Here is a 461,373-nt window from a genome sequence, read left to right as displayed (position 1 = left end):
TAACAGCACTACAAAAGCTTTCTGAAAATTACCATTTTAGAAAATTTGAGGTTGCTCCTTTTAAAATGTTACAAGATATTTTTTCAAAATACCGCGATCATTATAGTATCACACTATCTGAAGATCCAGCAGAGAGAACAATACAAGAGCAAGTACTTGCTCATATAGAAGGAAGTATACTAGGTCCTACTTTTGTACACCTGTCTATGAATGGTGCCTTTCATAAATACTTTATGCAGGCAAGCTTTAGGCCAGAAGAGTTTCACGCAGATGGAGAGAACTTCAAAAAACTATTAGACATACTCACTTATTTTGAACTGTTTACTCGCAAAGAACACACGTATCAATTTACAGACAAAGGACTGTTCTTTGCAAAGAGAGCCAGCGCATACGGCGTGACTGTTTCTTACATACCTACCTTGCGTAAGCTTGACGACCTGCTTTTTGGTAATGCGTTGGCGGCAAAATCACAAGGTGACGGTAGCCAAGAAGGACACGTAGACAGAGCTATGAATGTATGGGGAAGCGGTGGTGCGCACGCTACCTACTTTAAAGTAGTAGATACTATTATACTTGATATTTTTAACAAACCTCTAGACGAGCAACCTAAAGGAATATTAGATATGGGCTGCGGTAACGGTGCTTTTTTAATACACCTTTACAATCTTATTGAGCGTCACACACTACGTGGCAAGCATCTAGATGAACACCCACTTATACTAGTAGGAGCAGATTATAACCAGACAGCAATAGATATTACTAAGCAAAATCTCATCCAAGCCGAAATATGGGCAAAAGTGATGTGGGGAGATATAGGTGACCCAGACAGACTCGCTGCCGACTTACAGGAGGAGTATGACATCACGCTAGGAGATCTTCTTAATGTGCGTTCTTTCTTAGATCATAATCGTGTATGGAAAGCCCCAGCCCAATCTACAAAGAGTCCAAGCACATCTACTGGAGCCTTTGCATATGAGGGCGCTCGCATTTCAAATAACGATGCTGAAGCCTCGCTTGCAGAACATTTTGGAAAATGGTCTCCATATACTGGAAAACACGGTTTATTACTCATAGAGTTACATAGTGTACCTCCAGCAATCGCAGCAGATTATATAGGAAAAACAGCCGTAACTGCCTATGATGCTACGCACGGCTACTCAGATCAATTTATAGTAGAAGTACCTGTTTTCCATAAAGTGCTAGATAGTATAGGTATGAAGAGAGATGAAAAACTAAGTAAAAAATTTCCAAATAATGATGCGGCAACGGTAACTGTAAATCTCTTTAGACACTAGATTGAGTTATCTTTGCTATTATGGAAGAGAAGCAGCAACAACCTAATAACCCGTTACACGGGGTAAAACTTGTAGACATCTTAGAGTTTCTGGTAACTAACTATGGCTGGAAAGAAATGAGTTTACAGGTAGATATAAATTGCTTCAAAAAAGATCCTTCTATAAAATCTAGTCTCAAATTTTTGAGACGTACTCCCTGGGCTAGAGAAAAAGTAGAGCAATTATATTTACAGTCTATATAAAAAAACGCGTTATCAATAACTGAATAACGCGTTTACAAACAAACTAAAAAAACAGTTCTTCTACAAGGCGCTCTCTACACCTGCGTACTTCTCAATAAGACGTACTATGAGGTCATTAAGCTTTTCTACTTTTACATCTTCTGTAGTAGGCTCCATATGGTCATTACCTATACCGCTATCATCTGTAAGGAAAACATACGTTCCATTAGTGGCAACACTAAATGATCGCATCAAGAATTCTACTTCTTTATTTGCTCCACTAGCAACAACAGGTATTATTTTTATACCCATCTCTCGAGCTTTTTTAATCTGTGATTTTATGAGCTCCACATTTTGCTTTGTGTAGTGTGGAGGTGCGTCTAGCATCAAGAATAGTAGCTTTGCCTTTGCATCCACATTCCAAGATTGAGAGAAGGATACTTTTAAAGCTTCCTCTACTGCCTCTTCATAATCTCCACCTCCATTTGCATCTTGCTGTGATAAAAAATCTTTTACCTCATTTACATTTTCTTTAAAATCTATCGATTTAGTTACATAGCTATCACCGTGATCTCTATACACTGTGAGCGCTACTCGTTTTTGTGCGATTTGTGCATCTATTCTATTCATAATATTTTTAAGCTCAGATTTGAGATAAGCAATCTCATCTCCCATAGAGCCTGTAGCATCTACAGCAAATAGAACGTCTACTGTATTAGTCGCAGTAACACTTGACGCTATGGTAATCTCTACCGCCTGTTGTCCTCCACTTATAGATTTTCCCACTACAGTACCCTCACTATACACTTGTACTAAGAAGCGATCACTCAGGTTGTGTGCTCCTTTATAAAGTACTAGTGATCCATTAACATCTGTACGACCTTTCATAAGCTGCTTTTTATTTTTATAGAGAGCAACCATTGTATTTGCTACAGGAGTTTGATCTTTATTCTTGAGGGTAATGTCTATTTTATTTTTATGGATAAATCGCCAGCGGCCGGCAACTTTTTGTGCTTCCCCACTTGAGAAAATCTCATAATACTCAGACCACTTTTCTAAGTCATTAATCTCACCTGCCGTAAGCTGTCCATAAGCCGGGTCATTATATCTAGAAGGATGACTAGAACCTTCTGTCACTGCAACGCCAGAAACTTTACCTCTTATAACGATACTAACATCTGAGGTAGCATACCCTACAGCACGTTTCTCTCTCTTTACTCCAGAAGCTGTAACAATTACTTCTTCTAGCTCAGGACTGCCTAGCATCGCGACATTAATTACGGTAGCATCTCCTACAATGATTTCTTGAGTATCAAAACCTACAAATGAAAATACGAGCGTATCCAGCTTTACCGCTCTGATCTCATAATTACCGTCAAAATCTGAGACTGATTTACGATCCTTCCCCTTTACTAAGATATTTGCACCCGGAAGTGGGTTACCCTCTGCAGTGATTGTTCCTGTGATGTTTACTTCTTGAGCATAAGAAACAAGACTAAGAAATATTAAGATAGATGTGATGATAGCTCTCATAATGTTTGGTTTTTAAGTATGAGGTAAAACTACCTTAGCTATACTCTAAACTAAACCTACAATGAGTGAACACATCTTTTGAGCTAGGCAAGTGCCCTAACGCTCATCATAATCATCAAGATTATATCGCCTTTACAATTGCTTTGCCTCTTCCCAGAAGATATCCATCTCTTTAAGCGTCATATCTGAAAGGTCTTTATTAAGCTCTTTGGCCTTACCTTCTAGGTACTGAAAGCGTTTTATAAACTTCTTATTAGTGCGCTCAAGAGCGCTTTCTGGGTCTACTTTTAAGAAACGAGCATAGTTAATCATAGAGAAAAGTACATCGCCAAATTCGGCTTCTATCTTCTCTTGATTATTTTCGTTTACTTCGTGTTGTAGTTCTTCTAGCTCTTCTTGTACTTTTTCAAAAACCTGCTGGGGCTCTTCCCAGTCAAAACCTACACCCGCTACTTTATCTTGTATTCGGCTTGCTTTTACAAGTGCCGGTAGGCTTCTAGGCACACCTTCTAGCACAGATTTTTTACCTTCTTTGAGTTTGAGTTTCTCCCAGTTAGTAGCTACTTCATCGGCATTTGCTACATCTACATCACCATATATATGTGGGTGACGAGAGATAAGCTTTTCTGAGATACTGTTTGCCACATCTGCTATATCAAAGTCTTGGGTCTCGCTTCCTATTTTTGCATAAAAGACAATGTGTAATAAAAGGTCTCCCAGTTCCTTTTTTACTTCTTCTAGGTCATTATCTAGTATAGCATCGCCTAGCTCATAAGTCTCCTCTATGGTGAGATGGCGTAGGCTCTCCATCGTTTGTTTTTTATCCCAAGGGCATCCTACTCTAAGCTCATCCATAATCGTGAGTAATCTATCTATGGCTTTGAGCTGTGCTTCTCTTGAGTACTTCATAATGGTTCTTTTTATAGTAGATATAATGAGGGTTTATATTACGCTTTCGCGAAAGCGTAATAAAGTTTAAAACTAAAAAAGCCTTCACATATAGATTGTAAAGGCTCTTTAATATTATAAAAAGTTATGCACTATTCTTCTTCGTCTGAAGCTACTGGAGCTTCAAAGTTGAGCATCTCCTTTTGTTGTAAAATGTTGTACCACTGCACTACCTTCTTTATATCGCTAGCATACACGCGGTCTTCATCATAATCTGGTACTACGTTAAAGAAAAACTCTTCGAGCTCATCTTTTGACACCTTATGGTGTATGGTAGGACCACCGTTTTCTTTTTCCTTTATAGCTTGAAAAACCTCTCTTAACGGCTTTTCTGCACTTAGTGTATAGATGGCTATCTCAGACAGAACACTCACATTGTGACGAATCCCTACGGTAATTCTCTTACCATCCACGAGTGACTCTGCTACAAAACCACTACGTGTTTGTTGCTTTAACTCATATATACCAGGCTTTCCTGCGATTGCGATTACTTTATCTAAACTCATATATTATTTTATTGGGTGGCAAAGATGCACTTTGCACCACATATTTACAAATTAGTTTTTTGGGTTTAACGTTTTAGCGTTTTTTTGACGCCGCCGGAAAACGCATACGGTAGTCTGCACTGCACTTTCCTTTTGAGATATTTGCTAGCTTTCCTTTTATTAAACGTTTTTTAAGACTCGATAGTTTATCTGTAAAAAGTATACCATCTATGTGATCATACTCGTGCTGTATCACACGTGCTATAAGGCCCTCATAAGTTTCTGTATGCTCCTTAAAGTTTTCGTCTTGATACTTGATGGTTACCGTAGGTTTTCTAAAAACATCTTCGTTTATACCAGGTATACTCAAACATCCTTCAGAAAAAGCCCACTCCTCTCCTTCTTCTTCTAGAATCTCTGCATTTATGAAGGTTTTCTTAAAGCTAGATAGTTGCTTTTGCTCCTCTGGCGTAAAGCTCTCATCATCTGCAAATGGTGTTGTATCTACAAGAAAGATGCGTATAGGTAATCCCACTTGTGGTGCTGCAAGGCCTACGCCGTGCGCTCCATACATTGTCTCATACATATTCTCAAGGAGCTCACTCAGGTTAGGGTACTCTGGAGTAATATCTTTTGCTTTTTTCTTAAGCACGGGACTCCCGTATGCTACTATAGGTAATATCATATCTATTTATTATACAGGTAATCCTGCAGTATAATGGTTGCACTTATTTGATCTACAAGTGCTTTATTTTGTCTCTTCTTTTTACCGATACCGCTATCTATCATTGTCTGGAAAGCCATCTTTGAGGTAAAACGTTCATCTTGCCTAATGATTTTGAGCTCGGGATGTTTTTTTTCTACGCTTTCGCGAAAGCGTACTATATGCTCCTCAACATCACTCGCCTCATTATTCATACGTTTAGGCTCTCCTATGACCATTGCCTCTACTTTTTCTTCGGCTAGGTAGGTGGCTAAAAATTTAAAAATATCTTTAGTCGGTACCGTGGTTAAGCCAGAAGCAATAAGTTGCAACTCATCTGTCACCGCGACTCCCGTGCGCTTTGTTCCATAATCTATTGCAATGATGCGTGCCATCTGTAAAATTTGGTGCAAAAATAAGTAAAAACAAGCAAGAATATAAGCGATATGCACACCGATACATAAACCCACACCCATAAGCGACAGTCTATTACTCACTATAGGCTTTGCTTATTGTAACATATATAACAAAAAAGCACTTCCTTGTGTGGCTTTTACAACAAAGACTACCTTTATAAACTCAATTGATACTTTATCTTTGGGCCAAAGATTATAGCACCGTGAGCCACTATACTCACTTATAAAACTTAAAAGAATATACAATGACACAACTTCAGAATATTATTGAAGAAGCGTGGGACGACCGTACGCACCTTACTAACCCTGTAACTATAAACGCCATACGTGAGGTGGTAGATATGCTAGACCGCGGTACCCTGCGTGTTGCAGAGCCTACAGAAAATGGATGGCAAGTAAACGAGTGGGTAAAAAAAGCTGTAGTACTTTATTTCCCTATTCAAAAAATGGAAACTCTTGAAGCTGGTATATTTGAATATCACGACAAAATTCCTCTCAAGAGAGATTACGAAAACCGTGGTATACGTGTAGTACCTAACGCTGTCGCAAGACACGGAGCATACATATCAAAAGGAGTTATCCTTATGCCTAGTTATGTAAATATAGGTGCCTATGTAGACGAGGGTACTATGGTAGACACCTGGGCAACAGTAGGTAGCTGTGCTCAAATAGGTAAAAATGTACACCTTAGTGGTGGTGTAGGTATAGGTGGTGTACTTGAGCCGTTACAAGCCTCTCCCGTAATTATAGAAGATGGTGCTTTTATAGGATCTAGATGTATCGTAGTAGAAGGTGTACACGTAGAGAAAGAAGCCGTACTAGGCGCAAACGTAGTACTTACTATGAGTACAAAAATCATAGACGTTACAGGTGACGAGCCAGTAGAGATGAAAGGCCGCGTACCAGCTCGCTCTGTAGTGATACCAGGAAGTTATACAAAAAAGTTTGCCGCTGGAGAGTACCAAGTACCTTGTGCACTTATTATAGGTAAACGTAAAGAAAGTACAAATAAGAAAACCTCTCTTAATGACGCACTAAGAGAATATGATGTAGCCGTATAAACGATCTATTGAAAAAAGTTCTCATCATACAACAGAAAATGATAGGCGATGTCTTGACATCGTCTATCTTATGTGAAGCGATAAAATTACGCTTTCGCGAAAGCGAGATACACTACCTCATAAACGCTCACACTACACCCGTACTTGAGAATAATCCTTTTATAGACAAGCTCATTATCTATACACCAGAGATAGAAAAGAGTACAAAGGCAAAATCACAATTTAAAAAACAGCTCAAGGCAGAAGCCTATGACACCGTTATAGATGTGTACTCTAAAATAGGTAGCGCATTTTTAACTAAAGCTACTAGAGCAAAAAACAGCGTGGGTTATCATAAATGGTACACCCACCTTTTTTATACAGATACCCTACGTCGCCGAAAGAAGTCTTATACCCTAGCTGGCCTCGCCATAGAGAATAGAATGCTCTTACTAGAGCAACTTACAGGTAAACCATTTGATGCTATTGCACCAAAAATTTACCTCACTGAGCAGGAAAAGACAAACGCAAAACATATCATAGAATCTTGCGGCATTGACCTTTCAAAAAAGTTGTACCAGATAAGTGCCCTAGGCAGCGGAGCTAAAAAAACGTACCCACTACCCTATCTAGCAACCTTACTAGATTATATTGTAGAAAGCACAGATGCACAACTCATCTTTAATTACATTCCCTCACAGGCAGATTTAATAACTACCTTATACAATCACTGTGCAGTAAACACCAGAGCTCATATATTTTTAGACTGTTATGGCAAAAGCCTTAGAGAGTTTATAGCTATCACAAGTCACTGTGATGCTATTATAGGTAACGAGGGCGGAGCTATAAATATGGCAAAGGCTATAGATATCCCTACGTTTGCCATCTTTTGCCCGTGGATTAATAAAGAAGAATGGAGTGTGTATGACGATCATAAAAGACACGTCTCTGTACATCTATATGACTACATAGATTATAATCCCAAATTTAATAAACGTGAGCGAGCACCTCAAAAGGTAGCTGCAAACTACCAGCAGTTTAAACCAGATCTCATTGTACCAAAACTCAGTGCCTTTTTAAAAGAAAGCGCGGTGGTTAACGATGGTAGTGTAAAGATGTCTGCCACGATTATCACCTATAATGAAGAACGTAATATTGCAAGGTGTATAGAGTCACTACTACCCGTGGTAGATGAAGTTGTGATAGTAGATTCATACAGTACAGATAAGACACAATATATCTGCGAGCAATATCCTGTAAGATTTATACAGCATACATTTGAGGGACACATACAGCAAAAAAACGTAGCCCTTGACCTTGCTAGCCATAACCATATTGTATCTCTAGATGCAGATGAGGCTTTGAGCAAAGAATTACAAACTGCTATACAGCGTGTTAAAAGAGATTTTAATAAGAGTGGCTACATCGTAAAACGATACAACAACTACTGCGGCCAGTGGATTAACCATACAGACTGGAGTCGCGATAAAAAATTACGTGTTTTTGACAAAACAAAGGCTCGATGGGGAGGTGTAAATCCGCACGATAAAGTACAGATGAGTGATGGGGCTGCAGTAGGCTCTTTAAGGGGAGAGATACTGCACTGGGTACACGCAACGCACGAAGAGCATAGACAAAAGACAGAAAAATTCTCCACCATCGCTTCAAAAGAGTACTACAAAAGAGGGCGTAAAGCGAGTATACTTGACCTCATTATAAAACCCTCGTGGATTTTTATTCGATCGTACATTATAAGGATAGGATTCTTAGATGGGCGTAATGGTTTTATTCTTTGTACATTTAGTGCGAAGACAACCTACTTAAAGTACTGCAAGCTACGCAGGCTTAGATTACAAAAGAAAACACCCAACTAGTGAAAACAATCATTCTCGCAGCTGGCATAGGCTCACGCCTAGGCAATCCCTACCCTAAAGCACTTACCCCTCTCAAGAATGGAAAAAGCATTATGGAAATGATGATAGAGAGCTTATCATCTTATTTTTCTATAAATGACTTATTAACCGTAGTAGGCTTTAAGAAGAATAGTATTATGGAGCGTTTTCCAGACATTACGTATATCTACAATCCATATTTTGACACGACAAATACCTCTAAGAGTCTTTTATGCGCGCTTAAAAAATGTCGTGATGAATCTGTATTGTGGTTAAATGGAGATGTGGTTTTTGACCCATTACTACTTAACGAGCTTGTACCACATATAGAAAAAGATCAAAGTTTTGTAGCGGTAAACACCTGCTCTGTAGCAGATGAGGAGGTAAAGTATACTCTTGAAAACGGGTACATACAAAATCTCTCAAAAGAAGTAATAAATGGACTGGGAGAAGCTGTAGGTATAAATTACATCTCTGCAAAAGATGTTCCTCTCTTTATAAAAGAACTAGAAGCCTGTGAAGCACAAGACTATTTTGAAAAAGGACTAGAGGTTATGATTGCCAAGCATCAAACTAAAATACAGGCGGTAGACATCTCAAAATTCAACTGTATGGAGGTAGATTTTAAAGAAGATCTAGAACACGTAAATAGTTTTTTATAAATGAAAGTTATTCTCTTCTGTCAAAACGCATATGCCTTTGGGATTATGCAAACCATAAGAGAAGAACTTGCTCAAAGTGAAGACCAAGTACTATGGTTCATAATGCCCAAACTCCTTGATGTATTTCCTTTTCATAATGATGCTGTAACTACGAGCATAAAAGAATTAATAGCCTTTAACAGTGACACTATAATTTGTCCTGGTAATGAAGTACCTTATTACTTGCGTGGCCTTAAGGTGCAAATCTTTCACGGACTTGCAGGAGAAAAGAAAGGGCACTTTAGAATACGTGATTACTTTGACCTTTACCTTACCCAAGGCCCCTATTTTACAGAAGGTTTTAATAAGCTTAAGAAAAAGCACAACAATATATCTGTTATAGAAACTGGCTGGCCCAAGTTAGATAGCTATCAGAAAATCAAAGATGATACTTCTGCATACAAACTAGAAATACTGAATCGCCACAATGCTAGTAACATCATTCTCTACGCACCTACATTTTCTCCATCACTCACCTCTGCCCACGTTTTAAAAAAGGAAATTGAGACGCTCGCATCGCATAGGGATTATGTGATACATATTAAATTTCACGATTTAATGCATCCAGAGCTTATTTCTTACTATAAAGATCTAGCTGCTCGTTATGATACTATTTATTTTATAGAAGAAAAGGATATCGTAAAACAACTTGTCCTGGCAGATCTCTTAATAAGTGACACCTCTTCTGTGATATATGAATTTTTACTATTAGACAAGCCGGTTATCACCCTCAACAATATTTCGGATGCTATACGGTGGGAAAATATCAGAAATCCAAAAAATTTAATTCCTAGCATATTGAAAATACACACTCAAGATAATTATGCATCAGAGCGGGCCAGTATTATAGCTCAATATCATCCTTACACAGATGGAAAATCATCAGCAAGAGTAGTAGCTGCAATTAAGGAGTATATCTCTCAGCACGGTGTGCCAGAAAAACGTAAAATTTCTTGGCTACGAAGACGTAAGATCAATAAGCTGTTTGATAGAAAGTCTTAGTACGCTTTCGCGAAAGCGTACTCTAAACCATAAATAAGAAAAGCACCAATGTGGTGCTTTTCTTATTTATGAGAATAAAGTTTTAAAAATCTAGAATTTAAAACCAAAGCCTAAATTAAAGATACTATTTCTACTTTTTACATCAGCATCACCAGTATAATAATTATTTAGTTGGTATACGGTTCTAAAGTTTCCATAAAAATTATCTGTAAACTCATAACCAAGACCCGCTCCAAACCCTACATTAAATTTTGTAAAATCGTCAGAGATCTCCTCAAGAGTATAGGTAATTTGAGGTCCTCCATTTACATAAAACTTATCTGCAGCATAATACTTTAAGAAAAGTGGCACCTGTAAAAACTTAAGATCTGTGCCTCCTTCAAACACCATAGTAAAAAGAAGTTCTGGTGCAACATATAACTGGTTGCCTATTTGAACGTCTGTAGTAAATCCCACGTGAAATCCACTTGCAGAACCTGTAAACTCTTGACCATCAGTAGTAACTTTAGATCCTATTAGAGTGTAACCAGCTTTTGCTCCGAAAACAGCCTCTTGCGCCATTACAGCCGTCATTGATACTACAGCTATTACAGCTGTTAAAATAATTTTTTTCATAATAAATGATTGTTAATTGATTGATTAAAACCCAAGCTAAATATAAATGGGCGAGCGAATATAAATAATCACTTTGTAAGAAAAAAGATAAATTTATACTCTTTGAAAAGGCATAAAAAAACCTCTCAATTACTTGAGAGGTTTTCTGTATTAAAAATGTGTGGTTGAGATTACTCTCCTCCTTCCATTTTCTTTTTAAGAGCTGCAAGAGCATCGTTTGCATCACCTAGTGTAGGCTTAGACTCATCTGCTTGAGCTTTAGCTTTCTTAGCTGCTTGTTTAACGATTTTTGCTTCTTCTTCTTTATGGATTACCATATGTGAAGCTACTACACGCTTGAAGTCTTTGTTGAATTCTATAATCTGGAATTCAGCTTCTTCTCCTTTTCCTAGTTTTGTACCGTCTTCTTTCTCAAGGTGACGTGTAGGAACAAATGCAGTGATATCTTCATTAAAGTCTATTGTAGCACCCTTGTCTACTATCTCTGTGATAGCCGCTTTGTGTGTTGTACCTACTTTAAACTCATCTTCATACTTATCCCAAGGGTTTGCCTCGATCTGTTTGTGTCCTAGTGAAAGTTTACGTCCATCTACGTCAAGTTCAAGAACCACTACTTCTAGCTTATCTCCTACCTCACAGAATTCTGATGGGTGCTTCACTTTCTTAGTCCAAGAAAGGTCTGAGATGTAAATTAATCCATCAATTCCTTCTTCTAGTTCTAAGAACACTCCAAAGTTTGTAAAGTTACGTACGATACCCTCGTGACGTGACCCTACTGGATACTTAGAAGTAATATCTGTCCAAGGATCTTGCGTAAGTTGCTTGATACCTAAACTCATCTTACGATCTTCACGATCTAGTGTAAGAATTTGTGCATCTACTACGTCTCCTACTTTTACAAAGTCTTGAGCGCTACGTAAGTGTGTAGACCAAGACATTTCAGATACGTGTATAAGACCTTCTACTCCTTCTTCTACTTCGATAAATGCACCGTAATCTGCGATTACAACTACCTTACCTTTTACGTTATCTCCTACTTTAAGCTCGTCTCCTAAAGCTTCCCAAGGGTGCTTAGAAAGTTGCTTAAGACCTAACTGGATACGTGTTTTGTCCTCATCAAAGTCAAGGATTACTACGTTCAGTTTCTGATCAAGCTCAACGATTTCATTCGGGTGGTTGATACGTGACCAAGAAAGGTCTGTAATGTGTACCAGTCCGTCAACACCTCCAAGATCAACAAATACACCGTAAGAAGTAATGTTTTTAACAACACCTTCAAGTACTTGTCCTTTCTCAAGCTGCCCGATGATCTCCTTCTTCTGCTCTTCGATATCTGCTTCGATAAGCGCTTTGTGAGATACTACAACGTTTTTAAACTCGTGGTTGATTTTTACAACCTTGAATTCCATAGTTTTATTTACATACTGATCGTAATCACGTATAGGCTTCACATCAATCTGTGATCCTGGTAAGAATGCTTCGATACCGAAAACATCTACGATCATACCTCCTTTAGTACGTGCTTTTACAAATCCGTTTACGATAGTTCCCTCATCGTGTGCAGCGTTAACGCGATCCCAAGCCTTGATAACACGTGCCTTACGGTGTGATAATATCAATTGCCCAGTTGCATCTTCACGTACATCGATAAGTACTTCTACTTTGTCACCTACTTTAAGGTCTGGATTGTAACGGAACTCGTTAAGAGAGATTACACCTTCAGACTTTGCGTTAATGTCGATAATTGCATCACGATCAGTAATAGTAATTACTGTTCCTTCTACTACGTCGTCATCAAGAGTGTCTACAAAGTTGCTTGCTACAAGTGCTTCAAACTCTTCAAGCTGCTTGTCATCTACTGTATCGATTCCTTCTTCGTACTTCTCCCAGTTAAAATCTTTAAGAAATTGCTCTGGGTTTTCTTGAGCTGGAGATAGCTCAACTTTTGGTGCTGCTACTGCAGCTTCTTCCTGAACTTCAGGATTTTTTGTTTCTTCAGCCATTTGTGCTAAAATTACATCTCACTTAAAACTAGCGCTTTAAAGCGGGATGGGTTTTGTATTTTACGTTTCTCCGAAAGCTAGATAAACCAAGAAACCGTAAAAGGGTTTGTTTTGTTTTTTATAAATCCTCTGTGACAGCTTTCTACCGGTCGTCAAAAAGGTGCGCAAAAATACATCCTTTTTATTGATTTACAAAGGGGTTATGTCATTATTTCTTCACTCTAATTTTTTAGAATAATAATGCAACCACACTATTATTTAAATAACTAAATGTAGAGTCTTATTACCCTATATGCGTTTGCTGAATGTTATGTAATTATAAATAAAAATTTTTTACCTTTCAAAATTCATTTTAATCAAAAATCATATTATGAAAAAAATTACATTTTTAGCAATTTGCCTCTTTAGCGTATCAACTTACGCACAAAATGATGAGACAGCTTACTCTATGAATTCTACAACATCACAAACTAATAATACTCCTACAGAGGCGACAATAACCAGGTCTAGCTCTAACAGCCAAGTGGTTGTAGATACATATACTTCTCTTACAGACTTTAACTCAGGAATCGCAGACTGCGATGACAGCACCATTACTTCTGAAGTTTTTACAGGAGGACCAGCAGCTATTACTGTTTGTGGCCCTTCCATTAGTGATGCGGGGGATAGTTGCTTTCCTGCTGCAGAAATTGAGGCTGGTTTTACTACAACCTCTTCAGAACTTTCAAACCAAGCAAGTGTGGTGAACATACCTGCCGGATCTTTGGCAAATAATAGCTCTCTTATAGGAGCTACAACTTTTGCAGAGTTTACAATTATAAATTTCGACACGCCTATATATGCTGCAGCATTTGATATTTATAACAACCTCGATGCGACCACAAATGTTAGAATATATGGTACTGGAGGAAACCTTATTGAAGATTTTGCGGTAAACACACCTATAGATGTTGAGACCTTCTTTGGGTTTTATACAGATGAAGAAGTTATTAGTATAGAAATAGAAGGTGCGGCAGAAAGTGGTGAACTTTTTGGTAATTTTCTTTTCGGAGCAGAATGTAGTAACCTTAGTCTAGAAGGACAAACGCTTGTAAATGCATCTGCTTTTCCAAACCCTACAAAGGGCACAATAACTCTATCTACTCACTCATCTGTTCAAATTAATAGTATTTCTATACTAGATATAACAGGTAAAGAAGTTATGAAACAATTAAACACCAATAGTGTAAACCTAGGCAACCTCGCAAATGGCTTATACTTAATAACAGCAAAAACTACTGCTGGAATTTTTACCCAAAAAGTAGTAAAGCAATAACCTTCTTTATACACAATTAGACTTAAAGGCTTCTCAAATTTTGAGAAGCCTTTATAATATATTTTGTAGTGGTATAAACTATAGAATTACTTAAGGCAAGCAGATTGCTAGTAATGTTGTCTTTTATGCTTTCGCGAAAGCGTAAAACTTATACAAACACCTGTATCTTTAAATACTTAATCAAACCAAATGAAAGGTATCTTCCTTACTGTATTCATCCTCTTTAGTAGGACAAGCCTACATTCTCAAAATTATGACTTCCCTCCTAATGCACAACCTGGTAAATGCTATGAGCGCTGCTTTGAGTATGACAAAAAATTTACTTGGAAAGAAATAAACTGCGACACCCTTGCATTGCGAGCCGAAAAGAGTAAGACAAAAGAAGACATTATAAAAGCTCGTCAAGCCAAAATAAAATTAACGAAATACCAAGAGAAACTTAGAGACTTAGGATTTAAAGTAGAGGTCACGGGTAAACTCAATAATCAAACAATAAAGGCTCACCATAGATATCTCAAAAGACAAAAAAAGAAAAAGAGAAAAGAGCGACGCCTATAAAGCTTGGGGAAACTTTATCATATCAAAAAATTTAACTACAATTGCATCATCAATCAAATCAATACAAATGAAATATTATTTAAGCATACTTCTTGCAATTACCATCACACTTGCATCTTGTAGCAGTGATGACGATGCTAACTCAAGCATACTTTCTGAACTTACAGACCTAGAGGGCACACCTGGCTCAACCTATGATGAAAGTCTAGCCCAGTGGACTTCCTTAAAAAATGAAAATGGAAGATCCTACATTTACCAAACAGATGTTTCATCTTGGACGGGTTATGGAGCTGTAACCGAAATTAAAGTAGTAAATAACAATGTTGTTTCTAGAGCATATCAATCTTATATGATGGATGGAGGAACGGGAGAAATAACATTTACAGAATCATATACAGAAAATGAAGCGACACTAGGCTCTCATCAAGAAGGAGCCAGTCCAGTAACCATAGATGATCTTTATAACTCCTGCGTGAGTGAATATCTTACGGTTGATGAGGAGAACAACACCATCTATTTCAACACCGAAACTAATGGATTACTCACCCTTTGCGGCTTTGTACCAGACTTTTGTGCAGACGATTGTTTTACAGGTGTATCTATAACGGCTTTTAACTGGATTGATTAATTCTTACAAAACATAAGCTAAAAGTTGTATCATAAAATTTATAATACCTAGCTATAAAGCCTATCTCATAACCTTGTGATCACTATTATTAATGATATATGTGAGTGGATTGGTTTAAAATTCAAAATAGTGGTATAGCTATCTGACTACCTAACAAAAATTATAGCATTCTTAAAAGTTAGGTATAATTGTATTACTATTTAACGCACACCAACTTTGAGAGGCCTATCATCGCAAGTAACAAACCGGCTATGTTGATTTTTTTTACGCTTTCGCGAAAGCGCAACTCAAAACAAAAAATAGACAGACCTGTCTGTTTTAAATATTTTACTCTATATTTGCCGTATGAAACACGCCGAAGTGAAAAGTAGAATTATAGAAACCGCCTCAAACTTATTTTATAAGAACGGTTATAATACTACGGGTATCAATCAGATTATTGCTGAAGCTGGTATTGCAAAGGCGACCCTCTATAATCATTTTAAATCTAAGGAGGAGATTTGTCTAGCATATCTCAAACACAAAAACATAAGCTTTCTTAAAGATTTTGAAGCATTTACCACTTCAAAAATAAAGGGAAAAGAACAACTCCTCGCTATTTTTGACTTCTTAACGTTATTCTATAAACAGAAGGATTTTAATGGTTGCTGGTGTATAAAAACAGTAGCAGAAATACCAAAAGACAATAAGCTCATAAGAAATGAAATCCAATTACAGAAAAACACCTTCATTGATCTTATCACAAAACTAGTAGCGACCAACTTAGACGAAAAAGATGAGGAACAAACAGCCTCTCTTGCTAGACAAATCTATTTACTTTATGAAAGCGCTGTAGGAGAAAGTCACCTGCACCAACAAGACTGGCCTATCTTAGAGTCAAAAAATATTTGTGAAAGACTGATCGCTTAAAAAAATTTGAACACTTAAAGACAGACTTGTCTGTCTATTATAAATAATTAAATAATTGAACTATGAAAGAATTTAAAAACAAAGTAGCCTTAGTAATAGGTGGAACAAGCGGTATCGGTAATGCGACTACAAACACTTTACTAGAAGGCGGTGCAACGGTACACGTGGTAGGTAGAAACACAGATAAAATAAGTGATGCTCCTAACCTAATTAAGCACACCGTAAATATCTCAAACACGCAAGAGGTAGATGGTTTAGTTGCTAAAATCAGCGAGCTAGAAAACTTAGATTATCTTGTAAATGCTTCAGGAATCTTTGGCCCTAAGCCATTTTTAGATCACACAATGGAAGATTATAACTCTTACCAAGATCTTAATAGAGGTTTCTTTTTTATCACGCAGAGTGCTGCAAAGAAAATGAAAGCTACTCAAGGTGGTTCTATTGTAAATGTAGGATCTATGTGGGCTAAGCAAGCAGTAAAGGCAACTCCATCTTCTGCATATTCTATGCAAAAAGCAGGATTACATTCGCTCACGCAACACCTAGCAATGGAACTTGCAGATGATAACATACGTGTAAATGCAGTATCGCCTGCGCTTGTAAACACTCCGGTTTATAATAATGTTTTTGGCGGTGAAGAAGAAGCTCAAAAAGCGCTCGTAGGTTTTAACGCTTTTCACCCAATAGGCCGTTTTGGTGAGGCTCAAGACATTGCAAATAGTATTACATTCTTACTCTCTGACAAAGCTGGTTGGGTAACAGGTGCAATATGGGATACAGATGGCGGTGTAATGGCTGGAAGAAATTAAAAAAGTATACATATTAACACAAAGCCATAGACCGCAATACAGCAGCTATGGCTTTTTTGATTATAAGTACTATCTGTTTTTAAATGAATATTTCCTGTTTCCTACCTCTTTGGGTAAATCCGCAGTGAGATTGTAGAAAGCGTTTGTAGTTTCGTCTTGAGAAGCTATGACACTACATTAGACATAATGACAACTGTGTGGTTTTACGCTTTCGCGAAAGCATATTTATTTTAAAGGAAATTACAGTTGTGCGAATATTCTTTAATTATTTATATACTTGCATCTCAATAAATTTTAGCAAATCTTAGAACACAGAACTGAGAAATCAAATTTTTGAAGGCAGAAAAACATTCCTCACGTTTCAATCAATCAAAAACAAAAAAATGAAATCAAACACAATCTCATCCCTCAAATTCTTATTAACTTTTGGACTAGCTATCGTTTTATATTCTTGTGAAACAGATAGTAGCGATGACTCTACACCCATAGAAGAAAATAATACTCCTAATGAATTTGCATTAGTTACTATTGCAAATAACAGTGTTGATGTTCAAACTTTACCTTCATTCTCTTGGGAAACTGCAATAGATACCGATGGTGATATGGTCACATATGATTTACTACTTGACACAAACCCAAATCCAAATAGTATAATTGCCGCTAGTTTAACTAGCACAAGCTATGCACTTGCAAATGAGCTTGAACTTGACACAACTTATTATTGGAAAGTTATAGCTACCGATAGTGATGGTAACTCAACAACATCTACCGTTTTTCAATTTGATACAAGAGGTATAGAGTTACTCACCGCAAATTTTTTAATGGACGGCCCTTTTCCTGTTAGAAGTAATCATACTACGGTTACATTTAATAATAGAATTTGGATCATAGGCGGTTCTATTTCAAATAATGTTTGGTCAAGTGCTGATGGGGTAATCTGGGACATAGAGACAGAAAATGCAGATTTTTCGCCAAGAGAGCTCCATACCTCGGTTGTTTTTGATAACAAAATATGGGTAATAGGGGGAATTGGTTTTCAAAATTCTGGAACTATAGGTGCTCTCAATGATGTTTGGTCTAGTTCTGATGGAATAAATTGGACGTTAGAAAATGACAATGCAAATTTTCCTCCTAGGTTTTTACATTCTTCTGTAGTGTTTGATAATAAAATTTGGGTGATTAATGGTTTAGATTCATCTACTTACAATGATGTGTGGAGCAGCTCTGACGGAGTAACTTGGACTTTAATCAATGACAACCCTCCACTAGCTTCGAGCATCGTAAATGAAAGTCTTGTTTTTGATAATAAGATGTGGGTACTAGGAGGTAATACTGATAATGGAGTGACTAATAATGTTTATTCAAGTTCTGATGGAGTTGATTGGCAACTTGTAACAGAAAACCCAGGTTTTTCTCCGAGAAATATAAGTGCTAGCGTCGTACTAGAAGACAAAATGTGGTTTTTTGGCGGAGAAACGTCTAGTGGCTTAACAAATGATATTTGGTACACCTCAGACGGTATATCTTGGTTTGAGGCTACCTCTGGCCCGGTTAATTACACAACTAGATTTGGTCATACAACAAGTGTACTAAATAACAAATTTTATATAATAGCAGGTTATAATACAGAAGGGTCAAACCTCAACGATGTCTGGGTGTCTGAAATTCAATAATATGAAATTTATTTAAACTCCCCTTATGAAACAAAAAATAACCACACTATTACTTCTTTTATTTTTTTGCGTATCGCTTAATGTCTTTGCGCAAGAAAATTTTGAGGAAACAACACTAGTTAAGAATATCGTTTCTGCGCTGCAAAATCAAGATAGCAAACTAGTTATGGAAAGCCTTCCTACAAAAGATGACATCTTATATATTATACCAATGGTGAAAGCGGGAAGGCCTAATGAGAGAGTTCCAGAGGTAGATAATATTCTAACCAATTTTAAGACGGAAGCTTCCAAAGACTTTAATGAAATCTTACGTAAGGGTACTTCTTTTGGAGTGGAGTGGGAAAATATTAAATTACAAAATGTACGTTATGAGCCTCACAACGACGAAAAGATAACTATTAAAAAAGGCCATATTATCTTGATATGTGACAGTAATGACATTGCTTTTGAAATCATATTAAGACAGTCTATTAGAATTAAAGACAAATGGACGTTAATGGATAGAATGCGCTTTAGGTTGTTGTAATTTTTGAAAACGTTGTCTAGTTGTTATAATTTATAAGGTTATTCTTTTAAAATGATACGTTTAGATACATCTTACTTTTTTAGGTATCTTGAGTGTATCTAAAAATCTGCGACAATGTTTAAAAAAATGATTACTAAGACCATACCTCTAGGTGTGGTTACATCTCTACTCCTATTAAACGGCTGTAATAACGCCTCTTCACCTCCAGCTAGTGACCTTGATTCAATTAAAGAGACAACAACACCCTATGCTGGTGAGGTAATACCATTTTTTGATAATTGGAAACTCATTCTAGGTGATGGTTCTAATGTAGGCGATGCTAGTAAATATGAAAACAAAGACTTCTTTTATACAGCGAGTGACAGTACAGGAGACTGGGTAGTTTTTAAAACACCTAATGCAGGAGATACTCACGGTACATCAAATAACACAAGAACAGAACTAGCACAAACCAAAAAATGGAGCGCTATGACAAAGGCTTCTCTTGAAGCCACGGTTAAAGTTATGAATGTCTCTCGGACAGGTGATGAACGTGTTGCCGCATCGCACGCCGTTGTTATAGGTCAAATACACAGTGCAGATGCTTTTGAAAATGAACCGCTTAAAATTTTTTACAAAAAATTTCCAGGTCATACTAAGGGATCTGTTTTCTGGCATTATGAAATTAACACCGCTGGTAATAGCAATGCAAAGAGATGGGATTATAGTACAGCCGTGTGGGGAAATGATTTTAGTACGGTAGGCCCTACAGAAAACACTGTTCCAGATGAGCCAAAGGATGGTATTATGTATGGCGAAGCATTTACATATATAATAGAAATTCAAAATGGCATAATGAATCTCACTTTTACTAGTGATGGACACGAGACAAAGACATTTACTAAAAATCTGATTACATCTGATTATACAACAATGGCAGATGTTCCTGATCAAACAAAGAAATTATTTTTCCCTATAGGTCAAGACGGCCTAGAAAGAGCAAATGCTTATGCAGAAGAAGGCTTGTTTTTTAAACTAGGGTCTTATAACCAGACTAATGGAAAATCTCCCGAGGTAAATAGAAACTGGTGTTCTGGGGCAGAAACACACGATGGAGATTTACAAAAACAATATGCAGATGGTAATTATGCAGAAGTCTGGTTTAAAGATGCCTCTATATTTGTGAGTAAAGAAGCCTACTCAAATGAAGACTACTTTCTAAAAAACGACTGATTGAAAATAGGTTTATGTCTTGATATACGGGTGAGATAAGCTCTAGAAAAGAATAATTAATCATTAACAAATTTTTAATCGTAATAGCATTTTCGCGAAAGCGTAATTGAGTATCTTTAATACAAAACGGTAAAACTTATATTATGAAACTTACAGACGATCAGATTAAAAATAGATTAGAAGATTTTCCAGATTGGGAGTTTGATGATAATGCAATACATACTACGATAGAGTTTGAAAACTTTAGAGAAGTATTTGCCACAATGACGCGTATCGCTTTTGAGTGTGAAAAAATGGACCACCACCCTACCTGGACTAATACGTATAATGAACTAGAAATCTCACTCAATACACACGATGCAAATGGTGTGACAGAAAAAGATTTTGATCTTGCAGCGGCAATAGACGATATTTTGGGCGCTTAAGGAACTATAAATTTTAAAGAAATCAAGCGATTTCATATTTTTACAGCGATCTGTGCAAAAGTGCAGATCGTTTTTTTAGTTTATACAATTACATTTAACAAGAGATATCTGCCTTTGCAGGTATAATCACTATATCCTTATTATTTATGGGAAGAGCATTTGAGTTTAGAAAAGCACGTAAAATGAAGCGCTGGAGCGCAATGTCTAAAGCCTTTACACGTATAGGTAAAGATATCGTAATGGCGGTAAAAGAAGGAGGACCAGATCCAGACTCAAACTCAAGGTTACGTGCCGTAATACAAAATGCTAAGGCAGTAAATATGCCTAAGGATAATGTAGAGCGAGCAATAAAGCGTGCCTCAGATAAGAGTCAAGGTGATTATAAAGAGGTAATCTTTGAAGGCTACGCGCAGCACGGTATTGCAATACTTGTAGAAACCGCTACAGATAATAACACCCGTACGGTAGCAAATGTGCGTGCAGCGTTTAATAAATGTGATGGTAACCTAGGTACTTCTGGATCTGTCGTATTTATGTTTGATCACACGTGTACCTTTAGAGTAAATGCAGAGGGACAAGATGTAGATGAGATAGAGCTTGAGTTTATAGACTTTGGCGCCGAGGAGGTTTTTCAAGATGAAGATGGAATACACATATATGCTCCTTTTGAGAGTTTTGGAGCAATACAGAGTGCTCTAGAAGAAAGAGGTATGGAAATACTCGAGTCTGGCTTTGACCGTATACCACAAGTGACTAAAACGCTTACACCAGAGCAAGAGGCAGATGTAAACAAGCTTATAGATAAGCTAGATGAAGATGATGATGTACAGAACGTTTTCTCAACAATGCAAGCAAACGAGGTAGAAGAATAAATCTACCAGATAATATAAAGTAAAAGGCGCGCTAGATATCTAACGCGCCTTTTTTATTTCACTCCATAATGGTAAAAAAAAGCCTCTCAGCAATTACTGAGAGGCTTTTTTTTATAAAATAATTATTGGGTAAATGATTACTCGTTTAGGTATAATGAAGAAGCTCCTTCTAGTTCATTATTTACAGATGGAGTAAGGTTACCTCCAGCTTGTGCGTTTGAGAAGGCAAGAATTCTTCCGCCACCGTTTGCACGCTCTGCAATAAATACTACGTTAGATTCTGCATCATACTCGGCTGCAACTGGGTTTCCTAAAAATGTTGCGTCACCCGCTACACGTACTTGGTTACCTACTACTGCAAGTGTCTCACCGTTTGCTACACCAGCAAATTTTGAAGCATAGTCAGATATGATATGAAAAGCACCATCTGCATCATCTGTTGCGCTACCTACATCTGTAAGGATAAGGGTACCACCATCTACAGCAAGACCGTGCGTTCTTACAATACCTTCAATAGTAATTGTTTTTGTAGCCTCTACTGTAGCATCTGTTGTGTTTGAATCTGCAAAGTTTTCGAAGATTGCTACGTCAGACGTTTTGTCTACAACTGCGATAAGAGTATCTCCATCAAACTCGATTCCCCATACAGCAAAGTTTACTGTCACTATATTTCTTAATGTGATAGATCCATCATCTCCTCTTGTGTAGATAAATAAACGTCCATCATCTGTACTATCATCACCATCTACATCTGCATTATCTGCCACAACATAAATATTATCATTTACAGCAAGATCACGAGGACTTGATAAAGAAGCAGTACTGCTTACAGAAGCATTAAGAGCGATACCTGCCACATTAAGTGAAAGGTCTCCAAAAGCTTGTATCTGAGACTCAGAGCGTGATATCTGTATCACCTCATCATCACTACTATCATAATAGATACCCTCTGTATCTGTAGCTGCTGTTCCAAAAGTAGATGCCGTTACACTCGCTATATCTTCTACATCATATACTGTAATGTCACCACTTGTGTTACTTGTTGCAAACAGTGAGTTATCTAATTCTAGGTTTGCAGATCCATCATCATCTGTTGTTGTTGATAATCCGTTATCATCAGTTTCACAGGCTATAAATCCTGCAGATGCGATAAGTAGTATTCCTAATTTGCTAGTTAATTTCATAAATAAAAGGTTTAATTGTTTTTAATTTCTAGCATAGTTACGCAGTGATTTGAGGTTTGGTTTTGGCAACATTACACTATTAACATTCTTTAACTTTTTAAGAAATAGAAGCCACTCTTTTTACGATAATTTAACTAAAAACTGCTCTTACGCTTTAACGATAATTTTGTGATTATTTTTTGCGCTACGAGTCTTTAGGGTAGTTTTTATAAGTACGCTTTCGCGAAAGCGATAAAAATCCTCATCATTACCAATAGTAAGAAACCCCCTGTATACAGCACTTAACAGCTACTCATATAAAAATCACACCTTAAACTCACTTTTTTTATGCGTTTTTGTAACCTTCTCTATATTAACAACGTATAAGGTGCAGGGTAAAATCCTAGGTTGGGAAATCTGAACAATAGTGGTCGCACACGCGGCTTTTTGAATTAACAAACACTTTTAATTTACACTATTATGAAAACACTTTTTATTGCCCTATTTACACTAGCTACTATAGCTTACAACACAACTTCTGAAACAGTGACCGCAACCTTTACCGGTTATAGTGACGAGACGTATTACTTTACAGATAGCGACGACCTAACTTATGCCTTTGAGGCAATAAGTGCTATAGCTGCTCAAGAATTTGACCTTACTCAAGACACTTACAAAGGACAGCAGTTTAAAATTACATTTACAACTTCAACAGAACTTAATGAAGATGATGAGGAGTATGATATGCTCTCTATCACTGCTCTAGCACTCGTAAAGTAAAAAGGAAATTATAAAGGCTATTAATAAAAAAACCTACGATCTAGACCGTAGGTTTTTTTTGTGTATAATAATTGAGATTCCACAAACCCCATACGGTGAGTATGGCTTCTCCTATCATACCTAATCCATATTGTGGAGACCAGCCGTCTATCAAAGTGCTTATAAGCCTGCCTGCAGTAAGACCTCCCATAAATAATACATTAAAAAAAGTAGCGCGCTCCCAGTGCATAGGCTTTACAACACCATAAAGCCAGTAAACTCCTAACGCAAGGTATACACCCATTATGGCTCTAAAAATATTTTTGAGCTCAAGATCTTGGACCTTAAATCCAAAAATATCAAACAGTATAACACTGGGGTTTGCTCCGTAAACAAATGCCATCACGATAACTATGCTCGCAGAGAGTATAAGGTGGGCTTGTTTAGGAAGTTTTGACATTATATACGTTGTGCAATGCGATCTTTTGCGAGTTGTAAAATGGTATGAAACTGGTCTTCTATATTAGTTTCTGTATTATCAATCTCAATAGCATCTGCTGCTTTTACTAGTGGAGAGTCTTCTCTAGTGGTATCTATGTGATCACGCTCTACTACGTTAGATAGCACGGCATCATAGTTTACATCATCACCGCGCTCTACAAGCTCATTGTATCGCCTTTTTGCACGCTCTTCTGCACTGGCTGTCATAAATATCTTAAGCTCTGCCGTAGGAAATACTACTGTACCTATATCACGACCGTCCATCACAATACCTTTTTCTTCTCCCATACGTTGCTGCTGCTCTACAAGCTTTGCTCGTACTTCTGATACGGTGGCTATAGGACTTACAAAAGAGGATACCTCTAATGTTCTAATATATTGCTCTACATTTTCTCCATTAAGACAGACTTCTGCCTTTCCAGAAGTGGTGTCTCTGGTAAATGAAATATTAATGTCTGATAATTTATTAATAAGTGATTCTTTATCAAAAAAACCATCAGATATAAGACCTTTACGCATTGCATAAAGCGTTACTGCACGATACATCGCGCCGGTGTCTACATATATGTATTCTAGCCAGTCTGCTAGTTGTTTTGCTACGGTACTTTTTCCGGTTGAGGAATATCCGTCTATGGCGATGGTTATTTTCACGTATGGTGTGTTTTGAGCAAAAATAGGGATTATGATTATGAGATGTAAGGAACTCTAAAAGTACTTTTAAAAGGTATATAGACACGCACAACATTGCAATTGCAAACACGCACTATCTCAAGTCTCTAGCCCCGATTGTAATGAAAATCCCGCAACAAGCGTGAGCGCCGTGAGGAATTGTAATGTAAAGCGGGATACGGCCGTGAAGATTCAAAAATAAGTGTGTGCTCCCACAAAGAGAATTACTGCAAATCTATACCTATGCCAAAAAAGCTACTAGCGGCAGCACTATTGTAACGTGCGTAAGCATAGTTAAATCGCATCTTATTAATCTTAATACCAAAACCGGCGCTTATCCCTGCAAAGCTGCGCTGGTTAATAATACGCAACTCCTCACTACGTCTAAAGTTATAACCTAGTCGCAGGTTAAAGCCTCCTCGTGGAAAGAGTTCTACACCCACAATGGCGTGGCGTATAACGTTATCTAGAATACCTATTTTCTCGGCAGTGGTGTTTCCGTCTAGATCTGTGGTGCCGCGGGCTTCATTCTCAAAAGCGATGTTCCAGAGTTGTAAGTTTTCAAGGGTAAGGTGCCAGCGTATGGGTACATTAGGCACTATCTGGGAGATGCCAGCATCTATCTCTAGTGGCAACTTCTCTATGGTGTCTACATAGGGTGTAAACTGCGTGCCTATATTGCGCACTACTACGGCCGCGTTAAGATCCCAGTCTTCATAATTATAAGTTAGACCCAGGTCTATCGCTCCGCCGGCAGAGGTATACTCGGCCAGTGTGGAGGTGATGAGTTTTACATTTGCTCCTACATAAAAGTCTGTGTAAGGAATATTAGTCGCATAGCCCAGCGAGAGCGCTGCCTCACTACCACCAAATTCTCCTGTTGCATTTCCGTTTTCGTCCCGCCCGTCAAAGCTCCCGTAATTTACATACGTTATACCGGCGTGAAGTACTTGTGTGCGTCTGTCCCATAAATAGGCATATGAGGCGGTACCATAATTTATATCTGCAAGGTAGTTTACATAGTTTACAGAGAGCTGGTTATCCATTCTGTAATTAATATTTGCAGGGTTGTAAAGGGCAGAGTCTGGATCATAATCATAGTTTGTGATTATTTTTCCGCCCAGGGCTGCTTGCCTAGGTGATGACATTAAATTGAGAAACTGGTATGTTGCTCTCCCTCCTAACTGCCCGTAAGCAGATACTGCGGTTAGAAATAAGAGTATGTAACAAACTTTTCTCATCATACAAGGTGGCAACACAATGGTAAACGATTGCAATGATAGTATATTTTGATAGGGATGGGAAATAATTATGAAGTTCTCTAATCAATAATAGATTTAAGAATTCTTACAACCATATATAAACACAAAAAAGGAACCTCATTACGGGTTCCTTTTTATGGTATTTGTACGCTTTCGCGAAAGCGGAATTATTTATAGTCTCAAGCTTATAGCTTCTTTGCGTTTTTAACCTTTTGCATAGTAAGAGCAAGTTCTAATACCTCACTCATATCTTTTACATAGTGGAAGGTAAGACCTTTTAAGTAATCTGGCTTTATCTCTTCTATGTCGCGACGGTTTTGCTCACAAAGTAAGATCTCTTTAATTTTTGCACGCTTTGCAGCAAGAATCTTTTCTTTGATTCCTCCTACTGGTAATACTTTACCACGCAGGGTTATCTCACCCGTCATTGCGATGCTCTTCTTGACTTTGCGCTGTGTAAATAAAGATACTAGAGAGGTAAGCATTGTGATACCTGCACTAGGACCATCCTTAGGAGTCGCTCCTTCTGGCACGTGAATGTGTACGTTATAGCTGTCAAATATTTTTGAATCTAGACCAAGAAGCTCTGCATTTGCTTTTATATATTCCATTGCAATGGTAGCACTCTCCTTCATCACCTTACCAAGGTTACCTGTGATAGATAGTGTTCCTTTTCCTTTTGATAAGGCAGACTCTATAAATAAAATATCACCACCTACACGTGTCCAAGCAAGACCTGTTACTACGCCAGCAACATCATTGTTTTCATACTTGTCACGCTCCATTCTAGGAGATCCTAAAACTTCTATAATGTCTTCGTTAGAAACTTTTACGTTATACTCCTCCTCCATTGCAAGATTTTTGGCACCGTAGCGCACCATCTTTGCAACTTGCTTCTCAAGACCACGTACTCCAGACTCACGAGTGTAGCCTTCAACAATTTTTTCTAGTTGTGGCTTTGCAATCTTAAGCTGCTCTGGTGTCATACCGTGCTCCTTAAGTTGCTTAGGTAATAAGTGTCTCTTTGCAATCTCTGTCTTTTCTTCTATAGTATAACCCGTTACATTTATAATCTCCATACGATCACGTAATGCTGGCTGTATGGTATTAAGGCTATTTGAAGTTGCGATAAACATTACCTTAGAAAGGTCAAACCCCATCTCAAGGAAGTTATCGTGAAACTCACTGTTCTGCTCTGGGTCAAGTACCTCTAGTAATGCAGAAGATGGATCTCCCTGACTCCCCATACTTAACTTATCTATCTCATCTAGTACAAAGACTGGGTTACTTGTACCCGCCTTACGAAGGCTCTGTATGATACGACCCGGCATTGCTCCTATATAAGTCTTTCTGTGACCACGTATCTCAGACTCGTCACGCATACCACCTAGACTCATACGTATGTACTCTCGCCCAAGAGCCTCTGCAACAGATTTACCTAGTGAAGTTTTACCCACACCTGGAGGTCCGTAAAGACAGAGTATAGGTGACTTCATATCGTTACGTAATTTTAATACTGCTAGGTATTCTATAATACGACGCTTTACATCATCAAGACCATAGTGATCACGGTCTAAGATTTTCATAGCACGTTTTAAATCAAATTTATCTTCACTAAACTCGTTCCAAGGAAGGTCTAAAAAGAGGTCAAGATAGTTGCGCTGTATGCTATACTCCGCTACCTGAGGATTCATACGTTGCATTTTAGAAAGCTCTTTCTTAAAATGCTTTTCTACTTTTTCTCCCCATTTTTTTGTCTTTGCACGCTCGCGCATCTCTTCAAGATCATCTTCAGAGGTAGATCCTCCTAGTTCTTCTTGAATGGTCTTCATTTGCTGGTGCAAGAAGTACTCGCGCTGCTGCTGGCTCATATCATTTTGAACCTTGTTTTGGATATCATTTTTTAGCTCCAGCTTCTGGCGCTCCATATCCATAAACTTAAGCGTCTCGATAGCGCGCTTATGTAAATCGTTTATGTGAAGTAATTCCTGCTTCTCAGCCACGGTGAGATTCATATTAGAACTCACAAAGTTTATTAAGAAAGAATCGCTCTGTATATTTTTTATTGCAAAAGATGCCTCAGATGGGATATTTGGTGAGTCTTGAATAATTTTAAGAGCAAGATCTTTTATAGAGTCTATCGCAGCCTTAAATTCTTGACTTCCTTTATCTGGACGTGTTTCTGGAAATTCTTTTATCGTGGCTCTTAAGTAAGGTTCGGTTTGAGTCACTTCATTAATCTCAAAGCGTTTTTTACCTTGTATGATTACGGTTACATTACCATCAGGCATTTTAAGAACACGCAGTATACGTGCTACCACGCCTACTTTATTTATATCATCTGCCGTTGGGTTTTCTACAGACTCATCTTTTTGAGCTACTACGCCTACTACCTTTCCTCCTTTATTTGCCTCGTCTATAAGTTTTATAGAGGTATCTCTTCCTGCCGAAATAGGAATCACAACTCCAGGAAAAAGTACCGTATTACGTAAAGGTAATATCGCTAGACTTTCTGGGAGCTCTTCATTATTAATCGCCTCCTCATCTTCTGGGGTCATTAACGGGATAAGCTCTGCATCTCCATCTATCTCTTGCAGTGACAATCTGTCTAATGTTGTAAATTTTGGTTTTGCCATATAATATATGTGCCACAATGTCGGGTATTGCTACGCTCATTATGACTATCTAAGTATTATTATTCTATTTAAAAACGGCGAGTGACCCTGTAATGTATGGTATATAGTCACTCACGATTACTTTAAGTCAATTCTTATGCCAAGTGAAGTACGCTTTCGCGAAAATGTAAACCACAACCCTTATCTTTCCTTATAGTTATAGTAAAACCTTTGGCCACAAGAACCATCTTTAGGGAGACTAGCACGCTAGTTGTCAAAAGGAGAATCAAAAAAATAAAATAAATTTTTCACGAAAGTGTAACAACTTAAAAATTACCACATCTTTACTATAGAATTAACCAAAAGTGAATTTTACCAACCATCAAATAACAGATCTATTATCACTATGCCAGCAAGGTGAGCAGGGTGCACAAATGGAAGTTTACAATCGCTACTACAAGGCGATGTATAACACCTCATTGCGCATTGTAAAACACGAAGCAGAAGCAGAAGATATTATGCAAGAGTCCTTCTTAAGTGCTTTTACAAAACTAGACAGCTATAAGGGTGAGGCATCTTTTGGGAGTTGGTTAAAACGTATCGTTGTAAATAATAGCCTCAATGCTTACAATAAAAGTAAGCGACTGGATGAAACCTCTATAGATGATCATCTATATAAAATAGAAGACGATGCGGCCGGTGTAGCAGAGATGGATCTCTCTAGTGTACGTGCTCAAGAAGTGGTAAACGCAATGAGTGAACTAAAAGATAATTATAGACAGTCACTGTCATTACATCTTATAGAGGGTTATGACTATGAAGAAATGAGTGAAATAATGAATGTAAGCTATGCAAACTGCAGAACGATGGTGTCAAGAGCAAAAGACAGCTTACGAAGAATTTTAAATAAAAATGAAAAAGGAACCTATAGATCAAGTATTTAAGCGCCTAGAAGGTAAGCTAGATACAGCTGCACCTAGTGCAGATCACAAAGCAAACTTTCTTGCAAAGTTACAGGCGCAAGCTGCTCCCGTAACTCCAGAGAAAGAAACTAAAGTCATAAAGTGGATGCGTCCTCTTTTTATAGCAGCGAGTATGCTCTTGCTTGCCGGAGTCATCTTTACTCAGTTTAATACGAGCTCGAGTGATAAGGAACTTGCAGATGTATCACCAGAAATGCAGGAAACTCAAGACTTCTTTACAAAGACTATAGAACGAGAGCTTTTTGACATTAAAGAAAAGATGACTCCAGAAAATCAAGCTATGGTAGAAGATGCCATAGTCCAGCTGGAGGTGCTAGAGCAGCAATATGATAAACTTAAAATTGACCTTTCTGAGAGTGGTGAAGATAAGCGTGTGATCTACGCTATGATAGACAACTTCCAGAACCGCATTGACCTCCTACAAAATGTAGTAGAACAAATGAATGCCATCACAGAACTAAAGCAAATTGAAAAAGCAGTAACACTATAGTTACTTAAATAATATACTATTACTATGAAAACAAAAATAACTCACCTCCTACTCTTTGTACTCGCTATGCCTTTTATGGTAATGGCAAGTGACAACTACCCTAAAGGGAAGTATACAAAAGAGAAAAGAATCAAAAAAGAATATAACGTTAATGCAGATGCAAAACTGGTTATAGATAACTCCTACGGTAATGTAAATATGGTAAGCTGGAATGAAAACCGCATTGTTATAGAAGTGCTAGTAAAAACTAATGGAAATGATGAAGAGCGCGTGCAAGAAAAGCTAGATGAGATAGATGTACGTTTTGAAGGCTCTCCATCTTATGTAAGTGCTAAAACTAATTTTGAGAGAAGTAGCAGCCGCTCGTGGTGGAATAGCTGGAAAAACAGCAATGTAAATATGGAAATTAACTACACCATAAAGCTCCCAGCTACAAATATGATAGACATAAACAATGACTACGGAGGAGTAAATCTTGATCGCTTAGAAGGTAATGCAAAGATTAATTGCGACTATGGTAAAATCACTATAGGAGAACTACTTGCAGAGGATAACTATCTCAACTTTGACTACACAAAAAACAGCAGTATAGGCTATATGAAAAGTGGTCGTATTAATGCAGACTACTCAAGTTTTATGCTTGAGCGCGGGGGTGATATAGAACTCAACGCAGATTATAGCAAATCTGAATTTGGAAAAATTGAAAATCTGAACTACAACTGTGATTATGGATCTGTAAAAACAACAGAAAGTAATGACGTAATAGGTCGCGGTGACTACATCTCTGCAAAAATAGGGGTTGTACACGGTGATTTAAATATCAACGCAGATTATGGGAGTATACGTGTAGAAGAACTTGCTGGAGATGCTGGTGACGTCGTGATACAGAGCGATTATACAGGCATAAAAGTGGGATACAGTCCTGCTTATGATTTTACCTTTAATATAAAACTTGAGTATGCAGGCTTAAGCGGTAAAGATGAGCTTACTTTTAATGTAGAGCGTGTAGAATCTTCAGACAAATATTACGAAGGGTACAAAGGATCATCTTCTACTAACAACAACATAAACATCAACTCAGAGTATGGGGGTGTTACATTATTTAAAAACTAAATTCAATCATCAACTAAACAATCTATTATGAAAAAATTAATCACACTCAGCTTAGTCCTTTTAGCAAGTACTCAAATACACGCACAATGGTGGGGAAAAAGCGTAAAAGGTAATGGCGAACTGGAAACTATAACTCGTAACGTAGGTGACTATGATGAGATAAGCGTTGCTGGCTTTTTTGACGTGACACTCGTTGCCGGTAATGAAGGAGAACTTACTATTGAAGGAGAGAGTAACCTACTTGAATATATTGAGACAGAAGTAGATGGTGACAGACTTACTATCAAGGTGAAAAATAAGCAAAACCTAAAAACAAGCTGGGGAAAAGATATTAAAATACGAGTGCCTTTTAGAGATTTAAACCAAGTATCATTATCAGGATCTGGCGAGATTATGAGTACAGATGTTATAAAGGCAAATAACTTTAGAGTTTCTGTATCTGGATCTGGTGATATAAATCTTGTAGTAGAAGCTAGCAGCACAGAGAGTCGTGTTACTGGATCTGGTGATTTGGTATTAAGAGGTAGCACAAGAGATCACGAGACAAGTGTAACGGGATCTGGAGATCTTGAAGCAGGACGCTTTAAAGCAGATAATGTAGATGCAAAGGTTACAGGGTCTGGAGATATAAGAGTGAGCTGTGATAAAAGCATACGCGCTCGAGTAACAGGATCTGGAGATATAGAATATGTAGGTAACCCTACTAAGCAAGACACAAAGGTTTCTGGATCTGGAGATATCTCTAGAGGATAAAACTATTTTGTCCCAAATACAATAAAAGCCCTCTTGCGAGGGCTTTTTTACTCATTCATATTATAGTTCTTTCTTGAGTAGTCTCGCGGTACCAGAAAATCGCTCTACTATAATTTTTGGCTCGCCATATAGTTGCACCATACTCTTATCTGAAAGGTCAAGTGTTACCTTCTCATCTACACTTAGCGTCACGCTACCGCTTTCTCTTCCTACTATCTGCACTATGTCTGCATCAAAGGAGAGTCCTTTACATTGAGCGGTTTCATTTACTGTAAAAGTAGCTTCACTAGCATTTCCTGTAAACGCTATATCAGATCTTCCTGAAGCAATTATTGAGAGTTTTACGGTGTTTATATCCGCTTTCGCGAAAGCGTTATCACTTAAATTCACACGTATATCGTCTCCAGTGTAATCTATCTCAAACTTTGAGTTTCCGTTTGCCATAATATCTGCCTCTCTCGTTTTGAGCTCTCCGTTGAAACGACTTCCATCTAGAAAACTACCCGTAAACATATCTCCCTCTATGGCTGTAGATACAAAGGCACTACTTTTTGAATCTAAACTTACAGCGCTCAATGCTGTATATCGCACAGTAATGTTAAGTCTTTTTGCACTACGTATATCCTTACGGGTTGAGACCACAAGTAAACTATCTTTAATGTCAAAATCTATAAGTTCAACTAGGTTATCATCCATCTCTAGGTCATAACCGGTTTGAGAATCTGCCATAAGTGTTACCTCTAGGCCATCTGTCACCTTGATTGCGGTAAAGCCATCTAGTCTCTCAGAAACATCTATGACATTACGACTACCTTTTACTCGCTCGCGTTGTGCAGCGACACTTGTAGTTACAACCAGAAGTATTGCAACCACAAAACTCTTTAAATATCTATTCTTCATAAAATTAAAAGTACAATAAATGAGCCATCCTTAATAACCGCACATAAAAAAAGCATCTGGTTACAGATGCTCTTTAAAAATATGTCGTTTATGGATACTAATAGGTAATATTAATCACTCCATCTACCGTAAGTACTTCTTCGTTATCTGGGTTTGTAAATGCTCCAGAAAAGGTTCCTACGATTGTAGTACCATCGTTTGCCGTAATTGTATTAATAAAAGGTGATGTCCCTCCAGGTGCTGCAGTAAGTACTACACCATCTATAGTAATAAGTGTGTTTTGCATCACATTATCTCCAGTTTGTTGTAATACAATATCAAAAGTGATGGTGTCGCCAGTATCTGTATCTGTTGCTACAACGCTTAAAAGAGAACCATCTATAGTTACTACTGCATTATCAAAGTTTGTAAACGTTCCTCCTATGGTTCCATACACCGGTCCATCATCTTCTGGTGGGTTACAATCTCCTAGCTCTTGAACAATTGCATCTAGACTTCCGTCTGGATCTCCACAAGCTGTAATCTGTTCCTGCAGTGCAAATGAGTAATCTGCACAGGCAGCCGTATAAGCATCACTATCTTGAGGATCTACTGCGTTAAATATTTCTTGAGCTTCTGCTGTTGCAATTTCGGCAGCGGCACAATCACCACCACAGTTTAGATTATCTATAGTTGCTTGTAAACTACCACTTGCATCTCCACACGCTTCTATTTGTGCACTTAACGCGGCACTATATGCGAGACATAATTGCTCTTCATTTTCTTCTGTAGCATTGTTAAGTGCCTCCAGCGCTGCCTCTGTAGCTAGCTCTGCTTGTAAGCACGGGTCTGGTGTTGTACAGTCGCCTAGCGTAGTAAGTATGGATTGTAGCTCTCCAGAACTATCACCGCATAGTTCTATAGTTGCTTCAAGTGCAAGTGCATATGTTGTACAGGCCTGTGTGTAATTTGATTCAGAAGAGGCTGCAAATGCCGCTTGTGCAGTTTGCAATACATCAAATGCTATTTGACACGTATCACTATCTGGATCTGTCTCTCCAGGCTCAGAACCATCTCCGGTTACAGAGAACTCGCCCTCTAGTTGTTCATCATCACAAGAGATTACTGTGACTGAGGCTAGCATTATAAATAAGAATAGGTAGTGTAGTTTTTTCATCGATGTAGGATTTTGTAAACCTTAAACGCAAACATAATCATTTTATTGGACTGTTATACGGGCATTTTATGACTCCTTATGTGATCTAAGAATCTTGTTTTGCTCTTGCATTAAGTGCTCAATATTTGCCAAGAGTTCAATGTTTTTTGGTGTTTTTTCTTCAGTATTTTTTGGGTCTTCAGATTTGTCTTTAAATCTGTTAATCCCTTTTATGACTATAAATATAGTCAAAGCTATGATAACAAAGTCTATCCCCACCTCTATGAGCTCCCCGTAGCCTATTGCAACTACATCTGCCTCATTTTCGGCATCTCGTAAAATATACCTGCGCTCACGTAGGTTTATGCCATCTGTAAGTAAAGAAAGTGGTGGCATTACCACCTTTTTTACTATAGTATTTACCACATTATTAAAAGCAGTACCTATGATGATACCCACTGCCATATCAACCATATTACCTTTTACGGCAAAATCTTTAAATTCTTGTATAAAACTCTTCATAGTATATAAATGTTAGAAAAACGCTTCAAGCAATTCTAGGCTGTTTAATAAACGGATTAATTGCTTGCAAAGAGTGTTTTGTTATACGCTTTCGCGAAAGCGGAAACCATTTGCCTATTTATTTTCTTTTGGAACTCTGTACAGAAGCACTACTCCCACTGCAAAAAACAGTATAAGAAATACGATAGAGTAACGCATACTGCCGGTAATCTCTTCTATGAAACCATATAAGAACATCCCGATGATGATCCCTATTTTTTCGGCAACGTCATAAAAGCTAAAGTATGATGTTGTGTCTTCTGTCTCTGGTAAAAACTTTGCATACGTAGACCTTGAGAGCGATTGTATACCACCCATTACTAAACCTACAAAACCCGCAGTAATATAAAACTGGAAGGGCGTATACACAAAGTATGCCCAGGCACAAATTACAATCCATATAACATTAATAATTACCAGTGCTTTTATGTTACCCACACGTGCCGAAAGTTTTGACGTAAGTATAGCACCCAGCACTGCTACAAGTTGTATTAAAAGTATACTCACAATTAATCCCGTCGTGCGCTCGCTATCGCTACCCCACTCTAGTTCTTGCTCTCCAAAATATGCTGCAGCAAGCATCACTGTCTGTACCGCCATACTGTATACAAAGAAGGCAATAAGATATTTTTTAAGTCGCAGCTGGTCTTGCATAGAAGACCAAATGGCTCTTAGCTCCTTAAAACCATTAAAGAACACATCTTTGGTAAGCTTTCCTTGCGCTTGATTTCCTTGAGGTAAATAAGCATACGTATACTGGCTAAAACCTATCCACCAGATACCCGTAAGCACAAAAGATAAACGTGTAGGGAAACCTTCGTCTTCAAAACCAAATGTTTCATAACCAAGTATCATTGCTAAACAAGCTATAAGTAGCAGCACGCTTCCTATGTAGCCTAGGGAATACCCTTTTGCACTTATCTTATCGTGTTGTTCTGGATATGCTATATCTGGCAAGTATGAATTATAAAAAACGAGACTCCCCCAGAAACCTATAAGTCCCAGGGCATATAACGTAAGGCTCAGGTATATATGCTCAAGACTAAACCAGTACAAACCTATTGTAGAGAAAGCTCCTAGATAGCAGAAGAGTTTTAAAAAGAACTTTTTGTTACCCAGATAATCTGCCACACCAGAGAGTATGGGAGATATGATAGCCACGACTAAAAAAGCAATAGCAGTTGTGTAAAATATAAGCGGACTACGACGTAACATCATCCCAAAAACCTCAATCTCTTCTATGCCTGCTCCTCTAAACAGAGCACCATAAAACAAAGGGAATATAGCAGATGCGATAACAAGACTGTATGTAGAGTTTGCCCAGTCATAAAACGCCCAAGCGTTTAATAACTTCTTATCACCTTTTTTGAGTTGTTCTTTCATAGCACTAAAATAAAAAAGCTGTGCGAGTGCACAGCTTTTTAAACTATATATTATTGTAAATTCTTATTTGAAACTTGTCACTCCAAACTTTGCTGCCTCTGCTCTTGCCATAGGGGCTTTTGCTGTAAGGTTTGCAATACGCGAGTCTGATGATGGGTGCGTACTTAATATTTGTGGTGGTGCTTGACCTCCACTAGCAGCTTTCATACGTTTCCATAACTCTGCAGCTTCATCTGGATTGTAACCTGCTATAGCAGCGATTACAATACCTATCTCGTCTGCCTGTGTCTCGTGACTACGTGAGAAAGGAAGCATACCCCCTACTTGTGAACCTACACCGTAAAGTTGCATTATCTGTTGTTGTTTACTTTGATCTTGTCCACTTACTGCTACTGCAGTGGCTACAGCACCATATTGCTGTAACTGCGCTGCACTCATACGTTGCGCACCGTGATCTGCGAGTGCGTGAGCAAGCTCGTGCCCCATCACCATTGCAAGACCTGTCTCAGACTGTGTGATAGGTAATATACCTGTATACACTACAATTTTTCCGCCTGGCATACACCACGCATTTACTGCTTCGTCTCTTACTAGGTTATATTCCCAGCGATAATCTTGTAAATAACCTGGCTCTCCTAGAGCTGTAAGGTAACGCTCTGCAGCTACAGCAATTTTCTCACCTACACTCTTTACCATATTTGCATCTGCCGTACCGGTGATGACATTATTTTCTGAAAGAAATGCATCATATTGTTGAAAAGCCATAGGAAACAGCTGATCGTTACTTACGAAGTTAAGTGTCTTTTTTCCTGTAAAAGGGCTCGTCTTACAAGCGCATACTAATAGTACGGTCATTATAAGAACAAATGTATTTTTAAGTTTCATTGTACTAGGGTTTGATATTCTTTATAAAAATACACAAATGTTAAATACCGCTTAGATGAAGCTCTGTGAAATCTTTCTTAATGATTAAAGCACAAGCTTTCGGGTCAAACTGCACATCTTCCATAGAAATTACTTCATTATCTAACTCTATAGTCGTAATTTCAAAAGGTAGACCTATTAAATGTATTCTAAAAGTGTCATAAGTAGTGATAAAGTCACCACGCTTATGCTGCTGTATAATCCAGTCTTTTTCTCTACCTACCATTTTAAAAGTGCGGTAACTGTAACGATCCTTTTTATAATCGTATCCATCTTGAGCATCTTCATATAATTTTGAAGCATTTTTACCAAGACCATAATATACCTCAAGTTCTACTTGCTCTATCTCAAGCTCACCTACATATTGCTGTATAGGGTACTTAGGTAAGATAGTTCCTTCTTTTACAAACATTGGGATTTCATCTATATCTGCATCTACCCATTGTTCCTTACCTCCTTTTACAGGGGTTTTTGTCCAGTAATTATACCATTCTCCTCTAGGTACGTACATACGTCTACCCTTTGCATTAGGTTCTAAAATAGGACATACCAGTATGTGGTGTCCAAAGATAAACTCATCTGTACGATAATGCGTTTGTGCATCTTCTTGATCAAAATATACAAGAGGCTTTAGTAAAGGGGTTCCCTTCTTTATATACTCATAAAACATAGTATATAAATATGGGAGTAACCTATATCTTAAACTTATAAACTTGCGGGCAATGTCTGTTACTCCCTCATCAAAAGTCCACGGCTCTTGATCTCCGTGATGACCAGAAGAGTGTGTTCTACAAAATGGATGAAAAACACCTAGCTGTATCCATCTTGCATATAGCTCACCTGTAGGTTGCTCTGCAAAGCCTCCTATATCTGTTCCGGTAAAGCTCATACCAGAGATACACATACGCTGTACCTGTATATTTGCTACCCATAGGTGCTCCCAGCTTGCGATATTATCTCCCGTCCAGCTACTTGTGTAGCGCTGTGCGCCAGAGTATGCAGATCTTGTGATTACAAATGGTCTCTTAGGGTAAGCAAATTTCTTAACACCTTCATAAGTGGCTCTCGCCATCTGTGTACCATAAATGTTATGTGCTTTGTTATGACTACAAGGATGCCCGTCATAGTTATGTCTCACATCTGCTGGAAAAGTTTTTCCTGGAACCTCCATCACTGCAGGCTCGTTCATATCATTCCAAACACCTTTTACACCTACTTCTTGTATGAGTTCTTTAAATAATCCAGCCCACCAGTCACGTACTTCAGGGTTTGTATAATCTGGGAAGTTACATTCACCTGGCCATACCTTACCTTTCATATAAGGACCATCTGCACGTTTACAGAAATAATCATTTTCTATCCCTTCTTGATACACCCAGTAATCTTTATCTATCTTAATACCTGGGTCTATAATAACAACTGTTTTAAAGCCGTCATCTGCAAGCTCCTTTACCATACGCTTTGGATCTGGGAAGTAGTCTTTGTTCCAAGTAAAACATCTCCACCCGTCCATATAATCGATATCTAGGTAAATACCGTCACAAGGTATTTTAAGTTCTCTAAACTTATTTGCCACCTCCTTTACATTACTTTCTGGAAAATAACTCCACTTACACTGGTGATAACCTAGTGCCCATAATGGTGGTAGCTCTGGCACTCCTGTTAGGTTAGTATAACTACCTACTACATCTGCCATTTCTGGACCATAAATAAAGTAGTAATTCATCTCACCACCTTGTGCCCAGAAACTTGTTACACCCATACGCTCTTGACAGAAGTCAAAAAATGTTTTAAATGTATTATCAAAAAATATCCCGTAAGCTCTCTTTTGAGTAAGACCTATATAGAAAGGAACAGACTTGTAAATAGGATCTTGATCTTTTGCAAATGCATACTGATCTGTCGCCCAGTTGTGTACTCTCTTTCCTCTTAGGTTTGAGTGCATAGGCTTATCACCTAGCCCATAGTAGGACTCTGCGTGTTGTGCCTTTTTACTCATTTTTACAATATTCCCTCCGTATTCAAAGCTCTCCTCAAAGTGGAAACCTAACTCATCTTCATTAATAAGATTGCCATCAGTGTCAAAAATGGAAGTTTGTAAACTATTTTTTTCTATACGGATTTTGAGCTTTGCGGTATGCACAAAATAAAAGGTATCATCTTCCTTAAGTTCAAGGTGATTGTACCCTCGTATACCATCCTCATCTATCGCATAAGAGAAGTCTGGCTCAAAAACACCGCCTGTTCCAAAGCGAAATCTAATCACACTGTCACGCAATACCGTGAGCTGGAGAATCACCTCATTTTGAGTTGTAAAATATAATATATCTGCGTCCTTCTTAAAATCAACGACTTTATTTGGAAACTGGTTGCCTTTTTGCTGCAACTCTGTATTTGTAATCATATTTCTAAAATTTGGAGATATCAAAATAAGGCTAACTCTTTGAGTTACCTCGTTAATAATTAAATACTTATTAACTCTAACGTTTTCGTACTATAATAAGCGACGTTGATTTCCGCTTTCGCGAAAATTCTATCCCATTCAATCTCTTTTAACCTTATTATTATGGTATTATTAATCTGCCTTTAATTCAAAAATCACTCCCGATAAGGGCGGTACTGTAATAGATGTACTATGTGTTTTTCCGTTCCAGCCTTCGTTTATAACAGTTAGGTCTACATTTTTATAAGCCCCTGTACCCGAAAACTCTAACGCGTCGCTATTGAAAATTTCGCGAAAGCGTCCAAAAAATGGAACTCCAATGCGGTAATCTTCTCTCGGTACTGGTGTCATATTAAACACGCACACAATCACCGTTTTGGGGTCGTTACCCTTACGTATGTAACTCAATACAGCATTCTTACTATCATCGTGAGCAATCCACTCAAAACCTGCGGGATCAAACTGCTTTTCATACAGTGTAGGTGTACTTGTATACAACCCATTTATAGCTGCAAAGGCTTTTTGCATATTGCTGTGTATCTCATAATCTAGCACATACCAGTCTAGCTGATCTTGAAAATTCCACTCTGTACCTTGTCCAAACTCGCTACCCATAAAGAGTAACTTTGCTCCGGGATGGGTATACATATATGTGTATAGTAATCTAAGATTTGCAAAGCGCTGCCACTCATCACCAGGCATACGTCCTAATATAGAACCCTTACCGTATACTACCTCATCGTGTGATAATGGTAGCATAAAGTTTTCTGTAAAACCATAGGTCATTGAGAAGGAAATCTCATTGTGATGGTGATTTCTGTAAATAGTATCTCTCTTAAAGTAGTTAAGTGTATCGTGCATCCACCCCATCATCCATTTCATACCAAAGCCTAAGCCTCCAGAAAATACAGGCTTGCTCACCATAGGAAAACTAGTAGACTCCTCTGCTATAATCTGAATATCTGGAAAAGCGCCGTAGAGCGCCTCGTTGAGTTCTTTTAGTAAAGAGATGACGGCTAGGTTTTCTCTACCTCCCTGATCATTAGGCTCCCACTCTCCATCTTCCCTACTATAATCTAGATATAGCATAGATGCCACAGCATCTACCCTGAGCCCATCTACGTGGTATTGCTCTAGCCAGAACATTGCGTTACTTATGAGAAAACTACGTACCTCGTTGCGTTCATAATTAAAGATGAGTGATTTCCAGTCTTGATGATATCCTTTCTTTCTATCTGGATGCTCGTAACAGGCTGTCCCGTCAAAGTTACCCAGCCCGTGCGGATCTTCTGGAAAATGTGATGGCACCCAGTCTAAAATTACACCTATATCACTTGCGTGCAAGGCATCAATAAGTGTCATTAATTCTTCTGGATATCCAAATCTTGAGGTAGGTGCAAAATAACCAGTTACTTGATATCCCCAGCTAGGGTCATATGGATACTCCATAATAGGCATAAACTCTACGTGTGTAAAATTTAGCTTTTTTACATAGTCTACAAGTGTTGTTGCTAGCTCTGAGTAACTCAGGCTGCGATTACCCTCTTCTTGCTTGCGACGCCAGGAGCCCAGGTGTAGCTCATAAACAGAAATAGGCGCATCTAGGCCGTTGTGTTTATGGCGCTTGTCCATCCACTTTTTATCCTTCCAGGTGTGGTTTGTTTTATAAACTACAGATGCTGTTTGTGGAGGATGCTCTGCTCTACGTGCATAAGGGTCTGCCTTTTCTGTTACAACGCCGTTGTGCGTAGCGTGAATTTTATATTTGTATAACTCTCCGTGGCCGATATCTGGTATAAAGCCTTCCCAAATACCGCTACTATCCCAGCGCACGTTAAGCTTATGCTCTCCATCTTGCCAGTGATTAAAATTTCCTACTACAGATACTTGTTGAGCACTAGGTGCCCATACTGCAAAGTAGGTTCCTTTTACACCGGCTTTCGCGCAAATGTGACTCCCTAGTTTTTCATATAGTTTGTAATGCTTACCAGATTTGAATAGATCAACATCAAAATCTGTAAGTAAGCTATGTGATAGTACGTTGCTCATTAAATAATAGTTCCAGAAGGTATGGTAGCTCCGTTTCTAATCACAACAATACCGTCACGCACCACGTAAGTATCTGTCTCTATATCCTTGAGGTGCTTGCCACCAGTGATGCGCACATCGTCACCTATTTTTGCATTTTTATCTACAATACAATTTGTAAGAAAGCAGCGATCACCTATCCCTACGTGAGGTACTCCCTTTGCTCTGGCTTGGTTTATTTCTTCTAGGTCTAAAAATCTATTACTTCCCATCACATAGCAACTCTCTAAAACAGTGCCTTTTCCTATACGTGATCGTATACCTATAATTGAGTTCTCAATACGGCTGCCGTGCACGATACTCCCTTCTGCCACGATAGATTTTTCAAGTGTGGTTCCAGAGATTTTTGTGGGAGGTAATACACGAGGTCGTGTAAGGATGTTTTGCCCTTTGTTAAATAAATTAAACTTTGGTAAATCTGATGTGAGATCAATGTTTGCTTCAAAAAATGAATCTATATTTCCTATATCTGTCCAGTATCCCTCGTAGGCATAACTTAGCACCTTGTGATTCTCTATAGACTGAGGAATGATTTCTTTACCAAAATCATTTGTATCTGTTCCCTCTAGCAACTCGATAAGTAAATCTTTATTAAAGATATAAATACCCATAGAGGCTAGGTAGTGTTTACCCTGTGCTGCCATAGCATCTGAGACTGGTGACTCCCAGTCTGGAAGTAGATCTGCAGATGGTTTTTCTATAAAGGATGCTATGGTATTGTCTTCGGCAGTTTTAAGAATCCCAAAAGAAGTAGCATCTTTTGCATTAACAGGTAGTGATGCGATACTAATCTTTGCATCTGCTTCTATATGCGCCTCAAGCATAGCATTAAAATCCATCTGGTACAGCTGGTCACCAGAGAGTATCATTATATACTCAGACTCGTACCCTTTAAAATGGTGTAGACTCTGCCTTACCGCATCTGCAGTACCTTGAAACCAACCTTTATTATGTGGTGTTTGTTCTGCTGCAAGTATATCTACAAAGGCCTCAGAAAAGTAAGAAAACTGATAGGTATGTTTGATATGCTTGTTAAGCGATGCAGAGTTAAACTGCGTGAGCACAAACATTCTTTTTATATTAGAATTTATACAGTTTGAGATAGGGATATCTACAAGACGATATTTACCAGCAATAGGAACAGCTGGCTTTGATCGCTCTGCCGTGAGAGGATATAACCTTGTACCTTGACCGCCTCCTAATATGATTGCTACTACTTTTTTATTCATTTTCTACTGTTTTTTGAGGTTGGATTATAGACTATTACTTGATGACCTTATGAAGAGGCCTTTTTTATTTCTTTTTGGCATTAGTACTTGTTGTTACTACCGCCTTTGGTTTTAACTCATCATAGAGATTTACATAAGTCCCAGCAGCATTTTCCCAGCTATGATCTATCTCCATCATTTGCTTTTGGTTTGCCTTAAACTGTTTCTCACTTTTATAAAAAACCTCTGCTCTACCTATGCTGTAAACTACATCAAAAACAGATGTCTGGTCGTGACAGATACCGTGACCTCCATCACCTATATCTACCACCGTATCTTTAAGTCCTCCAGTACGTCTTACTATAGGCAAACAGCCATAACGCAAGCTATAGAGCTGGTTGAGGCCACAAGGCTCTACCCTACTAGGCATTAAAAGAAAATCTGCTCCGGCATAAACCTGATGTGACATACGCTCCTCATACCCTATGTATGCGTTAAATCTGCCTTTATGTGTGTGCTGTAACTGCTCTAGTTGTCCCTCTACCTCTGGCGCCCCACTTCCTAGTAATATGATGTTTATATCATACTCTTTAAGCGCTTGGTTAATAATTTCTGGCAGCAGGTCTGCTCCTTTTTCCCATACAAGCCTACCTATAAAACCAAAAAGCGGTTTTGAGGCATCAAGTCCAAACTCTTTGCACAGGGCCTCTTTATTTGCCTTTCTACCAGCAGCTCTGGTACGTATGGTATAGTTTTTAACTAAATATTCGTCTGTTTTGGGATCCCAAGTTTCGGCATCTATGCCATTGAGGATACCTACGCATTTTTGTGACTCGCTTCTTAGTAAACCTTCCAGTCCATTTGCCTGCTCCTTTAATTCTTCCATATATGATGGAGAAACCGTGTTTACTCTCCAAGCGCATTTTATCGCAGCGGCCAGCGGATTAATCTGCCCATACCAGTCTAGGAGCCCATACCTGCTTTCGCGAAAGCGTGGTAACATCGCAACACCACTTTTATCAAAATTACCTTGATACTGAGCATTATGTATGGAAAGCACTGTAGGGACAGACATTAACTTGTCAAACTCTGGGCAATACTGCATCATAAACGGTATAAAACCTGTGTGATGATCGTGGCAGTGTACCACTTCTGGTAAGTTCTCAAAGGTGAGTATCCATTGCAAAGCCACACGCTGAAAGGCAATAAAACGCAGCGCATCATCCGGATGACCATACACCCCAGCCCTATCTGTAAGACCTTGCACACGTATCACAAATAGCGGGAATCCCAACTCATTATCTACATCTATAACCTCTGCAAAGTACGTTGTACCATCTACTACAAGTTGATGTGTAAAAACCACCCTACCGGTAGCGCGCTCCACCCACTTTGTTTTATAATAAGGCATAATGACGGCCGCCTTGTGGCCTATACGGTTTTGATATTTGGGAAGTGCTCCCACAACATCTGCAAGACCTCCTACTTTTGCAACAGGATAACACTCGGCGCTTACGTGAAGTATTTTCATAGATAGTTGATAATAGTCTTGTTAAATTTAACGTAAGTATTTAATCTACAGGCATCCTTTGCAATAAAATATGGTTAAAAAAGCTAATCTTTTGCTATTTCTACGCTTTCGCGAAAGCGCACACCCCCACAGCCCGTTTTCATACCGTAATTTTTAGAGTATCTTAACGACTCACTCCTTACGATTACAGTAACTTTACATTAAAAAGAACATACGATGAAAAAGATATTTATTTTAATGGCATTTGCAGCACTATTTACCAGCTGTAAAGGATCTGCCCAAGAGGCCAAAAAAGAAACTTTTGAGGTAACTAAAACAGATGCCGAATGGAAAGCACAACTTACACAAGAACAATATTATGTACTGCGCCAGGCGGGTACAGAACGTCCAGGCTCTAGCCCACTTAACTACATAAAGGAGGCTGGTACCTTTCACTGTGCTGCGTGTGATACACCACTTTTTAAAACAGCACATAAATTTGACAGTGGTACAGGCTGGCCTAGTTTTGATAGAGGTATAGAAGGTAACATAGCTTACAGTACAGACCGCAATCTAGGTTATACCAGAACAGAAGAGCATTGTGCAACTTGTGGAGGTCACTTAGGTCACGTTTTTAATGATGGACCAAAAGCAACTACCGGAAAAAGGCATTGTATAAATGGAGATGCACTTGTATTTGTACCTTCATCAAAATAAAAAATATGGCATACCCTATACAAAAAACAGAAGCCGAGTGGCTTGAAGAATTAGGCCCAGAACGCTACCGCATTTTACGTGAGAAAGGTACAGAGCGAGCTTTTACAGGTACTTATAATTTGCATAATGAAGAAGGTGCCTATCATTGTGGTGCTTGCGACCAGAAGTTATTTGAAAGTGCAAGTAAATTTGACAGTGGTTGTGGGTGGCCTAGCTTTGATGAGTCTATACCTGGTACGGTAGAGTATGTACGTGATACTACACACGGGATGATACGTACAGAGATTTTATGTTCAAACTGTGGCTCACACCTAGGTCACGTTTTTGACGATGGACCTACAGCAAGCGGTCAACGCTATTGTGTAAACTCTTTGAGCATAGATTTTGAAAAATAGCACTCTAAGTAAATGAACTTAAATTAATAAAAAACCGAAGGTAAAAGCTTCGGTTTTTGTGTTTTATATATGACGGGATAATCCGTATTTTTGATCTCCAATAATTAGACTTAAAAAATTCTAGATATGAGCAAATATGATGTAATCGTTTTAGGAAGTGGTCCAGGCGGATATGTAACAGCAATACGTGCAAGCCAGTTAGGCTTAAAAACGGCGGTTGTTGAAAAAGAAAGCCTAGGAGGCGTTTGTTTGAACTGGGGATGTATCCCTACAAAAGCACTTCTTAAAAGTGCTCAGGTTTTTGAATACCTAAATCACGCAGAAGATTATGGTCTTAAAGCAACAGGTGTAGATAAAGACTTTACAGCAGTTGTAAAACGTAGTCGTGGTGTTGCAGAAGGAATGAGCAAAGGTGTTCAGTTCTTAATGAAGAAAAATAAGATAGACGTCATCAATGGTTTTGGAAAAATAAAGCCAGGTAAAAAGATAGATGTAGACGGTAAAGAATATAGCGCAGACCATATTATCATCGCAACAGGAGCTCGCTCACGTGAGTTACCTAACCTTAAACAAGATGGTGAGACGGTAATAGGATACCGCGAGGCAATGACACTTAAGGAGCAACCTAAATCTATGATTGTTGTAGGTTCTGGAGCAATAGGTGTTGAGTTTGCAAGCTTTTATAACTCAATGGGTACAGAGGTTACAATTGTAGAGTATATGCCTCACGTTGTACCAGTAGAGGATGAGGATGTGTCAAAACAATTTGAACGCTCTCTTAAAAAAGCGGGTGTAAAAGTAATGACAGGGTCATCTGTAGAGAAGGTAGAAAAAACTAAATCTGGAGTAAAAGCAACTGTAAAGACTAAAAAAGGAGAAGAAACACTAGAGGCAGATATCGTTCTTAGTGCTGTAGGTATTAAAACTAATATTGAGAATATAGGACTAGAAGATGTAGGCATCGTTACAGATAAAGATAAGATCATTGTAAACGACTGGTACCAGACCAATATGCCAGGTTACTACGCAATAGGTGATGTAACTCCTGGACCTGCACTCGCACACGTTGCCTCTGCAGAAGGGATTACTTGTGTTGAAAAAATCGCAGGTATGCACGCCGAAAAAATAGACTACTCAAACATCCCAGGATGTACTTATGCATCACCAGAGATTGCATCTGTAGGAATGACAGAAAAGCAAGCAAAAGAAGCTGGTTACGAACTTAAAGTGGGTAAATTCCCATTCTCTGCTTCTGGTAAAGCAAGTGCTTCTGGTGCAAAAGACGGGTTTGTAAAAGTAATCTTTGACGCAAAGTATGGAGAGTGGCTAGGATGCCATATGATAGGAGCTGGTGTAACAGATATGATTGCAGAGGCTGTACTAGGTCGTAAACTAGAAACTACAGGTCACGAAGTACTTAAAACCATTCACCCACACCCTACTATGAGTGAGGCTGTGATGGAAGCCGTGGCAGATGCTTATGATGAAGTAATTCACCTATAAGCTTCTTACATTAAGAACATAAAAAAAGCCTCGCATTGCGAGGCTTTTTTTATGCTATACTAACTGGATTGTTATTGCTCCATTAAGAAATTCTCTATTGCAAGATTGTAGCTTTTAAGCCCAAAACCTACAATGATACCCTTAGCATATTTAGATAAGTATGAGTGATGTCTAAACTCCTCTCTCGCAAAAGTATTTGAGATATGCACCTCTATCACCGGTATAGAGATAGACGCCACAGCATCTCCTAGGCCCACAGAAGTATGTGTATAAGCCGCGCCATTAAGCACTACCCCATCAAAGCTTTCATTTGCCTCGTGCAATTTTGAGATAAGCTCACCCTCTATATTACTTTGATAATAACTAAGCTCAGTATCCTTATACTTAAACTGTAATTGCGTAAAATAATCTTCAAAAGTTTCAGAACCGTAAATTTCTGGTTCGCGCTTCCCTAGCATATTAAGATTAGGGCCGTTTATTATAAGAATTTTCATAAAATATGATTGTGATATACGCTTTCGCGAAAGCATAAAAATACAGAATTTAGAAATTACAATTTGTGTAACAATAGTTGTATTTTCACTTGCGTGAAATGGGAGACCGCAATAACTAATTATAAGAATTATCTACGCATAGAGCGTGGCCTGTCTGACAATACTATAGACAATTATGCCCGTGATCTAAAAAAGCTCACGCGCTACCTTGAGCAACTAGAAAACTCCATAAACCCGTTGCAAATTACTCGCGAAGACCTTCAAGAGTTTATTTATACTATCGCAAAAGAAGTACAAGCAAGATCACAAGCACGTGTTATCTCTGGTCTTAAAGGTTTTTTTAATTATCTAGTTTTTGAAGATTATCGCACAGATAACCCTATAGATCTTATAGAATCGCCAAAAATAGGTCGCAAGCTACCAGACACCTTATCTGAAGAAGAAATAGATGCCCTTATAGATGCCATAGACCTAGGTAAACCTCAAGGAGAACGCAATAGAGCAATGCTAGAGACACTCTATTCTTGCGGGCTACGTGTAACAGAGCTTATCTCTCTTAAACTTTCTGATCTATACTTTGAAGAAGGTTTTATAAACGTTGTAGGTAAAGGAGATAAACAACGTTTTGTCCCCATAAGCGAGCATACCCAGAAGTATATTAATATCTATCGTAATGAATTGCGCAATCACATAGATGTAAAACCAGAGCACGTAGATATTTTATTTTTAAATAGACGTGGGAGACAGCTCACCAGGGCAATGATTTTTACCATTATAAAAGATCTTGCGGTCAAGGCTGGTATAAAGAAAAATATAAGTCCGCATACGTTTAGACACAGCTTTGCTACGCACTTGTTACAGAATGGCGCCGACTTGAGAAGCATACAGCAAATGCTAGGTCACGAGAGTATCACCACCACAGAAATCTATATGCACGTAGACCGTAATGACCTCGCCCGTGAGATGGCAAAATTTCACCCACGTGGTAAAGAATAGCTAGAATTAGCAGTTATATTATATGATATGAAAGAGGTTTTATTACGCTTTCGCGAAAGCGTACTTAAAACTAGTCTACAAGCATAAGTTCTTCTTGTCGTCCAGAAACGTATCTAAAACCTTCTTCGCCCCAAAACCCCGCTTCTTCTAGCATAATACGTATGTCTTTATTCCACTCTGGTATTTTTACCGTCGTATTAAGCTCTATGGCGTAGCCCGTATTTTCATAAAGCGGATAATCACCCGTACCTGGCACACCTCCTTGAGAATCCCACATACCTATAGTAGGGCCTGCAGCGTGACCATACATCCCTAGCGGATGCGTATAAATAGATGGTCTCAAGCCTGCTTCTTTACCTTCTTTAAGTGCGGCGAGTAAAATCTCGTTACCAGATCTACCCGTTTCAAAATTAGAGGTGAGTATGTCTTGTATCTTATTACCGTCTTTAAAAGCTTTTATTAAGAAGTCTGGCGCTTTTGTCTCACCGTCTTTTGGCACATAAGCGTGCTGCTGGCAGTCTGTATTGAGACGTAAGTAAGTGATCCCAAAATCACAGTGTATTAAATCTCCCTTTTGTATAATTTTACCCTCTGGCCTGTTTGAGAAAGAAACGATGTGACTCTCTAGCTTCTCTTCTGAGCGCTGTATATCTACCGTAGGGTGAAACCAGGTCTCAAGTCCCATATCTGTTACGCGCTGTCTTAAATACCACACCACATCATCTGTACTAGTTACGCCTGGCGTTATGACCTTTGCACTAAAGGCATCTTTAATTATATCGTGGGTGATATCTACTAGCTGCTCAAAGTAGCCCACCTCTAGAGCAGTACGAGTTTCTAACCAGCCTACGGCAAGCTGCTCTGCAGAGACTACTTTTGCTTGTTGTGCAGCAGTTAGTCTACTTATAAAAGCATCATAATCTGTTTTTACAACACCATCTGCAAGTCCATAATTATCTGAGTAGTTAAGACCTATTTTAGAAGGGTTACGTTTTTCTATAATCTCTAGTAGTCGCTGCCACTGGTCTGGTTGCTTTTCTTTATCCCAAGCGGAGATAATATTTTTACCCACATTATAACGAGCTACTGCTAGTTTTTCTATCGTGTTTGCTTCTTTATCTCTGTAAAAAACTAAGATCGTTCTCCTACGGGCGTTGAGCCAGGTAGATGGTAACATTGTTTTAAGTACTGGATCTTCATTATACTCCCTAGAGATAACCACCCACATATCTATATCTGCACGATCCATAAGCTTAGGGAGTAAGTTATTAAACCTATCTGCCAGCACCTCATCTATTACAGTTGCTCTATCTCTTTCTGATAAAACCTGACTGGTGCTAATGGTTGTTATAAATAAAAGCGCGAGTACTATTAATCTTCTCATAAGGTGATCTGTTTTATGGACTTAAATGTACTAAAAACAAAAAGGAGCATTTTAAAAAAAATGCTCCTTTTTATAAACTTAGATTAATAAATACTATTTACCATCGTCATCTTTATTCTTTTTACGCTTTTTCTTTTTGCGCTTCTCTTGTCTTTTCTCTTTATCGTATTTCTTTTTTTCTTTACCAAACTCCTCTTCGGTAAGGATTTTTTCTACTTGCTCTTCTGTAAATACTTCTTTTAAAGAGTTTTCAAATTTTTTGCGTTCTGCATTAATAAGCTCTCTTTTTGCATCAAATTTGAGATTCTCATCATACCCTATATTTACAGTAGCTGTATAATAATCTTTGAGGTAACTTTTAAGTACTTCTTTTGTAAAGACATCTATATCTAGTATTTCTTGATACATATCTGCACGTTCTATACTAAGTAAATTTACGTCTGGTTTTTCTGGTTCTCCAGCGTCTTGCTGTCTTGCAGGTGGTGAGTATCCACGTTGTCCTCTCTGTATGCTCCCGAGGTTTTGCGCGTATATGGTAGACGAGCCAGCGATTAAAAAGATAAGTGCGAATAAACGAAAATTCATTGTTCTATATTTTTTGCAAATATGCATATTTATTTTTTCTTTTCTCTTTTCAATAATGATGCCTAACTATTTCTAATCCTTAATTACATCTAAAATTTCTGGCAAAATAGTAAGTGCCGTGAGTGCAATAGCACCCCCTAGATTTTTGTGCTCTGCTGCTTTTGCTTGCTTGCGTTGTGCTCTTTGTGCTTGTCTCTCTTCTTTTGGGGTTGTTGGAGCTTTGGCTACCTCAACTTCTTGTGCTACAAGATTTGTCTCACTTACTTTTTTATAAACGCTAGTAACAGACTTTGCTTGTGCTGGCTCTTGATGTACGCCACTACCACGTATCATTATCACGTTACTCACTACATCTTCATCATAATTTGCTTCTGTAAGATCATATGCCAGAGCTATACCATCTACCTTACTAACCTCTTTAAATGAGCCAGAAAACAGCTTCTGTACTCCCTGTTCTATCACTTTGCCTACACTTACCTCTGTAAACGATAATACAACTGCACTTACAGCACCATAAGTTCCTATAGCAATTTTATCTTCTGGCTCAAGTCTCTTTGTGAGTAATTTTACACCTTGCTCAATATAAAATTTGTGATCTTGATGTATACCTGCACTGCCTGTCTCTACTAGTATATAAATCTGAACCGGATCGTCTGCCGGGTAATTATCTGCCGCATAGGTTATTAATTGTTCGGCCTTGAGTACAGTTGTTTGGGTTTGATCTTGAGTCTGCGCAGTCATTTGCATCATTACAAAAAGGACTACTGCCTGTGCTAGATATTTCATACTTGCTTGGTTTTAAATTCAGTATAAACTTATCTCAAATGTGATTTACACCCTATTAGTAATGAGTAAACGAGCCTTGGTGTTGAGTAAAGTGGTATGAATGTGATTACGCTTTCGCGAAAGCGTACTAAAAACCTATATCGTATCCAGATACTTTGTTAAGGTCTGACCTCGCTGAATTTTACCAGTGCTAGTGCGCTGAAATTGAGGAACCGAAATAATTTTTCGAGGAAACTCATAAGGCTTAAATACCTTCATATCTTCCTCATTTATATCAAGCTCATAAGGTTGCTCTTGCTCTACAAAAAGAACTAGCTGTTCTCCCAGGCGATCATCTGGCATACCGGTGATGAAGTATGGCACATCAATAAAGCTTGCAAGTTTTGCCTCTATCTGTTCTGGATGTAGCTTCACCCCACCACTATTTATAACATTATCTATGCGACCTAGCCAAATAAATTTTTTATAGGTAACAATCCTTATAATATCGTTAGTAACTACAGGGTCTGTACTTACATAAGGTGCTTTTATAACTAAACAACTGCGCTCATCTGCCTCAATGGTTACTTTATCTAACACCTTAAAGGGTATAAGGCTGTCTTTATTCTTTTTTGAATTAACACGTCTAGCGGCTATATGAGTTACGGTCTCTGTCATACCATAAGTCTCATAGATCTTAGTAGCAAGCCCCTGTACTCTCTGTTTTAATGCGGGAGAGATAGCGCCACCTCCTACAATAAGTTTTGAAAGCAAATGCAGCCTAGATAAAGAGTTATCTAGTTGAAAAGGTGTCATTGCACAAAAATCATATCTCCTATATATATTATCTAATGGGTTTGATTTAGGCTGTGCCATATCAATACGCCAGCCTAAAACCATTGCTCTCACAAGCATCATTTTACCAGCTATGTAGTGAGCAGGTAGACATAGTAGCGCGGTGGTCTTTTCATACACATTAAAGTGCTTTGCCGTAGCTTTTGCACTATTTATCATATGAGACTTTGCAATTTTAATAGGCTTAGGGTCTCCAGTAGATCCAGAAGTTTGTACCGTTACATACTTCTTCTTGTCTAGCCATTCTAGTAAAAACTCACCTACAGACTCCTCATAAGGTTCTCCTTCTTTTATAAAACCATAGGCTTGGGCTTTAAGCGTAGCCTTAGTATGAGAAGATCCGTTAAGTTTAAACTTAGGGTGCAAAAATTTATGTCTATCTGTTGCATATAACATATGCATTAAAAATAAGTCTTACTTGTAAAATATAAGTTAGTAAGATGTAAACCTTATATTAAATTATGAAATAGTAGTGGCTGGTGGATGCACTGCACCTGTTAATTTTTCTTTCCAGTTAGACCATTTGTATTTTTTTGCTAAAATGAGGAGAAATATAGGGTAGACTATAAGTACCGGTAACACGAGCTCTATACCCGTATCTGCCTGCCCTACAGATTTAAAAATAGCATCTGTTTGTAACGCTGAGTACTCATAGGTGAGTAGTGTTGCTGCTAGTAAATTATTACCAAAATGAAAACCTAGAGCAAGCTCCATACCATCATCCATAAGTGTCATTATACCTAATAGTAAGCCTGTACCTATATAAAACACCATAGTGATAGGGCCTAACTCTGCTACTTCTGGATTTGCCCAATGAAATACCCCAAAAAGCACTGAGGTTAATATAAGCGGGAACCACCTATTGCGCACCATCACCCCTACTTGTTGCATCACATACCCTCTAAAAAGGTACTCTTCTAGACCTATTTGAAAAGGAAAAAACACTAAACCTATAAGAACGAGTATACCAAACTTAGAACTATCAAACTGCAACACATAATCTTCTGGTGTCATATAATAGACTATTGCAAAACTTGCCACTGTATAAATAAACACCATCATAAAACTAAAGAAGATACGACTCCAGTCTACTTTCTTTCTTGCTGTTGTCAAGCTCAATATACTGCGTTTATGTAGTGCCCAGACGAGTAAAAACAATACTGCCAGAATGGGAATAAATACAGCAAGGTTAAATGCGAGCAATAAGTTTTTTGACTTAAAAAGTCGCATCATATCATCCATCGCAGCTTGTGGATCTACATCTACAAAAAGGAAAAACAACAGGTTTGCGATAAAAATACCCATTGTAAGTATGGAGGTTATGACAAATTTCCAAGTTTCGTTTTCTCCCTTATAGGCTTGTTCTATAAACATAAATTATATTTTAAAATCCCAAGATAGCTCAGGGTTCATTTTTAAGGTTCCGTTTGTTACTTCTAGTGGCGAAGATATATTATTTGTAAATAGGCTGCCTGTACCTAGACCTTGAGGTCCTTTTGCATCAATTTTATAGGTCCACTGTGCGATGGCATTAAGCCCTATATTACTCTCAAGAGCAGAGGTTATCCACCAGCCTATGTTGCGCTTTTTTGCCTCTTCTATCCACTCCTCACTTCCTTTAAAACCTCCTACAAAGCTAGGTTTTAAAATTATATATTGCGGTTTAATACTGTCTAGTGCCTTACGCTTATCTTCAAGGTTTGTCACACCTATTAACTCTTCATCTAGCGCGATAGGTACTGGAGTACTCGCACAGAGTGCAGCCATATCATCCCACTGCTTTGTAGCGATAGGTTGCTCAATAGAGTGTATATCAAGAGCTGCAAGTTCTTTTAATACGCTTTGAACCGTTTCCTTTGTAAAACCTCCATTTGCATCTACACGCAATGTGAGTTTACTAGCGTCGTGATCTTTACGTATAGAAGATAATATGGCAAGCTCTTCTTTAAAGTCTATGGCCCCTATTTTCATTTTAATGCAATTAAAGCCTTGCATTAATTTTTCTGAGACTTGCTCACGCATAAAGGACTCGTCTCCCATCCATACCAATCCATTAATGGAGATTGCATCTTTGCCTGTTGTAAATTCAGAAGAATATATATGATAAGGGTCTTTTGCTTTAAGTGACATAAATGCCATTTCTACACCACCTTGTATACTGGGAAAATCTCTTAGTGCTTCCCATAATTTATCTGGACCTTGTGAGATGTGATCACACGTCCATTTAAGCATAGACTCATACTCTGGAACGTCGTCGTAACTTAATCCTCTTAAAATACCACACTCACCTATCCCGTAAGAAGCGCCGTCTTTTATAATAATATACCAGGTCTCTTTCGTGCGTAATACACCTCTAGAGGTGCCACTAGGTCTTTTAAACTCTAGAATATGTTTTTTATAGCTTGCCGTCAATCTCTCAATTTTTTCTAGTAAAAATAGCTATTGTGTGTGACTCTTGCGACTATATAAGCAGTCTTTAGCACTGTGTATATCTCGGTTATCTTCGTTTTTGACATCGATATACTGTGTATGCATAATTAAAAATACGGCCTATAATTCACTATATCTAAACAAATAAACCACAAAACACTTACAATCAGTATCTTATGTCATTATTTTTTATAACTTTTTTTTAATACCTAAATATTTGTCAAACTAAGAAAAATAGGTAGCTTTATTATACCAAAGGCGATAAATATGACTAAACTACCGACCAAAGGACAATTATTAGTTGCCGAGCCATCCGTATTAGGCGATGTTTCTTTCACGAGATCTGTAATCCTACTAGCAGATCATAATGAAGAGGGATCTGTGGGTTTTATACTTAACAAACCACTCGAAGTCACACTAGCAGATCTTATAGAGGGACTAGAAGATTGTGAGATGCCTATTTATAATGGAGGACCCGTAGAGCAAGAAAATTTGTACTTTATACACACCGCACCAGAACTTATAGAAGGAAGCCAAGAAATCTCTTCTGGTATTTACTGGGGAGGAGACTTTCAACGAGCTATAGATTTAATCCTAGCCAAAAAAATAAGCTGCGAAAATATAAAGTTCTTTTTAGGCTACAGCGGCTGGGGAAGCAAGCAGCTCGACCAAGAAATAGACGAGCATACTTGGGTAATCACAAAAAATAATTTTCGCAAAGAGCTCCTTAAAAGTAATCACGTTGCACTATGGAGTGATAAAATAAGGGAGTTAGGCGGCTCTTATGCTATATGGTCTAATGCTCCGGCAAATCCTCAATACAACTAGCCCAGGCGAGCCTTTACATTAAGTTTTTTGAGCAATGCAGTTGCTGTGTCTGATGTGAACTGCTTTTTGCGATACTTTGTAATAGGCTGTATTCCCTTAATCGTATTTGTTATAAAGAGCTCATCTGCCTTTTGCAGTTCAAAAGGAGAGATAGACGCTTCTTCTAGCCTATACTCATCCATAAGCTCAATAATACCCATTAACTGTTTTCTCACAATACCACGTAAACACCCATCTGTAAGTGGAGGTGTCTTTATAGTAGTTCCTTTTACAAGAAAGAGATTACCCTGTAAGGCTTCGGCAATATTTTTATCACTATTTACGAGCAGGCAGTTATCATAACCGTTTTCTTGCGCATAAATACTACCCGTCACGTGCACGATTTTATTAGTGGTTTTAAGTGTAGAGATAAGATCTGCGTTTATATAGTGATCTTTATAAAGCTCTACTTCATAAGGTGCATCATTGAGTAGGTAAAATGGTTCTGAGTGCGCTTTCGCGAAAGCGTAAAACCCCACACCTCTCTCTTCTGGGAGATAAGTGCCGCCTCCAGATCTATAGACTGTAATGCGCACACGTGCCGTCTCATTGATTAATCCGGCGGCGTCTATGGTGCTTTTGAGCTGTTCCTCTAGGTACTCCGGTGTAAACTCCATAGGGATATCCATACGCAAGATGCGCATCGAGGCCATAAGCCTGAAATAATGATCTTCCCAAAAGAGAAGTTTACCATTTACTGCTTTTATAGTTTCAAAGAGTCCATCACCATAAAGAAAACCTCTATTAAAAGGGTCTAGACTAGTTTGTGCTGCTGCCGATATTGTTCCGTTGTGATTAATCATAAAAAAACCGCCTATTGTAAGGCGGTGCAAAGATATTAATTAGGCGCTAGTTAAACTGAGCCTATTACTTGTTTGAGTTCTGAAATTTGATTTTCCCAAAACATTTTACCTTCATCTATTTCATCTTCTTCTGCATAGTCTGTAATCATAAGAGATACATCTTTTGTAATCTCATCTACTTGTATGCGCAACTGGAAGAAATACTCCTCTCCCTCGTCATCTAGCCACTGAAATTTTATGTAATCTCCGTTACGTTTACCTAAGAGTTTTGCTTTTTCTTCACTTCCGTCCCAAATAAAGGTATAAAATTCTCCTCTTGAATTTACATTGTCTGCAAACCACTCACTCATTCCAGAAGGGGTTGCCATATATTGATATAGTAAAGATGGAGAGGCTCTTACAACAAACTCAATCTCGTATTTTTTTTTCTCGCTCATAAAAACTTGTAATTGTATCGACAATATATTGATATTAATTTCGACAACAAAGCAATTAAATTGATTTTATTTGAGAAAGAGGTTTGCACTACCGCTATTATATTTTATATTTGCACCCGCTTAGACAAATGCTTTTATAGTTTATTCTCTTAAAAGTGATTTTTACTTAACCCGTAAATCTATGCTCTAAGTAAGATGGCGAGGTAGCTCAGTTGGTTAGAGCGTCGGATTCATAACCCGGAGGTCGGGGGATCGTGCCCCCCTCTCGCTACTTAAATATGAAGGCTTCACAATTATGTGAAGCCTTTTTTTTGAGATAAAATGAAATTTAAATTTACTTAGTCCTTATTACCTAAAGCTCTACACTTTATATAAATTATGTTAAGGTCTATTGTATTTACTCATTCTCTATTTTCAATTTTGTAATCATTACCAAATTCCTGTCTAACAAAATTAAATGGAAATCAATAGCTGCTCTCCCAGAACTTATATAATCCATACACGATAACCACATAGTTAACAATAACAAGGCTTATATTGTAGGAATAACATTTACATCTAAACAGTTATTTGATATTGAAAATCCTTAGAAAGTATTTTTTACGTATTAAGCATCGTAAATCGTACAGGTCAAAATATCTAGATGATCTCTCTTCTGATCTAATCACGCAGATAGTTAAGTTCAAAACTAGGTTGTTAAAAAACCTAACTAAGGTTGGCTTTTTGCTTTTCATAATTTCGTAACATTCTATCTATTCCGCTTTCGCAAAAACTTACTTCTGTACATTAAAACCTATCAAGAAATACCAAATATATTTATGTTAAATTCTGACGATACAAATTGTAAACAAGACACGTCTAACCATTGCTATTTTATCAGATGATTAGTAAGTAAAAATAAGCGCTTTTTTCAATATAACTGATTGACCATTTCATTAGTAATTTTAAGGTTTATTCAGTCTATACAAAACCTCCAAACAAGGCGTGACAGCCTATAAATGCGACTACAGATAAAATAATACCTAGTAAAAAAATGTTAAATGACTTACGAAGTAGTTTAAACTTTCTATCCATAGTCTTACCAAGATGAAAAGTATCTTTGGCAATGGTTTTATATAACTCATCGCCCTCATTCATTAACGTAGTAATCTTTTCAACATATTCATTTTCTTCCATATTGTGAAAATTACCATAAAACATTAAATTTTTGGCTTCACTTTCTCCGTGGACGAGCTCAGGGCGTGTGGCAAAAATTGCGTAGGCAATTGAAGCTAGATTAGTTATTAAAATCATCACTACAGGATAAATAAGATGAGGGTCTGTACCTAATTGACTCATTACTGTACCCAAGACTAGGGAAAGAATTAGAGCGTTGATAGAAATCAAAATATTTGATTTTGTATCTATCATTGTATTCAATGTGTATTGATTTTTAGACAGCAGTCTAAACAGTGTTTCAACACCACGTTCAGACCGTGGTTCTAGCTTTGCGAGTTTCTTTTTCAACTGCTTTAAGGCTTCCTTATCTATGTTAAGCTCTGCCATCAAGTATTTATCTTCTTCTTTTTTCTCTTTTTTATCGCTCATAATTACCTTTAAAAAAATTACTCATCTCCTTAGATGAACCCTTATTACTAATCAAAAACACCTGCGACTCTTTTTATTGCGCTCATTTGGTGTCAAATATAACAATGACTCTGAATATGAAAACTAAGAGTTTATATCGTTAGTCATTTTTATATATCAACTTTGCAAAAACACCTATTGAAAGTCCTTGTACAATTATAGAAAACAAAACCACTATATATGTAATATGCAGTATCAAGTCTTTTGATAATTCATCACCCAAACTAAGTGCTAGAGCTATAGATATACCACCTCTCAATCCACCCCAAGTCAGAATTGCAATAGTTTTGATAGGCTTTTTCTCATAATGTTTAAGTAATGAGTACGGTAAAAACACAGAGCAAAATCGTGCAAAAAGAACAATTAAAATAGCCATTACTCCTAATAAAAAGTAATTACTATTAAATTCTAATAAGTGAATAGCAAGCCCCATAAGAACAAATAAAATACCATTAAAAACCTCGTCTAATATTTCCCAAAAAGAGTTGATTGCTTTCTGTATTGGATTTTTATCTTCATTTATATGTATTCTATTCCCTATCAATAATCCTGCTACTACCATAGCTAATGGCGCAGAGACATTTAATAAAAAAGCACCAGATGTTCCTCCCATTACTACAGCTAGAGTTATTATTACGGCAAGTTGTGGGTTTTCTTTTAATGAGTTGATACACTTCAAACCTAGAAATCCAATAAGAAGTCCGTAAAGAATGCCTCCTACAGCTTCTTCTAGAAATAAGAGCCCAATCTCTGCACCAATCTGGGCAGCGCTATGATGCTCTGTTGCTGTAGCAATCAATAATATTCCAGAAAAAACAACAACGCCTATCCCATCGTTAAATAAAGATTCGCCTTCTATTTTTATACCTAAAGACTCTGCAATATTTGCCTTTTTGAGAATCGCCATTACAGCAATAGGATCAGTAGGTGATATCAACGCTCCAAATAAAAGTGCGTGTAAAAAGGGTAGCTCTACATCAATTAATTGCGCACCAAAAAAGACAAGGCCTCCTACTAAGAAAGTGGATATGAGGACACCTAAGGTGGCAAATAATAAAATTGATTTCCTCTGTTCTTTAAGTGCTGCAAGATTAACATGTAATGCTCCTGCAAATAATAAAAAACTTAAAATCCCGTCGAGTAGAAGCGTTTTAAAATCTGCCTTAACGATAATATCACAAAAGAATTTGTAAAATTCTGGGAATATAGTTTCACTTAATGTTAATGGAATAATTAGAAACAAGCTTAAAATCATCAACCCAATCGTTGTTGGTAATTTTAACCACTTGTAATTTATGTAACTAAAAAGAGCCGCAATTGTAAATACAATACTAAAAGATTCGAACATATTACTTTGATTTTGTATTAATATATTTCCCAACAAATACCCCAATCACAATAGCCAAGTAAAATTGGCCTATTATATTCATCACTAATGTTATAGATTGCGCAGGAGCAGTAAGAGGTGTGATATCACCATATCCAACAGTAGTGATACTTATAAAACTAAAATAGTAAAAGCTATAACCCGAGTAACCATCAATTAATCTAAATGAACTATTGTTTAAAAAATTAATAGATTCAAATAGCACTCCTCCTAATATTCCTAGATAAAGAAACCCTAGTAAGGGCCCTAGTATAAACTGTAAGTTTATCTCTTTTATGAGTAATAATTGTCTTACTAAGATGATGCAAAAACATACAAACAATAAAAAGGACGATACTAATCTATAAATTAATATAACAACTGAACTGTCATTAGACAGCTCTAACCATATAGCGAGCAATGTAAAAAAGCCAATGATATAGGTGATAGATTTGGCGAGCTTGTTAGTTGCCAGCAAGGAGCTCCCTATGATTAATAAGGTATAATTTATGACAGTAACATAAGCCGGACTTATACCTGAAATAAGAATATGAAAAGGTGTCAAAAGAAAGTTGAACACGCTTAAAATAGCAATTAGGTATTTATAATTTGCTATTATAGAATTAAGCCTACTCATTTTTTTTAATATTTATCATTAACTATCCTCCTAGCAATCAACCTTTACATACATCACTTTGATATAATTGCAAAACTGCTACTACCTCTGAGAGATTTTTTCATCTGTCAGAGGTACTAGTTCCTTAACTATACCAACTACTTATTTGCGTAACTCTATTTAGTAATTAAATTAAATTTACGTCTGTAACTACTTCTAACAAGGCTGGGCCATTATGTTCATTAAGCTTTTTCATAGCTGGTAATAAATCCTCGAGTTTCTCAACGCGAATACCGAGAGCACCACAGTTTTGAGCATACTTTGCAAAGCTAGGATTTGTTAATGAGGTTTGCCATACATCAACCTCTGCTGCACGTTGCTCCTTTGATATTTTACCTAGCTCAGAGTTATTGAGTACTATATGTTTAATATTCATATTATACTTTACTAAAGTATTTATTTCGGCTAGGTATTGACCTAAACCAGCATCACCAGACACAGACCATATAGGTCTCTTATCACCTTCTGCTGCCCAGGCACCCATTGCCGCCGGTAAAGCAAAGCCTATAGAACCTAGATATCCAGACATCAATATAGACTGGTTTGTAGGCTCAAAATATCTACCAAATGAATACGTATTATTACCTACATCTACAGCTATCACTGCATTTTCTGGTGTAACTTTATTCATTGCATCAAAAACAGAAATAGAGCTAAGCCCATCACCACAATCTTTAAGGCGGCTTTCTTTTTCTTCACGCCATAGTCTCCAGCGTTCCTCTATTTCTCCACGTTGATCTACCGCCACAGTCATTTTATTAGTTTGAGCCTCAATAATTTTCATTGTTTCTGAAATTTCTCCCCATAAGGCAACATCTACTTTATGATGTTTACTGAGCGCCATAGGGTCATAATCAACTTGAATTATTGGCTTCTTTGGAGTGATACCTGTATGATTAGAAAATGAAGCTCCTAGTACAAATAACAAGTCACTTTCATTCATAAACCACGATGCTATAGGAGTACCACTTCTACCTAAAACTCCACAACCTAAGGGATGTTTATCTGCTATTAATCCTTTTGCTTTAAAAGTGGTGATGATTGGACAATTTAAAGCTTTCGCGAAAGTGGTAATAGCCTCCATCTCAAAACGTGCACCGTGCCCAACAATAATTACAGGTCTTTCTGCTTTCTTAAGAAGCTCTACTGCCTTATCAACCATCTCTTTTGGAGGGCTTATATTAAAAGGAGTAATTCTATCTTCTGGAGTTTGAGCCTTTGCATTTTCTGGCTTCTCTGTAAATGCTACCTCATCTGGAAAGGTTAAATGCACTACATTTTTCTTTACAAGCGCCGTCTTTAATGCAAGTGACATTAACTCACTATGATTAGAATTTAAATGCACTGCGTGATTAAATTGAGTCACACTTTCAAAAGCTTTTACAAGATCTACTTCTTGAAAAGCACCAGTCCCAACTACCTGAGTATTAATTTGCCCTGAAAGCGCTAGCAATGGAGCTCTATCAACTTTTGCGTCCCACATTCCTGTATACATATTTGTAGCACCTGGACCAGCGATGCCAAAACAGGCTGCAGGTTTTCCTGTTAATTTTGCATAACCAGAGGCAGCAAATGCTGCAGCACCCTCGTGTCTAATACCAAAAAACTGTAGTTTCCCCTTTTTCTCCTGCCTTCTCATAGCATCTGCAACCGCAAGATTACTATGTCCTACCATTCCAAAAACAGTATCAACACCCCAGTTTACCATAGTCTCAATCATCACATCAGATATAGTTTCTCTATGCGTTTCCTCTTCTGGGATTGCAACATAAATAGCCTCACCCTCTTCTTTCACTTCAAAATTCTTGATCCCGTCATCAAAGCCTCCAGGTGAGTTTCCCGTACACGGGTCATAATCCCAACCGTGCCAAGGACAGCGTAACATTCCATTTTCTATAGAACCTTCTCCAAGAGGTCCTCCCTGATGTGGACATTTGTTATCTAATGCTGAAAATTTTCCTTTGTAATGCGTTAAACAGATACCTTGATGACCAGCAGTTACAGTCTGGACTCGTCCCTCAGGGAGCATTTTTCTATTGTCTAATACCTTGTACCACTTTTTACCCTTTGAGTCCATAACTTGTGTATTTAATTCAACTTATTTTTAAATTGTTGTTGGCGTATTTTTACTGCTCTATAGGAATAAGTTATTAAAGACAGAATCCCTATTAATGCTAAAACAATAGCAAGAACACTAGTATATAATGAAGTTTTTTCTAAATCAAATAGCCCATTTATCACACTTGAGATCAATAGAAACCCTACTGCTGTATAAAGAAAAACCATAGCTGTATTTAACAATTTTAACTGCACAAGCTTTTTTGTAATCATCTTCTTTTGCTTGGACTGCTCAATCATTTGGTTAATCTCATTACTCAAAGCTACCATTAAGGTAGATGTAGAAAGAATAAGTAATCCCAAACCTGGAACTATCGTTATAGGTAGGTACCAATTTTCCATAGAGTTAAATAACGTTTGGATTACTTAAATATACAAAGCGTTGTAGACGGCCATACATTTTATACGGCTTGTAATTTACTAATCACTTCTTTAAAAAACTTTACACCATCTGCCTCCACAATTCCCCTAGCATCGAGTATGGCTCCTTTAAAACCGTTAGATTTCCAATCACCTATGGTTAATGATTCTAATCCAGATGGATCTATAGCTTGACCCCCTTTGTAACCTGTGATGTATAAATAGTGATTTTCGCAAAGGCTATCTGGAATAGCTAGTCCTAAGCCCACTGTTATATGTGAATCTGGAATTAGGCTATAAATGCCAGTATCAAAATGGTGTGGCCAGATTCTTATAGATGTATTAAGATTATAGTGAATATCTATTCTTTCTAGAATAAATTGAGCTAGAATACGTAGATGCATCATCTCACTCAAATCCTCAACATCAGACAACTTAAAAGTAAAATCATCATCAATAGAGTAAGGCAATTCATAATGGAATTTATAAGAATATTCTTTGTTGATAAATTCACGAGAGTTACTAGAAATCCATTCTACAAGTCCTTTATGAGTAGCTCCATCTAAGTCTATTACTTTTGAAACTGCATCAGATCTCCATTCTAAACTAAAGTTTTTATAATTCAAAATGAGCTTATCATTAGCATTAGACAGCGAGTGCGTCTCAAGGATAGCTTCCTCTGGGTTAAATCCTAGGTTTGTATGACTATCGTCTTCTTTTTTAGGCAAAAAACTTATTCCTGCTGCGGCTAGATATTGAGAAGCGATGTGTAATTGTTTTTCTATAGTGTCCATAATGTATCTTATTAAATTCCAGCATAATTAATTCCAGTCAAGAAATGTATATCTCTATCATATGTAGAAAGGTCATCTTGATTAAACTTTTCAATATTGTCATACCCACAAGCTCTCGCTACGACCTTAATTAAATTGTTTGTAGCTTCAAAGTAGTTCTGTAACTGCTTTGCCGATGAGTCAATAATTAAACGACTACGCAAAGATTCCTTTTGTGTAGCGATCCCTACTGGACAATTATTGCTTCCGCAGGCACGCATTCCTAAACACCCAATAGCTTGTAATGCAGAGTTTGAAACTGCTATTGCATCTGCTCCTAGCATTAATGCTTTGGCAAAATCTTCTGCTACGCGTAAACCTCCTGTAATTATAAGGGTTACATCTTTTGCTCCTACTTTATCTAGATAAGTACGTGCTCTAGCAAGTGCTGGTATGGTAGGGACATTAATATGATCTCTTAATACTTTAGGTGCAGAGCCTGTACCTCCTCCTCTACCGTCTAGAATGATATAGTCTACCCCTACATCTAGAGCAAACTGGATATCCTTTTCTATATGACTAGCTGCAATTTTAAATCCTATAGGGATACCTCCTGTGCGTTCTCTTACCGCTTTCGCGAAAGCTTTAAAATCTTCAACACCGTGAAAATCTGGAAATGTCGCTGGTGATATTGCTGTCTCTCCTTCTTTTAACCCTCTCACCTCAGCAATTTCTTTACTTACTTTGCTACCTGGCAGGTGTCCTCCCGTACCAGTTTTGGCACCTTGCCCAGCTTTAAAGTGAAAAGCTTGAACGTTATCTAGTTTATCCCAAGAGAATCCAAATTTCGCGGAAGCGAGCTCATAAAAATATTTTGAATTATTAGCTTGCTCTTCTGGCAACATCCCTCCTTCTCCAGAACAAATACCTGTTCCTGCTAGTTGAGCACCTTTAGATAAAGCTACTTTTGCTTCACGAGATAGTGCACCAAAGCTCATATCACTTACAAATAATGGTATATCAAGGATTAACGGCTTCTTTGCCTTTGCTCCTATAACGACTTTAGTAGCAACCGCATCTTCATCTAATAAGGGTCTTGAGGCTAGTTGCGCAGGTAAAAACTGAATATGATCCCATTTAGGAAGTGTGTTTCTATCTACACCCATCGATGCAGAAAACCCGTGATGACCTACATTCTTTAGTCCATTTTTTGCAAGTTCTTTTATATAACCCGTATAAGGTTCTGTGTCTTCTGGATGGGTATCTGCATAGGCTCCTAGATATTCATCTCTATTAAAAGGTTGTGGATTCTTTTTGAGATATGCATCTATCTCAAAAGCATCTACCAGGAGCTTCCCATCTTCTATTTTAGTAGAAAATTTATGTAGCACCTCACTATTATTATATTCTGAAACACCCGAGTCTACGCGATAATCCCATCCGTGAACTCCACAAATTAAATTATCGCCATCTACGTGACCGTCAGACATTAAAGCTCCTCTATGATGACACCTTCCGTACAGAACAGAAATTTCTTCATCAAACTTCACAATCACTAAATCTAATCCATTAACGAGTGCGTGCTCTGGTTCTTTATTCTTTAAGCTATCTACTTGAATTATTGCTACAGGTTGTTTCATATTTGATATAATTTTTGAAGTTTAATATTAAAAGACAAAGCCTAAGGAAAACACAATCCTTCCACCATCTGTACTTGAGTAATACCCTAGATTAGTAGTAAATGTTTCTAAGCCACTTACCCAAAAGGAGCCACCAACGCTATTATGCCATTTATCTGAATTATCGTTTTCTACCCATACTCTCCCGTAGTCAAAACCTCCAGTTACACCATACTTAAGTGGTATAAAACTGGTTTTAAATTTACCTAACAGCAATCTCAAGTCTGTATTTTGATATACTGAGTACTTACCAATAAAACGTTCTTTTCTAAACCCTCGCAGACTGTGATTACCGCCTAAAGAAGCCCCGTGGTAAAACTCAAAATTATCACCAAGAATAGCTTCTCCACCTATCTTTGTTGCTAGTACAAGACTGGCACTTTTGTTTAATCTATGGTCTATTGCTATGTGAGGACGTACATATCCAAAATTATTGTCGATGTCTTCTCCATCAATATTAGCTTTATAACCTGCCGTGATACTCGCATCTAATCCTAATGTAGGGTAAGCGATATCATCCTTGTTTTTAAAACTGTAATTAACTTCTGCACCTGCATAGGTTTGTTTTTCAAAAACTGAAGCCGTCGCAGGTAGAAAGTTTATGAATCTATCTTCTACATTTTCTACTTCAAAAGATTCTATTAAAGGTTTGAAGTAAAACGAACCTCCATTTCTACCATTCCAAATCAAGGAAATAGCTACATTCCATTCTTTTATACTTACCCTATTAAAATCAATCTCCACTTCATCTTTATCATAAAGCGTTTCATTCCCAAAACCAAAAAAGTTTTGTGCAAAATTTGGACTCGTATATTTCCCCTCTACTCCAAAATTCCAGTTATGAAATATATTTGCAAACTCTCCTTTATAAGAAACATCATAACCGGAATTACCAGTATAATATGAAGCACTCACCGAATGCTTTGTAGTAAATGGATTGCGCTGAATCCCATATGTTGTAAAGTTATTCACAAAACCTATACGTAATCCATCGTCAGGGTTTGCGCCTATGATGGGCAAAAATTGATTAATACTATATTTACGTTTTTTATAATCGTAGTTATTTATCTCATAATCATCTACTAGCCATTTTTTTGACTTGTTATTAACGATGGTATTATTCTTCCCTTTATAATCATAGAGTTTCACTTTTTTTGTATTCTCAAAATTATAAATGTCATTTTTCTTTCCTCCTAAAACCTTTATAGTGATGTGATTGTTTCCTTCTCCTGTTACGTTGAAGGTATCATTACCATCTAAACCATAAATCCAAATTTCTTTAGTTTCATCTTTATTAAATATTCTTTCAAAGATTTCTAGGTCTTTTCTTTGAGCGGTAATTTTAGTTTGCCCGTTTGGAAGCCTTGTGATATCAAAGACATCATCTTTCTGTGTTCCAGTAATAACTTCGTGTTTGTTTACATAATCATAGTATCTGCGAGCGATATCTATAATATTACCTCTTCTTCCTCTAAGACTTTTCTTAATTTCTTCAATTGTTTGACCTTCAACTTCTGCTGGTAGATTTTGGAATGCATTTTCTATTACCTCATCTGTTAATCCAGTTTGTAAGGTTATTGCTTCTCTTTCCCAATCTTCCCAATTAGATTGATTAATAAAAGTCATATCTAATGGGTATGGCTCAAAACTAAACCACTTAGGGCTTGGTAATTCCTCATCAAACGACTGCATCATACGTAAGCTCGGAACTGCACAACGCAAAAATCCCAATATACTTCCATCAAAAACTGAAAACGCTTGGTCTCTGTCTCTTGGAATAGGTTTACATATTTCCGAACCGTCTTCATTTTCAAAAAGTGCCCAACGCCATTGATCTTCGTGCCTGTCCCAGTCGCCTATGAGCATATCAAAAAGCCTTGCTCTAATGTATGATGGTTCATCTACTATAGACTTTCCCGTATTATTTATTTCTAAGAGTACGTCGCTTGTGCTTAAAATATCTTTTGGCTTTCCAAAACTTTCTAAGTCTTTATGTCCAGATTCTACGCGTTCTTCAATAAGATACAATTCATCACCATACTCGTCATTAAACTCACCGAGACCTTTTTGTTTAGGGATGTAGTACAGCTCTGGATTTGTATGAAATATATCAACTGCATCTGCCAGTGTTCCTATTGTGGTAGGTGTATAAGGATGGGCTGTTGTATAAAAGTCTAATAAGAAATTATCTGCAAAACTTCCTTCTAGTTCTTCTTCAACATACTTATCTTGAAATGCTGTGGACTGTAGAAATTTAATCGCACTTTTTCTTAGTGCTCTCATTACATATTCTCTACCATCTTTAGTTTCTAATCGTAAAGATTTCGATTGGTGTCCACCACCTCGTCTTGTAGGTGTAAGCCCTCCTTTTAAGGTATCTATAAAAGCTACTTTAGCATTTACTGATTTACTATAGTATTCTCTATAATGGTCTCCCCAAAGCCCTTTATATACTTTGCTTTTCTCCGTCTCATCTACAGAGTAAACAGAAGAACTAAATGTTGAACCAAAGCTACTTTTATCTTTAAAGTTGTTAAATAATTCTTCTTGAACTGGCACAATAACTTCGGCTGTATAAGGTGATGCCGTGCCTTGAAATGTAACACTTATTCTACCTCCTTTAAAAAAATCAATTCGTGCATAACCATTTTCGCTTGAAGCGAAATCTTTACTACTTTTTACAGAAGCATTTCTCGTTTGACCTGCAGCTCCACTTATTATTTGAGGAACTCCATATTTATTAATGTATTGTAAATTTTTATCGTGTCCAGAAACAAAGAAAATATCCTTTGTCTGCCTTGCAAGAGTGACTAGACGATTCCTAAATTTTCTGTTTTGCTTGTTTTGAAAATCGTGTAGAGAAGTTCCACCTGTTCTAGCTATTAATCCTTCATTAGTATTTGAAAAAACAGGATGATGCATTGCTACCATTATTATTTTTCCTTGCGACTTTTTAAGCATACTCTCAAAAGCTAGAAAAAACTCTGTCCTGTTTTTAATATCACAATCTTCGTTTAGATAGATATGCTCATTCCAATCTTCTAGATACCATTGAGAATCAACTGTAATTAAAACGACATCATCTGTGATATCCGTTTTTTTTATAGGACAACCCTCATCTGGGTAGAATTTTGCTTTACTCTTTTTTTGAATAAATTTTTCTATATCTCTTACATCTCTATGACCGTCAACAACCCATTCGTGGTGTCCTGGTGTAAAAACCACTTTGCCATTAAATGATTTTAAGATATCTAATTGGGATATTATTTTAGTTTTTGCCTCCCTAGAATAACCATCTTTAGAAACAGCATTACCAAGTATGAGTAATTTTGAATCTTTTAATGTTTTAGCTTCCTCATTAATTTGAGATAAGACATTATTGTTATCTGCAGTTCCAGTATTTGCAGTAACAAAAACTGAAGTTTCTAATTGTTGTGCAGTTGCAAAAAAACTAAATAATAGTAGCCCGCATAAAACACTAATTCTGGTTGGATTAGAAGTTTTCATATTATTTGTTGTTGATGGGTTTTAGATAATAAATTTTCAAAATAGTTAAACTACTGAAAAGTAATAGAGAGTAATAACACATTGGCGTGCTTGAAGCTGTATTAGGGCATTGTGCAGTTCCTGCAAATTGCATTATAGAAGCCACTAAAGCTATAGTACCTGCCAATCCTGTAAATAGAAAGTACACGACATTCCATTTTTTTATGAGATGCGCTATGAGTGGAAGAATAAAACAGATTAGGATAACCAAACACATTGGTATGTACATTATTTTGGGACACCCAACGCCAGTTTTAAATTCTTCAATTACGAGACCTCCAGCTCCATTAATTCCTATTATTAGAATTACCAAAATGAGATAATATGTGAACTGTTTAGCCATTACTTTTTATACACCACCTTACAAGTAGGACACTCAGGTCCCTTTACAGTGCTCTTAAGTTTTATCCCATTCATTTGTGTTACTATAAAATCTTGTACAAATGCATAATTTGCACTATGATTGTTAACACTTATTTGAGTGTCCTTATACTTTTCTCTTATAAGATTATCATATTCCTGGTCTCCCCAACAGTTAGGACAATAGTCACTAGATAATTCCGAAATTTCTTTCTCATTTCTATTACCGAATAGTTCTTTTATAAATTTCATTTTTGAGCTATTTTATTCCTAATTTGTGATAATCTTTTCTAGACAGCCTTATTTCTGCTGGGTTCTAAACTATAATAAGGCAAAATAATTAACCTATCGTATCATATAAATATTATAGAAATTTACTATCAGTAAGTTATGAGGCAATTTAGTGCCTTATATTAATTTGGGAAAGCTTTAGTTTTTCAATAGTTACTCTAGGCGACACGTTGTAGTAGTTTTATATAACTTCTTCACGAAGTATGATTTAAAAACTCATATATTTTCTTCAGGTTTTCCTATAGTTGCATTCTGTTTTTCAACTTCAGCTTTCAAATCAATAATTCTATTAATTTCTGGATTATCAACCGTAATTTCTTTATCGTTTGCTAACCAGACTTTAATATTGGAAACAGTAGACTCTTTGCCTAATCCAAATTGAATCAGTGATGTTTGATCACTAGCTAAACCTTCACCAGTTACTAGCCATTCGGTTAGTGTTCTTGTAGGTGTAGTTACTGTTACTTTTGCCCCTTGTACATTAACCGATTCTCCTAAATCTACTTGTAGATAGTTGTTAGTTCCGCCTTTATTAATATATGCTAACGAAGGTGTATCAATATTTACCCAAATCATATCCAAATATCCGTCTTGATTAAAATCGCTTACTAACGAAGTAATGGCAAAATAAGGATTGACAACACCGCTTTTCTCTTCGGTTGGTGCAAACGTTCCATCTTCTTTTTGGATTAATAATCTACTAGGTAATCTAAAGAGTTTATTAGGTGCTAAATCCACATAATTTTCGGCAACCATTAAATCTTGTAAACCATCGTTATTCATATCGCCAAAGGTGCAACCCCAAGAAAATTCGTAATCGGCTATTTTAGTTTCTTCAGCTGTATCTGTAAATTTAAAGTTACCATCATTTTTAAAGAGAATCCATTTCTCATTAAATAAGGATGCATCTTTTATATCTCCTTTTGCTAATGCTCTAGGCAAAGTACTTCCTGTATTAGAAAACATAAAATCTACCAAACCATCATTATTATAATCACCAACTGCTAAGCCCATTGGATAGGCGAATTTTTTGGTTAATGGGTTAGGTTTCATTGTATAGGTAAGATCTCCATTATTTTTATAGGTTCTGGCTTCACCTGTATCGTGTACAACCACTAAATCTAACCAAGAATCATTATCTATATCTATTAATACGCCTTGAAATGTATTATGGATATAATCTAAACCTGCCTGTTTTGTAATGCTTATGTAATTTTCGTTGCCTGTATTTAAAAGTAACTCACTTGTAGAACCATAGGTGTAATCTTCAAAAATGGTTTGTCCTTCCATTAACTCCTTTTTAAGGTAGGTCGCCATAAAAATATCTAAATCACCATCTTTATCTATATCGCCAACAGTTAATCCTGCAGGAGTAGATTTTTCGTTTATTGGTGTGTCAATTTTTTTAGCTGTGAATTTTCCATCGGTATTATAATAAATGGTTAATCCATCTTCTCTACCTAGAATAATATCTGTAAATCCGTTATTGTCAAAATCTGCAGAGACAACACCAACTGTAGTGGTTGTTTTTCCCTTCTTAGGCAAATTCACCTCTCCTGATATATTGACAAACTCGTTATTTCTATAGGCAAAAATGGCATCTTCTTGATTCATTCCGCCACCAAAAAATACTTCATCAATATTATCGTTATCGATATCTATTAAAGCTGACGGTGCAATAGGCAACGATTTATCACCATTATATTGATGCTTGAAATCGAGTGCTACTTCCTCAAATAAAGGAATTTTACTCTCATCTATTGTGATGTCATATTTATCTGAAACTGAATCTCTCCAGAAAAAACCAAGAACTAGTAAGATTAATAAAAGGATGAGTATTCCAACGAATTTTAGAATTTTTTTAAGCATTTTGATGGTTTTTAGTGTATCTGTTTAGTTGATATAAGGATAATCCAAAGAGGATAAAATGTGTTACATTCATCAATATTGGTAACATATGCTTACCGATAGACGGAACTAATTTTCCCAAAACGACTAACAAAATAAGTATAACAATTGGGTTGAAAATGGCCATCCATTTTTTATAAAATGTACCACCTTTTAAAATGGCGATTGCAAAAACTACAGAAAGTGAAGCTATAACTATACGTAAAGCTTTAACTAAAACTTCCATATGGTCTGTATAATGCACTAATAGATTTTGGTAGGTTGATGCATCTATAGTATCTTTTAAATGCACAATATTGCCTATAGAAGCTCGTGAGCCAATCCAAATCCCACCTACTGCAAATGCTATAAAACCTATTGCTAAAACAATTCTAGCTAAAGTTTCACTTCCAGATTTTAGCATTCTATAAATATGTATGTAGCCAGCGAAATAAAAAGGTAAACCAATAATGGCTAAAAAATGACCTATTGTAAGGTTTTCTAATGGTACAAATTTGAAAAATTCATAATCATTAGAATGTTCTAAAATTGAGGATGAATAGTGTAGTAAATATTCGCCTAGTCCTACTATAATAGAAGCTATTAGACCTAAGTAGCCTAAAATATTGGTTATTTTCATTATGTTGATAGTTGGTTAGTTTTAACTTTGTCGATATATGTTAAAACTCCTTTCAAAATAAAATAAAGAACTACTTCATAGGCATTTCAATTAGTGTCTAACCCAGCCTTTCATAAAAAAATTGGTGAGATAGTTTTAATGTAGTATAACCCCTGTCTTATATCCATTACTATAACTTTCTATTGGTCTCATTATATAGATGATTTAAATTTTAGTAATTAACCACCTTCCACAAAAAATATTAGTTATTATTCCTATTTATTTTTTGAAATAAACTCAACATTATAGTCTATTACTCCTTCTTTACGCATATTGCTCATAACATTACTGACCGTTTGTCTGGATGTATTAGTAAGGTTTGCGATATCTTTATGAGAAAGTAGATTCTTCGCTATTATTTTCCCTGTTTTATCATCCTCCCCAAAATCCTCCAGATAATCTGAAACAAATTCTTTAATCCTCGTAGCACTATCTTTAAATAACAAATCGTTCAATCTTCTCTCTAGCTTTTGAATACGTAATCCGTAAACTTTTAATAATCCATTTTTAAGTGATTTATGTTTTTCAATTAGAGATTCCATTTGTTTAGACTCAATGTAACAAATCACACAATTTTCTAAGGCATAAGCAACCTCCTCTGCAGCAGCCTCTTCATCATAAAGCGCAAGTTCTCCAAAAACATTACCGCGTTTGACAATATATTTTACAGTACCACTATTACTGTCAACAATTTTGACACTACCTCTTTTTAAGAAAAATACACTGTCTTTATATTCATCTTTAAGTTCTATACGCTTGCCTTTCTCTATATTATCCATTTCAAGAATTTCACAGATTTTCATCATATTGAGAATTCCGAGTTTTTTAAAAAGGTTGAAACCTTCTAAGAACCAATATTTTGTAATTACTTTCAATTAATATCTATATGTTAATTTGTAATAAAGTAAAGCTAATCAAATAAACATTGTGCTAATATTTTATTTTCTTCATAGTTACTCTAGGCGACACTCAATTTTAGTAAAATTAGTTGATTGATAGAAATAACAAATTAATTAGACTTTAAACAGGCCCACTTTTTTCTAAGTAATTTCTTCTTCTTTTTGTCTAAAGCCATTTACTATTTTCTCTATATGACAATTGTCATAAACTAGATCTTGCTCACATATTATTTTTGAAAAAAAATATTTTTTATGTGCACACTTATATCAAAATACAACGTTGCTGGACCCAGATATACGAGTTACCCTACGGTTCCTTACTGGGATAAAGAGCTATTTACCCTTAAAGGATGGAAAGAAACCTTAGTAAAAAGTTTTAATGAAAGTAACACTACAGAAGGTATAAGTCTTTATATACATTTACCCTATTGCGAGAGTATGTGCACCTTTTGTGGTTGTAATAAACGTATTACAAAAAATCACAGTGTGGAGATTCCTTACATACAATCTGTACTCAAAGAGCTCACGCTTTATGTAAAACTTTTAGGTAGCACTCCCCTAGTTAAGCAATTACATCTAGGTGGTGGTACTCCTACTTTCTTCTCTCCAGAGCACTTAGATAGACTACTAGATGGAGTCTTTAGCCTCACCAACAAAGCCACAGAGTTTGAGCTAAGTTTTGAAGGACATCCTAACAATACCACAAAAAAACATCTTGAAACATTACATAAACAAGGCTTTACCAGAGTTTGCTATGGTGTACAAGATTATAATGAAACTGTTCAAAAAGCAATAAACAGAGTACAGCCATATCACAATGTAAAAACGGCAACCACAACCGCAAGAGAAGTAGGGTACAGCTCTGTAGGTCACGATATTATTTATGGACTACCTTTCCAAACGCAAGATGATGTGATAAGTACCATCTTAAAAACCATAAATTTACGACCAGACCGCATCGCTTTTTATAGCTATGCCCACGTACCGTGGATGAAAGGGAACGGCCAGCGTGGCTTTTCTGATCAAGATTTACCCTCTGCAGAGCAAAAGAGAAAGCAATATGAGATAGGTAAAAAAATGCTAGTCGAGGCAGGTTATGTAGAGATAGGTATGGATCATTTTGCGCTAGTAAATGACAGCCTTCACACCTCACAACAAGCAGGAAAAATACATCGCAATTTTATGGGGTATACCTCTAGTAAGACACAAGTAATGATAGGTCTAGGTGTATCTGCTATAAGTGATAGCTGGTACAGCTTTGCTCAAAATGTAAAAAACATTGAGGAGTACCAGCAGCTAGTAGAAGACGGTATTCTCCCCATCTTTAGAGGGCATTTACTTACAGATGAAGACCTTATTATAAGACAGCATATTCTTAACTTAATGTGTGAGTTTAAAACCTCGTGGACAGATCAAAAACTACACTTTCCAGAAATACCTGATGTACTTATAAAACTTAAGGAGTTAGAAAATGATGGTTTAGTAGTAATAGATGCAACTGGTATCGAAATCACAGAAAAAGGAAGACCTTTTGTGCGTAATATTTGCCTACCATTTGACCTACGCCTACAGCGCAAAAAGCCAGAGACACAATTATTCTCTATGACTGTATAATCTAAAAGTCATAATAATAAAAAAAGGAGGAATCACTTATTAAGATGATTCCTCCTTTTTTGTTTTTTTAAATAACGCTTTCGCGAAAGCGGTCTAAACCTAAGCCCCTCTTTGCACTTTAATAAACATTAAAGCAATGCGTATATCTATCACTTTATAGACTACTCGGGTACATAAAGCGCTCAATATACTAGCCATTATTTGTATCATCTTCTTCTTGGTTTGTAGCAGATTTACCGTTGCGAGACATACTATATACGATAAGTACCATCGCAATACACACCACGGCAAAAACGCCTATTAACATTGCTCCCATTCCCCAGTCTACGAGTAGTAATAATGAATTTTTCATAAGTTTAAAGTTTAGAGGTTGTAAAAAAATCTATGTTTAGTAATATCTCTTAGTGACACGCGTGCTGCGCGGCTATTTTTTCTATACGCACATTTTCTGAGGGAGAGATATAAGGAATCCCTAAGCCCATACCACGCAGTATAAACAGCACACCTATTATAACTACAAATACCGGAATCGCTTTTACTATGCGCTGTTTAATCGTTCCTTTTAAAAAGTTACCTAAGTAAATAGCCGTTGTCATAAGTGGTATGGTCCCTAGTCCAAAAATAGCCATATAAAGACCACCTTGTAAAGCATCTCCAGAAGCCAGCGCTCCAAAAACTGCCATATACACAAGTCCACAAGGCAACAACCCATTAAGATACCCGATGGTAAAAAACGTTGCTGGATCTTTCTTTTTAAGCGCAGCTCCCATATTACTTTTTACTTTTCCCACTAGTTTATATATGGGTTTTGAGATGCTATACTTACTTAAAAATCGTGAAGGAATAAGTATTACAGCGATCATTAAAACACCTATAGCAATAGACAAATTTTGCTGAAAACCAAAGAGATTAAGACTCTTCCCCACTACCCCAAAAATGAGACCTATCACGCTGTAGGTAAGAATTCTTCCTGCGTGATAGCTTGATAATTGAAAAAAGCGCTTTACGGGGTTTTTACGATCTACGGGTAACATAAACGCAATAGGCCCACACATCCCTACGCAGTGAAAACTCCCTAATAAACCGAATATGAGTGCAGACCAAAGCATTTAATAACTTATTGATTTTTTATACATATAATCTTGATCACCATCACTCCAGGTGATTGTGATATTCCATCTTCCAGCAATGAGTTTATGATCTGGTATGAGCTGTTTACCATCTGTGATAGCAAGCGGCATTTCAAAATCTAACAGCTCATTAGAAGGTCTATATAAGGAGACAGTACCCTCTATAGAAGTAGCATCTATAGATGCTGGAAATGTAAGTAACCATCCTTCTGGAGTAAGTATTCCATTAATTTTCCCTTCAAGAAGATTTGCATTAGTTTCGGCATCTATTTCGGTTTGATACTTCATTTCTTTTGCATAATACTCTTCGGTTACCAGATCGTGACTATACTTCTTATCTGTGCTCATTGTGATGACCATATACAGTATGAAAGCCATAAATGAGATCATTCCCACTACAATACCTTTTCCCCAGTTCCACTTCATAATTGTTCTTTTTTTGCTTTCGCGAAAGCGTTATACTATCTATATGTTCTTGGTCCTAAAAATGAGGTAACCGTTGTCTCTATAAGCTCATCACCGCTATACACCTCAACCTCTAGTTGTTCTTTATCACTCTTAATAGCGCTTGCGTTTATCTCAATAAACAGTGTGCCTTCTGCAAGACCTTGACCGCTTATATCAAAAAAATTACCTGAGACAACCTCTATAGTCCCTTTATGAGAAGCAAGTTTAAAGTGCACATCGTTTATATCTTCTATGGTTTTATTAACTAGCTTAAAGGTGTACACATTGCTTATCATATTATCTGCCTTGTGCTCATAAAGTTGCCCTGGTAATCTTAAGATACGTGCCTCTACATCGTTACGTAAAAAGAGCATCCCTATAAGTACCGCTATGAGAATACCTAGTACAGCTGTATAGCCCTTGAGTCTTGGGGTAAATTTGAACTTTTCTTTTTTCTCAATATTATCTTCACTTGCATAGCGTATAAGCCCAGTGGGAAGGTTTACAGCCTCCATCATATGGTCACAGGCGTCTATACAAGCAGTACAGTTTACACACTCTAGCTGGGTACCATTACGTATATCTATACCTGTAGGACATACGTGCACACAGGCAAAACAGTCTATACAATCACCTTTACCTGTAGTGGCGCGTTCTTCATTTTTTTTAAATTTTGCGCGACCTTCTTCCTTTTCTCCACGTTTGTGATCATAAGCCACTACAATAGATTTATTATCTAGCAGCACACCTTGTAGACGACCATAAGGACAAGCGATAATGCATACTTGCTCTCTAAACCACGCAAATATGAAATAGAATACACCTGTAAAAATAAGTAATGATACTAGTGTGCTTATGTGCTTAGACGGTCCATCTGTGATATATCTTATAAGCTGGTCACTGCCTATGAGATAGGCAAGAAACACATTTGCTATAAGAAAAGAGATAATAAAAAATATAGACCACTTAAGGGCTCTTTTTTTTATTTTCTCCTTTGTCCACGGCATTTTTTTAAGTCGTATTTGTTTCCCTCTATCACCATCTATCCAGTACTCAATACGACGAAAAACCATTTCCATAAATATGGTCTGAGGGCATACCCAGCCACAAAATAATCTACCAAAGGCAACGGTAAACAAAATCACAAAAACCACCCCAATAATCATCATTATTACAAACAGGTGAAAATCTTGTGGCCAAAATGGGTAGCCAAAAATATTAAAGCGACGCTCTAATACGTTAAACATCAAAAACTGGTTGCCACCTATTTTAATAAAAGGCGCACTAAATAAAAATAAGAGCAATACATAGCTTACATACTTGCGGTACTCGTACCACCTACCGTCTGGCTTTTTAGGAAAAACCCAAGCACGTTTACCCTCCTCATTAAGAGTGCCTATAGTGTCTCTAAAGTTATCTTGTCCTTGCTCTGCCATACTGGGGTATTATAAGGTGCTTGTTTTTACTAATTACTTGCTGCTACGGTAATCTCTTCTACCACTAGAGAGTCTACTTCTTTTACAGGTACAGTTACAGGTGCTGCATCTGGGTCTATCCAGATTTCACCTTCTGCTTGCTTAGGCTCTGCCGGAGTAGTACCCTGTAAAGAGAGTACAAAGCTGGCTACTTGAGCCATTTCTGCAGGTTTAAGTTCAGATTTCCAAGAAATCATACCCTTACCATCACGACCACCTTCTGAAATGGTTTTAAATACATTTTTTATACCTCCACCTAGAATCCAGTGTTGATCTGTAAGGTTAGGACCTATACCTCCTCCACCATCTGCTTTATGACAGGCAATACAGTTATTTGTGAAAATGGCTTTACCAGCATTGATATCACTAGCATCTGTAAGTAGTGTTACTGTATTAATATCTACAAGATCCTTAGCTGTTTTTTTCCATTCTTCTATTTCTGCTTTTGCCTCTGCAACCGCAACCTGATATTCTTCTTCTTGATCATAGTCGTTAAACACTTCAAATCGCACTAGGTATATTACCGCAAAGACAATCGTTGCATAAAACATATATACCCACCAAGGCGGTAAACTATTATCAAGCTCCTTGATCCCATCATAATTATGGTCAAGTATAATCTCGTGCTCCTCCTCTACTGCTTTACTTCCTAGAGAGGCCTTGTACTTCTCCTTAAACCACTTAAACTGGTTTTCTTTTGCAAGAGCTGCCTCTTTATCATATACTTTTTGGGCGTCTGGCTTGAGGCTTTTATATAGAATACTTCTTAGGGCTTCTATGCTTATCTCACCAGCTGTATAAAAAAGAATGATTACTCCCAGTACTACCCAGATCCAAGGTTCTTGTAAAAAAATAGATATCTCTCCAGTAGACCCTGCAATATCTATGATAAAATAACCCAGTATCGAGAAGCCTAAGATTCTTAAAAATGATGCTACTGTTCTCATAGATTTAATTATTTGAATTAAGTGTATTGTCGTTAAGTGGTATGTTGCTCACCTCTGCTATGTGGCTCTTCTTTGCTGTAAACACCCACCAGAAAAGGGCTGCAAAGAAGACAAAGAATATAAGTAGTGAGATGATAGGGTATATTTCAACCCCATCAATATTTTCTAGATTTCCTTTTACAAATTTTAACATCGCTTAGTCGTTTATGATGGTTGTTGTTCCGTCTGTGTTTTTAACTTTTATATCTGTTCCTAATCGTTGTATGTAAGCTATAAGAGCTACCACTTCACGATTGCGCATCTCGATAAAATCTAGCCCATTCTCTTCGGCATATTTTTTATCTGCTTCATAGGTATTTGCAAAGTCTGGATCTGCATAAAGATTTTTCTCTATTTGCGTTCCTTGTGCCGTCATAAGCTCTTGTGCGTTATCTATCTCCTCTTGAGTATATGGTACACCTAGCGTGACCATTGCTTCCATTTTCTTTTCTGTAAGATCTTTATCTAACTCATTTTTAATAAGCCATTTATAAGATGGCATTATTGAACCAGACGATGTGCTCTGCGGATCGTAAAAGTGGTTTAAGTGCCAGTTGTCACTATACTTACCACCTACACGCATAAGGTCTGGTCCCGTACGTTTACTTCCCCATAAAAATGGATGATCATACACATACTCTCCTGCCTTTGAGTACTCACCATAACGCTCTACCTCACTTCTAAAAGGTCGTATCATTTGTGAGTGACACGATACACAGCTCTCTCGTATATAAATATCTCTACCCTCGAGTTCTAGTGGTGTGTATGGTTTTACACTTGAGATTACAGGTACATAATCATCTACCATAAGTGACGGTATAATTTGTACCATACCACCTATAAGGATGGCAATAGTTGCAAAAATGGTAAGCTTTACCGGGCGTCTTTCTAACCAAGTGTGGTATCCCTCTTTTGAGGTACGTTTTCTAGTTACTTTTTGAAGTGGCGCAGCCTCTGCGAGCTCATCTGTTACTTCATTACCCGAGCGTGCTGTCATTATTAAGTTATACACTCCTATAAGCGCTCCTACTATAAACATACTTCCTCCTATAGCACGCATCCAGTACATCGGGATGATCTCACTCACTGTCTCAAGAAAGTTACCGTAAGTAAGTGTACCATCTGGATTAAATTGTTTCCACATAGATGCTTGTACAAAACCAGCAACATACATAGGTAAAGCATAAAGTATAATACCTAATGTACCTACCCAAAAGTGTACGTTTGCAAGCTTAGTAGACCACAGTGTAGTTTTAAATAACCTAGGCACCATCCAGTATACCATACCAAATGTTAAGAAACCATTCCAAGCAAGTGCTCCTACGTGTACGTGTGCAATAACCCAGTCACTAAAGTGAGCGATGGCGTTTACATTTTTAAGCGATAACATAGGCCCCTCAAAGGTTGCCATACCGTAGCCTGTAATTGCCACTACCATAAATTTAAGAACAGGATCTGTACGTACTTTATCCCAAGCCCCTCTTAGTGTGAGTAGTCCATTAATCATACCTCCCCAAGATGGAGCAATAAGCATAATAGAGAAGGCTACTCCTAAGTTTTGTGCCCAGTCTGGTAGTGCAGAGTATAACAGGTGGTGTGGCCCTGCCCAGATGTAAATAAAAATAAGAGACCAGAAGTGTACAATAGATAATCTGTATGAGTATACCGGTCTATTTGCCGCCTTAGGCACAAAGTAGTACATAAGACCTAAAAATGGTGTTGTTAAAAAGAAAGCCACCGCATTGTGACCATACCACCACTGTACTAGTGCATCTTGCACCCCGGCATACATAGAGTAACTCTTAAGCGCGCTTACTGGCAGCTCCATACTGTTTACAATATGTAATACCGCTACAGTTACAAATGTTCCTAAATAAAACCAGATTGCCACATAAAGGTGTCGCTGTCTTCTTTTAAGAATAGTACCTATTAAGTTTGCCCCAAAAGCAACCCAAATTAATGCGATAGCAATGTCAAAAGGCCACTCTAGCTCTGCATACTCCTTTGAGGTAGTAAAACCTAAAGGTAGCGTGATTGCAGCACCTACAATGATAGCCTGCCATCCCCAGAAGTTAAGATTACTAAGCCAGTCTTTCCACATACGAGCTTTGAGAAGTCGTTGTGTAGAGTAATAAACACCCGCAAAAATAGCGTTACCTACAAAGGCAAAAATCACAGCATTAGTATGCAGCGGACGCAAACGACCAAAACTTAACCAAGAGATGCCGTCTGTAAGGTTAGGAAAAAGAAACATAAAAGCTAGAAGAAGCCCCACACTCATCCCTATAATGCCCCAAAACATCGTCGCGATTATAAACTTACGTACGATTTTATTATCGTAATAGAATTTTTGTATTTCCATAAAAAAAATGGGTTACTGTTTTAAATTGGTTGAATTTGCTTGATCTTTATTATCACTCTCAGAAGCCTTAGTTGTAATTACCTCATCTTCAAAAAGCATACGCACAGATGGCGTATAAGTGTCGTCATATTGCCCTTTTTTTACAGACAGTATAAAAGCTGCAAAAAAGATGAGTGCGACAACCACACTTATTGCAAGAAGCATATAAATAATACTCATACCTGATAGGATTATGGTGTAAAACTACGTGTGAACTTCAAGGTGAAATATGACAAATGTCAGTTACTGTTAAATAGTTTTAAATGCGCTTTCGCGAAAGCGTAAAACAACTCATACACACACCTTTTACACAATCACTTTTTGAAGTCTTTTTGATACTTTCTGTAGCGATGAAAGCAGCACTCCAGTCCCTTGTACAGCACAAGGACAACTCATCATAAACTGATGCTCAAATCTTGTAATGGCTTGCAATGTGGTTTTAAATTCTTGTAAAATGACACCGTGAGCCTCTAGATAAAAAGATTGATCTCTAGATGGTAATTGCTCTACTACTGAGAGTTGATTTTGCACAGCGCTTAACCAGCTATCAAAACCCTCTTGTGGCTCATTGTGGTGCACAGATTTGTAAAACATAGTTATAAGCTGTCTCTCTGTATACACAGGTAATACTGCTATATTATGAGACGGACCTACTGCCGAAGGGATGTGTAAATGTGTAATCATATTGTTTTAAGTTTTTTACCTAAAATTGAGGTGGCTATCGTCGTAAATACAACGATACTTATAGAACTAAGCGGCATTAATATAGCTGCCACCACTGGTGCTAGATTACCTGTCACAGCAAAACCTAGACCTATGAGGTTATAAAATATTGAGAAAATAAAGGCATACTTAATGACTTCTACCCCCTTACGTGATAAGCTCATAAAAGTGGGTATATCTTTAAATCTTTGTGCGTCTAGTATACCATCACAAGCAGGAGAAAAGACATTTACATTTTCTGATATAGAAATACCTACATCACTTTGTGCTAGAGCTCCTGCGTCATTAAGACCGTCTCCTATCATCAATACTTTGCGATTACTATCTTGAAGGGACTTTATGAATTGTAACTTATCTTCTGGCTTTTGATTAAATAGTAACGTAGCATCTTGTGGCAATAATTCTGCAAGATGCTCACGCTCTCCATCATTATCACCAGAGAGAATAATAACATTAGCTTTTTTACCTATTTGATCAAAAACGGTTTGTACACCAGACCTGTAGTCATTATAAAATAAATAACACCCCTTATACATACTGTCTGTACTTATATGAACCGCAGTACGGGTATGTGGTTGTGCAGTTTTATGAGCCGCATTATCACTTACAAAACCGTAAGACCCTATCTTAATCTGGTGGTTGTTTATTGTCCCTGTGATACCCTGGCCTACATCTTCTGTATATTCATCCAGCGTTTGGATATTGTGGGTATTTAATAGTTCATATAGCGATCTACTTAAAGGGTGGTTTGAAGCTCTAAGTGTGCTGGTGAGAAGTGATTTTTCTTGTGTAGTAAGTGCAATACCTTCATAGGTTATTGTGTTCTTTACACTTGTTGTGAGCGTACCTGTTTTATCAAACACAACGGTGTCTATATGTGACATACGCTCTATGACTGAGCTATCTTTCATATATAGCTTATGACGCCCAAAAATGCGCAGTAGATTACCTAGTGTAAAGGGTGCAGCAAGAGCTATCGCACAAGGACAGGCAACAATGAGCACTGCTGTAAACACATTAAGCGCTGTACTTATATCTATAAAAACCCAAACTAAAGTTGCAATAACAGCTATAGCAAGCAGTGATATGGTGAACCTCCTGCTTATACGGTCTGTTAGATTTTCAAACGGACTTTGATTTTTTGAACTAAAGATTTCATTAGACCATAACTGAGTAAGGTAGCTCTGCTCTACAGGCTTGAGCACCTCAACCTCGATAGGACCTGCTTGCTGTCTCCCTCCAGCAAAAAGTTGATCACCAGATTGCTTTGTAACTGGAGCTGCTTCACCCGTCACAAAACTATAGTCTATAAGAGCATTTCCTTTAATAAGGATTGCATCTACCGGTAAAAGCTCTCCATTTCTTATAAGTATGCGATCCTTAGTCTTGAGCTCATAGACTTGTGCTTGCTCTTCTATAACCTTAGATTGCTCTTGCTCGTTACGATCGTGAGTAACTGAATTTTCGGTTTTATTTTGAACTTGTTTTATAAGTCTAGTAACAGCAATAGGAAAGTAAGATTTATAATCTCTCTCAAATGATAGAAAGGCATACGTTTTCTGCTGGAAAAATCTTCCCAATAATAAAAAGAAAACGAGCCCGGCCATACTATCAAAAAAGCCAGTACCCCAGTCCATCATAATCTCAACACTTGATCTTACAAATAGTACGGTAATACCTATGGCTATAGGTACATCTATATTTAAAACTTTAGATCGTAATCCTTTATATGCAGATATAAAATAATCACGCCCAGAATAAAAAACTACGGGCAGAGCAAAGAGGAACATCAACCATCTAAAAACGTACTTAAACTTATCTAACCAGAACTCACCTACCTCAAAATACTCTGGAAAGGATAAGAACATAATATTACCAAAGGCAAAGCCAGCAACACCAAGTTTATAGATAAGGCTTCTATCTACCGTTGTCTTCTTCTCTGTTGCGTCCTCTAGCGAGATATATGGCTCATACCCTATTCTTGATAAAAGTATGGCCAGATCTTTAAGCGTAATCTCTGATGAGTTATATGTAATACGAACGGTCTTTTCTGGAAAATTTACTTGTGCCGTCTTTACTGCCGCATTAAGTTTATTGAGATTCTCAAGAACCCATATGCAAGAACTACAGTGTATAGAAGGTATTAATAAAGAGACAACCTGAGTATCTTGCTCATCAAACTCTATGAGCTTTGCTACTATATCTTTATTGTCTAAAAAGTCAAACTTTGCTTCTTGATCTAATGGAGATATACCTGGAGCACGCTCAATATCATAATAGTAGGTAAGGTCATTATCATTTAAGATATCAAAGACAGTCTTACAGCCGTGACAGCAAAAAGATTTTTCTTGATGTATGATTTCTGTCTCACAAACATCGCCACAATGATAACAACTTGACATATATACTATTAATTTATACAGGCCTTACAGCCATTATACTTATAGCAAATGTGTGATTATGTAAGTGCTTTTACTATGACATATATCAGCTTTATGATAATAGTTACTAGGGATTACGCTTTCGCGAAAGCGTTCTAAAAAATATTTACTGCTCCATAGACACAAGTACATCTTGCTCCTCAAGAACCCACACCAGAAGGTTTATGTAGTCCTTTATAGCCTTACGATCACTATCTGGTTCTGTCACATCTATAGAGCCCTTCCAGATAATCTCTCTATCCTTTGTGGGGCAAATACAATAGAGTGCGCTCTCTGCGTGATATACGGTAAACTTCTCTACTCTCTCGTCTTCTACATAGATGTTTTGACTTGTGTAGTAATCGTCTTCAAAACCGTTGAATCTTTTATCCCAGTTACGATAGGATTGCACGAGTGTCACCTTATCTTCGGCACCTAGCACTTTTGACACCAGTATCGCATCATAGCCCTCTGTGAGCATCTCTCTTTCTAGGTTATCGAGCTCCTCTTCTGTTCTAGGTCTTGAGGTAAACTCTGAGTTAAAAAATGCTGTACTATTATAGGCGTTTACTCCTTTTTCTTGCAGCTTGTCAACAAGCTTTTTTTCAAAGAGCTCTCTATTTTTGACATCGCTAGTCATAGCTAGTACGAGCACTTTTTGAGCTTCAAAAGTCTCTATATCTGGGTTTTTCCAGTTTTCTATAAGTTCTGAGCTATTGCAACTCCCAAGTAGTAATGTTGTTGCTAGTATGCATAAAGTGTAGAAGTATTTCATTGCTTACATATTAGGTTATTAAATAAAAAAACAACTCCCATTACCCTCTCTAATGGGAGTTGTGTAAGACATTACATAAAGAATTAGTAATGCCAGTAAATGCTTAATGAGTCCAACTGTATAAACTCACTAAGACTTACATTACTTATTATCTTGACATTTATTACTTTTCAAAATAGTGCCGCAATAGTTAAAAATCTCAGTTTTGACTTCATTATAAGTATCTATAAAATCACGATAATCTTCTTTTATAGATAGATGTTTTGTCTCAAAAAACACATCACAAGACACGGTATCACATTCTAACATTCCGCTTAGTTCTGCATCGTGCTTTGTAAGTGATTGCACGAGTGTATCAAGTCTATTTTTAATTTTTCTTATATGAGTTTTAAAGTGCTCTAACTTTTCAAATAAGTTAGGTGTACGAGGCTCAAAAATGTATGAATTAGTTAAGTTTTCTATAAAGGTTATCTCGTGAGTGATAAGAGAAATATTAGATTTCCAAACCTTTACATCATTGTGATAAAGATCTATTGAGAGTGGCAATGAAGTTTCCATAAAACTGATTTTTAATTAATTACACTATAAATGTAAGTCCAGGTATAATGGTAGACTATGACAATTATCAGTCCTATATATTTTTAAAACATCAAAAAAAATTAGAGTGCGTGTTTTACGCTTTCGCGAAAGCGTAGTTAAAAACTACCTATACCTGTATATCGTGCATAACCAGCAGTGGCACCCTAGTAAACATACCGAGCTCTTTTACCAGAGGCGTGGTAAAGACACTGCCAAAGAATGCGTGCTTCCTATTTATGATAGCAAGCATATCACTATCGTGACTCTTTGTAAAATCACGCACACCAGCAGTAACGTCTGTGCCGTGTACGTGATGAAAGCTATAGGTAGCCCCTTCAAGACACTCTTCTAGTAGTGTTTTACTTTTTTCTTGTTTTTCTGTTAAAACCTCTGTGGTATTTACGTGTATGACAGAGATGGTTGCATCGTGCAATCTAGAAATCTCTACGAGGTGCGTAAGTTCTCTTCTTTTGTAATATGTTTTATAACTGGTAGGAATTACGATTTCTTTTACATAAGCCACTCTCGCATCTATCGGGACTCCCATTACTGGGCAAGCTCTTAGTTTTTCCATCGCCATTATGGTATTACTGCCAAATAATGATCCGCGTGAGTTTGAAGCGCCTTTTGTACCCATTACCACAAGTTCTATATCACGCTGCTCAATAAAGTTTTTCATAGCAGTAAGTGGGTCATTAAGCTCTGCTATAAACTCATATGTATGTTTATGGTTAGTCTCCCTAAAGTCTAGCATATCCATAATTTTTGCGAGTCCATTTACGGCTTGATCTTTTGCACTCTCATAAGATGGAGATCCTGGCTCTGGCACCATTAAGTCTCCTATACTGTAAGGTTTTGCATCATATGCATTAAGTACATAAAACACACACTCTACGTGCTCAAAAAGATCTGAAGCATAGGTAAGTGCATTCCAAGCATTTTTTGAAAAATCTGTTGGAATAAGTATTTTCTTTTTCATCACAATAGTTTTTAATTATACAATAAATCTAGCTTAACAAAACTGGGATAACTATGATAAAGACTAGTAGCTTTCAGGTAATACAAGGAGTGGTATATGGGTATGAAAGCAGCTTGTTTCTACAAATGATTTTTTAAAAATCTTTTTGAGGAACCCACTTTTATGGAACATTAAAACTAGTAAATCAATTTTATGCTCTGAGACAAAGGTTGTAACGGCAGTCTCCATACCAGTCTCACTAGATAACCAGTGTGTATTATACTCTACATCTGCCAGTTTATCTTTAAGTTTTCTGTAATTATTCTCTACCGTGTTACCTGGACTTATTTGATTATAAATGTGCGTGATATGTAGTTTTGCCTTATGAGCTCGCATTACCTCTTTTACAATTTCTAGAGGATATTGTGCATAGTCTATCTTAAGATCTGTAGCATAAGCAATATTTGAAGGCAAGCCTTGTTGAGCGCCTGCGGGCACTAAAAACAATGGAATAGGTTTTACATTATTAATGAGCTTTACAGCTTGCGTGCCCACAAAAACTTCTTTTAATCCAGAAGCTCCTTTTGTACCCATCGCTACAAAATCAATATTTTCATCAGCAACTATACGATTTACCATTTTATGTAATGGCTGGGCGCTTGTAACAATAGCTACATCGATGTTTAATGACTCACTATCCTCTTCTATCTTCTTTTTTACGGCAGATAATTTTTGCAGGGCATTGCGTTCTAAATCTTCATAGAGCTTTTCATTACGGCCTATATCAACCCGACTTGTAGATGAAGAAAATTGGTCTTCAAAAGTGTGTATTAAAGTAATCTCGCACTTCTCATTAGGATATAATCGAGTTGCATAGTATAGTGCATTATACGCATTATTTGAAAAGTCTGTGGGTACTAGTATATGTGCCATCCTTTTTTGTTTTATGAGTTAAAACTACGTGCATATATCTGCCCATTCTATGACATTAATCAGCTATGAGCAGGAAGCACTAAAAAAGGTAGAGAGGTATGAAAGGACATTTTTTTAATAACAGGCTCTCTCATTACCTCTTCAAAAAATGATTTTGGGTAGTCTATCATTACAAGTAAGTCTATTTCCAATTCTTCATCAAAAATATGAATGCAGTTTTCGAGCGTTGAAAACTTTGGAATTACGTGAAAACGATATTTCATTTCCTGCAATAAAGACTCAAGATCTTGTATATGTTCTTTCTGCTCTTGATTAAGATTATGTTCTTCATAAACCTCAACCATTCTTATAGTGGCCTGCCATAATCGAGTGAGTAATAATAAAGGCTCAAACTCTTCTTTGTGATACGGTTTTTCAAAATCTGTCGCAAAGCCTATACTTTTAGGAATGACAAATGTTGCCTTCTCTGGCACAACAAGCAATGGTATGTTATGGCGATGACTTATCACACTGTGAGTTATTGTCCCTATAAATATCTCCTTAAGCCCTGTTGCGCCTTTACTGCCCATAACGATGTAATCATTTTTTTGATCACTCATACTCTTAATTGCATCATTGAGATGACCACCATATGCCACTACCTCATAGCTGTGATGTGCTATTTCATTTTTAATCAATATCTCTTCTTTAAGCGACTCAAGCTCATCTATGGCTTTTACTTTAAGACTATGATATAAAGATGCTAGCCTTACGGGCGTCTGGTGTCCTAATATTTGTAGCGCAGTAGGTTCATAAGCGTGCAATAATGTAAAAGTTACGGGCTCTTCTTGAAAAAGCATATGTGCATAAGTCAATGCATTGAGACTATTTACACTAAAATCTGTAGGAATTAAAACTCGTATCATAACTGTTATTTCTGAGGTGGAAGTATCATAAATGGTGTTGTAGTATGGTGCACAATCTTACTTACTACAGGAGTAAATAATAAGTTTTCAAAGAAGTTATGTTTGTTATGTACAAGCGCTAGTAAATCTACTTTATGCCTAGATTGAAAATCATCTATAGCCTCCAGCACATCCATACCATTTGCCATCTCATTGATATGAGCATCTCTTTCAAAATAGGTGTCTAACGCCGTTTTATTACTTAATTGTTCAGTATCTAACTCAACTCCATAATATGCATTAAGAAATATTAAACGAGATATATGTGTACGACAGATTTCTTCTAGTAATTTGAGACCTGGTTGTGTAACTCCAGACCTGTAATCTGTAGCAAAGAGTATGTCTTTAAGTTGGGTATAGTTATACCCCGAAGGCACACCTATAACGGGTACAGTAGCACTTTTTATAACCTGCATAGTTTGTGACCCTATAAATACTTCTTTAAGACCAGAAGCGCCTTTTGTACCCATAATTATACAGTCAATATGATGACTCTCTACCAGATGTGCTATTTCTTGACTGAGAATATTATAACTAGAGATAGCCTCAAAAGTGTGCAATTTATTAGGATATGCATCTGTTACTTTTTCTATAATCTGAGTTAGATTACTCTCAGAGCTATTTTTATACATCTCACCTATATCTACATTAAGTGATGACTGGTGCTCATAAATTGTAGTGGTATATAAAGCTACAGGTGTGTACGTGTTGAGCACATAAAATGTACACTCTTCATTAATAAATAATTGAACAGCATACGTTATTGCTTCATATGAAGTATCAGAAAAGTCGGTAGGTAGTAAGATATGTTTCATAACGTTTTATCTAGGTAAATTTTGTAAAATAAGGAAGGGTATTTTGGTGTTAAGCCCCACTGTATCTATAGCAGATGTATGAAGTAAGGTTTCCATATACGTATGCTTTGAGTTTACCATAACCAGTAGGTTTACATCTTGGTCTTTAATGTATTCGTTTATAATAGAAGCTACATTCCCCTCGTCTTTTCTAGTGTAGTTTATTACGCTTTCGCGAAAGCGGTATTCCCACAACATTTTTACATCTTCTTGTCGTAAGGAGAGTCTATCATAGTTTGAGATATAAAGTAAATCTACCGTTGATCTGAAACTACGTGCTAGGCAACTCACCAGTTTGAGCTCTCTATTTTTATAAGGAATCATAAGTGCCGAAGGGAATAATATACGATCTGGTCTCTGGTACTTATAATCAAGTGGAATTCCTAAAACCGGACACTTTACATATCGTATTACTTGTAATGTATTACTGCCGTAGGTGATGTTTCTGTCTGCAGTTTTACCCTGTGTACCCATAACAACGAGGTCTGCATTTTCTTTATTAACCAGTATATTAACCTCATCTAGCAGCGTCCCAAAAAGTGCTAGAGTCTCAAAGGTGTGCTTTGGGTTTGGAGATACTTTACGTGCATTTTCAAGGGTAGTGCTCAGTTTTACCTCGCTTTCTTTGCGTTTAATCTCTTTATACTCATCAAGTATGTCTCGAGAGATTACCTCTTTATTTTCATACACCTCATCTGCATACGTATGTAATAAAACAAACTTGCTCCTCTCATACTTAAAGTATTCCATCGCACAGGTAAGTGCATTAAAAGCATTTTCTGAAAAATCTGTTGGTACTATAATTACTCGCATAACGTATCCTTTTTTGATACTCAAATCTATGCGCTTTACTAGCCTTAAACTATGATTTATGTCACCTCACAGATCTATTCGTGTACGATGAGAAAGGGAATATTTTTATGATAGTCCTTTTCTGTTTGTAGTGAGGGAGAGAAAAGTATATTTTCTGATAGGTTTATATTTTTTGCAAATAATATTACCATATCTACCTGCTGTACATCTATAAAAAACTGTAATGCCTCATCCATAGTTTTTTGAATCACAAAGTGAAAACTATGCTGTATGCTATCTAGTGCTCCTTTAAGTATAGACTTATTAGCCTGTTGTGCCGTTGTAAGGGCATTTCCTTTTTTTGATAATTGAAGTACATTGAGGTGAGCTCTGGTGCGATTTACAAACTCTGTTATACGATTTGTAGCCTCTGTACGGTGCTTAAAATTATAGTCTGTGAGTAAGACAACTTGCTGGGGAGTTATACAGTTAAAGTCTCTAGGCACGATAAGTACCGGACATTTTACTCTCGCTATAATGTGGCGCACGTGACTATCACTCAACTCCTCACAAAATATATTAGGATATCTTGTGCTCATTACAATAAGATCTATTTGATTTTCTGACACGGCAGATCGTACACCAGTTATAAACTCACCTTCCCATTTGAGAGGTAACATTGTTTGACCACTAGCTATTTTTTTTTCTAACTTTTTTACCCAAGATGAAAGTCTTACTAATGGTGTTTGAGTAATCACATCACCATCATCTGTACAATGATCGTGCTCTTCAGAAAAAAACAAATAAAAATGTACTCCCGCATTTTTATATAGATTGAGCGCGCACAGGGCAGCTTGCCAAGATTGCTCAGAAAAATCAACAGGAATAAGAATATGCTTCATCATAAATACATTGAGTGGGACAAATGTATTTTATGAAAAGTGGTTAAAGAATGATAAAAATCAGTTTTAGAATAAATTACTCTACACTCTGTAAACCATCTACATCAAGTAGCCTGATATTACGCCCCTCTATGGCTATGAGTCCGTCTTTTTTAAATCCAGACAGCGTTCTTATTAAACTCTCTGTAGCAATACCTGCAACACTTGCGAGATCATTACGCGCTATTTTTATACCTTCTTGTGGCGTTTTATTAAGAATTTCTGCAAACTGTAAAATAGTTTGAGCCGTTTTTTTGCGCACAGAGCTATATGCCATTTGTAAAAGCTGGTCTTTAATATCTGCAAGATTATCTGTGAGGAGCTCCATAAGCTCTAGTGAGACATTTTTACTTTTTTCTAGAATAGCTTTGAGCTCTTTTTTACTCACTCCTACTACTGTGACTTCCTCCATTGCTGTGGCAGACTCTTGATATGCAAGGTTATCTAAAAATGAAGTAAAGCCTAAAAAATCATCTGCCTTAAAGAGAGCCGTAATAAGTTCTTTACCACTCTCATCCATTTTATGGGTCTTTACTATGCCCTTGAGTATGAGGTAGACCATATTAGAATGTCCCCCTTCTTTATAGATTTCTTCACCTTTCTTAAATGTAAACTCCTCACCCTCATCATCAAAAAAATTCTTGAGCTCATTAAGACTTCTCAGTGACTCATCATTTGCAGTTTGAGATTGCTCCTTAGTTTTTGCATTAAGTATAGTAGCTTTTGCTATACGGCTCTCTATAGCGCTTATTAATTCTTCCTCCTCAAAAGGTTTGGTGAGATAATCATCTGCACCCATATCCATTCCTTTTCTTATTTCCTTGTGCTCAGTTTTGGCAGAGAGAAATATGAATGGAATGTGGCTTGTAGTAGTATCACTAGAGAGTGCCTCTAACACGCCATAACCATCTACCTCTGGCATCATAATATCACAGACAATCACATCTGGCGGTGATGACTTTGCATACTCAATACCCACACGGCCATTGGGCGCAGCTGTTACATCATAATTTGATAACTCAAGCAGCTCTGCTGTGTTTTCGCGTAAAGCGGCATCATCTTCTATAATAAGTACTCTTTTCATAAAATCAGTTTTGAGTGGTAGGTATCATAATGGTAAAGGTAGAACCTTGATTTAAAATACTTTTAAAGGTAAGGCTACCTCCTAGGTTTTCTATATGGCTTTTTACAATATTGAGCCCTATACCTGTACCCGCATTAAGTAATGCATTTTCTGCTCTAAAATAACGGTTGAATATAAACTTTTGTTCGTGCTCTGGTATTCCTATTCCTTGATCTCTTATTGTTATAAAAAGCTGCTTTTCGTCCTGTTGTATATCTATATAGACGTTTGTGTTTTCTCCAGAGTATTTTACAGCATTATGAACCAGATTTGTAAGAGCAAGTTCTAGTATTTTTTCATCAAACTCAATAACAACATCATCTGCCTCTTTTGGGTAATGTATTTGCTGTCCATCTTTAAGATGCATATTTGCATCATAAATCACCTCGCTTAGCACTTTACTTAAGTAAACTTCTGTAAACTTATAGTTAGTTTTACCAGTGTCTAATCGCTCTACAGATAAGAAATCATCAATTATAGTATTAAGATATTTAACCTTACTCTTTATAATATTGAGATGTTTTTCTCTCTTGTCTTGCTGGTCTTCTCTTGTATATTTTCCAGCTAGTGTGGCAGAGGTAAGTATACCGCTTATAGGGGTTTTAAACTCGTGAGACACTAGCGATAAAAACTTAGTCTTAAGCTCATTAAGCTCTTTCTCTTTTTGAAGTGCTTCTTTTGCATTATTCTCTGCTTCTACTCGCAGTTGCACCTCATCTTTAAGCTTATTTACCGCTTCTCTGAGAGATTCTGTTCTTGCAGAAATTTTTTCTTCTAGGGTGCTGTTAAGGTTTAAGATTTGCGCCTCTTGTGATTTACGTACTGTAATATCTGTAACCAGAGCCATCACATATTGCTTATCGTGTAGTACAAATGGATTGAGTCCAGCCTCTACAGGGATTTGTGATCCATCTTTACGCAAGCCGTATAAGTCTCTCCCAGTACCCATCTCGCGCTTGTCACTATGGTCCATAAATTTTTTAAAATGACCACCGTGAGAACCGTGATAACGCATAGGTATAAGAGTCTCAAGCTTACTACCTTCTAGCTCATTTGACTCATACCCAAAAATAGTTCTAGCAGACTCATTTGTAGCGACTATAATCTGGGAAGAATCTACAACCACAATTCCCTCTGAAGCGCCTTCAAATAGAATAAAAAATGCCTCTTCTATACTCTCTTCTAAAAATTTCATAAACTAAAAATACAACTATTACAGCAATCACCTATTCCCTATTTAAATACTTCATAAAAGTCTTTGTAAATGACATATATCATAGTTAAAAATTAATGTCAAAAGTATTTTTAACATTTAAAAATAATACTATGGAAATCACTAATAATAAAGATGTTACTTTCTATCATAACCTAGGCAAACTTTTTTATGCCATCGCTGCAGCAGATAAGGTTGTACGAGATGAAGAGTTTTCTAGATTGCAATATTGTGTTTTAAATTACTGGTTAGAAATAGATGATTTACAAGATGCTTTTGGGGCAGATGCGGCATATCTCATCGAGATTGTATTTGAAGGAGTCGAAGCTTTTAATGAAGACCCTCAAAAAATGTTCAGTGACTTTCTAGATTATAAAAATGAGCATCCTCATTTTTTTACCATTGAGATTAAAAATATCATTTTACAAACAGCTTGGACCATAGGGCGTGCATTTTCTGGTCTAAATAAATCAGAACTCATAATGCTAGGTAAGTTAGAACTAGTTCTTAGTGAGGCTGCTTGAAGTTAAATAGATTTTTTTTCTAATTCTTACCAAATGAGTTTACACGCTTTCGCGAAAGCGTTATCAAAATAAAAATAAATCTTGCTATGGATACAAAAACACAACTCCTATATGAGTTATGGCTAGAAGCTCGCTCGAGACTTGAAGAAAAAATAAATTATATAACCCCAGAAGATCTTACAAAGACCTTAGCTCCCTCTAAAAATTCTATTGGGTTTTTATTGCGCCATATAGCAGAGGTAGAACTGCTGTTTGCAAAAAACGTTTTTGGTGCAAGTAGCATAAAAATTATTGCAAAAACAGTTATTGCAAAACGTGACACGGGTGAGTGGACAAACCTTGAAAGTATCACAAATTTACTAGCACAAGCAAGGTATGATCTTGGTGCTATTATAGAATCTCAAACCGAAGAAGACTGGGAGACAGAGATAGAAACTACTGAGTTTGGTATTAAAACAAAGGCAGAAGCACTGGGTCGCATTGTATCTCATACGGCTTATCACGCCGGGCAAATAGGTGTCATTAAGAAATATGGAATCTAGTTACACTAAGAATCAATTACAATTAGAAACCTTAAGACACTTTTACTTAAATGGTCAATATAGCTCCCTATTAAGCATAGAGCTATTAATTATATCAAAATCTAAAAAGGCTCTCGATTGAGAGCCTTCCTTTTTGTTTGAATAGATAATTTACAATTACATTTTAAACGTAAACACTGGCATTTTAGAGTGATTAACTAACGCCTCTGCAACGCTACCTCTAAAAAAGTGCGACAAGCCCTTACGACCGTGGGTAGGCATTGCAAGTGCATCTGCATTAACCTTTTGAGCATATTCATAAAGTCCACTCTCAATAGTATAACCATTAATGATAATAAGGTCTTCTTGATGTAAGGGTTTACCAAACTCTGCTAGACGCATAAAAGATGTCATATCTTCTTCTATCTCTTTAGAGCTTCTAAAACGATCTGCAGGTAGATTTACATACACCAGGTGTACCCTTGCTCCCAGCTTTTCAAATAATGGGATAGCTTCTCTGTATGCTGTCACATTTTCTGTTTTAAAATCGCAAGCAAACACTATATTTTGTGGTATGTACTCCCCTGCTCTATCTTTTATTACCAGCACAGGTATTTCTGAGCTTCTTACTACTTTTTCTGTGTTTGATCCTACAAACTCTTCTCGCAATCCCTTTGCTCCGTGTGAACCCATAATGATGAGATCTATCTCCTGCTCCTTTGCAAGTTTATTTACTTCTTCAAAAATCTTATAATTTTGAACAACCTCTGTGACCTTTACTCCCTCCATATAAGGTTTATCAAGAAAGGTTTGAAACTGCTTTTCGGCTAGTTTCATATGGTACACTCCTTGAGCAATACTATCACCTTCACTGTGAGTGAGTACCGCATCAGATAGGCCCATCATATGAAGAACTAAAATCTCTGCATTGTACGCTTTCGCGAAAGCGGAAGCCGTCTCAAGTGCATTTTCTGACTGTGTTGAAAAATCAACGGGAACTAAAATCTTTTTCATTATGAGCTTATGTTTTGGTTAGTAAATTGTGCTTTGCGTTTTTTGAGCTGCACATCTAGATCTGAAATGGTTTCCTTTACAGCCATCTCAAAATTTTTCTCTTGTGATTGAGCAAATATGGTTGGGCCAGGTACGCTAAGCTCTATCTCACAGATAGCGTTATGGTGTGTTTGCCCAGTTTCTTTTTTGATAAAAACATTTGCCTTTATGAGCCAGTCATACCTCTTAAAAAGTTTGACTAGTTTATCTTCTATATATGTCGTGAGTGCTTCACTGCTATCTATCTTAACATATGCTATCTGTACATCCATATTTACTTATTTTTAAAAGATTATGAGTTAAAAGTACGGCTCATTTATAAGGTATAATATGATATATATCAGCTACAATGATCTTCTTATAGCTACTGTAATGGCGATTGTATTAAACGATAATAAGTCATTTCCAGAGGTAACATCTATGCGGTGAGAAGAACTACTGTATCTTAACTCTGGTAGTATGGACCAATGCCCCAGACTCTTTATACTCATACCTAAACCTACTTGCGTCCCTATGGCATTTTTTGACTCAAAATTTGCAGTTTCAATAACGCTACTAGAAGCAACATTTGAGTAGGTTAATCCTGTCCTTACATAAAACAAATGCTTCTGCTTCTCTATTATTTTAAAATTGAAAAGTGCACCTAAGACAATCCCCTTTTGAGTATATTCTATATCTTCTTCATTGCGAGACTCATCAGTATCAAAACGATTCCATAATACACCTGCATATATATCTGTACGATTACTTATATTATAGACACCAGCGAGTTCTATACCATTACCTATACGTAAGTTTTGATCTAGTACTGTGCGTGTAGGAAAATGAAGTGTAGGACGTAACTCTACATTATACTGTTGCCCATAGGTTTTTAATACAGTAAGATTACACAGCATTAAAAAACCAATTTTTATAACGAGACGATGGCGTGATATTTTCATACTCAAATCTATACGGTGTCGCTTGATAAGCAAATGATATTTATCATAATCAAGATCCCTCCACTAGCCTTATAATTTTAACCATAATCTACTATCTTGCATACTCAATCCCATATGTTATGAAAATAGGACTTGCATTATCTGGAGGTGGTATAAAAGGAGTTGCTCACGTAGGATTACTCAAGGCTCTAGATGAATATAACATTAAACCTTCTTATGTTACGGGCACAAGTGCTGGCGCCATTGTAGGCGGACTTTATGCTGCAGGTTATGACTGGGAGACAATTTTAAACTTTTTTAGAAATACATCTATTTTTAAACTAAGTAGATATGCTCGCAGTAAACCCGGAATACTAGATTCCTTAAAATTTGCAAATGATCTAGCTGCATTTTTTCCAGATGATAGTTTTGAGGCTTTAAAGCTCCCATTATCCATAACAGCAACCACCGTTGTGAGTGGTGAGCAACACATTTTTAATAGTGGTAGCCTCATTAAACCTATTATTGCATCGGCATCTTTTCCTGGAGTGTTTACTCCTATTGATATAGATGGGACTTTATACTTTGACGGCGGGGTTATAGATGATTTTCCCGTGGAGCCTTTAATAAATAATTGCAACCGTATTATAGGTAGTTATGTAAACCCTCTCAGTGCTATAAATATCACTTCCTTAAAACATTCTTACCAAGTTCTTAATAGAGCTTATGAGATTAATTTACACCATCGTATTAAGAATAAATTTACTATGTGCGATATCCTTGTTTGCCCAGATGAGCTCTCTAAGTTTGGCACTTTTAGTATGCGCAATGTTGAGCGTATTTTTCAAATAGGTTATGAGTCTGCTTGCAAGGAGCTTGAGAAGCATTACAAATTATAATAAGACCACTCTTAAGGGCTTGATGATTGTAATTACGCTTTCGCGAAAGCATAATTTATCCATCTACTACTTCTCACAGTCTCGTAAAATAAACACTGGTAAACTAGAGGAATTTACAATGTCGCTTAGGTGTGAGTTTGAAAAAACACGTTCTAAAAAGGTTTGCTTTTTTACAGAAATCACTTGCATCTGCACGTCATTTTTTTCTACAAATTCATCAATCTCATTTATAGGTTGCTCTGTCGAGAGTATGTGATAATCTAGCGGTACGTGAGGATATAAACTCTTTATTTCCTCCTCTTCTGCATCACACTCTACGGGGTGCATCTCTAAAGCAAAGGTTAATCTAAGCACGCTTACCTTAGGTTTATACTTTAGTAAAAGCTCATCAAATAGATCTTTACCACAAGTGTCAAAAGAGTCATCATAGTCTAGTAGGTATTGAACTCGTTTAGGTACTTCATAAGTATAATGTTCTGGCACGACAAGCACAGAGCAGTCTGATGTATGTATCACACGTAAGGTGTGTGAGCTAAAAATTGCTTCCATAACGCCCGTATTACCATCTGTACCACATACCACGACATCTATCTTATAATTTAGCACGGCTTGAGAAATAGCATCTGTAAAGATGTCATAATCTACGTGACTCTTAAAAGTGTAGGTCCCGTTGCTATAAATACTAGTGTACTTTATAATGAGCGATGCTAGGTCACTGCGATTATCTTCTAGTAAGGCATTATCTACACTACTTTTTGAGCTGGCAACCATAAGGTCATCCATAGTAAAGTCCCAAGCTTTCTGAATACTTAATAAATGAAAGGTGCACTCTTGACCTTTAAAATACTTAAAGGCATATTGATGTGCATTTTCAGACTTGGCTGTAAAATCTGTAAGGAGGAGGATATTTTTCATAGCACCTATTTTAGTTACCTAAAACTAATAGGTTTTATTTGCTATAACTATGATATATATCAGCCTTTGTGAGCTATGTAATTTTATCTCAACTTTTTATGACAAGAAACTTTTGAGCTAAGTATGCTTTCGCGAAAGCGTACTCAGACATCTTTTTATAACAATAGTTTTATAACTAGTTAGTCAAGTCATATGCATTTATCGCATCTGAAATTTCATACCCTAGTCGTAGTCCCTCTGTACAATCCATCTCAATATGCACACCTAGCGGAATTCTAGAATATCCATTTTCTTGTGCCATATCTGTAAAGGATGTAAACTCTCTAGGTGCTCCTCTAAAGGCTGTTCTTCCCTCGTGGGTTCTATCTGTAAAATTAATATTGTTCCCAAACGCATCAATAAATACACCCGCTGCCGCCGAAGCAAAAGCAGAGTGCCCCGATGGATACCCAGGAAATGACGGATTAGGCCAGTTTATAAATCTATAAAGGTTAGTTTCATAAGAGGGATCTATATGTTCTTGTATATAGACACTAGGTCGCATAACCATATACTCATACTTATCTGCCCAAGTAGATACTGCAGCATCATTAAGTGAGAATCCTAATTTGAGTAATAATACGAGAGACGCCGTGGGACTTGTATCATACTGCCCTATGAGTTGGTTTGCAATAGAGACTTGATGACCTGGAGGGCTGGTCATAAGTCCCTCTACATCATCAGACCAAAACTCTGCAATCCAGAGGTTCTCATTATTCTCTTCTCTAGCTGCATTATTAGTAGTGTATACTTCCATCATTTGAGTATAAAAATCGCTCCCTACTTCTGTACTATATGCTATAGGTGGTGCAACGGTAGTAGTCTCTTCTGGAGAAATTATAAAAGTTCTTGCTTGCTCCCAGTATGGAAACCAAGCTCTCTCCTCATCTGCACTATAGGTCCAGTAGCCTTCTCCTACTGGAGGCTCATAACTAAATGGCTGCGGGTCTGTTATTTGAGCTTCGGCAGCTGCATCTGTCTCGCTATATGCAATAACTTGTTGCGCCACATAGGCTCCCCAGCTTTTTGAATTTGCAATGGTCTCTGCATTAAGACCTTCTCCTAGCTGTGCTTCTTGGGCATCCCTATATTGAGTAATTTTAACATCATAATCTGCTTGTACATTATACATAAAATGGTCAAAAACGAGACCGTAACACGTATTGAGTGCAAGATTGAGAGATATATTACTAGCTCTTTCTGAGTTGTTTATAGTGAGACCACTTAGGTTATCTGCATTTGACATATAACCCTCCATACTAAAGACTGCCGTCTCATACCCTGCAAGATGTATATATGCGAGTGCTCTTGAGGTGGCTGTAGGTCGCATACCGTACGCATACTGATCTATCTCTAGCCAAAGGTTAGTCCAATCTGAAACAAGCTGTGTAGTAGGGTTACTTACTGTAATTTGATTGAAAATAATGTCTGAAGGTTCTAGTACCTCTGGCAATATTACCTCCTCATCAGAACAAGATTGTAAGGCTAATAAAATAACTACCGCAGTACTAAAAATTCTAAGTTTCATTCTCTCTATTTATTACTCTATTAGCTCTATTTTAATCCTAAAAAGTTGAATTATACCTAGAATTCAACTTAAAATACGGGTAAATATAGACCTAAATCTATTTTTATTTAAAAAACAGAGAGACATTTTGATTTATAAAAAAACATTTAACATTCTATGAGAACCACCCTAAACAAACCACTCTATACCAAACAGTTAGAACCTAATTATCTTTAAAATTAATAAGTGTTCAGAAAGACAAAAACAATCAGTTTTATCGATGAAATACACTAAATCATCTGTGAAATGCACAATTTTAACATTTATATTAAGGGTGCATTAAGATATTTGTCTAGTTTTACGCGTCTAAAATCCCCAAGATTTTAAACAACCCAAATTAAAAACTAAACCTACTTAAATTATGAAACAAACCTACCTCAAGGTTTTAACCCTTTTTTCTTTACTCATAATTACAACTACTTACAGTAAAGCCCAAGAAGTTCATTCACCTACTGAATCTCACAATCATAGTGCTCTTGAGCATAATGGTAAGCGTATTAAAATTATAAACCCCTCTCATACGCAATTACAAAATATAGCAACCACCGGTATTGATTTAAAATGTGGTGCAAGCTTTATAGGTACAGATCTTTTTTTAGAACTTTCTGATACTGAGGTTGCCGAAATTGAAAGCCAAGGCGTTCCATTTACTACGATCATAGAAGATACAAGAGCCTACTATCAAGAACTTAATGATGTAGATCTTCCTAAGGCTATGCAGGAGCTTGAACTTTTAAAAGTCCAAGGTGCCTCTGGAGATGTATCCCGTTCTGTAAGCACGGTAGAAACTTCTATCTCAAATATTATACAATACGAAGGAGAATCTGAAGTAAACTGGCAAACGCCCCAAAATTTTGAGTTAGGCTCTATGAATGGATGTCTTACTTATACTGAGATGCTTGCCGAACTTGATAGAATGAGACAACTATACCCACACCTCATATCGGTACGTAAAGATGCTTCACTTGCCGAAGATGGCTCAGGAACACCTATAAAAACTCACGGTAACCAGTTTACTAATGGTGGGCAATACGATACTTGGGAACCCCAAACTATTTACTACGTACGTATTTCTGACAATCCTAATACTGACGAACCTAATGAGCCAGAATCTTTTTATAGTGGTATGACTCACTCTCGTGAGGTAAGCAGTATGATGAATATCATATACTATATGTGGTATGTACTAGAAAACTATGAGTCTGATGCAGATATTAAAAACCTCGTAGATAATCACGAGATGTATTTTGTACCAGTAGCAAATCCTGATGGTCTCTTATGGAATGAGCAAACTAACCCTAATGGTGGTGGTCTACAACGTAAGAATCTCAACCCTTCTGCAAATACAGGTAATAACTCTTCAAGAGGTGTAGACCTTAATAGAAACTATGAGTACTTCTGGGGGTCAAATACTACTTATACTGGTAATGGTGCGGGTTCTAGTGGCACGCCTTCTTCAAATGTATACCGAGGAACAACGCCTTTTTCTGAACCAGAAACTCAAATAGTTAGAGCCTTTACAGCAAATCATGAGACCAAGACAGCATTAAACCATCACGCGACCTCAAACCTATTACCACACGCTTACAATGCATACCCAGGGTCTCCATCTTCTGGGCGTGAAGACGATTATGTAAAATTTTGCCACGACCTAACACACTTTAATAGGTACATATATGGTGAAGCACCAAATATTCTTACAGTTGCAAATGGAGATATGAGCGACTGGATGCTGGGTGGAGCACCAGACCCACTTAACAGTAACTCTGTAGGATCTGGTAAGGGCATACTAGCACTAGCTCCAGAAAACGGTGATCCTACTGGTGCCGAGGCAGATTCACAATATGGAACAGGCTTCTGGCCATTACCTTCACAAATTGTGTCTATTGCAGCTAGAGCAACACGTATGAACTTAGTAAATGCTTTATATGCAGGTAAACTAGCTCAACTACACGATGAAACGCCTTCTAATATTACAAGCACTACGGGAGACCTCAAATTTGGAATCGAGTATTTAGGAATGACAGCCAGCCCTGTAACCTTAACAGTTACACCAGTATCAAGTAATATTACTTCAATAGACACAGTACCTACTCTAAACATCAATAAACAAGAACAATCTGATGTTACCGTGACTTACACTTTAGACAATAGTATAGCAAGTGGAGACACCATTGAGTATGAGGTTACTTTGAGTAATGATACTCATATCATTTATCAAGCAACTATTCAAAAAACATATCAAACCACAACTCTCTTTGCAGAAGATTTAAATCCGACAAGCTTAAATAACTGGACAAGCTCTGGAACAACAGGAGAGTGGGTAACTACATCTACAAGTGGTTTTGAAAACTCAAGGGGAATAACCTTTGATGCGACGCCTCCTTATGCAAATAATAAGAATGTAAATCTAGCTCTTAATCAAAGTTTCGATATATCAGACCTTTCTAAAACTACTCTTATTCAGTTTTTTGCTAAATGGGATTTAGAGCGTAGTTTTGACTACGTACAATTGCAAGGTCGAGATGGTAATACAGGGCAATGGATGGCTCTAAGCGGCAAGTACACAAAACCAGGAACCACTCTTGGTTCAAATAGGTATAGTCCTGCAAGCGGCTCTGGAGGAACTACAAAATCAACTGCAGATAGAGAAAACCAACCAGGATTAGAACCTGTTTTTGAAGGATTTAAAGGTGAAAAGTGGGTTCTTGAAGAAATTGAAATAAGCCCAGCTGCAAATACATTTTTATCTGGAGCTCAAGATTTACAACTACGTTTTGTGTTTGATAGTGACTCTTCAAACAATGATGATGGTTATACAACATCATTTGCTGGATTTTCTTTTGACGAATTTAAAATACTTAGTATAGATAATGATAGATCTTGTGTTGCAGGTACCTCACCCGTTAATCACGAAGACTTTGAAGTAGGTCTAGGTGCGTGGACTCAAAACGTAGGAGATGACGGAGACCTTTCAAGAGGTTCTGGAAACACCCCAGATAATAATACAGGACCATCTATTGCCTCACAAGGCACTTACTATTACTTTGTTGAGGCTACTGATAATACGATAGGTGTAGGAGCTAATGCAGAGGTGATTATAACAAGCCCTTGTATAGACTGGAATGGCGGTCTAACTGGTACATTTGATTTTGACTATCATATGAGAGGTTCAAATACAGGATCTCTTATAGTCGAAGCAAAATCAAGCATTAGTAATAACTGGACAACTGTGTTCTCAAGAAATGGTGCACAAAGTGCAAATGGTACAGATTGGAAAAACGGTTCTGTTAACCTTAATACATACACAAACCAAGTATTTCAATTACGATTTAGAATCATAACCGGAAATGGTGACCTTAGTGATATTGCTATAGATAATTTGAGAATTGACCCTAATGACACAACTAGCCCTACTGCTGTATGCCAAGATGTTACTATCGGTTTAGGATATGATGGAATAGCTGTACTTCAAGCAAATCAAATTGAGAATGGTTCTACAGATAATATTGGAATTGAGACCTATGCCTTAGATATTGACACCTTTGATTGTTCAAATATTGGTACTAACACAGTCACACTTACGGTTACTGATTTTAAGGGAAATACAGATACTTGTACAGCTACAGTAACAGTTGTTAATGATGAGGCTCCTATAGATATAATCGCAAGTAATATTTTTGAGACTACAGCTACAATAAGCTGGTTTCAGGCAGAAAGTGGTTCATATAGAGTACGCTTTCGCGAAAGCGGAACAACTACCTGGACAGCGAGTAATGTTACAACAAACTCTATAGAGCTAACTGGCTTAACCGGTGTTACAACCTACGATGTGCAGGTAAGAACAAACTGTGCTGGTGGAAACTCTCCGTACAGTGATACAGTAAACTTTACTACAAGCTCTATATGTCCTGGAACGGAAGTTATACCTACAGAGGTTGCACCGTATACAGAAAGTTTTGAAACAGGTTTTGGAGACTGGACGCAAATAAATGAAAGTAACGCTGCCATAGATATAGACTGGACGCGCATATCTGGACTTACCCCATCAAATACTGGAGGAAACCCTGCAGATACTACAGGACCGGATCAAGCATCTGATGGTAGTGTATATATCTACACAGAAGCATCTGGTGGTGATAATAACAAGACCGCAACATTAGAGTCTCCTTGTATAAACTTGCTTACTCCAGCGAGTGCGACTTTAACATTTGATTATCACAGATTTGGTGCAGAAATAGGAAATTTACATATAGATATAAGTGAAGATGGCGGAGCAACTTGGACTAGAGAGTTATCCAGAACAGGAGCTCAAGAACAAACTGCAAATGCAGATCCGTTTACAACAGTAGATGTGAGCCTAAACGCTTACGTAGGAGAGATTATTAAAGTGCGTATCATAGGAGAAACAGGAGACTCATTTGCTAGTGATATTGCGATAGATAATGTTATAATTAGTGTGAGTAATGATTTTATTTATGACGCAGGTACTTGGTCTCCTTTTGACCCAAGTGGCTTATCAAGTATAGATCATAATATTCAAGTCCTATCTGGAACCACATCCTTAACGGCAAATACTTTTATAAATAACGTGACTATAAGTCCAGGGGCAACACTTGATCTAGGTACTACTACTCTATCTACAACTGGTAATATTATAAATACCGGTACGCTTACAGCTAGTGATGCAACTGTAGAACTAAATGGTACAGGCGCTCAAAGTATTTTTGGTAATGAGTTTGAACTAGGTTCACTTGTATTAAATAACCCAGCAGGCGCCATACTATCTGTACCGTTAAAACTTACAACACTACTAACACTTACAAATGGTCAACTCAACACAAGTAACCTACTTACTCTAGGCAGTGATGTAAATGGCACTGCTATGGTGGATGTTATTACTGGAGGAAGCATTGTAGGTAACGTTACAACAGAAAGTTATATACCAGCAAGAAGAGCCTTTAGATTACTATCAAGTTCTGTTACTTCTACAACAAGTATCAATACAAACTGGCAAGAAGGTGGTAACAACACAGGTATTAACTACCCAGCAGATAATGTAGATCCTAATCCAGGTTATGGTACGCATATCACAGGCTCTACCACTGGAGAAAATGGTTTTGACGCTACAGGTTCTGGTAATCCTTCACTCTTTGCTCTTAATAATGGAGCACAAGCTTGGGAAGCGATTTCAAATACAGATGCGACAACACTTACAGCAGGAACTCCATTACGACTTATGGTACGAGGTGACAGAAGCATAGACCTCACGACTAACGCAGCAACACCTTCTAACACGACACTTAGAAGTACTGGAACGCTAGCAACGGCGACTATACAAACTACTGGAGCAGAGCTAAACCATAATGCAGGCGCTTTTAACTTTATTGGTAATCCATATCAGGCATCTGTAAACATAAATGATGTACTTGCTGGATCTAATAACATAAAAGCAAGTGAAGTATGGGTATGGGACGCAACACTTGGTGCTAGAGGACAATATGTAACTGTATTACTAGATGGAACTGGCTCAAGCAATGGTGCTACTTCAAAAAGCTACCATTACATACAACCAGGACAGTCATTCTTTACAGCTACTGAAAATACTGTAGGTGATAACTCTACCTCTGTTGTGTTTAACGAGACAGATAAGGCTGTTGGTAATGATGTAGCTGTTTTTAACAATAACGCAACCACATTTGCTAGCTCGTCACAACTTATCGCAAAACTTTATAGAACTGACAGGTACGGTACAGACGCAGGTTTACAAGACAACTTTGTAATTCTTTATGATAACAATTTTAGTAATGAATTAACTAGTGAAGATGTATCAAAGTTTTATAACATTGACGAAAATATGGGAATCTTAAAAGATGGAACCCTGCTTAGCGTAGATAAACTTGCTATACCTACAGAAAATGATGAAGTACAACTTTATAATGCCTTGTACAGAGTATCTAATTATACATTAGATATTACGGCAAGTGGTTTTAATGAAGTTACACCTTATCTAGAGGACACCTACACAGGAGAGCTTACAATGCTAGAGAATGGTCTTAACACGATAACTTTTTCTGTAGATGAAACTATAGATGCAAGTATAGAAGCTACTCGATTTAAAATAGTTTATCAATCTCAAGCTCTATCTACAGAAGGTAATGATACCATAGATTTTGCAATGTACCCTAACCCAGTAACAGATGGAACATTATCTCTTACAGCTACAAAACTTGCAGGATTAACTGTAGATGTTACCATTACAAATCTCTTAGGGCAGCAAGTTATTGCACAACCCCTTTCATTTGACGGAGCGACAGCTACCATCACAAATTTACATAACCTAAAAGCAGGTGTTTATATCCTATCCATTACAAGTCAAGATGTAGCAATATCGCACAGAATTGTAATTCAATAAAAACACCAACTTAAATTTATAAAAATGAAAAATTCAATATTCAAAAAATATATATTAAGTACTTTATTTGTAGTTTTTATATCAACAAGTGCTTCCTCGCAAATAACATTTGCAAATGATGTAAATGATCAGGCGCCTGCAGCACCCATCGACGGTTTTGTAACCGTAGGTATTGTAGCTGGAGCATTCCTAGGCTTACGGAAAAGGTTTAAAGATTAATGTTATTTATCATTAGAAAAAGGGGAGGTTATCTTAGGTTAACTTCTCCTTTTTTTTGCGCTTTCGCGAAAGCGTAAACACTCTAATTGTAAAATTTAACTGGAATATATATGTATTTCGTCGATGGTAAAATGCACCTTATCTAAAATAAACAAGTAAAAATTAAGTGTGATTTCTTTAAAAACATCGATGAAATACACAAATTACAGTTGAATTGCGCTATTTTAACACTTTTTAACGCTTTACGCCGTAAAATTTAGTAATTTAGCAATCCCAACTATTTTTAAAGATCCTAAGGTCCCTTTAAAAGACAATATTTACATTATGAAAAAAACTACTCTAAGCCAAGCAATTGGCTTAATGTCCCTCATTCTTTTCATTACCACATTTGCGCACACGAGTAGTGCCCAAACCGTACTCTTTGATGCAGATTTTGATGATACTGTAGGAGATAATGCTTGGACTAATAGTGCTGGAAATACTAATGGTGCCTTTCAAATCAATACAGGTCAAGGTTATATAATTAGTACACCTTTTGATAATTATTTTAATAACACATTTATAGCTATTGAAAGCCCGTCAATTGATTTATCAGGCTATGGTAATTTAACTTTTGATTTGCAGTATTTCATTAGAACTCAATTTGGTAGTGATGGGGCACAAATTCAATACAGTATAGGCGGTGGTGCTTGGACTGTTCTTGGATCTGCGGCAACAGGATATTATAATGATACAGATGTAGATGGTATTGCAAATAATGCAGATGGATGGTCTGGAAATCTTGGAGGATTTAATAATGCAAACCAACTTAACTTAAGTGCTTTAAACCCTGCCTTCGATGGTTCTCCAGATGTACGTTTTAGAATAATATTTGCTTCTGATGGTAACACAACGTGGGATGGAGTTGCCTTTCGAGATATTATTATAAGAGGAACATTAAGTACCCCTCAACCAGAGATAGCCATCTCTGGACAAGGCATTGTAATACCTGATGGAGATACTACTCCAGCTGTTAATGACGATACAGACTACGGGACTATAACTGCAGGAACTACACTTAATCGTACATTTACTATTACTAATTCTGGTACAGCGGTTCTCAACTTGTCTGGCTGGACATTAGGAGGAGCAAACCCAGGTGAATTTACCATTACCACTCCTCCACCAGCGACTATCGCAGCTGGAGCATCTGCAACATTTGTAATCACATATAACCCAACTTTAGGAGGTACACATAATGCCACTTTTACTGTGGCTAATAATGATAGTAATGAAAACCCTTATAGTTTTAGCATAACAGGTGAATCAGAGGGTCCCCAACCAGAAATAGCCATTGATGGTCTAGGAAACCAAGTTACTGATGGAAGTACAACCCCTGCAGTAAGTAATGCAACAGATTTTGGCACAAGCCTTATAGGTAACTCTAAGGTGAGCACATTTAATATAAATAATATAGGCTCTGCAAATCTACTACTTACTGGAGCTTCTCCATATGTTCAGATTACCGGTTCTGGCTACTTCTCATTAACTCAAGTACCTGCTAATAGTATTATACCAGGTGGAGGTTCTACAACATTTGAAATCACCTATACTCCTATTCTACCAGGCGTTCATACGGCAACTGTAAGCATTGCAAATAACGATAGTGATGAAGACCCATTTAACTTTACGATTACTGGGCAAGGAGTGATTACTACTTCTCCAGAAATCGATATATCTGGAAATGGCATAACGATAACTGATGGCGATACAACACCATCTACAGCAGATAATACTGACTATGGTAATACTTTTATAGGTTCTTCTACTACAAGAGATTTTTTAATTACAAACTCTGGTACAAGTGACCTTGTTTTAAACGGTACACCCTTAGTTGAAATAACGGGTGCCGGGAGTGGAGATTTTAGTGTATCTGCATTACCTAATAATATTATCCCTGCTGGAGGAACATCTAGTTTTCAAATCACGTATTTCCCAGGAGCTGTGGGGTCTGGTAATCCAACGATAACAGTAACATCTAATGATGCAAATGAAGGAGTTTATACATTTGAACTTTTAGCCACTTCCTCCATAGATCCAACTCCACAATATACAATATACCACGAGGCCTTTGACAGCAGTGACGGAGGATGGACTGCAACAAATCCTGGAGGACAAACGGTATGGACTTATGGAATGAATCCAGATGAACCAGCTAGTGAAGGAAATTTTTGGTACACAGATAATTACAACAACTACGTACCTAATAGTAATACGTATGTTACTAGCCCTATAATAGATTGTTCTGGTTATACTGATCTTAGATTACAGATAGACGTACGATACAATCTAGATAATGATCCTGATGATGCAATGAATATTGAGTACTCACCAGATGGAGGTACTAATTGGGTTATTTTAGGAACTGTAGCCGAACTCGCCGAAAAAAGATGGTATACCGAAACAGATGCAGATGGCCTAGGAAACAATATTGATGGATGGTCTGGAATTAATTATAACGGAAATGACATTAATAAATCAGATTTTAGTAAGTCGTTCATAGAATTACCTGCTACGCTATATGATAATAATCAAGTTCAAGTTCGAGTTCGTTTTGCTTCAGACGGCGATACAACTGTTGACGATGGTGCAAACTTTGACAACATAATAATTTCTGGGAATCCAATGGTTATTCCGCCAAATCCTTCTCTTGGGCCTGGTGATGTAACTGGAAATTTAAAACTGTGGTTAAAATCAGATTATGGAATAGCTGCCACAAGCGGTGCAGCAACCCAGACTTGGAGTGACCAAGCTTCAGATAATGATGCACTCTTAACTCACGAAAATGCCCCTATTTATTACAATACATTTGATGAAAATATTAATCATAATCCGGTAATAAAATTTACCGAAGCCGATAGAACACAACTAAAGGGAAAAGGTGGTCTATATAGTAGAGAGTATTGGGTAGTTATGCAACAAGAAGGAATCATAGACGGTACCACGGCTAGTGCTTATGAAGGAATCATTGGAGGCCGAGCTGGTGATACTCAATTTTCCGAAGATGGTAGTGGTTTTTGGACAGGAAAAATTTCTGTAAGATTTAATGGTAGTGATAATATGTTATCTCATATGGTAGGTACAACGCCTCAAACTGTTAGTGCTACTACTACAGAATCTTATGGAAGAGCATATTCTAGCCCTACAGATTCTTATACTGATGAAGTAATTATTGTAAACATCAAAGCTAATAACCTAGGTAATGTCACTGAAATATATAAGAATGGAATCCAAGTAGATAACGTTACTGCCAGATCATCTAATAGTAATGAAATTTTACCTTATGATGATTTTATTAACTCAACATACTCACTAGGTGTAAGTAGAGCTGGACTTAACAGAACAGATATTTCCACTTGGATGAATGGTAAAATAACGGAAGTTATTAGTTTTTCTTCGCCAAACTCTGATTATGACCAAAAGAGAATACAATCATACCTTGCGCTTAAAAATGGCGTAACCTTACATAGTACAAATAGCACAACTCAAACAAGAGAAGGTGATGAAAACTATGTTGATAGTGATGGTTCTATTATTTGGGATACCGCTATACATACAGGATACACATATGACATAGCTGGTATAGGTAGAGATGACGATGCAACACTTAACCAAAAGCAATCTACGTCAAGTAACCCAGGTGCGATTATTACAATGGGACTTACGGATATTTATGATACAAATTCTGACAATATCGCAAGCAACGCAAATACTCTAGCAGATAAAAACTTCCTTATGTGGGGTAATAACAATGAATCGCTAGCAGCAGCAGCAGCTATATCTGTAGATATGAGTAATGGTATTGCTGGTTTATCTACGCTGGTAGATTTTACCGCTATTAGAAGAACTTGGAAGGTAGTCGAGACTGGATCTGTAGGAGATGTTAAGATCTCTATCCCAGAAGTGAGTTTAACTGCGACTATTACTCCGCCTGGTAATTTCTTAATGTTTGTATCTGACACACCTTCATTTAGTCCAACTTCAGAATACAGAATTATGAACGTCGTAGGTGATAATCTTGAGACTAGCTATGATTTTGAAGGAACTAAGTACATAACCTTCGGTTATGCTCCAGAATACTACTATGAGCGCTCTATCACCTTTGATGGAGTACAAGATTATATGGATGCAGAAGATGTTGCAGATCTTACAGGACCATTTACTATATCTGCTTGGGTAAAAAGAGGACCAAATTCTGGAAACAGAGAGATTATTTCAAAGCGTAATGTTCCTTTTTCAGAAGGCTACTCTTTAAGATTAAACGCGGCTTTTAGACCACGTATACAGTGGAAAGATGCTGGTGGCACAACTCGTGCTCACAATGCTTCTACAACACTACCACTAGATGAATGGCATCACGTTGCTGTAATCTACAATGGTACTAGAGTAACATTTTATATTGATGGAGTTGAAGATACAGGTCGTAATCTACCTGCTCCCGCGGCTTCTAGTCAACACCTGCTTATAGCGGCTACAGACCACGCAAGTCCTTCAAACTTTTTTGATGGAACCATTGATGAAGTACGAATATGGAATGATGACCTTACACAACAGCAATTACAGTTCATTATGAACCAAGAAATTGAAAGGTTTACAGATGCCTCTGTAGTAGGGAAAATTATACCTCAAAATATTTCTAAAAATGAAGTAGCTACTATTCCTTGGAGCAATCTAGAGTTATATCTACCTATGAATAGGTACACGTTTACAAATGTTAAAGATGAGTCTGACAATAACCACGTGGCAGCTATAAAAAATCTAGAAACTGTAGATTTCCAAACAGCTCCTCTACCATATGTTTCTGAAACTAATGGGGACTGGACTAATAGCAACACTTGGGAGAATGGTAGTACACAACAGATACCTGGAGCTGTTTCCATCGTAGATTCTAATGAGACTATAGACTGGAACATTGTTCAAACTTCACATAATGTAACTACTAATGAAAATAACACAGTCTTAGGGCTAGATATTATAACAAATGAATTAAGTATTGAGAACGATAGTAAAATTGAAGTTTCTCACTATTTAAAATTAGATGGTTTAATGGATTTAGTTGGCGAGTCTCAACTTATCCAAACGGAAAATAGTGATCTTGACTTAGCTAGTTCTGGTAGGTTAGAAAAAGATCAACAAGGAACATCAGACACCTACTCTTATAACGTTTGGTCTTCGCCAGTTGGTCTTGTAAATACAAGCACTATAAATCAAGGTCATTCTATTTCTACTATAATGAATGATGGTACAGACCCTAATAGCCCAGCAACGATGACTTTTGGAACTGGATATAACGGAGCACCAACCTCTCCTGTAACAATAAGTGACTTTTGGTTATTTACATACCGAAACAATCTTGCAAATACCTACAGTGCTTGGGAGCATATAGGTAACGCCGGAAACTTAGTTGCGGGTGATGGATACACGATGAAGGGACCAGGTACTGGAGCAGTACCAGACCCACAGAATTATACATTTATAGGAAAACCTAATAATGGAACAACAGCAGAGCCTATAAATAAAACAATTAATGCAGGTAATCAATATCTTGTTGGTAATCCATTCCCATCTGCTATAGATGCAAATACATTTATAAACGATAATCCACATCTTACTGGAACCTTACTTTTCTGGGAACACTGGGGTGGCGGAAGCCACTACCTGTCAGATTATCAAGCAGGGTATGCTTTATATACCTTAAGTGGTGGTACACCAGCAGTAAGCCATCCAGCTGTGAGTCAAACTGGATCTGGAACTAAAACACCAACTCGATTTATAGCAGTTGGCCAAGGGTTCTTTGTCGAGGCTGTATCAACCGGCACTACTACTTTTAACAATAGACAGAGAGCGTTTGCAAAAGAGAGTACCTCTTCTACATTCTTCTTTAATTCTGATCAAGAAGAAGATACAGATGACAGTAACATTGAAGATGCCGTAGTGCAAGAAGAAGATCTTAGAGAGAAGTTTAGAATAGGGTTTGATTCTCCTAGTCAATTCCATAGACAATTGCTTATGACAATTGATGAGAACACAACTTTTGACTATGACAGAGCTTATGATGGCGTTATCACATCAAATCCTACTGAGGATATGACCTGGATGCTCGAAGATGAAATGGCTATCATACTAGGAGTTCCAGCTATAGAAAACGATCGTCAATTTCCGGTAAGAGTTACTCTACCTATAGATGGAGAGATATCAATAGGACTAGATGACCTAGAAAATGTTAATACAGCTAATGTATCTGTTTATGTTCTTGATGAACTTTTAGGTACTACAACAGAAATTACAAATCTTCAAGACAAGTATACCATAACACTCTCTGCAGGTACTTATGAAGATAGATTTTACATCGTTTTCCAAAGAGCAGAAAGTGAAGACCAAGAGGAAGAAGAAACTACAGATGAAGAAGAGCAAGAACAAACTGATGAGGAAACTACAGAAGATGACGAAGTAGCTCAAGATACAGATGTAGAAGAAGAAGTCGTAATAGAAGACACTTTTGAATCTGACTCTATTAGTGTGTATTTTAATATAGATTCACAATCAATTATAATAGACAAATCGCAAGATTATGAAATAAAATCGCTACAGTTGTTCAATATTCTAGGGCAACTTATAAAAGACTGGACTCCAGATAATGAAGCTACACATTTAGAATTCCCAGTACTAGACGTTGCTCCAGGGGCATATATTCTTAATATAGAAAAGCCACAAACTATGGAGACTCAAAAATTAATTATTCACTAGCATTGCTTATATAAGCAAGGTATTATAAAGGCTTCCAGATGGAAGCCTTTATTTTTTTAAGCTCTCTCCCTATTTTAACATCTAGCACTCATAAATCTTAGGGTAAAGTTAATTACAGTATATAGATGTTAAATAACATTCACTCGGTAATCCAAAGATTCTTACCTGGCGTAAAACCATTCAAACCATTGTTAAACTTGAATGAATCCAGATATGAATATAACGACCAATCCATCAAGAGAAATCCCCACAACTGCATCTTATAATAAAGAACATAACCCGCAGAGCTCTTTACAAAAAGACTCAAAAAACCCTTGGGGAGTATTTGTACTTCTCGCTACCTTTCTGCTTCTAGCCGTCTCAGCATATATCGCATATATGCTTCGTTATGATTTTTCACAATTAGACTTTGAGCGTAAGAGCTCGATATTTGGTTATGGCTTTATGACCTTTGCTTCTACCCTACTCGTTTTTAAAAGTAGCTTCTTTATCTATACCCTATATCACTATTTTAAATACAAACCTGTAGCATCAGTAAGTGATCAAGAGTTACCCACTTGTACAGTTATTGTCCCTGCATACAACGAAGGAAAACAAGTATATGCAACCCTCAAAAGTCTTGCAGCTAGTGATTACCCTATGCACAAACTAGAACTACTGTCTATAGATGATGGTAGTCAAGACGACACTTGGTACTGGATGCAAAAAGCAAAAAAAGAGCTAGGTGATCGAGTTTCCATCTGTCAGCAACCTAAAAATATGGGGAAACGTCACGCCTTATATAGAGGCTTTAATGAAGGAAAAGGTGACATCTTCATCACAGTAGACAGTGACTCTATAGTAGATGCAAATACCTTAAGACTATTAGTAAGTCCCTTTATAGGTAATAAAAAATGTGGAGCTGTAGCAGGAAATATACGCGTGCTCAATAAAGAAAGAGCCCTATTACCAAAAATGCTAGATGTGAGCTTCACCCTTAGTTTTGAGTTTGTGAGAAGCGCAGAGAGTAACGTAAATGCAGTACTATGTACACCAGGTGCACTAGCAGCATACAGAAGAGATGCAGTATTTGCTTGCCTAGATGAATGGATTGATCAAAAGTTTATGGGCAAATCTTCAGATATAGGAGAAGACAGAGCGCTTACTAATATGATCTTAAAACAAGGACTGCACGTGCTTTTCCAAAAAAATGCATATGCTTATACTAACGTTCCAGAAAAGTACAAAGGCCTTTACAAAATGTATATAAGATGGGGACGTAGCAACGTTAGAGAAAACCTAGCTATGGCAAAATATGTGTTTACAAACTTTAGAAAAGAGTCTAAAGTAGGCGCAAGACTGTTATTTGTAAATCAGTTTTTAACTATTTTAATGAGTTACCCATTTCTCATATTTATGCTCCTATTTGTAGCAACACATCCCATTTTATTTTTGACATCAACTCTTGTAAGCATTTTAATTGTCACCACTTTTCCGGCTTTATTTTATGCAAGAAAGTATACTCCATCTGAGTCATTCTGGGCATATACTTACAGTCTTGTCTATACCTTTGGTTTATTTTGGATAACTCCATATGCCATTGCCACCGCAGGTAAAAGCGGCTGGTTAACACGTAGTTTACCACAAGCAGCATAAGTAAGATGTATTAATATAAAAGCCCTCATTATTAATAATGAGGGCTTTTTATTTTTAAAGATAATTACGCTTTCGCGAAAGCGTAACTCAAACCAATAATTGAAACAACTCGGGTTTATCATTAAGATATTCACCAAAGAACTTACGCTTATGCATTCTCTCTACTAGAGGTTCCAGATCTTCTGGAGATTTTATCTCAATACCCACAATAGCTGGGCCTTGCTCCCTACTGGTCTTTTTTGAATATTCAAAATAAGTGATATCGTCTGTATTACCGAGTACATCTGCCACAAACTCTTTAAGTGCACCCGCTCGCTGCGGGAATTTAATAATAAAGTAGTGCTTTAACCCTTGATATAAGAGTGCTCGTTCTTTAATCTCTGGAGTTCTGGTAATGTCATTATTACTACCACTTACTACACAGGCTATATTCTTACCACGTATCTCCTCTTTAAATTGATCTAAAACCGCAAGGGTAAGTGCTCCTGCAGGTTCTACTACAATGGCATCTCTATTGTACAGATCTAGTATAGTCTGGCATATTTTACCCTCTGGCACGCTCACAACTTGATCTACTAGCTGCTGGACGATACTAAAGTTGCGCTCCCCTACTCGTTGTACAGCGGCACCATCTACAAACTTGTCTATCTCTGTTAAGGTGGTATTCTCTTTTTGTAAAAGAGAGTTCATCATAGCAGGCGCTCCTCCAGGCTCTACGCCTATAATTTTTGTTTTGGGAGAAAGATGATGAAACACACTAGATAATCCCGCGATAAGGCCACCGCCACCTACTGGTACAAATACATAATCCAAAGGCTTTTCTGACTGAGTTACCATCTCAAGCCCTACAGTTGCCTGTCCTTCTATAATTTTTTCATCATCAAAGGGGTGTACAAAGGTTTTGTGTTGCGATATGCAAGCTTCACTTGCTTTTGCATAAGCATCGTCAAAGGTGTCACCGGTGAGTACAACCTCAACCCAAGTGTCACCAAACATTTGTACCTGCTCTACCTTTTGTTTTGGAGTAGTTGCAGGCATATAGATGGCCCCTTTTATATGAAGTTTTGCACAACTAAGGGCTACACCCTGTGCGTGGTTACCAGCGCTTGCACAAACAATACCCGATTGCTTCTGCTCATCTGTAAGCGTACTTATTTTATTAAAAGCACCGCGTATTTTATAGCTACGTACCTGCTGTAAGTCCTCACGCTTTAAAAACACCTCAGCATCATACTTTTTTGAGTATGTAAAACTGCGCATAAACGGTGTCTTTGAGACCACTTTGCGCACCCTGTTTGCCGCATCTGTTACAGATTTGAGTGTGGGTATGTATGTTTTGAGCGTTTCTTTCATAAGTATCCACCGCGAGGTGGCAATAAGTACTAGTTTAGAACAGCTTCTTGCTCTTCGGTTTTTACCTTTTTCATTGCAACCATTGCTTTACGTAGGGTTGCTCCTATTTCTTCTACAGGGTGGTTACGTATGGCATCATTTACAGCAATGAGCTCTTGATTATCTACTCCCTTATCGTGAGTAAAAGAGGTACCTATAATATCTGTATCTACCGTTTTCATAAAGTCTGTAAGGAGCGGTTTACAGGCGTGATCAAAAAGATAACAACCATACTCTGCCGTGTCAGAAATAATACGATTCATCTCAAAAAGCTTCTTTCTTGCGATGGTATTTGCAATAAGTGGTGTCTCGTGTAGTGACTCATAATAAGCACTTTCTTCTATAATACCTGCAGCTGTCATCGTTTCAAACGCTAGCTCTACACCAGCCTTTACCATTGCTACCATAAGCACACCGTGGTCAAAATACTCTTGCTCACTTATCTCTTGTGATGTGATTTCTTGTTTTTCAAAGTTGGTCTCACCAGTTGCTGCTCTCCAGGTGTGAAGATTTTTATCATCTGCAGCCCAGTCTTCCATCATAGTTTTTGAGAAGTGACCAGAGATAATATCATCCATATGCTTCTCAAAAAGCGGTCTCATTATATCCTTAAGCTCTTCTGAGAGGTTATATGCTTTAATCTTAGACGGGTTATCTAGACGATCCATCATATTTGTGATACCACCGTGCTTAAGTGCTTCTGTAATAGTCTCCCATCCATACTGTATGAGTTTGCCTGCATATGCCGGGTCTATACCCTTCTCTACCATTTTATCAAAACAGAGTATCGATCCCGTTTGTAACACACCACATAAGATGGTTTGCTCGCCCATAAGGTCAGACTTTACCTCTGCCACAAAAGAAGATTCTAGTACTCCTGCTCTGTGACCACCTGTAGCCGCTGCATATGCTTTAGCTTGAGCAAGCCCCTTTCCTTCTGGATCATTATCTGGGTGTACTGCGATGAGTGTAGGTACGCCAAAACCTCTTTTATATTCCTCACGTACCTCAGACCCTGGACACTTAGGAGCTACCATAATTACTGTAAGGTCATCACGTACCTGCATCCCTTCTTCTACAATATTAAAACCGTGCGAGTAAGCAAGTGTTGCTCCTTGCTTCATAAGCGGCATAACTGCTTTTACTACGGCTGTATGTTGCTTGTCTGGAGTAAGGTTTAAAACTAGATCTGCCGTAGGGATTAATTCTTCATAAGTTCCTACCGAAAAACCATTTGAGGTTGCATTTTTATAAGACTGGCGCTTTTCTGTAATTGCTCCTTCTCTTAATGCATAAGAAATATCACAGCCGCTATCTCTCATATTGAGACCTTGGTTAAGTCCTTGTGCACCGCACCCTACAATCACGATTTTCTTATCTGCAATGGCAGCAATACCATCTTCAAACTCACTGGCATCCATAAAGCGGCATTTTCCCAGTTGTGATAATTGATCCCTTAGTGGTAATGTGTTAAAATAATTTTTCATTGTAATTACATTGCGGAGAATTCTTTTTTTGCTTTCGCGAAAGCGGTCTTACCCTCCTAGGTTGTTGGATTAGTTCTTTTATATTAGTTATCTAAGCTTGGGATTTGCCAAAGGCGACCTCATTACTCTCTTCTATACGTTGTAATAATGTAGAAATAGGCATCTCTGTTTTTGTGACTGCTATTCTACCAGAGCGTGTAAATTGCATTATCCCAAAAGGTTTAAGCTCTCTATGTACAAGCTCAATCTCTGAGCGTCTTCCTGCTTTTTCAAGCACAAAGAAGTCCTTATTTACAGTCACGATACGCGCCTGACTTTCTTTTATAATATTTTGAATTTGAGGCTCTTCAAAAAGTAAATTTGACTTGATTTTAAATAGCGCACTCTCTGTAAAGATGGTTTCCTCATCTGTGTGATAAAATGCCTTTATCACCTCAACTTGACGTTCTATCTGTCCTTGTATTTTTGCCATTTGCTCTTCTGTGACATTTACTACGATGATAAATTTAAACACATCATCTATCTCACTTTCTGAGGCAGAAAGGCTTTCTATATTAATCTTACGACGCTGAAATATAGCCGAAATACGGTTTAATAACCCAATATTATTTTCGGTATATATGTTTACGGTAAATGTTTTTACTTCACTCATAGGTAACCTGTTTATGTATACTTTGTACTGCTGTATATACTGGTTATTATTCTAATCTTATATCTGATACAGATGCTCCTGTAGGTATCATAGGGAAAACGTTATCTTCCTTCTCTACCATTACTTCTAAGAAGAAACTGTCCTTTGAAGCAATCATCTTCTCTACAGCTGGCCCTAGTTCTTCTCTAGTACTTACCTTCTGGTTATCTATATCATAAGCTTCTGCTATTTTACAGAAGTTAGGATTTTTCATAGTGGTGCTTGCGTATCGCTTATCAAAAAATAGCTGTTGCCACTGGCGCACCATTCCTAAAAATTCGTTGTTAAGCACAACTATCTTAACCGGCACCTCTGCTTGAAAGATGACACCTAGCTCTTGTATAGTCATCTGGTAACCACCGTCACCTATAATGGCCACCACTTCTCGCTCTGGTGCTCCCATTTTTGCCCCTATGGCTGCTGGTAATGCAAATCCCATTGTACCTAGCCCTCCAGAAGTGATATTACTCTTAGACTTTTTAAAGTCTGCATAGCGTATACCTACCATCTGGTGCTGTCCTACGTCTGTTACGATAATGGCTTCACCATTAGTTTGTTTATTAATAAGGTTTACAACCTCACCCATTGTGAGGCCTTCCTTAGTAGGTAAAATGTCATTCTTTATGACCTTCTCATACTCGATAGCATAGAGATCTTTAAATTTTTGGTGCCACGCCTTATGCCTCTTTTGTTCTATATGAGGTAAGATTTTTGCCAGTGTCTCTTTTGAGTTACCTAGTACTGCAATATCTGCCTTTACATTTTTATTTACCTCTGCCGGGTCGATCTCAAAGTGTATGACCTTAGCTTGCTTTGCATAGGTCTCGAGATTACCTGTAACACGGTCATCAAAACGCATCCCAATAGCAATAAGAACATCACAATCATTTGTCAACACATTAGGTGCATAATTACCGTGCATACCTACCATACCTACGTTAAGAGGATGCTCTGTAGGGATTGCAGAGACACCTAAAATGGTCCAAGCAGCTGGTATCCCTGATTTCTCAACAAAGGCTTTAAACTCATTTTCGGCTTCACCTAGTATCACACCTTGCCCCCATACTATCATTGGTTTTTTGGCCTCATTTATAACTTTGGCAGCTTGAGCGATTTCTGTGTCATTTACTGCTGGTGTGGGTGTATAGCTGCGTATGTAGTCACATTTCGCGTAAGCAAAATCAAACTCTGCAAACTGTGCATCTTTTGTAATATCAATAAGTACGGGTCCTGGTCTTCCAGATCTCGCTATATAAAATGCCTTTGCAAGTACCTCTGGTATCTCCTCTGCCCTGGTTATTTGATGATTCCACTTTGTGACTGGTGTAGAGATACCTATGATATCTGTCTCTTGAAAAGCATCGCTACCCAGTAAGTGAGACCCTACTTGACCTGTGATACAAACCATAGGTGTACTGTCTATCTGAGCATCTGCAATACCCGTAATCAAGTTAGTCGCTCCAGGACCAGAAGTGGCAATGGCTACTCCTACTTTACCCGTGGCACGGGCAAACCCCTGTGCAGCGTGTGTCGCTCCTTGCTCGTGTCTAGTAAGGACGTGCTTGATTTTATCTTGATGCTTGTGTAGCTCATCATAAAATGGCATTATAGCACCGCCAGGATACCCATAAATAAGGTCTGCTCCCTCTGCTACAAGACAGTGTATCAATGCCTCACTACCGCTCATTGTGGTAGTTGTAGTGTCTGATGTATTTTGTGTCTTCACGTCCATAGGTTGTACGCTTTAAATGTTATTTCTATTCTATCACGCTTGCTAGGCGTCTGTTTATTGTGCTTGTGTTGTGCTAGAACTCGTCTGTCACGCATCCCTCACTCGCAGATGAGACCATACGAGCATATTTATAAAGTGAGCCACGTTTTACTTTAAGCTCTGGAGCTACCCAGTTCTTTTTACGTGCTTCTAGTTCGCTCTCACTTATCTCAACATTAATTGTGTTCGTCTCGGCGTTAATCACGATGGTATCTCCATTTTCTATAAGCGCAATACCGCCTCCTACTTGTGCTTCTGGCGTGATGTGACCTACCACAAAACCGTGTGTCCCTCCAGAAAAACGACCATCTGTAATAAGTGCTACATCTTTACCTAAACCTGCACCCATTATAGCCGCTGTAGGTTTAAGCATTTCTGGCATACCCGGTCCTCCTTGTGGCCCTTCATAACGTATAACGACAACATCACCCTTTTTCACCTCTCCAGCACCTATACCTGCATTTGCAGCATACTCACCGTTATAAACTCTTGCGCTTCCGCGAAAGTGTAATCCCTCTTTACCGGTAATTTTTGCCACAGATCCTTCACTTGCAATATTTCCATAAAGAATACGGATATGTCCCGTCTCTTTAATAGGATTCTCAACCGAATGAATAACATCTTGATGTGCCTGAAGGTGGTCTACAACTGCTAGATTCTCTGCAATGGTTTTACCAGTTACGGTCATACAGTCACCGTGCAACATACCCTGCTCCAGCATATATTTTAATACGCCCGGCACTCCTCCTACATTATGTAAATCTTCCATAAGGTATTTTCCTGACGGTTTAAGATCTGCTAGAAATGGTGTGGTGTCGCTTATTTTTTGGAAATCTTCTAGTGTAAATGATACTTGTGCAGCCTTTGCTATAGCGAGAAAGTGCAGCACAGCATTAGTAGATCCTCCTAGTACTGTTACAAGTCTCACCGCATTCTCTAGTGACTTGCGAGTAACAATGTCTGAGGGTTTTATGTCTTTTTCTATTAGGTTTCTTAAAGCAGCCCCTACTCTAGCACACTCCGCAGTTTTATTAGGTGACACTGCAGGGTTAGAACTTGTATAAGGCAAGCTCATCCCTAATGCCTCAATCGCGCTAGCCATCGTGTTTGCAGTATACATACCTCCACAAGCACCAGCACCCGGACAGGCTTTTTTTACCACCGTTTTAAACTCTTGCTCTGTAATACTACCAGCTACTTTTTCTCCCCAAGCTTCAAAAGCAGACACTACATCTAGCTTTTTATCTTCGTGACATCCTGGTGCTATAGTTCCTCCATAGACGAGTATAGATGGTCTATCTAGCCTAAGCTGTGCCATAAGAGCACCTGGCATATTTTTATCACAACCTACCACTGTAACCAGTGCATCATAAGACATAGCTTGTACTACAGTCTCCATTGAGTCTGCAATAATATCTCTACTAGGTAGTGAGTACCGCATACCAGGAGTACCCATTGAGATACCGTCACTTACTCCTATGGTATTATAAATAAGACCTACCAGATCAGAAGTTTGTACTCCCTTTTTAACATCTAGTGCAAGGTTATTTAAGTGCATATTACAAGGATTACCCTCATAACCTGTACTGGCAATACCTACAAGTGGTTTTTTAAAATCTTCATCTGTAAGTCCTATAGCGTGCAACATTGCCTGAGCAGCTGGCTGCGTAGGATCTTGAGTTACCGCTTTACTATATTTGTTAAGTTCTTTCAATGGTTTGTGGTTTTGACTGGTTAAAATTATTACTCTCTTGCGGCACCTACAGACTCAGTATAAACTACACCCGACAACCAACGTGCACTTAAAACATTTAAAATGCTGTAAATCAGTTTTTTAAATCAATTTAAAATGGAATCCTACCCTAATTCTAGTCTTAGCATTTTTATCATAACGCTAATTATCACAGTATAAACTGTGAGATTTTAAATATTTCATAATCTGAGTTATGTGCTGTGATCTTATTTATCAGGTACCATAAAAATTCCTAAAACTTTGTCAATGAAGAAGAGATGCCGTAAAAACAGCTTATTTTTATAGAAAACACACATATTTTGAAAATTCCATCCATTCTTGAAAATCAGCGTGCCTTCTTTGCGACGGGTCAAACTAAGGATATCGCATATAGGAAAGCTGCTTTAGTACGCTTTCGCGAAAGCATAAAAAATCACGAGCAAGATATCATAGATGTACTGGCAGCCGATTTTAAAAAACCAGCATTTGAAACAGTTGCTACAGAAATAAGTGTTGTCATTAAAGAAATAAATCTAGCCATAAAGGAAATCTGGAAATGGCAGATGCCAAAAAAAGTAAAGGCTTCTTTACTTAATTTTCCCTCTAGTGCCGCCGTACATTATGAGCCCTATGGTACTGCATTAATCATTGCCCCTTGGAACTATCCCTTTCAACTTGCCGTAGGACCTATGATAGGCGCTATTGCTGCAGGAAATACAGTGGTCTTAAAACCTAGCGAACTTACACCTAATACGGCAAATCTCTTAGAAAAAATAATTACCGAAGTGTTTGACCCGGCTTATGTAAACATTGTACAAGGTGATAAAGAGGTAGCCCAAGAACTTCTTAAACAACGCTGGGATTACATATTCTTTACTGGTAGTGTACCCGTAGGAAAAATAATTTACAAAGCAGCCGCAGAATATCTTACACCAGTTACCCTAGAACTAGGTGGTAAAAGTCCTTGTGTGGTAGACGAGACAGCGCGTATACAACAAACTGCAAGACGCATTGTATGGGGTAAATTTGTAAATGCAGGACAAACCTGTATTGCTCCAGATTATATACTGGTGCACTCCTCTGTTAAAGATGCTTTGCTCAAAGCTATAGATATAGAAATTACTAAGGCTTATGGAGCAGATCCAAAAATTTCGAAAGATTTTGCTCGCATAATCAATGAGAAAAATTTTGATAGACTCTCTGAGATGCTTGAGAGTGCAACTATTTATAAAGGTGGACAAACAGATAAAAATGACCTATATATTGCTCCTACCGTACTTAATGATGTATCTGTAAAAGATACTGTAATGCAAGATGAAATCTTTGGTCCCATACTGCCAGTGCTTACTTATGATAGAAAGGAAGAAATCTCACTAGTCATCAATGCTATGGAAAAACCACTGAGTGCGTATGTTTTTTCGCGAAAGCGTTCTTTTAAAAATTGGTTCAACACAACTTTTTCTTATGGTGGTGGTGCTATTAACGATACACTTATTCATTTTATAAATGATAAGCTCGCCTTTGGGGGTGTGGGACATTCTGGTATAGGTAGCTATCACGGCGAGAAGAGTTTTTACACTTTTAGTCACGCTAAGTCTGTGGTAAAAAGAGGCACCTGGCTCGATGTACCTGTAAGATATGCTCCTTACAAAGGCAAAATAAGTGTACTCAAAAAATTTATGAAATGGCTATAACACCCTGTTAATCAAATTTTTAAAAAGGGGCATTTACCCCTACATTAAAATCTACACACCCTTTATCTTTACGTAAGTTTAATTCCCCCCTGTATAAGTAGATTATTATGGGTAGACCATCAAAAACCGAACGTTTAAAGAGTGCACGACCGTTTATTATGCCATCAACATTAACCTTTTGCAAACTAAATTTACAAAAGTTGTATGCACGTAGTAGACGCCTACAACTTACTCACTGGAATGAAGACCAAGATTATGCAGATTATATTAATAATCTATGGCTTACAATGCTTAAACACGATGCGCTAAAAGAGGAAGCTATAAAACTAGAAGAGATGCTAGGTACTGGTGATGCAGTACAAATATTAAGTGATATCGTTATGGAACATCGTCAATCAAGTAACGGACAATAAAATACCATCTCCTTGCTGCATTTGCGCAAGGATATTAATACTAGTTTGTGCTATCTGAAGGATACGAGGATATCCCCCCGTAGTCTGGCAATCGCGCATAAGTATAATTATTTTACCTGAAGGTGTAAGCTGCACGGTACCAGGAATAACTGGGCTAGTGGCTATACTTTTAAGTTTATTATCAAATGGCTCTTGGAGCTGTACCGCCATTCTATTCCATAGTTTTGAAATAGTAAAAGGCACTGCCAGAAGTTGTTGTTCACTATGAGTCAGCAACCTATACTCTGGCCCCCTAAAAGCTTGAATAGTGTGAACCCTACCCGCACTCAAGTATGCTGATTTATATTTTATATGAGCCCCTTTACTATCACCGTAGGTAGAAATACCGAGTGACAATGTTGCCCCATTTCTAATTTGATTATCAGGAGTTATAGGTGTATACCAACTCTTACTGTTTAAAACTGTTGCAGTTTCTAGACCACCGCCAAAGGCTATATAACATCTAGTTCCCCGGCTAATTTTTGAGGTGTAGAGAATCTGCGAGGCTTTTGCAAGAGTTGGTACACCTATTTTTACTGGTGTCCCGTCTAGAGTAACATCCATATGTGCTCCTGCTATCACAAAATAGGTAGGGTGATTAAACCTAATCTTAGGCCCTACTAGTGTACATTCTAGCATTGCTGCATTAGGGTGATTATTGAGAAGTCTATTTGCTTGAGTATATGAGAGTCTATCCATCGCACCGCTTTCTGGTACACCTGTAGCTGCATATCCATAACGACCACCATCCTGCACCGTTGTAAAAAAACCTTTATCTAATATTTGAATACTCTTACTCATCCTTATCGCTTAACAAGTTATACGCCTCTAGAGTAATAGAAGTAAATTGGATTTTATCTCCAGCTTTTATAAGCGCAGGTGATGTTTTACTTATATCAAATAGGTGTAGAGGAGTTTTACCTATGACGTGCCAGCCACCTGGGCTTTGTTGTGGGTAAATACCCGTTTGAGTACCCCCTATAGCTACGCTTCCAGATGCTACGTGTTGTGAAGGAGTTTCCTTTCTATTTAAAAATAACCTGCTATTTAAGCCTTCTAAATAAGGGAAGCCTGGCAAAAAACCGACAAAATGTACTGGATAAACTGGCGCAGTATGTAGGTTTATAATACTCTTTATATCAAGCCCCACCTTACTAGCATAGTCCTCAAGATCTGGAGCAATTTCTGGATGATAGCAAACTGGAATTTTATGAATTATCTCGTTAGCTTCTATTGATTCTTTAGAGGAGTTAAGAATTTTATGAATGCGAGTCTCAATACCTTCATAATTAAAATGCACTGGATTTATAGACTTTACAAGTATCTCGTTATAGGTGGTCACCACCTCAACGTTAGTGAGCACCTGTAATTGCGCTTTCTTAGCTAGTAGCCATTCTAATAACTCGTGAGACGCTTTACTGTCTACCTGTATGAGTATCGCAAATTCTCCTAGCCGTGTTATAGCATATTGATAGGTATTCATTATATGATTTGTATTCCTTTTTTGGTCAACTTAGTATGTAAATTGCGTACTATTTCCAAAGCATTTTCTGTATCCCCGTGCACGCATATCGTGTCTATTTTAAAAGAGAGATTTTTACCATCTCGAGTGGTGAGTATTTCATCCTTGACCATAGACAAGACGTGCGTAAGAACTTGCTTAGTATCGTGCAATACACTCCCGTACTCGCTGCGTGAGACTAAGCTATAATCTGAATTATATGCTCTATCTGCAAACCCTTCTACAATGGTTTTTAAACGGGGCCTTGCAAGTCTAGCAATAAGAGATCCGTATGGCACGTAAAGTGCAAGGTTTTTATCTATACTGTGCACGGTCTCAATAACTATCATCGCTGTCTCCTCGTCTCTAGCTGCTTTGTTATATAATGCACCGTGAGGCTTAATGTGGTGTAATGGTAAGCCACTTTCTTCGGCGAGGTTTTTAAGTGTTGTTATTTGATTTCTTAAGGACTCTTGGAGTGTTTTTTTAGAAATATCCATAGGTAATCTCCCAAAATTCTCTTTATCAGGATAGCTAGGGTGAGCACCTATTTTTACGTTATACGCTTTCGCGAAAGCGAGAACCTCACGCATCGTTTTTTCATCACCCGCGTGACCGCCGCAGGCTATGTTACAAGAACTTATAAGAGGCATTAATAAGGCTTCATTACCAATACCTTCTCCCACATCACTATTAATATCTATGGAAATCATAATACCCCAAAAACTTTAAGAATCGTGCGGGCGCCAAGAATAAACACCACACACCAAATTACAATCGAAATGATGTTTTGTACTGTTGTATTGGTATGACTTCCTAGTACCGCTCTCTTATTGATTACCCAAATTAAATAACCAGCTATAATAGGTAATAAGACTCCATTTGCGACTTGAGCAAACTGTATAATCTCTACTGGACTATAGCCTACAGAAGAAAACACAATACCTAATATGAGTATGGTTAACCATACTAATCTAAACTTAGTTGCTTTTAAGTTTGGTTTCCACCCCAAACAACCTTGAACTACATATGCGGCTGCCAGTGGTGCTGTTATTGCAGATGTTAGACCAGCAGCTCCTAGCCCTAGACCAATAAAATATCTAGCATAATCTCCAAAAAGTGGCTCTAAACTTCTAGCTAGATCTGCAGCATTTTTTACTTCACCACTTTGTATAGCTGCAGCACAAACTATAATAGCCATACTCACTAAACCCCCTAAAATTACAGCAACAACAGTATCTCTGCGCGCGGCAGGTATATCTTCTTTACCACTCCACTTTTCTGATACTAAAGATGCGTGTAAAAATAAATTATAAGGTACTACTGTGGTACCTATAAGTGCTACAATAGTAAGTAAACTATCATCTGGAAAAGATGGTATAAAACTTCCCTTTATAAGCGCTAGTATATCTGGCTTGGTCATTACAGCTGTGATTAAAAAAGCTAGACTCATAATAATCACAAGCGCTACAAGTATTTTCTCAAGAACCTTATAATTTCCTATAAATAAGATAATTGCAGCTAGAACCCCCAGAGATATGCTCCACGCGTTAAGTGTGATACCACCTATTTTAAAAAGCCCAGAAAGACCTAGAGCTTCTATACCTAAAACTCCACCACTAAGGTTACCAGCTTCATAAGCAGCATTACCTAATGCTATGGCAGATAACATTAAACCTATTGCAAAGATTCTAAAAAACTTATTTGATATGGTCTCTCGTATAACTCCAGCAAGACCCTTACCAGTTACAAGACCTATACGTGCTGCCATTTCTTGTAACACAATGGTCGCTATAATAGAGAGCACCATTGCCCATAATAGTGTAAAACCATAAGTGGCACCCGTAATTGTACAAACGGTTACTGTACCAGGGCCTATAAAAGCGGCAGCAACTAAAACTCCCGGCCCAGAGATTGTTCTTTTTTTGTAGTTCATTAAAAGCAGTATATCAAATTAACTAGAATACTGCGTTAAGATAATGAACTATGGTAGTTTATTTTTGAAATGAACACTAAATATCGCCCCTTCATCCTTTTTACTATCTACAGAAATCTGGTCACCCATATCTTCTATTTGATTCTTTGTCATAAAAAGTCCTAAGCCTTGAGCGTCCTCATTGTGATGAAACGTCTTGTACATCCCGAAGAGTTTATCTCCATACTTATCTAGGTCTATACCCACACCATTATCCATTACAGATAATGTCATATCACTAGCCGATGTGATTTCTGCATTTATAAATATTTTAGATAGACGTGTTGAGTCACTATATTTTATGGCATTAGAAATTAAATTAAACAAGATGCTTTCAAGATAGGCGGCATTATAGTTAATCTGTATGTCTTTAGGGATATTGTTAAGAACAATTACATCCTTTTCTTTAATCTGTGTTTCTAAATTACTCAGCGCATTTTCTACATAATCGTGCAAGAAGATAAGTTTTGGTGTTTCTGCAAGGTTTTTATTAGAAGTCGCTATTTCATTAAGATTACTAATGGTAGTACTCAATCCAGCCGATACATTATTGAGATAGTTAGACAGCTCATTTTTTTCTTCTTGAGACTCTGCCATATCAATAAGCTGTAAGATATTTTTTAAATTTCCGGCGTGTGTAATAAGATTATGAGAAACTATAAGAGCAAAGTTTTTAAGCCTACTATTATGATTTTCTATAAGTTTATTTTTTTCTAAAATGAGTTGTTCTCGGTTTTTTGACTCTGTGATATCTGTATGAGTACCTATAACTCGTAATGGGTTACCTGCCGCATCCCACTTAACGACCTTACCTCTATCTTGTATCCACTTATAACTACCACTGGCTGTAAAAATTCTATGTTCATTAAAGTAATATGGTATCTCTCCGCTAAAATGATCTTCTATATCTTTAAAGTAATCATCTTTATCATCAGGGTGAACTTGATTAGTCCAAGTATCTTCGTGTGGATCTATATCACCACGTTCCTTCTCTAGTAGACTTAATGACTTATCTGAGTAAAAAACGGTTCCATTCTCAATATCCCAATCCCATAAACCTAAGTCTGACCCTTTAATAGCAAACTCATAACGCTCTTTCATTATAGCATACTCCTCCTCTGTAGCCTTTACATCTGTAATGTCAGAAACGTGACCTATCCAGTTTGTACTAAACTCAGAAGAGCGCTCAGGCGTTGCAAGTATTTTTATCCAACCACTTCTACCTGACTCTAGTGTATACCTGCACTCTAGCTTGAGTGGCGTTAAGTCTTCAAAAGATTTTTTGCCCTTTGTGACTAACAGTTTTTGATCTTCTGGATGAATACTCACATAAGCAGATCTGCCATCTTTCAAAAGATCAGAAACGTTTAAGTCATAAAGCTCCATAGCGTTATGACTTACATAAGGAAAATTAAATTCCTTAGTATTATGATTAAATTTTAAATCAAAAAAGAATCCTTCTAGATGATTCAAATATTTTTCTAAACTTTGCTGAGACTTTTGAGGACGCTCATCAAGGTTTTTAGGGTTTACTCTTTGGAACATAGGATTGTGCTTTAGATCAAAGTACAGCTTATACCAACAGGGCATAATCTATATAAGTTGAAAATCATACAAATAGCTTAAAACATCGACAAAAGTACCGATTTTATCGATAAAACGCAATATTTAAACTTTTTATTGTATGTTAAAACTACCCCAGCCAGCCATCTCTATCTAAACTTCTATACTGTATTGCTTCAGATATATGTGTACCAGTTACGACTTCTGAAGCTTCGAGATCTGCAATAGTTCTTGCAACTTTTAAAATACGATCATATGCTCTTGCAGAAAGATTTAATCGCTCCATCGCCGTTTTAAGTAAATCTTTAGATGCGTCATCTAGCGCACAATATTTACGTATTTGCTTCACATTCATCTGCGCGTTGTAGTTTGTTTTCTCGCTTTCGCGAAAGCGGTCTACCTGCAACTCTCTCGCAGCTGTCACACGTTTACGTATATCTGCACTAGACTCTGCCTTAGTCTCATCACTCAGTTTTTCAAAAGGAACTGGTGTCACTTCAATATGAATGTCAATACGGTCTAATAATGGTCCAGATATTTTACTCAAATATCGTTGCATCTCTGCAGGGCTACTTGTTACAGGTGCATCTGGATCATTAAAATAACCTCCTGGACTAGGATTCATACTTGCCACAAGCATAAAACTAGATGGATAAGTAACTGTAAATCGTGCTCTAGAAATAGTTACCTCTCGATCTTCTAACGGCTGTCTCATCACTTCAAGAACAGACCTTTTAAACTCTGGTAATTCATCCAAAAATAAAACACCATTATGAGAAAGCGATATCTCACCAGGCTGAGGGTAAGCCCCACCTCCCACTAACGCAACATCTGATATAGTATGATGCGGACTTCTAAAGGGTCGCTCGCTCATTAAACCTTGATTATCTTTTACCCTACCTACTACCGAATGTATTTTTGTAGTCTCTAGCGCTTCACGCAATGACATAGGTGGTAAAATACTGGGTAATCGCTTACTCAACATTGTTTTACCAGACCCTGGAGGGCCTATAAGAATAATATTATGACCGCCAGCGGCAGCTATTTCCATACAACGTTTTATAGACTCCTGGCCTTTTACATCTGCAAAGTCAAATTCTGGATGCTCTAGACTTTTATAAAACTCAGCTCGAGTATCTATTACGGTTGCTTCAAGGGGTACATCTTTATCAAAAAATTGTATCACTTCACTTATATTCTCTACACCATATACCTCAAGACCATCTACTATAGCTGCTTCTTTTGCATTTTGTGCTGGTAGTATAAAACCTTTAAAGCCTTCTTCACGGGCTTTTATTGCAATAGGTAATGCTCCTTTTATAGGTTGCAAGCCACCATCTAGTGAGAGCTCTCCCATTATCACATACTTAGCTACTTCATCACCCTTTATTTGCTCTGTAGCAATGAGAATGCCTATTGCGAGTGATAAATCATAAGCAGATCCTTCCTTGCGGAGGTCTGCCGGTGACATATTAAGAATAAGTTTTTTACCTGGTATTTTATAGCCGTTATTTTGAAGTGCTGCGGCAATACGATAGCTACTTTCTTTTATAGCATTATCCGGAAGTCCTACTAGATGGTATCCTACACCTTTATCTACATTTACCTCGATTGTAATAGTTGTAGCATCCACACCAAAAACGGCGCTTCCATAAACTTTTGTGAGCATTAGCTTATAATTTGCTTAAATATAGGAAAGTAGATTGAAAGCTTAAAGCACTATTTCATCATCACCATAATAACATTTGTTACAATACATAGGAGTAAAAGGAACTGGCGTCACTTCAATATGAATATCAATACGGTCTAATAATGGTCCAGATATTTTACTCAAATATCGTTGCATCTCTGCAGGGCTAATTGTTACAGGTGCGTCTGGATCATTAAAATAACCTCCTGGACTAGGATTCATACTTGCCACAAGCATTAAACTAGATGGATAAGTAACTGTAAATCGTGCTCTAGAAATACTTACCTCTCGATCTTCTAAGGGCTGTCTCATCACCTCAAGTACAGACCTTTTAAACTCTGGTAATTCATCCAAAATAAAACATCATTATGAGAAAGCGATATCTCACCAGGCTGTGGGTAAGCCCCACCCCCACTAACGCAACATCTGATATCGTATGATGCGGTCTGCAGTAAAAATACTGTAGCATCATTTACAGGTATTGCTCCCATTTTTTTTGAGTTAGCAACAATAATGTCATATTACCTGATTGATATGTTACTATAGTTGCAAAAAAACATACTTTTGGTTTATGGAGCCTACAATAATTCTTGTTTGTTGTTTGATAGTATTTATAATTGCTATTATATATGGCGTTATAGAGAATGAAAAGCAAAGAAAACTATGCAAGGAATACATAAAAAATAATACAAACATAATTAACTCGCCTAGCGTATTAAAGAATGCATTTGATAGTATAGGCAAACAATTACCTCCTTGTCAGAAATGTAATTGCAGAAATATGCAAGTTTGGGATTTCACCTCAACTTTATTAATAATTAGGTGTGTAGACTGTAAGAAAAAAATTGACCTCACAAAAAAAATCAATATCGAGGACTTAAATACAATCGCACAAATTAAGGACTACTTACTCATTCCATTTCTAAGTAAAGTTGGGATAACTTTAAATGATAAGTCTTGGGCAGGCCTTAAAGCTTTTCTCATATATGATTTTTTTTCATTAAGGTTGAATGCACCATACCACAGAGCTATTACATTTAAAGCAGAGGGACAAGATAACATAAATACTAGTGATATAGTAGAAAAACGTAGTAGGTATATATCACAATCTGTTAAAGATAAAGTTTGGAATAGAGATAATGGAAAATGTGTAGAGTGTGGTTCAAATTTACTTTTAGAGTTTGATCATATCATACCTTTTGCTAAAGGTGGCAGTAATACTTATCGTAATATTCAATTGTTATGCGAACCTTGTAATAGACTGAAATCTGCTAAAATTGGCTAATAGCGAAACCTTTATTTACGAGGTTTTAACTATACCTGCAATCTAAATCACAAACCAACCACCATATTTAACGATTACACCTGTTAAAATCATATATAGGGGCAAACACCCCTACTGTAAAAACTAATGGCATATTAACTTTACTATCAAATAAAACTACGATTTGTTATGGTAAGTTTTAAAAGTTTTGAATTTCATTTGTTTTAAGATTAAAGTCGCAATGAAGATTTGAGCTTACAAATTTAGGGGTGAAAGGCATCCTTGCTTTGCAAGGGTGTTTTTCTTTTTAACAAGTTAAAAATTAACTTTTCATCCTTACATTATTTAAAAAACAAAGTTATATTTGACGCGCCTTAAGACATTAAGGTTTGGGAGCTATTTATTTAGCTATCATAAATTTAGGGGTGAAAGGCATCCCTGCTTAGCAGGGGTGTTTTTCTTTTTTTACAAGTAAATTGTTGTCAAAAAAAAAGGTCTGAGATAAAATATATCTCAGACCTTTTTTTTATCGTATTCTCTGCACTACTCTATTAAAATACTAAACTCAATCTTAGAATTATGGAATACTGAGTGTGTTTGCTTAGTAAAATCTTCTTCCTTTGCTTCAAAGATATTATCTACATACGTCTGAGGATTCAAATCTATAAGCGGAAACCAAGTACTTTGTATTTGTACTTGCAATTTGTGTCCCTTTTTAAATGTATGAAGCACGTCTTGTAGCTTAACAAAAACCTCATCTTTCTCTCCTGCAACAAATGGCTGAGGGCGTTCAAAACTCTTTCTAAAACGACCACGCATTACCTCACTACGCACCATCTGGTGGTAACCAGCCATCTCTACTCCTTCTTCTGTTTCTTCAGTGTTAGGTACATCATCTGGATATACATCTATAATTTTTACAATCCAGTCTGCAGATGTTCCGGTGGTTGCTACATTAAGCTTTGCCATTATATCACCTACAAGGGTAAGATCATCTTCTAGCACAGGCGTTTCATAAACAAGTACGTCCTCACGAGCCGCAGCAAATCTCTGATCGTCAGACATATATTTACGTGGTGTAAATACCATCTTTTTACCCTCTGCATATGGTACAGGGTTTGCTGGATCACTTACAAATTTTTCTGCATCATATTTTGTAGAAGGACTTCCTGTAAGTGCATTATCTTTTCCTAAAAAGAAAGAAGCTTTCATCGCCTTTTTAGGTGGCCATTGCTCAAAGGAGTTCCACTCTTTACTTCCTGAGTCAAAAACGTGTGCTTCTGGTAATCCTGTTGCTCCACCTTTATCACCTCCTTTTAAGAAGTGATTAAAGAATTTTGTCTCAATATCTCTTTGAAAATAGTCTGAAATATTATCGCCAAAATAAACATTACCTACAGCCTGCCTCTTTTTGTTACGTGCCCAGTCTCCGTGACTCCAAGGTCCGAAAACTACCGTATTGTAATTATTACTGCGCTTCTCGATGTTTTTGTACGTCTCCCAGGGTCCGTATAAATCTTCGGCATCATATAGTCCTCCTACAACCATTACGGCTGGCTCTATATTTTCTAGGTGCTGTATAAGCCCTCTAGATTGCCAGAACTCATCATAGTTAGGATGTTCTTTTAATTGCGTCCAGAACTCATTAGTCTCATCATAATATTTATCTAAGTTTGATAAAGGACCTGTTTTTAAGAAAAAGTCAAACTGGTCATCACTATCTAAATCTGGAAAATCATACCAAGACTCTGTAGTAGGTGCATCCTTCTGATATCCAAAAACCGCAGTAGCTCTCCAGTAACTTAACAAGTAAGCTCCGTTATGGTGAAAATCATCAAAAAAGAAATCACCTATACACGCTTGTGGTGACGCTGCTTTAAGCGCAGGGTGTCCACTTAAGAGTGAGTATGTTGCATAAAAACCTGGATAAGAAATTCCCCAAGTACCTACATTACCATTATTATTTTCTACATTATTAACAAGCCATTCTATAGTATCATAAGTATCACTTGCCTCATCTACCTGAGTACCTGTTTTATTAGGTATAAATGCGCGCATATTATCATACTTACCCTCACTCATCCAGCGACCACGTACATCTTGATATACAATAATATTACCCTCTTGCATTAAATAAGCATTAGGTGCTATCGCTGTGCGCATCTTTCCTTCTCCATAAGGTTTAGAGCTATAAGGCGTGCGCTGCATTAAAATAGGATACGTTTTTGAAGTGTCCTTTGGCGAGTAAATAGTAGTATGAAGATGCACGCCATCTCTCATTTTAATGCGTACTTCTTGTTTATTATAATGCTCTGAAACCTGATAAGTAGTGTCTAAAATAGTTTCTCGTGATTGTGCAGATGACGCTTTCGCGAAAGCAAAAAAGCATACTACACAAAGTAGTTTGAAGATGTTATTCATTTATTGATTGTTAAAAGTTATGATGGCTTTTTCTAGCCACTTTTCATATTTTTTTGCATTAGGTGTGTACCCAACAGGTTTATTTAGGAGTGTTTCGTCGTGATCTAGCATTACGTAATAAGGCGCCGCAACAATGTTATAACGCTCTATCTGGAAGTTGCTCCACTTATTACCTACCGTTTTAATACGACGACCAGATGCACTCACGCCTTGCTCCTCTTTTGGTAACTCCTCTTGTGAGTCTCCATAGAGAGAGATAAGCACAACATCGTTCTTTAGCAAGTTAAGCACCTCAGGCTTAGACCACACCAGCTCCTCCATACGACGACAATTTACACACGCCTTACCTGTAAAGTCAAGTAAAACAGGTTTATTTTCTTGACGCGCATAGGCCATACCTGCTTCATAATCTGTAAAGGATAATAATCCGTGAGGACCTATCTCTGCATTATCTGGAAACTCCTCAGACGAGTTAGACAGTGTGTTTTGTCCTCCTATACCATAAGGTGACTCGCTATAATTCATAGGTGGCGGGAAGCCGCTTATAAGTTTAAGTGGTGCACCCCAAACACCTGGTATGAGATAAAGAATAAATGCCGTCGTGAGTATACCTAGTAGCAAGCGACCTACCGAGATATGTTTTACTTCTGTATCGTGTGCTAGTTTAATTTTTCCAAATAAGTACAAGGCAAGGCCTATCATTATCGCAATTAAGAGTACTAAAAATACTTCTCTAGGCAAGTAATTACCATCTACTACAAGATCTGCATTTGATAAGAATTTGAGTGCTAGCCCTAGTTCTAAAAATCCTAGAACTACCTTTACTGTATTGAGCCATCCGCCAGATTTTGGCAAACTATTTAACCACCCTGGAAACATTGCAAATAGTGCAAATGGTAAGGCAATCGCACTAGAGAAACCTAGCATACTTATGATAGGTGTGATACCACCCTCTGTTATAGACTGCACTAAAGCGACACCTACTATAGGTCCCGTACAGCTAAAAGAAACAATAGCAAGTGCAAGCGCCATAAAAAAGATACCTAGGTAACCACCTCTATCTGCTTTACGATCTATCTTATTTGCCCATTTTTGAGGAAGCATAATCTCAAATGCTCCAAAAAATGAAATAGCAAACACTACTAGTAACACAAAGAATACTAAATTAAAAGTAACACTCGTAGATACTTCAACAATTGCAGTCGCACCAAAGATTGCCGTGACCGTAAGACCTATGACCACATATATAATAATGATAGAGATACCGTAAATAATCGCGTTACGTATACCAGCTGCTCTAGACTTACTTTGTTTTGTAAAGTAACTCACCGTCATAGGGATCATAGGGAATACACAAGGTGTAAATAATGCTGCCAGACCTCCTAAAAATGATAAGAAAAAGACCGTCCACAGCCCTTTGTTGCTTGTGCTTTCATCGTCTTCATAATCATCATCGCTATCGCCTTTATCCTTTTGTGCTGGAGTAGCACCATATTTTTCAAACTCATTATAATCTGTAAAGACTTTTGCCTTTCCAGTTTTTAAGTTGTGAGCAATGTAAAAGTCTTGAGGAATACACACCTCTTTACAGACCTGATAGTTTATAACCGACTTGACAATGGTTATACTCTTATCTGTAAGTGTAATAGGCATAGACAGCACAGGGTTCTGCCCCACATACTTTATGACATCTTCTTCAAAAATCTCATCAAAGGCTGTCTTTGTCTCACTCTCTTGTGCAAACTTCTCACGAGTAACTCCCGCATCCTTTTGTAAAAACTCAAAATTAAACGGAATACCAGCTGGCGATTTTTGAGCATAAATATACCATCCCTCTTCTATAGTGGCCTCGTAGTTTAAAATATATTCTGTATCAGATTTTTTCTCTACGCTACCTGCCCACTGTACTGGATCCACGGTAACTTCAGAAATACCAAAACTAAAATCTTGTGCACTTACAGCAGTCGCCATAAGTACTATAAGCGAACTTAATATTATGAATGCTTTACGCGTCATATAGTTGTAAATTTTATCATTTTTTGTGTGTCATCAGCTACCTTAAAACGGTCATCTGCTCTGTGACCTATCACCCACACAATATCTTTACCATTACAAAGCAGCCACACGTGCTCCTTTGCTATCAAAGATACCTTTTCATCTTTTAAATACTTACTCAACTTCTTTTTTCCTTTCATCCCAAAAGGACAGAAAAAATCACCTTCTTCCCACTTCCTTATCGTGAGCGGAAATGTCAACTTTGTCGCATCTACCACTATCTCCTTTCTTGAGGTGCTCTCAAATGTATCACTTGTTTCAAGCCTTAATGTACCAAAGTCACCTTCTATCTTACTCACACCAGATTCCCAGGTATAAGTTGTAGTTTGTGCAACAGCTTTTTCTGTAAGTAATAGCACGTCTCTATCTTTTACTAAACGATGCGTTTCAGAAAATATTTGCTTACCAGATTGTGCATCAAGCAGCTCATAAACATCACTCCACGCTGTAAAGTTATAAGGGTGTAGTAATTTGTATAAAACCGCCTGTGGCTCCTCGTGTTTCTTTAGCGCTGGTACGTCTATTACTTGTAGTCCATCTCGTGTTGTCACATACGCTTTCCTTAAAGACGCTGTGTAGATTGCTAGTAACTTATCTGTTTGACGTAAATGTTGCTGCGTGGTCTGTAAACCCTGCAAAGTAGCTGGTTGCGCTGCCACCATACTCGGTATAGCGTGATGCCTCAAGTGGTTGCGCACGTAGTTATCTGTTGCATTACTGCTATCCTCACGCCACGCTAGTTTTTCTTGTAATGCATATTCTTTTATACGCTTTCGCGAAAAAGGCAACAGTGGTCTCACAACCCGTCCGTTTATTTCTGGGATGCCAGTAAGGCCTTTAACGCCGGTACCGCGACCTAAGTTTATGAGAAACGTTTCTAACTCATCATTGAGATGATGGGCAGTTAAGATATAATCCAAACCTTCGGTAGCCGAAAGTTCTTTAAACCACTGATAACGCAGCTCTCTTGCGGCGATCTGGGTTGATGTTTTTTCAATTTTCGCGTAAGCGGAAGTATCAAAACTCTTTATGTAAATAGGAATGTTATGTAGCTTGCAATAGCTTTCTACAAAAGCTTGATCACCATCACTCTCTACTCCTCTTAAATTAAAATTACAGTGTGCTACACGTATCGTAAGGCCTGCCTGACGACACAACAACAATAAGAGCATACTATCAAGCCCACCACTTACTGTGACGAGTATCTTACTATCAAGAAGAAATGGTAAATCTTGTGCGATATGGTGCTTAAAATCTTCAAGCATCCTCACACATTATACACGACCCTTAAGGGCATTAAATACCCAAGCAATGGCAAAGAATCCAACACCTACAGAGGCAAAGCCCCATCCGGCAACATCGGTGTATTTAAAAACGCCTAGAGCAATAAGTCCTAAACCTACTAAAATCATTATAAAAGTGGCCCACGCCAAAACGGTATTTTTATTCATACCCATAGTTTTATTTTTAGGGAAAATCTTATGTAATAAGACAAGCTACAAATATCGGTTATTTATTGGAATTTGGGTAGTAGGTAATTTTTACAATTCTCATTTCAAGCTTGTGCTACAATACTTACCTTTATAGACAGAAAAACATTCAAGCACACACACATTTTATGGATTTAAAATTCAATAAAAACGAAGATCATAATAAGCTACTCTTATCAGAGATGAGAAACCGCCTTGCCGAAGTAAAACTAGGTGGTGGGCAAAAACGTATAGATAAACATAAAGCTAAGGGTAAAATGACTGCCCGAGAGCGCATAGATTACCTAGTAGACAACCCAAAAAAGTGTATTGAGATTGCCGCTTTTGCTGGAGAAGGGATGTATGAAGAACACGGCGGATGCCCTTCTGGTGGTGTGGTTGTAAAAATAGGATACGTATCTGGTAAGCAATGTCTCATCGTTGCAAACGATGCTACTGTTAAGGCTGGAGCCTGGTTCCCTATTACAGGAAAGAAAAACCTAAGAGCACAAGAAATCGCTATGGAAAATAAGCTACCTATTATCTACCTAGTAGATAGTGCAGGTGTTTATCTCCCTATGCAAGATGAGATTTTTCCAGATAAGGAGCACTTTGGACGCATCTTCCGTAACAATGCGGTGATGAGTAGTATGGGTATCACACAGATTTCTGCAGTAATGGGAAGTTGTGTTGCTGGTGGTGCATACTTACCTATTATGAGCGATGAAGCGCTTATAGTAGATAAAACGGGAAGTATTTTTCTTGCGGGAAGCTACCTTGTAAAAGCAGCAATAGGTGAATCTATAGATAATGAGACACTAGGAGGAGCCACTACACACTGTGAGATTTCTGGTGTGACAGATTATAAATCTAAAGATGATAAGGACGCCCTTGATACCATTAAAAAATTGATGGGAAAAATAGGCGATTATACAAAAGCAGGTTATAACCGTATTGAACCTGCAAAGCCTACAAAAGATCCAGAAGAACTTTTTGGCATCCTGCCTGCCTCTCGTGCAGATCAATATGATATGCGAGACATTATAGACAGACTGGTAGACAACTCTGAGTTTGATGAGTACAAGGAAGGTTACGGGCAATCTATACTTACAGGTTATGCTCGCATTAATGGATGGGCAGTAGGTATCGTTGCAAACCAGCGCAAGCTTGTAAAAACTAAAAAAGGCGAAATGCAGTTTGGCGGAGTGATTTACTCAGACAGTGCAGATAAGGCGACGCGCTTTATAGCCAACTGTAACCAGAAAAAAATACCGCTTGTATTCTTACAAGATGTAACTGGCTTTATGGTAGGTAGTAAAAGTGAGCACGGAGGTATTATAAAAGACGGAGCAAAAATGGTAAACGCTGTTTCAAACTCGGTGGTACCTAAGTTTACTATTGTTATAGGAAACTCTTACGGAGCAGGAAACTATGCAATGTGTGGTAAAGCTTACGACCCAAGGCTTATAGTAGCTTGGCCTAGTGCAGAACTTGCCGTGATGTCTGGTAATAGTGCTGCAAAAGTATTATTACAGATAGAAACTGCCTCGCTCAAAAAGCAAGGAAAAGAAATTACACCAGAGGTAGAAAAAGAACTTTTTGACCGTATTAAGTCTCGTTATGATGATCAAGTATCACCATACTACGCAGCGTCAAGAATCTGGACAGATGGTATTATAGACCCACGAGATACGCGTAAGTGGATCTCAATGGGAATAGAAGCCGCAGACCACGCTCCTATCGAGAAGCCCTTTAATCTTGGGGTGATTCAAGTGTAATCACAATAGCTGTAACAGATATGAAGGTTGTTCGTTTACTATATAAACGAACAACCTTTTTTTATGCCTTATAACAACGAACTCATCACAAAAAAGCCTTGGCTACATCGCAACTGGAAGTGGTTTGTACCCACCACTCTTATCATTGTTTGTTTTACACTCTTCATTATGGCTGCTGGTGATTTTATAAACGCAATGGGAACTGCAATGGCAGATCCAGAACTTATTGAGAAAGCTAGAGAAGAAGCAGAAAAGAATAAGGAGGTAACGACCTACTTTGGATCACCGTTACAAATAGGCAATATTATAGATGGTGATGTTCTCATAGATGATAAAGCAAAAACCATACGCATTACTGTCCCTCTTAAAGGAAACAAAGGTTCAGGCAAGATTGATATTTATGCACATCTTGCTGAGGAAAAATGGCAGCACGACTCCATAGATGTTCGTCTTAAAAAACCAGAAAAGCGCACCTTTGAGGTATTGCGATAATTAACCCAACTCCTTAAAATACCTCCTCGCTTCCTTCATCACTCTTGGTGCGAGATACAAGGTTGCAATCATCGTTGGTATTGCCATTATGGCAAAAAATCCATCTATCAAGTTAATCATCATACTAAGTGATGTGGTTGCTCCTATTAAGATACTCGCGATGTAAGCGATGTTATAATACTTCTTATTATGCGCTCCAAAAAGGAAGCTTAAGCACTTAGTCCCATAGTAACTATATGAGAAAAGCGATGAGATACTAAACACGGCGATGCACAATAGTAATATGTATTTCCCTGCAGGTGATAACGCTTTCGCGAAAGCGGAAGCCGTAAGCGTAACTCCATTTGCATCTGTCGTTTGCCACACGTCTGTTACCAAAATTGCAAGCGCCGTAAGTGTACACACCACAATGGTATCTATTGCAGGACCCAGCATTGCCACCAGTCCTTCACGTATGGGTTGTGCAGTTTTTGCAGCGCCGTGCGCCATAGGTGCCGTACCTACACCAGCCTCGTTTGAAAAAGCACCACGTTTAATACCGAGTAATATGAGACCACCTACCACGCCACCCAGCAGTTTATCTCCCGTATAAAAATCGGCAGAGAAGGCATCTGTAAATATGAGACCCAAGTATTTAGGAACGACATCTATGTTTACAAAGAGTATGGCCATTACCGCTACAAAGTAAATAAAGACCATCGCCGGTACCAGTCTTGATGCAGTTTTAGAAATACGATCGAGTCCGCCCAGTATAACAACTGATGTGATAGCAACAAGCACAAGCCCGATAATCAAGTTAGAGGTAAAACCCACCTCAACACCCTGAGGTACGAGTAAAATATCATTTACCGCCTGTGTGAGTTGGTTTACATTAAAAACTGGCAGTGCACCAACTAATCCCGCAATACTAAAGATTACGGCAAGCGGTTTCCAAGCCTTACCCATACCTTCTGTGATAAAATACATAGGTCCTCCCTGTGTTTTGCCCTCACTATCTTTACCTCTATACATTATGGCAAGTGAGCCTGTAAAAAACTTTGTTGCCATACCCACAATGGCACTCATCCACATCCAGAAAACAGCACCTGGACCTCCTATAGCAATCGCTACTGCCACACCTGCGATGTTACCCATACCTACGGTTGCACTAAGCGCTGTAGTGAGTGCCTGAAAGTGTGTGATCTCTCCTTCATCATTTTCTCCATCATACTTCCCTCGCAAGACTGCAACAGCGTGACCTAGGTATCTAAATGGCAAAAATCTCGAATAGATGAGTAAAAACAGACCGCCACCTATAAGTAAGCACACGAGCGGGATTCCCCACATAGCGCTAGAAAAATCTGCTATAAGTTCATTAGCCTGATCGTAAAATGATGGTTGTGCTTGCATACAAGATCTATTTATATGGTGAAGTAACAAAAATTAAGAGCAGTTTACCAAAACGTTCACATATATTTTTGAACAGGCATTTGTTTTCGTAACTAAATTTACTGTTATGACACTCACCGCCAGCCAAATCGAGAACATCCTAAGAAACCCAGAGGAAACTGCAGCCGCAGCAAATCTCATTTACGTCTCTGATGCAGACCTCAACATAAGAAGGAAAAAGAAGAAGAAAAACTTTCACTATTACTTTAATGATAAGCCTCTTAAGGACAAAAAAGAATTAGAGCGCATCAATAATCTTGTGATACCACCTAACTGGGAGAAAGTGCGCATTGCATATCCTCCTAACGGACATTTACAAGTGGTAGGACGAGATGCTAAAAACAGAAAAGTATACCGCTATCACGACCTTTGGTCAAAAATTAGAAACCAAACTAAGTTTTATAAACTAGCCAATTTTGGAAATGCACTGCCTAGCATACGCGAGCGCATAGATGAGGATCTTGACGCTCCAGAGATGTCAAAACGCAAGGTGCTTGCACTTGTCCTCAGGCTTATGGAAGAAACCCACATACGTATAGGTAACGACTACTACGCAAAGCGCAATAAAACCTACGGCCTCTCTACCTTACGCACCAGACACGTGACAACTACCAAAGAAAAAATCCGCTTTGAGTTTGTGGGTAAAAAAGGCAAAAAGCACAACATCACCCTACGCAATAAGAAACTGGCAAAACTTGTAAACCGTTGTGAGGAAATACCTGGCTGGGAGTTATTTCAATTTTATGATGCAAATGGCGAAAAGCACCGCGTAGATAGCACGATGGTAAACGATTACATACACGAGCTGAGTGGCGACTTATTTTCGGCAAAAGATTTTAGAACTTGGGGAGCTACAAAAACTTTTTTTGAAACCGTGCACGACCTAGGCTACACAAAAGACAAAAAAGAAAACAAAGCAAACATACTCACCGCTTTTGATGCCGCTGCAGAGGCTCTAGGTAACACACGCAATGTATGTCGCAAGTACTATGTGCATCCTCAAATAGTAGACGCATACGAGTCTGGATCTATCGTCGCTGAGTTTAAAAAGGTAGATGCTCATCAAGGTGCAAGACCATTTTTTACAGAAACTGAGGAGGTATTACTAAAAATGATTTCAAAGTTTGAATTAGATTTTAGTAAGTGATATAAGTTCGCTTTCGCGAAAGCGTAACACAAAAAAAGCCCCTTCGTAACGAAAGGGCTTATTAATTTTTAAGATGCTATGCTCCTATTTTGCAAGGTATGCGAGCACGTTCTTCTCGATACGCTCTTGAATGTTTGAAGTATCCGCTTTCGCGAAAGCGTCACCTGTAATATTCTCGTACAATTCAATATATCTTTCTGATACAGTCTCTATGTACTCGTCTGTCATCTCAGGCACCGTTTGTCCCTCTAGACCTTGAAAGTTATTTGAGATAAGCCACTGCCTCACAAACTCTTTAGATAGTTGTTTTTGAGCTTCGCCAGCTGCTTGACGCTCCTCATAACCTTCGGCATAGAAGTAACGAGAAGAGTCTGGTGTATGTATCTCATCTATGAGAACAATCTCACCATCTGCGGTTTTTCCAAACTCATACTTAGTATCTACCAGTATAAGTCCTCTAGATACTGCTATCTCACTTCCTCTTTGAAAAAGCTTGCGTGTGTAATCTTCAAGCACGAGGTAATCCTCTTCTGAAACGATGTTCTTTTTAATAATATCCTCTCTAGAGATATCCTCATCGTGGTCACCCATCTCTGCCTTAGTAGCTGGTGTGATGATAGGCTCTGGAAAGGCGTCATTTTCTTTCATTCCTTCTGGCATCGCAACACCACAAAGCATTCTCCTACCCGCTTTATACTCTCTAGCTGCGTGCCCAGACATATAGCCACGTATTACCATCTCCACTTTAAAAGGCTCACATCGCTTCCCTATTGCCACATTAGGATCTGGAGTAGCCACGAGCCAGTTAGGCACAAGATCTTCTGTATCCTTCATCATTTTCGTAGCAATCTGATTTAAGATTTGTCCCTTAAAAGGAATTCCTTTAGGCATTACAACGTCAAAGGCGCTTAGCCTATCTGTTGCAACCATAAGTAATAAATCATCTTCGAGTGTGTAGACTTCTCTCACTTTACCCTTATAGATAGATTTCTGACCAGGGAAGTTAAAATTAGTGTCTGTAATAGTGTTCACTATAGGTTGGTTTGAACTGTTGTATTAATCCTTTTGAGGTATTAAAACAACACGATTAGTTATTCTTCAAAAGTAAAATTCTGAATGATATATTACGAATTAAAAGTATAGAAATATGTTAGTCGTTTCTATTTTCTATCTCGCGATAAGCCGCAATCATTTTCTTTACTAGAGGATGGCGCACCACATCTTTATCATCAAGATAAATCATCCCTACTCCTTTTACAGTTTTGAGGATAAGTAACGCTTCCTTAAGACCACTGGTGACACGTCTAGGTAAATCTATCTGCCCTGGATCTCCAGTAATCATAAACTTCGCATTACGCCCCATACGAGTAAGGAACATCTTCATCTGGGCGTGTGTTGTGTTTTGAGCTTCATCAAGTATCACAAAAGCATTATCAAGTGTACGACCACGCATAAAAGCCATAGGTGCAATTTGTATCACTCCTTTCTCAATAAAGGTCTCTAGCTTTTCACTAGGAATCATATCCCTAAGTGCATCATAAAGTGGCTGCATATAAGGGTCGAGCTTCTCCTTCATATCACCAGGTAGAAAACCTAAATTTTCTCCAGCCTCTACAGCAGGTCTCGTGAGTATAATACGTTTTACTCGCTTCTCCTTAAGCGCTTTTACGGCTAGTGCAACACCTACATATGTTTTACCAGTACCAGCAGGACCTATGGCAAAGGTTAGGTCATTCTTTTTTGAAAGCTCTACCAGTTTACGCTGGTTTGCCGTTTGTGGTTTTATGAGTTTACCACTCACCCCGTGTACAAGTACATCGCCACTCTCTACAGGCGTCTCATAATCTTCTTTACTCACACTTGTTAGTACGCGCTCTATTGAGTTTTCATCTATCTTATTATACTTCCCAAAGTGATCCATAAGCATCGTCATACGCCTATCAAACTCTTCTAGAAGATCTTCATCTCCGTAAGCTTTGATTTTATTACCTCTAGCTACTATCTTGAGTTTAGGAAAATACTGCTTAAGGAGTTCTATATTAGCATTGCGCTGTCCAAAAAATTCGCGCGGATTGATTTCTGAGAGTTCTAAGATTAATTCGTTCAAAAGGCAGAAGGATTTAGTGAGTTACGTCCGTAAAATATTTTAGCTTTGTTTACTACTAAAATACGTCTTTTTTAATCAGCAAAACACGAGTTCAACACCCTGTTAACGATTAAATAATAAACAATGATGGTTTATAACTATTTTAAACAAGTAACTCTTTAAGAAAACAAAGCACAGTACTTTATATGAAATTAATCACTCTTACAACAGACTATGGCGAGAAAGATCCTTTTGCAGGAGCCGTAAAAGGAGCGATTTACTCAGAGCTAGAGGATGTGCGTATTGTAGATATATCGCACTCTGTATCGCCTTTTCATCTTATGGAGGCAGCTTATATTATTCAAAATGCGTATCAAAATTTCCCGAAAGGGTCCATACACGTTATAGGTGTAGACAGCGAGCTCACACCAGAAACAAACCACATAGCCGTAAAACTAGATGGCCATTATTTTATATGTGCAAATAATGGTATCATATCGCTACTCACAAAAGATATCGTACCAGAAGAAAAAGTAGAGATAAACATACACGACCGCACACTTACTAACTTTACTGTACTAGATGTGTTTGTAAAGACAGCCTGCCATATCGCCCGTGGTGGTACGCTAGGTGTGATAGGTAAAAACATAGATAATATAAGACAACTTACAGGTATCGCACCTGTTATAAACACGGCTCGCAACCAGATATCTGGTAATGTCATTTATATAGATAACTATGGTAATGTGGTAAGTAACATCACAAAAAAATTATTTGACGAAGTGGGCAAAGGTCGCAGCTTTAGACTTGAAGCACGTGGTGCAGACATCACAAAAATCTATAAGCAGTATAGCGATGCTATAAACTTTGACATAGAAAAGTCTAAGCGAGAAGAGGAAGGAAAGAAACTAGCCGTTTTTAATTCTGGTGGTTACATCGAGCTTGCTATTTATAAAAGTAACCCAAGCACTGTAGGAAGTGCTGCTAGCCTCTTTGGCCTCAACTATAGAGACACGGTAATGATAAATTTTACAGATAAATGATTGTAAGACTGGTGAAATTACGCTTTCGCGAAAGCGAAATACCCTCTTTTTTATCCAACTTTGAGAAGGTGAAAAATGATATACGTGCTTTTAAGGGTTGTCTCTACTTAGAACTACTGCAAGATGCCGAAGATTCTTCTATATTCTTTACACACAGTCACTGGGAATCTGACGAGGCTCTGCAGGGTTACCGCAACTCAGATCTCTTTAAAGGCATATGGGCAAACACAAAACCAAAATTTTCTGGAAAACCAGAAGCCTGGAGTACAAATTCTCTTGATAAACAAGATTAGAGCTCTGGCACCTTGCGCAATGAAGAAGGAGGAATACCATACTTTTCTTTAAATATTTTTGAGAAGTAACTCCTACTGGATAGTCCAAGTGCATACACAACCTCAGAGACATTCTTATCTTCTGAGGTGAGCATTGTTAAGGCTCGTTTTAATCGATACTCTTTTATATAGTCATTTACGGTCATCCCGTAATTGCCCTTAAAGCCATCTTGTAACCTATGAGCTTCTATACCCACGGCTTCGGCAATTTCTGGTATGGTCTCAAGTTTTGAAATGTTATTTTCTATATAGTTTACTGCAGCTACCACAGTATCCATATCTGATAGTCTTAATGTGGTACGTTTATTACCTTCTAGCGAGTCCTCCCTATACAGTTTAAGCATAAGTGAGGTACACTCAAGTGCCTTTGCTCCTAGGTAATTAGTACGAACCAGACCTTGATCTTCGTTATTGAGAATACTATCTATGATATCAGAAATCTGTAGACTGTAGTAACCTTTATGGTTAATTTGGGTTAGCCCATTTACATCTGCAAAAAGCGGATAATAAGCTGCATCTATCTTATTAAGGTCATACGATAACTGCTCTTGAAACTTAACTTTATTTATCTCCAAATAACAAATAACGGCAGGACTATCTTTTTTTATAATATAAATCTGGTCTTCCTCATACGTAGGTGCGGCAATAAGATGCTCTGCGCGACGTATAGCAATTTCTTCTTCGCTAGATGAAAACTTATGAGCAATCTCTCCTTTCATACAGTATATGAACCTTAGAGAGTTTATACCATTATTTTCAAAATAGAACTCGGTATCATCGTGCATATTACAGTTTATGATATGTAAACCTATACCGTTAGGAAAGTTAATACCCTTTATCTCTCCAGTACCTATATGAGATGGCACTGTTACCGCAAACTCTCCAAAACTATTTGTAAAGTTTACACCAAATGCCCCTGCAATCTCAGGTACAAAGTCATCTACCTGTTCTATTTTAAGTTTGTAAGATTTCATAAGTCTCTATAAAAAAGTAAATCGTAGTAATGATATGAGGTGATACTACATTGTGGGCTTTTTATAAGCCTTTTTAAAGTGCTCAAAAATATGAATGGCACTTACACCAGCCTTATCTATATCCTCACTTGTAAACTTGCAACTCAATACAGCTTCCTTAAATGATTTCCATCTAGTAGCAGCTACTTTTGTGTCTGTGTTATAAAAATAATGCGCTTCTATATGAGACAACTTCTCACAAGATTGTAGTTTTTTACTCATCATCATACCTCCCATCATAGACCCCTCTATTACATATAAAGCTCCTACAAGCGTACCTAAATCCCGAGGACCAGTTATAGCTGTAGGTTGTGGTAATGGAAAGTTAGAAAAACCAGCTATATCCTTTGCCAGTGCATTTGTTTTTTGATAACCAGAAAAGGGCTTAAGCTCGTCTGGCAAGTTATCATAACGCGCGTTTATAAAATCTTCAACCGCCTTGTAAACAGAAAAGTTTTGCCTCAAGAGCTCTTCGTATTGCACTTGATTTATGCTGCCATCCATTATAAAGCCCGTAAGGTTATCTTCTTCTACCTCATCGTGTATCGCTTTAGTTTTTTCTTTAAGATGTTCTAATATCATAGGGATTTTTTAATTTTTTCTAGATGTTCTCTTATTTTGGCAATGCGCTCTTGATGAGTGATGTTTTCTTTATTGATATCATCCATATAATCTTTAATGTCATTAACAAGATCTGTACTCTGTTTTATTCTGTTTCTTGTGTTTTGAACGATTATAGGTCTATTTTTTATTTTATCTATATAAGGTGACAACTTAGATGCTAGTACGTTTATATGCTTTTTAAGTATGAAACCATCTGCGCCATTTAATATAGTTTCTGCCGCTAGTTCTTCATCTTGTAATGTACCTGTAACAAAAAGAAAAACAGCAGTAGGTGACTTATCTCTAGATAGCTCTAACACCTCCATCCCAGTACAAGTAGGAAGATTATAATCAGAAATTATGAGTTGAGGATTAAATGTTTTTATCGCAACCTCTAGATCAGACAGATTATCTACTACTTGAACTTTATAATTTTTATCTAATTTGTGTATTTGTCTAGTGATAAGAGCAGCATCAGAGTCTGTATCTTCTACTAGTAATATATGTACTTCTGTTGCCATATTTATTTATTTAGGGTTAACCAGTAGTTTGAAATTACAGGTAACATTTCTTTTAACTCTGTATAGCTTTTAGGCTTTTCTAAGTAACTATTTGCACCGTATGCATAAGCCTTATCTCTATCACTTAGTTGGTCTGAAGAGCTCATTATAACAATAGGTGAATTTGTAAAAAGCTCTATTTTTCTAATTTCTTTTAGTAAGCTTAGCCCATCTAATTTAGGCATTTTTATATCTAACAGAATTAAATCTGGAGTATTTTTAACATCCTTAAAGCTCTGAAACCAGGCTAGCGCAGTAAGAGAGTCCTCTAAAATATGGATTTTTACTAAGGGCATCTCACGCTCAAAAATTCGCCTCATTAAGGCACAGTCATTTGCGTTATCTTCTACAGAAACTATAAATCCTTTCATTATCTAATAGGGAGTTGAAAATAAAAAGTGGCTCCTTGATCTACCTTTCCTTCTGCCCAGATAGTTCCCTTGTGTTTATCTACAACACGCTGTGCTATGGCTAGGCCTATACCAGATCCCTCAAACTCGTCTTTTACAAGTCTATTAAAAACGCCAAATATTTTTTCCTTATGAGCCTCATTAAAACCTATACCATTGTCTTTTATAAAAAAAACTGCTGGAGACTCATCTCTTCTTGCTCCTATATATATGGTAGGGTTTTCCTCTGTATGACTATATTTTAAAGCATTACCTATGAGGTTACTTAATAACTGAAAAATCATCCCTCTATCTCCATATGCTTTGGGTAAATCTCCCTCTACCTCTATAGTGGTGTTATTATATTTTTTATCGAGCTGTAAAAATTGCAACACCTCACCTACTAACTCTTGCATATCAAAAACTCCCATAGCAATTTGATCCTTCCCTATACCAGAAAAAGCTAGTATATCATCTATAAGGGTGTTCATCTTACTTGTTGAGTCTATAATAGTCTGTATGGCATTCTTACCATAATCATCTAGGCTCTCAAAATAATCTTCCTTTATTATCTGAGCAAATCCATCTATACCTCTTAATGGTGACCTTAAATCGTGAGAAACACTGTAACTAAAGGATTCTAATTCATTGTAAGCCTCTTTTAATTTATCATTAAGCTCTTTTACTTCTTGATATCTACTTATAATGATATTAGATATACTTGTTCTTAAAGCTTGTGCAGAAGCAATTTCATAATCTTTCCAAGGTAGTGACGTAAGTACTTGCTCTTGGTTCCATTTTTCAAAAGATTTACGAGGCGTCAAGCGCTTACCTTCTTCTACCACAGCTTTTTCTGGATTTCCACCCCAAGATATTACTTGTTTCAACTCTGGCTTAAACCAGAGAATACAGTCTTTTTCACCCTTTGCAACAAAAACACAAAGTACTCCGGAAGCCATTTTGGCGAAAGCCTCACCCTTATCATACTCTTTTGTGAGATTATGAGAGGTGTATGTATCACCCATTTGGGAGTTATAAATCCAGTCTACAAGGTCTAATATATCGTCACTTGCAGGTGTCTCCCCTACTGTAGAAATCTTATTTTCTAAAAATATAGCGCCACCAGTTGCCTCTGTGATGCTCAACATAGATGTGGTTTTTTCTGTAAGACCACTATGTACATCCCATCCATCACTCATTTGCTCCACGAGTTTTGCTCGGGTGGCTACTGTTGCATTAATACGAGTGAGTACCTCATTTGAAGATCGTAATGTAAGCTGCGTAGAGAAAACCTGTGTCAAAAATTTTATAGTCTGTCTCTGGTAATAATTTACAAACTTAGGACTGTAATGGTGGCAGGCAATAAGCCCCCATAAGTTACCATTGCTTATTATTGCCGCCGTGAGTGTTGCTCCCACTTTCATATTCTCTAGATACTCAATATGTATAGGAGAAGACGCTCTGGACTCGCAATTTGTGAGGTCTAAAGGAAAGCCCTGTTCATTAAGCTCTGGATAAACGGCAGCTGTCTTAGATTTTACATCTGCTATAATACGCACGCCTTGCGTTAAAAATGCCTTACGTGCTTGCTGTGGTATATCTGTGGCAGGGTAATGCATCCCTAGCCAGCTTTCTAGCGCTACTTCACGAGACTCAGAGATAATGGTCCCATTCCAGTTTTGGTCAAATTTATAAACCATTACCCGGTCGTATCCAGTAAGCTCTTTTATAAGGTTTGCCGTTTTATCACACATCCCCCTCACCGTAATAGCCTGACTGAGATCTGTAATAATATCAGAAAGCTGTCGCTGTACTATGTGAGCTTCAGCTTGTGCTACTACGGGCTCTAGCTCTATATAAATAAGGTCTTCTTTGTAATGAGTAATTACTACATATCTCTTCTCTTTAACTTCGACTTCAATAGTCTGGGTATTTTTACCTTCAATATGCGATGCAATGGTACTAGCACTAGGTCCAAAAACATCTTTAATCGTGATTGTATGAATGTCTTCACGCTTTCGCGAAAGCAAATTAAATACATTCTCAGAAACACGTACGATTTGTTTTTTAAGTGCATCTATTACAAAAAGATAGGCGTGCGACTGTACTTGTCCTAATAAATGTATAGGCTCCTTATCACAATTAGTAAGGTCTATCTTTTTTGGATATAATTTTGAAGGGGTTGACATATGCTTACTTTTTAATTTTAAAGTAAAATGTACTACCCACATTTACTTGAGAGTCTACCCAGATACTACCATCGTGCAGTTTTACAATTTTCTCACAATGTGCAAGACCTACTCCAGTACCTTCATATTTATGCTGTGTAGATGCTCTACCAAAAATTTTAAATACATTATCTAGGTCTTCTTGAGCAATGCCTATACCGTTATCATTTATAACAAATGTCCAGAAAACATCATCTTCAAAAGAAGATATTCTTACCATCGGGCTTACATCTGGCTTACAATACTTAAGAGAGTTACCTATAAGATTTTGAAACAATAATCTAAGCTCTGTCTTATATGCCCAGATAGATGGCATCCTGCTTAGGTGTATTTCACCTTTGCATTCTCTTAATCGTTTACCTAGGTCATATTTTACAATCTCAAGTAATTCTTGGACATCTACCTCTGTACGCTCTAACTCTTGGCCTATACGACTATGCTCTAACAATCCTTTTATTTGGTCTGCCATTCTACCCGCTGCACCATAGATATAACCTAGATACTCTGTAGCTTTTGGATCAAGATTTTCACCAAATTTCTTTAAGATTACATCACTACTAAAGCGTATTGTACCTAGAGGTTCTTGTAAATCGTGTGAGCAAATAGAGACAAACTGCTCTAAATCTGTATTAATGCGTTGCAGCTCCTCGTTCTTATCATACATAAGTTGCTGTGCCTCTTGTAGGTCAGATATATTTACTAATGTAGATCTTGAGTACGAGGGTCCTTCATCTGGTATAACAAGTTCTGAATTGAGAATAATAGGTATTTCTACTCCATCTATATCTACCAGAGTCATTTGTTCCCCCTCTATAACACCTGTTTTTTGAATTTGATCTAGAAGTCCCAGGCCTTTTGCCTTAGACTTATCTGTATAAAAATCAAAGATGCGCCTACCTATAGCTTCCTCCCTTGACTCGAGCTTAAGGGTGTCTATAAATATTTTATTACACTCTACAATACGTCCTGTAGAAGGATCTACACTAGCGTGCATCACTGGGTCATTTTCATAAAAGTCCTTAAACTTCTGCTGGCTTTCTTTGAGTTTCTTTTGAGACTCTACTGTTTTTGTTATGTCTACAAATGTGATGACAGAGCCCTCTATTTTATTAGTTCCCGTATAAAATGGTGATATACGTCTTATATATGAGCGACCATCTCTTTTATTAATTTGAGTCTCATTTACATTACCCGTCTTCATCACTTTTTCAATCTTTTCTTTAAGTGATGATTTTTTTCCAGTTCCTAGTTGCGTTAAGAAATGCTCAATGGGTCTCCCCAGGTCTTGTTTCATTAACTTAAAGTGCTCTTGTATAGATGGCGTAAATTTTCTAATAGTAAGCTGCCTATCTAAAAATATGGTAGCAATTTGCGTACTATTAAGAATGTTGTCCATATCTGCATTAAGTAATGCTAGATCATCCATTTTTTCGATATGCTCAACATTTACTGTATGTAGCTCCTCGTTTACACTTTGTAATTCTTCATTTGTGCTTTGTAGTTCCTCATTTGAGGCTAGTAGCTCTTCATTAAGTGTTTGTAATTCTTCATTACTAGTCTCTGCGTCCTCTAAAGCTTTTTTGAGCTCACCACGAGTTTCTTCTATCTCATCTATGAGGTCTTTAATACGCTCGTCTGGTTGTGCAGCAAGATTCATAGTGCCTCGTGCAATCGCAGCATCAGGATTTAAGGCTTGTTCTATAAAGGTGATGACATAGCTACAGTCATCTGTGTTATTATTAAAAATAGGCTTTACTAGTACGTTAATTGTGGTCTCAACACCTGCTTTTATAGCCACTACATTATTATAAATAAAATCTTTTTTAGAACGTTTTGCCTTCCTAGCTGCAGAGTTTACAGCAGTTTTGAGATTATCGGGAAGCATCTTAAGTAGATCTAAAGAAAAACCACTGTCTGGTAGTTGTGCATATTTAGAAAAAGATCCCATTGCATCCACCACCTTAAAGTCTTGATCTACAAAAACGCTGGCTGTATCAAATTGAGAAATAAGCGCATTGCTTATTTTCATTTTAATATCACTAGTAAATGTTTCCTTTGGTTGTACCTGGGTCTTTTTTTGCTTTCGCGAAAGCATAAAGCTACTCTTATCTGCATTTGAAGTAAGTAACTCACTATGTAATCGCTCTGAGGGGTGTATGTTCTTAAATATTTTAAGTTTTGCATTAATGGTCTCAAAATAGTTACGCAAAGCCGTATTAGACTCGCTAGAGCCTAAAAATAAGTAACCATTAAGCTTTAACGCATAATGTAATGTATGTAAAACGGCAGTTTGCACTTCTGGCTTTAAGTAGATAAGTAAATTTCTACACACGACCATATCCATATTTTTAAAAGGAGGGTCCTTTAAAATATCGTGATTAGAAAAAATTATTTTCTTTCTTAAATCTGGATGAATTCTATACTCATCATCATCTTTTATAAAGTATGTGTGTAATTTACTAGGAGGTACACTCTGTGTCACTGTGCTAGGAAAAACTCCTTGAGATGCTTGCTGTATATGCTCTTCAGAAATATCTGTAGCAAATATTTTGAGCTTTATATCCTTAGCCTGTCTTTTTATCTCCTCTTGAAAAAGTATCGCCAGTGAGTAAGCCTCTTCTCCAGTAGAGCAAGCAACGTCCCACACTTTTACAGTATCACCATCACGCTTGTTTGTAACGATATTAGGTATTGTCTCGGCTTCTAGTAAATTCCAAGCTTTTGTATCCCTAAAGAACTTTGTCACACCTATTAAAAACTCTTTATATAGAATTGAGACTTCTTCTGGATGAATTTTGAGATATGCTATATAAGCATCAAAACTTCCCATCTTGAGGTTAGTCATACGCCTTTCTGTACGGCGTAAGATGGTAGGTCTTTTATAATAATTAAAATTAATATTTGTGTTAGTGTGTAAGATATTTAAAATTACACGTAGACGCTCGTTATCTTCTATCGTAATTTCATCTCCAAAGTTAAGTGCGTCTCCACTATTGTAATAACGATGTATCTCGTCTATCATTTCTCCGGCAGGCACGATATAATCTACATCACCCGTATTTATAGCACTAGACGGCATTCCGTCAAAACTTGCATCTTCCGGTTGTTGCACAAGTACTAGGCCTCCTGCTTTTTTTATAGCCTGCACACCCTTTGTACCATCACTACCTGTACCACTTAAAATAACACCTACAGCTTCTTTACCATAAGCATTACCTAACGACTCCATAAATAAGTCTATAGGTAGATTAAGTGTTTTGGCTTCTGGCTTGTCTAATAATCTTAAATGGTTTTCATCTATGATTAAATTCATAGATGGAGGAATTACATAAATGTGATTCCTCTCGATTATAGAATCGTCTGTAACTGCCACGATAGGCACCTCTGTCTTTTTAGAGAGCAGCTCTGCCATAAGACTTTTATGGTCTGGAGATAGATGTTGTATGATAACGTAACTGTAGTCATAATTTTCTACTACATTATCAAAAAAAGCGTTTAGAGCTTCTAGACCTCCAGCACTTGCTCCTACAGCAACAATGATGTGTTTTTTATTTTCTGACACTTTAAAAAGTAGGGATTTAGTGCGAGATATTTTACATATTTAAGACACTTACTACTACAGCAAAGACTTAAAAATATTTCGCATTAGAAATTTACGACTTATTTTAACATTTTCATAATGTGTTAAATTAAATCGGCATTGTGTGGTTTGCAATATTGTAATAGCGTTTACAATTGTATCAATAGCGACCTATTTAACAAATAATTAAGAAATCAAAATTAGGTAAAATTATCAACTCTCCTATTGTCTATGCCTACTATAAAAATTTATTAAGCTTGACCTGTTGGTCCAAAATTAAGCGGCACTGGCTGCTTCTCGTAATCTTTAATAACGCCGTGCGCATTTTCAAAACGTTTTACATTATCTGCTAGTGCCTTTGCAAGACGTTTTGCGTGTTGAGGTGTAAGGATAATGCGACTCTTCACTTTACTTTTAGGAGTACCAGGCATAATGTTTACAAAATCAACCACAAACTCAGATACTGAATGATTTATTATTGCAAGGTTAGAATAAGTTCCTTGAGCCATATCTTCAGTAAGCTCTATGTTTATTTTCTTCTGGTTTGCATTTTGTTTTTTATCGTCTGCCATTAGGGTGTCTTTATAGATTTGTAAATAATTAAAGGGGGTAAATGATATCTATACCTCACTTTGTATATGGTGAAGGTAAGGATTGGTGCGCTTTCGCGAAAGCGTAATAAACAACTTCATCCTCTCACACAAAATCATAACTACCGTGTATGTAAAAAATGTAGTGCATTTCTGAAATAAAAAAAATCCCGTTTGGCTCTAGCCAAACGGGATTATATATCTAACTGTTACGTTAGTACAATAAGTACTAGTTATAGTTTACTTCTTGCTTTTCTTGCATCATATTTGCTAGATCTTCCTTGCTACCTACAAGAATGTCATCATAACGACGCATACCTGTTCCAGCTGGAATCTTATGACCTACAATTACATTTTCTTTAAGACCTTCTAAGTAATCTATCTTACCGCTTACAGCAGCTTCGTTAAGTACTTTTGTTGTCTCTTGGAAAGATGCTGCAGAGATAAATGACTTAGTCTGTAGCGATGCTCTTGTAATACCTTGAAGGATAGGAGAAGCAGTAGCTGGTTGTACATCACGTGCAGTTACTTGATTCTTATCTTCTCTTCTTAGTAAAGAATTTTCATCACGAAGTTCACGTGGAGTTACTAGCTGTCCTGGTTTCAGGTTTTCAGATTCTCCTGCATCTTCTACGACTTTCATTCCGTACATAGCATCATTCTCTTCGATAAAGTCTGCTTTGTGAATAAGCTGGTTCTCTAAGAAGATAGTATCACCCGGATCTTGTATACGTACTTTACGCATCATCTGGCGTACTACAACCTCAAAGTGCTTATCGTTAATCTTCACCCCTTGTAGACGATATACTTCTTGTACTTCGTTAACAAGGTACTGCTGTACTGCAGATGGGCCTTTGATATTTAATATATCATTAGGCGTTACAGAACCATCAGAAAGTGGCATACCTGCTCTTACATAATCATTTTCTTGTACAAGAATCTGGTTAGATAATTTTACTAGGTACTTCTTAACTTCACCAAGTTTTGACTCTACGATAATCTCACGATTACCACGCTTTATTTTTCCGAAAGATACTACACCGTCTATCTCAGACACTACTGCTGGGTTAGATGGGTTACGTGCTTCAAATAATTCTGTTACACGTGGTAGACCTCCTGTAATATCTCCAGCCTTTGCAGACCTACGAGGTATTTTTACAAGAATTTTTCCTTCTTTAATCTTATCTCCATCATCTATCATAAGGTGAGCTCCTACTGGTAAGTTGTAAGAGCGTAGCGCGTTTCCTTTGCTATCCTCAATGATTAATGTTGGTATTTTCTTCTTATCTCTAGATTCAGAAATTACTTTTTCTTGGAAACCTGTTTGCTCATCTGTCTCTACACGGTACGTTATACCTTGCTCAATAGACTCAAACTTAATTTTTCCAGCAAATTCTGAAATCACAACTCCGTTAAATGGATCCCACTTACAGATTACCTCTCCAGCTTTCACCTTATCACCAGACTTGGCAAATATTTGTGAACCGTAAGGAATTGTATTTGTACTAAGTGTGATACCCGTCTTAGGATCTGAAACTTTTGCTTCAGAAGTACGAGAGATTACGATTTCTGCAGGGTTACCTTCATTATCTTCTCCCATTACTGTCTTAAGATCTTCTATCTCCAGTTTACCATCAAACTTAGCTGTTACGCTAGAGTCTTCAGATACACCTCCTGCAACCCCTCCTACGTGGAAGGTACGAAGTGTAAGCTGTGTTCCTGGTTCTCCAATAGACTGTGCTGCAACTACTCCTACTGCCTCACCCATTTGTACCGTTTTATTAGTAGCTAGGTTACGACCGTAACATTTTACACAAATACCTTTCTTAGCCTCACAAGTAAGCGCAGAACGTACTTCTACAGTTTCTATTGGTGCAGCGCCTATAAGCTCTGCGATATCTTCATCTATCTCAACACCAGCCTCAACGATTACCTCGTTAGTAAGCGGGTTTATAACATCATTAAGAGATGTACGACCTACGATACGAGCACTTAGAGATTCTATCACCTCTTCGTTTTTCTTTAACGCAGCTACTTCTACTCCTCTTAACGTACCACAATCTGTACTGTTTATGATTACATCTTGAGATACATCTACTAGACGACGTGTTAAGTAACCTGCATCTGCCGTTTTAAGAGCGGTATCTGCAAGACCTTTACGTGCACCGTGCGTAGAGATAAAGTACTCAAGAATTGAAAGACCTTCCTTAAAGTTAGAAAGAATCGGGTTTTCAATAATAGCCCCACCTCCATCGTTAGATTTCTTAGGTTTTGCCATAAGGCCACGCATACCTGTAAGCTGACGTATCTGCTCTTTAGATCCACGTGCTCCTGAGTCAAGCATCATATACACCGAGTTAAACCCTTGTTGATCCTCACGGATACGCTTCATAGAAAGCTCAGTAAGAGTCGCGTTTGTAGATGTCCACACATCAATAACTTGGTTATAACGCTCTGTATTAGTAATAAGACCCATATTATAAGATCCTGTAATACCTTCTACCTGCTCGTTTGCTTCGTCTATCATACCGTGCTTTTCTGCTGGTATAATGATATCTCCTAGTGAGAATGATAATCCTCCACGGAATGCAAATCCATATCCCATAGTCTTAATACGGTCAAGGAAAGCTGCAGTAACTGGTACACTTGTAACCTTAAGAATACCACCTATAATATCACGAAGTGACTTTTTAGTCAATACTTCGTTAATATATCCAGCTTCTTCTGGTACAGCCTCATTAAATAGCACACGACCTACAGTCGTCTCCATTACTTTGTATACAAGCTCTTTGTTTTCATTAAAATCCTTAGCACGTATTTTAATGATAGCATTAATGTCTACACGCTTCTCATTGTAGGCAATGTTTACCTCTTCTGCAGAGTAGAAAGTGATTCCTTCTCCTTTTACGTGAAACTCTGGAGTCGATTTTCTGGCCTTTGTCATATAGTAAAGACCTAATACCATATCCTGAGAAGGTACTGCTACTGGAGCACCATTTGCAGGGTTCAAGATATTGTGAGAAGCAAGCATTAATAACTGTGCTTCAAGTATCGCCTCTGGCCCAAGTGGTAAGTGTACTGCCATCTGGTCACCGTCAAAATCGGCGTTAAATGCTGTACACACAAGTGGGTGTAATTGTATCGCTTTACCTTCAATAAGCTTAGGCTGGAATGCCTGTATACCTAGACGGTGAAGCGTAGGAGCACGGTTAAGGAGGATAGGGTGTCCTTTAAGAACGTTCTCTAATATATCCCAAACTACTGGCTCTTTTTTGTCTATTATTTTCTTTGCAGATTTTACAGTCTTTACAATACCACGCTCTATAAGCTTACGTATTACAAAAGGCTTGTAAAGCTCTGCTGCCATTCCCTTAGGAATACCACATTCAAATAACTTTAATTCTGGTCCTACAACAATTACAGAACGTGCTGAGTAATCTACACGCTTACCAAGTAAGTTCTGACGGAAACGTCCTTGCTTACCTTTTAAAGAATCAGAAAGAGACTTTAATGGTCTGTTAGAATCTGTTTTTACTGCAGAAGATTTACGCGTGTTATCAAAAAGTGAATCTACAGATTCCTGTAGCATACGCTTCTCATTACGTAAGATTACCTCTGGCGCTTTGATTTCCATCAATCGCTTAAGACGGTTGTTACGTATAATTACACGACGGTAAAGATCATTAAGGTCTGATGTTGCAAAACGACCCCCATCTAGTGGTACTAGTGGACGTAATTCTGGTGGAATTACTGGTACAACCTTCATAATCATCCATTCTGGAAGATTCTCACGGTTTTTATTTGCATCACGTAGTGCCTCTACAACTTGAAGACGTTTAAGTGCCTCCGTTTTACGTTGCTTAGACGTCTCGTTATTTGCCTTGTGACGTAACTCATAAGAAAGCTCGTTAAGATCTATTCTTCTTAAAAGTTCGATCAAACATTCAGCACCCATTTTGGCGATAAATTTGTTTGGATCTTCATCATCAAGGTATAGGTTTTCTTGCGGTAAACTGTCAAGTATGTTTAAGTACTCTTCTTCCGTAAGGAAATCCATTTTATTAAGGTCTTCACCCTCTTCATTCTTTGCTATACCTGGTTGTATAACCACGTAGCGCTCGTAATAAATGATCATATCTAATTTCTTAGATGGTAGACCAAGTAAATACCCTATTTTATTAGGTAAAGATCTAAAGTACCAGATGTGAGCCACAGGAACCACAAGGTTAATGTGTCCTACACGATCACGACGTACTTTCTTCTCTGTCACCTCTACACCACAACGGTCACAAACGATCCCTTTGTAGCGTATTCTTTTATATTTACCACAAGCACACTCATAATCCTTTACGGGACCAAAAATACGCTCACAGAACAACCCATCACGCTCTGGCTTGTGCGTTCTGTAGTTGATTGTTTCCGGCTTTAAAACTTCTCCTCTTGATGCCCCTAGAATAGATTCTGGAGACGCAAGACCAATAGAGATAGCGTTAAACTTCGGCTGTTGTACATTGTCATTATTTCTTGCCATAATTCTGTGTATGTCGAATTAATTATTGTTGTGAATGGTTATTGTTACGCTTTCGCGAAAGCGGAATCCCGAGAGACTCCACTTTCCAAAAACCATTTACTTTTCTTCTAGACGAATGTCTAGTCCCAGTCCTTTAAGCTCGTGCATTAATACGTTGAAAGATTCAGGAAGACCTGGCTCTGGCATAGGCTCTCCTTTTACAATACTTTCATACGTCTTAGCACGACCAATCACGTCATCAGATTTTACAGTAAGGATCTCACGCAATGTTGCCGAAGCTCCATATGCCTCAAGAGCCCATACCTCCATCTCACCAAAACGTTGCCCTCCAAACTGCGCCTTACCTCCAAGAGGTTGTTGCGTAATAAGAGAGTACGGCCCGATAGAACGCGCGTGCATCTTGTCGTCTACCATATGCCCTAGTTTAAGCATATAGATAACTCCTACCGTTGCTGGTTGATCAAAACGATCTCCAGTACCTCCGTCATATAAATATGTATGACCAAAGCGTGGTATACCTGCCTCGTCTGTAAGTGCGTTAATCTGATCTAGTGTTGCTCCATCAAAAATAGGCGTCGCATATGTTCTTCCTAATTTTTGACCTGCCCATCCTAACACGGTCTCATAAATCTGACCAATGTTCATACGTGATGGTACACCTAGTGGGTTAAGAACGATGTCTACAGGAGTTCCATCCTCAAGGAATGGCATATCCTCTTGACGTACGATACGTGCAACGATACCTTTGTTACCGTGACGTCCCGCCATCTTATCTCCTACTTTAAGCTTACGTTTTTTAGCAATATAAACCTTAGCAAGTTTGATGATACCAGCTGGTAGCTCATCTCCTACTGAGATTGTAAATTTCTCACGACGTAAGTTACCTTGTAGATCGTTTTCTTTAATCTTATAGTTGTGTAATAAGTCTGCAATAAGTGTATTAGTCTTATCATCTGTAGTCCAAGTACCTTGTGTAAGGTGCGTGTAATCTTCTACAGAGTTAAGCATCTTAAGTGTAAATTTCTTTCCTTTAGGAAGTACTTCTTCACCTAGATCATTCATTACACCTTGAGCAGTCTTACCATTTACAAGTTTGAATAATTTTTCAATTAATACCGCCTGTAAATCGTCAAACTTCACATCATACTTATCTTCAAGTACTGCGATGTCTTCTTTATCTTTTGCACGTTTACGCTTATCTTTTATCGCTCTAGCAAACAATTTCTTGTTTATAACTACACCGTGTAAAGATGGTGATGCTTTAAGGGAAGCATCTTTTACGTCTCCTGCTTTATCTCCAAATATTGCGCGCAGTAATTTTTCTTCTGGAGTAGGATCAGACTCTCCTTTTGGAGTAATCTTACCTATTAATATATCTCCAGGTTTTACTTCTGCACCTATACGGATCATTCCGTTCTCATCAAGGTCTTTTGTAGCCTCTTCAGAAACGTTAGGAATATCATTAGTGAGCTCTTCGTTACCTAACTTCGTATCACGTACATCAAGAGAGTACTCATCAATGTGTATAGAAGTAAAGATATCGTCACGTACAACTTTTTCTGATATTACAATCGCATCCTCAAAGTTATATCCCTTCCAAGGCATAAAGGCCACCTTCATATTACGTCCTAGTGCAAGCTCACCTTTCTCGGTAGCATACCCTTGACATAATACTTGACCACGCTCAACTCTATCTCCTACTTTTACAATAGGTTTAAGGTTGATATTTGTACCCTGGTTAGTCTTACGGAATTTAATAAGATTGTAAGATTTAGAATCCTCGTCAAAACTTACGAGACGCTCATCATCTGTACGATCATATTTTATAGTAATCATATTTGCGTCTACATACTCTACTGTACCTGCACCTTCTGCATTAATTAGTACTCTAGAATCTGTAGCTACTTGACGTTCCAGACCTGTTCCCACGATAGGCGCATCTGCCATAATAAGTGGTACTGCCTGGCGCATCATATTCGACCCCATCAGTGCACGGTTTGCATCATCGTGTTCCAAGAATGGAATAAGTGATGCAGAGATAGATGCAATCTGGTTAGGACTAACATCTGCATAATGTACTGTATCTGGATCTACTACTGGGAAATCACCTTCCATACGTGCAATTACTTTTTCTTCAGTAATTGTACCTTCATCATTCATAGGGTTGTTTGCTTGCGCTATTAACATCCCTTCTTCTTCCTCAGCACTTAAGTATTGTGGTTCTGATTTTAAATCTATCTTACCACCTTCAACCTTACGATATGGAGTCTCAATGAATCCCATATTATTCACCTTAGCATAAACAGCTAGTGAAGATATAAGACCAATGTTTGGTCCCTCTGGTGTTTCAATAGGACATAATCTACCGTAGTGTGTGTAGTGCACATCACGCACCTCAAATCCTGCACGCTCACGTGATAAACCTCCAGGCCCAAGTGCAGATAGACGACGCTTGTGCGTAATCTCAGCAAGTGGATTAGTTTGGTCCATAAACTGTGACAACTGGTTTGTACCAAAGAATGAATTAATTACAGAAGACAATGTCTTTGCATTAATCAAATCTATAGGAGTAAACACTTCGTTATCACGTACGTTCATACGCTCACGTATTGTACGAGCCATACGAGCAAGACCTACACCAAACTGGGCAGAAAGTTGCTCACCTACAGTACGTACACGACGGTTTGATAAGTGATCAATATCATCAATCTCTGCTTTTGCATTGATTAACTCAATTAGGTATTTTATAATGGTAATAATATCTAGCTTAGTAAGCACCTGCTTATCCATCTCGATATCAAGACCTAATTTCTTATTCATTCTATAACGACCTACTTCACCTAAGTTGTAACGTTGGTCTGAGAAGAATAACTTATCTATAATACCACGTGCAGTTTCCTCATCTGGCGGTTCTGCATTACGTAATTGTCTATAGATATGCTCAACAGCTTCTTTTTCAGAATTTGTTGGATCCTTCTGTAATGTATTATGGATAATCGCATAATCTGCCTGCTGATTATCTTCTTTGTGAAGTAATACAGTTTTTGCTCCAGCCTCAAGAATTTCTTCTACGTGCTCTTTTTCAAGAACTGTATCACGATCAAGTACTATCTCATTACGCTCGATAGATACTACTTCACCTGTATCTTCATCAACAAAATCCTCGTGCCAAGTGTTAAGAACACGTGCAGCAAGCTTGCGACCAAGATATTTTTTAAGCCCTGTTTTAGAAACTTTAACTTCCTCTGCAAGATCAAATATCTCAAGGATATCTTTATCTCTTTCAAAACCGATAGCACGGAAAAGTGTAGTAACAGGTAATTTCTTTTTACGATCGATATAAGCGTACATCACGCTATTAATATCTGTCGCAAATTCTATCCACGAACCTTTAAAAGGAATTACACGTGCAGAATATAATTTTGTTCCATTTGCGTGGAACGACTGTCCAAAGAATACCCCTGGAGAACGGTGTAATTGAGAAACAACAACACGCTCTGCGCCATTGATCACAAATGTTCCGCTAGGAGTCATATATGGGATTGTACCAAGATATACATCTTGTACGATTGTTTCAAAATCTTCGTGTTCCTCGTCTGTACAGTATAATTTTAGACGCGCTTTTAACGGCACACTATAAGTAAGTCCACGCTCTATACACTCTTGTATAGAATATCTAGGTGGATCAACAAAATAATCTAAAAACTCGAGTACAAAGTTGTTACGAGTATCTGTAATTGGGAAGTTCTCGAGAAAAGTATTGTAAAGACCCTCATCACCTCTCTCATCAGACTTTGTTTCCAGCTGGAAGAAATCTTGGAAAGACTTTACTTGAATATCCAAAAAGTCTGGATAATCAGGTCTATTCTTTACCGATGAGAAACTGATTCTTTCTCCTTGTTTTGCATCTTGCATCATCAACGAACGGAATTTGATTAGAACTAAACTTGCCCCTTAGCAAGTCTAAAAAGATTTTATATTAACGACCGAAATCAAGAAAAAGTCGAGTTACATAAAAAAGGTAACTACTTTATACGACAAATGGTTTAGACCAAATTGCGCCTTTGACAGACACAACTAGTCTAAACCTTTATCTATTTATTATGGTAAGCTTACTTAAGCTCAACTTCTGCACCAGCTTCTTCTAACTGAGCTTTAAGTGCTTCTGCCTCATCTTTAGCAACACCTTCCTTAACTGGAGATGGAGCACCATCTACTAATCCTTTAGCGTCTTTAAGACCTAATCCAGTTAATTCTTTTACAAGCTTAACTACAGCAAGCTTAGAAGCTCCAGCAGCCTTAAGGATTACGTCAAATTCTGACTTCTCCTCAGCAGCGTCTCCACCACCAGCTCCACCAGCAGCAACAGCTACAGCTGCAGCAGCAGGCTCAATACCATACTCATCTTTTAAAATAGTAGCTAACTCGTTTACTTCTTTTACTGTAAGGTTAACTAATTGTTCTGCGAATTCTTTTAAATCTGCCATTTTCTATCGTTTTTGAAAATTGTAATTGTTATATAATAAATAATAGTGCGTACTGCTTAACCTTCCTTCTCAGAAAGGGTTTTGATAATACCAGCAAGGGTTCCTCCACTTGACTTAAGAGCGCTAACAACGTTCTTAGCAGGCGATTGAAGTAATCCAATGATGTCTCCAATAAGTTCCTCTCTCGATTTGATATTTACCAGGTTATCTAGTTGATCATCTCCAACGTAGATAGCTTCTTCTATAAATGCTCCTTTTAATAAAGGCTTCTCAGATTTCTTACGAAACTCCTTAATTACCTTTGCCGGTGCATTTCCAGTCTCAGAAAACATAATTGCAGTGTTTCCTTTTAAAACTTCAGGAAGTTCTGCAAAATCTTTGTCTGATGCTTCCATTGCTTTTGCAAGCAATGTGTTCTTAACTACAGATAAACTTACTCCTGCCTTGAAACAAGCACGACGTAAATTTGAAGTCGTCCCAGCATCTAGTCCAGAAATATCAGTAAGGTATATGTGAGCGTTCTCTCCTAACTGCGTAGTTAAATCTTGAATTACTATTGATTTTTCTTCTCTTGTCATAATCTAAAATTTAAACTAGTCAGTAGCAAAACGCTTAGTATCAACCTCTACAGAAGGGCTCATTGTACTTGACATAAAAATACTTTTTATGTAAACACCCTTTGCAGTTGTAGGCTTAAGCTTTACTAATGTTGTTATTAATTCTCTTGCGTTACCAGCAATTTTTTCCGCATCAAAAGATGCCTTACCTACAGAGGCGTGGATGATACCAGTCTTATCAACTTTAAAGTCAATTTTACCAGCTTTTACATCAGAAACTGCTTTTGCAATATCCATAGTTACTGTACCTGTCTTTGGGTTAGGCATTAAACCACGTGGTCCTAAGACACGTCCTAAAGGCCCTAATTTACCCATTACACTAGGCATTGTGATTATAACGTCTACATCTGTCCAACCACCTTTGATTTTCTCAAGGTACTCATCAAGACCTACGTAGTCTGCTCCTGCTGCCTCAGCTTCTCCCGCTTTATCCGGAGTTACAAGAGCTAGCACTTTTACGTCTTTACCTGTTCCGTGAGGAAGAGTTACCACGCCACGCACCATCTGGTTTGCTTTACGAGGATCTACATTAAGACGTACAGCAATATCTACAGAAGGGTCAAAGTTTACGTTACTTACTTCTTTGATTAAAGCAGAAGCGTCAGCTAGATTGTAGGTTTGACCCGCTTCAATCTTAGACTGATTTTCTTTTTGCTTTTTTGTTAATTTTGCCATTATTGTTTTCTTTTTAAGCTGTTAAGCTGGTGCATCTCCACCTTTAACCGTTATACCCATTGAACGAGCTGTACCTGCTACCATTTTCATTGCACTTTCTACAGTGAATGCATTAAGGTCAGGCATTTTGTCCTCTGCAATTGCACGTACTTGATCCCAAGTAACTTTTGCAACCTTCTTACGGTTTGGTTCACCAGATCCACTCTTTACTTTAGCTGCTTCCAATAGTTGAACTGCCGCAGGAGGAGTCTTGATTACAAAATCAAAAGACTTATCCTTATATACAGTTATCGCAACAGGAAGTACTTTACCAGCTTTATCTTGAGTTCTAGCATTAAACTGCTTACAGAACTCCATAATATTTACGCCGGCAGCACCTAAAGCAGGTCCTACTGGTGGAGAAGGGTTTGCGGCACCTCCTCGTACTTGTAACTTTACAACCTTACTTACTTCTTTTGCCATTTCTAAAAATTTAAACTGATCTGTTCATAAAGTGGAAGCAATAGAACAAAATCCAAAATATATTAATGTAACAATTAATTTCTTATACCTTTTCAACCTGCATATAGCTAAGCTCTAATGGTGTTTTTCTTCCAAAAATTTTCACCATCACCTCAAGCTTACGCTTCTCTTCATTTACTTTTTCAACAGTTCCATTAAAACCATTAAAAGGACCATCTATAACCTTGATAGTCTCACCTATAGTAAATGGTATTGCAACGCTGTCTTGTTTTACAGCAAGCTCATCTACCTTACCTAGCATACGGTTTACCTCTGCCTTTCTTAACGGCACAGGATCACCACCTTTTACTTCTCCTAAAAATCCTATAACACCATTAATAGACTTAATGATGTGAGGTATTTCTCCAGCTAGATTTGCTTTAACCATTATGTAACCTGGGAAATAAACACGTTCTTTGTTTACTTTCTTACCGTTACGTATTTGAATAACCTTTTCTGTAGGCACTAAAACCTCCTCAATGTTATCTTCTAGACTTAATCGTGAAATTTCTTGCTCGATATACGCCTTAACTTTATTCTCTTGACCACTAACGGCCCTTACCACATACCACTGTTTGGTGCTGTTTGCTTTAGCCATATCGTCTTAATTAATTTGTTCCTACTATTTTATCAAAGTATAACTTAATTACATTGCTAAAAACAGTATCAACACCCCATATAGCTAAAGAAAATAATATCGAAAACACAGCTACTACAACCATAAGACGCTGAGCCTCTGGAAGTGGTGTCCACGTTACGTGATTTTTCAATTCGTTATATGATTCTTGAACGTAATTAATTAATCCAGCCATAATAGTTATATCGTTTTAGAAGTAGATAAGATATCTAATAATCTTCTAGTAAATTCCAAAATTCTAATGAGCAAGACACATTGTGTAAATACTCATAAATTGCACGGGTTGAGAGACTCGAACTCACGACACCTGGTTTTGGAGACCAGTGCTCTACCAACTGAGCTAAACCCGTATCCGTAGGACAAACCTACTTGAGATAAATTTTTACGCTTTCGCGAAAGCGCAATAACCCTCTCTTTAACAAAAGTCAAGGCGTTCTGAAAAAACAGAACACCTTTACTTTTATTTATTATCTAGATAAAATTAATCTAAAATCTCAGTAACCTGACCAGCTCCTACAGTTCTACCACCTTCACGTACTGCAAAACGAAGTCCGATGTTAAGTGCGATAGGCTGGATAAGCTCAACAGTAATAGTTAAGTTATCACCAGGCATTACCATCTCAATTCCATCAGGAAGACCGATGTTACCAGTTACGTCAGTTGTACGTACGTAAAACTGTGGACGGTAGTTATTGTGGAATGGAGTGTGACGTCCACCTTCTTCTTTCTTAAGGATATAAACCTCAGCTTTAAACTTAGCGTGTGGTGTTACAGATCCTGGCTTAACGATTACCATACCTCTAGAGATTTGAGACTTCTCAATACCTCTTAATAAGATACCAGCGTTATCTCCAGCCTCACCTCTATCAAGGATCTGACGGAACATCTCAATACCTGTAATAGTAGAAGTAAGTTTCTCAGCACCCATACCGATGATCTCAACAGGATCTCCAGTGTTTGCGATACCAGTTTCGATACGACCTGTAGCAACAGTTCCACGACCAGTAATAGAGAATACATCCTCGATAGGCATTAGGAAATCTTTTTCAGTCTCACGTAATGGCTCTTCGATCCAAGAATCAACAGCAGCCATAAGCTCTAATACTGTATCAACCCATTTTTGCTCACCGTTTAACGCTCCAAGTGCAGAACCAGCTACAACAGGACCATTATCTCCATCATACTCGTAGAAAGAAAGAAGATCTCTGATCTCCATCTCTACAAGCTCAAGAAGCTCCTCATCATCAACCATATCTACTTTATTCATAAATACAACGATACGTGGAATACCTACCTGACGACCAAGAAGGATGTGCTCACGAGTTTGTGGCATAGGACCATCTGTAGCAGCAACCACAAGAATAGCACCATCCATTTGAGCAGCACCAGTTACCATATTCTTTACGTAATCGGCGTGACCTGGACAGTCAACGTGTGCGTAGTGACGGTTTTCAGTCGCGTACTCAACGTGTGAAGAGTTAATTGTTATACCTCTTTCTTTTTCCTCAGGAGCATTATCAATTTGATCAAAAGCAGAAGCTTCTGAAAAACCAGCATCTGCCAATACTTTCGTAATCGCAGCAGTTAAAGTTGTTTTACCGTGATCTACGTGCCCGATAGTTCCAACATTTAAATGGGGTTTCGAACGATCATATGTTTCCTTTGCCATAATGTAATTATTTAATCTTAGTTATTATTAGTGTACTATTTACTAGTGATCGAGTCCCTTCTCATTTAAACACGAAAAGTGAGTGCGACCAGCACTCATTATTAATATTTTTTTTTGAGCCAACGACGGGAATTGAACCCGTGGCCTCTTCCTTACCAAGGAAACGCTCTACCCCTGAGCTACGTCGGCTGGTAAATTTTACGCTTTCGCGAAAGCTCAACACCTCAAAGGTATTTAGAGCGGGAGACCAGGTTCGAACTGGCGACATTCAGCTTGGAAGGCTGACGCTCTACCAACTGAGCTACTCCCGCATTTATAAACTCACTCTATATTACATATATAAAGTGAGATTAAAGGTGTGGGGAGAGCAGGATTCGAACCTGCGAAGTTAAAAACAACTGAGTTACAGTCAGTCCTCGTTGGCCGCTTGAGTATCTCCCCTATTTGTTATCAAATTTCAGTGCGCAAAACTAAGCAAATCTTTTTGATAATAAAACAATATTTTAAAGAACTTTTTAACTTTATTTTTAAGTTAAAAAAAGAGCCGATGGAGGGACTCGAACCCACGACCTGCTGATTACAAATCAGCTGCTCTAGCCAGCTGAGCTACATCGGCTTTTTACTCACTCACACTTCCCAAAAGAAGCATAAAAAAGTCCGCTATTTCTAACGGACTGCAAATGTAGGTAATTTTTATCCCTACCCAAACTTTTTTTGAAAAAAATTTACATCACACGCGATCTTATTTTTTCTTTTCTTTTTAAAAGTATCCTCTCCATAGACTGAACACACACATCTGTAGCCTCTTCGAAAGATTTTGCCATCTTTTTAACGATAAATTCATCACCTGGCACACTTACTAATAATTCTACAATTTTATTATTTGGTCTCTCGTTTGGCTCTAGTTTTAGATAAACATCGGTATGAATAATCTTATCATAAAAATGTTCCAATTTTCCGACTTTCTTCTTTATAAAATCAGTGAGTTTGACATCTGCATCAAACTTTGGGGCTTCTACAGTTACTTTCATAAGAATATGGTTTAATTGGTTACAACATAAAGCACTCTCATAGCGCTCTATTTACTAAAACGTTCCCTCACTACTTTTTAGTACGAGGATGTGCCTTAGAGTACACGTCTTTTAATGCCTTTATACTATTATGAGTATACACCTGAGTAGAGGCTAGACTGGCGTGACCTAAAAGCTCTTTCACAACGTTTAAATCTGCTCCTTGATTAAGTAAGTGAGTTGCAAATGAATGTCTCAATATATGCGGGCTCGTCTTAAACTTATCTGAAGCCTCACTAAAGTAACGATTTATAACTCTGTAAACAAGGGTGCTATACACTTTTAACCCTTTTACAGTTACAATTAAAGGCTCTGCACTCCCCTCTCCAGCTATACGAGACCTCTCTATTAAATACCTATCAAGAGTACTTATCACTCCTGGAAGAAGGGGAATGAGACGTTCTTTGTTGCGCTTACCTAGTACTTTTAATGTTTTTTGAGAAAAATCTACACTACCTAATGTTAAGTCTATAAGCTCTGCTCTTCTCATCCCAGTACCATACAACAATTCAACCATAAGAAGATCTCGCAAAGAGACAAAATCTTGTGTCTCTCGCAAATCTTGTAATACGAGACCCACCTCCTTTTCTGAAAATGGAATCTGTACACGCTTAGAGACCTTAAGAGATTTGTGTTTCACCAGAGGCGATATAGCCACATCCCCCACTTTGAGCAAAAATTTATAGTAAGCCTTGAGAGATGACACCTTTCTATTTACACTCTGGTTAGAGACTCCAGCATCTACTAAAGAAACGATCCACGCTCTTATTTGCGCATACGCAACAGCAATAGGATCATCTTCCTCATAATTCTCCTTTAAAAAAACAAAAAAAGCAGTCACATCCTTCTCATAAGCCAGCACTGTATGCTTACTATAATTCTTCTCAAGGTTGAGATACTCTAAGAAAGGATTGAGGGACATTACAACTATATATTTAAAAGTAATAACTTATTCTAGACAACAAAAAAAACCGTTGCACTGTAAAGATACACTTTACAACACAACGGTTATATATGGTTGAGAGAGGATTAGTCTCCCTGTTAATCCAGATCACGATATACGTGACGACGGATTAATGAATATTAGATATTCTCTGCATCTCTCATTCCTTGAATGTATGATGCTTTTTGAATCTCACGTCTTCTTACTACAGAAGGCTTTGTAAACTGCTTGCGCTCTCTAAGATTACGCATAGTCTTTGTGCGATCAAATTTACGCTTAAAACGTTTAAGCGCTCTATCTATATTTTCTCCGTCTTTTACTGGTATAATTAACATAGTGGGACCTCCTTTCTTTAAATTCTTATTCGGTTTTCAGACTGCAAAGATACGCTTAAAAAACAATCCCGCAACAGTAACCTTTATTTTTTTGAAATTTCTTCAGTTTTAGGCTTGTAAGTCTTCTTGTCGATAACCATTTTTGCAATGATTTCTCGTAAGATTTCAGATGTTCCTCCACCTATTGGACCTAGGCGACTATCACGTAACATACGTGCTAGCGGGTATTCTTCCATATAACCGTAACCTCCTAACATCTGTAAACAATCATAAATTACCTCATCTGCAATTTTTGTTGCTGTAAGCTTAGACATCGTCGCTTCTTTTACAACATACTCGCCATTACCTAGACGATGAGCCACTGTATAATTAAAAGCTTTAGACATCTCCACCTCTGCAGTACGCTCTGCTAGCTTGTGACGTAATGCCTGAAACTTATCTATTGTAACTCCAAAAGCGGTACGCTCTTTCATATAACCTAACGCATACTCTATAGCATACTCAGCTCTAGCGTGTGCATTAATACCCATAATTAAACGTTCTGATGCAAAGTGCTGCATTATGTACCCAAAACCAGCATTCTCCTCCCCCATTAGATTTTCGGCAGGAACTTTTACATTATCAAAAGAAATCTCACCAGTATCTGATGCTCTCCAACCTAGTTTATCAAGTTTTGTAGCATTAATACCAGGCATATCTCTATCTAAAAGGAATATACTCATACCCTTCCCTCCTAGTTCTGGTGCCGTCTTTGCAGCAACCACTAGATAGTCTGAGTAAACACCATTTGTAATAAAGGTTTTTGATCCATTTATAATGTAGTGATCACCTTCTTTTACAGCTGTTGTGCGCATACCAGCCACATCACTTCCCCCAAAAGGTTCTGTAATACACAAGCACCCTATTTTATCACCAGCGATACTAGGCGCAAGATATTCAGATTTTATTCTAGTATCGCCCTCTGCATTGAGGTGTGTCATTGCTAGATAAGCGTGCGCCCATATAGCAGCTGCAAATCCACCACTATTAATTTTCTGTAACTCTTCTAGTAGTATTACAGTATAAAAGAAATCAAGGTTCATCCCTCCATACTCTTCTGGATAAGCAATCCCGAAGAATCCCATATCTCCAAATTTCTTCCAGATAAAACGTTCTATCTGTCCAGTTTCCTCCCATTTATCAAGGTGTGGGACTACTTCCTTTTGAAGAAAATCTTTTAAGCTTTCGCGAAAGAGGTTATGTTCCTCTGTAATATATATATCTGTCATATTCTTATTTTTATCCCTGCTTACTGAAGATATCGCAGGTAATCATAGCACATTTTAATTTATTTGTAAATATAACGCTATTATGTCATATTTGAAGTCTGTCATACCCTCCAAATCTTTCAATTCTTCTAGTGAGTTAATTCCCTCTCTAAGCGTACGATAGTCTACTATTTCTTTTGCCAAATCAAAATTAAGCAATGGAACGGTAGAAAGGTCTGATGCTGTCGCGGTATTTACGTTTACAAAACGTATTTCTGGTTTGTTTTTTACCGTATAATGATTAAGCACAAGTCTCTTTATAGATTTATCTACACCATAGACACTGTAAATCTGAAAATCTACTTGATAACCTCCCACCTTATCACGGTGTCGTATAATAGCAGTAGCAGCATTTTCATCTACGCCCTCTATTGCGAGTAAATCTTCATAAGTTATGCTATTGAGCATTCCTTTCTCTTCGGCGGTTTTCCACTTCTTCTTATAATTATTTTTCTTTTGTGGATTCTTGCGTTGCTCTAGCAACCATTTTGGCCATTTAAAATAAGGAGATATTTGCGCCAGTAGTGAGTCTGATACTTTTGAGACTTGCTGAAACTCTACTGCAGAGTTAAACCATTTTCCGCTTTCGCGAAAGCGTACTACTCTATCTATCTCTTCTGTACTCATCCCGAGTTTATACCCATTATAATCTGTAAGTAATGTAGGGTTAAAAGGATAAATTTTAGGCTTTCTTCTTTCTAGATCAATCGCTTTAAGTGAGTCTATTTCTTTTTGAAAAGCAAGCACACGAGCATCTTCTTGCAGTGGCGATACGGGTGAATCTGTAAGATTTTTACTAACAGCAATAACTCCTAGACACGCAAGACAAAGTATGGCAAAAAATAAAATCCCATTTCGCTTACGTCTGTCGTAAACAAAATGGGATTTAAATAGTCTCATTTTATATGATCTTAGTCTATAGCTTGCTCCTTAAGCTTTATAGCATCAAGGTATCTTTTAAGCTGCTTTTTCACCACTGGGAATAAGAAGAAAAGACCTACCATATTAGGAAATACCATTGCAAATATCATTGCATCTGAGAATGCCCAGATTGAATTCATACTTGCAGAAGCTCCTACGACAACGAAAGTTAAGAATAACATCTTATATACAAGATCTGCTACTTTACCACGCCCGAAAAGGAATTTCCAAGACTGTAACCCGTAGTAAGACCAAGAAATCATAGTTGATACTGCAAATAGTACAACTGCTATCGTTAAGAACACGTTAGAGTAAGGAATGTACTCTGCAAAAGCCTTTGATGTAATACCTGCTCCCTCAAAAGATTCTCCACCTATTAATACTGCTCCAGAACCATCACCACCGTACTCAAAGAATCCTCCAAAGTTGAAAATGATAATTACTAATGCAGTCATAGAACAGATAAGTACTGTATCAATAAACGGCTCTAGTAATGCTACTAGACCTTCACTTGCAGAGTATTTTGTACGTACTGCAGAGTGTGCAATAGATGCAGAACCTGCACCAGCCTCATTTGAAAAGGCTGCTCTTTTAAATCCAACTAGTAGTACTCCTATAAATCCACCTACACCGATTGCTGTAGGGTTAAATGCTTCTTGCACAATAAGTGCTACTGCGTCATCTATAAGACTAAAGTTACTTAGTATGATATATAAACAAGCAAGTACATACATAATTGCCATAAATGGCACTACCTTCTCAGTTACCTGAGCAATACGTTTTATACCACCTATGATGATAATACCTACTATAATCGCAAGAACAATACCTACTATAAAACCAGAGGCTGCACTTGTCATATTAAACATTTCTTTAAGTACAATAGTTGCTTGGTTAGATTGTGCAGCGTTACCTCCACCAAAAGATCCACCTATACAGAAGATTGCAAAGATTACAGCTGCTACTTTACCTAGTGTTGCAAATCCTTTTGCTTTAAGTCCTTTAGTAAGGTAATACATAGGCCCTCCATATACGGTACCATCCTCACCTACATCTCTGTATTGCACACCTAGGGTACACTCTACAAATTTTGTAGACATCCCCAGTAAACCACAAACTATCATCCAGAATGTTGCACCTGGTCCTCCTAATGCGATTGCTAGTGCAACCCCTGCAATGTTACCATTACCTACGGTTCCAGAAACTGCTGTTGCCAGTGCTTGAAAGTGTGAAACTTCACCATCTGAACTTTCATCACGTATCGTGTCTACAATGTCGCCATCTATAGCGAGGTCATCATCTATCTTTTCAATATGATCTTCAATATCTACTTTAGTAAGATCTTGCCCTTGAGCGATACCATCTTCACCATAAAGCTCTGCAGCCCCGTGCTTCTCAATATCCTCATATTTACCACGTACTGTTTGAATAGCTCTCCAGAAAAATCTAATGTTTGGAAAACCAAAGTAAATTGTAAAAAATGCAGCACTTGCTACAAGTAATATAAGTACAAACGGTGTACCTGCTACTTCAAAAAATACGATAGCAGAAAAGAAATCTGAAACAGGCTGGAATGCTTGATCAATTTTTTGATCAATTCCTACTTCTTGATTGTTTTGTGCAAATGAAATTAATGGAATAAATGCTGATAAAATGAATAGAAGATATTTCTTCATCATATGTATGTGTTTGGTTATAATAAAAATTCAGCTAGCAATATCTAAAAAAATGCCCCTTATTCAAAGGAAAGTATCTTAAAATCCTACACATTTACTAAATACCGAAAGTAGCGTGTAGTTTTTTGATTTGTTCAGGTCTTCCTATAACGATGAGTTTAGACTCTTTTTCTATTCTCATATCTGCCTCAGGGTTAACTATGTACTTACCAGATGGAGACCTATATCCTATAATAGTACACCCAGTTCTGTAACGTAAGTTAATTTCTTTAATAGTAGCTTCTTTACCATCTAGACATACCTGGCTAAAACCTATTTCCTCTACATTAATACTATCCTCCTCTCCCACTACAGATAAGTTGTCTAAAAATTCAATAAGATCTGGAACAACCACAAGAGATGCCATATGGTCTCCACCTATGCGATCTGGCATAATCACATTATCTGCGCCAGCAAGTTTGAGTTTTTTTTGTGAAGTTTCTGCCGTGGCTCTACTTATAATTTTTAATGTACTGTTAAGCTGCCTTGCACTTAAAACAATAAAGAGATTATCTGCATCTTCTGGAAGCGCACATAGTAAAGCAGATGCTCTATCTATACCGGCTTTTTCCAGTGTCTCATCTTCATTTGCATTACCATTTACAAAGTGAATATTTGTATCAGACTCATACTTCTCTATGATATCTGTGTCCATCTCAATCACAACAAATTGCTTATTATAAGCCATTAATTTTTGCACAGCCTCTTGACCATTACGACCATAACCACACACTATAATGTGATCATTCATTTTATCTATTTCCTGTTGCACCTTTCTATGTATTAAATCATTGTACGAGCTCCTACTCAATATATATTCTGAAATTACCGTAATGGCAAAACCAACTATAACCACACTAAGGAGGATGAGTATTATTGTAAAAATTTTTGCTTCTGGGGTGAGCGGCACTACTTCACCAAAACCAACCGTGGTAATGGTTATGACCGTCATATACATAGCATCTACCCAAGTATAATCTGCAATAAATCTATACCCTACAACACCTATAAAAAGGGTAATTACAAGAAGTATAACAGCTAGATAAATCTTATGTTTAAATAGAGAGAATAGTCTCATAGATCAAAAACAGAAGTTCGTTTTGTATAAATGAGATCCTTTAATTTAAGCCAGAAAGCTACAGTCAAGTACAAGGCAAAACCAACACCTAGGGTTGCAAATGAGACGTAGATAAAAAACAAACGCACATTCTTTGCTCGCATTCCTAGTCTATCTGCCAGTCTAGATGACACGTAAAAACCACGTTTTTCAAAATAGTGTCGTATGTTGTAAACAAATTTTAGCATCGTGATATTTTCAAAAACTATAGTAACTAAAAGTGGATGTGGTTGAGATGGTTTTTGTTACGCTTTCGCGAAAGCGTAATTAAACCCCTCACGTTACAAATAACTAGTTTGCAACCTCGCTCATAAACTTGATTCTATACAGACGTAGCTCCTCATCTTCATAATCACCATCAAACTCTTCCATAGCGACATCTATTTTATCTGTCTCTGCCTCCATAAAGTAATCGTGTAACTCTTCTTGTTGATCTTCATCAAGTATGTCATTAATCCAATAGTCTATATTGAGTCTGGTACCACTAAAAACTATGGCTTCCATCTCTTTTATAAAATCTGGCATTTCCTTACCCTTTGCAGATGCAAGATCATCGAGAGGTAACTTACGGTCTACGTTTTGAATAATATACAATTTGAGACCACTGTTTGCACCTGTACTTTTTACTACGAGATCATCTGGACGAAGAATATCATTTTCTTCTACATAAGCTTTTATAAGGCTAACAAAGTCCTTACCGTACTTTTTTGCTTTTCCGTCTCCTACACCGTGCACGTTACCTAGCTCTTGTATCGTAATAGGATACTTTATCGCCATATCTTGTAATGATGGATCTTGAAAAACTACAAATGGTGGCACATCGAGCTTTTTTGCAACCTTCTTACGAAGATCTCTGAGCATTTCCATAAGTTTCTTATCTGCTCCCCCTTGCTTTTGAGATGAGATAATAGCATTATCTACATCTGCCCCAAAGGTATGGTCATCTGTCATCATAAATGACACAGGCTTATCTATAAAAGCAAGCCCCTTTGGCGTCATTTTTACAACGCCATAAGTTTCTATATCCTTTTTGATATAGCCAGCAACAATAGCTTGTCGCATTAATGCAAACCAATATTCTTTGCTTTGATCTTTACCTATACCAAAAAATACTTGTTCGTGTGTTTTATGAGAAGTGATAATAGCATTTTCTTCTCCTCTTAAAGTAAAGACTACTTCCTTACTCTTATATATTTGTTTTGTATCACGTATAACTGTAAGCACCTTTACAAGCTCATCTTGCGCCTCGTGTTTCTTTTTTGGGTTGCGCATATTATCATCTAGCATCCCACCTTCTCCCGAAGCGTTATCAAATTCTTCACCAAAATAATGAAGGATAAACTTTCTTCTAGAAATACTCGTCTCTGCAAATGCAACTACTTCTTGCAATAGTGCGTGACCTATTTCCTGCTCTGCAACAGGCTTACCACTCATAAACTTCTCAAGCTTCTCAATATCCTTATAGGCATAAAATGCGAGACAATGTCCCTCACCTCCATCGCGACCAGCACGACCTGTTTCTTGATAATAGCTCTCTATACTCTTAGGTATATCGTGATGAATTACAAAACGCACATCTGGCTTATCTATACCCATACCAAAGGCTATAGTTGCAACCACAACATCTACATCTTCCATTAAGAACATATCTTGATGTCGTGCTCTAGTCTTTGCATCTAGGCCTGCGTGATAAGGCACTGCTTTAAGACCATTAACTTGTAAAGTTTGGGCAAGCTCTTCTACACGTTTACGTGCAAGGCAATAGATTATACCACTTTTACCCTCATTTTGTTTTACAAACCGAATGATATCTGCATCTACTTGTGCTGTTTTAGGGCGTACTTCATAATAAAGGTTAGGCCTATTAAAGGATGCTTTAAAAGTATTTGCATTTGTTATACCTAAGTTTTTAAGAATATCTTCTTGCACTTTTGGTGTGGCAGTTGCCGTAACAGCTATAATAGGTATTCCCTCACCTATTCTTCCTATGATCTTTCTAAGGTTTCTATACTCAGGTCTAAAATCGTGTCCCCACTCTGAGATACAGTGTGCCTCGTCTATAGCTAGAAAAGATATTTTCTGCTCGCGTAAGAACTCTACATTCTCTTCTTTAGTAAGTGATTCTGGGGCAACATACAGCAGTTTTGTAACACCACTTGCTATATCCTCCTTAACCGTTTTAATCTCTCCTTTTGTAAGAGAGCTATTTAAAACGTGGGCAATGCCCTCATCTTGTGAGATACCTCGTAAAGCATCTACTTGATTTTTCATAAGAGCTATGAGAGGAGATACCACAATAGCGGTTCCCTCTGCTATAAGAGCTGGCAGTTGGTAACAGAGTGATTTACCACCACCTGTAGGCATTATAACAAAGGTGTGATTTCCACCTACAATGCTTTTTATTACCTCTTCCTGCAAACCCTTAAACTGACCAAAGCCAAAATATTTCTTAAGTTCTTTGTGTAAGTCTATTTGTTCTGTCTTCATCTATTCAAATGCATTTTTACATACCTTTGTGTTTTCTAAAGATAGTAATTTCCCCACGTTAAACAAATCATAACAAAACCAAGTTTTGAACATTACTCAGCAAATCATTGCTAGCGCACAGAAAACCATTAACATAGAGCAAGCCGCCATTGCAAATCTATCGTCTCTTATAGATGAAGAATTTGCTCAAGCAGTGCAAGCTATTTACTCATCAAAGGGTAGAGTTGTTATTACAGGTATAGGTAAAAGCGCCATTATAGCTCAAAAAATAGTTGCAACACTTAACAGTACAGGTACTCCTGCACTATTTATGCACGCGGCAGATGCGATACACGGCGACCTAGGGAGTATACTTATAGATGATATTGTAATATGTATCTCAAAGAGTGGTACAACACCAGAGATTAAAGCCTTAGTCCCACTTATTAAAAAAACTGAGAATACACTCATTGCAATTACTTCAAATAAAACATCATTTTTAGGTAATGAGGCAGACTATGTTTTACACGCTTTTGTAAAAGAAGAGGCTTGCCCCAACAACCTTGCTCCTACTACAAGCACAACTGCACAGCTCGTTATAGGTGATGCCGTTGCTGTAGCCCTTCTAGATCTAAGAGGTTTTACAGAAAAAGACTTTGCAAAGTATCACCCAGGAGGTGCGCTAGGCAAGCGATTATATCTTACAGTGCAAGATATATGTGCCACACACCAAAACCCTGCAGTAACACCAGATGCAAGCATTAAAGAGGTTATCGTTGAAATCTCTAAAAAAAGACTAGGTGTAACCGCCGTCGTTCTAAACGGAGTTATCCAAGGAATAATCACAGATGGAGACCTACGTAGAATGCTTGCAAAAAACGACTCACTAGAAGGCCTTACAGCTCAACAGATTATGAGCGAAAATCCAAAAACTGTAAATCACACAGCTATGGCAATCGCTGCAAAAGATATTCTAGAAGAACATAACATAAGCCAGCTCCTTGTCGTAAAAGATGGGAACTATGCTGGCGTTGTACATATACACGACCTCATAAAAGAAGGAATCGCATAATGGCAAAAAAAGAAAAAAAACACCCAGATGAGATGTCCTTTCTGGATCATCTTGAAGAATTAAGATGGCATTTAATAAGGGCAACCCTAGCAGTAGTTATTATAGGTGTAGTCGCTTTTATTTTTAAGGGAACACTTTTTAAAATCATCTTTGGGCCACAAAGCCCTAACTTTGTTTCTTACGACATACTTTGTGAGATATCACGCTTCTTTGGGGCCGAAAAAGGATGTATTGCAGATGGTGATATGGATTTTATCATACAGAGTAGAAAGGTTGCAGGACAGTTTAGCGCAGCTATATGGACCTCCATTATGGCCGGCGTTGTGATAGGTTTTCCATACATACTTTATGAATTTTGGAAATTTATCTCACCAGGCTTATATGAGAATGAGCGCAAATCTAGTAAGGGCTTTATAGTAGTTGCCTCATTGCTTTTCTTTATGGGAGCAGCATTTGGATACTTTGTAGTAGCACCACTTTCTATAAACTTCCTTGCCACTTTTAAAATATCTGAAGCCGTTCAAAATGAATTTGACATAGACTCATTTATAGGGCTCGTGCGTGCATCTGTCCTAGCTTCTGGTTTTATATTTGAGCTACCTATCATTATGTATTTTTTAACTAAAATAGGCCTAGTTACACCAGAATTTTTAAAGAAAAACAGAAAGTATGCGCTTGTAATTGTATTAATTTTGGCGGCCATAATCACACCGCCAGATATATCAACACAAGTCATTGTTGCTATACCTATAATTATCCTTTACGAGGTTAGTATTTTTATCTCAAGAGGTGTAATAAGAAGAGAAAAACGCCGACTCAAAAAAGCCGGTCTCGCATAAGGAACAGGCAAAAATTATTAATAATTAATCGTTGTACGCTTTCGTGAAAGCGTAAACCCCCACTTACATTATGAGTAACAATATAATAGACGACTTTAATAGCTATCGTTCAAAAATGAATGATAAAATACTCGCAGACAATAACAAAATTGTAAAGCGCATCTTTAACCTTGACACAAATGCTTTTACCGCGGGTGCTCTAGACAAAAAGACAAAAGAACTTTTAGGTCTTGTTGCCTCTACAGTGCTACGTTGTGATGACTGTGTAAAATATCACTTAGAGAGCTGCCACGACGAGGGCGTGACTAAAGAGGAGGTGATGGAAACACTTAGTATAGGCACTCTTGTAGGAGGAACTATAGTAATACCACACCTACGCCGTGCTTATGAGTACTGGGAAGCCCTAGATGAAAAGAAAGGAAATCAATAAGCATTTCTTTTTTGTTACAAAGATCTACAATGCTTGTTCTTAATGAGCGTTATAGATCTTTAAAATAAAGGCTTAAACAATACGTATATTTGTTACATATGAAACTACGCGCAGAAAACTTAATGAAATCTTACAAAGGCCGAAAGGTTGTAAAAGGGATTTCTGTAGAGGTTAACCAAGGTGAAATTGTAGGTCTCTTAGGGCCTAACGGAGCCGGGAAGACTACGTCGTTTTATATGATAGTGGGTCTTGTAAAACCTAATGGCGGTAACATATACCTAGACCAGCAAGATATTACTAAATACCCTATGTATAAAAGGGCGCAAAATGGTATAGGCTACCTAGCGCAAGAAGCTTCTGTTTTTAGAAAACTGAGTATAGAAGATAATATACTAAGCGTTTTACAGCTTACTAAACTGTCTAAAAAAGAGCAACTTCATAAGATGGAGGAGCTTATAGAAGAGTTTAGCTTAGGGCATATACGTAAAAGCCGTGGTGACCTTTTATCTGGTGGAGAGCGTAGACGTACAGAAATTGCTAGAGCCCTTGCTACCTCACCATCTTTTATATTACTAGATGAGCCCTTTGCCGGTGTAGACCCGGTTGCTGTAGAAGATATACAGCGCATCGTTGCACAGCTCAAAAATAAAAATATAGGCATCCTTATCACAGATCACAATGTGCAAGAAACGCTGGCTATCACAGACCGCACTTACCTAATGTTTGAAGGAAGTATACTCAAACACGGAGAGCCAGAAGAACTCGCAGCAGATGAGATGGTGAGAAAAGTTTATCTAGGTCAGAATTTTGAACTAAGAAAAAAGAAGCTTTTTTAATTAAAGCTTACATACAATCTTATAATTAAGATCACCCTCTATACATCTTGTTATGAAATATACTTATACACTCATACTCGTAGTCCTATTTTCTGTTTTTTGTAAAGCACAAACACCTATTCCTTCTCAAGAGCAAGATACTCTGGGGATTTTAAAACTTGCTTTTTACGATACAAAGGTTATGCTTAAAGGTATAGGCCACGCATATACAGGCCCTCTGCGATGGAAAAAGGATGACTTTATTGTGGCAGGAGCCATTGTAGGTGGTACTGCGCTCCTCTACTTTGTAGATGATGATGTAGAAAACTATTTTATAGATAGAAGAGAAGATATCCCTACGGTACTTGATGAAGCTGGAGAGAGACTAGGTAGCCCTCAAGTAGCTTATGGAATTACAGCCGGTACTTATCTTTTTGGGTTATTTACGAAAAATGAAAAAGTACGTCGTACTGGAGCTTTAATGACCTCATCTGCAGTAACCGCTGGATTATTACAAACACTTCTTAAAGCATCAACAGGAAGAAGTAGACCTACTAATGGTCAAGGTAAATTTAGCTTTAATCCTTATAGTGGCGAGGCTGGTTTTAGAGCATTCCCTTCTGGTCACACCATTCTTTCTGTAACAATGGCCCACGCAGTAGCAAAGCAATTTGATAATGTTTGGGTAAAGGTTGGTATTTATGCTATAGGCTCTATAGCTCCTTTACAAAGGTTATGGGGTGGAGCGCACTGGCTTACAGATGTGGCCCTTAGTGCTGCACTTAGTATTGTGATTGTAGATTCTATAGATAACTATATGAACAAGGCAAATGTATATCCCGACGGCTCTAAGAAAAACAATAGCATTTCTTGGAAATTTAATGTAGGCTTAGGTCGCGCCGGGCTTACTGGTACTTTCTAGATTAACTTACTGGTAAATTTTCTTGCTTCTGTGCTTTTATAGTAAGCACAAGCATTACTACCCTGCTTATCACAAAGCATAGCAACCCAAAAACGGTACATAGCAAGGCCACCTTGAGCCCTCCTGCCATCATAGGCTGTGAGATATTTCCATTTCCCTCTATAGCATCAAAGGCCGTAATAAGACCTATAGTAGACCCGAGAAGTCCCCACATAAGTGCAAAAAGACTGAGATGACCTATGAGCTCTAGTGTATTTCTTACACGCTTTTTACCTACAAGAGCTAGAATAAATAAGACTAGTACTGCAAGTAAAACAAGTAAAATAGGCACCATAAATAATGGCCCTCCTTCATTAATACGATCGATAATTTGTGACATAACTTTAGTTTTTAAGATTAATGTGATGTAAATCTAAAGAGATAAAACACTTCTTAATATTATTTGCGACGAGCACCAGTTTATACTTCCAATATAGCAATTTAAAATCCGTCAACGAATAACCACCAGCCTGTTAGGTTATAGACAGCATATAAAGCGTTATTCATCTCAAAATAAATAAGGGCTATCATTTTTTTGTCATCTTTGTGAGATGCTAGCATCTTTGCTTAAAAAAACCATTTACTTCCCTATACATATTATACTATGGGTATTAGTATGGTTATTTTACATTTATTTCTTTAGCTATGCGGCAGATAATGATCAATTTGTCATACACTTTGCAACTAGCCTCTTACCTATTACTATCGTAGTAACCTACATTATTGCATACTATCTAATACCACGTTTCCTTCTCAGAAAGAGATATATTGTTTTTACTGCATACCTATTATACACTGTAGTAGGCTCACTTTTTTTAATAATTATCATCACCTTCATAAACTTTATCTTCTTATCTAATTATGATATGAAGCAAATGCCCTTGCTCACGCGCAACTTTGTTTTTGTTTTCATACTCGTGTACCTCGTGGCTGGATTAGTCTCACTTGCACAACTGCTCAAATACAACTACAAGGCAATACATCGCAATAGTGTATTAGAAAATAAAATACTAGAAGGGCAATTACTACTTAAAGAAAAGGAACTCCATTACCTTAAAGAGCAAATACACCCACACTTTTTATTTAACACACTTAATACGATTTATGGAGCGGCCCTGAAAGAATCTAAGCACACTCCAGACCTGATTCTCAAATTATCTAATTTACTAGACTACTCACTTAATCAAATAAAGAAAAAGACCGTTGCCATATCTGAAGAGACTGGATATATAGATTCTTATATAGGTCTTGAGCAGGTGCGTTTTAGGGAGTCTCTAAGTGTCAACTTTACAAAAAACATACAGAGAGATATTCAAGTCCCGCCTATGTTATTTATCGCCTTTGTAGAAAATGCTTTTAAACACGGAGGGCCTATTGATGAGTTCCTTATTATAAACATACATCTTGAGGTGGTAGATAAGCGATTACATTTTACAATAAAAAATACAGTAAAAGCTGCTCAAAACAACACGCTTAATCACGGTCTCGGGCTTAAAAACAGTAAAAAAAGACTTGATGTGCTTTATCCACAGAGATACACACTCACAAGTGAGCACAAAGACAACTGGTTTTACCTAGATGTAAACATTACATTAGATCAATGAGAACGTACAATGCAATCATAATAGATGACGAACCTATGGCGCGTGAGATTTTAGAAAGTCACCTTTCAAAAATTGAACAAATAAGCGTGGTAGCCTCTTGTAAAAATGCCGCACAGGGTTTTAGCGCTCTAAGTGCTTACGATGTAGACCTTGTATTTTTAGACATAAATATGCCGGAGGTCACAGGTCTTATGTTTGCCAGAGCAATACAAGGTAATACTAAGATTATTTTTACCACCGCTTACCGTGAGTATGCCATAGATGGTTTTGATCTTCAAGCTGTAGACTACCTACTTAAACCTATCTCATTAGAAAGATTAATGAAGGCCCTACAAAAATTTTATAACGAAGTAGATAAGCCAGCGCAAAAAACAATTACAGATACCTTTACATTTTTTAGATCTGACCGTAAAATGGTGAAGGTAGACTTTAACAGTATTCTTTATATAGAAAGTCTAGGTGACTATCTAAAAATTCACACGAACGATGAGATTATTGTTACCCGAGAGACACTATCATCTGCTATAGAAAAATTGCCCACAAAACAATTCTTAAGAACCCATCGCTCATACGTAGTTGCTGTGCAAAAAATAGATAGCTACACAAATGAGCACATCACTATAGATAAAACCGTTATCCCTATAAGTAGAAGCTATCGAGATACAACGCTTCAGTCATTAAGTTCTATAAAATAACGCAGTTTATTGCGTACCTTTGCAAGCCTTTAAAAGTCTTAACGACTGAGGTAAAAATAATGTGTTGATTACGCTTTCGCGAAAGCGTAAAAGACCCCATTAAAAGGAGTACCGCATACTATGAAAACAGAATTAGAAAGACAATTAGACCAAATTGAAGCAATAGGTGATGACCACATAGGGACCAGCGCGGTTACCCCATTGCGTGCAGATGCTTTTGAAATGAGCAATGCAGATAAACTTACAAGCATCCAGAAGGACGTCGCTCACATTATGGAAACCCTAGGGCTAGATATGACAGACGACAGCCTTAAAGGAACACCAAAACGTGTGGCAAAGATGTTTGTAAACGAGATATTTTCTGGTTTACATCCTGATAATAAGCCTAATGTTTCAGTATTTGATAATAATTACAAATACGGAGAGATGCTAGTTGAAAAAAACATCACAGTATACTCTACCTGTGAGCATCACTTACTACCTATAGTAGGTCGTGCACACGTGGCATACATCTCAAACGGAACAGTAGTAGGGCTTAGTAAAATGAACCGCATTGTAGACTACTATGCAAAGCGTCCTCAAGTACAAGAGCGACTCACTATGCAAATCGTGCAAGAATTACAACGTGCTATGGGCACAGAAGATGTAGCCTGCGTTATAGACGCAAAACACCTTTGTGTAAACAGCCGTGGTATACGTGATATAGAAAGTAGCACGGTAACTAGCGAGTTTGGCGGGAAGTTTAAAGAAGAAGCTACACGTAGAGAATTTTTAGACTACATCAAGCTAGACACAGATTTTTAAGAAGCTACAGCTTGCTTATACATACCTATAAAAAAGCGGTTTCTTTTTAGTGACCGCTTTTTGAGTTTTACAATTAAGATATTTACCTTCGTTACACACATAAATAGCACATAAAATGCCTTTATACCAAGATCAAGAACTCACAGTTTACAACTCGCTTTCTGGAAAGAAAGAAATCTTCACACCTCTACTCGAGGGTTATGTAGGTATGTATGTGTGCGGTCCTACGGTATATAGTAATGTACACTTAGGTAATGTGCGCACCTTTATGAGTTTTGATATGATATTTAGATATCTCAAACACTTAGGTTATAAAGTGCGCTATGTGCGTAATATTACAGATGCTGGTCACCTCACAGATGATGCAGATCAAGGAGAAGATAAGATTGCAAAAAAAGCAAGACTAGAGCAAATTGAGCCTATGGAAGTTGTACAGAAGTACACGCTAGACTTTCACGACATTCTCAATAAATTTAATTTCTTACCTCCTAGTATAGAACCTACAGCTACAGGTCACATCATAGAGCAAATAGAAATAATCAAAAAGATTATAGACAACGGGTATGCTTATGAGAAAAATGGCTCTGTATACTTTGATGTAATAAAATTTAATGAAGACCACGAGTATGGTAAACTTTCTGGCCGCAAGCTAGAAGATATGATTACAAACACTCGTGCCCTTAGTGCGCAAGATGAGAAGAACAATCCTCAAGATTTTGCACTTTGGAAAAAAGCCGAACCTGAGCACATAATGCGCTGGCCTAGCCCGTGGGGTGATGGCTTCCCAGGGTGGCACCTAGAGTGTACTGCAATGAGTACAAAATATCTAGGAGAACAGTTTGATATACACGGTGGTGGTATGGATCTTAAGTTCCCTCATCACGAGTGTGAGATTGCTCAAAATGAAGCTGCAATAGGTACAGAGCCTGTGAAGTACTGGCTACACGCAAATATGCTCACCCTTAACGGCCAGAAAATGGCAAAGAGTACTGGTAACAGTATCAACCCAGGTGAGATTTTTACTGGAGACAGTCCCCACTTAACAAAAGGATTTGCCCCTAGCGTTGCGAGGTTTTTTATCTTACAGAGTAGCTACCGCAGCATTATGGACTTCTCAAATGACGCATTACTAGCGAGTGAAAAAGGTTTTAACAGACTAATGGAAGCGCTCAAAATTGCAAAAAATCTAGACACATCTAAAGAAAGTAGCTTTAATGTAAACGACTGGAAGGCGTCTTGCTACGCCGCGATGAATGACGATTTTAACACTCCGATACTCATTGCACATCTTTTTGATGCAGTAAAGCAAGTACACCTTATTAAAGACGGAAAAGCAACTATCACTGCAGGTGACCTTAAGTTATTACTTGAGACGATTAATGCTTTCGTTTTTGACGTACTTGGACTTGAAGACAATAACGCTTTCGCGAAAGCGGACGACTCAAAATTAAGTGGTACCGTAGAGTTACTTATAAAACTTCGTAAAGAAGCACGTGAAAACAAAGATTTTGCACTAAGCGACAAAATACGAGATGAACTTATAGAGCTAGGAATTCAACTGAAAGATGGTCGTGAGGGTACTACCTTTACCGTAAACTAATGGCTTCTGCAAAGAAAATAGCAATTGCTCCCTTTTTAGGAATCATCTGGTTTTACCAAAAATTTATCTCGTCGTGGACACCTAGCACCTGTCGCTACTCACCCACTTGCTCTCATTACACCAAGACCGCTTTACAAAGGCACGGACTTTTAACAGGTGGAAAGCTGGCATTAAAACGTATTTTATCTTGCCATCCTTGGGGTGGCCAAGGTTATGATCCTGTCCCAGAAAAAGAACCCTTAAATAATGACTAAAGCTTTTTACTATCTGCCATTAAGGTTTTAACTTGCTGTCCATAATTATAAACACAGCGTCATAAGTACGGTGCTAAAAAGATCAAAATAGAAAATATGTTTGCACTCAAATTTACTTGGAATCCCGTATCTGGATTAGATTTAGGTTTTATCACCATTCATTTTTACAGTTTGATGTTTGTAGTGGCATTTTCATTAGGTTTTTACTTGATGAAAAAGATGTTTCAACGTGAAGAGGTTGCTATAGAAAAGTTAGATAGTCTTTTTATCTACGCAGTCGTTTCTATACTACTGGGAGCGCGGTTAGGTCACGTATTTTTTTATCAAACAGAGCTTTTATGGGAAGACCCACTATCTGTAATACTTCCGTTTAGGTTTGTACCAGAATTTGAGTTTACTGGTTTTAGAGGCCTTGCCAGTCACGGTGCTGCCATCGCGACTATATTTGGTCTTTATTTATACAATAAAAAAATCTTACATAAATCTGTGCTATGGATTTTAGACCGCGTAGTTATTACCTGCGCATCTGGAGCCATTTTTGTACGCATAGGTAACTTTTTAAACTCAGAAATGGTGGGTAAGATTACAGATAGCCCACTAGGCATACAGTTTGTGCAAGATGAGATTTCTGAGCGACGTGCTGTAAGCCTTACAAACATACAAAACCCAAAAAAGGCATATCAAGCCCTTACTGAAGATCCACAATTTGCCGAAATAATAAGTAGTATTCCTTACCGATACCCGGGGCAACTTATGGAAGCATTTGGCTATGTATTTGTATTTATCATATTATACCTTTTATACTGGAAAACTGAGGCACGTAAAAAACCTGGATTCTTGTTTGGATTATTTTTACTTCTTCTTATGACAGTGCGTCTTGTGGTCGAAAACTTTAAGAGAGAACAAGTAGAAGGTAGAGAGGACTGGATATTTAACCTTAACACAGGGCAAGTATTGAGTATTCCCTTTATCCTTATTGGACTCTACTTTGTTATTACCGCATTTACTAAAAAACCTATTAATGAAACTAATTAAACCCTTTACGCTATCACTCGCTGCCTTATTAACATTAAGTAGTTGTAATAATACTAGTGGCTCTGATAAAGTAATAACTATGGAGACTCCCGCATTTAATAAAGAGGGAGAATTATCACTATATAAAGCTTCTGGCAAACTTATAAGAACAATAGATGTAGAAGTAGCAGATACTGCCTTTGAGCAAGAAACAGATCTCAAAAATAGAGACCTCTTAAAAGCCCATCAAGGTATGTTATTCTTGTACCCAGAAGAAGATTTACGTGGGTACTTTATGAAAGACATACGCTACCCGCTCGATATTATATTTATAAACGGAGATAATAGAATCGTGAGCTTTGCAGAGAATACAACTCCTCTAGATGATAGTACATTTTTACCTTCTCAAGTACCAGCACAACTCGTATTAAAAATAAATGGAGGTCTATCTGAAGAATGGGTTATAGAAGTAGGCGACTATGTAGAATGGAAATTTACTAACTAATACGATTTTAATACCCACTAGTTAGAATAAAGGGCTACCTTAAAATAAATCACATAACAAATCCTCCTATCAAACTTTTGATAGGAGGATTTATTTTTTGTGCTCGTTTAAGTAGATAAAGCACAAAAAACCCGTCTCAATAAATGAAACGGGTTTTGAACTATCTTAAAGTAAAGCTTATTTCTTAGCTAAGAAATCGCTTACTTGATCTGGAGACATTACTGACTCAACAAAAGTGTAAGCTCCAGTTTTTGGAGATTTTACCATTTTGATCGCTTTAGTTAAACGCTTTGATCCTGTCTGTAACGATGCAACTGATTTCTTTGCCATAACTTATTTGATTTCTTTATGAACAGTCATCTTCTTAAGTACATTGTTGAATTTCTTCAACTCCATACGGTCAGGTGTGTTCTTTTTATTTTTTGTCGTGATGTATCTTGACGTTCCTGGTTGACCAGTCGCTTTGTGCTCTGTGCACTCTAAGATTACTTGTACTCTATTCCCTTTCTTTGCCATCTCGGTTTACTTTATGGGATTATTTAGTTAAGAATCCGTTTGCGCGAGCCTCTTTAACAACCGCGTCGATTCCTTTCTTATTGATATTTTTTAATGCAGATGCAGACACTTTCAAAGTGATCCACTTATCCTCTGCTGGAAGGTAAAAACGTTTTTTCATAAGATTCACGTTAAATTTACGCTTCGTCTTATTCATCGCGTGGGAAACATTGTTTCCTACCATTGCTTTTTTACCTGTAAGCTCACAAACTCTAGACATTCCTAAAACTTTAAATAGTTATTTCAAAACAGGGTGCAAAAATACGTAATTTTATAGGTCACTACAAAACTTATTTCTAGTTTTTTCCTGTTAATTTATTTTATGGCTCTTATTTTCTACAATAGAGCCCTCTAATTTATATAATAGAAGGGGTTTTATTACGCTTTCGCGAAAGCGTACCAAAAAACATTTTATCCCTCCTTACGTATCACATCTCTTAATAGCTCAAGCGCCTTATTAACACTCTTACCTATTACTCTCTTGCGGTGATTACCCATCATAAAGTGATGTGCAGTAACTCCTTGATCTGTGGCGATACCTATGTAAACTGTACCTACCTCTGCATCACTATCACCCTTAGAAGGACCCGCATTACCTGTGGTAGATATACCTATGTCTGATTTATAGAGACGCTTTGCGTTTACCGCCATTTGTGAAGCAACCTCTGCACTTACTACAGAATGCTTGTCTATCACAGTAGGATCTACGCCTAGTATATCTATTTTAGACTGTGTGGCATAAGTTACTAGACTTCCTTTAAGATATTGAGATGCGCCACCGTGCTTTGTAAAACGCTCTACCATTTGACCTCCTGTACAGCTCTCTGCAATGGCTATTGTTTTATTATGATCTACCAGCAGTTTTGCAACAATTTCTTCTAGCTCTCCATCACTTTCAAAACCGATAAAAATATCATCTATAAGTGGCAAAAGCTTTTTAGTCTGGATAGCCATTTCTTTTTCAAGCACATCTTGTTCTGGTCCAGATGTAGATAGACGTAAGCGCACTCTACCTAGTGATGGTAAGTAGGCTAGCTTTATAGTAGCGGGCAACTCATTTTCAAAAGCTTCTATACGCTCTGCGATAGCACTCTCTCCCATTCCATAGGTCAAGAAGGTTTTATGGAGTATGTAGGGTAACTTAAACTGCTCTTGAAGCCTTGGCAGCACTTCGTTTTCCATAAGCCCCTTCATTTCATAAGGGACTCCCGGCATTGAGATAAAGACGGTGTTTTTATCTTCAATCCACATACCAGGTGCTGTACCAAATTTATTCACAAGGATTTGTGCCTTACTAGGCACTAGCGCTTGTGTCTTATTTGCTTCAAGCATCGGTTTTTTCACATACTCCTTAAACAAGTATGTCACGTGATCAAGCACACTCTGATCAAGTACTAGCTCATCGCTGAAGTATTCACAAAGCGTATGCTTTGTAATATCATCTTTAGTAGGACCTAGCCCTCCTGTGATTATGACAAGGTCTGTACGACTTTGTGCTGCCGCAAAAGCTTCTAAGAGATGTGCCTTATCATCTTGTATAGACGTAATCTGATATACAGAAACCCCTATTTTATTAAGAACTGAAGATATGTAAGCACTATTTGTATCTACAATCTGGCCTATGAGTATCTCATCACCTATTGTAATTATTTCTGCTCTCATCTAGAAGTCTTCTTGTAACTCTTCAATTACCGTAGTAAGTGTATTTGTAATATCATCTAGCTTAGTCTGTATGGCAGATGTAGGCTTATTTGTATCACTCCACTTCTCCATTGCCTTAATTTGGTCTAGTAGATCTATACCAAACATATCTAAGTTCGGTTTCATCTTATGCGCAAACTGATATGCCATTTTATGGTTTACATTCTCAATAGCATTTTGCATAGACTCAAGATCTGGCGGTATCTCTTGTAAGAAAGTTGCTACTATTACTCCAACAAAATCTTCATCACCACCGGCGATCTCTCTTACTTTTTCTAGATTGTAATGTCTTGACATATTACTTTACGTTTATTGAGAACATCTCTGTATCTCCTATAAATCCTTTTAACTTATCATTTTCTTGCACTCGTGCAACACCAGCTGGGGTACCTGTAAATATAACATCTCCTATCTTAAGTGTAAAATACTGAGACACATAGCTTATTAACGCATCAATCTTCCAGAGCATCTCTTTTGTAGAACCTTGCTGTACAGTCTCTCCATTAGACTCTAGTCTAAATGAGATATCATCCACACTCTCAAAGTCTGATACTGGCAACCATTTAGTCCCTATAACCGCAGCACCATCAAATCCCTTTGCCTTTTCCCAAGGTAATCCTTTTTCTTTAAGCTGTGCTTGTAGATCTCTGGCGGTAAAATCTATACCAAGGCCTATCTCATCATAATAGGTAGCAGCAAACTTCTCATCTATATGTTTTCCTATCTTTTTAATTTTAACAAGCACCTCAACCTCGTGATGCACATCATTAGAAAATGGTGGGATCACAAAGGGGTGTTTACTTAATAATATAGAAGAGTCTGGCTTCAAAAAAACAACCGGATGCTCTGGTCTTTCATTATCTAGCTCTTCTATATGCTTTGCATAATTGCGACCTATACAAATAAGTTTCATAAATTATCCTTTAGTATTAAGCTTACGTAGTTTTATTGCTGTAAGCACCTTCTTGGTATATAAAGGGAAGTCTGCATTTTGAATCCACCCAAAATATCCTGGCTCTTTGTCTAGCACTTCTTCTACCTTCTTACCCTTATGTTTTCCAAATGTAAAAATCTCTACATCATCCTTATCATAACCTATAAAACCAGCAAAATCTGCATTTCTTTTACGCGTACTAAAGTCGCCTAAAAATTTCATATCGTTCTCCAGCTCATCATATCTATCCAGCTGAGATTTTAAAACCTCATAGGTAGCCCAGGTATCTGCAGATGCGCTGTGTGCATTAGTCAGATCCTTATCACAATAAAACTTGTATGCTGCAACCAGTGTGCGCTGCTCCATTTTATGAAAAATGTTTTGCACATCTATCGCGTTGCGATTTTTCATATCAAAGTCTATGCCCGATCGCAGTAGCTCCTCAACCAGAAGCGGTATATCAAATCTGTTTGAATTAAAACCAGCAAGATCTGAGTCTTTTATAATATCATAAATCTCCTTTGCTCGCTCTGCAAAGGTAGGCTTGTCTGCAACATCTGCATCACTTATACCGTGTACTGCAGTCGTTACTGCTGGAATAGGTACCGTGGGATTTATACGTTCTGTAAACTCCTCCTCTCTTCCATCTGGAAAAACTTTAAGGATAGATATCTCTACAATTCTGTCTTTTGCAACATTGACACCAGTAGTCTCAAGGTCAAAAAAACAAATAGGTCTTGTGATTTTTAACTGCATCTCACAAAAATACTTGTTTATAATTACAATATTTAAACCTCTAACTATTAAAAATCAAAGAAATGCTATCTTGGTATAAGATTTGATTTCATTCTGTTATGAATATAAAATACTTAAGTCTCGTTGTTATTTTTTTCGCTTTCGCGAAAGTTTCCTTTGCCCAAAACTCCGCCTTTACTACACAAGATGTGATAGGGACCTATACAAATGATTACAGAAAAGCGCTCATCACAAACCCTGAAGTGACTAGCCTACCTGTGCAATGGCAACTTATACTATCTCCAGATGGAACTTTTGAATACCACAACTCAAGACAATTAAAAGGACAGCCAGAAGAGCATTGGTATGCAAGAGGGCAATGGACTTTTAAAGGTAAAATAGTGTCATTTATAAGCTCACCACAAGATATAGATGATAAGTACACTATAAATCTAAACGGTTCAAAGGCTCGATTTTTTAAAAAATCACCACGTAATAACTCCCCAAAACCTCAACCTACCTACATTCATTTTTTCAAATCTGAGTATGCAGTAACCAAAAGCTTAAAACTTCACAAAACCAATGAATAGATTAAAACTTATATACACCGTCTTACTTACTGTGAGTATGGTATTTTTCGCGAAAGCGCAAAACACCTCCACCCCAGATGTAGAGCTCATAGAAGAAAAGCAGCCTAAGCGATGGCTTCTTTATGCCCAAAATAATACAGACCAAGAACAAGAAGCTTTTCTCATTGTACAGGGCGAAGGCTTTAGGCGTAGTGCAGATAGACCAGTTATAAAAAAAATACCGCCTAATGAAAAGGTACTTATGATTACTTTAATACCGTTAAGAGGTGCCACACCTACGTATACTAAGATATTTAACTACAACAACAAGCTACAATCTATAAGTAAGCGCAAAGGCGAAGACGACGAAGCTTATGTAAACATACGTCCTATTATAGCAAGTGAGTTTACAGTCTTTACAGAAGATAACTGTGACAAATGTGAAGTGCTTATTAATTACCTAAATGACAACCACCTTAAATACCGAACTCTCGTCGTATCAAAACATAAAAAAGTAGCAGATTTTATGTTTCAACATCTCAAAAGTGATGGCCACGATGGCAGTAAAGTAGGTTTACCCGTTATTATGCACAAAGGCAAAAAGAACTATGATATAGAAGATATAGATGCTTTTATAAGTAGTTATGACTGGAGCACCTTAGAATAGAAAACAATATGTGATCTTATAAAAAAAGCGCAACCTGAGGTTGCGCTTTTTTTATATAGTCATTGAGAATAAATATGATTATATCTCTCTATTTACATCAAAGTTTTCTAAGTACTCTGCTACTCTCTTTACAAACTGACCTCCTAGCGCTCCATTTACCACGCGGTGATCATAAGAGTGAGATAAGAACATCTTCATACGTATACCTATAAAGTCCCCATCTGGAGTTTCTATCACTGCAGGCACTTTGCGTATAGCTCCAAGAGCAAGTATAGCAACTTGTGGCTGGTTTATAATAGGTGTTCCCATTATAGATCCAAAGGTACCTACATTAGTCACTGTATACGTTCCTCCAGCGGTATCGTCTGGTTTTAACTTACCGTCACGAGCTCTACCAGCAAGATCATTTACAGATTTTGCCATTCCTACAAGGTTAAGCTGGTCTGCATTTTTTATAACCGGTACAATAAGGTTACCATCTGGTAAAGCTGCCGCCATACCTAGGTTTATGTTTTTACGTTTTATAATACGATCACCATCTACTGCGATGTTTATGAGTGGGTAATCACGTATTGCTTTTGCCACTGCCTCCATAAATATAGGAGTAAATGTAAGGTTCTCACCTTCCTTCTTTGCAAATGCATCTTTATTCTTCTTACGCCAGTTCCAGATGTTAGTCACATCTGCCTCAATAAATGATTGTACGTGAGCACTGGTCTGCACAGATGCCACCATATGGTGCGATATGAGTTTACCCATACGAGTCATCTCTATCACTTCATCTTCACCATTTACACTTACTGGAGCGGCTTTTTTGGCTGGTGCGCTTTTTTGTGCTGGCTGCGCCTTAACACCTTGTGCTGCTGGAGCGGCTTTTTGAGTACCGCGATTTGCAAGGTATGACACCATATCATCCTTAGTCACACGACCGTCCTTTCCAGATCCTTGTATTGCATCAAGTTCAGATTGAGAGATTCCTTCTTGCTTTGCCATATTGCGCACAAGCGGCGAGTAAAATCTATCTCCAGAACTTACTGGTGCTGCTACCGCATCTTGGGCTGCTGTTACCGTTTGAGCCACGGCAGCTGCCTCTGCAGGAGCTTCTTCTACAACCTCTTGCACAGTAGTCTCTGTAGTTGCTGTATCACCACCTTCACCATCTGTTTCTATAATAGCAATGGTTTGCCCCACTTCTATCACAGCATCTACATCAAAAAGTTTTTCGACTAGTACTCCGTCTACTTCACTAGGCACTTCACTATCTACCTTATCTGTTGCGATCTCAAGTACAGGCTCGTCTGCCTCTATGACATCTCCTACTTCTTTTAACCACGATGTAAGCGTTGCTTCTGCAACACTCTCTCCCATTTTTGGTAGCTTTAATTCAAATCTTGCCATATTCGTAAAATGTAGCTGTTTTCAATTGTTATTTTTACAAAAATAGTAATTTATTCAGTTTTATGGTGAGAATAAATCACTATTCTATTTGAAACGTGATTATATCTCCTCTTCCTTCACTACTATTACTGCCTATAGCAAAAGTACTCTTTTTAGGTATTAGTTTATAAGAAACACCACTACTGGGGTGTGTTATAATTTCCTTAATTATTTTCTCATAGCCCGTATACTGGGCATCAAAGAGTATTTCTTGACCGCTCTTTATAGTAGATAGCTCGTTTTGGGTCATTACCGTTTTTTTTACACTTTGTGACAACTTTCTCGCCAGATCATCATTATTAGAAAGCAATATATACCTCTTAACCTTTTCATCATCTCTTATGATCGCCTGGTTTTTAAAATGAGTAATCCAAGACTTGGCTTTTGCAACGCCTAGACCTAACCTCACTAACGTTTGTTGTAATACATTTTTATACAAATGCTTATCATAAAATAGCTGCATTGCTCCATAAAAACGCTTTCTGTAACGTTTATCTTTTACGGTACTTTCTCCCTTAAAGTGTATAATAGCAGTATCCCCAAGGTAATAATTTACATAACCCGCTTGCAATACGGTATACGAGAGGTCGATATCTTCACCATACATAAAATAACGCTCGTCAAAACCGCCTACTTCTGTATAAACTGCACGAGGCATAAACATAAAAGCACCTACAAGTACAGCTACTTTTCCAGTTTGAGCATTTGTAAGGTGTGAAGCATAATAATGTCTAGCATCACCTATCATCTTATTGAGCGACACTTTAAGTGTGGGGATGTTTCTTTTACTTTCTGGTAAAAACCTACCGGTTCCGTCCACCAGCTGTACTCCTATAATGCCTAATTTTTGCTGCGCTTTAGCGAAAGCGTATACATCATTAAACGTGTTTTCACCCACTACCGTATCTGGATTGAGAATACAGACATACTCGCCTTGAGCTACAGCTACGCCTTGATTATTTGCTTTAGAAAAACCTACATTATCTTTATTTGCAATAAGAATAACCTGAGGAAACAGGTCTCTTACCATTGCTGCACTACCATCTATAGACGCATTATCTACGACTATAATCTCAGCATCTAGATTTTGTATGCTAGCAGTAACACTATCTAAACAGAGATGTAGATAGTCTTTTACATTATAGTTTACAATGACAATAGATAATTGCAAGCAGGATTTTTTAAAGTGAGTATTCTATAAACCTTCTAACTCTTTAATGAATTTTCGAAAGGTATGCGATGTAAGATACTTCTTCCTAAGGTAACCTCATCTGCATACTCAAGCTCATCACCTACAGAAATACCCCGGGCAATAGTAGAGGTCTTAATGTCATAAGCCTCCAGTTGTCTATAAATATAAAAATTTGTAGTGTCCCCTTCCATTGTGGAGCTCAATGCAAATATCACCTCCTTTACCTCTCCGCTTTTTGCCTTGTCTATGAGGGAGTAAATATTAAGATCTTGTGGACCTACACCATCCAGCGGACTAATCTTTCCGCCCAGCACGTGGTACAAGCCACGGTACTGACTTGTATTCTCAATAGCCATCACGTCTCTCACATCTTCTACCACACAAACTAATGATTCATCCCTATTAGAGTTAGAACAAATCTCGCATAACTCTACATCTGATATATTATGGCATTTTTTACAAAACTTGATGGTGTCTCGCATCGTGTTAAGCGCCTCAGCAAGATGGTGCGTCTGGCTCTCTGGCTGCCTTAATAAATGCAGCACAAGTCGTAAGGCTGTGCGCTTACCAACTCCCGGGAGTTGAGACATCTCATAGACTGCGTTTTCAAGAAGTTTTGAAGAGAATTCCATAGATTACAAAGATACTTCTTTAGAAAATAAGTAGTAGGCTCAGAACAATAGCCGTCCTTTAATTTTTATCCTCCAGCAACGGAACAAATCTAAACTCTCCATACTCTTTCTTTTCAAAAGAGGTTGCAGAGGTTCTTATATAGCGATGCATTATTTGCGGGTCGTCGCCTACAGGTATTACAAGCTTTCCTCCTATCTTGAGCTGTGCTAGTAATGGTTTTGGCACATAGGGTGCTCCTGCAGTTACTATAATACTATCAAAAGGCGCATATTCTGGTAATCCTTTATAGCCATCTCCAAAACTTAGATAACGAGGTCTGTATCCCAGCTTTGTGAGAAATAATTTTGTCTTTTTGTACAGCTCCTGCTGGCGCTCTATAGAATATACTTTTGCACCAAGCTCACACAATACCGCTGTTTGATACCCACTACCCGTACCTATTTCTAGTACATTGTGTCCTTTTTCTATCTCTAGCAACTCGCTTTGAAAAGCTACCGTATAAGGCTGAGAGATAGTTTGATCTGCCGCGATAGGAAACGCTTTATCTTGGTAAGCGTGATGCTCAAAACTGCTATCCATAAAAAAGTGACGTGGTATTTTACCTATAGCCTTAAGTACTAGACTATTTGTAATACCCTTTTCTTTTAATATTTGAACGAGTTGGCGGCGTTTTCCTTGGTGGCGAGTAGTGTCTTTCATCGGTTACTAAAATAGTTTTTTTACAATAAAACTCACTCTCAATCACAAATGATTTATCAAGAGCACCCCATTTTATTTTCAAAATCAATGCTACCAGCTGGTTACTTAAAATCTTCACACCCTAAAATCAGGACGTCATAAAAGCAACTAAAAACCTTATTTTTGTAAAAAACAATATACTATGCTCAAAGCTGGCGTTCTAGGTGCAGGCCACTTAGGAAAAATACACTTAAAACTTCTTAAACTATCAGAAAACTATGAACTGGTAGGCTTTTACGACACCTCAAAAGAGGTACGTGACGCCATATCAACAGAGTTTGGCTACGTAGCATTTGATAGTGAAGAAGCACTTATAGACGCCTGCGATATGGTAGATGTTGTAACGCCTACCACGTATCACTTCACAAGTGCAGAAAAAGTAATTAAAGCTGGAAAACATCTCTTTATAGAAAAACCTATCACAAGTACGGTAGAAGAAGCAGAGCAATTGCTCGCCCTAGCAAAGGAGCACAATGTGTTAGGACAGGTAGGTCAAGTAGAGCGTTTTAACCCAGCATTTATGGCGGTAAATGAAGGTATAAAAAGCCCTATGTTTATAGAAGCTCATAGACTTGCAGAATTTAACCCTAGAGGTACAGATGTGCCTGTTGTGCTAGACCTTATGATACACGATATAGATGCGATATTAAGCGTGGTACAAAGCCCTGTAAAAAGTGTAAACGCTAGCGGTGTCTCTGTTATATCTGAAACACCAGATATTGCAAACGCACGCATCGAGTTTGAAAACGGCTGTGTGGCAAACCTCACTTCTAGCCGCATCTCTATGAAAAATATGCGCAAGGCTCGTTTCTTTCAAAAAGACGCCTACATCTCTGTAGACTTTTTAGAGAAAAAAGTAGAAGTTGTAAAAATGAAGGATGCACCAGAAAATCCAGATGATTTTGCGATGATTCTTCAAAATGCAGAGGGACTCAAAAAGCAAATATATTTTGACAATCCAGAGGTACCTAGCAATAATGCAATACTTGATGAGCTAGACGCTTTCGCGAAAGCAATAAAAGATAACACCTCTCCTATCGTCTCACTTGAGGCAGGTACAGAGGCACTGCGCGTAGCCAAAATGATTATCGCAGATTTTTAAACACACATATTCAAACACACACCCTTTCCCACTGGGAAAGAAACTAAGCATCACAATTATGAAAAACATAGCAGTTATAGGAGCAGGAACAATGGGCAATGGTATTGCTCACACTTTTGCTCAGAGCGGTTACAAAGTACAGCTTGTAGACATCTCACAAGAATCACTAGATAGAGGGATGAACACCATCTCAAAAAACCTAGATAGAATGGTTGCAAAAGAGCGTATCACTGCCATAGAAAAGCAACAAACGCTAGATAACATCACCACTTTTACTAACCTAGAAGAGGGTGTAGAATATGCTGGACTTGTAGTAGAGGCCGCTACAGAAAACGTAGATCTCAAACTCAAAATTTTTGAATCACTAGATGAAGCTACTGGTGATGATTGTATCCTTGCCACAAATACCTCTTCTATCTCGATTACACAGATTGCGGCAGTAACAAAAAGACCTGAACTCGTTATAGGGATGCACTTTATGAATCCTGTACCTATTATGAAACTTGTTGAAATCATAAGAGGATACTCTACTAGTGATGCAACCACGCAAACTATTATGGAACTTTCAGAAAAGCTAGGCAAGGTACCTGTAGAGGTAAATGACTACCCGGGCTTTGTAGCAAACCGCATCCTTATGCCTATGATTAATGAGGCTATTGAGACTTTATATAATGGTGTAGCTGGCGTTTATGAAATAGACACCGTGATGAAACTAGGTATGGCCCACCCTATGGGACCATTACAACTAGCAGATTTTATAGGTCTTGACGTATGTCTATCTATACTTGAAGTAATGTATGAAGGTTTTAAAAACCCTAAGTACGCACCGTGCCCATTACTAGTAAATATGGTACGTGCAGGAAAGTATGGAGTTAAGTCTGGCGAAGGTTTTTATGATTATAAAGAATCACGCAAGGCAGATAAGGTAGCTGCAATGTTTTCATAATACTACATAACTAAGATACGCATCATATTATGGCAAAAATCTCCCCCTTCTGCGCTGTGCGACCTACAAGAGATAAAGTAGGTCTAGTAGCCACACGCGCTTATCAATTTTATGATCAAGAGGGGCGAGATCATCGTATGGCACGTAATCCGTTTTCTTTTTTGCACATTATAAACCCTGGATATAAATTTCATAAAGAGATTACGGGTAAACAGCGATTTGAGCTTGTACGTAATAGGTATCAAGAGTTTAAAGAAGATGGTATTTTTATAAAAGAAAATAAGCCAGCTTTTTACATATATAAGATTGTAGATAGAGACCAGAACACCTTTCACGGTATTGTGGCAAGCGCCTCTGTAGAAGACTATAAAAATGATGTCATAAAAAAGCACGAAGACACCCTGCAAGATCGTGAGCTACTCTTTAAAGACTACCTTGAGACGGTAGGTTTTAATGCAGAGGCTGTACTACTCACCTATCAAGATGACTCCAGTATAAAAGCGATATTGCAAGATGTAATGAGTACACGTGCAGAGTATGAGTTTACAACCACGTACCGAGACACCCATTACCTATGGCCAGTTACAGATACTCAAACCATCACTACACTACAAGAAGCTTTTGATAAACTAGACAATCTTTATATAGCAGATGGGCACCATCGCTCCTCCTCCTCTGAGCTGTTATCTGATGCACACCCGGAGCATCAAGATGCATACCATCACTTTATGAGCTTCTTAATACCAGAGTCTGAGTTGCTTATTTATGAGTTTAATAGACTTATAAAAGACCTCAACGGCTTGAGTAAGGAGGCTTTTCTTATAGCATTAGACAGCCATTTTAGAATAGAAAACAGAGGCAAGTTACCCTATAGACCATCTAAGAAACACCACTTTAGTATGTACCTAGATGGTGAGTATTATAGTCTGTATTTACGTCATAAACTCAGAACTTTTAACACACCACTTGAGCGACTAGATACTCAAATATTATATGAGACTGTGTTAAAACCTATTTTGGGTATCACAGATTTACGCAATGACAAGCGTATAGAATATATAGACGGGAGACGTGATATTGCGAGTCTTACAGACCGTGTAGACAGTAAGGAGTTTGTTGTGAGTTTTGGTATGCTTCCTATCACCATAGAAGACTTAAAAGAAATTGCAGACGCAGGGCTTAAAATGCCACCAAAAAGTACGTATATTGAACCTAAACTACGCAGCGGCGTAACGATTTACGAATTTTAATGAGTATAGCAGAAAATATTTTACGCTTTCGCGAAAGCATCCCACAAAACGTAACCCTTGTAGCGGTTTCAAAAACAAAACCCGTAGCAGATCTTATGGAAGCCTATGAGACTGGACAACGCATTTTTGGAGAAAATAAAATCCAAGAAATGACCGAGAAGTGGGAAGAAATGCCAAAAGATATACAATGGCATATGATAGGCCACGTGCAGACTAACAAGGTCAAGTTTATGGCTCCCTTTGTAAGTCTCGTGCACGCGGTAGATCGCATAAAACTCCTCAAAGAAATTAACAAACAGGCCCTTTCAAATAATCGTGTGATAGATGTACTTATACAGGTAAAAATTGCTCGAGAAGATTCAAAATTTGGTATGGCGGTAGAAGATGTTACGGCACTTTTTCAATCTAAAGAGCTTGACAACTATCCTAATGTAAACGTGGTAGGCCTTATGGGTATGGCAACCTTTACAGATGATCAACGCCAGGTACAGGCAGAGTTTGAGTTGCTAGAAGGGTTATTTTTACGCTTTCGCGAAAGCGCAAATCTCACCATTTTATCCTCAGGTATGAGTGGTGATTACAAACTAGCCATAGATAATGGAAGCACGATGATACGTGTGGGGAGTAGTATATTTGGCGCTAGATAGCCATTATACACACAACAATTTAATTATAGTACTCGTTTTACGAGCAAAACAATAGACTTATTTACGCAATACTAGACATAGAAACCACCGGTGGAAAATACAACGAAGAAGGTATTACGGAGATAGCTATTTATAAATTTGACGGGCAAACAGTTGTTGATGAGTTTGTCACACTTGTAAACCCAGAGCGACCTATACAAGCCTTTGTAGTAGGCCTTACGGGTATTAACAATGAGATGTTACGGGATGCACCAAAATTTCACGAGGTTGCAAAACGTATTATAGAAATCACAGAGGGTTGTACCATTGTTGCTCACAATGCACAGTTTGACTACCGCATACTTAGTCTAGAGTTTGATAGGCTAGGATACAATTTTGAGAGAACTACCTTATGTACGGTAGAGCTGTCACAACAGTTACTGCCAGGGCACGACAGCTATAGCTTAGGTAAACTTACAAAGGCTTTAGGCATCTCAATGTCTAACCGCCATCGTGCAGATGGTGATGCCATTGCTACTGTAAAACTCTTTGAACTCTTATTATCAAAAGATCCAGAGCAAACAGTTTTTAAAAATGCAACACGCTCTTTTCCTAAAAAGCATATGGACACTAAGCTCAAGGAGCTCATAAAATCTGTTCCTTCTGAGACTGGAGTGTACTTTATGCATAATGTAAATGAGACCATTATTTACATTGGGAAAAGTAAAAATATGAAGAAGCGGCTTACCCAGCATTTTACAAACGACAACCGAAAAAGTAAAAAAATACAAGATGAGGTTGAGCATATTACGTTTGTACAAACTGGAAGTGAGCTCGTAGCATTACTTAAAGAAAATGAAGCTATAAAGCAATATAAACCTAAATACAACCGAGCTCTGAGACGTACAAAGTTTAAAGTACAACTCACACACTTTACAGATGAGCAGGGCTACATACATCTTAAGACAGAACGTGCAGATGGTCGTAAGGAGTCTATAACTACCTACAGCAACATTATGAGTGCAAAGAGCAATATGGAGCGCATTATAGCATCTTACGACCTCTGTATGAACAAAACGCAGTTTAACTCAAAAACAGGTAGCTGCTTTAACTATGGTATTGAAAAATGCAATGGAGCTTGTGTAGAAAAAGAATCTCCAGAATCTTATAACAAACGTGTACAACAGTTTATAGATAAGCACAGTTATAAAAATAAAAGTATGATTATTACAGAGCGCGGGCGCAAGTCTAATGAGCGATCTTTTGTATACATAGAAAACGGAACTTTTAAAGGTACTGGCTTTTATGACCGCACTGTAGATATAAAGAACTTAGACTTTCTTGCTAGCGTTATAGAACCTATGACAGACAATAGAGATGCAAAGCACATCATACAAAGCTACTGTCGCAGTAGAAAGCGACTCAAGGTTATTGCTCTAGAGCAAATAACTAACTCATAGATAAGTAGTACATTTATCACATAATAGGCATTACAAATAGTGACAAAAAACAGTACATCACCCTGGCGTAGAAAACTTCACGATATCATTTATGAAGCAGATACGCCTGCCGGAAAGTTATTTGACGTAGTATTACTTATACTTATACTCGCAAGTATAGCCTTGGTAATGCTCGAGAGTGTTAAGAGCATTGATGCTAGATTTCACGATTATTTTGAAATAGGAGAATGGATTATCACCATATTCTTTACGCTAGAATATTTTGCCAGAATAATTACCATCAAAAAACCTAGCACTTACATTTTTAGTTTTTACGGTCTTATAGACTTCTTTTCTACCATACCACAATACTTAGCATTCTTCTTTATTGGCTCTAATGCACTATTAACCGTAAGAGCACTGCGCTTGCTTAGAGTCTTCAGGATTTTAAAGATTACAAGATATGTGGGTGAGTCTAATAAATTATCAAAAGCACTTAAAGACTCTCGTGCAAAAATTAGCATCTTTTTATTTGCCGTTCTTATACTTTGTATCATAGCGGGTACTGTTATGTATATGATAGAAGGAGAAGAGAGTGGCTTTTCTAGCATACCTGTAAGTGTATACTGGTGTATTGTAACGCTTACAACAGTAGGTTTTGGAGATATTGCACCTGTCACACCTCTTGGTCAATTTATAGCTGCTCTTATTATGATTTTAGGATACGGTATTATTGCTGTACCTACAGGAATCGTAAGCGCAGAGTATGCAAAAGATACAGAGCCTTCTAAAGTTACAATAGACGGTGAAGACTATGTACATATGAATACACAGTGCTGCCAAAATTGTAATGCAAAGAAGCATCGTGATGATGCAGAGTTTTGTCATAAATGCGGTAACTCTCTTGATCGTGACTTCTAAGTATCTCATTGCCATTGTAGGACCAACCGCTATAGGTAAAACGGCTCTCTCTATAAAAGTCGCCCAGCATTTTAATACAGAGATTCTCTCTGCAGATAGTAGGCAATTTTTTAAGGAAATGTACATAGGTACGGCTGTACCAGAGCCAGAAGAACTTGCAGCAGCAACCCATCACTTTATACAACACTTATCTGTAGATGAGCCTTACAGCGTAGGCCATTTTGAAAAAGATGCGATACAAAAGATTACAACCTTGCACAAAACGTACAATGAACTCGTTATGGTAGGCGGTTCTGGAATGTATGTAGACGCTGTTATAAATGGTCTTGATGAATTTCCAGAGGTAAAACCTGGCGTGAGAGAAGATCTTAAAACTTTACTAGAAACAGACGGCAAAACAGCTTTACAAAAGCTTCTTAAAGAAAAAGATCCCACCTATTATTCTCAAGTAGACATAGATAATACACAACGAGTGATTAGAGCACTCGAGGTCTGCCTATCATCTGGGGAGGCATTTTCATCTTTTAGAGATAAGCCCAGACCTGCCCGTGATTTTCAAACCATTAAAATAGGCCTTAAAGCAGACCGTGAGATTATGTACGATCGTATAAACAGGCGTGTAGATATTATGGTTAAAAATGGACTCGTTGAGGAGGTAGAAAGTTTGCTTTCGCGAAAGCAAAATAACGCACTTATCACTGTGGGCTACAGAGAGCTTTTTGAATATTTTGAAGGGAAAGTTACACTAGAGCGTGCTGTAGAAAATATAAAAACAAACACCCGAAGATTTGCCAAAAGACAAATGACCTGGTACCGTAAAGATGCGAGTATACATTGGTTTGATTTTGAAACTCCTTTTGAAGAAATCGCTTCGTTTTTAAACAAGAAAACGCACCACTCATAAAGTGGTACGTTTTATAAACTCACTAATATCTTTTGATATTAAATGCTTACTCGTCTTTCTTAACTACTAGACGGAAACCTTCTCCGTGTATGTTAAGAATCTCAACTACGTCATCTTTCTTTAAATACTTACGAAGCTTTGCGATGTATACATCCATACTACGTGAAGTAAAGTAGTTATCATCTCTCCAGATTTTTGTAAGCGCTAGCTCACGTGGCATAAGATCATTCTCGTGCAGGGCAAGCATACGTAATAGCTCATTTTCCTTAGGAGATAATTTTATAGGCTCTTCTTCTTTATACGTTAAGAAACGTAACTTAGAGTTAAGGTGGAAGTTCCCGATGTTAAACTCAAACTGTTTTGAGTCTGCAACAGAGTCTACAGCTTTGCGCTGTATGATTGCCTTAATTTTCATAAGTAAGACCTCACTATCAAAAGGCTTATTAAGATAATCATCTGCTCCTACTTTATATCCTTTAAGAACATCTTCTTTAAGCGCTTTTGCAGTAAGGAAGATAATAGGAATTTCTTCGTTCTTCTCTCTTATTTCTTTTGCCAGTGTAAATCCATCTTTGTAAGGCATCATCACGTCTAAAATACATAGATCGTAATCATCTTTTTTGAATTTTTCAAAACCTTCCATTCCATTCTTTGCGTGAGTGACATCGTAGTCATTCATCATAAGGTAATCCTTAAGAACAGTTCCAAAGTTTGGATCATCCTCTACTAGTAAAATCTTTTTGTTTTCAGTTTCCATATTATAATGATATTAGTGGTAATTTGATTATGAATGTGCTCCCCATTCCTTTTTCGCTTTCGACAGAGATTTCACCTTGGTGATCATCTACTATTCGTTTTGCATAGGCAAGACCTAAGCCGTGTCCTTTTACGTTATGTATATCTCCCGTGTGCTCACGGTAAAATTTATCAAATACTTTTTTCTGCACAGTTTTAGACATTCCATCACCTTTGTCTTTAACCTTAATGATGATAGAATCTTTAGAGTTTTCTGTGTAGACATCAATTTCTGGCGCTCTATCCTCTGGAGTATATTTTACTGCATTGTCCATTATATTGACTAACACATTTGTAAAATGTGACTCATTTGCCAGCACTGGTGTGCGCTCTGCATCTAGATGCAAGTTTATATACCCACCACGATCTTCAACTAAAAGAAGTATGTGGTTACTAGCATCTTCAACAAGTTCGTGCATATCAAGACGCTCCTTATTGATATCTAGTTCATTTTTTTCAAGCTTAGAGATGCGTAAAACATTCTCTACTTGACCGTGCATACGTTTATTTTCTTCTCTTATAAGACCTTGATAATAGCTTACCTTTTCTGGGTTACTTGAGATCTTTGAGTTTTTAAGTGCATCTAGGGCTAGGTTTATAGTAGCGATAGGTGTTTTAAACTCGTGGGTCATATTGTTTATAAAGTCTGTCTTTATCTGTGATATCTGTCGCTGCTTATTAAGCTGGTGTAAAGCACTAGAATATGCAATCACGATAATGAGAGTAAAAATAATAGACAACCCTGCCATACCTAGTATAGAAGAAATTACAAATTTCTTTTCACCAGGAAACTGAACGTATAAAGAGTAATCGCTTACATCCTTATTATATAGAAAAATAGGCTCACTATACCCTGGCGCCGATTTTCTAAATTTAAAATCTTTAGATCGTACTCTTGTTAATAAATCATTACTATATACTCCAAATTCAAAATCTGTTTCAAGATTGCGCTCTACAAGCTCTATAGTAAGAAGTTTACTAATCTCCTCCTCTGTAACTCGCTTGTGTATAGGTATTCTATTTGCTATATCGCTTACAATTCCAGAAAATTGGTATTTTTCGTAATCGAGCAATCTAGAAAATTCTTGTATCCTATTTGACGTTGAACTTTCATTACCATCTAGGCTACCCTTTTTTATGATTTGAGTAGATCTTCTGTTTGCATATCTTTTAAACTCTATACTATCTCCTTCTTCACCTGTAAATCCTGGAGCTGTGATTTTAAAGTCTTCTTGTAAAATGCCGCTACTGTATAAAGTAATCTCATTATTTACAAGATCTTCATTAATGTAAAAGTATTCTTCAAAAGACAACTCGTCTGGAAGTCCAATACTATCTACCATTTTCTGTACCGGATAATAGTAATCCTCTAGCTCTCGATTTTCTATCCTATCTACCGCAGCAGAGAGTGCCTGAGTAGCGTTAAAGCTAAATTGCTCACGCTTAGCATCTACACTACTAGATATCCAATAGCCTTGTACAAATATGATACCTATAAGCGATAAGCTCATAAGCACAATTAATAAGTAAAATAGTTTTTTGTTCACTACCCAAAAATAAGATTTTAACATTTCAGGCGGTTTCGGTTTAACCAAATGTTAACAAGCGGTAGTTATGCTATGTCCAGCCCTTGCCTATACGCACCATAATATGGGTGTGAATGCGTGCTACGGCCTTTTTTGCATCTTCAAGTATGATGTTTTCTATCACAACATCTGCCATTGCAGCCTTACGATCGTCAGACCATTGTGCTTTCATTCTCTTAATTACCTCGTTTTCTGTCGTACCATCTCTTTTTATAGTACGTGAGATACGCTCTTTAATAGGTGCTGTAATTAATATGGTAAAGTCACATAATTTATATCCACCATTTTCAAAAAGTATTGCAGCTTCTTGCATTACATAAGGAGCTTTTTGAGCAGAAACCCACTCTTCAAAGTGTTTTCTAACTGCAGGATGTACTATAGCATTGAGACTAGATAGCATTTTTTTTGAGTTAAACACTTTACTAGCAATAAATGGCCTATTTAAAACTCCATCTACATAAGCCTCTTTTCCGAGGAGATTAATTATTTCTTGTTGCAATTGCTTATCTGTATTCATAAGCAACTTTGCTTCAACATCTGCAATATAGACAGGTATGCCTAATTCTTCAAAAAAACCAGAAACGGTTGTTTTGCCACTTCCTATACCTCCTGTGATTCCTACTACAACCATAATTAATTAATTACAATAAACTTAACCTGCTTATTAATGAGTCTGGCAACCTTAACACTTGCAGGTGCTTTAGATATTTTAAGAGGTAGGTAAGCATCTGTATCTGTTGCATTTGCATAATCACAAGTTACTAGAAAATCTGACGCAGTTATTTTGTCAAAATTTTCTAGCTCGACTATATAACTTACTTCTGCTATTTTAGGAAGAATTTTAACCTGAGCATCTGCGTCGTTTAATATAGTAATAGGTACCACTATCTTACCTTCGGTAAATTTTGATACATCTTGTATAACCGCTACTTCCTTTTGCGATAAGCGCACATCTTCTGGCAATTCTAACATAGATAGTGCAACTTGATCTTGTATCTTACTATCTATCTCCAGTAATTCTTTTGAAGTCGTAAACACCTCGTTAACCTTTGTGATTGAGCCAGCCGGCCCTACTATGGTAATACTATCTGGTTCAATACGCATTTTACTCTTAGCGCCATATCCCGTTTTATATGAAAATGTAATTTTTGATAATACAGGTATACGCTTTGATGCTACAGAGTCTACCGCTATTACTACTTGAGAAGGAGCGATTGCAAGAACAGAGCCTTCATTATCTATAACCTCCTTAAGAGCAAGTGATCTTGCCGTAATATTATATTGATACGTCTCACCAGACACCTTATTAAGTTCATTAAAGGGCAATCTTAATACCGGTGTGTCTATTGCATTTGTGAGTAAAGAAAAACCAGACCCCTCTGCATTTATCTTTATAAGTTCTGGATTTATCTCTTGTATCGTTCTGTCTAAAGGAATATCTACAACTTCGACAGTTACCTCATATTGCGTTTTATATGTCTTAGATAATTTTATGAGACCAGCAATGATAGTTGTAAACAGCAAGAAGAATAAAAACTCTCTTGCACTCACACTGTTAATCTTATTTCCTCTAAACATTTATGATGGTTCCTTTTATTTATCTAATGTACTAAAAAAAAGATGTGGATAACGCTTTCGCGGAAGCTCTCTCAACCATTTTACTGCTATTGTAGAAGATAGAAAACCCGTACCATAGCCATAAAACTGAATACCGGTTGCAACAATACTTAGACAACCTATCACAAGGCTTTTATTTATGATACTTGAGTGCACAAAAATAATCACAACATACAATGCGTAAAGCTTGAGCAATATCGTATTACCTAGCAATGCTATCATCAAGCTTACTACTAGACCTATGATAAACAAAGTGGGAAACCAGTAAGTGAGCTTTGCAGTACTGGGGTGCCATAAATTAAGTATAGGTCGCACTAGTCCAAATTTATGAACTTGAGTATAGAACTTTTTCCAAGAGATGCGACGTTTATGATAGACAAAAGCTTCTGGTATAAGCGCCGTTTTAAAACCTAGATCCCATAATCGCAATACAAGATCTGGATCCTCTCCGGGATGAATATCTCCAAAACCTTTACTAGCTTGAAAAGCCTTTTTAGACAATCCCATATTAAAACTACGAGGTTGAAATTTTCCGGCATCTTCACTTCCGCCGCGTATACCTCCCGTGGTAAAAAACGACGTCATACTATAACTTATAGCCTTCTGCAAGTTAGAAAAATCTGGATGTGCTGCATCTGGACCTCCAAAACAATCTACATATCGCTCCTTTAACTTTTTATCCATCACCTCAACATACTGTGGAGGCAACATACAATCTGAATCTAGTATGATAAAATAATTACCTCTCGCTCTCTCCATCCCATAGTTGCGAGAACTCCCTGGGCCTGAGTTAGGCTTTGTTAAATAGGTAATATCAAGATCTGGGTAAGCGTCTATAACTTCTTTACAGGGTATGCTGGAGCCATCTTCAATAATTACAATCTCATAAGGAATAGTGGTCTCTTGCTGGTTAAAACTAGCAAGGAGTTCGGCCACCTCATCTGGTCGATTATAAACGGGAATAATAAATGAATATGAAAGTTGCATATAAAACAAAGCTAAGACATAGCTGCAGGCTAGACAATAAAAAACCACCGACATATAGACGGTGGTTGGTATGGGTTTGATTACGCTTTCGCGAAAGCGTACTAAAGTTTATTCGTGTCCTTCGGCTTTCATAAAAGCGTCCATCACCTCATTACTTACTCCAGTGTTGCTGAAACCTCCGTCATTATAAAGGTTTTGCATTGTTACACGCTTTGTAAGGTCTGAAAATAGTGAGATGGTATAATCTGCACAGTCTTGTGCCGTAGCATTACCTAGCGGGCTCATCTTCTCTGCATAAGCGATAAAACCGTCAAAACCTTTTACTCCTTGACCTGCCGTAGTAGGTGTAGGTGATTGTGATATTGTGTTTACACGTACGTTCTTTTCTTTACCATAAAAATATCCAAAACTACGCGCGATAGACTCTAAGTATGCCTTATTATCTGCCATATCGTTATAATCCGGAAATACACGCTGAGCTGCCATATAGGTAAGAGCTACGATACTTCCCCACTCATTCATAGCATCTTGCTTGTAGAGTGTTTGCATTACTTTATGAAAAGACATTGCAGATACATCTGTACCTTTTTGTGTCCAGTCATATTTTTGATCTGTATAAGCACGTCCTTTACGTACGTTTACAGACATCCCTATAGAGTGAAGTACAAAGTCTAACTTACCTCCTAGTATTTCTTGTGCTTTTGTAACAAGGTTTTCTAGATCTTCTAGCGATGTAGCATCTGCAGGAATGATTTCTGACCCTGTCTTTTCTGCAAGCTCGTTAATCTGACCCATACGCATAGCGATAGGTGCGTTAGTAAGCACAAAAGATCCTCCTTCTTCGTGTACACGCTCTGCTGTTTTCCAAGCGATTGAATTTGCATCTAATGCTCCAAAAATAATTCCGCGTTTTCCTTTAAGTAAGTTATAACTCATAATAACAGTAATGGTTTGATGTATTCTAGTTAGGTTTTCGGCCTGCTCCGTTATGGAGGTGTAAATATCGTGGTTTCTGCTTAAACCACACTAGTTTAGTAGATTTTTTGCGTGAGCAATTGCCGCGTCACTGTGTTGCCCCCCGCCTAGCATAGCCGCTATCTCTACAATACGTTCATCCTCATTAAGGCGTTCTATGTAAGTCTGGGTGCGCTCATTTGTATCTTTCTTATACACTTTAAAATGTGAAGCACCCTGGCCAGCAATTTGCGGTAAGTGGGTGATACTTACAAGTTGCATTGTACGTCCCATTTTCTTCAAGATAGCTCCCATCTTTACTGCAATATCTCCGCTCACACCGGTATCAATCTCATCAAAAATAAGTGTAGGCAATTGTTTATGTTTACTAAGAACAGACTTAAGGGCGAGCATTACTCTAGAGAGCTCACCACCAGAGGCTCCTTTACCTAAAGGCTTTAGATTACTCCCTTTATTTGCCGAAAACAAAAATTCTAAGTTATCTGTTCCTGTTGCTGTAAGAGTATCTTGAGAATCTAACTGAACTGCAAACTGTGCATTAGGCATACCAAGTTCAACAAGTAGTTTTTCTACTAGTGAGGTAAGGTGTAGTATTGCAGCGGCACGATCTTTATGTAACTGAGAAGCCAGTGCAAATGCACTTTCCTTTTCTAATTGTATCTGAGCTTCTAGCGCTTCTATCTTATCATCTACCCCTGCGATATCTTGTAAATCATTATCTAGTCTATCTCGTATCTCTATAAGTTCTTCTACACTGCCTACTTGATGTTTTTTAATAAGCGAGTGCAATAACTGCATACGTGTATTGAGTCGTTCTAGTGTAAGTGGGTCTGCATCTACATTATCAGAAACCTGACTAAGTACTTCTCCTATATCTTCTAGTTCAAGTAGTGTACTATTAAGCCGCTCATACAATTCTGTATATTGAGTACCATAACTATTTAGTCTACCCAGCGCTGCTCTAGCTGCGGCAAGTTGATCTATAGCTCCAGTTTGTTCTAGAGATACATTTTGCACAGCTGTAGCTAGCTGCTGCATAATCTCATCTGCATTGCTTAATGTGTTAAGCTCCTCTTCTATCTCTGTATACTCTCCTACCTTTAAGGTTGCCTCATCAAGCTCTGTAAAAAGAAAAGATTGATAATCATACTCTAGCTGGGCTTGCTTCTTTTTTTCTAAAAGTTCGACCAGGGCCGCTTTTGAAGTCTTCCACTGAGTGTAGGCCGTTCTATATTTTTTTAATAATGCCACACTGTTTGAGAAGGTATCAATCATCTCAAATTGAAAATCATTTTCTACCACCTGCAGCGTTTTATTCTGGCTATGTATATCTACTAGCCTAGCACCCAGTGTGGAAAGTTGTGACAGTGTTACGGGCGTATCATTTATAAAGGCTCTACTTTTTCCAGAAGGTAAAATTTCCCTTCTTATAATAGTAGATGCATCATAATCGAGATCATTAGCCTTAAAGAAAGTTTTGAGGTGGTAGTCACTTATAGCAAAAACACCCTCTACTACACATTTTTGAGACGCATCTCCAGCGCTAGACATATCTGCACGTTTTCCTGTAATAAGACCTAGTGCTCCTAGCAGTATAGACTTACCAGCACCTGTCTCTCCTGTTATAACAGTAAACCCTTTATCAAACTGTAATTGTACAGATTGAATAAGTGCATAATTTTTTATAGAAAGAGAAGTAAGCAATGATGATAGATTTAAGTAAAAGAAATACGCAACGCGCTTTTAATATTTAATAAAAAATTCCCGTAACACGGGAATTTTAAAATTAAGGATTGTCTTTATTATATACTATTAAAATGTGATTTGTCTCCAGTAATTTGACTTAGTAGGCGCTACCTGATTAAGCACCTCTGTAAGAGATTTTACATTCACAGAAGGACCGCCAGAAAAGATTGATGCAATCTCCTCTCCCTTAGTATCAAAAAATACACGGGTTAAAAAATTATTAGGCCTCTTATTGTACATAGACCTAAATTGAGATAAGGTGGTAGCAAGTGTTTGTTTACTACGCTTTTTATCTTCACCCATAAAATCGAGACCTGTACGATGATACGTATACATTATACCTGCAAACTCTCTAAAGTTAGGAGAAAGTAAATCTTCATTTAACCTATATCTAGACTGTGACCCGTCTTGAGGGTTCCATCCGGTCTCACTACTAGGTTGTGCAGTAGTTACTATTTGCTTTGCAATCTGAAAATACCCATCACCATCATTGAGCTTAAACGTATTTGCATCCATACCTAAGATAGTATAAGCATAAAAGGCAATTACAGAAACTAAGTTTGAGTCAAACGTATTAGGGTTAAAAATAAGCGGCTGAAACTCTGTGTACTCAAAATCAAACTGCTTATCGTTAAAGTTAAACGTAGGCGTATCATAATTAGAACCAAAAACAGGTCGCGATGCTCCTACTTGTACGCTTGCGCGAAAGTTGTTACCATCCTGCTGAGTAATAATTACATTAAAAGAACAGTCTATACGCTCTTGTTGCTTAAAACGTTTATCTGTCCACTTTGTGGTATTTATAAACTCCGTAAGTGAGCGTTCTAAAGTTTTAAAAACTTGTAAATCTGCTTTATTAGTTTGCTCTGCGTTTATAATCACAACAGCATTAAGCTCTTGTGCTACAAGGCTAAATGAGCAAAATAGAACCACTAAGAATGTAAGTACTCTCATCATATTTTTTCGGCTATTTTATCAAATATATCAATAGACACTTCGGCTTTAGTCTTTAAATCATACTCCGTAACCGAACCGTCTTTTTCAATAAACGTAATTTTATTGGTTTTGGTCTGAAACCCTGCACCTTTATCTCGCAAAGAGTTTAAAACAATCGCGTCAAGATTTTTCTTCTCGAGCTTTTTCTTTGCATTTTCTAGTTCATTTTGGGTCTCTAATGCAAAGCCTAAAAGATATTGATCTTTTTTAATAGTTCCCAGTGATGCAAGAATATCCTTAGTTTTTACTAAGTCTATTTGCATCGAAGTGTCTTTTTTCTTGATCTTCTCCTCTGCTACTTGCGATGGCTTATAGTCTGCCACCGCTGCTGCTGCGATTGCTACATCTACCTTATCAAATACGGCGTGTGCAGCATCATACATTTGCTCACCAGAGACTACATTATGCACTGTAATTAAACTATGATTTACTTTTATAGCACTAGGTCCCAGTATAAGATCTACTGTCGCACCCAGGTCTGCTGCTCTTAAAGCAAGCTCGCATCCCATCTTACCACTACTGTGATTTCCTATAAAACGTACGGGATCTATTGCTTCATAAGTAGGTCCTGCTGTAATCATCACACGTTTACCTCTTAAAGGCAACTTACCCATTACATCATTCTCAATAAATGTCACGATATCCTCTGGCTCTGCCATACGTCCTTTACCTACCAGACCAGAAGCAAGTTCACCACTGGTAGCCTCTATCATTACATTACCGTAAGACTGCAGTTTCTGAAAAGAATTTGTAGATGAAGGATGGATATACATATCAAGATCCATTGCTGGAGCAAAATACACAGGACACTTTGCACTTAGGTATGTGGCTAGCAGCAAATTATCTGAAGCCCCATTTGCCATTTTTGAAAGCGTGTTTGCTGTTGCAGGAGCTATAACCATAAGGTCTGCCCACAGCCCAAGCTCCACGTGATTTGTCCACACCGCATTATCATCACCCTCAAGTGTAAATGATGAGTGCACCTCATTACGAGAGAGTGTACTTAATGTAAGCGGAGTAACAAAGTCTTTTGCCTTCTCTGTCATTACTACTTGCACAGAAGCGCCAGCCTTTATGAATGCTCTCACAAGACTGGCGCTTTTATATGCTGCAATGCCAGCGGTTACTCCTAAAAGTATTTTTTTACCGCTTAATACTGACATCTATCTAGTCGTTACTTTTTTCTTCAGTAACAGATGGATCTCTGTGGTAAATACGATCTTCTAACCACTCTTGCACTGCTAGTGCGTGAGCTTTAGGTAGACGCTCATAAAACTTAGATACTTCTATCTGCTCTTTGTTCTCAAAGATTTCTTCAAGACTATCATTAAATGTAGCAAACTCATCTAGTTTTTCTGAAAGCTCCTTTTTGATCTCAGTATTGATCTGTGAAGCACGTTTTGCAATTATAGAAATTGCCTCATAGATGTTATCTGTAGGGGCATCTACAAGATTCTTGTCAATTGTAGTTGTGCTTAAAGGTGCGTCTAAGTCCTTAATATTCATAATATTCTTCTTTAATTTAAAGTTTCCATTGCTAGCAGCGCTTCATTTACAGCTGCTACTTCTTCTGCTGCCTGCTCGCTATACTTTCCTTCTGGAAAATACTTCTCTAAGGCGTTATATGCTTCTTTTGCATCCTCAAGTCTTTCTGCCTGGCGACGTCTTACACTTCCTAATGCTAGTTGATAAGTAGAGTTAAACTTCCAGTACAAAGCATCCTCACGATACTTAGACCCTGGGAAATCTAGTAAAAAGTTATCAAACGCTTTTATCGCGTTTGGAAATGTACCTCTACTCTCTCCTATTTTATTATATCCTTTTGCTATCTCGTAAGCCTTGCGCTCTATCTTCTGGTTAAGCTCCTGTACCTTTGCATTTGCATCATCTAGACGCTCAGAATCTGGATACTGATTTATAAAATCTTGAAGTTTACCCATTGCTATGTATGTATCGCCTTGATCTAAGTTAAATCTAGGTGATCTATTATAATAGCTCTCTGCACTTTTATAAGCCGCCTCTTCTCTCTTCTCACTTTGAGGAAAAGATTTTACAAAACGCTCAAATTGGTACCCACCTTGATAGTAGTCACCTAGTTCATAAAACGTATTTGCATAAAGATATGAGACACGCTCTGCTTGAGGGCGTCCTCTGTAAAGTGGCACAATTTGCTCCCAAAGCTTTAATGCTTTTTTGTATTTACCTTGAGAATACAAGGAATCTGCAAATGTGTACTTTGCTTTTATATCATCGTTTTTGAGAACATCTTGATACGCCGAACAAGAGCTCAATAAAACAACTGCAACTAGTAGGAAAAATATATTCTTCATAAGTGTTAAAAACAGCAGGCAAAATTACGTAAAATCAATCACATAACATAACTTAATTAATGTAGCCCAAAAATAAACGCTTTTACCCTAGTATTTATTTTGTTAGCATACGTTTAACAACTTCTACAAAGTGTTTAAAAATGCTCCTATCTTTTGATGCAATTCATCTGTAGCTTTTACTAGTGGCAATCTCACAAAGGGCTTGCACACACCCTGATGCGCTAGCAATGATTTAATACCGGCAGGGTTACCCTCTTCAAAAATAAGATCTATAAGTTCTAATATTTTAAAGTGTTCTTTGTACGCTTTCGCGAAAGCGTTATCTAAACCATTATTTATAATCTCTGTAAAAACTTCTGGAATACCTTGCCCTATTACAGATATCACACCACTACCACCAGCCGAAACTAATGATAAAGAAAGTGTATCATCTCCAGAGATCACCATAAAATCATCTGGGGTTTTGTGTATTAATTCAAGCACCTGTGACATATCACCAGTAGCCTCTTTAATTGCTATGATATTATCAAAATCTCTGGCAAGTCTCGCCGTAGTTTCTGGTAACATATTACTAGATGTTCTACCTGGCACATTATATAAGACAACCGGCAAAGAGCTAGCTGTAGCTACAGCCGCAAAGTGCTGATAAATTCCTTCTTGAGTAGGTTTATTATAAGCCGGAGATACCGATAGTATAGCGCTTATACCATCATACTTACCATTTTTAAGTTCTGCTACAACTGCGGCAGTATGATTACCCCCCACACCTAGTACGACAGGTAAGCGACCGTTTGTCACTTTAATAATATGAGCAACCACCGTCTGCTTCTCTTCACTAGATAACGTAGCACTCTCTGCCGTGGTACCTAGCGCCACTAGATAATTTACACCGCCAGAAATACAATATTCTACCAGCTTAGTAAGTCCATTATAGTCTATAGACAAATCTTCATTAAATGGTGTAACGAGAGCAACACCTGTACCCCTTAACTCCTGCATTAATTTATAACTTTTAAAATTTTTAAATACTTTTCTAATTCTTTTGTAAAAACAACTTCTTGATCTGTAGCTACGTGTATCGTAAGATCGTTGTAGGCTTCCATCTCTGGGTTGACACCTACTTTAAACTTTGCAACAGAGAGTGCTGTCATTGCCTTAAGCGATAAATTTTCTGGCGTGTAGTAGCTTATTAAAATATCAAAAGGGGTTGCACTAAAATCTTTGAGCGATTTTGTTTTAAAAACTCCTTTCCACCCTACTTGCTTGTCTGAAAATAACTGTGGTTGCTCACGCTGCTCTTTTGTCAAGGTTTTTACATACTCAAGTATTGTTACATCTTTAGGTTTTACCCCCATAGCTTTACACAACTTTGTAAGATGTTTTGTGTCAAAAGGCTTATCCATCTCTTGCAAAATTGCAACTGTCGCCACGCCACCCTTGCTCGCCTTATAATTGCGTGCAAGTTGCACCTTATCTATTTGCTTGAGAATGGATTTTGCTTTTAATCCGTTTAAAAACATGTAACTTTACTTTTGAACAAATGTAGATAAAATTTACTGCTACCTACGCCATAAATTATGAGGAGGACTACGCTTTTAACTATCATCTATGCTATTGTTATATATACAACAGCAATCTCTTGTAAGGAAGAGTCTCACTATGCTCCAGAGCGCATAAAAGGTGAAATTATCCCTGTAAATCAAAATAGCCCAACGAGTGAAGAGATAACTCAAGCCATACTTCCATACAAGGAAGCTATACAGGCAGAAATGGATAGTGTGCTAGCCATTGCGCCCGCTTCATACACAAAAAAGGATGGCAAGCTCAACACAGCAGTAGGCAATATGATGGCAGATGCTGTATATGAAATGGCAAACCCTATATTCCAAAAAAGAACCGGATATCCCTTTAACGCAGTGTTACTCAATTATGGGGGTATACGCTCTGCTCTTAATAAAGGAAACATTACCACCAGAACGGCTTACGAGTTAATGCCTTTTGAAAACGAAGTGGTTGTCGTAGAGCTTAGTGGTAAGCAAATGAGATCTCTTTTTGAATACTTAAAGGGTGGAAGTGCACACCCCATCGCAGGTATGGAAGTACAACTATCGGCCACAGGTGATCTTCTAAGGACACAAGTACAAGGCCAAGATATTGATGATAACGAAACTTACTTTGTCGCAACTAGCGACTACCTTAAGAATGGTGGTGACCATATGACCTTTTTTGAAAACCCGGTAAGCACGCTTCCGCTAGATTATAAAATAAGAAATGTGCTCATCGATTATTTTAAAAAGTATGACACCATCGCACCCGTAAGAGATAACAGATTTACAAGAGATAGCAAATGATACGTAGAACTTTTATAAAGCAAACCGCCGCAGCAACAAGTCTTGTAGGATTAGGAGGGTTAACAATGGGTATGGGTGTAGATACGCTTTCGCGAAAGCAAAAAAAACACATTACCATTTTACATACTAATGATTTGCATAGCCACATAGAGCCTTTCCCTTCTAACGATCCAAAATATGCAAACTTAGGTGGTGCTGCCAGAAGAATGGGAGTTATCACGGCTGTACGTAAAGAAAACCCAAACACATTACTTCTTGATGCAGGTGATATCTTTCAGGGTACTCCTTACTTTAATTTTTATGGAGGTGAGCTTGAGTTTAAACTTATGTCTATGATGGGATATGATGCCGCTACCATAGGTAATCACGATTTTGACAATGGTATAGGTGGGCTAGCTGCTCAAATGCCTAATGCATCTTTTGAACTTCTCACAGCAAATTATGACTTCTCAAACACCATAATGGATGGCCTCACAAAACCTTATAAGGTTTTTGTAAAAGATGGGGTACGTATTGGTGTTTTTGGCCTAGGGATAAAACTTAGTGGCCTTGTAAATCAAAATATGTTTAAGGAGACAAAATATCTAGACCCTGTAGAAATGGCGACAGATACTGTTAAAACCCTAAGACAAAAGGAGCGCTGCGACCTTGTTATATGCCTTTCTCATCTAGGTTATGAGTATCGCAATAGAGACACCATATCTGATATAGCACTTGCAGGAAAGACCGAAGGTATAGACCTCATTATAGGAGGTCACACACATACATTTTTAAAGAAACCTACAATTGTTCAAAACAAAAACGAAAAATTTGTACTCGTAAACCAGGTAGGTTGGGGAGGTATTAATCTAGGAAGAGTTGATTTCTACCTAGATGACAAAAACAATCTAGAGAGTTCGAGCTTGGTACTAGATATATAATCTAGATATACTCCTGATATGCACTTTCTTTTTCTATGCGTTTAAACCTAGTTATATAAGTGGCTAAGGTTACTTTCATAAATACCATCATAAATGTGGCCATTATAAGCATAGGAATTTCATTATAAAGAAAGTAGTATATGAAGCCAAATACGGTACCTGCTATATAACTCCCTCCTATCATAATAAGACCCACATTATCTGGGTGAAGATTGTAATTAGGTATTATAAAGCAAACACTCATTGTAATTCCAAAAACCACCACTGTAAGCAAGAAGAGGCTCGTTTCTGGTATAAACGGCATTACTAGATAGACAATGTATAGCAGCACAAAGCTAAGTGTTATAAACCCCACAATGAGCTCTACGAGATTATGCTTTGAAAAGGCCGTCACTCGTTTTTTTAATACAGGTTTCATAATAAACAAGAGTGCCGCATACCCTATAATAGATACTAGGCACGTAAGTGTTATATTTTTCTCATAATCTGTTAAAAACAAATACTCCGACAGTAGCGTTGCTGCTAAAAATATTAAAAAGGAAATACTAAACTTACCTGTTACTTTAAAAACGTATATAAATAAGAATAATGACCCAAAAGGAGTCAAGTAAAATATTGCGTTTTGATCAAAGAAAACAGGTATAAGCATCATCATAAATCCTAACAGAATACTGATAGATCTATGTAGTCTATATCCGGTAAAGTTCTCTCTAAGCATTAGTTAAAGCTAAGAATTCTATTTCAGAAATAATAGTAATTCCTAGTTTTTGAGCTTTTTCCAGTTTGCTTGGTCCCATTTTTTCGCCTGCAACGAGGTATGATGTTTTAGATGAGATAGAACTCGAGACTTTCCCTCCATTATCTTCTATGAGTTTTTTAAGATCATTACGTGGCATCTCAAACACACCAGAGACCACAAAAGTCTTACCCGCAAGCACATCTGACTGGTTTGCAAGTTTCTCTGCAGAAATTTCTAGCTGCACTCCGTAAGATTTTAAACGCTGTATAAGTGCTATATGTTCCGCTTTCGCGAAAAATGCAACTACACTCTCAGCAATCTTACTTCCTATTTCATCTACAGCAACCAGCTCCTCCTCTGTTGCCAAAATAATCGCATCAATAGACTTGTAATGTTTTGCAAGTTTCTTTGCAACAGTCTCTCCTACGTATCGTATACCTAAACCAAACAACACCTTCTCAAAAGGAATCTTAACAGACGCCTGCACACCATTCACTAAGTTTTCGGCACTTTTTTGAGCCATTCTTTCTAACGGAAGTAACTGTGCTACTGTAAGCTCATATAAATCTGTATAATTTGATATAAGTCCCTCACTTACGAGCAAGGCTACCGTCTCACCTCCTAGCCCATCAATATCCATTGCTTTTCTAGATATATAGTGCTGTATTCGTCCTATAATTTGTGGTGGGCAACCCATATCGTTAGGACAGTAATGCTGTGCTTCTCCCTCTTTACGCACTAGCGAAGTATCACATTCTGGACACTGAGTTATATATTCGGTAGGCTCAGAATCTGCTGGGCGTTTTGTAAGATCTACTGCTATGATTTTTGGGATGATTTCCCCTCCTTTTTCTACAAAAACCTCATCACCTTCTCGTATGTCTAGTCGTTCTATCTGATCTGCATTATGAAGGCTGGCTCTTTTAACGGTTGTCCCGGCAAGCTCTACAGGCTCTAGGTTTGCCACTGGTGTGATGGCTCCAGTACGACCTACCTGGTATGTTATTTCGCGTAAGCGGGTAGACACCTGTTCTGCTTTAAACTTATAAGCCATAGCCCATCGCGGAGCTTTTGCCGTATACCCCAACTCCTCTTGCTGCTGGAGTCCGTTTACTTTTACTACAACACCATCTGTCTCATATGGTAAATCGTGACGAGCCTTATCCCAGTGATTAATAAAATCTAGCACCTCATCAATACTCTTTGCGAGTACTGCCGCATCTGGCACCATAAAACCCCAGTCTCTAGCTTTTTGCAAACTTTCCATCTGGGTAGTTATACCTAGATTATTACCGGTAATATTATAAAGTAAACATTGCAATGGTCGCTTTGCAACCTCTGCACTATCTTGAAGTTTTAGAGAACCACTTGCGGTATTACGCGGATTACGATATAACTCAAACCCTAGTTCCTCGCGCTCTGCATTCATCGCGTGAAAACCGTCCCAAGGAAGCACAATCTCACCACGTATGTCAAACTTAGGAGGATAATCTCCTTTTAACTTTAAAGGAACAGACTTTATGGTTTTAATATTAGTAGTTACATCATCTCCCTGTAATCCATCTCCACGGGTTACAGCTCTGAGCAGCTCTCCATTTTCATAGGTAAGACTTATAGAAGCACCATCATACTTGAGCTCGCAGGTATAATGCACTTCACCATCTACCATTTTCTTTACGCGGGCTTCCCAGTCCTCAAGATCTTCCTTTGAGTAGGAGTTATCTAGGGAGTACATTCTATGCTCGTGTACAATAGTCTCAAAATTTTTAGTCACTGCACCACCTACGCGATGTGTAGGTGAGTTAGGATCATCATATACTGGATTTGCAAGTTCTAGCGCCTTAAGTTGTTCTAATTTTTTATCAAATTCAAAATCAGAAATAGTGGGCGTATCTAGCGTGTAGTAGTTATAGTTGTGCTCGCGTAGCTCTTGACGAAGCTGTAAGATTTGTTCTTCAATAGTCATATGTAAAAATAACCAAAAAGAAAGGCTGTTACAATGAAGATTGCAACAGCGTTTACACTATTTATTATATAAAAAGTTAGTCTTCTATAAACAGATTTCTAACTAATGCAGCACAAATACCTCCTGCAATAGGTGTAACAATAAATAACCATAACTGGCTCATCGCTTTACCTCCAGCAAATAGTGCAGGACCTAAACTTCTTGCAGGGTTTACAGACGTACCTGTAATAGGGATTGCAACCATATGTATTAAGGCTAAAGAAATTCCAATAGCTAGACCTGCCATAAGAGGAGATGCATTTTTTGCCGTTGTTCCAAAGATCACGAGTAAAAACAAAAATGTAAATACAAACTCTGCAATGAGAGCAGATGTCATATTATAATTACCCAGATAGCCTTCACCCCAGCCATTACTACCTAGACCCCACTCTGGCATAGTAAAACCAGCACTTCCAGAGGCTAATAGATATAACACGCCTGCAGCTAGTATCGCTCCAATGCATTGTGATATCACATAACCTACGGTATCTTTTGCGCTAAGTTTACCTGCAACAAGCATTGCAATTGAAATAGCTGGATTAATATGACAACCAGAAATTGGACCAATAGCATATGCCATCACAACTACCGAAAATCCAAAAGCAAGCGAGATACCTAAGAGTCCTATTCCTTCGGGACCAGATTGTGAGACACTAGCAATAGTTGCCGCTCCACAACCAAACAAAACCAAGGCAAATGTGCCCAAACCTTCTGCAAAAAATTTTTTCTTTGTGTTCATTTGTAAATAATTGTTTTAGTTAATTACTACAAACTAGACATTTTTAGACAAAAGCTTAAACAAAATAAAGATACCTCTTAAGTAATAGACAAAAAACGCTTTTGCATCGCTTAAGAGTAAACTACGTGTAAACTAACGCAGTCAAACTACTCATTATCAGACAGCGAAGCTTTTAACCACTTAGGCATTGCCATAGGCTCAAAGTTCTCCATCTGATCTAGAAGACCATCAATGGTAGTGTCTACAAGAAGGATGTCATAATTTTCTTGTTTAAGAAAACCTTTGTCTACCATATTTTTAAGCGCACTTAAAAGATCATCATAAAAGCCATTTACATTGAGCATCCCCACAGGCTTTTTGTGCAACGCTAGCTGACTCCAAGTAAGCACCTCAAAAAGCTCTTCCATCGTTCCGAAACCACCAGGAAGTGTTATAAAACCGTCAGACAGTTCTTGGAGCTTCATCTTGCGCTCGTGCATTGTCTCATTTACTATAAGCTCTGTAAGGCCTGTATGCACCACTTCTTTAATTTGTAAAAATGCCGGAATCACCCCTATCACTTTACCATTTGCATCAAGAGCGCCCTGAGCAACAGCTCCCATAACTCCTATTTTGGCAGCACCGTATACGAGTGTCATATCCTTTTTTGCCAGTGTGGCTCCTAGCAAGCGAGCTTGGTTTATAATCTCCGGATCAGTTCCTGCACTGCTACCACAGTACACACAAATAGAAGCTAACTTCATACGATTTCTTTTTTCTAACAATTGTTTTAATATTTAAACGCACTTAGGTTTAAGCCATACACGCCCTTATCATTCTATCTTTACCAAACATATCTTTTCTAAGCACAACGTCTGTAAAGCCTATATCTTTTAATAACGCTACAGTCTCTCTACCCAGATATTCATTAATCTCAAAATATAGAGCTCCCGCAGGTGCTAAGCTTTTACTGGCCAGCTCACCAATCTTTCTATAAAAAATGAGAGGATCTTGATCTGAAACAAATAGTGCACTATCCGGCTCATTGCTCAGCACGTTTGCTCTCATCATTGCCTTTTCTTGCTCACGCACGTAGGGCGGGTTGCTCACGATAACATTATAAACTTCATCGAGGGCTTGCGTCTCAAGAATGTTCTGATTATAAAAGTCTACTTTCACGCCATTTGCCTTAGCATTCTGATATGCTGTGGCAAGTGCATTCTGGGAGATATCTACCGCTTCTACTGTTGCTTTATTGGTGTTTTTTGCAAGTGTAATGGCTATACAACCAGAACCTGTACCTATGTCTAAAAGACGTAGCATATCTTGTGCTTCCTCTTTTATTAGACCTTGCGCCACATCATCAATAATCCAGGCAACGAGCTCTTCGGTTTCTGGCCTAGGTATTAATGTAGCTGGGTTTACCTGAAAGTTAAGCCCGTAAAATGACGAGCTACCTGTAATATATTGTATAGGCTCACTCTTAGACAGTCTCGCTGTTATTTCTTCAAGCTCTTTACGTTGTGATGGGTGTATGTTTTGCTTTCGCGAAAGCGAGATCTCAACCCTATTCATTTTTAATACGTGCTCAAGCGTTAAGAAGCATAGGTTCTCGACCTCTTCTGGCTCATAAAGTGCGGCCAGTTGCTTCCTGAAATCTGCGCGAAAATCGTCTATACTCATAGTTTTATAAGCATATGAACGGGACACGAAAAGTGACCTGTATTACCCATAGGCCCATCTATATAATCAAAACCGGTGCGCTTGTATAATTTTTGTGCTGCCTCCATATAGGGCATCGTCTCCAGATAGCATTGCTCAAACCCAAAATCACGAGCCGTATCTAGGCACTTCTTCATCATAGCCGACCCTAGACCCTTGCCTCGTGCTTCTTCTAAGAAGTACATCTTTTGCAACTCGCACACATTACCATCATAATTATCAAGTTGTGCGATGCCCGCACAACCTATTACCGCGCCATCATCTTCTACCACAAAGTATGCAGCTTTAGGCCTATCGTAATGCTCATACATAGTATGTAGCGCCGCATCTGCATAAGCGGTTCCTTCCTTTGGAGCGCCCATATCTAAAATTACCTTACGCACTAAGGCCGCTACCTGTGCATTATCTTCCTTTTGAATAGGTCTAATGATTGGTTTGTTCATCACAATTAAACGTTTACTTTTGCGATGTGAAGATACACAACACCTATATAAAAAGATGTATTGCCCTTGCAAAAAATGGGCTTCCAGCAGCAATGCCTAACCCCTCGGTAGGAGCCGTACTTGTGCATAATGACACGATTATTGCTGAAGGTTATACAAGTGCATATGGCGGTCCTCACGCAGAGGTAAATTGTATCGCTTTCGCGAAAGCGAATACCCCAGAACTCATTGCCAAATCCACCTTATACGTATCTCTAGAACCTTGCTCACACTGGGGAAAAACCCCTCCTTGTGCAGATCTCGTTATAGACTCAGGAATTAAACGCGTAGTGATAGGCACCATAGACCCTTTTGCCAAAGTAGCCGGCGCTGGCATAAAAAAACTTATGCAAGCTGGAGTTGATGTTACCGTAGGCGTGCTTGAAAAAGAATGTCAAGAGGTAAATAAACGCTTCTTTACATATCACAATGAGAAGCGACCATTTATAATTTTAAAATGGGCCGAAACCGCAAATGGTTTTATAGCTCCTGCTACCAGAGATAAGCAAGAACCGGTGTGGATTACAAATTCCCACTCTAGACAACTAGTGCACAAACTACGTAGCGAAGAGATGGGCATTTTAGTGGGCGGCAAGACCGTTATAGAAGATAATCCTACACTTACCACACGTGACTGGCACGGCAGCAACCCGACCAGAATCGTGATTGACACACAAGGTAACCTACCTAAGGAGTTACACATATTTAATAATGAAGCACCTACAATAGTGCTTAAAGACAGTGACCCAAAAAGCATCTGTAAAGAACTTTTTGAGCATAACATACAATCTGTTATTGTAGAGGGTGGCGCTGCTACCCTACAACGTTTTATAGATACGGCTTTATGGGATGAGGCTAGCGTATTTACAGGCCTTACAAACTTTAATGTCGGTATAAAGGCTCCCAAGAAAACAAGCCAATTTTCACTACAATCTAGTCAACACTTACAAGGTGACAGGTTAGACACTTACACACGCAGCGACTCTTGATTTACTTATTACTAAGCATAGCGGCTTCCAGTCTCATATTTGTAATCTTCAAGTTATTTTCAAAATTTGAAGTAAATACGCTACAAGCTATAATCGTAAACTATGTGGTCGCCTTTACTTGTGGCATCTTGTTTTACGAGGGCGGTACGACACTGGCTCAAGTTCCAGAGCAGGAGTGGTTTTATGCATCTGCTGGGTTAGGTGTGCTCTTTATTATAGTATTTAATTTAATGGCATACACTACGCAAAAGAGTGGGCTCTCTGTGGTATCGGTTGCGACCAAAATGAGTGTGGGGATTCCCATACTTTTTGGCGTTTTCTATTACAACGAGTCGCTAGGGCTCTACAAAAGCCTTGGGATCATACTTGCTTTAATAGCCGTTTATCTCGCCTCTGTAAAAGCAAAAGATGGGATTGCTATAAAGAAAGAAAACCTCATCTTCCCAATTCTTGTGTTCTTAGGTAGTGGTGCGATAGATACTAGTCTTAAATTTATAGAGGGTGCTTATGTAAGTAATGGAGATGTACCCATTTTTAGCGCAACTATCTTTGGCGCTGCTGCTTGTATTGGCTTTTTAATTATAGGGTATCAAATCATCACTAAGACATTTACATTTAAGCTCAAAAATATTGTGGCAGGTGTCTGTCTGGGTATACCTAACTATTTTTCTATCTATATGCTTGTGCAGGCTTTGCGAGATCCAAGATTTGATAGCTCTACACTTTTTACCATAAACAATGTTGCCATTGTGATGGTAAGTACCTTTATAGGAATCTTGTTTTTTAAGGAAAAACTTCTCCTCAAAAACTGGATAGGTATTGCACTTGCCGTGGTAAGTATTTTGCTTGTAAGTTTATTTAATTAGAAAATAATTCTACTTTTTTTTACGCTTTCGCGAAAGCGTACTCAACCACCCTCTCCCTATAATTCTACTAGCCTTGTTTATCTGAACATCACGCTAAAACCCCATTAACAGAGGGATTACAACACAAAAGCTCTGTAACATTTTATAAAATACCTCAACATATCTATGTAACCAAAATGAAAATGATATGGGATTCGGTGGAGCAGCTCTTGCAGCAAATCAAGTAATAAAAAACAATAGAAACCTTCTTAAGCAAAAGCGTAAGAGAGGTGATCTATCTTTTGTATCTACTGTAAACGAAAAGTGGGAAGATCCTAAAAAAGCGTCTTTTGATCAACTTATGGAAATACGTAAACGCATACGTAGAGATAACAAACGCTATAGACGTAAGGTCCTAATCGTGACAATTATTGCCTTTATACTATTTGTGCTTGCGATAGCTGTAATACCGTGGGATCTCATTTTTACTAATGGTTTTAATCCTCACAAGTATTAAAATTTTAAACCTTTTTCTTTAAGAGTTTTAGCAATGCAAATACAAATACTGTAAGCGGAGCAACTACTTGTGTTGAGATTGTTGCACAATACTGTTGTACTGTAAAAACCTTTATATACGCTTGTGATGCTCCATTACTTAAACCAGAAACTGAGGATATCCCAGATATTATACCCAAACCAGAAACAAAGAGCACTAAAATTAATAAGACAAGAATGGTGGTAATTGATGGTGTTGTACCCCTATAATATCTTTTATATACCATTACAAATGCCACACCAGAGAGAATACCTAACAATATATGAATTACACCCACTAAGAAAGAGTTATCAAATAGTAAGTTTGAGTTAAGGCCAATGACCCCATCGTTGAACACCTTTACGAGCCCTATAAAAAGTAAGAAAAGCAAAATGGAAGCTAGCGCAATTTTTATTCTAGATTTTTCGTCCTTCATTACCTTACTTTATAAGTCTAGTCTCTACGGTACTGCTTTGTCTCTTCAAAAACGTGATCAAGTATAGCGATGTCTTGTTCTGTAAGTTCTATATCACGACGTGCCATTGCTATTTTTGCCGTCTCGTAGGCCTTATTTGTTTTGTGCGTTACAAAGCCACTAGCACCTCCCCAAGAAAATGAAGGAACAAAATTACGTGGAAAACCACTCCCAAAAATATTAGAAGCCACGCCCACTACGGTACCGGTATTAAACATTGTATTAATGCCACACTTAGAGTGGTCACCCATCATAAGACCACAAAACTGTAGTCCTGTATTTGCAAAGCGACCTGTCTCATAATCCCATAACTTTACGGGCGCATAATTATTTTTAAGGTTTGAGTTGTTTGAATCTGCACCTATATTACACCATTCTCCTAGCACACTATTCCCTAAAAAGCCATCGTGACCCTTTGAAGAGTACCCCATAAGCACGGCGTTATTTACCTCTCCTCCTACTTTACAGTGAGGACCTAAGGTTGTACCGCTATAAATCTTGGCGCCCATTTTTACAGCTCCGTGATCACATACTGCAAAAGGTCCTCTTACGAGTGCTCCTTCCATAATCTGGGCATCTTTGCCTATATAAATAGGGCCATCTGTCGCATTAAGATGTGAGTAGTGAACTGTTGCTCCTTCCTCTATAAATATTTGATCTTTATTTATTGCTATTACGTGCTCTGGAATGTCTTGAGACTCTCTATCCTCGGTAAGCATCTCAAAATCTCTGGTGATTGCTTCACCGTTTTTGGCAAAAATATCCCAAGTATGGGCTACCGTAAGAATATCTGGTGCAGTGTATTGTATACAATCATAGGTGTCAAAATCTACTTCTTCACCCTCCTTTACATAAAAGGCAATGATTTCTTCTCCATCAAAAATGGCTTGTTGTGGTTCTAGGCCTTTAATAATCTGGGCGAGATTAGGAGAAGGGAGATATGATGCATTAATCATCACATTTACCTCCAGCTCAACCATAGGCCATCTTTCTGAGAGATACTCTTCTGTAACGGTAGAGGTTGTAGAACCTAGTACAAACTCCCACTTCTCACGTATGGTAAGTATCCCTATGCGCAAGTCTGCTACGGGTTTTGTATAAGTAAAAGGTAAAAGTTGATTGCGTACGTTACCGTCAAAAAGGATATAGTTCATCTCTAAGTACTGTTAGTCTGTTGAAAAAGCGATTGCAAAAATGAGCAGCGACTTATATCGCAAATGTAAAGACTCTTAGATAAAGAAATGTATCTAGTTATAAAGAATACACACTAGTACAACTGTGTCTTACTTCTTCTTTTTTACAAGAATAGTCCACTCAAAGTTAAACTCAGAAACCTGCACACCGTCTTTGTTTGTCCCTACAGCTTTCATCCAGCAGGTTTGACCCTCACCAGTAGCAACCGCTTTATCTATAGCCTCTTTAATCTGAGGGCCATTATCACACACAAAGTGTATTCTGCCCGTTGCTTTTTTTGTAAAAGTGGCATTATTATTTGCCACAAGCATCGATATTTTTTTACCGCTCTTTTGTATATGTGCGATAACAAGTGCTCCCGTAGCAAGCTCTGCCGCCATACCCTGTACTGCCCAAAACATACTATTAAAAGGATTTTGATTAATCCAGCGATGCTTTACTGTGGTTGTACAAGACTCTGGTGATAATGACTTAACACGCACTCCTGTAAGCCACGCAGAGGGTAGCTTAAACATTGTGAACGTATTGAATTTACTAGGTGTAGGAAAGGACATATCTATTGCTTTTAGACAAAAGTAACAATATTTATTAATACTATGCGTGCATATTAATATCTTAAATAAATGTTAATATTTAGTACTATGCGTAACAAAGTACCTTTTTTTAGACATATATTTGCATAAGACATTAATAGACTATGGAAACTAGCATACCCACACATCACAAAAATGTAGGAACCTTAATACATCTTTCTACCTTCTGTAAATACCTTTTCCCATTTGGAAATTTTATTGCGCCGCTCATATTATGGAGCGCTCAAAAACGAAACTCGTTATTTATAGACAAGCACGGTAGAGATGCCATAAACTTCCAGCTCAGTATACTTTTATATTTCATTGCGCTGGCGGTAATAAGCATTCCGTTCTTTATTTATTTTATAGTAAGTGCTGGTGAGGGAAGCGCTAGCTTGCTTAACAATGGATACATAAATGACCCTAGTGACTTTGCAGATCTAGGTGGTTTTCTCATCACTGCCATTGTGGTAGGTGTGCTGGCTATAGGATTATTTCTTATAGAGATTATCACAGTAATTTCGGCAGCAGTGCAGGCATCACAAGGAGGCATTTACAAGTTTCCGCTTCTTATAAATTTTATTAAAGCTTCTGCCGTTGCAGAAACCCCAGATACTCAAGAGGACTCATCAACTCAAGAGCAACCTACTATGTAATGTAGTGGTATGACTATGTACGCTTTCGCGAAAGCGTAACAACAATTAATCAATCACCTGACCCAAATCAGGACCAAAACGAACAGTTTAATGCATTTAAAAATGGAAATCTATGAAGATTGAAAACACCAAAGCGCAAATGCGAAAAGGCGTGCTAGAATACTGTATCCTCTCTGTATTAAAAGACGAAGATGCATATGTAGCAGAGATCTTAGGCACGCTTAAAGACGCCAAGTTGCTGGTGGTAGAGGGTACAATTTACCCGCTTCTCACTAGACTTAAAAACGCTGGTTTACTCAACTATCGCTGGGAAGAATCTACCAGTGGTCCACCACGTAAATATTATGGACTTACCGAAACGGGTAAGATATTTTTAAAAGAACTCTCAACCACTTGGGATGAGTTACAGACAGCAGTAGCCGTAGTTACATCCACTAAAACCACAAAAAAATGAACAAGACAGTTAATATAAATTTAGCAGGAGTATTTTTTCATATAGATGAGGATGCTTACGGTAAATTACAGAGATATCTCGCTGCCATCAAACGTTCTTTTGAAGGTATGCAAGGTGAAGATGAAATTATAGCAGATATAGAAGCTCGTATCTCTGAGTTATTTTCTGAGCGCATTAAAGACGAGCGCCAGGTAATAGGCTCACAAGAGCTGGACGAGGTGATTGCTGTAATGGGACAACCAGAAGACTATATGGTAGATGACGATATTTTTGAAGATGAGCCTGCAACTAGCAGCAACTCCTCAAAAAAGTCAAAACAAGCACCACGTATCGCACAACGCCGTTTTTACAGAGATACAGATAACGCTTACATAGGCGGTGTATCTAGCGGTATGGGACACTATCTAGGTATTGATCCTTTATGGGTTCGTATAGGCTGGGTATTACTTATAGCGCTTACTTGGTTTACACTAGGAGGTACTGCACTTATCTATCTTGCCCTATGGGTTTTTGTACCAGAAGCACAAACCACGGCAGATAAACTCGCAATGCGGGGAAAGGCAGTTAACATTGACAATATCACAGAAAAAGTAAAAGAAGGATTTGAAAATGTGGCTGACACCGTAAAGAGTGTAGATTATGATAAGTATGGCAATAAAGTAAAAACAGGAGCTCAGGGTTTTTTCGGGACCATTGGTAAGATTATTATGTTTTTCTTTAAAGTTCTTGCAAAGATTATAGGGGTACTCCTTATTATAACCGGAGCTACCGTAGTTATCTCTTTACTTATCACCTTCTTAACTGGTGGTGTAGTAGATATTTTTACTCCTAATCTAGCCGATTTACCGTGGGTAAATAATGAGACAGGATTGCCTATCTGGCTTGTACTGCTTCTCACGTTATTTGCAGTTGGGATACCTTTCTTCTTCCTGTTTTATTTAGGACTTAAGATTGTTTCTTCTAACCTAAAATCTATGCCGGTGAGTGCAAAGCTTAGCCTCTTTGGCCTATGGCTTGTATCTGCGATAGTAATAGGTGTATTTTCTGTAAAAGAAGCTATTAAGTATTCTAACACAGAAACTGGTAAAGTAGTAGAGCGCACAGAGCTTGCTATAACAGCAAGTGACACGCTGCGCATACAGATGCGAGAGAGTGATCGTTATGAAATTCCTTTTGGTCGATCTACTGGGTTTATGAGAACGATTAAGAGTGACACAGAAAATGTGACTATAGAGCGTGAAGTACGTCTTATTGTGAGAAGTACTAAAGATAGCAATGGCTACATCCAGATAGAAAAACGAGCAGATAACTTCACGTATGAAGAAGCACGTGAGCTAGCCTCATCTATACAGTATGATTTTAAACTAGAAGACGGTGTTTTATCACTAGATGGCTTTCTTACCTCACCTACTCAAAAATCATATGGCCACTGGAATGATCGCGAGGTACAAGTGATTGTATACCTTCCAGAAGGAACTACCCTCATTGCAGATGATAATACATACTCATACCACCGCAATGATAGCAGGTACCGTGACATACTAGATAATGGAACAGAAGAGCAATACCTTACCGTGGGTAATGGCAAGCTTATTTGTGACGGCTGTCCAGAAGATCGCAGTTATGATTATAATGATGATGATAACTCTTGGGAGCAATCTGGTAATGATTCTTGGGAAGAACGCAGTTATGAAGAAGGAGAAAATGCTCCAGAATGGGATCGTGAGCCAGAAGCACCCCAAGCTCCTACGCCACCAGAAGTTCCTGACACAGACGCGCTACGAAATAACTAACCTACTATGAAAAACCCAACCAATCTTCTTTGGATCCTGTTGCTACTCCCCTTGATCGGAGTGGCGCAGGTGTCTGAGGATAGCAAACTTTATAAAGATATTCTTGCTATAGATACTGCTCTTTTTGACTCGTACAATAATTGTGACCTCGCAACTCACGAAACTCTCATCTCAGAAGATCTTGAGTTTTATCACGACAAAGGTGGACTTTCTACTAGCAAAACAGATTATATGCAGGCGCTCAAGGAGAATATTTGTAATAAAGTACAGAGAACACTTACTCCAGGTACCTTTGAGGTACACGAGATAGCAGGTTTTGGTGCTGTGTCACTTGGAAAACATAGTTTTCACAATCTAGTAGAAGACAGCCACTCAGAACCATCTAAGTTTATTACCATATTAAAAGACACCCCAAAAGGCTGGAAAATTACACGAGTGATAAGCTTGCACTAGCAATCTATACAACTCAGTCATAAATTTTTACAGTTGGGTAGGTTACGCTTTCGCGAAAGCGGACTTATCTACATCTTTACATCATCAATCAAAAACAATCAATCAAACAAAAACGAACCAATCACCAAAAAACCAATCATTATGACAACGCTCATCAAAACAATTTTAGGAATCCTTACTGCTTTACTCGTCACCTCTTGTCAGCTTGACATTAATCTAGGGCAAATAAGCGGAAACGGAAATGTAGTTACAGAAGATCTGAACATCACAGAAGACTTTGACGAAGTAGTCGCTGGAAATGGCTGGGAAGTATTTTTAGAAAAAGGAAGCACAAACGCCGTAATACTTGAAGCAGACCAAAACCTTGTAGACGCTGCCGAAATTTATGTAAAAGACGGGAAGCTTAAAATATACTGCGAGGACAATATCAAAAGTGCTACCTCAAAAAAGGTGTTTGTAACCTACTCAGAAAACCTTACTGATGTGAGCGTAAATAGTGGTGCAAGTCTCACTACAAAGGAAACACTTACTGGAGACGACATTGAATTTGACGCATCTTCTGGAGGGACAATGCGCGTACAAGTTTCTGCAAAAAATGTAGAGACAGATGTAAGTAGCGGTGGCGTGGCACGTATCTCTGGTAGTGCAGAGCGACTAGATGCTTCGGTTTCTAGTGGTGGTGTAGCGAGAATAAGCCAACTCAAATCTGTGAGTGCAAAGGCAGATGCTTCATCTGGCGGTGTGATGGACGTTTATGCTTCTCAAGATCTTAAGGCAGAGGCCTCTTCTGGAGGAATCATAAATTACTACGGTAGCCCAAGAAATGTGGATAAGCCTAAAAAAAGCTACTCTGGTGGGGTTATAAGAAGCAAAGAATAATTACAACAAATAACATCAATCAATCAACACAAAAAATGCTCGATACTATCGAGCATTTTTTTATGTGTATAATAGTTAAGAGTTACAACCCAGCCTTTATTTTCATAAACTGGGCTTCTAGCAGTGCCATCTTTTCTTCTAGTCCATCTGCCAGTTCTGGCACTCTGTGATAGAAGACGTAGCGTATGCGCCAGAGTTCTTTAATTTCTTTTATAGGAAACTCTAGGTCGTCTATATTTTTATGATCTGCTCTTAGGGTAATAGTATTACCAGAGAGATAGCAACGTCTTAATACTAGTCTATCATTAAAAACGGCTAGAATGAGATGTCCATTATTGAGCTTTTTATAAACGTTTTTTGGGATGTGCTCACCTATTACAATATCTTTTGGGAAGAGTCCTTTGTCATTACTACTCATCTCCAAGTTATCTACCGTAAAGGCTCTGAAATCTTTTTCTGGATTTACGGGTAGTTGTAAGACAGGCATATCTGCTACAAAAGCTTCCCTGTCATTATATAGTAGATAATCGTTTGTGTTTTTTGGGGTGATGCAAGGTATGGTAGCAAAGGTTTCTTTTGTAATCTGCTCGTGATCTGTAGTAAGGTCTGCTTTAAATTTGAGCAAACTATTTACGGTAAGCTCTTTTGTGAGCAAGTCATCTATAGGAATGCTAAAATAATTAGCAATTTTAATAACCGTATCTATTTTAGGTTCACTCCTACCCTCCTCATAAGCCCCTAACGTCCCTCTTTTCAGGTCAAATAGCTCTGCAAACGACTGCTGACTAAGCGTCTTTACGGTTCTTATTTTTCGAATGTTTTTACCAAAGAATGACATATTTTGCTAATTTTATTTGCAAATGACAAAATTGTTTGTATATTTACCTAACAATTTTAGCAAAAAGAATTCACTTATGCTAATTTATTTAGCTTTTTCGCGAAAGCGTAATAGCATCATCAAACATTCATCAATCAAAAATCAAACATTATGACCACTTTAATTATTTACATCCTGAGCCACTTATAAACAATTGGGTATTTACAGAGACAAGTTTTCGTATTATTAACCTTCCAATGTATTGGAACACAACATTGACACTCTTTATGAAGAACCACTTTACAATTACTCGAGATTTTTTATTAGAACTCAACTTTAATATCACTACAGAAAATACGGCAGATGGTATTATGGTTGTACAAAAGGAAAACTCAGGTATCAAAAACCTGATTCTGGGCATTGCTCCTCCTATTCTAATTATCGAGCAATTTATTTTTACCATCAATAACCAGTCAGAAAAGATTTTTAAAAGTCTGCTGCAAAAAAACCGAGATATCATACACGGCGCTTTTGTACTAGATGATACTGGTAAAAAGGTCATCTTTAGAGATACCCTACAGATAGAAAATCTTGACCTCAACGAGCTAGAGGGTAGCTTGAACTCCCTGAGTTTACTTATGAGTGAGTACTCAGAACAGATTATAGAATTTTCAAAATATTAAAAAACGACATTATGAACATATTTAAACGACTTTTTAAAATAGGACAAGCAGAGGCAAATGCATCTATAGATAATATGGAAGATCCTATCAAGATGACAGAGCAAGGCATACGAGATATGAAAGAAGATCTAGCCAAAAGTGTAGAAGCAATGGCACAAGTAAAAGCAATGGCCATACGCGCAAAAAACGAGCGTGACGAGCACGATGCAAAAGCAAAAGACTACGAGAGCAAAGCCATCGCTATTCTTAAAAAAGCACACGCAGGATCTATGGATGCAACAGATGCAGACAGACTAGCCAAAGAAGCCCTTGCCAAAAAAGAAGAAGCACAGTCACACGCTACACGCGCTGGTGAGGATACCTCAAAATTTGAAGGCAATGTAGCACAGCTTCAAGGCACTATCCAGACTATTAAAGATAACATAAGCAACTGGGAGAACGAGCTTAAAACACTCAAGGCACGTGTAAAAGTGAGCGATGCTACAAAGAATGTAAACAAGCAAATGGCGGCACTAGATAACACTGGCACCGTGAGTATGCTAGAACGTATGAAAGAAAAAGTAGCGCAAGAAGAAGCACTTGCAGAGGCTTATGGAGACATCGCAGATACTAATAAAAGTATAGATGATGAGATAAACGCCGCTGCAGATACTAGCGAGGAGAAAGTAGATGACGAGCTTGCAAAACTTAAAGAACAATTAGGGCTAGGTAAAGACAACGCCTAGCCATCATAAACCTTAAAACCATCAACCATTGGACAACTTTATAAATCTCATATTTTCAGAAGTTAATATCATCTTGAGCGTCTTATTGATACTCTTGATCATTTACTGGGTGCTTACCTCGGTGAGCGGTATTGATTTTGACTACGATATGGACATCGACATAGATCTCGATGTAGATGTAGATGCAGATTTTGACATCAACACCGTAGACTCTGGTAGTATGGATTTTGAAGATGTCTCAAGTGCAGAGGTAGACAGGTCACACGTTGTAAATAAAAGACGTAAACCGCTTAAGTGGTGGCAAGTATTTTTAATTTACTTCAACTTTGTAGGTCTTCCATTTATGTTCACCTTTACGGTATGGGTATTTTTATGGTGGCTTTGCACCCTAGTAACCACAAGTATTACCGGTAGCTATGCAACTAGTTTTGGTTACATACTTATGTTGAGCTGTATGATCCCTGCTTTGTTCCTTACAAAGATATTTACCACTCCATTTAAGTCGTTTTTTAAAAACTTGAATAAAGATGGTGATAAGGCTACAGACTTTTTAGGTCGTGACGCAGTGTTGCTATCTACCATTTCTGGAGATAAGATGGGTAATGCAGAGGTACTAGCAGATGGTAACCCTATGAGTATTTATGTAAAATCACTAGATGGGTCAGAAATACGCTTTCGCGAAAGCGTACTCATCATCAAACAGTCACCAGATAAAAATTACTTTTTAGTCAGCAAATATTAATTAAGCGTGTAAACGCACATTCATAATCAACCAAAAACAAAAATCATCAATTTTATGGAAAACCTACCATCTATCGCCATCGCCCTCGTTGTGGGTATTGTGGCACTCATTGTTATTTACTTCCTCATCATCGCGATGTTCTACAAAAAGGTACATCAAGGTCAAGCCTTGGTTCGCACAGGTTTTGGCGGGACAAAAGTAGCGACAGATAAAGGGCTCTATGTGGTTCCTGTCTTTCACCGAGTAGAAGTAATGGATATTTCTGTAAAGAAAATCCAGATTGAGCGTCTTGCATCAGAGGGTCTTATTTGTAAAGACAATATGCGTGCAGATATCAAGGTAGCCTTCTTTGTACGTGTAAATAATGAAGTTGAGTACATTAAGAAAGTAGCTCAAACCATAGGTGTGCAACGTGCATCACGTCAAGAAACGCTAGAAGAGCTTTTTGAAGCAAAATTTTCTGAAGCACTTAAAACCGTGGGTAAAAAGTTTGACTTTATACAGCTTTATGAGGCTCGTCGTGAGTTTCGTGATGAGATTGTAGACATTATAGGTACAGATCTTAATGGATATACTCTTGAAGATTGTGCGATAGATTACCTAGAGCAAACTGCAGTTACACATCTTAAGGCAGATAATATACTTGATGCAGAAGGTATTAAGAAAATCACAGATCTTACAGCTGCACAAAACATCAAGGCAAACCTTATTAAACGTGATGAGGAGAAAGTTATTCGCAAGCAAGATGTGGAGGCTCGCGAGGCGATACTAGAACTAGATAAGCAACTAGCCGAAAAAGAAGAACAGCAAAAACGTGAGATCTCAAACATAAAATCTCGTGAAGAGGCAGAGATTCTTAAAGTTGCCGAAGAAGAGCGCCTCAAGTCTGAAACTGCTCGCATTGCTACCGAAGAAAAAGTAAAAGTAGCCGAAGAAAATATGCAACGCCAAATCATCGTTGCTGAGAAAAACAAGCAACGTACAGACAAGGTGGAGACAGAGCGTGTGGAGAAAGACCGTATGCTAGAACTTACCGAGAGAGAGCGCGTAGTAACACTGGCTCAAATCGAAAAAGAGAAAGTTGTTGAAGTTGAGAAAAAGAACATTCAAGATGTGATACGCGACCGCGTGATGCTAGAGAAAGGTGTGGTAGAGGAGCAAGAAAATATGAAAGATATTGAGGCTTTCAAAACTGCAGACCGTTCTAAGCAAGTAGCAATCACAAATGCAGAAGCAGCAGCTCAAGAAGATCTTATTAAGACCATAAAAGCAGCCGAAGCATCAAAAGAAGCAGCAAAACAAAAAGCTGAAGAAATTAATATCGAAGCACTAGCGCATAAAGAAGCAAGTGAAAAAGAGGCAGATGCACGTAAAATCCTTGCCGAAGCACAAGCTAAGGAAGAAGCAACCGTGGGTATGTCTGAGGCACAAGTAATGCACGCTAAGGCAGATGCAAACGAGCGTCAAGGTATTGTTGAGGCAACCGTTATCGAGAAAAAGGCACTTGCAGAAGCTGCCGGAATTGAAGCAAAAGCTGAGGCAAAACGTAAGGATGGTCTTGCAGAGGCAGATGTAATTAAAGAGAAAGCCCTTGCAGATGCCGCAGGTATCGAAGAGAAGGCAAATGCTATGAAGAAACTTGATGGTGTAGGTAAAGAACACGAAGAGTTTAAACTACGTCTTGATAAAGAACTTCAGGTAGATCTTGCAGAGATTAATATCCAGAAAGATATTGCAGATGCGCAAGCACAAGTTATAGGCGATGCTCTTAAAGCTGCAAATATTGATATTGTAGGTGGAGAGACAATGTTCTTTGACCAGATTATAGGGCAAATTACAAAGGCCAAAGGTTATGACAGACTCGTACACCACTCAGAAACGGTGACAGAGGTAAAAGATGCCATTTTAGGTAGTGATGATGTAAAAGGAAACTTGCTTGAAAAAGTAAAAGAATTTGCAGATAAGTACGGCATCTCTTCTGAGGATCTTAAAAATGTGACCATTGCAAACTTACTGATGGATTTAAAATCTAAATCTTCAGACAGCGATGAGCAAACCTTATTCAGCAACCTATTTAACCTTGCAAAAGGATTAGGATTATCTGATAAGAAACTGAAATAAAACTCAGTAAACAACGGCAGCTTGCACCCAGTGAGATGGCAAGCTGCTGATTGTTTTTATGCTTTCGCGAAAGCGTAATTACAACCACATCTCACAACTTTCATCACAAGAATCAATCAACAAACCAACGATTAGTTTCCAACATTTATGGCAAACGAAACTCCAGATATACAACCTAAAGCAACGCAAACTCTTGACGGCGGCACCTATGAGATTATACAAGGTAGACTGCAAAAACAAAAAACCGACTTACAAAAGCGATTACAAGAACTTAACGAGGAGCGTAAAAATGTTTTTGGTTCACTAGAAACAAAGCTCATTGCAAATGACCGTATCAATACAGAAAATAACTGTATTGCTCGTGATATTGTATCGCTTAAAAACTTGTGTTTGTTTGGCTATAATGTACATTTTGGACTACGCACAGACATACACTTAGGAGATGTTTTTAGTGCCTATGAGTTTAAAGACAATCGTTTTGAACCTCGTGATCTTTCACTTTTACAAGACGACACTTTTCTACTAGACTTTGCAAACCTGTACAAGTATTACCGTAATACCATCTTTTCAAAGTTTGCGATTATAGGTAACTACCTCTATATGGTATTTCAGCTTAGTGATAGTGTTACAGATATTAAAACATTTAAGTGGCTCATAAAAGAAGATACGCTACAGTATGTAGATAACCGTAGTGAGCACGAGTATCGCTTCCCACAGCAACACGATTTTAAGTGGCAAGAGGCTACGCGTGATATGCACCGTTATGGTGAGCACGCTCACGTGTCTATTTTAGACAAGGTGTTTGTAGAGACTATAGGTGGTGATCTTACCATAAAAATAGAAGATAATACAGACCAAGGTAAAGGAATACTAGATGAGCCGGTAGCCCTTATAGACCAGACACTAGATGATGGCCAGTATCGCTATGCAGATCTGGGCAACTTACTTGCGCTGGAAATTAAACCCTTTCAAGAAGAGCCTCGCTATTTTGTATTTAACAACAAACTAAAGGAAGTTCAAAAAATACAGAGCGTAAAGGACACTTGTGTCTTGCTTCCAGATGATCAAGGTATCATTTTCCCAACAGGCTACTACTTACAAACAGGAGAATACAACATTTTTGACAATGCCATCCCAAATGTAAAATTTCAGCAAAAGGTGAGTTCGCCTAACGGGGAGGACTTTTTATATGTCTTTTACTCGCCAGAAGAGGCGCTGTACAACTTGATGTCATATAATGTGATTACTCAAGAGATAAAAACTCCTATTATCTGTAATGGTTTTACCGTATTGCAAGATGGGCAGCTATGCTATTTTAGAACCGAAAATGAGCAAACCAAGCATCACGTGATACAGATCTGGCAAACCCCATTTTTAAAGGGTGACTATATGCCTTCTCAGCACGAAGACACCTTGCTTTATAAAATAGGAAACAAAGATATTGTAAAAGCAATGGCAGAGGTAAATAGCCTCATCACACTGCTCAACAAGGAAGATAATTACGACGGACTGTATAGCGATATTGCTAAGTTCTCAAAGGATATACTTGATGCATATTACTGGCTTCCAGAAGCCGAAACCAAGCAACTCAACGTACCACTTGCAGAAATAAATGGAGCTGCAAATGCTGCTATAGATGAGTTTCAAAAAGTAGTACAGCTCAAGCGCAACGCTGCCAAACAAACTAAAGAAGTTGAGACCAAAGCCTCTGAGATTTTTGGCAAAATAAAGAGTACCTCTTTTAAGTCTATTAATGATTTTGTGGCGCTGCTCACGCAGTTGCGATCATTGCGTGGAGAGACCATCTCGCTTAATGATATACGGTATGTAGATCCCACTTTCGTGAAAACGTTAGAGGAAGAAATTGCCGTACAGACACAAAAAATTTCTGAGAAGTGTGTACAATTCTTACTAGATGACAAAGCGTTAAAACCGTATCACGATGCCGTAGCCGAAAAGAAACAGGCGATGGATGGCATCAAGAAAGTAATTGAAGCCAAAAAACTCGAAGAAGAAGTAAACCAGATTGCAACAGATCTTGAGTTACTTATCGACATTGTTTCAAATCTTGATATAGAAGACACCTCTCACTCTACTAAGATAATAGATGATATCTCGCTCATTTTTGCGACGATCAATCAGTTAAAGGCTGGGATTAAGAATAAGAAAAAATCACTAGGAAGTGCAGAGGCACAAGCCGACTTTGCTGCCCAACTGAAGCTTATTGATCAAAGTATCATAAACTACCTAGATATTGCCACCACGCCAGAAAAGTGTGATGAGTTCCAGACTAAAATCTCTATCCAACTAGAAGAGCTAGAAGGAAAGTTTGCAGATTGGGATGAGTTTATCACGCTCATTATTGAAAAGCGCGAGGAAGTATACGGAGCTTTTGAAGCACGTAAAAATGCACTTATAGAAAAGCGCAATAAAAAGGCAATGGCATTAAAAAATGCCTCAGAACGCATTTTAAAAGGTGTACGTAAAAAAGCCGAAAGCTTTAAAACAGCCTCTGAAATAAACGGATATTTTGCCGCAGACCTTATGATTAATAAGGTACGTGATATCATACAGCAACTTAAAGAGCAAGAAGATACTGGAAAGGCAGAAGAGATTGAGACTGGACTTAAAACAGCTCGTGAAGATGCGCTGCGCAAGCTCAAAGACAAACTAGATCTCTATGAAGATGGAGATACGGTGATACGACTTGGCAAGCATAAATTTGGTGTAAACAAGCAACCGCTTGACCTCACTATTGTGCTCAAAGATGGCGCGCTTAACTATCACCTCACAGGCACCGATTTTTACCAAGAACTCTCAAACGAGACCCTTCTCGCCTCTCGTCACATCTGGGATCAAGAATTTGTATCAGAAACTAGCGAGGTGTACCGCAGTGCCTACCTAGCTTATAAATTATTTAATAAACTAGACAAGCACACGCTACTAGAAGCCGGTGATGACGCGCTACTTGCGATAGTGCAAGAAGAAAGCCGCAATGATTATGCAGAGGGCTATGTAAAAGGGGTACACGATGTAGACGCGACTAAAATTTTAAAGGTACTCGTACACAAACACAACGAGCTGGGACTACTCACCTACGCCCCAGAAATTAGAGCATACGCTCAGTATTTCTGGAACAGCATTGACCCAAGTACTCAAAAAACACTTAACCAATCTATAAAGGCTTCGGGAGAGGTGTTGCAGTTTTTTCCAGATGCAAAGGAGTACCAATTTATCGTTGAGACTTTAAGTGAGGAGATACACGCTTTCGCGAAAGCGGAATCCCTTTTCTCACCCGAGTTAAGTCAGACCATTGCGACCTACATCTTTGATGAGCTTCAAGGTGACACAGAGTTTGTGCGTAGTAGTGTTGCGGTGCGTTTAAAAGACGCTTTCGCGAAAGCCTTAAAACAACAACAGGCAGACCTTAAGTTTAAAAAGAGTTATGAATCGCTCCCTAGCTTAAAAGGGAAAGTGCAGCTCGTGAAACAGTGGGTAACGGCATTTGTACGCACCCAAGAAAGCATAACCGATGTGCGCTACGTAGATGAAGTGGTGTGTTTACTACTCTTTGAAGATGAGTCGGTTTTAAAAACAAAAGCGGCTTCTCCAAATGAGAAAATTACTGGCTTAAGCGGTGATCACAGCACGATAACCGAAGGTATTTTTAACTTTAACTACCACGACTTTACGGCAAGACTCAACTTATTTATAACAGAGCAAGTACCCGCATTTGAAACATTTAAAAAAGCAAAACATACGGTTACTGAAGAGTTAAAAGAAGCTTTAAAACTGGACGAATTTAAACCAAGAGTCCTTACATCCTTTGTGCGTAACAAGCTGATTGACCAAGTGTATTTCCCATTGTTTGGTGATAACCTCGCAAAGCAATTAGGAACCGTGGGAGATAATAAACGTACCGACCGTATGGGTATGTTGCTCCTCATCTCACCACCAGGATACGGAAAAACCACCCTGATGGAATATATCGCAAACCGTCTAGGTCTTGTTTTTGTAAAAATTAACGGCCCAGCGATAGGTCACGAAGTTACGTCTGTAGATCCAGAAAGCGCCACAAATAGCGCTGCACGTGAAGAGCTCAAAAAACTCAACGTCGCTTTTGAGATGGGTAACAATGTGATGCTATATCTAGACGATATACAGCACTGTAATCCTGAGTTTTTACAAAAATTCATCTCCTTATCTGACGGTACACGTAAGATAGAAGGTGTGTACAATGGGAAGTCAAAAACTTATGACCTACGTAGCAAGAAATTCTGTGTAATAATGGCGGGTAACCCGTATACAGAGAGTGGAGAGAAATTCCGCATACCAGATATGCTTGCAAACAGGGCTGACATTTATAACCTGGGAGATATTATAGGAGATACGGAACATCTATTTAAATTGAGTCTTATTGAGAATTCGCTCACTGCAAATCCGCTACTGCAACAGTTAAGTAGTAGTCATTTTGAAGATGTGTATACCTTAATAGACCGCATAGAAAATGGGACGCAGGACAGTCAGCTCAAAGGAAATCACACCGCGCAAGAGGTAGCAGATTATACAAAAGTACTAGAAAAGGTAATCACCATACGTAACACAGTACTCAAGGTAAATGCAGAATACATACGCAGTGCCGCGCAAGAAGATGCTTATCGTACAGAGCCGTCATTTAAACTTCAAGGGTCATACCGTGATATGAACAAACTCGTAGCCAAAGTAGTTCCCATTATGAATGACACTGAGCTGGCTACTTTACTCTTATCACATTATGAAAGTGAGTCACAAACACTCACCTCAAGCGCAGAGGCAAACCTCTTAAAGTACCGCGAACTCATAAATGCGCTAGATGAAACGCAGCAACAGCGCTGGAACACGATGAAAGAAACCTTTGTAAAGAATAATAAACTCAAAAGTTTTGGTGACAAGAACGAGATGGCACAAGTACTCTCTCAAATGATGGAATTTACAGAAAATCTAGAAGGAATTAAAAAGGCGCTGGAGAAGGGGTTGGAGCGGTAAGCTTTGGCTCAGCCTATAAATAAGATAATGTTTTTTGATGGTTCATAAAATATCCCACAGCAAAAAAGACTAGATTTTCTATGAGAAAAAACTCAGATATCATATTTTTTGTATTCACAATAGTAATTCTCCATTATTTGATTGAACTAATTTATCGTGTAACTTTTTCTAGTATAGTCTATGATTTCTCTTGGAAAAGACTTGAAAGAACAGCCATAAATATGAGCGCATATCATTTAGTGTTTAATATTTTTCAGATACCTGCATTACTAATATTAAGAGTAAACATTAAAAGCGCTAAAACTGCACTCTTTATTAATCTCTTATTTGTTGGATTTTTTTGTGTTTTTTGGATGAAAGCCGGTATTCTAAGTAATCAATGGCAGCTTCAGCATAATGTTAGCTTATTTATTTCTTCTTTAATAATATTCATAATATCCATTTTCTACCTACCAAGATTTATGAAAGGCTAGCAAGTGTAATTATCATTTTCTACCAGGGCAAAACATCTCCCCTAACCCCTCTTCGAAGAGGGGAAAACACTCACGATACTTTTTATTTTGCTTTGCAAAATTAAAAAGTATTAAACCACAACAGTGTCCCTCTTTGAAGAGGGAGTCAGGGAGATGTCCGCAAAGAGGAGAAAAGTCGCAAGAAGGGAGATGTCCACAAAGAATCACAAACAAAAAACGACAGCTCTCGCTGTCGTTTTAAATATATAAATTTTCGATTTTACAAATCTTCTGGAGATGTTACAACAGTAATTCCCGTCACACAATGCTCAATCATATCTCTTGGGAAATTTTTGATTTCTCCATTTCTTGTTTTTATAAAGTCGAGGTCTTGACTAAAATAGCAAGTTCCATCAATTTGCAGAAAATCAAAAACAAAATTTTTAAATTCCTGATCAATAGAGGGTCTATGTAGCGAAAGTTGACTGAAATTATCTTTTGTAAAAGTTCCACTTTCAAATAAGTCTCTGTCAGCTATGAGTTCTATTTCAGATGAAGTTTCTCTAATACTACCATATTTCGAAAAACCATTCTTGATATCATCAACAGCAATTTTTGCTGGCTCTCCATCTTTAAACTTCCCAATAAAAACAGTATAACTCATTGATTTAAGCTTTCACCTCATCCACATACGTAGAGCCTACTCCTGGCTCATCTTGTGGAAGCTCGTCTTTTGACGCTAGGTAGCGCTCTGCGTCTAGTGCAGCCATACATCCTGTTCCGGCAGCGGTAATTGCTTGACGGTACACGTGATCTGCTGCATCTCCAGATACAAATACTCCTGGTACGTTTGTTTTAGAAGTTCCTGGTGTATTAATGATATATCCAGTCTCATCTAAATCTAAGTAGTCCTTAAAGATATCTGTGTTAGGCTTGTGCCCTATCGCTACAAAAAATCCTGTTGCTGGGATATCGTGCTCTTCACCGGTTACATTATTCTTTACTCTTGCTCCTGTTACCCCTACATCATCACCTAGCACCTCAACAGTTTCTGTGTTGAAAAGGATCTCAATGTTTTCTGTTTTCTGTACACGAGCAGCCATAATTTTTGATGCTCTAAACTCGTCACGACGTACGAGCATTGTTACTTTCTTACATAATTTAGAAAGGTAATGTGCCTCCTCACAAGCGCTATCTCCAGCGCCTACAATTATGGTTTCTTGGCCACGGTAAAAGAATCCGTCGCAAACGGCACAGGCAGATACACCTCCACCCATTTTTAAATACTTCTGCTCAGAAGGTAATCCTAAATATTTTGCACTCGCTCCTGTAGATATAATCACAGACTCTGCGTGTATTTCCTTTTCTCCATTGATCCACGCTTTGTGCACATCTCCAGAAAAATCTACTTTAGTCACCCATCCGTCACGTACATCTGTATCAAAACGCTGTGCTTGTTTCATTAACTGCACCATCATTTCTGGTCCAGTCACACCATCTACATAACCAGGGAAGTTCTCCACCTCGTTAGTCGTGGTAAGCTGTCCTCCTGGCTGCTGCCCTTGGTAAAGAACTGGTGCCATATTTGCACGTGCTGCATAAATTGCTGCGGTATATCCCGCTGGTCCTGAACCTATGATAAGGCATTTTACTTTTTCTACTGACATACTGTATTATTTTTAAGCTTTCGCGAAAGCGTAATAAACACTTTTACAATCGCACAATTCTTATTTATATCTTACTTACAAAAGTAGGTTTTACAAGCCAAACCTTACAATCAAGTTATCAAGAAAACGAATGGCTTTATCACCAAAAGTGATATAACTGACAACGAGCTTACTCTTGCATAGATTAAAGATAAGATTCTAAGCTCTTACACGTGTTTTCAAATTGTTAATACATCATAGAGTGTGATGATAATTCTGTAATTTGCCATTAAAATCTGATACTATGAAAAGTCGTTTTACTTACATCTTATTATTACTTGTTGCAAGTGTGGCTTGTGCGCAAGAAACTAGAGAAAATGATGTCACACTAACCTCAAACCTAGATTATACCTATGAGGTAATTGTTCCAGAACTTACTAACCCTTGGGGACTAGCTGTATTGCCAGATGAGTCTATGCTCATCACTGAAAAAAGTGGAGAACTCATACACTTTAAGGATGGTAAGAAGACTATGATTGCTGGAGCTCCAGAGGTGGTGACGCGTAATCAAGGTGGTTTACTTGACATACGTTTGCATCCAGATTATGCGAGTAACGGCTGGATATACATCACGTACTCATCACCAGAAGGCGAAGAAGACGGGGCGATGACAGCACTTATGAGAGCAAAATTAAAAGACGGCGCGCTTACCGAAAAGAAGGTATTATATAAAGGAAGTCCAAATACGAGAAAGGGACATCACTTTGGCAGCCGCGTGCGTTTTGACAAAGATGGTTATGTGTACTTTTCTATAGGAGATCGTGGTGCTAGGGATGAAAATCCGCAGGATATTACGCGTGATGGAGGCAAAATTTATAGACTTAATGCAGATGGTAGCATCCCTGCAGATAATCCCTTTGTAGGTAAAGACGGAGCAAAAGAAGCCATATTCTCTTATGGACATCGTAATCCGCAAGGAATGACTGTGCATTCTGAGACAGGTAAGATATGGATACACGAGCACGGACCACGTGGTGGGGATGAGATTAATATCCCTGAGGCTGGTAAAAACTTTGGGTGGCCAGTAATCTCTTATGGTATTAATTACAGCGGAACTACGTTTACAGAGATTTCAGAAAAAGAGGGAATGGAGCAGCCAGTGTATTACTGGGTTCCTTCTATCGCTCCTTCTGGGATGGCTTTTGCAAACAATACTGGTGATGCAAAACTTGACGGTAACTTATTAATAGGTTCGCTTAAATTTGAATACCTAGAACTTGCCATTTTAGAAAATAACAAGGTGGTTGCTCGTGAAAAGTTACTAGAAGATGTAGGTCGTGTGCGCAATGTGATTAATCACAATGGCACTATCTATGTAGGTGTAGAGGGAAAAGGAATCCTTAAACTAGTTAAGAAATAATGAAGCTACTTATAAGTTTATGTACGGCAGGAGTTAGTGTTTTTTTATTTTTCGCGAAAGCGGAAAAAGAAGTTTACACCTCTCAAGACCCACTTGCAGAATCTATAGAACGTGGTGCAGAGGTATACCAAGACTTTTGTATACAGTGTCACCTAGGTAAGGGAGAAGGTGTGGCAGGAACTTTCCCGCCGCTTGCTGGATCAGACTGGCTCACAGAAGATCGCTATAAAGAAGCCATAAAAGCTGTGAAATATGGACAGCAAGGTCCTATAACCGTAAATGGCGTTGCATATAATGGCGTGATGGCAAACCTTGAACTTTATGAAGATGAGGTGGCAGATGTAATGAACTACATTATGAACAGCTGGGGCAATAAACAGACAGAAATGGTTACCGAAGAAGCGGTGAAAGCGGTGACAGAATAATATCAACACACAGAAAGCTTAGGGAGTAAATTAAGATTTTTTAGTAAAGAATTGGCTTTTAAAACGACAAAAAAGTGCTAACTTTTTATGTAAAAGAAAATACTATGAAAAAAATCATTACATCCCTATTTCTTATGATTGCTTTTTGCTGTGCAATTACAGCTCAAAATTACTCATCGGGAAGCATTACAGTACTTAACAACAACCCGCTAGAGGGTAACGTGGCTATAGATTACCTTACTCAAACAGTACTTTACAAAAAGAATTATAAAACCACAGTTTACACTTTTGACCAAGTAACGAGCGTTTCTCTCAACAATAGAAACCTTGATAAAATAGAAGTAGGCAACATCGTTTATTTTGCCACACCATTACAAGATGGAAAAGCTTCTCTATATCAAGTAAGCCCCTCAGAATATCTTATTGCAACCTCTGCAGGAAACTCAAAGGTTATAAACTTAAATAACGACAGAGCAAACATAGCTGGCACGCTTGCCGTACTGTTTTCTGATTGTAATTCCATAAGAAGACCGCTTAATGCTATAGATCAATTTAATGAGTCTGCACTTATACGTAATGTGCAAGCCTATAATGCTTGTGATTATGAGATTTATGCTCCCACGCCTAATGAGGTAGATGCTGCTGCTGCTTACAATACCGATGCAGCTAGCTTTTATATTGGTGCAGGTACAAGCGTTAATAATTTGAAGTTTTTTGATAGTGACGATTCTGAGTCTATTGTGACAGGGCAGGTACAACTTGGTGTAATAGCTACTCCAGGCTTTTTAGGAGCTTTACAGGGAAACCTTTACTTCTCTCTTGAAGGAAATGCTGCCTTATCTGGTGATAATAGTTTTGGGAACTTGCCTAATGATTTAAATTTTAAAATGAGTTCTTTTAGACTGTTGTTTGGTCTAGAATATCAATTTAATAAAGAAGGAAAATTTAAGCCTTTTATCGCAGCTGCGGTAGGTCCTACTGGTGATTATTATGAAGGAACTCTAGATGGTAATGATTTTGACATAAGTGGTGGTAATCCCATTTTTGTTCCGCGTGTAGGCGTGAGATATGAATTAAGCAATGGGCATCATCTAGGTGCTAGCCTAAGTTATATAACCGGTTATGATAATGACTTAACATTTCCTACAGAAGAAGAAGTTATTCCTCTTAAGATTGATGTAACAACACTCACACTAGGGATAAACTATTACTTTTAAGACCACTATCACTCACAATATTAAAACCGAGATGCATAATCTCGGTTTTTTCATTTCTAATCCATTTTAATAACCCATTTTAAATTGTATTTTTACCTCCTAATCGTCCTCAAATTTTATGGGTAAAATAATTGCTATTGCAAACCAAAAAGGTGGTGTAGGCAAGACCACGACTTCTGTAAATCTCGCAGCCTCTCTAGGCGTGCTCGAGAAGAAAGTACTTCTCATAGATGCAGACCCACAGGCTAATGCAACCTCTGGCTTAGGTATAGATGTAGAGAGTGTAGAAGTAGGAACATACCAGCTACTAGAACACACTAACAAGGCAGAAGATGCTATTGTAAAAACCTCTTCTCCTAATCTAGATCTTATACCTGCACACATAGACCTTGTAGCTATAGAAATAGAGCTTGTAGATAAAGAGGCACGTGAGTATATGTTAAAGAAAGCGATTTCTCACCTAAAGGATGTATATGATTACATCTTGATAGACTGTGCGCCATCACTAGGCTTGCTTACTCTTAATGCACTTACCTCTGCAGACTCTGTAATTATCCCTATACAGTGCGAGTACTTTGCACTAGAAGGGTTAGGTAAGCTGCTTAACACGATAAAAAGCGTTCAAAAAATACACAATAAGGATCTTGACATAGAAGGATTACTTCTTACAATGTTTGACTCACGACTACGATTATCTAATCAGGTAGTAGAAGAAGTTCAAAAACATTTTAGCGAGATGGTCTTTGAGACAATCATACAGCGTAATGTACGTTTAAGTGAAGCACCTAGTTATGGAGAGAGTATTATAAATTATGATGCTGCAAGTAAAGGCGCTACTAACTACTTGAGTCTTGCTCAAGAACTTATTACAAAAAACAATAGCTAACAAATGGCTAAAGCAACAAAAAAACAAGCACTAGGACGTGGTCTCTCGGCTCTGCTCAAAGACCCTGCAAATGATATAAACAGTGCAGAAGATAAAAATGCAGACAAGGTTGTAGGTAACATCGTAGAGCTAGATCTAGAAGATATAGATGTAAACCCGTTCCAACCGCGTACTAGCTTTAATGAGGAAACTCTTAGAGAGCTCGCCTCATCTATAAAAGAGCTAGGCGTGATACAACCTATCACGGTACGTAAGATAAGCTTTGGTAAATATCAACTTGTATCTGGAGAGCGTCGTTATAGAGCTTCTAAGCTTATAGGTAACAAAACAGTACCTGCATACATACGTATTGCAAATGATAATGAGAGCCTCACGATGGCCCTTGTTGAAAATATACAGCGTCAAGATCTTGACCCTATAGAAATTGCCCTTTCATACCAGCGCTTAATAGACGAGATAAACCTCACGCAAGAACAAATGAGTGATCGCGTGGGTAAAAATCGCTCTACCATCACAAACTATTTGAGACTACTTAAACTAGACCCAATAGTACAAACAGGTATGCGAGATGGTTTCTTATCTATGGGGCACGGTCGTGCACTCATAAATGTAGAAAACACAGGTGACCAGCTAGATATATATGAGAAGATTTTACAAGAAAAGCTCTCTGTGAGACAAACAGAAGCCCTTGTAAAAAACTATCACGCTACGGCAAATATTGAGACACCAGCAAAGGAAGAAACACCTAAGTTCATAAAGAAAGGCACAAAAGACTTTGCCGAATATTTTGGTGCAAAGGTTGACATCAAAGTTTCAAAGAATGGGCGTGGTAAGATTACCATTCCGTTTTCTTCAGAAGAAGATTTTAGTCGATTACAGAAACTCATTAAGGGTGCAAAATAACAAACTCCTCTTACTGGTAATACTCTTGTTTTTTTACGCTTTCGCGAAAGCGCAAGAAGACCCAGCATCTACACTTCTAGATCAAGAAACAGTTACTGCCGTGAGCGATAATGGTCCTTATGAACCGTTACGACCTGCAAAGGCTGCCTTTTATGGCGCAGTTTTACCGGGTCTAGGGCAACTCTACAATAAAGATTACTGGAAGTTACCACTTGTATATGGCGCACTGGGGTCAAGCATCTATGCCGTATCATATAACTCTACACAATCTGAGCGTTTTAGAACCGCTTTTAAAGAACGACTCGCGGGACGTATAGATGAGTTTACTAACGTAGATGAAGATGGTGTAGCCACCGAAAGATTTTCTGATGACGCCTTACTAAATGGTCAAGAGCAGTTTAGAAAACGTCGTGACCTATTTATTTTAGTATCGGCAGGAGTGTATATACTTCAGATAGTTGAGGCAAATGTAGATGCGCATCTATCGCAATTTGACGTAGATGACGAGCTTACCTTTGGACCAGCAATTTACAATGATGATATGGGTCAAACTATGAACTACGGTCTAACCATAAATTATAAGTTTTAATATGAAAATAGCACTTCTTGGCTATGGTAAGATGGGGCAAACTATAGAAAAAATTGCCGAATCTAGAGGTCACGAGATTGTAGCTCGCGTGAGCTCACCAGAAAATTTCACCCTTGAAAATGCAGATATTGCAATAGACTTTAGCATTCCAGATAGCGCGGTAAACCACATCACAAAATGTTTTGAAGCGGGTATTCCTATTGTCTCTGGCACCACAGGCTGGCTAGATAGTTATGAAGATATGGTGGCGCTTTGCAAAGAAAAAAATGGTGGTTTTATCTATGCATCAAACTTTAGTGTAGGTGTGAATCTGTTTTTTGAGTTTAATAAGAAATTAGCTCAAATTATGGCTCCTCATAACGACTATAAAGTAGATATGACCGAGATACACCATACACAAAAACTAGATGCTCCTAGTGGTACAGCCATCACCCTAGCAGAAGGAATTATAGAGACTACTCCGTATACAGACTGGTCACTTGCCGAAGGACAATCTATAAAAGATAACCACATACCCATCACTGCCGAAAGAGAGGGCACTGTACCTGGTACACATATTATAAATTACAAAAGCGACATAGACACCATAACCTTAAGTCACGAGGCGCACTCAAGACAAGGCTTTGCGCAAGGTGCCGTAGTTGCAGCCGAGTGGTTACTAGGCAAACAAGGAAATTTCTCAATGCGTGATGTTTTAGGTCTATAATCGTAACATAATAGACAAACTTAAGACCTATCACAAACTAAAAGAATACAGATGACACTTACACAATGGTTTATATTTTTTCTTATCGTTCAAGCAGTACACTTTGCCGGAACGTGGAAACTTTACGTACGCGCTGGTAGAAAAGCCTGGGAAGCAGGAGTACCTATTTACAATGCCGTAGTACTTATGGGTATCATAAATAGACCTAAGTGGTGGACTATCTTACTCTTTGTACCTATTGTAAATCTTATTATGATACCAGTAGTGTGGGTTGAGACAGCAAGGTCTTTTGGGTTTAACAGTTTTAAAGATACAGCGCTCACAGTACTTACAGGGGGACTTTACCTTTACTATATAAACTATGCAACAGATGCACCGCATATAAAAGGGAGAGATATTAACCCTAAATCATCTAGTGGTGAGTGGACGAGTTCTTTACTATTTGCCATCGTTGCCGCGACCATTGTGCATACGTATTTTATGCAGCCTTTTGTTATCCCTTCTTCTTCACTAGAAAAGACACTACTTGTAGGTGACTGGCTGTTTGTAAGCAAGTTTCACTATGGCGCAAGAACACCTATAACCACAGTAGCGACACCTATGCTACACGATACTATATATGGTACAAAGACTAAGAGTTACTCAACAAAACCGCAACTGCCTTACTTTAGATTACCAGGTTTTCAAGACATAGAGCGCAATGACATTGTTGTTTTTAGCTGGCCTGTAGACACTCTTGTAGATATTACACCTGGTAATATGCGAGGCAGTGTGAGAAAACCTATAGACAAGAAGTCTAACTATGTAAAACGTGCTGTAGGTGTCCCTGGAGATTCTCTTGAAGTACGAGATGGTTATGTATATATTAATGGTGAGAAGAATGATTTACCAGATCGTGCACGCATACAATTTAGTTACACAATTGTCTCTAAGGAACTTCTTGTAAAAAGAGCTCAAGATGCAAACGGAAACTATGTATTCCCTTCAGATCTTATGAACGGTCGCTATGAGATTTCTGACATCTACCTCTCTGGTGTACAAGGTGACAATGGACCTTATGTACACACTGCTCAAGCAAGTGAAGCTTCTATAGAAAAACTCAAAAACAACTCAAACATCATAAGTATAGAGCGCACACATTATGATGCGATAGAAAATAACAAAGCGATTTTTGGTGCAAAACCAGGACGCGCATCTAGTGTAGATAACTTTGGCCCTATATACATTCCTGAAGAAGGGAAGACTGTGGCAATTAACCCAGAAAGCCTTCCATATTACAAACGAATTATAGAAGTGTACGAAGGCTATGAAATGGGTAGAGAGCGCGACATCACGGTTAATGGCAATGAGATATTAATGAATGGTGAGCCACTTACAGAGTACACCTTTGAGCAAGATTATTACTGGCTTATGGGTGATAATCGTCATAACTCTCAAGACGCTAGAGCGTGGGGTTACGTGCCTTTTAATCACGTAGTGGGTAAACCAGTTTTTGTATGGTTTAGTAAAGATGCAAATGTACCTGGTCTTGCCGGCATACGCTGGGATCGTGTATTTACCACAGTAGGTGGTGAAGGACCACTAGTGAGCTATAGATACTGGTTTTTAGGAGCGTTACTGCTTTATATAGGTTGGTCATTTTTTAGAAAGAAAAAACAACCCAAAGCATAACCCATTATAATGAAAGCTGCTCTTATCACACACGGCTACTGCGCCCCTATCATTCAATATGCTGTAATTGCTCAAACCGAGCAGCTACATATTGAGGCAAATGGAAATTTCCAGAAGCAGTCATACCGCACCCGTATGAAGATTGCCACATCTACAGGTACGCTCACACTCATTATACCTATCCTCCACCGCAAGGATAAAACAGAGAGACAGCGTTATTATGATGTAAAGATTGAGAATAAATTTCACTGGCAGCGTGATCACTGGAGGTCTTTAAAAATAGCCTACCAAACCTCTCCGTACTTTGAGTATTATGAAGATGAGTTTGAGCCACTTTATCATACCGAGTATGAGACACTATTAGATTTTAATAAAGCGTGTCACGCGATTATTATGGAGTGTTTACAGCTAAATATAACGCCTATACTAACAGAAGAATATTTTAAACATCCAGAGCAGGTAGATTGCAGACAGCTTGTAAATGCAAAAAAGGAGCCTCAATATCCTCTACCAGAATATCATCAGCTTTTTAATGAAAATCACGGGTATTTAGAAAATCTCACCATTTTAGATTTACTTTTTAATCTTGGTCCTAGTGCACAAGATTACCTCGAGAAGATTGACCTTACTGGCTTAAGCGCTTAAAGGTTGCCATAGAAGGCTTGTGATCAGAAAGATCTATATCTCCATACGTTTCAAAATCTAAGACTTCTAGTTGCTCATCTGCAAGTATAAAGTCTATGCGTAATGGTATGATGTCAAACCAGAAGGTTGCTCCTGTACCTGATCCCGCTTTCGCGAAAGCGTCAACCTTATCACCACGCACTTTTCGATACATATATGAAGTTGCGCTATTATTAAAATCTCCTGCTACGATAACCTTATGCGGAGATGCTGCCTCACTCTGTAAAAACTTTTTAACCTGATCTTCTTGTTTTTCAAAAGCAACTCCTAGTCTACCAAGTAGCTTTTTTGAATTTTCTTTTTGTAGATTATTTAGACTAGGCGACAATCGAAAGGATTGAAAATGCATATTATACGCTCTAATCGTGTCCTCACCAACCTTGATATCTGCATAGATACCGTTGTTCCCTTTTTTTCCAAAATCAAGCGAACCGCTATGAACGATAGGAAACTTTGAAAAAATCACTTGCCCAAATTTGCTATTTGCAGGACGCATTACTTTATGCTTGAATGGATACTTCTTTGCATCTAGCTCAAAGTCGGGATAGTATTCCTGTAAACAAACAATATCTGGATTTTGATCTTCTATAAATGCAATGGCGCGTTTGCCAACGTTTGCCTCTTCTACCCATCCATAAACATTAAACTGGCGTACGTTATAGGTTAAAAGTGTGAGTGTATCAACTTGTTTTGTATCACTACCACCACCAAAGCGTATGAGCGAGAATATATGTGTTATCCCTAATGCTAAGATTACGGCAGACAATAGTAATTGTCTTTTGGCTTTAAATAACCAGAATAAGAAAAATAAAAAATTAATAATAAGCAGCACCGGAAGCAATAGGCTCAGTACTGACAGTGCCGGAAAAATATGTGGCGGAATGTAAGGTAATAAGTAACTAAAAAGTAATAGCACCGCGCAGATGCTATTTATGAGAAAAATAAACTTCTCAAGAAGATTTAGGTTTTTCATTAGTTACTCCTTACCAGCTTTAAAAAGGAAATCTTTTTCGGCTTTTGAGAGGCTGTCATAGCCGCTCTTACTTATTTTATCAAGTATGGCATCTATGCGCTGTTGTTGCTCACTCTTAGTTGTTACGGCTGTTTTCTTTACAGTGCTAGCACTGCTCTTTTTATTTTTATGCACGGTGCGTAGTGGGCTTTTCTTTTGTCTTTTTGGCTTTTTAGTAAACCAGCCACTCACATTATCTATAAGTCTCTCAAACCAGAGGCCTATATCATTACCTGCTAGTAATTGTTTTGCATAATAAAACCCAAAGGCCGCACCACCCAAGTGTGATATGAGACCTCCAGCGTTACCAGAATCTAGTAATAAAATATCCTTGACTACTATAAATGCAGCAATCCACCATAGTTTTACATTAAATGTAAATATGCGCACCTCTGCATCTGGCGTGTATGTACCTATAAAAACCACAATAGCATTTACTGCGGCAGATGCTCCTAAAAGTACACCAGTGCCTCTAAAGACAGGTAAAACATTATATAGTAATGCAAATAACACACCCCCTGCAATAGCTCCTAAAAGATAAATCGCAAGAAACTTCTTTTCTGAAAACAGATTTAAAACAAATCTTGAAAACACGTAAAGGAAAACCATATTCCAAAAGAGGTGACCAAAACCAGAGTGCAAAAAAGCATAAGTCACAACGCTCCACGGTTGTTGTAAAAAGCGTATCACATCTGACGGTAACACAAAATACTGGCTAAAAGTGCCAGAGCCCAAGCCCACTAGCCACGGGATAATATTAAACAGTACATAAACAAGCACATTTACAACAATGAGCTTTATTGCAATATTTGCCGTTTTGTATTTATATGCTAGAGATGTGTTTGCCATATGTGTACTTTAATACTTTCCTAAGCCTTGTCTTTTCCAGTAGAACATCATTATAAAACCAAATAACGCACCACCTAAGTGCGCCCAGTTTGCAATGTTTGCCCCAAATATTGAGAACCCTGTAACACCAGAAAATAAATCTATCCCTACTAAGATAGGTATAAAGTACTTTGCTTTAATAGGTACAGGTATAAATAGCAGCCCTAGTGACGCGTTAGGAAATAACATACCAAACGCTACGAGCACACCCATTATTGCGCCAGAAGCTCCTACTGCTGGAACAGAAAATGACTCATAAAGCGATTGTGCAGTCTCTCTAGGTATTCTCTCACTAAAAGAGCCACTAGTAAGAATATCAGTAATATCTTGGGCATTAAACCCTAAAGCCATTATAGCCTCACTCGCATTATTGAAGTGGTAGTAATTAACCAATGTGTGTATCAAAGCGGCTCCAAGACCTGCTGAGAAATAAAAGAATATAAAGCGTTTTTGTCCTAGAGCATTTTCTATAGGACTCCCAAACATCCATAAAGCATACATATTAAATGCTATATGCATAGGGCTTGACAAGTCGTGCATAAACATATGCGTAAGTGGTTGCCATACCTGCCAGCTAGGATTTTCGACAAACCACAATGCAAATAATTGCATTGCTGGGTCTGGTTTTATAATAAACAATGACCCTAAGTAAAAGATCACATTTACTATTAATAATATCTTAACCGTTTCTGTGATTCTTCCCATAGGTTATTTAAATTTTCTATCAAGATCATCACCTGTGATGGTGATAAATGTTTTCTTGTTAGTAGGCGATATACTAGGTTCTTTACAAGCAAAGAGACTATTTACTAGGTGTTCTCTAGAAAGGCTGTCTAGCGTTTCTCCTCCTTTTACCGCGAGGCTTTTTGCCATACTCTTTGCAAGTGTGTCTGTCTGGCTAAAACCGCTGTCTGGCACCTCGTTTTCTAAATCACTAAGTAATTGATCTATGACAACTGGCACTTGACTTTCCGTTATAGAAGTAGGGATACCGTTTATTTCTAAAATATCTCCGCTTATGAGACCAAAGATAAAACCTGTATTCTCCAGTCCTTCTTTAAGCTCTTCTATTAAAGCAAGCTCTGTTGTGGAATATGTAAGCGTCAACGGAAATAACAATTGCTGACTCACAGATTCTTTTACTGTTATATTACGCAAAAACTCTTCATACAGGACGCGCTGGTGCGCCTTATGTTGGTCTATGATCACCATACCACTCTTAATGGTACTTACGATGTATTTTTTATTGAGTTGGTATGTAGAAGATTCGTCTTGAGTGCCTGCTGTCGAAGCTATAGGTGCAGCTGCTTTTGTATTAAGACCGCTCTCAAACATATTACCCGTACTCACTTCCTTCTCAAAAGTCACGGTACTACCTGCAGTTGCTTGCGACTCCATTCCCTCATACATCTTCTCCCAGCCCGTTACGTCTGGCTTCTCATAGTCGTCGGGGCGCTGTGCTCCTCTTTTTGGCGCAGGAACGCTCTCAAAGGGATTAAATGTGCGATCTACCTCAATCTTAGGAGTTACCACTCCTTTATTTTTGTAATCATAAGGCGTATCGAGCTCGCTATCTCTATTAAAATCAAGCACAGGTGCAATACTAAACTGGCCTAAGCTATGCTTTATGGTACTACGTAACATCGCATATAAAGCGTGCTCGTCGTCAAATTTTATTTCGGTCTTTGTAGGGTGTATGTTTATATCAATAGTAGCTGGGTCTACCTTGAGGTATAAAAAGTAACTTGCTCTCGCTCTATCTGGAAGTAGTCCATCAAAGGCTGCCGTTACCGCGTGATTTAAGTAAGCACTTTTTATAAATCGATCATTTACAAAGAAAAACTGCTCACCACGCGTCTTTTTTGAAAACTCAGGTTTTACTACAAACCCATTTATGGTAAGTATATCTGTCTCCTCTTGCACGGGAACTAACTTCTCATTAGTCTTCCCGCCAAAAATGCCAACAATACGTTGTTTTAAATTCCCTTTTGGTAATTGAAAAAGCTCCCCCTCGTTATGATACATTGCAAAAGCAATATCAGGGTGTGCTAGTGCCACACGCTGAAACTCATCTATCACGTGACGCAACTCAACACTATTTGATTTTAAAAAATTACGACGTGCTGGTATGTTAAAAAAGAGATTCTTTACCGCAAGTGAGGTGCCCTTAGGCGTGGCACATACCTCTTGGGTAATAATCTTACTACCTTCTATCTCTATATGTGTACCCACCTCTGCTCCTTCTGGGCGTGTCTTAAGTGCCACGTGAGCGACGGCTGCTATTGAGGCAAGCGCCTCTCCTCTAAAACCTTTTGTATTAAGGTTAAATAAATCATCTGCCGTGGTAATCTTTGAGGTAGCGTGACGTTCAAAACTCATACGAGCATCTGTATCACTCATACCCTTACCATCATCTATAATCTGGATAAGTGTCTTACCTGCATCTTTTACGATAAGCTTTATAGAAGATGCTCCTGCGTCTATGGCATTTTCAAGTAATTCTTTAACCACAGATGCTGGGCGTTGCACAACTTCTCCCGCAGCGATCTGGTTTGCTACGTGATCGGGTAAGAGTTTTATAATGTCTGCCATTAGGACCTACTACTTTATAGAGGGTTGGTAAAGATGGATAAATCAAAATCTATTATCCAGAGAAAGAGAAAAATCAAAATGAGTACAATAAAAAATATAGTGCGGTTATAACCTCCCTTTCGGTTTTCTTGAAGTTCATCCCAAGCGGTTGTAAACTTCTTCTTTAAACCTTTATTATAAGTTAAGGTCTTACGATGCTCATCAAAGCGGCCTTCCATCTTAAAAGGACTCCCTTCTTTATCGCTATTGTAATAGCGAGGCTCGTAGCTATACTTCTTATTTGTGCGTTTTACAAATCCCATAATATTGTTATTTCAAATATACGATTTCGTATCCAAAAAGCATACCGAATTTATACTCGCTATGCGTTAAAGAGATTTGTTTTTGGGGTAAGTACGCTTTCGCGAAAGCGTAAAACTTCTACGTATTAAAACTTTGCGTCTTTACGTAATTGTGCCATTTTTATAGCTGCAATAGCGGCTTCTGTACCTTTATTACCGTGCTCCCCACCACTACGAGCTCTAGATTGCTCAATATTATTATCTGTAAGTACACAGAAAATAACAGGAATATCCTGCTGAATGTTAAGGTCTTTAATGCCTTGAGTAACGCCCTCACATACAAAGTCAAAATGCTTAGTTTCACCTTGTATCACAGTACCTATAACCATTATAGCATCTAGCATATCATACGCCTGTGTCATTTTTTTTGCTCCATAGATGAGCTCAAAAGCGCCTGGCACGTTCCAGCGTACAATGTTATCGTTTATAGCGCCACAATCTTTAAGCGCATCAAATGCTCCTTGAAAAAGTCCTTCTGTAATCTCATCATTCCACTCAGAAACAACAATCCCAAACTTGAAATCTTTCGAGTTTGGGATGGTTGTTTTATCATAGACAGAGAGGTTGTTACCTACTGTTGCCATAATATTATATTTTAAAAGTTATACACTAAAGTTACAATTAACTTTAAGAATACCTTCTTTTATTAATTTCCTGCTTGTGCTCTACCTAGGTATAAATCTACCTGGTTTGCATACTCAGAAGCTCCATACTCTTCTTTTACCTTTGTAAGGTACTTTACAGCAGCATCCATCTTACCTAAGTCTATTGCAGTAACTCCTGCTTTAAATAAGAAACGTGGAGTTGTAAAATCGTTTGCATTAAGTCCTGCTGCTTTCTCGTAGTACCCTAGAGCCTCTTCTGGTTGACCTAGTTGCATAAATGCATCACCTATCGCTCCTTTTGCAAGTGGCGCAAGCATCTGATCGTCTGATGAGAAGTCTTGCAGGTGAGAGATTGCTTTCTGATAATCTTTTACCTCAAGGTATGACATCCCTGCATAGTAGTTTGCTAGGTTTCCTGCTGCAGTACCACCGTAGTTATCTGCCACATCTAGAAGACCGTACTTACCATTCTTTCCTTCTAGAGCCACCATATATAGTGAATCTTTTACAGAAGTATTAGTCGCCTCTAGTGCAGTAGTAAAGCTATCTTGAGCTAGTACAAGCTCATTTGCCGCTTCTGCCTCTGCAGGTTCTGCCACAAATTTATTGTAAGCTAGATATAATAAAGCAATTACAAGAACACCTACTATAATACCTATTACTGGCTTTTGATTTTTTTCAAACCACTCCTCTGCTTTATTTGCCCCTTCGTCTAGTGATCCAAAAACCTCTGCAGTTGTACTCTCGCTATCGTCTATAAACTCTTCAACTTCTTCCTTTACGGGCTTTGTTTTCGGTTTATATCCTCTTTTATTATATGTTGCCATATTTCGTCGTTTATTAGTCGGGCAAAAATATAATATTTATTGAATTATGAAAGGGAAATTAATGCTTAATTTTGAAGACCTAATAAGCAATATTACTAGATGTTTACCGCTTTCGCGAAAGCGCGCCACACCTACCCCACCCTATGATCTTAAAATCGCTCTCTCTTATTAACTATAAAAACTTTGAGTCAAAGGCCTTTACCTTTGATGCAAAAATTAATTGTTTTGTTGGAAATAACGGCGTGGGGAAGACAAATGTGCTCGATGCGATTTACCACCTTTCTTTTGGGAAAAGCTACTTTAATCCCGTCACAAGTCAAAACATAAATCACAATGCAGACTTCTTTGTAATAGATGGGTTATATAAAAAAGAAGAACGAGATGAGAAGGTTGTAGTAAGTGCAAAAAAAGGCCAGAAGAAGGTCATAAAACGCAATGCAAAAATATATGACCGCTTTGCAGATCACATAGGTTTTTTACCGCTAGTTATTATCTCTCCGGCAGATAGAGACCTCATCACAGAAGGCAGTGACACCCGCCGTAAATTTATAGATGGTGTTATCTCACAAAGTGACAAAAGCTATCTTTCTGACCTACTAGGCTACTCAAAAATACTATCGCAACGCAACGCCCTGCTTAAATACTTTGCAGCAAATAATACATTTAATGCAGATACGCTTGCTGTATATAACGAGCAACTAGAAGGTTTTGGCACTCCTATTTTTGAAAAAAGACAGCAGTTTTTAGAGCGCTTTGCACCTATTTTTAATGAGCGATACAAAGCCATAAGTGGCGATACAGAAAATGTAACCCTTACTTATAACAGCTCACTAAGTACAATGCCGCTCAAGCACTCACTTACTAATGCGCTAGCAAAAGATCGCTCTCTACAATATACAAGCGTGGGAATACACAAAGACGACCTACAGTTTGAGATAAATGGCCACCCTGTAAAGAAATTTGGCAGTCAAGGGCAACAAAAATCGTATCTCATCGCGCTCAAGCTTGCGCAGTTTGATTTTATAAAGCAAGAAAGTGGTACTACACCGCTATTATTGCTAGATGATATTTTTGACAAGCTAGATGAAAACCGTGTGCAGCATATCATCGAGCTAGTAAACACAAACGACTTTGGCCAGCTGTTTATAAGTGACACCCACCCGGAACGCACAGAAAATGTGGTAAAAAAAATACACCAGAGTTATGAGCTTTTTCATCTAGAACGAGCACAATAAGCTGTTGTTTTTATCGTAATTTGCAGTACTCATTATTAGAACACTTACGTGAAAAAACTAGTTTATACCTTTCTCGCCCTCCTCATTTTGAGCTGTAGCTCATCACCGCAAGAAAAACTTGCACACATAAACGGTTACTGGGAAATTGCCGCTATAGAGATGCCAGACGGCACCTCAAGAACTTATGGAATGAGTCAAAATATTGACTTTTTTGAAATAAATGAAGACGGCACTGGCGTACGTAAAAAAGTACAACCTAATGCGCTAGGAGAGTTTATCACATCAAACGATAGCGAGAACATCAATACAATTATAGAAGATGATATTCTTATACTATCATATACCACAGCTTTAGACAGCTGGCAAGAAACTGTAAAAAAAGCTAGCAAAGAAGAGCTCATTCTTATTAATAAAGACGATATTATTTATAAATACCGTAGATATCAACCCCTTATCATAGAGTAATGGCAAAAAGAAACGCAGACCCAATTTCTATAAGTCAAGCGCTGGGAGAATTTGTAGAAAAAAACAAACTAAGCAAAGGTATGGACAAAGTAGATGTCACAGCCGCTTGGTACAAGCTCAATCCAGCATTTGAGACATATACTACTTCTATACGTTTTGACAGAGAGACACTCTTTGTAAACCTAAGCTCTTCTGTTTTTAGGGAAGAACTCTCTTATGGTAAAGAAAAAATACGCACAATGCTTAATGAGGAATTAGGCCGTGAGGTTATAAAAAAACTCATCTTGAGATAACAACAAGCTACATTCTAGCATAAAAAAATGCGAGACTATTGTCTCGCATTTTTTGTTTCCTATTTCCAGTACTAAGGACTACATACGCTCTGGAACGTCTATTCCTAATAATCCAAAGGCACTCTCTATTACCTGCCCTACTTCTTTACTAAGCGCTACTCTAAAGCTTTGGTCTGCCACGTTATCTGTACCAAGAATCTGCACCTGCTGGAAGAATGAGTTATACTCTTTTACCAAATCATAGGTGTAGTTTGCAATAATAGCTGGGCTCTTCTGGGCCGCGGCAAGCTGTATCGTTGCTGGATAGTCTTGTACAAGCTTAATAAGCTCCTTTTCTTTAGGGTGTAAATCTCTAGCTCCCTCAACACTTGCAGGAACATTAAGCTCCTTAGCCTTGCGTAATATGGCTTGTATACGAACGTATGTATATTGTATAAATGGCCCCGTATTTCCTTGAAAATCTACAGACTCCTTAGGGTCAAAAAGAATTCTCTTTTTTGGGTCTACTTTAAGGATGTAGTATTTAAGAGCTCCCAGACCTATCGTTTTATATAGCGACTTCTTCTCCTCATCTGTATATCCATCTAGCTTACCTAGCTCCTCAGAGATTTCTCCTGCGGTAGCGGCTACTTCATTTATAAGATCATCTGCATCTACTACGGTACCTTCACGAGACTTCATCTTTCCAGAAGGAAGGTCTACCATACCATAACTAAGGTGAAAAAGATTTTCTGCCCAGTCGTATCCTAGTTTTTTAAGTATCAAGAATAACACTTGAAAGTGATAATCTTGCTCGTTTCCTACTGTGTAAATCATACCACCTACATCTGGATGGTCTTTTACACGTTGTATCGCAGTACCTATATCCTGCGTCATATATACTGCAGTACCATCTGCACGCAACACAATCTTTCTATCTAGACCATCTTCTGTAAGGTCACACCATACAGAGCCGTCTGGATCTTTTTCAAAAACGCCTTTTTTAAGACCTTCTTCTATATTGTCTTTTCCTAGTAGGTAGGTGTTACTCTCGTAGTAGTAGCTATCAAAATCTACTCCTATATTTTTATAAGTTACTTCAAAACCGTCATACACCCACTGGTTCATCTTTTTCCATAGTGCAACAGTCTCTGCATCTCCCGCTTCCCACTTGCGTAGCATCTCTTGGGCTTCAAGTAATAAAGGAGCTCCTTTTTTTGCTTCCTCCTCGCTCTTACCTTGAGCAACCAGCGCAGCTACTTCTTTTTTATATTCTTGGTCAAACTTTACATAGTAATTACCGACTAATTTATCTCCTTTAAGACCTGTAGACTCTGGAGTCTCTCCGTTACCATAACGCTCCCAAGCCAGCATAGACTTACAGATATGAATCCCACGGTCATTAATGATTTGAGTTTTATAAACTTTAGAACCTGCTGCCTTAATAATTTCTGACACAGAGTATCCTAATAACACGTTACGTACGTGACCTAGGTGAAGTGGCTTATTTGTGTTAGGCGAAGAGTATTCTACCATTACCGCTTTACCAGCTTCTGGTGTTTTTCCAAAATTTTCGGTGGCTTGTATCTCTGCAAAGGCGTTCATATAAAACGCATCTGCTACTACTAAGTTTAAGAAACCTTTTACTACATTAAAAGCAGTAATCTCTTCAACTTGTGCTACGAGGTACTCTCCTATTTGTGTTCCTATCTGTACTGGGTTTCCTTTTACAACACGTAACATAGGAAAAACCACTACTGTGATATCTCCTTCAAATTCTTTGCGAGTTGCTTGAAATTCGACAGCTGGAAGTGCAGCGTTATAAATTTCGGCAACAGCGGCTTTTACGTGAGTTTCTATAGTAGATTGTAACGACATAGGATCTTGATAGTTGAAAATATAATGAGACTTATTGCGCTTTCGCGAAAGCGTAATTATAACCACGCCTGTGCTGCACATTTTTAAGTCTTAAAGTGTCTAAAAATATGGCACAAATATATGTGAAAATTGAAAGAGCGCATAGAGAAACACTAGCGAAACTCGTATCTTTAAAAGAAAAATGCTTCTTAACGTATCTTACAACAATCCTGATGTAAAACGCAAAATTAATCAAGAAGTAGGCGAGCCCTACAGATTGCGCGAGCGCATCAAACAAGGTGGCATAGGTATAGGTCACCTTGTCATTACAGAATCTAGCATACAGATCCAGAATTTTCTTGCTCTAGATAAATATCGCAATAAGTGCAATATAGAGCTTAGACCCCAAGGTATCATTGTAGGTTTTAGAGCCTTACTAGACAGCTATGCACTAGTAATTCCTTACTGGAAACTTAACCTTTACAAAGGTCGAGCAGAGGAGTATAGCATCTATAGAGATAATTATTTTATCAAAATTGAGGCTAAGGCAAAAGATAAAAAAGTACACAATTTTATGAAGCGCATACTTGACCAAAAGGCATCACAAGCACCTACTAATATTGAGGATCTATAGATTATGAAAATACTACTTACAGGTGCAAATGGCTATATTGGGATGCGATTACTCCCTATGCTACTCGAGGCAAATCACGAGGTGGTATGTGTGGTGCGCAACGAGGCGCGACTGTCTGTGAGTAAGAAAGTAAAGGAACAGATTACAATAGTTGAAATTGACTTTCTAGACAATCCAGATAAGAGTAAATTACCACAAGATATTGATGCAGCTTATTATCTTTTGCACTCTATGAGCTCGAGCACATCAGATTTTGATGAGAAGGAAGAGCTCTCTGCGCTTAACTTTAACACCTACCTAGCTGCTACTCACTGCAAGCAAGTCATCTATCTAGGGGGCATTGCAAATGATGAAAACTTAAGTAAACACCTACGCTCTCGTCAAAATGTAGAGACCACTTTACAAAAAGGTGAAGCGGCACTCACTGTACTTAGGGCAGGGATCATAGTAGGCTCTGGGAGCTCTTCTTTTGAGATTATAAGAGATTTATGTGAGAAGCTACCTGTGATGATTACCCCAAAATGGGTACAGACCAAGTGCCAGCCTATAGCTATACGCAATGTGATACAATATCTCACCGGCGTTTTAGGCAATGAAGAAACATACCATAATCAATATGATATAGGTGGTCCAGATGTATTGAGCTACAAAGAGATGATGCAACGTTATGCAAAAGTGCGCAACTTGCGTTTATACATATTTACGGTACCCGTAATGAGCCCTAAGATATCTTCATACTGGTTATATTTTATCACCTCAACATCTTATAAACTGGCACTTAACCTTGTAGACAGTATGAAGGTAGAGGTCATCTCAAATGACACACGACTTCAAGAAATATTAAATATCACTCCCATTAGCTATGAGGTAGCTATTGATTTGGCTTTCGCCAAAATTGAACAAAATCAAGTAGCCAGCTCTTGGAAAGATAGCCTTGTAAGTGGAAGAATTAAGACCAATCTTGATGATTATATACAAGTACCCAGTTTTGGATGTCTTAAGGACAAGCAAACCATAAAACTCAAAAACAGAGATCTTGCTCTTAAAAATATCTGGGCAATAGGTGGCGATAGAGGATGGTATTATGGTGACTGGATGTGGAAGATAAGAGGCTATATAGACAAGCTTGTGGGAGGTGTAGGCCTGCGTCGCGGAAGAACACATCCTGACAAAATTTTTACCGGCGATGTACTAGACTTCTGGAGGGTGTTACTTGCAAATCAAGATGAGCCTAGATTATTACTCTTTGCAGAAATGCGGGTACCTGGAGAGGCCTGGCTTGAGTTTACAATAGATGATAATGATGTACTGCACCAGACGGCAACCTTTAGACCAAGAGGTATTTTTGGCAGACTATACTGGTATAGTATGCTACCCTTTCACTACTTTATTTTTGGTGGGATGATAAGAAACATTGCTACAAAGCGATTTGAGCAATAAAAAAAGGCGAACCAGAACGTGTATTATCTGAGAGATAAATTCGGTCGCTTTTTAAATCCTACTAAAAAAAATTACCCGTACTGTTTTACCAGTTAATTTTAAAAGTGAAAACTACAAACACTTATAAAATTGCTTCTCTCAATACATTATTCTAGAACGCCTATATGTGATAAATATAATGCGTTATTCTCTAATTTCCTACACTTTAGATACCGATTCGTGTGAATTTAATACACTTTTACACAAAATCGTTTAAATAAGATCTATAAGTGATTTATTTTCTAATACTTTTAAGGTCTGGTCTCTTACTTCTATCATAAGTATATGAAGACTACACTCCTCTTCTTTAGGACAATCATCACAATGCTCATAAAAGTTAAGACTCACACAAGGCAATAACGCAATAGGCCCCTCTAGCGTGCGTATCACAGATGATATCTTTATATCTTCTGGTTTTTTAATAAGGTAGTATCCGCCACCTTTGCCTTTTTTACTACCTAGGTAGCCCGCTTTACGCATAGAAAGTAAAATACTCTCCAGAAACTTTTTTGAGATATTTTCAGAATCTGCGATTTCTTGTATAAGCACTGTTGTATTCTCTGGCTTTTTTGCTAGAAAAGTGAGTGCCTTTAATCCGTATTTTGTTTTTCGCGAAAGCATAATACGAATATACTTTATTCTTCCTTAGGAAGAAACACCTCTGCCATCATACATCTTGCACTACCTCCTCCACAAGTTTCTATCGTACTTAAGTCGCTACTTAAAATCTCACAGTGCTTTTCTATCTTATTAACTTGATCCTTAGTAAGGCTCTGGTGTGCATCTGCACTCATCACTAGGTACTTCTTATCATCTGCTCCAAGTACCTGTAACATATTACCTGCAAAGTGATGCATTTGCTCTTCTGTGATAGTTATCACTTGCTTACCCGTTTCTTTTAAGTGTTTGAGCACATTTTTACGCTCCTTTTTATCATCTATAGTATCAAGACAGATTACACAAAACTCCTCTGCAAGACACATCATCACGTTAGTGTGATAAATAGGTAATCTCTTACCATCTACCGTTTGGTTTGCAGTAAACACGACTGGTGTGTACTCAAAATCTTCACAAAACTCTATAAACAAACTCTCGTCTGCTCTTGCAGATAAGGCGCAGTAAGCACGCTCGTTCTGGCGGTCCATAAGAATACTACCTGTACCTTCCAGAAAAACATCTTCATCTTCTGCCTCTGTGTAGTCTACAATATTGTTAATAGTAAATCCTTCACTTTCTAGCCTTGCAAGAACTTCTTCTCTGCGTTCTCTTCTTCTATTTTCGGCAAACATAGGGTACAGGGCTACATTACCACTTTCGTGAAAAGATACCCAGTTATTTGGAAAGACAGAATCTGGAGTGTTCCCTTTTATATCATCATTTTCAACAATAACGTTTACACCCACGGCGCGCAGCTTTGCAACAAAGTCATCAAACTCTTGCTGTGCTTTTGTATTGATCTCATCATTTTTAAGACTTATATCTTCTTGAAAATAATTATTAACCGCCGTCTCCTCATTCATTCTAAACTGAACAGGACGTATCATTAAAATTGTATTTGTAATTTGTCGTGATGCCATAGCTTACCTCGTGTATGATATTTTTATAAGTAGTGGTGAATATAAAAACTATATCGATTGCGAATTTAGTCGAGAATTTGAGGAATACCTATCTCTTTTTGACTTTTTTATTACCAAAAAATCACCCTAAAAATAACTGGGTTTATGTGTCTTAAAGTTTAGTAATAAGATCATCTATAATCATATCGCCGTGCTCACGTGTATTCTCTATAAAGAGTTTACTTGTGCGCATTCCTGCAGCAATTACCCCAGCAACATATACACGTTCTAGTGGCGTTTCTAGCGTCTCTTCATTATGAATAGGTGTGCGTGTCTCGTCATCTGTAACAGGCAGGCCTAACTTTTCAAACAAGGTATAATCTGGCTTGTAGCCTATCATTGCGAGTACGAAGTCATTTTCTAAGACGACCTTCCCATCTGGAGTATTTAAAACTACAGTAGACGGTGTTATTTCTTTTACTGTGGTATTAAAGTAAGCCTTTATGGAGCCTTCTTTAATTCGGTTTTCAATGTTAGGCTTGATCCAGTATTTGGTTTTTTCATACAGGCCTTCCCCACGTATTGCCATTGTCACCTCTGCATTTTTGTAGTAGGTTTCTAGCGCAACATCACAGGCAGAGTTTGCAGCTCCCACCACAAGTATTTTTTGATCTACATATGGGTGCGGACTGTCATAAAAGTGTTTTACCTTAGGTAGGTCTTCTCCGGGTACGCCTAGTGTGCGAGCGACATCATAAAAACCGGTGGATACTATAACCGCTTTCGCGAAAGCGTTACCCTTATCTGTCTCAATCTCATATCCGCCATCTTTAGGCGTCATTTTCTGTACCTGAGTATAGAGTTTTAATCTTAGTTTCCAGGTGTCTTGCACTCTTCTATAATACTCAAGCGCCTCCTTACGAGTAGGCTTATCTGTATGTGATACAAAAGGAACGCGACCTATTTCTAGCAACTTTGAGGTACTAAAAAAAGTCATATTTTCTGGATACCTGTAGATGGTATTTACGAGCACTCCCTTTTCTACAATAAGGTAATTAAGTCCTTTTTTATGGGCTGCAATACCGCAGGCAAGACCTATAGGACCTGCGCCTATTATTATAAGATCGTATGGTGATTGTGCAAACATTATCTATTTCTCCAGAAAAATGGTGTTAATAAAATAAGTACGGTAAAAAGTTCTAGACGTCCTATGAGCATTAAGAATGCCATCCACCACTTTGCTCCTATAGGTAACCACCCGTAACTATCTACAGGACTTAACCCTCCAAAGGCTGGACCTACATTACCTAGTGCAGATGCAGATCCTCCTAGGGCTGTTCTAAAGTCAAGTCCCATCGAGGCTAGTACACTTGCGCCTATAATCCAAGAGAGCATATATAGTATAAAGAATGCAAGGATGTTAAATATAATAGAACGATCTACAGATTTTGCATTGTAGCGCACTGGTAGTATTGCGTTAGGGTGCAGTGTTCTTTTAAACTCTACTATAGCATTACGTATGGTAAGTAGGTGGCGCACAACTTTAATACCTCCAGATGTTGACCCTGCAGATCCACCTAAGAACATAAGTCCGAAGAAAATAACGGTAAGAAAAGGTGTCCACATTGTGTAGTCTGCCGTGACAAATCCTGTTGTTGTGATAACTGCTAGCACTTGAAACAACCCGTGACGAAAAGCAGCTTCTGCCTTACCCCACACCATAGGGTGTTCTATTGTAGACAGACTAAGGTCTGCATTAAAATACATTACTAATGACACTAAAATCCCAAAGCCAAAAACAAAAGCCATATAAAGTCTAAACTCCTCATCCTTTAAAATCTTCTGGATTTTACCCTTAAATGCAAAATAGCTTAATACGAAGTTTGTACCCGCTAGAAGCATAAAGAACGTTATGATGTACTGTATAACTGGCTTATCATTCCAGTAAGCTACACTTGCATTTTTTGTAGAAAATCCGCCAGTTGAGAGTGTACTCAATGCGTGGTTTACCGCATCAAAAAATGACATACCAGCCAGCTTAAGCAAGATGGTTTCAATCACTGTAAAGCTTACGTAAATTAGCCAGAGACGTTTTGCCGTATCAGTAATTCTAGGGTGTAACTTATCTGCACTAGGTCCTGGAGCTTCAGCTGCAAAGAGCTGCATCCCTCCTATACCTAGCAGTGGCAGTATGGCAATAGCAAGTACGATGATACCCATACCCCCTATCCAGTGCGTGGTAGAGCGCCAGAAGAGAATACTCTTAGGCAACGCTTCTATATCTGTAAGTATGGTGGCACCTGTTGTGGTATACCCACTTATAGTCTCAAAAAAGGCATTTGCTACGCCTGGTATAGCTCCCGTAAAAAGATAAGGCAACATACCACTAAGTGACATAAATAGCCACCCAAAGGTCACAATAATATATCCTTCTCGTTTTTTTACAATTTTCTCGTGCCCACGTGTCATAAACATAAGCAACGTACCGGCAAATGCAGTAAGCAATGCCGCTGCCGAGACTTCTAGACCTACGCCATCTTTTGCAAGAAAACTTACAAGTGCTGCAATGAGCATAAAGCCGCCATTAAAAAGCAGCAATAATCCCATTAAGTGAAATATAATCTTGTAATTAAGTTTTGGCATTGGGGCTAGATAAACATTTCTTCTACCTTTTTAATAGATCTAGGTAAACAGCATACTACTACACGGTCACCCTTTTCTATTCTAAAAGCACCTAAGGCTATAAGACCTTGATTATTTCTTACTACTCCTGCTATAGTCGCACTTCTAGGGAAGTCTATGTCTCGTATACGTTTCCCCTGTACCTCAGAAGAGTCCTTTACAATAAACTCTAGTAGCTCTGCATTCATATTATTGAGCTTAGTCATTGCTACTACCTCTCCTTTACGGATGTATCTAAAGATATTATTTGCAGCTAGTAGCTTTTTATTGATAAGGGTATCAATACCTATACTCTGTGAGAGCTGGAAGTAATCCATATTCTCAACCAGGGCTATAGTTTTTTGTACTCCTTTTGACTTAGCAACCAGACACGACATAATATTAGTCTCACTATCTCCTGTTACAGAGATAAAGGCATCCATATCGTGTATATTTTCTTCATCTAGTAGTTCTACATTACGACCGTCACCATTTATAACAAGAGCCTTGGGTAGTAAATCTGCTAGATCAATTGCTTTCTCACGGTTCTTCTCTACTAGTTTTACATTAAATCTATTACTACATAAATCTTTTGCAGTTTTTGACCCGATGTTACTACCGCCCAGTATCATAACATTTTTGATGTTTTGACGTATTTTACCAGTGAGCTTGTAAATCTCTTCTACACCGCCCTGCACCGTCACAAAATAAATATGATCACCTTCCTTAAAAACAGTATCACCTCTAGGGATCAATGTATATTGCGTTCCTTCTCGCTGTATCGCGATAGGCATAAAGTGTAACTCTGGAAAGATTTTTGCTGCCTCTTTTACACTTTTACCTACAAAAGATGCCGTACGTGATAAGGTAGTCCCTACCATAGTAAGTGCTCCATTATCAAACTCATAACTATCTGAAAAACCACTCTGGTTAAGTAGTAACTCAATCTCACTTGCCGCTAGACTCTCTGGAGAGATTAACTCATCAATCCCAAATTTCTGAAAGCCTGCCAGCTCCTTGTGCTCAATAAACTCTGTGTTAGATATACGAGCGATCGTGCGCTGTGCACCAAGCTGTTTTGCCAGTACACAAACCGTGATATTTGTAGTCTCGCTTGCGGTAACCGCGATGAGAAGATCTACTCCCTCAACTCGTGAGTCTTGTAGTATCGCAATAGAGGTTGCGTCCCCTTTTATAGTTCTGATATCTAGATGCGTGTCTGCATATGACAGACTCTCTCTATTAGTATCAATAAGGGTAATATCTTGAGATTCGTAAGAGAGTAATTTTGCTAAGTGAAACCCTACTTCTCCTGCTCCTGCAATGATTATTTTCATAAATGGATGTGCTCAAAAATGCGTACAAAGATACTACATAGGTGATGGATTAAAAAAATTGCAAGGGTTTATTGCCAGTTTGGAGGGCTTTGTAGGTGCGCTTTCGCGAAAAAAACGAACGGTATTCAAAATAACTAAGCATCTGGAGTTGAAACCCAGACCAAGACAAATAAGCTTTCGTCAAGAAGATAAAGGGGTTATGGATTATAATTTTTCGCGAAAGCGTTATCTTTGTAAAAAAATTGAAATGGCCAAAAAGGTAACCCCATATAAGTCTTCAGACCAGTCTAAAAAAGAGCAAGTAGAGCAAATGTTTGATAACATTTCTGGCGAGTATGACGGTCTTAACCGTGTGATCTCTTTTGGGATAGACGTAAAGTGGCGCAAGAAGGTGGTACAACTTGTGGCAGATACTAACCCAGATTCTATCCTTGACATTGCAACAGGTACAGGAGACCTCATTATTAATATGGCAAGTACAAATGCTAGCAAGCTAGTAGGACTTGACATCTCTGAAGGAATGCTATCTGTAGGCCGAAAGAAAATTGCTGCCAAAGAACTTGATGGCCGCATCGAGATGATGCAGGCAGATAGCGAGAATATGCCCTTTGAAGACCATACTTTTGATGCTATTACTGTAGCCTTTGGAGTACGTAATTTTGAAACATTAGAAAAAGGTCTAGCAGAGATACTACGCGTACTAAAGCCAGGAGGAATTTTTGTAATATTAGAAACCTCTGTCCCTACAAAAACACCTTTTAAGCAAGGATACAACTTCCACTCTAAAGTGATCTTACCTACTGTGGGCAAACTCTTTTCTAAAGACAAAAATGCTTACGGCTACCTGAGTGAAAGTGCGAATGCATTTCCTTTTGGAGAGGTACTCAACAATATTTTACGTAAAATTGGGTTTAAAGACGTGCAACATAAGCCACAAACCTTTGGCGTTGCAACAATTTACACGGCTACAAAATAATTTTATGCGCACATACATTGCTGTAATAGCACTTGTTTTAAGTTTTTCTTCGGTTAATGCTCAGTGGTTATCTAGACCCAGAGTTCAGAATGATCAAAACTTTGATAAAAAACCTATTTCTTGGGGATACTACTTTGGTGTAAACTCAATGGATTACAATTTTGATTATCAAAATGAGCAAGAAGACATACAGGTTGAAAAAACTGTAGGTTTTAATGTAGGCCTCATAGGTGACTTACGACTCTCTGAGTTTGTGAGTTTACGTACTGAACCAGGACTTATCTACACACAGCGTAATCTTATGTATGCGCCAGACCCACGTTTTGACAGTGAGGCAGACTTACTAAGAGAAGTACCTTCTACCTATATATACCTACCGCTTGCGCTTAAATTTAATACGAGAAGGCTTAATAATGTGCGCCCTTATGTGCAGTTTGGCGTAGCTACTGTAACTAACTTATCTAGTAATGAGGAGAATCCAGACGACAACTTTGCTGGACAGTTCCGTACAACCTCTAGTCCTTTCTTTTATGAGATGGCTATAGGTGTAGAATTATATCTCTACTACTTTAAATTTATACCTAGTATAAAAGGTGTTTTTGCCGCGTCTGACGAGTTAGTACGTGATAATAGACCCAACAGTCCTTGGACGGGTAATATTACAAAGATGCAAACCAGAGGTGTGTTCTTAAACTTCACCTTTCAGTAAGACCGCGCTACTACCCTCTTTTAAACTCACTTAAACAAATTGCCGTTGCCGTTGCTACGTTAAGACTTTCGGTAGCTTGTGTGATGCCAAATCTAGGTATAGCAACACGCTTTGTAACAAGCTGCTCGATACCTGTAGAGATTCCGTTTGCCTCGTTACCCATTACAATCACACCCTCTTGCGGCAGTGATGCTGCATAAATATTTTCTCCATCCATAAAGGTTCCAAATACGGGACGGTCTTCATTAGACAGATATGTATCAATATCTGTATAAATAATATCCACTCGCGTGAGCGAGCCCATTGTGGCCTGCACCACCTTAGGGTTATAACAATCTACAGTAGCCTTTGAGCACACCAGCTGCTTTATCCCAAACCAATCGCAAAGACGTATAATAGTACCCAGGTTACCAGGGTCACGTACATCATCTAGCACAACGGTAAGCCCAGACCTATCTATAGCTATTACTTCTGGCATTTTAAATGTTGCCACTGCCTTTTGTGCGGTTTTTAAAAAGGTGAGTTTCTTAAGCTCGGCTGGAGTTGCTTCATTTACTTTAGACTGGTCTTGGGGTGATAACGCTTTCGCGAAAGCGGAAACATCTTCCGTATGTAATTCTACAAGCTCTAGAGATGATAAAAGAAGTTCATTTACAACCTTAATACCCTCTGCAACGAAAACACCTTCGCGCTGGCGGTACTTTTTTTGCCCTAAACTCGTTATTCGTTTGATTGTATTTTTGCTTACCACGATTAAGATGTACTTTTGAAAATGATGAAAACGCCCTATTGAAAACAACTTGTACAAAAATATCACTATTTCTGGTAGTGGCACTCTTTCTGTTAGGTTGTAACGCAACAAAACGAGTTCCCGCAGATGGTCACCTCCTTACAGAAAACACTATTTATGATGGTGAAGATAAAGTAAGCGAGCCACGTCTTTACAATTACCTCTATCAAAAACCTAACACTAGGCTACCCCTCATAGGTACGCCCCTACGACTATACATTTATAATCTAGCAAGGCCTAATATAGATTCTATACTAGATGAACAACGTGCTGCAAGTGCAAACAGATATACCTTCTGGGAGCGCGTACTTTCTGAAAAGCAAGTAGAAGCCGTGCGTAATTTTAAAAAGAATTTTAATAATGGTATTAAAAAGACTGGCGAAGCACCAGCCATCGTCACAGAAGCCATTACCGAAAAATCTGCACAACGCCTTACTGCGTATTATGTAAACAATGGCTATTTTAATGCTAACGTATCTTATGATATTAAGAAAGACAGCAACCAGCGAGCATCTATAGATTACAAGGTAAAGAAGGGCAACCCCTACTTTTTAGATAGTATTACCCCTATCATTGCTTCTCCGGTAGCAGATTCTATTTATTATGTACATAAAGACGAGTCTGTACTAAAACCAGGAGAGCGATATGCCACAGCAAATATTAATGCAGAGACACAACGCCTTACAGAGCTTTTTAGAAACAACGGGCTCTATCATTTTGAGTCTGATTATATACGTCTAGTAGGTGACACCGTTAAAACAAATCACAAGGCAAATCTTGAATATATTATAGACAACCCTACAGAGACTGTAAATGACTCTACGTATGAGGTTCCTTTTAAAGTGCACAAAGTATCTAGCGTAAACATCATCACAGATTATAGTTATGAGAACCGCAATAAAACTTTTAACGACTCTCTTATAAGTGATAGCTTTAATATCTATGCTTATGATAAAATAAACTATAGACCTAAAGCACTTACAGACATTATCCCCCTTAAGCCTGGCACTATCTACCGCGATATAGACCGCATACAGAGTTTGAGCAGGTTGAGTAGGCTTGGTACATTTAAATACCCGAGTATCTCATACATCGAAGACCCGGCAGACAGTACACGTTCTGATCTCATAGCGAGCATACGACTCACCCCGCTAGAAAAATATAAGCTTAGGGCAGATTTTGATGTCTCTACCTCAAATATTCAAGACTTTGGGATTGCTGGTTTTGGATCGCTATTAATTCGTAATATCTTTAGAGGAGCAGAAACACTTGAAATCTCTGGTCGTGGAAGTGTAGGAGCATCTGATGATGCGGCAAATCCAGATGATAGTTTTTTTAATATCTCTGAGATAGGTGCAGATATGCGTCTCACCTTCCCACGTATATTTTTTCCTTTTAACACTAATAAATGGATACCTGCAGAGTGGCAACCTAACACCCGTTTTAACCTAGGTGTAGGCATACAACAAAATATAGGTCTAGATAAACAAACTGTGAGCGGTAGTCTAACATATAACTGGAGCCCCTCTTGGAAAAGATCTTTTAGCGTAGATCTTGTAAATGCACAATATGTGCGTAACCTCAACCCAGATAACTATTTTAACATCTACAGAAATAGTTATGATGATTTAAACAGCATAGCTCAAAACAATCAGGCAGATGTAAATCCAGCATACTTCACCACAGATGCTAGTGGCGAGGTAAATCTCTCTATCCCTTTTGGCGCAGAGCAGTTTATAAATGATGTGGATAATGGCGCTTCAGGCAGCATCGCCCAAGGCGATGTAGATGATATACAAGCCATAGGAGAGCGTCAAGAAAGACTTACTGAGGATAACCTTATTGTATCTCTTAACATATCACATATATATGACAATAGAGAAAACCTGTTTGATGAGACATTCAGCCGTTTTAGAACACGTATCGAGCTTGCGGGAAATGCGCTAGCGCTCGCTGGTAACATTGCAAACACAAGTAGAAATGAAGATGGTAACAAAAGCCTCTTTGGTGTAGTATACTCACAGTATGTAAAGACAGAGCTAGACTACTCTCGTCACTGGGACTTAGGTAATAATAATATCATCGCCGCAAGAGCATTTGGTGGTATTGCCATTCCTTATGGCAACTCTGGGAGTATTCCTTTTATACGTAGTTTCTTTGGCGGTGGGTCTAATGATAACAGAGCCTGGAGAGCCTATGACCTGGGCCCAGGAAGCAGCGGTAGCCCCAATGAGTTTAATGAAGCAAATATGAAACTTGCTTTTAACTTGGAGTATCGTTTTGACCTCATAGGCCCTATAGAAGGTGCGCTCTTTACAGACGCTGGTAATATCTGGAACGTGTTTGATAATGTAGAAGATGAGGCCTCAAGATTTACTGGATTTGAGAGTTTACAAGAGCTAGCATTAGGTTCAGGTTTTGGATTGCGATGGGATTTTGACTTTTTTGCGCTTCGTTTTGACGTAGGTTTCAAAACCTACAACCCTGCAATTGCAGAGGGTGACAGATGGTTTACCCAGTACAACTTTTCAAATGCAGTATATAATGTGGGAATCAACTACCCTTTTTAAGCATTATAGCTAGCATAAAAATCTTACCGTAGTTACCTCACTTTAAATACCTGATGTGGTTGTTATTATGCTTTCGCGAAAGCGTAATTCTCCTAAAACGTTATCGTAGTAACCCACCTCTCAAGGACAATAAACGAGTAATATTTACTACTTTTACTACATAAAATTTTAAACTCATACAATGTCGCATTCTATAAAACCAGGTGTTGCCACAGGGCACGAAGTACAAGCAATTTTTAACTATGCAAAAGAGAAAGGCTTTGCCCTTCCTGCTGTAAATGTTATAGGGTCTAACAGTATAAACACTGTACTAGAAACTGCAGCTTCACTTAACGCCCCTGTAATCATACAGTTTTCTAACGGTGGTGCTCAGTTTAACGCTGGTAAAGGACTAAGCAATGAAAACCAGCAAGCAGCCGTACTAGGTGCTGTAGCTGGAGCAAAGCACGTACACGAGCTTGCAAAGGCATACGGAGCAACAGTTATTTTACACACAGATCACTGTGCAAAGAAGTTACTGCCTTGGATAGACGGTTTACTAGATGCTAGTGAGGCTTATTATAAGGAACACGGTCACTCTCTCTTCAGCTCTCATATGATAGATCTAAGTGAAGAGCCAATAGAAGAAAATATAGAAATCTGTAAAGGATATCTTGAGCGTATGGCAAAAATGGATATGACGCTCGAAATAGAACTAGGTATCACTGGTGGTGAAGAAGATGGTGTAGATAATAGCGATGTAGATGACTCAAAATTATATACACAACCAGAAGAAGTTGCTTATGCTTATGAAGAACTAAGCAAGGAAAGTAATCAATTTACTATCGCAGCAGCCTTTGGAAACGTACACGGAGTTTACAAGCCAGGTAATGTAAAGCTTACACCAAAAATTCTTAAAAACTCACAAGAGCATATTTCTGAAAAATATGGAAAAGAGCACAACCATATAGATTTTGTTTTTCACGGAGGAAGTGGCTCAACTGTAGAAGAAATACGCGAGGCTATAGGATACGGTACTGTAAAGATGAATATTGATACAGATTTACAGTATGCTACCGCAGAGGGTATACGTGATTACTTTGGAGAAAATGCCGAGTATCTTAAAACACAAATAGGAAACCCTACCGGTGATGATTCTCCTAACAAAAAGTTTTATGACCCACGCGTATGGTTACGCAAGGCAGAAGGAACAATGGGAGCACGTCTCAAAAAGGCTTTTGAAGACCTTAATAATATAGATACACTCTAGTAATCAATATATTATTACTTACAAAAAGGGATTATATCAAAATTGCTTGATATAATCCCTTTTACGTATTTTTACAGCTTATTATTTTGAATTTTTGAACGCTTACGCGAAAGGTTGATAACACACATAGACGCCTTTGCTAAGAATAACTAATATACCCTTAACCAAATTCAAACACCTTATATGGCTTGGTTTAAACGTAAAGACAAAGGAATACACACAGCAACAGAGGATAAAAAGGATACTCCTAAAGGACTCTGGTATAAATCACCTACTGGTAAAATAGTAGATACAGAAGAGCTAGAAAAAAACTTTTACATCTCTCCAGAAGATGGGTACCACGTACGCATAGGGAGTAATGAGTATTTTGAAATACTCTTTGATGATAACAAATACAAAGAGCTAGATGCAAAGCTTACCTCTAAAGATCCTCTAAAATTTGAAGACAAAAAGGCGTATGCAGATCGTCTAGTTGCCGCTCAAGAAAAGACTGGACTTAAAGATGCCGTGCGTACAGCTATAGGTAAATCAAAAGGTGCAGATCTAGTGATAGCCTGTATGGATTTTAGCTTCATAGGCGGGTCTATGGGAAGCGTTGTAGGAGAAAAGATTGCACGTGCTGCAGACTACTCTCTTAAAAATAACATCCCTTTTATGATCATCTCAAAATCTGGTGGTGCTCGTATGATGGAAGCTGCGCTTTCTCTTATGCAACTAGCAAAAACAAGTTCTAAACTTGCCCAACTAGCAGATGCTGGCATACCTTACATATCACTATGTACAGATCCTACCACTGGAGGAACAACTGCCTCTTTTGCAATGCTAGGAGACATTAATATCTCTGAGCCAGGAGCACTTATAGGCTTTGCTGGACCACGTGTGGTACGTGATACTACTGGTAAAGAATTACCAGAAGGCTTCCAGACTGCAGAGTTTGTACAAGAACACGGTTTCTTAGATTTTATAACACCTAGACAAGAACTTAAAGGTAAAATAAATCTCTACTTAGACCTTATTCTAAATAGACCAGTGAGAGCTTAATTCTCTTAATAAATAAAACAAAAGCGGCTCTGTGAGCCGCTTTTTATGTTTGTAGGCTTTACAAAACATAGAGTTTTTATAAGCATTACTTCTTTCTATCTATCACATAATTTACCATAAGCTCTAGCGAGTCACGATATACAGATTTAGGATAGGTCATAAGTATATCGAGCGCCTCTTGCTGTAACGTCTTCATTTTTGATATCGCATAATCGAGGCCGCCATTATTTTTTACAAAGGCAATTACTTCTTTTACACGCTTCTTATCTGTATTCTTATTTTTTATACTATTGATAAGCCAGTCCTTCTCTTTTTTTGAAACTGTATTAAGTACATATATAAGCGGTAAGGTCATTTTTTGTTCCTTAATATCAATACCTGTAGGCTTACCTATTTTTGCAGTACCATAATCAAAGAGGTCATCTTTTATTTGAAAAGCCATCCCTATGAGCTCTCCAAATTTATGCATACGCTTTACTTCCTTACCTTTTGCGTGAACGGCTTGAGCACCCATTGCACAGCAGGCCGCAATAAGTGTTGCAGTTTTTTGTCTAATAATCTCGTAGTACAACTCTTCGGTGATATCTAGTTTTCTTGCTTTTTCGATCTGGAGTAGTTCTCCTTCAGAAATTTCGCGTACAGCGACAGAGATAATTTGTAATAAATCTGTGTCACCATTATCTATAGAAAGGAGTAATCCTTTTGAAAATAAGAAATCACCCACTAATACAGCAATCTTATTTTTCCATAAAGCATTAAGTGAAAAGAAGCCGCGACGCATATTACTATCGTCTACCACATCATCGTGCACGAGGCTTGCCGTATGTATTAATTCTATAACAGAGGCGCCTCGATATGTACGATCATTTACCTCACCGTTATTCATCATTTTTGCAGTAAGAAAAACAAACATAGGCCGCATTTGCTTACCCTTACGATTTACGATATAGTGTGTGATACGATTAAGAAGCGCGACTTTAGAGCGCATAGAAAGGGCAAACTTTTCTTCAAAAAGCTCCATTTCATAGGCTATGGGTTCTTTAATTTGAGCTACTACTTTCATTATAGTAAAGATACCACTTACAAATAGGATTGTATTTATAAACTTATTGTATAGATAGTGTTAAATTTTCATTAAGAACCTATAATTTCTGTACCTTAAGCCTCGTATTAATAATCCTAATTAAAAAAATATGAAAAAAATTACTCTTATTGCTGCTTTTCTAGCAGCCTTTACTATGAATGCTCAGTTTACCGATGACTTTGAAGCGGAAACCGTTGATGCTACCGAATTTGCAAATTGGAACTCTATTGACGTAGATGGAGATGGGAATTTTTGGGAAGTTGGAGATATAGATGCGGCGGCTACGGGTGCTGAAATGTCAATACTAGATGGACTTGTAGCTGACTCAGACTCTTGGGAAGGAGCAGCATTCACGCCTGACAACATATTAGTTTCTAAAGTTGCTATTGATCTTGCGGCTGATGCATCTACGCTATCCTTTACAATGGGAACATATCAAACTAACGGAAGTTTTATTGCTGATAGATTACAAGTATATCTTACTGCTACAGACAATGTTGATGATATTGTTACAGATACACCAATTTTTGATATGACAGTTGGCGATGTAACTGCAGCTACAGATGGACCAAGTGCAGCAACTACAATAGATATTGATATTTCAGGATTTGCTGGACAATCACTTTTCTTAGCATTCCGTCATTTTGATTCAGTTGATGAAAATTCAGTACTTCTTGATGACGTTACAATTGATGGTGTATTAGCAAATGAAGATGTTCCTAATATAGCATCATTTAGCCATTACAACGTGCAGGATGGAAATGGATTAAGACTTGTTTCTAACGCTGCAATGCAAATGATCACAATTTTTAATGTATTAGGTCAGAAAACTTTATCTACTACACTTGAAGACACGACAGACAGAATAGTAGACATCTCAAGCCTTAGAACTGGAGTTTATATTGCACAAGTAACTGTAGGTGACAACACAGAAACTTTGAAGATTATCAAAAAATAATTTTTGATATCTAGACATAAAAAAAGCGACTCAATTGAGTCGCTTTTTTTATGTCTTATTTTGAGTTTACCAACTATTGCTTATTTGCAAGTTGTCCGCAAGCGGCATCTATATCTTTACCTCGTGATCTTCTCACTGTTACAGTGACTCCATTTGCTTCAAGTACATCTACATAACGGTCTATAGCGTGAGGGTTTGCTTGTTGAAACTGACCATCATCTATAGGGTTATACTCTATGATATTTACTTTACTAGGCACTGCTTTACAAAAATCTAATAAAGCATCTATATCTATCTGTCTATCATTTATGCCATCCCAAACTACATACTCATAGGTAATGCGCTTTCCAGTTTTTTCATACCAGTAAATAAGTGCTTCTTTGAGATCTGCGAGTGGCATTTGCTCATTAAAGGGCATAATCTCTGTACGTACATCATCTAGTGCAGAGTGCAGCGATACAGCAAGATTAAACTTCACCTCTTCGTCTGCCATTTTTTTAATAATCTTAGGCACACCAGAGGTAGAGACTGTAATTCTCTTAGGCGACATACCAAGTCCTTCTGGGTCTGTGATCTTATCTATAGCCTTAATCACATTATTATAATTCATTAATGGCTCTCCCATCCCCATAAAAACAATGTTAGACAGGGGTCTATCGTGATATAACTTACTTTGCCTATCTATGACCACCACTTGATCTACGATCTCATCTGGGTTGAGATTACGCATTCTCTTTAACCTAGCTGTCGCACAAAATTTACAATTAAGACTACAACCTACTTGTGAAGATACACAGGCGGTTGTTCTACTCTTAGTAGGTATTAAAACAGACTCAACCGTAAGACCATCGTGCAGCTTTACAGCGTTCTTTATAGTACCATCACTACTACGTTGCATCTGGTCAACACGTATATGGTTAATCACAAAATGCTCATCTAGTAAGATGCGTGTCTCCTTTGAGATATTAGTCATATCTACAAAGTCGTGTGCGCCCTTTTGCCATAACCACTCATAAACCTGATTACCTCTAAAGGCTTTATCACCTTGGTCTACAAAGAAAGTTCTAAGATCTTCTTTGGTTAATTTACGTATGTCTTTCTTTTCTGTTTTCACGATGCAAAGGTACGGAGTTGTTTGTTGTTTCCCGCACTAGATCTTATAGATACAACCAGGTCGTAATACTACATCCATCATAAAGCAACAAAACCCTCTATAATGAGGGCTTTATTATTTTAAATATGTTAGTCGATATTAAACGAGACTATCTTGAAATGTTCTAAGACTTAATCCCATTCCAAAAGGATAGTTCTGAGATTGTAGCGCACGCTCTAGCGCTCCTAGGACAGCTAGCAAATCATTAGATGATACAGACCCGATATGCCCTACTCTAAAATATGTTGTCTTAATTTCAGAAAGCAATCCTCCTGCTACAATAACATCATCTGCTACCATATGTGCTCGAAGTAACGCTCCATCTATATTTTTTGGATAATAAACAGCTGTTAGTGTATGAGCAGCGATCACATCTTCTATAGGTAAAATAGATAAATTAAGAGAGGCTATTCCAGCTCTAAAGGCTCGAGCAAGCCTTTTATGTCTTTGTACTCTCGCACCCATCCCCTCATCACAAATAATACCCAAACTTTTCTCTAAGGCCAAAATAAGATTTACAGGCGGTGTGCCAAAATAAGAAGGTCTCCCTTCTTGATAAGCAATCATAATAGGCAGCCAGTTATTCCAAGAAGCATAATAGTTACCTACGGGTGTTTTTCTATTTTTCCAGACGTCTAGCGCTTTTTGAGAAGCAACAAGCAGTGCAAGCCCCGGCGGTACGCCTATGGCTTTTTGAGATCCAGTTAATACCACATCTACTCCCCACTTTTCTTGTAAAATTTCTTCCCCTGCTACAGAGCATACCCCGTCAAGTATAGTGAGTACTCCATACTTTTCCGCAAGCTTACATATAGCCTCTGGCGCTACCATAACTCCTGTAGATGTATCTACGTGTGTAAACGTGAGCAATTTATAGGAGCCTTCTTTGAGCGTTTCCTCTATAATATCTAAAGGCACTACTTCACCTATAGGCGCACTAAGAACCGTAGTTTCTGCGCCATAAGTTTCTAAAATATCTTTAAACCGCTCACCAAAATATCCGGTAGAAATGACAAGCGCACTATCTCCTTTCTCAATAAGGTTAGACGCCGCCATATCCATAGCTAGCGTTCCGCTTCCGGCAACTATAAAGGGCTGACCACTAGTTGATTTCCAAACTTCCTTCATCATATCCAGAGCGTTTCCAAAAACGTCTATAAAATTTGGCGCAACGTGACTTGTGGTAGGCACAGCCATTGCTTGCAATACATCTGGTTCAAACTCTATTGGGCCAGGTATCATAAGTAATTTTCTGCTTTTCATAATTTTCAATAATATGTTAAGGCTCTTTTCTGAAGTGAGTAAATCATTACATAAAGGTGCTCATTATAATGATACAACTTTTTAGGTATACGCTTTCGCGAAAGCGTAATAACACCCCACACAGCCATTATACAAATAAGAAATTCCAGCCAGATAGTGTAAACCAATACTTCCTACCAAAGACTATATCTGGACTGAAATTTCTTTAATTTCAAAAAGACGATGAGAGCAAGCATCGCCTTCTTACAACAAATTGAGGTTTACTTACTCTGCGAGCACAGCCTTTTGCTTTGTTACGGGTTCTTTTACAGTAAACTGGTTACTAGTATTATTTGCTCCACCAGCCTTGAGAGCTCTATCTCCTGCATAAAATGTTTTGTGATCATCTCCCAGATCTGAGCCAGCCATTCTCTGGTGTTTTACACAAGAAACACCTTTGCGTATTTCTTCTCTCTGCACATCTTTTACGTAGGCTAGCATACCTTGATCTCCAAAATAGCCTTCGGTAAGATTATTCATATGCAACGCAGTGGTGTGATATGTAGGCAATGTAATAAGGTGGTGGAAGATACCAGCCTCTCTTGCACCATCCATCTGGAAGGTTTTAATCTTCTCATCTGCACGGTGTGATAACTCTGTATTATCATACTCTACATCCATAAGATTATTACGGTCATAAGCTGTCATATTCTCTCCTTCTTCTAGCATCTCATCATAAGCTTGATTACGGAAATTGAGTGTCCAGTTAAATGACGGTGAGTTGTTGTATACCAGCTTTGCATTGGGCATTACCGCTCTCACTCTGTTAACCATATGAGCGATTTGCTTTACATTAGGTGTAGGGGTTTCTATCCATAAAAGATCTGCTCCATTTTGTAGACTCGTAATACAATCTAGTACTACACGATCTATATTTGTTCCGTTTTTGAATTTATACAATCCGTTAGGTAGTCTTACTGGACGTACAATTTTACCATCGCGTTTTAGCAGCACATCATCTTCTTTTGCAGTAGCAATATCTATCTCTTCTGCCTCTACAAAGGCAAGATATTGTGATGCAAGATCTCCTGGCTCCTGACTTACCGGTAGCTTTTGAGTAAGACCAGCCCCCTCTGAGTCAGTTCTTGCTACAATGACACCTTGCTCTACTCCTAGTTCTAAAAAGGCATAGCGTAGTGCATTAATCTTTGCAATAAAATCTTCGTGTGGTACGGTTACTTTTCCATCTTGGTGCCCGCACTGCTTAGCGTCAGACACTTGATTTTCTATTTGAAGAGCACAAGCACCTGCTTCTATCATTTTTTTGGCAAGAAGGTAAGTTGCCTCTTCATTACCAAAACCTGCATCAATATCTGCAATGATAGGCACAACGTGCGTCTCATAATTATCTATTTGATCCTGCACATCTTCACCAGCATCTAGACGACGAAATAGATCGTTGAGCTCCACAGCATCTGCCTGGCGTAAAAAAGTGTAAATCTCTTCTATTAACTTAGGCACGGCAGTTTTTTCGTGCATAGATTGATCTGGTAATGGCCCTAGTTCTGAACGTAAAGCGGCAACCATCCATCCAGAAAGATATAAGTATTTTTTATTTGTAGTGCCGTGATGCTTCTTTACAGCAATCATTTTTTGCTGCGCTACAAACCCGTGCCAGCAACCTAGTGATTGCGTATAATTCATAGGGTTTGCATCATATTCTTCCATATCCTTACGCATAATAGCTGCGGTGTATCTGGCAATATCAAGACCGGTTTTAAATCTATTTTGCACCGACATACGAGCCGTGTTTTCTGGGCTTATAGAACTCCACGAGTTTCCGTGCTTTGCTTTAAGTGTACGAATAACTTCAAGGGCTGAATTATAATTTGACATAGTATTAAGTATTAAGAGATTATTTTATTTAAATGCCTGTAAGGCTATTCTATATAGATTGTGTTTATAAATATGTGTATGCTGGTGTGGTTAAAAATTCTTCAAAATCTTCTGATAAGACGAGATCATTAAAAAGATTAAAAGCATTTTCAAATTGGGTTGCCTCTATCTTATCTGCACCCACCTCTGTTATTATTTTTTCTACCTCTTCATCAAAAAGCATTGTGTACAGATCTTTAGTGAGCACATTTCCATCCTCTAAGACGGCTTTATTTTTAAGCCAGTGCCAGATTTGAGTTCTTGAGATTTCGGCTGTGGCAGCATCTTCCATAAGGTGATAGAGTGCCACTGCTCCCTGGCCACTAAGCCAGGCATTGAGATACAGAATACCTACGTTGATATTTTTACGAACCCCGTCCTCTGTAACAGTACCTTCTGGAATAGCTATAAGATCATTTGCCGTGACGGTTACATCATCTCTAGTGACCTCCATCTGGTTAGGTGCTGGCATATATGCATTAAACTCATCTATCGCAACTTGCACTAGTGCTGGATGCGCTACCCAGGTACCATCGTGTCCATTTTTTACCTCACGCTCTTTGTCCTTTCTTACTTTTTCTAAAGCTGCCTTATTTGCCTGAGGGTTGTTTTTTATTGGTACTTGTGCTGCCATACCACCTATGGCTAAGATTTTTCTTTTGTGACAGCGTTGTATAACAAGTTTTGAATAGGCATCCATAAATGGTGCGGTCATCCCTACCTGGTCACGATTAGGCACTAAGAAGTTTGGATCATTTCTAAACTTCTTGATGTATGAGAATATATAATCCCAACGCCCACAGTTAAGACCTACGATGTGGTCTTTTAATTCATAAATAATTTCATCTAGCTGGTGACTTGCTGTAATAGTTTCTATAAGTACTGTACATTTTATTGTACCTATAGGTAACTCCAGGTACTCTTGTGCAAACTCAAATACATCATTCCAGAGTCTTGCCTCTAGATAGTGCTCTAGCTTTGCTAAATAGAAATAAGGCGCTGTGTTATTTTTTAAAAGTTGGGAAACGTTTGTAAAAAAGTATAATCCAAAATCTACCAGTGAACCCGATACTTCAACATTATCTATAAGTAAATGCTTCTCATTGAGATGCCATCCTCTAGGTCTTACTAGTAAGGTGGCAACCTCATCGTTAAGTGTATATTTTTTATCCTTAGTAGGGTGATGATATGTTATCGTTTTATTTACAGCATCACGAAGATTAATCTGGCCTTCCATCACATTCTGCCAGCTAGGTGCGGTACTATCTTCTAGATCTGCCATAAAAGTTCTTGCTCCAGAGTTGAGCGCATTTATAACCATTTTACGATCTGTAGGCCCAGTAATCTCCACTCTTCTGTCTTGCAAGTCGTGAGGAATCTCTCCTGCAACCCACTCCCCCTCTCTAATATCTTTCGTCTCAGTTGGGAATAAAGGTTTCTCACCTTGATCAAACAATAGCTGCTGTTGCTCTCTTGCTTGTAGTAATTCTAACCGTCTGGAATTAAACCGTTCGTGAAGGGCTTTTATAAAGTCTAAAGCTTCATCTGTTAACAACTCTGAGTAATAGCTTTTAACATTACGGTTAAAACTTATTGCATACTGGTTTATTTCTGGTGCCATCTATTGCTGTTTTAAATTCTACACCACAATGTTAAAAAAAATACTTTGATTAAAAAAGCGAACGTTCGCTAAAGATATATTTTCACTAAAATTAAGTATTCGCAAAAAGCCTTATATTTGTGTATATGGATGAAGAAGATATCAAACTAATTTTTGGGCTTAAGCTACGCCAGATAAGGACTGACAAAAACCTATCTCTTTTTGGATTATCAAAATTAACCGGACTTTCAAAATCATATTTAAATGAAATTGAACACGGAAAAAAATATCCAAAACCTGATAAAATATTTACACTTTCGGAAAAACTAGACATTCCGTACGATCAAATGGTGTCTTTAAAGCTGGATAAAAACCTCGCTCCTATAGGTGAAATTTTAAAATCAAAGATTCTAAAAGAGATTCCTCTAGAGCTTTTTGGTATAAAAGAAAGTGATCTCATAGATATTGTATCTAATGCGCCAGCAAAAGTCAACGCCTTTATAAGTACAATCATAGAAATTGCACAGCACTACAACTTTGGGAGGGAAAGCTTTTTTCTTGCTTCTGTGCGCTCATATCAAGAAGCAAATAACAACTACTTTGATAACATAGAGCAAAAGGTACTCGACTTTGTAAAATCGTATCAAATAAACATAGGGCAAAGTATCTCATCAAACGAGCTAGAGGAAATCCTCATAGAAGAATACAACTACTCCATAAAAAATGATGAACTAGATAAGTACAAAGATCTAGATAACTTACGATCTGTTTTTATACCTAAATCACGCACACTGCTAGTCGCAAATGATATAGACGAGTCACAACGCACCTTTATCTATGCAAAGGAAATAGCCTATAACTTTCTAGAAATCAAAGAAAGATTATACACCTTCCCGTGGATACTTTTTGAAACTTTTGACCAGGTACTTAATAATTTTTATGCCTCTTACTTTGCAGGAGCATTAATCATACCTCGTAAAAACCTTACGGCAAAAATTAAAGATATTTTTAAGGAACCTATTTTTCATAAAGATTCTTTTGAGCACATCACAAATGAGTTTAACGCATCACCAGAGTCTTTTTATCAAAGGCTTACTAATATTCTACCTAAGGAGTTTAATATAAAGAACTTGTTTTTCTTGCGGTTTACACACAAGCTTAACGACACAAAATTTCACCTTACAAAGGAGTTGCACCTAGCGCACCAGCACGCGCCACGAGCAAATGAAAGTGATGAGCATTACTGCAGGAGATGGGTGTCTTTACAGGTGCTCAAAGATTTATCTAAGAGTAATGAAAATAGTAAGTTTGACTTACAAATATCTAACTATGAGAATGAGGGCGTACAGTATCTAGTGCTCTCTACTGCAACAAAAGATCCTTTTAAAGAAAACAAGTTTAGAAGCATAAGTATAGGGCTACTCATAAATAAACAACTTGAGCGCAAAATAAAATTTCTCAAGGACCCAAATATTCCTACTCGTAACGTAGGGGTTACTTGTGAACGTTGTGCCATTACAGATTGTGAAGTGAGACAAGCTCCTCCAAAGGTTTTAAATCGAACTTCAAAGAATAAAAAAATAGCCGCTATTGTAGAGCAGCTTAATGATACATATTAATCACACTAAAAGATACAAATCTACTATACCTACTAGCCCCGATTGTAATGTAAATCCCGCAGTTGCCTGGCGTAGCCGGCACGAGGAATTGCAATGTAAAGCGGGATACTACCTATATAAGCACACCATAAGATAGTGCTACAAACAAAAAAAGCCCAAACTTTACAGTCTGGGCTTTTGTACATTATGGCAATGTATTAGATAATTAACATTGCATCTCCATAAGAGTAAAATTTGTATTTTTCTTTTACTGCCTCATCATAAGCACGCTTCATAAAATCGTGACCTGCAAAGGCAGACACCATCATAAGCAATGTAGACTTAGGCGTGTGGAAGTTTGTAATCATACAGTTTGCAATACTAAAGTCATACGGTGGGAATATAAATTTATTAGTCCAACCACCAAACTCGTTAAGTGTACCGCTACTAGATACTGCACTTTCCATCACGCGCATTGCGGTAGTACCTACGGCACACACACGACGCTTTTCTGAAATAGCTTTATTTATAATCTCTGTGGCTGGCTTACGTATGTATGCTTCCTCACTATCCATTTTGTGCTTTGAGAGGTCTTCTACCTCTACCGCACTAAATGTACCAAGACCTACGTGTAAAGTTACCTCAGCAAAGTCAATACCTTTAATTTCTAAACGCTTTAATAGGTGCTTTGAGAAGTGTAGTCCTGCGGTAGGTGCTGCTACGGCTCCTTCTTCTTTTGCATAAATAGTCTGGTAACGCTCCTCATCTTCTGGCTCTACCTCACGGTTTATGTATTTTGGTAATGGTGTTTCTCCTAGTGAAGTGAGTTTTTTTCTAAACTCTTCATAAGACCCATCATATAAGAAACGTAACGTACGGCCACGTGATGTTGTGTTATCTATTACCTCTGCTACTAGACTCTCATCATCACCAAAGTATAGCTTATTACCTATACGTATTTTACGCGCTGGATCTACAAGTACATCCCACAGTCGTGTCTCAGAGTTTAACTCTCTAAGTAAGAATACCTCGATACGAGCTCCTGTCTTCTCTTTATTACCGTATAAACGTGCTGGAAAAACCTTTGTATTATTAAGTACCATAACATCTTCTGGCTCAAAATAATCTATAAGATCTTTAAACATCTTATGCTCGATGGTTTGCTCCTTGCGATTAAGGACCATTAATCTAGACTCGTCCCTGTTTTCGGCAGGGTGCTCTGCTAGTAATTCATCTGGTAAGTCAAAGTTAAAGTGTGATAACTTCATAAAGGGTTCTGGTTTTTGTTTTTTAAGTCAAGCTATAGCACCTATATAGCGCTAGCTCGCAAGACGGCAAATATACAATCTCGAGATAGGGGTTGTCAAGTCTTTAGCCAATTATCTCTTGACCAAAGCCTAAAACTTCTAGATCTGTCCAAAAATCTGGGTATGATTTTGACACAACACCAGCATCTTCTATAAGTAACGGTACTTGCAATGCAAGTGGTGCAAAGGCCATTGCCATACGGTGATCGTGATATGTCGCTATGGTAATATTCTCATTTACAGCAGCTTTTTGAGGTAATAGTGTAAGATCTTGATCTGTAACCATAATGCTACCTCCCAGCTTTGTAATCTCCTCACGCAGTGCCTCTAGCCTATCTGTTTCCTTTATTTTAAGTGTATGCAAGCCCGTGAGGTGACACCCTACGCCTAGACCTAAACAGCTCACCGCTATAGTTTGTGCAATGTCTGGTGAGTTTGCAAGATCTAAGGTTATCGTTTCTGGCAACTCAAAATCTTGATTAAGCGAGAGTGTGAGCTTATCTCCTGCAAAACTAGAAACCACGCCCAGTTGCTTGTATATTTCTCTAAGAGCAGCATCTCCTTGCAGGCTACTCTCTTTATAACTAGCTATGGTAATGGTGTGTGGGGTGTTAAAATTACGCTTTCGCGAAAGCGCAACAATACTATAAAAATACGACGCACTACTCCAATCTGACTCGACCGTTATCTCTCTAGCTACCGCTGAAGTTCTACCCGATTTTATCACTATTTTTTGCCCTTCAAAAGTTGCCTCTATATCTAGTTGATGTAATAACGCAAGCGTCATATTTATGTAAGGAACCGATGTAATCTTGCCATCAAGATGTATGGTAAGACCATTATCTAGCTTTGCTCCCATCATCATAAGTGCAGAGATATACTGGCTGCTCACATTTGCCTTGAGTGTTACCTCATCGCGCTGTAATGCTTTCCCTTTTATTTGTAATGGTGGGTACCCTTCATTGTGAGTAAATGTAATTTGAGCTCCCAGCCCTTGAAGCGCTTCTACCAGTATTGCCATAGGGCGTTCTTGCATACGAGCACTACCAGTAAGGAGTGTATCTCTACCTTCTTGAATAGAAAAATAGGCCGTAAGAAAACGCATAGCAGTACCCGCGTGATGTATGTCTACCACCTCATCACTAGATGATAGTGCCTTTTGCATAACTTGGGCATCATCGCTATTTGATACATTTTTTAATGTAATACCATCAAAGAGTGCTTGTAAGATAAGTAGCCTGTTAGTCTCACTTTTGGAACCTGTGATCTGTATATCGCCGCTGCAATGTGCCGCTGTATGGTGAACTTTTAAAAGCATAGCTTACTTTAATTTTTCATTGTTATGATGACGGTCGTGATCACGTTTTGTTTTTATGTCCAGCTTCTTATCAAATGCTTCTTGTAAATCTACACCTGTCTGGTTTGCTAGGCATAATACTACAAACATTACATCTGCAAGCTCCTCACCTAGGTCTTTACCTTTATCGCTTTCTTTCTCACTTTGCTCTCCATAGCGGCGTGCAATAATTCTGGCTACCTCTCCTACTTCTTCGGTAAGTTGAGCCATATTTGTGAGTTCATTAAAGTATCGCACACCGTGAGTCTTTATCCAGTCGTCTACAGCCTGCTGAGCGTTTGAGATATTCATAATTTATTTTTTTACCAAAACTATGGTTTCTTTTTCTTTGCTTACAATTTGGGTAAAGAATTTTTTTATCTCATTATACATCTCTGCATAAAAGAATGTGGTTTTTAGCAGAAAACCCTATTCAAAAAATACAACAAAAGACTTATAGAATTGAATTCAAGTTAGCCATTGCAACTAAGATTTGCCTCAATTTATATCTTCTTAAACACAATTTTTTCACTCTCCTTTGCAACTATCATTTTCAAATAGGCTTGCAAGTCTTTATAGTAGTTAGAGTTAACAAGAGCCGCACTCATCGTGTTTTGCAGTCCTACATTTACCTTATCTCCAGACACGGTTACACCAAAACGATAAGACCCCATATTGTCCACAAGATTTATTGCCAGATCATCTGGCACAGACTCCACTTCATATCCTGTAGGAATTTTTATTGAAACCGTATACTTATCTGACCAAGGATACACATAATCTACGGGATGATTTCTTGACTCTGCAGTTAGGTAATTTTTATTTGTTCCCAAATGTGCAAGGGGATTTACATATAGTTTATCACCAGCTTCATCTATCATATCCTCGGCTTCAAAATTATATTCAAGCGTAAGTGGCTTAGATGCAACTTTTAAATCTTTAAAAGAAACATCTATCGCATCTATACTTTCATAATAACTATCTAGTTTTTTTAATTGCTCATCACCAGTAAGAGCAGCAAATCTATTACGCTCAGACCTTGCATAATGACCAGAAAACCTATTCTTAGCGTTTCCAGAAATTATCATATCATCTGTAATTTCCAGATTGAGCATCCCTATATGAGTAGCAGGTCTATTTGGAAATAAATCTACTAACCTTGAAGACCCATCTGCCTTAACCATTCTACCCATCCAGTTTAAAAGTTCTGGCTTTAAAATATTTGGAACTCCAGCTTTATCAGCCCCATCTAGTAAGTAGAGTTTCTCATTTACAATAGCTCCTGCTATAACGTAATTAAAACCTGTACGAGTAGGAAAAACAGGTATACCATTATTCTTTGTACTCAATAATACGGGACTACACCTTACACCGGCGTATCTAAGCATAGAAGAGAGCATTAAATTAATGTCTGCCACATTACCTACGCCGTCCTTATATGCTTTTTTTACACCAGCATCTACATAAACACCATAGTAGTCATTCCAAGTCATCTTGCTCTTTACATAATCATAAATAAGAAACATCTTTTCTGTCTGAGATGAAGCTTCACTTATAATATTATCAATATCCTTTTTGTAATAACTCTCACGATCTAACTCTTTACCAAACCCGGTAGATTGATATATTTTACTAGCTACATCTTCCCAAGACGTTGCGTATGATCTAATCTCACTGTTTGGAAATTTAGTCATTGCCAACTCGAACTTTAATGCAGACATATAGTTATTAAGATTACCAGAGTATGGCTCATTCTTAATAGGAGGTACATTAGTCAAGTTTACTATATATCCGTTTTCTGTAAACTCGACCTCTTCATTTGAAGAACTAGATCTTGCTACATTTGCAAGTTTGGTACTTGTATATCTATATCTCAAAGTGCGATTCTTTTTTTCTGTAGTAAGATTAAGGGGTATTACACCTTTACCGTGTGTTCGATACATTAAGTACTCTGGCGCAAAAAATCTCATATCTACTCGATCTACTGGTATCTCTTCTTGAAATCTAAACTCGTCTATATTTGAGTAAAAGGGCGATTTGAAAGTATACTTATATTCAATTACAGAGCCATCGCGTATATCTGGCATTGTAAATTTAGTCACCTTCCTATATTTAGATTTTTCTTCTTTGAAAATATCGCGTGATTGCAGCTTACTTTCGATAATTTTATCCCCTTCTACATTATAAGTATAGGCCTTTAAACCTGTAACCTGCTCTTCATCACTTGCCCCTACGTACTGGCTCAACATAACTGTCGCCTCGTCATAGCCATCTTGATTGTAAATTTTAACGCGCTCTTGCACTTCTGTTTTTATATAGAAACCTTCATCTTGGCTGTAGCCAAATTTTGTATCAGTGTTTCTGTATAAAATACTCGCATTTGCATCAGGATAATTAGGATGTTCCTTTTGCAAAATCTCTTCTTTAGAAACTTTTCCAAAGTCATAATCTTGCGCAGTAGCACCTAGAGCAAAAAATATTAAAATAGTGATGGGTAGTAATTTTTTCATATGATTTATTGTTTTTTGATGACGATTTTTTGTTGATCATTTCTAATTACACTTCTTACAAAGTTTCTTAGATCTGCATAGTCATCTTTACTATACTGGCCCTCTTTAAATTGAAAAGATCTTTTATAAATTATCTTTGAATTCTCTACTTCCTTTATACTATAACTATATGTTCCAAATGGCGATTTAAGTTGTTCACCCTTTGGAACACTTACTACCTCAAATCCATCAGGAAGATTAATCTCGATAGTTTCTTCATCCTTAAATCCTCTTGATATTTCGACCTCAAACATTCTATTCTTAACACGATCTGGCAGCGCTGTATATCTATTAAATAAATTGAGAGGTACAAGCATTTCATCACCAGCAAATGAAGCATAATTTTCTACTTCAAGTTCTATATTTTCGGTGATTATAGCTTCATCACGATTATTAAGAAGGTCAATGCTTGTTAAGGATACATTATTTAGGTAATTCCAAAACTTATAGTAATACTTCTTTTTATCGTCTTGGTTTTCTGCGACTAGCCTGTATTTACCTGCATATTGTAAACCTCCAGATTTAATACTTACCCCTCCTTGAGCATTACCGCTGGCATCTATGGTAAAAGAACCATTCATTATCTGATAGTTATCTTGAGCCGTATATTTTTTGGTATGGACAATTTCGCCTCCATCTGGTTTTACGACAAGTACATCTCGATCATCTGTAAAACCAGCTATAAAACCAAATGGCACTTCTTGATCTGTACATTCTAACCATACATAATCATCACCTGTGGGTACTGATAAAATTGCGTGGTTACCCTGTATAGCCGTAAAGTCATCTTCTATATCGCGTTTGTCACGGCTCCCATAAAGAATAGTATAATAGGATGGTACCCCCACCGCTTCAAGTAAAGATTTTGTGTAATTTGTAAGCGCCTTACAATCACCATAACCCAGTTTATCTACTTGTGAGGCTAGCATAGGTTTCCAGCCACCTATACCTACTTGAACACTTATGTACCGCGTCTTATTCTGCACAAAATCATAAATAATCTTAGCCTTTGCTATAGGATCTTTAATGTCTTTTACAAGTTCCTTTGCCTGTGTAATTGTTTCTTCTGGTAAGTCCTGCGCCCCTTGAAGTAAATTTTCATTCATCCACTGTCCAAAGACTCGCCAATCACGAGCGTCTCCATCTAGCCCCTCTAAGTGAAAATCATTAAGAGCAATAGCCACCCTACCCACTATATTTCTAAAACCAGGGCTATAATCTTCTGGAACAAGCGATGGAGAATTTTTAATTACAAGCCGTAGTGAATTTTGAGATTCTTCTACCTCTATGCGGTTATAATCCCCGTACATTTTATGCTTTAAATTAACCCCATCTGCATAGTTAATTTCAAAAATCTTTTCTTCTGTGCTTGAGTAATACCCCTCGTTTGCATAAAAAGATGGAATAGAAGCTGTGTTTTTTGAGACAATCTCGCTTTCTACCACGACTGTATAAGGATAGCTGGTAGGCGTAAAATCGAGATATAACAAGCGTGTATCTATATAGAGACTTATACCGTCTGCAGCGCTTACATCTTTAAAGTCGCGTTGTTTATACTTTTTAACCTCCTTACCGCTATCATCATATATTACAACAGAAGCATTTTTTATGCGAGTAACATCATCATAATACATATATGCCTCTACATCTCTATTACCACGTTTATTTAAAACAGTCACCACGCGTTTGTGAGCTGTTTTTATGGTAGATGAATTAGGTATATCTATGGTATGCTTTTCAAAACGCAAGACACTGTTTGCAGATTTTAAAAGGTCTTCAGGAATATTTTTTGACGTATATAAATTATCTTGAGAGTAGGCAAATAGTGCCCACATACATAGGAGGAAAGTAGGTATGCGCATTTTGATTTGATTGATGTGTCAGCAAAATATAAAAAAGACACCTACCGCACAAGTCGCTACACCCTATTTTTTGTATCTATAGTTATAGTAACTGGCCCGTCATTGAGCAGTTGCACTTTCATATCTGCACCAAACTCTCCTGTATAAGTGGGTTTATTACGCTTTCGCGAAAGCGTACTTACAAACTCCTCATACATAGGTACTGCGTGTTCTGGGCGTGCTGCCTGTAAGAAAGAAGGACGATTTCCTTTTTTTGTACTGGCAAATAATGTGAACTGACTTATCACTAAAATATCACCATCTATATCTCCTACCGAAAGGTTCATTGCGCCTTGCTCATCGCCAAAAATACGTAAGCCTATAATTTTATTACATAGCCACTCTATGTCCTCTTGTGTATCTTCGTGAGTAACGCCTAACAGCACGAGAAGGCCGCTTTTTATTTCTGACTTCACAACACCATTTATAGTAACCGAAGCCTGTGTAACTCGCTGTATGACTGCTTTCATTATTCTTCTGGATAAATATCTTTTCTATAATGCTGGTCATCATCACCGGCAAGCATTTGGGTATAACTCTTATAGCGAGACCACGGGATTTCATCATTTTCTAGCGCAGCTTTTACGGCACATTTTGGCTCTTCTAGGTGTAAGCAATTATTAAACTTACACTCACTCTTAAGAGCAAAAAACTCAGGAAAGTAATCTCCTATTTCTTCGCGTTCCATATCTACAATACCAAAGCCTTTAATACCTGGTGTATCAATAATACGCGCATCAAAACCTAGGTCAAACATCTCTGCAAAGGTGGTGGTGTGTTGCCCCTGGCTGTGCTGTACACTTATTTGTTTTGTCTTGAGGTCTAGTGTAGGCTCTATGGCGTTTACCAGCGTAGACTTACCTACACCAGAGTGTCCGGTAAACATACAGGTCTTACCCTCCATCATTTCCTTTACAGTATCTACATTTTTACCGGTAATAGCAGATATACCTACACACTCATACCCTATCTCGCGATAGATAGCTGCTAGGTATCGTATCTCCAGTATTTCTTCTTCGTTATAAGTATCTATTTTATTAAAAAGCAATACTGCTTTAATGTGATATGCCTCTGCAGTAACCAGAAAACGATCTATAAATGCTGTAAACGTGGGAGGATTATTAAGAGTTACCAGTAAGAAAACGGTATCTACATTACTTGCTATGATGTGGGTTTGCTTGGAAAGATTTACAGACTTACGTACTATGTAATTTTCGCGCGGGTGTATGTTAGTAATCACACCTGTCTCTACATCACTTTTTGTATCTAGATCAAAATCTACCACGTCACCCACAGCAACAGGGTTTGTACTCTTGATTCCTTTAATACGGAACTTCCCTTTTATTCTACATTCAAACCACCTCCCGTCTTCTGCCTTTACGGTATACCAACTCCCTGTAGATTTATAAACTGTTCCTGTCATAGTGTATTGTGAGGTGTAAAAATAACCTCTTTTTTAATACTCCATAAACAAATGTGGTAAAGTCCTTAAATAATTGATCGATGTAGGAATTATCTCGTTAATTATGTTATTTTCGTCGCTTAATCAATCAAATTTATATTAAATGAAAAAAGCATTTAACCTTTTATTCTTATTAGTTACCACTAGCTTAATGGCACAGCTAAATGTAGGTAGTGTGCAACTGGATTTTGGAGAAGATATTTCTGAAACTGAAGGAAACATTGTAAATATTGCTGGAGTAAAAAATGGCTTAATCCACACCTTATCAAAAAAGGGAAAAAAGTTTTACCTACAGACTTTTGACACCGACAGCAAAAAAAATGTAGCAAGTAAACTTTTAAAACTTGAAAAAATTAGAGACAACAAAGCTTATGTAGAGGATGTTGTTGTAATACAAGACAAAGCCTACGTGATGGCTACGTACTATAGCAAAAAAGATAAAACATATAATTTTGCTGCTTTAGAAATACTTGACGGTCTAGTGCTTGGTGCGCCTAGAGTTATCTTGTCTTCACAAGTAGACAGCAGATCTAAGAAAGGGGTTTTCTTATTTGAAATGTCATATGATGAGATTAACTATATGGTAACTCACGTTTACATAAACGATAAAAAAGAACTTCTTAGGTATGAGTTCTCTTTAGTAGACGCAAATATGAGTATTGTAAAGGAGGATGTAAACACCGTAAGCTTTGAAGATAGAAAAGATTTATTTTTTGATTTTGCAGATTTTGGAGTAAACGAAAATGGTGATGCTTTTATAGTATACACGGAGAGCTACAGAGATCGAAAAGCCAAAACCACAAAAAACAACATCACACTACAGACTTACTACAGAAATAAAAACTACGAATTAATTGAAACTAAAATCCCCCTCAATGGCAAGCGCGTAGTAAACTGTGATCTTATTTACACCGAAAATAAGCTGCAACTAGTAGGTTTTTACTCAAAATTGAGAAAGAGCGGAAGATCAGAATATAAGATAGAAGGAATTTTTGATATTGCGGTAAACACAACAAATAACGCTATAGACAAGAAAGTTTTTAATGACTTCACGGTAGAAACTAAATCTAAACTCATAGGTGAAAGAAGAGCAAAAAAAGGTAAGAACCTCAAACCCTTTTACAGAAATACAGATTTAATTGAAAGAGAAAATGGAGGAGTAATTGTACTTTCTGAGTATTTCTTTAAAACCATAGGGAGATCTTCTGGAATAGGCATAGCAGGAGTAGGTATAAGTGCTACTCCAGTTATATACGACACAAACGAAATTATTGTAACTGCCCTTAATGCAGATGGTACACTAGCCTGGAGTAATGTTATCCCTAAAGAACAAAAAGCAGCAATAAGTGTTATATCTGTTGGGCTTGTAGGTGGTGCGTCAAATGGATCTTTTTCGATATCTGCAGGAGTAATGTTTCCAGTTGCTTCTATGGGAGATGGCCCTGAGTACTTAAGCTCTATGCCATTTTACAAAGACAATAAATTAACTGTAATTGTAAATGATGACCCAAAGAACATAGGCATTACAAAAATGGATGATGTAAAAAAGGTAAGAAACATTAACAAAATGATTCCAGTAGCTTTTGAATTTGATGATGCTACAGGAAAAATGACTAGGATTGATCCTGAAGAATTTGAGAAAAGACAAATTGTGGTACGACCAGGTGTCGTATACCCATTAAGTGAGAATGAAACTATCATTTACGGCTCAAACCGATCAGAAACTAAGCTTGGTATCTTAAAAATAGATTAACACCATACATCATTACAAAAAGAAGCCCTCTAGCAATTTATAAACTGCTAGAGGGCTTTTCAATTAACAAATACAGTATAGATTTAAGCTCCTTGCATCTGTGCCACTTTTTTCTGGTGGTTTATAGACTCTTGGTGCACGGCTTTAAACACACGTAAAATAAACTCCTCACTTAGGTTGTGTTGCTCTCCTTCTAGAATCATCTTCCCTAGGATCTCGTTCCAACGCTTTGTTTGCAGTATTGAGACATTATTTTCTGCCTTGAGCTCCCCTATTCCATCAGAGATTTTCATACGCTTCCCAAGGTTTTCAATAAGCTGGTGATCTATAACGTCTATCTGAGTACGTAGTGTATTAAGTTTATTATTATACTCTACCTCTGTACCTACTTCTTTACGGATTTTTAAATCCTTCATCATCTGTACAAGCGTAGCTGGTGTGATTTGCTGTGCAGCATCACTCCAAGCGTTATCAGGATCATAGTGTGTCTCAACCATAAGACCATCATAGTTAAGATCAAGACCTGTCTGACATAAATCGTGTATGATATCACGACGCCCTGCAATGTGTGAAGGGTCAAGAATTAATGGTAAATCTGGAAATTTATTCTGTAAATCTACAGCGATTTGCCACTCTGGATTATTTCTGTAACGCGTCTTCTCGTATGTTGAGAATCCTCTGTGTATCACTCCAAGGTTTTTAATGTCTTGCGTGTAAAAACGCTCTACAGCTCCTAGCCACAATGCAAGATCTGGGTTTACCGGGTTCTTGATAAGAACGGTTTTATCTGTTCCCTTAAGCGCCTCTGCAATATCTTGCACGATAAACGGAGATACCGTTGTACGTGCTCCTATCCATAAAATATCTATATCTGCCTCTAGTGCAAGATCTACGTGGTTTGCATTTGCCACCTCTGTAGTGGTAAGCATACCTGTTTCTTCTTTTGCTTTTTGAAGCCACTTAAGACCTAATGCACCTACCCCTTCAAAGTTTCCTGGGCGGGTTCTAGGCTTCCAGATACCAGCACGTAGTACCGTGGCATCTGTATCTTTAAGCTGGTGTGCAATTTTAAGCACCTGTGCTTCTGTCTCTGCGCTACAAGGTCCTGCTATCACGAGTGGGTGATCAAGGCCAAAAGCGTCTAACCAATTTCTAAGTTCTTTTTTATTTTCCATATTCATTTAATTTGTGCCGCTTTGGGCTTGTGATTCCGCTTTCGCGAAAGCGTAAAACTATTTTATTCCGTTTAATATTTCTTTTATGTGGTTTGTATTTTCCATCTCGTTGTGTACTCCTGTATAATCTTCGGCTTCCAAAAGGGATTTGAAATCATTGAGATTTGCAATGTACTCTGTGAGTGTTTCTAATACGTTATCTCTATTTTGTTTAAAGATAGAGGTCCAGGTCACGGGATTACTTTTTGCAAGACGTACCGTAGATGCAAACCCACTGCCCGCCATATCAAAAATATCACGTTCATTCTTCTCCTTATCTATGACCGTTTTACCTAGCATAAATGCACTTATGTGTGACAGGTGACTCATATATGCAATGTGCTTATCGTGAGAAACTGGATCCATATAACGCATACGCATTCCCATATTTTTAAAAAGGTCAAGCACTGGCTCTTGTAGCTTAAATGCGGTTTTTTCTACCTCACAAACTATGTTTGTTTTTCCCTCATAAAGCCCCGTGATTGCAGCACTAGGTCCAGAAAACTCAGTTCCCGCGATGGGGTGACACGCTAGAAAGTTTCGGCGTTTAGGGTGATTTGTTACAACCTCACAAATAGCTTGTTTTGTTGAGCCCATATCTATCACTACGGTATCATCATTTATTATGTTAAGAACGTCTGGTAGTACGTGTATCGCTACATCTACTGGTATTGCTAGTACAACGAGGTCTGCTTTTGCAACATCCTCTAGTACACCAGCTTTATCTATAAAGCCTAACGCTAGTGCTTCATCAAGATGTTCTTTACTGGCATCTATACCACACACGGTTGCTTCTGGCAACTGCGCGCGCAAATCTCGTGCAAAAGAGCCTCCTATAAGCCCTACCCCTATGATACAAATGTCTTTCATTTATCTTTATTTCTACACTTTTATTTGAAAATCAACAGCTTACACCTGTTAATTAACAATATTCAGCTTTCTTATTACTTTACTCTCTCTATAGCTTCTTTTATTTGTTCTTCCTTTACACAGAGGCTAAAACGTATATAGCCTGCTCCCATCGTTCCAAAAATGGTTCCTGGTGTGATAAATATGTATTTCTCTAGTAGCAACTTATCTATAAATGCTTCGGCGTCTATACCTGATGGTAATTTTGCCCATACAAAGAGTCCTACTTGGTTACTATCATAACTACACCCTAGCGTTTCTACTAGTTTAAAAACAAGAGCACGCCTTTGTGCGTAGATACCATTAATATGATCAAACCAATCTTTACCAAGACCTAGTGCTGCAATGGCTCCTTTTTGTATACCATAAAACATCCCGCTATCCATATTAGATTTTACACGTAATATATGACCTATATGTGTTGCACTACCTAGCACCATCCCCACGCGCCAGCCTGCCATATTATATGTTTTACTTAAACTATTAAGCTCTAGGGCTACATCCATTGCTCCCGGTACTGCAAGCAATGACTGTGGGTTGTCATTAAGTATAAAGCTATATGGGTTGTCGTTTATAACAAGAATATCTTGCGCTTTTGCAAAGGCGATTAATTCTTCAAAAAAGCCATCTGGCACCTTTGTACCTGTAGGCATATGCGGGTAGTTTACCCACATTAATTTTACTTGTGACAGGTCCTGCTTTGCCAGTTCTTTAAGGTCTGGTAACCATCCATTTTCTGCGGTTAAGTCATAGGTAAGTGCTTCTGCCTCTACAAGTCGTGTTACTGCCGCATAACTTGGGTACCCAGGATTAGGAAATAACACCTTGTCTCCAGGATTTAAAAAAGCCATAGAGATATGCATAATCCCTTCTTTTGATCCCATTAATGGTAAGATCTCGGTATCTGCTTGCGCAGTGACTCCATAATTATCTTTATAAAAAGTAGCCATTGCCTCTCTTAGTGCTGGTATACCGGTATAGCTTTGGTACTGGTGTGCAACACTATCGTGCAAGCCTTTGAGCATTGCAGCTACTGCTGCTGGAGGTGCTGGCATATCTGGACTCCCTATACCCATATTAATCACAGGGTGACCAGCAGCTATGAGACCACGTACTTCTTTTAACTTTTTTGAGAAGTAGTACTCTTTAGTTTCTTGTAATCTATTTGCTGGCTTACTCATTGCTTCTGATTTTTATAGGCACCTAATACTTTAAAATCTTTTGCCATAAGTGAGACTAAAGTGGTTGCTTTCTTAAAACTTTCTACACTATCAAAAGTGACATCTACAAAGAAGGCATACTCCCAAGGTTTCTCTATGATAGGCATAGATTGAATTTTTGTGAGATTCATCTTGCAATCACTTAGCACGTTAAGAATCGTTGCCAGGCTCCCACGCTTGTGGTCTGTCGTAAATCGCAGTGATGCTTTGTTTATAACCCCTTCGGCTTTTTTTCCATTTTTATTAAGGATAAAAAAGCGAGTAGCATTCTCATCTACAGTTTGTATAGATGACTTAATGATTGATAAATCATAGATTTCGGCCGCTGTCGTACTTGCAATGGCGGCAATACCCGTTAGATTGCGTTTTTTTATCTCTCTTGCAACGCCCGCTGTATCTGTATCTTCTACCAGTTTTATAGATGGGTAGTCTCTAAAAAACTGTCTGCATTGCAATATTGCCATAGGGTGTGACCATACTTCTTTTATGGTAGTAAGATCTTGCCCTTTGAGCGCCATTAAGTTGTGTTGTATATCTAGGTAGTACTCGCCTTCTATAGTTAGGTTATGATCATCTAGTAATGCATAGTTAGGTAATATGGCTCCTGCTATGGTGTTTTCTATTGCCATCACGGCATCATCTACCTCACCATCTAGTAACGCATCTACCAGTCTTGGGAAAGACATACACTCCAGCACCTCCACATCTGCCCCAAAAAACTCTTGAGCTACCTTGTGGTGAAATGATCCTTGTACGCCTTGTATCGCTACTTTCATAATCTGTTTTCTATAGATGATTTGTAATCACCTTTCTAAATTTTATTTTACTTGAATTGACTCCAATAAAAAAGTCCTGATAAAAAATTTTATCAGGACTTTTCTAGTTTTGAGTATGTCTAATTACTGCAATACCAATCCTGATCTCTTCTTAAAAAAGAAGAAATAAAAAAAGTTGTTCCAATAATAAACTTGCGTTTGCATATTCAATTCTTAGACTGCTAATGTAGAAAAAAAATCTAATGAGAACCGACAAACCATCTCTTTTGCGAAATAAATTTTTATAACCTCTTTTTATTACGGAATTCATAATGGTTTTGAGTACGCTTTCGCGAAAGCGTTATCACCCACCCATTACACCACACACACCACAAACCTAATCTTCCCATTATAAGGCCACTATCTCACCGCTACACGGTTACAAACTCAAAAACACCTAACCGCTACATCATAAAATGACATACACACATCACATAACACCCTTAGATTACAAGAAACTCGTGACTGTTACGTTTTATGCTCACCCCTTATTTACTAACTTTGTGTAAGAACAAAATCATCATATGTCTATCCAAGTACACGGAATTACAAAAACCTATGGCACTCAGAAAGCGCTAGACGACATCTCATTTACACTTAGCAAAGGTGAGATAGTAGGTTTTCTAGGTCCTAACGGTGCCGGTAAAAGTACAATGATGAAAATCTTAACCACCTACCTCACTCCTACTCAAGGTACCGCTCAAGTAAACTCGTATGACACACGTAAGGAGATACAACAGGTACGTAGCGCTGTAGGCTATCTCCCAGAGCATAACCCGCTATATCTAGAGATGTATGTAAAGGAATACCTCGCTTTTAATGCAGGTATATATAAGGTAAGTAAAGAACGCATAGCTGAGGTGATACAGCTCACAGGACTCACCCCAGAAGCACATAAAAAAATAAGCCAACTCTCAAAAGGGTATCGCCAGCGTGTAGGTCTTGCCACGGCACTGCTGCACGACCCAGAAGTGCTTATACTAGATGAGCCTACCACCGGTCTAGATCCTAACCAGTTGCTAGAGATACGTAGCCTTATAAAAAATATAGGGCAACACAAGACTATATTAATGAGCACGCACATTATGCAAGAGGTAGAAGCCATTTGTGACCGTGTGATTATTATTAATAAGGGACAGATTGTAGCAGATAGAAAGATGAGCGAGCTACGAGATGGCGAGCAGCAAGTGGTTATAGTAGAGTTTGACTACCGCGTAGAAGAAGTTGCGCTAAGCAGGCTCGATAAGGTAGCCAGTGTAAAAAACACGACAGGCTTTACCTATGAGATTACCTTTGCTACGCAAGAGGATATGCGTGCAAACGTGTTTGACTTTGCACACGATAATGAGCTCAAGATCTTACAGCTCAACCAGAAAAACGCCAGTCTCGAGAGTCTTTTTACAGAATTGACCGGAAAATAAGTGCCAACAGTTTTATAATTAAAAGAATAATGTATCTTTGCACGCTGATAGAGACACTATCACGACATACATCGATCTCATTTAAAACAATATTGGAATGTATTTATCAAAAGAAGCAAAAGAAGAAATTTTCGCAAAGCACGGAAAAGGGAAAAACGATACTGGATCTGCAGAGGGTCAAATCGCTTTATTCACGCACCGTATCACACACTTAACTGAGCACTTAAAGAAAAACCGTAAGGATTATAACACGGAGCGTTCACTAGTAATGCTGGTAGGTAAGCGTCGTTCTTTACTTGATTACTTAAAGAAAAAAGACGTACTACGTTACAGAGCTATTATTAAGGAGCTAGGTATCCGTAAATAAGAATTTTTTAAAAAAGGGAGCTTCACGGCTCCCTTTTTCTATATATTTAATACCGATGTTTTGAGAGGTACGCTTACGCGAAATTTCAAAACGGATCAAATTCTGAAAACACATTAGTACACAACCATAAAGGTTACTTACTAAAACTTCAGATTTTCGCCTTAAGGCAAGACATATTACATAAGACCTTTTGTATGATTACATATCATAACAAAACGGCAGAGAAAGCTTTCACAGCTAGTTTTTCATTGGTGTCCGATTTTTGGGAAGTAACTACCCATTTATCATCCCGTATCTGTTTAAGATACATCAACTACACAACACAACGACACTATGAATACCCACGAAGGGTGTTCTGAACTATTAACACTTTTTCGCGAAAGCGGGATTATAGCAATCCTCATACCGCGAGAAAATTTTCCCGATATACTCGGGAAGGAAAAACACATTTTATGATTCCAAAGGTTTACAAAGAGGTCATTGACCTTGGTGATGGAAGAGAAATCTCTATCGAAACAGGAAAACTTGCAAAGCAAGCACACGGATCTGTAGTAGTACAGTCTGGAAAGTGTATGATGCTTTGTACAGTAGTATCAAACTACGAGAGTAAAGACGTAGACTTCTTACCACTTACGGTAGATTACCGCGAGAAGTTTGCAGCAGCAGGACGTTACCCAGGTGGTTTCTTTAAGAGAGAAGCACGCCCGTCTGACGGTGAGGTATTAACTATGCGTCTAGTAGACCGTGTACTACGCCCACTTTTCCCAAAAGATTACCACTCTGAAACTCAGGTGATGATCCAGCTTATGTCTCACGATGAGAACGTAATGCCAGATGCTATGGCAGGTCTTGCAGCAAGTGCAGCAATACAACTATCTGACTTCCCTTTTGAGTGTGCAATCTCAGAGGCAAGAGTAGGTCGTGTAAACGGTGAGTTTATCATTAACCCTACAAGAGCACAGCTAGAAGAGTCTGACATCGATATGATGATAGGTGCCTCTGCAGATTCTGTGATGATGGTAGAAGGTGAGATGGACGAGATTTCTGAAGAAGAAATGGCAGACGCTATTAAGTTTGCTCACGATCACATTAAAGTACAGTGTGAGGCTCAAATGAGACTTGCAGAAGCTGTAGGACGCAAAGAAGTACGTGAGTACCCAGCAGAGCGTGAAGATGAAGATCTTAAGAAGAAAGTACACGATATGGCATATGATAAAGTATATGCTATCGCAAAGGCTGGTTCTTCTAAGAAAGAAAGAGGAATGGCTTTTTCTGAAATTAAAGAAGAGATCAAAGCTACCTTCTCAGAAGAAGAGCTAGAAGATTATGGTGGTCTTGTATCTAAGTACTACCGTAGTGCAGAGAAGGCTGCAATACGTGACCTTACTCTTAATGAAGGACTACGTCTAGACGGTCGCCAGACGGTAGACATACGCCCTATCTGGTGTGAGACAGATTACTTACCATCTGTACACGGGTCTGCAGTATTTACACGTGGAGAAACTCAGGCACTTGCAACGGTAACGCTAGGTACCTCTAGAGATGCAAACAAGATAGATATGCCATCATACGAGGGAGAAGAAAACTTCTACCTACACTATAACTTCCCTCCTTTCTGTACAGGTGAGGCAAGACCTATACGTGGTACTTCACGTCGTGAGGTAGGTCACGGTAACCTTGCACAACGTGGTCTTAAAGGAATGGTACCAGATGATTGTCCTTATACAGTACGTGTCGTGTCTGAAGTATTAGAATCAAACGGTTCTTCTTCTATGGCAACGGTATGTGCAGGTACAATGGCAATGATGGATGCAGGTATCCAGATGACTAAGCCAGTATCTGGTATTGCAATGGGACTTATCTCAGATGCAGAGACTGGTAAATATGCAGTACTTTCAGACATACTAGGAGATGAAGATCACCTAGGAGATATGGACTTTAAAGTAACCGGTACGGCAGACGGTATTACGGCTTGCCAGATGGATATTAAAGTAAAAGGACTCTCTTATGAGATACTAGTAAATGCACTACAACAAGCACGTGCAGGTCGTTTACACATCCTTGAGAAACTTACAGATACTATTGCAGCACCACGTGAAGACGTAAAAGACTACGCTCCTAAGATGGTAGGTGTACGTATTGCAAATGAGTACATAGGTGCATTAATAGGCCCAGGTGGTAAAGTAATACAAGAACTTCAGAAAGAAACAGGTACTACTATCGTGATAAACGAAGACCCTGTAACAGAAGAAGGTGTTGTAGAGATACTAGGTACAGGTCAAGAAGGTATAGACGCCGTTCTTGCAAAGATAGACTCTATTACCTTTAAGCCAGTTGTGGGTAACACATACAAGGTGAAGGTAATCAAGATGCTAGACTTTGGAGCCGTAGTAGAGTATCTAGACGCTCCTGGTAACGAGGTATTACTACACGTATCTGAGATCGCTTGGGAACGTACAGAAAACGCTAGTGACGTACTCTCTATGGGTGAAGAGCTAGATGTAAAATACTTTGGTATAGACAAGCGTACTCGTAAAGAGAAAGTATCTCGTAAGGCGCTTATGGAAAAGCCAGAAGGATATGTAGCACGCCCACCTAGAGAAAACAACGATCGCAACCGCGGTGGTCGTGATAATCGTGGTGGTCGCGATAACAGACGTGACGATCGTAAAAAGGACTAAGCACCTTATAACGATTTAATTGATTTTTAAAGAATCGGTTATCCTTCACTGGGTAGCCGATTTTTTTTGTGGTACGCTTTCGCGAAAGTTGCCACGCACAACCCTACAACCCCTTTTGTAAGAAAATGTTTATAAAAATGTGCTCAGAATAAGGAAAACCGTAAAGAAGTATGATAGCAGTACTGTATTTTAGAGCACTGTAGCGTAGCTATTTACATAGTTGCGTTTATACAACTAATAACGAGATACGACTTATTAAACTAAAATAACTAGCTGGCATACAGTTTTACTGGGCTTACGGACCATAAACAGTGAAGTTGCTGTTATATGCTAGTTATACACAAAGCAAAGAAACCAATGCCAATAATCGAAGTACATAAAAAGAAAGTTGTCCTACCAAATTATGATTATAGCGATAAATATTGGCCAATTATAAGCAAACTTGTATTTGATGAAGTTGGGAATACGGAAATCAAAGAACCAAATGAGGTTCGTGAAACTTTAAAAAAATGTTTTTCCAAATTATGCGAAATTTTCTATGAAAAGATTGTTAATGAAAAAAGAGCTTCTTTCTATCTGTTTTGTCATTGTCTACACGAAGATTCAATGGAATTATGGCTTTTACAAATCAAAAAAATAGCATTAGGAATTAATGAAGAAGACTTTGCAGCTTCAAGGAGAATACTAAAGATAATACTAGAACAATCAACCACTTTTGACTTAAAAGGAGCACCTAACTTTTACAATGAAATTACAGAAAATTTAGAAGATTTTACGAATCACCTTGAAGAGTTATTATACATTGGGTCTTGGTGTATACAATTGAGTGAGTTTACAGCGAGAAGCCAATTATTTCCAACTTCGACTGGTTTAAAGGTCACAGATGGTGTTCTAGATATTCTGACCTATCAACCTTATCCTGAACTATTCAAATTTGTGCATCAGGATATGCAACGGCATAATTCTAAAGTAGCATTATCAAATTCATTAGATGATTTTAAAGACGTTATTAAAGATAATTACGGAGTCACTTATGATAATTTATGTTCTTTCATTCATCAACAAAATGTGCGTCCCCCATACAAAGTAGGTCTTACTAAAATCTCACCACTGATTGAAAACATAAAATCAGAACTTAATGGTAATGGTCAATTTATCGAAGATTTCTATTCAGGTTTAACTGTGAAAAGAGAAAATTGCTTATCAATAGAAAAGTGTTTTTATAATAATCAAAGTGAGTTTAGACATACTTTTAGGCCAATTTTAGAATTAGTAGTTGATAATGAGAAGTATAATATTATAGGATATCACAAATGGCTTGAGAGTATGACTCTTCTGCCAACAAATTCATTTCCTTTTGGCATTTATCCTTCTGAATGGAAAAATCACAAAGAACTTAAAGAGTTCATCAAAATCGTTGACAATACTCACGATAAAATTCTTGAAGAGCCTATCTCAAAAATATTAGAGGGCAAGAAATTTCCAAATGACAACAATGTAGTTTCTTTCAGTCAACCAAAAGGAGATAACATTAATATTAGTAAAACAGTTGGAGATATTGATATATTATTTTTAGATATCGAAAACAAGTTGATTTATGTTTGTGAGTGTAAGCACAATAGATCAAGATTTGATATGAATAATTGGAAAAGAGATTATTCAAATTTTAAGGAAAAGTATGAAACTCAATTAAAGCGAAAAGTTGATTGGGCTACTGATAACAAAGAAGTAATCGCCACTCATTTTTCAGATAAATATCAAAAATCATTTGACTTGACAGAATTTGAAATTAGAGGTACTTTTATTATAAATGCACCAACAATTTATATGTATAATGGAATGTATAGAGCATTTACGATTACTGATTTTGAAAATTTAATTGACAGAAACTATATAGATTTAAAATTTGAATTCACCAATGAAACAACTGGAGATAAAACTCTAATTGAATATCCATATTTTGATAATACAAAAGAAAAATTGGGTTAAGGCTCAGTGTATAACAACGTATATAAAAAATAGCGGTTTAATCGCTTAAACGAAATAATAATGAATAAATAAATGGCCATTGTTAAACTGGAAAATAAGCACTTAAAATCCGCTACTTTTCATATACAAAACCGTTGTAAGCCATATAACCAAAAAACTAAATGTCAGAACACTACTCATCAGATAAACCAGTTGAAATAGAAAATCAAGATAGATTTCAGAGATATGGGTTTTCGAAAAGAATAGCAGAAACAATAATTCAGAGAGAAAACGAAGAAGGAATTGTCATTGGTATTTATGGAGCTTGGGGAGAAGGTAAAACGTCCGTTTTAAATTTCATTAAAAGCGAACTAGACCAAAATGAAAACATCTTGACCTTAACGTTAAATCCTTGGAGATATAACGATGAAGAAAGTTTAATTAAAAATTTTCTTAATAAAGTTGCTGAAATCCTTGGGAAAGAACTTGATACAAAAAAGGAAAAATTAGGTGGATTTATTGAAAAATATGGAACAATTGGTTCGATTATTGGAAAGGACATCTCAGAGATTGGAAAAAATCTTTCAAGTGTTGATTTAGAAACATTAAAAAATCGTATTGACGAGTTTCTAAAAGAGAGCGAAAGTAAACTAGTGATTTTTGTTGACGACATTGATAGACTTGATAAGCAAGAAATCTATTCATTATTCAGATTAGTCAAATTAACCGCTGATTTTACAAATACAACATATGTTCTTTCTTTTGATGAAAAGATGGTTGCATCGGCAATAGGCGAAAGATTTGGAAAAGGTAATTTAGATTCAGGACATAATTTTTTAGAGAAAATCATTCAAGTTCCTCTACAAATCCCACAAGCACAACCTGATGCTTTAAAAAAATACTGTTTTGAATTAGTCGATAATGCAATAAATAAAAGCGAACTAGAATTATCAAAAAAAGAAGTTCAACGCTTTGTATCTGCATTTTCCCATAACATATTGTTGCGTTTAAAAACACCAAGACTAGCTATAAGATATGGCAACTCATTATCATTTGCTATTCCACTTTTAAAAGGTGAAGTAAACCACGTTGACTTGATGCTTATTGAGGCTATAAAAGTGTTTTACCCAAAACACTATTCATTCATAAAATCTTCCCCTCATTATTTTACATCCTCTTATTCTTCCCATTCAACCTATGGTGGTCAACCGGTAAACGAAAAAAAAGAGGAATTAAAAAAACATTTAGATGAATTGGCGAAAGATTTAACCAAGACTGAGAAAGATGCAATTTCGCAATTATTAAAAACTTTGTTTCCTAGATTAAATGAAGCTTTTCATAATACATTTCAGCACGAAGGACACAAAGAATGGTTGAAAGAAAAAAGAATTGTGTCAACTAGCTATTTCAAAAGGTATTTTTCATATGCAGTAATAGAAGGAGAATTATCTGATGTTATGTTTGAAGAATTTATGAACTCTTTAGAAACTATGGCAATTGATGATATAGCTAAAGGAATGATTGAGATTGTAGATAAAAGTTCCCCTGATAATTTCCTGTTTAAAGCTAGAACTTATGAAGAAACACTTTCTTGGAAAGCTTCTCAAAACTTAATCCTTTCTATTGCAATTATGTCGGACTCATTTCCAAAAAGTGACTCATTTTTGAGTTTTGGTATGGGTGGTGCTCAAGCCCAAGCTGCAATTTTTATTTATAATTTACTAAAAAATCATAAAGACAATGATGCAGTTTTTGAATTATCAAAAACTTTAATGGGAAAAGAAATCCCTTATGATTTTTCGTATCAAATAAATAATTGGTTAAGGTCAGGTGAAGGAGAAGAAAAAATATTCAAGCACGAACAATATGTTGAATTAGCTAAAGTGCTTAGAGAAAGAGTCTTGAAAGAATGTGGTGATACACCGATTTTTGAAAAATTTCCAGACAATCTATTCTATATTTTCTCAAACTGGTATGAAGATGATTCTGAAGATTTAAAAAAATATCTCAAAAGATTTATTGATAAAGATGCAAAATATTTAAAACAGCTATTTGTTGCTTTGACGCCAACTGCAACAAGTTCTAATCATCCAGAGCCATATAAATCTAATTTTGACAAAGAAGGATACAATTACATTACAAACATTTTAGATAAAGAATATTTACACGATAAAATTATTGAATACTTTTCAGATGAATTAATGGAAGAAGAAGTCAAGTTTCAAAGATTTGACCATAATCAATCCGATATAAATATTTTACGACAATTTGAACATTGGTATTCAAAAGATGACGGAATTCAAGAAGCTGAAATAGTAGAATAAATACGGCTTACAACAACGTATATATCTCATATCTAGTCAGTTGCTTAATCGAAGTTAAGGCATATTTGCAAAGTCGCTAAATTTTTAAATTTGACGACTTTGCAATAAAAAAGATAAATAGTAAAATTTAAAGAATGAGAATAACAATCATTATAATTATTCTGACAATTCAAATAAGTTGTAAAAACCGTAATGAGACCAATAGTAAGTCTGATAATTCTGTCATCACAGAATTAACAAAATGCAACTACAATAATGAAGCAATTACTGCATATTACACGCTAACTAATAAAGCTGAAATTGCTATTTGTAATGGTGATTTTGATAGAGCATCCAAAAATTACTCATTGGCATTTAGAGAAATCAAAAAACCTTTTGGTGCAGATGTTTATAATGCCGCACTTTCAAATCAACTCTCTAATAATTTTGATGAAAGAAATTTAAATCTTCAACTACTTATAAATAATTCTGATGATTTAGAATTGCTAAAGTCAATTTTTGTCAGCACCTATATAGATGAAAACCTTTGGAATTCTTTTATAGAGCAAAGAACCATTGAATATGATTCAAGATTGAGAAACGAATTCAAGTCAATTTATGAAAGAGATCAATTATTCAGACCTATGTATGATACTCATAATGACACTATTCAAGCTAATCGAGTGATTAATATGAACAGGATAGTTTCAATAGCAGATTCTGTTGGCTTTCCTTCTCAGATGGAGCTTGGTTTTAGAAAATCTTTAAGAGGGCAAAATCACGATGTGGTTTTAGTTCATACATCTCAAAAAAGAAGTAGCAATAAAAATTTAATTGATCTTGAACCAATTCTTTGCAAGGCAGTAAATGAGGGACGATTTGATCCTGAACAGGCAATCTCTTACCTACATTTCCAAAATGATAAAGATAAAGGGAATTTTGAGGTTTACTCAACTTGGCAATATAGACATCACTTGTTGCCAGATTCTCTAAATAACCAAATATGGCTTCCAAATTTGACTAAAGAAAAATATAAGAGTGCCAATAGAATAAGAAAAAAATGGAATGCTGATCAATTAGATGACATTGCAACAAAATCTGATTTTAATTCAAGAAGCAACATACCGTTCATATTTACATCAGTTATGACATTCGTTGAAAATATGCCAACAGATCTTACTCTGGAAGAGGCTTTGGAACAATATAAAATCAACACTTCAGATAAAAGACCATTTGAAAAGTCAAAATACGGTGACTATCAAAGAACTGAGCTAAAAATCAAGCCTATTTAAAAGGTACTTTAGAAAAGAAAAATTAAAAGCAAAAAATGCACAGGGTATTTATATTCATATTTGTTCTCATAAATGTAAGTTGTAATTCAACAAAATTACCAACTGAGAGATTTTCACAATATGAATATTTCAAATCATATAGTTTTGAAAATAACAATTTAAAAATTGAACTTAAAAACCCTTTACACTGTCCTTTAAGAGTATGGTTGTTTAATGATGATAATGAACTGCAAAATAGATTTAATCAGCTCAACCCAATAGAACTTAACAGTACATCAGACACGTTAATAGTCCTTCCAAAAGTAAATCAAACCAATAGCGACATTAAGTTTAGCTCACGATTAGGAAGTGTTGCTAAAAACATAGAAGAAATCAAACTTGAACTACCTTTCCCAAATAAAAAGGAATACAAAATAATTCAAGGAAATAATACTAATTACACTCATAGTACAGATTATTCGAGATATGCCATAGATTTTGATTTAAAAACAAATGACACTATTTGCTCTGCAACAAGTGGGTTTGTTGTAGGTGTTGTAGATAAATACAAACACGGTGGCAAAGGAGATCAATGGAAACCTTATGGCAATTATGTGACGATTTATGAGCCACAATCAGGTTTATTTACTCAATATGTTCACTTAGTTAAAAATGGGAGTCTCGTTAAAGTTGGCGATGAAGTTATTAGTGGCCAACCAATTGCCTTATCTGGTAAAACAGGTCAAACAGATATTGAACATTTACATTTTAATTGTTTAATACCCGTAAACAGTAATGATGGACTAAAATCTATCCCATTCGAATTTATAGAAGGTTATAAAAGTAAGAACCTGAAGAAGAATGATATAGTCCGAAAATAACTGCTTACACCAAAGAACTGAGTTAAAAAACAAGCCTATTTAAAAGTTACTTTTAGAAAAGAAAAATTAAAAGCAAAACATAAAAATCTGGCTCTGTGTTAATCTGAAAAGTTAGTGTCTTTTTGTACGCTATAAGCAATACACTAAAGCGTTAGCCACAATCTAATGAAACATATTCTCACAATTTTATTTATAGTTATCATTTTTCAGTCTTGCAAAACAAATACTGAAAACGAAAAACTGATTGGCAATTGGAGTATACCAAATGGATTGGTTGAATTAGAATTTTATAAAGATTCATTAATTGTAACAGAGTCTGGATACTACAAGTATATTAACGAGTGGAGCATTGATGAATCCAAACTATATCTCGAGACGGTTAAAGGACTCGACAGCTTCGGGTTGAAAACTAAACTATTCGATTACAAATTAAGCGTAAATCTAGACACTCTTTTTTTAAAACAACCCTCACATAGTATTTTTAAACCACCATTTTTAAGAATCAAAAGTGCTTTTGATTACTTAACAAAGCAGCAATATCTAACAATCGATTTACCATCAAAACAGCATCTGATTAAAGAGCCAGAATCTTCTATTGGACTGAATATTTACGCTGGATATAATAATGGAAAACTAATCGCAAAATCTGATGATGAAAGTAATTTAGACTTGACCGACATTAAGTTTTTTGCCTATGAATATATGGCTGTTACAAAAGAAGGAATACAAGACAATTTGCACTATAATTTAATCGCCGATAAAAACATTCCCGTGAGAGAATTGGATTCGATTAGAGATATATTAAAATCGACAGATTTTAATGATATTTTTAGAGTTTATACAAACGAAGTAATTGATTACAATAAAACTGACTGGAGAGAGAAATTAGTTTGGTATGGCAGTATGGAGTAAGAACTATTGTCACAAAAAAAACAATCCTACTTCGGCTATGCGCAGCGCAAGCCTCAAGCCCTAAAATCATAAAAACGGCCACCCTTTACTGGTAGCCGTTTTTTATTATGAGTACGCTTTCGCGAAAGCGGTCTTTTAAAAGTTGAAGCGCTCTTACTCCAGTTTACTTTTGGGGAGGTTTTGTGCGAGTTTATATCCCTTTTTCTTACTCACTGTATAGTCGCGTTTTGCTCGCTCACTGTTACCTAGGCGTTCATAAGCCACTGCCCTATTATATTCTGGTCTTCCGTCTTTAAAAGCTTTTGCATCTATCACTTTTGTGAGATGCGCTACGGCATCTTCATACTGTTTCATCTTAACCTCTATAATACCTAGGTTAAGTAGTGTGGGATTATTAGACGGAGTCACTGCGAGTATTTTTAAGAACTCTTTTTTAGCCTCTGGATATTTTTTCTCATTAATAAAGTCAAACCCTTTTTTATACCAAGCACGTATAGATCCTTCATTCTTGCGGCTGGTAAATTTTTCTCTAAACAAAACTAGACTGCTATCGCTAGGGTTGAGCTGTATGGCTTGATCTACTATTGCAGCGGCACGGTCTGTATCCTTATAGAATTCAAACACGCGAGAGGCTTTTGCTTTCCATTGCTGTACGTCATTTGGAAAGCGTTCTAATCGAGCGTCGTATGTTTTAAAATAATTTACGGTATCTCCCTTATCACGGTAGGCATTAAGCAAGATGACATAGTTATTCTTTATGGCTGGGTATTTTTCAAATCCCTGCTTTGCATAATAGATAGCGCTATCAAGATTTTTTTGACGCTGGCCGAATATAATTGCCTTGAGCATTTTAGACTCATACTGGTTAGGAGCAATAGCAATCGATTTATCTAGGTGTTGCAACGCCAGTTTATTATTACCCTCGCTCATTGCATACATAGCCATCACGTGCTCATTAGGTCTACCTGCACCACTTATTTCAAAAAAGCCATCTATTCTCCCCCTAGCTTGCCCGTATGAGTAGACATAGTCTGCGGTCATTAAGTTTTGAGATCCCGTATCTGCTACGATATAATTTTGGTTTACATACGAGTCATACTTTGCATATGAAATCACAGCTGCTACCAGCCCTACGATTCCTAGACCTATAAGTACCGGCACGAGTGGTAAAGCGAGTTTTGGCTTCTCGTTTTGGCTCTTCACCTTCACACCTTCGGTTTCCATAAGTGAGATGATAAGCGCCGCTAGTATGGCAAATAAACCTTGGATAGGCGTACGCTCTAGCGGGAAATTTATAGAAGCATCAAGCCCGTAAGCAATAAGGGCTAAGGCAAGCACAAGAAAGGTCCATCTTTTTTCTGAATCTTGATTTTTAAAGAAGAGCAATAATATACCGCCAGATAACATAATAAATAACAAGACATAAGGTATAAAACCTAAGATGCCTGTCTCTGCCAGTATCTGTAAAAAGTCATTATGCACTCGTAAGGGATACAAAAATCGATCTGTATTAGACTGGTTATAATACAGGTCTTTATTCCCTAGCTTCCAGTTTCCTAATCCAACACCTACTAGGGGACTCCTCTTAAAGTCGTCCATAGCCATTTTATAGTATAGAAGACGTCCAGAAGACTTGGTACTAGTAACAGATTGTGTGGGCTTTACTGTGACAGCTGCTGCGCTGTTTGCACGATAAGATGTGATCAATATATTTTTATAGCTATTGGCCTTACTTCTATCTAGTCTGTTAGAGTTGGTTACTAGTAAGAAGCCCGCTATAAGTATGCCTATAATAGGCAGGATCGGGTATTTAAGTCTTTGTGACAGAGCACCAGAACGCACGCCATCAATGATAAAATAAATGATAAATAAAGAGAATATAACTGTCGCACTCAATACTGCGGCACGTGCTCCCACATAAAATAATGCTGTAAAACTTACAAAGAGCGTAAGCAATGACATCACTCTCCAGCGCCCTGCGTGTTTTAAAACTCCAGAAATAATAAAGGGTAAAGTAATAGAAAGAAAAGCCGCTGTCACATTACGACTCCCAAAGAGCAGCTCCGTTTCTTTAAGTAGCGGTACGGTACGTGGGACACTCCAGTTATCAATAAAATGAAATATAATCTGAATCCCAATAATAAACACAATGACGTGTAATGTTTTGACTAAAAACGCAAATAAACGATGCGGCGCAACTTTAAAAATGAGATAAAGATTAAAGACCCCTACCAGCGTGATCCCCACGCGGGCAATATCTTTTACTCCCTCAGAGATATTTAAACTCCCAAAAATGGATACCAAGCAGGCAACAAAAAAGACCAGGTAGATGCCAAAAAACCAAAAGGCAACACGAGAAGAAGTGCGCAGCACCCCTAGCGTACGGTTGTTATAAAAAAATATAAGACCTAAAAGGTTTATAACCCCAAAGTAGAACCACTGAGATCCTATAGGGTCTATCGCTTCAAAACGAGGGATGATACTTATTACACAGTACAGAACTATTAATAGTTTAAACCCCAGCAGGTTTAAGGTATCTCTAGAATTTTCCAAATGTCAAACTTCTTTTATTCTTGTCACCATTGACACGACGAAGTTAAGAAAACCTTTTTAACGTTTTATTAGCAAAACGGTAGACCCAAGAAGAGCGCACAATTTTGTGCAACAGCAACTCATAACGACGCTTTCGCGAAAGTTGCCACTCACACCCCACAACCCTTTTTGTAGGAAAATATCATAAAAATTTAATAAGAATAAGGAAATCCGTAATGAAATATACTTCAAAATACATATTTTCGAGGTTTCAATGTAGGAAAAACCTATTTACAGTTAATGCTTAAAAACATCAATCAAGAAATTATGAAAAAACTATTACTTATTCTTTTAGCTTTAAACTTAAGCTGTAAAAGCGATATCAACTCAAATGCTAGTGGTGACTCTAGTGGTTCAATTCAAAAAAGTCTAGGTAAAAAGATTGAAATCACTGATCAATTAGAAAAGTATTTTTTACAAGACGGAATTGAACAAAGAAATAAGGAACTAGAAGATATATTATCCAAAGCTGATTCTAACACCTCAAATGCACTAGAAGATGCGCTAAATCGGAAATCTAGGTATAGTTACAGGTATGATTCTGTAGAAAACGAAAAGAACATAATTGAGGCAAAAAGCAATAGAGAGGTCTTCGTTACTATGCAGAAAAACATACAAAGCTATTTGTCATCTCCAGAAAGTGAAAAGGCTTTTGTTTATCCATTACAAAAATCACCAAAGGATGTCGTTCTATATCTTTTTAAAGCGGTTACAAGTGGGGAATTTTCTAATTTAAAATACTTCAACGACCCATATTTAAAAGACTATAGTGACGCACATACAATGTTTCTGATGGCGGCATACCTTCCTGAAATGAACCTAATTTCTAACAAAAAAGCTCACAGAAAATTTACTGAACTTTTGGCTGAATCTGAGAATATTAGCATAGAAGTCCAGAATGTAAGAATTGAAAAAAATAAGGCTTTTGTTTTAACCTCTTTAATTGACAGTACTTCTACCAAAGGTTCAAAAGAATTTGTTATCGAGTTAGTGAACCGTAATGAATATTGGTTCTTTGACGGTATCAGAGACTAAAGTAAAAGTTTTTACTCATTAAAATCACAAAAATCCGGCTACACCTTACCGAGTAGCCGTTTTTTTTGTTGCGCTTTCGCGAAAAGTATCACCCACAACCCTACACCCCCTTTTGTAGGAAAATGTGCGTAGAATAAAAAAACAGCAGTTTGTATATCAGACAATTATTGAAAGATCTCATTAAACCATTAAATAAATAAAACTATATGACTAAAAAAGTACTATTCGGAATTTTGATTATTATATCACAAAACTTATTTGCTTCTCAAAAACCTATTTTAGTAACAGAATCTACAATTTCATTAAACCTTGACGAAACAGAGGAACTGTTTTTCAGTTTTGCCGAAGGTGATATTATTGAATTTGACTTTGAAATGGTAAAAGGCAAACACATAAAAGAAGTTGAGGTTTATGAAATGCCCAACAATAAGATTTTTGCTGATTTTAAAGTGCAAAAAATCTCAAAAAAACAAATTCATATAAGGAACAAAGGACTTTACAAGTTTAAATTCTACAGTTCTTCTTTAACAAAAAGGGTAGGCAAAATTAAAATTTTCAGAATTCCTGCTGATGAATCCACAAAAAAATTCAATACCAATTGGAAATGGAAGACCATAAGGGATACCATTTACACACCCTATACAATTGACAGTATTACGGGTTATAAAAAAATTCAGTATAAGGAAAAAGTAAGAGAATTAGTCAAAACCGAAAACATAGAAGATATTCTTTTCAATAAAAGCCAGCGCGTTCACTCTTATTATAATGACAATAGAAGTAGCACCTACTTAAGAGTAGATCTTCCCAACCCTATGGTATCAGATTTGAAAGAAGAAAGATTAATTGCTTGGGCATATTGGATTGGTGTTGGTCAAGAAGCTCAACAAGCATATAAAGAAAATGCAAGAGCAGTGGGTGAATTAGCAAACGGAGTTTCAGCAATTTATGGGACCCCACTTGCAGGGCTAGCAGTGGGTACAGTATCAGAGTTGCTTATACCTAAAACTGGTGAAGATGTATTTTATACATTTCTCCCAGATTATGAAAATGCTGAAAAATTTATAAATGGGCTAGAATACTTACAATACGATACCGGTAAAGGTGTTGCTGCATATGGGAAAAATTCAAACATCACGCAAGGAACTTTTTACATTGGATTACATAATGATAATCAAATACAAGGTATTGATGTCGATGTAAAAGTAGTGTCTATAAAAGAAGTAAAAACTTTTGAAATAGTTGAATACGATAGGGAAAGAGAAGAACCCATAACTGTAACTTTAAATAAGACAAGGATGGACGTAAAAGAGACAAAGATTAGAGTACCGTTTGAATAAATAGCTTTAGCTGGCAGAGATCTCCCTATGCGCTATTACGTTTTATTTTAAAAATTCAAAACCTAAACAACAAAATAAAACGTAAAGTGCATTCTTTGAAAAACCCGGCTACCTTTCACTAGGTAGCCGTTTTTTATGTAGTACGCTTTCGCGAAAGTTACCACGCACAACCTTACACCCTACAACCCCTTTTGTAGGAAAATGTTTATAAAAATGTGCGCAGAATAAGGAAATCCGTAAAGAAGTATGATAGCAGTACTGTATTTTAGAGGGCTGTAGCGTCGCTGTTTATAAGGTTGCGTTTATGCAACCAAAAACGAGATACGACCTATTAAACTAAAATAATTAACTAGTATACAGTTTTACTGGGCTTAGAGGCCATAAATAGTAAACTTGCTGTTATATGCTCGTTATGAGCAAGCTAAAGAAACATTCGGTTGAAGTTAAAATATTTAAAGAGGACTTGTAGTTTAACAAGGTAAAACGCCCAGCGATGGGAAATCCCGGTTCAATTCCGGGCGGGTAATGCGAATTTAGATTTTCATTACCCGCCTTGAATAACCAAAGAAATTATGTTAGAAATATATAAAGCATCTGTTGAAAATGTCAAAGAACTAAAGAAGAATCGAAAAAAGATTAATCAATTAGTAAATCAATCTATTCGTAATAAATCAACGGATTTTATAACAACTTTGACAAAAACCTACGCTTTAGTATATTCTTCTTTTGCCGAAACTTGTTTCTTAAAAATGATTCATACACCATATGGATTTTCTGACGAGTTAATAAACCAAATAATGTCTCAAAGAAATCTAGCTGACAAATGGACTAAATGTTTGAATTTAGCATTTCAACAAATTCAGAATATGAAAAATGCTGGAGAAGTTCAAAACAAAAAGCTAGCATTAGATAGACTAATAAAAAAATACATTCTTGAGCCTAGTCAACTTAGAAATAAAATTGCCCACGGACAATGGAAAGTTGCTTTAAATTCTGAAAACACAGCGACAAATTTAGAAACCACAACTAAAATAAATACAATAGATTTTGTTCAAGTAGACGTACTATTTCAGGTTTATGAGAAAATCTCTCAAGCAGTAGAAGATTTAATAGAATCACCACATAAAACACATTTTAGAGATTTTTATGTGCATCTAGCTGAATTAGATTTGTTAGTAGAAAATACTAATGAATGGACAATGGAATCGAAGATAAAAGTGATAACAGAAAAGAAGAAGCGCCAAAAAGCCAGCTCACAACAACATATGTAACTCATAGCTAATTAGTTGCTTAATTAAAATTAAGGCATATTTGCAAGTCTGGCAAATTTTTAAAATTGACGATTTTCAATAAAAGATAAATAGTAGAATTTAAAAATCTGGCTTGTGCTCAACCGAAATTAAATCGATAATTTGCATACTACGAGCAACATATACGACCGTTGTGGTGCATTAAAGAATATACATAAAAGAACAAATGAAAAATTTCGATACAAGAACATATAACATATCCGATTTTATTGAATGGAATGAAAATGGACTATTAGAATTATCGCCAGAATTTCAAAGAAGGTATGTTTGGACTGAAAAAGCAAAATCCTATTTGATTGATACAATTGTAAGAGGAAAACCAATTCCAAAACTACTTTTATCGCAAAAATTACAAGGAAAAAAGAATGTTCGAGTTGTTGTTGATGGTCAACAAAGGTTAAGAACAATATTAGGTTTTTATAATGGTGACTTCAAAATTAGTCGTGTACATAATAAAGAATTTGCCGGAAAAAATTTTGATGACCTGCCTGAAGATATTCAAGATGAATTTTTGCAATATGAACTTGGGGTCGATCTTTTATTCAATATGCCCTATGAAGAGATATTAGACATTTTTGCAAGGATTAATTCGTACACTGTAAAGCTTAAAACTCAAGAAATATATAATGCAAGGTATGTTGGTTATTTTAAACAATCAATTTTTACTTATGGATTAAAGTATGTTAGATATTACATTGATGCAGGTGTATTAACAAAAGCAAGTGTAAGTCGAATGGGGGAGGCAGAAATGACAGCTGACTTATTCGTTTCATTAATTGACACAGTAAAAACAAACAAAGGAATAGAAAGCTATTATAAAAAATATGAAGAAGATGAAGGTGATTTAGAAAACGCAAGAAGGAAGTTTGATAAAATAATGACCTATATAGGGTCAATTTATCCCGCAGAAGAGCTGAAAGGAACAAATTGGAGAAGACCGCAACTATTTTACACTCTTTTTACGGCAGTTGGACATAGTCTTTATGGATTAAATGGATTGGAAGAAACACCAAGACCAAAGATTACGGAAAAAAATATTGGTAAAGTAAGAATAGTATTGGACGAAATCAGTTTGAAATATGATGAGTTCACAGAGGATAAAGATGCAGAAATACCAGCAGATTACAAAGAATTCATAAACTATACAAGACGAGCAACTACAGATACAGGTGCTCGTTTAGTTCGTGCAAATTTCACTTGTACAAGATTAAATGCAGCACTTTAGTATTTATGGCTAAAAAACGAATAAAAATATCGGCTGCTTATAATGACTTCAGTTCTCAAATTAACAGTTTAAAAAAATTTGATTCAACAAATCAAACTAACTTTCAAAGTAATAATTTATCTAAAAAACAACTTTATTTTTTAACCGAGTCTATATTCTTTAACGCTTTCAGAGAGTATGAAAACTTAATTCGCGATGTTTTCATACTATATACGCAGGAGAAAAAACGAACTAATGGAACGAAAGTCAAGTCATTTTTAAAACCAAAAGATTTCTTTCACGCCGAAAGTTTGATAAAATCTTCTATGCAGTTTCTTGATTGGAATTCGCCAAATACAGTAATTGATAGGTCTGAATTGTATTTGAAAGATGGTTATCCTATTAAATTACCTTACACAGTAAATAGAACTGAATTAACACAATACAAAAGATTAAGAAATCATATTGCTCACAATTCAGTTGAATCTTTAAGTGGTTTCAAAAGAATATTGAGAAGTTATTATGGTACAAATCCACTTAAAACACCAAGCGTTGGTGAGTATTTGATGTTAACTTCTAAACGAGACGGAACAAAATATCATTTACTTGAATTTTTTGAGTTATTAGAAGATATGGCCGTTAAAATTAAATAACAAACAAATGAGTAAAAAAAAGGAGCCTTTTTAAACTCATTTTAATCCATAATTCTCATCTTAGGGTCTTCCTGATTTTATGATGGCAAATTTCGTTTTCTGTCAAGAAACCTCAACAACCTAAAAAACCACCCACCCCAAAGGAACGGGTGATTTTTTATTTTCGCGAAAGCGTGTTCATACTACATTATACTTTACGACCTATATAGCCCCATAAAGGGAATTAAGTAGGTATTTTTGCGTGCTACATACGTTACCGCAATGCAACACTTAAAGACACACTATCACCCAGATATCACAAGCCTAGAGGGCAAGTCTATCATCAAGCGGCTTACCACAAGGAGCATCGCGATACAAGGTGATCACATACTACTTATGTATACCGCTCGTTATGAAGATTACAGCCTGCCTGGCGGTGGTCTTGATGAGGGTGAAGATATCATCACGGGTATGATGCGAGAGCTGCGCGAGGAGACGGGTGCGATGGGTATTACAAACATTACTCCCTACGGCACCTATGAGGAGTACAGGCCGTGGTATAAACCCACGCACGATATACAGCATATGATCTCTTATTGCTACACCTGTGAGGTACATAAAGAACTGGGCACTGCAAGCCTAGAGCGTTATGAGACGAGCAACGGGATGAAAGCCGTGTGGATCCCCATACAAGAGGCCATTGCTCATAATGAGCATACCATAGCAACGAGTTCAAAAAAGGGGATGAGTATAGAGCGCGAGACGTTTTTACTCAAACACATTGCAAATACCTTATAAAAAAACACCTTATGAATGATACCATACTAGACTGGATACAACAGTGGTTTTTAAACAACTGTGACGGCACCTGGGAGCAAGGCGAAGCCATACAAATAAACACCACAGATAACCCCGGCTGGGAAGTAGAGATAGATGTGTCTAACACCTCACTGGCTACACTGGCTATCCCACAAATACTTAACGAGAAAAATAAGAACGACTGGTATAGTGTAAAGATTGGAGATAAAACCTTCAGCGCCTCTGGAGATGCACAAAAACTACAGTTTTTGCTTGGGCTCTTTAAAGAAACCATTGAAAAGATAGAGGGCATTGAGCCGTAAAGGAAAGTAGATGTAGTGGTGCCACCTACTACATTTACCCAGACCATAAAAACAGCTACAAGCTAACTCATAAATGCATCCATTGCTCTGCACACTTATAGACTTGTTTTTTGCTCCACATCATCTGGAGCTGTCTCAGTATACAGAAGATACAGAGAGCAAAGCATATGAGGGCTGTAGCTTTATAGTCGGTCAAAAAACCATCATCTACAGAAAAGCCAAACAGACGCCAAAAAAAGTAGGGCAGTTTGTGACTTTTTGGAAAAGAGAGGGCATAGCACCTATTGTACCTTTTCACATAGATGACCTTTTTGATTATTACATCATCTATGCAAGCAACGAGACCGAGAGGGGCGTATTTGTTTTTACAAAAGACCGCTTGCGAGATAAGGCGATAGTAAGCACAGCTCACAAAGAAGGCAAGCGCGGTTTTAGAGTCTACCCTCCCTGGGATGTACCTACGAGCAAGCAAGCCATTGCCACACAGAAGTGGCAAGTACCGCATTTTTACAAACTAGATAATGCTAGTGATCTTAACAAACTAACACACCTCTTCTAGCCACCATACACTAAATAAACGTTAAAAACTTGGCAATAACTAACCAAGTGGTTAGTTTTGTATCCTATTACAAGTATGGCAAGAAAAAAAGCATATAGAGAAGACCTGGTGATCGAGAAAGCGATGAACCTTTTTTGGCGTAACGGCTATGAGGGTACCTCTATGCAAATGCTTGAAAAGGAAATGGGGATTAATAAATTTTCTATTTACTCAAGCTTTGGCAGTAAAAACGGTGTTTTTTTAGAAAGCATTGCTTGTTATAAAAAGAAGCTGTACACGCTTGTAAATGAGCTCAAGGCAACACAAAAAGGCGTAGCAGGTATAAAAGAATACTTTTACAACTTTATAGCTTTTACCAGAGAGACCGAGTATGGTAAAGGGTGCCTAGTAACTAACACAGCAAATGAGATAGGCCCAGATGCAGACCAAGGTATTAAAGATGCACTAGCGAGTTTTACCGGTGAGATTAAAACCATATTTGCAAGCATCATTGCAAAAGATGGCACTAAGACGCCGCAAGAAATTGCAGCACAGGCAGATTACTTGCTTATTGCAATGTTTGGACTCTCATCTGCCACGAGGATGTTTACACAAGAGCAATTATCACATTATATAGAAAACATATTTAAAAACCAGTAACGGTTTTTTTTAACCTAAAACTAAACGATTGTTTAGATATAATTAACAATAACTAGAAAAAGAAAAATTATGACTACTTTAAAAATTCACGACATTGACTCTGCACCACAAGAAAGTAAGCCTTTACTTGAGGGATCTCTTAAAGCCTTTGGAATGGTACCAGGCCTACACGGCGTACTAGCTGAGTCACCTCAACTACTAGAAGCTTACCAGACACTTCACAAATTATTTGGTGAGTCTTCTTTTGATAATGATGAGCTTACCGTTGTATGGCAAACTATTAATGTAGAGCACGAGTGCCACTACTGTGTACCAGCACACACAGGGATTGCACATATGATGAAAGTAGACGCTGCCATCACAGATGCCCTACGCAACAAGACTACCTTACCGTCTGAGAAGCTTGAGGCACTACGTGACTTCACACTTACAGTAACTCGTAACCGTGGTAATGTAACTCAAGAAGATCTTGATACATTTTATGCTGCAGGATATGGTGAGAGACAAGTACTAGATATCATTTTGGGTCTTTCTCAAAAGGTGATAAGTAACTACACAAACCACATCGCAAATACGCCAGTAGATGAGCCTTTCCAAAAATTTGCTTGGAAAGCCGAGACCGTATAAATACCCGATCCCCCTCTTAATGATTATAAAGCCTTAGTCCCCTACTAAGGCTTTTTTATTTTTTGGGTATGAGTCCGCTTTCGCGAAAGCGTAAAAAAACCCACTCATTACAAGTGGGTTCTTTACAATTAAACTAATAAAACAAAAATCTTAATAGGCATCATCGTGCACAAATGCTACTGCCCTACCTGATGGGTCGTTCATATTTTTAAATGCTTCATCCCACTCTAGTGCGATAGGCGTACTACACGCCACACTAGGTACAGATGGTACACAAAGCGCTGCAGCATCACTTGGGAAGTGCTCTTCAAAAATACTGCGGTAATAAAACTCTTCTTTGTTTTGTGGTGTATGCGTTGGGAAACGGTGGTGTGCGTTTTCCATTTGGGTAGCACTTACTGCTTGATCTACCACATCCTTAAGTGTGTCTATCCAAGAGTAGCCTACACCGTCAGAAAATTGTTCTTTCTGTCTCCAGGCTACACTTTCTGGAAGGTATTTTTCAAACGCCTTACGTAAGATCCACTTTTCCATACTTCGGCGTTCTTTGGTGATCATTTTATCTACTGGGTTGAGGCGCATTGCCACATCCATAAATTCTTTGTCTAAAAAGGGAACACGTCCTTCTATACCCCAGGCTGCAAGTGACTTGTTTGCTCTCAAGCAATCATACATATGCAACTTGTCTAGTTTACGTACGGTCTCCTCGTGAAAATCTTTTGCCGTAGGCGCTTTGTGAAAGTATAAGTAGCCACCAAAAATCTCATCTGCACCCTCACCAGAGAGTACCATTTTTACTCCCATAGACTTGATTACTCTAGCCATAAGGTACATAGGGGTGCTGGCTCTTATCGTAGTGATATCATAAGTCTCTAGGTGATAGATTACATCTTTTATGGCATCTAGCCCTTCTTGTATTGTAAACTCTATAGGGTGATGTACAGTGCCTATATGATCTGCCACTACTTGAGCAGCCGCAAGGTCGGGGGACCCCTTGAGCCCTATACTAAAAGAGTGTAACTGTGGCCACCACGCTCCGGTTTTATCACCAGACTCTATACGCTTCTCAGAGTAGAGCTTTGCCACAGCACTAGTGATAGAGGAGTCTAGACCTCCAGAGAGTAATACCCCATAAGGTACATCACTCATAAGCTGGCGTTTTACAGAGGCCGCAAGTGCATCGTGTAACTCTTCTATACTAGACTCGTTATCTTTTACATTACCATACTCCATCCAGTCACGGGTGTACCAGCGAGTAAGCTCTCCCGTTGTGCTAGAATAATAGTGTCCCGGAGGAAATAATTCTATTTTTGAACAAACCCCTTCTAATGCTTTAAGCTCTGAGGCTACATAAAAAGTACCGTGTTGATCCCATCCCATATATAAAGGGATGATACCCATATGATCACGAGCAACGAAGTACTCATCTTTTTCTACATCATAGAGTGCAAACCCAAAAATACCGTTGAGCATATCACAAAAATCGTGACCGTGCTCTTTATAAAGCGCGAGTATAATCTCACAGTCTGATGCTGTTTGAAACTCATAGTCGCCCGTAAGTTGCTCACGCAGCTCTTTGTGATTGTATATCTCCCCATTTGCCGCAAGCACAAGGCTTTTATCTTTTGAAAACAAAGGCTGCTTTCCAGAAGCGGGATCTACTATAGAGAGACGCTCGTGAGTCATTATCGCATTCTCATTATTAAAAACTCCATTCCAATCCGGTCCTCTATGACGAATTTTTTTAGACATTTCTAATAATTGGGGGCGTAAATCTTCGGCTTTCTCCTTTAGATCAAAGGCGCATACAATTCCACACATAATACTTGTTTTATTTGTTATTGATAAGTCAAAGATGCACTTACACTTTCATTAATAAAACGTAAATGGCAATTATGATTACAAATTGTAACTATATACAGAGTAAGTATGTAAATGTATAGGTATACGCTTTCGCGAAAGCGTACTTTAAAAACATTTTGAAAGTTTTAATAAATATTGCCGACCTACGTCTTAACTTTACACTATAACCCAAGGCCTTATAGGGCTTTTAACACAAAAATTAATTAACTATGAAAAATGTACTAATGACTGCTATGGTTGCTCTTGCCTTTGTAGCAGCACCATCACTTAATGCTCAAGATTTTAATGTAGACAAGAGTCCTATGGACCAGGCTGCTTTCCCTACAAATTACAAGGAGGCAAATAAAGACATAAAAGTGACTTACAGCAGACCACAACTTAAAGGACGTGAGATCTCTAAACTTGCCCCAGAAGGTAAAGTGTGGAGACTAGGAGCAAATGAGGCTGTAGAGGTTACATTATATAAGGATATGAAACTAGGTACTACACCGGTAAAAGCTGGAACGTACACAATGTATGCAATGCCTAACGGTAAGGAGTGGACAGTAATTTTAAGCTCTGACCTTAACGTATGGGGATCTTATTTTTACAAACCAGAAAATGACGTAGCACGTATCACAGTACCAGTTACTATGGAAGATGAGTCTATAGAATATTTTGGTATGGAATTTACTCCAGAAGATAAAGGTGCACACTTACATATGGCGTGGGGTAATGCACGCGTAGAAGTACCTTTTTACAACTAAAAACAGGCTTTAGGCTTTAGGCTTTAGGCTTTAGGCTTTAGGCTTTAGGCTTTAGGCTTTAGGCTTTAGGCTTTAGGCTTTAGGCTTTAGGCTTTAGGCTTTAGGCTTTAGGCTTTAGGCTTTAGGCTTTAGGCTAACACATAAAAAAACTGGATTCTCAAAAATGAGAATCCAGTTTTTTTATGCAGTAACTTGAATACGTATTACCTCATTCTTCAAAGTTGCCATCGAGCCATCTAGCTACTCTAAGCTCCCATTGTAGTTCTTTCATATGATCTATAGAGTGGTTAGACTCTTTATCAAATAACTTTTGGGTAGCAATGCGCTCTTGCTCTACTTCTTGGTAAATGGCTTTAATTTCTTCTAGGCCATTTTCTGTAAAGTTATAGGCAGCAATGCGTGCCTGAAGTTTACGAGCATAGACCTCTGTAATATCAAAATGTGTTTGCTCGTGTGCGAGCAGGTGTTTTGTTTTTTCTTTATGTCTCACCCACGAGTATTCTGGATAAAAATGTGCCGTAACGGTAATGCTATTTTTATCTAAAAAACCTTGACCATTTGTCGCATACCCCTGACTCATACCCGTACTAGAACTAGCTGCCCAGCCATCTAGCGTACCCGGCGATCCTTTAAAATCTGACCACTGCAACGCACGTGTCTCGCTCCACGCAAATCGCTCTGGAGCATCTGCAGTAGCCATAAGTGCAACTGCACACAGTATGTAAAATAGGCGTAACAACGTAATCAGGTTTTTTGTTTTTTCTTACGAGCCGCAGGAAACAATACATTATTAAGTATAAGACGATACCCAGGTGAGTTAGGATGAAGCTCAAGCTCTGTTTTTGGGTCTCCTACGCGGTGACGGTAATCTTCTGGGTCGTGCCCTCCATAAAATGTAAAAAAGCCCTTACCTTTTATACCGTGTATGTAACGTGCCTCACCATTAGTAAGATTTTCGCCCATCACGAGCACATTAGATTTTATAACCTCTGAGTCATAACTCGTAGTTTGCCCCATAAATCCTTTTACTAGTGCCGTATGGTTCTGGCATAACATTGTAGGGATAGGATCCCACTTTGCACTATAATCTTTAAGCGTAAAATAATCTGTACTAAAAGGAATCTTGCGCTTGCGGGTCATATCTATAGATGAGAACTCATACATAGTAGGCGATCGCTCTAGCGTGAAATTCTTAAAAGCAAAGGTCTTTTTAAAATCAATCTTTGAGCTATAACTAGGATCACTAGGATCTCCGTCAAACATAGGCTCACAAATATCTACACCCTCTGCAGCGAGTGCAATATCAAAACTATCTGTCGCGCTACACATTGCAAACATAAAACCACCGCCCACTACGTAGTCACGTATTTTTAAAGCAACATCTCGCTTCTCTTCAGACACCTTGCTGTAACCTAGCTCGGCAGCAAGTGCTTCGGCGGCTTTCTTTTCTTCTATGTACCAAGGTGCTGCTCTGTAGGCTCCGTAAAATTTTCCAAACTGTCCTGTAAAATCCTCGTGATGCAAGTGCAACCAGTCATATAATATAAGTTGGTCGCTTAGTACCTCTTTATCATATATAGTCGTATAAGGAATCTCTGCATAGGTAAGTACCATCGTCACGGCATCATCCCACGGCACTTTACTATCTGGCGTATAAACGGCAATTTTTGGTGCTTTTTCTAATACGACAGCCTCCATATTTTGCGATGGGCTCGCAATCTCTGTAAGAATTTTTTCGGTCTGACTATCTGAGAGTACCTCATAAGAGACACCACGTATGGTGCACTCACGGCGTACCTCCTCTGTATCTGGTAATAAAAATGACCCACCACGGTAGTTGAGTAACCATTTTACCTTCTGGCTTTTATTAAGTGACCAGTAGGTAATCCCATAGGCTTTGAGGTGTTCCTTTTGTGTCTCTACATCCATAGGTATGAGGATGTATGACGCTTTCGCGAAAGCGAAATTCAATATCAAAAAGGAGAGTATAAAGAGTTTTTTCATCATCAATTTTATAACGTGAAATTTACGGATTTGTTATGACAAGCAGCGTGCCAAAAGACATCCTAAAAAAAGATGAACTCTAGATTGTGGATTGTTATAAAAACAAAAAGCCTCAATAGCAATACTATTGAGGCTTTTTCTGTAATTACATTATGTTCTAAAAAGGAACTCCATCATCCTCTTCTTCACTAGGTAGCCCAGGTGCTGGACCGCCAAAGGCGTCATCTGCACTAGGTAGTGCATTAGGATTAAAGGTATCATCATTTGCAGCGGCATTCATACTACTTGCAAACTCATACGGTGTTGTAAATTCATCTAGGTTATCAAATTTACCTAGGTGACCAATAAACTTAAGACGGATGTTATCTAGACCCCCGTTACGGTGTTTAGCCACGATAAACTCTCCTTGACCTTCAGTCGGGCTACGCTCTTCATCATCCCACTCCTCTATCTTATAATATTCTGGACGGTAAATAAATGATACAATATCTGCATCCTGCTCGATCGCTCCAGATTCACGAAGGTCAGACAGTAATGGTCGTTTACTACCACCACGCGTCTCTACCGCACGCGATAGCTGCGATAGTGCGATTACAGGCACACTAAGTTCTTTTGCAAGTGCCTTAAGGTTACGAGAAATCATAGAGATCTCCTGCTCACGGTTACCGCCTCCTTTATTTGCAGATCCTCCTGTCATAAGCTGGAGGTAATCAATCATTATTATTTTAATACCAAACTGTGATGCTAGACGTCTCGCCTTTGCACGTAAGTCAAAAATAGAAAGCGACGGTGTGTCATCTATAAATAGTGGTGCTTTCTCAAGGCTCTTTACCTTTACGTTAAGCTGTTCCCACTCGTGTTTTTCTAGTTTACCAGTACGCAACTTCTCAGACGAGAGTCCCGTCTCAGACGAGATCAAACGTGTGATGAGCTGCACAGAAGACATCTCCAGAGAGAAGAAGGCTACAGGCACATTCTGGTCTACCGCCATATTACGAGCCATCGTAAGGGTCATAGCCGTTTTACCCATACCTGGACGAGCCGCCACGATAATTAAATCTGATGGTTGCCATCCTGAGGTAAGCTCATCTACCTTATGAAAACCAGTAGGTATACCCGAGAGCCCCTCTTGATTTGCAATTTCTTCAATTTTCTTTTTAGCTTGTATTACGAGACTCTGCGCACTTTCTGAACTACGCTTTACGTTACCCTGCGTTACTTCATATAGCTTAGTCTCGGCAGTGTCTAGTAGGTCAAAAACATCTGTGGTCTCATCATATGCTTCTTCTATAATCTCATTTGAGATTTTAATAAGTGATCGCTGTATAAACTTCTGTAAAATGATACGTGCGTGGTACTCAATGTGTGCAGAAGAGGCTACTTTTTGAGTAAGTTGTATAAGGTAATAATCACCTCCAGCCGCTTCCAGCTTTGCCATTTTCTTGAGCTGCTCAGAAACGGTTAATAAGTCTACTGGCTGCCCTTCTTCAAAGAGTACGCGTATCGCCTCAAAGATGTGTTTATGCTGTTCTTTATAAAAAACCTCTGGTGATAAGATGTCTATTACCTCATCTACACCCTTCTTATCAATCATAAGCGCACCCAGCACAACCACCTCAAGATCAAGTGCTTGTGGCGGTATTTTACCTTTCTCAAGGCTAATTACCTGACCCTTAGAAGTATTATATGCTGGTTTTGGCTTGGTTTGTTCCATAGCTACGAATGTAAAAAAATAGTTGTGCGAGTTACGCTTTCGCGAAAGCGTAGTACTCACAGGTCATTAACAATGCAACTGTTAATAACTTGAAAATATTGTTAATAAGGGTAAAAAAATCCGCACTTACAAAGTGCGGATTATGGCATCAAGTGAAAAAGGTCTTGTTAGCCCTTGAAGACTCCCATTTGAGAATACTTTTCCATACGCTGATCTACTAATTCTGTTGGTGATAAGTTCTTAAATTCATCAAACGCTTTCAGAATTGAATCTTTTACTGTAAGGAAAGTCTCAGGACGATTTGCGTGAGCACCACCTAGTGGTTCTTTTACGATCTCGTCTATGATTTTTTGCTTTTTCATATCTTTTGCAGTAAGCTTAAGCGCCTCTGCAGCTTGCTCTTTAAACTCCCAACTTCTCCATAATATAGAAGAACAAGACTCTGGTGAAATTACAGAGTACCAAGTGTTTTCTAGCATTAATACTTTATCTCCTACACCTATACCTAAGGCTCCACCACTGGCTCCCTCACCTATAATCACTACAATGATAGGCACTTTAAGGCGTGTCATCTCTAAGATGTTACGAGCAATTGCTTCTCCTTGACCACGCTCTTCGGCTTCAAGACCTGGGTATGCTCCTGGTGTGTCTATAATAGATACTACAGGTACTCCAAATTTTTCGGCGCTTTTCATAAGGCGTAGTGCCTTGCGGTATCCTTCTGGGTTTGCCATACCAAAGTTACGGTACTGGCGTGTTTTTGTATTGTAACCTTTTTGCTGCCCTATAAACATAAACGACTGGTCGTCTATTTTACCTAAGCCACCTATCATCGCCTTGTCATCTTTTACATTACGATCTCCGTGTAGCTCTAAGAAAGTATCTCCACAGATGGCGTTTATGTAATCTAATGTATAAGGACGGTTAGGGTGTCTAGACAGCTGGACACGTTGCCAGGCTGTAAGATTTTTATAAATATCTTTTTTGGTAGCAGCTAGTTTTTTCTCTATTTGCTTGCAAGTCTGGGTAACATCAACATCGCTTTCTTGCCCTATTAAGGCACATTTCTCCAGTTGTTCTTCAAGCTCTTTAATGGGTAATTCGAAATCTAAATATTCCATCTTCAGGGTTTTATGGTGTCTTACGACACTATCTTTTCGGTTAGGATTAGTCTACAAATATAATGGTTTTCTTAACAGACTCAAGCCTCTTTAACAGCCTTGAATTTTTTAGTGTTTTTTAAGATGCCATTTGCGATTACCACAGCAAGTATAACTAAGGCTCCGTAGTAAAACTCTGTACTCATTTGCTCTGCATCGCCTAGCACCATAAACGCTAGCAATATCCCATAAACAGGTTCTAAATTTATAGTAAGCATTATAGTGTATGGACTCAAATGTTTCATCACAGCTACAGCAGCTATAAAGGCATAAGCCGTACATACAGAGGCTAGTATGCCTATGTACACCCAGTCCATCGTAGGGAGATTAAAAAACTCCATAGAAAAAAATGTAGCTGGCTGTGCTATGACAAAATATAAAGTGATGCAAGCTGTACCTATAAGTAACTCATAAAATGAGATCTTAGTAGGGTTATGATTTGCAATAAACTTCCCATTTATCAAGGTAAATACGGCAGATAAAAAAGCAGAAAGTAAGGCTAGTAATATCCCTGTACGATATGCCGTCTCTACCTCAAAAATCATATATAAAGCAGCTATTACAATTCCTCCAAAGAGAAGCTCATACCAGATTAATTTTCGTTTATAAAAAATAGGTTCAAGCAAGGCTGTAAAGAAGGCCCCAGTACTCATCATAGCCAGTGTTATAGAAACATTAGATGCCTTTATCGCTCCAAAAAAGGTAAGCCAATGTATGGCAATAACCAGACCCGCAATAGAGAAACCCAGTAACGCTTTTCGCGAAAGCGCAAGAGAGATACCACGTACTTTTATATAGATAAATATAAATAAACTGGCGAGCCCCATTCTAAACCATACAAGTGGCACTGCATCTATAGTGATAAGCGCGCCAAGCACGGCCGTAAAGCCCCAGATAAAAACTATAAGATGAAAATGTAAATAGGCTTTGAGTCTATCGTTTTGCATTTTGGAGGAGGTATGCTGCAAGTATTGCAAATAGAATATTAGGCGTCCAGACTGCTACCAGTGGCGGGAAGTCTGACTGCTCTGCTAGAGTACCGAAAACTTTATCAAAAAATATAAATACAAAGGCTAACACAATACCAAATGCGAGGTTAATACCCATACCTCCACGACGCTTCATTGCACTTACGGCTACTGCTATAATTGTGAGTATGTATGCGGCTACAGGTAGACTGTAACGTTTTTGTAACGTTACCTCATAACGGCTTATGTATGAAGACCCTCTTGCCTTCTCTTTTGCTATAAATTCTCTAAGCTCTGGTGTGTTAAGTGTTTCTGCTATATACTCTACAGGGGTTAGGTCATCTATGTCAAACGCAAAAGTGGTGTCTATTTTCGCTTGTTTTATAAGCACATCTCCATCTTCTCCTATAATGCGTTTTTTAAAACCATAGAGTGTATAGGTTGTATCTTCTTCATTAAATCTTATTTGAGTAGCACTCATCTTATAGGTCATTTTATTACCTTCAAAATGCTCCCAAGTAAAATTACGACCACGTTTTGTGCGCGGGTTAAAGCTACTCGCGTAGATATAATCACCAGCGTTTATCTGTCTATATACATCTCTTGTATTTTTATCCTTCTTATTTTTTTTGAGATACTCAAAGATAAACTCGTTATAACCCTTGTTTGCTCTTGGAGCTAGATACGTACCCATTATAAAGGCTCCAGCACAAACTACTGTGGCACCTATAAGATAAGGACGCAAAAAGCGTGTAAAAGACACCCCACTACTCAAAAAGGCTATCACCTCAGTATTGTTTGCAAGCTTAGAGGTAAACCATATTACCGAGAGAAATAAGAATAAAGGAAATAACAGATTTGCAAAGTAGATTGTAAAATTAAGGTAGTACAAGGCTACTTCTCCAAAGGGTACCTCGTTTGCCAGAATTTTATCAATCTTTTCGGCAAGGTTTACGATAATCCCTATAGGTATAAATAGCACAAGCATCGTGACAAATGTCCCGATGTAGCGCTTTATGATATACCAATCTAATATTTTCAATTATAAACGATTATCCATTTGTTTAACCATTTTCTCTTTCCAAGTTGAGAAATCTCCAGCCAAAATATGTTTTCTTGCCTCACGTACGAGCCACATATAAAATCCTAGATTATGTATAGTAGCAATTTGCATACCTAATAACTCGTGACACTTAAACAAGTGACGTAAGTAAGCCTTACTATACTCTGTATCTACCCAAGTAATACCCATCTCATCTATAGGAGAAAAATCATCTTCCCACTTGAGATTTTTAATATTAATACTACCGTGAGCTGTAAATAACATACCATTACGTGCATTACGAGTAGGCATCACACAGTCAAACATATCTACACCTAACGCAATATTCTCCAAAATATTTATAGGTGTACCTACACCCATAAGATATCTAGGTTTTTCTTCAGGTAAGATAGCTGTTACAACCTCTGTCATACCATACATCTCCTCTGCCGGTTCTCCTACAGAAAGACCTCCTATGGCATTTCCAAAGGCACCAGCATTTGCAATATACTCTGCAGACTGTGCTCTTAAATCTTTATACGTACTTCCTTGTACTATAGGGAAGAGTGCTTGCTCGTGACCATATAACGCAGGAATTTTATTAAAATGATTAATACAACGATCTAGCCATCTATGTGTCATATGCATAGAGCGTTTTGCATACCTATAATCACAAGGATACGGTGTACACTCATCAAAAGCCATCATAATATCTGCCCCTATCTGGCGCTGTATTTCCATCACATTTTCTGGAGTAAAAAGGTGCATAGACCCATCTACGTGTGACTTAAAACGTACTCCTTCTTCCTTAATCTTACGTCTATTAGAAAGCGAGTATACTTGATAACCTCCACTATCTGTAAGGATAGGGCGATCCCAGTTCATAAATTTATGTAATCCTCCTGCGCGCTGTAAGATATCCATTTTAGGACGTAGGTATAGGTGATACGTATTACCCAAAATAATGTCTGGATTTATATCTTCTCTCAACTCGCGCTGGTGCACCCCTTTTACCGAAGCAACGGTACCAACAGGCATAAAAATAGGTGTCTCAATAACACCGTGATCTGTAGTAAGTTTTCCTGCTCTCGCTTTTGAAGCAGGATCTGTAGTAAGTAAGTCAAATTGCATAAGGGGCAAAGATAGTTTTAAACGAGTAAATACACGCACTTGAGCAATAGTTAAAATAGCAAGTTGCCCCAGCGACTAAAACAGAGTAATCACGTACCAAATACTAAAACCTACTAAGGCTATAATACTCACGATACTTAGCACCCGCATACCTAGAGATAATCTATGGGATTCAGGAATCTCTTTATCCATAAAAGAAAGGTAATTACAAATTGCATAAAACGGAGCTGTGAGAAATGAAAGTATCGTAGCCAGCTTTACCAGCACCCCCATCTCACTTATTAAGAAAAACAATATTCCGCAGGTCCCGAGTATAAGAACTAGAAGCCAGAATAGATACCCCTTCTTTTTAAAACCTATACCTAGCAGGGCTGTTGTTGCCTCAAGTGCTCTAGGCGACGCATCTAGTGTGGTAAGTGTGGTGCTAAACATAGTTGTAAAAGCAGCTACACCTATAAGCACCGTTGCCCAGTCACCTAGACTTGCCGTGTACATATTAATAAGCTGGCCTGCAAAAACCCCACCTTTTGATGAAAATGTCTCGCCGCTACCATACATTACAAGTGCTCCCAGTGTCATAAAACAAACACCCAGTACTACAGCACCTGCATACCCCACATTAAAATCAAAAATAGAATTACGCACGGCCTCCTCTCCTCTATCTCCTTTTTCTAATGTCCATAAAGAATGCCATATTGAGATGTCCAGCGGTGCCGGCATCCACCCCATAAAGGCGATTAAAAAAGCGATTGCCGCACCTTCGGTGGGAAGTAGTTGAATTAAATTTGTCGTAGCGCCTGTACCTTGTGTTATTACGCTTTCGCGAAAAGCAAAAAAAACAGCAAACAGTGTACTTATAGTGAGTGTGATGATGATAATTTTCATCAACTTATCTAATATCCGATATTTTCCTATTGCTAATATAGCAGCACATAACAACGTTATTGCCACACTCCATATAGCTATATCACTAGATATACCAAATAGCTGAACAGCAATACCTGCCGTGACAATAGTCACAGCTGTTTGTATAGTAAACATTGTTCCTAAGGTCAAAAAGAAATACACCCAGAGCACGGGTTTTCCTAGTTTTTTATACCCCACAAGTAAACTATTACCTGTAACAGAAGCATAACGAGGCCCAAACTGAAAAAATGGATATTTTATAATATTAACGAGTATGAGCGCCCATAAAAGACCAAAACCAAAGTCTGCTCCTGCTCTCGTACTTTGTACCAAGTGAGACACACCTATGGCGGCACCGGCAAAGAGTAAACCCGGGCCCAGCTTTTTAAAAGGCACCGCTTTCAATGATCTGCCTTTTTAATTATATCTGCTAGCAATCTCCTTGCACGTAGTAATTTTACTTTTACATTACTCATAGGTTCATCCAGATGCTCTGCCATTTCCTTATAACTCATCTCTTGAAAGTAGCGTAAATTAATCATCTCTTGATAGTGAGGCTTAAGCATCTTTACAAAACCTAAAAGTTGCGCTAGGTTTTGCTCCTTGATGAGCACATCTTCTGGTGAAGGATTAAGGTCTGCAACCTTATAAACACGCTCTTGATCACCATCATAGATTTTAGAACGTATAGAAGACTCCTTCTTTCTTATGATATCTATATGGATGTTTTTTGAGATGGTAATTAGCCAGGTTGCAAATTTGTACTCCTCTTTAAAAGTATCAATTTTTGCAAAGGCTCTAGAAAATGTCTGTATGGTTATATCCTCTGCATCATAAGCATTTTTAGTACGCTTGAGCTGAAAACCATATACCTCACTCCAAAAGGAGTTGAGCAAGAAATTATAAGCACTTTGCTCTCCAGCTTTTGCTCTCGTAATTTCAAGTTGAATTTTTTCTGGAGTTACTTCCACTTAGTGGGCTTTGAGATAAGGTTACTTATAAAGATACTCAATTGCACGCACACAAGTACTATCTCAAAAATAGGATAAAAATAAGCCACGTCTTTCTCTCTAAGCTTTCCAGCACTAAAACCTACAGCAAGCCAAGCTATAAAATAACGCACTCCCACTACAGCAAGCGCCCACTCCCACCTGTACATTAGGGCAAGTACTACTATAGCAACAATAAAAAACAACAACTGACTCACATAGAAAAGACTCAATAAAAATTTCTCTATAAACCTGTAATGACTAGCCGTAGTTATGTGTCTACGCTTTTGAGTAATCCAGGCACCAAAAGAGGTTTTAGGCGTACTTATCGTAAAAGACTCTGGGTGATATTGTAGGGCTGTGTTCTTTCTAGTACTTGCTTGATTTACAAATAAGTCATCATCGCCACTTTTGATTTTCATATGGTTTATGAACCCTTTTTGCTCATAAAACATAGCTGCAGTATAAGCAAGATTACGGCCTACACCCATATAAGGTCTACCAGCCTTTGCGTAGGTAAAATACTGTATGGCAGTCATTAGAGTTTCAAAACGAATGAGTTTATTTATAAATGAACCCTTTATTTTTTGATATGCTCCGTACCCTAGTACGATCTCTTTTTTAGCAACAAAAGAGCCTGCCATATGCCTAAGCCACTGTGGAGAGGCAGGCACACAGTCTGCATCTGTAAAAACCATATGTGCGTGTGTAGCTCTTTTTATACCTAAGGTAAGTGCATATTTTTTATTACCCCAGAAGGCTTCGTTATTTACCACATTTACTTGATGTACATTTTTATGAGCGAGAGCATAGGCTTCCATCACCTCTTCTGTATCATCACTTGAAGCGTCGTTTATGAGAATAATTTCAAATTCTGGATAGTCTTGCTCTAGAATGACCGAGACATTCTTTTGTAAATTTTGCGATTCATTTTTTGCGCAAATAATAACAGAAACTGGTGGTAATGAGGTATTAGGTTTTTGGGACGCTTTCGCGAAAGCGAACAACCAGTAGAAAACATAAAAAGCCACGTTTACAAACGTGACTCCTATTAAAGTATAAAATAGTGCGGGATAAAATTGTTCCAATAGCTGTTATGCTTACTTATCTCCAGAACAATCACCCATTTCTTCGGGCATTTTACCACACATACCACAAGCTTCTCCACTCTTATTAAGAAATGGACTCTGGCTGGCACAAGTACCGGCAAACTTACCGTCTTTTTTTGCCCAAATTTTTATCGCAATTCCTGCTACCGATAGTGCTAGAAGGACTAATGTTATCAAGAGTAATTCCATACAATTATTTTGTACAAAGATACAGAAATCAAGTAGGACGTAAAAGTTTTTTACGGGATAGGTATCTGCTGTTCTTGATCAAACTTAATGGTAGCAACCTCATTTGCCTTAGTTGCTTCTTTACTACCTCCCTTAGGCTCTATAGTGACATTTATGCTTGCCATACGCTCCTCATAAGGGATCTCTACGAGGTTATCTTTTGTGACTTTTAATATATCTAGAGGTACAAGTTTACCATCTACAGAGGCCCACATCTGGTACACTTGCTCATCTGGAAGCTCTGGTAGTGTATTTACGTGTACATAAGATCTTTTTTCTAGCTCATTAATATAAGCTACAGCCTCTAGTCTATTTGCTCTATTATTACCTTTAAGAATATATTTTTGAGTAGCTGTGTTATTAAGTATCATAAACTGCTCCTCTACAGATTGCAACATCTGCCTGTTTGAAACAATGTCATCATTAAGATTTTCTAGCAAGTTTGACGTAAACTTTCTGTCTTCTAGAAGTTCTTGATTTTGATTATAAATCATCATTGCCACAAGTCCAAAAAGAGTTGCTATGGTACAAGCTGCAATAGCTAGTAGTGGCAACGCTCTTTTAGGCTTAGCCTTTGTTTGTTTTAAAATCTTTGCTCGTAAATCACCAGGCACATCTACAGCATAAGATGCTGCATAGTTTTCTAAGTTTTCTTGTAGCTCATTATAAGTATTTTTTACCTCAGGAAACTTTGCTACAAAGTACTCAACCTCTTGAGACTCCATAGGTGATGTAGCTCCCATAAGGTAACGCTCCAACAAATCGCTTTCTAAAAATTGTGACACTCTATCACTCATAACACACTTATCATCAAAAATAAAACTCCAAATAATTTACGCAGTTCCCTCAAGCCTATTTTTAATCTTGACTTTACGGTTCCCAGCGGGATGTTTAACTCATCACTTGCTTCTTGCTGGGTCATACCCTGAAAAAACAACGCATCTATCACCACACGATACTTATCTTCTAGCCCATCTGTATGCTCTTGCAAATCCATATGTTCTATAGCCAGTGATGTAGACTGTAAATGATATACGTTAGAATCGTCTGTTTGGACTTCTTTATTCATTTTTCTTTTACGACTGCGCACTTTGTCTATAGCCGTATTCTGGACCACCCTAAAAAGCCACGTAAATAGACGCGCTTTGTCTGCATCATACTTATGTGCGTTTTTCCAGATTTTTACAAAAGATTCTTGAAGTACATCTTGTGCAAGCTCCTCATCGTGTGTTACTTTTATAGCTACACCATAGAGCGCAGGCGCATAATGGTCATATAACAACCCTATGGCTCGCTCATCTCCAGTTTTAAGAAGATCTACAATATGTTTTTCAACAAATGTCTTCAAATAATGTAGTTTTTATGAATTAACGAAATTTTGGGAATACACTTTCATCCAATGGTCAAAGTTAGTACGTACATCTAACATAGAAAAAGATTCTATCATAAACTCAACAAGTCCCACTTTATTATGCAGTTCTTAAAAAATATTACGCTCTTTATAATCATCTCATTATCAATAAGTAGCTACGCACAATCTGATATTGTAGACATTATCGTAACCTCATCAGACCACACAACACTCGTTACCACCATAAAAGCTGCAGGGCTTGTATCAAAACTTAAAGAAGATGGACCATACACCATATTTGCCCCTACCAATGAAGCGTTTGATAAACTACCTCCCAAACAATTAGCAACCCTTCTCAACCCAGAAAATAAAGCAACGCTCGCATCTATTCTGTTATATCACGTAATAGCCGGATCACTAACCGAGACAGAAATAATAAATAAAATAAATGTAGAAAATGGCAGTTTTACATTACAGACAGTAAATGGCCAGCAGCTCGTGGCTACCTTAAAGGATAATAAAATAGCAATTACAGATACAGCGGGTCACACTTCGCTTCTCACTAAGACCGATATCAATGGGAAAAATGGCATCATACACGTGGTAGATAAAGTGCTAACACCTAGCAACTAAAGTTTAGTTTAGTTGGAGGCCTCACGCGAGTGGGGCTTTTTTTACGCTTTCGCGAAAGCGTAATCATATCACATTCACCTCTGGAACAATCTTTATCCCAAACTTCTCCTCTACTGCCGCTTGTACTTTCATTGCAACTGCCCACACTTCTTGACCTGTAGCATTGCCGTGATTTACGAGTACTAGAGCTTGCCTATCGTGTATACCAGCATCGCCAAAGCGTTTCCCCTTAAAGCCTGCTTGCTCGATAAGCCACCCAGCGGGCACCTTAATTTGCTCATTGCCTATGGGATAAAAAGGGATTTCTGTATGCACTTTTCTAAGTTGAGTAAACTGCGCTTGGGAGATCACTGGATTCTTAAAGAAGGAACCGCTGTTGCCTATTTTATTAGGATCTGGAAGCTTAGACTGCCTGATAGCTATTACAGCATCTGACACGTCTTTTAATGTAGGTGCTGTGATTTCTTTCGCTTTAAGCGTGTCAAAAATAGCACCGTAGTCAGTATTTATATTATGATTGCTCTTTGTGAGTTTAAAGGTGACAGAGGTAATGACGTAGGCATCCTTAAGCTCATTTTTAAATACCGAATCACGATAGCCAAAAGCACAATCTTCTAGCGAAAACACCCTCACTTCTTGTGTGTCTCTATGCACAGCCTCGCACTCATAAAAAGTATCTTTAAGCTCTACACCGTAGGCACCTATATTTTGCACTGGTGATGTACCTACATTACCAGGGATAAGCGATAGGTTTTCTACACCTCCCAGATTATGTGCTACACAATAGAGTACAAACTCGTGCCAGTTTTCGCCACCAGCAACTTTGAGTAGTACTTCATTTTTTGAAAACGAATCATCAATAAGTGATATACCTTTAATATCGAGATGTATCACAAGTCTATTTACATCTTGTGTGAGTAACATATTACTCCCTCCGCCTATAACAAAAGGATCAGGATATCTAGCATCTCCCAGCAACTCTTGCAATTGCTCTACAGAAGAAACGCTCGCAAAAAAGCGAGCGTTTACATCTATACCGAAGGTATTGTATGCCTTAAGCGATACGTTTTCTTGTACTGTCATTAATCTTGGTATTGTTCTAAAGCAGCTTTAAGAATAGTAACTGCTTCTTTAAGATGGTTTTCTTCTAGCACATAGGCAATTCTCACTTGATTAAGACCTACATTATCACTGCTGTAAAAACCTGCTGCTGGTGCAACCATAATGGTTTTTCCATCTAGATCATAAGACTCTAGTAACCACTGTGCAAAGGCATCTGCATTTTTTATAGGCAACTCTGCAATACAGTAAAAGGCACCTTTAGGTTTTGCCACTTTTACTCCAGGTATTGCTTCTAGTCCTGCTACCAGTGTATTTCTTCTTGATACATACTCTTCTATTACATCGTCAAAGTATGATTGAGGTGTGTCTAATGCCGCCTCAGATGCGATTTGTGCAAATGTAGGAGGACTTAAACGTGCTTGTGCAAACTTCATCGCTGTGCTCATAAGTTCTTTATTGCGACTTACGATACATCCTATACGAGCGCCACACATCGAGAAACGTTTTGACACAGAGTCTATCATAATAGTATGAGCATCTATATCACGCTGCTTCATCACTGAGTGATGCTTATGACCGTCGTAAGCAAACTCACGATATACCTCATCTGCAATGAGGAATAGGTCGTGCTTCTTTACAAGCTCTGCAAGCTGGCGTATCTCATCTTCTGAGTATAAATATCCAGTAGGGTTACCCGGGTTACAGATAACGATAGCCTTTGTTTTATCTGAGATTAACTTCTCAAAATCTGATATAGGAGGCAAAGCAAATCCCTCTTCTAGTGTAGATATTACAGGTACAACCTTAACACCACTCGCCGTTGCAAAACCGTTGTAGTTTGCATAAAAAGGCTCTGGTATTATAATCTCATCTCCTGGGTCTGTAACAGATCCCATTGCAAATAATAAGGCTTCAGATCCTCCGGTAGATATGATAATATCTTCAGACGAGACATCTATACCGTGGTTGCTATAATAGCTAGCTAGCTTATCTCTATAAGACTGAAATCCTGCACTGTGACTATATGCTAAAACTTCAAGATCATTATTCTTTACAGCATCTAGCGCTACTTGTGGCGTCTTGATATCTGGCTGACCGATGTTAAGTTGGTGAATTTTTATTCCTCTAGCCTTTGCTCCTTCTGCAAAAGGTACGAGTTTACGTATAGGCGATTGAGGCATTGCGAGCCCCTTCTTTGATATTGCTGGCATTGAATATTTTTTTATACAAAAATGAGGAAATTATTGTGGTTTTTAAAACTAGAAGGAGGGTATTTTGCTTTCGCGAAAGCGCATAAAAAAAGACCGCTATAAAACGGTCTTTAGTTGCTTTGTTTAAAGTAATGTTACTCTCCAGCCTCTGGCTTTACTGTTCCTTTAATCTTAAGACTTTGCGGAACCTCAGATGCATTAGAATAAACTGTTATCGTTTTTCTAATAGGTCCAGGGCGCTTAGTATCATACTTTACTTCTATCTCACCTTTTTCTCCTGGCTGGATAGGGTTTTCTGGTTTTTTAGGTATTGTACAACCGCAAGTAGAGTATACTCTTGCTACGATAAGTACATCATCTCCTGTATTTGTAAATGTAAACTTACGTACACCATCTGCACCATAATCTACCTCACCATAATCTACAACTTCTGAATCAAAAGTGATTTCAGCTCTTTTCTCTTGTGCTTGAACGCTTACTACTAGAAGCATAGCGACAAATAAAAATAGTACCTTTTTCATAATTTTAAATATTTGAGGGAATTCAAATGTAGTCACAAAATACCTGCCTGCCAAAAAATGATATTAACATTAACACGTGACGATAACGTACATATGTACCAAAAATAGCACGTAGACTATATATTAATCCTACTGTTATCCCTACTTTTGCCATCTATAAGACAATAATCAGACCAAACTATGAGCATAGCGTCAAAATATGATTCTACACAGGTAGAAGATAAGTGGTACAGCTACTGGATGGAGCATAATTATTTCCATTCTACACCAGATGATAGAGAACCATACACCATTGTAATCCCACCTCCTAACGTGACAGGTGTCTTACATATGGGACATATGCTTAACAACACGATACAAGACGTATTAATACGTCGTGCAAGATTACTAGGTAAAAATGCGTGCTGGGTACCTGGTACAGACCACGCATCTATTGCTACAGAGGCAAAGGTAGTTGCAAGACTTAAAGAGCAAGGCATCAAAAAATCTGACCTTACTCGTGAGGAATTTCTCGCCCACGCCTGGGAATGGAAAGAAGAATATGGCGGCGTTATACTTGACCAACTTAAAAAACTAGGAGCCTCTTGCGACTGGGAGCGCACAGCTTTTACTATGGACCCAGCAATGTCTGAGTCTGTTATAAAAACATTTGTAGATCTTTATAATAAAGGATTGATATATCGCGGTTACCGTATGGTAAACTGGGATCCAGAAGCAAAAACCACGCTTTCTGACGAGGAGGTAATACACGAAGAGCGACAAGGCTTACTCTATTACATAAATTATAAACTAGAAGGATCTGAGGAGTTATTAACAATAGCAACTACAAGACCAGAGACTATTTTTGGCGATACAGCGATTTGTATTAACCCAAATGACGAGCGCTTCACACATCTTAAAGGGAAGAAAGCCATTGTACCTATAAGTGGTCGCGTGATTCCTATTATAGAAGACGAGTATGTAGATCTTGAGTTTGGTACAGGTTGCCTTAAGGTAACACCAGCACACGATGAGAATGACAAGATGCTTGGTGACAAGCATAAGCTAGAAGTAACAGACATCTTTAATGATGACGCTTCTCTTAACAGTTTTGGGCTTCACTATGAAGGTCAAGATCGTTTTGTAGTGCGCAAGGCTATAAAAAAAGAACTTGAAGAACTAGGTGCTCTGGTAAAGACAGAAAACCACATTAATAAAGTAGGAACATCTGAGCGTACAAAGGCAGTAATAGAGCCTAGACTATCAGACCAGTGGTTCCTTAAAATGGAAGAGCTTGTAAAGCCTGCCATAAAAGCCGTACTAGAAACTGGGGATGTAAAGTTATTTCCTAAGAAGTTTGAAAATACCTACCGTCACTGGATGGAGAACATACGTGACTGGAACATCTCTCGCCAGCTATGGTGGGGACAGCAAATTCCTGCTTACTTCTATGGAGAAGGAAAGGAAGATTTTGTAGTTGCCGAATCTATTGAGGATGCTGTTACGCTTTCGCGAAAGCGTACCGGAAACGATTCCCTCACTGCCGAAGATTTACGCCAAGACGAAGATGCTATGGACACTTGGTTCAGCTCTTGGTTATGGCCTATGAGTGTTTTTGACGGAGTACGTAATCCAGATAACGAGGAGTTTAACTACTACTACCCTACTAATGATCTTGTGACGGGACCAGATATTTTATTCTTCTGGGTAGCGCGTATGATCATAGCGGGATATGAGTACACAGATAAAAGACCTTTCCAAAATGTTTACCTCACAGGTTTAGTACGTGACAAGCAGCGTCGCAAGATGTCTAAGTCACTAGGTAACTCACCAGATGCACTAGAACTCATTAAAGAATATGGAGCAGATGGTGTGCGCGTAGGACTATTATTAAGTAGTGCTGCCGGTAACGACCTTATGTTTGACGAAGATCTTCTTAAACAAGGAAAAGGATTTATCAAGAAAAACTTGAGCGCTTTTAGCCTCATACAGGGATGGGAGATAGACGAGACTATACCACAACCAGCACATAGCGCGCAAGGTATTGAGTGGTATACAAACCGTTTTAACCAAACACTTCTAGAGATAGAAGATCACTTCTCAAAGTACCGTATCTCAGACGCACTTATGGCGAGTTATAAAGTGGTATGGAACGACTTCTGCGGGTGGTTACTAGAAATTATAAAACCAGCATACCAGCAACCTATAGATCGTAAGACCTATGACGCGGTAATTGCAGCTTTTGAAAATAACCTACGCATACTTCACCCATTTATTCCATTTGCATCTGAAGAGATCTGGCAGACTATCGCTACGCGTACTCCAGAAGAGGCTTTGATTATCAATAAATGGCCAGAAGGTGGTGCGGTAAATGAAAAAATCATTGCAGATTTTGACTACGCCTCACAAGTGATTTCAGGTATACGAACTATTAGAAAAAGTAAAAACATCGCTTTTAAAGACGCTATAGAAGTACACGTTCTAAGCAATGAAGAAGTTTCTAGTGATTACAATAGTATCATCTCAAAACTAGGTAATGTGAGTGAGATCGCTTTCGCGAAAGCGCCACTAGACGGAGCACTATCTTTTAGAGTAAAATCTAATGAGTACTTCATACCTCTTGCGGGAGCTATTGACGTAGAAGCCGAAGTTGCAAAAATTGAGGAAGAACTTAAATACACAAAAGGATTCTTAATGTCGGTTTCAAAAAAGCTATCTAATGAGCGTTTTGTAAGCAACGCACCAGAGAAGGTGGTCGCTATCGAAAAACAAAAGATGGCAGATGCCGAAGCAAAAATAGAAGCGCTAGAAAAGCGACTGGCTAGTTTGTCTTAATAGACTTACATATATCACATAAAAAAGGCGTCTAAAATTATTTAGACGCCTTTTTATTTATGTTATTTTTCTTGTTAAAGGTACTTCTTTGCAGCTTCTACATAAGCCTCCATTGCTTCATCTTCCGTCATACCTTTTACCTGAAGTAGCGCGTTGATTTTAAAAGCACTCACAAGCTCGTGTTCACCTTCATTATGACTAAAGGTGTTCTTTTGCGTAGCTTGTTTGTATAGCGCATAAAACTGCAGCAATACATCTGGCGGAAATTCTTGAGAAGAATTACTCACCCTACGGAAGGCATCTTCAAACTCTTTATGAAGTACCTTCTTATCCATTATATTGATGCTATTACCGATTGCGCTCCTTTTACTACTTGATTAAGCTCTACGTCTAATTTTGTCCCAATAGGTAAATATAGATCTACACGAGAGCCAAAACGTATAAACCCACTATCTTCACCTTGCTGTACCATTTGCCCTTCTTCTGCATAATTAATGATACGCTTTGCTAGCGCACCAGCAATCTGACGATAAAGAACATCACCAAACTTTTCTGTACTTACCACTACGGTTGTACGCTCATTTTCTGTACTAGATTTAGGGTGCCAGGCTACAAGATATTTTCCTGGGTGGTATTTACTATATGCAATCTTTCCTCCAGATGGGTATCGTGTTACGTGCACATTAAGCGGCGACATAAACACAGAGACTTGAAGACGTTTATCCTTAAAGTATTCTGCTTCATACACCTCTTCTATTACAACCACCTTACCATCTACTGGTGATGTGATTACATTAGAATCTAAAGGCGCTGTACGATCTGGATTTCTAAAAAACTGAAGTATAAGATATAACAATACTCCTAGCACTAAAGCTACTACATAAAATAACCAGTTCTTCTCAAGAAACTTATTTGCAAGCAAGATAAGGCCTGTAAAAATCACTAATGCTATTACAATAATCTTATATCCTTCTTTATGGAACATAGTCAAGTACAATTAAAAATAAGTATAAAAATGGTGCTGCAAATATGATACTATCTAACCTATCATATAATCCTCCGTGGCCAGGCATAATACGACCACTATCCTTCACTCCAGCCTGGCGCTTAAGCTGTGATTGTATCAAATCTCCTAAGGTTCCAAAAACCGAAGTCACTAGAGCAATAGTAATCCACAACTTTAAACTTAGTAAGTCTGTAAAATAATAAAATAACAAACTCGCTAAGCAGCAAAACACAAGACCACCTACAAATCCTTCTATAGTCTTTTTAGGTGATATGCGCTCTAAGAGTTTGTGCTTACCAATACTCTTACCCACAATAAATGCAAAGGTATCGTTTATCCAGATTAAAGCAAAAACGCTTGCCACAAGAAGTGACGTATACTCTCCTCTATACGACGGTAATAATATGGTAAAAACCACACCACCCACGATATAAAATACAGTGTAAGCATACTTCTGAGAAACCGTAATATAACGCTCTGATGGGCGTATAAGGTTTTTAATGAGGTATAAGTTAACTGTGATAGTAAGTGCTAAAAATATAAGTGTTGCGAGCCTATCTAGTTTGAAATAACAAAAGACAGCTACACAAGCAAAAAGAAAAACATATGGCAACAATGACTTAATGCCTACAAGTTTTAAAAACTCAAATAGCACCACTATACCCAAACCTAAAAATACTAGGAGATAGGTGGTTTCTAATGAAAAAATAGCTAACAGTAACAGGGTGACATAAAGTAGCCCTGAGAGTGCTCGGATTAAAACTTCTCGCATACTAAAGATCTTCTAGCAAGAGTAGATATACATTTTTTGTACTACTACCATAGGTCATAAAATTCTTATCATTTCCTTTACTCTGAAAGTTTTTGATAGTAGTGATATTAGTAGGTATACCTCCTGCATTTCTGTTTTTTATGAGGCGTAATCCTTCACCTATAGTATTTACAATCTGGCTAGTTGTTCCAAAGACGATTACATCTTTTGGCAAATCGTGTAGTTTAAGTTCTTTAAGTTGTTTTGAACAAACTAATAAAGAACCATCATTTGCCACTAAACTCTCGCAAGTGGTCAAGAAGAATGAAGCCTCTCTATCTGTACCAAAATCCAAATTATAACCACCAAAAGCTTTCTTTAAATTACTATCTGTACAAAAGACATTACTTTCATACCAATCGTTTTCTAAAAGAATATTGTCAAAATTATCATTAATCTCCTCTCTATTAAGAGCATACAAAAAACGCCCTCCGTTAAGAATAAAGTTTTTTGTAAAACGCTCGTCTGCAGGAGTGTCTATGTCTGGCATATACTTACTGCGCGCTTCCTCTTCTTTATTCTGACGGGGGTTGTCAACGTTTGATGTACTTCCGAAGATTTTTCTAAATAGACTCATCTATAGGTTTTCTCAACTCTTTTGGTGTAATAGTCAAATATAAAAAATCTTGACTGAACCTTTGGCGCAATCAAGATTTTTTGACTTTTATAGTTAAAGAACGTGTCTAGCTCTTTAAACTACAGGTTCTACTTCGTCTTCTATTTTCCCGAAAGGGCGTTCTCCAAAAATATCTTCAAGATTATCCTTAAAGATTACCTCTTTTTCTAGCAATAACTCTGCTAGTTGAGTGAGTTTCTCCTTTTCATTTGTAAGCAGGTCTATAGCGCGTTGATATTGCTCCTCTATAATATTTGAGATTTCTTTATCAATAAGCTCTGCTGTTTGCTCACTATATGGTTTTGTAAACCCATTATCAGACTGCCCTGTAGAATCGTAATAAGTAAGGTTACCTACTTTATCATTAAGACCGTAAACTGTCACCATCATTCTGGCTTGCTTTGTAACTTTTTCAAGATCACTAAGAGCACCAGTAGATATTTTATTAAAGATCACTTTTTCTGCTGCACGACCACCTAAAGCTGCACACATCTCATCTAGCATTTGCTCTGGACGTACGATTAAGCGCTCTTCTGGAAGATACCAAGCTGCTCCTAGAGATTGCCCTCTAGGGACAATTGTCACTTTTACAAGCGGCGCTGCGTGCTCAAGCATCCAGCTCACTGTTGCGTGTCCAGCTTCGTGAAATGCAATTGCACGTTTCTCATCTGGAGTGATTATTTTATTTTTCTTCTCAAGACCACCTACAATACGATCTACTGCATCTAAGAAGTCTTGTTTACCTACTGCCTTCTTGCTTTTACGAGCAGCGATAAGTGCTGCCTCGTTACACATATTTGCAATATCTGCACCAGAGAAACCTGGCGTTTGCTTTGCAAGAAAATCTACATCAAGCTCTTCATCAACCTTTTTGAGTGGACGAAGGTGTACTTCAAAAATTTCTTTACGCTCACGTACATCTGGAAGATCTACATAAATCTGTCTATCAAAACGACCTGCACGCATAAGTGCTTTATCTAATACATCTGCCCTGTTTGTTGCAGCGAGTACAATCACATTTGTGTTTGTACCAAAACCGTCCATCTCAGTAAGAAGTTGGTTAAGTGTGTTCTCACGCTCATCATTACCTCCAGAAAAATTATTTTTTCCACGAGCACGACCTATTGCATCTATTTCATCTATAAAAATAATAGCTGGAGACTTTTCTTTGGCTTGTTTAAAGAGATCACGTACACGTGATGCCCCTACACCTACAAACATCTCTACAAAGTCAGAACCTGATAGTGAGAAAAATGGCACTTTTGCCTCTCCTGCTACTGCTTTTGCCAGCAAAGTCTTACCAGTACCTGGTTGCCCTACAAGCAATGCTCCTTTAGGAATTTTACCACCTAGGCTTGTATACTTTTCTGGATTTTTTAAAAAATCTACAATCTCCTGTATTTCTTCTTTTGCTCCTTCAAGACCAGCTACATCCTTAAATGTAGTTTTAATATCTGTTTTCTCATCAAAGAGTTTTGCCTTAGACTTCCCTATGTTAAAGATTTGACCTCCTGGGCCTCCTCCTCCTCCAGAAGACATACGACGCATAATGAAAATCCACAACCCGATGATTAAGATAAATGGTAAGAAGCTAGCAAGTAAACCCCACATATCTCCCTCAGTCTCGTATGACACACGTGTATCAAGACTGTTTGTATCTATAATCTCATTTATATCATTTTCAAAGTTTTGAAGATCTCCTATCTCAAAGCGATAGTCTGGCGCTCCTGCTGCTGGCTTAAAGAATCCAGTACCACGCCCTTTGTTATGAACTTCTTTAGACTCTGCTTCCTTAGTTAAATAAACTTTTACAGAATTTTTATTTACAATTTCTACACGCTCTACATCACCATCTTGTAAGTATTGCTCAAATTGATATAAAGATGTTTTTTTTGCCTCACCTATACCAGTGCTACCTGTAAGCATACTTATAGCAATAAAAATCACTACGATAAGACCATAAATCCAGTATGAACTAAATTTAGGTTTATTTGGCGGCGTGCCGCTATTTTTCTTTTCTTCTTTAGCCATTTAATAATTTTTAGTAATTGGATGGGATTGAAGTAATCTTTGCATCTCCCCAGAGGCTTTCTATATCATAAAACTCACGAATGTGTTTTTGAAATACGTGCACAACTACGTTTACGTAATCCATAAGTACCCACTCTTGGTTTTCTGTACCCTCTATGTGCCACGCTTTTTCTTGCAGGGCTTTACTTGCCGTTTTTTGTATAGAGCTTACTATCGCCCCTACTTGCGTGTTTGAAGTACCGTCACAAATGATAAAATAATCACAAACCGTATTTTCTATCTCTCTAAGATCTAGTATATCAATATTTTGACCTTTCACATCTTCAATTCCCTCAACAATTTTCGCTATCAATTGATCTGTGTTCTTTTCCTTATTTGCCATTAAATTCTTTAATTTACACAAAGTTATTACAAATTTACATTACTCTGCGGTCTTAACACAAGTTTAGACTAGGTGTTTTCCATATGCGCATAGACAAACTCCATACCATCGACTCTACAAACAGTTACCTCAAACGTATTTCTAAAGAAGAAGATGCGCAAGAAGACATTGTGGTATGGGCGCTTGAGCAAACTGCCGGAAGAGGCCAAATGGGCACCACCTGGAGCGCAGAAAGCGGTAAAAACCTAACCTTCAGCGTTTTTAGAAAAGTAAAGCGCATTACAATAAGTGAGCAATTTTATGCACTTATGGCAGCCTCACTAGCTGTAAAAGATGTGCTTTCAAAACTTTTGATTAAAAATGTACGTGTCAAGTGGCCTAACGACATATTGACAGATAACGACAAAATATGTGGTATTCTCATAGAGAGTGTCATAAAAAGAGGAAAACTAGATGCTATGATTCTAGGTGTGGGTCTTAATGTAAATCAAACCGAATGGAAAGACACGCCTAGAGCAACCAGCATAAAAGCAAGAACTGGGATACACTTTGATCTAGAAGAAATCTTATCTATGCTCCTCACCCAGTTTCACCATTATGTAGATTTACTCATAAAAGGAGAATTTGAAACTATAAAAAGGGACTACGAGGCACATCTCTTCAAAAAAGACAAACCTGCTACATTTATAGCTTCAGATGGCACACAATTTGTCGGTATCATAAAAGGAGTTTCTGAGACCGGTAAGTTAATTTTACTCCAAGAAGATGAAGTTGTAAATGAGTATGATTTAAAAGAAATACAGTTACTGTATTAGTATTGCGCTTTCGCGAAAGCGTAACACCTCTCATTTCTTTATTTACTATCTTTGTAACGCTTGAAAAAATGCTATGCAAGAAGAACTAACAATTACAAAACCAGAGCGAGTTGCAAAGCCAAAATGGCTACGAGTAAAACTCCCTACAGGTAAGAAATATACAGATCTACGTAGTCTTGTAGATAAATACAGTCTTAATACCATTTGTACATCTGGAAGCTGCCCAAATATGGGTGAGTGCTGGAGTGAGGGCACCGCTACCTTTATGATTTTAGGTAACGTATGTACACGCTCTTGTGGTTTTTGTGGTGTAAAAACTGGAAGACCAGAGCAAGTAGATTGGGAAGAGCCAGAAAAAGTGGCTCGTTCTATAAAACTTATGGACATCAAACACGCGGTAATTACATCTGTAGACCGTGATGATATAAAAGATATGGGTACCATAATTTGGGCAGAAACTGTACAGGCTATAAGACGTATGAACCCTAACACTACACTTGAGACCTTAATTCCAGATTTTCAAGGAAGAGAAGATTTACTTGACAGAATTGTACAAGTAGCTCCAGAGGTGGTGTCACATAATATGGAGACGGTAAAACGTCTTACACGTGAGGTACGTATACAGGCCAAATATGAGCGCAGTCTAGGTGTATTAAAATATCTTAAAGATAGTGGCATAAAAAGAACTAAGTCTGGTATTATGCTAGGCCTAGGAGAAACCGAAGAAGAGGTGATACAAACACTCAAAGACCTGCGTGCTGTAAATCTTGATATTGTAACCATAGGTCAATACCTTCAACCTTCAAAAAAACACCTCCCAGTAAAGCAATTTATTACTCCAGACCAGTTTCAGAAATATGAAAAAATAGGTCTAGAGATGGGATTCCGTCACGTAGAGAGTGGTGCTTTAGTACGCTCATCATACAAGGCTCAGAAACACCTTACCTAGATTTATGTCAAAGCTTAAAATTGCTATAAACGGTTTTGGACGTATAGGAAGAACTGTTTTTAGACTCATAGAGCAACATCCAGATATGGAAGTAGTTGCAATAAATGATATTGCAGATGCAAAAACGCTTTCTCACTTACTCAAATACGATAGCATACACGGTGTACTACATAAAGAGATAAGTGCTGGACAAAGCTCTATACATATAGACAGTAAGGAAATACCATTATATGACGAGAGAGATATAAGCAATATACCCTGGAGAAACACCTCGCCAGACATCGTTATTGAAAGTACTGGAAAATTTAAAGAAAGAGAGGACCTACAGAAACACATTACCGCGGGTGCTACTCGTGTTATATTGAGTGTTCCTCCTGTAGATGAAGATATACCTATGATAGTGATGGGAGTAAACCATCAAGATATAAAAACAACAGACACCATAATATCTAACGCCTCTTGCACAACAAATAATGCTGCTCCTATGGTGCAGATTATAGATGACTTATGTGGTGTCGAGCAGGCTTACATTACCACAATACACTCTTACACAACAGATCAAAGCTTACACGATCAACCGCATAGAGATTTAAGGAGAGCTCGCGCAGCAGGACAGAGCATTGTACCTACCACAACAGGAGCTGCAAAGGCACTTACAAGCATCTTCCCTCATCTATCTGACGTAATAGGCGGTTGTGGTATACGTGTACCTGTACCTAATGGGTCACTTACAGATATCACTTTTAATGTAAAAAAAGATACCACTATTAAAGAAGTTAATGATGCTATGAAGACAGCTGCAAATGGCAGACTTAAAGGCATTTTATCATATACAGAAGATCCCATAGTATCTATTGATATCGTAGGAAACAAAAGCTCCTGCACTTTTGACTCTCAGATGACCTCTGTGATAGGAAAGATGGTTAAAATAATAGGCTGGTATGATAATGAAATGGGATATTCGAGCAGATTAGTTGACTTAATACTTTACATTTCTACAAAATAATTTATCTTGCAGAAAGATTTTTAGAATAAAACTATGAATGTAAATGTACTCTTAGTACGTTTCTTTTTTGCATTACTCCTTACTTATCCTTCGATAAGCGTGGCCCAAAAACGGGAAACTATTAAGGAAACACTTGTAAACAATAAGATAGACTCGCTTCTTAACAGGGCGGTAATTGCTGTTTCTGAAAGTGATTATGAAGAAGCCATAAATATTCTAAACTATTCTAGAGACCTTGCTATAGATATAGGTCATACAAAAAGAGTAGGACTCACATCTGGAACCCTTGCAAAACTATATTTTGAGCTTGACGACTATGAAAGTGCTCAAAAAGAAAATGAAAGAGCCCTTAAGGCCCAAACAGAAGCAAACAGCCCAGACTTATTAGGGCAGAGTTATGTGACAGCAACTCAACTATCCTTAGTAAATGGAAATAAGCAACAGGCTAATATCAATATTAACAAAGGACTTAACGCTTTAGAAAATAGTAAGAGAGATGATCTTAAATCTCAACTATATAATCTCAAAGGCGACATTTTACAATCTAGCGGCAACCACATAGATGCTATTCAAGAATACGACCAGAGCATAGCATTTGCAATAGATGCAGATAATGAATACTTAAAAATACAATCCTTAAGCAATAAATCTGTAAGTCTAGCTAGTATAGGAAGGCTTGAAGAAGCAGATGAAGCTTTACTTGAGGTAGAAAACTTTGCAAGCGGAAAGGACTTACCTAACATTACAAACACTTTATATAAGACTAAACATCTTATTGCACAGGCAAGAGGAAATTACAAGGAAGCAAATGACTACCTTACGATGTACTATTCTTCTATAAATCAGACCGCAAATGCGACTTCTAAGCAAGGGCTTCCTAAAGGACCTACTAAGCAGCTAGACGCAATGGTATCTCAACTAGAAAAAGATATTCTTATTGAGAAAGATCGCAACTCTAAAGCAATGCGATTAACACTAGTCCTCAGTATTGCGCTATGTTCTATTCTAGCACTTCTCACATTATCACTTTATAAAAACAATAACTTAAGAGCAAAAGCAAATGAGCTGCTCCAAGCAAAAAATGTCGAGCTTGTTATTGCTAGAGATAATGCCGAAAAAGCATCTACGGTAAAAGCTCAATTTTTATCTACCATTACTCACGAGCTACGTACACCTATGTATGCGGTAACGGGTCTCACCCACCTATTACTATCAGAAAATCCTACAGAAGAACAGAAAAAACACCTTGACTCACTCAAGTTTTCTGGAGAGTATTTATTATCATTAATAAACAACATACTCGACCTTAACAAACTAGAAGCAAACAAAGTAGAAGTAGAAGAAACGAGCTTTAATCTTAAGAAGCGTATAGAAGACGTACTTTTTGCATTAGGGAAGTCTGCCAGAGATAAAGGAAACAAACTCCACCTTGAAATAGATAATGATATTCCTCTAGAAGTACTAGGCGACCCTCTTATGATCTCGCAAATACTGATAAACCTAGTAGGTAATGCCATAAAATTTACACGCGATGGAGACGTATGGATACGAGTACAAAAGATAACACAAGGAGACTCAGACATACAATTGCATTTTGAGATAGAAGATAATGGTGAAGGTATTTCTAAAAAGAAACAAAAAACCATTTTCCAGAACTTCACTCAAGGATCTGTTGCCATAAACAGAAAATTTGGAGGTACAGGTTTAGGGTTATCTATTGTAAAAAATCTACTAGACTTACTTAACAGTAAAATATCACTAGACAGTACGCTCGGTAAAGGAACAACCTTTAAGTTTGACCTTAAGTATAACTTAACGCAGGCTCTTCCTGGTGAAGACAACCCGCACAATATCATTTATGATATAGATTATGTTGCTTTAGAAAACCGTCATATTCTTGTGGTTGAAGACAACAAGATTAACCAGATGATTACTCGTAAGATTCTTGAAAAAAACAAGATGTCTTGTGACACTGCAGATAATGGAGAAATAGCAGTAGAAAAAGCGAGAACAGAAAAATATGATCTTATACTTATGGATATCCATATGCCAGGTATAAGCGGTATGGAAGCTACAGAACAAATACGCAGTTTTAACAAAGACATTCCTATTCTTGCACTTACTGCAGTGACTATAGATGAAAATATTGATGATTTTTATGCGGTAGGATTTAATGATATTATTCCTAAACCGTACAAGGTTGAAGAATTCTTTCAGAAAATTCATAATGGTCTTAGAAACAGTAAAGTTTTAAACTAGACTATTGTACGCTTTCGCGAAAGCGTGACTACCCCTCTTATTCCTCTCTAAAAGAAGCCACATAATCTAGAAGCTTCTTATCAAACACTTGATTATCTGACAGAAACTCGACTTTTATGGGTAAGTAATACAAATGCTTCATCTTAAGTTGTGGGCGCAACCTTACGTAATCCTTCTCTGTAGTTAATATACAATCCAGCTTTTCTAACTCTGCAATCTCTGAGGAAGAAAAGTTGTGATGATCACCGTATGACTTATGCTCAAAAGACAAGCCGTCGCTAGAGAGATAATCTGCTAGCGGTTTTGGGTTTGCAATACCAGTTATGAGTGTCACATTATGCACTTTTAAACTATGTAACTGAGCGCTGCCGCTCTTACTATAAACGCAATCATCATATGCGATTTTTGCAAAGAAGACTTGTTGTCTTTCAGTAGGCTGGAGATTACTCTTTATTTTATGTTGCTCTTCCTTGCTTAAATACCCAGGGCATTTTGTAACTATAATTACATCTGCTCTTTGAGAACCAGATCTAGGCTCTCTAAGATTACCCGCAGGCAGTAAATAGTCGTTGCTATATAAATCATTGTAAGCCGTAAGCAATACTGTAAAACCTGGTGTAACCTTTCTGTGCTGGTATGCGTCATCAAGAATTATCACCTCTGGAGTCTGTTTTTTATTTAATAAAGTAGCAATGCCCACTTGCCTGTTTTCACAAACAGCTACGTCAATATCATTAAATTTTTGAGCAAACTGAAGCGGCTCATCCCCTACCTCTGTAGCTAGACTCGTTGCAGCTACATCTTTATAGCCTTTTGTGGTACGACCATAGCCACGACTAAGGGTCGCTATCTTATAATTATTTTTGAGAAGTCTCGTGACATACTCGGTCATTGGAGATTTTCCTGTACCACCCACGCTTAAATTTCCGATGCAAATTACCGGAACATCATACTGCTTTGAAGCTAAAATTCCAGCATCAAAGAGTTTATTTCGCGTAAGCGTAACCAAATAATATACTCCCGCAAAGGGAAACAACAAGAGACGCAGTTTTCTCATAAAACGAAGGTATCATTTTTTATCTTTACGCTTATGACAGTACAAGAGGTAAGTAATTTATTAAATGAGTGGGCTCCCCTAGCCTATGCCGAAGATTTTGACAATGTAGGTTTGCTTGTGGGCGATTATAACGAGCAAGTGACTAATATACTAGTCTCACACGACGCATTAGAAAATGTGGTAGATGAGGCTATTACAAAAGAGTGTAATCTTATTGTGTGTTTTCATCCGATTATATTTTCTGGCTTAAAACAACTCACAGGTAAGAACTATGTGCAACGCGTAGTGCAAAAGGCGATTAAGAATGATATTGCAATTTTTGCTATTCACACGGCTCTTGATAATGTGGCTCACGGTGTAAATTATGGTATGTGCAAAGCACTAGGCTTACAAAATGTCAAAATACTAAGCCCTAAAAAGAATCACATTTTAAAACTAACCACCTATGTGCCTCATAAAAATGCACAAGCACTCGCTGAAGCTTTATTTAGCACTGGAGCAGGCAGCATAGGTAACTATGAGGAATGTAACTTCCAGCTAGAAGGGAAAGGGACTTTTAAGGGCAATGAGAAGTCTAACCCTGTTATAGGAACGGCTGGTGTGCGCCATACAGAAGCAGAGACACAAATAAATATAACCTTTGAAAAGCATTTACAATCTAAAGTGCTTAAAACCCTATTTACGAATCACCCGTATGAGGAAGTGGCCTATGAGATTACACAACTAGAAAACAAACTACAAAATGTGGGAATGGGTATGATAGGAGAACTAGAAACTCCAATGCCTGAAGGTGATTTTCTCTCTTACACAAAAACTATATTTAAAACGGGAGGTATACGCCATTCTGCACTAAAGGGATCCAGCATAAAGAAAATTGCTGTTTTAGGTGGTAGTGGCGCATTTGCCATAGGTGCAGCAAAGGCTCAAGGGGCAGATGCACTTATCACTGCAGATCTAAAATACCACGACTATTATCAAGCCGAAAATAAGATATTGCTATGTGATGTGGGACATTATGAGAGTGAACGCTTTACGAAAAACTTAATTGCAGACTATCTTACAGAAAAAATTAGTACTTTTGCAATCATTTTATCTGAGGAAAATACCAATCCTATCAACTATTTTTAACGTATGGCAAAGAAGAAAGAAGCAACAGTAGAAGAGAAACTACGCTCGCTTTACGATTTACAACTTATTGACTCACGTGTGGACGAGATCCGCAATGTACGTGGAGAACTTCCTTTGGAAGTAGAAGACCTTGAAGATGAAGTAGCTGGTCTTAACAAGCGCATCGAGAAGTTGGAGAACGATTTAAAACTGGTAGATGACTCTATCAAGGCTAAAAAAATACAAATAGATGACTCTAAGGCAGCTATTAAAAAGTATTCTGAACAGCAAAAGAACGTACGTAACAACCGCGAGTTTAACGCACTAAGCAAAGAGGTAGAGTTTCAAGAACTAGAAATTCAACTTGCAGAGAAGAACATACGCGAGTTTAAAGCTCAAATAGAGCAAAAAGGTGAAGTGATTACTCAGACTAAAGACCGTCTAAGTGAACGCAAAGCACACCTTAAGCACAAAAAGAGTGAGCTAGACGCTATCCTTTCTGAGACAGAAAAAGAAGAAAAAGCACTTCTAGCAAAAAGCGAAGAGTACGAAAACAACATAGAAGAGCGCCTTGTAAAAGCTTACAAAAGAATACGATCTAGCGTGCGTAATGGTCTTGCCATTGTGCCTATAGAGCGTGGAGCTTCTGGAGGATCTTATTTTACAATACCACCACAGGTACAAGTAGAGATTGCAGGACGCAAGAAAATAATTACAGATGAGCATTCTGGTCGTATCTTAATAGATAGCGAACTAGCAAGTGAGCAAACTGAAAAAATGAATGCACTTTTCAGTAAGTTGTAATCATCTTTTATAAATTATTAAAAAAGCCTTCTTAACAGAAGGCTTTTTTTTGTGCAATAACTTTTACAAGACAAGCACATACTGATTAACATAACCCTAACAACACTGCATAAGGTTATAGTATAGCTTTGCAGTAAAAGTATTATTATGAAAATTATTGCAGCAATCACAGCTCTTATCACCCTAATGAGTTGTAATTATGACACAAAACCTATGGCAGAGCCTACTGCTATGCTTGAGCCGGTACAAGTTGCTCCTCAAGACGGAATGCGCAAAGCATACTTTGCAAGTGGTTGCTTCTGGTGCGTAGAAGCCGTTTTTGAAAGTGTAAAAGGTGTAGATGAGGCTATAAGTGGCTATAGTGGCGGCTCTGAAGACAACCCTACATACAAGCAAGTAAGCTACGGAAGAACAACACACGCAGAGGCCGTAGAGGTTATTTACAACCCGGAAGTTATAAGCTTTGAGCAGCTAGTAGATGTGTTTTTTGGCTCACAAGACCCTACCACCAAAAATAGACAAGGACCAGATGCTGGACCGCAATACAGATCTATAGCTTTTTACCAGAACGAAGAAGAAAAGAAAATTATTGAAAATACTATCGCAGCTTTAAATAAGTCTACTTATGACGGACGTATTGTAACGCAAGTACTTCCTTTTCAGAAATTCTGGATTGCAGAGGCATATCACCAGGATTATGAAAAGAACAACCCAAACAACCCATACATTCAAAACATATCTGTGCCTAGATATAAAAGGTTTGCAGCTAAGTTTCCTGAGTTACTAAAGGATGATGCTCACTAAATTTTTACAGCTTTAATTTCAAAAATTAAAGGATACAAACGGTCTTTACTCACGTAGAGACCGTTTTCATTTTTTACCAGATCTGGCAACACATCATATGGAGCGCCATCGTGCTCGCGCATATATTGTATCTGCAAGCCAGCCCCTGCTAGTGCAGTCACAACCTCGCCTAGACCGTGATTCCAGCCATATTCTTTACTCATCATCTGGGCATCTTCTTGTGCATAGGTACCCTCGTACTCCTCATAAATCACTTCTTCTTGTGCATAACCATAACGCATCTCAGGTTGCTCTTTTGTATAATCAAACATCCAGACTATGGGATGAAATTCTACCATATAAAACTCACCTCCCACCTCAAGACGATCTGCGATAACTTGCGCCCACGGTTTTAAATCTGGGAGCCAGCCTATCACCCCATAACTTGTAAATACAATATCAAATTTTTCTTGTACGTAGCTATTTGTATCAAGTACATTACAGCACACAAATTTTGCCGATAGATTGAGTTCTTTATTTAGCTTTCGCGAAAGCGTAATCGCCTCATCACTTATATCTACACCCGTACACAGGGCTCCCATCCTTGCCCAGCTCAATGTATCTTGTCCAAAATGACACTGCAAATGCAAGAGTGATTTACCAGTAACATCCCCTAGTGCATCAAGCTCATATGAGTTAAGCGAACTCTTACCAGACATAAATCCTTTCATATCATAAAAGTCACTTGCTGCGTGTATAGCTACCTTTTTATTCCAGGTTTCTTTATTAGTAGAGAAGTAATTTTGATGGTCTTTTGACATATTCCGTATTTTTGAAATGATGAAAAAGATACTACATTTTAATAAAGAAGCCATTAATGCAATGCCCTCTCGTTACAGAGCAAATTTTATTAATAGCATTACAGGTTTTAAGAGTGCAAACCTTGTAGGCACCATCTCTCCAGAGGGAATAGAAAACCTAGCAGTTATAAGTAGTATCACGCATAAAGGGAGTAACCCGCCACTACTGAGCTATATCACAAGACCCACCACAGTAGCTAGACATACGTATAGCAATATAAAAGAAACGGGAGTCTTTACCGTAAATCACATACATAGCAATATCATAAACCAGTCACACCAGACGGCTGCAGCTTATGACAGTAACACATCTGAGTATAACGCCGTGGGGCTTACCGCAGCATATCGCGATGATTTTAAAGCTCCTTTTGTAAAAGAAGCATACATACAGCTTGCGTGCGAGTACGTAAACGAGTACGAGATTAAAGAAAATGGCACCATACTCGTCATAGGTGCAATTACAAATATTACCATTCCTGAAGATACTTTATATGAAGATGGCTGGGTGCATTTACAAAAGGCAGACGGCGTGGCCATAAATGGGCTAGATGGGTATACTTCTCCTCAAATAATAGACAGATTTACCTACGCAAAGCCAGATAAAAAAGCGACATCTATTTTAGACAAATAGAAGTAACTAGGCTGTATAGAGTATCTTTGTTACGCTTTCGCGAAAGCATAAAAATTCACATTATGAAACTATCAAGCATTCCTAAAATAAAACATACAGAAGCAAATAACTTCTTCTTACTCTGCGGCCCTTGTGCTATTGAGGGAGAAGATATGGCTATGCGCATTGCCGAAAAGGTGGTAACCATTACAGATAAGTTATCTATTCCCTACGTTTTTAAAGGAAGTTTTAGAAAAGCAAACCGTAGTCGCATAGACAGTTTTACGGGCATAGGTGATGAGAAGGCGCTTGAGATTCTTGCAAAGGTTTCTTCGGCATTTGATATTCCTACGGTCACAGACATTCACGAAAGCTCTGATGCTGCACTAGCTGCACAGTATGTAGATGTACTTCAGATCCCTGCATTTTTAGTTCGCCAGACATCGCTAGTCGTTGCCGCGGCAGAAACAGGCAAAGTAGTAAACCTCAAAAAAGGGCAGTTTATGTCTCCAGAGGCTATGCAGCACGCCGTGCGCAAGGTACACGAGAGCGGTAATGAAAACGCCTGGATTACAGATAGAGGTACAATGTTTGGCTATCAAGATATGATTGTAGACTTTAGAGGCATCCCTACGATGCGCTCATTTGCTCCTACCGTGCTAGATGTGACACACTCATTACAGCAACCTAACCAGTCTAGTGGCGTTACGGGAGGAAGACCAGATATGATAGAAACTATTGCCAGAGCAGGTATTGTAAATAATGTAGACGGATTATTTATAGAAACTCATTTTGACCCGGCAAATGCAAAGAGTGATGGGGCAAATATGCTTGATCTCGCTCACTTAGAGCGATTGCTTTCTAACCTTGTCGCGATTAGAAAAACAATCACGAGCTTATAATTATAAGACACAAATTTAGATTGCTATAAACGATAAAGGGCACGTATCTTGCTTAACAAATATTTCGCAACTACATCTACTCCTTTTTTGTAACTTCGTTTCATATGTTAAAACAACAGCTCAATTTTAAACTTTCTCAAAAGCTATCTCCACAGCAAATACAGCTTATGAAGCTCATCCAGCTTCCTACGCAAGCGTTTGAGCAAAAGATAAAGCAAGAGCTAGAAGAAAACCCTGCCCTAGATAGTGGTAAAGAAGAGGTTCAAGATGACTTTGAAGAGTTTGACAACACAGATGATTTTGACGAAGCACCAGAGGTAGAAATTAATGTAGATGATTATCTCAGTGATGATGAGATACCAGAGTATCGCCTAAGCGCAAATAATTACAGTGCAGATGATGAGGATAAACAAGTACCCTATGCCTCAGGAACATCATTTAACCAATACCTAAAAACCCAACTTAACACGATGCGTATCTCACCAGAAGAGCGTAGCGTTGCAGAGTTTATTATAGGCTCACTAGATGAAGCTGGATATTTAAGACGCCCCATATTAGACCTTATGGACGACCTGGCATTTACCCAAAACATCTACACCACAGAAGAGACTATAGAAAAAATGCTTTTTAAAGTACAAGATCTTGACCCTGCGGGCGTAGGAGCGCGCAATCTTCAAGAGTGTCTTATACTACAACTGGACAGAAAGACAGAAACAAAGGCTATTGCACTTGCGATAGAGATACTTGAGAAGTCTTTTGACCACTTTAGTAAGAAGCATTATAAAAAGTTAATGGCTAAGTTTCATATCACAGAAGAAGAACTTAAAGACGCCATACACGAGATAGAACACCTTAACCCAAGACCAGGCGGATCTTACTCTAGCAACACAAAAATAGTAGAGCACGTAGTACCAGATTTTACCATAAGAATTGTAGACGGAGACCTAGAGCTATCTCTCAATGGCCGTAATGCTCCAGAGCTTAAAATCTCTAGAGATTATAGCAATATGCTCAAAGGGTACAAAGAATCTAAAGAGCGAACAAAAGCTCAAAAAGACGCCGTACTTTTTATAAAGCAAAAACTTGATGCTGCAAAGTGGTTTATAGAAGCCATTATACAACGCCAGCAGACCTTATTTGTGACAATGAGCTCTATAATGAATTACCAAAAAAAATACTTTTTGACTGGTGATGAGCGCAATCTACGCCCTATGATTCTTAAGGACATAGCCACAGAGATAGGTATGGACGTCTCTACGGTATCACGTGTAGCAAACAGTAAGTATGTAGACACACCTTACGGAACAAAACTCATTAAAAACTTCTTTTCTGAAAGTATGACTAATGATCAAGGTGAAGAAGTATCTACACGCGAAATCAAAAAAATACTTGAAACAGTTATCGAAGAGGAAGATAAGCGTAAGCCACTTACAGATGATAAGCTTGCCGGCATTCTTAAAGAAAAAGGTTATCCTATAGCCCGCAGAACGGTTGCCAAATATAGAGAACAGCTAGAACTACCAGTAGCAAGACTTCGAAAGCAAATTTAATGAAGTTTTTCATACGTAGCTTTTCGTATATTTTTCATCCGCTTTTTATGCCATTAGTAGGGGTATTGCTCTACTTCTATATTTCGCCGCGATACTTTAATCCAGAGTTTTTGTATTCAAAAGTTTTCGCTACGGTTATAATGACTACAGTCATACCCATTTTAAGCTTTTATATGCTTAAAAACCTACAGCTAGTTACAACCATTCACCTTAAAGAAGTAAAAGAGCGCAGGTGGCCTTTACTACTGCAGATGCTTTTTACCTTTATCTTAATAAGACTCATCTTTGACGGCTATGAGATACCAGAATTATATTACTTCTTTGTAGGTATACTAGGCGCAAGTACTGGAGCATTTTTACTAGCATTACTTAAATTTAAGGCAAGCCTTCATATGATAGCGCTATCTGGAGTCCTATTTTTTGTAGTAGGTCTTAGCTTACATTTTGGCATCAACCTCTTGCTTCTTATAGCTGGCTTTATTTTTGCCTGTGGCGCGACTGCTACTTCTAGATTAGATATGCGAGCACACACTCCTGCAGAGCTTGTAGTAGGGTTTATTGTAGGCGCTGTATCGCAGTTTATGGTGTATAGTTACTGGGTATAGAAAATTACGCTTTCGCGAAAGCGTAACATTATAAGAAGTAAAAAACTAACCCTAAACGCATCACTTGAATACCTACATCCTCTGTATTGAGCAATGCATCATCATTAAAAAGGGTATTTAAACCATAATATCCTTGAAAATTAAACGCCCCATAACCAAAAGAGAATGAAGGCCCATATTGAAACTTATTAATTTCAGGTATATCTGTACTTATGATATCTGATACATCATCTTGATAGGTAGATTTAAATCTAAGCACATAGCCCAGCTTCATCCCGACGTGTATACGCCAAAAACTATACTTTGTTGCAGTAGATGTTCTCCACCTATACTCTAGAGGCATTTCTAATGTGTAACTAGTAAATCTATTTGTAACATTCTCCACGCTCTCGTCTACAATGTCAAATGTAGAGGTCTCGCTTCCAGATTGAGTCGCGATGAGAAGATTTTGATTATAGGTATCTAAGGCCATTCCAATACCTATGCCTATAGCTTTATTACGTCTTTTATTTATGGGAAAATCTCTTATAACACCAGCTTGTATACCAGCACTCAGACCATTCTGCTCAAAACCAGAGGGCTTATCACCTAGCAGGTTAAAGGTGATACCTACATACACTTGGTCTTCCCTATATAAAGAATCTACAACTGGAGTGTCTGGCACATCAATATCTTGTGCAAGGGTTGCAATTGTACTTAGACCTATAAAAATGTAAAGGAGATACTTCAAGAATAATAGTTTATTACAAATATAACAGAATTGCCGCTGGCAATATTGCATAAAAAAACACCTTAAGTTACCTCAAGGTGTTTTTTTACTAATTTAACTATCGACTACTGAGTTACAGCGTCTTCAGTTTGAGTAGTGATGTAAATCACTTTTAACATATTAGCTTGTCTTAGTTCTTGCTTTACGTCATATACAAGACCAGAGTTAGTTTCCTTATCTACTTTAAAGGCTACCATTACTCTATCTTTAAGCTCATCTCTAAGCTTCTCACGTTCTTCAAGAATAGCAGGCTGTACTTCGTTTATATTTACGAATTTGTCTCCTATTTGAATTTTACCTTCTGTACCGAACTGCTTATACCCTTCTCCAGGTTCCCCTCCAAAGATGTATACACTTCTGTCCTTCTGTAGCTTCTCTGTTTGATCTGCCGCTGGTAAAATTTGCGCCACTTTTACGTCGTTTTTACGTAAAACTGTTGCCACCATAAAGAAGAATAATAACATAAATACAATATCTGGTAGGGAAGCCGTGTTTACCGCTGGTAACTCTTTAGACCCGCCTTTTCTAAATTTTGACATAATATTTTTATTTTATAATTCTACTTATGATTGAGGATCTATTTCAGAAAGTTTCTGAGGGTACATTTTCTTGATAACATCAAGTTTTTCTTTTGCACTCTCTTCGTTTCCTTTATAAACTCCTTCGTCTATAGCTTTCTTTACTTCTGTGAATTTCCAACCGTATAAACGTTGTGACTCTCTATCACGTAAAGAATTGTATGCTCCTACAAGCTCATTTTGAACTGTAATGTATGTATCGTAAGATGTCTCACGGTCATTTTTTACAGTTACAATAGCCTTGTCTGGAAAGTCTGACGAACTAGGGTCACGCTCTCCTTGACAGTAATCACAATACCCTTCTTGCCCTTTTGGTACACCTCCATTATCTAAGAAGGCGATAGCTGCCTCTTGAAGATCTTTCATCTCCATAGGCTTATCTTCAACCAAAAGTTCATCGTTTTTATTTACGATAACTACAAAAAGGTTCTTTTCTTTAATGATAGGAGGCTCCACATTTTCAGGCTGCTCTGGCGGTAACGCTCTTACAAGTCCTCTATCTTTCTCAATGGTAGTTGTTACCAAGAAGAAGATAAGTAGTAAGAATGCGATGTCTGCCATAGACCCTGCATTAATTTCTGGTGCATTTCTCCTAGCCATAATTATTTATTTACAAGTTTCTTAGCTCCTGATACTAGCATAAGTATTATTGCAATTGCTGCAAGAATAAAGAATGCGTTTATACCAGCGCTTACCCACTGTGAACCACTAGCAGAGAGAACTTCTCCGTCTTTCATTGGTACTTCTTCTGCTCCGCTTGCAGCGAAGTAAGAAATAGCAACAATAAGTAAGAAAGACCCAGCTCCTACAAGTGTGTTTTTTGCATTACCCGAAAATAGACCTTTGAGAACAAAGACTACTACGAGTACTAAAGCGATACCTATAACCGCCCAAGCAAGGAGGATCATTATATCGACAAGGTTCTGTGAATCACCACCTACGATGGCATCATTGTTTGCCCATACCATACCTGCTACAACTAATGCTGCAACACCTACGATAGCCACAATGAATTTTAAAATTTTATGTAATCCCATAATATGTATGAATTTTTAAGATTACTATATATTACTTCTTGTAACGTACAAGCATATCCATCAATGTGATAGATGCATCTTCCATATCGTTTACGATACTGTCAATTTTTGCAATAATATAGTTATAGAATATTTGAAGAATAATAGCCACAATCAGTCCAAATACTGTCGTAAGAAGTGCTACTTTAATACCTCCGGCAACTAGTGCAGGGTTCATATCTCCAGCTGCTTCAATTCTATCGAAGGCTTGGATCATCCCGATTACCGTCCCCATAAACCCAAGCATAGGTGCAAGAGCGATAAATAATGACACCCAAGATACGTTTTTCTCAAGTTGTCCCATTTGAACACCTCCGTAAGCTACAACAGCTTTCTCTGCAGAGTCAAGACCTTCGTCTACTCTATCAAGACCTTGGTAGTATATAGATGCTACAGGTCCTTTTGTGTTACGACAAACTTCTTTTGCTGCTTCTACACCACCACTATTAAGTGCATCTTCAACATCTTGCTGAAGCTTCTTTGTGTTAGTAGAGGCTAAGTTTAAGTATATAATACGCTCAATTGCAATTGCAAGACCTAATATTAGACATAAAAGTACAATTCCCATAAATCCAGGACCTCCTTCTATAAATCGTTTTTTCAAATCTTGTGTAAAAGAAAGCTCCTCTGCTGCTGCATCATCTTGAAATGAAGTACCAGCGTCTACATTTGCAACTATTTGTTGAATCTGTACTGGAAGTGTTGTTTGTGCGTTGCTTGCGTTAGCGGTAAATGTGCTTAACACTACTACAGCGGCAACTGCCATGATAGAGAATAATTTTTTCATTGCTCTTGATCTTAAAGTTTAAATTAGTAAAGGGTTAAATATAGTAATTAATTAGATTATGTGTAACAAATATTGAAAAGCATCGTCTTATTTTTTTTACAATTAATTTAGTATGTAACTACTAAATTATACAGTAAATGTGTAAAACAGATACTAAATATTTACTTCACAAAGCTTAGTACAAGTAATATCCCAAGTATTTTACTCGTAGAATCAGCAAGTATAGCAAAGTAAAAGGGGAATAACAGCATCACAGGGCACTTTTTTACAACAAGGCATCAATATATTAACATACACCATTTGTATTACTTTATTATTTAACAGTTTAGTAATGTGATAATCGTGCCAACTAATTAACCTATCATATGCTGTACTCCAGAAACAACAGTATCTTATTAGACAAATTTGAGGAGGCAAACATAAAACTAAATTACAATGCGGAGATTTCAAGAAGATGAATCCTAATTGCATTTATGCGGGCGCTGAATAAAAACACCATTATATAAGATGATGAAATTGCACTTTCATTATCACGCAATCTACTTCCTAGAAGAAATTTTAAAGCTGAGAAAAAAGAAAGAGCTTTTGACATCTAATTTAATCAAGCTAGCCTTCTTCAAGTTGCAAGTCAAGTTTTTTTATGCCCCTTTTTATGCCCCTGAAATCAAGAATCCCTATAAACAATGGGATTCAAGAGTTTATCGCAGAAAGGAAGGGATTCGAACCCTCGATACGTTTCCGTATACACGCTTTCCAAGCGTGCGCCTTAAGCCACTCGGCCACCTTTCTATTATTAATTTTCGCGAAAGCGTACTAAAAACAATCGCTATATATTAAGGAGTGCGAATTAACAAAAAAAACCTCGGAGCACTCAAGGTTTAGTTCATAATTATGACATCTCCCCACGCAGTGATGTTTCAAAAACTGTTTTGAAAACTTTAGGCCCTAAATTTTGTCCTAAGAGATACATCATTTTTGCTATTGCGGCTTCAGAGGTGATATCGCCTCCGTTAATAACTCCCATTTTTTTAAGGGCTACGCTGGTTTCATAATTACCCATATGAACACTGCCTGAAATACATTGTGTCACATTTACTACAGGCACTCCCCTCTTTATAGTTGCCTTAAGTGCATCTATAAACCACTGCTCTGTTGTAGTATTTCCAGCTCCAAAAGTTTCTAACACCACTCCTCGCACACAAGGTACATTGAGCATTGCCTCTACAAGGCACTGCGAGATACCTGGATATATCTTAAGTAGTAAGACTTCTGTAACTAGCTTTTTATGAACCTTGAGTTGCTTTTTATTAGGTTTCCAGAGAGCGTCTTCATTAATTGTGAGATGCACACCTGAGGTTAAAAGCTCTGGATGGTTAGGCGAAGTGAAGGCCTCAAAATTTTCTGCACTTATTTTTGATGTGCGGTTTGCCCTGTAAAGCTTATACTCAAAATACAAGCATACTTCGGTTATGAGTGGCCTATTCCTTTTTCTTAAGGCAGCTACTTGTACGGCTGTTATAAGATTCTCTTTTGCATCTGTGCGTAGGTCTCCTATAGGTAACTGCGAACCTGTAAATACAACGGGTTTACTCAAATTCTCTAGCATAAAACTCACTGCAGACGCGCTATAACTCATCGTATCACTCCCGTGCAAGACTACAAAACCATCATATGCATCATAACCTTGCTCTATAAAATCACATAATTGATTCCAGTATGCAGGATTCATATTAGACGAGTCTATTACGGTCTCAAAAGAGGCGGTGCTTATCTCACAATCAAGCAACCGTAGCTCTGGTATTTTATCTAGTAGCTCATCAAAATCAAAGGCTTTGAGCGCTCCCGTCTCATAGTCTTTAATCATACCTATGGTACCACCGGTGTATATTAAAAGGATTTTTGCTTTACTCATAACTTTTCGGCTTGCAACACGGGGTTTGCATACATTAATAAGAAGCTGTCTACTTCCATTTGCTTTGATAAATCAACACGTACTTCGAGTCTACGCTCAAAATGACGTAATTCCTTAGTATCATATTTGTCCTTATACTTATCTGTTTTATGATAGAGATCATAAGCAATGTAGTTTGTAGGCCAGAGCTTATAATTCTTCCATATTACTTTATCTAACTCACCAGCAAAGGCTTGTAACTTCTCATTATCACTATCATACTTGTCTTCAATGTCATCATATACCTTTTCTGGTAAAGGTGATGCGGCGATGTGAATGTTACGTTTATTACCTAGCGCTCCTTTAAGTATGCTATTAAAATCTTCATTTGCCGTTTTTATATAAGGTAGGTTCTCTCTTTTGGCAACAATTTCTGGCACTTTTAATATATCTGTAGGATCATACTCATAAGATATCGCCACACCTATGACGCTCAACTCTCGCAGGTAAGTCATAAGTGGCGTCTTACCACGAGCCATAGTAATCATTTTAAGAACACCCTGCTGCGTTTTATCAAGACCATCTTTTGTTCTTCCCTCTCGCTGCGCTACCCATACAGATCTATCGGACTGTAGTAAAAATTTAATATAACTAGAAAGCAGCTTAGAACTCATAAGCAACTCCCTAGGCGACTGATCTCTTAAGACCAAAAAGTTTCTATTAAGTTTAGACAACTCCATTAAGAAATCTTTTTGCACCAGATTATCACCTATAGCAGAGGCTGTGGTGATAAGTTTATGATCTATAAGCGTCATATTGAGTAACGACGTATCTAATACGATATCACGATGATTTGATAAATAGAGGTAAGATTGCTTTCGCGAAAGCGCACTAAAACCACTTTGCGTAAACCCTTCTGAGCTTTTGTCAAGTAGATTACTCACAGACTTATAAATCACCTTCTCTTGAAAATCTGCAATAGAGTGACACGTTTTAAGGACTTCTAGAATTTGCTCTTGCGAAAAATCTGGAAATGTAAATTGTAACAACACTCTAAACATAGGGTGTCTGGCTGCTCTTAAAAGTGCCTCATTTACCTCCTGGTCGTGGTATGGGCGTATATGGTCGTAGTTGTTCAATTGGGTATATATTGGTCTCCACAAAAGAACAAAATATTTTATGTCTGAGTTACCTATTTACAATAAGATACTATGCGCGCTTTGTAAAAAAAACGTTATCTGCATTTTTACTGGTAATAGCAGCAATCTCGTCTAGCGGTTTTTGATAAATAGTCGCAAGTTTTTCTGCCACGAGCACTAGGTAGCTGCTCTCATTTCTCTTACCACGATATGGCACGGGGCTCAAGTAGGGAGCGTCTGTCTCTAGCACTATATGCTCCAGCGGTATTTCTGCAAGAAACTGATCTATCCTACCATTTTTAAAAGTCGCCACGCCTCCTATACCCAACTTCATATTGTAGCTTATCGCTTTTTCGGCTTGTTCTTTTGTGCCTGTAAAACAATGAAAAATCCCAAAGAGATCATCACCCTTCTCACTCTCTAATATTTCAAAAACCTCGTCAAAAGCTTCACGACAGTGTATCACTATGGGTTTTTTATATTTTTTTGCTAGTTGGATCTGTCTAGTAAATGCATCTTGCTGTATCGCAAGAGTAGACTTATCCCAGTACAAATCAATCCCTATCTCCCCTACTGCATAAAAGTCACGTGTTGCAAACTGTGCTTCTATGTGAGCAAGTTCTTCTTCATAGTTTTCTTTTACGTGTGTGGGATGTAATCCCATCATAAGGTACACGGTATCTGGATGTGCCTTTTCTAGCGCATACATACGCTCTGTATATGCCGAGTCTATTGCTGGTATAAAAAAACGAGTCACGCCAGCATCTATTGCGCGCTGTATCATTTCTGCTTGATCTTCGTCAAAAGACTCACTGTATAAATGGGTATGTGTATCTGTAAAAGTCATAGACGACAAAAATACTTTGCCACGAGAAGGAAGTAAAATGATTTTGCCTCTTTTTTCAAAAATCATTTAGTTGCCACGCGGTGTATAAACGATTGTATTATTTTTGATAGAAATCACACACTATATGCCCTCACTACGCCAGTTTTTATTGTCAAAAGATTATTGCCGCTCACGGCTGTTTCCTACCGTTACAAATCACCTCGAGATGAAGGCGAAAATTAATGGTGTAGAAGGGTCATTTATACTAGACACTGGCGCTTCTAGTTCTTGTATAGATTTTAGCCACGCAGATCTTTTTAGTTTATTACAAGAAGATAGTGAGGTGCTAGCCGCAGGCGCGGGAGCAACCGGTATGGAGACTAAACTCTCTCGCAATAATTCTCTAAAAATCCAGAAGTGGCAGTATAAAAAACTTGATATCGTTCTCTTTGATATGTCACACGTAAACACTGCACTAATCGCTCACAATGCAGCGCCTGTACACGGTATTCTGGGTGCAGATGTTTTAAACGCAGGCAAAGGCATTATAGATTATCAATTCAACTGCTTATACCTCAAGTAAGATATAAGTGTGAGATGGTTTTTTTTTACGCTTTCGCGAAAGCGTAATTATCCCTACCTAAAGCTCCTATATTTTTCACAATTGTTCCTTAAGATTGGGTTAAAGACAATAAGTTAAGCGGGTTTATTTAACATATTTGTAAAAAACCAACTCATATGGCTATTCTAGGTTCTATCATAAAAGGTGCAATTGATCTTAAAGACACACTTACCACAAGCTCAAACCCAGTTGAAGAGCAAGAGAACGTGTTACGTACAATGCTCGACACAGCAAAGGATACATCTTTTGGAATCTATTACGGCTTTTCAAAAATTCTAGAAGAAGATAATGTAAGCGAGGCTTACAAAAAAGCGACACCCTACCACGATTATAATCAAATGAATGATATGTGGTGGAAACGCATCAAGGAAGGCCTAGAAAACATCACCTGGCCTGGTAAGCCACATTATTTTGCATTATCAAGTGGGACTACAGGTAAAACTAGTAAACGCATACCTGTGACCGAAGATATGGTAGCAGCTATAAGAACGACTAGTATCGCACAAGTATCTGCGCTGGCACATTATGACTTACCTACAGACTTTTTTGACAAAGAAGTTATGGCGCTAGGAAGCTCTACAGACCTCGCCGAAAATGACGAATTTCTTGAGGGAGAAATAAGCGGTATCACAGCTAGCAATATCCCCTTCTGGTTTAAAGGTTTTTATAAACCTGGAGAAGAAATAGCAAAAATAGACAACTGGGATGAGCGTGTTAAAACCATCGCAGAAAATGCAAAGTCTTGGGATATAGGAGCCTTAAGCGGTATCCCATCTTGGATGGAGCTTATGCTTAAAGAAGTAATAGCCTACCATAATGTAGATAACATACACGACATCTGGCCTAACCTACAGGTCTTTACTAGTGGTGGTGTAGCTTTTCAACCCTATGAAAAAAGTTTTAGACAGTTACTAGGTCGAGACATTACCATTATAGACACCTACCTAGCGTCAGAAGGTTTTATGGCGTACCAGAGCAGGCCAGAAACAGCATCTATGAAGCTTAGCACAGATGCCGGCGTTTATTTTGAATTTGTACCATTTAAACCTGAATATATTAATGAAGATGGCTCGCTCTCACAAGATGCACCTGCGCTTACACTTAACGAAGTAGAGACAGGAATTGACTATGTACTTATCATAAGTACTGTCTCTGGTGCGTGGAGATATCTCATAGGCGATACCATAGCATTTACAGATGTGGAGAGAGCCGAAATTAAAATCACCGGACGAACAAAATTCTTCCTTAACGTTGTAGGCTCACAACTTTCTGTAAATAAAATGGAAGATGCTCTGAGAGACCTAGAAGAAAAGTTTGACATTAAAATACCGGAGTTTACACTGAGTGCAAAAAAAATAGATGGTGAGTTTTACCACTGCTGGTATTTAGGAACAACAGCCACCACTAGCGAGACAGAGCTTGCTAAGGCTCTTGATGAATCTCTTAAAAGTGCCAATAAAAACTATGGTGTGGCCAGAGGCAAATCCCTAAAAGGCGTAAAAGTAACCACTATAGACCCAAATGTCTTTCACGAGTGGAGTGGCGCAAATAAGAAGAAAGGTGGCCAGGTAAAAATGGAAAAAGTAATGGATGAAGAAAAGTTTGCCCAGTTTGAAGCTTTTATAAATGAGCAATAAATCCACTCTATAATTTAATCGTTCTCAAGCAGGTGCATCACCTCCTCTGGCGACATATATAAACTACGCAAGCGCTGCTTATACTTCTCAGAGATATGAGCGTGATCTAGTATAAAATTCTTTGTTTTTAAAATGTATGACCCCATACCGTGGGTAATTGCATATACATCTGCAGTGCGCTCTACTTCTTTTATATGTGCACCAGAGTATAAATATTTAGCACCAAAAACCAGCATCCCGAAGGCAGAGCGCTCCCTATAATCCATCACGTGACCCAGCTCGTGACCAAGCCATCCTATTACCACATCGCTGGGCACTTCAGAAAAGTTAAGCTCCTCTTGATCTATTTGTATCTTTCTTGAGATTAAAATAATGTAAGATCTGTTTTTTCTAGATTTAAAAAAGCTAGCCCACCTGGGCTGGGCCTGCATAGTAGACTTTCTTATATTGTCCTTAAATTGAAAAGTAATATCTGTATCCCACAATTCTGGATAGTGCTCTAAGGCAATAATTGCCTCATCATAAATCTCTTTTGGGATCTGCTTATTTTCTAGATTGAGCATTCCATCCTCAAGCGCTACTTCTACTTTTTCTTCCATATATTTAAGATACAATTTATCACTTTGTACAGCTGTTAAGACGATACTAAAGTTAGTTATGGTTATCAAAAAGCAATGTGTATCTTCATAGCTCAAACTTTCACAATGAAAAACTATACGCTTATTGCTGTTTTATTTTGTTGCGCTTTCGCGAAAGCGTACTCACAACAATTATCTGGACCAGAGCTCGTGGCAAAATCTATAACCTATCACGACCCAAATAGCAACTGGGAGACCTTTACTGGAGAATTTACACTCGTACTTGATATGCCAGATAAACCAGATCGCAAAAGTGTAATTACACTAGATTTACCTAGAGAGTACTTCAATGTAACTACAACACAAGATGGCAAGACCAGCTTTAGAGAACTTCTAGGCACTGCTTGCAAATACACAAACGAAGCTGGAGAGGTCGTAACAAGCACCACTGCAGATGAGGATTGTGAACGCACTGTAATGTTTAGAAATTATTACTCATACCTCTATGGTTTACCTATGAAGCTCACAGATAAGGGAACTATTATCGAGAAGGATGTTAAAAAGGACACCTTTAAAGGAAAAGAATACCTAGTAGCACGTGTGCGCTATGATAAAAATGTAGGCACAGATGTGTGGCAGTTTTATTTTGACCCAGAGACATATGCAATGGAGGTATATCAATTTTTTAAGGGTGATGATGAGACTACGGGTGAGTACATATTGCTTACTGATCTTGCTACTATAGGAGGTATAAAAATGCCTAAAGATCGAGCTTGGTATTACAATAAAAATGATGGCTATCTAGGTACAGATAAAATCAAGATAAACTAAGCTAGTTATGCTCCACTGTAAATGCGGCTTGCTTATAGTTACTCATACTATAGTACTCTTTATGTAGAGAAGCTGCAAATTGTCTTATATCCTTATAATGTTTATAATCTGGATGCAAGGCGTCGTTAAAATCTTCATCTGTTATAAGTAATGCGATATACCAGGTATCACCATAATCCCTCAAAGGGTCATCATTAAAGACGGGCGGCGCACCATTTTCTTCAAGCAACTTATTTGCTAGTGGTCTCAATAAATTGACCGTTTGCGTCTTCTTTCCCACTTCATAGAATGAGATATAATAGGCTTGGTTACTTATAAGTACGCGCACATTATCTTCTACATAGTTATGATTGAGATCATATTTAGTATTTACATACGCATAAAACTCATTTGCATCCTTAGGGTCTGTAAATAGATATGCATATCTATTAGGTAGTTTTCTATTAAACTTCTTTGCTTTTTTAACCTTGCCCTCACTCAGATTAGGCGCCACTGCTACAGGAAAGCAAGATTGCAATAAAAAGGCACAACAAAACGCTAGTAATATTCTCATAAGGAGTGTTTTGTGTCTTGCATCAAACAACATACCAAACACTTAAAAATCAATCAAGTATGTATAACCATAAAAACCCTTACCGCATTGCGGTAAGGGTTTTATATAATGAGATAGCAATTATCTTAGTTGCTTATGCCTCAAAAGGCACTACAGAAACGTAAGATTTATTGTCTCTTTTCTTTTGGAATTTTACAACACCATCCACTTTTGCGTGAAGTGTGTGATCTTTTCCTCCGTACACGTTTTCACCTGGGTGATGCGTGTTACCTCTTTGACGTACGATGATGTTCCCTGCGATTGCAGCCTGTCCTCCAAAGATCTTAACACCTAAGCGTTTCGATTCTGATTCACGACCGTTTTTAGAACTACCAACTCCTTTTTTGTGAGCCATCTTGTTTCGGTTTTATAAGTTATACTTGATGGTATTGCAATTATGCTTTACCACCGTCTAATTCGTCTTGCCATTTTTTAAGCTCATCCCACTTACCATCTGCAGCCATTTGTGCTTGTGCTGGCCAAGTGTCTGTTACGTGGTTTCCACGTACACCTGCGATGATTTCAGAAATCTTAGCAGCGTCAGTTTTTGCAAGTTTTGCAAATGTATCAACACCAGCTTCAACAAGAGTTGATGCGATTTTTGGTCCGATACCTTCCACTTTTTTAAGATCGTCAGCTTTGGCAGCTTTTTTAGGAGCAGCCTTTTTTGCTTCTGCCTTTGGTGCAGCTTCCTTTGCAGGAGCAGCAGCTTTAGGTTCAGCTTTTGCTTCTTTTTTTGGAGCAGCTTTCTTAGCTCCAGAAGTAGCGATACTTTCAATTACGATTTCAGTAAGTGACTGGCGGTGTCCGTTCTTAACACGGTATCCTTTACGTCTCTTCTTTTTGAAAACGATTACTTTGTCACCTTTAAGGTGTCTTAAGACTTTAGCTCCTACTAGAGCTCCGTCTATAGCTGGGGCGCCTAAAGTGATGTTAGACCCGTCTCCTACTAAAAGTACTTTGTCGAAATCGACTTTTTTTCCTTCTTCAGTAGATAGGCGGTTAACAAAGACTTTTTGGTCTTTTGCAACTTTAAATTGCTGCCCTGCTATCTCTACAATTGCGTACATAGCGATTAATTAAATATTGTTATTACACTAATAAAAGCCTAAACCTCTCAGTTTAAGCGGGTGCAAATATACTATTTATCTTGTGATTTACAATCGCTAATTGTGTTTTTTTAAGCTCAAAAATGAAAAACGCATTTAAAAATAAATAACTTAGAACTCACGCTACTAACATTATTTATAAAACATCAAAATAAAAGTGATTTCCTACAAAAAATTGTTTTTGAGTATTTTAAAAAGTAGATTCGCCTTCATATTAATAATCAATCAAAAAGCAATGAAACATTTTAAATCAATCATTACACTCGTCATTCTTACAATTACATTTACATCTTGCTCAACAGATGATGAAATAAACGACGTAAACACAACCCTTATAGTGGGAGAATGGGAGATTACCTCTTTAGAAAATAACACCACACTAGATCTTACAGTCGAAGGTCAGACTGCCACATCAACTTCTTACGGTACAGGTTCAAACTTTAATTATACTATTACATTTAATGACGACAGCTCGCTTATAGCAAATGGCTCTTATGATTACACAGTCACATCATCTACGAATGGCTCAGAAATAACTCAGACTACAAGTTTTGAAGACATTAATACAACAGGAAACTGGAGTGTAAATGGCGACCAAATGAGTTTTACAGGATTCATTACTTTTCAAACGGATAATCAGATTATTTCAGATGATATCAACCCTGGTACTTCTACGATAACAGTTTTAAACGAAACAACTTTAGTACTTACAACAGATCTTGGAAATAGTGAAATTTCAGGTTTTCCAGAAGGAGTTGATTATAATTTTGAAGGAGAAAGTATCGTTATTCTTACAAGAGTAAACTAAAACTTCTCTTGAGCATTATAAATTAAAAAACCGCCATCTGGCGGTTTTTTAATTTATTTTTTTCCAAGTGAGGACTATCTAATAACCGGTCCTCTCTCACGTAATACCTTCTTAGTTCCTTCAGTATTCCAGCTAGGTTTAAAAAGCTGCATAAAACAAAGCGATAAACATATAGCGGTAGAAAATCCTCCTATTGCGACTGTAAATATTACAGAGCCTATACTTGTATTATACGTCTTCTCCCAAGGCCCTATAAGACCGTCTAGAAAATCTGGGTTTATATTACCTGCATATAGTGCAAAGAATCCCGTAAATAATATAGTAGCAATAAATCCAGACACCACTCCATTAGTAAGTCCGTCTGTGTAGCTAAAAGCTGATCCGTTCTTAATCTTTGTGTACTTAATCACCTCATAAATACCAAAACCTACAATCACGCCATTAAAGAGCGAGAACATAACATTAGTATGAAGGTTAAATAATGCGAGTACTAAAAAATATGCGATGAGCCCGCCTGCCATTGCGATGGCAAAACGTATGGGCATTGTGAATTTTGACATAATGTTTATCTTTTTTCTTTTAAAGATAAACAAAATATCGAATAAAAATCATAAGTAGCTGTTAAATAACACTTTAACAACCCATTAAGAAACGCCTAACTTACTGAAGATGTCCCATATAACCACTCCCGCACTTACAGAAATGTTAAGAGAATGCTTAGTACCCACCTGCGGAATCTCAAGTACCGTATCACTTAAGGACACAATCTCTTGCTGCACTCCTTTTACTTCATTACCAAAAACAACAGCATACCTCTCCCCTTTTACAGGAGTAAACTTGTCTAGCATTACAGCATCTTCTGCTTGCTCTATAGCACAAAGCTTCACACCTTGTTCTTTTAATTTTTGAGAAAGCGCGATTGAGTCTTCTACATACTCCCACGCTACAGCATCTGTTGCTCCTAGTGCTGTTTTTTGAATATCGCGATGCGGCGGTGTAGCAGTGATACCACACAGATACACTTTTTCAACAAGGAAGGCATCTGCCGTACGAAAAACCGAACCTACATTGTTGAGACTCCTTATGTTATCCAGCACAATAATAAGTGGCGTTTTTTCTGCCTCCTTAAAATCTGCAACCGTTTTTCTATTGAGTTCGCTATTCTTAAGCTTTCTATTATTCACGATGATAAAATATCTAGTATGGAGATTGTGTGAAAGGTGGTGATTTACGCTTTCGCGAAAGCGTACTTATACTATTTCTGGTTATACCCAAAACGCTTGAGCTGTCGCTCGCTGCTTCTCCAGTTCTTATTTACTTTTACATATAGTTCAAGATGCACTTGCTTACCAAAGAATTTTTCTAAATCCTTACGAGCCTCTACTCCTACTCGCTTAAGTGCAGTTCCTTTATGACCTATAATGATACCCTTCTGGCTATCACGCTCTACCATAATCACAGAGCGCATACGTATGATCTCATCTTCTTCAAAAAAGTCTTCTGTATCTATCTCTACTGCATAAGGGATTTCTTTCTTGTAGTGCATCAAGATTTTCTCACGTATGATCTCATTTACAAAAAAGCGCTCAGGCTTATCTGTAAGTTGGTCCTTTGGATAAAATGCTGGAGACTCTGGTAGTAGCTCTATAATTCTATTAAACACTTGTGGTACGCCAAAGTTTTCAAGTGCAGAGATCGCAAACACCTCAGCATTTGGCACTTTTTCTGACCAAAGCTTTAACGCCTCGCCTAGCATCTCTTCGTTACCCTTGTCTATTTTATTAATGAGTAATAAAACGGGAATTTTTGCGCCACGTATTTTATTAAAAAACGCTTCGTCTTTGAGCTCCTTTTCTCCTAGCTCTACTATGTAAAGTAGCACATCTGCATCTTCAAAGGCGCTTTTTACAAAGTCCATCATAGATGCTTGTAGCTCGTATGCCGGCTTTATGATACCTGGCGTGTCGCTCAAAATCATCTGGAAGTCTTCTCCGTTTACAATACCTAGTATACGGTGACGTGTAGTTTGTGCTTTTGAGGTAATAATACTGAGTCGCTCACCCACAAAGGCATTCATAAGCGTACTTTTACCCACATTTGGGTTTCCTATAATATTTACAAATCCGGCTTTGTGCGACATAGTGTTTCTTTTAGGCAAAGATACTTTAAATAGTACGTTTGCCTTTATGGATATAAAGAGTTATTAATTATGTAAATGATGTGTGGTTATGGGAGGTATTACGCTTTCGCAAAAGCGTAATAATTACGATCTAGATTTTGCCAGCCCTCTGTCATATAGCACGATGCTCCCAGCTACTGCAACATTAAGGCTTAGGGTAGAAGAGAATTTTACAAGAAAGTGAGATCTATCTATCGCCTCACGTGTGAGGCCGTGATCTTCTGCTCCTAGTAAATAAACACAGCGCCTAGGGTGCTCAAAAGTCTCTAGCGATTGTGCACGCTCATCTAGCTCTACGCCAACAATGCGAGCTCCTTTAGGTAAGTGATTAAAAAAGTCATCAAAATTATCATAGTGATAATAAGGCATCGCACTTACAGCATTGTGTGTATCACTAGCTTGCTTTGCATAGCGGTTGCCTATGGTAAAAATGAAACTAGCACCTAGGTTTTGAGCAGAACGCCAGAGCACTCCTAAGTTTTCTGGAGTTTTTCCATTCTGGATTCCTATCCCAAAAAACTCGTTTGTAAAATTATCTGGCTGCATATATATATGACTATGGTATAAATAAAAAAGAGACCGTCACAAGTGAGGTCTCTTTTATTTTACATACTATCAGGTCTACCCTTCAAGCGTTTTTCAATCTTCTTTTTCTTTTCTGTGAGACGCTTCATTGTATCCATTATTTCAGAATCCTTTGTCTCTTTAAAAATCTCATTCAGTGCAAGAATGAGGCGTTTTGCTTCTCTTGAAGCTGCAACGCGATCACTGGTGGACATATTGCTCATTGAAGCATTCTCAAAAGCCACCGCTTCTTCCATTAATTTCATACAGTATTTCAAATTTTGGCGAATGTAATGTAACTCACCATATTATACAAGATTTACCCATAAATACTTGTACTACACAAGTATAAAATATTGATAATCAAGTCCAAAAGGAGAGAAAACTCCTACTCAACCCCTTAATTTACATTCTTTTTTATAAAAAGATAGTATGCATTTATTAGTAATATCGCAACATTAGTTACGATTACCGGTATACTTGACAACAATACTCCATACACCACAAAAAATGCACAACCCACTGAGTTTACAATACGTAGTGTACGTATATCTTTAAATAAAAATGACAACAGCACAAATAAACTGGCTAGATAACCGATAATTTCGGTAGGATTAATTTCCATAAATAAACACTTTAATTTTAATATTATAATTTTAATTCAAGAGAGGCAGCTTAGGCATTTCTCTCTACATACTTAATAATGTGGGTTGCAATATCTGTTCCCGTAGCTCTTTCTATACCTTCTAATCCTGGTGATGAGTTTACCTCGAGAATTAAAGGCCCTCTAGATGACTGCAATAAATCAACCCCGGCGATACCTAGCCCCATTGCTTTTGCGGCCTTTAAGGCTGCATTTTCTTCTTCGTCTGTAAGCTCTATTACATTTGCACTACCACCACGGTGTAAGTTAGACCTAAACTCACCTTCTTTTCCTTGCCTTTTCATTGCGCCTACCACAGCCCCATCTACTACAAAAACACGTATATCTGCACCTCCAGCTTCTTCTATAAACTCTTGAGCAATCACTCTAGCCTGTAACCCGTTAAAAGCTTCTAAGATGGACTCTGCACTATTTTTATTATCTGCCAGCACAACACCAAGCCCTTGAGTACCTTCAAGTAATTTTATAACAAGTGGCGCACCTCCTACCCCATCTACAACCTGACTCACATCTTTTGAGTAGTTTGTAAACACTGTTTTAGGCAAGCCAAGACCAGCTCTAGAAAGAATTTGCAAGCTTCTTAATTTATCTCTAGATCTCACAAGGGCTTGTGACTCTGTGGCAGAAAACACCTTCATCATCTCAAACTGTCTCACAACAGCAGTCCCAAAAAATGTTACAGAAGCACCTATTCTAGGTATGATCCCATCTATATCCCTAATCTCTTCTCCTTTGTATACTATAGTCGGATTCTTTTTTTCAATCACGAGATTACACTTAGTGTGATCTATAATAATCATCTCGTGACCTTTTTTTTGACCAGCTTCTACAATTCGTTTTGTAGAGTATAAGTTAGGGTTTTGAGATAGTACAACAATTTTCATATAGTATAATTTATAGGGACATTAGACACAAAATTAGTGCATAAAAAAAGTCTCAACTTGTGATTGAGACTTTTTACTTAGTAGCGGGAACTGGACTCGAACCAGTGACCTTCGGGTTATGAGCCCGACGAGCTGCCTACTGCTCTATCCCGCGATGTATGTTCCAGTAACACGTTTCTTGATTAGGCCATCAGTACTGCGTTAATTGGAGTGCAAATATACAACCGTTTTTGTCATATATAAAAGGAAAATGTAGGATATTTTTTTAATTATTTGCAACCATCACATAGACAGGCATATCTGTAACAATATATTTAATTGAGAGTAGGTAGTACTGTATTTAAATCTCAAATACTACCTTAAGATGTACAAAATAGAGACCAGAAACGGCTTATTGTTCAATATCACGAGCCTCAAAACCTACAAGTTCTTGCTCTTCAAAAGTAGTGCGTACCTCTATAGGATTACAACACACTTCACAATCTTCTACATAAACCGTACTTACAGATGGGTCTAAAAGCATAGACACCTCTTCCCAACAGTATGGACATTGAAAAAAATGTTCAAACATAGTGTAGTTTTTGTTGCGCTTTCGCGAAAGCGGAATTACCTCCTACAACTTCACATTAAGAAGTTGCCCCGTGAGCTGTAGTAACTGTATTTCTGCCAGCTTTGCTGTATACTTTGCAGCATTCTTAGTGGTTTGTGCATTGAGCAAGTTAAGTTGTGCCTGTCTAAACTCTACGCTACTTACCTGACCTAGCTTAAATCGCTCTTCTGATCGATCAAAGTTAGCCTGACTTGTACTTACATTTTGCTCTTGAAGCTCATAGATTTTAAGGGCATTGAGATAATCTCCCTTTGCATTTGCAATGTCTCCCAGTACCTGCTGCCTTAGTTGCTCTTGGGTATACTTTTGATTTTCTAAAAAGATTTTTGCATTCTTTACTCCTATGATAGAGCTGCCGCCATCAAATAAATTCCACTGCAGGGTTGCACCTGTTTGAAAACCTGTAGAGGTGCTTGAGGCAAGAAAATTTGTAGCAGGAAAATTACCCTCTGTCCAGCCGTAACTACCTGTAAGACCTATGGTAGGTAAAAGCAAAGATTTAGCTTGTTTAATTTGATAATCACTTATCGTAATATTTTGCTCTGCTTGAAGAATAGATACATTATTTGTGATACCCTCACTTATAAAGCGCTCTACTTCTAGCGGGTTTATAAAAGTAACGGTAGTATCTGCACTTTTTAAGTCTTCCAGCTCTCTAGCGAGGACTACGTTAAGATCTCGCTGTGCGTTACGTAACTGCTGTCTGGTAGTAAGAATGTTTGTACTATCAGTCACAATATCTACTTGTGCATTGAGCACCTCTAACTTATTTACTTGTCCATAATCAAATTGATATTGCGCACGTACCTCTCTTGCTTTTGAAATATCTAAAGCGGTTTCTAAAACAGCTAAGTTTTCTTCAATACGAGCCACTTCATAATACACAGAAAATAGCTGCAACATTACATTCTCTATGGTCTCTCGTGCTTGCAGCTGTGATAAGCCATACTGCTCTTTTAATGTTTTATAATTATAGTACCTACCTAACCCATCAAACAAGGTATAGTTAAGATTAATAGAAGCATTATATCTTGTGGTTTCTGCCCCATCTACAGCGCTTACATTACCATCTTGAAAGGTAGCCTCTTGATCATCTATACTATAATTTACACCTGCATTACCTGTGAGGGATGGCAAGTAGCCACTATTTAAGATACTTTTATTGTTTTCAGCTATGGCGACTTGATTATTTGCGAGTAGTATCCCAAAGTTATTCTCAAGCATTATCTGCACGGCCTCTTCTTTTGTGAGTAATTGTGCTGGGAGGTCTTGTGCATACGCTTTCGCGAAAGCGAATAACAACACCATAGCAACTATACTTTTTATAAAAGATTGTATCATCTGTTTGCAGTCATTTTAAGTAATAATGTTTCTAGTGTAAGTCTTTGCACTAGGTTGTCTTGATTTGCTCTTATGAACTCAATATCATTTATATGAAAAACGAGTTCTCCTTCTTCTTCTTCAATCCCGAGCTGGCTACTAAGGTAAGTTTGAGCTCCAGGTAGTCCTCCTTTTTTTATAGTTACTTCACCTCCAGATTTAGTAAGCAAAAAGCTATTAAAATCTAAAAAACGCTCTATACCTGATAGCATTTTAAAACCTACAAGTCCAGCAGTAATCATTAACACATACGTAAACAACTTATCAAGTCCAAACTCGTTATCGCCTGTAAAAATTGCAACGAGTAGCCAGAAAGCTATAAGCCCTACAAGTGACAGTAACACACCTAGTACTATGGATATGATATCCATAATTTTTGCTTTGGAGGTGCGCTTTACTACAATCTCTCCTGTGGTTGTGTTTTCTTCATAATGAAAGCCTAGTTCATCGAGGTTTTCAAGATTTGCGATGGCCGCTTCTTTTTGGGCAATTTGCTCTTCCAGCTTTTCTGTAGAAACATCTATAGATTGCTTTCTAATTGTATCTAGCAAGTTGAGTTTTGCTTCATAAGTAAGCTTGTCGCTATGCTCTAGCACGGCAACAATTTCTCGCGGTGTATGATTTTTATACAAATTCATTTTACGCTATATCTGTTTTAGGCTTAAAGGCAACTTGAAGCTCTTGGTTGTCATTCTCGTGCTCTTCTTCCATTTCCTTTACGGCTCTCTCTTGATTTTCTCTAGCTGTCTTTCTTCCCTTCTGTAACATATCTGTAGTGGTCTTTACCCAGTTGCTAAATGATAAAAAGATAGGAAGCATTACAAGCGTAAGTACCGTTGCAAAGCCTATCCCGTATGCAATAGATATTGCCATTGGGATCAAGAACTGTGCTTGTCTACTCTCTTCAAAAATAAGCGGTGCAAGACCAGCAATAGTTGTGATTGAGGTAAGAAAGATAGCTCTAAATCTAGAACGACCAGCATCAAAAATAGCATCCTCAAAGGTCATACCTTCTCTTAGGTTAGTATTAAACTTACCTATAAGCACCAGGCCATCGTTTACCATAATCCCTATCAAGGCTATAATACCAAGCATAGATAGTATGTTAAGGGGGAAATCGTGTATCCAGTGTCCCCAGGCTACTGCTGGCAAACTCAATGGTATAAGAAGCAATAACATCAATGGCTGACTATAACTTCTAAAGGTAAATGCAATCACTATATAAATAAGTAATAGCACCGTAAGGCCTACAGGTATAAGTGAGTCTGTAAGTTTACCTGCCTCTCTGTTTTGACCTTCGTATGATGGTGTTACTGTAGGATACTTAGATAGTATCTCTGGCATCACGTTAGTACGCAAATCTGTCATTACATCTGTGGCACTTACTTCTTTTGGGTTTTTGAGATCTGCAAGTATTTGTATCTCCCTTCTACCCTCAAGGTGGTTTACTGCCACATCACCACGCTCAATAGTGTAAGATGCTATCTCATTGAGAGGCACCTTTGCTCCAGATGGCGTAGTGATACGCATATCATCTAGATTAGATATAGATGATCTATTATCCCGATCATAACGCACCCATACTCTTATCTCATCTTGACCTCTCTGAAAGCGCTGCGCTTGTGCCCCAAAGAATCCTGCTCGCACTTGTGCCATTACGGTCTGTAAATTGAGCCCCAGTGAGTATGCAGACTCGTTGAGCTCTAATCTAATTTCTTTAATACCCGCAGGGTCATTATCTGTTATATCTTTTAATACAGGGTTGGTCTCTAGTGATTGCTTAAGCTCAGCCTTTGCTGCTTTAAGTTCGGCTATATTGTTTCCTAATAAAGAAACTGCAACGGGACTTCCTCCAAAGTTACCTCCGCCTCCATACACAAGGCTTTCTTTACCTATTACAGGACCTACCTTCTCTTGTATCATATTACCTACTATGATAGAAGTAACCTCGTTAGGTCTTTCTTCTCCCGGAAGCATATTTATACTTAAAGAAGCTGTAGATGTCCCTGGCCCAATGTTTTTGATAATATTCTCAAACATAGGTCCATCTATCTCATTTTTATACTTTTCAGTTAGCTCTTTATTTGTCTCTACAACCTTTTCTTCTATCATAGAGATAATACTGTCTGTGATAGCCGCATTTGTACCATTAGGCATCTCAAGACTTATTCTCACATTATCACTTGCAACACGCGGGAAAAACGCTCCACGTATAATACCCGCCTCAAAACTCCCAGAGGTGAGTAAAATAAATGCAATAAAAAATGAAAACATCAAGAACTTGTAGTCGAGTGCAAATCTTAGTACTGGGCTGTACACGCGATCACGTAACCAGACCATAATACGATCTCCAAACTCATTTATATAGCGCAGTTTTGAGAATAGCTTTGCCATTCCCTTTTTTGGCTTATTGCTTTGTGCTCGCAATGCCTTAGAGTGTGCAAGGTGAGCTGGCAGTATAATGAGGGCCTCTACTAGAGAAACAAGCAACGTAAGCATTACTATAACCGAAACCTCTCCAAAAAATTCACCTATTCTTCCATCTAAAAATAAGAAAATACCAAAAGCGAGAATCGTTGTAGTTATTGCCGAAAGAATAGGAGGCAATACCTCCATTGTACCATCTACAGCAGCTTGTATAGGGGTTTTACCACGTTCATAATGTTGATAGATATTTTCTGCTATGACAATACCGTCATCTACCAGAATACCTATCACGATAATCATCCCAAATAACGATAATACATTAATCGTCACATTAAAATAACCTGCAAGCATAAACATCCCTAAGAATGCCACGGGAAGCCCAAAGGCTACCCAGAATGCTAGTCGTGTATTTAAAAATACTGATAGGAACAATAGCACCAAGAGCATCCCTACAACGGCATTTTCTGTAAGTAATGCTGTACGTTGTACAAGCGTTATAGATAAGTCACTTACAACAGCTAGCTGTACATTGTTATACTTTGCATTAAAGTCTTCTATATATTCTTTTGCCTTTTCTGCGGCGCCTATAAGGTCTTCTGTATTTGTAGATGTTATGGTCACATTTACAGCAAGATTTCCATTAAAGTAATTTGCATTAGGCGTTTCAGAAAAACGGTCTCTTACCTCTGCAACATCTTTAAGACGTATGGTTCTTCCATTAGCATTTGACCTCACAATGACATTAGACAGCTCGTCACCGTAGTAAGCTCTATTATTTGCTCTTATAAGATACTCTTCTGCCTCTGTTTTTATAGACCCTCCTGTTGTTAATATGTTTGAAGAGCTCACTGCCTGAGATACATCTGCAAAAGACAAGTCGTAAGCCAGCAAACTGTTTTCATTTACAGCTATCTCAATTTCTTCTTCAGGATATCCAGATACTGCTATTTGAGAAATACCATCTATGCCACGCAGGTCATTTTCTACCTGGCGTCCTATTTGTTTTAAAGTCTCAAGCGATACGTTTTCTCCGCTTATAGAAAAAGATATAGTTTGCCTTATTGCTTCAACCTTTGCCACTACAAGAGGCTCCATACCAGAAGGAAATGAAGGCACACGATCTACAGCATTCTTTACTTCAAGAAGCATAAAATCAATATCCTTCCCTTTTTCTATCTCTACATTAATGCTACCACTGTTTTCTCTAGAAGTAGATGTTACGCGCTCAACTCCATCTAATCCTTTAAGGTTATCTTCTATTTTAAGCACAATACCTTCTTCTACTTCTTGTGGAGAAGCTCCTGGGTATATAACACTTATACTTATATTCTTAGAGTCTACAAGTGGAAAAAATGATGAGTTGAGTGATAATGCTCCGTAAATTCCAAAGACTACAAACATTAATACAATCACGTTTACAGCTACGTGATATTTGATAAAATATTCTATTACTTTACGCATCCTACTCTGCTTCTTCTTGTGATGATTCCTTATCTGAATAGATCTTTACAAGCATTCCAGCATATGCGCCAGGTACTGGCTTACTTACAATCTTTGTTCCTTCTGGTATTCCCTTTACAATCACCTCCTTATCAGAAAAATATACGGGATTTACCTTTATAACATCAAGAATTGAATCACGCACCATAAAAAGCTCATTATTGGGTTGCAACAACCCTCTAGGTAAAGCTATCGCCTCTTGCTCTTCTTTAGCTTGAAGCACGGCTTCAAGATACACGCCTTCTCTCAGACCTTCTCCTTTAACTTCTATATAAGCATTTATGGTCTGTGACGCTTGATCTATATTCCCATTTACTCGAGTTACTTTACCCGTGTAAGTTTCTTGACCGTCTATAGTAGAGAGCGCTACTTCATTATTGACTTTTAACAAATCTGCATAATTCTTACTTATCGCAACTTCAAGCTCGTACAAGTTTGTATCTATAAACTCACCTAGCTTTTGACCAGATCTTACAAGTGTCCCTTCTGTTACTAAAGCTTCTGTAAGTACTCCAGTAAATGGCGCTGTAATTCTATACTTACCTAGACGTTGCTCTAAGTTTTTTACATTAAAATAAGCCGTTTGTATATTTCTTCCAGAAATAAAATAACCTTCTTTTTCTGATGTGATTTCTGGTAAAGGTGGAGTAGCTTTACTAACGTCAAAGTTATTGAGATAGGCTTGCCATTTTGGGTAGGCTTCTGGATAATCAAGACGTAAGTCAGGCATTATAGAAGTGATCTGGTCATACAGTGCACTTTTTTGAGATTGCACACTTGCGTAGTACTCAGAGCTATTAAGACTAAGTAATGTTTGTCCTTTTCTATACTCTTGTCCTGGCTTAAAAAGCTTACTTCCTTTTTGAAGCACGCCCTGCACTTCAGAAAATATTTCTAGCCTTCTTTGAGCAACGAGATTTCCGTTTGCCGAAATTTCTATAGGTACGACCCCATTTACAGCATCTTCTACAAAGACGGTTTTAATTACTTTTTTAGGCTTAGGCCTTGTACGTTGATTACTTGCTACAATTGCTTTTGAAGCAAAAAAAGCTCCAATTATGAGCAGGACTCCTAACAGAGAGAGGATGATTTTACGCATCTATACTATTTTGGTTGTTTTGATGGCTTGAGTACCAGTAGTGCAAATCTAACCACAGAGCCCGACCACCGCTGTTAAGGATGTCTTAAATTAAAAGCCTGAACGTCCGGTATTACCTACAAAACGACACATTGTTTGTGTTAAAAAGAAAAAACCAACTTGTACTGTTGGTTTCTTAATTATTGTTGAGTGGTATTACGCTTTCGCGAAAGCGTAAAAATACTAGTTTAACGCATCTAGCTCCTCTGTGATTTTCTCCCAGTCTTCCATAAAGCCGTCTAGCTTCTTTTTCTTGCCGTTGTAGTTGTCAAAAAACGCTGGATCTGCAACCGTCTCATCATAGTTAGTCGCGAGGGCTACATCTAGCTCCTTGATCTCGCGTTCTATTTTATTAATATTAGACTCTACTTTACTGAGTCTATTATTAAGAGATTTGAGCTTTTTTTGGTCTTCGTAAGATTTTTTTGTGCTCTTTACAGGCGCTTCTTTTTTTACAACATCACGCTTTTCTACCTCTCTCAAGTTTGCCACTTCTCGCTGCTCTAGGTAATAATCTATGTCTCCCAGATACTCTCTTATACGATGATCTTTAAACTCATAAACCCTATCTGTAAGACCTTGTAGAAAATCACGGTCGTGAGATACGACTATAAGAGTCCCTTCAAACTGCTTGAGACTATCTTTAAGTACATTTTTTGACTTAATGTCTAGGTGGTTTGTAGGTTCATCCATCACAAGCACGTTAAAAGGTTGCAACATAAGCTTAGCAAGTGCTAGCCTGTTGCGCTCACCTCCAGAGAGTACGCGCACATACTTATCTACCTCCTCTCCCCTAAAGAGAAAAGAGCCTAATATATCTCGTACACGTGGTCTTGTTTTCTCATCTGCAGCATCTATCATCGTGTCCTCTACAGTTTTTGAACCGTCAAGATATTCGGCTTGGTTTTGAGCAAAGTACCCTATCTGTACATTATGCCCTAGCTTTACCTTCCCTTGATGCTCAAGCTCACCCACTATAATTTTTGCTAGCGTAGATTTACCTTGGCCATTTTGCCCTACAAAGGCGGTCTTAGTATCACGCTCTACCAGCAAGTCTATACCTTGTAAAACGTTTTTATCTCCATAACTTTTTGCAACCTCCTCTGCCTCTACCACAACCTTACCAGGCGTTACAGATACAGGAAATTTAAGCGTCATCACACTATTATCATCTTCATCTACCTCAATGCGATCTATTTTATCTAACTTTTTTATGAGCGACTGTGCCATTGTAGCCTTTGAAGCTTTTGCTCTAAACTTCTCAATAAGCTTTTCTGTCTGCTCAATTTGTTTCTGCTGGTTTTTTTGTGAAGCCAGTTGCTGCTCTCTTATTTCCGAACGAAGCACAAGGTACTGTGTATACGGCTTCGGATAATCATAAATGCGACCTAGCGAAATCTCAATAGTACGGTTAGTCACGTTATCTAAAAACATCTTATCGTGAGATACAATCACCACAGCCCCAGTATACCCTCGCAAGAAGCTCTCAAGCCAGATAATAGATTCTATATCTAAGTGGTTTGTAGGCTCATCTAGCAGTAATATATCGTGATTTTGTAGTAAAAGCTTAGCTAGCTCTATACGCATACGCCACCCTCCAGAAAAGGTGTCTGTAAGCTTATCAAAATCCTCACGCTTAAAACCTAGGCCTTGCAATATGCGCTCTGTCTCACCTTTATAACTATACCCGCCGTGCACTTCATACTGGTGTTGCACGTCGTTTATATCTATCATAAGCTGGTTATAGCTCTCGCTCTCGTAGTCTGTGCGTGTCGCTAGTTGCTCATTAATATGTGCAAGTTGACTCTCTAGTTTTTTTATTTCTTTAAAAGCCTCATAAGACTCCTCAAGCACGGTACGTCCTTCTATAAAATCTATGTCTTGCTTTAAGAAACCTATGCTTATCTCCTTCTCTATAGCTATAGATCCCGTATCATATTGCTGCTCGCCAGAAATGATACGTAGCATTGTAGACTTACCAGCACCGTTTTTACCTACCAGTCCTACCCGATCACCATTATTAAGTCTAAAGGTGATTTCTTCAAACAAATATTCGCCTTGAAAAGAGACAGAAAGGTTGTGAATATTGAGCATAGAGTAATAAGTAAAAGTTATTATTTGGTATGTACTAACCGTGCAAAGATGCTTAAATTTGTAGTTAAAAACTAAGGAGATTATGGGAATTCTAAAAGGCAGTAAACTCAACAGTATTCTTACAGGAAAGTGCCCTGTGTGTCAAAACGAGTCTATGTACAAAAACTCAAATCCTTATATCTTATCTGAGACGCTCAAAATGCACGAGCGCTGCTCTCACTGTGACACAAAATATAAGATAGAACCTTCTTTCTTTTATGGTGCTATGTATGTGAGTTATCCCGTAGGGATTGCTTTTGCAACAGCAGCTTTTGTGATTACCTATTTCTTTTTTGAGGCTAACCTGGTTAATACATTTATTGCCATTGTAGGTACAATGATTGTATTTATGCCTGTGATTATGCGACTTTCTCGCAATATATGGATCAATTTCTTTATGAAATATGACCCTAGTAAAGATCAACTAGTAAGTAAGTAAGTAAGATGACGCTTTCGCGAAAGCGTACTAAACTACTACCTATATCTCCAGCTTTTTTGGAAATCTCATTATATCTACCTCCTCTGGAAGTGGAATATTGTTTTCTATAAATTCAAATAAATAGTGTGCCAGCATAGGTCCCGCCATTATGCCGCGAGTACCTAGCCCGTTAAGTACCGCAAGCTGCTTGAACTTAGGGTGGGTTCCTAAAAGCGGCCTCCTATCTCCTGTAGTGGGACGCACACCTGCTTGTTCACTTACTACCTCGTAGGGCACGGTAATAAGAGTTCTAAATTTATCTTCGAGCTCTTCTCGAGCGTCTTTTGTGCTCTCCCAGTCCTTATCTGTCCAGTTGTACGTTGCTCCTACTTTATATAAATCCTCACCTAGCGGCACTACAAAAAATGATGTTTTGATAGCGGCAGTCAGCTTTAATTTTGGAGCCTTTATAATGATGTACTCACCTTTGTTTCCTACTAAAGGTAATTTGTTAAAATAAGGGTTCTGCTTGATACCATATCCTTCGGCAAAGACTATGTGATTTGCTTCATAATCTTTATACTGTACTCCGGTATCTGTAAGTGTGAGCTGTGTGTAGTTGAATTCCGCTTTCGCGAAAGCGGACATCTCTTCTAGATATTTTTCATAGTGCTCTTGTAATGTGGTAATGGCTATACGCCCAGTCTCTGCAACTTCTCCATAGTTATATGGTGCATCTATAAACTCACTCTCTGCCTTTACAAGAGGCGTTTTTACAAAACGCTCAAGCCCCTGCTTATCACTTGCAGCAAACCAATTATTTTGATCTTCTACCGAGTGAAATACTTTTCTCACAGCCATAGGGTACATAAACTGCGTATCAAGCTTTGCTTCTAGATTCTGAAAATAGGGAATAGCAATATCAAACTGCTCTACCGCTTTCCAAGGGAGGGAGTATCGTTTTAAAATAACAGGATTATATAAGCCAGCAGCTACCCTGCTTGCTCCTTCTACACCCTTATCAAAAACTATAAATGTTTTTCCAGCCTTTATACATTGCTCACAAAAAGCAATGCCAGCTAGACCCAGTCCCACAATTATATAATCTACTTTCATCACGTTGCAAAAATACAGCAATAGATGATGAGAATAGTATTAATAGACACTCATAAAAAAAGGTCATCAAAACTGTGTTTTGATGACCTTTATAAGCTTATTTAAGAATAACGCTAGTAATTCCAGAGATCTTGCTCTATATCACGTATGCCTTCTTTAATACGATTAGACTCAAGTAACTGCATCATTGCATTGTCACTTATGTACTCTTTAACCTTACGGTCTCCTTGTACATTGTCTTCTTTATAAATTGTAGCATTAAATCGTCTACTATTGAGTAGATGGTCAAATGATATGGGTAATGAGGTATTCTTGCGGTTAAAGGCTTTTGCATTATGCAATACCTCTCTTGCTCCTGGAAACCATATCCAGAAGAGCTCAATATCTGCCGCACTAGAATCATCTAAAAAGTTTACATCACCAGATACTGGTGCGATACCCAATAGACGGTACTTTAACTCACCTTGACGCTTATCTATATACCAGTACCCACGTACGTGATATGCATTAATATCATAAGATGTAATCTCTGTACGCTCAATGTTATAATCTGAGATAGACTCTCCTGCGTTAAACTGATCGTATCCTTCATCTGAAGTATCGATCTTTACCATTGCCGCAGAAAGGTCTTCTAGCTGAATCTTTTCTGTAAAATATGAGTCTCTATATATCGCATCAATTTTACCGTTTTTAATGTTCTTTACAAGAACATCAAAAAGTGAACGACGATCTGACCCCATATTTACCGTATCAATAGGGTAATATAAAGGAAAGTTAACGCGCTCATCAAGATCAATAACTTCCCACGTATTTTTTGCCCATAGTACATCACGTTTTTCAACGTAACCATATGGTAATGGTTTGTCATTATCTTTTGCTTTTTGCTCTTCGGTTACTTCAAACATTTCGTCTGGCGTCTTTGCATTAAGGATGTTTCCTTGTGCAAATGCAGGTACAGCCATTAAAAGACCTAGTGCAACAAAAATTAAACGTTTAAGACTCATAATAAAATTTATTTTAGTTTGATAGCTCAATGATAATTGGAGACACCGTCTTCAATCTTATAGAGTTACCTGGTATACTTGCTTTAATATCAAATATCTGTACTGAAGATCCTCTCTTTGCTCTTTTAAGAGCGGACTTTGCAGCAGCATTAAGCTTGTTTCCTTGTACAGCAACAGTAGCTTGATCACCAGCTCTAAACTTGAAACTATTAACTCTTAAGTTAAGGTCAAAGTCAAAATCTGGAAGTACTGCATTAATAGGCGCAGCACCTACTGTGTTACGAGGTTTCTTAAGGTTACCACCGTCATCTCCTCCTAAAGCTCCTACTGGACGTGGGATATCTTTAATACGGAAAACAGCTTTATCAGAAACAGTTCCACCACCATCTGGTAACTTTGCTGTAACGTTAATAGTCACCTCTCTACCTTGTGAAGGTTTCATATTATACTTGCTTCCTGATCTTTTAGAAAGACCTGCTCCAGATGCTGTAACAGCATTATCTGCAACACCAGCAAATGATATCGTCATAGGGTTATCTACACCACGGTATACAACATTCATCTTATCTGCAGCTATTGTTGCAGAGTTAGGTTTGTTTATTGTTGTAAAAGCCTGCTCTACAGCAACCTCTATTTCTTTACCGTCTTGAGGGTAAAATAATGTACCTGTGATTTTGTGATCACCTACTCCACCAGTGTTTACTCCTAATACTAGTTTACCACCATCATAAGAAATCTTATCTGAAGGTATAGCTCTTCCATCAAGCTTAAGCTCAACTCTAGAAGGTTTTGTAGAAGCGTCTACACGACCTAAAGAAAGAACACCATCAAATGTTGACCCTGTGTAATAAGCACCTTTTGAAGTAGTCATTACAGTCTCGTAATTATCTAAAGAAGCAAGCTCCTTAAGATTACCAGAAAGTAGCTTTGTTAAAAGCTCATTTTCTACAACCTTGATATCATTTTGTAATTGAGACATCTTAGTTAATGAAGAAACAGATGGAAACCCTACAAAATTGTAAGAGATATAATCTTTTTCTACACCTTCTCCATCTACGACATCACTTGTACTAAAATCTTCATTGATTTGAGCAACTAGTGCTTTATTGTCTCCTGCGAGCTTCACCATACCGTCACGGTACTTTGCCATCTCATCAAGAAAAGTTTGCCCTTCTGGTGTGATTTTTCCTCCTTTATAGAAGCGCTCATCTAGAAAGTTAGACTTATCCATCGCTTCATAATCTGTCTTATCTTCTACTTCTGCAAGTAGCGCATCTTTCTCTGAAGCTAGATAAGTAAAGTATGCATCTCCTAGTTGCTTTGCAGACTGAGCTGTTGCTGCAGCTGCTTTGAACTCTTCATTTTCGTTTGCTTTCTTAGAAAGATCTGCTAGTGCAAGATTATTCTTAGTTTCAAACGTAGTATTAGAACGATCAAATTTTTCATTTATCGATCCAAAAGCCGATAGTACCTCCTTAGACATATTAAGTGCTAGCATCGCTATAAACACTAGATACATCAGGTTAATCATCTTCTGCCTTGGGCTTTGTTTTCCTCCTGCCATTGTTTTTAATTTTAGCTGTTAGTTAGTTAATTGTAAAAACAACTAGAATTAGTTTTTGTTCATAGCAGAAAGCATTCCTCCATACACACCATTCAGTGAAGAAAGGTTTGTTGCAAGGCTTTCCATTTGCTCTTTAAGTTTTCCTGCGTTTGCAGTTACTTGCTCATTGATTTCTGCCTGACGGCTAGAAGACTCAACCTGCACTTTATAAAGGCTATTTAAAGATTCCATTTGAGCAGCAGCTAGTGCCATCTCTTCAGAGTATTTTTTAGTAGAGCTCATTGCATCTGCAGTAGGCGCTATTTCTTTTGCCGCTCCTTCAAAACCTCTTATGCTTGCACCTAAGCTAGACATAAGTTCAGAATCGATTTTTGCTTCTTTAAGCATATTATCTAATTTTTTAGATAATTGTGCTTCTGCATCTACAGGAGCTGCAGCTTTTTTCTTAGATCCGCCTGCTCCGCCTGCTAGTTCTGGATATACTAGAGCCCAATCAAGTTCGTCATCTACTGGTTCAAATGCAGAAATTGCGAATACTACTGCCTCTGTAACAAGACCTACAATAAGCATCTCATTACCCCAAGGCCAGTGCATTATTTTAAATAAAGCACCAATAATTACAACTGCCGCTCCTAGTCCGTAGACCATATTCATTAATTTCTTTCCAGTTTTAGATTTTGCCATGACTAATAAAATTTTTTAGTTTAGTTAAGTTAATTTAGTTAAGTAATTGAATAATATAATTTGGGTAAATAATATTAGTTATTTCTTCGGTTTTCTAAGGTTGATTTTCTCATCAATTCCCATAAAATCCTGTACGGTTCTAAAACCGATATAACTACGTGCAGAGTCTTGATACTCATAATCACGTGAGCTTACCTGTAGGAAGTAAGCAACGTCTTTCCAAGAACCACCACGTATAACTTTACGACGGTTGTCCTTATCGTTTACGTTAGGGTTAATAGTAGACATATATTCATAAGAAGCTGGATCATAAGAAGAAGCTACCCACTCAGACACGTTACCTGCCATATTGTACAGGTTGTAGTCGTTAGGTTCGTAAGCATCTGCCTCTACAGTATATAGCGCTTGGTCTGCACCATAATCTCCTCTTAAAGGTTTAAAGTTTGCTAAGAAGCATCCTCTATCATTTTTTGCATATGGTCCACCCCAAGGGTAATCACCACTTTCCAGTCCGCCACGAGCAGCATATTCCCACTCTGCTTCACCAGGAAGTCTAAAACGATTTACAAATTGTCTCTTTTTTGATTTTTGGTAAGAGTTCTTATACATTGTTCTCCACTCACAAAATGCTTTTGCTTGCATCCAAGTAACACCTACAACAGGATACTCTCCGTAAGCATCGTGCCAGAAGTAATCATTGTGCATAGGCTCATTGTAAGAGTATGCAAAATCCTTAATCCATACAGTCGTATCAGGGTAAACCGGAACAACCTCTGTCTTAATGTGATCTTTACGACGACCACCGTTCTTCTTTGCGGCAGCTTGTATGTCTAAGTATGTGTAACGGAAGTTAAGTTTATCTACGTCTATGGTGCGCTGTCCATTATAAGCCTCTTCTAGCGGGATATACATTGTATCCATCACCTCAGCATAATACTCATCTGGATACTCTGCAGTATCCCATATGATATCTATATCCTTATTAAGTTTACGACCTTCAAAGCCAGTCTCGCCTAACCCATAATAGTTATCGTACATATATTGCTCGTATGGCGTCATATTTTCTGGATCTGCATCACTAAATGCAAAATCACCTATACTCGCACCATCACCAGCTCCTGGAGTCTCTCCAAGCTCATCTGCCAGTATAGCAAGTTTTGTACGTACAGTAGAGTCTTTAACCCACTCTACAAACTGCCTATATTCGGCGTTTGTGATTTCTGTTTCATCCATATAAAAAGAACGAACCGTAACAGTTTTAGTAGGAGCATCGTTTACCGCAGCAAAGTCATCATCACTTTTACCCATTATGTATGCACCTCCAGAAACGAGAGTCATACCAAATGGTTTTTCGGGATTCCATCGCTTGCCTTGAGCGCCAACGAGTTCTCCACGATCGCCTTTGCCACAACTAGACAGCAAAGCTACTATCGCAATAAATGCAATATACTTTTTCATAGGATATTAGGTTAAGTATTCTAAGTTAAGGGCGTAAACCTATTTATTTTATTTGAAATAAACAATTTATTCGCCAAAAATAATCTTTTCATCGTTGAAACACACAATCAAACCTCGTTTTTCTTTCTCGCTTTAAACCATCTTTCGGGGATATTTTGGTTACAAGCGTCCAGATAATCTTGGTATGTGCAAGGTAATAACGTGTGCCTTTTTAATTTATTATTCAAGCCCATAATAAATGGTATTTCTATCCACCATCGAGCTGTTTTCTCACTTTTATAAAACGTAAGCACCTCATCTTCAATAGGCACTTGGTAGGTAAGGAAATTACCTTTTTCTACATCCATATTTTCGCTTGCGCGAAAATTCACACCCTCTATAAAGTACCACATCATCTGTGCAACTAGCATAGCAGCCTTTTCTTCTTGGGCATCATTATGGTATTCAAAAATCCCAAAAGAACTTACACGGTCACTTATGCCCGCATATCTTGCAATGGTACAAATCTCTTTTCCATCAAAGCCATTAGGCATTTTATTATGTCGTGTACTCAACTCACTACTGCGTATAGCATTAAGATCTATAGCTACAAGATCTGCATCACGCATAACAGGCTCAGTAATATTTATAGCTGCCGAAACATTACCTAGTCTATAGGAGTCAAAATACAACTTATCCATCAAATCTATTTCCTCTTGAGGATTAAAATAGGTTTGATACCCAATATTTGAGTAATTAAATAAATTATAAGGCTCTGTAACAATAATTTTACCCACATAAGACTTGTTGTTTATGGGCTGGCTGGCATCACCTAGATCAAAACGGCTATCTACATTAACGATATTAACCATTTGATCTAGCTTATCGTAAGAACGATAAATAGGATACACTAGATCCTGACTTCCTCCTATATAAATAGGTATGATTCCTTTTTTAAACAAAGACTCATTAAGTGTGCGTATTGCAAAGTACGTATCATCTACAGATGCGCCCGGGTCTATATCTCCCAGATCTGCAATAGTAGTATGCCAGTTTCCGGGAAACAATTCATAAAATGTTCGGCGCACTTCTGTAAAAGAGAGCCCGTCTGAAAGATTATTGGGGTCTCTTCTTTTTTCGCATAAGCAAACTATAGCTATGCGTACCCCTTCTAATTCTGGTAGTCCTTCTTGCTCGCTGTGCAGCCTTATGTTATTACCTAATGACTGGTGATGCTGCAGCTGTATATGTGCAAGCGCAAGATCTGGAATAGGGAGGAGCACCTCAAATGCCATATGTTATTTCTTTTTTGCTGTGGTTTTTTTCTTAGCCGGAGCTTTCTTTTTTGCTGGCGCCTTCTTTTTGGCAGCCTTCTTTTTTGGAGCTTTCTTCTCGATATAGTCTTTTATCTCATCAAGACTTAAGGCAGCTGCATCTATATCTTTACTAAGCTCTATTTTGAGCTTACCTTTTATAATATTAGAACGTCCCCAGCGTGCTTTTTCTACACGTATTCCTTCTTCTGGAAAATCCTGAAGTACTTTATCTATCTCCTTTTGCTTTTTGACTTCTATAAGCTCTACAATATCCTCATCAGAGAGGTTATCAAAATCGTACTTCTTGTTTACGTTTATAAACATTCCGTTCCATTTTATATACGGACCAAAACGACCTGTACCTTTTTGAACCGGAAGGTCCTCATACGTATATATAGGAGCATCTGCCTTTTGCTTTTCTTTGATGTACACTATAGCCTCATCTAGATCTACATCCATTGGGTCACGTCCTTTAGGGAGTGATACAAATGTTTTTCCAAACTTAACATATGGTCCAAAACGACCATTATTTACAGACACTTCCTCTTCTTCAAAAGTCCCTAAATCTTTAGGTAGTTTAAAGAGGTCCATTGCCTGCTCATACGTAAGGTTACTAAGCGTTTGATCTGGGCCTAGACTTGCAAATCGAGGCTTCTCATCATCCTCTACAGAACCTATCTGAACCATAGGACCAAATTTACCTAGACGCACACTCACAGGTTTACCTGTTTCTGGATCTTTACCTAGTATGCGCTCTCCTACTTCACGCTCTGCATTTTTTTCTACATCTTTTACGTGAGGATGAAAGTCTTTATAGAAATCTTTCATCATTTTAGTCCACTCCTGCTTTCCTTCTGCTATGTCGTCAAAATCTGCTTCGACCTTTGCAGTAAAGTTATAATCAAGAATGTTTTCAAAATGCTGAACCAAGAAGTCGTTTACGACCATCCCTACATCTGTAGGAACTAGCTTTCCTTTATCTGACCCTACAGTTTCTGTAAGAGTTCTATCTTTTATCTCGTTGTTTTCAAGACTAAGTACATCATAAGATCGCTCCTTCCCTTCTACAGTACCTTTTTCTACATACTTACGATTTTGGATAGTCGTAATAGTAGGTGCATATGTAGATGGACGTCCTATACCTAGCTCTTCAAGTTTCTTCACTAGAGAAGCTTCTGTATAACGGTATGGTGGTCTTGTAAAACGCTCTGTGGCGGTAATGTATTTATTAAGTAATGTCTCTCCTGTTTTAAGATCAGGAAGTAAACCTGTTTCTTCTACATCTTCATCATCACTACCTTCTAGGTATACTTTTAAGAAACCTTCAAACTTTAAGATCTCCCCATTTGCTGTAAAATTATCTGTACCCGCACTAGAAGCTATTTGCACATTTGTGCGCTCTAGTTGTGCCTCGCTCATTTGTGAGGCAATCGCACGTTTCCATATAAGTTCATATAGACGTATCTGGTCGCGGTCCATATTTACAGAATGCTTTGAGAAATCTGTAGGACGTATCGCCTCGTGAGCTTCTTGTGCTCCCTTAGACTTCCCTTTATAATTACGTTCTTTATGAAACTCTTTACCATAAGCAGCTACAATCTCTGCCTCTGCTCCAGCCTTTGCATCTTTAGATAGGTTTACACTATCTGTTCTCATATATGTAATATGCCCAGCTTCATAGAGTCGCTGTGCCATCGTCATCGTTTTACTTACAGAGAAGTACAGTTTTCTACTTGCTTCCTGTTGTAAGGTAGAGGTAGTAAATGGTGGTGCTGGTGATTTTTTTGCTGGCTTTTTAGTAAGCGCATCTACTTTAAAAGTAGCACTAAGGTTTTTCTCAAGAAAAGCCTGCGCCTCTTTTTTGGTAGTTATATTTTTAGGAAGTTTTGCTTTAAAAGATTTTCCATCTTGCGTAGTAAACTCTGCATCTACTCTATATGATGCTTTAGGCTCAAAACCTAAAACCTCACGCTCACGCTCTACAATAAGTCTTACTGAAACTGATTGTACACGCCCCGCCGAAAGACCTCCTTTTACCTTTCTCCATAATACTGGAGAGAGCTCATACCCCACTAATCTATCAAGCACTCTACGCGCTTGTTGTGCATTTACAAGATCATAATCAATCTTACGAGGGTTCTCAATAGCCCTTAGTATAGCCGTCTTTGTAATCTCGTGAAAAACAATACGTTTTGTACGGTCTGGTGTTAACCCAAGCTCTTGTTCTAAGTGCCAGGCTATAGCCTCTCCCTCACGATCCTCATCACTAGCGAGCCACACCATCTCTGCCTTATTTGCAAGAGACTTAAGGTTTCTCACCACCTTTTTCTTATCGTCTGAGACTTTATATTTTGGAGTAAAATCTCCATCTACATCAACACCTAACTCCTTAGAGGGAAGGTCTGCAATGTGTCCAAAACTACTCTCAACTTTATAGTCTGAGCCTAGAAATTTTTCTATCGTTTTAGCCTTTGCAGGTGACTCCACAATGACGAGATTCTTTGCCATACATTTTATTTTTTCAGATTACAAAAGTAGATGTTTTATTTATATCGCAATCCGCAAGGCCGTTATTTCTGTAATAAATGCATTTTTAAAGCCTTGTAAATTGTGGTTTAATAGGGCTTATTACGCTTTCGCGAAAGCGCACTCACACTACACACCTATCTGAGCAATGAGGTCTTCATCTTCGGTAAAGCCTACCACTTCCTTATATACCAAGTAAGCCGGCAGGTATACAATTGAAATCGTTGCATACACCCCTACAAAACAAGCCATCACCCCTACCACAAGCGCAAGAAAACCTATAATAAGACAAGCTCCAAAGGTGATTCCCCACTTTTTTGTTCCAATAGCAAAAGCAGCTTTTAAAATATCGTTTACAGAGAGTTCTGGGTTAAAGGCAAATATGATAACGGCAAATTGCAACGGCACAAGCACAAAAAACAAGGGGATAATAAAAAATAACATCGCTACCACGGCAATGCCTATTTGAGCCATAGACAAGATGAGCACCTTTTTTATATGCTGCTTTTTTATAAACATCCCAAAGCCTACACCCAGCTCGCTGCGCTTGTTTCTATCTTTCATACGCACGATTCTATAAAACGCTGCTTGCAATGCAAAGTTTACCACCGCCATTACAACGGTAATTATTAGGTATAAAAAAAACATTGTGATAATAGCCACGATGCCTACTTCCTCATCACTATAACTATTGATATCATTATAATCTATAAATGCTCCACCTAGACTAAAAGGCAACATAACAAGCATAGATATCCCGTAAGAAATAGCTACGGTTAGTATCTGCAAGAGTAACCCTTGTAAGAACACTTTTTGGAAAAGGTTGATAGACTCTCCAAAGAGATTGCCAAAATCTACGTGTGGTGCATTTTTTATTTTGGTGAGTAAGTCTGTGTGGGTCATAAATAATACTGGTTTATACTTAGAGAGATGAACGCTCTAAAATAAGGGGGTTTAAAATCGTCTGGCAAACTCAAAGGTTACGTACTGACTTCTTCCCTCTCTTTTGGTTTCTTTGGTTCTAAATTTATAGATCATACGGTAGGTGTTGCGATGCGATCGATAGACACCTCCCGCCTTAAAAGAAAAAACTACTGGCACTGCAGTTAAGGTAAAAGGAGAACCATCACCTAGTGGGTTACCTTCTATAAGCGCGTTAAGCACTACATACTCAACTCCTACACCGCCTACACCATAAAATTCTGTTGTGTTTCCTACTTGACCATATGCACTAGAGGTACTCACTTGCGCCCTATCACCTATGTATAAAAGCGCTTCTTGACGTGCATACATTCTTCTTGAACCTATAGCCACAGAAGATTGTAGTGCAGCGTTTTTAAACAGATTAGAATTAGATATTACATAGTCCTTTATATAACTTCCATAAAGATTAATGTGTGTACTATTTGCAATCTGGCCAGACCATACGGGCATAAATGCTCCTATAAGGCTGTGATAATTGAGTTGTAAGGTACGCGCTCCAGATTGCTCTCCAGCAAGACCTATCTCAAGACCCACAGCATACAAGCTATTTTTCTGTGCTTTTGTAAGATTAAACCTTGCAAATAAATAGCCCGCATAAGGTCGCTCTAAGCTGTCAAAGTTTTCTACAAATAGCTCACGTGGTGTATAAGTCTCTTGACCTATTATGACATCATATTGTAACGGCGCCTCTTGCGTATTTTTAAAAATAAAATCCTGTTCTACCTTTCTACTATATCTCAAAAAGCTTCCCGCGGTATAATAACGGTCTATTGCAAAAAGAAAGTCATTATCGTGTTGTATAGAAAACTCTTGTGTATACAGTTGCTTAGAAGCAGGCTCGATATCTTGAGACCAAGCTTGATGCGTGAGTATACAAACTAAAATAGGGAGTAGCTTGAGTTGCAATTTTTTAATTTTTGCTACAAATTACGAGAATTTATGTCAATTCTAAGCGTCTGCCACTTTGTCACAATTCTTTATTAACTGTATCTTTGCATAATCCTTGACAACGTATTCAGGACGATTAAGCAGATGGAAAAAATAATAGACGAGCATAAACAAGGGGAAGCGCTTACACTAGAGCGAAAACTCGAGAACAGTAAAAAACTTTTTATTGAAAGTTACGGTTGCCAGATGAACTTTGCAGATAGTGAAGTGGTGGCTTCTATACTTGCAAATGAAGGATATAACACCACTCAAAATCTTGAAGAAGCAGACCTCGTGCTTGTAAACACGTGTTCTATACGTGAGAAGGCAGAGGTTACTGTAAGAAAGCGACTCGAAAAATACCAAGCCGTAAAGCGCAAACAAAACCCTACAATGAAGGTGGGTGTGCTAGGCTGTATGGCAGAGCGTCTTAAAAGCAAATTTCTTGAAGAAGAAAAAATTGTAGATCTCGTTGTAGGTCCAGATGCCTATAAAGACATTCCTAACCTACTAAGTGAGGTAGAAGAAGGACGTGATGCTGTAAACGTTATCCTTTCTAAAGAAGAGACGTATGGTGATATCTCACCAGTGCGATTACAAACTAACGGAGTTACCGCTTTTGTATCTATCACACGTGGTTGTGATAATATGTGCACATTTTGCGTGGTACCATTTACAAGAGGGCGTGAGCGCAGCCGTGACCCACAGTCGATACTAGAAGAAGTACAAGACCTAGCAAATAGAGGGTTTAAAGAAATCACCCTACTAGGTCAAAACGTAGATTCTTATCTATGGTATGGCGGTGGCCTCAAAAAAGATTTTGACAAAGCCAGTGAGATGGCAAAGGCTACTGCGGTAAACTTTGCACAGCTTATGGATATGGTGGCCAGAGCACAGCCTAAAATGAGAATACGCTTCTCTACCTCAAACCCTCAAGATATGACGCTAGACGTTATAGAAGTGATGGCAAGCCATAAAAACATCTGTAACTACATACACCTACCAGTACAATCTGGAAGTGACAGAATACTCAAGCTTATGAACCGCCAGCATACGGTAGCAGAGTATAAAACGCTTATAGACAATATAAAAAACCTTATTCCAGACATTGGGATAAGTCAAGATATGATAACAGGTTTCCCCACAGAGACCGAAGAAGATCATCAAGGCACGCTAGATCTTATAGACTACGTAAAGTATGACTACGGTTTTATGTTTTACTATTCTGAACGCCCAGGAACCCTTGCTGAACGTAAAATGGAAGATGACATTCCTCTAGAAATTAAGAAAAGAAGATTGCAAGATGTCATAGACTTACAGCGTGAGATCTCAAGAAAAAATCTATTAAGATATCAAGATCAAACCATAGAGGTATTAATAGAAAAAGAGTCTAAAAAGAATAAAGACGAGTGGAGCGGCCGCAATGACCAAAACGTAGTTGCCGTTTTCCCTAAAGGTGATTATAAAGTAGGTGATTTTGTAAACGTCAAAGTAAATGAGTGCACTACTGGAACGCTAATAGGAGAGGCTGTTGGGTATGCAGATTATTGGCAAAACTAATGTAAACACAGTGGAGTAAATTAATGTCATAAGGAAATACCGATAATGATTTACGTTTACAAAAAGTAGTAACCATTTTAAAATTAAGATTGAAGGTTTAACTTTAATATTTCACTTAAACTAATTATTATGGAAAATTTTACTTTTAGGTTATTTTTTATTGTTATCCTCTTTTTTTCTTGTTCTCAAAATGACGAAACCCCGACTCCTGATGTTGCAGAAGAGGAATCTGAAATGGAAGTTGTAGAAATTCCTGAACTGATTTTGAAAACCGTGAGTAGAAATGTTGTGACAACTGACAACCCTCCTAGGGTTGCTAGTTTTGATATAGAAGGCCGTATTGTGACATTAGAAAATTATGGAGATGTATCTGAATTTTTTCGTGATGAAAATGGAAATCTTCTATATTATAATACTCCAAATCCTCAATATGTTTATGAAAATAATATTTGGACAAAAACTATGAGCTCTACAGACACTGGAGCTACAGAAACACTAGTAACATACGATAACAACAATATCACCTTACAAGGTCGAGATTTATTTGATGATGAAGACTTCTACTTTAGAAACGTTTATACATTTGAAGATGACAGCTATTCTAAGATAATTTCAACAGAAACTATTGATAATTCTAGTGGTCAGATTTTATCTAGAACTACATATGAGTATACTGGAAATAATACGACAAGAGTTTTTACAGAAAGAATTGACCAAGGTACAGGTGAACTTACTCCTAGAAAAGATCAAATTTTTTATTATGATCAAAAAATCAATCCCTACAGAAAAGGATTGCCTCAAAATATAGGTTTGCATTTAAACCTGCAGTTTTTAGAATTAGGAGACTTTAGACAGATTACATATTTATCTCAAAATAACGTGACACAAGTGGATGTTACTGACTTTTTCAACCAATCGCAAGGCAGTATTTTTTATGAATATGAATATAATGATTTAGATTACCCTACCACGAGAATGCAGATTAATGGTGAAACACTCAGGGCAGAATCAACATTTGAGTATCATTAATTGAATTAAAAAACTGTTTCTTAAAGGCGTTATAAGAGATAGAAATAAGCTTTAAAATTAAGGAGTAGACTAATACATTTTAAAGGGCTTAATTACGCTTTCGCGAAAGCGTAAAAACAACCATCACAAGCGAGCGCTGTGACACGACAAACGAGTTAAGTAATTATGGAAGGAATACAAACCACAAAACAAAGATTTGGTATTATAGGAGATAACCCTGGGCTTAATCGTGCAATCGAAAAAGCAATACAAGTGGCGCCTACTGATATATCTGTACTTGTCACGGGAGAGTCTGGGGTAGGTAAAGAAAGTATCCCACGCATTATACACTCGCTTTCACATAGAAAACACAATAAGTACATCGCCGTAAACTGTGGAGCAATTCCAGAAGGAACGATAGATAGTGAACTTTTTGGCCACGAGAAGGGAGCTTTTACAGGAGCTACCTCCACTAGAAGTGGCTATTTTGAAGAGGCAGATGGTGGTACCATTTTTCTAGATGAAGTAGGAGAATTACCGCTGCCTACACAAGTGCGCCTTTTAAGAGTTTTAGAAAATGGAGAGTTCTTAAAAGTAGGATCTTCAAAAACACAAAAAACAGACGTACGCATTGTCGCTGCAACAAACGTAGCGATGTTTGATGCCATTGAAGAAGGAAAATTTCGTGAGGATTTATATTACAGGTTAAGTACTGTAGATATTGCTTTGCCACCATTAAGAGAGCGCAAAGGCGATATACACTTATTGTTTAGAAAGTTTGCTTCAGACTTTGCTATGAAGTATAAGATGCCTACCATACGCCTAAGTGATGAGGCTATACAACTACTCGTGCAATATAGATGGAGTGGTAATATAAGACAACTACGCAACGTAGCTGAACAGATATCTGTACTTGAGACTAACCGCGAGGTAGACGCTACAACTATAAGAAACTATTTACCAGATACAGGATCTAGACTTCCTGCGGTTATAAAATCACAAGAAAAGTCAGACTTTTCTAACGAGCGAGAGATTCTTTACAAAGTGCTTTTTGATATGAAAGCCGACTTAAATGATCTTAAAAAGCTCACGCTCGAGCTTATGAAAAATGGCAACACGCAAGATGTACGCCAGGAGAATGAAAGTCTTATAAACAAGATTTATAATGATGATCAAGACGACTCTTATGAGACAGTAGAAGAAGTGATGGATGTATTACAGATACCTCAAAAATCACAACAAGCTCCTACCCCACCTCCTACAGAGCCAGTAATAGATCCATATCACTTTGCAGAGGAGATAGAAGAGGAAGAAACTTTATCACTACACGACAAGGAGCTGGAACTTATAAAGAAGTCACTAGAGCGTCACAAAGGAAAACGTAAGGCTGCCGCACAAGAACTAGGTATAAGCGAGCGCACACTTTATAGAAAAATCAAACAGTTTGATCTATAACCTTAGGCTTGTACATTCAATTTTTAAACCGCATCTTCGTTATCTACATATGAATTCTATAAAAAGCACCTTACTTATTATCTTATTTGCACTTGGCTTCCAGAGTTGTGGTGTGTACTCTCTAAGTGGAGTTTCTATTGTAAATGAAGAAACTTTTGAAGTTCGCTTTTTTCAAAATGAAGCGGCCATTGTAGAGCCCGGTATAGACCGTGAGTTTACAGAGCAACTTAGGGACATCATACAAAACCAGTCTCCACTAGTGCTAACAAATAGTAATGCAGACGTTATTTATGAAGGCGAGATTGTAGAGTACTATATTGCGCCACAAGCTTCAACCTCAGAAAACACAGCTGCTCAAAACAGATTAACCATTACTATAAACGTACGTTTTTACAACAACACACAAACAGATGGTGAATATGACTTTGAGCGTAGATTTTCTTTCTTTTCTGACTTTACCGGCACGGCTCAACCCGTAGGTAGCGTGCTAGATACCGCTATAGATGAGATTTATGAACGTATAACTCAAGATGTTTTTAATGCATCACTTGCACGCTGGTAATGAATACAGAGCAATACACATACCTGCTTGAACATCCAGATAAAATCACGGCAGAAGAAACTGCAACTTTACGTGATATCGTAGATGCATTTCCATTTTTTCAGAGTGCTCAAGCACTCTACCTCAAAGGATTAAAAAACCAAGAAAGCTTTGCTTATAACAAGGCCCTAAAGCGTACTGCTAGCCACACGTCTGACAGAGCTGTGCTTTTTGACTACATTACGTCAGAGCGTTTTTTACAAAATGACGTAAGCGCACAAATCAAAGAGCAAGAGACGGCACTACGCAACCTTATTATCACAGATATAGAAGACGTCTCTACTATACTTGATGAAGAAGAACAAGCCAAAGCTTCAAAAATATTAGACCCAGATCTCTTTGTAGAAAAAGTAGACTCTGAGATGACAAGAGCAAGAGCAGAAGAGACCCTGCTAGTAGGGAAACCATTACCGTTTACTAAGTCTGAGGCACACTCTTTTAGTGAGTGGTTACAGCTCTCAAGCTTCACTCCTATTGATCGCTCTCAAGATGAGACAGTTCAAACAAAAACCAACAACACTAAAGAGGTTATTGCAACACCTAAAAGTGAAGATACTAACGAAACCCAAACTTCTGTACAAGAAGATAATAGCAAGGAGCGCAAGCGCAAAATCATAGATTCTTTTATAGAAACAAATCCCAAAATAAGCGCATTAAAACCTGCCAAGTCAGAAAAAAAGAAGATTATTAAAGAATTACCATATTCTTCTGAGTCGTTGATGACAGAGACTTTAGCTCGAGTTTATGTAGAGCAAAAGAACTTTAAAAAAGCAAAACAAGCTTACCGCATTTTAAGTTTGAAATATCCAGAAAAAAGTGGTTTCTTTGCAGACCAAATTCGAGCAGTAGAACAACTCGAAGAACAAAAAGATTAAAATATTATGAGTACTACGTTTTATATATTTTTAGCACTGATCGTTATTGTAGCATTTCTACTAGTAGTAGTTATTATGGTACAAAACCCAAAAGGTGGTGGACTTTCTTCTTCTTTTGGAGGCGGAGGTACACAGCAAATGGGTGGTGTGCAAAAAACTACAGACTTTCTTGATAAAGCAACTTGGGCTCTTGCAACTATATTATTAGTACTTATCCTTGCTAGCAACCTTACTATTTTTGACGGATCTGTAACAGGAGAGTCTCAAGTATTTGATGCAAATGCTGTAGAGCAATCTACTCCTGCACCAGCACCGGTAAGCTTACCAGATACAGACGGAGGAGATCAGTAAATCTTCCCATTATAATATTTAAAAAAGCCAGCTTTACAGCTGGCTTTTTTTGTTTTATGCAAATTTGTCAGTGCATAATCACTGGCATAATTTCTGCCACTTACGCTAGCGTAACTTACAGAGGTTACAACTAGAATCAAACTTTATAACTTAAATTAAATACCAATGGCAATTAAAATTCAACCATTAGCAGACCGCGTTGTAATAGAGCCTGTAGCAGCAGAAACTCAAACAGCATCTGGTTTATATATTCCAGATAGTGCACAAGAAAAACAACAAAGAGGTAAAGTAGTTGCTGTAGGATCTGGAACAAAAGATCATACGATGACGGTTAAAGTAGGTGACACTGTGATATACGGAAAGTATGCAGGTAGTGAACTAAAATTTGACGGTGCAGATTATATGATTATGAAAGAGGATGATATCCTTGCGATTGTATAATACCGCAATAAGCAATATGCTATAAGCTTTAGGCTATGAGAGATTTTAGAAAGTATAATATATGGGAGTTAAGCCACAAACTTACTTTAGATATTTATACTGTTTCTAGAGAATTTCCTCAAAATGAAAGTTATGGCATTGTATCACAAATACGAAGAGCATCTGCCTCTATACCTACAAATATTGCTGAAGGGTGTGGTAGAGATAGTGATGCAGAATTCAACCGCTTTCTGACAATAGCAATGGGATCGGCAAGCGAAACAGAATATTTACTTATTCTATCAAAAGATCTTCAATATATAAATGATGAACATTTTGAAAATCTAAATTCAAAGGTGAACATTATTAAACAGAAGATTTATTCTTTAAAACAAAAATTAAAATAACAGCTTAAAGCTTATTGCATACAGCATAAAGCTTTTCGCGAAAGCAAAAGAAAATGGCAAAAGACATTCAATTTAATATAGAAGCACGCGACGGATTAAAGCGTGGTGTAGATAAACTTGCAAACGCGGTAAAAGTTACTTTGGGACCTAAAGGTCGTAACGTGATTATTTCAAAATCTTTTGGAGCGCCACACGTAACAAAGGATGGTGTAACTGTAGCAAAAGAAATAGAACTAGAAGATGCTCTTGAAAATATGGGAGCACAGATGGTAAAAGAAGTTGCTTCAAAAACTAATGACCTTGCTGGTGACGGTACTACTACAGCAACAGTACTTGCACAAGCTATCGTAACAGAAGGACTTAAAAACGTAGCTGCTGGTGCAAACCCAATGGATCTTAAAAGAGGTATTGATAAGGCAGTAGAGGCTATCGTTGCAGATCTAGAAAAGCAAACTGCAAAAGTGGGCAACTCTTCAGACAAGATAAAGCAAGTAGCATCTATCTCTGCAAACAATGATGAAGTGATAGGAGAGCTTATCGCAGAAGCTTTTGGAAAAGTAGGTAAAGAAGGTGTTATCACTGTAGAAGAAGCAAAAGGAACAGAAACGTATGTAGATGTTGTAGAGGGTATGCAGTTTGATCGCGGTTTCCTTTCTCCATACTTTGTGACAAACAGTGAGAAAATGAGTGCAGAGCTAGATAGCCCGTACATCTTACTATTTGACAAGAAGATTTCAAATATGAAAGATTTACTTCCTGTGCTTGAGCCTGTGGCACAAACAGGAAAGCCACTTCTTATCATTGCAGAAGATGTAGATGGAGAAGCACTTGCTACACTTGTGGTAAATAAACTACGTGGTGCTCTTAAAATTGCTGCTGTAAAAGCACCAGGTTTTGGAGATCGTCGTAAAGCTATGTTAGAAGATATTGCTATCCTTACTGGAGGAACTGTAATCTCAGAAGAAAGAGGCTTTACACTAGAAAACACAACGCTAGATATGCTAGGTACTGCAGAGACAGTAACTATAGACAAAGACAACACAACTGTTGTAAACGGATCTGGAGATTCAGATATGATTAAAGCTCGCGTAGGGCAAATCAAATCTCAAATAGAGACTACTACATCAGACTATGATAAAGAAAAACTACAAGAGCGCCTTGCAAAACTTGCAGGTGGAGTTGCTGTACTTTATGTAGGTGCTGCCTCTGAGGTTGAGATGAAAGAGAAAAAAGACCGTGTAGATGACGCTTTACACGCAACTCGTGCCGCTGTAGAAGAAGGTATCGTTGCCGGTGGTGGTGTTGCTCTTGTGCGTGCAAAGAAATCTCTTGACAAAATCAAAACAGAAAATGCAGACCAAGAAACTGGTGTGCAGATCGTAAACCGTGCGATTGAGTCTCCACTTAGAACGATTGTTTCTAATGCTGGTGGTGAAGGAGCTGTTGTGATTTCTAAAGTACTAGAAGGAAAGAAAGACTTTGGTTTTAACGCAAAAAATGGTGAGTACACAGATATGCTTAAAGCAGGAATTATCGATCCTAAGAAAGTAACACGTGTAGCACTTGAAAATGCTGCTTCTGTTTCTGGAATGATTCTTACTACAGAATGTGCACTTACAGACATTAAAGAAGATGCTCCAGCAGCAATGCCACCTATGGGAGGAGGCGGAATGCCAGGGATGATGTAATGGCGAATCGCCATAGATATTTATAAGCTACTCTCGGAGTGGTTCTAAAAATCAAAAACCTCTGCTTAAAAGCAGAGGTTTTTTTATGGTTATTGTTACGCTTTCGCGAAAGCGTAATTACTTCTTTACAAATTGCCAGATAGAAATACTCACCAAAACAAGCAATAAAGGGACAAGCAGCAGAAGGTCTAGACGTGTCTCAAAAGAATTAGACAATCCGTTTACCGAAATAAATTGCTGCATATTATACTCCCAGACTAAGTAGAGCGTAAATACAATCAAAGTGCAAATTTGTACCGCTGTGAGTTTCTTTTTCATATAAGGTTTGTAAGCATTATAACCGCCATTACAATCATAATAGCATTTTCAATAAATGTTGCTTCTGTCATAGGTAGTTTAAGTGCCGTGCCTAGACAAGCACATTGTATCTCTTTCTTACTCAACAAACTTCTAGTCACGCCTACCGTTGTAATACCTAGTATGACAATAGTAAGTACAAGTGCTATGACTATATGTAATCGCATTAAAAACATAAGTCCCAGTGCAAGCTCTATAAATGGGTATACGTAACCATATGCAGGTACTGCACCAGCTAGTGGATCATACATCGCAAAGCTTGTTTTAAATCCTTTAATGTCTAAAAATTTAAAAAAGCTAAAAACAACATAAAACAGTCCCATAAAATCTAGCATTGCTTGATCCCACAAACCATCTTTAAAATGAAGTAATACGGCTGCTCCAGTTATAAACAAAAAGATAAGAAAGAGTGGCTTGAGTTGTTGCATTTTTGACTCGCTTGCTTCTGGCGTAGCAATCTCATTACTTGCAAAAACACCAGTGCTCTTCTCTTGCGTTTCACTCTCTGCTTTTGAATACTTCTTTAATGATATACGATACTTTTCTGGCAATGCACTTTTTAAATGGTCAAGTGTTACCTCGTTGTTCATTGTAAGGGTAGCCTCTTCGTTTTCTAAGGAAACAGTAGCCTGCGAGACGCCGGCAACTCCGGCAAGCTTCTGCTCTACGCTAGTACGACAACCATTACAGGTCATTCCCTTAATTGTATAAACTCTTGTTTTCATTAATCCTTATGATCTTCGTGGTCGTGATGATCATTATGAGTATCGTGACCTTCTTGACTACTTATTTCAACTTCTTGCTGGGTGTAGAGACTTAACGACTTGCCTTTATAATTTGTCACATACAACACCTCATCAATTATAATTAAATCTGTAGGTTTTGAAATATCTGTATCAAGCACTTGCGTAAGACTTCCTTCTAGATCAAAAACAAGTACTCTATCGTTTTCAAAATCTGTTGTATAAGCATTAGTATCTGATACAAAGATGCCCGTCGCTGCATTCATCTTTTGATCTTCACCTATGGTTTTAAGATGATTGCCCTTTTTATCAAATACCTGCAGCCTATTATTATAAGCATCTGCAACCCATATATTACTTTCTGTTAAGTGCACATCTGTGGGATAATAAAAATCTCCATCTGCTTTTCCTTCTTTTCCAAAGGTGATCCAATCGCTAGAATTTTCGGTGTAATGCACTTTGTTATTATAAAAATCTGCAATGGCAACTTCAACACCTTTAATCGCTACCCCAGCTGGAGCATCAAGACTATCGCGGGTACGAACGATTTCTTTTTCGCTTTCGCGAAAGCGTAATACCTCATCATTACCATATTGAGGTATAACAAGTATCTGCCCTTCTGAGGCGATGTGCATAGGCCTGTCTAGTGAGTCTATGGTTTTTAAAATTACACCGCTCTTATCTATTAACACCACCCTATTACGATCTCCATCACTGAGCCAAATTCCTTTTTCGCCCTGAGCGATACCTATAGGATTTACATCTGCTAGAGCAATAGTTTTAGTATGTACCCAGCGTGTTTCTGTTTGTTTCTTTTCTTGACAGCTGGCTATAAGCATCGCTGTCAATAGTATAATTATATACTGTTTCATACTATTGATCTAATCGTTCATATTTACAACATCCAGGTAGGTCTGCATAAGCCTCATCTGTAGCTTTATGAGCTTTTGTGTCGTGGCCTATTCTTGCAATTTCAGACTGTATACCATCAAGCGTGACCTGGCTCTTGTCGTAAGTTACCTTCATCATTTGTTGATCTTGCTTCCAGGCAGCGGCAGTTACTCCAGGTATGCTACCTGCAGCATTTATAATACGTGCCTCACACATACCACACTTGCCAGCCACAAGCACTTGCTGGGTCACTACTACACTCTCTGCAGAGAGCTCTGTCGTATTTGCTTCATTTGCCTCGATAGTACCATCTGCTCTTGTGATTTTTGAAGTGATGGGTGTATACCCTGCTTTTTCTACTTGCTTTACCACAGCCTGCATTGTAAGATTCTTTTCTGATGGGTATTGAAAAGAGAAGTCTCCTGTCTCAATATCTATCGCTACTTTCTTTATTCCTTTAAATTCTTTGAATTTTTTCTCTAGTCCGTATGCACAAAATGGGCAACCTAGACCGTCTACTTGTACCTCAAAGGTGTCCATTGTTTTTTGCGCTTTCGCGAAAGCGGAAACCATCACAACCGCTACGAGTACTATTATTGCTTTTATTTTCATCTGTATTTTCTTTTTAAAATGTATATCTAGTGCCTAAAAAGACACTGTAGTTTAATGCTCTATTTTCTGGAATATCTTTTATGAGTGGCAACTGAACTGCTAGGTCAAAAGTGACCGTTTTAAGCGCATACTGTATACCTTGAGCATACAGTAATTGATACCAATCTCGATCTGTAAGCCACGAGCTTGTGTACTCAAAATAAAGGTTGACTTGCTTGTTTGGGTATTGCGGTTTAAGCAATGGTAGCCCTACGCCAAATTTTGCTCTAAGTTCATCTTGATTACCATCTGGAGCCCAGTTATAGCCTATCTCTGTTGAGATTCCATACTTTAAAGTTTCTAGTCCAGAAACTATGCCATAATAGCCTTGATACTCTCCAGTGCTAATCTCTAATAAGTCTAGCTCCTTACCGGTGGGTAAGGTTTGAATAGTTTTGGCAACCATACGCCAGGTTCTACCTGTACCGTCCTTTCTAAAAAACTGGTATTTACCCTGTACTTTTATATCTGCTAGGGTGCTGCCAGAACCCGCATCATCTAGATCATAACTTAAATATGGTAAATGAAGTGCTATTAATGAGTTAGACGTAGGTAAGTAATGCAACATAACAGGTACATATACTGCGGTGCCTCTGTCATTATTTCTTATCTCTGCAAGGGTCTTAGTAGTGAAGCTATTACCACCTAGCATTATGGGCTTATCTGCCGTTATAGGTGGACCTTGAGCAAGAACTTTTATAAGCACTAAACTCAACAATGTAGTGAAAATTATTTTTTTCATTAGTATTTGATTTTCCTCTAAAAGACTGAGGTTAAATTAATTAAATAAACGTTTTATTCAATTTAAAACGCGTTAAATAATTGCGTATCAAGATATTGATACGCAAAAGACCATCCGCCAGTGCGGAGACTTTTAATAAATCAAATTAGGTATTGCTCAAAGAGCTCTTGGTAATCTTGCGTTATAAGTGGTGGCAAGTACCTGTCAGTTATTACTATTTTTTTTACAACTGTATCAAATAGTAATAAGTAAGTGTGCGTATAAGCCTCTATAAATTCAAGATTCTCTAGCGAGAAATCTTCAAAGTGATGCTTGAGCTCATCTTGTGCGTCAAGCACAGTTTCTTGATCTGAACAGCATTCCATTTTTTTAGAATGGTCATCACCATATTTGTGAGTAAGTGCTGCTTGCATCTCACAAGCTTGTGCCTCTCCAAAAATGCTTACATCAACAAGATGCTCGCCACAATAATGCTTTGACACCGTAAACGACATCGTAGACCCTAGCACTAATACCGCTAGAAGGACAGACATTATATTTTGGAAAATTACTTTCATATCTTATTACAAAGATACAAAAAAGCCCCTCGTGCATCACGAGGGGCTCTTAAATCTATATTAAATCTATATTAAATCTACTAGAAAGCATACTGCAAGCCGGCAGTAATTGTCTCCTTGCGTTTAAGCTGTACACCATTTACGTCTTGTAAAAGTGGTGTTGCAAACTCCAACCCAAAACGTACATTTTTGAGTGTTCCTTTATTTGCATAAAGGTTAAAGCCTAGACCTCCATCTATATAAGTACCACCAGAGTTTCTAGTATCTGCAGTGATTACCATAAGCGGATTTAAATCTGGATTTGCACCATCTATTTCTGAAGCTACAGTTCCTTTTACTCTTGCAGAAAAACTAATCCAATCTGTTGCCTTGTATGCCACCCAGTTATTTAGAGCATAACTATTACCCAAACGGTAGTCGCGATCATTAGTACCCGTGCGCACAACAGCATCTAGCTGGTTACCTCCAGAAAAAGAGTCTGACTGCCAGATATAAGTCGCACCTAGTAATGCATCTAGTGTACCACTACCTAACTGCATAGGGTAAGGCAATATAACTTCATTACCCATGGAGGCAGGCGTTACGTCCATCTCATCTATACTACCCGTAGGCAGTGAGACACCTACCTTTGCGTGTAGCTGCTGCCTGTTTTTATTAAAAAGTGTAACTAGACCAGAGATTTTAAGATCTGAGATGCCACTAGATGAAGTTTCAAAATTTCCTCCCATAGCAGTAAGGTGCTCCATATCCATAGATGTATATCCTAGCATTGCAGCTAGTGTTACTTTATTTGATACGGCATACATACCTCCTAGCATATGCATATTCATAGGCATATCTGTAGGAGTTACCATATACTCCCCACCATTAGGAAGTAATACACTCTCAAAACTTACATCATCACTCCCTCTTTTGAGGTCGTTCATTTGCATATTCATATATCTATAAGAAATCATAAACTCACCTTTTTTATGTGTATGATCTCCCATTACAGAGATAGGTGCGTGACCATCTGGACGATTACTTGACCAAGGGTTTTGAGTTTGAGTTTCTTGTGCGCTTAATACTGTGGTCATTGCTATAGCTAGCAAAGCCATTATAAAATTTTTCATTATTATGTGTAAATTATTGTATAGTAAAATGAGCATATCCCTTTATGGGGAATGCTTAAGGTTTTGAACAGTACATATACGTACCATTCTCGTGATTAACTATACTGATAGTTGAGGAGGCCAATCTATATCAGATTGATATGAGGCTACTTTACCCTCTATTAGCGGGTAAGAATTCTGAGTGTAACTTCTTACTAAGGAGGTGATAGTAAATGACTGTTCTGACTGAAAGTATAAGGGGTAAAACGCTTCTACAATACGTATACTCAGATTCTCACTACTACTATCTGAAGTATCTAGTGATAGCTGCTTAGATAAATAACATTTACCGTTACACTGTAACTTGGGTTTATCTTTATTTACACAATACGTCTCTACTATATAATCTATATTAAGCTCATAGTATAGTACATTGCCTACGTTCATAACTGGACGTAGTGCAAAAATAGAAAAGAGTATAAGTGTGTAAATTGCTTTCAACAGGTAGGTCTGTTATTGATAAGAAATTTATTAAATAAGTTCTTATTGTATCTCCTTATCTACTACGCCGCACTTAAGCATTTTATCACCGTAGTAAGGATTGCGTATTTCTTTAGAATCTGATAACCAGTAAGCACCTTTACCTTCAAAGGCCATAGGGCAATATTGCTTTATGAGTGATCCAGTTGCAAGTTGACCAGAAAGGTACACCTCAACGCTTTTTGACACATCCTCAAAAACTTCACGTTGCTTATCTACATTAGTAGATGTAGCGATTTGATCTAGATTAGATTTTAAAGCAGAAAAAGTCTCTGCACTAGGTACTACAGTAAGCATCTGGCTAAAATCCTTTGCGACAGATGCTGCATCTTCTGCATCTGTATTTACAAAAGCCCCTTTAAGATTTAAGTAAGCACGATGTACTTGTGTAGCCTCTTCTGTTTTAAAAGTCACCTCAACAAACTCTTCTGTCACATTAAGATCTCCAGTAGAGGTTATTACTGCCGTATCAGTATGTTGCGACGGTGCTGTTTTTACTTCTGCCTCTTGATGTTGCTTACAAGAAAATAACGCGATTGCGATGGCTACAAAAAATACATTTTTCATTTGCTAGGGTTTTAACCCTGCAAAAATACAACGTACTCACTTATTTACCTTGCGGTAATAAAAAAATGCCGGCAATAATAAGAAAACAAGTAATGGCTGGATTAAAAAACGGCGCACATAAAAAAGCCCCATATACTCAGAGGGTGTATGGTAATGTAATAAAATATAGTAAACAATACTGAGCACAATAAAAACAACTGCATAAAATACGACCGTAAACTTAATAATCCCCCTATCTCTAAAGACAGCCCAGAGCAAGACCAGCGACAACAGCATATTTAACGAGTATCTAAATAATATATGCACCATTAACTTCCCTTTTGCAAAAGTAGGTAGTGGTGTGTTTTGATAATCTCCGTGAAAATAATCTATGAGAGGATCGTAGAAGAGTACGCTTTCGCGAAAGCGTATAAAAAGCAACCCAAACAGGCATAGCACAGCTAGCAACATATAGAATACCTTATGCATCTTTTACAGGTTTTTTATACGAGTTTATCCAGCCTAGCCATAGCAAGAATACGGTGCCATAAATAACCGCCGGAAAGATAGTGCCGTGTAGTACATCTGCATATGATGGATATTCATAAATACCTATTGTAAGTAAGGCAATGCGCAAGACATTCATACCATAGAGAAGTACGACTCCTCCAAAAATGAAAAGTAGTGTTCTTTTTACATCTCCAAAAAATGCAAGCATAAAAGACACAAAAAGCAGCATCACACTTACGGCATTACAACCTTCTACTACGCGAGCGAGGGTTTTACCGTTCATAGTGAGATTCATTGCTGGCTCCCAAGTACTAGGTTCTACCTTCATATCATACCCAAAAGCAGTAATTAATGCCTGACTTTGTTTTGCAACGTTATGTGTAATATAATCGGGAAAATAGCGACTACTAGCTCCATAGGTTAAAAATAGTTGGTAAAGCGACACGAAAACCAAATAACTTCCTATAAATATGGCTAAAAATCGGAGGACGGGCTTATATTTGCGGACTAATTTGAGCAAGGGATGTTTTTAACGTCTAAAATACAAGAAAAATGGCTTTTGAAGATTTAAAAATACAAGTAAGCAGCATTGCCTCAAATAATGAAGGCAGTGCAAAGGATAAAATGACAGCAATTTGTGAGCTGTTACAAGAACATATAGACTACTATGACTGGGTAGGTTTTTATATGGCAAATCACGAGGCACGCACATTGCACCTTGAAGCTTTTGCTGGAGAGCCTACAGACCATACAGTTATCCCTTTCGGGAAAGGAATTTGCGGTCAAGTAGCAGAGTCTAATGATAACTTTGTAGTTCCAGATGTGAAGGCGCAAGATAATTATATAGCCTGCTCCATTACTGTTAAGAGTGAGATAGTAATCCCACTTTTTAAAGATGGAAAAAATATAGGCCAGATAGATATAGATTCAAATAAAGTAGATCCTTTTACTAAGGCAGACGAAGATTTTCTAGAGTTTGTAAACGAGAAAGTTGCTGCTCTTCTATAAGACCGTTATAACTTTAAAACAATAAACCCCTTACTAATCTAATTAGTAAGGGGTTTATTATTTTATATACATAATACTACATCCCTGTTCTAATAGCCTCTACAGGATCTAATTTTGAAGCTCCTATAGCGGGTACAATACCTGCTATAATCCCAATAACAAAAGTCGTAAACAGACCTAAGAAGATATTATCAAAAGAAAGCACAAACTCAAAATCACCAGCTATTTTTGAAACATCTAGCAACCAAACGACTACCTGTACCATTATTAAACCTATTAGCCCTCCAAAAATAGAAAGTAAGATAGACTCAAAAAGAAATTGAAATAATATAAACCTACGCTTTGCTCCTAGTGCTTTTTGTATACCTATAAGATTGGTACGTTCTTTCACACTCACAAACATAATATTTGCGATACCAAAACCTCCCACTAGAAGTGAAAAACCACCTATACCCCACCCTACAAATGTAAGTATGCTTATTATACCGTCTATCGCATCTGCAAAGCCGCTCAATCTATTGATAAAAAAGTTGCTATCATCTCCAGATTTTATAGATCGACCTTGCCTCATCTTTTGTTCGGTTAGTGCATAAAGTTCATCTGGGTCACCTCCCTCCTCTGGGATAATTGTTATGGTAGGAAATGTAGATCTATTATTATCTCCATATATTCTACGTATGATATTTACGGGCACTACTAATTTTTCGTCTTTAGAATCTCCAAAGGCGTTTATACCCTCTTTCTTAAGCACACCTATAATCGTAAACTTTCTACTTAATGTTTTTACTTGCTTACCTACTGGGTTTACTCCTACACCAAAAAGATTATCTCTCAATATAGACCCTATCACAGCAACAGGCGCACCATTAACAGACTCTCGCTCATTAAAAAAACGACCATCTTCAAACTCTAACCTCTCAATATCATATAATCCTTCTGTAGCATTATCTATTCTAACACTTTCTATAACCGTGCCTTCGTAGCTTACTTTTTGAGCAGCCACGTTCATCGAGTAGTTTATGGCACCTAGACCGGGAAGATTACGTTGTAAGTTTTGGTAATCATCATAAGTCACAAGTGGGAAGCGTTCCCTTTTCCAGCGTGGCACCTCACTAGGACCAAAAGAAATGTGACAAATTATCATTGAGTTAGAATCTAGAGAAGATAGGCTTCCCTTTATATCTTTCTCAAGTGAATCTACAGCGGCTAGCACCCCTATAATAGAAAAGATTCCTACCGTTACACCCATTAATGAAAGAAAGGTACGGGTCTTATTATTGCGCAAGGCATTTACAGCAAATCTAAAACTCTCCCCTAAGGCTCTAAAATATGTAAACATTGATTGATTTTATCTAAAGATACGAGTAAGACGTCACTCGAGATAAATTGTTACAAAGTAGTTCCATTTTGTTAATAGAAAGCGTTAACAAAAAGTGTTGAAATTGCTATTTTTGACACTTCAAAATCCCATATGCGAGGGAGGACACAAAATCTATCAATAATCTCACAATGAGCACAACAAAAAAAATAGGCGCAGCCCTTATTTCAGTATTTCACAAAGACGGCCTTGCCCCTATCGTTCAGAAACTTCACGAGTACGGAGTAACCCTTTATTCTACAGGAGGGACTGAAAAATTTATTAAAGATTTAGGTATCCCTGTGGTACCGGTAGAAGATGTGACTTCTTACCCATCTATACTAGGTGGTCGTGTTAAAACATTACACCCTAAAGTTTTTGGAGGGATTCTTAACCGTCAGGATCACGATGGTGATGTAAAAGAAATGGCAGAGTATGAAATCCCACAACTTGACCTAGTTATTGTTGATTTATACCCTTTTGAAAAAACAGTTGCATCTGGAGCACTAGAGCAAGACATTATAGAAAAAATAGATATAGGCGGTATCTCACTTATACGCGCCGCTGCAAAAAACTTTAAAGACACTCTTTGTGTATCATCTATGGAAGACTATGCAGAGGTATTAGATATTATCACAAACGGTAATGGTAACACGACAATGGCAGAGAGAAAACGCTTTGCTGCCAAAAGTTTTGCTGTATCATCTCACTATGACACTGCCATCTTTAATTACTTTAATGCAGATCACGAGATACCAGCACTTAAACTAAGTGCAAATAACGGTAAGACCTTACGTTACGGAGAAAACCCACACCAAAAGGGATTCTTCTTTGGAGATTTTGACGAAGTTTTTGACAAACTACACGGTAAAGAACTTTCATATAACAACCTTCTTGATGTAGATGCGGCCGTAAATCTTATTTCAGAATTTCAGGGAGAGGCACCTACCTTTGCCGTACTAAAACATAATAATGCTTGTGGCTTTGCACAACGTGATACAATGCACCAAGCTTATGTAGATGCGCTTGCTGGCGACCCTACATCTGCTTTTGGAGGCGTACTTATTGCAAACGGTGAGATAGATGAGCCTACCGCTCAAGAGATTCACAAATTATTTTGTGAAGTAGTAATTGCTCCATCATTTACACCAGAAGCTTTAGAAATTCTTAAAGGAAAGAAAAACCGCATCCTTCTTACTTTAAAAAACATTGTACTACCAGAGATGACAGTACGTACTTGTCTTAACGGGACACTTTTACAAGAACGTGATCATAAAACAGACACTACTGCAGATCTTACTAATGCTACAAACACGCAGCCTACAGAAAAGGAACTAGAAGACTTACTGTTTGCATCAAAAATTTGTAAACACACTAAGTCTAACACTATCGTACTTGCAAAAAATAAACAACTTTGTGCAAGTGGTACTGGGCAAACATCACGTGTAGATGCATTAAGACAAGCTATTGAAAAAGCAACATCCTTTGGCTTTGACCTTCAGGGGTCTGTGATGGCTAGTGATGCATTTTTCCCTTTCCCAGATTGTGTAGAAATTGCAGATAAAGCAGGCATTACTGCCGTGATACAACCAGGTGGATCAATAAAAGATCAACTTACCGTAGACTATTGTAACGAAAACAACGTATCTATGGTAATGACGGGAACACGTCACTTTAAACATTAATAACAAAAAGGGTTAGTATTACGCTTTCGCGAAAGCGTGATGTTAACCCTAATATTTGTACTTTTAAGCAGCACACTTAAAAACTAACGCATAACGCTTTGATTACCCTATGGGATTTTTTGATTTTTTAACTGAGAATATAGCAATTGACCTTGGTACTGCCAACACGTTGATTATACACAATGATAAAGTAGTAGTAGATAGTCCATCTATAGTTGCTCGAGACCGCACGACAAAAAAGATAATTGCCGTAGGTAAGGAAGCTGCTCAAATGCAAGGTAAAACTCACGAAAATATCAAAACCATACGCCCTCTTAAAGATGGAGTAATTGCAGATTTTGATGCCAGTGAGCAGATGATTGCAATGTTTATCAAAGAAATACCAGCACTTAAAAAGAAATTATTTCCACCTGCATTGCGTATGGTAATCTGTATACCTTCTGGAATTACAGAGGTAGAGATGCGAGCAGTAAAGGAAAGTGCAGAACGTGTAAATGGTAAAGAAGTATATCTTATACACGAGCCTATGGCAGCAGCTATAGGTATAGGTGTAGATATTATGCAACCTAAGGGTAATATGATTGTAGATATAGGTGGGGGTACGACAGAGATTGCCGTAATTGCACTAGGAGGTATTGTATGTGATAAGTCTGTAAAAATTGCAGGTGATGTATTTACAAACGATATTATCTACTATATGCGCACACAGCACAACCTTTATGTAGGTGAGCGCAGTGCCGAAAAAATAAAAATACAAATAGGTGCCGCTACCGAAGATCTTGAAGTACCGCCAGAAGAGATGAGCGTACAGGGTCGTGACTTACTAACTGGTAAGCCTAAGCAGGTACAAATAAGCTTTAGAGAGATTGCAAAGGCATTAGATAAATCTATACTTCGTATAGAAGATGCTGTAATGGAAACATTATCACAAACACCTCCAGAACTCGCTGCAGATATTTATAATACTGGTATTTACCTAGCAGGTGGTGGATCTATGTTACGTGGTCTTGACAAGCGTCTTTCTCAAAAAACAGACCTTCCAGTTTATATTGCAGAAGATCCACTTAGAGCTGTGGTAAGAGGTACCGGTATATGCTTGAAAAATCTAGCTAAGTATAAGAGCGTTCTCATAAAATAGAAATCTCTTAAGGTATGCAACAGATTATCAATTTTTTGATCAGGAATAAAAATTTCCTGCTGTTTGCTTTTTTACTAATGCTGTCTCTTGTATTTACCATACAGTCACACTCGTATCATCGTAGCAAGTTTGTAAACTCTGCAAACTGGTTTACCGGTGGAATATATGGCTCTGTAAGTAGTGTGCAAGATTATTTTAATCTCAAAACCTACAACCAGCAGTTATTAGAAGAAAATGCACGTTTAAGAACTATAGTGAACGCCACAAAAACTGGCGATGAATCTATAGAACCCCTTACAGCAGCAAATTCTCCTATCCCGGCAGATAGCACAGTGCAATATGCTTACAACCCAGCTAAAGTTATAAATAACAACTACGCAAAGACTGATAACTTTATCACCTTAAAAGGAGGGGGGGCTAGTAATATCAAAAAAGATCAAGGTGTGATTACGAGCCAAGGTATTGTAGGTATAATAGATAATACATCATCAAGTTATAGTACAGTGCTGTCTATACTTAATTCCAACTTTACTACACAAGTAAAATTAAAAGGCTCTGAACATTTTGGGACACTACAATGGGACGGTAAAAGTCCTAATGTCGTTCAAGTAATAGATATGCAACAACAGGCACCTGTTACAAAAGGAGATACGATTGAGACGAGTGGGAAATCGGCTATTTTCCCGAAAGGGATACCTGTAGGTGTGGTACAAGATTACACCCTCGATAGTAGTAAAAACTTTTACACCCTATCTGTAAAGCTTATGAATGATATGACCAGCCTAGGTCACGTTTATGTTATAGAAAACAAGGCAAGGGTAGAGATTGAACAATTAGAAAACGAGAACTATGAAGAATAATGTTCTCAAAAATATTGTGCGCTTTGTAGCGCTTATGTTTGTGCAAATCTACCTGTTTAATCACATAAACTTTTTGGGTTACATTAATCCGTATCCATATGTGTTGTTCCTTTTAGTATTCCCGTTTACTGCAAATAGGTCTCTATACATATTTATAGCATTTTTAACGGGTCTCACTATGGATATGTTTGGCAACAGTGGTGGTATACACGCTGCGGCTTGTTTATTTCTTGCATATTTAAGACCTCTCACATTACGATTTGCTTTTGGGGTGAGTTATGAATATAATGCCATTAAGCTATCTAAGGTGAGTTTATACGGCCGTTTTGTCTATATATCCATATTGGTTTTTACGCATCATCTTGTTTTATTTTTACTTGAGGTTTTTAACATAAGTAACATACTCTACACCCTAAACAAAACGTTAGTCACTAGTATCTTTACAATCATACTTTGTATTGTATTTAATATCCTTTTCAGCCGACGTATTGAATGAGAAAAGCCTTATTACTTTTTATTGTATTAACGACTGGTATTCTATTTGTATCCAGACTCTTTTACCTGCAAGTTTATGATACTTCTGCAGCCGTATTGTCTGAGAGTAATGCTATAAAGAAGCAGTATGAAATCCCACAACGAGGTCGTATTTATGACCGTAATGGCAAGTTATTAGTATCTAACCAGCCTTCTTACGATCTTATGGCGATACCACGTGAGGTAAAACCTTTTGACACCTTACAGCTTTGTAAGCTGCTTAATATCACAAAAGAAAAGCTTGTAAAGCAGTTAGACAAAGCACGTAAATATTCTCCTAGACACCCCTCTGTAATTGTACCTACAATGTCTCAAGGTGAATTTGCTTACTTAGGTGAGCAAATGCGTAAGTATGAAGGCTTCTTTATACAAAAGAGATCGCTTAGAGATTATCAAGTAGATTTTGGAGCAAACTTTTTAGGCTACATACAAGAAGTTCATCAAGGGATTATAGATAAAAATCCCTATTACACCGGTGGCGACCTTATAGGTAGGCAAGGAGTTGAGCAGCAGTATGAAGATATTTTACGAGGAGAGAAAGGTATTAAGTACCTACAGAAAGACCGTTTTAATCGAGTAATAGGTCCTTACAAAGAAGGTGCGCTTGACAAAGAGCCTGTAGAGGGAAAAAACATACACCTCACTATAGACGCAGAGCTACAAAAGTATGGTCAAGAACTTATGAAAGGTAAGCGAGGTGGGATAGTCGCTATTGAGCCCGCTACAGGTGAGATACTTGCCCTTATCACTGCGCCTAACTATGACCCTGCACTTATGGTAGGACGTGAGCGTTCAAAAAATTATTCATTACTAGATCAAGACTCTATCGCAAAGCCACTTTATGACAGAGCACTTTTAGGAGAATATGCTCCTGGATCTCCTTTTAAAGCACTCACTGGGCTTATAGCTCTTCAAGAAGATGCTATGGACCTTAATGAGAAGGTATATTGCCACGGAGGTATGCGTTATGGTAGAAACAGAAACTTTGGATGCCACCATCACCGTAGTCCTGTGAGTATGATAGATGGTATTGCATACTCGTGTAATGCGTATTTTGGCACAGCATATCTTAACAGTATAAACAAATACGACACACCACAAGAAGGTATAACAGTCTGGGAAAACCACCTCAAAAGTTTTGGACTAGGGGATTTTATGGGTTATGATTTACCTATAGGTAAACGTGGGCTCATACCTACGGCAAAGATGTATAATAGAACCTATAATTACCCTAAAAGAAGATGGGGTGCAGCAGCAACACTATCAAACTCTATAGGTCAAGGTGAGGTACTTATGACACCTGTACAAATGGCTCACTTTACTGCAACCATAGCAAATAGAGGCTGGTATTACAAACCTCATATTCTCAAAAAAATTGAAGGTACAGATACTATCCCAAAAGACTTTGCTACAAAAAAATACACTACTATAGAGCCAGAGCATTATGAGCCCATTATACAAGGCCTTAATGATGTTTATAATTACGGGACAGCTGCTAGTTTAAAAGTACCAGGAATAGAAATATCTGGTAAAACAGGGACTGCAGAAAATTTTGCTCGCATAGATGGAGAAAAGGTACAACTTACAGACCATTCTACGTTTGTGGCATTTGCTCCTAGAGAAAACCCAAAAATAGCCATCGCCATTTTTGTAGAAAATGGATATTGGGGCTTTAGGTACGGAGGACGTATCGCATCACTTATGATTGAAAAATACATTAATAGAGAAGTGACTCGCAAAGATTTAGAAAACTGGATACTCACCCACTCTCTAGAAGAAGAATATGCAAAACCATTAAGTGGAGAACCGTTTAGAATTAATTATTAATGGGTAAATTTTCTCGTAACGTAGGCAGTTTTGACTGGGTACTCATTGTGCTTTATCTCGCTTTAATAAGTATAGGCTGGATAAACATCTACTCGGCGTCTTATGATGCTACGGCAGACAGCTTTTTTAGTATGGACAACCTGCATAGCAAGCAGTTACTCTGGATACTTCTAGGCTTTTTTATCATCTCATTTATACTCTTTCTAGAGGCTAAGTTTTTTGAGCGATTCTCAAGTGTTATTTATATCGCCTCCCTGCTCTCATTATTACTTCTATTTGTTTTTGGAAAAACTATTTCTGGAGCGACCAGTTGGTACAACCTTGGTTTTATGAGTTTACAACCTAGTGAGTTTGCAAAAGCCGCAACCGCACTAGCCCTTGCAAAATACCTAAGTGATATACAAACTAATATAAAAACCATACGTGATCAAGTAAGAGCACTAGCAATTATAGCGCTTCCAGCTTTGATAATCATCCCGCAACCAGACCCTGGTAGTGCACTTGTGTATGCGGCGTTTATATTCCCTTTGTACAGAGAAGGCCTTGCAGCGAGTTATCTTATACTTGGGGCATCATCCATAACCCTATTTGTCCTCACCTTATTAATAGGACCTTTATATGTAGCACTTGCCGTAATACTTATTGCTGCTTTTCTGTTTTATAGAAATAGAAAACGACGTCCGTCAAAACGCCTTTATCTAGGCATTACCTTTGTGGCCTGCCTCTTTGCCTTTTCTGTAAACTACATTTTTGAAAACATTTTTGAGCAACGACATAGAGATCGTTTTAACATCGTACTAGGCAAAGAAGTAGATGCAAAAAGTATAGGGTATAACACACAACAAAGTGAGATTGCTATAGGAAACGGAGGCTGGTTTGGCCGTGGTTTTTTAGAAGGCACGCAGACTAAAGGAAAGTTTGTACCAGAGCAACACACAGACTACATATTTTCTACCGTAGGTGAAGAGTGGGGCTTCTTGGGGAGTACACTAGTTATCGGGCTTTTTATCCTCCTTATCTTAAGGATAATTCAACTTTCAGAAAAACAAAAAAATGACTTCTCTCGTATATATGGATATAGTGTTGCGGGTATATTATTTATACATTTTGTAGTAAATATAGGTATGGTGGTAGGTTTACTTCCTACTGTGGGGATACCACTACCCTTCTTTAGTTATGGAGGTTCTGGGCTTTGGGGCTTTACGATACTATTATTCATCTTTGTAAAGCTAGATGGTAATCGAGTAAATGAGTGGTAGGTTATTCCGCTTTCGCGAAAGCGTAACTTTAATATATAAAAAAAGCGAGCATCACTGCTCGCTTTTTTATATGCTAGATGAGACTAGTTATTGTCATCATCGCCATTATAATCATCTGTTCCTTCTATTTCCTCTTCAATTTCTTGTCCAGCATTTTCGATAGCGTCTTCTGTTTCTTCAGCTGCATTTTCTATTGCGTCACCAGCCTCTTCAAGACCGTTTTCGATGTCTTCTCCTACTGCATCTGCAGAGTTTTCTATTTTATCTTGAGTTGTCTCTCTACAAGATACTGTTGAGAATGTAAAACCTACTAGTGCTAAAATTATAAATACTTTTTTCATAATAATGATTGTTCATTGGTTAGAGTATAAAATTACGGCTTAAGTGTCTCGGGCTGTGTTAATGGGTAGTTACAATAAACTTATATAATTCACAATTTTAAACTTAATATCAGATACCTTTGCGCCAAAATTTAAGACTTGCTAAGAGGAGTAATTTATATGCTTATTGCCGCATTCGCTTTTTCGTGGATGAATTTACTGGCAAAATATCTTGAAGATTTTCATCCTTTGCAGGTTGTCTTTTTTAGATGTGTAGGGACGTTTATTTTCATATTTCCATATATGATTATCAAGAAGGTACCTATACTGGGAAGTAATAGACTCTGGCTAAGTGCAAGAGGTTTTTTAAGCTTTGCTTCGCTTGCTTTATACTTTGTGGTCATACAACGCATACCGCTAGGATCTGCCGTGGCACTGCGTTATACAGCACCTATTTTTAGCGCCATATTTGCATTACTATTTCTTAAAGAGAAAGTTAAAACCTGGCAATGGGCAGCGCTTACACTCTCTGTGGTGGGTGCATTTATCCTCAAAGGGGTTGATTTTAGAATAGATACACTAAGTTTTGTTCTAGTTATCATTTCTTCTATTCTAGTAGGTGGTGTGTTTACTATAGTGCGCTATCTAGGCTCTCGCGAGCACTACCTTACTATTATTAATTACTTTATGGTCTTTTCTATAGTAGGGAGTTTATTTTTTATACAACACTGGCGTATGCCCGTGGGTGTAGAGTGGTGGTATGTGTGTGGCATAGGTGTTTTTGGACTTTTTGGACAAATCTTTCTCACTCGCTCTTTCCAACTGGCAGACACGGCAACTGTGGCTCCTATAAAATATATGGAGCTTGTGTATGCTTTAATCTTTGGCTACTTCCTTTTTGGAGAGACGTATGCCGGTCTTCCGGTGCTTGGTATGACTTTACTTGTACTTGGAATGCTCTGGAATGTGTGGATAAAAAGAAAGGGATAGTAGTACGCTTTCGCGAAAGCGTAAAAAAAAGCGAACCCTAATTAAAGAATACGCTTTTGTTTTTAAAATATATAGGTTCTTAATCTTTTACCGTTTGTTTTTTCTCATTGAGCAATATAGGTGTGCCGTACCCTAGTTGCTCGAGTTTATCCATTTGTGTTTTCTTATCTCCTACTACGAGGTAAATCATTTTATCTGGATTAAGGTACTGCGCAGATAGTTTTTTAATTTCGGCTACTGTCATATTTTCAACTATAGACTGGCGCTCTTTTACATAATCTGGAGAGATGCCTAGGTTTGCTATATCATCTAGCATATTAAGTTTTGCTCCTATAGTTTCAAAAGCACGCGCCTGGCTTTTGAGCAAGAAACTTTTAGATACATCTAGATCATCTTCTGTAAAATTCTTTCCGTAGTTTTTTAAGATATCCTTTACGAGCGCTGTAGACTCATAGGTTACATTAGATCGCACACCACTTGAGATTGAGAAAGCACCTGGCAATGTAGAACCAGAAAAACGAGATCTAATACCATAGGTATAACCTTTTCCTTCTCTAAGCTCTTGAGTGAGCTGTGAGGCAAAGCCTCCACCACCTAGACGGTAGTTCATCATTTGAGCTGGATAAAAATTTGGGTCTGTCTCTGCCATTGCTGGATACCCAAATCTCAGTACAGATTGCTTTGCATCTGGCACATCATAAAAGTATACATTAGACTGCTCTGGAGCCTGAGGAACTACTGGTGTAGGTATCACTACTTCTTTAGACTTCCAGTTATCATTAAGTCCTGCTAGAGCACTTGTAGCAACACGCTCATCTATGGCTCCTACTACTTGTAACTTTGCTACACTAGGAGAAAGATTATTAGTATAAAACGCTTTAAGATCTTCTAGGGTTATAGACTTTACAGAGGCTGGTGTACCTAGCGTGTTTTGTGCAAGTAAGCTGTTTTCTCCATAGATTAACTTATCAAACTCAATAGCAGCTATACTATTTGGATTTGCCTGTTGTTGCTCAAGACGACTAAGGGTGCTTTGCTTTAAAAGATCAAACTCTGTCTCATCCCACCTAGGCTCAAGTAAAATCTCTTGTACAAGCGCTATGGTTTTATCATAATTTTTGGCAAGGGTATTACCTCCTATGTATACATTTTCTTTATCTGCATAGGTATAAATACTTGCACCTAGACTTTCTATTTCATTTTCTAGCTGCGCAGTTGTTTTTGTCGCTGTACCTTTCATAAGTAAATCTGCAAGTAAGTTTGAAACTCCTACTTTTTTGATATCCTCAAGCAATAAACCACCGCGTATATTCATTTGAAATTGTACTAGCGGCACCTCGCTATTTTCTATACCATACACTTCAAGTCCAGAAGAGAGCGTTTCTTCCCACACAGTAGGAGCATTTATTTGTGGCGTGTCACCATATGGCGGCTCCTTAGATCTATCAAAAGACGACGGTGTACGCTCATACTCTGCTGCTATACTGGCGTCAAAAGACTCCTCTGCACCCTCTATTATTTTTTCTTCTACTACTTGTGCAAGTTGAGAATCTTCTAGCACAAGAGCTGTTTGCCCTTTAGGCACAAAACTAGTAGCAATATAGTTTTTACCTTTTATGTAGGTATCATACACGCGTTGCACATCTTCTTTTGTTACTGCGAGTATACGCTTTACATCTTCTGAAATATAACCAGGGTCACCAGCAAAAATCTCATACTGCGCTAGCTGAAATCCTTTACCTAGCACACTAGACAGACCATTATAAAACTGAGTTTCTTGACCAGCTTTAATACGATCAAGATCTTTTTGTGAGATTCCCTCTAGTTCAAATTTTGTAAAAGCTTCATTAACTCCCACAAGTACATCATCTAGATCTTTACCTGGATATGCATTTACACTTAACGTAAACTCACCAGCAAGCTCAGACCCATAATTATACATTTGTACTCCAGCAGTAAGCTGCTTGCTATCTATAAGAATTTTATTAAAAGGAGCATTTTTACCATCTGCTAGATATGCAGATAGTACGTCTAGTGCATAAGAGTCTTTATCATAATTTGGCACCGTAGGCCAGGTCATTGTAAGTTGTGGTAGGCGAGCAAAATTATCTTCATAATATAATCGCTTTGTTGTCTCAACCTGTACAGGTTGCTTCTGCATAGTTGGGATTTCTTCACCTCTAGGGATTTCTCCAAAATACTTTTCTACCCACTCCTTAGTCTGAGCGATATCAAAATCTCCAGCAATAGTGAGCGTTGTATTATTAGGCGTATACCAGCGATTATAAAAGTCTTTTACATCTTGTAACGTAGCATTCTGCAGGTCTTCTAGCGAGCCTATTACTTGCCAGTTATAAGGGTGACTTTCTGTGTATAAATTTTTCCCTACCACGTAGCGAGCGTGACCATAAGGTCTATTATCTACAGACTGTCTTTTTTCATTTTTTACTACTTGCTTTTCTTTTGCCAGTACTGGATCTGTCACCGTATTTATGAAGTACCCAAGCTTATCTGCCTCTGCCCAAATCATTTTTTCTAAAGCATCTTTTGGTACTGTTTGGAAGTAGTTTGTACGATCACGACTTGTAGATCCATTTGCACCAGAACCACCTATGCGAGCACTCATAGCATCTAGCCCACCTTTACCTAAGTTTTCAGATTCTAAAAACAACAGGTGTTCAAATAAATGAGCAAATCCCGTACGCCCTTCTATCTCTCTGGCAGAACCTACGTGTGCCGTAAGTGCAACTGCCACCACAGGGTCTGATGTGTCTTGATGAAGTATAACAGTAAGACCATTATCTAAAGTAAACTTCTCAAAAGGAACTTCAAATTGTGAGTTTTCCGCTTTCGCGAAAGCGGTATCACCTCCACCCTCTTCTTTACAAGAAAGGGCACTTATTACTAAAAAACTTAGAGCTAAAAGACGCGTGATTTTCATCAAAAAAATAGATTAAAATTTAAGCATTCAAGATAGCTAAAAATTAAAGACAAGTGTAAACAGATAGTGTTAAGAGAAAAGTCAAAAATCTAAAGGCTGTTGATAACTTAAAAATAGCACTCAATACTAAAATTAGGAATATTTCCATAATTTTGGATAAATTCTAAATTATGCAACGCACAATAATACATTTTGACCTAGACACTTTTTTTGTGTCTTGTGAGCGCAGGCTAGATAGTAGACTTATGGGTAAGCCTGTAATAGTAGGCGGTACAGGTGATCGTGGTGTGGTAAGTGCTGCAAGCTATGAGGCTCGCTCTTATGGTGTGCATAGCGCGATGCCTATAAAAGCTGCAAAGCAGTTGTGCCCTAACGGTATTTATATAAGAGGTAATGGTGGCACGTACTCAAAAATGTCTAAGGAGGTGACAGAGATTTTACAAGAAGAGCTCCCTGTGTTAGAAAAAGCAAGTGTAGATGAGTTTTATGGAGATCTCACGGGTATGGATAGATTTCATAACGCTTATAAATACTCAAAAGAGTTGAGACAGCGTGTGATGAGAGAAACAGGCTTGCCCATATCTTTTGGGATGTCTCCTAACAAAACGGTCTCAAAAGTAGCAACTGGTGAGGCAAAACCTAATAATGAGATTAAGGTAGACCCTGGTTATGAAAAAACATTTCTCGCTCCTTTATCTATAAAAAAGATTCCCTCTGTAGGTCAAAAAACTTTTATTCAGTTTTGTAATCTAGGAGTACGCACGGTAGATCTTGTGCAACAAATGCCTGTAGAAATGATGACAGCCGTTTTCGGTAAAAACGGACGTATTATATGGGAGCGATGTAACGGTATAGATAACAGTCCTATAATAGCATATCACGAGCGTAAGTCTATATCTAGTGAGCGCACCTATGGGCAAGACACTACAGATATAACAAAGCTACATACCACCATAAGTGCAATGGCAGAGAATCTTGCTTTCCAGCTTAGGCGTGGTAATAAATTAACCTCTGTGGTGACTGTAAAAGTGAGGTACTCAGATTTTCAAACCTACTCAAAACAAATACGCATTCCCTACACCGCTGCAGATCATATTTTAATCCCAAAAGCTATGGAACTTTTTAATAAACTCTATAACAGACGGATGCTCATACGTCTTGTAGGTGTACGATTTTCTGGACTTACAGAGGGTCATTACCAAATAGACCTTTTTGAAAACACAAACAAGACGGTAAATCTTTACAAAGCTATGGATGCCCTGAGGGATAAATATGGAGACCACACGGTAAGACGTGCAAATACTATAGGAGATGGCTCCAGAACTATAGGTAATCAAGGCAACCCCTTTAATGGGCAACCACCTATTCTTCTCGCTCACAGACACCAGTAATTTTTAATCCCCACTTAAAATGTATCTTAATAATCACTCATACTACAGCTTGCGTTATGGCACTATCTCAGAGGTAGAGCTTGTAGATCTTGCTGCAAAGCAAGGTTTAACTTGCTTTGCCCTCACAGATATTAATAACACCTCTGGGTGTCTAAGCTTTATAAAAAACGCACAAGAAAAAGGAATTAAACCTATAGTGGGAGTAGATTTTAGAAATGGTAACCACCAGTGTTATATCACCCTAGCAAAAAACAATAATGGCTTTTTAGAAATCAACAACTTTCTATCTCACCATCTTCATCACAAAACTAGCTTTCCAGACCATAGCCCCACTTTTAAAGACGTGATCACTGTATATCCATTTGAAAACGTTCTAGAACTAGAAAAAACAACTTTTAGTGATAATGAGTATATAGGTATTACCCATAAAAACCTTAACAAGCTTCGTTTCTCACCACTTAGCAAGCTTACCCATAAACTTGTAATGTTACACACGGTAAGCTTTCGCCATAAGCGAGATTTTAACACTCACAGATTACTACGTGCTATAGATAAGAATATGCTTTTGAGTATGCTGCCTAAAAAAGAGGAAGGGCATCCAGAGCATACGTTTATAGAAGCTAAAGATTTACGACTACAGTTTTCTCAATACCCTCACCTACTATCTAATGCAGAGCATATACTTAAAAGTTGCAGCATATATTTTAATTTTAAAAAAGGAAAACCCTCTCAAAATTTAACCACGCTTTTAGGTAGTGAAGAGAGAGATTATAACAAGCTCGTGGCATTTTGTAAAAAAGGATTACCAGAGCGATATAAGGATAATATTACATATGCCGTAAAACGGAGACTAGTAAAAGAACTTTCCCTTATAAGGCAGCAAAAGTATGTAGCCTTCTTTCTCATAAACTGGAAAATTATTGAGTATGCTCGCAGCAAGGATTACTTTTATGTAGGTCGAGGTAGTGGTGCAAATAGTATTGTGGCTTACCTATTGCGCATCACAGATGTAGACCCCATTGAGCTAGATTTATATTTTGAGCGATTTATGAATCTCTATCGCGCTACACCACCAGATTTTGACATAGACTTTTCTACCTGGGACCGTGAGGATGTGACGAGATATATTTTTGAAGAGTTTGGCTCAAAAGCACAAGTAGCACTACTAGGCTCTTACGTTACCTTTAAGCATAGTGGCGCTGTTAGAGAATTGGGTAAAGTCTTTGGTCTGCCCAAATTTGAGATAGATAAATTAAGTAAAGGACTTTATAACAGTAGTCACCTAGACAACATAAAAAAAACTATTATAAAGTACGCTCAAATACTGCACGGTAAACCTAATTACACAAGTATTCACGCAGCAGGAATTTTAATCTCACAGCATCCCACGCATTACTTCTCTGCAACAAACCTTCCTCCTAAAGGTTTTCCCACTGTACAATTTGATATGCACATTGCAGAAGATGTAGGCTTGTACAAATTTGATATTTTGGGTCAGCGCGGTCTCGGTAAAATAAAAGATGCCATAGCAATTATTAAGGATAACAATCCTGGAATCACCCTACCAGATATTCATAACGCTCGACAGTTCTTTACAGACCAAAAAATCAATCAAATGATTTCAAATGCAGACTGTATAGGCTGCTTTTATGTAGAGTCACCCGCAATGCGTATGCTACTACGTAAGCTCTCTGTAGATAATTACCTTACTCTCGTAGCAGCGAGTTCTATTATAAGACCCGGAGTGTCTAAGAGTGGTATGATGCGCGAGTACATCCTCCGCCATAAAGATCCAAAACGAGCAAAGCAAAAAGGACATCCCGTATTACTAGATATTATGCCAGACACCTATGGCGTGATGGTTTACCAAGAAGATGTAATAAAAGTTGCACACCACTACGCAGGTTTAGATCTAGGAGAAGCAGATGTATTAAGAAGAGGTATGAGTGGTAAGTATAGATCTAGACAAGAATTTTTAATGGTAAAAGAAAAGTTTGAAGCAAATTGTCTTGCAAGAGGTGAAAAAATTGAAGTAATAAATGAAGTATGGCGACAGATTGAGAGTTTTGCTGGTTACGCTTTCGCGAAAGGGCACTCAGCCTCATACGCTGTCGAGTCATACCAGAGTTTATATCTCAAATGTTATTTCCCATTAGAGTATATGGTTGCAACAGTAAATAATGGAGGAGGCTTTTATAGAACTGAAACCTATTTGCAAGAAGCCAAAAAAAAAGGAGCTATAATCCACCCACCTTGTATAAACAAAAGTCAAATTAAAACAATTATAAAGGGTAATAATATCTATCTAGGCTTTCAGCACTTACAGAGCTTCGAAAAGAAAAATATCGTCGCCATCATAAACGAGAGAAATAATGGACTATTCTCATCGCTTCATAATTTTATAGACCGAGCACCTATGAGTTTAGAACAACTTGATCTGTTAATCAGGGTTGAAGCATTTAGATCATTAAATATAAATCAACGACAATTATTGTGGGAAGCCCACTATAAAAATAACTCCGCACCTAAGGTAAAGAATCAAAAAGAGCTATTTAAAGTATCTATTAACAGCTTTAAGCTACCAGAATTCTATATACCCAATTTCGAAAAAGCAATGGATCAATTAGAGATCCTAAGTTTTTCCTTGTATGATCCATTTATATTACTAAAAAATCCAACTACAAATACACTCTTAGCTGCAGACTTAAAGCAATACATAAATAAAAGAATTGAAATTTTTGGCTATTTAGTAACCGCAAAAACTACAAGAACCACAAATGGAAAACATATGTGTTTTGGCACTTTTTTAGATAGAAAAGGCAACTGGTTAGACACCGTACATTTCCCTCCTACACTAAAGAAGTATCCACTTGAAGGTAAAGGAGTCTACAGATTAATTGGTAATGTGGTTGAAGAGTTTAACTTCTTAACCTTAGAAGTACTTAAATCAGAACGCAAACATTATCGTTCAGACACAAAGACATCTGTATTTTATAACCGTAAAGAAGGAATAGATAATAAGGCCGCCCCTACATTACTCAGATAATAGACAATTCTAGCTCAACTATTGTGTAATTCTAGATGTTACTTATCCATATATTGGCGTAACTTCCTTGACTTTCTTGTATAAAAAAAGCTCCAACACATTTCTGTATTGGAGCTTAAAAAGGCGGCGACCTACTCTCCCACGAGTGCAGTACCATCGGCGCTGGCGGGCTTAACTTCTCTGTTCGGAATGGGAAGAGGTGAGCCCCGTCGCTATAACCACCTTAGTTTTAGAATAAAATGATATAAAATCATCTTAAACCCTTTCGCTCAAGGCGAAAGAAAATATCTTAACANGCATTGATATCACTAGATCCTGTGGTGACTGTAGATGCTGCAGGAACCTACCAGGTGCTGGTCACAGCTACGTATGTAGATGGTACGGAGTGTGATTACCTAGCAGAGGCGGTATATACGGCAGAGAGTGCACCGGTGTTTGAGGCGATTGTATTAGAACCATCTTTTAACAGTAGCGGATTGTACACGGTAGAGGTGATCAACATCACGGGAGCAAATCCTAACTCCGAGTATGAGTTTGCACTAGATGATGGCCCGTTCCAGAGTAGTACGACTTTTACAAATGTGACTCCGGGAACACACACCATTTTTGGAAGACTAGCAAGTGGTAACTGTTCGATCTCTGAGTTTGAGATAGGGATTATTGATTACCCACGTTTCTTTACACCTAATGCAGATGGTTTCCACGATACCTGGAATATCATAGGGCTGGGCGTTGATCCTAACCTGAATGCGAAGATCTTTATCTTTGATAGATACGGGAAGCTCTTAAAACAACTGAGCCCTACTAGCCCAGGATGGGACGGTACCTTTAATGGACAACCGATGCCGAGTAACGACTACTGGTTTAGAGTAGAGTTTACAGAGGTAGATGACTTAGGAACGCAACGTACCATAAATGGTCACTTTACGTTGAAGCGATAGATAAACCATCACGTTGTACTATAAAAAAACTCCCTACGGCTGTAGGGAGTTTTTTTATGTGGTTGTACTAGATAGTTCATAATTCTATCCTTAATAAATTATACTACTACCCTACTCTCTAGCCCCGATTGCAATGAAAATCCCACAACTGCCTGGCAACGCCGGCGTGAGGAATTGCAATGTAAAGCGGGAAACAACTTGAGAAAAAACTCCAAATATTTGAGCTCCTAACTCTTTATTTATTACTCGGGAAAAATATACCCTCTACGAGGAAGTATATACTATAAGGAGCACTTTTTATATACGTCTACTGTTGTGTACCAAACCAATAACACGATATGAAAACAAGAAACAACTCCATTTTTAACCTTATTGAGATTTTTAGACAAACGAAGAGTCGCGTCACTAAGCAATTATTCAAAACAGATTGTGAAACAAATTTTCACCACGATTATTACTGTGACACTCACACATCAAAATAATAAACTACATAGAATTATAAACTTTAAATAACATATTATGAGCACATTTAACGTACCAACAAGAGCAGAAGTAAGCGAGACAAATCAAGGGATTTTTGATCATCTAGAAAAAGCAGTAGGCTTTGTTCCTAATCTGTATGCCACTTATGCCTACTCTAATAATGCACTTAGAAACTACCTAGACTTTGCAAATGCACCTAGCTCGCTTAAAGCGAAAGAAAAAGAGGTTGTAAATCTTGCTGTAAGTGAAGTTAATGGATGTGAATACTGTCTCTCTGCTCACACCGCTATTGCTGGAATGAATGGATATAGCGCAGATCAAATTTTAGAATTGCGCGCAGGTAAAGCTACTTTTGACTCAAAGCTTGATGCCCTTGCACAACTTGCAAAAAACATTACTGAAAATAGAGGTAATACGAGTCAAAATGTACTAGAAAACTTCTTTAAAGCTGGATGGACAAAGGAAAACCTTATAGACACTATCTCGCTTGTGGGAGATAAAACAATTTCAAATTACATAAATAATACAACTCAAATACCTGTAGACTTTCCTGCTGTAAAGCCGTTATAGTATAACTACAGATATAAAAAAGCTCACTTTAAAGTGAGCTTTTTGTTTTTTTGAACATCCCAGGTGGGAGCGTTGTATGTTTTTTAAAAAATTTTGAGAAATGTCCTGCATCATTAAAACCTACACCGTAGGCAACTTCCTCTACATTTTTATCTGAGTATATAAGCAACCGCTTTGCTTCAAGTATAATACGGTCATTTATAACTTGTAGTGGTGTTTTTTCTCCCACTTGTTTAAAGTGATTTGATAATGTTTTTGGTGATTTAAATAGCAAATCTGCATAATCTGCTACTTTATGTTTTGACCTAAAATGCTGTTCTACTAGTATATGATACTGCCTTACAAGATCATACTGACTTGTGGCAATATCTGGTGCTGGAATTGTGTTTTTTATAAGTCGGCTAGATTTAATTAAAAGTCTTTTTAAGAGAACCCTAAGCATTTCGCCTTGTATATGATCTCTAGTTTCAAACTCTTCCCTCATCATAAGAAACATTGCATCAAAGCTTTTAAGCTCTTTTTCATCTAAGGTAATTACGGGAGGCTCTGAAGAGCCATAAAATAAAAAGCCATTACAAGAAACCTCATCATCGTGCTCCCTTATGCAATAAAACTCTCTATTAAAAACTAGTGCTACAAGACCATCTCGCTGCTTGATTTCAAGAATATTAAGAGGTGTGCAAAAGATAACTTGCCCTTTTTGTAAAGTGATTTTATAACCATCTATAAGTAGCTCTCTCGAGGCATCTCTTGCCCAGATAATTTTATACATACCAGAACTTGCTAGCAGCTCTTGAGATGGTGCACAATTAAAATTTGTAAGCACGAGTGTACTCTCTTCTTTGAGAGATTTATAAACAAGTTTCATAATAAAATATAGTGATATACAATGTACAAAATGTACAAGTACTAAGGAAGTATGTCTATACTCTTGCCACTACCCTTACAATACCTTTACTCATATAAAAATGACCAAAGATGAAAACGCTATATATCACACTACTTTTATTTCTGACTACCACAACTGTGGTATCTCAACATTATGTTACAGCCTCATACAATCCAGGTATTAAAACGGCATCTAGTACATCTACAAAGAGAGAGGTAAGCAGCAAGGTAGATTTTACCTACCATAATTTTATGAATGCTACTAAAAATTCAAAAAGCCACTACAAACTTGGCACAACTAGTTTAAGTAACAAATCACTTACTAAGATTTTCAAAAAAAATAGTCGCAACTCTCAAAATCTTAAGCAGTATAATTATCGACTCCTATCACAGTATCCACTTCTGTATAGTAAACTTTCAGTTCAAGAAAGAAGCTTGCTTTATTTAAGATATAAGAAAACTTCCTTAAAAAATTATATTAATCAATTACCTAGTGTTTTATAGTAGTCCGCTTTCGCGAAAGCGTAACTTACTCATAACCTTCTCCTAAAAACTAACACAACAGTTCTAGTTTCATAAAAAATAGTTAAACTTTTAATTATAATAGTATTACTATCATATCTTTGTGATATGGAAAGATTACGCATACAAATTACAATAGATCCAGCCTTGTACACTCGTGATCCAGAGACCACAGAGCTAGGTCGTAAGATTGTGAGTAAGAGTATTGAGATGATAGATGAGCTAGGTTTTGAAAAGTTTACTTTTAAGAAACTTGGGCTGGCTATAAACTCTAACGAGAGCTCTATATATCGATATTTTGAAAGCAAACACGCTCTTCTTGTATATCTTGTAAGCTGGTACTGGAGCTGGATAGAGTATAAAATTGTATTTGCTACGACTAATGTAAGTGACCCTTCTATAAAACTACTATCTTGTATAGAACTCCTTACTAAGGATGTAAAAGAAGACACGAGTATATCTTATGTAAACGAGGTGACACTGCACCGTATAATCGTAGCAGAATCATCAAAAGCATACCACACTAAAGATATAGATAAAGAAAACTCAAAGGGATATTACAAAACTTATAAGCGAGTAGTACAGCGTGTGAGTGACTTTGTTACAGATATACACCCTACGTATGAGTATCCACATATGCTTATCTCTACGGTAATAGAGGGCGCACACCACCAGCGCTACTTTTCAAAACATTTACCATCACTTACAAATGTATGTGAAGGAAAAAACAACATTACAGAATTTTATAAGGAACTAGTACTTAATGCTATAAAGCAATAACATTCTACTCAGACACGTCTCACTATGAATAAAGAAATGACTCCTTGGAAACGTTTTCTAAATATGCTTAAACTCGATAGACGAGATATAAAGCAAATTTTATTTTATGCAATATTTGCAGGTCTTGTTGCGCTCACGCTACCTCTAGGTATACAAGCGATTATAAACTTAATACAGGGGGCGCAAGTGAGTACCTCTTGGATTGTTCTTGTAATATTAGTTACACTAGGTGTTGCCTTTCAAGGTATATTGCAACTTATGCAAATACGCATACTTGAGAACATACAGCAAAAGATATTTACAAGATCATCTTTTGAATTTGCTTACAGATTTCCTAAAGTTAAAATGAGCGAATTGCGTGACTTTTACCCGCCAGAGCTCGCAAATAGATTTTTTGATACACTTACAGTACAAAAAGGATTGTCAAAAATCTTATTAGATTTTCCAGCGGCGATATTGCAAATCGTTTTTGGTTTAATGCTGCTCTCCTTTTATCACCCGTTTTTTATTATTTACGGTTTTTTACTAGTCATCTTAGTGTATCTCGTTTTTAAATTTACTGCATTAAGAGGTTTGGAAACCAGTCTTGCAGAATCTAAGGGTAAGTATAAAGTGGCACACTGGCTACAAGAAATAGCAAGATCACTTATAAGTTTTAAACTCTCGGGGCGAACCTCACTAGCTATGGAGCGCAATAACACACTTACCGAAAAATACCTTGAGGCTAGAGAGAGTCACTTTAGAATTCTGGTTATACAGTTTATACAAATGATAGGCTTTAAAGTGCTTGTTACTGCAGGACTCCTACTTATAGGTGGACTACTAGTTTTAAACCAGCAAATGAACATTGGTCAGTTTGTAGCTGCAGAGATTATAATCTTACTCGTAATAAGCTCTGTAGAAAAGCTTATTACAGGGCTTGAGAGTTTTTATGATGTACTTACGTCACTAGAAAAGATAGGGCAAGTGGTAGACAAAGAGATAGATCCTCAGGTAGGATTTGACCCTTTTGAAAATCATAAAGACACAGATATCCAAATAGATAATGTAACCTACGCTACCCCACAAACGGGTGATATACTCTCAAACATAAAACTCAAAATAGAGACAAAAGACAGGCTACTCATAGATGGCGTTTCTGGATCTGGTAAGACTACCTTATTAAAACTTATCTCTGGTATTATAGAGCCTACCGCTGGCGCTATTTATATAAACGACCTATCTCTCAAGGGGCTACGCCCTAATGCATATAGGTCTCAAATAGGGCAAGTTCTCCCAGAGCAAAATCCTTTTGAGGGTACGATACTAGAAAACATCACATTTGGCAATAAAGAGATTTCTCAAGAGCGACTTAACGAGGTTATAAAAATAGTAGGCCTGCAAGATTTTGTGCGACAGCAGACTAATGGTTTGCGTACAATGCTCTTTCCGGAAGGACAGCAAATCCCGCATACCATATCTAAGCGCATCTTGCTTGCAAGGGCAATAGTACACGAGCCTAGAGTGCTACTTCTCAAAGATGCTCTTGAGCATTTTGAAAGTACAGAGGCACGCGCGATTATGGATTACCTCATCCACCCAGATAGACCTTGGGCGCTTGCTGTCTCTAGTAACAACAAAGACTGGCAATCTCAATGTACTCGATATATCAAACTCGAGAATGGAAAAATCATAACTCAAAAGAAAAACTAAATGCTTAATATATCTGAAAATCAACTTAACAAGAAGGTGGATATACGTGGGTATTCCGCTTTCGCGAAAGCGCAAAAAAAACAGCACTTTAAGTACTTTAATAGATTTCTCGTGGCCTTTGCGATTATAGGCGTGATTATCCTCTTTTTACCCTGGACACAAAATGTTACAGGAAAAGGATTTGTAACCACTCTCACACCAGACCAAAGACCGCAAACCATACAGTCTCAAATACCGGGACGTATAGAACAATGGTTTGTACGCGAGGGGGATTATGTGAAGAAGGGCGACACTATACTGCGCATTTCTGAAATAAAAAATGAATATCAAGATCCGCTTCTTGCCGAAAGAACTAGACAGCAGCGTGATGCAAAAAGTAATGCCGTAGGCTCTTATAAGTCTAAAGTACAAGCGCTAGAAAATCAGCTAGGGGCTTTAAAGCGTGAGCGTGGTTTAAAACTACAACAGGCAGAAAACAAACTCAAGCAGTCTCGTTTTAAAGTACAGAGCGATAGTATAGATCTAGTAGCTGCAAGAACTAATAGAGATATTGCTCAAACACAATACGACCGTACCGCAACATTACAATCTGAAGGTTTAAAAAGTACTGCAGAGGTAGAAGATAAGCGCCTTAAATTACAAGAGACAGAGGCAAAACTTATCTCTCAAGAAAATAAATTACTTGCTAGTCAAAATGAGGTGCTTAATGCAAACCTAGAAATCTCTAGAACACAAGCTACCTATGCCGAAAAAATAAGTAAAGCTCAGAGTGATAAATTTACAGCCTCTTCTGCTCAGTATGACACAGAAGCACAGGTAAGTAAATTAGACAATGCATCTACTAATTATGAGATACGTAGCACATTACAATATGTAGTTGCTCCTCAAAATGGATACATAAACAAAGCTATAAAAGCAGGTATAGGAGAAACTTTTAAAGAAGGTGAGCAACTGGTAGGCATTATGCCAGCCGACTATGACCTAGCTGTAGAGACGTTTGTAAGACCTATAGACTTACCACTCATACATACCGGTGAGAGTATACGTGTACAATTTGATGGATGGCCTGCTATCGTATTTAGTGGATGGCCAGATGCCTCTTTTGGGACCTATGGAGGTACCGTAGTGGCTGTCGAAACTTTTATAAGTAGTAACGGAAAATTTAGAGTTCTTATCGCTCCAGATCCAGAGGCCGAAAGCTGGCCAAAAAACGTACGTGTAGGCTCCGGCGCACAAACTATTGCTTTACTTAATGATGTACCTATCTGGTATGAACTATGGAGACAGCTCAATGGTTTCCCTGCAGACTATTATTTACCAGATGGAAAAGAACCTGTAAAAGATAAAAAGTAATGAGATTAAACACTTTCATTATATTAACAAGCTTGTTAAGTCTGTTTACTACTGTGAGTCACGCTCAAGAGAATGTCTCAACTCTAGAAAACTCCTTTACTTTTGAAGAGTTTATAGGCTATGTAAAGCAGCACCACCCGCTTATAAAACAGGCAGAGCTTGTACTTACTACTGGCGAGGCAAACTTACTTAAAGCTCGAGGGGGATTTGACCCAAAAATTGAGGTAGACTACGACCGCAAGAAGTTTAAAGGAACTGAGTACTACGACCAGCTTAATGCTACTTTTAAAATTCCTACGTGGTATGGGATAGAGCTTAAAGGAAATTTTGAAGAAAATACTGGAGAGTTTCTCAATCCTAACCTTACCGTACCAGAAGATGGATTGTACAGTGCTGGTGTATCTTTTTCTCTTGCACAAGGACTTCTCATTAATGAGCGTATGGCAACGCTCAAAAAGGCTCGTTTTTTTGAACAACAAACGCAGGCAGACAGGGACTTACTGGTCAATAATCTCATATTCGAAGGAAGTCTGGCCTATTTTGACTGGCTAGAGGCAGAAAATGAAAAACGCATCTACACCACCTTTTTAAAAAATGCAACGACTAGACTAGAAGCGGTAGAGCGCAGTGTACAAGAGGGCGATAAGGCTGCTATTGATATTACCGAAGCTCGTATTACAGAGCAAAACAGACGACTCAATCTCGAAGCCGCAACACTCAAAGCGCAAAAAGCTCGGCTTGTAGTGAGTAATTTTTTATGGCTAGACGGTATTCCGTTAGAAATAAATGAGACTGTAAACCCAGTATTTCCAGATCTTACGGTACTTGATGCTTCACTCCTACTAGCTGGTATTACAGACGTTTCAGTTTTTATGGCAAATCACCCTAAATTGAGAAGTCTAGACGCAAAAATCAATAGTTTAGAAGTAGATAGATTTCTTAAGAAGAATAAGCTTTTACCTAACGTAAATTTGCAATACAACTTCTTAACTCCAGATGGAGACCAACTCAATAGTCTCAATACGGCAAACTATAAAGCCTTTGTAGATGTAAGCTTCCCTATATTTTTACGTAAAGAACGTGGTGACCTTAGGCTTGCAAAAATAAAGGTGCAAGATGCAGAGTATGAGCGTAGCGCAAGCACTCTTTCTATACAAAACAAACTAGAAGCCACACAGGCAGAAATCACGTCTCTGGCTACGCAAAATATACTTATTGCAAATATCGTAACAGATTACGAAGCACTTGTAAAGGCCGAAGAACGTAAATTCTTTTTAGGAGGTAGCTCACTCTTTCTTATTAACTCACGTGAGCAAAAACTTATAGACTCAAGACTCAAGTCTAACGCACTACTAGTAAAACAACTGGCTGCTAAGGCTAAGTTATACAACGCTGCAGGATTATAATTTTTTATGCTTTCGCGAAAGCGTAATTACTATACTACACAAATGAAAAGCGGCTAACTCTATAAGAATTAGCCGCTTTTTTAATTACTTACTATCAGTTACTATTCGGTGTCTGCACCGCTTTCTTTTACCTTTTTACGGTTATCGCTTCCTCTTCTATCTATGAGTTTATTGAATGGATCTATACCAGCTTCTACAGGTTTTTGATCTACGATGATATCAAAATTGTTATTGATATCGCTCACCTTTATCTTCTGTAAGTATAGAACGTTCTCATCACCTGTCTCCTCCACTTCTTCTCCAAAGATACCAAGCTCTATATAATCACTTAGTGGTAACGATACTATTGCATCTTCTTCTCCTTCTGGAGTATAGGTAATACTGTCTCCTTGTTTTGAAACAAATTGCTTTTTACCTTTTTTCTGAGAATGATATTTACTCACAAATGCTTTTACATTTACAGCATACTTACCATCTGGAAGTTCTGTATAACTAGCCTCATCTACTTTATTATCATACAGTGTGATTTTTTCAAACATATCTGTAATAAGATATTGCAATGAGTCTGGTGTTACCGCTCTTAAGTCATTTACAAACTCTGTAGCTGTAGGGTAAGGACTGGCCTTAAATTGATACTTCTCTGCAAATCTTTTGGCAACTCCATTAAAGACGTCTTCACCTAGATAGTCACTCATTGCATAAAGTACAAGCGACCCTTTTTGATAATGAATATACTGCTGGTTTTCATTATACATTAATGGTTGTTCTTTTATTTGCTCGGCTGTTCTACCTGTGAGATAACCATCCATAGCATCTTTTAAGAAACGACGCATTTGGGTTTTTCCATACGTTTTTTCTAACACCTTAAGTGAGCTATACTCAGACATACTTTCTGATAACAAAGTAGCTCCTTTTACTGGAGCGCCTATCACTTGGTGTGCCCACCACTGGTGTGCAAGCTCGTGAGCAGTTATAGACAGTGGGTAGTCTACCGCATCTTGATCCTCGTCATCTACATCTGCTACAAAACCTAAGCCTTCACTAAAAGGAATTGTATTTGCAAATGCTTGTGCAAAGGTTCCGTAAGCTTTTGGGAACTCAATAATACGCACCTGCTTATGCTGGTATGGGGTATAATTAGTCCCGTAATAGTCTAGTCCCTTTTTCATACCGTTCATCATACGGTCTAAGTTATATGTATGATCTGGATGGTGGTAAATCTCAAGGTTAATACCATTATACACTTCTCTCTTCACCTCATAAGAAGCACTTAGGAAGGAGTAAAAGTTAAGCATCTTAGAGTCCATCTTGTAGTGATAATACTTGCGTCCATCTTCTTCCCACTCTTTTGTGAGGTATCCTGGTGCGATTGCAATTTGATCTGGAGCCGTGCTCAAGGTTGCCTCAAAGTCTATCCAGTCACTATATCCTCCTATATAGTTACGATCTCTTGCTCCCGGGGTGTCTGGGTCTGGCATTCTATCTTTAGGCGCGAGGTCATACTTTTTACGCACCTCTGTATTACGTATTTCAAAACGCTCATCATACCCTATAGAAGGAAACATCCCGTAGTTTACAAAAGTTCCGTTTGTAGAAATAGGAGACTTATCGTCTAAAAATTTGTTCTCCTCATTCTCCATTGTAAACTTAAATACCAGTGTATCTCCAGGCTGCATTGCTTTCGCGAAAGCGTACATTTTATAGTTATAATCTTCATTATCATAAACAATCTCTGCCTCACGATCTAGTGTAATTTCTGTAGGATAATCTGTGAGGTTTACGTGTAGGGTGTCTATGGCTACTGAGTCTTTATTTACCATTGTAAATGTTGCCCCAGCTTTAAAATCACGCGACGCTGGATACATATCCATAAAAGTATTTACAGCAACAAGTCGTGGCTGAGGGATGCCGGCATATTTACCTAAATCTCTTTCGGCCTGCACCCTTAATTCTTCTCTTTCTTTACCGGTGAGCAGCTCATTTTCTACATTATTAATGTACCAAGAATAACTACCTATCGCTAAAAAGACAATGAGACTTGCCACTGCTGTGGTAATGATGGGTGTAGTTAATCTCGCTTTCGCGAAAGCAAAACGCGCCTTTGCCGTAGCCCCCATACCACGCCTATAGAACAGTATAGCCGCCATAAGTAAGATGATACCAAAAGCAATCCAATATACCCTAAACGTATAAAAACGAGGTAGTACGGTACCATAACCATCAAAATCTGACGGGCTAGGCGTTCCTCCAGAGTTAAAGTCAAAGATAGCTTGCTGGACACCTATCGCATTCTGAAGTAATGGAACTCCTATACCTATAACCAGTAAGGTAACCAGACCCACCCACTTATTTTTAATTAAAGTATGTACGAGTAATGCCAGTAATATCCACGGTACATATTTCCATACATTAATTAAAAATGCTTGAAATACGTAGAGATCTATCTGGTAGTCATAAAACCCTTTTAAGGTTTGAAAAGCGAGACCACAAAGTATTAATACAACTTGTAAAAAAGCTGTCATTAAGAATAATGAAATTCCTCTAGAGACTAGAAAAACCCAATCTTTTGTAGGTGTTACATCTACAATCTGATTAATGTGAGCAGCCTTTGCTCTGTCCATTAAAAATCCAGAATATAAGTGTATGAGCAAGAATGAAAACAACACGATATATGCAGATGGTTCTGCGAGCATTGTCCACGTTTTTGGTAAGATTGCCGTATTATATATAAGTTGAGAGAAACTCATCATTACAAAGGTCAGTACAATAGCTAGAAACGTTATAATTATAAACGGCCAGCCAGTAATGATGTATTTAGTATCACTTTTTACGAGCTGCCATAGCGTTTTAAACTGCCCCACTATTGAGAAGTCTGTAGTGACAGCAGGCATCTCTATGCGTTGTATTTTACTAGAATTTTTCTTTACTGCTCTCACTGCCTTTTTCTTAAAGAAATTAAAGCGCATAGCGTGCTGCTGAAAATTAAAACGTGCAATGATTAAAAAGAGGATTCCAAAAGATATACCTGCCCACAATAATCTATTGTAAAGCAAAGTACCCACCATAGGTATAGATTTATTGTTTTGCTCAACTGGTGTCCAGTACTCTGTAGCATCTGCTAGTGCCACATTAGCCATAGGGTCAAAAAGCGCATACCAGAACGTATCGTCTGCATTATCTGCCATACTTGTCGCTATAAGCTGTATAATAATCATCGTGAGTATGGTCATAAATCCAATGTTGAGATTACGAGTAAACACGACTATAGCAAAAACAATCGCACTGTAAAAAAGCACATTAGGAAATATGATAAAAGCAAACGGTTGTACATAATTCCATAAACTAAAAGGTCCCAAAAGCGCCTCATTAGATCCTGGAAGGACAGAGCCCACAAGTAGGCCTAATATGGTAGCGAGAGCTATTAATAAGTTAATGGTTATTGCTGCCGAGAATTTGGCAAGTAAATACTGCACCTTAGTAAGCGGGTACGAGTACAAAACATTGTGCATATTGTTTTTAAAATCTCGATCTATAGTGCCCCCTGTAATAGAAGGAATTAATAGATAAGCAAGCATTGCCAGCTGTGATAAAATACCCGTTATAGCCAGCGGACTATTAAGATAAACATTGCTAGTCACTGTAACATTATCACTACTAAAAACGCCTAAGCCAGCTGCCATTATAAGTACAGCTAGTAAAAACATTATGGCAGAAAATATATAAAAAAGCGGTTTCTTAAACCACGTCTTTATCTCGTGTAGATAGATAGTACTAAACATAACTATGCTACCGTTTGAGATTGATTCTTATTGAGTGTTGTAAAATACACATCTTCTAGTGTGGCAGCTACTGGTTCAAAACCGTCTCCTGGCATACTCTCGCTATAAACGCGCACGTCTAGATCGTTTGTATCATTAAAGCTAGATGATATTACATTATGGCTATTCTGTAATGATTCTACACCTTCTCTAGAGGTTGTAGTTTTCCAGATATGTCCCTCTAGGCTTTGCACTAATTCCTTTGGAGTGCTTTGCGATAAGATTTTACCTCCGTTAAGAATTGCCATATCTGTACATAATTCTTTTACATCATCTACAATGTGTGTAGAAAATATAACAATGTGGTTTGTCCCTATCTCACGTAATACATTTAAAAATCTATGACGCTCTGCTGGATCAAGACCTGCTGTAGGCTCATCTACAATAATTAGTTTTGGGTTATTAAGTAATAACTGGGCGATACCAAAGCGTTGCTTCATACCTCCAGAATATCCTGCTACGTGTTTATTGCGCACATCACTTAGGTTAGTCACCTCAAGTGCTTTATCTACAATAGCTGTACGTTCTGCTTTATTTGTAATTCCCTTTAGGCTTGCAAAATAATGTAGCAAGTCACTGGCACTCATTTTAGGGTATACTCCAAACTCTTGAGGTAAGTACCCAAGTGTTTTTCTAAATTCAATTTTGTTATTGAGTATATCTAGTCCATTAAAGTCTATCTCTCCTGTATCTGGCTCTTGTAATGTTGCAATAGTTCTCATAAGAGAAGACTTTCCTGCACCGTTAGGTCCTAGTAGACCAAACATTCCTGCCTTTATATCTATAGTTACATTATCAAGGGCTTTTACACCGTTAGGGTACGTTTTTGAGACATTCTTTAAACTTAGAATCATATATATGGTTTTTGTTAGTGCATAAGTATATCAATAATACATATTGTTACACCACAAGAGCGCATATAAAAGAATTAACCACCTGCTGCATATACTCAATGACTGATAGTTGCTTTATAAGTAATGCATTACAAGATGGTATAAAGAAAAAATAATGCATAAAAAAAGGCTCCCATTTCTGGAAGCTATTGTAATTGCTATGAGATTTTAAATCTCAAAACGTATTGATTTAATACCGATTAAGATTTGGTGGGAACAATATGTAAACCTAGAAATTCATAAAAACAAAAAAAGGCTCCCATTTCTGGAAGCCTTCGTGGGCGCTAAGGGATTCGAACCCCTGACCCCTTGGGTGTAAACCAAGTGCTCTGAACCAACTGAGCTAAGCGCCCGATTATTTTTAGACAAGTTTATCGTTTCTTGTTTGTGGGCGCTAAGGGATTCGAACCCCTGACCCCTTGGGTGTAAACCAAGTGCTCTGAACCAACTGAGCTAAGCGCCCCGACTTATGTAGTCAAGTAACATTAAAAAGATAGCGTTGCCATTATTTCAATGCGGGTGCAAATATAGAATTAAAGTTTTATAGTGTAAAATCTTTTGCAATAAAAATTAAATTATTTCTGCTACGACAAAGGTGCTTCCGCCTATAAAAATAAGATCGCTAGTTCCCGCAACCTTTTTTGCGGACTTAAATGCCTCTTTTACACTAGGATATGCTTTACCCTTAAGTCCTAAGCCTTCTGCTTCTTTTTTTAAGTGTTGTACCTCCATTCCTCTTGGCACGGCAGGTTTACAAAAGTAATAAGAGGCATATCCCGGAAATAATGGTAAAATGCTCTCTAAATCCTTATCTGAAACTACGCCAAGTACAATGTGTAAATTCTTATAACGCTCCTTACCTAATTGATTCATCACATAAGTGAGCCCTTCCTTATTGTGCCCGGTATCGCAAATCACCTTTGGCTCCTCTTGCAATATTTGCCACCTTCCCTGGAGACCCGTATTTTTTACCACATTCTTTAATCCCTTTGCAATATGCTGGATACCTACGTGAAAACTCGCTCCTTGCAAAACAGAAAACGCTACTTGAACTGTACGTATGTTGTTTTTTTGATAATTACCCTCAAGATCAGACTGCATAGGCATTAAGTCAAAATCGTAGGCTTTGTGAAGGGGTGCATTACGCTTTCGCGAAAGCGCACTAAAGACCTCCTCTGTCTCTTCATTATACTCACCTATTACAACAGGCACATTCTCTTTAATAATACCTCCTTTCTCTGCGGCTATAAGCGGGATGGTATCACCCAAAAACTGCGTGTGATCCATACCAATATTTGTTATAACCGAAAGTACAGGCGTAATAATATTTGTGGCATCTAGCCTACCTCCTAAGCCTACCTCTATGATCGCAATATCTACTTCTTTTGCTGCAAAATATGAGAAGGCCATCCCTACAGTCATTTCAAAAAATGATAGTTGATGCTCTTCAAAAAAGGCTTTGTGCTTTTTTACAAACCCCATTACAAACTGCTTGCTACAGAGCTCACCGTTTATTTTTATGCGCTCTCTAAAGTCTTTAAGATGTGGTGAGGTATATAGCCCCACTTTATAACCTGCTTCTTGTAAAACAGATGCCATCATATGACTAGTAGACCCTTTACCGTTTGTGCCTGCTACGTGAACGGTTTTAAAAGTGGTATGAAGATTACCTAGATGTGCTGCTAGAAGATTTATGTTACTTAGGTCTGCCTTGTATGCAGCAGCTCCCTTACGTTGATACATAGGTAGCTGGTTAAAAAGCCAGTCTAAGGTTTCTTGATATGTCATTGTGATATAAAGATAGGTGTTACAACGATTAGTCTGAGAGACTAAAGCGGTATACTATTTTTCCTATTTGTTTTGAAGGCGCTTTTGAGTCGGCATTAAATTTTGTGGCAAGTGCTGCTGCTTTTGCCGGCTCTAAGAGACATCGTGTGTTATTTGTAGTGCCTCGCACTCCTGGCGTAGCTTTTATAACTTTACCGGTACGGTCTACCTCAATACTCACTACAACTACTCCTGACTCATTACACTCTTGCTGGCGTTTTGGTTTTCCTAGTGCTTTACGACCACCTAGCTGGTAGTTACCATCACCATCTAGACCTCTTCCGGTACCATAATAACTAGATGCGTTAGGGTCTCCATTAGGATCCCCCTTATCTCCAGCTTGGTTATCATTACCTTCACCTCCTTGAGCTACACCATCCTTTTTAGGACCATTAATAAGTGCGTCTAGTGCACTTGTGGTAGACTTATCTGGTTTAGGATCTGGCTTTGCTTCTTCTACTGGTTTTTCTACAGGCTTTTCTTTTGGTTTCTCAACCTTAGGCTTGGGAGTTTCCTTTGGTTTTTTTTCTATAACCGGAGCATCTTCTATCTCTTGCGTGACAACCTCATCCTTAATCTCTGGTTCTGGTGGAGTGGGTTCTGGTTGTGGTGCTGTATTTTTTGGTGCAGATGCCACAGGTTTTGTAGGCTGTACATTACCAGAACCTACACTAGAGGTTCCAAAGTTTACGGCTATACCTCCTTCTTCTGGCGGGTCCATATAGTTCATACCCACCATAAACATAAGCAATAATATAATCGCCATAATAATACTACTTATGGTGAAAGATTTGCGTTTATGTATGGTGTCTAGGTATGCCAAGGTATATTTATTTAAGAGTGTAATTACGCTTTCGCGAAAGCGTACCAAAAACCATTTATCAATTAGTTAGGCCTTACCGCTAGTACAATTTTATACTTATTACGGTTTGCGATATCCATAATCTTTACGGCATTTTCTATAGGCACTCCTTCTTCTGCTCTTAGTATAATGGTAGGTTCTTCTACTCCAGCTAGCTCGCTATTGATAAAGCCTTCTATACCGTTTTCTGTCACACGCTCCTTGTTTACATAATAGTCAAGGTCTTTTGTGATGCTTACAGATAGGTTTTGCTTGTTACTGGTTTTTCCTTTTGCTTTAGGCAAAATAAGGTCTAGGGCATCTGGCGTGATAGCTGGTGAGGTTAACAGAAAGAATACAAGTAGTAAAAAGACAATGTCTGTCATACTACTCATACTGAACTCTGGGCTCACTTTATTTCTTCCGCGCAGATTCATACTAGCTAGGCTCGTTTAATAGGTCTAAGAAATCTACCGCATTTGCCTCCATAGAGTGTACTACTTTATCTGTACGCACTACAAGGTGGTTATATCCCATATAAGCAATAATACCCACAATAAGACCAGCAACTGTAGTGGTCATCGCGGTATAAATACCCTCTGCAAGGGTACCCATCTCTGCTTGTCCAGAACTTGTTGCTAGTGTATGAAAGGCAAGTACCATACCTATTACAGTCCCTAAGAACCCAATCATAGGAGCTGCTCCTGCTATGGTAGCAAGTACACTCACATTGCGCTCTAGTTTATAGACTTCAAGTTTTCCTTGATTTTCTATAGCTGTATTAATATCCTCAAGAGGGCTCCCTATACGAGAGATTCCCTTTGCGGTTAATCTAGATACTGGAGAGTTAGCCTGAGCACAGTATATTTTTGCTCCTTCTATGTTACCAGAAGCGACATTATCTCTTATTTGATTCATAAAATTACCATCTACTCTTGAGGCTGCTTTTATAGCAAAGAGTCTTTCAAAGTATATATAGATAGCCACAAAAAGTAGTACAAATAGGACGGCAATAATGATGATCCCCGCTGTACCTCCAGTTAAGAGCAAATCTATGATAGATAATGTCTTCTCTACGGGCTCGTCTGTAGCAAGTATATCTGCCGCATCTTGAGCTCCGTCTTGAATAAGTGTATTAAGCATATGTTTATTAATTGAGGCTTTAGAATGAAACGAACGTTATTTTATAAAATTGCCTAGACTTAAGCACCCATAGTTCCTCCCGTAAGAAGAACAAAGGCAACAGCTCCCGCAGCAAACCCTACAAAGGCTAACCACGTGATCTTTTTAAGGTACCAGATAAAGTCTATCTTTTCCATTCCCATAGCTGCAACTCCTGCTGCAGAACCTATGATAAGCATACTTCCTCCTGTTCCGGCAGAGTATGCAATAAAGTGCCATAGTAAACTGTCTGTCTCTGCAGTATACATACCCATAGAGGCAGCCACAAGTGGCACGTTATCAATAATAGCAGATAGAATACCTAGTATTACTACCACAACATCTTGATTAGGTACCGCTCCATTAAGAATCTCTGCAACATAACGCAATGTTCCCACTGGATCACCAGCTTCAGACACACCATATACAAGACTTTCAAGTCCTGCTACTGCCATTAATATTCCTAAAAAGAAAAGGATACTTGAGATCTCGATACGAGAAAGTGCTTTGTGAGCACTGTATAAGTGCTTACGCTCTTTTGTAAAGTCTTCTTCTGGGTGAATGTACTCAGATACTAACCACACTACACCTAGTGCGAGCATCATCCCCATATAAGGAGGTAAGTGCGTTATAGTTTTAAAAATAGGCACAGATACAATCATACCTAGTCCTAAGAAAAGCATTGTCTTACTACTTAGTAATCTTCCTGCTTCTTCATCTTCTTGTGTATCTACAATTATATCGCCTTTAAAAGCTGGTAAGTATGTTGCAATAAAGAATGGTATAACAAAACAAATTACAGATGGTATAATTACAAACTTGATAAGTCCCATTGCTGTAACATTATCTGCAATCCAAAGCATTGTAGTAGTAACGTCCCCAATAGGTGACCAAGCTCCTCCAGCATTTGCAGCAATTACTACCATTGCAGCAAACCATAGACGTTGATCTCTACTTACAATAAGCTTACGTAATAAGGTTATAAGTACGATTGTAGCCGTAAGGTTATCTATTATAGCAGAAAGGATGAATGCTAGTATCCCTATAATCCATAATAACTTCTTCTTACTACGAGTTCTTACAGCTCCTTTAAGAACTTCAAAACCTCTGTGAAGATCTATAATCTCAACAATAGTCATCGCCCCTATAAGGAAGATAAGTATCTCTGCTGTTTTACCTAAGTGGTGCAAAAGTGTGTTGTCAAAACCGTGCTCTGCATCGTGCAAGGCATCTCCCGTAAGAGGCACCCCATTAGGAAACAAGCTATAAGCTTGCTCATAGGTATCTATTACGTCAAACCAGCCTAGGTGAAAACCTACTGCTAGAAATGCCCAGATAAGTGATGCCATAATAAGTGCAGGCACTGTTTTATCAAGTTTAAGAGGATGCTCAAGGGTTATAGAAAGGTACCCGATAATAAAAATGAGAATAATTACTGATTCCATATGTATATAAAGTTGGTGTGATTATTACATCTTACAGATGCAAGTATTAAAGTAATTCTTTTAATGCAATTTCAAAAGCTGTCTTGCTTATATTTTGTTTTGAACTATTATTCTGATACGTATTTTCTATAGCATTACGTATAGTTTGTGATGTATCGTTAAAGATTGCATCATCTGTCATTTGCACGCGGCGCTCCATAAAGTATGCAAATACTCTTGCCATACCACAGTTTGAAATAAAGTCTGGTATAAGACTCACCTTTGCGTCTGTATGCTCCATTATAGGTCCAAAGAAAATTTCTTTATCTGCAAACGGTACGTTTGCTCCACAAGAAATAACTTCCAGCCCCGTATCTATCATTCTATTAATTTGATCTTCTGTAATAAGACGAGAAGCTGCACAAGGAGCAAAAATCTCTGTCTCAAGATTCCATATCTCCTCGTTCATTTGTGAGAATGGTATCAATCCTTCTGTAGAAGCGTTAAGTGTATTACCTGTTTTATTAAGATACATATCTCGTATCTCCTCAAAAGTAAAACCGTCTTTGTTTATAAAACCTCCTACAATATCTATAATACCTACTACTTTTGCACCCATTTGTGCTAGGTAGTAAGCAGCAGCGGCTCCTACGTTTCCAAAACCTTGTACCACGGCACGCTTACCCTTTACATCACCTCCATAAATATCATAATAGTGACGTACTGCCTCTGCTACACCATATCCAGTAATCATATCTGCTACGGTATACTTGCGTGTTACATCTGGAGAAAATGACGGATTTTCTATCACCTTTATAACTCCCTGTCTAAGTTGTCCTATACGGTTAATCTTATCTGCCTCTGTAGGTTGAAAGTGCCCAGTAAAAACGCCTTCTTGAGGATGCCATACGCCACTCTCTTCTGTAATAGGTATTACCTCGTGTATCTCGTCTACATTAAGATCACCTCCCGTACCATAATAACTTTTAAGTAATGGTGACACGGCTTTATACCAGCGCTCTAAGACTCCTTTCTTACGAGGATCTTTTGGGTCAAAGTTAATTCCTGACTTTGCTCCACCTATAGCTGGACCAGAGACTGTAAACTTAACCTCCATAGTTTTGGCTAGAGAAAGGACTTCATTTTTATCAAGTCCTACACGCATACGTGTACCACCACCAGCGGCACCTCCTCTTAAAGAGTTAATAACTACCCATCCCTCTGCTTCGGTTTCTGGGTCGTTCCAGTGAAAAACAATCTCTGGTGACTTATCTTCGTATCGCTGTAAAAGCTCTCTCATATATTTAGTTAAGTAAGCCCCAAATATACAAACTTGAATCACCTTCTAGAAGAAGTGTTCATAAATTAAGAATCATATAACATTCCGCTAGAGTGGTCTTGTGATGCTCCTGTGACACTTGCAAGGCAATTAGGAAGCCCTTCAAGCCTTAAAATCCCTAATAAACCAAAAACGAGAGCCTCTTTAAATTCAATAAGTTGCGCATCTGGCACTACAAGATTTAACACAGCTCCCTTGACCTTATTTGCTTTATACTGAGCTTGCACACGGGATAACAAATAGCTATTGTAAGCTCCTCCTCCGGTGACTAAAACTGAGGTGTTTTCTTTAAACTGAGTCGCAATTTGCACAGCAATATGCTCTGTAAACGTCGCCAGCACATCTATATCAGAGATTTTATAAGATTCAATTATCGGGAATACTTGTTCGTGCACCCACTCTATCCCCAGAGATTTTGGAGCTGGAGAGCCATAATATGGTAAGCTATTCAGTTCCTTTAATAAGGGAGCGTGTACGGTTCCCGCTTTCGCGAAAGCGCCCCCATCATCATACGGCTTACCCAACTTATCAGCATATTTATTGAGCACAACATTAACTGGACAAATATCATACGCCAGCCGAACTCCATTTTCCTCAGTCGAAACATTTGCAAATCCACCAAGATTGAGACAATAATCATATGTACCAAACAACAGCTTATCTCCTATAGGAACAAGCGGTGCGCCTTGCCCACCTAGCGCTACATCTTGCACCCTGAAGTCGCAAACCACTTTATGACTAAGCAACTGAGCAAGTTCCGGAAGATTACCTATCTGTAAAGTAAAACCATCTTGTGGCTGGTGTAATATAGTATGGCCGTGAGAACATATCGCATCAATATCCTTTATATGATGCTGGGCTATAAAGGCGTTTATAACTTGAGCTAAATACTGGGTGTATGATTTATTTATAGCTGTTAACTCGTCTATAGACAGTATATGTGCAGTACGAAGCTTACTCTCCCACAAGTCTGTATAGGCAATTGTTTCTGCATTAATTATCTGAGCATCAAAAACCGGATAGGCTTCTCCAGATATTTGCGGTGACATACTAATTTTAATAAGCGCACAGTCTATTCCATCTAAGCTGGTACCGCTCATCACACCTATAACGTTATAGTTTTTTTGTTCCATCACCCTAAATCTATTGAGAAAAGCACAAGAAACAAGTATATTTGTAGAGATTTTTTACACAATCCTTAATATTTAAAATTGACCATGGATTTTAGCTTAACAGAAGAACACCTTATGATACGCGACGCTGCTCGCGATTTTGCACGTACAGAATTACTAGACGGAGTAATAGAAAGAGATAACATACAACAGTTTCCTGCAGAACTTGTAAAGAAAATGGGTGACCTAGGCTTTATGGGTATTATGGTTGATCCAAAATATGGAGGAAGTGGAATGGATGCGATTTCATATGTTCTTATTATGGAAGAGCTATCTAAGATAGATGCCTCTGCGTCTGTAATTGTTTCTGTAAATAACTCATTAGTTTGTTATGGTCTTGAAACTTATGGGTCTGAAGAGCAAAAACAAAAATACCTGACTAAGCTTGCTACAGGTGAGATGGTAGGTGCTTTTTGTCTTTCTGAGCCAGAAGCTGGATCTGATGCAACTTCACAAGCTACTACAGCAATAGATAAAGGAGATCACTACGTACTTAATGGTACAAAAAACTGGATTACAAATGGAGGACGCTCTGACGTGTATCTTGTAATCGCTCAAACTGATAGAGAAAAAGGTCACCGCGGTATCAACGCTTTTATAGTTGAGAAAGGAATGGAAGGTTTTGAAGTAGGACCTAAAGAAGACAAACTAGGTATACGTGGTAGTGACACGCACACACTACAGTTTAATGACGTAAAAGTACCTAAGGAAAATAGAATAGGTGAAGACGGGTTTGGTTTCAAATTTGCAATGAAAACACTTTCTGGAGGACGTATAGGTATTGCTGCACAGGCACTAGGTATTGCTTCTGGAGCATACGAGCTTGCTCTTAAATATTCTAAAGAGCGCAAAGCCTTTGGTACAGAGATTTGTAACCACCAAGCTATCGCTTTTAAACTTGCCGATATGTACGTTGAGATAGAAGCTGCACGTCACCTAGTGATGAAAGCCGCTTGGGATAAAGATCAAGGTAACAACTATGATCAATCAAGCGCTATGGCAAAACTTTATGCATCAAAGGTTGCAATGGAGCAAACAGTAGAAGCTGTACAAATACACGGTGGTAACGGTTTTGTAAAAGAATACCACGTAGAGCGATTAATGCGTGACGCAAAAATCACTCAGATATATGAAGGAACTAGTGAGATTCAAAAAATTGTAATCTCTAGAAGTCTTATAAAAGGATAATCACTTATCTCCTTATAAATAAAAAAAAGCGGCCTAGTGCCGCTTTTTTTTTATTTTATACTTTAGTTATCTAAGCTTCCAGCCCTTAGTACTCGTGCTGCCCTCTAGCCTATCTTCTACACTATCTTCAAGTTCTGGAAAGAAGTCTATGCCGGTAAGCTTTTCTATCTGATCTACAGAGGTTACAAATGTTTTAAGAGACTTATTTGATGCTTTGTGATTCATTAAAAAGGCAATCATCTTTGCATCTCCTCCAGATTGATCATAAACAATTTTATAAAAGGATTCTGGCACGGTAACTCCTTCTGTACCTATGGCGCCCATCTTATCTTTTAGCACACCACCTGTCACTACATAAACTCCATCATACTTCTTTGCCCAGTAACGCACTTGCTGCTCAAGTTCATTCCAGATACCAGCATTAAAATCGTGCCTTTGCGGACTAATATTACTTGTCAAAAAAGTTTCTTCATAGGCCGCTTTACTAAACTCCCTATCACCTGCTGGGCACAAATGCCCACGATCATATCCAGATTTTTTATAATTACGCCAGTGTGCAGACTCCGTCTCCACTTGAGGGTCTACCTCAAAATAAGGACGTTTAAAGTCATTATTTACAATATGGCTTTTTTTAAGTTCGTACGCCACCCACTCTGCTTGTTCATCTCTCTCACTATAACTGAGCGAGTAATAATTATGGTGAACCACCTGCCCCGTGGTAGATGTAGGTAAAAAGTAGGTGTTTGTAGTTGCCTTCGGCTGTCTGCCCTGCTCTATCATAGGAGCATCTACAGCCTTGTTTGCATAGTTTTCAAATACGTACCAAGCAAGTGTAAAAACAATAACTAGTAACGGATAGGTGTATTTTCTTTTCATTAATAAATTCTAATTTTTCACATCTAGTGCATCCCTTAGAGCATTACCTACAAGCATAAACGCCATTACAAGTAACATTATCGCAATACCAGGGATGATGGCAAGATACGGCTTCCCGAGGATGATATAACTATAGT

427 protein-coding genes, 10 tRNA genes, 1 rRNA gene and 1 pseudogene (2 of these 439 only partly in view) are annotated in these 461,373 nt (G+C 37.9%); 165 read left to right on the top strand and 274 right to left on the bottom strand.

The window, feature by feature from the left end; all coding sequences use genetic code 11:
- Together ACJJVM_RS12805 and ACJJVM_RS12800 are read left to right on the top strand one after the other, a co-directional pair.
- Positions 1-1,295 carry the 3' portion of a class I SAM-dependent methyltransferase gene (locus tag ACJJVM_RS12805; RefSeq protein ID WP_405211890.1) on the top strand. The gene continues 316 nt to the left of window position 1, outside the view, so 1,295 of the gene's 1,611 nt are visible here — the last part of the coding sequence; its start codon lies off the left edge, out of view; it ends in the stop codon at positions 1,293-1,295.
- Positions 1,296-1,315: 20 nt separating this feature from the next.
- Positions 1,316-1,537, top strand: a complete 222-nt coding sequence (locus tag ACJJVM_RS12800; protein ID WP_021778590.1) for a VF530 family DNA-binding protein — start codon at positions 1,316-1,318, stop codon at positions 1,535-1,537.
- 60 nt (positions 1,538-1,597) lie between these two features.
- Here the strand turns inward: ACJJVM_RS12800 and ACJJVM_RS12795 are convergent, their stop codons facing one another.
- The 5 genes from ACJJVM_RS12795 to ruvX form a co-directional block, all read right to left on the bottom strand.
- Positions 1,598-3,049 (bottom strand): carboxypeptidase-like regulatory domain-containing protein, encoded by a 1,452-nt coding sequence (locus ACJJVM_RS12795; protein ID WP_405211889.1) that lies wholly within the window; start codon positions 3,047-3,049, stop codon positions 1,598-1,600.
- A gap of 132 nt (positions 3,050-3,181) precedes the next feature.
- The gene (gene mazG / locus ACJJVM_RS12790; protein ID WP_021778588.1) at positions 3,182-3,958 is read right to left on the bottom strand and encodes a nucleoside triphosphate pyrophosphohydrolase; all 777 of its coding nucleotides are present in this window, start codon (positions 3,956-3,958) and stop codon (positions 3,182-3,184) included.
- A gap of 131 nt (positions 3,959-4,089) precedes the next feature.
- Positions 4,090-4,503 carry a DUF5606 domain-containing protein gene (locus ACJJVM_RS12785; protein ID WP_021778587.1) on the bottom strand — a complete coding sequence of 138 codons (414 nt, stop codon included), beginning with the start codon at positions 4,501-4,503 and terminating at the stop codon, positions 4,090-4,092.
- 73 nt (positions 4,504-4,576) lie between these two features.
- The gene (def, locus tag ACJJVM_RS12780) at positions 4,577-5,167 is read right to left on the bottom strand and encodes a peptide deformylase (RefSeq protein WP_021778586.1); all 591 of its coding nucleotides are present in this window, start codon (positions 5,165-5,167) and stop codon (positions 4,577-4,579) included.
- Between the two features lie 2 nt (positions 5,168-5,169).
- A complete protein-coding gene (ruvX, locus tag ACJJVM_RS12775) occupies positions 5,170-5,580 on the bottom strand; it encodes a Holliday junction resolvase RuvX (protein WP_038600903.1) in 411 nt (136 codons plus the stop codon).
- 266 nt (positions 5,581-5,846) lie between these two features.
- Here ruvX and ACJJVM_RS12770 point away from each other — a divergent pair, with 266 nt between their 5' ends.
- Genes ACJJVM_RS12770 through ACJJVM_RS12755 form a run of 4 tightly spaced genes read left to right on the top strand, consistent with a single transcriptional unit; the run spans position 5,847 to position 10,236 of the window.
- Positions 5,847-6,662 carry a 2,3,4,5-tetrahydropyridine-2,6-dicarboxylate N-succinyltransferase gene (locus tag ACJJVM_RS12770; RefSeq protein ID WP_035325115.1) on the top strand — a complete coding sequence of 272 codons (816 nt, stop codon included), beginning with the start codon at positions 5,847-5,849 and terminating at the stop codon, positions 6,660-6,662.
- 8 nt (positions 6,663-6,670) lie between these two features.
- Positions 6,671-8,515: a glycosyltransferase gene (locus ACJJVM_RS12765; protein ID WP_405211888.1), complete on the top strand. Its 1,845-nt coding sequence runs from the start codon at positions 6,671-6,673 to the stop codon at positions 8,513-8,515.
- Positions 8,515-9,195: an NTP transferase domain-containing protein gene (locus ACJJVM_RS12760; protein ID WP_405211887.1), complete on the top strand. Its 681-nt coding sequence runs from the start codon at positions 8,515-8,517 to the stop codon at positions 9,193-9,195. The genes ACJJVM_RS12765 and ACJJVM_RS12760 overlap by 1 nt, the downstream gene beginning before the upstream one ends.
- Positions 9,196-10,236 (top strand): CDP-glycerol glycerophosphotransferase family protein, encoded by a 1,041-nt coding sequence (locus ACJJVM_RS12755; RefSeq protein WP_405211886.1) that lies wholly within the window; start codon positions 9,196-9,198, stop codon positions 10,234-10,236.
- 90 nt (positions 10,237-10,326) lie between these two features.
- On the opposite strand, the gene ACJJVM_RS12750 is transcribed toward ACJJVM_RS12755, so the two are convergent.
- Both ACJJVM_RS12750 and rpsA read right to left on the bottom strand, forming a co-directional pair.
- Positions 10,327-10,851 (bottom strand): outer membrane beta-barrel protein, encoded by a 525-nt coding sequence (locus ACJJVM_RS12750; RefSeq protein WP_298348095.1) that lies wholly within the window; start codon positions 10,849-10,851, stop codon positions 10,327-10,329.
- A 170-nt stretch (positions 10,852-11,021) separates the two neighbouring features.
- Positions 11,022-12,854 (bottom strand): 30S ribosomal protein S1, encoded by a 1,833-nt coding sequence (gene rpsA / locus ACJJVM_RS12745; RefSeq protein WP_298348093.1) that lies wholly within the window; start codon positions 12,852-12,854, stop codon positions 11,022-11,024.
- Between the two features lie 370 nt (positions 12,855-13,224).
- Here rpsA and ACJJVM_RS12740 point away from each other — a divergent pair, with 370 nt between their 5' ends.
- The 10 genes from ACJJVM_RS12740 to ACJJVM_RS12695 all read left to right on the top strand — a co-directional run bounded on the left by ACJJVM_RS12740 (position 13,225) and on the right by ACJJVM_RS12695 (position 21,781).
- Entirely contained in the window at positions 13,225-14,169 is a 945-nt protein-coding gene (locus ACJJVM_RS12740; protein ID WP_405211885.1) for a T9SS type A sorting domain-containing protein, read from the top strand.
- Between the two features lie 189 nt (positions 14,170-14,358).
- The gene (locus ACJJVM_RS12735; RefSeq protein WP_405211884.1) at positions 14,359-14,727 is read left to right on the top strand and encodes a hypothetical protein; all 369 of its coding nucleotides are present in this window, start codon (positions 14,359-14,361) and stop codon (positions 14,725-14,727) included.
- Between the two features lie 67 nt (positions 14,728-14,794).
- The gene (locus tag ACJJVM_RS12730) at positions 14,795-15,355 is read left to right on the top strand and encodes a hypothetical protein (RefSeq protein ID WP_405211883.1); all 561 of its coding nucleotides are present in this window, start codon (positions 14,795-14,797) and stop codon (positions 15,353-15,355) included.
- 345 nt (positions 15,356-15,700) lie between these two features.
- Complete coding sequence (locus tag ACJJVM_RS12725) at positions 15,701-16,264, top strand: TetR/AcrR family transcriptional regulator (protein ID WP_405211882.1); 564 nt, start codon at positions 15,701-15,703, stop codon at positions 16,262-16,264.
- Positions 16,265-16,326: 62 nt separating this feature from the next.
- Complete coding sequence (locus ACJJVM_RS12720; protein WP_298348082.1) at positions 16,327-17,073, top strand: SDR family NAD(P)-dependent oxidoreductase; 747 nt, start codon at positions 16,327-16,329, stop codon at positions 17,071-17,073.
- 383 nt (positions 17,074-17,456) lie between these two features.
- The gene (locus ACJJVM_RS12715; RefSeq protein ID WP_405211881.1) at positions 17,457-18,746 is read left to right on the top strand and encodes a Kelch repeat-containing protein; all 1,290 of its coding nucleotides are present in this window, start codon (positions 17,457-17,459) and stop codon (positions 18,744-18,746) included.
- Positions 18,747-18,771: 25 nt separating this feature from the next.
- A complete protein-coding gene (locus tag ACJJVM_RS12710) occupies positions 18,772-19,272 on the top strand; it encodes a hypothetical protein (RefSeq protein ID WP_405211880.1) in 501 nt (166 codons plus the stop codon).
- Between the two features lie 126 nt (positions 19,273-19,398).
- Positions 19,399-20,484, top strand: a complete 1,086-nt coding sequence (locus tag ACJJVM_RS12705; RefSeq protein WP_405211879.1) for a polysaccharide lyase family 7 protein — start codon at positions 19,399-19,401, stop codon at positions 20,482-20,484.
- A 143-nt stretch (positions 20,485-20,627) separates the two neighbouring features.
- Positions 20,628-20,909, top strand: coding sequence for a 4a-hydroxytetrahydrobiopterin dehydratase (locus ACJJVM_RS12700; protein ID WP_021778576.1), 282 nt, complete (start codon positions 20,628-20,630; stop codon positions 20,907-20,909).
- Positions 20,910-21,055: 146 nt separating this feature from the next.
- On the top strand, positions 21,056-21,781 hold the full coding sequence (locus ACJJVM_RS12695; protein ID WP_298348072.1) for a YebC/PmpR family DNA-binding transcriptional regulator: 726 nt from the start codon (positions 21,056-21,058) through the stop codon (positions 21,779-21,781).
- A 137-nt stretch (positions 21,782-21,918) separates the two neighbouring features.
- Here the strand turns inward: ACJJVM_RS12695 and ACJJVM_RS12690 are convergent, their stop codons facing one another.
- On the bottom strand, positions 21,919-22,965 hold the full coding sequence (locus ACJJVM_RS12690; protein ID WP_405211878.1) for a hypothetical protein: 1,047 nt from the start codon (positions 22,963-22,965) through the stop codon (positions 21,919-21,921).
- Between the two features lie 459 nt (positions 22,966-23,424).
- Between ACJJVM_RS12690 and ACJJVM_RS12685 the strand changes: the two genes are divergently transcribed.
- Positions 23,425-23,724, top strand: a complete 300-nt coding sequence (locus ACJJVM_RS12685; RefSeq protein WP_405211877.1) for a hypothetical protein — start codon at positions 23,425-23,427, stop codon at positions 23,722-23,724.
- A gap of 40 nt (positions 23,725-23,764) precedes the next feature.
- On the opposite strand, the gene ACJJVM_RS12680 is transcribed toward ACJJVM_RS12685, so the two are convergent.
- The 4 genes from ACJJVM_RS12680 to lon form a co-directional block, all read right to left on the bottom strand.
- Positions 23,765-24,163 carry a DUF4345 domain-containing protein gene (locus ACJJVM_RS12680; protein ID WP_405211876.1) on the bottom strand — a complete coding sequence of 133 codons (399 nt, stop codon included), beginning with the start codon at positions 24,161-24,163 and terminating at the stop codon, positions 23,765-23,767.
- Complete coding sequence (cmk, locus tag ACJJVM_RS12675) at positions 24,163-24,855, bottom strand: (d)CMP kinase (RefSeq protein WP_021778571.1); 693 nt, start codon at positions 24,853-24,855, stop codon at positions 24,163-24,165. Before cmk ends, ACJJVM_RS12680 begins: the two co-directional genes overlap by 1 nt.
- 242 nt (positions 24,856-25,097) lie before the next feature.
- Positions 25,098-26,117: a type IX secretion system protein PorQ gene (gene porQ / locus ACJJVM_RS12670; RefSeq protein ID WP_021778570.1), complete on the bottom strand. Its 1,020-nt coding sequence runs from the start codon at positions 26,115-26,117 to the stop codon at positions 25,098-25,100.
- A 203-nt stretch (positions 26,118-26,320) separates the two neighbouring features.
- Positions 26,321-28,771 carry an endopeptidase La gene (gene lon, locus ACJJVM_RS12665; RefSeq protein ID WP_405211875.1) on the bottom strand — a complete coding sequence of 817 codons (2,451 nt, stop codon included), beginning with the start codon at positions 28,769-28,771 and terminating at the stop codon, positions 26,321-26,323.
- Positions 28,772-29,115: 344 nt separating this feature from the next.
- Here lon and ACJJVM_RS12660 point away from each other — a divergent pair, with 344 nt between their 5' ends.
- From ACJJVM_RS12660 to ACJJVM_RS12645, 4 genes are read left to right on the top strand one after another with little or no spacing between them, the layout of a single operon-like run.
- Complete coding sequence (locus ACJJVM_RS12660) at positions 29,116-29,694, top strand: RNA polymerase sigma factor (RefSeq protein WP_035325130.1); 579 nt, start codon at positions 29,116-29,118, stop codon at positions 29,692-29,694.
- Positions 29,663-30,223, top strand: a complete 561-nt coding sequence (locus tag ACJJVM_RS12655; RefSeq protein WP_299148488.1) for a hypothetical protein — start codon at positions 29,663-29,665, stop codon at positions 30,221-30,223. The genes ACJJVM_RS12660 and ACJJVM_RS12655 overlap by 32 nt, the downstream gene beginning before the upstream one ends.
- Before the next feature lie 24 nt (positions 30,224-30,247).
- A complete protein-coding gene (locus tag ACJJVM_RS12650) occupies positions 30,248-31,336 on the top strand; it encodes a hypothetical protein (RefSeq protein ID WP_299148490.1) in 1,089 nt (362 codons plus the stop codon).
- A gap of 27 nt (positions 31,337-31,363) precedes the next feature.
- Positions 31,364-32,089, top strand: a complete 726-nt coding sequence (locus ACJJVM_RS12645; protein WP_299148492.1) for a head GIN domain-containing protein — start codon at positions 31,364-31,366, stop codon at positions 32,087-32,089.
- Between the two features lie 60 nt (positions 32,090-32,149).
- Here ACJJVM_RS12645 and ACJJVM_RS12640 read toward each other — a convergent pair whose 3' ends face one another.
- The 9 genes from ACJJVM_RS12640 to ACJJVM_RS12600 all read right to left on the bottom strand — a co-directional run bounded on the left by ACJJVM_RS12640 (position 32,150) and on the right by ACJJVM_RS12600 (position 44,262).
- Positions 32,150-32,989, bottom strand: a complete 840-nt coding sequence (locus tag ACJJVM_RS12640) for a GIN domain-containing protein (protein ID WP_405211874.1) — start codon at positions 32,987-32,989, stop codon at positions 32,150-32,152.
- 97 nt (positions 32,990-33,086) lie between these two features.
- Positions 33,087-34,145: a hypothetical protein gene (locus tag ACJJVM_RS12635; RefSeq protein WP_405211873.1), complete on the bottom strand. Its 1,059-nt coding sequence runs from the start codon at positions 34,143-34,145 to the stop codon at positions 33,087-33,089.
- A gap of 66 nt (positions 34,146-34,211) precedes the next feature.
- Positions 34,212-34,646 carry a large-conductance mechanosensitive channel protein MscL gene (gene mscL, locus ACJJVM_RS12630; protein WP_298348048.1) on the bottom strand — a complete coding sequence of 145 codons (435 nt, stop codon included), beginning with the start codon at positions 34,644-34,646 and terminating at the stop codon, positions 34,212-34,214.
- A gap of 114 nt (positions 34,647-34,760) precedes the next feature.
- The gene (locus ACJJVM_RS12625; protein ID WP_405211872.1) at positions 34,761-36,068 is read right to left on the bottom strand and encodes an MFS transporter; all 1,308 of its coding nucleotides are present in this window, start codon (positions 36,066-36,068) and stop codon (positions 34,761-34,763) included.
- Positions 36,069-36,131: 63 nt separating this feature from the next.
- Positions 36,132-36,953 carry a M48 family metallopeptidase gene (locus ACJJVM_RS12620; protein ID WP_298348044.1) on the bottom strand — a complete coding sequence of 274 codons (822 nt, stop codon included), beginning with the start codon at positions 36,951-36,953 and terminating at the stop codon, positions 36,132-36,134.
- A gap of 40 nt (positions 36,954-36,993) precedes the next feature.
- Positions 36,994-39,396, bottom strand: a complete 2,403-nt coding sequence (locus ACJJVM_RS12615) for a glycoside hydrolase family 31 protein (RefSeq protein ID WP_405211871.1) — start codon at positions 39,394-39,396, stop codon at positions 36,994-36,996.
- Between the two features lie 171 nt (positions 39,397-39,567).
- Entirely contained in the window at positions 39,568-41,484 is a 1,917-nt protein-coding gene (glgB, locus tag ACJJVM_RS12610) for a 1,4-alpha-glucan branching protein GlgB (protein ID WP_405211870.1), read from the bottom strand.
- Positions 41,484-42,752: a glucose-1-phosphate adenylyltransferase gene (locus ACJJVM_RS12605; protein ID WP_021778557.1), complete on the bottom strand. Its 1,269-nt coding sequence runs from the start codon at positions 42,750-42,752 to the stop codon at positions 41,484-41,486. The genes glgB and ACJJVM_RS12605 overlap by 1 nt, the downstream gene beginning before the upstream one ends.
- A 64-nt stretch (positions 42,753-42,816) precedes the next feature.
- Positions 42,817-44,262, bottom strand: coding sequence for a glycogen synthase (locus ACJJVM_RS12600; protein ID WP_405211869.1), 1,446 nt, complete (start codon positions 44,260-44,262; stop codon positions 42,817-42,819).
- 216 nt (positions 44,263-44,478) lie between these two features.
- On the opposite strand from ACJJVM_RS12600, the gene msrB (ACJJVM_RS12595) reads away from it, so the two are divergent.
- From msrB (ACJJVM_RS12595) to lpdA, 3 genes are all read left to right on the top strand, one after another.
- On the top strand, positions 44,479-44,958 hold the full coding sequence (gene msrB / locus ACJJVM_RS12595; RefSeq protein ID WP_298348035.1) for a peptide-methionine (R)-S-oxide reductase MsrB: 480 nt from the start codon (positions 44,479-44,481) through the stop codon (positions 44,956-44,958).
- A gap of 5 nt (positions 44,959-44,963) precedes the next feature.
- On the top strand, positions 44,964-45,353 hold the full coding sequence (gene msrB / locus ACJJVM_RS12590) for a peptide-methionine (R)-S-oxide reductase MsrB (RefSeq protein ID WP_298348033.1): 390 nt from the start codon (positions 44,964-44,966) through the stop codon (positions 45,351-45,353).
- 126 nt (positions 45,354-45,479) lie between these two features.
- Positions 45,480-46,856 carry a dihydrolipoyl dehydrogenase gene (gene lpdA / locus ACJJVM_RS12585; protein ID WP_298348031.1) on the top strand — a complete coding sequence of 459 codons (1,377 nt, stop codon included), beginning with the start codon at positions 45,480-45,482 and terminating at the stop codon, positions 46,854-46,856.
- 71 nt (positions 46,857-46,927) lie between these two features.
- On the opposite strand, the gene aroQ is transcribed toward lpdA, so the two are convergent.
- Positions 46,928-47,350, bottom strand: a complete 423-nt coding sequence (aroQ, locus tag ACJJVM_RS12580; RefSeq protein WP_298348029.1) for a type II 3-dehydroquinate dehydratase — start codon at positions 47,348-47,350, stop codon at positions 46,928-46,930.
- Between the two features lie 93 nt (positions 47,351-47,443).
- On the opposite strand from aroQ, the gene xerD reads away from it, so the two are divergent.
- Entirely contained in the window at positions 47,444-48,346 is a 903-nt protein-coding gene (gene xerD, locus ACJJVM_RS12575; RefSeq protein ID WP_298348027.1) for a site-specific tyrosine recombinase XerD, read from the top strand.
- 70 nt (positions 48,347-48,416) lie between these two features.
- Here the strand turns inward: xerD and ACJJVM_RS12570 are convergent, their stop codons facing one another.
- The 6 genes from ACJJVM_RS12570 to ACJJVM_RS12545 all read right to left on the bottom strand — a co-directional run bounded on the left by ACJJVM_RS12570 (position 48,417) and on the right by ACJJVM_RS12545 (position 54,347).
- The gene (locus tag ACJJVM_RS12570; RefSeq protein WP_405211868.1) at positions 48,417-49,730 is read right to left on the bottom strand and encodes a M24 family metallopeptidase; all 1,314 of its coding nucleotides are present in this window, start codon (positions 49,728-49,730) and stop codon (positions 48,417-48,419) included.
- A 93-nt stretch (positions 49,731-49,823) separates the two neighbouring features.
- Entirely contained in the window at positions 49,824-50,315 is a 492-nt protein-coding gene (locus ACJJVM_RS12565; RefSeq protein WP_298348023.1) for a hypothetical protein, read from the bottom strand.
- Positions 50,316-50,387: 72 nt separating this feature from the next.
- On the bottom strand, positions 50,388-51,101 hold the full coding sequence (locus ACJJVM_RS12560; protein WP_405211867.1) for a hypothetical protein: 714 nt from the start codon (positions 51,099-51,101) through the stop codon (positions 50,388-50,390).
- Between the two features lie 135 nt (positions 51,102-51,236).
- A complete protein-coding gene (locus ACJJVM_RS12555) occupies positions 51,237-52,337 on the bottom strand; it encodes an AMP-binding protein (RefSeq protein WP_405211866.1) in 1,101 nt (366 codons plus the stop codon).
- A gap of 57 nt (positions 52,338-52,394) precedes the next feature.
- Positions 52,395-53,309, bottom strand: a complete 915-nt coding sequence (locus ACJJVM_RS12550; protein WP_299148513.1) for a CPBP family intramembrane glutamic endopeptidase — start codon at positions 53,307-53,309, stop codon at positions 52,395-52,397.
- A 3-nt stretch (positions 53,310-53,312) separates the two neighbouring features.
- Positions 53,313-54,347: an o-succinylbenzoate synthase gene (locus ACJJVM_RS12545; protein WP_405211865.1), complete on the bottom strand. Its 1,035-nt coding sequence runs from the start codon at positions 54,345-54,347 to the stop codon at positions 53,313-53,315.
- 285 nt (positions 54,348-54,632) lie between these two features.
- On the opposite strand from ACJJVM_RS12545, the gene ACJJVM_RS12540 reads away from it, so the two are divergent.
- A complete protein-coding gene (locus ACJJVM_RS12540; protein WP_298348015.1) occupies positions 54,633-55,193 on the top strand; it encodes a YqgE/AlgH family protein in 561 nt (186 codons plus the stop codon).
- On the opposite strand, the gene ACJJVM_RS12535 is transcribed toward ACJJVM_RS12540, so the two are convergent.
- A complete protein-coding gene (locus ACJJVM_RS12535; RefSeq protein ID WP_405211864.1) occupies positions 55,190-56,035 on the bottom strand; it encodes an aminotransferase class IV in 846 nt (281 codons plus the stop codon). The genes ACJJVM_RS12540 and ACJJVM_RS12535 overlap by 4 nt on opposite strands.
- A 50-nt stretch (positions 56,036-56,085) precedes the next feature.
- Positions 56,086-56,472 carry an START-like domain-containing protein gene (locus tag ACJJVM_RS12530; RefSeq protein ID WP_298348012.1) on the bottom strand — a complete coding sequence of 129 codons (387 nt, stop codon included), beginning with the start codon at positions 56,470-56,472 and terminating at the stop codon, positions 56,086-56,088.
- Positions 56,473-56,669: 197 nt separating this feature from the next.
- On the opposite strand from ACJJVM_RS12530, the gene ACJJVM_RS12525 reads away from it, so the two are divergent.
- Positions 56,670-56,743 (top strand) — tRNA-Met (locus ACJJVM_RS12525).
- A gap of 689 nt (positions 56,744-57,432) precedes the next feature.
- Here the strand turns inward: ACJJVM_RS12525 and ACJJVM_RS12520 are convergent.
- From ACJJVM_RS12520 to ACJJVM_RS12465, 12 genes are all read right to left on the bottom strand, one after another.
- Entirely contained in the window at positions 57,433-58,059 is a 627-nt protein-coding gene (locus ACJJVM_RS12520; protein WP_299148519.1) for a Pycsar system effector family protein, read from the bottom strand.
- A gap of 139 nt (positions 58,060-58,198) precedes the next feature.
- Entirely contained in the window at positions 58,199-59,446 is a 1,248-nt protein-coding gene (locus tag ACJJVM_RS12515; protein ID WP_299148521.1) for a sodium:proton antiporter, read from the bottom strand.
- Between the two features lies 1 nt (position 59,447).
- Positions 59,448-60,101 carry an ion channel gene (locus ACJJVM_RS12510; RefSeq protein WP_299148523.1) on the bottom strand — a complete coding sequence of 218 codons (654 nt, stop codon included), beginning with the start codon at positions 60,099-60,101 and terminating at the stop codon, positions 59,448-59,450.
- Between the two features lie 166 nt (positions 60,102-60,267).
- A complete protein-coding gene (locus tag ACJJVM_RS12505) occupies positions 60,268-62,217 on the bottom strand; it encodes a thiamine pyrophosphate-binding protein (RefSeq protein WP_405211863.1) in 1,950 nt (649 codons plus the stop codon).
- 11 nt (positions 62,218-62,228) lie between these two features.
- Entirely contained in the window at positions 62,229-62,600 is a 372-nt protein-coding gene (locus tag ACJJVM_RS12500; protein ID WP_298348004.1) for a hypothetical protein, read from the bottom strand.
- 59 nt (positions 62,601-62,659) lie between these two features.
- A complete protein-coding gene (locus ACJJVM_RS12495; RefSeq protein WP_405211862.1) occupies positions 62,660-63,412 on the bottom strand; it encodes a hypothetical protein in 753 nt (250 codons plus the stop codon).
- Between the two features lie 11 nt (positions 63,413-63,423).
- Positions 63,424-65,031 carry a glutamate synthase-related protein gene (locus ACJJVM_RS12490; protein ID WP_035335774.1) on the bottom strand — a complete coding sequence of 536 codons (1,608 nt, stop codon included), beginning with the start codon at positions 65,029-65,031 and terminating at the stop codon, positions 63,424-63,426.
- A gap of 27 nt (positions 65,032-65,058) precedes the next feature.
- A complete protein-coding gene (locus ACJJVM_RS12485) occupies positions 65,059-68,577 on the bottom strand; it encodes a metallophosphatase (protein WP_405211861.1) in 3,519 nt (1,172 codons plus the stop codon).
- A 381-nt stretch (positions 68,578-68,958) separates the two neighbouring features.
- Entirely contained in the window at positions 68,959-69,228 is a 270-nt protein-coding gene (locus tag ACJJVM_RS12480) for a hypothetical protein (RefSeq protein WP_298347995.1), read from the bottom strand.
- Between the two features lie 255 nt (positions 69,229-69,483).
- Positions 69,484-71,136: a CRTAC1 family protein gene (locus ACJJVM_RS12475; RefSeq protein WP_405211860.1), complete on the bottom strand. Its 1,653-nt coding sequence runs from the start codon at positions 71,134-71,136 to the stop codon at positions 69,484-69,486.
- On the bottom strand, positions 71,129-71,794 hold the full coding sequence (locus tag ACJJVM_RS12470) for a DUF6796 family protein (RefSeq protein ID WP_298347991.1): 666 nt from the start codon (positions 71,792-71,794) through the stop codon (positions 71,129-71,131). The genes ACJJVM_RS12475 and ACJJVM_RS12470 overlap by 8 nt, the downstream gene beginning before the upstream one ends.
- A gap of 254 nt (positions 71,795-72,048) precedes the next feature.
- Complete coding sequence (locus tag ACJJVM_RS12465) at positions 72,049-72,708, bottom strand: Crp/Fnr family transcriptional regulator (RefSeq protein ID WP_298491206.1); 660 nt, start codon at positions 72,706-72,708, stop codon at positions 72,049-72,051.
- A 276-nt stretch (positions 72,709-72,984) separates the two neighbouring features.
- On the opposite strand from ACJJVM_RS12465, the gene hemN reads away from it, so the two are divergent.
- A complete protein-coding gene (hemN, locus tag ACJJVM_RS12460) occupies positions 72,985-74,346 on the top strand; it encodes an oxygen-independent coproporphyrinogen III oxidase (RefSeq protein ID WP_405211859.1) in 1,362 nt (453 codons plus the stop codon).
- Between the two features lie 190 nt (positions 74,347-74,536).
- On the opposite strand, the gene ACJJVM_RS12455 is transcribed toward hemN, so the two are convergent.
- From ACJJVM_RS12455 to ACJJVM_RS12360, 20 genes are all read right to left on the bottom strand, one after another.
- A complete protein-coding gene (locus ACJJVM_RS12455; RefSeq protein WP_298347984.1) occupies positions 74,537-74,698 on the bottom strand; it encodes a hypothetical protein in 162 nt (53 codons plus the stop codon).
- Positions 74,699-74,747: 49 nt separating this feature from the next.
- Positions 74,748-75,455 (bottom strand): sulfite exporter TauE/SafE family protein, encoded by a 708-nt coding sequence (locus tag ACJJVM_RS12450; protein ID WP_021778538.1) that lies wholly within the window; start codon positions 75,453-75,455, stop codon positions 74,748-74,750.
- Positions 75,456-75,902, bottom strand: a complete 447-nt coding sequence (locus tag ACJJVM_RS12445) for a FixH family protein (RefSeq protein WP_299148537.1) — start codon at positions 75,900-75,902, stop codon at positions 75,456-75,458. It lies immediately after the preceding gene.
- Positions 75,903-75,937: 35 nt separating this feature from the next.
- On the bottom strand, positions 75,938-77,359 hold the full coding sequence (gene ccoG / locus ACJJVM_RS12440; protein ID WP_405211858.1) for a cytochrome c oxidase accessory protein CcoG: 1,422 nt from the start codon (positions 77,357-77,359) through the stop codon (positions 75,938-75,940).
- Positions 77,360-77,388: 29 nt separating this feature from the next.
- Positions 77,389-78,345: a cbb3-type cytochrome c oxidase N-terminal domain-containing protein gene (locus tag ACJJVM_RS12435; RefSeq protein ID WP_405211857.1), complete on the bottom strand. Its 957-nt coding sequence runs from the start codon at positions 78,343-78,345 to the stop codon at positions 77,389-77,391.
- A gap of 4 nt (positions 78,346-78,349) precedes the next feature.
- Positions 78,350-78,538 carry a CcoQ/FixQ family Cbb3-type cytochrome c oxidase assembly chaperone gene (locus ACJJVM_RS12430; RefSeq protein WP_021778534.1) on the bottom strand — a complete coding sequence of 63 codons (189 nt, stop codon included), beginning with the start codon at positions 78,536-78,538 and terminating at the stop codon, positions 78,350-78,352.
- A 3-nt stretch (positions 78,539-78,541) separates the two neighbouring features.
- Positions 78,542-80,746 (bottom strand): cytochrome-c oxidase, cbb3-type subunit I, encoded by a 2,205-nt coding sequence (ccoN, locus tag ACJJVM_RS12425; RefSeq protein WP_021778533.1) that lies wholly within the window; start codon positions 80,744-80,746, stop codon positions 78,542-78,544.
- Between the two features lie 12 nt (positions 80,747-80,758).
- Positions 80,759-80,965, bottom strand: a complete 207-nt coding sequence (gene ccoS, locus ACJJVM_RS12420) for a cbb3-type cytochrome oxidase assembly protein CcoS (RefSeq protein WP_021778532.1) — start codon at positions 80,963-80,965, stop codon at positions 80,759-80,761.
- Between the two features lie 126 nt (positions 80,966-81,091).
- Complete coding sequence (locus ACJJVM_RS12415; RefSeq protein WP_405211856.1) at positions 81,092-81,469, bottom strand: hypothetical protein; 378 nt, start codon at positions 81,467-81,469, stop codon at positions 81,092-81,094.
- Complete coding sequence (locus ACJJVM_RS12410) at positions 81,466-83,910, bottom strand: heavy metal translocating P-type ATPase (RefSeq protein ID WP_405211855.1); 2,445 nt, start codon at positions 83,908-83,910, stop codon at positions 81,466-81,468. The genes ACJJVM_RS12415 and ACJJVM_RS12410 overlap by 4 nt, the downstream gene beginning before the upstream one ends.
- A gap of 145 nt (positions 83,911-84,055) precedes the next feature.
- Positions 84,056-84,703 (bottom strand): hypothetical protein, encoded by a 648-nt coding sequence (locus tag ACJJVM_RS12405; protein ID WP_298347967.1) that lies wholly within the window; start codon positions 84,701-84,703, stop codon positions 84,056-84,058.
- Positions 84,704-84,844: 141 nt separating this feature from the next.
- Positions 84,845-85,261, bottom strand: a complete 417-nt coding sequence (locus ACJJVM_RS12400) for a hypothetical protein (RefSeq protein ID WP_298347966.1) — start codon at positions 85,259-85,261, stop codon at positions 84,845-84,847.
- A gap of 148 nt (positions 85,262-85,409) precedes the next feature.
- Complete coding sequence (locus tag ACJJVM_RS12395) at positions 85,410-86,261, bottom strand: universal stress protein (protein ID WP_405211854.1); 852 nt, start codon at positions 86,259-86,261, stop codon at positions 85,410-85,412.
- Between the two features lie 63 nt (positions 86,262-86,324).
- Positions 86,325-87,173 (bottom strand): universal stress protein, encoded by an 849-nt coding sequence (locus tag ACJJVM_RS12390; RefSeq protein ID WP_405211853.1) that lies wholly within the window; start codon positions 87,171-87,173, stop codon positions 86,325-86,327.
- A 59-nt stretch (positions 87,174-87,232) separates the two neighbouring features.
- Positions 87,233-88,078: a universal stress protein gene (locus tag ACJJVM_RS12385; protein WP_405211852.1), complete on the bottom strand. Its 846-nt coding sequence runs from the start codon at positions 88,076-88,078 to the stop codon at positions 87,233-87,235.
- 5 nt (positions 88,079-88,083) lie between these two features.
- Entirely contained in the window at positions 88,084-88,932 is an 849-nt protein-coding gene (locus ACJJVM_RS12380; RefSeq protein ID WP_405211851.1) for a universal stress protein, read from the bottom strand.
- A gap of 6 nt (positions 88,933-88,938) precedes the next feature.
- Positions 88,939-89,784, bottom strand: coding sequence for a universal stress protein (locus ACJJVM_RS12375; RefSeq protein ID WP_405211850.1), 846 nt, complete (start codon positions 89,782-89,784; stop codon positions 88,939-88,941).
- 74 nt (positions 89,785-89,858) lie between these two features.
- Positions 89,859-90,668: a universal stress protein gene (locus ACJJVM_RS12370; protein ID WP_405211849.1), complete on the bottom strand. Its 810-nt coding sequence runs from the start codon at positions 90,666-90,668 to the stop codon at positions 89,859-89,861.
- Positions 90,669-90,741: 73 nt separating this feature from the next.
- Positions 90,742-91,788 carry a response regulator gene (locus ACJJVM_RS12365; RefSeq protein ID WP_298347959.1) on the bottom strand — a complete coding sequence of 349 codons (1,047 nt, stop codon included), beginning with the start codon at positions 91,786-91,788 and terminating at the stop codon, positions 90,742-90,744.
- 4 nt (positions 91,789-91,792) lie between these two features.
- Positions 91,793-93,022 (bottom strand): ATP-binding protein, encoded by a 1,230-nt coding sequence (locus ACJJVM_RS12360; RefSeq protein WP_405211848.1) that lies wholly within the window; start codon positions 93,020-93,022, stop codon positions 91,793-91,795.
- Between the two features lie 131 nt (positions 93,023-93,153).
- Here ACJJVM_RS12360 and ACJJVM_RS12355 point away from each other — a divergent pair, with 131 nt between their 5' ends.
- Together ACJJVM_RS12355 and ACJJVM_RS12350 are read left to right on the top strand one after the other, a co-directional pair.
- Positions 93,154-93,564 (top strand): hypothetical protein, encoded by a 411-nt coding sequence (locus tag ACJJVM_RS12355; protein ID WP_298347957.1) that lies wholly within the window; start codon positions 93,154-93,156, stop codon positions 93,562-93,564.
- A gap of 86 nt (positions 93,565-93,650) precedes the next feature.
- Entirely contained in the window at positions 93,651-94,106 is a 456-nt protein-coding gene (locus ACJJVM_RS12350; RefSeq protein WP_405211847.1) for a DinB family protein, read from the top strand.
- 156 nt (positions 94,107-94,262) lie between these two features.
- On the opposite strand, the gene ACJJVM_RS12345 is transcribed toward ACJJVM_RS12350, so the two are convergent.
- From ACJJVM_RS12345 to ACJJVM_RS12335, 3 genes are all read right to left on the bottom strand, one after another.
- Positions 94,263-95,099: a universal stress protein gene (locus ACJJVM_RS12345; protein WP_405211846.1), complete on the bottom strand. Its 837-nt coding sequence runs from the start codon at positions 95,097-95,099 to the stop codon at positions 94,263-94,265.
- Positions 95,099-95,410, bottom strand: a complete 312-nt coding sequence (gene hpf, locus ACJJVM_RS12340; protein WP_405211845.1) for a ribosome hibernation-promoting factor, HPF/YfiA family — start codon at positions 95,408-95,410, stop codon at positions 95,099-95,101. The genes ACJJVM_RS12345 and hpf overlap by 1 nt, the downstream gene beginning before the upstream one ends.
- A gap of 72 nt (positions 95,411-95,482) precedes the next feature.
- Positions 95,483-96,079 (bottom strand): outer membrane beta-barrel protein, encoded by a 597-nt coding sequence (locus ACJJVM_RS12335; RefSeq protein ID WP_405211844.1) that lies wholly within the window; start codon positions 96,077-96,079, stop codon positions 95,483-95,485.
- A 119-nt stretch (positions 96,080-96,198) separates the two neighbouring features.
- Between ACJJVM_RS12335 and ACJJVM_RS12330 the strand changes: the two genes are divergently transcribed.
- Positions 96,199-96,957 (top strand): patatin-like phospholipase family protein, encoded by a 759-nt coding sequence (locus ACJJVM_RS12330; RefSeq protein WP_405211843.1) that lies wholly within the window; start codon positions 96,199-96,201, stop codon positions 96,955-96,957.
- A 66-nt stretch (positions 96,958-97,023) separates the two neighbouring features.
- Here the strand turns inward: ACJJVM_RS12330 and ACJJVM_RS12325 are convergent, their stop codons facing one another.
- Positions 97,024-97,872: a universal stress protein gene (locus ACJJVM_RS12325; RefSeq protein ID WP_405211842.1), complete on the bottom strand. Its 849-nt coding sequence runs from the start codon at positions 97,870-97,872 to the stop codon at positions 97,024-97,026.
- 175 nt (positions 97,873-98,047) lie between these two features.
- Complete coding sequence (locus tag ACJJVM_RS12320; protein WP_405211841.1) at positions 98,048-99,439, bottom strand: vanadium-dependent haloperoxidase; 1,392 nt, start codon at positions 99,437-99,439, stop codon at positions 98,048-98,050.
- A gap of 400 nt (positions 99,440-99,839) precedes the next feature.
- On the opposite strand from ACJJVM_RS12320, the gene ACJJVM_RS12315 reads away from it, so the two are divergent.
- The 4 genes from ACJJVM_RS12315 (at position 99,840) to ACJJVM_RS12300 (ending at position 114,533) form a co-directional block, all read left to right on the top strand.
- Entirely contained in the window at positions 99,840-105,893 is a 6,054-nt protein-coding gene (locus tag ACJJVM_RS12315; RefSeq protein ID WP_405211840.1) for a M14 family zinc carboxypeptidase, read from the top strand.
- A gap of 24 nt (positions 105,894-105,917) precedes the next feature.
- Complete coding sequence (locus tag ACJJVM_RS12310; protein ID WP_405211839.1) at positions 105,918-106,112, top strand: hypothetical protein; 195 nt, start codon at positions 105,918-105,920, stop codon at positions 106,110-106,112.
- 324 nt (positions 106,113-106,436) lie between these two features.
- Positions 106,437-112,898: a choice-of-anchor D domain-containing protein gene (locus ACJJVM_RS12305; protein WP_405211838.1), complete on the top strand. Its 6,462-nt coding sequence runs from the start codon at positions 106,437-106,439 to the stop codon at positions 112,896-112,898.
- A gap of 201 nt (positions 112,899-113,099) precedes the next feature.
- Positions 113,100-114,533, top strand: a complete 1,434-nt coding sequence (locus ACJJVM_RS12300; protein ID WP_405211837.1) for a glycosyltransferase — start codon at positions 113,100-113,102, stop codon at positions 114,531-114,533.
- A gap of 87 nt (positions 114,534-114,620) precedes the next feature.
- Here ACJJVM_RS12300 and ilvA read toward each other — a convergent pair whose 3' ends face one another.
- The 5 genes from ilvA to ilvD form a co-directional block, all read right to left on the bottom strand.
- Entirely contained in the window at positions 114,621-115,886 is a 1,266-nt protein-coding gene (ilvA, locus tag ACJJVM_RS12295) for a threonine ammonia-lyase IlvA (protein WP_405211836.1), read from the bottom strand.
- Positions 115,887-115,915: 29 nt separating this feature from the next.
- A complete protein-coding gene (gene ilvC, locus ACJJVM_RS12290; protein ID WP_405211835.1) occupies positions 115,916-117,412 on the bottom strand; it encodes a ketol-acid reductoisomerase in 1,497 nt (498 codons plus the stop codon).
- Between the two features lie 91 nt (positions 117,413-117,503).
- Positions 117,504-118,064, bottom strand: coding sequence for an acetolactate synthase small subunit (ilvN, locus tag ACJJVM_RS12285; RefSeq protein ID WP_035325165.1), 561 nt, complete (start codon positions 118,062-118,064; stop codon positions 117,504-117,506).
- Between the two features lie 46 nt (positions 118,065-118,110).
- Positions 118,111-119,835 (bottom strand): biosynthetic-type acetolactate synthase large subunit, encoded by a 1,725-nt coding sequence (gene ilvB, locus ACJJVM_RS12280; RefSeq protein ID WP_405211834.1) that lies wholly within the window; start codon positions 119,833-119,835, stop codon positions 118,111-118,113.
- A gap of 73 nt (positions 119,836-119,908) precedes the next feature.
- Entirely contained in the window at positions 119,909-121,588 is a 1,680-nt protein-coding gene (ilvD, locus tag ACJJVM_RS12275) for a dihydroxy-acid dehydratase (RefSeq protein WP_405211833.1), read from the bottom strand.
- 338 nt (positions 121,589-121,926) lie between these two features.
- Between ilvD and ACJJVM_RS12270 the strand changes: the two genes are divergently transcribed.
- Positions 121,927-123,300: an aldehyde dehydrogenase gene (locus tag ACJJVM_RS12270; RefSeq protein ID WP_405211832.1), complete on the top strand. Its 1,374-nt coding sequence runs from the start codon at positions 121,927-121,929 to the stop codon at positions 123,298-123,300.
- A 158-nt stretch (positions 123,301-123,458) separates the two neighbouring features.
- Positions 123,459-123,713, top strand: a complete 255-nt coding sequence (locus ACJJVM_RS12265; RefSeq protein WP_298347940.1) for a hypothetical protein — start codon at positions 123,459-123,461, stop codon at positions 123,711-123,713.
- Here ACJJVM_RS12265 and ACJJVM_RS12260 read toward each other — a convergent pair.
- The 7 genes and pseudogenes from ACJJVM_RS12260 to ACJJVM_RS12230 form a co-directional block, all read right to left on the bottom strand.
- Positions 123,696-124,553 carry a biotin-dependent carboxyltransferase family protein gene (locus ACJJVM_RS12260; RefSeq protein ID WP_405211831.1) on the bottom strand — a complete coding sequence of 286 codons (858 nt, stop codon included), beginning with the start codon at positions 124,551-124,553 and terminating at the stop codon, positions 123,696-123,698. The genes ACJJVM_RS12265 and ACJJVM_RS12260 overlap by 18 nt on opposite strands.
- On the bottom strand, positions 124,546-125,235 hold the full coding sequence (pxpB, locus tag ACJJVM_RS12255) for a 5-oxoprolinase subunit PxpB (protein ID WP_405211830.1): 690 nt from the start codon (positions 125,233-125,235) through the stop codon (positions 124,546-124,548). The genes ACJJVM_RS12260 and pxpB overlap by 8 nt, the downstream gene beginning before the upstream one ends.
- Positions 125,235-125,966, bottom strand: coding sequence for a 5-oxoprolinase subunit PxpA (gene pxpA, locus ACJJVM_RS12250; RefSeq protein WP_405211829.1), 732 nt, complete (start codon positions 125,964-125,966; stop codon positions 125,235-125,237). The genes pxpB and pxpA overlap by 1 nt, the downstream gene beginning before the upstream one ends.
- Positions 125,963-127,189, bottom strand: a complete 1,227-nt coding sequence (locus tag ACJJVM_RS12245) for an Nramp family divalent metal transporter (RefSeq protein ID WP_405211828.1) — start codon at positions 127,187-127,189, stop codon at positions 125,963-125,965. The genes pxpA and ACJJVM_RS12245 overlap by 4 nt, the downstream gene beginning before the upstream one ends.
- Positions 127,190-127,237: 48 nt before the next feature.
- A complete protein-coding gene (locus ACJJVM_RS12240; protein WP_298347935.1) occupies positions 127,238-128,773 on the bottom strand; it encodes a PAS domain-containing sensor histidine kinase in 1,536 nt (511 codons plus the stop codon).
- A gap of 148 nt (positions 128,774-128,921) precedes the next feature.
- Positions 128,922-130,460 carry a YifB family Mg chelatase-like AAA ATPase gene (locus tag ACJJVM_RS12235; RefSeq protein ID WP_405211827.1) on the bottom strand — a complete coding sequence of 513 codons (1,539 nt, stop codon included), beginning with the start codon at positions 130,458-130,460 and terminating at the stop codon, positions 128,922-128,924.
- Between the two features lie 96 nt (positions 130,461-130,556).
- A pseudogene (locus tag ACJJVM_RS12230) lies at positions 130,557-130,929 on the bottom strand (ATP-binding protein); the annotation flags it as partial.
- 123 nt (positions 130,930-131,052) lie between these two features.
- Between ACJJVM_RS12230 and ACJJVM_RS12225 the strand changes: the two are divergent.
- On the top strand, positions 131,053-131,766 hold the full coding sequence (locus ACJJVM_RS12225) for an HNH endonuclease (protein ID WP_405211826.1): 714 nt from the start codon (positions 131,053-131,055) through the stop codon (positions 131,764-131,766).
- Positions 131,767-132,288: 522 nt separating this feature from the next.
- Here the strand turns inward: ACJJVM_RS12225 and ACJJVM_RS12220 are convergent.
- The 4 genes from ACJJVM_RS12220 to ACJJVM_RS12205 are packed head-to-tail and all read right to left on the bottom strand — an operon-like array spanning position 132,289 to position 137,678.
- Entirely contained in the window at positions 132,289-134,166 is a 1,878-nt protein-coding gene (locus ACJJVM_RS12220) for a CocE/NonD family hydrolase (RefSeq protein WP_405211825.1), read from the bottom strand.
- Complete coding sequence (locus ACJJVM_RS12215; protein WP_405211824.1) at positions 134,167-136,182, bottom strand: cytochrome c biogenesis protein CcdA; 2,016 nt, start codon at positions 136,180-136,182, stop codon at positions 134,167-134,169.
- Entirely contained in the window at positions 136,179-137,486 is a 1,308-nt protein-coding gene (gene tilS / locus ACJJVM_RS12210; protein WP_405211823.1) for a tRNA lysidine(34) synthetase TilS, read from the bottom strand. The genes ACJJVM_RS12215 and tilS overlap by 4 nt, the downstream gene beginning before the upstream one ends.
- A gap of 9 nt (positions 137,487-137,495) precedes the next feature.
- Positions 137,496-137,678, bottom strand: coding sequence for a CAL67264 family membrane protein (locus tag ACJJVM_RS12205; protein WP_035334232.1), 183 nt, complete (start codon positions 137,676-137,678; stop codon positions 137,496-137,498).
- Positions 137,679-137,839: 161 nt separating this feature from the next.
- Between ACJJVM_RS12205 and ACJJVM_RS12200 the strand changes: the two genes are divergently transcribed.
- Complete coding sequence (locus ACJJVM_RS12200; RefSeq protein WP_405211822.1) at positions 137,840-139,468, top strand: acyl-CoA carboxylase subunit beta; 1,629 nt, start codon at positions 137,840-137,842, stop codon at positions 139,466-139,468.
- Positions 139,469-139,531: 63 nt separating this feature from the next.
- The gene (locus ACJJVM_RS12195; RefSeq protein WP_405211821.1) at positions 139,532-139,960 is read left to right on the top strand and encodes a hypothetical protein; all 429 of its coding nucleotides are present in this window, start codon (positions 139,532-139,534) and stop codon (positions 139,958-139,960) included.
- Here the strand turns inward: ACJJVM_RS12195 and ACJJVM_RS12190 are convergent, their stop codons facing one another.
- Positions 139,961-141,349 carry an alanine/glycine:cation symporter family protein gene (locus ACJJVM_RS12190; RefSeq protein WP_405211820.1) on the bottom strand — a complete coding sequence of 463 codons (1,389 nt, stop codon included), beginning with the start codon at positions 141,347-141,349 and terminating at the stop codon, positions 139,961-139,963.
- Between the two features lie 106 nt (positions 141,350-141,455).
- Between ACJJVM_RS12190 and ACJJVM_RS12185 the strand changes: the two genes are divergently transcribed.
- The gene (locus ACJJVM_RS12185) at positions 141,456-142,535 is read left to right on the top strand and encodes a DNA topoisomerase IB (RefSeq protein WP_405211819.1); all 1,080 of its coding nucleotides are present in this window, start codon (positions 141,456-141,458) and stop codon (positions 142,533-142,535) included.
- An 84-nt stretch (positions 142,536-142,619) separates the two neighbouring features.
- Here ACJJVM_RS12185 and ACJJVM_RS12180 read toward each other — a convergent pair whose 3' ends face one another.
- Both ACJJVM_RS12180 and ACJJVM_RS12175 read right to left on the bottom strand, forming a co-directional pair.
- Positions 142,620-143,570, bottom strand: a complete 951-nt coding sequence (locus ACJJVM_RS12180; RefSeq protein WP_405212214.1) for a phosphoribosylaminoimidazolesuccinocarboxamide synthase — start codon at positions 143,568-143,570, stop codon at positions 142,620-142,622.
- Between the two features lie 115 nt (positions 143,571-143,685).
- Positions 143,686-144,642, bottom strand: coding sequence for a PhoH family protein (locus ACJJVM_RS12175; RefSeq protein ID WP_035325186.1), 957 nt, complete (start codon positions 144,640-144,642; stop codon positions 143,686-143,688).
- A gap of 185 nt (positions 144,643-144,827) precedes the next feature.
- Between ACJJVM_RS12175 and ACJJVM_RS12170 the strand changes: the two genes are divergently transcribed.
- Both ACJJVM_RS12170 and ACJJVM_RS12165 read left to right on the top strand, forming a co-directional pair.
- Positions 144,828-145,664, top strand: a complete 837-nt coding sequence (locus tag ACJJVM_RS12170; protein ID WP_299150667.1) for an S-adenosyl-l-methionine hydroxide adenosyltransferase family protein — start codon at positions 144,828-144,830, stop codon at positions 145,662-145,664.
- The gene (locus ACJJVM_RS12165; RefSeq protein ID WP_405211818.1) at positions 145,661-145,957 is read left to right on the top strand and encodes a putative quinol monooxygenase; all 297 of its coding nucleotides are present in this window, start codon (positions 145,661-145,663) and stop codon (positions 145,955-145,957) included. Before ACJJVM_RS12170 ends, ACJJVM_RS12165 begins: the two co-directional genes overlap by 4 nt.
- Here ACJJVM_RS12165 and ACJJVM_RS12160 read toward each other — a convergent pair.
- The 30 genes from ACJJVM_RS12160 to ACJJVM_RS12015 all read right to left on the bottom strand — a co-directional run bounded on the left by ACJJVM_RS12160 (position 145,954) and on the right by ACJJVM_RS12015 (position 177,971).
- Positions 145,954-146,970 carry a helix-turn-helix domain-containing protein gene (locus ACJJVM_RS12160; RefSeq protein ID WP_405211817.1) on the bottom strand — a complete coding sequence of 339 codons (1,017 nt, stop codon included), beginning with the start codon at positions 146,968-146,970 and terminating at the stop codon, positions 145,954-145,956. The two genes, ACJJVM_RS12165 and ACJJVM_RS12160, sit on opposite strands and share 4 nt — an antisense overlap.
- A gap of 45 nt (positions 146,971-147,015) precedes the next feature.
- On the bottom strand, positions 147,016-147,591 hold the full coding sequence (locus tag ACJJVM_RS12155) for a biliverdin-producing heme oxygenase (RefSeq protein ID WP_405211816.1): 576 nt from the start codon (positions 147,589-147,591) through the stop codon (positions 147,016-147,018).
- Positions 147,588-148,133, bottom strand: coding sequence for a response regulator (locus ACJJVM_RS12150; RefSeq protein WP_298347906.1), 546 nt, complete (start codon positions 148,131-148,133; stop codon positions 147,588-147,590). Before ACJJVM_RS12150 ends, ACJJVM_RS12155 begins: the two co-directional genes overlap by 4 nt.
- A gap of 2 nt (positions 148,134-148,135) precedes the next feature.
- Positions 148,136-148,543 (bottom strand): response regulator, encoded by a 408-nt coding sequence (locus tag ACJJVM_RS12145; protein ID WP_298347905.1) that lies wholly within the window; start codon positions 148,541-148,543, stop codon positions 148,136-148,138.
- The gene (locus ACJJVM_RS12140; RefSeq protein WP_405211815.1) at positions 148,543-150,750 is read right to left on the bottom strand and encodes an ATP-binding protein; all 2,208 of its coding nucleotides are present in this window, start codon (positions 150,748-150,750) and stop codon (positions 148,543-148,545) included. The genes ACJJVM_RS12145 and ACJJVM_RS12140 overlap by 1 nt, the downstream gene beginning before the upstream one ends.
- A gap of 4 nt (positions 150,751-150,754) precedes the next feature.
- Positions 150,755-154,351, bottom strand: coding sequence for a CheR family methyltransferase (locus ACJJVM_RS12135; RefSeq protein WP_405211814.1), 3,597 nt, complete (start codon positions 154,349-154,351; stop codon positions 150,755-150,757).
- Between the two features lie 269 nt (positions 154,352-154,620).
- On the bottom strand, positions 154,621-154,941 hold the full coding sequence (locus ACJJVM_RS12130) for a DUF3467 domain-containing protein (RefSeq protein WP_298347902.1): 321 nt from the start codon (positions 154,939-154,941) through the stop codon (positions 154,621-154,623).
- Between the two features lie 247 nt (positions 154,942-155,188).
- Positions 155,189-159,490 (bottom strand): DNA-directed RNA polymerase subunit beta', encoded by a 4,302-nt coding sequence (gene rpoC, locus ACJJVM_RS12125; protein WP_298347901.1) that lies wholly within the window; start codon positions 159,488-159,490, stop codon positions 155,189-155,191.
- Positions 159,491-159,586: 96 nt separating this feature from the next.
- On the bottom strand, positions 159,587-163,408 hold the full coding sequence (rpoB, locus tag ACJJVM_RS12120; RefSeq protein ID WP_021778474.1) for a DNA-directed RNA polymerase subunit beta: 3,822 nt from the start codon (positions 163,406-163,408) through the stop codon (positions 159,587-159,589).
- Between the two features lie 194 nt (positions 163,409-163,602).
- Positions 163,603-163,977 (bottom strand): 50S ribosomal protein L7/L12, encoded by a 375-nt coding sequence (gene rplL / locus ACJJVM_RS12115; RefSeq protein WP_021778473.1) that lies wholly within the window; start codon positions 163,975-163,977, stop codon positions 163,603-163,605.
- Between the two features lie 56 nt (positions 163,978-164,033).
- Positions 164,034-164,555: a 50S ribosomal protein L10 gene (gene rplJ, locus ACJJVM_RS12110; RefSeq protein ID WP_021778472.1), complete on the bottom strand. Its 522-nt coding sequence runs from the start codon at positions 164,553-164,555 to the stop codon at positions 164,034-164,036.
- Positions 164,556-164,570: 15 nt separating this feature from the next.
- Entirely contained in the window at positions 164,571-165,269 is a 699-nt protein-coding gene (gene rplA, locus ACJJVM_RS12105; RefSeq protein ID WP_298347900.1) for a 50S ribosomal protein L1, read from the bottom strand.
- A 21-nt stretch (positions 165,270-165,290) separates the two neighbouring features.
- Positions 165,291-165,731 (bottom strand): 50S ribosomal protein L11, encoded by a 441-nt coding sequence (gene rplK, locus ACJJVM_RS12100; RefSeq protein ID WP_021778470.1) that lies wholly within the window; start codon positions 165,729-165,731, stop codon positions 165,291-165,293.
- A gap of 82 nt (positions 165,732-165,813) precedes the next feature.
- Entirely contained in the window at positions 165,814-166,368 is a 555-nt protein-coding gene (gene nusG, locus ACJJVM_RS12095; protein WP_021778469.1) for a transcription termination/antitermination protein NusG, read from the bottom strand.
- A gap of 10 nt (positions 166,369-166,378) precedes the next feature.
- A complete protein-coding gene (gene secE, locus ACJJVM_RS12090) occupies positions 166,379-166,582 on the bottom strand; it encodes a preprotein translocase subunit SecE (protein ID WP_021778468.1) in 204 nt (67 codons plus the stop codon).
- A gap of 102 nt (positions 166,583-166,684) precedes the next feature.
- Positions 166,685-166,757 (bottom strand) — tRNA-Trp (locus ACJJVM_RS12085).
- A 131-nt stretch (positions 166,758-166,888) separates the two neighbouring features.
- Positions 166,889-168,076, bottom strand: coding sequence for an elongation factor Tu (tuf, locus tag ACJJVM_RS12080; RefSeq protein ID WP_021778467.1), 1,188 nt, complete (start codon positions 168,074-168,076; stop codon positions 166,889-166,891).
- A 117-nt stretch (positions 168,077-168,193) separates the two neighbouring features.
- Positions 168,194-168,265, bottom strand: a tRNA-Thr gene (locus tag ACJJVM_RS12075).
- A 49-nt stretch (positions 168,266-168,314) separates the two neighbouring features.
- A tRNA-Gly gene (locus tag ACJJVM_RS12070) sits at positions 168,315-168,387 on the bottom strand.
- Positions 168,388-168,435: 48 nt separating this feature from the next.
- Positions 168,436-168,517 (bottom strand) — tRNA-Tyr (locus ACJJVM_RS12065).
- Between the two features lie 101 nt (positions 168,518-168,618).
- Positions 168,619-168,692, bottom strand: a tRNA-Thr gene (locus ACJJVM_RS12060).
- A 109-nt stretch (positions 168,693-168,801) separates the two neighbouring features.
- Positions 168,802-169,107, bottom strand: a complete 306-nt coding sequence (locus ACJJVM_RS12055) for an HPF/RaiA family ribosome-associated protein (RefSeq protein ID WP_298347898.1) — start codon at positions 169,105-169,107, stop codon at positions 168,802-168,804.
- Between the two features lie 70 nt (positions 169,108-169,177).
- Positions 169,178-170,068, bottom strand: coding sequence for a tyrosine-type recombinase/integrase (locus ACJJVM_RS12050; protein WP_405211813.1), 891 nt, complete (start codon positions 170,066-170,068; stop codon positions 169,178-169,180).
- 161 nt (positions 170,069-170,229) lie between these two features.
- Positions 170,230-170,424, bottom strand: a complete 195-nt coding sequence (gene rpsU, locus ACJJVM_RS12045; RefSeq protein WP_013749868.1) for a 30S ribosomal protein S21 — start codon at positions 170,422-170,424, stop codon at positions 170,230-170,232.
- A gap of 83 nt (positions 170,425-170,507) precedes the next feature.
- Positions 170,508-171,692 (bottom strand): acyl-CoA dehydrogenase family protein, encoded by a 1,185-nt coding sequence (locus ACJJVM_RS12040; RefSeq protein WP_405211812.1) that lies wholly within the window; start codon positions 171,690-171,692, stop codon positions 170,508-170,510.
- A gap of 54 nt (positions 171,693-171,746) precedes the next feature.
- On the bottom strand, positions 171,747-172,631 hold the full coding sequence (locus ACJJVM_RS12035) for a ComEA family DNA-binding protein (RefSeq protein WP_405211811.1): 885 nt from the start codon (positions 172,629-172,631) through the stop codon (positions 171,747-171,749).
- Between the two features lie 11 nt (positions 172,632-172,642).
- Complete coding sequence (locus tag ACJJVM_RS12030) at positions 172,643-174,328, bottom strand: sodium:alanine symporter family protein (RefSeq protein ID WP_298348790.1); 1,686 nt, start codon at positions 174,326-174,328, stop codon at positions 172,643-172,645.
- A 97-nt stretch (positions 174,329-174,425) separates the two neighbouring features.
- Entirely contained in the window at positions 174,426-175,445 is a 1,020-nt protein-coding gene (locus tag ACJJVM_RS12025; RefSeq protein ID WP_299150691.1) for a TrkA family potassium uptake protein, read from the bottom strand.
- The gene (locus ACJJVM_RS12020; protein ID WP_298347893.1) at positions 175,442-175,672 is read right to left on the bottom strand and encodes a PspC domain-containing protein; all 231 of its coding nucleotides are present in this window, start codon (positions 175,670-175,672) and stop codon (positions 175,442-175,444) included. The genes ACJJVM_RS12025 and ACJJVM_RS12020 overlap by 4 nt, the downstream gene beginning before the upstream one ends.
- Positions 175,673-175,775: 103 nt before the next feature.
- Positions 175,776-177,971: a RecQ family ATP-dependent DNA helicase gene (locus tag ACJJVM_RS12015; RefSeq protein WP_405211810.1), complete on the bottom strand. Its 2,196-nt coding sequence runs from the start codon at positions 177,969-177,971 to the stop codon at positions 175,776-175,778.
- 85 nt (positions 177,972-178,056) lie between these two features.
- Here ACJJVM_RS12015 and ACJJVM_RS12010 point away from each other — a divergent pair, with 85 nt between their 5' ends.
- The 5 genes from ACJJVM_RS12010 (at position 178,057) to ACJJVM_RS11990 (ending at position 182,028) form a co-directional block, all read left to right on the top strand.
- The gene (locus tag ACJJVM_RS12010) at positions 178,057-179,022 is read left to right on the top strand and encodes an SIS domain-containing protein (protein ID WP_021778458.1); all 966 of its coding nucleotides are present in this window, start codon (positions 178,057-178,059) and stop codon (positions 179,020-179,022) included.
- Positions 179,022-179,861 (top strand): twin-arginine translocase subunit TatC, encoded by an 840-nt coding sequence (tatC, locus tag ACJJVM_RS12005; protein ID WP_405211809.1) that lies wholly within the window; start codon positions 179,022-179,024, stop codon positions 179,859-179,861. The genes ACJJVM_RS12010 and tatC overlap by 1 nt, the downstream gene beginning before the upstream one ends.
- Positions 179,862-179,931: 70 nt before the next feature.
- Entirely contained in the window at positions 179,932-180,291 is a 360-nt protein-coding gene (locus tag ACJJVM_RS12000; RefSeq protein ID WP_021778456.1) for a carboxymuconolactone decarboxylase family protein, read from the top strand.
- A 98-nt stretch (positions 180,292-180,389) separates the two neighbouring features.
- Positions 180,390-181,127 carry an LPS export ABC transporter ATP-binding protein gene (gene lptB / locus ACJJVM_RS11995; RefSeq protein WP_021778455.1) on the top strand — a complete coding sequence of 246 codons (738 nt, stop codon included), beginning with the start codon at positions 180,390-180,392 and terminating at the stop codon, positions 181,125-181,127.
- A gap of 52 nt (positions 181,128-181,179) precedes the next feature.
- Positions 181,180-182,028: a phosphatase PAP2 family protein gene (locus ACJJVM_RS11990; RefSeq protein ID WP_035325205.1), complete on the top strand. Its 849-nt coding sequence runs from the start codon at positions 181,180-181,182 to the stop codon at positions 182,026-182,028.
- 1 nt (position 182,029) lies between these two features.
- Here the strand turns inward: ACJJVM_RS11990 and ACJJVM_RS11985 are convergent, their stop codons facing one another.
- Positions 182,030-182,407: a MotA/TolQ/ExbB proton channel family protein gene (locus ACJJVM_RS11985; RefSeq protein WP_299150700.1), complete on the bottom strand. Its 378-nt coding sequence runs from the start codon at positions 182,405-182,407 to the stop codon at positions 182,030-182,032.
- A gap of 211 nt (positions 182,408-182,618) precedes the next feature.
- On the opposite strand from ACJJVM_RS11985, the gene ACJJVM_RS11980 reads away from it, so the two are divergent.
- The 7 genes from ACJJVM_RS11980 (at position 182,619) to ACJJVM_RS11950 (ending at position 188,543) form a co-directional block, all read left to right on the top strand.
- Complete coding sequence (locus tag ACJJVM_RS11980; RefSeq protein ID WP_405211808.1) at positions 182,619-183,671, top strand: sensor histidine kinase; 1,053 nt, start codon at positions 182,619-182,621, stop codon at positions 183,669-183,671.
- The gene (locus ACJJVM_RS11975) at positions 183,668-184,366 is read left to right on the top strand and encodes a LytR/AlgR family response regulator transcription factor (protein ID WP_405211807.1); all 699 of its coding nucleotides are present in this window, start codon (positions 183,668-183,670) and stop codon (positions 184,364-184,366) included. Before ACJJVM_RS11980 ends, ACJJVM_RS11975 begins: the two co-directional genes overlap by 4 nt.
- 120 nt (positions 184,367-184,486) lie before the next feature.
- Positions 184,487-185,170 (top strand): GTP cyclohydrolase I FolE, encoded by a 684-nt coding sequence (folE, locus tag ACJJVM_RS11970; protein ID WP_405211806.1) that lies wholly within the window; start codon positions 184,487-184,489, stop codon positions 185,168-185,170.
- Positions 185,171-185,285: 115 nt separating this feature from the next.
- Entirely contained in the window at positions 185,286-186,770 is a 1,485-nt protein-coding gene (gene cysS / locus ACJJVM_RS11965) for a cysteine--tRNA ligase (RefSeq protein WP_405211805.1), read from the top strand.
- A complete protein-coding gene (gene yidD, locus ACJJVM_RS11960) occupies positions 186,770-187,024 on the top strand; it encodes a membrane protein insertion efficiency factor YidD (protein WP_021778447.1) in 255 nt (84 codons plus the stop codon). Before cysS ends, yidD begins: the two co-directional genes overlap by 1 nt.
- 96 nt (positions 187,025-187,120) lie before the next feature.
- Entirely contained in the window at positions 187,121-188,059 is a 939-nt protein-coding gene (lgt, locus tag ACJJVM_RS11955; RefSeq protein WP_405211804.1) for a prolipoprotein diacylglyceryl transferase, read from the top strand.
- Entirely contained in the window at positions 188,046-188,543 is a 498-nt protein-coding gene (locus ACJJVM_RS11950) for a DUF192 domain-containing protein (protein WP_021778445.1), read from the top strand. Before lgt ends, ACJJVM_RS11950 begins: the two co-directional genes overlap by 14 nt.
- A 177-nt stretch (positions 188,544-188,720) precedes the next feature.
- On the opposite strand, the gene ACJJVM_RS11945 is transcribed toward ACJJVM_RS11950, so the two are convergent.
- The 7 genes from ACJJVM_RS11945 to ACJJVM_RS11915 all read right to left on the bottom strand — a co-directional run bounded on the left by ACJJVM_RS11945 (position 188,721) and on the right by ACJJVM_RS11915 (position 192,489).
- Complete coding sequence (locus ACJJVM_RS11945) at positions 188,721-188,873, bottom strand: DUF4295 domain-containing protein (RefSeq protein WP_021778444.1); 153 nt, start codon at positions 188,871-188,873, stop codon at positions 188,721-188,723.
- Between the two features lie 3 nt (positions 188,874-188,876).
- Positions 188,877-189,059, bottom strand: coding sequence for a 50S ribosomal protein L33 (gene rpmG, locus ACJJVM_RS11940; RefSeq protein WP_013749890.1), 183 nt, complete (start codon positions 189,057-189,059; stop codon positions 188,877-188,879).
- A gap of 19 nt (positions 189,060-189,078) precedes the next feature.
- A complete protein-coding gene (gene rpmB, locus ACJJVM_RS11935; protein WP_021778443.1) occupies positions 189,079-189,318 on the bottom strand; it encodes a 50S ribosomal protein L28 in 240 nt (79 codons plus the stop codon).
- A gap of 191 nt (positions 189,319-189,509) precedes the next feature.
- Positions 189,510-190,760, bottom strand: a complete 1,251-nt coding sequence (locus ACJJVM_RS11930) for a competence/damage-inducible protein A (protein WP_405211803.1) — start codon at positions 190,758-190,760, stop codon at positions 189,510-189,512.
- Positions 190,761-191,096 (bottom strand): Hpt domain-containing protein, encoded by a 336-nt coding sequence (locus ACJJVM_RS11925; protein ID WP_298347882.1) that lies wholly within the window; start codon positions 191,094-191,096, stop codon positions 190,761-190,763.
- 1 nt (position 191,097) lies between these two features.
- A complete protein-coding gene (locus tag ACJJVM_RS11920; protein ID WP_405211802.1) occupies positions 191,098-191,712 on the bottom strand; it encodes a fumarylacetoacetate hydrolase family protein in 615 nt (204 codons plus the stop codon).
- Positions 191,713-191,715: 3 nt separating this feature from the next.
- On the bottom strand, positions 191,716-192,489 hold the full coding sequence (locus ACJJVM_RS11915; protein WP_405211801.1) for an exonuclease domain-containing protein: 774 nt from the start codon (positions 192,487-192,489) through the stop codon (positions 191,716-191,718).
- 98 nt (positions 192,490-192,587) lie between these two features.
- Between ACJJVM_RS11915 and ACJJVM_RS11910 the strand changes: the two genes are divergently transcribed.
- Both ACJJVM_RS11910 and ACJJVM_RS11905 read left to right on the top strand, forming a co-directional pair.
- Positions 192,588-193,058 (top strand): hypothetical protein, encoded by a 471-nt coding sequence (locus ACJJVM_RS11910; RefSeq protein WP_405211800.1) that lies wholly within the window; start codon positions 192,588-192,590, stop codon positions 193,056-193,058.
- The gene (locus ACJJVM_RS11905; protein WP_298347878.1) at positions 193,051-193,704 is read left to right on the top strand and encodes a hypothetical protein; all 654 of its coding nucleotides are present in this window, start codon (positions 193,051-193,053) and stop codon (positions 193,702-193,704) included. Before ACJJVM_RS11910 ends, ACJJVM_RS11905 begins: the two co-directional genes overlap by 8 nt.
- A gap of 78 nt (positions 193,705-193,782) precedes the next feature.
- Here ACJJVM_RS11905 and ACJJVM_RS11900 read toward each other — a convergent pair whose 3' ends face one another.
- The 4 genes from ACJJVM_RS11900 to ACJJVM_RS11885 all read right to left on the bottom strand — a co-directional run bounded on the left by ACJJVM_RS11900 (position 193,783) and on the right by ACJJVM_RS11885 (position 197,665).
- Positions 193,783-195,102: a dihydrolipoamide acetyltransferase family protein gene (locus ACJJVM_RS11900; RefSeq protein WP_405211799.1), complete on the bottom strand. Its 1,320-nt coding sequence runs from the start codon at positions 195,100-195,102 to the stop codon at positions 193,783-193,785.
- Between the two features lie 79 nt (positions 195,103-195,181).
- Complete coding sequence (locus ACJJVM_RS11895; protein ID WP_405211798.1) at positions 195,182-196,312, bottom strand: glycosyltransferase family 2 protein; 1,131 nt, start codon at positions 196,310-196,312, stop codon at positions 195,182-195,184.
- 35 nt (positions 196,313-196,347) lie between these two features.
- A complete protein-coding gene (gene recR, locus ACJJVM_RS11890; RefSeq protein ID WP_405211797.1) occupies positions 196,348-196,965 on the bottom strand; it encodes a recombination mediator RecR in 618 nt (205 codons plus the stop codon).
- Positions 196,966-197,023: 58 nt separating this feature from the next.
- Positions 197,024-197,665 (bottom strand): protein-L-isoaspartate(D-aspartate) O-methyltransferase, encoded by a 642-nt coding sequence (locus tag ACJJVM_RS11885; RefSeq protein WP_405211796.1) that lies wholly within the window; start codon positions 197,663-197,665, stop codon positions 197,024-197,026.
- 181 nt (positions 197,666-197,846) lie between these two features.
- On the opposite strand from ACJJVM_RS11885, the gene ACJJVM_RS11880 reads away from it, so the two are divergent.
- The 7 genes from ACJJVM_RS11880 to miaA are packed head-to-tail and all read left to right on the top strand — an operon-like array spanning position 197,847 to position 204,892.
- Positions 197,847-198,806, top strand: a complete 960-nt coding sequence (locus ACJJVM_RS11880; RefSeq protein ID WP_405211795.1) for a Gfo/Idh/MocA family oxidoreductase — start codon at positions 197,847-197,849, stop codon at positions 198,804-198,806.
- A gap of 58 nt (positions 198,807-198,864) precedes the next feature.
- Positions 198,865-199,752: a 3-hydroxyacyl-CoA dehydrogenase family protein gene (locus tag ACJJVM_RS11875; protein WP_298347872.1), complete on the top strand. Its 888-nt coding sequence runs from the start codon at positions 198,865-198,867 to the stop codon at positions 199,750-199,752.
- A 29-nt stretch (positions 199,753-199,781) separates the two neighbouring features.
- The gene (locus ACJJVM_RS11870) at positions 199,782-201,002 is read left to right on the top strand and encodes a DUF1015 domain-containing protein (protein ID WP_405211794.1); all 1,221 of its coding nucleotides are present in this window, start codon (positions 199,782-199,784) and stop codon (positions 201,000-201,002) included.
- Complete coding sequence (locus ACJJVM_RS11865) at positions 201,002-201,649, top strand: YggS family pyridoxal phosphate-dependent enzyme (protein WP_405211793.1); 648 nt, start codon at positions 201,002-201,004, stop codon at positions 201,647-201,649. Before ACJJVM_RS11870 ends, ACJJVM_RS11865 begins: the two co-directional genes overlap by 1 nt.
- A gap of 59 nt (positions 201,650-201,708) precedes the next feature.
- Positions 201,709-203,088 carry an exonuclease domain-containing protein gene (locus tag ACJJVM_RS11860; RefSeq protein ID WP_405212212.1) on the top strand — a complete coding sequence of 460 codons (1,380 nt, stop codon included), beginning with the start codon at positions 201,709-201,711 and terminating at the stop codon, positions 203,086-203,088.
- A 39-nt stretch (positions 203,089-203,127) separates the two neighbouring features.
- On the top strand, positions 203,128-203,988 hold the full coding sequence (locus tag ACJJVM_RS11855) for an ion transporter (RefSeq protein WP_298347869.1): 861 nt from the start codon (positions 203,128-203,130) through the stop codon (positions 203,986-203,988).
- Positions 203,939-204,892 (top strand): tRNA (adenosine(37)-N6)-dimethylallyltransferase MiaA, encoded by a 954-nt coding sequence (gene miaA, locus ACJJVM_RS11850; protein ID WP_405212211.1) that lies wholly within the window; start codon positions 203,939-203,941, stop codon positions 204,890-204,892. The genes ACJJVM_RS11855 and miaA overlap by 50 nt, the downstream gene beginning before the upstream one ends.
- 46 nt (positions 204,893-204,938) lie before the next feature.
- Here the strand turns inward: miaA and ACJJVM_RS11845 are convergent, their stop codons facing one another.
- The 13 genes from ACJJVM_RS11845 to ACJJVM_RS11785 all read right to left on the bottom strand — a co-directional run bounded on the left by ACJJVM_RS11845 (position 204,939) and on the right by ACJJVM_RS11785 (position 217,444).
- Entirely contained in the window at positions 204,939-205,649 is a 711-nt protein-coding gene (locus tag ACJJVM_RS11845) for a response regulator transcription factor (protein ID WP_021778425.1), read from the bottom strand.
- A 1-nt stretch (position 205,650) separates the two neighbouring features.
- Positions 205,651-207,234: a HAMP domain-containing sensor histidine kinase gene (locus tag ACJJVM_RS11840; protein ID WP_298347868.1), complete on the bottom strand. Its 1,584-nt coding sequence runs from the start codon at positions 207,232-207,234 to the stop codon at positions 205,651-205,653.
- Between the two features lie 70 nt (positions 207,235-207,304).
- Positions 207,305-207,904, bottom strand: a complete 600-nt coding sequence (gene coaE, locus ACJJVM_RS11835; RefSeq protein ID WP_405211792.1) for a dephospho-CoA kinase — start codon at positions 207,902-207,904, stop codon at positions 207,305-207,307.
- A gap of 2 nt (positions 207,905-207,906) precedes the next feature.
- Complete coding sequence (locus tag ACJJVM_RS11830) at positions 207,907-208,851, bottom strand: hypothetical protein (protein ID WP_405211791.1); 945 nt, start codon at positions 208,849-208,851, stop codon at positions 207,907-207,909.
- Between the two features lie 15 nt (positions 208,852-208,866).
- The gene (locus tag ACJJVM_RS11825) at positions 208,867-209,877 is read right to left on the bottom strand and encodes a glycosyltransferase (protein WP_405211790.1); all 1,011 of its coding nucleotides are present in this window, start codon (positions 209,875-209,877) and stop codon (positions 208,867-208,869) included.
- A gap of 108 nt (positions 209,878-209,985) precedes the next feature.
- Entirely contained in the window at positions 209,986-210,813 is an 828-nt protein-coding gene (locus tag ACJJVM_RS11820) for an enoyl-ACP reductase (RefSeq protein ID WP_021778420.1), read from the bottom strand.
- Between the two features lie 90 nt (positions 210,814-210,903).
- Positions 210,904-212,556: a DNA repair protein RecN gene (gene recN / locus ACJJVM_RS11815; protein ID WP_405211789.1), complete on the bottom strand. Its 1,653-nt coding sequence runs from the start codon at positions 212,554-212,556 to the stop codon at positions 210,904-210,906.
- A gap of 108 nt (positions 212,557-212,664) precedes the next feature.
- Entirely contained in the window at positions 212,665-213,555 is an 891-nt protein-coding gene (locus ACJJVM_RS11810; protein ID WP_363317789.1) for a DUF4835 family protein, read from the bottom strand.
- The gene (coaBC, locus tag ACJJVM_RS11805; protein ID WP_405211788.1) at positions 213,552-214,757 is read right to left on the bottom strand and encodes a bifunctional phosphopantothenoylcysteine decarboxylase/phosphopantothenate--cysteine ligase CoaBC; all 1,206 of its coding nucleotides are present in this window, start codon (positions 214,755-214,757) and stop codon (positions 213,552-213,554) included. Before coaBC ends, ACJJVM_RS11810 begins: the two co-directional genes overlap by 4 nt.
- 4 nt (positions 214,758-214,761) lie before the next feature.
- Positions 214,762-215,100, bottom strand: a complete 339-nt coding sequence (locus tag ACJJVM_RS11800; RefSeq protein WP_021778416.1) for a DNA-directed RNA polymerase subunit omega — start codon at positions 215,098-215,100, stop codon at positions 214,762-214,764.
- An 11-nt stretch (positions 215,101-215,111) separates the two neighbouring features.
- Positions 215,112-215,924, bottom strand: coding sequence for an outer membrane protein assembly factor BamD (locus tag ACJJVM_RS11795; protein WP_298347862.1), 813 nt, complete (start codon positions 215,922-215,924; stop codon positions 215,112-215,114).
- 123 nt (positions 215,925-216,047) lie between these two features.
- Positions 216,048-216,923 (bottom strand): 4-hydroxy-tetrahydrodipicolinate synthase, encoded by an 876-nt coding sequence (dapA, locus tag ACJJVM_RS11790; protein ID WP_405211787.1) that lies wholly within the window; start codon positions 216,921-216,923, stop codon positions 216,048-216,050.
- On the bottom strand, positions 216,923-217,444 hold the full coding sequence (locus ACJJVM_RS11785) for a DUF6913 domain-containing protein (RefSeq protein ID WP_405211786.1): 522 nt from the start codon (positions 217,442-217,444) through the stop codon (positions 216,923-216,925). Before ACJJVM_RS11785 ends, dapA begins: the two co-directional genes overlap by 1 nt.
- Positions 217,445-217,501: 57 nt before the next feature.
- Between ACJJVM_RS11785 and ACJJVM_RS11780 the strand changes: the two genes are divergently transcribed.
- Complete coding sequence (locus ACJJVM_RS11780) at positions 217,502-218,275, top strand: 5'-nucleotidase C-terminal domain-containing protein (protein ID WP_405211785.1); 774 nt, start codon at positions 217,502-217,504, stop codon at positions 218,273-218,275.
- Complete coding sequence (locus tag ACJJVM_RS11775) at positions 218,272-219,195, top strand: bifunctional metallophosphatase/5'-nucleotidase (RefSeq protein ID WP_405211784.1); 924 nt, start codon at positions 218,272-218,274, stop codon at positions 219,193-219,195. Before ACJJVM_RS11780 ends, ACJJVM_RS11775 begins: the two co-directional genes overlap by 4 nt.
- Before the next feature lies 1 nt (position 219,196).
- Here the strand turns inward: ACJJVM_RS11775 and ACJJVM_RS11770 are convergent, their stop codons facing one another.
- The 6 genes from ACJJVM_RS11770 to ACJJVM_RS11745 form a co-directional block, all read right to left on the bottom strand.
- Positions 219,197-219,913, bottom strand: coding sequence for a hypothetical protein (locus ACJJVM_RS11770; RefSeq protein ID WP_405211783.1), 717 nt, complete (start codon positions 219,911-219,913; stop codon positions 219,197-219,199).
- On the bottom strand, positions 219,906-221,900 hold the full coding sequence (ligA, locus tag ACJJVM_RS11765; protein ID WP_405211782.1) for an NAD-dependent DNA ligase LigA: 1,995 nt from the start codon (positions 221,898-221,900) through the stop codon (positions 219,906-219,908). The genes ACJJVM_RS11770 and ligA overlap by 8 nt, the downstream gene beginning before the upstream one ends.
- A gap of 76 nt (positions 221,901-221,976) precedes the next feature.
- Positions 221,977-222,678, bottom strand: coding sequence for an aquaporin Z (gene aqpZ, locus ACJJVM_RS11760; protein ID WP_021778408.1), 702 nt, complete (start codon positions 222,676-222,678; stop codon positions 221,977-221,979).
- Positions 222,679-222,824: 146 nt separating this feature from the next.
- Positions 222,825-223,421 (bottom strand): TIGR00730 family Rossman fold protein, encoded by a 597-nt coding sequence (locus tag ACJJVM_RS11755; RefSeq protein WP_035334305.1) that lies wholly within the window; start codon positions 223,419-223,421, stop codon positions 222,825-222,827.
- Positions 223,422-223,470: 49 nt separating this feature from the next.
- On the bottom strand, positions 223,471-224,340 hold the full coding sequence (prmC, locus tag ACJJVM_RS11750) for a peptide chain release factor N(5)-glutamine methyltransferase (RefSeq protein WP_405211781.1): 870 nt from the start codon (positions 224,338-224,340) through the stop codon (positions 223,471-223,473).
- Positions 224,337-224,822 (bottom strand): GNAT family N-acetyltransferase, encoded by a 486-nt coding sequence (locus ACJJVM_RS11745; RefSeq protein WP_405212209.1) that lies wholly within the window; start codon positions 224,820-224,822, stop codon positions 224,337-224,339. The genes prmC and ACJJVM_RS11745 overlap by 4 nt, the downstream gene beginning before the upstream one ends.
- Before the next feature lie 26 nt (positions 224,823-224,848).
- Here ACJJVM_RS11745 and ribD point away from each other — a divergent pair, with 26 nt between their 5' ends.
- The 3 genes from ribD (at position 224,849) to ACJJVM_RS11730 (ending at position 227,212) form a co-directional block, all read left to right on the top strand.
- On the top strand, positions 224,849-225,850 hold the full coding sequence (gene ribD / locus ACJJVM_RS11740) for a bifunctional diaminohydroxyphosphoribosylaminopyrimidine deaminase/5-amino-6-(5-phosphoribosylamino)uracil reductase RibD (RefSeq protein ID WP_405211780.1): 1,002 nt from the start codon (positions 224,849-224,851) through the stop codon (positions 225,848-225,850).
- Complete coding sequence (locus ACJJVM_RS11735; RefSeq protein ID WP_405211779.1) at positions 225,847-226,716, top strand: EamA family transporter; 870 nt, start codon at positions 225,847-225,849, stop codon at positions 226,714-226,716. The genes ribD and ACJJVM_RS11735 overlap by 4 nt, the downstream gene beginning before the upstream one ends.
- Positions 226,717-226,903: 187 nt before the next feature.
- Complete coding sequence (locus ACJJVM_RS11730; RefSeq protein WP_405211778.1) at positions 226,904-227,212, top strand: hypothetical protein; 309 nt, start codon at positions 226,904-226,906, stop codon at positions 227,210-227,212.
- A gap of 4 nt (positions 227,213-227,216) precedes the next feature.
- On the opposite strand, the gene ACJJVM_RS11725 is transcribed toward ACJJVM_RS11730, so the two are convergent.
- From ACJJVM_RS11725 to ACJJVM_RS11715, 3 genes are all read right to left on the bottom strand, one after another.
- Positions 227,217-227,666, bottom strand: coding sequence for a hypothetical protein (locus ACJJVM_RS11725; RefSeq protein ID WP_405211777.1), 450 nt, complete (start codon positions 227,664-227,666; stop codon positions 227,217-227,219).
- 17 nt (positions 227,667-227,683) lie between these two features.
- On the bottom strand, positions 227,684-228,859 hold the full coding sequence (locus tag ACJJVM_RS11720; RefSeq protein ID WP_298347848.1) for a GlmU family protein: 1,176 nt from the start codon (positions 228,857-228,859) through the stop codon (positions 227,684-227,686).
- 129 nt (positions 228,860-228,988) lie between these two features.
- On the bottom strand, positions 228,989-229,453 hold the full coding sequence (locus ACJJVM_RS11715; RefSeq protein WP_021778401.1) for a DUF4442 domain-containing protein: 465 nt from the start codon (positions 229,451-229,453) through the stop codon (positions 228,989-228,991).
- Between the two features lie 143 nt (positions 229,454-229,596).
- On the opposite strand from ACJJVM_RS11715, the gene ACJJVM_RS11710 reads away from it, so the two are divergent.
- The 5 genes from ACJJVM_RS11710 to ACJJVM_RS11690 all read left to right on the top strand — a co-directional run bounded on the left by ACJJVM_RS11710 (position 229,597) and on the right by ACJJVM_RS11690 (position 233,706).
- Positions 229,597-230,127 (top strand): DUF4870 domain-containing protein, encoded by a 531-nt coding sequence (locus tag ACJJVM_RS11710; protein WP_021778400.1) that lies wholly within the window; start codon positions 229,597-229,599, stop codon positions 230,125-230,127.
- 112 nt (positions 230,128-230,239) lie between these two features.
- Positions 230,240-230,581: a PadR family transcriptional regulator gene (locus ACJJVM_RS11705; RefSeq protein WP_021778399.1), complete on the top strand. Its 342-nt coding sequence runs from the start codon at positions 230,240-230,242 to the stop codon at positions 230,579-230,581.
- On the top strand, positions 230,578-232,374 hold the full coding sequence (locus tag ACJJVM_RS11700) for a PspC domain-containing protein (RefSeq protein ID WP_405211776.1): 1,797 nt from the start codon (positions 230,578-230,580) through the stop codon (positions 232,372-232,374). Before ACJJVM_RS11705 ends, ACJJVM_RS11700 begins: the two co-directional genes overlap by 4 nt.
- Positions 232,375-232,380: 6 nt before the next feature.
- Positions 232,381-232,827 (top strand): nuclear transport factor 2 family protein, encoded by a 447-nt coding sequence (locus ACJJVM_RS11695; RefSeq protein WP_405211775.1) that lies wholly within the window; start codon positions 232,381-232,383, stop codon positions 232,825-232,827.
- Positions 232,828-232,968: 141 nt separating this feature from the next.
- Complete coding sequence (locus tag ACJJVM_RS11690) at positions 232,969-233,706, top strand: head GIN domain-containing protein (RefSeq protein WP_405211774.1); 738 nt, start codon at positions 232,969-232,971, stop codon at positions 233,704-233,706.
- A gap of 82 nt (positions 233,707-233,788) precedes the next feature.
- On the opposite strand, the gene ACJJVM_RS11685 is transcribed toward ACJJVM_RS11690, so the two are convergent.
- Entirely contained in the window at positions 233,789-234,544 is a 756-nt protein-coding gene (locus ACJJVM_RS11685) for a helix-turn-helix domain-containing protein (RefSeq protein WP_299150982.1), read from the bottom strand.
- A gap of 266 nt (positions 234,545-234,810) precedes the next feature.
- Here ACJJVM_RS11685 and ACJJVM_RS11680 point away from each other — a divergent pair, with 266 nt between their 5' ends.
- From ACJJVM_RS11680 to ACJJVM_RS11660, 5 genes are all read left to right on the top strand, one after another.
- On the top strand, positions 234,811-235,206 hold the full coding sequence (locus ACJJVM_RS11680; protein WP_035334318.1) for a hypothetical protein: 396 nt from the start codon (positions 234,811-234,813) through the stop codon (positions 235,204-235,206).
- Positions 235,207-235,217: 11 nt separating this feature from the next.
- A complete protein-coding gene (locus tag ACJJVM_RS11675; protein ID WP_298347842.1) occupies positions 235,218-235,931 on the top strand; it encodes a PspA/IM30 family protein in 714 nt (237 codons plus the stop codon).
- A gap of 28 nt (positions 235,932-235,959) precedes the next feature.
- Positions 235,960-236,673 carry a hypothetical protein gene (locus tag ACJJVM_RS11670; protein ID WP_021778392.1) on the top strand — a complete coding sequence of 238 codons (714 nt, stop codon included), beginning with the start codon at positions 235,960-235,962 and terminating at the stop codon, positions 236,671-236,673.
- Positions 236,674-236,727: 54 nt separating this feature from the next.
- Positions 236,728-238,794, top strand: a complete 2,067-nt coding sequence (locus ACJJVM_RS11665; RefSeq protein ID WP_021778391.1) for a flotillin family protein — start codon at positions 236,728-236,730, stop codon at positions 238,792-238,794.
- 147 nt (positions 238,795-238,941) lie between these two features.
- Positions 238,942-243,819 carry a DNA repair ATPase gene (locus tag ACJJVM_RS11660; protein WP_405211773.1) on the top strand — a complete coding sequence of 1,626 codons (4,878 nt, stop codon included), beginning with the start codon at positions 238,942-238,944 and terminating at the stop codon, positions 243,817-243,819.
- Between the two features lie 732 nt (positions 243,820-244,551).
- Here ACJJVM_RS11660 and ACJJVM_RS11655 read toward each other — a convergent pair.
- On the bottom strand, positions 244,552-244,935 hold the full coding sequence (locus tag ACJJVM_RS11655; protein WP_298347838.1) for a hypothetical protein: 384 nt from the start codon (positions 244,933-244,935) through the stop codon (positions 244,552-244,554).
- Positions 244,936-244,939: 4 nt separating this feature from the next.
- Entirely contained in the window at positions 244,940-245,938 is a 999-nt protein-coding gene (gene trxB / locus ACJJVM_RS11650; RefSeq protein WP_035325262.1) for a thioredoxin-disulfide reductase, read from the bottom strand.
- A gap of 283 nt (positions 245,939-246,221) precedes the next feature.
- Between trxB and ACJJVM_RS11645 the strand changes: the two genes are divergently transcribed.
- The 9 genes from ACJJVM_RS11645 (at position 246,222) to ACJJVM_RS11605 (ending at position 254,379) form a co-directional block, all read left to right on the top strand.
- Positions 246,222-247,337 (top strand): PQQ-dependent sugar dehydrogenase, encoded by a 1,116-nt coding sequence (locus ACJJVM_RS11645; RefSeq protein WP_405211772.1) that lies wholly within the window; start codon positions 246,222-246,224, stop codon positions 247,335-247,337.
- On the top strand, positions 247,337-247,762 hold the full coding sequence (locus ACJJVM_RS11640) for a c-type cytochrome (RefSeq protein WP_405211771.1): 426 nt from the start codon (positions 247,337-247,339) through the stop codon (positions 247,760-247,762). The genes ACJJVM_RS11645 and ACJJVM_RS11640 overlap by 1 nt, the downstream gene beginning before the upstream one ends.
- A 104-nt stretch (positions 247,763-247,866) precedes the next feature.
- Entirely contained in the window at positions 247,867-248,979 is a 1,113-nt protein-coding gene (locus ACJJVM_RS11635) for a hypothetical protein (protein WP_405211770.1), read from the top strand.
- Positions 248,980-249,097: 118 nt separating this feature from the next.
- Positions 249,098-249,865: a ParA family protein gene (locus tag ACJJVM_RS11630; RefSeq protein WP_021778385.1), complete on the top strand. Its 768-nt coding sequence runs from the start codon at positions 249,098-249,100 to the stop codon at positions 249,863-249,865.
- A 3-nt stretch (positions 249,866-249,868) separates the two neighbouring features.
- Positions 249,869-250,768, top strand: coding sequence for a ParB/RepB/Spo0J family partition protein (locus ACJJVM_RS11625; protein WP_021778384.1), 900 nt, complete (start codon positions 249,869-249,871; stop codon positions 250,766-250,768).
- Positions 250,758-251,357: a DUF5683 domain-containing protein gene (locus tag ACJJVM_RS11620; RefSeq protein WP_405211769.1), complete on the top strand. Its 600-nt coding sequence runs from the start codon at positions 250,758-250,760 to the stop codon at positions 251,355-251,357. Before ACJJVM_RS11625 ends, ACJJVM_RS11620 begins: the two co-directional genes overlap by 11 nt.
- A 1-nt stretch (position 251,358) precedes the next feature.
- Positions 251,359-252,063: a 4-hydroxy-tetrahydrodipicolinate reductase gene (gene dapB, locus ACJJVM_RS11615; RefSeq protein ID WP_405211768.1), complete on the top strand. Its 705-nt coding sequence runs from the start codon at positions 251,359-251,361 to the stop codon at positions 252,061-252,063.
- A gap of 51 nt (positions 252,064-252,114) precedes the next feature.
- Positions 252,115-253,734 (top strand): signal peptidase I, encoded by a 1,620-nt coding sequence (lepB, locus tag ACJJVM_RS11610; RefSeq protein ID WP_405211767.1) that lies wholly within the window; start codon positions 252,115-252,117, stop codon positions 253,732-253,734.
- Positions 253,735-253,743: 9 nt separating this feature from the next.
- Positions 253,744-254,379, top strand: coding sequence for a WbqC family protein (locus ACJJVM_RS11605; RefSeq protein ID WP_405211766.1), 636 nt, complete (start codon positions 253,744-253,746; stop codon positions 254,377-254,379).
- Here ACJJVM_RS11605 and ACJJVM_RS11600 read toward each other — a convergent pair.
- The 7 genes from ACJJVM_RS11600 to ACJJVM_RS11570 form a co-directional block, all read right to left on the bottom strand.
- The gene (locus ACJJVM_RS11600) at positions 254,360-255,391 is read right to left on the bottom strand and encodes an endonuclease/exonuclease/phosphatase family protein (protein WP_405211765.1); all 1,032 of its coding nucleotides are present in this window, start codon (positions 255,389-255,391) and stop codon (positions 254,360-254,362) included. The two genes, ACJJVM_RS11605 and ACJJVM_RS11600, sit on opposite strands and share 20 nt — an antisense overlap.
- A gap of 3 nt (positions 255,392-255,394) precedes the next feature.
- Complete coding sequence (locus ACJJVM_RS11595; RefSeq protein ID WP_405211764.1) at positions 255,395-256,279, bottom strand: rhomboid family intramembrane serine protease; 885 nt, start codon at positions 256,277-256,279, stop codon at positions 255,395-255,397.
- A 9-nt stretch (positions 256,280-256,288) separates the two neighbouring features.
- Positions 256,289-257,023, bottom strand: coding sequence for a rhomboid family intramembrane serine protease (locus ACJJVM_RS11590; RefSeq protein WP_405211763.1), 735 nt, complete (start codon positions 257,021-257,023; stop codon positions 256,289-256,291).
- A 3-nt stretch (positions 257,024-257,026) separates the two neighbouring features.
- Entirely contained in the window at positions 257,027-258,910 is a 1,884-nt protein-coding gene (mutL, locus tag ACJJVM_RS11585; protein ID WP_405211762.1) for a DNA mismatch repair endonuclease MutL, read from the bottom strand.
- A 14-nt stretch (positions 258,911-258,924) separates the two neighbouring features.
- Complete coding sequence (locus ACJJVM_RS11580) at positions 258,925-259,212, bottom strand: riboflavin synthase subunit beta (RefSeq protein ID WP_298347827.1); 288 nt, start codon at positions 259,210-259,212, stop codon at positions 258,925-258,927.
- 125 nt (positions 259,213-259,337) lie between these two features.
- Complete coding sequence (gene ribH / locus ACJJVM_RS11575) at positions 259,338-259,835, bottom strand: 6,7-dimethyl-8-ribityllumazine synthase (RefSeq protein WP_405211761.1); 498 nt, start codon at positions 259,833-259,835, stop codon at positions 259,338-259,340.
- A 62-nt stretch (positions 259,836-259,897) separates the two neighbouring features.
- Complete coding sequence (locus ACJJVM_RS11570; protein ID WP_405211760.1) at positions 259,898-260,683, bottom strand: tetratricopeptide repeat protein; 786 nt, start codon at positions 260,681-260,683, stop codon at positions 259,898-259,900.
- Positions 260,684-260,826: 143 nt separating this feature from the next.
- On the opposite strand from ACJJVM_RS11570, the gene recF reads away from it, so the two are divergent.
- Genes recF through ACJJVM_RS11555 form a run of 3 tightly spaced genes read left to right on the top strand, consistent with a single transcriptional unit; the run spans position 260,827 to position 262,676 of the window.
- Entirely contained in the window at positions 260,827-261,918 is a 1,092-nt protein-coding gene (recF, locus tag ACJJVM_RS11565; RefSeq protein ID WP_035325278.1) for a DNA replication/repair protein RecF, read from the top strand.
- A 48-nt stretch (positions 261,919-261,966) separates the two neighbouring features.
- Positions 261,967-262,383: a hypothetical protein gene (locus ACJJVM_RS11560; protein ID WP_405211759.1), complete on the top strand. Its 417-nt coding sequence runs from the start codon at positions 261,967-261,969 to the stop codon at positions 262,381-262,383.
- The gene (locus tag ACJJVM_RS11555) at positions 262,383-262,676 is read left to right on the top strand and encodes a DUF721 domain-containing protein (RefSeq protein ID WP_035325280.1); all 294 of its coding nucleotides are present in this window, start codon (positions 262,383-262,385) and stop codon (positions 262,674-262,676) included. The genes ACJJVM_RS11560 and ACJJVM_RS11555 overlap by 1 nt, the downstream gene beginning before the upstream one ends.
- A gap of 78 nt (positions 262,677-262,754) precedes the next feature.
- Here the strand turns inward: ACJJVM_RS11555 and argS are convergent, their stop codons facing one another.
- The gene (gene argS, locus ACJJVM_RS11550) at positions 262,755-264,533 is read right to left on the bottom strand and encodes an arginine--tRNA ligase (protein ID WP_405212207.1); all 1,779 of its coding nucleotides are present in this window, start codon (positions 264,531-264,533) and stop codon (positions 262,755-262,757) included.
- A 181-nt stretch (positions 264,534-264,714) separates the two neighbouring features.
- Here argS and ACJJVM_RS11545 point away from each other — a divergent pair, with 181 nt between their 5' ends.
- Together ACJJVM_RS11545 and ACJJVM_RS11540 are read left to right on the top strand one after the other, a co-directional pair.
- The gene (locus tag ACJJVM_RS11545; RefSeq protein WP_405211758.1) at positions 264,715-265,146 is read left to right on the top strand and encodes a hypothetical protein; all 432 of its coding nucleotides are present in this window, start codon (positions 264,715-264,717) and stop codon (positions 265,144-265,146) included.
- Positions 265,147-265,149: 3 nt separating this feature from the next.
- Positions 265,150-266,586 (top strand): SDR family oxidoreductase, encoded by a 1,437-nt coding sequence (locus ACJJVM_RS11540; protein WP_405211757.1) that lies wholly within the window; start codon positions 265,150-265,152, stop codon positions 266,584-266,586.
- Positions 266,587-266,838: 252 nt separating this feature from the next.
- On the opposite strand, the gene ACJJVM_RS11535 is transcribed toward ACJJVM_RS11540, so the two are convergent.
- The 5 genes from ACJJVM_RS11535 to trkA all read right to left on the bottom strand — a co-directional run bounded on the left by ACJJVM_RS11535 (position 266,839) and on the right by trkA (position 272,179).
- Positions 266,839-267,246: an Rrf2 family transcriptional regulator gene (locus ACJJVM_RS11535; RefSeq protein ID WP_035325284.1), complete on the bottom strand. Its 408-nt coding sequence runs from the start codon at positions 267,244-267,246 to the stop codon at positions 266,839-266,841.
- Positions 267,247-267,260: 14 nt separating this feature from the next.
- Positions 267,261-268,202 (bottom strand): citrulline utilization hydrolase CtlX, encoded by a 942-nt coding sequence (gene ctlX, locus ACJJVM_RS11530; RefSeq protein ID WP_405211756.1) that lies wholly within the window; start codon positions 268,200-268,202, stop codon positions 267,261-267,263.
- Positions 268,203-268,353: 151 nt separating this feature from the next.
- Positions 268,354-269,328, bottom strand: coding sequence for a YpdA family putative bacillithiol disulfide reductase (locus ACJJVM_RS11525; protein ID WP_299151027.1), 975 nt, complete (start codon positions 269,326-269,328; stop codon positions 268,354-268,356).
- Positions 269,328-270,824, bottom strand: a complete 1,497-nt coding sequence (locus tag ACJJVM_RS11520; RefSeq protein ID WP_035325287.1) for a TrkH family potassium uptake protein — start codon at positions 270,822-270,824, stop codon at positions 269,328-269,330. The genes ACJJVM_RS11525 and ACJJVM_RS11520 overlap by 1 nt, the downstream gene beginning before the upstream one ends.
- Before the next feature lie 5 nt (positions 270,825-270,829).
- Positions 270,830-272,179 (bottom strand): Trk system potassium transporter TrkA, encoded by a 1,350-nt coding sequence (gene trkA, locus ACJJVM_RS11515; protein ID WP_298347818.1) that lies wholly within the window; start codon positions 272,177-272,179, stop codon positions 270,830-270,832.
- A gap of 247 nt (positions 272,180-272,426) precedes the next feature.
- Between trkA and ubiE the strand changes: the two genes are divergently transcribed.
- Positions 272,427-273,155, top strand: coding sequence for a bifunctional demethylmenaquinone methyltransferase/2-methoxy-6-polyprenyl-1,4-benzoquinol methylase UbiE (gene ubiE, locus ACJJVM_RS11510; RefSeq protein WP_405212205.1), 729 nt, complete (start codon positions 272,427-272,429; stop codon positions 273,153-273,155).
- Between the two features lie 4 nt (positions 273,156-273,159).
- The gene (locus ACJJVM_RS11505) at positions 273,160-273,864 is read left to right on the top strand and encodes a porin family protein (RefSeq protein ID WP_405211755.1); all 705 of its coding nucleotides are present in this window, start codon (positions 273,160-273,162) and stop codon (positions 273,862-273,864) included.
- 10 nt (positions 273,865-273,874) lie between these two features.
- On the opposite strand, the gene ACJJVM_RS11500 is transcribed toward ACJJVM_RS11505, so the two are convergent.
- Entirely contained in the window at positions 273,875-274,615 is a 741-nt protein-coding gene (locus ACJJVM_RS11500) for an RNA methyltransferase (RefSeq protein ID WP_405212203.1), read from the bottom strand.
- A 38-nt stretch (positions 274,616-274,653) separates the two neighbouring features.
- Here ACJJVM_RS11500 and ACJJVM_RS11495 point away from each other — a divergent pair, with 38 nt between their 5' ends.
- From ACJJVM_RS11495 to accD, 3 genes are all read left to right on the top strand, one after another.
- The gene (locus ACJJVM_RS11495) at positions 274,654-277,224 is read left to right on the top strand and encodes a BamA/TamA family outer membrane protein (RefSeq protein ID WP_405211754.1); all 2,571 of its coding nucleotides are present in this window, start codon (positions 274,654-274,656) and stop codon (positions 277,222-277,224) included.
- 181 nt (positions 277,225-277,405) lie between these two features.
- A complete protein-coding gene (gene fbaA / locus ACJJVM_RS11490; protein ID WP_405211753.1) occupies positions 277,406-278,473 on the top strand; it encodes a class II fructose-bisphosphate aldolase in 1,068 nt (355 codons plus the stop codon).
- Positions 278,474-278,656: 183 nt separating this feature from the next.
- Entirely contained in the window at positions 278,657-279,514 is an 858-nt protein-coding gene (accD, locus tag ACJJVM_RS11485; RefSeq protein ID WP_405211752.1) for an acetyl-CoA carboxylase, carboxyltransferase subunit beta, read from the top strand.
- Between the two features lie 85 nt (positions 279,515-279,599).
- On the opposite strand, the gene ACJJVM_RS11480 is transcribed toward accD, so the two are convergent.
- Entirely contained in the window at positions 279,600-280,577 is a 978-nt protein-coding gene (locus ACJJVM_RS11480; protein ID WP_405211751.1) for a polyprenyl synthetase family protein, read from the bottom strand.
- Positions 280,578-280,707: 130 nt separating this feature from the next.
- On the opposite strand from ACJJVM_RS11480, the gene ACJJVM_RS11475 reads away from it, so the two are divergent.
- Positions 280,708-281,556: a choice-of-anchor J domain-containing protein gene (locus ACJJVM_RS11475; RefSeq protein ID WP_405211750.1), complete on the top strand. Its 849-nt coding sequence runs from the start codon at positions 280,708-280,710 to the stop codon at positions 281,554-281,556.
- Between the two features lie 73 nt (positions 281,557-281,629).
- Here the strand turns inward: ACJJVM_RS11475 and rlmN are convergent, their stop codons facing one another.
- The 4 genes from rlmN to aceB form a co-directional block, all read right to left on the bottom strand.
- Complete coding sequence (gene rlmN, locus ACJJVM_RS11470; protein ID WP_405211749.1) at positions 281,630-282,670, bottom strand: 23S rRNA (adenine(2503)-C(2))-methyltransferase RlmN; 1,041 nt, start codon at positions 282,668-282,670, stop codon at positions 281,630-281,632.
- A gap of 138 nt (positions 282,671-282,808) precedes the next feature.
- Positions 282,809-283,972 (bottom strand): pyridoxal-phosphate-dependent aminotransferase family protein, encoded by a 1,164-nt coding sequence (locus ACJJVM_RS11465; RefSeq protein WP_405211748.1) that lies wholly within the window; start codon positions 283,970-283,972, stop codon positions 282,809-282,811.
- Positions 283,973-284,236: 264 nt separating this feature from the next.
- Positions 284,237-285,847, bottom strand: coding sequence for an isocitrate lyase (locus tag ACJJVM_RS11460; RefSeq protein WP_299149782.1), 1,611 nt, complete (start codon positions 285,845-285,847; stop codon positions 284,237-284,239).
- A gap of 64 nt (positions 285,848-285,911) precedes the next feature.
- On the bottom strand, positions 285,912-287,507 hold the full coding sequence (gene aceB / locus ACJJVM_RS11455) for a malate synthase A (RefSeq protein ID WP_405211747.1): 1,596 nt from the start codon (positions 287,505-287,507) through the stop codon (positions 285,912-285,914).
- Between the two features lie 125 nt (positions 287,508-287,632).
- Here aceB and ACJJVM_RS11450 point away from each other — a divergent pair, with 125 nt between their 5' ends.
- Entirely contained in the window at positions 287,633-289,105 is a 1,473-nt protein-coding gene (locus ACJJVM_RS11450) for a helix-turn-helix domain-containing protein (protein WP_405211746.1), read from the top strand.
- Positions 289,106-289,302: 197 nt separating this feature from the next.
- On the opposite strand, the gene queA is transcribed toward ACJJVM_RS11450, so the two are convergent.
- The 7 genes from queA to rsgA all read right to left on the bottom strand — a co-directional run bounded on the left by queA (position 289,303) and on the right by rsgA (position 297,600).
- Complete coding sequence (gene queA, locus ACJJVM_RS11445) at positions 289,303-290,352, bottom strand: tRNA preQ1(34) S-adenosylmethionine ribosyltransferase-isomerase QueA (protein ID WP_298347804.1); 1,050 nt, start codon at positions 290,350-290,352, stop codon at positions 289,303-289,305.
- Positions 290,353-290,455: 103 nt separating this feature from the next.
- Entirely contained in the window at positions 290,456-291,709 is a 1,254-nt protein-coding gene (locus tag ACJJVM_RS11440; protein ID WP_405211745.1) for a 3-phosphoshikimate 1-carboxyvinyltransferase, read from the bottom strand.
- A gap of 3 nt (positions 291,710-291,712) precedes the next feature.
- Entirely contained in the window at positions 291,713-292,039 is a 327-nt protein-coding gene (locus tag ACJJVM_RS11435) for a nucleotide pyrophosphohydrolase (RefSeq protein WP_021778348.1), read from the bottom strand.
- Between the two features lie 191 nt (positions 292,040-292,230).
- Positions 292,231-294,237, bottom strand: coding sequence for a DUF3857 domain-containing protein (locus ACJJVM_RS11430; RefSeq protein WP_405211744.1), 2,007 nt, complete (start codon positions 294,235-294,237; stop codon positions 292,231-292,233).
- 5 nt (positions 294,238-294,242) lie between these two features.
- Positions 294,243-296,138 (bottom strand): DUF3857 domain-containing protein, encoded by a 1,896-nt coding sequence (locus ACJJVM_RS11425; RefSeq protein WP_405211743.1) that lies wholly within the window; start codon positions 296,136-296,138, stop codon positions 294,243-294,245.
- Between the two features lie 56 nt (positions 296,139-296,194).
- Positions 296,195-296,647, bottom strand: a complete 453-nt coding sequence (gene dtd / locus ACJJVM_RS11420; protein ID WP_405211742.1) for a D-aminoacyl-tRNA deacylase — start codon at positions 296,645-296,647, stop codon at positions 296,195-296,197.
- The gene (gene rsgA / locus ACJJVM_RS11415; RefSeq protein WP_298347791.1) at positions 296,647-297,600 is read right to left on the bottom strand and encodes a ribosome small subunit-dependent GTPase A; all 954 of its coding nucleotides are present in this window, start codon (positions 297,598-297,600) and stop codon (positions 296,647-296,649) included. The genes dtd and rsgA overlap by 1 nt, the downstream gene beginning before the upstream one ends.
- A 142-nt stretch (positions 297,601-297,742) precedes the next feature.
- Between rsgA and ACJJVM_RS11410 the strand changes: the two genes are divergently transcribed.
- On the top strand, positions 297,743-299,392 hold the full coding sequence (locus ACJJVM_RS11410) for a hypothetical protein (RefSeq protein WP_405211741.1): 1,650 nt from the start codon (positions 297,743-297,745) through the stop codon (positions 299,390-299,392).
- 83 nt (positions 299,393-299,475) lie between these two features.
- Here the strand turns inward: ACJJVM_RS11410 and ACJJVM_RS11405 are convergent, their stop codons facing one another.
- The 4 genes from ACJJVM_RS11405 to ACJJVM_RS11390 all read right to left on the bottom strand — a co-directional run bounded on the left by ACJJVM_RS11405 (position 299,476) and on the right by ACJJVM_RS11390 (position 303,511).
- Positions 299,476-300,567 carry a bifunctional 3-deoxy-7-phosphoheptulonate synthase/chorismate mutase type II gene (locus tag ACJJVM_RS11405; RefSeq protein WP_038600953.1) on the bottom strand — a complete coding sequence of 364 codons (1,092 nt, stop codon included), beginning with the start codon at positions 300,565-300,567 and terminating at the stop codon, positions 299,476-299,478.
- 57 nt (positions 300,568-300,624) lie between these two features.
- The gene (locus ACJJVM_RS11400) at positions 300,625-301,476 is read right to left on the bottom strand and encodes a prephenate dehydrogenase (protein ID WP_299149798.1); all 852 of its coding nucleotides are present in this window, start codon (positions 301,474-301,476) and stop codon (positions 300,625-300,627) included.
- Between the two features lie 74 nt (positions 301,477-301,550).
- Positions 301,551-302,696 carry a pyridoxal phosphate-dependent aminotransferase gene (locus tag ACJJVM_RS11395; RefSeq protein WP_405211740.1) on the bottom strand — a complete coding sequence of 382 codons (1,146 nt, stop codon included), beginning with the start codon at positions 302,694-302,696 and terminating at the stop codon, positions 301,551-301,553.
- A complete protein-coding gene (locus ACJJVM_RS11390) occupies positions 302,693-303,511 on the bottom strand; it encodes a prephenate dehydratase (RefSeq protein WP_405211739.1) in 819 nt (272 codons plus the stop codon). Before ACJJVM_RS11390 ends, ACJJVM_RS11395 begins: the two co-directional genes overlap by 4 nt.
- Before the next feature lie 563 nt (positions 303,512-304,074).
- Here ACJJVM_RS11390 and gldA point away from each other — a divergent pair.
- The 8 genes from gldA to ACJJVM_RS11350 all read left to right on the top strand — a co-directional run bounded on the left by gldA (position 304,075) and on the right by ACJJVM_RS11350 (position 315,354).
- Entirely contained in the window at positions 304,075-304,971 is an 897-nt protein-coding gene (gldA, locus tag ACJJVM_RS11385) for a gliding motility-associated ABC transporter ATP-binding subunit GldA (protein WP_405211738.1), read from the top strand.
- Positions 304,972-305,068: 97 nt separating this feature from the next.
- Entirely contained in the window at positions 305,069-305,338 is a 270-nt protein-coding gene (gene rpsO, locus ACJJVM_RS11380) for a 30S ribosomal protein S15 (RefSeq protein ID WP_298347780.1), read from the top strand.
- A 452-nt stretch (positions 305,339-305,790) separates the two neighbouring features.
- Positions 305,791-308,019 (top strand): polyribonucleotide nucleotidyltransferase, encoded by a 2,229-nt coding sequence (locus ACJJVM_RS11375; protein ID WP_405211737.1) that lies wholly within the window; start codon positions 305,791-305,793, stop codon positions 308,017-308,019.
- A 357-nt stretch (positions 308,020-308,376) separates the two neighbouring features.
- Positions 308,377-310,008: a hypothetical protein gene (locus ACJJVM_RS11370; RefSeq protein WP_405211736.1), complete on the top strand. Its 1,632-nt coding sequence runs from the start codon at positions 308,377-308,379 to the stop codon at positions 310,006-310,008.
- Between the two features lie 161 nt (positions 310,009-310,169).
- Positions 310,170-312,311, top strand: coding sequence for a P-loop NTPase fold protein (locus tag ACJJVM_RS11365; protein ID WP_405211735.1), 2,142 nt, complete (start codon positions 310,170-310,172; stop codon positions 312,309-312,311).
- A 134-nt stretch (positions 312,312-312,445) separates the two neighbouring features.
- The gene (locus ACJJVM_RS11360; protein WP_405211734.1) at positions 312,446-313,582 is read left to right on the top strand and encodes a hypothetical protein; all 1,137 of its coding nucleotides are present in this window, start codon (positions 312,446-312,448) and stop codon (positions 313,580-313,582) included.
- Between the two features lie 35 nt (positions 313,583-313,617).
- Entirely contained in the window at positions 313,618-314,442 is an 825-nt protein-coding gene (locus tag ACJJVM_RS11355) for a M23 family metallopeptidase (RefSeq protein ID WP_405211733.1), read from the top strand.
- Positions 314,443-314,607: 165 nt separating this feature from the next.
- The gene (locus ACJJVM_RS11350) at positions 314,608-315,354 is read left to right on the top strand and encodes a hypothetical protein (RefSeq protein ID WP_405211732.1); all 747 of its coding nucleotides are present in this window, start codon (positions 314,608-314,610) and stop codon (positions 315,352-315,354) included.
- A 153-nt stretch (positions 315,355-315,507) separates the two neighbouring features.
- Here the strand turns inward: ACJJVM_RS11350 and ACJJVM_RS11345 are convergent, their stop codons facing one another.
- Positions 315,508-317,907 (bottom strand): O-antigen ligase family protein, encoded by a 2,400-nt coding sequence (locus ACJJVM_RS11345; RefSeq protein WP_405211731.1) that lies wholly within the window; start codon positions 317,905-317,907, stop codon positions 315,508-315,510.
- Positions 317,908-318,213: 306 nt separating this feature from the next.
- On the opposite strand from ACJJVM_RS11345, the gene ACJJVM_RS11340 reads away from it, so the two are divergent.
- The 10 genes from ACJJVM_RS11340 (at position 318,214) to ACJJVM_RS11295 (ending at position 326,410) form a co-directional block, all read left to right on the top strand.
- Positions 318,214-318,981: a hypothetical protein gene (locus ACJJVM_RS11340; protein WP_298347762.1), complete on the top strand. Its 768-nt coding sequence runs from the start codon at positions 318,214-318,216 to the stop codon at positions 318,979-318,981.
- Positions 318,982-319,187: 206 nt separating this feature from the next.
- Positions 319,188-320,318 (top strand): hypothetical protein, encoded by a 1,131-nt coding sequence (locus ACJJVM_RS11335; protein WP_405211730.1) that lies wholly within the window; start codon positions 319,188-319,190, stop codon positions 320,316-320,318.
- Between the two features lie 572 nt (positions 320,319-320,890).
- Complete coding sequence (locus ACJJVM_RS11330) at positions 320,891-321,589, top strand: hypothetical protein (protein WP_405211729.1); 699 nt, start codon at positions 320,891-320,893, stop codon at positions 321,587-321,589.
- A gap of 205 nt (positions 321,590-321,794) precedes the next feature.
- Positions 321,795-322,853, top strand: coding sequence for a DUF262 domain-containing protein (locus tag ACJJVM_RS11325; protein ID WP_405211728.1), 1,059 nt, complete (start codon positions 321,795-321,797; stop codon positions 322,851-322,853).
- 5 nt (positions 322,854-322,858) lie between these two features.
- The gene (locus ACJJVM_RS11320) at positions 322,859-323,485 is read left to right on the top strand and encodes a hypothetical protein (protein ID WP_405211727.1); all 627 of its coding nucleotides are present in this window, start codon (positions 322,859-322,861) and stop codon (positions 323,483-323,485) included.
- A gap of 261 nt (positions 323,486-323,746) precedes the next feature.
- Positions 323,747-324,262 carry an NUDIX hydrolase gene (locus ACJJVM_RS11315; protein WP_405211726.1) on the top strand — a complete coding sequence of 172 codons (516 nt, stop codon included), beginning with the start codon at positions 323,747-323,749 and terminating at the stop codon, positions 324,260-324,262.
- Between the two features lie 11 nt (positions 324,263-324,273).
- Positions 324,274-324,585, top strand: coding sequence for an immunity 53 family protein (locus ACJJVM_RS11310; protein WP_405211725.1), 312 nt, complete (start codon positions 324,274-324,276; stop codon positions 324,583-324,585).
- Between the two features lie 73 nt (positions 324,586-324,658).
- Positions 324,659-325,144 carry a MepB family protein gene (locus tag ACJJVM_RS11305; RefSeq protein ID WP_405211724.1) on the top strand — a complete coding sequence of 162 codons (486 nt, stop codon included), beginning with the start codon at positions 324,659-324,661 and terminating at the stop codon, positions 325,142-325,144.
- A gap of 75 nt (positions 325,145-325,219) precedes the next feature.
- Complete coding sequence (locus tag ACJJVM_RS11300; protein WP_405211723.1) at positions 325,220-325,783, top strand: TetR/AcrR family transcriptional regulator; 564 nt, start codon at positions 325,220-325,222, stop codon at positions 325,781-325,783.
- 69 nt (positions 325,784-325,852) lie between these two features.
- The gene (locus ACJJVM_RS11295) at positions 325,853-326,410 is read left to right on the top strand and encodes a carboxymuconolactone decarboxylase family protein (RefSeq protein WP_298347745.1); all 558 of its coding nucleotides are present in this window, start codon (positions 325,853-325,855) and stop codon (positions 326,408-326,410) included.
- Between the two features lie 150 nt (positions 326,411-326,560).
- On the opposite strand, the gene asnB is transcribed toward ACJJVM_RS11295, so the two are convergent.
- Complete coding sequence (asnB, locus tag ACJJVM_RS11290; RefSeq protein WP_405211722.1) at positions 326,561-328,231, bottom strand: asparagine synthase B; 1,671 nt, start codon at positions 328,229-328,231, stop codon at positions 326,561-326,563.
- Between the two features lie 251 nt (positions 328,232-328,482).
- Between asnB and ACJJVM_RS11285 the strand changes: the two genes are divergently transcribed.
- Entirely contained in the window at positions 328,483-329,019 is a 537-nt protein-coding gene (locus ACJJVM_RS11285) for a DUF2911 domain-containing protein (RefSeq protein ID WP_405211721.1), read from the top strand.
- Between the two features lie 208 nt (positions 329,020-329,227).
- Here ACJJVM_RS11285 and ACJJVM_RS11280 read toward each other — a convergent pair whose 3' ends face one another.
- The 13 genes from ACJJVM_RS11280 to ACJJVM_RS11220 all read right to left on the bottom strand — a co-directional run bounded on the left by ACJJVM_RS11280 (position 329,228) and on the right by ACJJVM_RS11220 (position 341,618).
- On the bottom strand, positions 329,228-329,758 hold the full coding sequence (locus ACJJVM_RS11280; RefSeq protein ID WP_405211720.1) for a hypothetical protein: 531 nt from the start codon (positions 329,756-329,758) through the stop codon (positions 329,228-329,230).
- Positions 329,759-329,763: 5 nt separating this feature from the next.
- Positions 329,764-331,023 carry an asparagine synthetase B gene (locus ACJJVM_RS11275; protein WP_299149847.1) on the bottom strand — a complete coding sequence of 420 codons (1,260 nt, stop codon included), beginning with the start codon at positions 331,021-331,023 and terminating at the stop codon, positions 329,764-329,766.
- Positions 331,024-331,180: 157 nt separating this feature from the next.
- Positions 331,181-332,737 carry a replicative DNA helicase gene (gene dnaB / locus ACJJVM_RS11270; RefSeq protein WP_298347734.1) on the bottom strand — a complete coding sequence of 519 codons (1,557 nt, stop codon included), beginning with the start codon at positions 332,735-332,737 and terminating at the stop codon, positions 331,181-331,183.
- A gap of 167 nt (positions 332,738-332,904) precedes the next feature.
- The gene (locus ACJJVM_RS11265; protein ID WP_021778310.1) at positions 332,905-333,858 is read right to left on the bottom strand and encodes an acetyl-CoA carboxylase carboxyltransferase subunit alpha; all 954 of its coding nucleotides are present in this window, start codon (positions 333,856-333,858) and stop codon (positions 332,905-332,907) included.
- Positions 333,859-333,938: 80 nt separating this feature from the next.
- Positions 333,939-334,844 carry a DMT family transporter gene (locus tag ACJJVM_RS11260; RefSeq protein ID WP_299149851.1) on the bottom strand — a complete coding sequence of 302 codons (906 nt, stop codon included), beginning with the start codon at positions 334,842-334,844 and terminating at the stop codon, positions 333,939-333,941.
- Positions 334,831-335,907: an LptF/LptG family permease gene (locus ACJJVM_RS11255; protein ID WP_298347729.1), complete on the bottom strand. Its 1,077-nt coding sequence runs from the start codon at positions 335,905-335,907 to the stop codon at positions 334,831-334,833. Before ACJJVM_RS11255 ends, ACJJVM_RS11260 begins: the two co-directional genes overlap by 14 nt.
- Positions 335,908-337,038 (bottom strand): tRNA guanosine(34) transglycosylase Tgt, encoded by a 1,131-nt coding sequence (tgt, locus tag ACJJVM_RS11250; RefSeq protein ID WP_021778307.1) that lies wholly within the window; start codon positions 337,036-337,038, stop codon positions 335,908-335,910.
- 75 nt (positions 337,039-337,113) lie between these two features.
- A complete protein-coding gene (locus ACJJVM_RS11245; protein ID WP_298347725.1) occupies positions 337,114-338,349 on the bottom strand; it encodes an NRAMP family divalent metal transporter in 1,236 nt (411 codons plus the stop codon).
- Entirely contained in the window at positions 338,346-338,915 is a 570-nt protein-coding gene (locus ACJJVM_RS11240) for an RNA polymerase sigma factor (RefSeq protein ID WP_298347723.1), read from the bottom strand. Before ACJJVM_RS11240 ends, ACJJVM_RS11245 begins: the two co-directional genes overlap by 4 nt.
- A complete protein-coding gene (locus tag ACJJVM_RS11235) occupies positions 338,906-340,021 on the bottom strand; it encodes a glycosyltransferase (protein WP_405211719.1) in 1,116 nt (371 codons plus the stop codon). The genes ACJJVM_RS11240 and ACJJVM_RS11235 overlap by 10 nt, the downstream gene beginning before the upstream one ends.
- A 12-nt stretch (positions 340,022-340,033) precedes the next feature.
- On the bottom strand, positions 340,034-340,231 hold the full coding sequence (locus tag ACJJVM_RS11230; RefSeq protein ID WP_035325349.1) for a hypothetical protein: 198 nt from the start codon (positions 340,229-340,231) through the stop codon (positions 340,034-340,036).
- A gap of 50 nt (positions 340,232-340,281) precedes the next feature.
- Positions 340,282-341,067, bottom strand: coding sequence for an anti-sigma factor domain-containing protein (locus ACJJVM_RS11225; RefSeq protein ID WP_298347718.1), 786 nt, complete (start codon positions 341,065-341,067; stop codon positions 340,282-340,284).
- Positions 341,064-341,618, bottom strand: a complete 555-nt coding sequence (locus tag ACJJVM_RS11220; protein ID WP_021778301.1) for an RNA polymerase sigma factor — start codon at positions 341,616-341,618, stop codon at positions 341,064-341,066. The genes ACJJVM_RS11225 and ACJJVM_RS11220 overlap by 4 nt, the downstream gene beginning before the upstream one ends.
- A gap of 123 nt (positions 341,619-341,741) precedes the next feature.
- Between ACJJVM_RS11220 and ACJJVM_RS11215 the strand changes: the two genes are divergently transcribed.
- Positions 341,742-342,254: a fasciclin domain-containing protein gene (locus ACJJVM_RS11215; protein ID WP_405211718.1), complete on the top strand. Its 513-nt coding sequence runs from the start codon at positions 341,742-341,744 to the stop codon at positions 342,252-342,254.
- Positions 342,255-342,317: 63 nt separating this feature from the next.
- Here ACJJVM_RS11215 and murB read toward each other — a convergent pair whose 3' ends face one another.
- From murB to ACJJVM_RS11200, 3 genes are all read right to left on the bottom strand, one after another.
- Complete coding sequence (gene murB / locus ACJJVM_RS11210) at positions 342,318-343,337, bottom strand: UDP-N-acetylmuramate dehydrogenase (RefSeq protein WP_405211717.1); 1,020 nt, start codon at positions 343,335-343,337, stop codon at positions 342,318-342,320.
- Positions 343,337-344,527: a pyridoxal phosphate-dependent aminotransferase gene (locus tag ACJJVM_RS11205; protein ID WP_298347710.1), complete on the bottom strand. Its 1,191-nt coding sequence runs from the start codon at positions 344,525-344,527 to the stop codon at positions 343,337-343,339. The genes murB and ACJJVM_RS11205 overlap by 1 nt, the downstream gene beginning before the upstream one ends.
- Positions 344,528-344,661: 134 nt before the next feature.
- Complete coding sequence (locus ACJJVM_RS11200; RefSeq protein ID WP_299149858.1) at positions 344,662-345,048, bottom strand: DUF1573 domain-containing protein; 387 nt, start codon at positions 345,046-345,048, stop codon at positions 344,662-344,664.
- A gap of 180 nt (positions 345,049-345,228) precedes the next feature.
- Here ACJJVM_RS11200 and ACJJVM_RS11195 point away from each other — a divergent pair, with 180 nt between their 5' ends.
- Entirely contained in the window at positions 345,229-347,862 is a 2,634-nt protein-coding gene (locus ACJJVM_RS11195) for a valine--tRNA ligase (RefSeq protein WP_405211716.1), read from the top strand.
- A 74-nt stretch (positions 347,863-347,936) separates the two neighbouring features.
- Here ACJJVM_RS11195 and ACJJVM_RS11190 read toward each other — a convergent pair whose 3' ends face one another.
- From ACJJVM_RS11190 to rsfS, 6 genes are all read right to left on the bottom strand, one after another.
- Entirely contained in the window at positions 347,937-348,197 is a 261-nt protein-coding gene (locus ACJJVM_RS11190; RefSeq protein ID WP_021778295.1) for an acyl-CoA-binding protein, read from the bottom strand.
- Entirely contained in the window at positions 348,197-348,847 is a 651-nt protein-coding gene (locus ACJJVM_RS11185; RefSeq protein WP_035335860.1) for a phosphatidylserine decarboxylase family protein, read from the bottom strand. The genes ACJJVM_RS11190 and ACJJVM_RS11185 overlap by 1 nt, the downstream gene beginning before the upstream one ends.
- A complete protein-coding gene (locus tag ACJJVM_RS11180; RefSeq protein WP_405211715.1) occupies positions 348,837-349,640 on the bottom strand; it encodes a phosphatidate cytidylyltransferase in 804 nt (267 codons plus the stop codon). The genes ACJJVM_RS11185 and ACJJVM_RS11180 overlap by 11 nt, the downstream gene beginning before the upstream one ends.
- Position 349,641: 1 nt before the next feature.
- On the bottom strand, positions 349,642-350,256 hold the full coding sequence (locus ACJJVM_RS11175; RefSeq protein ID WP_298347699.1) for an LUD domain-containing protein: 615 nt from the start codon (positions 350,254-350,256) through the stop codon (positions 349,642-349,644).
- 114 nt (positions 350,257-350,370) lie between these two features.
- The gene (ftsH, locus tag ACJJVM_RS11170) at positions 350,371-352,326 is read right to left on the bottom strand and encodes an ATP-dependent zinc metalloprotease FtsH (RefSeq protein ID WP_299149868.1); all 1,956 of its coding nucleotides are present in this window, start codon (positions 352,324-352,326) and stop codon (positions 350,371-350,373) included.
- A 10-nt stretch (positions 352,327-352,336) separates the two neighbouring features.
- Entirely contained in the window at positions 352,337-352,708 is a 372-nt protein-coding gene (rsfS, locus tag ACJJVM_RS11165) for a ribosome silencing factor (RefSeq protein ID WP_035325363.1), read from the bottom strand.
- Positions 352,709-352,791: 83 nt separating this feature from the next.
- Here rsfS and ACJJVM_RS11160 point away from each other — a divergent pair, with 83 nt between their 5' ends.
- From ACJJVM_RS11160 to ACJJVM_RS11145, 4 genes are all read left to right on the top strand, one after another.
- Positions 352,792-353,523, top strand: a complete 732-nt coding sequence (locus ACJJVM_RS11160) for a biotin--[acetyl-CoA-carboxylase] ligase (RefSeq protein ID WP_298347694.1) — start codon at positions 352,792-352,794, stop codon at positions 353,521-353,523.
- Positions 353,524-353,596: 73 nt separating this feature from the next.
- The gene (gene lipA / locus ACJJVM_RS11155) at positions 353,597-354,472 is read left to right on the top strand and encodes a lipoyl synthase (protein ID WP_299149872.1); all 876 of its coding nucleotides are present in this window, start codon (positions 353,597-353,599) and stop codon (positions 354,470-354,472) included.
- 4 nt (positions 354,473-354,476) lie between these two features.
- Positions 354,477-355,478 (top strand): type I glyceraldehyde-3-phosphate dehydrogenase, encoded by a 1,002-nt coding sequence (gene gap / locus ACJJVM_RS11150; RefSeq protein WP_405211714.1) that lies wholly within the window; start codon positions 354,477-354,479, stop codon positions 355,476-355,478.
- Between the two features lie 33 nt (positions 355,479-355,511).
- Positions 355,512-357,737, top strand: coding sequence for a response regulator (locus tag ACJJVM_RS11145; RefSeq protein WP_405211713.1), 2,226 nt, complete (start codon positions 355,512-355,514; stop codon positions 357,735-357,737).
- A 37-nt stretch (positions 357,738-357,774) separates the two neighbouring features.
- On the opposite strand, the gene lpxK is transcribed toward ACJJVM_RS11145, so the two are convergent.
- Positions 357,775-358,794, bottom strand: coding sequence for a tetraacyldisaccharide 4'-kinase (gene lpxK / locus ACJJVM_RS11140; RefSeq protein WP_405211712.1), 1,020 nt, complete (start codon positions 358,792-358,794; stop codon positions 357,775-357,777).
- 33 nt (positions 358,795-358,827) lie between these two features.
- On the opposite strand from lpxK, the gene ACJJVM_RS11135 reads away from it, so the two are divergent.
- The 3 genes from ACJJVM_RS11135 to msrA all read left to right on the top strand — a co-directional run bounded on the left by ACJJVM_RS11135 (position 358,828) and on the right by msrA (position 361,509).
- Positions 358,828-359,922, top strand: a complete 1,095-nt coding sequence (locus tag ACJJVM_RS11135) for a Nif3-like dinuclear metal center hexameric protein (protein ID WP_405211711.1) — start codon at positions 358,828-358,830, stop codon at positions 359,920-359,922.
- Positions 359,923-359,925: 3 nt separating this feature from the next.
- Positions 359,926-360,705 carry a zinc ribbon domain-containing protein gene (locus ACJJVM_RS11130; protein ID WP_298347682.1) on the top strand — a complete coding sequence of 260 codons (780 nt, stop codon included), beginning with the start codon at positions 359,926-359,928 and terminating at the stop codon, positions 360,703-360,705.
- Positions 360,706-360,852: 147 nt separating this feature from the next.
- Positions 360,853-361,509 (top strand): peptide-methionine (S)-S-oxide reductase MsrA, encoded by a 657-nt coding sequence (msrA, locus tag ACJJVM_RS11125; protein ID WP_405211710.1) that lies wholly within the window; start codon positions 360,853-360,855, stop codon positions 361,507-361,509.
- Here msrA and ACJJVM_RS11120 read toward each other — a convergent pair.
- Positions 361,506-362,309 carry a class I SAM-dependent methyltransferase gene (locus ACJJVM_RS11120; RefSeq protein ID WP_405211709.1) on the bottom strand — a complete coding sequence of 268 codons (804 nt, stop codon included), beginning with the start codon at positions 362,307-362,309 and terminating at the stop codon, positions 361,506-361,508. The two genes, msrA and ACJJVM_RS11120, sit on opposite strands and share 4 nt — an antisense overlap.
- Before the next feature lie 16 nt (positions 362,310-362,325).
- Between ACJJVM_RS11120 and ACJJVM_RS11115 the strand changes: the two genes are divergently transcribed.
- The 4 genes from ACJJVM_RS11115 to ACJJVM_RS11100 all read left to right on the top strand — a co-directional run bounded on the left by ACJJVM_RS11115 (position 362,326) and on the right by ACJJVM_RS11100 (position 366,015).
- Complete coding sequence (locus ACJJVM_RS11115) at positions 362,326-362,979, top strand: flavin reductase family protein (RefSeq protein WP_405211708.1); 654 nt, start codon at positions 362,326-362,328, stop codon at positions 362,977-362,979.
- Positions 362,980-363,041: 62 nt separating this feature from the next.
- Entirely contained in the window at positions 363,042-363,860 is an 819-nt protein-coding gene (gene kdsA / locus ACJJVM_RS11110) for a 3-deoxy-8-phosphooctulonate synthase (RefSeq protein ID WP_405211707.1), read from the top strand.
- Between the two features lie 104 nt (positions 363,861-363,964).
- The gene (rpoN, locus tag ACJJVM_RS11105) at positions 363,965-365,410 is read left to right on the top strand and encodes an RNA polymerase factor sigma-54 (RefSeq protein WP_405211706.1); all 1,446 of its coding nucleotides are present in this window, start codon (positions 363,965-363,967) and stop codon (positions 365,408-365,410) included.
- Between the two features lie 173 nt (positions 365,411-365,583).
- Positions 365,584-366,015, top strand: coding sequence for a hypothetical protein (locus ACJJVM_RS11100; protein WP_405211705.1), 432 nt, complete (start codon positions 365,584-365,586; stop codon positions 366,013-366,015).
- A gap of 28 nt (positions 366,016-366,043) precedes the next feature.
- Here the strand turns inward: ACJJVM_RS11100 and ACJJVM_RS11095 are convergent, their stop codons facing one another.
- The 9 genes from ACJJVM_RS11095 to ACJJVM_RS11055 form a co-directional block, all read right to left on the bottom strand.
- Complete coding sequence (locus tag ACJJVM_RS11095; protein ID WP_405211704.1) at positions 366,044-366,745, bottom strand: porin family protein; 702 nt, start codon at positions 366,743-366,745, stop codon at positions 366,044-366,046.
- Between the two features lie 104 nt (positions 366,746-366,849).
- Positions 366,850-367,323 carry an ExbD/TolR family protein gene (locus ACJJVM_RS11090; protein ID WP_405211703.1) on the bottom strand — a complete coding sequence of 158 codons (474 nt, stop codon included), beginning with the start codon at positions 367,321-367,323 and terminating at the stop codon, positions 366,850-366,852.
- Positions 367,324-367,347: 24 nt separating this feature from the next.
- Complete coding sequence (locus tag ACJJVM_RS11085; RefSeq protein ID WP_035325377.1) at positions 367,348-367,962, bottom strand: biopolymer transporter ExbD; 615 nt, start codon at positions 367,960-367,962, stop codon at positions 367,348-367,350.
- A 2-nt stretch (positions 367,963-367,964) separates the two neighbouring features.
- A complete protein-coding gene (locus tag ACJJVM_RS11080; protein WP_021778273.1) occupies positions 367,965-368,399 on the bottom strand; it encodes a hypothetical protein in 435 nt (144 codons plus the stop codon).
- A gap of 31 nt (positions 368,400-368,430) precedes the next feature.
- The gene (locus ACJJVM_RS11075) at positions 368,431-369,225 is read right to left on the bottom strand and encodes a MotA/TolQ/ExbB proton channel family protein (protein ID WP_298347662.1); all 795 of its coding nucleotides are present in this window, start codon (positions 369,223-369,225) and stop codon (positions 368,431-368,433) included.
- Between the two features lie 704 nt (positions 369,226-369,929).
- A tRNA-Ser gene (locus ACJJVM_RS11070) sits at positions 369,930-370,014 on the bottom strand.
- Between the two features lie 100 nt (positions 370,015-370,114).
- Positions 370,115-371,137 carry an asparaginase gene (locus ACJJVM_RS11065; RefSeq protein ID WP_021778271.1) on the bottom strand — a complete coding sequence of 341 codons (1,023 nt, stop codon included), beginning with the start codon at positions 371,135-371,137 and terminating at the stop codon, positions 370,115-370,117.
- Positions 371,134-372,255: a 1-acyl-sn-glycerol-3-phosphate acyltransferase gene (locus ACJJVM_RS11060; protein WP_405211702.1), complete on the bottom strand. Its 1,122-nt coding sequence runs from the start codon at positions 372,253-372,255 to the stop codon at positions 371,134-371,136. The genes ACJJVM_RS11065 and ACJJVM_RS11060 overlap by 4 nt, the downstream gene beginning before the upstream one ends.
- Before the next feature lie 70 nt (positions 372,256-372,325).
- Positions 372,326-373,102, bottom strand: a complete 777-nt coding sequence (locus ACJJVM_RS11055; RefSeq protein WP_405212201.1) for a TatD family hydrolase — start codon at positions 373,100-373,102, stop codon at positions 372,326-372,328.
- 124 nt (positions 373,103-373,226) lie between these two features.
- Here ACJJVM_RS11055 and ACJJVM_RS11050 point away from each other — a divergent pair, with 124 nt between their 5' ends.
- The gene (locus ACJJVM_RS11050) at positions 373,227-373,664 is read left to right on the top strand and encodes a retropepsin-like aspartic protease (protein WP_405211701.1); all 438 of its coding nucleotides are present in this window, start codon (positions 373,227-373,229) and stop codon (positions 373,662-373,664) included.
- A gap of 155 nt (positions 373,665-373,819) precedes the next feature.
- Entirely contained in the window at positions 373,820-375,340 is a 1,521-nt protein-coding gene (locus ACJJVM_RS11045; protein ID WP_405211700.1) for a GH3 auxin-responsive promoter family protein, read from the top strand.
- Positions 375,341-375,354: 14 nt separating this feature from the next.
- Here ACJJVM_RS11045 and ACJJVM_RS11040 read toward each other — a convergent pair whose 3' ends face one another.
- Entirely contained in the window at positions 375,355-375,939 is a 585-nt protein-coding gene (locus ACJJVM_RS11040; protein WP_405211699.1) for a hypothetical protein, read from the bottom strand.
- Between the two features lie 105 nt (positions 375,940-376,044).
- Between ACJJVM_RS11040 and ACJJVM_RS11035 the strand changes: the two genes are divergently transcribed.
- Complete coding sequence (locus ACJJVM_RS11035) at positions 376,045-376,749, top strand: DUF6503 family protein (RefSeq protein ID WP_298347650.1); 705 nt, start codon at positions 376,045-376,047, stop codon at positions 376,747-376,749.
- 1 nt (position 376,750) lies between these two features.
- On the opposite strand, the gene ACJJVM_RS11030 is transcribed toward ACJJVM_RS11035, so the two are convergent.
- The 3 genes from ACJJVM_RS11030 to rplU form a co-directional block, all read right to left on the bottom strand.
- The gene (locus ACJJVM_RS11030; RefSeq protein ID WP_298347648.1) at positions 376,751-377,302 is read right to left on the bottom strand and encodes a hypothetical protein; all 552 of its coding nucleotides are present in this window, start codon (positions 377,300-377,302) and stop codon (positions 376,751-376,753) included.
- 133 nt (positions 377,303-377,435) lie between these two features.
- Positions 377,436-377,696 (bottom strand): 50S ribosomal protein L27, encoded by a 261-nt coding sequence (rpmA, locus tag ACJJVM_RS11025; protein ID WP_021778263.1) that lies wholly within the window; start codon positions 377,694-377,696, stop codon positions 377,436-377,438.
- A gap of 40 nt (positions 377,697-377,736) precedes the next feature.
- Positions 377,737-378,411: a 50S ribosomal protein L21 gene (gene rplU, locus ACJJVM_RS11020; protein ID WP_298347645.1), complete on the bottom strand. Its 675-nt coding sequence runs from the start codon at positions 378,409-378,411 to the stop codon at positions 377,737-377,739.
- Positions 378,412-378,685: 274 nt separating this feature from the next.
- Between rplU and ACJJVM_RS11015 the strand changes: the two genes are divergently transcribed.
- The gene (locus tag ACJJVM_RS11015; RefSeq protein ID WP_405211698.1) at positions 378,686-379,258 is read left to right on the top strand and encodes a lipocalin family protein; all 573 of its coding nucleotides are present in this window, start codon (positions 378,686-378,688) and stop codon (positions 379,256-379,258) included.
- 74 nt (positions 379,259-379,332) lie between these two features.
- Here ACJJVM_RS11015 and ACJJVM_RS11010 read toward each other — a convergent pair whose 3' ends face one another.
- The 14 genes from ACJJVM_RS11010 to ACJJVM_RS10945 form a co-directional block, all read right to left on the bottom strand.
- On the bottom strand, positions 379,333-379,818 hold the full coding sequence (locus ACJJVM_RS11010) for a DUF4199 domain-containing protein (RefSeq protein ID WP_021778261.1): 486 nt from the start codon (positions 379,816-379,818) through the stop codon (positions 379,333-379,335).
- Between the two features lie 84 nt (positions 379,819-379,902).
- Positions 379,903-380,442, bottom strand: a complete 540-nt coding sequence (locus ACJJVM_RS11005) for an RNA methyltransferase (protein ID WP_298347639.1) — start codon at positions 380,440-380,442, stop codon at positions 379,903-379,905.
- A 71-nt stretch (positions 380,443-380,513) separates the two neighbouring features.
- Positions 380,514-381,398 (bottom strand): GTPase Era, encoded by an 885-nt coding sequence (era, locus tag ACJJVM_RS11000; RefSeq protein ID WP_021778259.1) that lies wholly within the window; start codon positions 381,396-381,398, stop codon positions 380,514-380,516.
- A 123-nt stretch (positions 381,399-381,521) separates the two neighbouring features.
- Positions 381,522-381,983: an RNA methyltransferase gene (locus ACJJVM_RS10995; protein ID WP_405211697.1), complete on the bottom strand. Its 462-nt coding sequence runs from the start codon at positions 381,981-381,983 to the stop codon at positions 381,522-381,524.
- Positions 381,984-382,042: 59 nt separating this feature from the next.
- Positions 382,043-382,267, bottom strand: coding sequence for a hypothetical protein (locus tag ACJJVM_RS10990; protein ID WP_298347634.1), 225 nt, complete (start codon positions 382,265-382,267; stop codon positions 382,043-382,045).
- Positions 382,268-382,401: 134 nt separating this feature from the next.
- Entirely contained in the window at positions 382,402-382,626 is a 225-nt protein-coding gene (locus ACJJVM_RS10985) for a YgjV family protein (protein ID WP_298347632.1), read from the bottom strand.
- A gap of 50 nt (positions 382,627-382,676) precedes the next feature.
- Complete coding sequence (gene rimK / locus ACJJVM_RS10980; RefSeq protein ID WP_298347630.1) at positions 382,677-383,549, bottom strand: 30S ribosomal protein S6--L-glutamate ligase; 873 nt, start codon at positions 383,547-383,549, stop codon at positions 382,677-382,679.
- A gap of 81 nt (positions 383,550-383,630) precedes the next feature.
- A tRNA-Met gene (locus ACJJVM_RS10975) sits at positions 383,631-383,703 on the bottom strand.
- Between the two features lie 237 nt (positions 383,704-383,940).
- Entirely contained in the window at positions 383,941-384,120 is a 180-nt protein-coding gene (locus tag ACJJVM_RS10970; protein ID WP_298347628.1) for a CPXCG motif-containing cysteine-rich protein, read from the bottom strand.
- A gap of 42 nt (positions 384,121-384,162) precedes the next feature.
- Positions 384,163-385,500: a TolC family protein gene (locus tag ACJJVM_RS10965; RefSeq protein WP_298347626.1), complete on the bottom strand. Its 1,338-nt coding sequence runs from the start codon at positions 385,498-385,500 to the stop codon at positions 384,163-384,165.
- Positions 385,497-386,177 (bottom strand): hypothetical protein, encoded by a 681-nt coding sequence (locus ACJJVM_RS10960; RefSeq protein WP_405211696.1) that lies wholly within the window; start codon positions 386,175-386,177, stop codon positions 385,497-385,499. Before ACJJVM_RS10960 ends, ACJJVM_RS10965 begins: the two co-directional genes overlap by 4 nt.
- Before the next feature lies 1 nt (position 386,178).
- Positions 386,179-389,427: an efflux RND transporter permease subunit gene (locus ACJJVM_RS10955; protein ID WP_299149915.1), complete on the bottom strand. Its 3,249-nt coding sequence runs from the start codon at positions 389,425-389,427 to the stop codon at positions 386,179-386,181.
- 1 nt (position 389,428) lies between these two features.
- Positions 389,429-390,565 carry an efflux RND transporter periplasmic adaptor subunit gene (locus ACJJVM_RS10950; protein ID WP_299149918.1) on the bottom strand — a complete coding sequence of 379 codons (1,137 nt, stop codon included), beginning with the start codon at positions 390,563-390,565 and terminating at the stop codon, positions 389,429-389,431.
- A gap of 222 nt (positions 390,566-390,787) precedes the next feature.
- Complete coding sequence (locus tag ACJJVM_RS10945; protein WP_298347617.1) at positions 390,788-392,698, bottom strand: ABC-F family ATP-binding cassette domain-containing protein; 1,911 nt, start codon at positions 392,696-392,698, stop codon at positions 390,788-390,790.
- Between the two features lie 82 nt (positions 392,699-392,780).
- On the opposite strand from ACJJVM_RS10945, the gene ACJJVM_RS10940 reads away from it, so the two are divergent.
- Positions 392,781-393,176, top strand: coding sequence for a DUF983 domain-containing protein (locus ACJJVM_RS10940; protein WP_298347615.1), 396 nt, complete (start codon positions 392,781-392,783; stop codon positions 393,174-393,176).
- A 39-nt stretch (positions 393,177-393,215) separates the two neighbouring features.
- On the opposite strand, the gene ACJJVM_RS10935 is transcribed toward ACJJVM_RS10940, so the two are convergent.
- From ACJJVM_RS10935 to ACJJVM_RS10895, 9 genes are all read right to left on the bottom strand, one after another.
- On the bottom strand, positions 393,216-394,271 hold the full coding sequence (locus ACJJVM_RS10935) for an NAD(P)/FAD-dependent oxidoreductase (RefSeq protein ID WP_405211695.1): 1,056 nt from the start codon (positions 394,269-394,271) through the stop codon (positions 393,216-393,218).
- 113 nt (positions 394,272-394,384) lie between these two features.
- Positions 394,385-395,275: a gliding motility protein GldN gene (gene gldN, locus ACJJVM_RS10930; protein WP_298347612.1), complete on the bottom strand. Its 891-nt coding sequence runs from the start codon at positions 395,273-395,275 to the stop codon at positions 394,385-394,387.
- A gap of 13 nt (positions 395,276-395,288) precedes the next feature.
- On the bottom strand, positions 395,289-396,839 hold the full coding sequence (gene gldM, locus ACJJVM_RS10925; protein WP_298347610.1) for a gliding motility protein GldM: 1,551 nt from the start codon (positions 396,837-396,839) through the stop codon (positions 395,289-395,291).
- 48 nt (positions 396,840-396,887) lie between these two features.
- A complete protein-coding gene (gene gldL / locus ACJJVM_RS10920) occupies positions 396,888-397,523 on the bottom strand; it encodes a gliding motility protein GldL (RefSeq protein ID WP_405211694.1) in 636 nt (211 codons plus the stop codon).
- Between the two features lie 78 nt (positions 397,524-397,601).
- Entirely contained in the window at positions 397,602-398,981 is a 1,380-nt protein-coding gene (gldK, locus tag ACJJVM_RS10915) for a gliding motility lipoprotein GldK (protein ID WP_298347606.1), read from the bottom strand.
- Between the two features lie 107 nt (positions 398,982-399,088).
- Positions 399,089-400,255 carry a formimidoylglutamase gene (locus ACJJVM_RS10910; protein ID WP_405211693.1) on the bottom strand — a complete coding sequence of 389 codons (1,167 nt, stop codon included), beginning with the start codon at positions 400,253-400,255 and terminating at the stop codon, positions 399,089-399,091.
- A gap of 3 nt (positions 400,256-400,258) precedes the next feature.
- The gene (topA, locus tag ACJJVM_RS10905; RefSeq protein WP_299149932.1) at positions 400,259-402,784 is read right to left on the bottom strand and encodes a type I DNA topoisomerase; all 2,526 of its coding nucleotides are present in this window, start codon (positions 402,782-402,784) and stop codon (positions 400,259-400,261) included.
- Positions 402,785-402,931: 147 nt separating this feature from the next.
- A complete protein-coding gene (locus ACJJVM_RS10900) occupies positions 402,932-403,705 on the bottom strand; it encodes a hypothetical protein (protein ID WP_405211692.1) in 774 nt (257 codons plus the stop codon).
- A 51-nt stretch (positions 403,706-403,756) separates the two neighbouring features.
- Positions 403,757-404,692, bottom strand: a complete 936-nt coding sequence (locus ACJJVM_RS10895; RefSeq protein WP_405211691.1) for a lipid A-modifier LpxR family protein — start codon at positions 404,690-404,692, stop codon at positions 403,757-403,759.
- A 126-nt stretch (positions 404,693-404,818) separates the two neighbouring features.
- On the opposite strand from ACJJVM_RS10895, the gene miaB reads away from it, so the two are divergent.
- The 9 genes from miaB (at position 404,819) to groL (ending at position 413,078) form a co-directional block, all read left to right on the top strand.
- Positions 404,819-406,273 carry a tRNA (N6-isopentenyl adenosine(37)-C2)-methylthiotransferase MiaB gene (miaB, locus tag ACJJVM_RS10890; protein WP_405211690.1) on the top strand — a complete coding sequence of 485 codons (1,455 nt, stop codon included), beginning with the start codon at positions 404,819-404,821 and terminating at the stop codon, positions 406,271-406,273.
- Between the two features lie 129 nt (positions 406,274-406,402).
- A complete protein-coding gene (locus tag ACJJVM_RS10885; protein ID WP_405211689.1) occupies positions 406,403-407,302 on the top strand; it encodes a hypothetical protein in 900 nt (299 codons plus the stop codon).
- Between the two features lie 165 nt (positions 407,303-407,467).
- Positions 407,468-408,736: a sigma-54-dependent Fis family transcriptional regulator gene (locus tag ACJJVM_RS10880; protein WP_298347595.1), complete on the top strand. Its 1,269-nt coding sequence runs from the start codon at positions 407,468-407,470 to the stop codon at positions 408,734-408,736.
- Between the two features lie 49 nt (positions 408,737-408,785).
- Entirely contained in the window at positions 408,786-409,298 is a 513-nt protein-coding gene (locus tag ACJJVM_RS10875; protein ID WP_298347593.1) for an LptE family protein, read from the top strand.
- On the top strand, positions 409,298-410,212 hold the full coding sequence (locus ACJJVM_RS10870; RefSeq protein WP_405211688.1) for a hypothetical protein: 915 nt from the start codon (positions 409,298-409,300) through the stop codon (positions 410,210-410,212). Before ACJJVM_RS10875 ends, ACJJVM_RS10870 begins: the two co-directional genes overlap by 1 nt.
- Before the next feature lie 6 nt (positions 410,213-410,218).
- A complete protein-coding gene (gene secG, locus ACJJVM_RS10865; protein ID WP_298347590.1) occupies positions 410,219-410,563 on the top strand; it encodes a preprotein translocase subunit SecG in 345 nt (114 codons plus the stop codon).
- 165 nt (positions 410,564-410,728) lie between these two features.
- Positions 410,729-411,004, top strand: a complete 276-nt coding sequence (groES, locus tag ACJJVM_RS10860; RefSeq protein ID WP_021778236.1) for a co-chaperone GroES — start codon at positions 410,729-410,731, stop codon at positions 411,002-411,004.
- 35 nt (positions 411,005-411,039) lie between these two features.
- Complete coding sequence (locus ACJJVM_RS10855; protein WP_299149944.1) at positions 411,040-411,390, top strand: four helix bundle protein; 351 nt, start codon at positions 411,040-411,042, stop codon at positions 411,388-411,390.
- Between the two features lie 53 nt (positions 411,391-411,443).
- The gene (gene groL, locus ACJJVM_RS10850; protein ID WP_021778235.1) at positions 411,444-413,078 is read left to right on the top strand and encodes a chaperonin GroEL; all 1,635 of its coding nucleotides are present in this window, start codon (positions 411,444-411,446) and stop codon (positions 413,076-413,078) included.
- Between the two features lie 117 nt (positions 413,079-413,195).
- On the opposite strand, the gene ACJJVM_RS10845 is transcribed toward groL, so the two are convergent.
- The 11 genes from ACJJVM_RS10845 to xrtF all read right to left on the bottom strand — a co-directional run bounded on the left by ACJJVM_RS10845 (position 413,196) and on the right by xrtF (position 420,226).
- The gene (locus ACJJVM_RS10845; protein WP_035325413.1) at positions 413,196-413,396 is read right to left on the bottom strand and encodes a hypothetical protein; all 201 of its coding nucleotides are present in this window, start codon (positions 413,394-413,396) and stop codon (positions 413,196-413,198) included.
- The gene (locus ACJJVM_RS10840; RefSeq protein WP_405211687.1) at positions 413,393-414,160 is read right to left on the bottom strand and encodes a heavy-metal-associated domain-containing protein; all 768 of its coding nucleotides are present in this window, start codon (positions 414,158-414,160) and stop codon (positions 413,393-413,395) included. Before ACJJVM_RS10840 ends, ACJJVM_RS10845 begins: the two co-directional genes overlap by 4 nt.
- Entirely contained in the window at positions 414,160-415,050 is an 891-nt protein-coding gene (locus ACJJVM_RS10835) for an NHL repeat-containing protein (RefSeq protein WP_405211686.1), read from the bottom strand. The genes ACJJVM_RS10840 and ACJJVM_RS10835 overlap by 1 nt, the downstream gene beginning before the upstream one ends.
- A gap of 1 nt (position 415,051) precedes the next feature.
- Positions 415,052-415,681, bottom strand: coding sequence for a heavy-metal-associated domain-containing protein (locus tag ACJJVM_RS10830; protein ID WP_299149952.1), 630 nt, complete (start codon positions 415,679-415,681; stop codon positions 415,052-415,054).
- A gap of 13 nt (positions 415,682-415,694) precedes the next feature.
- The gene (locus ACJJVM_RS10825; protein WP_405211685.1) at positions 415,695-416,462 is read right to left on the bottom strand and encodes a hypothetical protein; all 768 of its coding nucleotides are present in this window, start codon (positions 416,460-416,462) and stop codon (positions 415,695-415,697) included.
- Positions 416,463-416,602: 140 nt separating this feature from the next.
- The gene (locus ACJJVM_RS10820) at positions 416,603-417,019 is read right to left on the bottom strand and encodes an HYC_CC_PP family protein (RefSeq protein WP_405211684.1); all 417 of its coding nucleotides are present in this window, start codon (positions 417,017-417,019) and stop codon (positions 416,603-416,605) included.
- A gap of 80 nt (positions 417,020-417,099) precedes the next feature.
- Entirely contained in the window at positions 417,100-418,131 is a 1,032-nt protein-coding gene (locus ACJJVM_RS10815; protein ID WP_405211683.1) for a transporter, read from the bottom strand.
- Positions 418,132-418,230: 99 nt separating this feature from the next.
- The gene (locus ACJJVM_RS10810; protein WP_298347571.1) at positions 418,231-418,611 is read right to left on the bottom strand and encodes a hypothetical protein; all 381 of its coding nucleotides are present in this window, start codon (positions 418,609-418,611) and stop codon (positions 418,231-418,233) included.
- 42 nt (positions 418,612-418,653) lie between these two features.
- Positions 418,654-419,217 carry a DUF3347 domain-containing protein gene (locus tag ACJJVM_RS10805; RefSeq protein WP_405211682.1) on the bottom strand — a complete coding sequence of 188 codons (564 nt, stop codon included), beginning with the start codon at positions 419,215-419,217 and terminating at the stop codon, positions 418,654-418,656.
- Between the two features lie 36 nt (positions 419,218-419,253).
- Entirely contained in the window at positions 419,254-419,685 is a 432-nt protein-coding gene (locus tag ACJJVM_RS10800) for an exosortase F system-associated membrane protein (protein WP_405211681.1), read from the bottom strand.
- On the bottom strand, positions 419,678-420,226 hold the full coding sequence (xrtF, locus tag ACJJVM_RS10795) for an exosortase family protein XrtF (protein ID WP_405211680.1): 549 nt from the start codon (positions 420,224-420,226) through the stop codon (positions 419,678-419,680). Before xrtF ends, ACJJVM_RS10800 begins: the two co-directional genes overlap by 8 nt.
- Positions 420,227-420,258: 32 nt before the next feature.
- Between xrtF and ACJJVM_RS10790 the strand changes: the two genes are divergently transcribed.
- Positions 420,259-420,714 (top strand): GAF domain-containing protein, encoded by a 456-nt coding sequence (locus ACJJVM_RS10790; RefSeq protein ID WP_405211679.1) that lies wholly within the window; start codon positions 420,259-420,261, stop codon positions 420,712-420,714.
- 76 nt (positions 420,715-420,790) lie between these two features.
- Here the strand turns inward: ACJJVM_RS10790 and ACJJVM_RS10785 are convergent, their stop codons facing one another.
- Positions 420,791-422,053, bottom strand: coding sequence for an ABC transporter permease (locus tag ACJJVM_RS10785; protein WP_298347562.1), 1,263 nt, complete (start codon positions 422,051-422,053; stop codon positions 420,791-420,793).
- Positions 422,054-422,223: 170 nt separating this feature from the next.
- Here ACJJVM_RS10785 and purH point away from each other — a divergent pair, with 170 nt between their 5' ends.
- From purH to rodA, 6 genes are all read left to right on the top strand, one after another.
- Complete coding sequence (purH, locus tag ACJJVM_RS10780) at positions 422,224-423,756, top strand: bifunctional phosphoribosylaminoimidazolecarboxamide formyltransferase/IMP cyclohydrolase (RefSeq protein WP_405211678.1); 1,533 nt, start codon at positions 422,224-422,226, stop codon at positions 423,754-423,756.
- Between the two features lie 109 nt (positions 423,757-423,865).
- Positions 423,866-424,894: a rod shape-determining protein gene (locus tag ACJJVM_RS10775; RefSeq protein ID WP_021778220.1), complete on the top strand. Its 1,029-nt coding sequence runs from the start codon at positions 423,866-423,868 to the stop codon at positions 424,892-424,894.
- A gap of 14 nt (positions 424,895-424,908) precedes the next feature.
- Positions 424,909-425,754, top strand: a complete 846-nt coding sequence (gene mreC / locus ACJJVM_RS10770; RefSeq protein ID WP_405211677.1) for a rod shape-determining protein MreC — start codon at positions 424,909-424,911, stop codon at positions 425,752-425,754.
- Entirely contained in the window at positions 425,744-426,250 is a 507-nt protein-coding gene (locus tag ACJJVM_RS10765; protein WP_035325432.1) for a hypothetical protein, read from the top strand. The genes mreC and ACJJVM_RS10765 overlap by 11 nt, the downstream gene beginning before the upstream one ends.
- Positions 426,247-428,115: a penicillin-binding protein 2 gene (gene mrdA / locus ACJJVM_RS10760; RefSeq protein ID WP_405211676.1), complete on the top strand. Its 1,869-nt coding sequence runs from the start codon at positions 426,247-426,249 to the stop codon at positions 428,113-428,115. Before ACJJVM_RS10765 ends, mrdA begins: the two co-directional genes overlap by 4 nt.
- A complete protein-coding gene (gene rodA, locus ACJJVM_RS10755) occupies positions 428,115-429,374 on the top strand; it encodes a rod shape-determining protein RodA (RefSeq protein ID WP_405211675.1) in 1,260 nt (419 codons plus the stop codon). The genes mrdA and rodA overlap by 1 nt, the downstream gene beginning before the upstream one ends.
- Positions 429,375-429,457: 83 nt before the next feature.
- On the opposite strand, the gene ACJJVM_RS10750 is transcribed toward rodA, so the two are convergent.
- Positions 429,458-429,715, bottom strand: coding sequence for a hypothetical protein (locus tag ACJJVM_RS10750; protein WP_299151519.1), 258 nt, complete (start codon positions 429,713-429,715; stop codon positions 429,458-429,460).
- Between the two features lie 138 nt (positions 429,716-429,853).
- Here ACJJVM_RS10750 and ACJJVM_RS10745 point away from each other — a divergent pair, with 138 nt between their 5' ends.
- Positions 429,854-430,684 (top strand): DMT family transporter, encoded by an 831-nt coding sequence (locus tag ACJJVM_RS10745; RefSeq protein ID WP_405211674.1) that lies wholly within the window; start codon positions 429,854-429,856, stop codon positions 430,682-430,684.
- Positions 430,685-430,763: 79 nt separating this feature from the next.
- On the opposite strand, the gene ACJJVM_RS10740 is transcribed toward ACJJVM_RS10745, so the two are convergent.
- On the bottom strand, positions 430,764-433,625 hold the full coding sequence (locus ACJJVM_RS10740; protein WP_405212199.1) for a M16 family metallopeptidase: 2,862 nt from the start codon (positions 433,623-433,625) through the stop codon (positions 430,764-430,766).
- A 170-nt stretch (positions 433,626-433,795) separates the two neighbouring features.
- On the opposite strand from ACJJVM_RS10740, the gene dinB reads away from it, so the two are divergent.
- Positions 433,796-435,016, top strand: a complete 1,221-nt coding sequence (gene dinB, locus ACJJVM_RS10735; protein ID WP_405211673.1) for a DNA polymerase IV — start codon at positions 433,796-433,798, stop codon at positions 435,014-435,016.
- A 19-nt stretch (positions 435,017-435,035) separates the two neighbouring features.
- Positions 435,036-438,062, top strand: a complete 3,027-nt coding sequence (locus tag ACJJVM_RS10730) for a DNA polymerase III subunit alpha (RefSeq protein ID WP_405211672.1) — start codon at positions 435,036-435,038, stop codon at positions 438,060-438,062.
- A 118-nt stretch (positions 438,063-438,180) separates the two neighbouring features.
- On the opposite strand, the gene rrf is transcribed toward ACJJVM_RS10730, so the two are convergent.
- Positions 438,181-438,288, bottom strand: a 5S ribosomal RNA gene (rrf, locus tag ACJJVM_RS10725).
- Positions 438,289-438,361: 73 nt separating this feature from the next.
- Here rrf and ACJJVM_RS10720 point away from each other — a divergent pair.
- A complete protein-coding gene (locus ACJJVM_RS10720; RefSeq protein ID WP_405211671.1) occupies positions 438,362-439,003 on the top strand; it encodes a T9SS type B sorting domain-containing protein in 642 nt (213 codons plus the stop codon).
- Between the two features lie 519 nt (positions 439,004-439,522).
- Positions 439,523-440,056 (top strand): carboxymuconolactone decarboxylase family protein, encoded by a 534-nt coding sequence (locus ACJJVM_RS10715; RefSeq protein ID WP_405211670.1) that lies wholly within the window; start codon positions 439,523-439,525, stop codon positions 440,054-440,056.
- 28 nt (positions 440,057-440,084) lie between these two features.
- Here ACJJVM_RS10715 and ACJJVM_RS10710 read toward each other — a convergent pair whose 3' ends face one another.
- The gene (locus tag ACJJVM_RS10710) at positions 440,085-440,924 is read right to left on the bottom strand and encodes a helix-turn-helix domain-containing protein (protein ID WP_405211669.1); all 840 of its coding nucleotides are present in this window, start codon (positions 440,922-440,924) and stop codon (positions 440,085-440,087) included.
- 110 nt (positions 440,925-441,034) lie between these two features.
- Here ACJJVM_RS10710 and ACJJVM_RS10705 point away from each other — a divergent pair, with 110 nt between their 5' ends.
- From ACJJVM_RS10705 to ACJJVM_RS10685, 5 genes are all read left to right on the top strand, one after another.
- Positions 441,035-441,448 (top strand): hypothetical protein, encoded by a 414-nt coding sequence (locus tag ACJJVM_RS10705; RefSeq protein WP_405211668.1) that lies wholly within the window; start codon positions 441,035-441,037, stop codon positions 441,446-441,448.
- A gap of 126 nt (positions 441,449-441,574) precedes the next feature.
- Entirely contained in the window at positions 441,575-442,246 is a 672-nt protein-coding gene (locus ACJJVM_RS10700; protein WP_405211667.1) for a TetR/AcrR family transcriptional regulator, read from the top strand.
- 24 nt (positions 442,247-442,270) lie between these two features.
- Positions 442,271-443,938: a peptidase domain-containing ABC transporter gene (locus tag ACJJVM_RS10695; RefSeq protein ID WP_405211666.1), complete on the top strand. Its 1,668-nt coding sequence runs from the start codon at positions 442,271-442,273 to the stop codon at positions 443,936-443,938.
- A complete protein-coding gene (locus tag ACJJVM_RS10690; RefSeq protein ID WP_405211665.1) occupies positions 443,939-445,291 on the top strand; it encodes an HlyD family secretion protein in 1,353 nt (450 codons plus the stop codon).
- On the top strand, positions 445,291-446,697 hold the full coding sequence (locus tag ACJJVM_RS10685) for a TolC family protein (protein WP_405211664.1): 1,407 nt from the start codon (positions 445,291-445,293) through the stop codon (positions 446,695-446,697). Before ACJJVM_RS10690 ends, ACJJVM_RS10685 begins: the two co-directional genes overlap by 1 nt.
- A gap of 101 nt (positions 446,698-446,798) precedes the next feature.
- On the opposite strand, the gene ACJJVM_RS10680 is transcribed toward ACJJVM_RS10685, so the two are convergent.
- The 11 genes from ACJJVM_RS10680 to ACJJVM_RS10630 form a co-directional block, all read right to left on the bottom strand.
- Positions 446,799-450,476: an ABC transporter permease/M1 family aminopeptidase gene (locus ACJJVM_RS10680; RefSeq protein WP_405211663.1), complete on the bottom strand. Its 3,678-nt coding sequence runs from the start codon at positions 450,474-450,476 to the stop codon at positions 446,799-446,801.
- 2 nt (positions 450,477-450,478) lie between these two features.
- Positions 450,479-451,369, bottom strand: coding sequence for an ABC transporter ATP-binding protein (locus tag ACJJVM_RS10675; RefSeq protein WP_298354494.1), 891 nt, complete (start codon positions 451,367-451,369; stop codon positions 450,479-450,481).
- Between the two features lie 317 nt (positions 451,370-451,686).
- Positions 451,687-451,761, bottom strand: a tRNA-Val gene (locus tag ACJJVM_RS10670).
- A gap of 35 nt (positions 451,762-451,796) precedes the next feature.
- Positions 451,797-451,871: transfer RNA gene (locus ACJJVM_RS10665), tRNA-Val, on the bottom strand.
- 107 nt (positions 451,872-451,978) lie between these two features.
- Positions 451,979-453,196, bottom strand: a complete 1,218-nt coding sequence (locus ACJJVM_RS10660) for a bifunctional folylpolyglutamate synthase/dihydrofolate synthase (RefSeq protein WP_405211662.1) — start codon at positions 453,194-453,196, stop codon at positions 451,979-451,981.
- A 28-nt stretch (positions 453,197-453,224) separates the two neighbouring features.
- Positions 453,225-454,058 carry an energy transducer TonB gene (locus ACJJVM_RS10655; RefSeq protein WP_405211661.1) on the bottom strand — a complete coding sequence of 278 codons (834 nt, stop codon included), beginning with the start codon at positions 454,056-454,058 and terminating at the stop codon, positions 453,225-453,227.
- 62 nt (positions 454,059-454,120) lie between these two features.
- Complete coding sequence (locus ACJJVM_RS10650; protein ID WP_021778197.1) at positions 454,121-454,513, bottom strand: biopolymer transporter ExbD; 393 nt, start codon at positions 454,511-454,513, stop codon at positions 454,121-454,123.
- A gap of 1 nt (position 454,514) precedes the next feature.
- The gene (locus ACJJVM_RS10645; RefSeq protein ID WP_405211660.1) at positions 454,515-455,219 is read right to left on the bottom strand and encodes a MotA/TolQ/ExbB proton channel family protein; all 705 of its coding nucleotides are present in this window, start codon (positions 455,217-455,219) and stop codon (positions 454,515-454,517) included.
- A gap of 59 nt (positions 455,220-455,278) precedes the next feature.
- Positions 455,279-456,682, bottom strand: coding sequence for a sodium:proton antiporter NhaD (gene nhaD, locus ACJJVM_RS10640; protein ID WP_298353414.1), 1,404 nt, complete (start codon positions 456,680-456,682; stop codon positions 455,279-455,281).
- Between the two features lie 46 nt (positions 456,683-456,728).
- Positions 456,729-457,961: a Glu/Leu/Phe/Val dehydrogenase dimerization domain-containing protein gene (locus ACJJVM_RS10635; RefSeq protein WP_405211659.1), complete on the bottom strand. Its 1,233-nt coding sequence runs from the start codon at positions 457,959-457,961 to the stop codon at positions 456,729-456,731.
- Between the two features lie 65 nt (positions 457,962-458,026).
- Positions 458,027-459,133: an anhydro-N-acetylmuramic acid kinase gene (locus ACJJVM_RS10630; RefSeq protein WP_298353420.1), complete on the bottom strand. Its 1,107-nt coding sequence runs from the start codon at positions 459,131-459,133 to the stop codon at positions 458,027-458,029.
- A gap of 84 nt (positions 459,134-459,217) precedes the next feature.
- On the opposite strand from ACJJVM_RS10630, the gene ACJJVM_RS10625 reads away from it, so the two are divergent.
- Positions 459,218-460,360 (top strand): acyl-CoA dehydrogenase, encoded by a 1,143-nt coding sequence (locus ACJJVM_RS10625; RefSeq protein ID WP_021778192.1) that lies wholly within the window; start codon positions 459,218-459,220, stop codon positions 460,358-460,360.
- A gap of 66 nt (positions 460,361-460,426) precedes the next feature.
- Here ACJJVM_RS10625 and ACJJVM_RS10620 read toward each other — a convergent pair whose 3' ends face one another.
- Together ACJJVM_RS10620 and ACJJVM_RS10615 are read right to left on the bottom strand one after the other, a co-directional pair.
- A complete protein-coding gene (locus tag ACJJVM_RS10620) occupies positions 460,427-461,236 on the bottom strand; it encodes a DNA/RNA non-specific endonuclease (RefSeq protein WP_298353424.1) in 810 nt (269 codons plus the stop codon).
- A 9-nt stretch (positions 461,237-461,245) separates the two neighbouring features.
- Positions 461,246-461,373: the final stretch of an ABC transporter permease gene (locus ACJJVM_RS10615; RefSeq protein WP_405211658.1), read on the bottom strand. 973 nt of this gene lie beyond the right edge of the window; the window shows 128 of its 1,101 coding nt (coding positions 974-1,101); its start codon lies off the right edge, out of view — the gene reads right to left on this strand; the stop codon is at positions 461,246-461,248.

Source organism: Dokdonia sp. Asnod2-E02 (genome assembly GCF_045063915.1).
Lineage (GTDB): Bacteria > Bacteroidota > Bacteroidia > Flavobacteriales > Flavobacteriaceae > Dokdonia.
This window is presented reverse-complemented; position numbering and strand designations above follow the sequence as displayed.

What these genes read in the sequence shown, in the direction of transcription:
- ACJJVM_RS11680 (WP_035334318.1), top strand. Translation starts at nt 234,811, where the DNA reads ATGAAGAACCACTTTACAATTACTCGAGATTTTTTATTAGAACTCAAC.
- ACJJVM_RS10635 (WP_405211659.1), bottom strand. Translation starts at nt 457,961, where the DNA reads ATGAGAGAGCTTTTACAGCGATACGAAGATAAGTCACCAGAGATTGTT.
- ACJJVM_RS11370 (WP_405211736.1), top strand. Translation starts at nt 308,377, where the DNA reads ATGCCAATAATCGAAGTACATAAAAAGAAAGTTGTCCTACCAAATTAT.
- ACJJVM_RS12000 (WP_021778456.1), top strand. Translation starts at nt 179,932, where the DNA reads ATGAGTAACAATATAATAGACGACTTTAATAGCTATCGTTCAAAAATG.
- ACJJVM_RS12555 (WP_405211866.1), bottom strand. Translation starts at nt 52,337, where the DNA reads ATGCATATGTTATATGCAACAGATAGACATAAATTTTTGCACCCTAAG.
- ACJJVM_RS11365 (WP_405211735.1), top strand. Translation starts at nt 310,170, where the DNA reads ATGTCAGAACACTACTCATCAGATAAACCAGTTGAAATAGAAAATCAA.
- ACJJVM_RS12015 (WP_405211810.1), bottom strand. Translation starts at nt 177,971, where the DNA reads ATGAAGACAGAACAAATAGACTTACACAAAGAACTTAAGAAATATTTT.
- ACJJVM_RS11685 (WP_299150982.1), bottom strand. Translation starts at nt 234,544, where the DNA reads ATGTCATTCTTTGGTAAAAACATTCGAAAAATAAGAACCGTAAAGACG.
- ftsH (WP_299149868.1), bottom strand. Translation starts at nt 352,326, where the DNA reads ATGGCTAAAGAAGAAAAGAAAAATAGCGGCACGCCGCCAAATAAACCT.
- ACJJVM_RS12170 (WP_299150667.1), top strand. Translation starts at nt 144,828, where the DNA reads ATGAAATTAATCACTCTTACAACAGACTATGGCGAGAAAGATCCTTTT.
- ACJJVM_RS12710 (WP_405211880.1), top strand. Translation starts at nt 18,772, where the DNA reads ATGAAACAAAAAATAACCACACTATTACTTCTTTTATTTTTTTGCGTA.
- ACJJVM_RS10985 (WP_298347632.1), bottom strand. Translation starts at nt 382,626, where the DNA reads ATGGAAATTAATCCTACCGAAATTATCGGTTATCTAGCCAGTTTATTT.
- ACJJVM_RS11230 (WP_035325349.1), bottom strand. Translation starts at nt 340,231, where the DNA reads ATGGAATTACTCTTGATAACATTAGTCCTTCTAGCACTATCGGTAGCA.
- ACJJVM_RS10805 (WP_405211682.1), bottom strand. Translation starts at nt 419,217, where the DNA reads ATGAAAAATGTATTTTTTGTAGCCATCGCAATCGCGTTATTTTCTTGT.
- ACJJVM_RS11055 (WP_405212201.1), bottom strand. Translation starts at nt 373,102, where the DNA reads ATGACTTTTACAGATACACATACCCATTTATACAGTGAGTCTTTTGAC.
- ACJJVM_RS12385 (WP_405211852.1), bottom strand. Translation starts at nt 88,078, where the DNA reads ATGATACGAGTTTTAATTCCTACAGATTTTAGTGTAAATAGTCTCAAT.
- ACJJVM_RS12365 (WP_298347959.1), bottom strand. Translation starts at nt 91,788, where the DNA reads ATGAAAAGAGTACTTATTATAGAAGATGATGCCGCTTTACGCGAAAAC.
- ACJJVM_RS12195 (WP_405211821.1), top strand. Translation starts at nt 139,532, where the DNA reads ATGCCTTATAACAACGAACTCATCACAAAAAAGCCTTGGCTACATCGC.
- tuf (WP_021778467.1), bottom strand. Translation starts at nt 168,076, where the DNA reads ATGGCAAAGGAAACATATGATCGTTCGAAACCCCATTTAAATGTTGGA.
- groES (WP_021778236.1), top strand. Translation starts at nt 410,729, where the DNA reads ATGGCAATTAAAATTCAACCATTAGCAGACCGCGTTGTAATAGAGCCT.
- tatC (WP_405211809.1), top strand. Translation starts at nt 179,022, where the DNA reads ATGGCAAAAAAAGAAAAAAAACACCCAGATGAGATGTCCTTTCTGGAT.
- ACJJVM_RS12695 (WP_298348072.1), top strand. Translation starts at nt 21,056, where the DNA reads ATGGGAAGAGCATTTGAGTTTAGAAAAGCACGTAAAATGAAGCGCTGG.
- ACJJVM_RS11180 (WP_405211715.1), bottom strand. Translation starts at nt 349,640, where the DNA reads ATGCGAGAAGTTTTAATCCGAGCACTCTCAGGGCTACTTTATGTCACC.
- mazG (WP_021778588.1), bottom strand. Translation starts at nt 3,958, where the DNA reads ATGAAGTACTCAAGAGAAGCACAGCTCAAAGCCATAGATAGATTACTC.
- mutL (WP_405211762.1), bottom strand. Translation starts at nt 258,910, where the DNA reads ATGGCAGACATTATAAAACTCTTACCCGATCACGTAGCAAACCAGATC.
- rplA (WP_298347900.1), bottom strand. Translation starts at nt 165,269, where the DNA reads ATGGCAAAATTAACAAAAAAGCAAAAAGAAAATCAGTCTAAGATTGAA.
- ACJJVM_RS11785 (WP_405211786.1), bottom strand. Translation starts at nt 217,444, where the DNA reads ATGTTTTTAAACGGATTAAAAGCAAAATCCATTCTCAAGCAAATAGAT.
- ACJJVM_RS11825 (WP_405211790.1), bottom strand. Translation starts at nt 209,877, where the DNA reads ATGCAACTTTCATATTCATTTATTATTCCCGTTTATAATCGACCAGAT.
- rpmG (WP_013749890.1), bottom strand. Translation starts at nt 189,059, where the DNA reads ATGGCAAAGAAAGGGAATAGAGTACAAGTAATCTTAGAGTGCACAGAG.
- rpoN (WP_405211706.1), top strand. Translation starts at nt 363,965, where the DNA reads ATGTTAAAACAACAGCTCAATTTTAAACTTTCTCAAAAGCTATCTCCA.
- ACJJVM_RS10660 (WP_405211662.1), bottom strand. Translation starts at nt 453,196, where the DNA reads ATGACATATCAAGAAACCTTAGACTGGCTTTTTAACCAGCTACCTATG.
- trxB (WP_035325262.1), bottom strand. Translation starts at nt 245,938, where the DNA reads ATGTCAGTAGAAAAAGTAAAATGCCTTATCATAGGTTCAGGACCAGCG.
- ACJJVM_RS12145 (WP_298347905.1), bottom strand. Translation starts at nt 148,543, where the DNA reads ATGAAAGGATTTATAGTTTCTGTAGAAGATAACGCAAATGACTGTGCC.
- ACJJVM_RS11160 (WP_298347694.1), top strand. Translation starts at nt 352,792, where the DNA reads ATGCGCATAGACAAACTCCATACCATCGACTCTACAAACAGTTACCTC.
- gap (WP_405211714.1), top strand. Translation starts at nt 354,477, where the DNA reads ATGTCAAAGCTTAAAATTGCTATAAACGGTTTTGGACGTATAGGAAGA.
- ACJJVM_RS12755 (WP_405211886.1), top strand. Translation starts at nt 9,196, where the DNA reads ATGAAAGTTATTCTCTTCTGTCAAAACGCATATGCCTTTGGGATTATG.
- ACJJVM_RS11555 (WP_035325280.1), top strand. Translation starts at nt 262,383, where the DNA reads ATGGCAAAAAGAAACGCAGACCCAATTTCTATAAGTCAAGCGCTGGGA.
- ACJJVM_RS12625 (WP_405211872.1), bottom strand. Translation starts at nt 36,068, where the DNA reads ATGAAAGAACAACTCAAAAAAGGTGATAAGAAGTTATTAAACGCTTGG.
- ACJJVM_RS11100 (WP_405211705.1), top strand. Translation starts at nt 365,584, where the DNA reads ATGCTTAAAAACCTACAGCTAGTTACAACCATTCACCTTAAAGAAGTA.
- mreC (WP_405211677.1), top strand. Translation starts at nt 424,909, where the DNA reads ATGCAACAGATTATCAATTTTTTGATCAGGAATAAAAATTTCCTGCTG.
- ACJJVM_RS11040 (WP_405211699.1), bottom strand. Translation starts at nt 375,939, where the DNA reads ATGGAAGAAAAAGTAGAAGTAGCGCTTGAGGATGGAATGCTCAATCTA.
- ACJJVM_RS11065 (WP_021778271.1), bottom strand. Translation starts at nt 371,137, where the DNA reads ATGAGTAAAGCAAAAATCCTTTTAATATACACCGGTGGTACCATAGGT.
- gldL (WP_405211694.1), bottom strand. Translation starts at nt 397,523, where the DNA reads ATGGCAAAATCTAAAACTGGAAAGAAATTAATGAATATGGTCTACGGA.
- aroQ (WP_298348029.1), bottom strand. Translation starts at nt 47,350, where the DNA reads ATGAAAATTCTTATAATAAACGGCCCTAATCTTAATATGCTAGGGAAG.
- ACJJVM_RS12400 (WP_298347966.1), bottom strand. Translation starts at nt 85,261, where the DNA reads ATGGAAACTTCATTGCCACTCTCAATAGATCTTTATCACAATGATGTA.
- ruvX (WP_038600903.1), bottom strand. Translation starts at nt 5,580, where the DNA reads ATGGCACGCATCATTGCAATAGATTATGGAACAAAGCGCACGGGAGTC.
- ACJJVM_RS11990 (WP_035325205.1), top strand. Translation starts at nt 181,180, where the DNA reads ATGAAATATACTTATACACTCATACTCGTAGTCCTATTTTCTGTTTTT.
- ACJJVM_RS11920 (WP_405211802.1), bottom strand. Translation starts at nt 191,712, where the DNA reads ATGAAACTTATTTGTATAGGTCGCAATTATGCAAAGCATATAGAAGAG.
- cysS (WP_405211805.1), top strand. Translation starts at nt 185,286, where the DNA reads ATGCCTTTATACCAAGATCAAGAACTCACAGTTTACAACTCGCTTTCT.
- ACJJVM_RS11215 (WP_405211718.1), top strand. Translation starts at nt 341,742, where the DNA reads ATGCAGTTCTTAAAAAATATTACGCTCTTTATAATCATCTCATTATCA.
- rpsO (WP_298347780.1), top strand. Translation starts at nt 305,069, where the DNA reads ATGTATTTATCAAAAGAAGCAAAAGAAGAAATTTTCGCAAAGCACGGA.
- ACJJVM_RS11305 (WP_405211724.1), top strand. Translation starts at nt 324,659, where the DNA reads ATGCATCCATTGCTCTGCACACTTATAGACTTGTTTTTTGCTCCACAT.
- ACJJVM_RS10765 (WP_035325432.1), top strand. Translation starts at nt 425,744, where the DNA reads ATGAAGAATAATGTTCTCAAAAATATTGTGCGCTTTGTAGCGCTTATG.
- ACJJVM_RS11775 (WP_405211784.1), top strand. Translation starts at nt 218,272, where the DNA reads ATGATACGTAGAACTTTTATAAAGCAAACCGCCGCAGCAACAAGTCTT.
- ACJJVM_RS10690 (WP_405211665.1), top strand. Translation starts at nt 443,939, where the DNA reads ATGCTTAATATATCTGAAAATCAACTTAACAAGAAGGTGGATATACGT.
- ACJJVM_RS12345 (WP_405211846.1), bottom strand. Translation starts at nt 95,099, where the DNA reads ATGAAAAAGATTTTAGTTCCCGTTGATTTTTCAACACAGTCAGAAAAT.
- ACJJVM_RS12800 (WP_021778590.1), top strand. Translation starts at nt 1,316, where the DNA reads ATGGAAGAGAAGCAGCAACAACCTAATAACCCGTTACACGGGGTAAAA.
- ACJJVM_RS10785 (WP_298347562.1), bottom strand. Translation starts at nt 422,053, where the DNA reads ATGTTTACATATTTTAGAGCCTTAGGGGAGAGTTTTAGATTTGCTGTA.
- ACJJVM_RS10750 (WP_299151519.1), bottom strand. Translation starts at nt 429,715, where the DNA reads ATGAAAAAAGTATTTATAATTTTAGCACTAGTAGGTTTTACATTCTCA.
- ACJJVM_RS12505 (WP_405211863.1), bottom strand. Translation starts at nt 62,217, where the DNA reads ATGGACTCAAAGGGTAAAAAGTGGTACAAGGTATTAGACAATAGAAAA.
- mscL (WP_298348048.1), bottom strand. Translation starts at nt 34,646, where the DNA reads ATGAAGAGTTTTATACAAGAATTTAAAGATTTTGCCGTAAAAGGTAAT.
- ACJJVM_RS11910 (WP_405211800.1), top strand. Translation starts at nt 192,588, where the DNA reads ATGAATATAAAATACTTAAGTCTCGTTGTTATTTTTTTCGCTTTCGCG.
- ACJJVM_RS10855 (WP_299149944.1), top strand. Translation starts at nt 411,040, where the DNA reads ATGAGAGATTTTAGAAAGTATAATATATGGGAGTTAAGCCACAAACTT.
- ACJJVM_RS11930 (WP_405211803.1), bottom strand. Translation starts at nt 190,760, where the DNA reads ATGAGAGCAGAAATAATTACAATAGGTGATGAGATACTCATAGGCCAG.
- ACJJVM_RS10625 (WP_021778192.1), top strand. Translation starts at nt 459,218, where the DNA reads ATGGATTTTAGCTTAACAGAAGAACACCTTATGATACGCGACGCTGCT.
- ACJJVM_RS11885 (WP_405211796.1), bottom strand. Translation starts at nt 197,665, where the DNA reads ATGAAAGACACTACTCGCCACCAAGGAAAACGCCGCCAACTCGTTCAA.
- purH (WP_405211678.1), top strand. Translation starts at nt 422,224, where the DNA reads ATGAGCACAACAAAAAAAATAGGCGCAGCCCTTATTTCAGTATTTCAC.
- ACJJVM_RS11690 (WP_405211774.1), top strand. Translation starts at nt 232,969, where the DNA reads ATGACAACGCTCATCAAAACAATTTTAGGAATCCTTACTGCTTTACTC.
- rpoB (WP_021778474.1), bottom strand. Translation starts at nt 163,408, where the DNA reads ATGATGCAAGATGCAAAACAAGGAGAAAGAATCAGTTTCTCATCGGTA.
- ACJJVM_RS11720 (WP_298347848.1), bottom strand. Translation starts at nt 228,859, where the DNA reads ATGAACTATATCCTTTTTGACGGTAACGTACGCAATCAACTTTTACCT.
- ACJJVM_RS11145 (WP_405211713.1), top strand. Translation starts at nt 355,512, where the DNA reads ATGAATGTAAATGTACTCTTAGTACGTTTCTTTTTTGCATTACTCCTT.
- ACJJVM_RS12315 (WP_405211840.1), top strand. Translation starts at nt 99,840, where the DNA reads ATGAAACAAACCTACCTCAAGGTTTTAACCCTTTTTTCTTTACTCATA.
- ACJJVM_RS12740 (WP_405211885.1), top strand. Translation starts at nt 13,225, where the DNA reads ATGAAAAAAATTACATTTTTAGCAATTTGCCTCTTTAGCGTATCAACT.
- ACJJVM_RS12155 (WP_405211816.1), bottom strand. Translation starts at nt 147,591, where the DNA reads ATGATATTAGAACATCTTAAAGAAAAAACTAAAGCGATACACGATGAG.
- prmC (WP_405211781.1), bottom strand. Translation starts at nt 224,340, where the DNA reads ATGAGTATAGACGATTTTCGCGCAGATTTCAGGAAGCAACTGGCCGCA.
- ACJJVM_RS10910 (WP_405211693.1), bottom strand. Translation starts at nt 400,255, where the DNA reads ATGGCATTTGAGGTGCTCCTCCCTATTCCAGATCTTGCGCTTGCACAT.
- ACJJVM_RS12550 (WP_299148513.1), bottom strand. Translation starts at nt 53,309, where the DNA reads ATGTTTATAGAACAAGCCTATAAGGGAGAAAACGAAACTTGGAAATTT.
- ACJJVM_RS12560 (WP_405211867.1), bottom strand. Translation starts at nt 51,101, where the DNA reads ATGAAATATCTAGCACAGGCAGTAGTCCTTTTTGTAATGATGCAAATG.
- ACJJVM_RS11595 (WP_405211764.1), bottom strand. Translation starts at nt 256,279, where the DNA reads ATGGCAAACACATCTCTAGCATATAAATACAAAACGGCAAATATTGCA.
- ACJJVM_RS12470 (WP_298347991.1), bottom strand. Translation starts at nt 71,794, where the DNA reads ATGAAAATAACCAATATTTTAGGCTACTTAGGTCTAATAGCTTCTATT.
- ACJJVM_RS10800 (WP_405211681.1), bottom strand. Translation starts at nt 419,685, where the DNA reads ATGCATAAGGTATTCTATATGTTGCTAGCTGTGCTATGCCTGTTTGGG.
- yidD (WP_021778447.1), top strand. Translation starts at nt 186,770, where the DNA reads ATGGCTTCTGCAAAGAAAATAGCAATTGCTCCCTTTTTAGGAATCATC.
- ACJJVM_RS11260 (WP_299149851.1), bottom strand. Translation starts at nt 334,844, where the DNA reads ATGCAAAACGATAGACTCAAAGCCTATTTACATTTTCATCTTATAGTT.
- ACJJVM_RS12430 (WP_021778534.1), bottom strand. Translation starts at nt 78,538, where the DNA reads ATGTTAAAATTTGTAAAAGGAAATCTAGAAAATATTGATGGGGTTGAA.
- lpdA (WP_298348031.1), top strand. Translation starts at nt 45,480, where the DNA reads ATGAGCAAATATGATGTAATCGTTTTAGGAAGTGGTCCAGGCGGATAT.
- ACJJVM_RS11845 (WP_021778425.1), bottom strand. Translation starts at nt 205,649, where the DNA reads ATGGAAACTGAAAACAAAAAGATTTTACTAGTAGAGGATGATCCAAAC.
- rplL (WP_021778473.1), bottom strand. Translation starts at nt 163,977, where the DNA reads ATGGCAGATTTAAAAGAATTCGCAGAACAATTAGTTAACCTTACAGTA.
- ACJJVM_RS10680 (WP_405211663.1), bottom strand. Translation starts at nt 450,476, where the DNA reads ATGTTTAGTACTATCTATCTACACGAGATAAAGACGTGGTTTAAGAAA.
- ACJJVM_RS12750 (WP_298348095.1), bottom strand. Translation starts at nt 10,851, where the DNA reads ATGAAAAAAATTATTTTAACAGCTGTAATAGCTGTAGTATCAATGACG.
- ACJJVM_RS11315 (WP_405211726.1), top strand. Translation starts at nt 323,747, where the DNA reads ATGCAACACTTAAAGACACACTATCACCCAGATATCACAAGCCTAGAG.
- gldM (WP_298347610.1), bottom strand. Translation starts at nt 396,839, where the DNA reads ATGGCAGGAGGAAAACAAAGCCCAAGGCAGAAGATGATTAACCTGATG.
- ACJJVM_RS10995 (WP_405211697.1), bottom strand. Translation starts at nt 381,983, where the DNA reads ATGCAGCCAGATAATTTTACAAACGAGTTTTTTGGGATAGGAATCCAG.
- ACJJVM_RS10730 (WP_405211672.1), top strand. Translation starts at nt 435,036, where the DNA reads ATGTATCTTAATAATCACTCATACTACAGCTTGCGTTATGGCACTATC.
- secE (WP_021778468.1), bottom strand. Translation starts at nt 166,582, where the DNA reads ATGGCTGGATTAATTAATTACGTTCAAGAATCATATAACGAATTGAAA.
- ACJJVM_RS11390 (WP_405211739.1), bottom strand. Translation starts at nt 303,511, where the DNA reads ATGAAAGTAGCGATACAAGGCGTACAAGGATCATTTCACCACAAGGTA.
- ACJJVM_RS11075 (WP_298347662.1), bottom strand. Translation starts at nt 369,225, where the DNA reads ATGAAAAAATTATTCTCTATCATGGCAGTTGCCGCTGTAGTAGTGTTA.
- ACJJVM_RS12355 (WP_298347957.1), top strand. Translation starts at nt 93,154, where the DNA reads ATGGAAATCACTAATAATAAAGATGTTACTTTCTATCATAACCTAGGC.
- rimK (WP_298347630.1), bottom strand. Translation starts at nt 383,549, where the DNA reads ATGAAAATTGTTGTACTATCTCAAAACCCTAACTTATACTCTACAAAA.
- ACJJVM_RS10935 (WP_405211695.1), bottom strand. Translation starts at nt 394,271, where the DNA reads ATGAAAGTAGATTATATAATTGTGGGACTGGGTCTAGCTGGCATTGCT.
- lpxK (WP_405211712.1), bottom strand. Translation starts at nt 358,794, where the DNA reads ATGAGAAAACTGCGTCTCTTGTTGTTTCCCTTTGCGGGAGTATATTAT.
- ACJJVM_RS10695 (WP_405211666.1), top strand. Translation starts at nt 442,271, where the DNA reads ATGAATAAAGAAATGACTCCTTGGAAACGTTTTCTAAATATGCTTAAA.
- ACJJVM_RS12690 (WP_405211878.1), bottom strand. Translation starts at nt 22,965, where the DNA reads ATGAAATTAACTAGCAAATTAGGAATACTACTTATCGCATCTGCAGGA.
- ACJJVM_RS11600 (WP_405211765.1), bottom strand. Translation starts at nt 255,391, where the DNA reads ATGAAAAACCTAAATCTTCTTGAGAAGTTTATTTTTCTCATAAATAGC.
- ACJJVM_RS11580 (WP_298347827.1), bottom strand. Translation starts at nt 259,212, where the DNA reads ATGGGATTTGTAAAACGCACAAATAAGAAGTATAGCTACGAGCCTCGC.
- hemN (WP_405211859.1), top strand. Translation starts at nt 72,985, where the DNA reads ATGTGCACACTTATATCAAAATACAACGTTGCTGGACCCAGATATACG.
- ACJJVM_RS12600 (WP_405211869.1), bottom strand. Translation starts at nt 44,262, where the DNA reads ATGAAAATACTTCACGTAAGCGCCGAGTGTTATCCTGTTGCAAAAGTA.
- ACJJVM_RS11715 (WP_021778401.1), bottom strand. Translation starts at nt 229,453, where the DNA reads ATGTCCTTTCCTACACCTAGTAAATTCAATACGTTCACAATGTTTAAG.
- ACJJVM_RS12515 (WP_299148521.1), bottom strand. Translation starts at nt 59,446, where the DNA reads ATGTTCGAATCTTTTAGTATTGTATTTACAATTGCGGCTCTTTTTAGT.
- ACJJVM_RS11730 (WP_405211778.1), top strand. Translation starts at nt 226,904, where the DNA reads ATGGGATTCGGTGGAGCAGCTCTTGCAGCAAATCAAGTAATAAAAAAC.
- coaE (WP_405211792.1), bottom strand. Translation starts at nt 207,904, where the DNA reads ATGGTTGTAGTAGGAATCACAGGAGGTATAGGAAGTGGCAAAACAACC.
- ACJJVM_RS10840 (WP_405211687.1), bottom strand. Translation starts at nt 414,160, where the DNA reads ATGAAAACAAGAGTTTATACAATTAAGGGAATGACCTGTAATGGTTGT.
- ubiE (WP_405212205.1), top strand. Translation starts at nt 272,427, where the DNA reads ATGGCCAAAAAGGTAACCCCATATAAGTCTTCAGACCAGTCTAAAAAA.
- ACJJVM_RS10620 (WP_298353424.1), bottom strand. Translation starts at nt 461,236, where the DNA reads ATGAAAAGAAAATACACCTATCCGTTACTAGTTATTGTTTTTACACTT.
- ACJJVM_RS12530 (WP_298348012.1), bottom strand. Translation starts at nt 56,472, where the DNA reads ATGAGCGAGAAAAAAAAATACGAGATTGAGTTTGTTGTAAGAGCCTCT.
- gldK (WP_298347606.1), bottom strand. Translation starts at nt 398,981, where the DNA reads ATGAAAAAGTATATTGCATTTATTGCGATAGTAGCTTTGCTGTCTAGT.
- ACJJVM_RS11395 (WP_405211740.1), bottom strand. Translation starts at nt 302,696, where the DNA reads ATGAGTAAGCCAGCAAATAGATTACAAGAAACTAAAGAGTACTACTTC.
- ilvN (WP_035325165.1), bottom strand. Translation starts at nt 118,064, where the DNA reads ATGAGTGAAGTAAAAACATTTACCGTAAACATATATACCGAAAATAAT.
- ACJJVM_RS11400 (WP_299149798.1), bottom strand. Translation starts at nt 301,476, where the DNA reads ATGAAAGACATTTGTATCATAGGGGTAGGGCTTATAGGAGGCTCTTTT.
- ACJJVM_RS12390 (WP_405211853.1), bottom strand. Translation starts at nt 87,173, where the DNA reads ATGGCACATATACTAGTACCCACAGACTTTTCAAATAATGCGTATAAT.
- ACJJVM_RS12570 (WP_405211868.1), bottom strand. Translation starts at nt 49,730, where the DNA reads ATGAGAAGATTAATAGTACTCGCGCTTTTATTTATAACAACCATTAGC.
- ACJJVM_RS11810 (WP_363317789.1), bottom strand. Translation starts at nt 213,555, where the DNA reads ATGATGAGAGTACTTACATTCTTAGTGGTTCTATTTTGCTCATTTAGC.
- lepB (WP_405211767.1), top strand. Translation starts at nt 252,115, where the DNA reads ATGACACTTACACAATGGTTTATATTTTTTCTTATCGTTCAAGCAGTA.
- ACJJVM_RS12405 (WP_298347967.1), bottom strand. Translation starts at nt 84,703, where the DNA reads ATGAAATACTTCTACACTTTATGCATACTAGCAACAACATTACTACTT.
- ACJJVM_RS10955 (WP_299149915.1), bottom strand. Translation starts at nt 389,427, where the DNA reads ATGCGTAAAGTAATAGAATATTTTATCAAATATCACGTAGCTGTAAAC.
- mrdA (WP_405211676.1), top strand. Translation starts at nt 426,247, where the DNA reads ATGAGAAAAGCCTTATTACTTTTTATTGTATTAACGACTGGTATTCTA.
- ACJJVM_RS12245 (WP_405211828.1), bottom strand. Translation starts at nt 127,189, where the DNA reads ATGAACTACAAAAAAAGAACAATCTCTGGGCCGGGAGTTTTAGTTGCT.
- porQ (WP_021778570.1), bottom strand. Translation starts at nt 26,117, where the DNA reads ATGATGAGAAAAGTTTGTTACATACTCTTATTTCTAACCGCAGTATCT.
- ACJJVM_RS10875 (WP_298347593.1), top strand. Translation starts at nt 408,786, where the DNA reads ATGAATTCTATAAAAAGCACCTTACTTATTATCTTATTTGCACTTGGC.
- ACJJVM_RS11755 (WP_035334305.1), bottom strand. Translation starts at nt 223,421, where the DNA reads ATGAAGTTAGCTTCTATTTGTGTGTACTGTGGTAGCAGTGCAGGAACT.
- ACJJVM_RS11900 (WP_405211799.1), bottom strand. Translation starts at nt 195,102, where the DNA reads ATGGCAAGATTTGAATTAAAGCTACCAAAAATGGGAGAGAGTGTTGCA.
- rpmB (WP_021778443.1), bottom strand. Translation starts at nt 189,318, where the DNA reads ATGTCTAGAGTTTGTGAGCTTACAGGTAAAAAAGCAATGGTAGGAAAC.
- ACJJVM_RS11985 (WP_299150700.1), bottom strand. Translation starts at nt 182,407, where the DNA reads ATGTCACAAATTATCGATCGTATTAATGAAGGAGGGCCATTATTTATG.
- ribH (WP_405211761.1), bottom strand. Translation starts at nt 259,835, where the DNA reads ATGGCAACAGTAGGTAACAACCTCTCTGTCTATGATAAAACAACCATC.
- ACJJVM_RS12055 (WP_298347898.1), bottom strand. Translation starts at nt 169,107, where the DNA reads ATGAAAGTAACTGTAGAAGCCCCAAAGTTTGATGCAGATGTCAAACTC.
- ACJJVM_RS12680 (WP_405211876.1), bottom strand. Translation starts at nt 24,163, where the DNA reads ATGTCAAAACTTCCTAAACAAGCCCACCTTATACTCTCTGCGAGCATA.
- ACJJVM_RS11710 (WP_021778400.1), top strand. Translation starts at nt 229,597, where the DNA reads ATGGAAACTAGCATACCCACACATCACAAAAATGTAGGAACCTTAATA.
- ACJJVM_RS10990 (WP_298347634.1), bottom strand. Translation starts at nt 382,267, where the DNA reads ATGAAATTAATGGAAGAAGCGGTGGCTTTTGAGAATGCTTCAATGAGC.
- rplU (WP_298347645.1), bottom strand. Translation starts at nt 378,411, where the DNA reads ATGTACGCAATTGTAGAGATAGCAGGGCAGCAATTTAAAGTTGCAAAA.
- ACJJVM_RS12475 (WP_405211860.1), bottom strand. Translation starts at nt 71,136, where the DNA reads ATGCTTAAAAAAATTCTAAAATTCGTTGGAATACTCATCCTTTTATTA.
- ACJJVM_RS11505 (WP_405211755.1), top strand. Translation starts at nt 273,160, where the DNA reads ATGCGCACATACATTGCTGTAATAGCACTTGTTTTAAGTTTTTCTTCG.
- ACJJVM_RS12450 (WP_021778538.1), bottom strand. Translation starts at nt 75,455, where the DNA reads ATGCTTTGGTCTGCACTCATATTCGGTTTATTAGGGAGTTTTCACTGC.
- ACJJVM_RS10815 (WP_405211683.1), bottom strand. Translation starts at nt 418,131, where the DNA reads ATGAAAAATTTTATAATGGCTTTGCTAGCTATAGCAATGACCACAGTA.
- aqpZ (WP_021778408.1), bottom strand. Translation starts at nt 222,678, where the DNA reads ATGAACACAAAGAAAAAATTTTTTGCAGAAGGTTTGGGCACATTTGCC.
- ACJJVM_RS11115 (WP_405211708.1), top strand. Translation starts at nt 362,326, where the DNA reads ATGATGAAAAAGATACTACATTTTAATAAAGAAGCCATTAATGCAATG.
- ACJJVM_RS11050 (WP_405211701.1), top strand. Translation starts at nt 373,227, where the DNA reads ATGCCCTCACTACGCCAGTTTTTATTGTCAAAAGATTATTGCCGCTCA.
- ACJJVM_RS12375 (WP_405211850.1), bottom strand. Translation starts at nt 89,784, where the DNA reads ATGCGAGTAATTATAGTACCAACAGATTTTTCAGAAAATGCTTTTAAT.
- ACJJVM_RS11175 (WP_298347699.1), bottom strand. Translation starts at nt 350,256, where the DNA reads ATGAGTCTATTTAGAAAAATCTTCGGAAGTACATCAAACGTTGACAAC.
- ACJJVM_RS12645 (WP_299148492.1), top strand. Translation starts at nt 31,364, where the DNA reads ATGAAAAAATTAATCACACTCAGCTTAGTCCTTTTAGCAAGTACTCAA.
- miaA (WP_405212211.1), top strand. Translation starts at nt 203,939, where the DNA reads ATGCAGAGTTTTGTCATAAATGCGGTAACTCTCTTGATCGTGACTTCT.
- ACJJVM_RS11200 (WP_299149858.1), bottom strand. Translation starts at nt 345,048, where the DNA reads ATGAAAAAGGTACTATTTTTATTTGTCGCTATGCTTCTAGTAGTAAGC.
- ACJJVM_RS10740 (WP_405212199.1), bottom strand. Translation starts at nt 433,625, where the DNA reads ATGAAAATCACGCGTCTTTTAGCTCTAAGTTTTTTAGTAATAAGTGCC.
- ACJJVM_RS12785 (WP_021778587.1), bottom strand. Translation starts at nt 4,503, where the DNA reads ATGAGTTTAGATAAAGTAATCGCAATCGCAGGAAAGCCTGGTATATAT.
- ACJJVM_RS11865 (WP_405211793.1), top strand. Translation starts at nt 201,002, where the DNA reads ATGAGTATAGCAGAAAATATTTTACGCTTTCGCGAAAGCATCCCACAA.
- argS (WP_405212207.1), bottom strand. Translation starts at nt 264,533, where the DNA reads ATGTCGTTACAATCTACTATAGAAACTCACGTAAAAGCCGCTGTTGCC.
- ACJJVM_RS12370 (WP_405211849.1), bottom strand. Translation starts at nt 90,668, where the DNA reads ATGATGAAGCATATTCTTATTCCTGTTGATTTTTCTGAGCAATCTTGG.
- ACJJVM_RS12495 (WP_405211862.1), bottom strand. Translation starts at nt 63,412, where the DNA reads ATGGACACTATAGAAAAACAATTACACATCGCTTCTCAATATCTAGCC.
- ACJJVM_RS12640 (WP_405211874.1), bottom strand. Translation starts at nt 32,989, where the DNA reads ATGAAGAATAGATATTTAAAGAGTTTTGTGGTTGCAATACTTCTGGTT.
- rpsU (WP_013749868.1), bottom strand. Translation starts at nt 170,424, where the DNA reads ATGTTAATTATACCAGTAAAAGACGGAGAAAATATAGATAGAGCGCTT.
- ACJJVM_RS12035 (WP_405211811.1), bottom strand. Translation starts at nt 172,631, where the DNA reads ATGAGACTATTTAAATCCCATTTTGTTTACGACAGACGTAAGCGAAAT.
- dapA (WP_405211787.1), bottom strand. Translation starts at nt 216,923, where the DNA reads ATGCAGGAGTTAAGGGGTACAGGTGTTGCTCTCGTTACACCATTTAAT.
- ACJJVM_RS12455 (WP_298347984.1), bottom strand. Translation starts at nt 74,698, where the DNA reads ATGAAAAATTCATTATTACTACTCGTAGACTGGGGAATGGGAGCAATG.
- lptB (WP_021778455.1), top strand. Translation starts at nt 180,390, where the DNA reads ATGAAACTACGCGCAGAAAACTTAATGAAATCTTACAAAGGCCGAAAG.
- topA (WP_299149932.1), bottom strand. Translation starts at nt 402,784, where the DNA reads ATGGCAAAGAATCTCGTCATTGTGGAGTCACCTGCAAAGGCTAAAACG.
- lgt (WP_405211804.1), top strand. Translation starts at nt 187,121, where the DNA reads ATGTTTGCACTCAAATTTACTTGGAATCCCGTATCTGGATTAGATTTA.
- ACJJVM_RS10900 (WP_405211692.1), bottom strand. Translation starts at nt 403,705, where the DNA reads ATGACCCACACAGACTTACTCACCAAAATAAAAAATGCACCACACGTA.
- ACJJVM_RS12715 (WP_405211881.1), top strand. Translation starts at nt 17,457, where the DNA reads ATGAAATCAAACACAATCTCATCCCTCAAATTCTTATTAACTTTTGGA.
- dapB (WP_405211768.1), top strand. Translation starts at nt 251,359, where the DNA reads ATGAAAATAGCACTTCTTGGCTATGGTAAGATGGGGCAAACTATAGAA.
- ACJJVM_RS12410 (WP_405211855.1), bottom strand. Translation starts at nt 83,910, where the DNA reads ATGTCAAGTTGTTATCATTGTGGCGATGTTTGTGAGACAGAAATCATA.
- ACJJVM_RS11185 (WP_035335860.1), bottom strand. Translation starts at nt 348,847, where the DNA reads ATGTTCCATAAAGAAGGATATAAGATTATTGTAATAGCATTAGTGATT.
- ACJJVM_RS11295 (WP_298347745.1), top strand. Translation starts at nt 325,853, where the DNA reads ATGACTACTTTAAAAATTCACGACATTGACTCTGCACCACAAGAAAGT.
- ACJJVM_RS12520 (WP_299148519.1), bottom strand. Translation starts at nt 58,059, where the DNA reads ATGAGCGATAAAAAAGAGAAAAAAGAAGAAGATAAATACTTGATGGCA.
- ACJJVM_RS11570 (WP_405211760.1), bottom strand. Translation starts at nt 260,683, where the DNA reads ATGGCAACATATAATAAAAGAGGATATAAACCGAAAACAAAGCCCGTA.
- ACJJVM_RS11950 (WP_021778445.1), top strand. Translation starts at nt 188,046, where the DNA reads ATGAAACTAATTAAACCCTTTACGCTATCACTCGCTGCCTTATTAACA.
- ACJJVM_RS11915 (WP_405211801.1), bottom strand. Translation starts at nt 192,489, where the DNA reads ATGCAGTTAAAAATCACAAGACCTATTTGTTTTTTTGACCTTGAGACT.
- ACJJVM_RS11770 (WP_405211783.1), bottom strand. Translation starts at nt 219,913, where the DNA reads ATGCTTAGAGAGAACTTTACCGGATATAGACTACATAGATCTATCAGT.
- nusG (WP_021778469.1), bottom strand. Translation starts at nt 166,368, where the DNA reads ATGGCTAAAGCAAACAGCACCAAACAGTGGTATGTGGTAAGGGCCGTT.
- ACJJVM_RS10960 (WP_405211696.1), bottom strand. Translation starts at nt 386,177, where the DNA reads ATGAATTTGTATAAAAATCATACACCGCGAGAAATTGTTGCCGTGCTA.
- ACJJVM_RS11480 (WP_405211751.1), bottom strand. Translation starts at nt 280,577, where the DNA reads ATGAAAGTAGTAGCTCAAATTAAAGAACCCATAGCCTATGAAATGGAG.
- ACJJVM_RS12435 (WP_405211857.1), bottom strand. Translation starts at nt 78,345, where the DNA reads ATGAGAACAGTAGCATCATTTTTAAGAATCTTAGGCTTCTCGATACTG.
- ACJJVM_RS11030 (WP_298347648.1), bottom strand. Translation starts at nt 377,302, where the DNA reads ATGAGAATATTACTAGCGTTTTGTTGTGCCTTTTTATTGCAATCTTGC.
- folE (WP_405211806.1), top strand. Translation starts at nt 184,487, where the DNA reads ATGAAAACAGAATTAGAAAGACAATTAGACCAAATTGAAGCAATAGGT.
- ACJJVM_RS12030 (WP_298348790.1), bottom strand. Translation starts at nt 174,328, where the DNA reads ATGAAGAAATATCTTCTATTCATTTTATCAGCATTTATTCCATTAATT.
- recR (WP_405211797.1), bottom strand. Translation starts at nt 196,965, where the DNA reads ATGGAATTCTCTTCAAAACTTCTTGAAAACGCAGTCTATGAGATGTCT.
- ACJJVM_RS11535 (WP_035325284.1), bottom strand. Translation starts at nt 267,246, where the DNA reads ATGCTTTCGCGAAAAACAAAATACGGATTAAAGGCACTCACTTTTCTA.
- ACJJVM_RS12020 (WP_298347893.1), bottom strand. Translation starts at nt 175,672, where the DNA reads ATGCTAAAATTTGTTTACAACATACGACACTATTTTGAAAAACGTGGT.
- ACJJVM_RS12305 (WP_405211838.1), top strand. Translation starts at nt 106,437, where the DNA reads ATGAAAAAAACTACTCTAAGCCAAGCAATTGGCTTAATGTCCCTCATT.
- ACJJVM_RS12635 (WP_405211873.1), bottom strand. Translation starts at nt 34,145, where the DNA reads ATGAAAAAACTACACTACCTATTCTTATTTATAATGCTAGCCTCAGTC.
- ACJJVM_RS11405 (WP_038600953.1), bottom strand. Translation starts at nt 300,567, where the DNA reads ATGGAAAATAAAAAAGAACTTAGAAATTGGTTAGACGCTTTTGGCCTT.
- ACJJVM_RS11225 (WP_298347718.1), bottom strand. Translation starts at nt 341,067, where the DNA reads ATGAGTGATAGAGTGTCACAATTTTTAGAAAGCGATTTGTTGGAGCGT.
- ACJJVM_RS11410 (WP_405211741.1), top strand. Translation starts at nt 297,743, where the DNA reads ATGAAAAAAGCATTTAACCTTTTATTCTTATTAGTTACCACTAGCTTA.
- coaBC (WP_405211788.1), bottom strand. Translation starts at nt 214,757, where the DNA reads ATGTCAGTATTAAGCGGTAAAAAAATACTTTTAGGAGTAACCGCTGGC.
- ACJJVM_RS11905 (WP_298347878.1), top strand. Translation starts at nt 193,051, where the DNA reads ATGAATAGATTAAAACTTATATACACCGTCTTACTTACTGTGAGTATG.
- ACJJVM_RS11605 (WP_405211766.1), top strand. Translation starts at nt 253,744, where the DNA reads ATGAAAGCTGCTCTTATCACACACGGCTACTGCGCCCCTATCATTCAA.
- ACJJVM_RS10675 (WP_298354494.1), bottom strand. Translation starts at nt 451,369, where the DNA reads ATGATTCTAAGTTTAAAGAATGTCTCAAAAACGTACCCTAACGGTGTA.
- hpf (WP_405211845.1), bottom strand. Translation starts at nt 95,410, where the DNA reads ATGGATGTACAGATAGCATATGTTAAGATAGATAGCAGTGAAGCACTC.
- ACJJVM_RS12685 (WP_405211877.1), top strand. Translation starts at nt 23,425, where the DNA reads ATGAAAACACTTTTTATTGCCCTATTTACACTAGCTACTATAGCTTAC.
- ACJJVM_RS11440 (WP_405211745.1), bottom strand. Translation starts at nt 291,709, where the DNA reads ATGCTTTTAAAAGTTCACCATACAGCGGCACATTGCAGCGGCGATATA.
- tgt (WP_021778307.1), bottom strand. Translation starts at nt 337,038, where the DNA reads ATGCAATTTGACTTACTTACTACAGATCCTGCTTCAAAAGCGAGAGCA.
- ACJJVM_RS11080 (WP_021778273.1), bottom strand. Translation starts at nt 368,399, where the DNA reads ATGGGATTACATAAAATTTTAAAATTCATTGTGGCTATCGTAGGTGTT.
- ACJJVM_RS11460 (WP_299149782.1), bottom strand. Translation starts at nt 285,847, where the DNA reads ATGTCAAATTATAATTCAGCCCTTGAAGTTATTCGTACACTTAAAGCA.
- ACJJVM_RS12415 (WP_405211856.1), bottom strand. Translation starts at nt 81,469, where the DNA reads ATGATTACACATTTACACATCCCTTCGGCAGTAGGTCCGTCTCATAAT.
- ACJJVM_RS10825 (WP_405211685.1), bottom strand. Translation starts at nt 416,462, where the DNA reads ATGAAAAAAATAATTTTCACTACATTGTTGAGTTTAGTGCTTATAAAA.
- ACJJVM_RS12620 (WP_298348044.1), bottom strand. Translation starts at nt 36,953, where the DNA reads ATGAAACTTAAAAATACATTTGTTCTTATAATGACCGTACTATTAGTA.
- kdsA (WP_405211707.1), top strand. Translation starts at nt 363,042, where the DNA reads ATGAAACTATCAAGCATTCCTAAAATAAAACATACAGAAGCAAATAAC.
- ACJJVM_RS12735 (WP_405211884.1), top strand. Translation starts at nt 14,359, where the DNA reads ATGAAAGGTATCTTCCTTACTGTATTCATCCTCTTTAGTAGGACAAGC.
- dtd (WP_405211742.1), bottom strand. Translation starts at nt 296,647, where the DNA reads ATGAAAGCAGTCATACAGCGAGTTACACAGGCTTCGGTTACTATAAAT.
- ACJJVM_RS11675 (WP_298347842.1), top strand. Translation starts at nt 235,218, where the DNA reads ATGAACATATTTAAACGACTTTTTAAAATAGGACAAGCAGAGGCAAAT.
- ACJJVM_RS11870 (WP_405211794.1), top strand. Translation starts at nt 199,782, where the DNA reads ATGGCAAAAATCTCCCCCTTCTGCGCTGTGCGACCTACAAGAGATAAA.
- ACJJVM_RS11425 (WP_405211743.1), bottom strand. Translation starts at nt 296,138, where the DNA reads ATGCGCATACCTACTTTCCTCCTATGTATGTGGGCACTATTTGCCTAC.
- rpoC (WP_298347901.1), bottom strand. Translation starts at nt 159,490, where the DNA reads ATGGCAAGAAATAATGACAATGTACAACAGCCGAAGTTTAACGCTATC.
- ACJJVM_RS11925 (WP_298347882.1), bottom strand. Translation starts at nt 191,096, where the DNA reads ATGTCAAGACATTACAATCTAGAAAAAGTAAGAGAGATCGCCGGTGGT.
- ACJJVM_RS11430 (WP_405211744.1), bottom strand. Translation starts at nt 294,237, where the DNA reads ATGAAAAAATTACTACCCATCACTATTTTAATATTTTTTGCTCTAGGT.
- ACJJVM_RS11120 (WP_405211709.1), bottom strand. Translation starts at nt 362,309, where the DNA reads ATGTCAAAAGACCATCAAAATTACTTCTCTACTAATAAAGAAACCTGG.
- ACJJVM_RS11645 (WP_405211772.1), top strand. Translation starts at nt 246,222, where the DNA reads ATGAAAAGTCGTTTTACTTACATCTTATTATTACTTGTTGCAAGTGTG.
- pxpA (WP_405211829.1), bottom strand. Translation starts at nt 125,966, where the DNA reads ATGATTTCCATAGATATTAATAGTGATGTGGGAGAAGGTATTGGTAAT.
- ACJJVM_RS11350 (WP_405211732.1), top strand. Translation starts at nt 314,608, where the DNA reads ATGAAACATATTCTCACAATTTTATTTATAGTTATCATTTTTCAGTCT.
- trkA (WP_298347818.1), bottom strand. Translation starts at nt 272,179, where the DNA reads ATGAAAATAATCATTGCAGGAGCAGGAGAAGTAGGGTTTCACTTAGCA.
- ilvB (WP_405211834.1), bottom strand. Translation starts at nt 119,835, where the DNA reads ATGGACGTGAAGACACAAAATACATCAGACACTACAACTACCACAATG.
- ACJJVM_RS12395 (WP_405211854.1), bottom strand. Translation starts at nt 86,261, where the DNA reads ATGAAAAAGAAAATACTTATTCCAACAGATTTTTCAAAAAATGCTTGG.
- ACJJVM_RS11975 (WP_405211807.1), top strand. Translation starts at nt 183,668, where the DNA reads ATGAGAACGTACAATGCAATCATAATAGATGACGAACCTATGGCGCGT.
- ACJJVM_RS11520 (WP_035325287.1), bottom strand. Translation starts at nt 270,824, where the DNA reads ATGCCAAAACTTAATTACAAGATTATATTTCACTTAATGGGATTATTG.
- lon (WP_405211875.1), bottom strand. Translation starts at nt 28,771, where the DNA reads ATGGCAAAACCAAAATTTACAACATTAGACAGATTGTCACTGCAAGAG.
- ACJJVM_RS11780 (WP_405211785.1), top strand. Translation starts at nt 217,502, where the DNA reads ATGAGGAGGACTACGCTTTTAACTATCATCTATGCTATTGTTATATAT.
- secG (WP_298347590.1), top strand. Translation starts at nt 410,219, where the DNA reads ATGAGTACTACGTTTTATATATTTTTAGCACTGATCGTTATTGTAGCA.
- ACJJVM_RS10870 (WP_405211688.1), top strand. Translation starts at nt 409,298, where the DNA reads ATGAATACAGAGCAATACACATACCTGCTTGAACATCCAGATAAAATC.
- ACJJVM_RS11820 (WP_021778420.1), bottom strand. Translation starts at nt 210,813, where the DNA reads ATGAGTTATAACTTACTTAAAGGAAAACGCGGAATTATTTTTGGAGCA.
- ACJJVM_RS12350 (WP_405211847.1), top strand. Translation starts at nt 93,651, where the DNA reads ATGGATACAAAAACACAACTCCTATATGAGTTATGGCTAGAAGCTCGC.
- ACJJVM_RS12320 (WP_405211841.1), bottom strand. Translation starts at nt 99,439, where the DNA reads ATGAAACTTAGAATTTTTAGTACTGCGGTAGTTATTTTATTAGCCTTA.
- ACJJVM_RS11190 (WP_021778295.1), bottom strand. Translation starts at nt 348,197, where the DNA reads ATGGATAAGAAGGTACTTCATAAAGAGTTTGAAGATGCCTTCCGTAGG.
- ACJJVM_RS11330 (WP_405211729.1), top strand. Translation starts at nt 320,891, where the DNA reads ATGTTAGAAATATATAAAGCATCTGTTGAAAATGTCAAAGAACTAAAG.
- dinB (WP_405211673.1), top strand. Translation starts at nt 433,796, where the DNA reads ATGCAACGCACAATAATACATTTTGACCTAGACACTTTTTTTGTGTCT.
- ACJJVM_RS12205 (WP_035334232.1), bottom strand. Translation starts at nt 137,678, where the DNA reads ATGGGTATGAATAAAAATACCGTTTTGGCGTGGGCCACTTTTATAATG.
- ACJJVM_RS10835 (WP_405211686.1), bottom strand. Translation starts at nt 415,050, where the DNA reads ATGAAACAGTATATAATTATACTATTGACAGCGATGCTTATAGCCAGC.
- ACJJVM_RS12720 (WP_298348082.1), top strand. Translation starts at nt 16,327, where the DNA reads ATGAAAGAATTTAAAAACAAAGTAGCCTTAGTAATAGGTGGAACAAGC.
- ccoG (WP_405211858.1), bottom strand. Translation starts at nt 77,359, where the DNA reads ATGGCAGAGCAAGGACAAGATAACTTTAGAGACACTATAGGCACTCTT.
- ACJJVM_RS12050 (WP_405211813.1), bottom strand. Translation starts at nt 170,068, where the DNA reads ATGTCCCTCAATCCTTTCTTAGAGTATCTCAACCTTGAGAAGAATTAT.
- rplJ (WP_021778472.1), bottom strand. Translation starts at nt 164,555, where the DNA reads ATGACAAGAGAAGAAAAATCAATAGTAATTCAAGATTTAACTACGCAG.
- ACJJVM_RS10965 (WP_298347626.1), bottom strand. Translation starts at nt 385,500, where the DNA reads ATGATACAATCTTTTATAAAAAGTATAGTTGCTATGGTGTTGTTATTC.
- ACJJVM_RS11435 (WP_021778348.1), bottom strand. Translation starts at nt 292,039, where the DNA reads ATGAATATCTCAAACGCTCAGCAGGCTGTAGACGACTGGATAAAGACT.
- rpsA (WP_298348093.1), bottom strand. Translation starts at nt 12,854, where the DNA reads ATGGCTGAAGAAACAAAAAATCCTGAAGTTCAGGAAGAAGCTGCAGTA.
- ACJJVM_RS11195 (WP_405211716.1), top strand. Translation starts at nt 345,229, where the DNA reads ATGAGCATAGCGTCAAAATATGATTCTACACAGGTAGAAGATAAGTGG.
- ACJJVM_RS11335 (WP_405211730.1), top strand. Translation starts at nt 319,188, where the DNA reads ATGACTAAAAAAGTACTATTCGGAATTTTGATTATTATATCACAAAAC.
- ACJJVM_RS12160 (WP_405211817.1), bottom strand. Translation starts at nt 146,970, where the DNA reads ATGAAATCTTACAAACTTAAAATAGAACAGGTAGATGACTTTGTACCT.
- ACJJVM_RS11465 (WP_405211748.1), bottom strand. Translation starts at nt 283,972, where the DNA reads ATGAAAAGCAGAAAATTACTTATGATACCTGGCCCAATAGAGTTTGAA.
- ACJJVM_RS10945 (WP_298347617.1), bottom strand. Translation starts at nt 392,698, where the DNA reads ATGCTCAATATTCACAACCTTTCTGTCTCTTTTCAAGGCGAATATTTG.
- recF (WP_035325278.1), top strand. Translation starts at nt 260,827, where the DNA reads ATGATCTTAAAATCGCTCTCTCTTATTAACTATAAAAACTTTGAGTCA.
- ilvA (WP_405211836.1), bottom strand. Translation starts at nt 115,886, where the DNA reads ATGAAAGAAACGCTCAAAACATACATACCCACACTCAAATCTGTAACA.
- asnB (WP_405211722.1), bottom strand. Translation starts at nt 328,231, where the DNA reads ATGTGTGGAATTGTATGCGCCTTTGATCTAAAGGAGAAAGCCGAAGAT.
- ACJJVM_RS12185 (WP_405211819.1), top strand. Translation starts at nt 141,456, where the DNA reads ATGACACTCACCGCCAGCCAAATCGAGAACATCCTAAGAAACCCAGAG.
- ccoS (WP_021778532.1), bottom strand. Translation starts at nt 80,965, where the DNA reads ATGAGTATTATTTATATGCTTCTTGCAATAAGTGTGGTTGTCGCACTC.
- fbaA (WP_405211753.1), top strand. Translation starts at nt 277,406, where the DNA reads ATGTCGCATTCTATAAAACCAGGTGTTGCCACAGGGCACGAAGTACAA.
- ACJJVM_RS12260 (WP_405211831.1), bottom strand. Translation starts at nt 124,553, where the DNA reads ATGAGTAAGAGTATTCAAATATTAGATAAAGGTTTTTTTACAACGGTG.
- rpmA (WP_021778263.1), bottom strand. Translation starts at nt 377,696, where the DNA reads ATGGCTCACAAAAAAGGAGTTGGTAGTTCTAAAAACGGTCGTGAATCA.
- ACJJVM_RS10715 (WP_405211670.1), top strand. Translation starts at nt 439,523, where the DNA reads ATGAGCACATTTAACGTACCAACAAGAGCAGAAGTAAGCGAGACAAAT.
- ACJJVM_RS11630 (WP_021778385.1), top strand. Translation starts at nt 249,098, where the DNA reads ATGGGTAAAATAATTGCTATTGCAAACCAAAAAGGTGGTGTAGGCAAG.
- ACJJVM_RS11285 (WP_405211721.1), top strand. Translation starts at nt 328,483, where the DNA reads ATGAAAAATGTACTAATGACTGCTATGGTTGCTCTTGCCTTTGTAGCA.
- ACJJVM_RS11130 (WP_298347682.1), top strand. Translation starts at nt 359,926, where the DNA reads ATGGCAAAGAAGAAAGAAGCAACAGTAGAAGAGAAACTACGCTCGCTT.
- ACJJVM_RS11450 (WP_405211746.1), top strand. Translation starts at nt 287,633, where the DNA reads ATGGATGAAGAAGATATCAAACTAATTTTTGGGCTTAAGCTACGCCAG.
- ACJJVM_RS12300 (WP_405211837.1), top strand. Translation starts at nt 113,100, where the DNA reads ATGAATCCAGATATGAATATAACGACCAATCCATCAAGAGAAATCCCC.
- ACJJVM_RS10880 (WP_298347595.1), top strand. Translation starts at nt 407,468, where the DNA reads ATGGAAGGAATACAAACCACAAAACAAAGATTTGGTATTATAGGAGAT.
- ACJJVM_RS11375 (WP_405211737.1), top strand. Translation starts at nt 305,791, where the DNA reads ATGATTCCAAAGGTTTACAAAGAGGTCATTGACCTTGGTGATGGAAGA.
- accD (WP_405211752.1), top strand. Translation starts at nt 278,657, where the DNA reads ATGGCTTGGTTTAAACGTAAAGACAAAGGAATACACACAGCAACAGAG.
- ACJJVM_RS12485 (WP_405211861.1), bottom strand. Translation starts at nt 68,577, where the DNA reads ATGAAAACTTCTAATCCAACCAGAATTAGTGTTTTATGCGGGCTACTA.
- ACJJVM_RS11135 (WP_405211711.1), top strand. Translation starts at nt 358,828, where the DNA reads ATGACAGTACAAGAGGTAAGTAATTTATTAAATGAGTGGGCTCCCCTA.
- gldN (WP_298347612.1), bottom strand. Translation starts at nt 395,275, where the DNA reads ATGAGTCTTAAACGTTTAATTTTTGTTGCACTAGGTCTTTTAATGGCT.
- ACJJVM_RS11085 (WP_035325377.1), bottom strand. Translation starts at nt 367,962, where the DNA reads ATGGCTAGGAGAAATGCACCAGAAATTAATGCAGGGTCTATGGCAGAC.
- tilS (WP_405211823.1), bottom strand. Translation starts at nt 137,486, where the DNA reads ATGCTTGAAGATTTTAAGCACCATATCGCACAAGATTTACCATTTCTT.
- groL (WP_021778235.1), top strand. Translation starts at nt 411,444, where the DNA reads ATGGCAAAAGACATTCAATTTAATATAGAAGCACGCGACGGATTAAAG.
- ACJJVM_RS12200 (WP_405211822.1), top strand. Translation starts at nt 137,840, where the DNA reads ATGGATTTAAAATTCAATAAAAACGAAGATCATAATAAGCTACTCTTA.
- ACJJVM_RS11090 (WP_405211703.1), bottom strand. Translation starts at nt 367,323, where the DNA reads ATGTCAAAATTTAGAAAAGGCGGGTCTAAAGAGTTACCAGCGGTAAAC.
- ACJJVM_RS12040 (WP_405211812.1), bottom strand. Translation starts at nt 171,692, where the DNA reads ATGACAGATATATATATTACAGAGGAACATAACCTCTTTCGCGAAAGC.
- ACJJVM_RS11625 (WP_021778384.1), top strand. Translation starts at nt 249,869, where the DNA reads ATGGCTAAAGCAACAAAAAAACAAGCACTAGGACGTGGTCTCTCGGCT.
- ACJJVM_RS10820 (WP_405211684.1), bottom strand. Translation starts at nt 417,019, where the DNA reads ATGAAAGTAATTTTCCAAAATATAATGTCTGTCCTTCTAGCGGTATTA.
- aceB (WP_405211747.1), bottom strand. Translation starts at nt 287,507, where the DNA reads ATGGCACCAGAAATAAACCAGTATGCAATAAGTTTTAACCGTAATGTT.
- ACJJVM_RS12700 (WP_021778576.1), top strand. Translation starts at nt 20,628, where the DNA reads ATGAAACTTACAGACGATCAGATTAAAAATAGATTAGAAGATTTTCCA.
- ACJJVM_RS11875 (WP_298347872.1), top strand. Translation starts at nt 198,865, where the DNA reads ATGAAAAACATAGCAGTTATAGGAGCAGGAACAATGGGCAATGGTATT.
- ACJJVM_RS12380 (WP_405211851.1), bottom strand. Translation starts at nt 88,932, where the DNA reads ATGAAACATATCTTACTACCTACCGACTTTTCTGATACTTCATATGAA.
- ACJJVM_RS12190 (WP_405211820.1), bottom strand. Translation starts at nt 141,349, where the DNA reads ATGCAAGCACAACCATCATTTTACGATCAGGCTAATGAACTTATAGCA.
- ctlX (WP_405211756.1), bottom strand. Translation starts at nt 268,202, where the DNA reads ATGGCATCACGACAAATTACAAATACAATTTTAATGATACGTCCTGTT.
- ccoN (WP_021778533.1), bottom strand. Translation starts at nt 80,746, where the DNA reads ATGGAAATACAAAAATTCTATTACGATAATAAAATCGTACGTAAGTTT.
- msrB (WP_298348035.1), top strand. Translation starts at nt 44,479, where the DNA reads ATGAAAAAGATATTTATTTTAATGGCATTTGCAGCACTATTTACCAGC.
- ACJJVM_RS11525 (WP_299151027.1), bottom strand. Translation starts at nt 269,328, where the DNA reads ATGTTTGCACAATCACCATACGATCTTATAATAATAGGCGCAGGTCCT.
- ACJJVM_RS12510 (WP_299148523.1), bottom strand. Translation starts at nt 60,101, where the DNA reads ATGAGTAGGCTTAATTCTATAATAGCAAATTATAAATACCTAATTGCT.
- ACJJVM_RS11945 (WP_021778444.1), bottom strand. Translation starts at nt 188,873, where the DNA reads ATGGCAAAGAAATCAGTTGCATCGTTACAGACAGGATCAAAGCGTTTA.
- ACJJVM_RS11320 (WP_405211727.1), top strand. Translation starts at nt 322,859, where the DNA reads ATGGCTAAAAAACGAATAAAAATATCGGCTGCTTATAATGACTTCAGT.
- ACJJVM_RS11355 (WP_405211733.1), top strand. Translation starts at nt 313,618, where the DNA reads ATGCACAGGGTATTTATATTCATATTTGTTCTCATAAATGTAAGTTGT.
- ACJJVM_RS11795 (WP_298347862.1), bottom strand. Translation starts at nt 215,924, where the DNA reads ATGAAGAATATATTTTTCCTACTAGTTGCAGTTGTTTTATTGAGCTCT.
- ACJJVM_RS11830 (WP_405211791.1), bottom strand. Translation starts at nt 208,851, where the DNA reads ATGTTTAGAGGAAATAAGATTAACAGTGTGAGTGCAAGAGAGTTTTTA.
- ACJJVM_RS10630 (WP_298353420.1), bottom strand. Translation starts at nt 459,133, where the DNA reads ATGGAACAAAAAAACTATAACGTTATAGGTGTGATGAGCGGTACCAGC.
- ACJJVM_RS12770 (WP_035325115.1), top strand. Translation starts at nt 5,847, where the DNA reads ATGACACAACTTCAGAATATTATTGAAGAAGCGTGGGACGACCGTACG.
- ACJJVM_RS12215 (WP_405211824.1), bottom strand. Translation starts at nt 136,182, where the DNA reads ATGACGCGTAAAGCATTCATAATATTAAGTTCGCTTATAGTACTTATG.
- ACJJVM_RS10950 (WP_299149918.1), bottom strand. Translation starts at nt 390,565, where the DNA reads ATGCGTAAAATCATCCTCTCTCTGTTAGGAGTCCTGCTCATAATTGGA.
- ACJJVM_RS11880 (WP_405211795.1), top strand. Translation starts at nt 197,847, where the DNA reads ATGCTCAAAGCTGGCGTTCTAGGTGCAGGCCACTTAGGAAAAATACAC.
- ACJJVM_RS10830 (WP_299149952.1), bottom strand. Translation starts at nt 415,681, where the DNA reads ATGAAAATAAAAGCAATAATAGTACTCGTAGCGGTTGTGATGGTTTCC.
- ACJJVM_RS11360 (WP_405211734.1), top strand. Translation starts at nt 312,446, where the DNA reads ATGAGAATAACAATCATTATAATTATTCTGACAATTCAAATAAGTTGT.
- ACJJVM_RS11275 (WP_299149847.1), bottom strand. Translation starts at nt 331,023, where the DNA reads ATGAAAAAACTCTTTATACTCTCCTTTTTGATATTGAATTTCGCTTTC.
- ACJJVM_RS11695 (WP_405211775.1), top strand. Translation starts at nt 232,381, where the DNA reads ATGAAAAACCCAACCAATCTTCTTTGGATCCTGTTGCTACTCCCCTTG.
- ACJJVM_RS10845 (WP_035325413.1), bottom strand. Translation starts at nt 413,396, where the DNA reads ATGAAAAAGAAACTCACAGCGGTACAAATTTGCACTTTGATTGTATTT.
- ACJJVM_RS12265 (WP_298347940.1), top strand. Translation starts at nt 123,459, where the DNA reads ATGCCATCAACATTAACCTTTTGCAAACTAAATTTACAAAAGTTGTAT.
- ACJJVM_RS12025 (WP_299150691.1), bottom strand. Translation starts at nt 175,445, where the DNA reads ATGAGACTATTCTCTCTATTTAAACATAAGATTTATCTAGCTGTTATA.
- ACJJVM_RS12325 (WP_405211842.1), bottom strand. Translation starts at nt 97,872, where the DNA reads ATGAAAAATATCCTCCTCCTTACAGATTTTACAGCCAAGTCTGAAAAT.
- ACJJVM_RS11035 (WP_298347650.1), top strand. Translation starts at nt 376,045, where the DNA reads ATGAAAAACTATACGCTTATTGCTGTTTTATTTTGTTGCGCTTTCGCG.
- lipA (WP_299149872.1), top strand. Translation starts at nt 353,597, where the DNA reads ATGCAAGAAGAACTAACAATTACAAAACCAGAGCGAGTTGCAAAGCCA.
- nhaD (WP_298353414.1), bottom strand. Translation starts at nt 456,682, where the DNA reads ATGGAATCAGTAATTATTCTCATTTTTATTATCGGGTACCTTTCTATA.
- msrA (WP_405211710.1), top strand. Translation starts at nt 360,853, where the DNA reads ATGAAAATTATTGCAGCAATCACAGCTCTTATCACCCTAATGAGTTGT.
- rsgA (WP_298347791.1), bottom strand. Translation starts at nt 297,600, where the DNA reads ATGACAGGAACAGTTTATAAATCTACAGGGAGTTGGTATACCGTAAAG.
- ACJJVM_RS11590 (WP_405211763.1), bottom strand. Translation starts at nt 257,023, where the DNA reads ATGGGAAGAATCACAGAAACGGTTAAGATATTATTAATAGTAAATGTG.
- msrB (WP_298348033.1), top strand. Translation starts at nt 44,964, where the DNA reads ATGGCATACCCTATACAAAAAACAGAAGCCGAGTGGCTTGAAGAATTA.
- ACJJVM_RS12565 (WP_298348023.1), bottom strand. Translation starts at nt 50,315, where the DNA reads ATGAATTTTCGTTTATTCGCACTTATCTTTTTAATCGCTGGCTCGTCT.
- def (WP_021778586.1), bottom strand. Translation starts at nt 5,167, where the DNA reads ATGATATTACCTATAGTAGCATACGGGAGTCCCGTGCTTAAGAAAAAA.
- ACJJVM_RS10705 (WP_405211668.1), top strand. Translation starts at nt 441,035, where the DNA reads ATGAAAACGCTATATATCACACTACTTTTATTTCTGACTACCACAACT.
- ACJJVM_RS12730 (WP_405211883.1), top strand. Translation starts at nt 14,795, where the DNA reads ATGAAATATTATTTAAGCATACTTCTTGCAATTACCATCACACTTGCA.
- ACJJVM_RS12795 (WP_405211889.1), bottom strand. Translation starts at nt 3,049, where the DNA reads ATGAGAGCTATCATCACATCTATCTTAATATTTCTTAGTCTTGTTTCT.
- ACJJVM_RS11665 (WP_021778391.1), top strand. Translation starts at nt 236,728, where the DNA reads ATGGAAAACCTACCATCTATCGCCATCGCCCTCGTTGTGGGTATTGTG.
- ACJJVM_RS10970 (WP_298347628.1), bottom strand. Translation starts at nt 384,120, where the DNA reads ATGTTTGAACATTTTTTTCAATGTCCATACTGTTGGGAAGAGGTGTCT.
- ACJJVM_RS11635 (WP_405211770.1), top strand. Translation starts at nt 247,867, where the DNA reads ATGAAAAAAATCATTACATCCCTATTTCTTATGATTGCTTTTTGCTGT.
- ACJJVM_RS12445 (WP_299148537.1), bottom strand. Translation starts at nt 75,902, where the DNA reads ATGAAGTGGAACTGGGGAAAAGGTATTGTAGTGGGAATGATCTCATTT.
- miaB (WP_405211690.1), top strand. Translation starts at nt 404,819, where the DNA reads ATGGAAAAAATAATAGACGAGCATAAACAAGGGGAAGCGCTTACACTA.
- era (WP_021778259.1), bottom strand. Translation starts at nt 381,398, where the DNA reads ATGTCGCACAAAGCCGGATTTGTAAATATTATAGGAAACCCAAATGTG.
- ACJJVM_RS10650 (WP_021778197.1), bottom strand. Translation starts at nt 454,513, where the DNA reads ATGAATCTGCGCGGAAGAAATAAAGTGAGCCCAGAGTTCAGTATGAGT.
- ACJJVM_RS12130 (WP_298347902.1), bottom strand. Translation starts at nt 154,941, where the DNA reads ATGGCAGACGATAAAAAACAAAATGCAAACCAGAAGAAAATAAACATA.
- ACJJVM_RS12330 (WP_405211843.1), top strand. Translation starts at nt 96,199, where the DNA reads ATGAAAATAGGACTTGCATTATCTGGAGGTGGTATAAAAGGAGTTGCT.
- ACJJVM_RS12705 (WP_405211879.1), top strand. Translation starts at nt 19,399, where the DNA reads ATGATTACTAAGACCATACCTCTAGGTGTGGTTACATCTCTACTCCTA.
- ACJJVM_RS10775 (WP_021778220.1), top strand. Translation starts at nt 423,866, where the DNA reads ATGGGATTTTTTGATTTTTTAACTGAGAATATAGCAATTGACCTTGGT.
- ACJJVM_RS12225 (WP_405211826.1), top strand. Translation starts at nt 131,053, where the DNA reads ATGGAGCCTACAATAATTCTTGTTTGTTGTTTGATAGTATTTATAATT.
- ACJJVM_RS10940 (WP_298347615.1), top strand. Translation starts at nt 392,781, where the DNA reads ATGGGAATTCTAAAAGGCAGTAAACTCAACAGTATTCTTACAGGAAAG.
- ACJJVM_RS11745 (WP_405212209.1), bottom strand. Translation starts at nt 224,822, where the DNA reads ATGAACAAACCAATCATTAGACCTATTCAAAAGGAAGATAATGCACAG.
- ACJJVM_RS12310 (WP_405211839.1), top strand. Translation starts at nt 105,918, where the DNA reads ATGAAAAATTCAATATTCAAAAAATATATATTAAGTACTTTATTTGTA.
- ACJJVM_RS12165 (WP_405211818.1), top strand. Translation starts at nt 145,661, where the DNA reads ATGATTGTAAGACTGGTGAAATTACGCTTTCGCGAAAGCGAAATACCC.
- ACJJVM_RS12605 (WP_021778557.1), bottom strand. Translation starts at nt 42,752, where the DNA reads ATGAATAAAAAAGTAGTAGCAATCATATTAGGAGGCGGTCAAGGTACA.
- rplK (WP_021778470.1), bottom strand. Translation starts at nt 165,731, where the DNA reads ATGGCAAAAGAAGTAAGTAAGGTTGTAAAGTTACAAGTACGAGGAGGT.
- ACJJVM_RS12335 (WP_405211844.1), bottom strand. Translation starts at nt 96,079, where the DNA reads ATGAAAATATCACGCCATCGTCTCGTTATAAAAATTGGTTTTTTAATG.
- ACJJVM_RS10685 (WP_405211664.1), top strand. Translation starts at nt 445,291, where the DNA reads ATGAGATTAAACACTTTCATTATATTAACAAGCTTGTTAAGTCTGTTT.
- pxpB (WP_405211830.1), bottom strand. Translation starts at nt 125,235, where the DNA reads ATGAATACCTATCAATATGCTATAACACGGCTAGGAGAATTTGCGATA.
- ACJJVM_RS11010 (WP_021778261.1), bottom strand. Translation starts at nt 379,818, where the DNA reads ATGTCAAAATTCACAATGCCCATACGTTTTGCCATCGCAATGGCAGGC.
- ACJJVM_RS12650 (WP_299148490.1), top strand. Translation starts at nt 30,248, where the DNA reads ATGAAAACAAAAATAACTCACCTCCTACTCTTTGTACTCGCTATGCCT.
- glgB (WP_405211870.1), bottom strand. Translation starts at nt 41,484, where the DNA reads ATGAGCAACGTACTATCACATAGCTTACTTACAGATTTTGATGTTGAT.
- ACJJVM_RS11475 (WP_405211750.1), top strand. Translation starts at nt 280,708, where the DNA reads ATGAAAAAAATTACTCTTATTGCTGCTTTTCTAGCAGCCTTTACTATG.
- ACJJVM_RS11340 (WP_298347762.1), top strand. Translation starts at nt 318,214, where the DNA reads ATGAAAAAACTATTACTTATTCTTTTAGCTTTAAACTTAAGCTGTAAA.
- rodA (WP_405211675.1), top strand. Translation starts at nt 428,115, where the DNA reads ATGGGTAAATTTTCTCGTAACGTAGGCAGTTTTGACTGGGTACTCATT.
- ACJJVM_RS11310 (WP_405211725.1), top strand. Translation starts at nt 324,274, where the DNA reads ATGAATGATACCATACTAGACTGGATACAACAGTGGTTTTTAAACAAC.
- ACJJVM_RS12235 (WP_405211827.1), bottom strand. Translation starts at nt 130,460, where the DNA reads ATGCTCACAAAAGTTTATGGAAGCGCCGTTTTTGGTGTGGATGCTACA.
- ACJJVM_RS11045 (WP_405211700.1), top strand. Translation starts at nt 373,820, where the DNA reads ATGGCTATTCTAGGTTCTATCATAAAAGGTGCAATTGATCTTAAAGAC.
- ACJJVM_RS11640 (WP_405211771.1), top strand. Translation starts at nt 247,337, where the DNA reads ATGAAGCTACTTATAAGTTTATGTACGGCAGGAGTTAGTGTTTTTTTA.
- ACJJVM_RS11015 (WP_405211698.1), top strand. Translation starts at nt 378,686, where the DNA reads ATGAAACATTTTAAATCAATCATTACACTCGTCATTCTTACAATTACA.
- ACJJVM_RS10700 (WP_405211667.1), top strand. Translation starts at nt 441,575, where the DNA reads ATGGAAAGATTACGCATACAAATTACAATAGATCCAGCCTTGTACACT.
- ACJJVM_RS12490 (WP_035335774.1), bottom strand. Translation starts at nt 65,031, where the DNA reads ATGAAACAACCTGTAGCAATAATTCAAGTAGATAGCTTAAAGAATAAA.
- ACJJVM_RS11300 (WP_405211723.1), top strand. Translation starts at nt 325,220, where the DNA reads ATGGCAAGAAAAAAAGCATATAGAGAAGACCTGGTGATCGAGAAAGCG.
- ACJJVM_RS12500 (WP_298348004.1), bottom strand. Translation starts at nt 62,600, where the DNA reads ATGGAAAATTGGTACCTACCTATAACGATAGTTCCAGGTTTGGGATTA.
- ACJJVM_RS12360 (WP_405211848.1), bottom strand. Translation starts at nt 93,022, where the DNA reads ATGAAATTTTTAGAAGAGAGTATAGAAGAGGCATTTTTTATTCTATTT.
- ligA (WP_405211782.1), bottom strand. Translation starts at nt 221,900, where the DNA reads ATGACTATTGAAGAACAAATCTTACAGCTTCGTCAAGAGCTACGCGAG.
- ACJJVM_RS12140 (WP_405211815.1), bottom strand. Translation starts at nt 150,750, where the DNA reads ATGTCAACCCCTTCAAAATTATATCCAAAAAAGATAGACCTTACTAAT.
- murB (WP_405211717.1), bottom strand. Translation starts at nt 343,337, where the DNA reads ATGACAGTACAAGAAAACGTATCGCTTAAGGCATACAATACCTTCGGT.
- ACJJVM_RS12150 (WP_298347906.1), bottom strand. Translation starts at nt 148,133, where the DNA reads ATGGCAACAGAAGTACATATATTACTAGTAGAAGATACAGACTCTGAT.
- ACJJVM_RS11800 (WP_021778416.1), bottom strand. Translation starts at nt 215,100, where the DNA reads ATGAATATTAAGGACTTAGACGCACCTTTAAGCACAACTACAATTGAC.
- ACJJVM_RS10645 (WP_405211660.1), bottom strand. Translation starts at nt 455,219, where the DNA reads ATGCTTAATACACTTATTCAAGACGGAGCTCAAGATGCGGCAGATATA.
- ACJJVM_RS11265 (WP_021778310.1), bottom strand. Translation starts at nt 333,858, where the DNA reads ATGGAATATTTAGATTTCGAATTACCCATTAAAGAGCTTGAAGAACAA.
- ACJJVM_RS10790 (WP_405211679.1), top strand. Translation starts at nt 420,259, where the DNA reads ATGGCTTTTGAAGATTTAAAAATACAAGTAAGCAGCATTGCCTCAAAT.
- rsfS (WP_035325363.1), bottom strand. Translation starts at nt 352,708, where the DNA reads ATGGCAAATAAGGAAAAGAACACAGATCAATTGATAGCGAAAATTGTT.
- ACJJVM_RS11705 (WP_021778399.1), top strand. Translation starts at nt 230,240, where the DNA reads ATGAAGATTGAAAACACCAAAGCGCAAATGCGAAAAGGCGTGCTAGAA.
- ACJJVM_RS10885 (WP_405211689.1), top strand. Translation starts at nt 406,403, where the DNA reads ATGGAAAATTTTACTTTTAGGTTATTTTTTATTGTTATCCTCTTTTTT.
- ACJJVM_RS11655 (WP_298347838.1), bottom strand. Translation starts at nt 244,935, where the DNA reads ATGAGTTATACTGTTTTTATTGGGAAGTTTAAAGATGGAGAGCCAGCA.
- ACJJVM_RS11700 (WP_405211776.1), top strand. Translation starts at nt 230,578, where the DNA reads ATGAACAAGACAGTTAATATAAATTTAGCAGGAGTATTTTTTCATATA.
- ACJJVM_RS11545 (WP_405211758.1), top strand. Translation starts at nt 264,715, where the DNA reads ATGCTTCTTAACGTATCTTACAACAATCCTGATGTAAAACGCAAAATT.
- ACJJVM_RS12725 (WP_405211882.1), top strand. Translation starts at nt 15,701, where the DNA reads ATGAAACACGCCGAAGTGAAAAGTAGAATTATAGAAACCGCCTCAAAC.
- ACJJVM_RS11980 (WP_405211808.1), top strand. Translation starts at nt 182,619, where the DNA reads ATGCTAGCATCTTTGCTTAAAAAAACCATTTACTTCCCTATACATATT.
- ACJJVM_RS11325 (WP_405211728.1), top strand. Translation starts at nt 321,795, where the DNA reads ATGAAAAATTTCGATACAAGAACATATAACATATCCGATTTTATTGAA.
- ACJJVM_RS12540 (WP_298348015.1), top strand. Translation starts at nt 54,633, where the DNA reads ATGACTAAACTACCGACCAAAGGACAATTATTAGTTGCCGAGCCATCC.
- ACJJVM_RS12615 (WP_405211871.1), bottom strand. Translation starts at nt 39,396, where the DNA reads ATGATTACAAATACAGAGTTGCAGCAAAAAGGCAACCAGTTTCCAAAT.
- gldA (WP_405211738.1), top strand. Translation starts at nt 304,075, where the DNA reads ATGTCTATCCAAGTACACGGAATTACAAAAACCTATGGCACTCAGAAA.
- ACJJVM_RS12480 (WP_298347995.1), bottom strand. Translation starts at nt 69,228, where the DNA reads ATGAAATTTATAAAAGAACTATTCGGTAATAGAAATGAGAAAGAAATT.
- ACJJVM_RS11725 (WP_405211777.1), bottom strand. Translation starts at nt 227,666, where the DNA reads ATGAAGGACGAAAAATCTAGAATAAAAATTGCGCTAGCTTCCATTTTG.
- ACJJVM_RS12535 (WP_405211864.1), bottom strand. Translation starts at nt 56,035, where the DNA reads ATGATTAATCACAACGGAACAATATCGGCAGCAGCACAAACTAGTCTA.
- ACJJVM_RS12655 (WP_299148488.1), top strand. Translation starts at nt 29,663, where the DNA reads ATGAAAAAGGAACCTATAGATCAAGTATTTAAGCGCCTAGAAGGTAAG.
- ACJJVM_RS12240 (WP_298347935.1), bottom strand. Translation starts at nt 128,773, where the DNA reads ATGTTCCAAAGAGTAAACCCTAAAAACCTTGATGAGCGTCCTCAAAAG.
- ACJJVM_RS11660 (WP_405211773.1), top strand. Translation starts at nt 238,942, where the DNA reads ATGGCAAACGAAACTCCAGATATACAACCTAAAGCAACGCAAACTCTT.
- queA (WP_298347804.1), bottom strand. Translation starts at nt 290,352, where the DNA reads ATGAAGTTATCACACTTTAACTTTGACTTACCAGATGAATTACTAGCA.
- ACJJVM_RS11205 (WP_298347710.1), bottom strand. Translation starts at nt 344,527, where the DNA reads ATGCCAGCAATATCAAAGAAGGGGCTCGCAATGCCTCAATCGCCTATA.
- ACJJVM_RS12220 (WP_405211825.1), bottom strand. Translation starts at nt 134,166, where the DNA reads ATGAATAACATCTTCAAACTACTTTGTGTAGTATGCTTTTTTGCTTTC.
- ilvC (WP_405211835.1), bottom strand. Translation starts at nt 117,412, where the DNA reads ATGAAAAATTATTTTAACACATTACCACTAAGGGATCAATTATCACAA.
- ACJJVM_RS10710 (WP_405211669.1), bottom strand. Translation starts at nt 440,924, where the DNA reads ATGAAACTTGTTTATAAATCTCTCAAAGAAGAGAGTACACTCGTGCTT.
- ACJJVM_RS11540 (WP_405211757.1), top strand. Translation starts at nt 265,150, where the DNA reads ATGAAAATACTACTTACAGGTGCAAATGGCTATATTGGGATGCGATTA.
- dnaB (WP_298347734.1), bottom strand. Translation starts at nt 332,737, where the DNA reads ATGGAACAAACCAAGCCAAAACCAGCATATAATACTTCTAAGGGTCAG.